Below are 461,373 nucleotides of genomic sequence, written 5' to 3' on the forward strand. Positions count from 1 at the left end.
CTTACTCTGCGACGAAGGGCGCCGTGAAGATGTTCACCCAGGGACTATCCAGAGAGCTGGGCGCCCGTGCGATCACCGTCAACAACATTCAGCCGGGTCCGATCGACACCGACCTGAATCCGGCGGCCGGTGACTGGGCTCAACCTCAATTGGCCATGACTTCGCTTCGACGCTATGGGCATGTTGATGAGGTGGCCGCGCTGGTCGCATTTGTTGCGAGTGCGGACGCAGCTTACATCACCGGAGCCAATCTGACGGTTGATGGCGGCACCAACGCCTAGCCAGTCCATAAAACAGCTTGTCAAAAGCTCACAAGCCTTTGGAGCGAGGAGACATGACGCATGAGCACACTTGCAGAAGCGGTCTATTCTGCCATTACAGTTTCTACGCAATTCGTTGAGGCAAACGGCATTCGTTTCGCCTACCGTCGAATGGGACAGCGGGGGAAATTCCCGCTGGTCTTCAATCAACCCAGTTTCCCGCGGATAAAAGGTATGCAGGCAGTACAGCCTCAAGCCGTCTCGCCGCTAACGTGAGAAACGAAACGTCAGGCCGGCGCCGACGCGAAGACTGTTCTGCCAATTTGTAGAATTGTTCGGCAGAGCTGTGCGCAGATAATCCAACTGTACAAGACGAACTGATAACCGCCTGTTCAGCACATAGTCCGCGCCTGCACCGAGATCGAGGGCAAACGAGTTGGCCGAAGACACCAGAGTGCTGTTCTGCGGAAACTGGGAACCGGTCCCGTGCGCAAGGCCGAAGAGGGATTGCGCAAACAGACGCACCTTGCGAGCAGGCAGTGCGTACCGGGGTCCCGCTGTCACTGTCGTCAGAGTCAGGCCGTAGGCGGAGGCAGCGACGCTGGAGGTATGTTCAACACCGGCATCTACCACCACGCCAAGGGTCGAAGAGTGTTCTTCGCCAAAATGAACCAGGTCCCATTTGATATCCGCTGACGCGCCCTCTAGTTCAAAGCAACCGCACGTGCCTGCTGAGCCATTGGAGATCTGTTCGCTGAAACGAATACCAATCTCTTTCGGAGTCACCTGTGATCGCCCGATGGAGGCCGACGCCACGCACAGGAACGCCACGACAATAATGCACACCTTTTGCATGCGTTCTCCTATTGCACAGTCAGAGTGACGTCTGTGGTATGGGTATTGGGCCCGCTTACAGCCGTTACGGTTACGGTGTAGGTCTGGGTGGCATGGCTGAAGAAACCACCTCCGCCGCACCCGCTCATGGCGCCTAACGCCACGAGCGCAAGCAGCGCGATCAACATCCGCCCCGCTCGCGAAAGCCGTGCGGCAGCTCTGCGTGCCCTGCGGCCAAATGCCATTGGCAACAGCAGAAGCGCCAGGGCAGCACGGGTTGCCATTCCGCCGAGCGAAGGGGTCTTGTTTCGCTGGTATGCCAAATTACTGGCGCTTAGGGTCATGGTGCTGGTAGAGGCCGCAGCACCCGCCGGGATGGAAGCCGGCGCAAAGGTGGCCGTTACACCCGCAGGCAGTCCGCTGGCCGACAAGCTGACTGGATAGATGAAGGTCGGATTCGTCGGCGTCAATGTGATGGTGTAATTGGCGGATGCTGAGGGAAGTAGAGTTTGGGCCGCAGGCGACGGCGCGACAGTGAAGTCGGGTGAGATCACGGTGCCGCCCAGCGTGGAGGAGTTGCTGGCGATGAAGTTGGTATCGCCGCCATACACAGCGACAATATTCAGAGCACCCACCGGCAGCGTGCTGAGGGTAAGCGTCGCTACGCCCCCACTCAGAGCAGTCGGAGTGGAACTCAGCATTGAGGCGCCGTTGAAGAAGCTGACCGTACCGGTTGGAGTACCGCTGGTGGTGGAAGCGACTTTAGCCGTGAGAGTGAATGCTGCACCGGCCACTGGCTTCGCAGTGCTGCCGGTGAGCGTAGTGATCGTAGGCGCCTGCGCAATTGCGACAGCGCCCGATCCGGCACCGAGAGAAAGTGTGTAGTCAGCTGCAGCGGAACCCGTCAGCGCGATATCGATAGGATAGGTGCCCGGCGCGGATGTGATAGTGGCCAACGTCGAAAACGCAGCTGTAACTTTTCCGGAATCCTGCGCCAGCACGCCGCTCAGGGTGCCGGTAAGAGCGGGAATGGCTTGGCCGTAGAGGAGATTCACCGCGTTGGCCACAGCAGTCAATGGGGCTGGCGTAACCACGAAGACGTAGACGCCGCTGGTGACGGCAGCGTTGTTTGTATCGCCGCCGTAGGACGCGACAATGTAGTGTGTGCCTGCGGAGAGCTGGCTTGTGCTGATGGACGCTGAGTTGGCGGCAAGTGAAGCTGTGCCGATCACCGACGGGCTAGAACCCTCTCCGTCATAGAAGGTCACAGAGCCAGTTGCAGTGAGGCTACCATTGGAAAAGCTTGCGGTGATGCTGCCTGTGCCGTACATGGCAGTCATTGCGCCGCCGAGTGCAATGGATTCCGTCCCCGGCGGCGCCACCCCGGCGATGGTTTGAATTGCTCCGTTATTGACAGCGCGGATACGATTGTTCTCTGAGTCTGCAAATGCCACCGAGTTTCCGATGACGGCCACAGCCCGGGGCGTATCCACCGACGCGTTGACTGCGAGACCAGTATCTCCGCTGAAGCCCTCGCTGCCATTGCCCGCAATCGTATTCACATTTCCGCCGGTAACGGTGCGGATTCGGTCGTTATCGCTGTCGGCAAAGTACACGTTTCCTGAGGCATCCACCGCTACGCCACGCGGACCCGCCAGTGCGGCCGATGTTGCGGGACCGTCTGCGGTGAAGCCTTTGACACCTGTACCAGCCAGCGTTGAGATGATGCCGGTTGAGAATGTCACCATGCGCACGAGTTGGTTATGAGTGTCGCCGATATAGACATTGAAAGCGGCATCTACCGCAACGCCGCGGGGCGAATCCAGGCCTGCCGCTGTCGCCGGACCGTTATCGCCGGAGTAGGTCTGCTCGCCATCGCCCGCGATGGTCGAGATGTTCGTGCCGCTGATCTCGCGGACGCGGTGGTTATTCGTGTCTGCGATGTAAATATTGCCCTTAGAATCGACCGCGACCGCTGTCGGCAGATCGAGTGCGGCCGAGGTTGCTGCTCCACCGTCCCCTGAAAAGCCTGCAACGCCAGTGCCCGCGATGGTAGTGATCACGCCACCGGTCACCTCACGGATGCGGTTGTTGTGAGTGTCGGCGATGTACAGATTGCTGGCGGAATCTACAGCGACGCCGACTGGTGAATCGAGCGACGCACTCGTGGCTGCTCCGTTGTCTCCATCAAAGCCCTGCTCCCCGCTCCCTGCAACGATGGTAAGCACACCGGCCAGATTGACTTCGCAAATCACGTTGTCGTCCGTGTCCGCAAAATAGAGATTGCCTGCCGCATCGAATGCTAATCCGCCAGGTTTGCTGAGCGGCACAGTTGTAGCTTCCGCGCCGCCTGTCAAAGCCCCGACCGAATTGGGATTCGCAGCGGAGCGGCCCACACGCGCGAGCGTCGCCTGCTGTGCCGCGTTTTGCGCCCAAGCCTGCCGAGGCGCAACCGTCAGCACGATCCCCGCCATCGCGATGAGCACTCCGAAGGTACGCAGCGTGCTTTTCAATTGGATGATCATCCCCGCGGTCTGCACCCGATTCACCGTTCTCTCTCTCAAGTTCACTCGTTCAATGCCGCGCCATGCCGGCCCTGCATTGGTCTGCCCATAGCGCATAGAACAATCGCCTATGGAAGCTGCAAAGGTCCGGCAAGGCAGGAGACGGTCTTTGTCGAAGCCGACCCATACGCCTGTGTTTGCCCGTTATAGCCAGCCTGAAGCACTACGGTGCAAGTCGAGAACGCAGGCCAACCGAGCGCGGTTTGGGGATCAAATGCCGAAAGAGTCCAGCCCCCGTATGCGTTCGCATAGAAAGTGGTGCCGCCATAGTTCTCATGGATGTCACATTCAGAGGATCCGAGCGCGTTCCCCGAATTCTCGATGCTATGGTCGGTTGTCCCCGCACCCACGGACATAATGATGTCTTTGGTCACGGTACCGTTTGTGACAAGCAGAGAATCGTCAGCGGTAGACCAAACCACCGTGCGATAGAAGGTGGGAAGCCCTCCACCACCACTGTTGCCGTCGTTCAAGTAAGCAGTTCCACTGCAGCTTGATCCGTTCGACCACCAAATCTGCGAGGGCGGGAAGGTTCCGTCCACATTGACTGTGATGGCATACCCCGAGTTATAAATCGTCAAACTTCCGCCGTAGCCAGGCGCCTGCATCAACGTGCCCAGGGCGTTTCCATTCGCATCCTTGACTGTGAGGCCTGCGCCTGCGGGACCAGCGGGGCCCGGATTGCCTTGCGCCCCCATAAGGCCTTGCGGTCCTTGAGGACCAGTTGCACCAGTCGGTCCGGTTGCGCCAGTCGGTCCAGCGGAACCGGTGGCACCAGGAGCTCCAGTGGCGCCTTTCAAGGCGAGGACTGCCCAGGTCCCACCAGAGGACGATACATCGATCGCCGGATCGATCCCCTGGTTGGTAAACAATGCTATATAGCTGGACCCGTTTTCTGAGACTGCATCGCCGATCGCATAGATCGTGCTGCTAATCCAGGCATTCTTGAACGAAACGGGCGCACCCTGAGGTCCTGTCGCACCAGTTGCGCCGACTGGCCCGGTAATGCCCATCGGTCCAATTGGCCCAGCTGGACCCGTCGCTCCAGTTGCGCCGGTGAGTCCGATTGGACCCTGTGAACCCGTAGGCCCAATTGGTCCAACTGGTCCTGTTGCTCCAGTTGCACCGGTGAGTCCGATCGGACCCTGTGGACCGGTAGGCCCAATTGGCCCGGGAACACCTTGCGATCCTTGCAGGCCCTGGGCTCCTGTCGCACCGGTTGCTCCAGTAGCGCCCTGAATTCCCTGCGGACCCTGTGGGCCAATTGGCCCCTGCGAAATAACAGTGATATCCAAATGAGCCGAGTGGCTGGTCTCGTCATTTTCTTTGGAGTCGAAAACGATGTCCCCATTTCCGGAAGTCAGCGCGAGGCCGAAGTTTGACGCAGGGGTGGTCACCCAATCCTGTACGAGCGTCGTGACATCGACCACCACAAACTGCTCCGCCGACACCGGATTGAAAGTGGACGAACTCGAACCCAGAGGCGGCATTTTAGAGTAGTTCACGAGAGCTTCGCTCCATGCGCCGGTGAGCGGCTGAACGACGACCTGGCCTGGGGTATTGATCCGATTCACATACAGGGTCAGGGTTGCCTTACCAATCTGGCTGGCAGTCGTACCGGCAGGCAAAGACGACAGGTCAAACTGGATCAGCGCTGTACCGCTGTTGCTGACATACAGGTTCGACAAACTACCGTAGTTCGTGGACGGATGAGCGCTGTTGACATACGCATCTCCCGTAACAACAGCTTCAGTGGCGTGCGCCGCGCCCACTGCAAAAATCGCCCACACTGCCGCTGCAATCGGCAAACCCCAGCCACGTTGGCTCATCTTTCTTCTCCTGTTTGACTAATCCGCCCGAAAAAGACACACTTCATTCCTCTTGCCGGACGGACCCGAAGGGCAAGCCGTCGACAACCCCGCTGAACAAAACCATCATGCGTCACAACATAGCTCCGCTATGACACGTGTCATGGATGAGGAAGAATGAGATGTCTTGTTTAAATAGCTTCCAAAATATATCCGAGACTGCCGGGGTCGCACAAGTGAAGGTCGTGAATTTTTTGAAACTAAAGTTTGGAGTTGCGGGACGAACCCATGCCTACTGGACAATCCCTATATTCGCAGCCTGCACAATCCTCTCCGCTCTTTCAAGGATGCGAATCGGCGAGTCGCCCTTCTGACTTTAGCCTGGAATGGCCTGCATCCAATGATCGCCGAGGTGGTGACTTACATCGTTCAACGCGAAGAGATCTTTTGTGACTTCGGCATGGTTGCGGCGCTGACTTTGTATATCAGCGTGTTCGGATGGAGAAATTGCTGACATTATCTTCTGCTATTTGCATTCGCACTTCAATACTCAATTCTTATCGGGTCTGGCTACTTGGTACATTTCGGCTGCGATTCGATCGAAGAGTGCGTAGCGGTCTGTGCCTTCGAGATAGAGATTGAAGTGGGTTCTACCTGGGAGGAAGGTGAAATGCGCGTCTCCACCGAGTTGATCGAGAGTGGACTGAAGGCTATGGGCGGCGCCGTCCAGATAGAAGGTGTCGTCGGTGCCGACAAAGAGGTGAATCCTGCCTTTGAGATCTGGGCCAATGGTATTCCAGTTATTCTTAAGGCGCTCCACGATGTCGTAATGTTCGCGCCAATACGTTGCCACGGTGGGATCGATATCGCCGGTGATGCGATTGAAAAGAGGCGCTGGACGGCCGTCTGGGCCGCGCGGAGAAAAGACCCACTCGAAGGATGCCAACTGGCCGCCATAGTCGCCGAGAACTTGCTCGACTTGCGCTAGTTGCTGCATGGTGGCGTGAGGTTCGCCGTGATCGCGCAGCATGGGATGCAGTGTGCCTTCCGGGGTGCGATAGAAGTTGGCATGAGGCGCGTAGAGATCAATGGTACTGAAGAAATGAAAGTCGCTCGGATCGGGTGAAGTAGACCAGGTGCCGCCGAAGATTGTGGGGTAGCGGGTCTGGAGCCAAAGCGTGGCCCAGCCTCCGGAAGAATGGCCTTGCAGGAAGCGACCGGAGGTGCGCGCGTCCATGCGATAGCGGGATTCGAGAGAGGGGATAAGCTCCGTGGTGAGTGCCGTACCCCAGGGCCCATTGTTGACGCCATCGGCGAACTCATGTGTTCCGGTTGGACTGCTTTCATCCAGCAACACCCAGATCATGTTGGGCATCTTGCCTTGCTTCATGCGGTCGTAGAGGATTGGTCCATAGCGGGCGCGTAGAGCAGAGAGTGTTCCACCAAAGCCGTGGGTGAAGTAGACAGTGGGATAGCGACCGTTGGGATGCTCACCGTAGCCGGGAGGCAAGAGAACCCAGCCGCGCATGTGAATTTCGCGCCCCCAGAAGCTAGTCAGCGAAGGACTGACAAGGTCGATCGGCCTGATAGCAGAGCTGACTTCTGGGTTCTGAGCAAGCGGATCGGGCGGCTCCGGAAGGATTTGTGTCAGTGTGAGAGCTGGCGCGGAAGCGTCGGCGAAAGGAATGTCGATCGAAGCGGGTGCGCTTACGATATCTCCCGCGGAGCGGCCATCATAGTTGTAACTGTGATGAACGTCGAGGACTGCCTGGACTCGATATTTTCCGCTCGCTGCTTGCGATAACGGCTCAGGAAAGACAATGTCATCTGCATCGATATCAACCGACGCACCTGGAGCGAGGCTTGGGACTTCTTTGGCGGCGATGTACACACTGGTGATCGCCATCATCTGCATATCTACAGAGTCGGATGGTTTGCTGTCGGATGAGGCTGGCCCGATGAAAATGAGCAACCGGCCAGATACCGGCGTCTTGACGGAACTCGCAAATGACTTGTCAAGGGCTACATGGAAGAAGGCGTGTTGCAGGGGTGCTACCGGCTGCTGGGCGTGTGAAGCGGCAAGAACAAGTACGGTTGCCAACGAGAGGACACCGGTTCGGATTGTTCTTCTCATGCCTTCGAATGACTTCATCGAATGCTCCTTTGTCAGGATGTCGTGGGCCGGATAGTCCGGGATCGAATGGACTCATCCTTGGGATCGGCGGAGTTTTCATACAAGGCTAGAAGACCCTGAGATGGAAGACCAAAGGCGTTTACAACGCGATTAAACGTTGCAAATAACGCAGCTACATGGATAGCTTCCGAGATCTCCAAGTCGCCCCAACCGGCCTGGTGCAGCTCTTCTATATCGGCCACGGTGATCTCGTGCGAACGAGTATTGACTTTGGCGACGAAGGAAAGCAGCGTTTGTTCGGCGGAGGTGAGAGCCGGCGAAAGCAGGTCGCCCCGCTGGATAGCGCAAAGTGCCTCAGCTGAGCCGCCCTGCACGCGAAGAGCAAAAGAGTGGCTATCGGCGCAATAGGCGCAAGCATTCTGCGAAGAGACCAGAGTCGCGATCATCTCTTTGTGACGGCGAGTAAGATGGCCGTCCGAAAAGATCAGGCTTCCGGAGAGATCCATCATGTGCTTGAGCAGCAGGGGATGCGTGGCGAAGCACTTGAGGATGCCGGGAACGTCAGGCCTGCCGAAGTGAGACCGGAAGTGATCGTAGAGTGCGGCAACTTCGTCGCTGGCGACGTCTTCCTCAACTACCGGCAGGTTGATCGAGGAAGACGATGGCTTCGGCGATGAGAGTTGTGAATTGCGATCGATTTCCGGATCTCCCAAAGCAGCCCCTCTTTAGAAATTCAACACTTAAAAATCCACGCGTGCGGCGAACTGAAACGCGCGTGGGCCGCCTGAGCCGAAAAAACCACCGGCCGTGCTTACCGCAGAATAAAAGTTCGTTTGCACAGCCTGTGCGGGCGCCGACGGGGGACCCGGTTGTGCCGGAACATAAGGGCTGATGGTGATATTGCGGCCAGAGAAGTTAGCAGCGCTCGATCCTCGGATATTGGTTTCGTTGAACATGTTAAAGCCCTCGCCCATCAGGCTGAGCCTGGCACGTTCGCCGAGGCTGATTTCCTTTCTCAATCGCAAATCGAGAGAACTGAAGGGGCTGAAAAAATTGATACCTGCAGGAACCGTTTGCAACTGTCCGCCTGCCAGGCAGGGGAAGGCAGCCGGACAAGCAGGCAGCGAATTCCATCGATTGATGATGGCGTTCAACTGATTGCTGTTGCTGACTTCCCTTCCGATCGCGTTGCGAGGCAGCAGCGGTAAGCGAGAGCCGCTGGCGCCCGCGCTGTTCGCTGTTCCAGGAAGGAAGGTATCAGCCGGTACACCTGAGCCGAAAGTATAGATCGGCGCCAGTGAGAAGCGCCAGGGTAATTGGGCTTCTCCGTACAAGGTTAGGCGATGGCGCTCGTCGGTCACGGCGTATCCCTTTTCGAGGCGAAGATCGTTGATGCCTTCGACCAGGTCAACTTGCTCGTCTGCCGACGCTGTGAGTTGGTCGTCATCGGAATAATCAAAGGTCTTGGAGAGCGTGTAGCTGACGTTGTACTGATAACTGATGGGGCCGAGCTTTGTAGGGTGATGCTCAATGCTAGCAATCAGGCCGTCGTACCAGGACTTGGCCTGGGATTGCAGCAGCGTGATGTTATCTGAGATTCCGCTGAGCGGGTCTGTGATCACGCAAGGCTGGTTATCGCCGGGGCATGCAATGTAAGGCGAATTCGATGTGGTGTCGCGCAGGAGATGGCCGATGATTTGGCGCGATGCGAAAACATGTAGACCGTCAGCGGAGATGAGCCAGTTGCTGCCGACTTGTTGCTGCAGGCCAAGTGAGAATTGCTGAAAGAGCGGATGATGCGCGTCCGGCCCCATCGCCAAAATGCCGATGCCGCCTGTCTGGTGTGGGCCGCTAAACGCGCTCGCGAGTGTTGGAGTACCCGGCACAAAGCTCGATCCCGGTGCGAAACACAAGCCGAGACTGGGCGGTGCCGGTATAAAAGGATTCGAGCAGCTTGATCCGGCATATTGCGTCACGGTAAGAGCGCGGTCGTTCTGTACCAACTCTTCGGCCCCTGCCTCAAGAATGATCCGATCGTAGTAGATGCCGTATCCCCCTCGAAGCAGAGTCTTGCCCTTCCCCAGCGGATCATAAACAAAGCCAACACGTGGAGCGAAGTCTTTCTTATCAGGAGTCTTCTTGAGATCGATGATATTTGCCATCCAGACGCAAGGCTTGGTGGGCGTGACGGTGAGGCTGGGGCAGGGATCATGCTCGCTGGAGTTTCCGGTGAGGTTAGAGTCATATTCCCAGCGCAAACCAAGATTTAATGTGAGCCTTGGATGGATGCGCCAATCATCTTGAACATAGCCCGCAACGTAGTCGTCATAGACCTTTGGGATGGGTACAGGAACGACGGGCGCAGTGCTATGGAGAGCGACCGCGAGCGGGATGTCGAGGTCGTTGATAACCCCATCGCCGTTGAGATCGGCGAAGCCGAAGTCCGAGGTGAGAATCACGGTACCGGTGCCGAATACGTTGATCTCACCGTTCGCCTTATAGTGTTGAAACTCGCCCCCGAGGTGCAGCGTGTGCTTACCCAGAGACCAGGTGAGTCCATCGCGAACCTGATAACGATTCAAATGCGTGGCCTGAGGTAGATTGAAGTTTTCCCCATCGGCCAGGTCTGGAAAGATGAGTTCGTTGGTGAGATCGAGCGACGCTGGATCTGTCGCGGGCTTGTCGTCCGGATATGGCGGAATGTCGTTATAGAAATTGTCGAAATGAAACGAAAGATCGTTGACCTTCGTAGGGGAAAGAACTGAGTTGAAGTTAGCGACGGCAGAGTTGAATCGGTTGAGGGAGTTCTGTCGCTCCGCAGCCGAGAACGCCGGCGCGCTGGACCCTGGCGATGCTCCGGAAGTATCGGTGGAGCGATTGAATGAGTAGCGGATCATCAGGCTGTTGTGTTCGCTGATTTGCTGATCTAAGCGGGTAGACAAGAGTGCGTCGCGCAGCGGCGCCGGGGCCGCGCTATTGACGACTTGCTGCGTTGCGAAGTCGCGAGTGCCGGTTTGCAACGACGCATTCTGGTCGCGGAACTCAAAAGATCCGAAGACCCAGGAACGATCTCGTTGGATTGGTCCGCCAATCGATCCACCGGTTTGCTCGCGATCAAATGGCGGTGTGGGTAAGCTCCGATTAAAGGTTGCGGGGAGGGCCTGTAGATTGCGATTGCGCTCAAAGAGAAACGCCGAGCCATGGAAGCTATTTGTGCCGCTTTTGGTGACGATGTTCACGATGCTGTTTCCGGATCTGCCTACCTCCGCGGTGAATCGGCCGGTGGCGATCTGAAATTCCTGCACGGAGTCTTCAGGAAAGTTGGCGAGGGTTCCACCGACGACTTCGTCGTTGTTATCGCCTCCGTCGACGGTGATGTTGCCGCCGCGGCCAAAGCCGCCAGCTGAACTTACTTCAAGGGTATTGGTCTTGGTGGGATCAAACGTGGGCGCCGGCCGGTTGCCTGGCACCAAATAAGCGAGTTCGAGAAAATTTCTGCCGTTCAGAGGAATGCTTTCAATGGTCCTGGAGGTAATCTGGCCTTGAATCATCGATTGTGTGAGATCGAGAATTGCTGTCGATGCGTTGACATCCACTGTGGCGCCTGTGCTGGCGATCTGCAGTTTTGCATCGACCGTCGTGGTACGACCCGCTTCGATCGTCACAGCCTTGAACTCGCTCGCCGCGAAGCCCGGGGCCTCGATCTTGAGGTCATAGATTCCCGCAGGCAAGTCGGGCAAAACATAAAGACCGCTGGAGTTGGTGACAGTGTCGCGGGTCGTGCCCTGGGCCGCGCTTACTACTGTCACGTGTGCACCGACCAGAACGGCGTCCCTGGGGTCCGTGACAAGACCATTCACGCTGCCGTCCGGAACCTGTGCGGTAAGCATAGTGACTGCAAAAATGAAGAATCCGGCCAGAACAAAACGCAAACCGCGACCTCGCAACATCCTCGAACTCCAATGGGATAGAGATAAGCCGTTCATCAGATTCCGTTCGCCGGGTTGGAACGGAAACACGGCGAAAAATGTGATACGGCAGTGATCGTGCAACTCTATCCAATCGCCACCTTGCTGTCCTCATTCCTGTGATGGGGAGAAATCCCAATCGAAAGGTAGAGATCAGATAGGTTGAGATCCATGGACTTTGAGCAACTCATCGTGCTCGCGAATGCGACCGCTGACTCGATCTCCCATCAGCGGTCGCGGCGCGTTCTTCAACTCGGGACTTATATTTAGCTTCTGTTCTCGGAATAGATGGCGCTCTTACCGAAATAGCTGATCAGGTAAAACGATACTCCAAGTGATATGACATCCTTGAAAAGGAACAGGCCGATAAAACTCATATACCTGATCCCGTGAACGGTAGTGGTTGAACCTGGAGTGGTTATAAGCATGGTGCTGGTGGTGAAGAACATGACTGACGCGATGAGTCCGCCCAGGATACCGGCTTTCGGTCTCAGATATCCGGCGAGAATCAATATTGCGGCAGTGATCTCGGTAAGCCCGATCAAATCAGAGCCTACATAAGGGCCGAACAATCTAAAGTGCCAACTGACCAGTGGACTGTTGGAAACCAGAGGAATTATGCCTTCGGCTCCTGGAGCGGTCATCTTGTAAGATCCTGCCCAGAGAAGCATCACAATCATGCCGATGCTGGTGACCAGGAAAGGAATTTTGCGATGGTCTATCCATGCAGCCAGTCTGGTCAAGCTACTTTTTGCTGTTATTGAGGAGCCAGTTGAGGAAACGAGGTTTTGTTGCTCCGCATGAACTTCCTGTGCGAACTGGGATTGACTCATGATTATTTCTCCTTACTAAGTGCGAGATGATCGCGTATGGCGATCTGTTGTGATCCCCGCAAATACTCGGGCTGAAATGGCCGCGCATCAGATGCCTTTCACTTCCCCGCCGTCCATGCGCAGGGAAGCTCCCGTCATCCACTTCGCAGCGGGCGACACCAGAAAGGCCATTAAGTCCGCAATCTCCTCGGGCTTGCCGAAGCGAGCGATGCCTGTCTCCTCGGGAAATTTCTTCGTCGCCTCCTCAACGGTCAGGTTGTGTGCCGGCGCCCACTTTTTGAAAAAGGACTCCCGACGACCGGTCATCACAGCACCGGGAACAACGCTGTTGACCTGCACTCCATCCTGGATGCCCTGCTCTGCGAAGGCCTTTGCAATTGCGATGATCGCCGCATTGATGGCGGCTACCGCAGCGAAGCCAGGCTTTGGATCGAGAGCAGCGCTTCCCGAGATCAGAACGACAGATCCGCTCGATGCCTTCAACGCGTCCCAGGCTCGAACGGTCAGGCGACGTGCGCCATGGAGCTTGAGCGCCAGGCCATCGTCCCACTGCGCATCCGTCATCTCGAACAAATCGATCTGAGGCACCGCGCCTGCGATATTCAGCAGAGCATCGATTCTGCCAAAGTGCCCGAGTGCTCCTTGCACGAGAATGTCAGCCGACGCAGGTTCACGGAGATCGAGCGCGTAGGCAAGTGATTCGGCACCGGCGAAGTTTACTGCGGTTGCGGTCTTTTCTAACTCATCCTTATTTCGCGCCGCAAGCACCACGGCGGAGAAATCGCGCGCCAGCCGTATTGCGGTGGCACGGCCAATTCCCTGGCTTGCGCCGGTAACGATAGCGACAGAATCGTTTTTCATATGCTCCTTATGCGCGGTCCCAACGCACGATGCGATCCGTCTGAGAACGCATCGGATGTCTTCACTTGCAGACAGGTTCGCGCAGCTTGGCTTGCCTTGAATGCGTTTCGCGGACAGCAGCCAGTATCACGTCGACTACGAGATCCGAAGCCGAATACATCGGAGTGTGGTCAACGTTATGCGACCGAATTGTCGCTCCCATCCGCTCAGCCATGAAGCGCTGCGTTTCCGGAAGGATCATGCGATCCTCCTCGGCGAGGAGATACCAGGATGGTGTCCCCTTCCATGCGGGTGCTGGAGCCTTTTCCTGAATACACTGCACCGCAATCGGCCTCTGCACCGCGGCCATGACTACAAGCTGGTCTGGTGAGGCCCTGTGCGCGACAGCGCGAACAAAACCCTCTTCCGGCATCCAGATCACTCCATGGTCATCCGGTTGAAGATGAGGAGCCTCCGGATGCGGCGCGGTGCGATAGAAGACATCCGCAACCGTTTCGCCTTCATCCGGCGCTAATGCGGCAACGTAGACGAGCGACTTCACCCGATCGTTGTGCGCCGCAGCAATCACCGCACCAGCATACGCATGGCCAACAAGAATGACTGGGCCAGTGGTTCTGTCGATCACGCGCTGAAGAGCGGAGGCGTCATCGGTGAGCGATGTAAGCGGTATCGGCGCCGTTGTGACGTGCAATCCATGGCGCCGCAGGGGCAGAATGATATTGCTCCAGCATGATCCGTCGGCCCACGCACCGTGAACCAAAACAACATGGCCAGTCTCAAGACGAGCGTTCATCGCGACAGCTCCTTCTCGCGTCTGTCAGAGACGCCTCTCGCATCGAGGAAGTCTTTGATCGCATCAGCAATCTCGACTGCATGTGTCTCTAAGGCAAAGTGCCCTGTATCCAGGAAGCGGACTTGCGCATTTGGAATGTCCTTGTGGAATGCTTCTGCACCCGCAGGAATGAAGAAGGGATCATTCTTGCCCCAGATCGCCAGCAGCGGCGGCTTCGATTTCCGAAAATACTCCTGAAACTTTGGATAAAGCTTCACATTCGATGCGTAATCGAGGAACAGATCGAGCTGAATTTCTTTGTTGCCGGGACGCTCCATCAGGGCCGTATCCAGTGTGTATCCTTCAGGAGCAACCGCCTCCGGATTTGTTACTCCGTGCGTGTACTGCCAGCGAGTGGTTTCCAGGGTCAGAATGTTCTGCCGGAGCACGTCTCGGTTTTCTTCTGTCGGCTCGGACCAATATTTGCGAATCGGCCCCCACGCGTCGCCGAGGCCTTCTTCATAAGCGTTGCCGTTTTGCGAGACGATGGCTGTCACTCGTTCCGGGTGGCGCATCCCCAGACGCAAGCCGGTGGGAGCACCGTAGTCGAAGATGTATATTACGTAACGGTCGAGGCCGAGTGCTTCGGTGAAGGCCTCGATCGTGCCCGCCAGAGCGTCGAATGAATAGATATAGTTTCGCTTTGCCGGCACCTCCGTGAATCCAAAACCGGGCAGGTCTGGCGCGATCACCCTGTATTCGTCTGCGAGGCGAGGAATCAGCTCACGGAACATGAAGGATGACGTAGGGAACCCATGAAGCAAGAGCAACACAGGTGCTGCCGCATCGCCGGCTACCCGATAGAAGATCTCGACTCCGTCCGCCATCACTCTGTGTATCGACGTCGCAGGCACTTGGGACTGGGTTTTCGCTGGGCTGTTTGCATGTCCTGACAGGACCGGGTTCATAACAACTCCTCCTGATTTTGGCGCGTTTTACAAAGCGTCGTGAACGCCACAGCTCTTATTGCAATCGCGATACCAGGAATATCGCCTGCCTCTTCCATCCCTGTTGCGGAGATAAGTTGTTCTGTACCTGCATGATCACTTCACGCCGGAACCAGTAGCACTCAGCCACGCACTGACAGATGCGAGACGGACCTCCGACATTGACGGGAATCAGTCACGAGCTTCGTCGCGAAATGCAGCGGGCGGATGCCTGATGACGACGAGATGCTCGTTTGATCATTGCTGCATGAAAAACGGGGGAGGATGGATGCCGAGGTTGGAAGCGGAGCTAGACGGCGGGCACTCGGCCGTCGACCGCGCTGGTTTCTCGGGAGGAGGCGGGACGAACGATCCGATGCTTCTGCATCTTGTAAACCAGAGAGGTGCGTTTCATCCCGAGCCGCTGCGCCGCGCCGTTCCGTCCTCCGACGATCCAGTTGCTCAACTCAAGAGCGCGGATAATGTGATCCCGCTCCAGTTCGTCAAGACCTGTCATGGGAAGATTTGATTTGCCTGAAGCGCTGAACTGCTCGAGTTCGGCAATAGGTGCCTGTAACAACGTACGAGGAGACAGGATTACTGCACGTTCGATGAAGTTTCGCAGTTCGCGAACATTTCCCGGCCAGCGATATCGCACAAGTGCTTCCATCGTTTCGGCGGGAATCGTATCGATCTTCTTATTCATTCGCTGTGCATAGAAGGCAGTGAAGTGGCGGACCAGTTTCGGAATGTCCTCGGTGCGCTCCCGCAAGGCGGGAATATTGATTGGGAACACCTTGAGCCGGTAGTAAAGGTCGTCTCGAAACGCAGCCTGCTTCACCATCGCTGGTAGATCACGGTGCGTAGCTGCAATGAGACGAACATCCACCTTGCGCGTGCGGTTGCTGCCGAGCCTCTCAAACTCCTGCTCCTGCAGGACGCGCAGCAGCTTTGCCTGAAGCTCTAGCGGAATGTCACCAACTTCGTCCAGGAAGAGCGTGCCTTTATGCGCAAGTTCGAAGCGTCCCGTCTTCTGCGCTATCGCGCCAGTGAACGCTCCCTTTTCATGCCCGAACAGCTCGCTTTCAAGGAGTCCCAGTGGGATAGCGGCGCAATTCAATTTGACAAAGGCCCGATCTCGGCGGCCGCTTAGATTATGAATGGCGCGCGCAATCAATTCTTTGCCCGTACCCGTCTCACCCAAAATCAGCACGCTCGAATCGGTAGGAGCCACGACGGATACCAGATGCAGGGCATCCTTTAGGACAGGGCTACCGCCGACGATTTCCCCAAACTCAGCCCGGATTTCCTCTTCGAGATACAGTCTTTGTTTCGTTTCTTTGTCTCGATCCTTTGTCGCCCTTTCGTACTCCAACGTGTTCTCTACTGCAATCGCTATCTGGCGAGCCACCTGCTCAAGCAGGATGACGTCGTTTTTCTCAAAAGGATTGTTGGAACGCCTGCAAAGCATCAGAACGCCAACCACGCGATCTCGGCTCACAAGCGGAAGATAGCACCCCACGCTGAGGCCTTCCTCGATCACTCGCTCATAAATAAACTGGCCGTCAGGGTTCCCATAAATTTCAGGATCCTCGCGGACCTGTTCGAAACTATCGATGCGGATGGTCTTGCCCTTCCGCAATACCTGACCCGAGATCGAACTATTCATCGACACCAACGATCCCTCTCGGTAGGGTCCTCTCGCGTCTGGGTTGTGCAAGACAGTGACACGTAACTCACCGCTCTCGATGTCGGGTAGCAACAAGGCGGACACGTCACATTGCATTGTCCTGAATAGATTCGTCGAAAGCCCTTCAACCACTTGCCGGAGGTCCAACCTGGATGTCACGCTGCTAGTGATTTCCAGAAGCAATTGCAAGCGATCGCGTTCATACCGTAACTTTTCTTCATTCAGGTGACGCTCTATCGCGATTCCCGCAATGTAGCTGGCATTCTCGATCATCTGCAGATCGGCCGCGGAAGGGCTGCGCACCTCACGATAGTGGATGGCAAAGGTTCCCAGCACCTTGCCGTCGCTCGTGAATAAAGGCCGCGACCACACTGCACGAATTCCGAAGGGCAAAAGCAGGTGACGATAATGTTCCCAGACAGGATCATTGAGAATGTCGGTCACATATACCGGTTCCCGCCGAAAGACTGCCGTGCCGCAGGATCCTCCTTGCGGACCAATCAGCATGGACCCTACATGCGTGATGAATCCGGGAAGACCAGGAGCTGCCGCGCAGTAGAGCTGCCTCTCATAATCGCTGGGAAGCCAGATGGTGCACAACGTCCCGTCGCCGCGTGACTCTACCAGTTGCGCAATGATAGTGAGCACTTCCTCCAAGGGTGCTCCTGCAAGAATTAATCGCAGGATCTTGAGCACCGATTCGGAGGAAAACAGGCCGAACTGATTCTGCGTCTCTCTGTCGCTCGACATTCGATGTGCATCGGATTGCTCGATAGACGCCATCGGCTCTCCTTTTCTAACGTGACTCCGTAGAAGGAGAATATGCCATTAACCCACGGGGCCTAAACGTAGTGTGGGATTTCACGATGAAGGTTGTCAATGCATCAAAATCGAGGGGGATATCCTGTGGATTTCTGTCCGCTAAGCGTCTGGTTTGACAGCCAGTGGCCCCTCTCCCGGTGCTCACCGGCATTTTAGGCGTGATTCGGAGAGGGGAGAAGTTGGATGGAAGCGGCAAAGCAGACGATCAGCACGCATACGGCGAGGCATCTTACCGGCAAGGAGGGCGGGGCTGCCGGATGCGCAAACCGGCAGCCTGAGAATCCGCAGTATGCGAATTTCGTCCTTTCACAGCTCCCTTTCCCGTTTCAATCTTTGTCTTCGGTTGAGTCTCCCGCATCGACCAGAGGACGGAAACGATGCACTGGTGAAGGCATCGGCGTGTTCACTCCTTTCACGCTCTGCCAGATCACCTTGTTCAGGGCATGCATTGGCGCGCGATCCAGATCGTTGAAGTCCATCTTCATGCTCTCTGCCGCGCCAGGGGACTGTTTGGTGTTTTTGGCGTTTACGTCAATCTTCGGGGCGATCACGGAGAAGGGAGTGATCTCCGGAACCGCTCCGAAGGAAGCGTAGAGAGGCATCGCCGCCGCGTCGTATTGGCTCATCGGCGGCATGCCGAGGAGCAGTTCGATCGAGCGCACGAACGAACTGGTGGAGTAGAGCGTGCTGTCGACGATACCGCGCTTGACGTAGGGGCTGATTACCAGTCCTACGGTGCGCCGGGCGTCGACGTGATCTGGGCCGTCTTGGGCATCGTCTTCGATGAGGAAGATGGCCGTGTTGGGCCAGTAGCGGCTATGACTTACTGCATCCACGAGTTGGCCGATGGCGTAATCGTTATTGGCCACCATCGCCTCGGGAGTAAACGCGCCAGGCTGAGTTCCCTTGGTGTGGTCTTCGGGCATGCTCATGACCACAAAGTTGGGAAGACGCAGGTTGGGATCTTCGCTGTCGTAGTTGTTCTCGTACTGCTTGAATTCGCGTAGAAACACGGCAATGTTATCCGTATCCCTTTGCCGGGAGCCGAGATACTCCTTTGAGACATGTCCGACGAGCCCGGATGCGCCAGGAGCCGCGTCCATCGTGGTGCCGGTGCTGGCCCGGGCCGCGTACTCGCCATAGGAGCGATAGGTGAGGCCTTTGCGCTGCGCTACATCCCACAGGTGCCCTGCCGATGGCACATAGGCTCGCGAAGGCAAGGCATCGCTTCTTCCTGCGTAGGTTGGCGGCCAGAAGCGTTCGTTGAAGTCGGTCGCATAGGCTGCGTCCGACCAGGAATGGCCATCGACGCTGACCTCGCCGTCGCAATAGAGGTTGTCCAAGATCACATACTGCTTCGCCAGCGCGTGCTGGTTGGGCGTCACCTGTTCTCCAAAGATAGTGAGCGCCGGATCGCCGTTTGCGTTCTTCAGGTCTCCGAAGACCTGATCATAGGTGCGGTTTTCTTTGATGATGTAGATTACGTGCTTGATCTCTGTGGACACGCCAACAGCCTGCGGAATGATGGTCGGCGTCTGTGGCGGTCTGGCCTCGGCCAGCATCGAATCGGTGTACGGCGTGTTATTGACCACCATCTTTGTCCAACGCGGAAGGTCCTTTTGAAGCGTGGCTACATTGAGAACTTCGACACTGCTCTTCTGCACTGTTTTTACTGACTCGTCTCCATTCCAGATGGAGGCCAGAGGACTGCCCGGTCCTTTGCGGTCAGGATGTCCCGACTCGCCCTTGCTGTTGCCAATGTAGAGTTCACTGCCGTTGTGGGTGAGCGCAAGCGCCGATGGATACCAGCCTGTAGGAATGAATCCAACCACTGAGCTATGCGCCCGGTTGGAGATGCGGATCACGGTGATCGAGTTATTGTCCGCATTGGCTACATAGAGTAACTTACGCACGTTGTCGATCTCCGCGGCATCCGGCGTCGAGCCTTCCGGCCCAAGCGGGGTCAAGGTCGTGGACAGCCGCTCGATCACTTGCAGAGTACGCGTGTCGATTACATGAATCGTGTTGTCGTTGGAGCAGACGACAAACAGCCTTCCGTCGGTCGACAACTTCATGTCGTTGGGATTCATGCCAACGCGAAGAGTTCGGATGACTTTGTTGGTCGCGGTATCGATCACGCTTACCGATTCGCTGGCCCAGTTAGAGACAAACAACTTGCTGCCATCCGGCGTCAACACTAACTGGTATGGGTTGATCTCCACGGGAATGCGGGTGAGGATCTGCCGCGTTTTCGCATCGAAGACTACTACATTGCTTGGCCCCGTCCCGGTGCCTCGGTTGGCGGCATAAAGATAGTGCTTGCCGGAAAGATATGCGACGCCCGACCACCACACCTTCTTGGGATCGATCGTTTCCACCATCTGATTGGTTGGCTTATCGCTTAGACGGCCATCGCTGTAGCTGAACTCATAGATCGGCGCTGCGCTTTGCGCTATTGCCTTCGCGCCGGTCGCATTCCCGCCTGAGACATAGAGAGTGGAGCCATCCGGTGACCAGGTCATACCCAACCAAGTGGTCTTGAGTTCAATATGCTGGATGACCTTCTGTGTCTTCACGTCCATCACATCGATTCCGTGCGGCTGGTAACCGGCGTGGCTCGCGACGACGACCCTTCCATCCTTCGAGACCAGCATGTTCAGCACCATGTCGTTCAGTTCCGCGATTGGCTTGCCCGCTGGGGTGATCCGCCATCCGTTAGGCAAATCGAATCCGCCCTGGATGAAATGCGGTAACTGCTTTGTAGACTGTCCGATAGTACGCGGCGAATCATCTGAAACAGCGGGAGGTGCGGTGTTCTCATTGGTCTGAGCATGAACTGGCATCGCGCCCAACAGACCCAGGGCAATGAAGCCTGCGAAGCCGCAGAACTTGGCAGTAACAGACATGTTCTTCCTTTCGAAGTGGTTATGCTAGGGCCTGGGCCAGAAGTCCGATACCGATTTCAAGGCGGTACCGGGAACAGAAATCGCTGAAGAGCAGACAAGTTAAAACAGCGCCAACGCCTTGGTTCTCTATCTAAGCCGTACGTCGTTGATCGTACGCCAGGATTGTTAATTCTCGTTGAGAAAGCCTACAGCAGCGGCTTGCGCCCGCTGCGTCTGGGAGACACAGCGGGCATTTGAACTCCTTAGAAATTTAGATAGATTGGATTGCCCGCGATCAGCAGGCTTCCGCCGCTGGATCGAATGTTGATCCGGAGCCAATGCCGCTTCCCGTCGCTTGTATAGTCGAAGTTTCGCGTCTCTTCTTTCCCTTGCACCGCGGCAGCGTCGACGAGAGTAGTAATCTCGCCATCCTGAATTACTTCAGGATGCGCTCCTTCGAGTTCGGTCATCTTGATTGAGAACTTCACCTTCTGATCGGCTGGAGACTGGATTGCGTCTCCCATCGCAGCGGTGGCAGTTCCTGCCTGAGCGGTGAATTCGAGGATGCGGTTCGATGTGCCTTCGATATCTATGAATACGTGTCCGACGCGAATGGCGTCGAGAATGGCGCGCTCCGAGAGGTTCGCAGCGTACACAACCGTAGTGGGATGACCGATTGCCGACCTGGTTTGCGGAGGATAGTCGGCATCATGATTGTCGCTTCCGCCAACACCCGTAAGCCGATAGCCCTTGTTCAGCTTGTCCTGCCAGAAGGGAATGCCAGAGCGGGGACCGTCAAGTGAGCCGCCGTTGATCGCTTCGATGGATGTTACGCGGCTATAGTCCGTGTCCGGAACCGTCCAGCCGCAGCCCATGCAAGCTGCGCCAGAGGGCGAGCCGGGGTGATTGATCGAAAACAATCCATGCTGATCCTGCACTTGTTGCAGCATCTGATTGATGTTCGGCACGTGTGGGCTTGTCAGCCGAAAATCGATGAAGCTTGTCGTTCCAAAGACATTAGCGTGTCCCTGAAAGGTCGTGATCTCGCGGCCTGGGATCAGCAGCAGTTGATCGAAGTATGGCTGTAACTCGCGCATGTCGTTATATTGCGAGATTGTATTGTGATCGGTGATTGCGATGAAGTCGAGCTTCCTGTTCGCAGCCGCTTCGACTGTTTTGTATAGCGGGCATGGGACTTTTTGCCCCGACTGGCTGAGGCACGATCCGTCGCTGTGGGCGTTGTGCATGTGCAGATCGCCGCGATACCATGCAGGACCGTTACGCAAGGGCGTCTGGCTAAACGTCGAAACCTCAGGCGTTTCGCCGGCATGAGCGAAATAGATTTTGGCTTCGTATTCGGAGCGCACGCCTTCCTCGATATTTGGAACACCCAGAATGAGCTTCCACTTACCGGGGATAATTACTCCCGGAAGATAAGACGGCGTGGCATCTGTCTCGGAGATAGTGAAGTAACTCTTGTTGCCGCCGCTCCATCCACGAAAGCGCTCGCTATCGAAGACGCCCAGATCAATGGAGGTATGCTTATCGCGCTCGGTGTAGGAAAGCTCCACGCTCACGCGGGTGACGCCTTTCGGTACTGCAAAGGGCAGCTCCTTGTAAGTCTGGCGATCGGCATAGGTGACCGTTCCATGCAACACCACGTCGGGCTTCGCGTGCTGGGCATATCCAAGAGGTTCGTTCAAGCACGGGATCATGCATAGCAGAGCAATGACGATTGTCCAGCCGTGGGAAAAACCAAGGCGCTTTGCTGTCAAACTGAAAACTCGCTTCCGATTCATATTGTCTTCTCCATGCGGCCGAGGGAAGGATTTATCCCATCTTCCGCTAGTCAAATAATCCGAGGGTAATCCGAGGGCAAAGCCGTACATGCCGTGGTGATTCTTTCTTCTCTATGATCAAGGCTCGACACGCGAACCGTTGCACAGACCTTATAGCGAAATGGATGCAAGCCGTGAACACTTACTAAACGCCGTAGCTATAAACACGGAGAGCCCGGAAGCTCCCTTGCATTGCGAGGGATAATTCCGGGCTCAGGGTTATGGTGAGTGTTAGAAATCCAGCTTGAGTGCAAATTGCAACAGTCGCGGACCATTCCGCAATGCGGTGATTTCACTGAAGGCAACCGGATTGGTGTAATTCAAGTTACCCGGCTGTGCGAACTCTGGATGGTTGAAGGCATTGAACGCCTCGGCCCGGAACTGCAGACGGGCTACATCTCCAAATGCGAAGTTCTTGAAGATCGAGGAATCCAGGTTGTACCATCCTGGTCCGCGCACCTGCTGTGGAGCGCCACCAAGAACGGAGTAGTTCGATTGTCCAATCTGAGTGGCCGCGGCCGGCTGGGAAAATGCGGCGGGATTTAGCCATTGCTGTTGGTTGTGAGGACCGGCATAGAGATTCTGCCCTGGAACTACAGGAGCGAAGCAGCCAAAGTCCGAGGTAGTCGCAGTGGCGCAACCAACCGTCAGCGGGTTTCCGCTCTGGTAGGTGTAGATAGTGTTGACCGTCCATCCGCCGAGAACTGTATCGACTGCGCGGTTTGCGTTTCCTAGGAATTGCTTGTTATGGCCAACCGGCAGAGCATAAGTTCCAGACGCGTGGATGACGTTCGTGGCGTCCGTATCGCAGAGACCGTAATCTCCCTTGATTCCGAAGCCAGGCAGCCATTGCGCACGATAAGCCGATGTTGCAGTGCCCTGTGTTCTTTGATCGCTGTAGCACCGGCTGTAGGTGTAGTTAGCTAACATACGCAGGCCCCAGCTCTCCTCGTGCTCATAGGTTGCCTGCATGGAGTTGTATGAGCTGTCTCCATTCGTCGACTCGTAGATCGCATTGGGCGCGAACTCCGGAAAGGGAAGGAAGCTCTGATAGTTGTTGCTCTGTGTCGGCAGCTGCTGGATGTTGGTGCCTACCGGCAGGATCTGGGAGGGAGAATTGTCTGCACCGAGATTATCCAGGTGACGGCCAACCGTGCCGACATATCCAATCTGGAACGAATCGTGATTAGTGAACTGCGTTTGCGTGGTCAGGTTGTAAGTCTGAACAGCAGGCGTCTGATAGCTGTACTGGCGCCCATACAGGTTAATGCCGTAGCCATTGACCTGCGTCGGGTCAGAAAGATTGATGGTTGAGAAGGTGTTCTCCATGGTCGCTGTCTGACCATTGGAGAGCTGCAGAGGAGCCTGCGAGCTAGGCGCGTTCTGAGTGATCGCGTAAATGAAGGGATAGTTGGTGCCGAGGGTTCCACCAAAACCGAGATTGCCCAGAGCGCCATAGGAGATGCCATAACCGCCGCGAACTACGAGGGTTGGCGTGATCTTATAGGCAAATCCTATTCTGGGGGCGAAATTGGTGGGTTGAGCGTGGCCCAGAGTCAGGCTGGAGACGCAATCGAGATTGATGTTGCTTGCAGCCAGAAGGGCGTTAAAGGTGGACGACCGCGCGACCTGGCATCCCTTGTTCGACATGTAGTACGTACCCGTCGAGCCGTTGCCGCCGTTGGCGATGAAATTAGCCTGACGTCCGTTGACTTCCGCATACGGTGTGAAGTAATCCCAGCGGAGTCCCAGATTCACGGTAAGAGCCTGCGTGACTCTCCAGTTATCCTGGAAGTAAATTCCCGAGTACCAGCGATGATATTGAACTCCAGCAAAGTTGGAGCCTTCAAAGCTGGCGAGTCCACCGACTTGATTGACGCCGCCAACAGTAGAATTCGTTGGGCTCAACAGAAGATCGGCAATGCCATTCAGCTGTTCATTCTTGTTGGGAACGTCCGTGAATTGTCCGCTGTAGGTAAAGAGGCCTCTGGGCGCGGGAGGCTGCTCGATGTTGCCTTCCAAATCGTCTAGCTGAGCGCCGAACTTGAAGGTGTGATTGTGAAATTGCTTGGTCACGTTGTCCGAGTATTCCGCATCCCATACGGTTTGGACGGTCGGCCGGTCATCGGTTGGTCCAAGCTGGCTCAGCCCATCGATGTTCAGCGTGGAAAGGCCGCCATTATTTGTAACTTGTGGAATGCCCTGAATGCCGTACTGCGCAGGAATACCGGGGGTGTTTGCGTCGGACAAGATCTGATTCTTTTCGCTGTGTCCGAAACCGAAGTGAAATTCATTGACCAGGGTCGGGCTAAACGTGTGGGTATAGCCGGTTGCTACTTCGTAAGACGGGAAGCTGTCGTTCTGGTCGTTCTGTCCGGGCAAGGCACCGGGCGCAAATTCGCTGTAATAGCTTTCGTCGAAGACGGCGAAGAGTGAGTCCTTGGCGCCAAAGGTGTGGTCGATCCGAAGATCGTATGCATTGATGGTGAAGGTTTCCTTGGGATTGTTGAGGTAGTTGTTTGCAAGTCCTGACCCATTGGGCAATGGATATTGGCTAAGCAGCTTCACCGCGTTGGGGTCCAGGCGCCCGGCCGGCAGCATGTTCAGCTTCGAGGTCATGCCGGTGAAGTTCGTGATTCCGCCTACACTTCCGGTAAAGAACGGGTCACGGACATAGACTGCGCTGGACGATGAATTCTGCAGACCGGTGATCGGATCCACTTGTCCAGCTCCCACCATACGGGTGGTTGCGGGATCGAGAACGGTGCCATGCGGAATCACGCGACCCAGACCGTCGGTCGTTGTGCCGCCGTTATACGTGATCAGATCCTGCAAATTGGTGAAACCGCTATTGACCATGTTGGGAGTGGGAACCGTGCTGATCGCTTGAGAAGGTGTGACAATTCGTGTTCCCTGGTAATCGAAGAAGAAGAAGGTCTTGTCTTTGCCGTTGTAGAGCTTGGGAAGGAGGACTGGCCCGCCCACCGTTCCGCCGAACACATTCTGGCGGTACTCGGGGATTGCGTTGTGCTTCTGGGCATCGAAATAATCGTTGGCGTCGAAGTCATTGTTGCGGATGTATTCCCAGAGATTTCCGTGAAGTTGATTCGTTCCGGAACGTATGACGGCATTGATCACGCCGCCTGTGGAGTGACCGAATTCGGCGCTATTATCCCCGTTCTGCAATTTGAATTCCTGAACGGCATCCGGGGGAGGAGTGACGGTGGCGTCGGTACCGACCGAGCTGCCTCCAAAAAATTCGATGTTGTTGTTGATGCCATCTAGGCGAAAGTCATTCTGATAGAGCTGCACGCCATCCACCGAGTAGAAGGCGTTTTCCGGTGTGCCACCGTTCTGCCCGATCGGAGCAGTTGCGACGCCCGCGGCAAGCTGTCCCAGAGAGCCCCAGTTGCGGTTTTCCAACGGCATATCGTTGAGCGCCTGGCCGCTAATCGTCTGTCCGACAGAGCCGTCTTCCGCCTGTAGGAGAGGAGCCGCGGCGGAGACAGTGACTTCCTGCTGCACGCTGCCGGTAGCGAGCTGGAGATCGATGGTCGCGGTCTGCTGGACATGCACCTCGACTCCGCGGACCACGCGGGTTTCAAATCCAGTCGCAGCAGCGGTGATGGTGTAGGTGCCCAGATTCAGCCCGTTGAACGCATAGTCGCCGCTCGCGTTGGAGGTGGTGACGGCGGTGATGGCGGTGAGATCGTTCTTGAGCGTGATATTGGCATTGGCGACAACCGCGCCGGATGAATCCTTAACGGTGCCGGTGATGCCGCCTGCGTCAATTTGCGCCCAGGCCGTGCCTGAGAAAAGGATTGCGAAGAGCAGCGCGCAAGCCAACGCGACAACTCGGTTCTTAGAGCCGATGTGTTTCATGGTCTCCTCTGAAATGGTGCGTGAACTGTTTCATGTGTTTTTTGAACGATCCGTGCAGCGAGGAAGGCTTGAGGCCAGTTGCCCTCAGCCGCTCGGAGTGAGAGTGCCGCCCGTTATCGATTCCGAGTCTAGCGACGACAGTCCTAATGGAAGATTGGGGCCTTTCAGGAACCGCCTTCAAGGGTATTTAGAGGGTATACACTCCATTTTTCCGGCAAAAACGCAGATTTCGCGTTGAATGCATGAGGCTCTGAGGCAATATTAAAATTTGGCTTCGGCAGGGGGTATACACCTCGCGTGTGCTATGTTTTAAGTGTGAATAGATGGCGTGAGAGTAAGAGGTTTGCGTCAATACGGAAGCGCATACAAACGAATTCACCGACGTCTTAACATTCGCATTCCTAGCGACGCGGAACGCAAGCCAGATGTGCGTCGCGTTCCGGTACGCTATTCGTTGATCTCACCGAGGTATCAGTGGTTACCGTGTCTGTTGATCCTCTCGACACGACTCCTGAACAGGAACTCGTTCATCGCATCCTGACAAGCAAGCATTTCAACAAGGCTCCGCTCTTGTCGGAGTTTTTGGCTTACGTGTGCCGTCGAGCGCTCGGAGATGGCGCTGACCGTATCTCGGAACAGGAGATTGGGGTAAGCGTCTTTGGCCGCAAGCACGGATACAACTCCAAGGAAGACAATATAGTCCGGAACTATGCCCGGCAGTTGCGCAGGCGGCTCGAAGAGTACTACTTGACCGACGGGCGGGACGAGACGCTTCGCATAGAGATTCCGAAGGGCGGATACCTTCCCGCATTTGTATCCATTCAGGGCGCGACGGACGCGGAACCGATGGATGGGGAATCTCTCCCGGACGAAGACCAGGAGCAACCGCCCCGAATTTTCTCTTCGCGTTCGCCTGGATTGAAGCGAGCCGGAGCCGCCACTATGGCCATGATCGTCTGTTCCCTGCTGGTGGGCGTAGCGGCAGGCGCAGCAGGGATCTGGGCATGGCAACACTTCAAATCTCCAGCCAGTCATGTCAGCGAAATGCATTTGCTGTGGGCGCAGCTCTTCCGGCCGGACCAGGATACGTTTATCGTGCCCGCGGATACGGGCTTCGTCATGCTTCAGGAGATCAAGGGAAAATCCTATTCTCTGGCGGAATATGCGAGCTGGTCTTCGGTCAAACAGCCCGAGCCCAGCTTCATAGCGGACCTTAAAAATCGAAAATACACCAGTGTGATGGATATCGAGACGGTGGTGCAGCTCGAACGCCTGCCGGAACTGATACAGGATCGCTGTCTGATTCGGAATGCGCGCAGCCTGACCCTTGAGGACTTAGGCGAAAGAAACATGATTCTTCTGGGGTCCGTCTATAGCATCCCCTGGATAGAACTTTTTCAGAAGAACCTGAATTTTCAGTTTGTCTACCGGCCAGGAGAGAACCGCGCATGGATCGAGAATCGGCACCCTGCTTCGGGCGAGGCAGCTACCTATGCCAACAATTGGAATGGCCTGTCCGAGAAAGCGTATGCCGTGATTGCCTTCCTACCCAACCTGAATAAGACGGGCCATGTTCTGTTGGTGCAAGGTCTGGATGGGGCGGGCACGGATGCAGCCGTGAACCTTCTTTTCCACACCGGGGATTTGAACGGAGTGATCGATCGAGTTCGACACGCCGATGGAACTCTGGGAAGCTTTGAAGTTCTCCTCGAATCGACCAGCGTCAACTCTCACGCTACGAATATTCGCATCGTGTCGGTTCGGGAACCGCGCTGAAAACCTCTGCTAACTAACTTACCCTCAATTATTTAGGCCACGCCGCATTCCGTTCGATTTTCTTGCATTATCATGGACTTACAGGGCTAGGCCTCAGATCTTAATCTGCCGCTTCCCGGTTCAAGTCCTGGTGGACCCGACTTTTTGAGGATTTCTATGGCTGCACTGTTAGACGCGATCAACGTCAAGCGCAAGATGTATTTCGAGTTCGAAGGTGCTCCGTATTACTGCCTCGAATCCGAAATTTCGACCCCTACGGCAAGAGGTGGCCAGACCCTGGTTCGGCTGAAGATGCGCAACCTGCTCACGCGTGCGGTCTTCGACAAGACCTTCAAGGCCGGGGACAAGTTCAAGGAGCCTGATCTGCAGATGGTCGAGGTCTCGTACCTGTACAGCGATGCGGATGGCTCGTACTTTCTGGACCAGGAGAGCTTTGACACGCTTACGCTCAACGTCGACATGGTCGGTGATGCCCTGGACTTTCTGCTGGAAGGCACGATCCTTCAGATTCATAAGTTCAATGGCAACCCGATCGGACTGCAACTGCCCCAGCAGGTGGAATTGGCGGTTACGTATACGGAACCGGGTGTTCGCGGAGATACGGCCAGCGGCGCGGTTACCAAGCCGGCCAAGCTGGAAACAGGCATCGAAATTCGCGTCCCTTTTTTCATCAAGCAGGATGAAAAGATCAAGGTGTATACGGAGACGCGGGAGTTCGCCGGCCGGGCCTGACTCTTGTAGGCGCTATTCTTCGTCCGGATCGATGAACCGCGATTCACTTAGATCCAGTTCGCGCTGGATGCGCCGCAGGACTTGATCGTTGATTCGTCCTTCGTCGCGTAAGCGAACCGCCGTTTCGCGCTCGATGCGCGCCGTTTCCCGTGAAATTTCGACAAAGCTGTAGTGGTGCGAAACATGCTCCGGATCCGCTTCCGCGGGCTGTAGGCTGGCAAGCCGATGACGATAGTGCCCGACGATGTCGTCAATGATGTGATCGAGCTCCTCGCTTCGTTCTTCCCGGATGGACTCCAGATGAGAGATGGCGGCTTCGATCACGATGCGCCGCGCCTCCTGCTCCTCGTAATCCGGGCCCGCTGAACCATGCAGGCCAAGGGCGCGAACCAGCGGCGTCAATGTCAGGCCTTGAAGCACCAGGGTGACCAGGATCACGATGAACGTCAGAAATACGATGAAGTCTCTCTGCGGGAACGGGCTGCCGTCCTGCAACGTCGTTGGCAGCGAGAGAGCTGCAGCCAGAGAGACGACTCCGCGCATACCGGTCCAGCCAACGACAAATACCTCTCGCGGTTTCGGCGTCTTTGTGGTCGTGTGATTGAGCCGGCAACGTACGAAATTCCCCAGCCAGGAACCAGGAAATACCCATAGCAGGCGCAGCAGGATCAGGAGCAGGCTGAAGATGGCGCCATCGAGGATCATTCCAGAGAGGTTGTATCCGCGGATCGATGCGAGGATCGATGGAAGCTGCAAACCAATCAGGACGAAGACCAGTCCGTTCAGGACAAAGGTAAAGGACTGCCAGAAGGACGAGACCTGAATGCGGACCGTTGGCGTGAACATGTCCGTGCTGCGTCTGGTCAGGTAGATTCCGCAGGCCACAACCGCCAGTACGCCGGAGGAGTGGACAGCGTCCGTAATGAAGTAGGCCGCGTAGGGCACCAGAATGCTCAAAGCAATCTCAATGGGTCCGTCGTCAATGCGGCGTTCCACGCAATAGGCGATCCAGCCGACGAGCAAGCCAAGGCCGACGCCTCCCAGCGTGAGCCATGCCAGCGAAAGGAGTCCTCCCGATACGGTCGGCACACTTCCGCTTACGACAATCGCAATCGCAAACTCGAGCGCCAGGAGACCGGTCGCGTCGTTGATGAGACTCTCCCCTTCCAGCACATCCACGATGCGGTTTGGCAGGCCGATGCGGCGGGCGATGGAAGTGGCGGCGATGGCGTCTGTGGGCGCGACAACTGCTCCAAGCACGAGGGCGAGACGCCAGTCAAAGCCAGAAAGAACCTTCGGTCCGATCAGGGCAACTCCCAGGACTGTGAATCCGACGAGGCCAAATGCCAGAAAGAGGATGATCGCCAGATGCAGGCGAAAGTCACGCCAGGACGTTGCCCATGCCGAAGCGTAGAGCAATGGTGGCAGGACCACGAGAAAGATCAGGTCCGGATCAAGCGCGATCCGTGGAATTCCGGGAACAAACCCCAGCAGCAGTCCCCCAAGGATCATCACAATCGGGTACGGTGTCCCGATCTTTCGCGCAAGCTGGCCGAAAGCGATGATGAATAAGAGAAGCAGCAGAAAAAGCAATTCTACGGTTCGGATATCAGTCATCCAGCGTACCTCCGGTGACGTGTTTGCCTTGTAGCCAAGATTGCTGAGATTGGGTCGCTCGCGGCTGGCCCGATCTTATGGACGGCCATGCCTTAGGATGAGGCAATGGCTCCAATTTCCGGTCATCCAAATTTACGCGCATCCATCCTGGAGATCGAGAACCTGCACGTGTGGTTTGGCGCGAAGGAAGTTGTACGCGGCGTGAGCCTCACGCTGGAGCGCGGTGAGGTTTTGGGCCTCGTGGGCGAATCCGGCTCTGGAAAGAGTGTCACGTCGCTGGCGATTCTGGGGCTGCTCGATCCTGCGGCTCGAGTGGAGGGATCGATTCGCTGGCAAGGCCGCGAGTTGCTCGGTCTTTCGAACAAGGAGCTGCGTACGATTCGCGGACGGAAGATTGCGATGATCTTTCAGGAGCCGATGACGGCGCTGAATCCTGTCATGACGGTGGGAAGGCAGATCTCAGAGGCGATTCTCGCGCATACTCGGGGGAAATCCGGCAAGGAAGCGAAGCGTGAGGCGATTGCGGCGCTGGAGTCGGTGGCGATTCCGGATTCGGCGCGGCGGTTTGGAGATTATCCGCACCAGTTCTCGGGCGGGCAACGGCAGCGCATTCTCATCGCGATGGCGCTGGTGCATCAGCCGCAATTGCTGATTGCCGATGAGCCGACAACCGCGCTCGACGTGACGGTGCAGGCGCAAGTACTGGAGCTGATGCGCACCTTGCAGCGGGAGCGTGGGCTTTCGATGCTATTCACCAGCCACGATCTGGCGATTGTAGGGCAGATGGCTGGACGGGTCGCCGTGATGCGATCAGGACAGATACTTGAATCGGGACCGTCTCGGCAAGTGCTTACAGAGCCTCGACATCCTTATACGAAGAGCCTGCTCGGCGCGGTGCCGACGTTGCGGACAGATCGCAATCTGCCGCTTGCAACTCTCGCGCACGACGCTGCTGGAGCGCCCGGACAGCTTACAGTGACCGAAACAGAGCGCGAGAGCTAGCCGCACTTTCCAGGATTTTGACGGATTTGCGGGAAAGATACACTTCTGTGCAGCGCGTCCGAGATAGCCCTTGGGGAGAGAGCGGCAACTTCGAAGACAACCGAAAACTACTAAATGAGTGCCTGGCTTGCCCTGAGCGAGAGCTCAGGACAAGCAGGCGGAGCCCGTGTTACGTCCGAATAGCCGCTTAGACAGCGACGGCAGCTTCGGTGGCAACAGCCTCAGCAACATTCTCTGCAGCGACGGTCACCTTCACATGGGCGGTGACTTCGCGGTGCAGCTTGATGGCTACCGAGGTTTCGCCGATGGCCTTGATCGGCTCGACCAACTGAATCTTGCGGCGGTCGACTTCAAAGCCCCTGGTCTCAAGTTCGTGCGCAATGTCGGCGGAGGTGACTGAGCCAAAGAGGTGGCCGTTTTCGCCCGACTTGCGGGTGAAAGCGAGGGTGAGAGGTTCGAGCTGTGCAGCCAAAGTTTCGGCAAGTGCCTTCTCCGAGGCGGAGCGGCGGACAGCTGCGGCCTTCATCTGTTCAATGACGGCCTTGTTCGAAGCGGTAGCCTGCAATGCCAGCTTACGCGGCAGCAGGAAGTTGCGACCATAGCCCTCGGCTACTTTCACCACGTCTCCGCGGTGGCCGAGATTTGCTACGTCTTCCTTCAGAATGACTTCCATTTTGAAACTCTCCAGTGTTGCGGGCGGGGAACATACCCTGGATGCCGAGCCTTCTGTCTTCTTTGACACCGGGCTTGGGCCAGGGGTTGCGCCGCGACGGATTATAGAGCCATACCACAATAGTCTGACTAGTCCACAAAAGATGCAGCGTGAAGATTTTTTGAAAAATCTTTAGGTTGTGCGATTTGAGGCATTTTCAGAGCTATTGCGAATTCCCTAGTGACGCGCTGCAAATGGCAGCAGGGCGATGTTGCGGGCCTGCTTGATGGCGCGGGTCAGACGGCGCTGGTGCGTGGTGCAAACTCCCGTGAGCCGCCGGGGAACGATTTTGCCGCGCTCGGCTACGAAGCCCTGCAGAAGGCGCACGTCCCGATATGGGATCGCATCGATCTTCTCGGTACAGAACTTGCAAACCTTCTTACGGCGAAAGAATTTGCCGCGACCGCCAGGACCACCTGCAGGACGCGGAGCGCCAGCAGGGCGACCGCCGCCGGGATGGCCGCCGGGGCCGGATTGTCCCGATGGCCCGGATGATGCACCGCTCTCGGGTGCCTTGACTTGTGTCTCGTCGGACATAGTGTTTCCTTTTCTGAATGCGTTGCCCGGCATCTCCGGGTCGCTGGTTCCGGCTGACTCACCCTGCTTTAATCCAAGCGCGGGTCGCCAGCGTACAAACAAAAACTAAGCGGTCGCCTGGGCAGTCTCGGCTTCCGCAACGCTGGCAACAGGCACTGGCTCAGAGACAGGGGCTGCGGCCGCAACCGGTGCAGGAGCATGGGCTACTGGTTGGGCGCTGCGTTTCTGATGCGCATTGCGCAGAGCCTTGACCTTGGCCAGACGCTTCTCTTCCTCGTCCATGCGCACGGTGATGAACTTGATCACCGGCTCGGTAACGCGAAGACGGCGTTCCAGTTCGGCGACCACGGGGCCATTGGCCTCAATGGTCAACAGAATGTAGTTACCGTCGTTGAACTTGCGCACAGTATAAGCCAGCTTGCGACGGCCAAGCTTTTCGCTGTTCTTGATGATGCCTCCGCCATTGGTGACGGTGGTTTCGAAGCCTGCAACCAGCTTGTCCAGTTCTTCATCGACCACATCGGGGCGGACAATGAACATTACTTCATACAAACGATCCATGTTTAACTCTTTCCGCTGAAACTTAAGTTTCAGCCACCCCGCCGGTTGCTCCACGATCCTAAGAGGAATCGGTGGCCAACCTTAGCGGCCTCTTACCTGTACTTCGTACTTCCCGCTTACTCGCCGCTTGCCTGATCGCCGGGCCGGTTCGCCCTGTTTCGATCAACCTTACTGGCCCTCTTCCCGTCAAGATTTCCCGTCCGGCTTCCGGTTGAACTCATTCATCGCTACCGCCGGTCCCTCTTCCACGATTCTTCGGACGGCTGTCGCCACCCTGTCCAAAACTTCGTCCAACACTGCCAAATCTGCCTTTCGCATCGGCTCCAGCAGATAATCCTTGCCGCCCCTTCGTTTGGCGCCTGCGGCTATCGCCTCTTGCGGAAGATCCGGCCCTACGCCGATCCGGAGCCTCAACCACTCATTGCTTCCCAAGGCTCCGGAGATGCTGCGAGCCCCGTTGTGGCCTGCCGGCGAGCCCCGTTCCCTGACCTTCAGCGTCCCCAGCGGCAGATCCAGTTCGTCATACAAGACGACCAGATTCCTGTCGCGCTCCTCGGGACCAATTCCAAATTCCTTCAAGAGAGCGGCTACGGAAGCTCCGCTCAGGTTCATGAAGGTCTCGGGCTTGGCCAGGATCACTTCCCGTCCGCCCAATCGGGTGGTCGCGGTCAGCGCCTTGCATCGCCGGTTCTGGACCACAACGCCCTGCTGTTGCGCGATGCGGTCGATTGCCATAAATCCCGCGTTATGCGGCGTCCAAACGTAATCTGTGCCGGGGTTGCCAAGCCCCACTACAACTACTGGTCCGGCTGGCTCTGGCCTGGGTGCCGGGGTTTGCGATTTCACTTCCAGTTCTGAGTGCGAAGTGTGGAGTGTGGAGTGTGAAAAACCTTCGATTTCTGGCGCCGTCACACTTCACACTCCACACTTGTCACTACTTCTTGGCGTCGGCGGCAGGAGCGTCGGTCTTGCCCTTCTTGGCAACTTCGGGCTCGGCTACTGCGGCAACTGCTGCAACTGGCTCGGCTTCCGCGCGAATCGAAACGACATGGGCGACGGTTGCGTCTTCGGCGTCGAGGAACTTGATCGAACCGGAGTGCGGCAGGTCGCTGACGCGAATGACGCCGTGCAGGCCGAGGTTGGTGATGTCGACATCGATGTGGCTCGGAATATCTCCGGGCAGGCACTCGATTTCAACCTCGCGCAACACCTGATCGAGCATGCCGCCCTCGTTCTTGACGCCAGTGGCGACGCCGACAAGGCGTACCGGAACACTGGCCTTCATTGCCTTGTCCATCGCGATGCGCTTCAGGTCGATGTGCAGCAGCGAGTCGCGAATCGGCTCATACTGCCAATCCACGATCATGACCTTGGCCAGACCCTGACCTGCGATATCTGCGTCGAAGATCGTGTTGTGGCCGGACTCGGAGTGGAGAATCCGCAGAATCTGCTTGGGATCGACTTCGACGGCTACCGACTCGTGTCCAGCGCCGTAAACCACGGCGGGAATTTTGCCGGCAACGCGGACACGCCGTGCTGCATTCTTGTTGAACTTGCCATTGGCTGGCACTTGGCGAGGCTTTGCGACTACGACTTCAGGCATTGATCTCTCGTTTCTTTCTTCGGGCACGGCCCCAGTCTTTTGGACTGGCTTACCGCTCCCTTTGTTAAGGCGTTCAGTTAAACAGCGTACTGACGCTGGTCTCCATGTGAATGCTCTCAATGGCCGCGCCCAAAAGCCCGGCGATCGAAAGCACCTTAATCTTGGCGAGCTTCTGTGCTGCCTCGCGCAACGGAACGGTATTCGTAACGACCAACTGCTCCATGCGCGAGTTGGCGATGCGATCGATTGCCGGCCCCGAAAGCACCGCATGGCTGGCGCAGGCATGAACCGAGGCCGCGCCATTGGCCAGCAACGCGTCGACCGTCTTCACCAACGTTCCCGCCGTATCCACAATGTCGTCGATGACGAGGCAGGTACGTCCGCGCACATCACCGATGACATTCATGACTTCCGCAACATTCATGTCCGTCCGGCGCTTATCGACAATCGCCAGCGGAGCACCCATCTTGGTGGCAAAGAATCTTGCCCGTTCCACGCCGCCCGCATCGGGCGAAACCACGGTCAGGTTGGGCAGGTTCAACTCCCGGAAGTGGCTCACCAGCACCGGGCTGGCGAAGAGATGATCCACCGGGATATTGAAAAAGCCCTGAATCTGCGCCGCGTGCAGATCCACAAACAATGCGCGGTTGGCACCGGCCGTCGTTAACAGGTCGGCAATCAACTTGGCGCTGATGGCGACGCGGGGACGGTCTTTTCTGTCCTGCCGGGCGTAGCCGTAGTACGGAACCACTGCCGTAATACGCGCGGCAGAGGCTCGCTTGAGCGCGTCAATCATGATCAGCAGCTCAAGCAGATGCTGATCGACGGGAAAACAGGTCGGCTGAACGAGGAAGACATCCGTGCCGCGAACATTCTCCAGCAGCTGGAAGTAAACCTCACCATCGGCAAAGCGCTGGAGCTTGCTTTCGCCCAGCTTGACGCCGACAAATCCGGCAATCTCTTCCGCCAGAGGACGATTGGCTGTTCCGGAAAAGAGCCGGAAGCTCTTGTCCTCACCCAATCCCCTGCTCCGCTTCCGCTCAGAGGCCAACTTGGCCTCCTTCATCTTCGGAACAGCTTCCAAACCCGTTGCGACTCCGGTAGTGGTTACTGCCGGCGACTCTTCGACTGCAACTGCCTGTTCTTCGGTGCTCATTCAAATGCTCCTCCCAAGCTGGTTGGCTTTGGTTGGGACTACGCGTCCCGCGGACCCTATGATTTTCGCCCCGGAGCAAGCTTCCGCCCCTGGAAAATTCTGGCTGGGCGACTAGGATTCGAACCTAGACAAAGTGCGTCAAAGGCACTTGACCTACCATTAGTCGATCGCCCAGTAATCAATCTGTTCCTGCAACCGCACGAGAGTTTCTCTCTCCGCTGCAACAGCTGTCAAGTTCCTTATTTCAGAATCATTTGCCGCCAGTAGGCGATGCGTGGAAGGGTTTGTGTCAACAAGCTTCTGACACCCATCACACGCAGCCGCTCACAGGCTGCCTCTGCATCTCCCTGGCCTCGGTAAAGACCAAAGAGAGCTGAACCGGACCCGGACAACGACGCATGGAGAGCTGCCTCCGGAGTACCGGAAGCCGCAAGAGTGCGCTTGATCTCGCTCAAAAGGGGATGCTGCAGAAAGACGACGGATTCGAAGTCGTTCGCTATCCCGGTGCGGACAAGCGCGGACACCTGTGGTCCGGCCAGGTCTCCTCCCCCATCATTGCGAATTTGGGAAGAGACACCGGAGGAGCCGTTCCAAGCCTCAACTCCCGTTAAGGAGCTTGCCCACGTAAGGGCGCTGGCCAAGACGCGACTCAACTCATTTAGTTTAGCGTCGCTTGCCTCTGCGGTCAAACGGGTGCGCAGGCAGAGGGCATCCCAGTCACGGAAAGCCTGCGGAGTCGAGACGCCCACCGAGGGGGTTGCGACCACGCACCATGCCGATTCCTCGCCGGAGAGCAGATCGGGCACGGGGAAGACCATCTGGCCGCGATCGAGGCCGAGAACCGTGCCGCCGATCAGAAAAAGCGGCACATCGGAACCGACCTGCGAGGCGATTTGCAGGCGGGTTGCGCCCCAAGTTGGGTCGCTTTCCTGGCCAATTCCGAGTTCTGTTTCGAGGCCGACGAGGGCTGCAACAGCGTTGGCCGAGCCTGCGCCCAACCCGCCCTGAATGGGCAACCGCTTGTCGATGTGGATGGAAACTTCAGCCGAGACTCCCAACGTGTGGAGCGCCAGTTCGACCATCTTCCACGCAGTGTTGCGGCCATCGGTTGGAACGCGACGGTCATTGGAGGTGAGCTGGATCGTTGTCGTCTCTGCCCGTTGCGCGGTAACCGTCAACAGATCGTGCAGGGCTAGGGTCTGATAGATCGTGACCAAGCCGTGAAAGCCATCGGCGCGGGGTGCGCCGATGCCCAGGCCCAGGTTGATCTTCGCGTGTGAACGGACGGTTGTCGGCATCTTGGAACTTTAGTTTACTGGTTCCCCTCCGTTCCGGTTTGCGCCTCTAGTCCATCAGCTTCTTCGCAAGGTAGGTGTACATCTCGGCCCAGGTACGAGCGTCTTCTTTCAGGTTTGCGCCCGCCGCGTGGCCGCCTTCTATGATTTCGTCGTAATAGAAAGGCTTGTGGTACTCCTCCATGCGTGCGGCAAATTTGCGCGCATGGACGGGGCCAACGCGGTCATCCTTGGTGGTGGTGAAGATAAGCGGTTCGGGATAGGTCACGTCGGGCTTCAGGTTGTTGTAGGGCGAGATGGAGGCCAGAAATGCCCGCTCCTCGGGCACGGAAACGGAGCCGTATTCTCCAACCCACGAGGCGCCTGCCGCGATGTGTTCGAAGCCCAGCATGTCGAGCAAGGGAACCTGAATGACGACGGCGTTCCACAGATCCGGATGCTGGTTGAACTCGACACCCATGAGCAGGCCACCATTGGAGCCGCCCATGATTCCCAGTCGGCGCGGCGAGGTGATCTTGCGCGCGATGAGATCCTGGCCAACCGCCGCAAAGTCGTCATAGATGCGTTGGCGATGGGTCTTGAGGCCGGCCTCATGCCACGCGGGCCCGAATTCTCCACCGCCACGAATGTTGGCCAGCACATAGACGCCGCCGTGCTCGAGCCAGAGCTTGCCGACCAGGCCGGAATAATCCGGCGTCATGGAGACCTGGAAGCCTCCGTAGGCGGTCATGAGGGTTGGATTTGAGCCGTCGTAGGGAATGCTTTTGCGATGCACGACGAAGTACGGCACCTTGGTGCCATCTTTCGAAGTCGCTTCCAGTTGCTCGACGATGTCCGTCGAGGCATCGAACTGGGCAGGCAGCGTCTTCACGGCTTTCAACTCGCCCGTCGCGGCGTCTCCGAGTTCGAGCGACGACGGTGTCAGGAATCCTGTGAGCGAGAGGAAGAATTTGTCGTCGGAGGTATTCGTAGTCTCGATTTCGACGGTGAGGTTGTCGGGGACATCGAGTTTCTTGCGAGTCCAGGCGCCGTCTTTGCCGTGCGTGTATTCGTAGATGCGTCCCTGGACGTGATCGAGGGTGGTCAGAAGGAGATGATTGCGAGTCGCGTCAACGGATTGCTCGAACTCCTGGCTGCTGGGAGCAAAAACTACGGTGGGCTTGAGGTGTACAGGGTCTTTCTCAACATCGGCGAGGGAAAGGGCGAGGACGGTTCCCTGAACAAGTTTCTGCGAACCGGCCCGGGCCCCAGCCGGAATCCAGTCTTCATTGATTTCGAAGATCAGCTGGCCATCGAGCAAGCCGCCGGGTACGAACTTACGCGGCAGCCCCAGCAACTTGACGCCGCTGGGCGTTACCAGAGAGAGTTCGATTTCGAAGGTGCTGAGAGGCCTGTAGATGAATACAGCCCGATGGCCCTGAGCGTCGTTCAGAACGAAGGGGCTGGTGCCGTAGCCGCCGTCTGTCTGGGTTCCGCGAAAAATCTCCGTGGCCTGATCGAGCGGCTGGCCGCGCTTCCACATCTTGACAACGAAGGGATAGCCGGACGCTGTCATGGTTCCGTTGCCCCAGTCGCGGGCCACAAGCAGGGTGTCCTTGTCGACCCATGCGGCGCGCTGCTTGGATTTCGGAAGGACGAAACCACCGGCATCGGGGCTGACAAATTTACCGGTCTTGAGATCGAATTCACGTAAAGTATCAGCGTCTTCTCCGCCGGCGGAAAGACCGGCGAGGCAAAGACCATCTCCGGGATAGAGGCACCTCAGACCGTGCCGGACCCAATTTTCGTTGTCCGCCTTGGCCAGAGCGTCATAGTCGAGGACGGTCTGCCATTTGGGCTGCGGGGTGAGGTAGTCGGCAAGCGTGGTCTTGCGCACGATGCCGCGGACATGCTCAGCGTCCTGCCAGGTGTTGTAGACCGTGCCCTCGCGAAAATCTGGGATTGCCAGCCGGTCCGGTGACTCAAGCACTTTGAGCGCATCGGCGCGGAACGCGACAAACCTGGGATCTGCTTCGAGGACCTTGGCGGTGCGCTCATTTTCCGCTTTGACCCACTCCATCGGCCGCGCGCCGTTGACGTCTTCCAGCCACTGGTAGTTATCCGGCTGCTCTGCCGGTGCGGGATTCACCGGTGCGCTTGCGGATGGATTCGCAGATGGCTGAGAAAAACTCAGCGAAGGCACAAGGGAGACAGAAAACGATACAAGAGCAGCGAGGTGAACTACGCGATTGGTATACATGATCAACTCCTAACAAGGACCACGTGAATTCAAGGTTGACCGAAGCGTAAAGCAAGAGAGCGACGCACACAAGAATTATGCTGGCGGTATGATGGTCCCAATCCGATGATTATTCGCACATTCCCCAGGCGCACTCCTCTGCTGGCAGTTACTCTCGGAATTTCCACAGCTTTTGCACACTTCGGCGCAGCTCAGGAAAACAAGCAGGAAACCGGCGGTATCGCCTACCGCGACGAGCAGCCGGTTCGCGCCCAACACGGCATGGTGGTCAGTGTGCATCACCTGGCTTCCGACGCTGGTGTGGAGATCCTGAAGGCTGGCGGCAACGCGGTGGATGCCGCGGTCGCGACAGGATTTGCGCTGGCCGTGGTGCATCCGATTGCCGGAAACCTGGGTGGCGGCGGATTTCTGCTGCTGCGCACGCACGACGGACATTCCACGTTTATCGACTATCGCGAGCAGGCTCCGCTGGCTGCGTCGGAAGACATGTATCTCGATGCCAAAGGCAACGTGCTGCCCGCCGACAATCTGCAATCGAGCGTCACAGGGTATCGCTCCATTGCCACGCCCGGCTCAGTGGCAGGCATGGCGTATGCCGAGAAAAAGTATGGCAGGCTGGGGCTGGCCCGCGTGATGGCTCCGGCGATCAAGCTGGCCGAGAATGGTTTTGTCCTAAGCGGCGAAGAGGCTCACGAACTCCACTCTTCCGGTCTCGGTCTCTTCCCGGATACAAAGCGCATCTTCCAGCGCGATGGCCATTACTACGAAGCCAATGAGGTTTTCAAGCAGCCAGAACTGGCGCGGACCCTCAAGCGAATCGCCGCCGACCCAAGCGACTTTTATCACGGCAAGCTCGCTCGGGAACTGGTCGCCGACCTGCGCAAAGGCGGTGGGCTGATCACGCTCGACGATCTGGCGCATTACGAGGTCAAGGAGCGAACGCCGGTCACCGGTTCCTTTCACAACTACACGGTGATCAGCGCACCGCCGCCGTCCTCTGGCGGAGTGGTGCTGCTGTCGGCGCTGAACATCCTTGCGGGCTACGATCTGACGAAGTTCGAAGACCGCAGCCCCGCGTGGATTCACCTGATCACCGAGGCTTACCGCCGGGCGTATATGGACCGCAGCGATTATCTGGGCGACCCCGACTACAACAGGATTCCGGTCACGGAGCTGACCAGCAAGCAATATGCCGATGCGTGGCGCGCGAGCATTACAGACAAGGCCACTCAAAGCGCCGACCTGCACCGGCCGGATGGATTTTTGCCGCCTGCGCCCAGGACCGCGGGCCAGCGCATCGAGTCGCCGGACACGACGCACTATTCGGTGGTGGACAAAGACGGAAATGCCGTTTCCGTTACAACGACCCTGAACAACTCATTTGGTTCTCAGGTCACTGCGGGCGACCTCGGTTTTCTGCTCAATGATGAGATGGACGACTTTGCCGCAAAGGTGGGTGCACCCAATCTGTACGGCCTCATTCAGGGCCCCGCGGACGCGATCGCTCCGCGCAAGCGGCCTCTGTCTGCGATGACGCCGACGGTTGTACTGGAGGATGGCAAGCTTCGCTTTGTACTCGGTTCGCCCGGCGGCGGACGCATTATTACCACCGTGGCGAATATCTTCTTGTCCGCTTCGGAAGGTGGCCTGAACATTCAGCAGGCGGTCGACGCACCCCGCTTCCACCACCAATACTTGCCGGACAAGCTCTCGCTCGAAGCCGGGTTTCCGCAGTCCACGCAAGACGCGCTGAAGGCGATGGGTTACACGATCGACACACGCTCTCAGTGGTCCAACGGCGAATGCATTGCAGTCGACGCGAAGACAGGTGAGCTATTAGGCGGGCAGGACCATCGTAGCCACTATGGCAAGGCCGCTGGATACTGAGTTCCGGCGGCAAGTATTGACGAACCTACTCCCCTGATTCATCGTGGGTTCTTCAAGCGTCAGCCCCGAAAATGCGACAATGGTTTCAGTACCGTGGCTGTCAACTCGGTATCGGGGGCGAGAACAACCATGTTGCGATGTCTTTCGACGCACCTGTTCCTGAAGGAGCGCCTGCATCCGGGGCTGCTTGAACTGGCCGCCCGGAGCGGCGCGCAGGCGGTCGAAATCTTTGCCGCGCGTCAGCACTTCGACTACACCAGCCGCGAGCATGTTCATGAGCTGGCCGACTGGTTCGCATCGAATGAATTACAGCCATGGTCGATGCATGCGCCGCTCTTTCCGGATCGCGAGATGGGCCGCGCCGGTGCTCCGGCAGTAAACCTGCTTCATCCCGAAAAATCGCGCCGGATCGACGCCATGGACGAGGTCAAGCGCGCCCTCGAAACCGCCGAGCACATCCATTTCAAGAACCTCGTCGTGCATCTGGGCGAGCGATCCGATACCTGGTCGCCGCGTACACTGGAGCACGCCCTCACAGCACTTGAGCATCTGGATGCTTTCGCGCGACCGCTCGGCGTGCGGCTGCTGGCGGAAAATCTGGTCAATGAACCGACCACCCCCGAGCACCTGATCGAGATCCTCACCTTGGGCCATCTCACGCGCATCGGCGTCTGCATGGATCTGGGCCACGCCCACATGACGGTCGGAATCCCGGACGCTATTGCCACGTTGGCCAGCCGTCCTGGAACGATTGGTTCCGTGCATGTGCATGACAACCATGGCATGCGCGATGAGCACCTCTGGCCGGGCGACGGCAACATCGCATGGCCGAAGACCATGGAATCCTTCAAGGCACTGGCCGAACCTCCAGCGTTCGTGCTGGAAATCCACTACACTCTGGCCGAGACTCACACTGCGATCAGCGAGAAAGTACAGTCGGCCTTCGATCGGCTGGCGTAGTCTGCATCGGGTCCGGCCTGTCCGGTAAAAACTCGATATTCACACCCTGGCTTATCGCGAGGTTGCAGTGACACGCCGGCCATCCCATCGGTGCTGCCGGAGACACGCCGGTAACGCCCGCGCCCACCCCACTCGCCCCGCGTTATCCTGAAGAGTCACGGAAGTTCACGAAAGCGGTCCCAAACATGTCCGAAATCACCTCAACTGCTCCCATCTGCACCATCGCCGAAATCGGCCGCCACGAAGGCCAATCCGTCACCTTGCGCGGCTGGCTCTACAACCTGCGCGAGAGCGGCAAGCTGCTCTTTCCCATCTTTCGCGACGGCACCGGCACCATCCAGGGAGTGGCCCACAAGGCCGGCGTCGCGCCGGAGGTCTTTGAAGCGCTTAAGGGCTTGACCCAGGAGTCGAGCGTCATCGTCACCGGTAAAGTCCGTGCCGACCAGCGCGCCCACGGCGGCTTTGAGCTGGATGTCGAACAGATTCAGGTGGTGCAGCGCGTGCCCGAGGACGATCCGTACCCGATCACACCCAAGGAGCATGGCGTCGAATTTCTGATGGAGCGGCGGCATCTCTGGGTGCGTTCCTCGCGGCAGGTGGCCATCCTGCGCATCCGCGCCGAAATCATGCGCGCCGCAGCGGAGTACTTCGATTCGAACGGATTCACGCGCACCGATCCGCCCATTCTGACCCCGGCAGCCTGCGAAGGCACTTCGACGCTCTTCCCGGTCGATTACTTCGGCGAAGAGGCATTCCTGACGCAATCCGGCCAGCTCTACATCGAGTCAACGGCGCTGGCGCTGGGCAAGGTCTATAGCTTCGGGCCCACCTTCCGCGCCGAGAAATCCAAGACCCGCCGCCACTTGACCGAGTTCTGGATGATCGAGCCGGAGGTCGCCTACTGCGATCTCGACGGCCTGCTGGAACTGGCGGAAAACTTCCTCAGCCACATTGTCCAAAGCGTGGTGAAAAATCGCGCGCCGGAGCTGCAGGTAATTGGCCGCGACATCGCTAAGCTGGAGGTGATCCGGGCTCCGTTCCCGCGCCTGCGCTACGACGAAGCCGTGGCCATGCTCAACCAGGCGCACAAGGACGGCCATCTGGAGAATCCCTTCGAGTACGGCAACGACTTCGGCTCGCCGGATGAGACGTGGCTGAGCAGCCAGTTCGACCGCCCTGTGATGGTGCATCGCTACCCGGCCAATGTGAAGGCCTTTTACATGCAGCCCGACCCGGTCGACCCCACCTTTGCAATGTGCGTGGACGTGCTTGCTCCCGAAGGCTACGGCGAAATCATCGGCGGATCGCAGCGCGTGGACAGCTATGACCTGCTTAAGAGCCGCATCGAAGAGCACAAGCTGCCGCTCGAAGCCTTCCAGTGGTATCTGGACCTGCGCCGCTACGGGAGCGTGCCGCACAGCGGCTTCGGCATGGGCATCGAACGCGCCGTAGCGTGGATCTGCGGGCTGGATCACGTGCGCGAGACAATTCCGTTCGCGCGCACGCTGAACCGGATGTTCCCGTAAGGGAACCGGTCGGTAAACCAAGTCGGCTTTCGAGGTTCTTGTAACTGAGTTTGCAATTCAGTCACAAGAACCTCACCGCATTTAGAACCCAGACGGATGCTCTCCCACAACGCGGAATGCGGCTTCCAGCGCCACCCCAGCCTGCGCCAGTGTCCCTTCATCAAATAGCCGCCCAACCAGCGTGACGCCATGCGGCACACGGCGTGGCGGATCGAACTTCGGCAGCGGATGGTTCGGATCAGGCGCCCAGTCGCTGCGAGCCTCCGAGACTTCGACGAACCCGGCACGGAAAGTCAGCGAAGGATGCCCGGTGTTATTGGTGATCACCAGCATCTCGTCGCGCAGGGACGGCACGAGCAGCAGGTCAACCTCTGAGAACACCCGCGCCATCTCCTGCGCGACCTTGCGGCGGAGCCGGTCGGCCTGCACGAAGTCGACCGCCGAAAGGAATCGCGCCTGCCGGAAGCAGTTGGGCCAGGCATCGGGAACCTGCGCTTTCAGTTCGGCGAGTTGGCCGCTCAGGGTAAGTTCTTCAAAGGCCGCAGCACCCTCGGCAAAGAGGATCAGGTTCAGCGAATCGTAGGGCCAGTCGGGAATTGCGACCTCGACAGGGACCATACCGAGCTTCTTTATGGTCTCAAGCGCGGCGCGATCAACGTCAGTCGCCGGAGCCTCTTTCATCCAGCCGGGAAAATATCCGACCCGCAGGCCTTTGACATTCGCGCCCGCATTGAATGCAAGCTCGCTCGGCACACTGGCCACGTCGCCAGCGTCAGGGCCGGAGATGGCGTTGAGCACGAGGATTGCATCTTCCACGCTGCGCGTCATGGGGCCGAGCTTATCCAGCGACCAGCAAAGCGTCATTGCGCCTGTGCGGGCCACGCGGCCGTAGGTCGGGCGCAGACCGGTCACGCCGCAGCGCATCGATGGGCTCACGATGCTGCCGCCGGTTTCGCTCCCAATCGCAAAGCCAACCAGTCCCGCAGCCACAGCCGCGCCCGGTCCGGCGCTCGAACCCGAAGCACCCTCTTCGAGCAGCCACGGATTCATCGTCTGCCCGCCAAACCAGATGTCGTTGAGCGCGAGCGCGCCAAGGCTGAGCTTGGCCACCAGCACCGCGCCTGCGGCATTAAGGCGTGCAACCACGGCGGAATCACGCTCCGGGACGCGATTGCGGTACGGCTCCGCACCGTAGGTCGTCGGGATGCCCGCGGTATCCAGCAGATCCTTCGCGCCCCACGGAATGCCATGCAATGGTCCGCGATATTTGCCTGCGGCGATCTCCGTGTCGGCCTGTCGGGCCTGCGCCAGCGCATGTTCGCGTGTAAGCGTGATGACGCAATGGAGTTTCGGATCGAAGCGCTCCAGCCGGTGAATGTAAATCTCCGTAAGCCGCGTCGAGGTGAGCTTGCGGCTCTCTATCCAACGCGAAAGCTGCCAGACCGGCGCGAAAGCGATCTCTTCTTCGCTATCGGGCAGCGGCGCGTGATTGTCTTCGCTACGGACGAACGCATTTCCGCTTGCCAGAGCCTTCGGAACATCCGGCAAACTGGGATTCCACTGCGTCGCGGGCGCGAGCGATGATTCCAGCGCCAGTTTGCGTGGACCGGTGCGGCGCTCGTACAACGGAGCCATCTGCATGCGCCAGTTGCTGGCCGCAGTCGCGCGGTCGGCGGGAGTCATCTCGAATTGGACCAGCTTTTCAGCCTCGGCAAATGTCGCGGTCGTTACCTCAGGCCCAACCGGAGGAGCTGTACCGAAAGCAGTCGGCGCGCCCGGCGTCTGGTTTGGCGTCTGGTCCGGCTTCTGTTCGGGAGCGGCCGAAGCCTGGGCCTTGGCCTGAATGGCCGCGCCGAGCAGGCCGGCGGAGCCGTAAGTGAGGAACTCTCTACGCGAAGATGGCATTGTCTTCCTTGGAGCAACGGGATAAGTCTTGTTTCCCGCGAACTATCGAAACTATATCAGCGAGCCGCGCCCCGGAAACCTGTGCAAACTCGTCGAATCTTCCCGCTGCAAAATGCGAAGGCCGCCCAGATTGGACGGCCCGCGCGTTTGAAATTCCTGGGATGATTACGAATCGTCCTCAACCGGATCAGATCTGCATGATGTCGATTTCCTTCTTGCGGGCTGCTTCTTCCAGCTTGCGAATCTCGTCATTCAGCATCGTCTGCACTTCTTCCTGCGCCCGCTTTTCCTCGTCTTCGCTGACTTTCTTGTCCTTGGCGAGCTTCTTGAGGTGATCATTGCCGTCGCGGCGAACATTGCGCAGAGCAGTCTTGTGATCTTCGAGCTCCTGGTTGAGCTGCTTGACCACGCCCCGCCTGCGCTCTTCGGTCATGGGCGGAATCGGCACGCGCAGTATCCGACCATCACTCTGCGGATTGAAGCCATGCTCAGGCGCTCGCAGCGCCTTTTCGATCTCCTTCACCAGCCCCGCATCCCAGGGCTGCACCAGGATCAGGTTCGCCTCGGGAGTCGTAACCTGCGCGATCTGCGTTAGCGGCGTAGGCGTGCCGTAGTAGTCGACCCGCACCTGATCCAGGAGCTGCACGCTGGCCCGCCCGGTTCGGAGCGAAACCAGATGCGTCTGGAAATCTGTGACTGCCTTGTCCATCCGCCGCTTCAGATCCGAATGCACTTCCTTGAGCACCGGATTGCCTGCCATAAACGAAACTGCCATCGCGTTCCTCTTCCCTGTGCCCCAACACTGTGAGCCCGGTTGGCACAAATGCAAAGGTTATTTTATCGAACTGGGTCAGAAAGTGCTGCCTCCGCAACCATAATCGCCGCCTCAATTGGGTTGAAGTCAGCTCAACACAGGCGATCTACGCCAGCACTCGCAGCCCGGTCGATGCTGCCTGCTCATGCGCGTGGTAGCTCGACCGCACAAGCGGACCCGACTCAACGTGGCGGAAGCCCATCTTCAGCGCCTCAGTCTTGAGATCGGCGAACTCCTTCGGCGTGTAAAGCCGCGCCATGGGGAGGTGATCCTTCGACGGCCGCAGATACTGCCCGATCGTCAAAATGTCGCAGTGCACCGCAGCCAGATCGCGGAAAACCTCCAGCAGTTCGCTGGTTTCTTCGCCGAGACCCACCATGACCCCGGACTTGGTGATGCCGCTCGGATTTAGCTCCTTGGCGTATTCCAGCAGGCGTAGCGTCCGTTCATAGCGAGCACCGGAGCGCACGACACGGTAGAGTCGTGGCACCGATTCAGTGTTGTGATTCAAGACTTCCGGCCTGGCGTCGACCACCACGCGAATCGCCTCGGGATTGCCCTGAAAATCCGGGATTAGCACCTCGACCTGGCACCCAGGAGCCTGGCGGCGAATCTCGTCGATCACCATAGCAAACGCCCGCGCCCCGCCCACCAGATCATCATCGCGATTCACGCTGGTAATGACCGCGTGCTGCAGACCAAGAATGGCGACAGCCTCCGCCACGCGGCGCGGCTCGTCATAATCGATTGGCTCAGGCCGTCCCTTGGGCACAGCGCAAAAGCCGCAGCGCCGCGTGCACAGGTTGCCGAGCATCATGAAGGTGGCCGTTTTGTGCTGCCAGCACTCGCCGATGTTAGGGCAATGCGCGCTCTCGCAGACGGTGTGCAGGTTGAGCGAACGGGCCAGCCGCTTCAAGTCGTGGTAGTTCTCGCCGACGGGCGCGCGCGCCTTGAGCCACTCGGGTTTCGGCGTGGGAGCCTTGCGGACCGGTTCGATCTGAATGAGTTCCATCACCCACTATTGTAAGGGCTGCGGCAATTCGACGGCGTCGCCGAGCCCGCGTTCGGCGAACATCATGCGCGGCTGCCCCATCCAGAAGCGATTGCTGGTGCGGGTCAGAGCACCTACTCCCCGTCCGCTGACCCGGCTCATCGCTTCGAGATATGGGCCGGTAAATCGCACCGTCGCGGGCAGTCTTCCGTAGATACGCGGCAGCCAGAGACGCGCTCCAGCCGCCGCGTCTCGTTCTCGCCTGCAGAATGCCAGCCCGAATTCCTCCTGCAGCCGCTCCGGCAGCCATGCCGTCGTCAACGCACGGTACCAGCCTGGCACAGGCACCCACGTCCCTTTGCTTTGCAGAACACGGTGCGCCATCTCGCGCGAGAGATCGTTGACTCCCAACCCGGCGGACTCAATCGTGCCGCGGCTATAGGCCTCGAAGTTCAGCCAGGTCGCGGGCAGAACATGCGACGGAATACCGAAGAGCGCGGCCAAGGTCTTGCTCTCGGAGTAGTATGCCTCCCGCTCGCCTGGCGAGAGCGGCGGAAGCACGCATTCATAAGCTACCAGCGCGCTTTCTACCAGCGTGGCGTAGACCCAGAGCAGCGCGTTCGCTTCGTTGGCTTCATACCGCGAGTCTTTTGGGTAGGTTGCGACAGTCTCCGGGATCGCTCCCTGAATCCGCGTATGAATTTGATACAAGTACCGCGAAGCAGCCAGAGCCTGCTCCAGCGTGCCAAAGATCATAGTGAAGACGACGCGAAAAGTGTTATGAAAGCGGGCCAGCGGATCGTTTCTGAGATTGGAGTGCTGATCGAGCGCAGCCGCGACCCAGGGATGCGCCAATTGCAGCAGCGCCGCCCGCCCCGCGCCCAGGAACAGGGCAGACTCTCGATTCACCTTCCAGCTGATCGAGGACGGCCCGAAGATACCCGCGTGAGGATCGGAAGCACGCTCGCGAACCGATGCCCAGAGACACTCGGCATCGGTTCGCGAGACGGGCTGATAATCAGCTTCCATATTTGCCTTGGACGCAGCGGCAGACTACCTTGCTGCAAGAGGCGACGGTTTTGCTTCAGCCTTCGGTGCCGGAGATGCCGGACTTGCAGGCGTATCTTTCCCCATCACATAGTGGTCGTACCAGGCAAGCCAGCGCTCGTACCGATCTTTGATGAAGCTGGGCCGCGTGAAGCCGTGGAACTGCCCCGGATAGACGATCAGCTCCGTCGGAACATGCAGCGCCTTGAGCGCCTGGTACATCTGTTCGCCACCGATGATGGGCACGTTGAAGTCGTTCGTCCCGCCCATATACAGCGTTGGCGTGTGCATGCGCTTGTCCGCCTCCAGCAGCGGATAGCTCAGCTTGAGATACAAATCTCGCGCCTTCCACGGTACGCCCAGCTCGTTGTCGTATTGCAGAATGTACTGATCGTTTCCGTAGAAGGAGAGTGGCGCTGCCGACCCGGCTCCGCTGATCGCCGCTTTGAAGCGGCCATCGGAGGCAGTCGTGTAGTCCGTCAGGATGCCGCCATAGCTCCAGCCGCCGATTCCGAGCTTGCTTGGGTCGGCAACGCCCATCTTGATGACTTCGTCCACCGCTCCCAGCAGGTCGACGACTTCGAGATGACCCCAGTCGGCAAAGATCGACTGCGCATATGCCTGTCCGCGGCCAGAGCTGCCGCGATAGTTGACGTTGATCTCGGCATAGCCGTGCGCAGCGAACCACTGCCGTTCAAACGCAAAGTTGTGCCCGTCCTGCCCGTTCGGGCCGCCATGGATGAAGAGGATCGTCGGAACAGGTTTCTGGGAGGGGTCGCCCGTTTTGTAGCCAAGCGGCTTGGTCAGAAGGCCATGCACCTCGGTTCCGTCCTTGCTCGTTGAGGTGAAGTCCTCTGCCGGGACCAGGTTCAACTCCGCCAACAGCGAATCGTTGACCGCTGTCAGCTTGCGCAACGAGCTACCTTCGAGTGCGAAGATCTCTGCCAGATGCGTGTCATCCTGATGAATGAGGGCAACCTTGTCGCCGACGCAGGTGATCCCAGACACCGTGCCCGCTTCCGGCAGGATGCGATGCGCTCCGTCACCAGTCAGCTCTACTTCCGCCGGATATTCCGAACGATCGTCGCTTACGAGATAAAGTAGCTTTCCGTTGGGCAGGAAGCATGGCTGACTCACGCTCCGGTCCAGTTTGGCCGCCGGATAGCTCACTTTGCCGTCGAGCGTGACGACCGCGGGCCTGCGCTGGCTGTAAGCCGAGAACTCAGGCTTCGCCCCCTCTGCGTAAGCAATGAACTTTGAATCGAGCGACCACGCCAGATGACCGCCGTCCGGTCCGTTCCAGGAGGTGAGCTTCTTCGCTACGGAGCCGGCCTTGGAGGCTGCGACAAACACATCGGCATTATCTGTGCGGTCCGGATCTTCGTCGTGGTTGCTCACGAACGCGATCCATGCTCCATCCGGCGCCCAGACCGCGTCCTGCTCATCCACATTCTTGTCGGTCGTCAGCTTCTCCAGTTTTTTTGTGGCGATGTCATAGAGATAGAGCGTATCCCGCTCATCGTTCCGCAAATAGCCCTCAATATCCTGCTTGAAGTGATAGCGGTCGATGACGATGGGCTTCGGCGGTGCGGGCGGCTTGCCTTCTTCGGCGTCCGGCTCGTCCTTGGGTTGCAGCATCAGTAGAAGCCGCTTCGAATCCGGCGACCAGGCATAGTCTTCAATCTCATGGCCGCTAATCTCGGTGAATTGTTCCGGCTCCCCGCCGAGCCGGTTCAGGACCCAGATCTGGGTTCCCTTGGCTTTGCCAGGACGCCCTTCCCTTGAAGACACGAAGGAGATGTACTTGCCGTCGGGACTGAACTTGGGGTGGGACGCTCCCTCTTTCCCGAAGGTGAGCTGCATGTTTCCGGTACCGTCCCATCGTTCCATCCAAAGATCGGACTGGCTCTTGTCCTCTTTGGTGTCAATGCGCGAGACGGAATAAAGAAACCAGGCTCCGTCCGGGGAGATTACCGGCGAGCTTACCCGGCCGATCCGGGCGAGGTCATCCAGGGTAATAGCCCGCCTGGCGGGGGGAGTTTGAGCACTCGCGTGGAGAGAGACGACGGCTGTGGCGATCAGCAACAAGACGGAGCACCGGCGAAGCGCAGCACGGGTCCAGAGGCAGGAAGCGAGAAGAGATGGACGCATGGGGCGAGATTAGCATCTGCCCCTCGGGGAAGGGGAGTAGCAATTTTCCCGATCTCGATTCTCAAATCCGGCTTCTTGAGAACTCGCCCGAATCGGGCCGGGCAGATAGGACCTGATAGGCCAATCCTGCGATAATGAAACTCTGGAAAGGTGGTTTCCTTTGTTTCTCGCTTCCTCACGTAAGGCATGGCTCGCGGTCGCATTGGCGCTGACCGCTGCGGTTGGATGTAAGGCACAGGAGCCCGCCGCAAAGAGCGGCATCGCAGACCCGGTGCTGGCTCGCAGGATCGAAGTCATGGTACGAAGCCAGTTCAACGTGCCTGCTGAATACGACGTTTCGCTCGGCGCTCGCACGCCTTCCAAGATTCCCGGCTACGACTCGATCCGCATCACCTTTTCGCATCCGCCGCATACGACCACCACGGATTTCCTCATTTCGGCGGACAACAAGTCCTTGGCGCGTCTTGAAACCTTCGATCTGACGAAGAATCCGGCGCAGAGTATCCCGGTCGACCACCGCCCGATCCGAGGCAATCCTGACGCGAAGGTTACGGTGATCAGTTTCGATGACCTGGAGTGCCCGTACTGCGCACGCATGCATCAGCAACTGTTTCCTGCGACACTCGATCGGTACAAGGACAAGGTACGGTTCGTCTACAAGGACGACCCGCTCACAGAGATTCATCCCTGGGCTCTCCACGCCGCAGTGGACGCCAATTGCATCGCAGACCAGAATAGCGGCGCCTACTGGGGATATGTGGACTATCTCCACGCGCACGGGCAGGACGTGACCGGTCCAGATCGGGATGCGCAAAAGAGCGCAGCTACGCTCGACAAGATCGCTCGCGAACAGGGCAAGATCTTCTCTCTCGACGCCGCGAAGCTGGACGTGTGCCTGCAAAAGCAGGATGATACTGCGGTTCGCGCTTCGATGAAGGAAGCAGAAGCTCTCAACATTGACGGAACTCCTTATCTGTTCATTGATGGCGAGCACATCAACGGCGCGCTGCCGGTCGAGCAGGTGTGGATGGTCATTGATCGCGCACTACGTGCCGCCGGCGTGGAACCGCCGCCACCCGACTCTCCTGCTGTGACCACCCCAACTTTAGGGAAATAGCGCTGGTGCGGCTTTCGTGGGCCACGCCGGGGGTTTATCCTGTTTGTCTGAGGCTGCGTCATTTGAGATTGCCAGCCAGGAGATCTCAGGTTGTCGTCAGCGAGTAGAGTACAAGGAGTTCGGAAGTTTCCTGCGGCTGTCGCAGCGGCAGTATTTTCCCTGAGCGTCGCCCTTTCCCTGAGCGGGTGTCATCCGGCGCCGTCGCCAGAAGTGCTGGCCACCGTGAATGGGAAAGAGATTCTGGCTTCGGAGCTGGATCGCGCCTACAAGCAGAACCTCGACGCGAGCGCACCCGCGCCCTCAAAGGAGGAGGCGGCGATCCACCGGCTGAATCTGCTCCACGGCCTGATTCAGGACGAAATTCTTCAGCAGAGAGCAGCCAAGCTCAATCTTGTTGCGACGGACGAAGAGGTAGACGCAAAGTTGACTGATCTGAAAGCTCCCTACACCCAGGAGGAGTTCGATCGTCAGCTCAAGGAGCGGAACCAGACCCTCGACGACCTTCGCCGTGATATCCGTCATCAACTGACGGAGAGCAAGCTGGTCAATAAAGAGATTCAATCAAAGATCAATATTACAGACGCGGAGATCAGCACTTATTACAACGCTCACAAGAGTGAATTCAATCAGATCGAGCCGCAGTACCACCTGGGGCTTATTCGTGTCACGAACCAGCCCTCCAAGCAGGTAACCAACCTGCAGAACAATAAAGCCGGCAACGATGCGGAGGCCAAAAAGAAAATCCAGTCACTTCGCAGCCGGCTCGACACTGGCGAGGATTTCGCATCGCTGGCGGCGAGGTTCTCCGAGGATCCAGTGTCCAGTTCTAATAATGGCGACCTGGGCTTTGTCTACGAATCTCAGCTGAAGACAGAAGATCCGGCGGTTTTTGCAGCGATCAGCAAGATCAAACCCGGCCAATCCACCGAGATTCTTCCTATGATCCAGGGGGATGGTGCAAGCCGTAAGACGGTTGGCTACCAGATATTTATGCTGATCGAAAAGCGGCCTGCGGGCCAGCGCGAGATGAGCGATCCCCGCACGCAATTAGGTATTCGCCAGTTGCTGCGCACCAACCATGCTCAGTTGCTCCAGGACGCATACCTCGAAATGCTTTATAACGACGCTAAAATTCATAATTACCTCGCGGAACAGATCTACAAGAATGGCGCAAATTAAGGCCGGGCTCTCTGAATGTCTCCAGCATGGGCGAAGGCGACCCAAGAGTCCTGATCTGGAGCGGTCGCCTTTTGAAGCGGGATTTAAAGACAAAGGACAGGTTCAGGCGGGGATGCTTACTTCCGCAAGGGACTCCGCTCGGATTGGTTTGGGTTTTGCCGCTGCGCTGATAGAGTCGGAGACAACCCAGGCAGCTCCAGCCAAAGCGATACAGATGGCATTGCCAGCCCAATTGAAGTGATTGTTAGGCCCGCGAGAGAGATTCGGAATCCAGATCACCAACTCGAAGATCACGATCTCCGCGATAAGGAGGCGCGCGGCAAGCGGCGCCATGATGCCGGTGAGAATGGCGACGGCTGCCCCGAAAAAGCCCATGGTCGTGGCATAGGCCCAGAACATCCTGGTCGGCGGCAGCCAACCCGGGATCCAGCCCAACAGGCCGGGCATGTCAATGATGTGGACAATGCCGAAGGAAATGGGGCAAATGCCGAAGAGCAACACGAAGAAGGACCGTCGGCGCGCAATGGAGGAACCGGCTGGCGAGAAGATCGCGCAGAGAACCAGGCCCGCGGCGACCAGGGCGAACTCCTCAAAGACATTGCCGATGGGGTCGTAATTGCCTAGATTCACAAAAGCCTTGGGCACCCAGATGAGCGTGAAAACCGAGTAGACAATCGTCAGGGTTAGAGCGCCTGCACGCGCGGTGCGGGGCACCAGGAGCGCGATCCCTCCGGCAAGCTCAATGATCGCAGTGAGATAGGCAAGCGGTACCCGCAGAGGAACATTGGGACCGACGTTTTGCCAAGTGGTAGCGAAGTCGCCCGAAGCCAAGCCGAGCAGGCCGAGAAAAATTGCGGCTCCGCCATAGACGTAAAGCCCGAGATGTGATGGGATGCTGCGTTCTTTTGCCATCGAGTGCCGGGGTTCAGTGTCTTTCGGCGAGTTGCGGTGGGCCATACCCACTTTGCGCGATTTGATCCGGACCAGTGCTGTCCAACGCCAGATTTCACGTTCCGTGGATAACCGCTGCTAAAGCTGAAAGGCCTCCCGAAGGAGGCCTTTTTAGCATTCGACTTGACCGTGCCTTTTACTTCATATTTCCGTTTGCATCCATAGTGATACCGCCCGGTCCTGCGTTCTTCTTGGCTTCATTCTCTTTGCGGGTCCCCATGGCTTTGTGGTTCCAGTCCACGGCTGCATCCACGTCCGCCTTGACCGCCGCAGCGTTTCCGCAGTCCACATCCGCCTTGCGGCGATAGGTGAGATTGAGATAGGACATAGCGTCGTCGTAGCTGGGGCGATTCTCGATTGCAAGATTTAGGTATTTCAGACCTTCTTCGACAAGAGGAGCGTTCTGTTTCTGGATGTCGGCGCAGTTGTTCTTCGTCAGCAGCTTAACGTTGCCGGCTCCGTCGTCATTGTTCCCGGTCATCTTCAACAGGTTTTCATGTGCCTGAGTCCAATCGATCACGCCCACTGTGTAGGCAGCTTCGGGGTCTTTCGGATCGATGGCGAGAACCTTCTTCTGCCAGTCCTTCGCTTCGTCGAGTTTCTTGATGTTGAAGTAGAGGCTGGCTACGCCTTTGAGGCTATTCACATCTGTAGGATCTGCCGTAAGCACTTCCTGGAAGGTGTCGATGGCCTGTTGTGCGGTCTTGAGATTGTCCGGAGTGGTCAGACCGGGCACAACATTCTGCGCCAGTGCAGTGGCCAGAAACGCTTTTGCGGTCGGAAGCTTCGGATCCAGTCTCTCCGCATTCTGGAAGTGAGTAATGGCCTCTTCGTAATGCCCGGCCTTGAATGCTTCTACTCCCTTATTGAGTTGGTCGCGGGCTTTGAGGCGGTCGCAGCCGGTAAGCGAGACCATCATGGCTACCAGGACAGCCGCAAGCACCGGCAGACGTGCGATTCGATTCATATTCTTATCCTTCTCCTTCGAGTCGTCGCCAGGTTTTTCGCGCCTGGTGTCTCCGCGCGGCTGGAAGCGGTGGGAGGCTCCCGATCCAGCCATTCAATCTTTGCTTCTGATGCAAACCTTATCAAACATCTCTGCGCAGCTTGCTTCAGTGTCGCAGAATACAACAAATGCGAGGCCCCGCGAAAGAGCGGGGCACCGTTGTTAGTTTCCTTCTGCGATTTTGGGAGTAATCAGACCGACGTGGTCAACTCCGGCTCCGCGACCAATATCAATTACATCCGCGACCTGAGCGAAATTCACGTCGTCGTCGCCCTTGATAAACATGATGCGCTCGGCCCGGTTCGCATAGATGGCAGTCAGCTTGGCCAGAAGATCGGATTTGGCGACATCGTCCTGGTTGATCTTATAGGCAACCTGAGTACCGTTGGTGTGGAGGACCGAAACCACGATAGTACGTGGATCTGGAGGCTGGGGCGTCTTGTCCTTCGGTGGCTGCGGGACGAGTGCATCCAGGCCTTTGGGAACCACCGGCACGATGACCATGAAGATGATCAGAAGCACCAGCAGAACGTCGATCAGCGGGGTTACGTTGATGTCGGAGGAAAGTCCCCCAGGACCACTACCACCTGTCATTGCCATATCTTTAACTCCTGAAGTGTCCCGCCAATTTTGCGGTAATGATTCGCGGGTTATTCGCCTGAGGATCCTGGAGTCTGCCGCTTTTCCGTCAGCAGGCCAACCGATTCAACACCCGCAGTGCGGACATCGTCAATCGCGTTCTCAACATCCAGGTACTTGGCGCGCGCATCGGCGCGGACAAATATCTGCTTGCCGGGCTTGTCGGTAAGCTTGTCGCGGATCTTTGCGCCCAACTCTGCCGGATTAATCTTGTCCTGGCCCAGGTAGACCGAGCCGTCGCGGGTAACCGCGACTACAATCGCATCTTCCTTATCCGCATCGGGCATGGACGTGGGGTTGTCGGTCTTTGCCAGATCGACGTTGACCTTGTTCTGGAGCATCGGAGTGATGACCATGAAGATGATCAACAGCACGAGCATTACGTCCACCATTGGCGTGACGTTGATGTTCGAGTTGACCTTAGCGCCTTCGTTACGTACTGAAATGCCCATGTATGTGCTCCACGCCTGTCAATCAAAGGATCCTTAAATCAACTGACCATTGGATCTATGGATCTATTGACCAATGGATCTGTTCCGTCGAGTCGCGACTTCTTTTCATCGTGCGCCTGAGTGGCTTTCGATGCTCTTGAAGATCCGGCAGTGGAGTGGTCGTTTCCACTGCCGGCAGAAGAGTTCCTCGCCCATCAAGCCTGCCGCCTCGGCAGTTGGCCCCGCACGCTTTAGCGCTTGTGGCTCTGCTTGATGAAGTAGTCCACCAGCTCGCTAGAGGAGTTGTCCATTTCAACGTCGAATGCTTCCACGCGGCCGCTGAAGTAGTTGAAGGTCATAACGGCGGGGATGGCAACGAGCAATCCAAAGGCCGTGGTTACGAGAGCTTCTGAGATACCGCCGGCGACCGCACCGATACCCGAGGACTTCTGAGTGGCGATCTGCTGGAAGGCGTTCAGAATACCGATGACCGTTCCAAGCAACCCGACGAACGGCGCCGTCGAACCGATGGTGGCAAGGACACCCAGGCCGCGCTTCAGCTTGGCGTGAACGATTGCCTCAGCCCGCTCCAGTGCGCGCTTGGAGCTTTCGATGGTTTCCTCGTTCACAACGCCCTGGGTGCTGCGAAATTCCTGCAGGCCAGCGGTGACGACTTCGGCAAGGTGGGACTTCTTGCTGCGATCGGCAATCTTGATTGCCTCTTCGAGCTTGCTGTCCTTCAACGCGCCAGCCACCTTCGGGGCAAATTCGCGCGACTGCTTGCGGGCAGCCGAGAAATAGAGGTAACGGTCAATCATGACGGCCAGCGACCAGATGGACATCACGAAAAGGATGAAGGCGATGATGCGCGCCGGCCATCCCATGTTGTTCAAGAGACCCAACAGACTGAAGTCAGGGGCGCCAGTATCCTGGAACATGGCCAGGCTGGCCGGGTGCGAGGCGAAATGTGCTAGCTGAGCGAGAATCACTGAATCGTTCCTCCTGAGGGGGTGCTTTCTGTACTGCGTAAACAAGTTACCGGTTTACCGCTTCGCCTAAATTGCCGCTGCGGGAGAATGCGTCCGATGTCGGTGCACATTCAGGTCATTCGGAAAGGTGATTCTCTTGAGTTCCGAGGAAATCACCCGAGATGTGCATCAACCACCCAGGTTGAAAACCACATTGATCGTAGTATCAACTTCCACCGGCTCCCCGTTGAGCATATAAGGCCGGTAGCGCCACTGCCGCACGGCATCCAAAGCCGCCGACTGCAGCATCGCGTTGCCGCTGACAACACGAAGATTCGTGATAGTGCCTTCCTTGGAAATCGTAGCCTGCAGGACGACGGTGCCAGACTGGCGGGCCGCCTTCGCAATTGGCGGATAGATCGGTCGAACTTGCTGGATCAGGAGACCGGTGGCGACGCCGGAGGAGATGGCAATCTTTTTCGGCGTCGCCACTTTGACTACTGGCTGCGGGGTTGCGTTGCCGAAAACGCTTCCGATTACGCCGCCTGCGGCGCCGCTGCCCATGCCTTCCATGCCAGCGACGCCAAAGCTGGACGGCGGCGCTTCCTTCTCCGTAACCATCTTGATCTCTTTAGGAATTCTGGTCGGAGCCGTGAGCTGATTGTTCATCATCTGCGGCTTGACGACCGCCTGATGGACCTCGGGCGGCGGCGGTGGTGGCGGTGGTGGCGGCGGTGGTGGGGCCACGAGAAGGGTTGTAAGAGCTGCCTTCGGCAGGGCTTCCGGATAGAGCAGTGGGATCAGAATCATGACAGTGAGGATCGCCAGATTTAGTCCGGCTGTGGCGATGACCCACCAGTTGGTTTTCTTGATCCGATTGCTGGATTCGAACGTTGAATCTTCAAACATGGCCGACCTCGAATCTCGTATTGAGTTCTCCCAAATTTAGACACCGTCGCCCCGAATAGTGTTCCCGGCCGAAGGAGTGAACCGCTTTTGGGTCAACTCAAGTGTGCTCAACCTATATCAGAACAACCGTACACGTGCAAAACATGTTGCGAAATCAGTGCAACCGTGAGTCCATTATGCCCGTCCATATGAGACATTTTCGTTGCTCATTTGCTTCGTTTGCCAGCCGGCAAGACCGCGGCCTTACCTTTGCTGGCGCGCCAATCCTGGTATGCCACCAACATGGGCGCCGCGACCGCGATTGAGGAATAAGTTCCAATCAAGATACCCACGACCAAGGCAAATGAGAAGTTGTGTAGGACTGCACCACCGAATACGAAGAGGGCCAGCACGGTCAGGAATGTGAGCCCGGAGGTGAGCACGGTTCGGCTCAGGGTCTGGTTGATGCTGCGGTTTACGACCTCCGTCAATCCCTCGCGGCGCGACAGGCGCAGGTTTTCTCGAATACGATCAAAGACGACGATAGTGTCGTTCATCGAGTAACCGACCAGGGTGAGAATGGCCGCAATGACTGTCAAACTCAGTTCACGGTCTGTCAGCGCGAAAAAGCCCAATGTGATCAGCGTGTCATGAAAGACCGCGACGACGGCCGCGACGCCATAGATCAGCTCAAAGCGGAACCAGAGGTAGATCAACATCGCGATGAGTGAGTAGAGGGTTGCGAGCGCCGCCTGCTTCTCAAGCTGATGCCCGACGGTCGGACCCACAACTTGCACACTGGTAGTCACGATCGGATTGTTGTAGTGCGCGTCGAGCGCATCCACGATCTCTTTGCGGCCCGCGTCGAGGGACGCGTCACTGGGTGTCGGAAGACTGATGAGCATCTGGCGTTTTTCCGCAGCGTCAAACTGCACGATCTGCACGTCCTTGATACCAGCGGCATCGGTCGCGCGGCGGATGGCGTTCGCGTCAGGCGAGTTCTGAAACTGCACCTGTACCTGCGTACCGCCCTTGAAGTCCACACCCAGCGGCACGGGGCTTCCGATGTGAGCCCAGTGCAGCCCCATGGAGATTACGCCGGCCACACTGAAGATCAATGAAAAGCAGAGGAAATACCATTTCTTCCCCAGCCAGTCCACGTTTACATTACGAAAAAGTTCCACGATTCCTATACCTTCCCCAGCACCTGAGTCAGAGAGCGATCGGTATCATCGACCGCCCGCTCCAACCGGTAACTTGATAACTTGCCGCGCCGCGGCGGCAAGCTAGAACGACTAAATCAGTTAGATCGACAGCTTTTGCCCCGCCAATTTGTGGTTGACGTGTGAATCAAAAATTACACGCGATACAAAGACGGCGGTAAAGAGGTTTGCGATAAGACCGACAACCAGCGTGGTTGCAAAGCCCTTGACCGGGCCGGTGCCGAACATGAAGAGGATGGCTGCAGAGACGATGGTGGTAACGTGCGTATCGAAGATCGCAGTCCAGGCATGCGCGAAGCCTTGATCCACAGACTGCGCCGGGCCTTTGCCGGTGCGCATTTCTTCACGAATGCGCTCGAAGATCAGCACGTTTGAATCGACGCCCATACCAATTGTGAGAATCACGCCTGCAATGCCCGGCAGCGTAAGGGTCGCATGGCTGAATCCCATGAATCCAAGCAGGATCACAAGGTTCAGAAACAGCGCCAAGTCTGCGTTGATACCGGAGCCGCGGTAATAGATCAGCATGAAGACCATCACCGCTAACATGCCTGTTACAGCCGCGATAACTCCCTGGCGGATCGAGTCGGCGCCAAGCGAGGCTCCGACTGTGCGCTCTTCGATCGGAACAATGCTCGCCGGAAGCGCGCCAGTGCGGAGGGTGAGCGAGAGATCGTCGATCTGCTGCTTGCTGAACTGCCCCTCGATCTGGCCCTGATCCCGAATCGCGCCCTTGATCACCGCGACGTTCTTGACGCGGTCCCCCATGGTGATCGCCATATAGCTGCCGACGTGGGATGAGGTGTAGTCATAGAACCGTTCGCCGCCCGCGTTGGTGAGCACGAAATTCACGCCCTGGCGTCCGGCGTCATTCACGCCAATCGCGCTTGCATCGCGGAAATCCCGGCCGCCGACGATCGACACTCGCTTCACCAGAAAAACGTGATCCTGCCCGTCGGAAACCAGCCCCTGGCTGTCTCCGTGCAGCAATTCCTCATCCGGAGGAAGCGTGCCGCCAAGGCTGGTGAGCGCCTCCTGCTCGCTAGCGTAGCCGGCGGAGTTACCCGCGACCTCATGGACTTCGAGACGGGACGTGGATTGGATAATATCGCGCACCCGGTTGAGATCGCTCACGCCCGGCAATTCAACGAGAATCTGGTTGTCGCCGAGGCCATAATGCGCAATCACCGGTTCGCTCACGCCCAACTGATCGACGCGGTCGCGGATTGTGTCGATCGCCTGGTCGACGGTCTTCGATTGAAGTTCGGTCAATTGCGATGGCTTCATGGTCAGCGTGACGGAGTTGTCCGCGCTGCCGGTGATGTCGTACTCCGTGCCGAAACGGTCGGCCAGATCATTGCGGACATCGCTGGCCTTGCCGGCATCGATCCCGGTGACCTTAATGATCTGCGGGTTCGCCGGATCGGGCTTGATTGGCTGGCCTTGCAGCTTGCTGGTCTGAAGTTCCTGCTGGATGCGGGCCACGGTGTTATCGGTCTCCGCATTGACCGCATCCTTTACGACGACCTGCAGGATCAGGTGAGCGCCGCCGCGTAAATCCAGTCCTAAATGGATGCGTTGCGTTAGTGCGTCGAGCAGCGCCGCTCCCGTCACCCCGTGGGGTATGCCAATGATTCCGTAGAGGCAAATCACCAGGACGCCAATGATAGTCGCAATCTTGCCGTTGAGATTTTTCTTCATGGTTGTATCGTCAGTACGCGCCAGACCGATCGTGACTTGCGGTCGTCTGCGGCTACTTGCTTCCTTCTTCCTGGGTGGTGACAGCGGCAATCGCGCTCTTCACAACCTCAATCTTGATGCCATCCGGGGCTACTCGAAGAATCAGAGTGTCGTCCTTCAGGCTGATAATCGTTCCCCGGATGCCGCCAGTGGTCGTGATCTTGTCGCCGGTCTTCAATTCCGAAAGCATCTGCGCCCACTGCTTCTGCTTCTTCTGCTGCGGACGAATCATCATCAGATAGACCACGCCGATCATCAGCACCGGGAGCAGTAGAGAGAAACCCGAACCTCCGGGACCGAAACCTGGCCCAGCCGCAAACATTATCAAAAATCGATCCAACACACACTTCCTTTTTCTGTCTGGCTGTCCAGCCAGGACCAAGGCACGACCGGACGCCAAGCCCGCCTGCCCTGCACATGAGTTTTTGTCTCCGGGAATGGTCCGCCGGGAGCGGTGTGAACGAGAGTTCTCCGTCCCTGACAATCACGACAATCGGAACTTTGCCGCATTGCGGACTAAGTCAGACTGTCATCTACTTCCTGTTCGACACCGTTTCTTCTTCGACCTAATTCCTTGATGTGATTCCCTGTCCTATTTCCTGCCGCGATCCCCGGTTCGAGCCGGACGCTGAATCTCTGCGTCTTTCCGGCCGCCGAAGCATCGCAATCAGTCTAGCAAACCGATGGGGAAAACGAATAAATCAGACGGCAAAATGGGCTGCGAATCGATCCCATCTACTGGTTTTCGGCGTCTAAGGCTCGCCAATAGCGCAATCCGGGGTCGGCGCAACTCAGGCATAACCTTCGGAAATTGCCCTCTTTTCCGGAACCAACTTCGGCTGGAACCTCCACATACCGGTCGAAGTTGACTCCCTCACCGCACTCGTCGCAGGTCACTCGCTGTCCCTTGTATCCCGGCATTTCCCTGTCTGGAAGCTCTACCGCGACCCACTGTTCGCGAAAAAGCTCCGCGTCTTCCAGTTCTCGGTAGGCCATCATCTGCTGCTGTCCCTTGCTTTCAATCTGGGGATAACGCTGCTGCGCGAGCTCTCGCGAATTCTCAAGCGCCACAATGCGTACCGCGCGGCCGGTGGCGAGATTGACGAAAGTTGCCGCCATCTTGCCCCAGTCGCGGAACTTGAGCGCCCGCTTGCCCAGCCTGCAGCCGGTCACGAGGCCGATGGCGTCGGTAGCGCAGCGGTCGATCTCGATAAAGCTGACCAGCTTCTTGCGATCCGCTCCGCGTGGATCTTCGACTCCGAGACGCCTGCAGGCCAGCATCACCATCCGCACACCCAAAATCTGGCCGGCGCACATGTGTCCGTGGGCCAACTCCGCCTGTTGCAACAACTCCTCGAAGGATTCCATGCACCGACCTCGCCAATACCATCTTAGGGCTTGGCGGGCGCTTCGGAATTGTCGTTCTCCTCCACCAACGCAGCCGACCCGCCAACAAGGTCAAATCCGGCCGCTTCCTGGCCGCTCGGATGGAAGGTGATCTTGAGCGGCTCGCGCTGCCACTCCGGCAAGTCGCAGATCGGCCACGGATGATTCCCAGCGTCATACGCCGAGAGCTTCTTCGCCAGCACCGGCTTGCGTACTCCAAGTTGCGCCACCACCGCGTAGAGGCTCTTACCCGCCGCAGTTACTCCGCAATAGGCCGCGTAGTCGCGAAACCAAGCCACCTGACTCGCTCCGGGATCATAGTCGGGCAGTTTGAGAGCCGTGACATGCCCGGTCAGCCGATCCACAAGCAGCCACGGGCCTCGTTGCCAGACCCAGTGCGCCGAAGTCAGAGCCGGTTGCGGGCCGGTAGCCTGTTTCGCGTCTGCTGGTTTATCGGGAGGCCTGTCGCTCGGCAGATTGTCGTTGATCCGCAGCGCCCGCCGCACGACAAAGCTGCGGTCGGTGACATCGTGGGCATCGCCGGTCGTCCACTCGCTCACCCGGCCATCCACCAACAGGGCGCGGATACGCAGAGTGGTTTCGTCCGGGCCAGCCCCGGCGGGGTCGCCCGTCTTGGAATAGGGAACCTGTTTCGCCGACCCGAGCACGACCGCGTGCGGCTTTTTCGGCGGTACAGCACTAAAAACGGGCGCAAGGGTCAGCAGCCCGACGGCGAGAGCCGAGGGCCAAAATGCAAGTTTCCTGAAAAGGTGCATGTTGGCACCGATAGTACCGGTTTTCGGCGACAGAAAAATCTGACAAGTTATTCGTCAGATTTACTTAACAAGTCCTGTTTCCACGGCCTGAGCAACCCGGAAGGCAACCGACTCGCCAAAATGAGGCGCGAGCACCTGCATTCCAACCGGCAGACCTTCGGCCGTTGCACCGCAGGGCACCGAAACGCCGCAGATCCCAGCTAGGCTTGCAGTCACGGTATAAATATCGGCGAGGTACATCGCCAGTGGATCATCCGTCTTCTCGCCAAGCTTAAATGCCGCAGTCGGCGCGGTGGGCGTGACAATGGCGTCGACCCCGGCGAAAGCCGTCAGAAACTCGTCGGCCAACAACCTCCGGACCTGTTGCGCCTTCTTGTAATACGCGTCGTAATACCCGGCGCTAAGAGCGTAGGTTCCCAAAAGAATGCGCCGCTTTACTTCCGGTCCGAAGCCCTCTTCGCGAGAAAGCCGGTACATCGATGACAGATTCGTCGCACTCGCCGACCGATGGCCGTAACGCACACCGTCGAACCGCGCAAGATTGGCGCTGGCTTCCGCCGTGGCGACAAGGTAATACACCGGGATCGCGTATTTCGTGTGCTTGAGGCTGATCGTCTTGATCTCGCAGCCCGTAGCCCTCAGCGCGTCAATTCCGGACTCGACCGCCGCGCGCACCTCAGCGTCCAGACCCTCGGCGAAATACTCCTCGGGAATGCCGATGCGCAGTCCCTTCACATCCTTTTCCGACTCAGCGGCGTAGTCCTCAACTGGACGCGAAGAGCTCGTCGCGTCATTCACGTCAGGACCAGCGATCACCTGCAGAATCTCGGCGGCATCGCGCACATTGGCCGCAAACGGCCCGACGCGATCCAGCGAAGAGGCGAAGGCAATCAATCCATACCGCGAAACGCGCCCATAAGTCGGCAGCACACCTACCACGCCGCAGAAACTTGCCGGCTGGCGGATCGACCCGCCTGTATCCGTGCCCAGCGTCGCGACTGCAAGATTGGCCGCAAGCGCTGCCGCCGATCCGCCACTTGAACCGCCCGGAACCCGCTCGGTATCAACAGGATTGCGCACCGGGCCATAGGCCGAGTTTTCATTGGATGAGCCCATGGCAAACTCATCGCAGTTGATCTTGCCCAGAAGCACCGCTCCTGCGGCTTTAAGCTTTGTGACGGCGGTCGCGTCGTACGGCGGATGATACCCCTTGAGGATTGCCGATCCTGCCGTCGACGGAGCGCCCTGCATCACCAGGACATCCTTGATGCCCACAGGGATTCCCGCGAGCGGCGACAGCGGATCGCCCTTCGCTGCAATGGCGTCCACGCTTGCCGCCTGCTCGAGGGCCTGCTCTTTGGTCAGCGAGAGATACACGTTCAAAAGAGGATTATGTTCCGCGATGCGCGCGTAATACCGCTCGGCCAACTCAGTAGCCGTAAGCGCGCCATCGGTTATTGCCCTTCGCAACTCCGCGATTGTCGCCGGCTTCTCTACCAGTTTTTCTGTCGTCATCGTATCGGTCATCAAGGCTTCCCGCGCTTCCTGTCCCCTGCTCTTTTATCGCTCGATTACCTTGGGCGTCTTGAAGAAAGCTCCATCGGTTTCCGGAGCTTCTTCCATCACGCGTGCCCGGTCCAGCGAGGCCCTGAACGCATCGGCTCGCAACGAGACGCCATGCCCGTCGTCCTGGCCGACGGAGTCATCGAGATGACTCAGCAGGTCGCTTACCTGAGCCATCGGTTCGATGCCTGCTGTATCGAGTTCATTCAACTGCGCCACATACTCCAGAATGGAGTTCAGATCGCGCTGCATGCTCGGCTTTTCATCCTCCGCAAGATCCAGATTGGCCAGTTCCGCCACCCGCTCCACTTCTTCCATACTCACATTGGCGCTCATACTATCTCGTCCTCTACCGGGCCTAGAACTCACTATCAATTTCCAAGTATAGCCCGGCGCGAAACGCAGTTCAGCGCAGCCAGGTTCGCCCTCGCCAGATCAGACGCCTGGTTGCAGGCTTAAACGCTGACTACTCTTACGCCAGCGTCGGTAAAGGACTTCACTGCGTCTTCCGAGATGCCGTCGTCGGTGATCAGAAGATCAATATCGGCAGCTGGGCAGATGACGGCGGGGCTGATCATGCCCACCTTGCTCGAATCTGCGACGACGATCACCTGCCGCGCGCGACGCGCCATGGCGCGAAAGACAGCCGCTTCATCGGCTTCGATAGTGGTTGCGCCGCGATCCGGGTCGACTCCGCAGACGCCGATGAAAACGCGATCCATCACCACGACATTCAGCGATTCGATGGCCGTCGGGCCGATTAGAGAAAACGCGCCGGGCCAGCGCATGCAGCCGCCGGTGAGCGTCGTATCTAGCCCGTTGCTGGAGCTCAATTCCATACCGATATTCACAGCGTTGGTGATAATGTGCAGCCCGGCCCGCTGGCGAAGCCTTCGCGCTACCTCGGTGGTGGTCGTTCCGGCCGTAAATCCAACGGTCTCGTTCTCCTGCACCAGCTCGGAGGCGGCCACGGCGATGCGGCGTTTCTCCGAGGCAAAGCGATCCTCGCGCACGCGAAAAGAAGCGTCGAAGCGGAATGGCTCATAGACCGCCTGTCCGGCCAGCATCGCGCCGCCGTGGGTGCGATGCACCAGCCCTCGCTCTTCGAGGCGCACCAAATCGCGCCGGACGCTCGCCGGAGATGTTGCGAATAACTCGGTCAGCTCCTCTACGGAGGTTTTGCCATGGTTCAGGAGCAGCCGAAGTATCTCTTTCGCGCGCTTATCGGTCTTCGAAGACATACTCTTGCCGTTCTTTTCCGTAAATTGCCGACGGGCAGCGTTTTAATTGTACGAAACAAAAACGCCCGCAGCCCTGGTATCTCAGTCTGGGGATTTCGCACTGTAGCTCAGGCTGCTGTCCATCGCCTGCCGCAGATTGCGTACATCCTCCGCCACCACAACATTGCGCGTGTACTCATCGTTTCCGTCCTCCCCGAGACTTAGTCCGGGGTTGCGATAAAGAACCGGGCTCTCGACAGGCCGACGCAGAGCTGCGTGAAACTCCCGTGCTCCCGTGGCAAGGGCGATCTCCTGCACATTTTCCGGGCGGACGTTGCCGCACACCATGACGCCAATGCGTCCCTGCGCCGCCCTTACCAACCCAGCCACACGCGAACTGCCCAGCACCGCGCTCTGTGCCGCGCCGGAGGTCAGAATTCGCTGCGCGCCGGTTCGGACGACATCTTCGAGCGAATCTTCGAGACTTCGCGCCATATCGATGGCTCTGTGGAAAGTGACTTCGATGGGGCGTGCAGTCGATCGCCGTACAGCCATGGCTTCTTCCACGAGGCGTCCCGTCCGTTCCACATCCACGTCCCCATCGGCCGTCAGCAGGCCGAAGACCACACCGTTTGCTCCTGCCTCAACCGAGATTGCAAGGTCGTCGCGCATCACCGAGAACTCGTCGTCAGAGTATAGAAAGTCTCCACCGCGCGGGCGGATCATCACATTGATTCCGATGCTGATCCGTGATCGCACTGCGCGAACCAGCCCAAGACTCGGCGTCAGTCCCCCCTCTGACAAAGCGCTGCACAACTCCACGCGCTGTGCGCCGCCCAGCTCCGCGGCAATCGCCGATTCCACCGAGTCAACGCAAATTTCCAGCTCCATCATTCCCGCATCCCTATTGGTAAGACTTGCTCAAAAGAATCCGGATTCCCTGCTGAAGACCGTTCTGCCAGCGTGGAATCCGGGGTGTAAGAAGACAATTCAGCCCTTGCCGGAAAACTGCAGCTGCCGTACTTTTTACGGCAGCCGCCTGGCTAGAAGTTGTAGTGCGCGGAAAACTGCAGATGACGCTCTACTGACCGAATCGCGTTTTGCGGAGCAATCTGGCCGAAGCCAGTGTCGTTGATGCCTGTATCAGGATTACCATAGCTGACCCTGTTGAAGGCGTTGAAGGCATCGAAGCGGAAGCCGACCGTATGCTCTCCAACGATGTGGAAATCCTTGAAAGCCGACAAATCGTCGTTGAAGTAGCCAGGACCGCGAACCGAGCCGTTTCTTGCAGTACCGAAATGATTCACGGAAGCTGTGCCATAGGCGCAGACTCCGTTGTCGATCGCGTTCCCATTGCTGTCGGTCGCAGTGCAGGGTGTCGCCGACGGATCGGTTCCAAACCAGTTGTCCAGCGAACGATGAACGATCCTGAGCTTGCGGTACTGGTTAGGCCGCTGGGTGCCATAGCTTTGCGAATTGCTGCTGTTGCCGCCCATGAGGGTTTCCGGGAAACCGGTGTAGTTAACGAGAGACGTAGAAATCTTCCAGCCTCCGATCACTTCGTCGACCACGCGGTTGGCGCCGGAGAGATACTGCTTGCCGCGTCCGAGGGGCAGAGCATAGACCCCGGTCGCGGAGATGTTGTGGGTGACGTCATAACCTGCCGGGCCGTAGTCGGCTGCGCTGTCATAGTAATTCTGGAAGGCGCCGCTGTAGCCGTTGACATTGAGCCCGTAGTTGCCGAGGCTGTTGGTCATTGCCTTGCCGTAGGTGTAGTTGACGGTGTACTCGAGCCCATTGTTGAGACGCTGCCGCAGCACGGCCTGGAGGGCGTTGTAGTTCATCATGGCGCGCGACTCGGTGACCAGCAGTTGCGAAGAACCGACCGCCGTGGCGCTGGGCGTATTCACACCGATGTACGGGCTGTTGTAGAAGGGCGCAGAGGTCGGATCGTTGTTAACCTTCCACTGGTTGATATTGCCGTAGTCCTCAATGTGCTGGCCCTGTTCGCCGACATACCCGGCTTGCAGCGAAAGCGTTTTGTTGAGCGCGTACTCCAGGGTCAGGTTCCACTCCTGCACGTAGGCAGGCTGGATGTTCTTGGGATAGACGTTGTACGATCCGCCGGTGGTGGCCCCGGTGGCGAAGGCCGTCTCCGCAGTAAGCGGGGTCGGAACATTGGTCAGCGTGGGCTGCGTGAGATTGAAATTGATGGCCTGAATAAAGGGCGCGATCGAAGTCAAACGCTGGTTGGACGAGTTGCCTTCGAAGAAGCTCGAAGCGCCATAACCGCCGCGGATCACAAAGCGGTCGTTGGCCTGGTAGGCAAAGCCCAACCGGGGCATGATCTGGTGGAAGCTCCAGTCATAGCATCCACGATTGGAGCACAGCCCCGATCCCGGCGGCGCACCAACAGGAACCTGGTGCGCATACAGCACCTGGCCCGTAGTCTCATCCACATTGCCGGTCTTGTTGTTCTGCTCGACCCAGGGTTCGTCAAGCTCCCAGCGAAGGCCGACATTGATAGTCAGGTTGGGAAGCACCTTGATGTCGTCGTTGAAATACTCAGCCGAACGCCACTGGCGCTGGCCCACGTTTACACTGGCCTCGGTAGCGGCGACGGAGAAGACGCGATCTAGAAGGAAGTCTGCGCCACCATAACCGGAGTTCGAAACCGTGGGGCTTTTCGTATAGTCGCCGTTGTAAGTCAACGAGCCCAGATAGCCGTTGTTATTGGCGGTGGGATAGTTGTTCTGGTAACGCAAGGCCTGCGCTCCAATAGTGATCAGATGCTTGCCGCGCTGCCAGGTGAGGCTGTCGATGTAGCTGAAGGTGTTGTCGATGAGGCCGGCGCCGTAGACGGGATTTCCGCCGCCAAACAGGCCGCCGTTGATGTTTTGGTACGAATAGCCGGCAAACGCCTGGTTGGGGAAGTTGATCCCGACCTTGGAGTCGCCTGAGGTCCCGAATTGCCCCGTCGAATCCTGGGAGAAATTCTGCGCCCAGACCGTACGCGTAAAGCCAATGCGAGCGGAGTTGATGAGGGAGGGCGAGAAGGTGTGCACCCAGTTGGCGCCCAAGAGCTTGGTCGGATACAGATTCGGGCCAGGAAAGCTGATGGCCAGCACCGGGGTTGTTCCGTCATAGGCGGTGGACATCGAATAGAAGCCAGTAATCTTGTCCTTGGCGCGGGGATCGTATTCGATCTTGATGTCGCCCTGGTTATTGGCCTTGAAGTTGTGAATCGGGGCCTGGTAGTTGTTCTTTGCGATTCCGTCCGTGGGAGAGGCGTTGGGCAACGGGTAAAGCTTTGGGTTGGCGAGCAGGAACTTCGCCACCGGATTTACAACCGGCACCCCCTGGTTGTTCGTGTAGGGTGCGAAGTTGTTAAGCGGGTCGAAGAGCTGGATCGGATTGCTTCCCGTCAGCAGTACCGAGAAATCGCCATTGCGCATCTCTGGCGTAAGCACGCTGGCCGTTCCCAGGCCGCCCGTATGATAGCGCGACCCGAGATAGTCGACGAAGAAGAAGAGCTTGTCGCGCTTGATGGGTCCGCCCAGTGAGCCGCCGAACTGATCCTGCGAGTAGGGGTTGACTGGAACGATGGGGTTCTGATTGTTGTTCTGCCACGAGTTGGCATTGAGCCGGTAATCCTGCACGTAGCCAAAGGCTGAGCCATGGAAATGATTGGTGCCGCTCTTCAGCACGCTGACCACACCGGCTCCATTCACATTGCCGGCATCGACGGGCGAATCCGCGGTGAGCACCGTGATCTCCGCGAGCGCGTCAGGAGAAGGCGTATACGAGATCTCGTTGTTGAAGGTCTCGTTCATATCGATGCCATCAAGCGTGTAGTTGTTGGCCTGGGCGCGATTGCCATTCAGGTTGACCGAGTCGGTATAGTAAGTGTCGCGCTCGATGACCGTCGTACCCGCTGTGCCGGCCGTGCTCACCGAGCCGGGAACATACAAAGTCAGCGCGGAGAAGTCGAGACCGTTCAAGGGAAAGTTCTGAATGGTATTCGAGGTAAAGGTGCTGGCGAGGGTATCGTCGTTGGTGTTCAGAATCGGCGCCGCGGCGGAGACATCCACCGTCGTCGACGAATTCCCTACTGAGAGCTTCACGTTGAAGGTCGCGGCCTGCAGAACTTCGAGGTTGAATGCCGGAACCGTTTCCGTGCCAAATCCCTTGGCTTGGATGGTCACCTGATATTGGCCGATCGGCAGAAAACTGATGTGATACGTGCCGTCATTGTTGGTGGTGGTCGGAGTATCGACCCCGGTGCTGATATTGTGCGCCACAACGGCCGCGCCGGCGACGACCGCGCCGCTCGGGTCGGTGACGGTACCGTTGATCGATCCAGTGTCTGTTTGCGCGATTGCATTGGGCAAGCACATCAGCACCGCGATCACGATTGCAAATGCCGCTTTCAGGAAATTGGTCTTCATCTGGGCCTCACTGAATTCATTGCTGCAATAGAAGGTGCCGCTGCGAACTGGGAAGGAGGCGACTGCGGTTTACTCCGGAATCACCCAAATAAACCCAGGCATAAATTGGGACGGCTCGCGTGGGAAGCTGCTCGAATCCGCCAGGTCGTCAATCGTTTTCCGCGTTCGTTGAATCGGTTTGTCTGCGGGTGTTGAACCGAATTACAGGTGGCTTCACCCGTGTTGATTTCTTGTAAAAAAACAGTACTCCGTTATGAAGAAAGTGTCCACAAAAATGATCGTTTTGATCATATTTCCGTCGAAAAAGTGACGCTAGTGGTTACTTCTCAGGGCAAACATGCATCTTAATCGCTGATTTCAGAGCCTTTACACCTTTCCGGGAAGCTGCAAAAAAAAACGGGGCACCGTTTTTGAACGATGCCCCGTGATACCGGTTCAGAATTGTCTGCCGCGTGGCCAGACTTGCTAATTAGACTTCGGACTTGGGCCGAACATCGTTGCCCTGGCCAAAGCTGCCCTCCGCGCGATCCGTCAGACGGAAGACAAATCGGCCGCCCTCCGCCACGTCGGCATGCGCAAACCACGCGTTCGGATGCGGTTTTCCATCGAACTCAACCGACTCGATATACACGCTCCCTGCCGATTGCCGCTTTGCCTCGAAGACCAGCTTACGCCCACCGGCCAGCGAGAGCGTCGCACGATCGAAGAGCGGCGAACCGAAGACATAGTGCGTGCTCACCGGATCGACGGCATAGAATCCAATCGAACTTAGCACAAACCACGCCGACATCTGACCGCAGTCCTCGTTGCCGGCCATGCCATCGGGGTGATTCGAATACTCGGTTGTATTGAGCATGTGGATTCGCTCTGCGGTCTTGTCGGGACGTCCGGCATAGCTATATAGATAAGCGATGTGGTGACTTGGCTCGTTGCCGTGCGCGTACTGACCCACCATTCCGGCGATATCCGGAGGCGCGTCGGCCGGCAGCGTCGAGGGCTGATTGAACAACGTATCCAGCTTCTCAACAAACGCCTTGTCTCCGCCGAGCAGTTCAATATATCCGGTGGCGTCGTGCTGAATGCCAAAGGTCGTCTGCCACGCATTCGACTCGGTGTAATCGCGCCACTTCTTTGAATGGCCCATCTCAATCGGGTCAAAGGGAGTGGCCCACGAACCGTTCTCGAACTTCGCCCGCAGAAAACCTGTGCCCGGGTCCCAGTAATTGCGGTAGTTACGCGAACGCTTGCGCAGCAGCGCCGCATCTGCAGCCTCGCCCACATGCTCGGCAACGTGCGATACAGCCCAGTCGTCGTAGTCATATTCCAGCGTCTTCGAGACCGATTCCTCTTCCAGATCGCAGGGAATATAGCCCATGCTGCGATACCACTTCAGGCCGCGATAATCGTCCACAAAAGCGCGCTTCTTCAACACGGCATAGGCCCGGTTGTAGTCAATGCCCTTGAAGCCCTTGGCGCAGGCCTCGGCAATCACCGCCGCGGAGTGATACCCGGTCATAGTGCCGGTTTCCTTGCCTTGCAGCGGCCAGACCGGCATGCCAGCTGGGCTCTGCTCCGCCATGCAAATCAAGCTGTTCACCATATCCGGAACGCGATCCGCGTGGATCAGCGTAAACAAGGGATTCTCAGCGCGAAAGATATCCCACAGCGAGAAGGTTGTGTAGTTGCGCTGGCCCTTGTCGAGTTGGTGTATCTTGCCGTCCATGCCCATGTACTGCCCGTCGACATCGTCAAAGAGCGTGGGCGCAACCATGGTGTGATAGAAAGCCGAATAGAAGACGCGCTTGTCATTCTCATTCGCGGTCTCGACACGAATCTTGGTCAGCTCCTGCCGCCAGCGATCTTCCGCAGCCTTCTGCACATGCGCAAAATCCCATCCGCTAATCTCCGCCGCAAGATTCTTCCGCGCGCCTTCGGTGCTCACGCCCGAAAGACCAGCCTTGATGAGAATCTGCTCGCCGGCATGGGTCTTGTAATGCACCACAGCCTTCAGACTCTTGCCCTTCAGCCCCGCGCCAGCCTCGGCTGGCTTGTCATCCTGATAGAACTCAACGCGATCAAATGGCCGTGAGAACTCCAGTGCAATATACATCTCGCGTCCCGCTCCCCAGGCGTTGGTAGCATGACCGGCGAGAAGCGTCTTGCTGCCTTCCTGGCTCAGTTGGCACCACTCGATATTGCCCGGCGTCCGGCCATAAGCGTGTGTCAGGTCGAGAACGATGTGACTCGTCTCGCTCGCGGGAAAGGTGTAGCGATGAAAGCCGCAATGCTCGGTCGCCGTCAGCTCAGCGCGAATTCCTGTATCCTTCAGCAGCACCGTGTAGTAGCCCGGATGCGCCTTTTCATCGTCATGGGAAAAGCTGGAGCGGTAGCCTGTACCGGGCTGCTTGCGATCTCCCGGAGCAAGCCGCACTTCTCCGGTGCGTGGCACAACCAGAAAATCCAGCAGATCGCCACAGCCGGTGCCGCTCAGATGCGTGTGGCTGAAGCCCATGATCGTGTTGTCGGAGTCGTGATAGCCCGAGCACCAGTCCCAGTCGTCGTTATAGGTATCGGGGCTCAGCTGCACCATGCCGAAGGGCACCGTCGCTCCGGGATAGGTATGGCCATGACCGCCAGTTCCCCAGAAAATGTTGACCTGGCTCAAAAGATCATCGTCCGTGCTGGCTGCTCTCGCCAGCTTGCTCATGCCGGGCAGTCCTACAGTCGTGGCTGCGCCAACCGCGGTCAATCCCTGCAAAACGCGCCGCCGCGTCCACTGATTCTTCACTTCGTTATTCATCATCCCTCTTTTACTGCCAAATCATCCTTGCAAATCGTTAGTTGACCGCGGGCATCCCCAGCGATTCTGCGGTTGGAAGATCCTTTTTCCCGTCAAACCCGCGAATCACCTCATCGAACCGCCAGCCGCGCTGCTGCCATTTCTGGATCTGAAGATCATAGCGGGCTAGCACATTGCCCAGCCAGTAAGGCCGGTTTTCGCCGAGCCAAACTCGTGCATACTCATCCCGCGTCGCCGAATACGCATTCTGGAGATCCTGCATATTTCCGTTGTTGCTGCTGATTCCGTACAGCAGGCCGTAAATCTCCGATTGCTGGTCCTTGTCATGCTGGCCGGTAATCGCCCGCGCATAGGCCCGGGCCATCTCGTTACTCAGCTCCCACTTCATGCCGATCAAGTCCAGCCTGCGCGCGCCGAGGTCCATCGCGTCCAGAGCAGCCGCTTCGCGAAGTTGCGAATTGCCTGCTCGCGCCTGTTCCACCAGCACAATCGCTTTCTCCGCATGAAGGCGCAACTCCTCCGCCAACGGAATCAGCTTGACGCCAACGGCCTGACCCTCAGCGCTCCACGGATCGAGCCAGAAGAGATCGTCGCTATTGAAGTCGGTCTTTACCCTGCCAAGAGTCTGATTGGCCAACATCAGTTCTTCTTCCGCTGCATTGATCTTCCCACTTCCGTCGCCATGAAAGACCGGTCCAAAGGCCGCCTGGTACGCCGGAATGCTGCTTTCACCCGGCTGCCACGCCGCAACCGCACCAAAAAGAACGCCGTACCAGTCCTGATTGAAGAGTCCTTCACCATCGTCATTCCAGACCGTCGTAAGCGCACCGGTCGAGCCGAGCCGCTGACCATCGCGAATAAACCCCTGAATATTGCCAAAGGCCACATTCGCATCCGGATAGACCAGGCTCCAGTTCGCGTCTCCGGGAGCCACCCAGGTCTCGATTCCCGCCTTGGCAAAGGGTTCGATCATCTTGTCGAAGCCCTTGGTGTCCCCGTAATTCCACGGCACGGCGATCATGTCCTTCGGCAGCTTGGATACCGCCGCCGGGTCTGCCCCGCCGATATCGCCCCAGAACACCAGCCTTTTGTGCAGCGGCGCCAGCGCGTCATGAATCCGGGTCAGAAACTCGACATAGACCGGTCCGTATCCCCGCTGTTTGACCGCATCTTTCGTCCGTCCCCGGCCCAGGTCATCGGTCTCATCCGCGCCAATATGCATGAATGGAGAAGGAAACTCCTTTGCAATCTGCCCAAACCAGTCCTGAATCAGCTCCAGGCTCTGAGGTTGCCCCGGAGCCAGCACCTGGCCGTGCGGAGTCTCGGCCGCATCGGCATACAGGTCGTACTTGAGCACGTGGTGCAGGTGCCCGAAGGCTTCCTGCTCCGGAAGAATGGTCACGTGATACTGGCTGGCATAGCGAACCAGTTCCGCCACGTCAGCCGGAGTCATCGCCGATCCGGGAATCGCGGCAAGTGGCTGGTTCGGATACTGCAAGGTGTGTTCAAAGTAGGGAGAGTAGATGTTGACCTTGAAAGACGCGAAGACACGCACCTGGTGTTTCTGAAACTCCAGCGTAGGAAATGGACCGCGCGACAGGTCGTCGTCAATGGCGCGGTACTTCATCGCCGGCCAGTCGCGAACCGTCCCGGCGGGGATCTCCGCCTTTTGGCCCGCCAGCGGCAGAAGCTGCTTGAAGGTCTGGACGCCGTAGAAAATCCCCTTCGCCGACTCGGCTATCACCTGCGCCTGCGCGGGACCAACAACGAGCGCATACCCCTCCTCGGCCATCTCAGGAGAAAGGCTCACGTGGTCCGCCGCCAGCGCAGCCTTGCCGTCCGCCGAATCGGCCCGCAACAGGATCACGGGGTAGCTCGCGTCAGACTTCGCTCCGAATGACATCACAGCCTCTTCCAGATCGTGCGCCGCGAATTCATCCTCAGCGTCGCGTCCCGGAACCTCTACGCGAATTCCTGCCGGGATCGCGACCTCACCGGAAAAATGCGCCTCGCGAGGCTGCGGCAGCAAATGAACCTCCGCAGCGACAATCCCTTGCGCGAATAGCAGAACCCCAGCGGCAGCCGTTATGCGCCTGAGCATTCGTGGAACTCCGCCCTGCATACCGCTCGAAACCTTCCAGCACACTCCGGCCATCGTCACTCGTCTCCGAATCAGAAAAATGATCGTTTCATTTCAATACGATCATTGTATGCTGAACCTGCGCACCGTTCCCCTGCAAACCGCCCGGCATTTCCGACAGAATGCACGGTTTCTGCAATCTTTTTCGGCAATCCAGAGCGGTCGTCTGCGGGCAACTTAAACAAAAGCAATTCGAGCATAAGTTAGTCAACTGGGTGACAATAACCGCTATGAGTTCCAGCAACCTGCAGGCCACGGCCAGTACCTCCGCCATTCGGAATTACAACCTGTTTCTGCTCCTGGTCGCGGGACTCGGCGGCTTGCTCTATGGGGTGGACGTCGGCATCATCGGTGGCGCGCTGCCCTACCTCGAAGCGACCTCGCGGCTCACGCCCGGCCAGCTTTCGGTGATCGTCGCGGCAGTGCTGCTCGGAGCGACGATTTCCACCTTATTTGCAGGCATGATCGCCGACTGGATCGGGCGCAAACCGTTCATGGTCCTCAGCGGCGTCACGTTCATCGTCAGCATTCCGGTGATTGCCCTCTCGCACGGATATGAACCGCTGTTTCTTGGCCGTTTGCTGCAAGGCATCAGCGGCGGCTTCATTGGAATCGTCGTTCCGCTCTACCTAGCGGAATGTCTCTCCGCCTCCTCGCGCGGCAAAGGCACGGGAATCTTCCAGTGGCTGCTCACACTGGGCATCGTCGTCGCGGCGCTGGTTGGGATTTATTACAGCTATCGCGTGCAAGCCGTAGCCGCGACGGCGGACGCCGCAACCCTTTTCACCTTCAAAGACCAGACCTGGCGACGCATCTTCTGGGTTTCTTTGCCGCCCGGTCTGCTCTTTGTTCTTGGAAGCCTGCTGGTAACCGAATCGCCGCGCTGGCTCTTTCGCCGCGGGAAAAAAGAACAGGCTCTTGCAGCACTGCTGCGCTCCCGCACTCCAGAGCAAGCAGCCACTGAATTGCGGGAAATGGAAGAAAATGCCCAGGCGGCTTCGGCGAAGCTCTCTTCCGGAGGCAAGTCCGAAGGCTCTCTTTTCCGCCGCAAGTATCTGATTCCATTCATCCTTGCGTGCGTCATCCTATCGCTCAATACCGCGACGGGCATTAACTCGGTCGTTCAATACAACACCGACATCCTGCTACAAAGCGGCCTCTCCGACCTGCACGCTCACTGGGGCTACGTGGCCTTCACCTGCACCAACTTCCTGATGACCATCGTGGGCATGACGCTGGTTGACCGCAAGGGCCGCAGGTTTCTCCTCATCCTCGGCACCAGCGGCATCGTAATTTCGCTGATCTGTGTCGGGAGCTTTTTCCTGCGCACCGAGAAGCAGAGCATCGATTGCGGGAACCTGATTCAGGCCCGCGTTGACGCCGATCAACAGGTCACTCTGAAATTCGACCCATCGGAAGCAAAGCGACTTTTGGCGGCAGAAAACTATTCCGGAAGCGTGATTGACCCAAATCGCGCCTCTATGGTGATCATTTACTCCTACGGCGACTTCACCTCGTCCACCAGCGTAGTCCGCTCGGATGATGCCGCAACCCCGATCCAGATCACACGAGCCAGCGCCGTTCCCACCAACAGCGTCGAATCGTTCTTCAAGAATCCCTTCGCCAATCTGGATGCAGCCCGTACCGCTCCGCTCGTCATCAAGAAAGCCCTCATTGGCCGCGTGCCGGAGTCCAGCCACGGTTGGCTCGTCGCGCTCGGGCTTTACGCTTTCGTGGCCTCCTACGCCCTCGGCCCAGGCGTCTGCGTCTGGCTCGCGCTCTCGGAACTGATGCCGACCCGCATCCGCTCCAACGGTATGAGCATCGCCCTCACCTTAAATCAGTTGGTTTCAACCACCCTCACGGCCATCTTCCTGCCCTTCGTGAGCAAATTCGGCTATTCCTCGATGTTCTTCCTCTTCGCTGGATTCACGCTGATGTATTTCCTGGTTTCCGCATTTTTCCTTCCCGAAACCAAGGGCAAGACACTCGAAGAGATCGAAGCCCACTTCGAAGGGGTCAGGTAGAAATCCAGAGCGGATGCCATGCGGCCGGTCTCGCGAAATGAGACCGGTCGCCGAATCTGCTCTGCGACCTCATTGACAGATCTAGAGATGGGGCGTTCTGCCGCTGATCGGACCGGAATGGGTCCGTAAAGAACAATGTTGCGCGCAAACGCGACGTAAAATAGCCGCACGCATGGCGCGCTACTCCACGCCACGCGATGATCTCGCCTAATCTTGCTTAAGCCGAGCCCTGGCCCGGGGAACGAGAACACAAGGAAGCGCATCCAATCACGTCGGAGACAAATGCGTCAGATCAGAGAAATTAGGGGCATAATAGCTCGGAGACATGAAGCGTGAAAAAGCTGGCAAGCGCAACCGATCCCCTCTGGTACAAGGACGCGATCATCTATGAACTGCACGTCCGCGCCTTTGCCGATTCGAATAACGACGGCATCGGTGATTTCCCGGGATTGATGTCGCGCCTTGACTACCTTCAGGATCTCGGCGTCACCTGCCTCTGGCTCCTGCCCTTCTTCCCTTCGCCCCTGCGCGACGACGGCTATGACATCGCCAACTACGTCGACGTGAACCCTTCCTATGGGACGCTGAACGACTTCAAGGCATTTCTGGATGCCGCCCACCAGCGCAATATGCAGGTGATGATCGAGCTGGTCATCAACCACACCAGCGATCAGCACCCGTGGTTCAAGGCCGCCCGCCTTGCAGAGTCCGGCAGCCCGGCGCGCGAGATGTACGTCTGGTCCAACAGCGACCAGCTCTACAAAGACGCCCGCATCATCTTCACCGACACGGAAAAGTCCAACTGGACATGGGACGAGGCGGCCAAAGCCTACTACTGGCACCGCTTTTTTTCCCACCAGCCCGACCTGAATTTCGATAATCCCGCCGTCATCGAAGAAGTTCTGAAGGCCATGCGCTTCTGGCTCGATTTGGGAGTCGACGCGCTCCGCATGGATGCCATCCCCTATCTGCTCGAACGCGACGCGACCTCGTGCGAAAACCTGCCCGAGACTCACGCCGTCATCAAGGCCCTCCGCACGGCCATCGACACTGGCTACGCCAACCGCCTCATTCTGGCAGAAGCCAACCAGTGGCCGACCGATGTGCGTCCTTACTTCGGCGACGGCGACGAATGCCACATGGCCTTCCACTTTCCCCTGATGCCGCGCATTTACATGGCCCTTCGGCAAGAGGATCGCCTGCCAATCACCGACATTATGGCCCAGACGCCGCCGATTCCGGATAACTGCCAATGGGGCCTGTTTCTCCGCAATCACGACGAACTCACGCTCGAGATGGTCACCGCCGACGAGCGCGACTACATGTACTTCGCCTACTCCGCCGACCCTCGCATGCGCATCAACGTCGGTATCCGCCGACGCCTCGCGCCCCTGGTCGACAACAACCGCCGCCGCATCGAGCTATTGAACTCGCTCCTGCTGAGCTTCCCCGGCACACCGATCATGTATTACGGCGACGAACTCGGCATGGGCGACAACATTTATCTCGGCGACCGCAATGGCGTTCGTACCCCCATGCAGTGGAACTCCGACCGCAACGCCGGTTTCTCAAAGTGCGACCCGGCCCGGCTCTATTTTCCGGTAATCATGGATCCCATCTATGGCTACCAGGCCGTAAACGTGGAAGCCCAGCTAAGCGACCAGTCCAGCCTCCTGCACTGGACCCGCAACATGATCGCGCTGCGTAAACTCTTCCAGGTCTTTGGCCGCGGAACCCTGGTTTTCTTGAATCCGGCGAACCGGAAAATCCTCGCTTACCTTCGAGACCTCGATCGTGGCGACGGCTCCCACGAGACTGTTCTTTGCGTCGCCAACCTCAGCCGCTTCGCTCAGCCTGTCTCGCTCGACCTCCACGACTACGTGGGCTTTGAACCAGTCGAAATGCTCGGCTACGTTCCGTTTCCACCCATCGACGAAACCGCGTATGCGCTGACTCTCGCTCCGTATTCGTTCCTCTGGCTCGAACTCCAGCCCGCCAGCATGAAACCGGAATCGCTCGCCCAATCCATCCCAACACCACCCGTCGTGGAGATGGAAGAGACTGACGTCACGGAGACGATCGCGCACCATCTGCTCACCAAAGGCTGGTCCGGCGTCATTACCGGCCATGGCCTGTCTCTCCTCGAAACCGCTTTGCAAGCCTGGCTGCCGCAGCAGCGCTGGTTTGGAGCCAAGACCCGAAAGGTCCAGCACCTGCGCGTGCTCGACTGGGTCGAAATTCCCAGCGGCACGGCCCCCGACGCCCGCGACATTCCTCCTGCGCTGTTCTACTTTGAAATTGCCTACTCGGACGGCACCACCGACAACTACCAACTTCCTATAGCCTTCAGCACCGGCGCAGATGCCGAAGACCTGACCGCCAACTTGCCGCAGGCCATCGTCGCGTCTCTCACGACCCCCGCCGGTCCCGTGGTATTGCACGATGCGACAGCGCGCGAAGATTTTCGCCTTGGCCTGCTCAAACTCATCGAGCAAAACGCTTCTCTCACGCTTTCGCCAAACCGCACCGCCGCTCTGGAAGCTGGCGTCTCGCCCGCTCCCCTGAGCGCTCAGCCTGGAGATGCGGTTGCACCGCGCTCAAACGTCGGTGTAACCCTCTCAGCAGAGACCGAAACATTACCCGAATCTCAGATTGCAGGGACCTCCGCGCCGCAGGATGGCCGTTTGACTGCTCGTGCTTCTGCTTCGCTGGCCACTTTGGATGACTCTCGACCCCTGGCAAGCCGAATCGCCTCCGGAGAGCAATCCAACACCTCAATTCTTTACGGCAAGCGTCTGATTTTGAAACTATTCCGGCGTCTCCAGCCTGGGGAAAACCCGGACGTGGAAATCGGCCGGTATCTGACCGAAGTCGCCCGATTCCAGCGCATCGCTCCGCTGCTGGGAGAAATCTCGATTGCCTCCGCGAGCAGTGAAAAAACAACAGTCGCCATGCTTCAGACATTGGTCGCCAACGAGGGTGACGGCTGGCAGTGGTTTCTCATGCAACTGGCTGGTTTCTTCGCATCCGTCGCCAATCTTCCGGCCCCGCACGAGTCCCCCACCCCGAGTTTTCTCCATGAACGGGAACCAATCAGCGAGGCTCTCGAACACGCCAGTCCAGCGCTCGGAGCCGCCGCGATCCTGGGCCGGCGCACAGCCGAAATGCACCTCGCCCTCGCCGCCGCGACCGACGACCCGGCCTTCGCAGCCGAACCCTTGACCGCGGCGGATCTCGCCAGCGACGCGCGGCGCATCGACGCACAGATTACCTCCACATTGGAAACCCTCAAGGCCAAACTCTCTACCCTCAAAGACCTCACTGCCGATGACGCTGGTTTGCTTCTCTCACGCCGCATCCATCTGTTTGCACGCGCCAACGCCATCACTGGCTTCACTCCCACCGGGCAGCGCATCCGGATTCACGGCGATTACCACCTGGGCCAGACCCTCCGGACCGGCGGGACAGACTCCGGCAAATCAGAGCCCGGCGACTTCGTTCTGCTCGATTTCGAGGGCGAACCCGCCCGGTCCCTCGCCGAACGGCGCCAGAAGCAGTCCCCGCTGAAGGACGTCGCTGGCATGATTCGCTCCTTCTCGTATGCCGCCCACACCGGTCTCGATCAATACCTTTCTGCTCACGGCGAAGTCTCGCACACGGACGCAACGAACCTCGAAGCGTGGGCGATCCTCTGGCAGAACGCAGCTTCCGCGGAGTTCCTTCGAGCCTACCGCGAAGCTGTCGCCGTCAACCCGCTCCTGCTGCCCTCGCCCGAGCAGTCTCAATTGCTACTCGGAACCTATCTCCTCGAAAAAGCCCTCTATGAAATGCTCTACGAGCTGAATAATCGCCCGGCATGGCTTCGCATCCCGCTTGCCGGCATCTTATCGCTTTAACGTCCGTTGAATTGCAGGACTCAGACAGCGCTTTTCCAGCACCCTGCATTGCTCTAACAGTGGTTTCAAGAGAAAGCAATGATGGCGACAGCAAATCCGATCTCCGACGTCACACCCCCATTGGCCGAAGCCGGCGCGGACCTCCTCGTGCTGCTCGCGCCCATGCCGCTCGACCAGCTTGAAACTGTCCTTGCGAACCTGACGGCTTCCTTCCAGGCAGAAAGCCTGCTCATCGCGACGCCGGACACTCCCTCCACAGAAGCGAACCCTTCCCTGCGAATCATCCCAGCCCCCGCCAACACGGCCTCCTGGACGCTCACCGCATTCGACTTCGTCACCGCCCATCAACTTGCTCAGAAGAACAATGCGCGCGCTATTTTAGTGCTGGGTCCAGGGTCCGCGTCGCTGGCTTCGCCCTCGCTGTTCGAACTTGCCAATGCCGTTCTCGCCACGCCCACCGACCTCGCGGTTCCCCACTACGATTTGTCGCCGCGCGCCGGCTTGGTCAACTCCGCCATCCTCTATCCGCTTACCCGCGCACTCTTCGCCTCGCGCGCACGCTTCCCCCTGGCCATTGATCTCGGCCTCTCTCTGCGCATGGCCGAACGCCTCGCCGCCGTGGCCCAGCGCTTTACCTCCCTGAACCAACCCGACTCAATCGTCTGGCCGATCGAGGAAGCCGCAGTTGCCGGATTCGCCATCCAGGAGTTCGACGTTGGACCACGCGTCAGTCCGCAGCCAACCGAGACCGACCTGAACGCGATCCTCGCCAGGGTTACCGGCTCTCTTTTCGCCGATATCGACGCCAAGGCAGCATTCTGGCAGCGCAGCCGTCCTTTGTCGCCTGCGCGCAACTCGAGCCAGCATACAGGGACGCACGATTCGGCCGCCGATGGCGCACCCGAAATAGGCCCAATGCTCGATGCCTTTCGCCTTGCCTACACCAATCTCCGCGAGATATGGTCGCTGGTTCTGCCGCCAAACTCACTGCTCGGACTCAAGCGGCTTTCTGTCACCGAAGCAGCGGACTTCCGCATGCCCGACAATCTCTGGGCGCGCGTTGTCTTCGACTTTCTCCTCGCTTACCGGCTCCGCACAATCAATCGCGGACATCTTCTTGGCGCGCTTATCCCGCTCTACCTGGCATGGGTTGCGAGCCACATCAATATCACCGCTTCCGGCGTCAACCCGGAGAGCCACATCGAAGCGGTCGCTGCCGCCTTCGAGGCCGACAAGCCCTACCTGGTCTCGCGCTGGCGCTGGCCAGATCGATTTAACCCTTGATGTCCAATGTTGGATACCGGGTTTAACACGTGACCCCGTTTCCGTCACGAAGCGAACGAATTGAATAAAGGAGTTAGTCCTATGCGATACGTTCCAGCCACCATACTTCAGTCCGTCACGGACCAGGTCCCGCAGACCGTGTACGTGGACAATGGTTCAATCTGGCAGCATATGTCCGATGCGCTTCATCAATCGCTCTACCGCATCCTCTCGCTGCTCATCGCGATCCTGCCGGGCATCCTCGCTTTCTTCGTTGCACTGGCTATCTTTACGCTGGTCGGCATGGCGCTCTCCGCGTTTCTGCGGCGGGCGCTTACCTGGGCAAAGTTCGACGATCGCCTCATCCGCGAGCGCGGCAACGCCGATTGGACCCCGGCGACGGCTCCGACCGAATTGATCGCCCGCATCTCCTTCTGGGCCTGCATCCTGCTCGGGTTGATCATCGGCGTCTCCGCCTTCGACGCTTCTTACGCAACGGCAGCCACGCTCCCGATCTCCCTCCTGCCTTATCTCACCCATGCCGTCGGCGCGATTTTCCTGCTCATCGCCGGCAATATCGTAGCCCGCTTTCTCGCGCGATCCGTTCTCATTGGAGCCGTCAACGCACAACTCCAATACGCGCGGTTCCTCTCGCTGGGCGTCAAATGGCTGGTGCTTGTTCTCACAGCCGCCATGGTCCTCGACCACCTCCAGGTGGGCGGCAACATCGTAGAGCTGGCCTTCAGCATCCTCTTCGGGGGCATCGTGCTCACACTCGCTCTGGCCGTCGGGCTTGGCTCTCGTGAACTCGTCAGCCGCTCGCTCGAAAGCCGCGCCGAACGCTCAGGCGACCTCAACGTGATGCCCCCGGTCACCCCGCCTCCCGGGCACGTGGAGTCCCTTCGCCACTTCTAAGGGTGTAAGCGCCTATGCCACAAATACCCTTGTCGACATACCGGCTGCAATTGCATGCAGGATTCACCTTCAAAGACGCGGCCGGAGTGGCCGACTATTTGAAGAGGCTCGGCATCTCGCATGTGTACTGTTCGCCATATCTGCAGGCAATTCCCGGCAGCACCCATGGATATGACGTGGTAGACCCCGAAAAGCCTAATGAGGAGCTGGGCGGCGAAGAAGGACACAGCCGATTCTGCCAGCGTTTGAAAGAGCTTGAGTTGGGTCAGGTGCTGGATATCGTGCCGAACCATATGGCGCTCGGCCAGCAAAACCGGTACTGGTGGGACGTAATTGAAAACGGCCCATCCAGCCGGTACGCAACCTGGTTCGATATCGATTGGCAATCGGCGGAGGTGAAGCTGCAGAACAAAGTTCTGATTCCCGTGCTCGGGGACCAGTACGGACGGGAATTGAGCGCAGGCCGAATCAAGCTGGAATACACAGGCGACCGCTTTCAAGTGCGCTACTCGGACAATCTCTTTCCAGTCGCTCCAAGGTCTTTGTCTAACTTGCTTTCAAAGGCTGCCGAGTACGCGCACAGTGACACGCTTCACTTCATCGCCGGGAGTTTCGCGCGTCTGCCGTCACCGGAATTGAGCAATCGCGGCGACGCGAGTGCGAGGCATCGCGACAAGACCGTGATCTATCGAATGTTGAAGCAGCTTTGCAAAGAGCAACCGGAAGTATCCGCGGCAATTTCCCGCGGCGTGGACGAGTTGAATCACGAGATGGATGCATTGGATGAGGTGCTGAATCAGCAGAGCTATCGATTGGCCTATTGGCGCACGGCCGATCAGGAGTTGGGCTATCGGCGTTTCTTCGACGTGAACACGCTGATCGGCCTGCGAATGGAACGGGAGCATGTCTTCGAGGCGACACATTGCAGAATCCTACAATGGCTCGAGAATGGCGTGCTGGACGGCGTGCGCGTCGATCATCCCGATGGTCTGCGCGATCCCCAGCAGTATTTCGAACGATTGAGAAAACGCGCGCCAGAAGCATGGATTGTCGGCGAGAAGATTCTCGAGCCCGGAGAGTTTCTGCGCGATAGCTGGCCGATTCAGGGAACCAGCGGCTACGACTTCATGAACGTGTGCAACAGATTCCTCGTGCATGGCGAGGGCCTGACGGAACTCACGAAGATTTATAGCGAGTTCACCGGCGAGCCGGTCGACTTCGCCGAAGTGGCGCAGCAGAAGAAACAGATGGTTGAGCAAGAGGCTTTAGGCAGTGACATCAACCGTCTGGCGAGTTTATTCGTGGAGATATGCGAGAGCAACCGCGACCGCCGCGATTACACGCGCGCGGAGATTCGCCGTGCGCTTCGCGAAGTGGCGTCGAGCTTCCCGGTCTATCGAACGTATGTGGTTGCCGATCGAGACCGCATCCTCGATGAGGATCGCTTATACATCGACAACGCGGTGGCAATGGCCAAGGCGCGAAGGCAGGATCTCGATGCTGGCCTCTTCGACTTCATCGCCGATGTGCTGACACTGCGTGTTCGGGGCAAGATGGAAGGCGAATTTCTGATGCGCCTCCAACAATTCACGTCTACTGTGATGGCGAAAGGCGTGGAAGACACGGCGTTTTATTGCTTCAACCGCATGGTCGGCTTGAACGAGGTGGGCAATAATCCGGGCCTCGACGGAATGTCCGTTGAGGCGTTTCACGATTATTTTGCAAAGATGCAGGCAACTCACCCTCTGACCATGACCACGCTCTCAACGCACGATACGAAACGAGCCGACGATGTAAGAGCACGGCTGGCGACAATCACAGAGATTCCAGGACGATGGAGATCTGCGCTGAACCGCTGGTCGCGGATGAATGCGCGGTTCCGGAAAGGGAGTCACCCTGATCGAAACACGGAGTATTTTTTATACCAGACCCTGATCGGCGCATGGCCCATTGCAAAAGACCGGCTGATTGCTTACATGGAGAAAGCGGCTCGCGAAGCCAAGCAGCAAACCAGTTGGACGCAACAGAACAAGGAATTCGAAGACGCATTGCGAAACTTCATCGAGCGGATTCTGGATTCCGCCGAATTCATCGCAGAGTTGGAGAAGTTTGTTGAACGCGTATTGAGTGCAGGGCGCGTCAACAGCCTCGCACAGACCCTTGTGAAGTGCACCGCTCCAGGCGTGCCGGATACCTATCAGGGCGGTGAGTTGTGGAACCATAGCCTCGTGGACCCGGACAACCGCAGGCCAGTCGACTACGACGAGCGCCGAAGCATCCTGAGCAAGTTGGAAAAGGGCGTCGATGTAAAAGAAATCCTGAGCCGGATTGGCAGTAGTGTCGATAAAGGCATGCCGAAGATGTGGGTGATCCACAATGCGCTGTCTCTTCGCTGCAAACATCCGGAGTGCTTTGGAGCAGACGCAGCTTATACGCCATTGGCCGCTGAGGGACACAGGCGCGAGCACGTCGTGGGATATCTGCGAGCAGACAGGGTCGCCACCATCGTTCCCCGCTGGACGCTGAAGCTTGGCGATAGCTGGGCGTCAACGACGCTCGAATTGCCACAGGGTAGTTGGAAGAACGTGCTCACCGGCGATGGAGTGAAGGGCGGCCGTATGCGTGTGCAGGCGTTGTTGCAGCACTTTCCCGTCGCGCTTTTGATCAAGGAGGCGGAGTAGATGCATCGGTTTGAGATTTGGGCTCCGCGAGCGAAGAAGCTCGCTGTGAGAGTGAGCAGCGCTCTATTGGCGCCGACCACATTCGCGATGAATGGACCGGATGATCATGGCTGGTGGCGGCTCGATGTCGCGGAAGCCATGCCCGGCGCGGATTACGGCTACCTGATCGATGACGATCCGAAGCCTTATCCTGATCCGCGTTCTCTGTGCCAGCCGAACGGTGTTCACGGGTTGTCTCGCTTGTATGACCAGCAGGCATTCGTCTGGAAGGATGTCGATTTCAGGCCGCCTCCGCTCGCCAGCGCCGTGATCTATGAAATGCATATTGGCACCTTCACACAGGAAGGAACGCTGGATTCGGCGATTGGCAGGCTCGATCACCTCGTTCATCTCGGCGTGACCCACGTGGAGTTGATGCCGGTTGCATCCTTCGCAGGCGACCAGGGTTGGGGCTACGACGGCGTCGCACTCTTCTCAGTCCATCAACCGTATGGAGGGCCGGACGCTCTGAAGCGATTCGTCGATGCCGCGCACGCACGGGGCCTATCAGTGCTTCTCGACGTGGTCTACAACCACTTTGGCCCAGTCGGAAACTATACCGGCAAGTTTGGTCCCTATCTTGTGGAATCGCACAGCACCCCCTGGGGTGGGGCAGTAAATTTTGAAGGCGGCGGAGCGCATCAGGTACGAAGATTCTTCTGTGACAACGCTCTGATGTGGATGCGGGACTTTCATATCGACGGGTTGCGGCTGGATGCAGTGCATGGATTCGTCGACCGATCGGCGATTCATTTTCTGGAGCAGCTCGCCGCCGAGGTGGAGGTATTGGGAGCAACTCTCGCGCGCCACTTCGTACTGATCGCAGAGAGCGACCTGAACGATCCACGCGTAGTAACTCCGCGTGAGGCCCGCGGCCTTGGCATGGATGCGCAATGGAACGATGATTTTCATCATGCACTGTTCACCGTGCTCAACCCCGGTCCAACAACGGGATACTACGCGGACTTTGGCCGGTTAAGTCAATTGGCAAAAGCCGTGGAGCGGAACTTCGTCTACGACGGGATATATTCGAAGTTCCGGCACCGTATCCATGGGCGCTCCACAGGCAGCCTGTCGCAGCATCGGTTTATTGGATTCATCCAGAATCACGATCAGGTGGGAAATCAGGCAACCGGAGAGAGATTGCTGGAGATTGTTGGCTTCGACCGCGCCAAAATCGCAGCCGCACTCGTGTTGCTGAGCCCATTTATTCCGCTGTTGTTTCAAGGCGAGGAGTGGGCTGCTTCATCGCCCTTCCAATACTTTGCCGACCATCAGGAACCAGAGATGGCCCGGCTTGTTTCCGAAGGACGAAAGAGAGAGTTCGCGGCCTTCGGCTGGGACCCGGATCTAATCCCAGACCCGGAGAAGCGAGAAACGTATGAACGATCGAAGTTGAAATGGGACGAGGTAAACGAAGGTACGCATGAAGAGATGCTGGCATGGTACCGCGAGCTGATCCGGTTGCGCCGCACTATGCCCTCGTTGAACGATGGCCAGCCGGGCCAAACGCATGTTCGATTTAACCAATTTGACCAGCGCGAGATGTGGTTATCCATGGAGCGCGGCGAGATAATCGTAACCTGCAATCTGGGCCAAGACGAATTTCGCGTTCCGTTGCCGCAAGGCAAGCGCCTCATCCTCAAATCGCGCGGCGGTGTAACGGAGATGGACGGCCAGGTGATCCTTCCAAAGAATTCGATAGCCATCCTTTCGTAGATTTGCGTTGCGCGCTAAGGGCCATAACCCAGCCAACTAAAAATCAGGAAACAACCAGCGCCGAACCGGAGTAATCTGTCGTCGCAGGCCTCGGCACACGCCAATTTTCTTTGAAAAGACTCTGCGCAAGATGTCCGAGACATCTTGGTCCAGCAGGTGATCCTTGAAGCTTCTCAAGCTAGCTGCGTTCCTGTTGTGGTGGATGTATGCGATCTCCTGTGCCGCGGCCTTCGCACAGAAACCCCATCTTGTGGTCGAATCCGGCGCCAACACCGTGATGTCGGTTGCTTTCAGCCCTGACGGCCGCGTTATCGCTTCCGGAAGATACGATGGCACGATCAAACTTTGGGACGTCGACACCGGGCGCGGGCTGCGAACCCTGGCTGGACACAAAGGCCCCGTTCCCTCGTTGGCCTTCCGGCCCGACGGACACATGCTGGCTTCCGGAAGCTGGGATGGCTCGGCCAGGTTGTGGGATACGGAGACGGGCCGCGAGTTGAACAGGATTGAGACAAAGAGGGGCTTGCCGGCTTGCGTGGCCTTCAGCGCAGATGGAAATACCCTGGCAATGGGTGACCTCAAGCGGGTCGTGCTTTGGGATGTGGAAGCAGGACGCCAGCGGCTGAGCCTGGCCACGGAGAAACTTCCTTCGACGGTAGCCTTCAGCCCCGATGGGCATCTGCTGGCCAGCGCGGGAGAGAGCGCCACGATCACGTTGGGAGATCCGTCAACCGGACGCGAACTGCGAAACTTGACAGCCCACGCCGCCTTCATCTACTCCCTGGCCTTCACTCAGGATAGCCGAACCCTGGCCTCGGGAGGCCTAAGCAGGGCAGTCGAGCTTTGGGACATGAAAGCCGGAGGCGAGCCGAAAATGTTGTTCACTCATCTCGATCACGTGCATTCATTGGCCTTTAGTCCCGACGGCAAGATCTTGGCGATTGCAGGAGAAGACAACACCGCCACACACGTGAGCGGAGCCGCACCAAACGCGATCGAACTCTGGGAAGTAAATCCCGAACGCCTGATCCGAACCCTGGTGGGCCAGTATGCAAGCTCCGCAGGGCTGGTCTATTCCGTCGCTTTCTCGCCCCATGGAGACATACTGGCTTCCGGCGGTATGGACGCGACAACCCGCCTCTGGGACACGGCCACAGGCCGGCAACTGCGAAATCTTACCGGCCACGCCAATGGAGTTTTGACAGTTGCATTTTCTCCCGATGGCCATAGCCTTGCATCGGGTAGCGGCGATGGGAAGATCCGGATATGGGATGCGGAAGCTGGACATGGGGAACGAATCCTTGGCAGCCACGCAAGCGGGGTTGCAGCCGTCGCGTTCGATCACCACGGCGGCGTTCTTGGCTCCGGAAGCACAGACGGCAAGGTAAAGCTCTGGGATGTAAAGAGTGGCGGCCAGCTCCACGAAATGGACGGAGACGTCTGTCCTCCGTCTGCATACTACTGCGGAGTCACTTCGCTCGGATTCACCCCCGATGACAGCGTTCTGGCGTCACTGGGAACAACCAGCGATGCGATCAATCTCTGGAGTGTGACCAGCGGACAGAAGAACCGGTCTCTGACAGGCCAGAAATGGAATCAAGACATCGCGCTCAGCCCTGTCGGTCATACTCTGGCTTCGGTGAGCCGAGCGGGGCCGATCAGGCTCTGGGATCTCGAAGATGGACATGAGGTGTTGAATATCGCCGGGAAAGACCCGAGTTTCAGCACATTGGCCTTCAGCCCCGATGGCCGGACCCTCGCCGCCGGTGGCATGTACAAGATCAGACTGCTCGAAACATCCAAAGGGCGGGAACTGGGGAATCTGAATCCGCATAGTACTCGCGGCACATTCGGCAACGACCGCATCGTATTCAGCGCCGACGGCCACAGTCTCATTTCGGGCCTCGGAGACGGCACCCTGAGGCTCTGGGATATCGACCATAAGCGCCAGGTGTGGATATCGCCCGGGCCCGGCGAAGCAACCGCTTGTGTGGCCATTGACCCTGCCGGCCGGCATATCGCGTCATGCCACACCGGCGATGGCGCTGTGAGGCTGTGGGACATCAACGGCAAGGAACTCGCTGCGTTGTTTGCCGTCGACCGGGACCACTGGGTTGTTTCCGATCCCGAAGGCCGCTTCGACACCGACGATCTGGACGAGATCCGGGGCTTGAACTGGGTCTTTCCCGACGATCCATTTCGAGCGCTGCCGCCGGAAGTCTTTCTTCGCGATTACTATGTCCCGGACCTCCTCGCAAAACTGTGGAACTTTGAGAAGCTTCCCGCAATCCGGCCATTGTCCAGCCTGAACCGCGCACAGCCCACGGTAGAACTGATCAAGGCCGATCCAGAGCCAGACGGAGAGTTTGTTTCCGTCGCCGTCAAAGTAAACGGCCCAGCCTCAGAGACACAGAAGGACGAGCGCGGCCATCCTATGCAAAGCGGCGCTTACGATTTACGCCTGTTTCGGGATGGGCAACTGATCGCTCAGTGGCCTGAAACAACTGGCGTTCGAGAGCGGTCGCCCAATGCACAGGCCGCACAGACGGAGATAGAATCCTGGCGAAAGACTCATGAGATCGAGCTGGTCAACGGTGAGTACACACACGTCTTCAACCATATCCGCCTGCCACGCCGTAAGGGCATTGAAAAGGTCGACTTCACGGCGTATGCCTTCAACTCGGATCGGGTCAAGAGCCTGACTGCCGGGCCGCTCGAATATCCTCCGCCCAACGCGCCGTTTTTGTCCGAGGCGCCGGTAACCCGCCGCGCTTATCTGATCACTGTCGGGGTGAACGCAAACCAGTCACACTGGAATCTGGACCTGGCCGCGCCAAGCGCACAAAGCGCTGCGCAACTGTTGCACGAGAAGCTGGCAAGCGAATATAACGTGATCGATGTTTCACTGTTGTCAACGCTGGCTCCGGACAGTCCACGAGTGGTGCTGGAACAAGCGACGAAAGCGAATGTGAAGGCGATCCTCGATCTGTTGGCTGGACGATCGATCACGGATACTGAACGGGATGCCGTCGATCCGGATCACAAAGTTCAGACCGCAACTCCGGACGACGCGGTCGTGCTATTCATCTCCAGCCATGGCTACGCCGATCCGCAAGGAACTTTCTACGTTGTGCCTTACGACACCGGCGCCGTATCAGGAGTTACGGAAGACGTGCTCACTCGCTGCCTTACGCATCCCGAGGAGCAAAGTCCGGCCTGCCAGAAAGCGAGCGCGTTTCTTCAGCGCACAATTTCCAGCCAGGACTTCAGCGCCTGGTGGGCAGGAGTAGATGCTGGAGAGGCGGTGATGATACTGGACTCCTGTCATTCGGCAGCGATGCCGGGTCGAGAGTTTCGTCCCGGGCCGCTCGGCGACGCCAGCTTCGGACAGCTTGGCTACGACAAGCGCATGAAAATCCTCTCTGCCACGCAGCCTGACAAGACCGCAAGAGCGACCATGGTGCAGGGGTTGGGTCACTCGTTGTTGGTAGAGGCACTCATCCAGGAGGCAAAAGCTCATCCGCAAGAACCTTTGGCGCAATTGCTGCACGATACGCAGCAGCAGGTGCGGCCTCTGGTTCGACAACTCTACCCGGAAATGAAGGAGGCCGACATTCAACTGCCGGCCTTGTTCGATTTTGGAATGAAAGACAATCTCAAGAGCGAATTCTGACATACACGGGAATCTGACCGAAGAGGAGCGAACCGATGAGTCTGCGGCTCAAGGATGCAGCCAGGAATGCAGCCGGCATCCTCCTGTTACTGGCCTCAATTGTTAATCCATGCGGGGCTGGATATGTTGATACCACCCTCGCCGGCCGCACCATTAGCGTTGATTTGATCAAGGCCAGCGACCTTTCTCCCGCACCCTGGCCCGACGGCGATTTTGCGCTTACGACAGAGATGATCACAACCCAAAGCACCGCCAACATCTATGATCTGCTGACGGCCAACGGCATCGAACCGGATGTCGAGGCCTTTACCGTGGTCTACGATCTCAATCCTTCGTTGAACAAGATCGATCCCCTGTCCGCCGGAACCCGTCTGGTGCTGCCGAAGGCAAATGGTGGAGAGAAACTACGGCAAGCACTTGGCAGCGGATTTCTGATCAGTCTAACCGTGGACCGCGCTCTGCGAGAGGAACTGGCGAAGAGCACAGCCGAGCTTCACGATCTTTCCATTCGATTCGACGGCCTTCCCGCGGAGCGGTTTCTCAACCCGTCTGACAAGGACGTAATGACAGCAAGAATCAGAACGCTTGCCGTCTGGCTCGCGCACGCCCACAAGACGTATTTGCAGAGAACAGGCCCATCCTTGCGCAGGGAAACACTAACCGGGATACACGATGAAGCGCAGGCACTCAATGCACTTCTCGCCGTAATACTCAAAGGCCGGGAGAAAGTAACTCCAGATGACGAGGAACAAGTGGACGCGGTTTACAACGATATTCAGAAACAAATGAAGAAGTACGACAACGTCATGGCTGGAGAGCCTCAACCCGGCGACGATCAGTACAAAGTCGTGGTAAGCATACGCGGAGGGGACGCCAGGCTTGTCGAAGGCCTCCAGGTCTACTACGCATGGGAAGGCCTGTTCCGAAAGCCTCCGAAGGAGCCGTATAAGAGCCAGGCATTCGATGGAGTTGGGTCGGGATCATCGGCAACCTTGACCATTGCGGATTACGTAATCTGGGCCGGCAAACCGGGGCATCCATTTCCTCCACTGACAGATCAGAAACCCATCAGCATTGGAGCATCCGGCGGCAACCCAAGAAACGTAGTCCTGAGTGTGATCCAGTGAAGACGGCCAGAGACGGCAGAAAAATCATCGTCTCCCTTGTGCAGGTCGTGCTGTTCCTGTTTACCGCGTTCGGCGGATTCTTGAAGAAGATTGCCCCTCCGGACGAGACCCAGCCCGGCTATCACGTCGGGCTTCTATCTTTCCTCGTTCTCATCATTCTTCTGACCATATCGGCGCTGGCCCGGCAAGCACCGGCAGCAAAATACCGCCGAGCCTGGACGATCGCAGGCATTGTCTGCTTCGTCATCGCGATCCTCTCCGGCTTCCTTTATCCCAGAATGCTTGACAGGTACACCTATGCATACCCCCCGGAAAAGCCAACGCAGATTCGTGTCAAAGGCCTGGATTCCGGCTTGACTGACGTGGCAAGAGAGTGGATTCAGGAGCATCCCCTTGAGTCGAGTCCCGGCACATTAGCGCGAAAACTCCCGAAGGAGAATATATGGACTCCTGAGTCCATTGAACAGGCAAAGACCATCCTGCTATGCAGCTATGGTTCACTCGTTCTGAGCCTTGCTGCAGCAATTTTCTGTCTCATCGAAGCGAATCCGGCGACTAAAGCAAAACCACAGTAGGCGCATCTCAAAGCAACCACCGCCAAGCAGATTCTCGGAAATATATCTTGGCGGAATTCGTCTGCCGCAGTGGGAACGTCCCCAATTGCTCAAGCGGTTCGTCCGACGATTTACACCCTCCGTCAGCTATCGGAACCCTTTGTCAGAAACTGAATGCGCCCGTCAGGGGGGTGCGGTACCTTCCGTTCAGTGCAAGGGCACTCCGGAAAGGAACCTGCGATGGATGAAATAGTCGGAGTCGAATCCGTAAGTCGAAGATACTCCCTGGACCATAACTCGGTCAGCGCCCTCGACGATGCGAGCCTGCACATATGTGCCGGAGAGTTCCTGGCGATTGCAGGCCCCAGCGGCAGTGGAAAGTCAACCCTGCTGAACCTGATCGGCTGCATCGACAAGCCGACCACCGGCCGAATTCTGCTGCAAGGCGTCGACACGTCCAGGCTGGATTCAAAGCGGTTGACCGCGCTTCGCCGGGAGAAGATTGGGTTCGTCTTTCAGACCTTCAATCTGATCCCCGTCTTCACGGCCGCGGAGAACGTCGAATTTCCGCTCCTCGTGCAGGGGGTGCCCGTAGCTCAGCGCCGCGAACGCGTCGCCGCCGCACTCGCGAGCGTAGGCCTCGCTGACCGTGCCAATCATCGTCCGGATCTGCTCTCCGGCGGCGAACGGCAGCGTGTCGCCGTGGCGCGCGCTATCGTGCACCGTCCGGCTCTCGTGCTTGCCGATGAGCCGACGGCCAATCTCGACACGCGCAATGCCACGCAACTCATCGACCTGATGCGCGAACTGAACCGCCAACTCGGCCTGACCTTCCTGTTCTCCACCCACGACGCGCGATTGCTGGAACATGCCGACCGCATCGTTGAGCTATGCGACGGACGCATCGCGTCCGACTCTCTTACCGAAGGAGGCAGCCATGTGGAAGTTCTTGCTTCTTGCCTTTAGAAACATCTTTCGCAATCGGCGACGGACCGTGATGACGCTGGTCATGGTCGGCGGCGGCGTAGCCGGTCTTCTGCTCGTCGGCGGATTCTTTGCCCGCATGTTCTGGGGCCTGCGCGAGAGCACCATCAACGACGGCCTCGGCCATATACAGATCTTCACCGCCGAGCACTTCGACCGCGAAGAAAAACACGTCCTCGATACCGGCATCGACAACTGGCGGCAGGTGGCCGCATCCGTATCAACCGGCGGCCATGTACGCGGCGTCGCACCCCGCATCGAGTTTTACGGCATGCTTTCCAACGGCGTGAAGTCCGGCGTTTTCATGGGAAGTGCCGTCGATCCAGTAGCCGAAAAAAGCCTGGGCTTTACGCCGCGACTGGCCGTGGGAAGAGACCTCGATGCCAGACCGGGCGGGGAAGTAGAAGCGCTCATCGGCACCGGCGTGGCCCGCTCCATGAATGTAAAGCCCGGCGACGGACTCACGCTCCTTGCGGTAACCTCCGACGGAGCCTTGAACGGAATCGACGTGCAGATCGTCGGCACGGTGAACACCGGTTACAAGGAGGTCGATGACCGCTATCTGCGCATTACCTTGCCCTCAGCACAGCGTCTGCTGCAAAGCGACCGCGTCACCAACCTCGTCGTCGGCCTCGACGCAACGGAAAACACCGACAAGGTCGCATCTGCGCTCGCTCCGCGCCTGAACGGATCGCCACAACACCTGGTTCTGAAGAAATGGATCGATCTCGCCGCGTACTACAAGCAGGTCCGTTCTCTCTTCAGCACCATCTTCGTCTTCCTCGGCGTCATCGTCTTCTTCATGGTCCTCATGTCCAGTGTGAACACGCTGCTGATGAGCATGTTCGAGCGCACCCGCGAGATCGGAACCATGCTGGCGATGGGTACGCCACGTTCCTGGATCATGGCTCTGTTCATGCTCGAAGCCACTCTTCTCGGAGTGCTTGGCGCAATCGTGGGCGTGGTCGGGGGTAATCTCCTTGGAGTCCTCTTGAATCATTCCGGCATCCATCTGCCTCCGCCTCCCGGAACCACGGCGCCAATGAGCTTTCGCGTTCTCCACGTACCCAGCCTGATGATCGCCTCATCATTGCTGGTCATTCTCTCACTGGCGCTCGCATCCATCCTGCCGGCGATCCGCGCATCGCGGCTGCAAATTGCGGAGGCATTAGCTCATGTCTAACATCAACTCGATTCTGCGCACGTTCCTGCTTCTCCTCCTCGCCGGCTTTCTCTTCACATGCATGCTGGTGAGCCACGGCGCGACCCTCGCAACCACTCCTGATGCAGAGGCCGTCCTCAAACGCGCCGATATCTTTCGCAACGGCTGGCCATCGTATGTCCTTCACGTCAAAATCACTAACTACGAAGCAAGCAAGGCAGACGAAGAGAAGCTTTACGAGGTCTCGCAGAAAGGTACCGAGAAGACTTACGTCGAATTCATGAGCCCCCGCGAAAAGGGACAGCACTTGCTCATGCTGGGCGACGATATGTGGGTTTATCTGCCAGATACCAGCCGCCCGGTACGCATCACGCCATTAGAGCGCCTGTCAGGCGACGCCTCCAACGGCGATGTCGCACGCACCAACTATGCCGCCGACTACACTCCCGTCTATTTGCGCACGGAGAAGGTCGGCACGCAGGATTGTTACCTGCTCGATCTCACCGCAAAGCGAAAGGGCGCCACGTATCAGCGGATCCTCTTATGGGTTCGCGTGGAAGATGACCGTCCGGTGAAGGCCGAGTTCTATCTCACCTCCGGTAAGCTCATCAAATCCGCAACGTTCGACGAGTTCGCGTCGGTCAATGGCAGAGTCCAGCTCCGGCGCATGACTCTCTACGACGAAATTCGCCATAACTCCCACAGCGTCCTCGAGTACTCCGGCATCGCCCCGCGAGAGCTCCCAGACAAACTCTTCTATCAAGGGCGCGCAGACCGATTCTGACCGTGTTGGGCTATCACTCGGGAAACACACACACTGACAGCATTCTCCCGCATTATTCAGCAAAGCTGGCGACAACGATGAAATATCGGATCCTCATTTCGATCATCCTTGCCACGGCGTGCTGGCAATCCAGAGCACAGGACAATCTCGTTTCAGATACGCCCGTTCCGGATGCTCCCACTCCACAGAGCCGTTATGACTTCCGATTTTCGTTCGCCGCCATCGACGACGCGACTGTCTACAGCAATCTGCAGGCGCCGATTCCGCAGGTCCTCAACCAGGTCCTCCTCGAGCCCTCCTTCACCCTCCGCTACCAACGCTGGAGCCTTTCCTCCAGCGTCGTGGGACTCGCCGACACGTACACCGACACCGCGACCCAATTGCGCGTGAAGGAGGCATATGCCGGTCTTTCCGCCGGAGACTTCGATTTCACGCTTGGCCGCCGCATCGTTCGCTGGGGTACAGGCTACGCCTTCACGGCCGCCGGAGTTCTCGATCCGCCCCGTGACCCAACCAACCCCACCGACCGCCTCAGCCTCAACGAAGGCCGTGACATGATCAAGGCGGACTGGGTCCATGGCCCGCACGCCATGAGTCTCGCCTGGTCGACGGCTGCGCTCGCCCCGGCGCAGTCGAACCTGCACGACACCACGGCCTTCCGGTATAACGTTCTGGTGCATGGATTCGATACTTCGCTCATCGCCGGCCACGATCGCGGCAGCGATACCTTCAGCGGACTCACCTTTACGCGTGTCCTAGGCGAGGCCTGGGAGTTGCACGGCGAGGCCGCCTGGCGCGAGCATGAGGCCATCCTCCTCGGCGGCAAATACACCACCACTTCCGGCGTCACCTTCATCGGCGAGTTTTTCACCCCTCCCAATATTCCGTACTATCGGGACGCGACCGTCTTTCCTCTCGTCGGACGCCAGCATTACGCATTCCTTCGCGCCGGTAAAACGCGCCTGCGCGAGCTGCCCGGCTGGAAGCAATGGGACCTGGCCGCTTCCGTGGTTGCAAACCTCAACGACCGCAGTTGCACCGCCATCTTCGACACTGAGCGCAGGTTCGGCAACCGCTTCTCTTCCTACCTGCACCTGGAAATTCCAGCCGGACGAGCGACCTCGGAGTACGGATCCACGCCTTACTCCGCAGCCAGCTCGATGGGAGTTCGCTTCCAGCTATGAAATCAGCTATGACCAACCAAGCCAACCCTCCCAAGGCCGGCGTTGCCGGAGATACGCGAACGCCGACCGGCTTCGCCTCATTCCTCGTGCGGGTGATATGGGCCGTTGCCGGCCCCACGCTGTTGATCTTTCTGATTTTTCTTTCCTCGGGCCGCATTCGGCTCTCCCAGAGTGTCATTGAGATTGTCGGCGCATTCGTCTATTCCACGATGATTGCCCCGCCTTCTGTCCTTCTTCTCAGCTGGATGGGGCATCACTATTCAAAGAAATATCCTCGCCTCGTTTATCTCATGTATGCGCCGACACTCGTCTGTACGGCAACCTTGGGCTCTCTTGCCGGCGCCCTTCTCTTGCAGATCGCCGGCGTTGTTCCGAAAGGCGCCTATTGGATCGAGCTCCGCGAATCACTTCCGTTTGCAATCGTCATCTCGCTCATCTTCGGCCTGAGCATCTCGACCTTCGAAACCATGCGCTACAAACTCCAGACCACCGTTCTCGAACTGCGCACCAGGCAAGTGGAGCAGGAACGCGCATACAAGTTGCTTGCCGAAGCGCGGCTATCGTCTCTCGAATCGCGGATCCATCCGCATTTTCTCTTCAACACGCTGAACTCGATCGCCGCTCTCATTCCCGACGATCCGCAGCGAGCAGAGGACATCGTCGGCAGGCTGGCCTCACTCTTGCGTTTCTCTCTGAACGCGAGTCAGCGCAGTATGGCGCCACTCGGCCAGGAACTGAAGATCGTTCGCGACTATCTTGAAATTGAGAAGACCCGCTTCGGGGCGCGGCTGCGCTACGAGATCGATGTGCCGGCATCTCTGGAGTTCGCAAGTCTGCCACCATTGGCGCTTCAATCGCTCGTGGAAAACTGCGTGAAGCACGTTGTCACCACGAGGCAGCAAGGTGGCGAAATTCGAGTCACCGCTTCCTCCTCATCGGACCGCATCTTTCTGGACGTAATCGATGACGGCCCGGGATTCTCCCTGGAAGCCATCTCTCCAGACCACGGACTGGCCAATCTCATCGCGCGCATGCAGCTTCTCTTTGGCGAAGCCGGATATCTTGAGGTAACACAAAGGGAAGACCGGAACTGCGTTCGATTATCCTTCCCCACCGCGCCGTAGGAATGAGGAACCGGGATGGAAAATACACCTCTTCGTGCCTATCTGGTCGATGACGAAGCGCTCGCAATCGAGCGCCTGAAGCGCCTTCTTGCGCGCTTTCCCGAGATTGAGATTATCGGCAGCGCGACCGATCCAGCCGTTGCGCTCGAATCGCTCAACAGCGAATTGCCCGACGTGCTCTTCCTCGACATTCAGATGCCGGTCATGAACGGCTTCGAGCTGCTCTCCCGCCTGGACGAACATCCCTTCGTCATCTTTACAACCGCCTACGACGAATACGCGCTGAAGGCCTTCGAGGTGAACTCCATCGACTACCTGATGAAACCGATCGATGTCGAGCATCTGGAGCGTGCACTCAAGAAGCTTGGCCGGATGCGCCCGGTTGCGAAGCCCGGATGGCAGCAAGCCCCGGAGTTGAGGACGATTCTCAATGAACTAGCCTCAACTCTTCGCAATCCCCAGGCGACCTACCCCAACCGTATTGCCTCACGGGTTGGCGAACGAATTTCATTCCTCGATCTGGATACCGTGACTCATTTCATAGCTAAGGAAAAGCTGACCTACGCCGTGGTGAAAGGACATCCGCACTGCGTCGATCAAACGATCGCGGAACTCGAACAGAGGCTGAATCCAGCAAAGTTCATTCGCATCCACCGGGCAATTCTATTGAATGTGGATTGGATCCATGAAGTGAACTCGTGGTTCGCCGGTAAAGTAGTTGTCTCACTCAAAGATGCTCAGCGCACGGAACTGACGGTAGCGCGCGATCGCGTGCGCTACCTCAAGTCCCAACTCGGAATATGAAGCTGAACATCTACTGGCTCTGTTCGACCACAGCCTTGGCGAGATTGCGCGGATGATCGACGTTGATGCCATGCTCGATAGCCATGAAGTAAGCAAAGAGCTGCAGCGGAATCACCTCGGAGATCGGCAGCAGATGTTCCGGCGCGGGATCGACGAAGACGCAATCCGAAACCAGCCCGGAAATTTCCGTATCGCCGGTGTTGGCCAGAGCAATGACCTTCGCGCCCTGCGCCTTCATATCGCGCAGCAATTGCACCGTCTTCTCATAGCGAAGCACCGACCCCTCCAGCCCTTCGTCCACAGTCGCCAGCACCACCAGCGGCACCTGCTCGCTCACCAGCGCATTGGGACCATGCTTGAGCTCGCCCGTCGGGTAACCCTCGGCATGGATATACGAAGATTCCTTGAGCTTCAGCGCTCCCTCGCGCGCAATGGCGTAGTGTATTCCGCGGCCCAGATACAGAAAGGTCGCGGCATCGCGATACTTCTTTGCCAGCGCGGCCATCTGCGTCTCCCACCCAGCCAGTTGCGCATCAATTGCCTCCGGCACAGCCACAAGCTCTCGAATACGCGCCGAGAGTGCGGCCGCATCCAGACGGTTCAGGCTTACGCCCTCATACAGCGCCAGCAACGCCAGCACGGTGAGCTGGCTGGTAAAGCTCTTGGTCGCCGGAATCGCCTTCTCCCTGCCCGCAGCCAGCGGCATCGAGAGATCCGCCTCACGCGCCATCGTCGAGTCTTCCACGTTGGTGATGGCCAGCGTCTTCTGTCCGCGCTGCCGCGCCTCGCGCAGCGCCGCCAGCGTATCCGAGGTTTCGCCGGATTGCGACAGCACGATCACGCTGGGGTTGCGCAGGTCTTTTGAATTGGGATTGAATCCGCGCAGGCTGTACTCGCTGGCGTATTCCACATCGACGGCGAGCCCGCACTCGTCTTCCAGCAAGATCTCTCCCGCCAGTCCACTGTGACGGCTCGAACCGCTCGCCAGGATCAGCACCTCGCCATGCGCATTGCCCCACTGCGCCAGCGGTGGAAAGAACTCCGGATTCAGTTCCAGACTGCCCGAAGCCTCGACCGTATAAAGCGCGATCGTTCGGCGAATCGCCTCCGGCTGCTCATACATCTCCCGCAGCATTTCATGAGGAAAGACTCGACCCATGCCAGCACCCCCGAAATTCGCGGCAAACTCTTGAAAACCCGCGATATTGATCATATTAAATGCATACGATCAATATGATTGGCATTTCGTGCGAATATACCGTAAACACCTCTTTGGAGTAGAGTGGATGGGAACTTCGTTTGCCAGGAAGATTACTCCGAGTATGTCCACGCTCAACTCGCGCTCTGAACGCATCATGAAATTCCTGCTTCGCACCGGCACCGCCAGTATTGAAGAGATTCTGGCCGAAGCCGGCTCCTCGGCTCCCAGCATTCGCCGCGACCTTGCCCGCCTCGAGAGCCGTGGCCTCATCCGCCGCACCCATGGCGGCGCAACGCTCGTCGAACCGCTGCTCTACGAGCCGTTCCGCTACGACCGTTCCTTTCAGGCCCGCGAAGAGCGTTACGCCGCCGAAAAGCGCCGCATCGGCCTCGCCGCCGCCGAACTCGTGGAGCGCAACGAGACCATCGGCCTCACCGCGGGCACCACGACCACCCACATAGGCCGCAGCCTTCGCCATCGCGAAGACATTCAGGTCGTGACCAACGCCATCAACATCGGCATGGAACTCTGCAACCAGCCCGGCATCCGCACCTACGTCACCGGCGGCGCAGTTCCATGGGCGTGGTCCTTTTCGCTGACCGGCAGCGCCGCGCTGAACTTCCTGAACGACGTCTACATGGACAAAGTCTTCCTCAGCGTAACCGGCCTCGACATCGAGCGAGGAGCAACCACGCTGGAGTCCGATGAAGCCCTGGTCTTCCGCAAGATGCTCAAGCAGTCCAAAAAAGTAATCGTCGTAGCCGATTCCAGCAAGCTCACCAAAGTAAGCCCGGCGCTCGTTTGCCCACTCTCGGAAATTCAAATGCTCATCACGGATGTCGGAGCCACCGAAGAGTGCATCGAACCTTACCGCAAGCTAGGCATTGAGGTACAGCGGGTATAGTGGGCCGAGCCGTCCCTTCCGCACCACATACACTGTCATCCTGCGGGCACACCACAAATGTTGTCATCCTGAGCGAAGCGAAGGATCTGCTTTTGGGTTCCTCCTACCTTAGCTCCGATAAAGACATATCCTGTCCGATCGCTGTTGTTTGCTCATGAGTAGCTGACGAATAGGCGACCACGCAGACAGAACCAGAGCCGGGGTAACTCTGAATACTATTCATCGGGTTTCGCACCCTTCATCCACAACGGGTCCCGACCTCGAATTACATTTATGTACTCGGTCAGCTGTTCTGCGAGTTCTGGATTGCTTTGGATCACGTCGTCAATCATTACAATGGTTTCGGGATGATGAAGGTGTTCGAGTCCGTGCAGAGCGGAGCCCCGGCAAATCGATGAGTCGATTTGAAGAACTTGGGAAAGCGTGCCGAATAAGACGTCCTGCATTAATAAGTCCTCGCCTCCTCGTGACCTTCGCCTATTTCCGCATTCCCAATCAAAACAAAAGCTGTCCCACCACATGGAGGCCGTGAACCCAAAAGCGTCATGTCGAAAAATGTCTCTGCAAAAGTGAAACATTGACCTGACACACTCTCCTCGATCAGAAAACGGCAGGTCTGGATTCCACATAAGTTGCCGCATCGAGCAGGACAGGCTGCGGCCCTGTATCACCCTAAACCCTTGCTCAAGCTCGCCACGCGAGTAGCGTTCTAAGAGAAATCCAGCATCCCGAAACAAGTTGACGTAATAACCGCACACCCGGCGTGGATCGAAGGATACGCGGGTGTTGAAGTACCACCTGTCGCGTATAGCGGATTCAGGTTGAACTAAAGGGGTAAAGAGGAAATCGATAAATTGATCGAAATCGCAATGTCTGATGTCTATGTAAAGTCTCGTCCGCATTCAGAGCCGGGGGGCTGCAGAAAGAGCGATCCCGGCAATCGCTTGAAATGATTTCTACTGCTCTGAGAGTATCACCGGCAAGCCATCAATTACTGCTTGATAAGCATTCCCTCGAACTCAGGACCCTGCACATCAATCAAGCTTCGCCACCAGCAGTGCAGGCCGTTCCTTCGCCAGCTTGAGAATCAGCTCCCCATACAGCGTATTCGCCCACGCAAACCACGGCCGCGTGAAATCCTTCGGGTTGTCGCATTGAAAAGATTCGTGCATAAATCCTGTGCCCGCCGTAGTGTCGCGCAGCCAGCGCAGGCACTGGCGAATCTCCCCGTCATCGACCGAAGTCAACGCCCGCATCAGGATCGACATCGGCCAAATCATGTTCAGCCCCTCATGCGGGCCGCCAATCCCCTCCGCAGCCTTACCGCGAAAGAAATACGGATTGGCCGGACTCAGCGCAAAGCTGCGCGTCCGCCGGTACAGCGGGTCATCCACAGCGCAACAACCCAGATACGCCAGACTCAGCAGCCCCGGCGCATTCGCGTCATCCATCTTGAGGACGTTGCCGTAACCATCCACTTCGTACGCCCAGATGCGCTCCTGTGCAGTGTCGTCGGTCATTCCGTATTGCTGAAGCGCGCGTTCCACTTCCCCGGCAAGCTCCAGACAGCCTTCCCGCAGCTTCGCGTCGCTGAAAACCTCTTTGGCCAACTCGGCCAACTGCCGCAAGCTGGTCACCGCAAACAGATTCGCGGGCACAAACAGCGGATAGATGCAGGCATCATCCGAAGGCCGGAACATCGAAAAGATCAACCCCACAGGCCGCGCCGGATTGCCAAACCCGCCCAGCGGAACCGTATCCGTCGGCACCGGGCTCTCGCGCTGAAACGAATACGGCCCCGGCCCAGCCTTGCGCTGCTGCACGCGAAACGTCTCAAGGATCGTCCACGCCGTCTGCTTCCATTCGCCGTCAAACGGCGCAGTGTCGCCCGTTTCGCGCCAGTACCCGTGCGCCAGCCGCACCGGATAGCACAGCGAATCGATCTCCCATTTGCGTTCTCCCACGCCCGGCACATGGTGCGTCTTGTCATGCACCGCCCAGCTCAACGGCGGGTCCGCCGGGTTGCGCATAAAAGCATTGGCGTAGGGATCGATGCGAATCATCCGTCCCTGGCGGCGAATCACGCCTTCCACCAGCTCGCGCAGCTTTGCGTCGCCCTTCAACAAGGGAAGATAAGGCCAGAGCTGCGCCGAGGAATCGCGCAGCCACATCGCGTCGATATCGCCCGTCACCACATACGTATCCGGCTTGCCTTCAAATCGTCCCGGCCACACCGTCGTATCCAGCGTGTTGGGAAAGCAATTGGCGAAGAGGACTCCGAGATTGGGATCGCCAATCCTGCCCTGTAACCGCTGGATCGTCTCCTCGACCGCCGTGCTAACAAAGCGCCGGTCCGCAGCCTTGGGCCGCGCCTCGGGCAGGCGCAAATCAGCCGCAGCCTCGCCCGGCGCAAAACCAAACAACGGTTGCAATTGCGAGCCGACGGTCAGGGCCGCCGCGCCTTTAAGCCATGCGCGACGGGATACTTGCGGAAGTGACATTAAACTCATTCTGATTCCTGATTCCTAGCTCGAACGACCGCGGCTAAAAAGCAGCTTCTAGACATTCCTGCTTCAGCACCCGCATTGCCTCGCGGATATCCAGCTCCAGCAACGAACGCCTGTCCGTTCCCGAAACCCCCGGGCGTAATAGCGACCCATGCAGCTTGGTCACGCGGCTGCGGCGCACCACCTCCGCCATGGAGGCAAGCCGTAAGCCACCACCAGCCATAATCTCAATCCGCCCCGCGGCTTGTCTCATCAGGCGGCCGATCCGGTCCGCGCCCTCCCGGACATTGGGCGCGCCTCCCGATGTAAGCAGGCAATCCGCGCCTGTAAGAATCACATCCTCCAGCGCCGGTTCCAGATCATTCGACTCATCGAAGGCGCGATGGAACGTCACTTTCATCGGGCGAGCCAGCAAGGCAAGCTCTCGCGTGCGCTCAACATCAACTCGCCCGTCGGGCCGCAACACTCCGATCACGACACCCGCTGCTCCAGCAGCCTTAGCGTGCTCAATCTCGTCGCGCATCCGCTGGAACTCGGCGCTCGTGTACACGAAATCTCCCCCGCGCGGACGGACCAGCACATGCACAGGAATGGAAACCTCGTCGAGTACGGCGCGCAGGAGCGATTTGCGCGGCGTAACCCCGCCGACCGGCAGATCTTCGCACAGCTCCAGTCGATCCGCGCCGCCGGCCTGGGCAGCTCGCGCAGCCTCCAGGCTGTCGGCACACAATTCAAATAACAAGACTCGCTCCACAAAGTCCGAGAATACACCAAATTAGTGGCAAATCCATCCCTGATGTGATTACAGGGAAGTGAAACGATCACCCTTGTGATCGATATCGTCAATTTTTCGATTTCCTTCGGCCTTTTCCCATTACAATCGGACACAAACGAATTGGGTCTCAGATTCGCATAGCGAGCCGAGTGAATCCATCGGAAAGCAGGATCGGAATGAAGCATATTGTGCGGTTAGCCCGCTTGTCATGCATGGCGTTGGGAATTCTGTTGGCGTTGGGTCTCACCTCAGCCAGCGCAGCAGCGAAGCCGGTTGCGCTCTTCTATCTCGGCACCAACCCTGATTCGATCCGCTCCTTCCTCGCGCACTACAAACAGATCGACCTGCTCGTTCCCACCTGGTACGAAGTCGATCAGGACGGCCTGTTGACCGGCGATCCCGACCCCACCGTCCTCGAAGTAGCCCACCGCGACAAGCTCCCGGTCATGCCCCTCATCGCGCTATTCAACAAAAAGGGCTTCCATGAGTTCGCCGGCAACCACGCCGCCTGGGACCACATGAACGAAGCGATGATCCGCGAAGCCAAACTCCACGGCTACACCGGCTTCCAGTTCGACTTCGAAAACGTCTCCTACCTCGACCGCGACGGCCTCACCGCTCTGGTCAAGAACTCCGCCGACGCCCTGCACAAGGCAGGCCTCCAACTCAGCATCGCCACCGTCCCCAACGCCCCCGGCTACCCCGCCGGCAAAGGCGGCTTCGCCAAGTGGATCTACACCGACTGGCGCGGCGCTTACGACATCGCCGAGCTGGCCAAATCTGTCGACCTGCTCTGCCTGATGACCTACGACCAGCAGACCCGCTGGACCATGCCCGGCCCCGTCGCCGGCTGGCAATGGACCGTCGACAACCTCGAATACGCCCTGAAAGTCGTCCCGAAAGAAAAGCTCTCCCTCGGCATTCCCCTCTACGGCTACCACTGGTACACCGGCGCGCCCAAAATCGACAAAGCCACCGGCGACGAGCAGCCCAACCAGCAGGCCGACTACATCAACGCCCTCGACGCAACCCAGTTGGCCACCGCCTACAAAGCCAAAGTCGAGTGGGACACCTTCGACCACAGCGCATATTTCTGGTTCTACCGCGACCAGATGCGCGAATGGATCTTCTATACCGACCTGCACACCTTCCAGGACCGCTATGAATTAGTCAGAGATCGCGGCCTTCAGGGCTTCTGCTCCTGGGTACTCGGCGCAGAAGACCCTGAAATCTGGAAGTACCTCCCGCAAAGCCGCTAGACAAACAACATTGTCATCCTGAGCGAAGCGAAGGATCTGCATCTCCACCAAAGGAAACCCCATGCCCTACTTCCTCGCCGTCGACGCCGGAGGCACCAAGACCGAATTCGCCCTCGCCGACGAAGAGCGCGAACTCCTGCGCGTCCGCACCGGAGCCATCCAGCGCCAGCGCGTCAACGAGCAGACCGCCCAACAGAACCTCGACGAAGCCCTCAGTCAGTTGGAATCGCTGACCGGCGTAGCCATGCAATCCGTCCGCCGGTCCTGCGTCGGAACTTCTGGCATCACCGTCCCGGTCGTCACCCAATGGCTGCGTGAGGCTTTCGCCGCCAGCGTCGGTGGCGAACTGCTCCTCATCGGCGACGTCGAAATCGCCCTCGATGCCTGCTTCCCCGGCGCTCGCGGCGTCCTCGTTCTCGCCGGAACCGGCTCCAACATCGCCGGCCGTTCCAGCGACGGAACCATCGTGACCGCCGGAGGATGGGGACCGGCCCTGGCCGATCAGGGCTCCGGCCACTTTATCGGCCGCGAAGCGCTCCGCCGCGGCTTTCTAGCCATCGATCAAGAGCGCCCGACCACCCTCCTCACCCGCGCCATGCAGCACTGGAAGCTGCCCTCGCTCGCCGTGCTGATCGAGCACGCCAACACCAAGCCCTCGCCCGACTTCTCAGCACTCGCCCCGCTCGTAGTCGCCGAAGCAGCTGACGGAGACCCGGTCGCCCAGGAGGTCTTAAAAGAAGGCGGCCAGGACCTCGCCTACCTCGCCGGTCTGGTCATCCAACGCATCCGCAAAATGGAACCCGCCTCCAACGGCAGCTTCCTGCCCCCGCCCGTAGCCGTCGCCGGCAGCATCCTCGGCAAGGTCGCCCCAGTCCGCGAAGCCCTCACCCAATCCCTGCGCCACACCTACCCCGATCTGCAAATCATCGACGCGCCCGCCGACCCCATCACCGGAGCACTCTGGCGCGCCCGCCAAGGTAAGTAACGCGCCTTATCGCGTATAACGGTTAACGAACCAAAGCGCCCGCCAATCACGGAGTTCCATGAAGCAGCTTCACAAGTTCGCGCTAGATAGCTTTGATAAGTTCGCTCTAGCTGCCGCCTGCGCCGTCCTTCTGGCAACATCAAGCCCCGCCCAGAACTTCTCCGAAATCAAACCCTCCCCGCAGCAGACCGCCTGGCAGGACCTTGAATTCGGCGTCATCCTCCACTTCTCCACCAACACCTTCCTCGACCGCGAATGGGGCGACGGCACCGCCGACCCCAAAGTCTTCAACCCCGCCAGCTTCGATCCCGACCAGTGGATGCAGGCCATTCAGGCCTCCGGCGCAAAATACGTCGTCCTCGTCGCCAAGCACCACGACGGCTTCTGCCTCTGGCCCACCGCGCAAACCGACTACAGCATCAAAGCCAGCCCCTGGAAAGACGGCAAAGGCGACATCGTCGGCGAAGTAGCCCGCGCCGCGCGCAAATACGGCCTTAAATTCGGCGTCTACCTCTCCCCGTGGGACCGCCACGACCCGTGCTACAAAGACCCCGCAGCCTACGACAAGTACTATCTCTCCGAACTCGAAGAACTGGCCTCCAACTACGGCGACCTCGTCGAATTCTGGCTCGACGGAGCCGGCAGCGCAGGCCACGTCTACGACTTCAAAAAGATCATCGAAACCCTGCGCACTTACCAGCCCAACACCCTCGTCTTCGCCGACACCGGCCTCTTCGAATACGGCGACGCCCGCTGGGTCGGCACCGAAAGCGGCCGCGTCCCGTACGAAAACTGGAACGTCATCGACCGCCACGGCTACCTGCGCTGGCGTCCCATCGAAGCCGACACCCCGCTGCGCAACCTGCACTGGTTCTGGCACCCCAACGACGAAGCATCCCTCAAATCCCTCGACGAACTCCTCGAAACCTACGACCAGACCGTAGGCCGCGGAGCACAACTCATGCTGGGGGTAGCCCCCGACAATCGCGGCCTCCTGCCCGACTCCGACGCAGCCCGCCTCAAAGAATTCGGCGCAGCCATCAAAGCCCGCTACAGCCACAACCTCGCACTAGAACACGCCGCTACAACCCCAGAACAAGCCGCCGCCCTCGATGGCAACCCGGACACCTTCTGGTCCGCCCCGCAAGGCTCGCACCACAGCACGCTCGAAGTGAACTTCGCCAAGCCCATCACTTTCAACCGCGCCCTGACAATGGAGTGGCTCAACGACGGCCAGCACATCCAGAAATACGCCATAGAAATCTGGGACAGCCAGACCTCAAAATGGAAGCCAGTCGCGCAAGCCCAGGCCATCGGCCACAAAAAGATCGATACCTTCCCCGCAGTAACCGCCTCCCGCGTGCGCCTGAACATCCAATCCAGCACCACAGAAGCCCAAATCCGCGAGTTCCAGATCTACAGTGTCAAATGAAAAGGTCACCGAATGAGTCGGTGATTTTACACGTCCCTAACTAGAAACTAGCAACGTTAGCCTCCCTGCGCGACTTCGCATTCGACGAAATACGATTCAAGCGATCAGATCGCTGTGGACCTCCTATACCGAGTCTAAGGGTAATTTCGATCGAAACTGGGAGATGATGCGATTCACCTCCTCGGGATAAGCCCTGACCCATAGGGTGATGAAAGCTTCTTTCACCCGGTCCTCCGGTAAGAACCCGAGTTGCTTGCCTACTTGGCTAAAGAGCAAGTGAGGATCTCGATTTGTATTACGAACGCTCCGTATGACGTCAGCCACCCTTGAATGCTCTTCATAGGGCCTCAACAAAGCCACGGTTAGCTCACCCGCAATGCCCTGAAGCTTTTCAATTATCTGATCGAATATGTAAGCCTCGGGACTCTGCCCGGGTAGCCTAAAAACGCCAAGATCAGAATTTTCCGACTGCCGTGAATCTCCATCAATGATGCATATAGCTGGTTGCGGAACGGTGGGATTAATGTTGTGGAACGCGCAGACATTCACAGCGTTCCCATCCCCTTCCATCGAATGCACGCTTAATGCCTCCATGGCGACGCCAGAGAGCGACCGAAAAACTGCCTCCACCCAAAGCTTCGAGAACGTGTCCTCTACAAAGACGACGAGCTTTGAGGCAATCTGTCCGCTTATAGCACGGAGCGATCCGACATCGAGCTTCCCTTGAAATAGCTGGCCGTTGACCGCCGCCCATATCGCCTTGTCAGGCAGGGGCCGCAGCGCTTCGTTCGAATGGGTTGTGAAGATCGCCTGGATCTTACGTCTTTGGGCCAGCTCTATCAGATACTCGACCATTCTCACTGTAGCGACCGGATGGAGGCCGTTCTCAATCTCCTCAATAAGTATCAGGGAGTTCTCAGCGACTGACTCCAAAATCATAGCCATTCTGATGACGCTCGACTCACCAGCTCCAAAGTGAAACTCCGAATAGCCCTTTCCATCGTTGGTAGTGCCCGCTAATAATGTCACCCGCCCTCGACCGTCAACATTCACCATAGAAAAATCAGTCACATCTTTGTCGAGGATGCGAGCAATAGCTTTCGCCGTCGTGGCTCCTATCTTAGAAATCTGGGCTTGTGGTACGTCAAAGCTTCCCGATATGCATCGCCGCATCTCTTTTCGCTCTGTCGCAGGGACCGTCCGAGAAACTCCAAATATCCTGACCTCTCGATCAAGACCTTCGCGGGACCACTTGTAATTTGTGAAGTTGGCGCTTCGCCGAATAGTATCGTCCCTCTTAACGGAGCGATCAATCAGGTCGTAGTCGAACCTCCAATTCTGCATATTCTCATCGAATTTCCCACTCTTAGAAAAGTACAGCGAGGGCTTGACCGTCCTATACGCACAGGCCGCCGCCCCCAACACCGTCGTTTTTCCTCCGCCGTTGGGCCCAACAACAGCAGTCACAGGAAAATCAAAGACGATGGATTTATCCTTAAACGCCCTTGCCTTCGCGATGCTGATCTTCAATAGATATTTCCCATATCCCTTGTTCGCCACCTTTTCGAGAAGCTCATTTATCGTTGACGCTCTAATTTCACTCTGAAATTCCATTTGCCCCCTTCCAAGATCTCCAACTCTTCGGTTGCGTCATCTGGCTGATCGTTAATAGTTATAGCGCGAACCTAGGCACCGATTATAGCGGTTAGCCTTCGAGCCATTCGTTTCCATAGCTGGTTCTTACTTTCGACTGGAAAGACCACGAGCCGTGGCAGCCAAGTTAGTCAAAACCTGCCGAGAAGCTTATATCACACCCTGAACTAGTTGCTTCAACAGAAGCCAGCCAATCTGCTATCGTGAACCCGTCCGCTAGAGAAAGCTCGCACGTCATCCAAATCATCCTTCGGAGTTCCCATGCGTCTCGCAGCACCCATCATCCTGCTCTCTTTCGCCATAGCCCTCGCCGCACAGCAAGCCCCGCCGCCCATGCAGTCCACCGCCGCAGCCGACGCCGCGCAGCGCGACTCCAGCTTCATTGACTCCGAGGGCCGCGCCCACATCACCCGCATCATCCCCGTCCCTGCCGGACTCAGCCCACAGTCCCGCTACTGGCTCTCGGAGCAGGTTCCCGACGGCGACCCGCATGAGTCGCTCGCCCACCGCCGCGAAGGCACCGACAAGTGGGCCGCCAACGCCCGCGATCAATGGCTCGCGCTCTACCCCGCCAAGCTGACCGAAGACAAAATCGCAGGCGTCCCGGTCCGCATCGTCGTCCCCGAAGGCGTGCCCGACGCCAATAAAGACAAAGTCCTGCTCAACCTGCACGGTGGCGGCTTCAACTCCGACTCCGGCTCCTACACCGAGACGATTCCCCTCGCCGGAATGACCAAAATCAAGTGCGTCGCCGTCCTCTACCGCCTCGCACCCGAGTTCCCATTCCCCGCCGCCGTCGACGACTCCATCGCCGTCTACAAAGAGCTGCTCAAGACCTACAAACCCGACCACATCGTCATCTACGGCACCTCGGCTGGAGCGATCCTCACCGGCGAAGTCGCCGTCAAAATCAAGCAGCTCGGCCTGCCCATGCCCGCCGCCCTCGGCATCTTCTCCGGCATGGGAGACTTCGCCCGCCCCGGCGACTCGCTGGCTATGTACGCCTTGCGCGGCCTCTCCGGCCATCTCGACCCGCCGGACGACAGCAAACCGCACAACTCCGACTACCTCGGCAAAACAGACCCCAAAGATCCCGTCCTCTCACCCATCTACGCCGACCTGCACGGCCTGCCGCCCACACTCTTCGTCACCAGCGGCCGCGACCTGCTCCTGAGCGGCACAGCCAACCTCCACCGCGCATTCCTGAACGCAGGCAACGACGCCCGCCTGGTAGTCTACGACGCCTTGCCCCACGCCTTCTGGTACAGCACCAAACTCCCCGAAGCCCTCGAAGCCAACCACCTCATGGCCGACTTCCTGGCCAAACAGTTAGCGAAGTAACCGGTTGCGAGCGTGGGTGTGGATGTGGGTGTGGGTGCCCCAGGTCTCGCTTCTGAGACCTGGGACCAAATTCGCGCAAAGCACGAACCAACTGCGCAGAATTTCGCCACAAAGGCGCACAATCAAAACAGCAGCCATTGTCTTTGCTTTTTCTTGTCTGTCATTCCCGAAGGAAATCTGCTGTCAGAAATGCGCACCAAAACAGCCTAAAAAGGGCATTTAAGCACCCCAAAAATCAGCACAAAATGAATAAAATCAACACCTTACAGAAGAAAAACAGGTACCCCCTACCCCCCACCCAAATTTATTCCCCATCTCTTCGCCCAAAACCCTCTAAACTCTAGTCCATGATCCACAACGGCCTCCGCAAACTCCCGTACAATCCAGAAGCAGCACTCGCCCACCTGCGCGCCTCCGACCCCAAACTTGGCGCACTCATCGACCGCGCCGGCGAATTCCGCCTCAAACTCGGCCACACCGGAACGCCCTTCACCTCGCTGCTCGAATCCATCCTCTATCAGCAACTCCACGGCAAAGCCGCCGCGACCATCCATCGCCGAGTGTTGTTGATCTACGGCGGCCACGAACCCGCCGACCCACATCCGCAAGCGCTGCTCGACACGCCAGACGAAATCCTGCGCACCGCCGGCGTCTCCTTCAACAAAATCAAAGCCCTCAAGGACCTCGCCGCTCGCACCCTCGACGGCACCGTTCCCACCCACAAAGCAATCCTGAAAATGCCCGACACCGAAATCATCGAGCGCCTCAGCGAAGTGCGCGGCATCGGCACCTGGACCGTCGAAATGCTGCTCATCTTCCGCCTCGGCCGCCCCGACGTCCTCCCAGTGACGGACTACGGCGTCCGCAAAGGATTCGCGCTCACCTTCCAGCGCATCCCAAAATCCAGGGCAATCACCGCAGCCGACCTGCCCAAGCCCGAAGTCATGCTCAAACGCGCCAAGCGCTGGGCTCCGTTCCGCTCCGTTGCCTCCTGGTACCTGTGGCGCGCCTGCGACCTCGACGCAGCCAGCAGAAAAACCGCTGTGGAATAACCGCAGAATTGGGAGACCTCAGGCCATTTTTGACATCCAAGAAACAGGCCATTCCGCCTGTCGCAGGAAATTTCTTTACAATGGCCCAAGCGGGAAAGCCAGCCTGCTGAGGGGGCAAATTGCCGGCAGAAACAACGAAACGCTTCGTCTGCATTCACGGACATTTCTACCAGCCGCCTCGCGAAAACCCATGGCTTGAGACCATCGAGACACAGGACTCAGCCGCTCCCTACCACGACTGGAATGAGCGGATCTGCTCCGAGTGCTACGCCACCAATGGCGCCGCCCGCGTGGTCAACAATGAAAACCAGATCACCCGCATCGTCAACAACTACGCGCGTATGAGCTTCAACTTCGGCCCCACGCTGCTGAGCTGGCTGGCCGAAAACGCCCCACGCACCTATCGAATGATTCTGGACGGCGAGCGCCGCAGTTGCGGTCTCTTCGACGGCCATAGCTCGGCCATGGCGCAGGTCTACAACCACCTCATCATGCCTCTGGCCAGCCGCCGTGACCGCCTTACCCAAATCCGCTGGGGCATCTCCGACTACACCCACCGGTTCGGCCACCCTCCAGAAGGCATGTGGCTCGCCGAAACCGCCGCCGACACGGAAACCCTCGAACTACTTGCCCAGGAAGGTATTCGCTTCACTGTCCTCGCCCCGCGGCAATGCAAGCGAGTCCGGGCTCTTGCGACCGAAAAGACCGCAACCGGCGGTGCAAAGCCGACCGGCGACTGGATCAGCACACCGAACGCCAGCGTCGATCCGACGCACCCATATCTCGCGCGATTCGCCTCGGGAGCTTCGCTGGCAATCTTTTTCTACGATGGCCCAACCTCACGAGCCATCGCTTTTGAAGGGCTGCTCAACTCCGGCGAAAACTTCGTCTCCCGACTCAAACAGGGATTTCTCGATAACAACGAGCCGCAGCTTGTCCATGTGGCCACCGACGGCGAAAGCTACGGCCATCACCACAAACACGGCGAAATGGCCCTGGCTTACGCCCTGCGCCTCTTGGAACAGGACACGAACGCTGGGCTGATCAACTACGGCAGCTTCCTCGAACAGTTCCCGCCAAAATGGGAGGCCGAGATTTACGACAACTCCTCGTGGAGCTGCGACCACGGCGTGGAGCGCTGGCGGTCGAACTGCGGCTGCAACGGCGGAAAGCCTGGCTGGAACCAACTCTGGCGCGCTCCGCTCCGTGAAGCTCTCGACCAACTTCGCGATTCCCTCGTGCCGCTCACAGAGAAGGTCGGCAACCTGCTCTTCAAAGACGTGTGGGCGGCGCGCGACGAGTACATCAACATCATCCTCGACCGCAACCTCGAAAACGTCGAACGTTACTTCGATGCACACCAGCACCACCCGCTCACCGACGAAGAACGAATACGCACGCTCGAACTTATGGAAATGCAGCGGCATACGCAGCTGATGTACACCAGTTGCGGCTGGTTCTTTGACGACATTTCAGGCATTGAAACCGTGCAGATCATCGCCTACGCAGCCCGCGTCATCCAGCTGTCGCAGGAGTTGTTCCTCGAAGACGCCGCAGGCCTCGAACTGGCGTTCCTCGACAAGCTGGCCCAGGCCAAGTCCAATGTTCCTTCTGCCGGAGACGGCGCAAAAATATACACACAGCAGTGCCTTAACATGGAGCTCAGCCTCGAACAGGTGGCAGCGCACTACGCCATCAGTGCTGTCTTCTCCTCATTCGCCGACGAAACTGAGATCTTCTGCTACCAGATCCATCGCATCTCCTACGAAATCTTCAACTCAGGCCGAGGCCGTCTGGCGCTGGGCCGCGCCCGTATTACTTCATCGATCACCGGCAACTCGGAGAGCTTCTCGTTCGCCGTGCTCCACTTTGGCGACCAGAACATCACCGCAGCGGTCAAAGCCTATCAGCCCGATGACCCCACAGCAGCCGAAGGCTTTGAAAAAGTTGTCACGCAGGCTCGTGAGCAGGTACGCAACGCCAACTTCCCCGAGGTCATCCGCCTGCTGGACCGCTACTACGACCTCGACTACTCGCTCACCTCGCTCTTCCGCGATGATCAGCGCAGAATCATCCAGGTCATTCTCAACTCGACACTGGCCGACATTGAGGTTTCGCTCAAAAACATCTACGAAGATCATGCGAGCTTGCTGCATTACCTCGCCCAGACGGGCTTGCCGAAGCCACCCGCGCTTGCACTGGCCGCAGGATTCGCCGTCAACGCCGGACTACGCCGCGCTCTGGAAGCCGACCCCATCGATCTCTCGCTAGTTCGGTCTTTTCTCAACATGGCCAAGTCCGACGAGGTCCCGCTGGATACGCCAACTCTGACGTATGTTGCAGATCTGCGGATGAAGCGCGCCATGCTGGAACTCACGATGTCCTCCGGCAACCTGGAAATCCTCGATCGCGCTCTCAACCTGGCCCGCACCCTCACCGAACTGCCCTTTGAATTGAATCTCTGGCAGGCGCAGAACATCTGGTACGAAATCCTGCGAAGTTCGACCTACTCGCTCACCGCCCACGATCCCGAAGATCGTCCTCGCTGGGACCGGGACTTCCGCGAGCTCGGCTGTTGCCTTTCGATTGCCTGCGACATCATTACCGCCGAAGTCGCAGGGCCCGTTCCAGCGGATGATCTTTTAATTGCGGAAGCGTAGGTGGGACATCGCAAGCGGATGGAAGTCGAGAGATGCACTGTCGCAAAATCTCACACCAATGTCGACTGAGTCATTTGTTGAACTTCGCTTCCTGCGATACACAGAGGCTTCCGTGACTGGTTTCAAACTTGCCTCCCTTCCCCTGCTTGGTTTAGCTCTGACTCTATCCGCTTGCTCGCCATTTGCCTTCGCTCAGGATGTTCAATACAGCCCGCAGGGAGAGCAGATTCCCGGCCCATCCTGCGCCGGCATTCCGCAATGGTATGGTGGCAAGCCGCGCACCTGCCAGTCTGGCGAACTCGCCTTTTGGCTCAGCGACATCCGGCATTGGCGCGATGAGCGACGTTTGCGCATTGGTTTTGAACCGAGCATCTACGAAACTCCTGCGCTCAAGTGGACCCAGTCCAGCTTCATTCAGCCTCAGATGATGGTTCACGACCGCTTCTTCTACGATCCAGCAACGCAGAAATACACGGTCGACAAGTATCTTTCCGACCTCGAATCACGCTACGGCGGCATCGACAGCGTGCTTATCTGGCATACCTATCCCAACATCGGCATTGACAGCCGAAATCAGTTTGACATGCTCTCTGACCTGCCCGGCGGAATCCCCGCCGTGAAAGCCATGATCGCCGACTTCCATCGCCACGGCGTCAAAGTTCTCTTTCCTGTGATGGTCTGGGACCAGGGCACGCGGCCCGATCCCAACTTATGGCAGGAGCTAAACAAAGAGTTAGCCGAAATAGGCGCCGATGGAGTCAACGGAGATACGCTCGATGGCATTCCTCAAATGCTCGCCACGGACTCGCTCAAGAACGATCATCCCCTCGCGCTGGAGCCGGAAACGGGCCTTGCGGCCGATGAAATGATCAACTACAACACGATGACGTGGGGTTACTGGCGATACGACTTTATACCGTCTGTCAGCCGCTATAAATGGCTCGAACCGCGCCACATGGTCAACCTATCGAACCGATGGGCGCATAACCATCTCGACGATTTGCAGGCGGCCTTCTTCAACGGCACCGGCTTTGAAAGCTGGGAGAACATCTGGGGCATCTGGAACCAGCTTACCCCGCGCGACGCCGAAGCGTTGCGCCGCATCTCGGCCATTGAACGCGTCTTTGCGGCACAGTTGATAACTCCGGGATGGGAGCCGCATACGCCGACACGTAACTACGGCGTCTTCGCGAGTAAGTGGCCCACCGAAACCCAGACTCTCTGGACCCTCATTAATCGCAACCCCTACGAGATAGAAGGCGGCCAGTTGCGAATTCAGCAAGCCAAAGCCGCGCACTACTACGATCTCTGGCATGGCGTCGAGTTGCAGCCAACCATCGAAGACGGCGCAATCATCCTCGACTTCTCTATGGAAACCCATGGCTACGGCGCGATCCTCGAAACCACGCAATCATCCGCCGAGTTATCGCCTGCGATTCAGCAGCTTCTCACGCAGATGAAACTCCTTTCGCAGCAGCCGCTGGATTCCTTCTCGAATGAATGGGAATCGCTGCCTCAGAAACTGGTTCCGATCGACAAGACTGAGCCTGCCGCGAAACAGCCCGAAGGCATGATCCGCATCCCCGCCGCTGACTACACATTCCGCGTCAACGGCATCGAAATCGAAGGCATGAACGACGAAGGCGTCGATGTGCAGTATCCGTGGGAAGACTCCGCGCGGCGTTATCACGAGCACCGGATGCACGTCGACTCTTTCTGGATCGACAAGTTCCCTGTCACCAACGCCGACTTTAAGCGCTTCCTCGATGCCTCGCACTACCAGCCTGCCGACGCACACAACTTCCTCAAAGACTGGCAGAATGGCACGTATCCCGAAGGCTGGGCCAACAAGCCTGTGACCTGGGTCTCCATCGAAGACGCACGCGCTTACGCCAAATGGGCCGGCAAGCGCCTGCCTCACGAGTGGGAGTGGCAATACGCCGCGCAGGGCACAGATGGCCGCCGCTATCCGTGGGGTAACTATGAAGGGCCGGCGACGCCCGCCGCCACTCCTCAAGCCCAGCCAGCTTCGCAGCCAGCGCCTGCGCCTGCTGCGCCTATTTCGTCTCCAACTCCAGCGCCCGTAAAGGGTCCCGCAAAAGCAAGTCCAAGGACGACGCAGGCAGCCAAGCCGAGTTCCGCGCCTAATCCTCCTGCGACCGACAAGCCCGCTTCATCGGAAGCCTGTCCCACGTGCCCGCCGGTGGTGATGGGCTCGACTCCCGACCCAGACAGGGGTCGCGAAGCGTTGCCGCCGAGCGAAGTAAACTGGCATCCGCGAGGAGCAAGCCCGTTCGGTGTCATGGACCTCACGGGCAATGTGTGGCAATGGACCGACGAGTATGTCGATGAGCACACCCGGTTCGCGATCCTGCGCGGAGGCAGCCATTATCAGCCGCAAGGCTCCCGCTGGTACTTCCCGCAGGCTTACGAGCTAAGTCAGCACGGAAAATATCTGCTGATGGCTCCGAGCCTCGACCGCAGCGCTACCGTAGGGTTCCGCTGCGTCAAAGATGCGACGCCGTAGATGGGTTAACTACGCCAGTGGAGCTCGACCGGCCCATCCATCGGGTGTTTTCGCGATCCGTCGAGCCGGGCCTGCTTCAACGCGAAATACCATTTCGCCGGCTTGTCCGCATCGTCAATCAGCATCAGGCTGGGATTATGCTTCAGACCCTCCGCCTGCTGAATCATCGTGACTTGATCCTGGCGCACGAATTTCGCTCCGAAGAACTTCGCAATCGGCGTCACGAACGGCACGTTGTAGAAGACATTCCATGCCGCCACGACATCGATGCGGCAGGTGGACGCTGTCACCGGAGTCACCGTCGTCAGGCTGGCGAACCACTTCTTTCCGCAGCGGATCGTCTCTGAGCGGCGATTGGGTAGGACGAAGTCGATGGTCGTTTCAACAGGCTCACCATACACGCCCAGGAGCTTGTAGGGCGCAGAGTTTCCGCTTGGCGCATGCGCGGCCATGCGAAACCCTTCGGGAATCGGCTCGAAGCGCTTGGTCTTCTCGCGGATCGAGCCACGTGAACGCCACCACCATGCCTGATGCACAAACGGCCCATGCGCCGGGTCCATCAGCCCGATAATGCCGTGGTCGACATTGCACGGCAGATCAGCGGTCAGATGGGCAGACCGGTAACGCTCGCTGAACTTGGGCAGCTCAGGAACTGGCAGCAGATCCGCGCCCTCTATCTTGCGTCCAGCACCCGCACCGGGAATGTAGACCCACGCATATCCATCCTTCTCCACACAGGGAAAGGCCGAGGCGAAGATGCGCGTCGCATCTAGCTTGTCGAAACTGGAAAGCGAGGGAATCGCGGCGCACTGGCCGCTGCAAGGCTCGAACTCCCATCCATGGTAACGGCATGTGACATGCTCGCCGTCGAACCATCCGACGCTCAGCGGGATTCCGCGATGCGGGCAGCTATCCCGCATGGCAAAGATTTTGCCGTCCTTGCGACGGCCGAGCACCAGCGGCAAATCGAGAAGCATCGCCGTGCGCAGCCTGTTGCCACGCAGCAGATCGGACCGCATGGCCGGATACCAATCGTCGTAAATCAGCGTCGCCGTCGGCCCGGTAATCGCGGCTCCAGCCGCGTCAATTGTCACCAAACGTCCCACGTCCCCAACATAGCACCGCAGACCCGAAGGCCGTGTGACGTGGCTCGCACAGCGAGGCTAGAAACTTGCCTTTTCCAGACGGCCGCCCTTTAGCAAAAAACGCTCGCCGCGCCAGACAATCGTATTCCCCGCAAAGCTCCAGACCCACACGGCAAATCCGACCGCGTCGCGCAGCGGCAGCAGCCAGAGATTGGCCAGCACCTGCCGGTCTCCAAGCACCCCAGCGCCCACTTGCATCGCCACACCAAGCCTCAGAAAGAACGCAAGGCCCAGCAGCAGGATACTCAGCAGGCTTGCGCCCGATGCGAGCACGTTGGCTGCGGCCAGCGGCAGCAGATGGGTAAAGATCAGTCCGGTATAACCCCATCGCCGGCTGTCGCGGACCGTCCGGGCCCAACGTAACTGATGGCTCAGGAATCCTCCCAGGCTGTAGGCCGGAACGCTGGTTTCGACCACCTCTGTTGCGAGACGAATGGAGTACCCCGCAGCCGCAATCCGCGCTCCCATTTCGTAGTCGTCGCCGAGCTGATCGACCAATGCCTCCAGGCCGCCGGCGGCAACAAGCGCTTCACGCCGCACTGCCAGCGTGGAGCCGAGGCCGAAGTGAATTCCGCCCTCGACGACTCGCGCTGTCAGCACCCCGGCCTGAAAATCCGTGGCAATCCCTAAAGCTTCCAGCACGGACCCCAAGGTCCACGAATGCGCCTTGCCCCGATACAACGCCGTCACCATGCCGACCGGCTTTTTTGCGGGTGCGGCGAACTGGCGCATCACCCGCTCCAGATACTTTGGGCTGACCCGGATGTCGGAATCGTTGATGAGTAGGAACGCGTGACGTGCTCCGTCCTGCGAATCCGCCAACATTTGGATCAGGTTCGAGACCTTCCCGTTGGTCCCCAGCCGCTCAGGGCAAATCACCAGCCGAATCCGCCGCTTGGGAAACTCGGCAATCAGCCGATGCACCGCTTCGACCGCCGGATCGCTTTCGCTGCCTGCGCCAAAGATCAGTTCGTAGTCGCCCGCGTAGTCCTGCAGGCAATGGCTGCGAAACGCCTCATACATTCCGGCGTCGAAGCCCTTCACCGGCTTCAGAATGCTCACGGAAGGCGAAAACCCGGGCAGCTTTCGGTATTGCCGCGCGTATTGCCGGAAGCTCAATGCAGCCACCAGCGCCAGCAGGCTATAGACCATGCTCGCCGCAACGAGCACGGTCGTCAGAACCTCGGTTGTAAACGCAAATGTCTGCATCGGGCCTTCAACCAGTGTAGCGAAGGCCCCAGGTCAGGTCTCAGCCTTTGTCACTCATACCGCAGCGCCTCGATGGGATCGAGATTTGCCGCTTTCCAGGCCGGATAGATGCCGAACATCAGCCCAATGGCGCAAGACACTCCGAAGCCGAACAGGACCCAGAAGGTCGAGAGCGCAGCAGGCAGCCCAATCGGCAGAAAGAAGACAATCCACGTGATCACGGCGCCCACCATGACGCCAAAGACGCCGCCGATGGCGCACAGCGTCACGGCTTCTGTCGTAAATTGCGTCAGAATCGTCCGCTTGGTCGCGCCCAGAGCCTTTCGTATACCGATCTCGCGGGTTCGCTCGGTCACCGAGACGAGCATGATGTTCATGACGCCAACGCCTCCGACCATCAGACCTACGCTAGAAACCGCCAACATGAAGAGCCGCAATCCCCAGGTGATCTGATCCCAGAGCCGCGCCAGCGATTCCGGCCCGAAGATCTCGAAGTTGTCCGGGTCCTGCACCTTGACCTTGCGCCGCACCCGCAGCATCTCGCGAATTTCTTCCTCGACCAGGGACTTGTTGACCGGATCGTCGTACTTGACGGAGACCCACACATCCTTCTGCTCGGGATGCAGGTTCTCGAAGGTGCCATAGGGGAAGTATGCTGCGTTATCGTTCGGGTTTTTGCCGCCGCCGAAGGGCTGTTTGCGCTTCTCAACCACTCCGATCACGGTGTAAAGCCCAGTCTCGATATTCACTTCTTTGCCGACAGCCGGTTCGTTGCCGAACAAGTCTTCCCAGGTATCGTGGCCCAGCACGACCACTTTGGCGTGGCGCTTGTCCTCGTCATCGGTAAAGAAGCGGCCTTCCTGCAGGTTGATATCGTTCACCGCGGCGATCTCGGATGTGCTGCCCTGCAGAATGGCTCCGGCGACTTTCTTGCCGTTGTACTTCACGGAAACATCCCCGACGCGGAAGCCCGACTTGACGTATTGCTTGCCGCCATCGGCTCCGACAACATGCGGCAGCGTGCGCAGCGCGTACACGTCTTCGATGGTCAGCTTCTTGCGCGTCAGTTGCTCCGTGGTAGGACGCACGCCGATCACCGGCATATGAAATATCCAGAAGACGTTGCTGCCCAGCGATCCAACCCAGGCATCGACGCGATTGTTCAGTCCATTGATGACGGAGGAGATGGCGATCACCGATGTCACGCCGATCACGATTCCCAGGATCGTTAGCCCTGAACGCAGCTTGTTCGTACGCAGCGTATCCAGCGCCATTTTTACCGATTCAGTTGTCTGACCTTGCGCCATAAAGCGAACTCCTTGCCGCCTCTTTACATCTCCGAACGGAGCGCCACAATCGGATCCAGCTTCGCGGCCTTGCTTGCCGGATACACCCCAAAAAACACCCCGGTTCCCGTTGCCATAAACATTCCCAAAAATATCGAACCGATTGAGACATTCACTGTCACGTCGAATATTTGCGTGATCAGCGCGGCAACGCCGACTCCGATCAGGATTCCGATGACGCCGCCTAGCGTTGCCATCAATCCCGACTCAATCAGGAACTGCAGCAGCACATCTCTCTGTCGCGCCCCGAGGGCTTTGCGCACGCCAATTTCGCGCGTCCGCTCGGTCACCGATACCAGCATGATGTTCATGATGACGATTCCACCCACCACAAGCGAAATCGACGCCAGGGCGAAGACAATGAACACGAACATCTGGCTGATCTGCCTCCAGAGGTCCAGAAAGGTATCGTTGGTCTGGAGTTCAAAACTGTCTTCGGCCCCAGGAGCATCATGACGACGCGTACGCATGATCACCCGCACTTCGTCCTCGGCGCGCGACATCACCTTGGAGTCGCCGTTGGCCCGCGCATACACCGTCATGGAGTCATTCGTTCCGTAAGTGTGCTGGTAGGCCGTGAGGGGAATTGCCACCCAGTTGTCCTGGGATTGGCCGAAGGTCTTTCCCTGCCGTTCCGCCACGCCGACGATCGTGTATGGAACTCCATCCACGCGAAGCTCCTTGCCGATCGGGTCGCCGTCGCCAAGGATGTTGTCCACAATGTCGTAGCCCACCACCACTGAATGCGTGGCGTGGTCGATGTCCGCCTCATTCAATGCCCTGCCAATTGCGATGTTCAGGTTATTCAGCGAAAACATCGTCGCCGTGTAACCGCGCACGCCTGTATCCTTGCTGGATTGACCGTTGTACACGACATTGGTGGTCTTCGATAACAGTGCTCCGACCTCTTTGCAATCGGTGCAGCCGTCCCGAATTGCCTCATAGTCTTCATACTTAATGATCTTGCGCTTCTGGAACTTGAAATATTCCTCGGCGTTGAAGACCAACCCAGACCGGTCCACTGTGAAGACATCCGCGCCGTAGCCGGTGATCTTCGTACCCATGTAGTCGTTCGCCGTATTTGTCAGCGTGATCACCATGATCACGGAAGCCACGCCCATCACGACGCCGATCAGCGTCAGTATGGACCGCAGTTTATTGGCCCACAACGATTGCAGCGCGAGTTTTACGGCTTCACTGAATAGCATTGGTTCTCGACTTTTATGCCCGGACGGTTCGGGTCTCGAACCGAATCCCGGGAATTCTGAACTTGTTCTGAACTTGATGGCGCTGCCCACGAGTCTAGCAGCGAATGCGACGGTTGGCGCTAGTCAGACTACGCAGCGGCGACAATTCCGGTTCCCTTCGTCGCGGAACTGGCCTTATTCTTCCTGCGTATCGCCTTCGTCCGAGTACACTGTCGCTACGTTGTTGCCAACCGGAGAGCTCATGAACCTGACCCGACGCCTTGTCTCGCTGAAAACTTCCCTCCTGGCCGCCTTGCTCGTCGTGACGCCAATAGCCCTCGTTCCGGCACCCGCGATAGCCGCAGCAGCTCCGCCTTTGCTCCTGCGTTACCCCTCCCTGAGCCAGAACACGATCGCCTTCCGCTACGCCGATGACATTTGGACTGTTTCCCGCAGCGGCGGAGAGGCCGAGCGCCTCACCTCCACTGGTTCCGTCACCGACGGTCCCTATTTTTCCCCGGATGGCTCCCAGATTGCGTATACGGCCCGTGTGCATGGCGCTTCAGACGTTTACGTCGTCCCAGCGTCGGGCGGTATTCCGCGCCGCCTTACCTGGCACCCGGCCGGCGGCTATGTCGTCGGGTGGACGCCCGACAGCAAGAATGTTCTCTTCTCCAGCGGCAGCGTGAGCTACCGGCATTATCTGCGCCTGTTCCTGGCACACGCCGATGGCTCAGGCACACCCGAGCCGTTGCCGCTGCCCGCCGGAAGCCAGGGTTCTTACTCTCCGGACGGCCAGTACCTGGCATACGAGTCCATTACCCGCTGGGAGGACGCCTGGAAGCGCTACAAAGGGGGCCAGAACTTCCCTATCTGGATCGTCAACCTCAAGACGCTTGATTTAGAGAAAATCCCCAGCAACAACACCCACGACTCCGATCCGATATGGGTTGGCGACCAGATTTACTTCCTCTCTGACCGGAACGGCGAAGCCAATGCCGATCCTTTCGACAACAATCACTATGGGCCGGTTTCGCTCTATCGCTACGACACCAAAACCAAACAGGTTACGCTGGCCGTTCCAAACAAGGGCCTGGACGTGAAGACCATCCAGGCCGGCCCGGGCGGGCTGGTCTACGAGCAGTTCGGTTCGCTGCATCTTCTCGACCTGGCCGCACCCGATCAGCCCGGGCAGGATCACACGCTCGCAATCAGCATCCATGGCGACCTGCCGAAGCTGGCCCCGCATCTCGCTTCAATCTCCGCCGAGGAGATCCAGAACGCAAATCTGTCGCCCACCGGCCAGCGCGCGGTCATCGAGGCTCACGGAGACATCTTCACGGTGCCCGGCGAAAAAGGCGACACCCGTAACCTCACCAATACCTCCAACGCGGCAGAGCGTGATCCAGCCTGGTCGCCGGACGGCAAGACCATTGCTTACTTCTCGGACGCGTCTGGCGAATACCAGCTCTATCTGCGCGATCAGACCGGCTTCAAAGCTCCGACCTCCGTCGACCTTGGTTCCAATCCTTCGTTCTTCTACGCCCCGCAATGGTCACCGGACTCCAAACACATCCTTTACACCGATAAGCATCTGCATCTCTGGTACCTCGACGTTCCGGGCAAGGACGACAAGGGCAAAGAGATTCCTCCGGGTAAACCAGTCCTCGTCGACACCAGCCATCAGGGAGGCTTCGGCGGCAATGGCTTCAGCGCCAACTGGTCTCCTGATTCGAAGTGGATCACTTACACCCGCGACCTCGACAACAACCTCAAAGGCGTCTTTCTCTACTCGATCGACAAACACGCTTCAACTCAGGTCACCGACGGCATGAGCGACACCAGCAGCGCCGTCTTTGACCCCAATGGCAAATACCTCTACTTCCTTGCTTCCACCGACGATGGCCCCTCAAGCGCAGGCATCGACCTCTCCTCGCTCGACCGCGCTCAGACCACTGCCGCCTACGTCGTCGTCCTCTCCAAAGACGAAGCTTCTCCGATTCCGCCCGAGAGCGATGACGAAAAGATCAAAGAAGAAAAGAAGCAGGACGACAAGAATCCCAATCCGCCAAATCCACCCAGGACTGACGTCGACGACAAGGACAAGAAGGATCAGAAAGCAGACACCAAATCCGGCGAGAGCAAGGATAAGGAAGCCAAGAAAGAGGACAAGACAGAAGACAAGAAGGTCGATGTCAAGGTTGATCTTGATGGCATCGGCAACCGCATCCTCTCGTTGCCCGTGCCGTCGCGCAACTACGGCAGCCTCATCGCAGGCAAAACTGGCGTGATCTACTTGCTCGAAGGCCCTCCCTTTGGGCGACCGTCAGGCGACGGCGGTGGAGGAGCGGGTATTCGCGCCGTCTGGCGTTTCACGCTGGAAAAGCGCAAGACGGAGCAGGTTCTCTCCGACATTGACGGCTTCGTAGTCTCTGCCGACGCCTCGAAGGCGCTCATCGCGCAGCATAACGCGCTCTCGATTGCCGCCACAGACGATCTGAAGCCCGGCGACGGTAACTCCGGCAAGCCGCTCAACCTCTCCAACATGACCGCGGACATCGACCCCCGCGCCGAGTGGCGGCAGATCTTCAACGAAACCTGGCGCATCGAGCGCGACTTCCTCTACGATCCGAACACCCACGGCCTCAGCATCTCCAAAGTAGAGGCCCGCTATCGCCCGTATCTCGATGGACTGGCCAGCCGCAGCGAATTCAGCTACCTCTCCACTGAAATGCTGGGCGAAATCACGATTGGCCACATGTTCCTCGGCGGCCCGCATGAACCGGACAAATCGCCCATGACGGGCCTGCTCGGAGCGGATTACACGGTCGATCACGATCGCTATCGCATCTCCAAAATCCTGGGCGGCCAAAACTGGACGCCCGGGCTGGCCTCGCCGCTGACCCTCCCGGGCGTCTACGTCAAGGAAGGCGAATATCTGCTCGCCGTCAACGGCAGGGAGCTCCACGCCAGCGACAATCTTTACTCTTTCTTTGACGGTACAGCGGGCTTGCAAACCGTCCTTCGAGTCGGACCAAATCCTGACGGCACGAACGCCCGCGATGTCACCGTCGTGCCCATCGCCGACGATGACGGCCTGCGCAACCTCGACTGGATCGAATCCAATCGCCGCAAAGTAGACCAGCTCTCCGGCGGCAAGGTCGCCTACGTCTACATGCCCAACACCGGAGGCTCGGGCTACACCAACTTCAACCGGTACTTCTACTCGCAGCTCGACAAGCAGGCTCTCATTCTCGACGAGCGCTACAACGAAGGCGGCTTCATCGCGGATTATGTGGTCGATGTCCTTCGACGCGAGCCGCTCTCAGGAGCCATCGAACGCGACGGTAAGCCTCTGCATGACCCGGTCGGCGCTATCTTCGGACCGAAGGCCATGCTGATCAACCAGAACTCCGGCTCCGGCGGAGACGCCATGCCCTGGTACTTCCGCAAAGCCGGCCTCGGCAAGCTGGTGGGCACGCGCACATGGGGCGGACTCGTCGGCATCGGCGGGTACCCAACGCTGCTCGACGGCGGCCGGGTCACCGCTCCCCGTTACGCCATCTACGGCCTGAGCCGGGACTGGGAAGTCGAAAATCACGGCATCGCCCCTGACGTCCCCGTCGAAGATACGCCCAAAGACTTCGCCGCGGGTCACGACCTGCAACTGGAAACCGGCGTCAAGCTGGTCCTGGACGAATTGAAAGCCCACCCAATTCCCGAAATCCCGATCCCGGCCTATCCCAACTACCACCAGCAGGACGGTCTGGGCAAAAACTGACTCTGAACTCCCAAGCGCAAAACGAGCAAAAACGCGAGCCGGGATTATTTCTCGGCTCGCGCTTTTATTTTCTATTCCTGCATCATTTCCCGGAGCTTCCAAAGCCCTTTTCAGCTCGCGAAGAATCGCCCAGTTCCTCGACCTGCCGCACCACTCCCGTCAGCACCGGCACTGGAATCATCTGCGCAATCTTGTCTCCGGCATTGAGCCGAATCGCCTCGTCCGTCAGGTTGGTCAGCAGAATCTGAATCTCGCCGCGATATCCGGCATCGATGACGCCGCCTGTGACCGCAACACCACGCGAGGCCATGGAAGACCGGTCGCGCACGAGGAGGCCGAGCGCTACTTCCGTTTCTGGGTGCCGCGCCTCGACGGCGATCCCCGTCCGTACCCGAAGAGACTGGCGAGCCCAAAGCTCCACCGTTTCCAAGGCAAACACGTCGTATCCCAAATCCTCACCCGGATGCGCCACTTCCGGCATCCGCGCGCCATCAGCAATCAATTTCACTCGCAACATCTGTTTATCTTACTGTTTCGCAGCATGATTCTCCCGCACGACGAATCAGCTTCCTCCTGGCTCTTGTGGATAGGAAGTTGCGAATCCGATGTGAATCGACGTACTCTTGATCCATTTCCCGTTGTACTTTGAAAGCAGCACCGCAGTTTTCTCTCGGGAGACCATTCCCCGTGGCCGATGAGAAATCAGGATGACCTCGACTCCCCACTCGCGTAACTTCGCGCGCGCACTTTCGTCGCACGGATCTCTATTGAGATCTTTGACCGAAGGGCTGGCTTTGGCCTGTCTGGTCTTCCTGCTCGAATATGCGATGGACTACGTCGGATTCTTCAACAGTCACGGGCAGGCGATCTGGTGGCCAACCAATGGCCTCGCGCTCGCCTTATTGATCCGCAGCGATCGCTCGCGGTGGCCCGCGATACTGGCCGGCGTCCTGATGGGGTCATGGGCCGGGACACTGATCCACGGTTACCCGATTTCTTCCTGGATCGTCAACGCGACCGCAAACTCTGTCGGACCACTGTTTGGAGCGCTGATGCTGCCCAGGTTCGAGAAGCTGGAGAACTGGCTCCAGCAACCGCACCTGGTCATCCGTTTTGTCGCGTTTGCGCTCTTGCTGGCTCCGGCTCTCTCGGCAACGATCTATGCATCAAACGTCCATCGGTTTATGCCCGGCCTCGACTACTGGACCGTGCTCCAGACCCGCGGCGATTCCGACATGCTCGGATATGCGATGTTCGCTCCCCTGGTGCTGGTGCTCAGCAGCAGGGAAACATACCGCCTTGCGAGCATCTCGGATTTGGCCATGCCGGTCTTCCTGCTTGGGGTGGTCGCCGGCACGACATACTGTGTCTTTTGGCAATTTTCTTATTCCCTGACCTTCGTCCTGGTTTCGGTGATTCTGCTGGTAAGCCTGCGCCTCGGGTTCGCCGCCTCTGTGATTGCTGTCAACCTGCTGGCTGTCCTCGCCACTACAGCCACAATGCACGGCCATGGGCCGCTTACCATGGGAACCGGGGATGTGCTCGAACATCGGATACTTTTGCTGCAAGGCTTCCTTTCCCTAACCATGGTCACCGCATTTTCAGTCTCGGTCATCCAGATCGAGCGCGAGGTCTTCCAGCAGAAGCTCCTACTCGCGTACAAAGAGATGGAAACACTGGCTACTACCGATGCCCTCACCGGTCTGGCCAACCGCAGGCTCTTCGAGGAATCTCTGAAAGCAGATTGGGCTCGGGCCCTGCGCAGCGGCGATTCTTTGGCACTGCTCATGATCGACGTCGATCACTTCAAGTCTTACAACGACCGCTTCGGACACCCGGCAGGCGATATCTGTCTTCACGCGATTGCACAATCGATTGTCACCATGGCGCATCGCTCCACTGACCTGTTGGCCCGTTACGGCGGTGAAGAGTTCCTCTTCCTATTGCCCACGGCAACACTGGAAGACGCAGCCCGTCTGGCTGAAACGATTCGCTTGCGCATCGAGAGCCTGCACGAACATACCGAAAAGACCATCCATTGCCCGGTTACGGTTTCTGTAGGCTGCGCGGCAATGACCCCTGCTCCCGGACTGGCTCCAAACTCGTTGATCGCAGCTTCCGACGAAGCGCTTTACCGCGCCAAGCGGAATGGACGCAACCGGGTCGAACTCGCCGAAGTTTCTGCCGTGCCCTTTGATCTCAATACGGTTCTCTGAACTGCTGCGCTTTGAACAAATTTGCACAAACAGGCCGGCCCCGCATGGTGTATCCAAGCGGGGCCGTCACTCCAGCAAAAGAGCCTGTAAGCCGAATTCTGTCGTGTGCGGTCATTCCTCTAGGCGCCGCGTCGCCGCGGACGCTCATCAGCGACCTACCCGGAGGTTCCGGCAATTGCTCGAACCGCCTGTCGCGTACCGGGCCGATACGCCGCGCCGCCCGGTTCTTGGGCTGAGGCGCGTCCCTCCCTATTTGGTCTTGCTCCGTGTGGGGTTTACCATGCCTCACGCCTTACAGCGGGAGCGGTGCGCTCTTACCGCACCTTTTCACCCTTACCCCGGCGGGGGACTTGCCGTCCAGGCGAACCTGAACGAGTCTCCGGTGACCCTCCTAAGAGGGGTAGCCGAGGCGGTATCTTCTCTGTGGCACTGGCCGTCTTCAGGCCTTGACGCCTGAATCCCGGACGTTATCCGGCACACTGCCCTGCGGAGTTCGGACTTTCCTCCCCCGAAGCATCGAAATGCCCCGGCAGCGACCGCCCAGCTCCCTTGCTATATCCATTCTATCTGGATTCGGAATTTTAGATTTCAGCAGATACCGGGGCGGGCTTCCACATCGTGCTCTGCATGGTTACTCATGTGACTTGATTTGCGCAGGAAATAAATTGCTCCCACAAGCACCGTAATTACCAGCGCCAGCACGCCGAACTCGATCATCGAGGCCTCAAAAAGCGGCTTGCCGCTGTTATCCCAGTTCTCCTTCTTAGTCAGCGCCTCGGCCTGCATGCCCAGCACAAGAATTCGCCGGATGGAAGCGATCAGCCCCACGACCAGGAATGGCTCGACGACCAGCGCACGAGAGCGGATCGAAATGCGCAGGGTATGCAGAATCTCAAGCAGCATCAACACGAGAAGGAGCCGGTCGATGAGTTCGAAGATATCCTCGGTCCTGTTCCAATTGCGTATGGCGCCCGCCACCAGCGAAAACGCCCCGGCCACTCCCAGCGCCGCGGTCACTGCCAGCAGCGTTCCCAGCAGGATGTATATGAGCACTTCCACCAGCGACAGGTACTGGCAGTAGCCCACGCGCATGCGAGCTTCAAAGGAGTGAAGCCTCTCTGTTATCGACAAATTGGCCCCCTCCATCGCTGCGCGAATGGCCTATACCAGTATCCTAATACCGGAAATCGGAGACTTGGTTCGGCCCCTTAATCCGCCTTCCCAACCGTCTTTTCGGTATAAGCCTTCTGCAGGACAAAGAAAGCCTGCTTCTTTACGCCCTGATCGCTGATCAGCCCTTTGCGGTTGAACATATCCTGAATCCCGGCCAGCGGACGGCGCGGCGAGCGGAAATCCATCAGAATCCACGGGCTCATCCCGCGTAGCTGATCGATCCGGTTCAGCATCCCAAGCTGGTGGCGGAAGACGTTGGCTTGGTACTCCTCGGTCCAGCGGTCGTTTTCGCCCCCATGCAGTCCGGCCTTGGCGTCGGCGCCGAATTCGCTCATGATTAGCGGCTTCTGGTAAGAGATTTTCCAGTCCGTCGTATCGGCCGTCTCCGGATGCTGCTCATACCATCCGATGTATTCGTTCGTCCCCAAAACATCGAGGTACTGCCCAAGTGGATCGTCGACGACCTTGATTGACCGGGCACCATTCTGCTCGGTATGCACCAGCAGCGCCGCCGTGATCAGCCGCGTCGGATCAAGCTCACGCGCACGCGCTGCAAGCGACGAGATGAACTTCGTGCGCAAATCGTTGATCGGTGTCTCATTGGCCATTGACCACAAGATGATCGCCGCATGATTCCGTGAGGTGCCGATCTCTTCTTCCAACTGATGCTGCGCATTCGCATAGACTGCCGAATTTCCAAACTGCACCGCCCAGTACACCGGGCTCTCCGACCACACCAACAGGCCCATCCGGTCTGCCGCTCGAAGCATCGTTTCATCGTGGGGATAGTGCGCCAGCCGCACATAATTCGCGCCCATTTCCTTGGCCCAGCCGAGCAGCGTTTCCGCATCCTTGTCCGTATATGCGCGACCCAACCGATATGGAGCCTCCGCATGAATACAAACCCCGCGCAGGAAGATCGGCTTCCCATTCAACAGAATCTCCGTCCCTTTGACCTCAACCGTGCGGAAACCGATCAGATCCTCGACCGAATCCGTGCCGGCTTTTACCGAAACCTTGTAGAGCTTCGGCGTCTCAGGCGACCACAGCGTTAGTCCCGGCGCGCTGATCTCAATCGAAGCGCGGCCATCCTCGCCCACCTTCGCTTCAGCCTTTGCATTTGCTTCGGGAATGGCAACATCGACAGTCTCGCCGACCGCGCCGCCGTTTACATGCACCCAGCCCTCGATTTTGCCGTGGTCGGCGCGAGAGAGATGCAGATCGTACTGATCGATAAACGCCTCCGGCACAGTGATCAGCGAAACCTCGCGCGTCAGGCCGCCATAGTTGAACCAGTCGGTCTGCGTCGTCGGGACACCGTCTTCATGGCGCGTGTTATCGACTACTGCGATCACGAAGTTGCTGCCGGGATGCACCTCTGCGGTCACATCGCAGTTGAAAGCCGTGAAGCCGCCCTCGTGTTCGCAGACCTTCTGTCCGTTGACCCAGAAGATGGACTTGTAGTTGGCCGCGCCAATGCGCAGGAAGGTGCGCGTGTGCGCCTTCGGCTCGAAGTTGAAATCCTTCTCGTACCACATCAGCCCTTCGTACCAGAAAAACTCGGGCTTCTGCGTGTTCCAATCGCCGGGCACTTTCAGTGTCTCGGCTTTGGAAAAGTCGTAGTCCACCGGCCCGGTATCGCCTGGCTTGGCCTTCTGATTGACGAACCATCCCCGTGCAATCTCATGTTTGTGAAAGTCATATAACCCAGTTTGATAGGGGTCGGGAATGACATGCCACTCTCCATTGAGCGACTGCACAGGCCTTCTGTCCGCGCCGGTAAGGACAATAGGCGCAGCCGGGGAAGATTCAGCGACGGCGCAGGCGGTGCTCAGGGCAACCAACATTGCGGACAGGACAAGAGCAGCAGGAAAACGCAGCAGGATCAGCTTCATCAGGAGGGCCTCAATTCAATGTAGATAGTATGCCCGAGGGTCGAATCTGCAAGACCATCCCCGTGATCGCGCATTGGAAGCAATTTGGCTTGCCGGGCAGGCTCATCCTACAATCTTGCGCCCTGCTGTGTACACCCCGGCAGTCCTTGCAGCAGACGACGAGGCCCTCCCAGCAGGGAAGGCCTCGTGCTCGAGTTACAAATCGAAACGGAAGTTACGCGCCGAGATACTCCACATGCACATAAGTTCCGAGGCGGACGTTATACGCGAGATACCAGCCGATATGGTCCGGATCGTCATAGATGATCACGTCATCCGAATCCCATAGCCAGCCGTCGCAGAAGCCTACATCATAAGGGGCTACGCTGAAATAGAAGCCGCCAAACCAGAACCGCCCAGGTCCGCCGCCTGCGAGACGCCAGTGATGACTTGGCCCGAAACCGCCAGTGAACCGGCCGTGCTCAAAAGGGTGATCCAGATGATAGTGCGCGTCATCCCGGCCGGTGTCATGGCCTACCCAGGTCGTGCGTCCGTTGTTGCGATCGACATGCGGCGCGTTCGGGTGCCCGTTCTTGTCGCTGAAATTCGGATGATCTGCCGGCGGACGAGGTGTGCCGTGAAAAGCTTCCGGGCCGCGAGCGGGTGGTGGCGGCGCCGCATGTTCCTGGGGATGCTGCGCCAGCGCGGGCAAGCTCGCCACCAGCGCGAGAGCCAAAATGCTCACATAAGCTTTCATAACTATCTCCTTCAGGTTCCTTTTTAGCCCGGTGCCATCTTACAGCAGGAAAGCTACCGGAACCTCTATTGGTAGGTTGGAACCCGGCCACTTATCCTAAGTTGCCTGTGAAGGAGGATTTTTCTCGTATGCTATACAGCAGTCGTAACTGGTTCGCGTCGCCAGGCATAGAGCGGGAAGTGATTTGCCATCTCGCCGACCTCGCCGCGAATACGGGCTAGCACAGCATCGTCGTTACGGCTTTCGAGCGCCTTGCCGATCCAGAGCGCAATCTGGTGCATCTCGGACTCTTTCATGCCGCGCGTGGTGAGCGCAGGCGTACCGACACGAATTCCGGAAGGCTTGAGCGGCGGGTTTGCGTCATACGGAATCGCATTCTTATTCACCGTGATCCCGGCCTTGCCAAGCGCCAGCTCTGCCTCTGAGCCGAGAATCCCCTGGGAGAAGACGTCCACGAGCATCATGTGATTGTCTGTTCCGCCGGAGATAATTCGCCAGCCGCCAGCTTGCAAGGCAGCAGACAGCGCCTTGGAATTGGCCACGATCTGCCGTGCATAGGCCGCAAAATCCGGCTGAAGCGCTTCCTTGAAGGCCACCGCTTTGGCAGCAACGATGTGGACCAGCGGACCGCCCTGCTGTCCGGGAAAAACTGCACGATCGACGGCTGCAGCCAGTTCCTGATCGCAGAGCACCAGCCCCGAACGCGGCCCGCGCAGAGTCTTATGGGTCGTCGTGGTCACGATCTGCGCATGGCCCACGGGCGTAGGATGCGCTCCGCCGGCGACGAGGCCCGCGATATGCGCCATGTCGATGATGAGCTTCGCGCCAACCTTGTCCGCGATCTGCCGCATCCGGCCAAACTCCCAGATGCGCGAATATGCGCTCGCTCCGCCGATGATGACCTTCGGATGCTCGCGCACGGCGATCGATTCCAGCTCGTCATAGTCAATCCGCTCGGTATCCTTACGCACGGTGTAAAACGTGGGCCGGAACTGCTTACCGCTGAAGCTGAGCTTGTGGCCATGCGTCAGATGCCCGCCATGCGCCAGATCGAGCCCGAGAATCGTATCTCCGTGCTCCAGTACGGCCATATAGGCCGCGGCATTGGCCTGCGAGCCGGAGTGCGGCTGGACGTTGGCGTGCAGAGCTACGCCTGGAACTGCAAAAAGCTGCTTCGCGCGGTCCCGGGCAAGGTTTTCGACCACGTCGGTAAACTCGCACCCGCCGTAATAGCGCCGCCCCGGATATCCCTCGGCGTACTTGTTCGTGAATACCGACCCCGCCGCTTCAAGCACCGCCTCGGAGACAAAGTTTTCACTGGCGATCATCTCCAGGCCCTCGTGCTGGCGAAGTGTCTCGTGTTCAATGGCGGCGGCCACCTCAGGGTCAGCCTGGGCGAGCGGAAGAGCAAAAGCGGATTGGGCGCGGTCAGTCATACAAGAATTCTAGCTCGCGTTGCGCGGGCCGGTACGTTTCTAATGACGACCCTTCAGTGCCAGTTGTGAACCCCAGGCCAAAAATTCCGGCCCTCAGATACCGGCCCATGGATACTTGGCCTTCACGGCATCCATATAACGTTGCTGATATTCCACCAGTTGCATGGCAATGTGGTCCCCGAATTTCTCCGTGATCAGCCTGACACGGCTATCTCTTACGGCCCAATACAGGACACTGGATTCCGCTTCCACGGTGAGCCACCAGCGCTCCGCAGGAATCGGCTCGCGATCCGCCCACATTTCCCCGGATCGAAGCGGCCGGCGGGAGAAAACGACGCGATATTTCTGTGGCGCGTCGCCAACGACGGTCCCTGCTTCAAACAACAGAGCCACGTCCTTCAACTTGAGAAAATCCGGATAGGAAGCCGGGTACGGAGACCATTCGAAGAGGTCCGCGCCCAGCATTTTTCCTTCGGTAATCTGACGGACGCGCTCCTTGAGCCGTTGCCATTCCTTCTCTGCCGCCATGCGAAAGAGAGCCCTATCTCCAGCTTCCAGCGTTTTCGCCTCATTCCGCTGACGTAGGAATTCCTCAAACGAGAGGGAGCTGGGTTCATTCATAGAAAAGTCTTAGCCTCAACCCGGAAAGATGGACAAGAACCAATCTAACTCAGCGCATGGAATGCAGCGCGCGACGAGAATTGTAACAACCAAATGCTTCTGTCGTGTGTTGGGACTGCGGCGAGTCACCCTTTCATGTATTCGACCGATTTTCGCGGAGGAAACGGCTTTTGGAAGCCGGTTCAATCTTTCCTGTTGACATTCTGCCTATCGAGGCGCACCGTATATGTAGAAAATCAACAGGAGCAACAAATGGGCGAATCGAAATCCGATGTTCTGCAAGGCACTCTCGACCTGATGGTTTTGAAGACTCTGGAAGCCATGGGCCCACTGCACGGCTACGGCATCGCGCGACGGATCGAGCAGGTCAGCGGAGACACGCTCAGCCTCAATCAGGGCACCATCTATCCCGCTTTGCTGCGCCTGGAACAGCGCGGCTGGATTCACTCCGAGTGGGGCACATCAGAGACCAATCGCCGGGCGAAGTTTTATTCGCTGAGCCGGACCGGCCGCAAGCAGATTGAGATGGAAACCGAAAACTGGGAGCGCGTAGCCGCCACCATGGCCCGCTTCCTCGCACCCTCTTAAGGAGCCGACGATGGACACACTGCGCACGCTCCTCAGCCGCATCGCATCTCTCTTCCGCAGTAGAAGGCTCGACTCCGAACTCGACGAGGAACTTCGCTGCCACATCGACCTGGCTGTCGAAGAGAATCTAGCCTCCGGCATGTCTCGCAAACAAGCCCGCACCACAGCCCTGCGCAGCCTCGGCGGCCTTGCGCAGACCCAGGCGCTGTACCGCACGCAACGGGGACTGCCCTGGGTGGATGCCATGATGCAGGACCTCGGCTTTGCGGTGCGGACCTTGCGCAAAAATCCCGGCTTCACTCTCGTGGCCGTGCTCACACTGGCGCTTGGCATCGGCGGAAACACCGCGATGTTCTCAATCGTAAACGGCGTCCTGCTCAACCCGCTCCCGTTTCCCGAGCCGGACCGGCTTGTAACTCTCAGCGAGAGCAAGGCGAACTTCGCCCGCGGCTCGATCTCCTATCCCAATTTTCTCGATTGGCAGAAGGAAAATCGCAGCTTTTCGGCAATGGCCACAGCGCGATTTTCAGCCTTCAGCCTTACCGGACGTGGAGAAGCCGAACAGGTCGAAGCGGAGTTTGTCTCGCCGGATTTCCTTCCCATTCTCGGGGTCCGGCCATTGTTGGGTCGTCTTATCGCAGCAGCGGATAACGAGGCCGGCTCCGGGCCGGTCGTGCTCATCAGCGAAGGCTTGTGGCGGCGCAAGTTCGACGCCGTGCCCAACATTCTCGGCCAATCCATCACGCTGGATGGCCGTGACTTTGCGATCATCGGCGTCATTCCTGCGAACTTCCACTTGCGCGTCCCCAGCTTTCGCGACCGGGATGTCTACGCTCCCATCCGGCGATGGACGAATCCGCTGTTGATGGAGCGCGGCGCGGGCCTTGGTATGCACGGCATTGGGCGGCTCAAGCCGGGCGTGACTCTCGAACAGGCACGCGCCGACATGGAGCAGATCAACCGCAGCCTGGCCGCGACTTACCCCGACGCGGACCATGGCATCGGCACCACGATCATTCCAATGAAAGAGGAGATGGTCGGCGATGTGCGCCTCTTCCTGCTCGTTCTGCTCGGGGCCGTCGGCTTTGTGCTTTTGCTTGCATGCGTCAATGTCGCAAGCCTGTTGCTGGCGCGTTCCGCGGCACGCAGTCGCGAATTTGCAGTGCGCACGGCCCTCGGCGCAAGCCGCGGACGGGTCATTCAGCAGTTGCTCACGGAAAGCCTACTGCTCGGAATTGCGGCCGGAGCACTGGGGCTGCTTCCCGCCTTCTGGGGCACGCGAGCCGCACTCAAACTGTTGCCCGCCGCATTGCCGCGTGCCGAAGAGATCGGCCTCGACTTCCGCGTACTCGCCTTCACCACGGCAATTTCGCTGCTGACCGGGGTGCTGTTCGGCCTCATTCCAGCATTCAAGAGTTCGCAGACGAATCCGCATTCCGCACTGAAAGAAGGCAGTCGCAGTTCCGGCGGAAGCCATCATCGCGCTCTGGCGACATTTGTCGTGGCTGAAATGGCCATCACGCTGGTCCTGCTGATCGGCGCGGGACTGATGATTCGCAGCCTGACGCAATTGTGGAATGTCGATCCTGGATTCAATCCGCGCAATGTGTTCACCTTTGGCCTATCGCTGCCACCCAACTTCGAAGGCGCGTCTCCGGCCAAGATCCGCGCGGAGTTTCGCGCCATCAATGACCGCTTCGCCTCCATCCCTGGGGTTACAGGCGTCTCGCAGGCCTGGGGAGCGCTGCCGATGAATGGGGAAGACGATCAGCTCTTTTGGCTCGAAGGCCAGCCCAAGCCGAAAAGCCAGAATGACATGAGCTGGTTCATCGATTACATCGTCGATCCCGACTACCTGCGCATCATGCAAATTCCATTGCAGCGAGGCCGCTTCTTTACCCGGCAGGACGATGAGCACGCGCCGCTGGTTATCGTCGTCGATGAGGTATTTGCGCAGAAGTTCTTCCCAGGACAAGATGCAATCGGCAAACGCATTCATCTTGTCTATAACAGCGACAAACTGGCGCAGATCGTCGGAGTCGTCGGGCATGTCAAGCAATGGGGGCTTAGCTCGGACGATAAACAATCGCTTCGCGCGCAAGTCTATCTGCCCTGTATGCAGATGCCGGACGCCTTTATCGCCATGTCTCCATCAGCCTCAAGCGTGGTCGTACGCTACGAGGGTAGCCTGGCACGCGCATACGAATCCATCCGCAGCGCCAACCGGCAGATGAGCGCGCAGCAGGTTATCTACGGCGATCAGACGATGGAGAGCTTAGTCTCCGACTCGATCGCGGAGCGCCGCTTCGCCATGATCCTGCTGGGCGCGTTCGCCATGCTGGCGCTGCTGCTGGCCTGCATCGGTATCTACGGCGTAATGGCCTATCTCGTCTCCCAGCGCACGGCGGAAATCGGCATTCGCATGGCGCTCGGCGCACAGCGCGGAGACGTGCTTGCGCTCGTTCTATGGCGCGGCGCAAGACTGGCGCTGATCGGCGTAGGCCTCGGCATTGGAAGCGGCCTGGCGGTGACGCAGTTCATGCGCAGTCTGCTGTTTGAAGTGAGCCCCTACGATCCGGCAACCCTCGCAGGCGTAAGCCTGTTGCTGATCGCCGTGGCCTTCCTGGCGTGCCTGATTCCAGCTCGGCGCGCTGCTTCTGTCGACCCCATGCAAGCGCTGAGAACTGAATAGGAGCCTCGATTGAAACCGCATCCACCACAACCACGAATAACAGACGCGCTCCGCACACTTTTCAGTCGGACCGCAGCCCACGTCCGCGAAAAGCGTCTCGATGACGAACTTGAAGAGGAATTGCGCTCGCATATCGATCTCGCAATCGAAGAGAATATGACCCTCGGGATGAGTCGCAAGGAAGCGCGAGCCGCAGCCCTGCGCAGCTTCGGCGGAGTCACGCAAATCAAAGAGCACTATCGCAATCAACGAGGGGTCCCAATGCTGGAACAAGTCACCCAGGATATTCGCTTCGGATTTCGCCAGTTGCGCAAATCACCCGGATTCGCTATCACCGCCATTCTTACGCTGGCCCTCGGCGTGGGAGCCAATACGGCGATCTTCACGCTCATCGACTCCATCGTCCTGCGGCCCTTGCCATTCCCTCAGCAGGACCGGCTGATGTTCGTCTCCGCCGACAGTTTCTTCCCCAAAGGCTGGGTTCGCGCCCTCCAGCAAAACGCCCAATCTTTCGCGTCGATTTCCGCATATGGCGAAAATGCCGAATCCAACATAACCGGCGTCGACAGCGCGGAGCGCGTCTTTGGTTCGAGAATCACAGTCAATTCCTTCGATACGCTGGGCATCCATCCCGAGCTGGGCGGCTTCTTTACCGCCGACAACGCCATCGAGGGCCAGGACCAGGTCGTCGTGTTGAGCCATGGCTACTGGCAGGAGCGCTTCGCAGGCTCTTCCGCCGTTCTCGGGCAAATCATCCGCATCGACGGTGTCTCGCGCCGCATCGTCGGCGTCATGCCCGCTGGAGTTCATTTCCCCTACGCCGACACGCGCTTCGTCATCCCCGTGGCCTTCAAAGGAGGCGACCCCATCGACCCGTGGCTGGGCTACGATCTGCGCGGCGTCGGCCGCCTCAAAGATGGCGTCGCGCCCGGCGCAGCTCAGGCCGAGCTGCGCCGCCTGCATCCGCTTCTGTTGCCTCTCTTTCCCTGGCGCATGCCCGATACCTGGGTGTCGGACACCACCGTCGTTTCTCTGCTCGACCAGGTCGTCGGCGACACCCGTCCCCGGCTCATGCTGCTCTTCGCCGCCGTGGGCCTCGTGCTGCTCATCGCCTGCGCCAACGTAGCCAATCTAATGCTCGCCAAAGCCGCCTCCCGCGAGCGTGAAATGGCCATCCGCGGTGCGCTGGGCGCTTCCGGCAACCGCATCGTCTCGCAGCTCCTGATCGAGAGCATCCTCATTGGATTACTGGCCGGAATCACCGGCCTGGCCATCGCCTTCGCCACGCTGCGTGGCCTCACCCTTATACTGCCCACCGATACACCGCGTCTTGCCGACATAGGGCTGCATTGGCACGTCTTCCTTTTCGCAGGTGTGGCCTCCGTGCTCACCGGCGTCCTTTTTGGACTCGTGCCCGCGCTCAAAATGTCCTCGCCCGATCTGCAGCAGACTCTGCGCTCGGGCAGCCTCAGCGTCATCGGCAAGGGCGCAAGCTTCCGCGTCTCGATGGCTCTCGTCGTCGGCCAGATCGCCCTGTCGGTCGTCGTCATCACCACCGCCGGCCTGCTGCTGCACAGCCTCTATGGCCTGTCTCGCGTGAACCCAGGATTTGACACGAACCGGGTGATCACCGCCGAAGTCTCGCTTGACGCAACCGCCTGCAAGCAGACTGGCCGTTGCAAAAACTTCTTCAACGAAGTGGTCCGCCAGACGCAGGGCATTCTGGGCGTCGAATCCGCGGCCCTGGTTAGTTCCCTGCCCATGAACGGCCTCGGCCTCAACTTCGTCTTCGACGCCGAGGGCCATCCCCGCCAGGCCCGCGAAGACGCGAATAAAGCCGCCGGGCGCACCGTCTCCACCGGTTACATCCCGCTGATCGGCCTCCACCTGCTGCGTGGCCGGCTGCTCACCGACGCCGACCAGACCGGAACCTCCCGCGCCGTGGTCGTCAATCAGCGTCTCGCAGAAACTCTCTGGCCCAACCAGGACCCGATCGGCAAACACCTCGAATGGGTCAACGATGAGAGAACACCGGCTACCTTTGACGTCAACATCGCCTCCATCGTGGTCGGCGTGGTGAGCAACACCCACCATGACGACCTGCAGGCCGCCTTCGACGACGAGGTCTACCTGCCCCTGACTCAGGCCCGCGAAGAGCCCTCCATGAGCATCCTGCTGCGTTCCCCGCTGCCCGCCTCTCAGCTCACATCCTTGCTGCGCAAAACAGTGGCATCGATCGATCCGTACGCGCCCGTCACCCGCGTCCGCACCCTCAACGAAGTGGTTGCGTCTTCCGTATCCGCGACCCGCGCGCTCACAGTGCTGCTGCTCGGCTTCGGCGCGCTCGCCGTTGGAGTAGGCGCAGTCGGCGTCTACAGCCTCATCGCTTACATCGTGAACTGGCGCACCCGCGAGATCGGCATTCGCCTCGCTCTCGGCGCTTCCAAATGGGGAATTCTGAGCCTCGTCTTCCGGCAAAGCATGATTCTGAGCACCCTGGGGTCGGCGCTGGGACTTGGCATCGCTCTCGCCGCCGCGCGCCTGCTGCGCAGCTTCCTCTTTGAGGTCAGCCCACTGGACCCGGTTACCTTTTGCGCCGTGCCTTTGCTGATGCTTGTGCTTGCCCTTGTAGCTGCCTGGGTTCCTGCGCGAAGAGCCGCATCGATCGACCCGATGCACGCCCTCCGGTCAGAGTAGGAATTCGACCGCAAACACTCTGCGGGTACGCATTTTTGCAAAGATGTTGAGGACAATCCACATCGGATTATCGGCCAATCGTCCGCTCGGCGAGAGCCAGTACATGGCCGTTTTTCCGGTCGATCTGGAAGACGACCAATCTCATCGCGCCAGTCGTTCCCGGCTGGCTGGCAGCGGAAGCCTTCATAGTGAAGGTGCGGCCATCCACGGCTCCTCTCGCCATCTCCTGCATCACACGCACCACCGCGACATGACGCAGATTGCGTCCGGAGTTCTCGCCTCGCAATACGGAAGACTGCGCAGAGTCGAGCGCCAGCGCTGCAATAAGCGTCTTTCCGGAATCCGCATCCCCGCCATCGACCGAGAAACGAACGCTTCCGCTGTCCCATTGAGCATCCGCGATGCTCAGCGGGATCTTGGGCGCGGCCGCCGCGCGGGCGATCGCTGTATCCAGCTCGCGCTCGTGGCTGCCGACGATCTGGGCCGCGCCATCGACGACCGCCTGCGGCGTATACACGTCATCCAATCCAAATCGCCCCGCATACTCCTGCTGACGCTGGGTGATCGACTCCAGCGAAAAGGGGTCGCGCCAGCCCTGATGATCCCAATACGTCACGTGCTCGCTCAGAACGATCACCTCTGCGCCGGGTACAGACTGCGTCGCATCCAGTTTGGCCAGAAGCGCGTCCGCCGGAGGACAGCTCGAGCATCCTTCAGAGGTAAACAGCTCTACCAGAACTGGTTGCCTGGTGCCGGATGCCGCTGCAACCGCCGTTTGTCGAGCTGAGAAGCCAACCGCCGCAACCGTGGCGACCACTACCAAAGCCAGCCCCAGCCACCCGGATGAGTTGAACCGAATCTTGCGCATACATCCTTGAGAGTCCGCGAGGCGCGAGCAAGTTACAAGCGCATGCCGGCGACAGCCGCTATCCTGATTGGAATGCTACGCCGCATTCCCAAATTTTTCCTGCTGCTGCTCATGACTTTGTGCGCGGGAGCCGCTTCGTCGTCGCGGGCGCTTGCTCCGAATGTCACCCTGACGCCAGCCATCGTCGAGTCCGGTTCTCCGGAACTGATCCGACTCCACACACCGGACACAATTGTGAGGGTGGAGGGGGAATGGCTCGGCCGTAAACTGGAATTCTTCCCAAACCGCGACCATAGCGCCTGGTTTGCGCTCGCTGGGGTCGATGTCGAGGCTCCGGCTGGTTCATCCGAACTGAAAATCACCGAATTCACCGGGACAGGCAGAGATGCGTTATCGCACGATTTTTCCACAACCGTCCCCATCCACCCCGCGCACTACCGGACAAGCTCCATTACGGTTGAACCAAAATTCGTCGAACCCGGCCCCGAGGAGCGCAAAGAGATCGAAGCCGACAGCAAAGCCAAACAAGCAGCCTTCGCTACCACCGCAGACAAACCCCTATGGTCCGGTAGCTTCCTGGCTCCGGTGAAGGCTCAACCGACAGACAGCTTCGGCACGCGAAGAACCTTCAACGGCAAGCTGGCCAGCATTCACAAAGGCACAGATTTTCGCGCCGCGTCAGGAACGCCAGTCCATGCCGGAAACTCGGGCACGGTTATCCTCGCTCAGCACCTCTATTTTGAAGGCAACTGCGTCATGATCGACCACGGCCTTGGCCTGATTTCGATTTCAATGCATCTGTCGCGTATCGACGTAAAGCCCGGTCAGCATGTATCGCGCGGCCAACAGGTAGGGCTAAGTGGCGCGACGGGCCGGGTGACCGGACCGCACCTGCACTGGGCTATCCGCTGGCAAGGCGCCATGCTCGACCCGGCCAAGCTGCTGCGCCTGAATCTGTCGCAGGTTCGCTGACAGACAGGCGCGAAACAACTAACTGGCGGCTACGTGGCAGGTTCGCCGCAGCCACAGAATGATCGAATAAAGCTCCTGAGTGGGCAAGGCGGTGGCTGCTTCCAGCGCCGCCCCGCCCACGCCAAGCAACACGATCAGATCCGGCAACAACGCAATACTGAAATGCGAATTCATCGCTTCTCCGTCACCGGCAGCTCTCCGGATGCCGTAGCATGGGGCTGCCTCTACCGGTAGTGTGGTGCGAGAGCGAATTTCGTTACAGATCCGCGTTACAGATTTACAGCAATGAACTGCGATTTACCGCGAAGCCAGCTCTTCTTCAACCGGAGTAGCAGGGTTTTCGGCCGTTGCCATCGCGACGCTGCTCGCCTCTTCGCGAAGCGCCTTGAATGCCCGGTACACAAACGACCCAAGATACCAGCCATCGATGTATTGAAACGGCGTTTCGCCGGTCGTGTAGTGGCCACACGGCAGCACCCGGCGCTCGAAATCTATCCCATGCTCGTGGAACGATTTCACCACCTGCAACGAATACTCCAGTGGGAAGGTCAGATCGTATTGCGCATAAATCAGCAAGACCTTCTTTGCAAATTCCGCCGCGTTCCCTGTTCGCGGATCACGCGAACTATGACCGGCAAATTTGGAGTAGTAGTTCACCGGGCTTGCCCCTGCCCACAGCGCTCGTACCCGATCCTGCGTGAGCCCAGCCTCTTCCAACGCCTGACGAATATGCCGCGTGCTCTGCCCCGCCCAAACCACATCGCCAACCGCCGCTGAAGCGTGATTGAAGGCATTCACCCGCAGCCGCCGGTCGTGCGCGCTGGCTAGAAATCCGTAAGCGCTGCCCAGGCTCGTCCCCAGCACGCCAAACAGCTCGTATCCTTGTCCTTCAAGCCAATCGAGGCAGCATCGAATATCCACTACCGCCTGCCGGACCGCCGAAAGCGTCCGGCCGACATTCGCGCTCACCGCGTAATCGGATCGTTCCAGCTCCGAGGGGCGTCGAATATCGTGATACGGCTTCGACAACCGCAACGCCGAGATGCCAAACCGGTTGAAGAGCGAACAGAGAGCGTTATGGCTGAAAGCGTCCGCATTCCACTGCGGCATGACGATCATGGCCTGTTTTGGCTTGCCTTCCTGTTTTTTAGGATCAGCCGGATACCAGCGGGCGTTCACCAGGTCGTTTTCAGCGTAGGGCGTCCGCTCGGGTGAGGTAAATCGCAGAAATTGCGCCCGCGGCAGTTTACCCTGCGCTGCCAGATTCCTCAGCCGGGCATCCCGATCCAGCGTCTCCGGCCGCACGTTGGTCGGAAACAGCATCGGATGCCGTTCCTCGAGCCGGAAATCCTTGGGAGTGTCGTAGGCAAAAAACCGGTCGCTGTCTGCCAGGATCGCCTCGTTGACCGCGACCATCGCCGCTTCGCCTTCGCCCGCAGCCTCCATACGCTCGACGTGCCCGGTTAACCCGGTTTCGTCGAGAAACGGACGCAGCCAGTCGAAGCCCCACTCCAGGGGGCGCACCACGCGATTTTCGTCGCGTGTTGTCAGCCGCGTTTCCCAGCTATACATCCAGCGCGCGTACAGTTCTTTGACCATTGTCTATGCCAAGTTTACCAGCGGCGGTATCGCATCCAAATCAACGTGCGAAGGCACTGCCAACTCAGCTTGGATGTTCCGAATAGCCCAATCGGTTCAGCCGCTTAAGCACTTATCTGCTCAACCCCCTTAATCCGCTTGGCCCGCGCCGCAATCGAAGTAAATATCTCCCAGGGAATCGTCCCGGCCCATCGCGCGTGCTCCTCAGCCGTAATCGACTCCGCGCCCTGCTGCCCCAGCAAAACCACCTCGTCGCCTGCGACTACGCCGGAAATCTCGGTAACATCGACCACCGCCTGGTCCATTGAAATCCGTCCGACAATCGGCGCGCGCTGACCGCCGATCAGCACCGCGCCGCGATTCGAAAGCGCGCGATTCAGTCCGTCGGCATAGCCCACAGCAAGCAGCGCTAGCCGCATCGGTTCCGTCGCCACAAAGGTTCCGTTGTATCCAACCACGCGTCCTGCTTCCACCGAACGCACGCTGACCACCCGCGTCTTCCACTCCAACACGCGCCGCAGCTTGCCGCGCAGTTCCGACACGACCTCCGGCTCATCCGGAACAAACTCGGGCGCGAGGCCATAGAGCGCGAGCCCCGGCCGCGCCATCGCCTTCATTCCAAACCGGTCACAGATCGACAGCAGTTCACGCGGCACGATACCGGCCAGCACCGCCGCTGAATTCCCCACATTTAGCCATTCCGGCTTCAAACCGGCCGCTAAAACTCGCTCGACCATCCGGGCCGTCAATTCGAGTTGCTCCCGCGTAGCCTCGCCATCGCTCTCATCCGCGGCATACAGGTGCGTCATCAAGCCGCCTACCCGAAGCGCGGAACGTCCATCCAGAAACCGTGCCAGAATCGCATCCAACTCCCCGGTTCCAACGCCCTGCCGGCTCATTCCCGTATCCAGTTCCAGATGCACGGGCACGGTACCTGCTTCGCACCCCACAGCTCTCGCGGCAGCCTCCAGCTCGTCCAGCTGCCAACCCTGCCAGACCACGGCGGTAAGGCGATGCGCCATTACATCCGCGCTCTGCCCAGGGAACGGGCCGCCGATCACCAGAATTTCCGGCTCCGCGACCCCGGCTTCGGCACAAAACTTCCGCGTGGCAACGCCCTCCTCGACCGAAGTCACCCCGAGCCATCGCGCACCGGCTTGCACCGCCGCTGGTGCGCACAGCGCCAATCCATGCCCGTAGGCATCCGCTTTTACAATCGCAAGCAACTCCACGGGCCGAGCGTCGGCCGCGTCTGCTGCACTACTCTGAACGAGAACCTGATAGTTGTTTTGGAAGGAGCCGGTCGAGATCTCGACCCAGCAAGGGCGACTATTCATAGAGATTCCAATCTCTATCCTATCTCGCCGCCCTGAAATCTATGTCGTACGAGATCGCAAATGGCACCGGCGAGGACTCCTGAAATGCACGCGTTCCTTGTCTGGAAAAAGCCTGGTTGGGGCAAAAAAAGTGTGGCCCAGGTCTCGCTTCCGAGTCCTGGGCCTGAGGGTTTCCTTTGAATAGTTCGCGGTTTTTCGGGCGTCCTCACTCTCTTTGCGATCGTGGACGTCGAAGCCTCCTCAGAAGCTGACCCGGAGGCCAAACTCCATCTTGCGTGGGATGTTGGCCTGGGACGATTGCACGCCCCAGGTGCTTGGTGAGTTGATGGCAAGCTCTGAAGTTCCACCTGGGTCAACAAGGATGTTGTGATTGAATACGTTGGTGAAGATCATCGAGAACTGGAGGGTGGTTCGCTCCCAGATCTTGATGTTCTTCTGAAGGCTCATATCCACGTTCCAGTACGGTGTGCCGTTAATTGGACCTACACCTGGATTCTTGGTGTCGATGCCCAGAATCGGCGCGCGTACCTGATCGAAGACTGCGACCGGGTTCTTAAACATATTGACCGCTGCGCCGCCGCTGCCTGCGACTGCCGTTCCGACGGAATTGCCGTAGGGGTCCGTTCCTCCGCTGATGTTGTAATGCGAGTGAACACCGGCAGTGTACTTGCTGGTGAAGACGCACTGCTCATTGTCGAAGTAGTTCGCACCGTCGGCGCCGCCGAATGCCTGCCCGTCCGTATTGGTGTTGCAGTAGAGAGGCTCTCCGTTGCCCGCCGTGAATATCGGCGCGAAAGACCAGCCGCCCGCCAGCCGCCCCATCAGCCCTTGCTGGCCCTTGTAGTAAGGGTCCTGCCAGACCATGTAAGTGTTGAAGACCAGCTTCCGGTTGAAAGGCTGCACGCCGTACATCGCGTCCAGATTGAACGGATCGTTGGGCGTGTATTCGCTGGTCGCCTGCACCTCGGCGCCGGTGCCCAACGCCTTGCTATAGGTGAAGTTCTCATGCATTGTGAGGCCGTGCCAGTCCAGCAGTGCGAAGCTGACAAAGCCGCCGTTATAGTTTCCGTGGCCTATGCTCGCGTTCTCTGCAATACCGCTTGTCGACTGGCCGCTTCCGCCGTTCGCGGAACCGGGAATCGGCGTGTTCATCATGGTGCGAGGAAAGTTGAAGCCGCCATTGTCCAGGTCGGACCAGAGACTCCACACGGACTGGGTGATCAGGTTGGAGTATTCATTGTTCATGACCGCCGTGGTGCAGTTGGCAAAGCCAGCACAATAGCTAGTCCCTTTGAGCGCGTTCTCAAAGAAAGACTGAGGTGAGACCGCGCTTGGCATACCCCCTGCGCCGCACTGCGCCGCCGAGGTAGCGCAACCGAGCTGTTTCTCGAGCGCAGCGTAGGCCTGGGCGAAGTTCTGCGTGCCTGCTGTCATCATGTAAGGAACTGCGTTGAGGTTGACTGGCTGATATTCATGGTGAATCAGACGCCCAATGTAACCCACCTCGATCAGTGTCTTGCGAGTGATCTGGCGCTGAATCGTCAAGTCGAAGGAATCAACCGCATTGGGACGGAATTCCGGATCGAGCCCCTCGCTGGCCGAACCCGCGGCTGAGTTGTAACCCGGATAGACCGGCTGAGGCAGCGTAGGGCTGGCCGCGGCCAACGGCGCCGAGGTGCCATCAACGCCGATACGGAAAGCCGTTGTCGCAGTTGGATTCGCCGGTCCGCAAGCGCCGCTGGCAAGGGCCTGCCTGCATTGCACCGGCTGGATCAGGCCGATTCCCAGCAGGGGCACCAGCACCAGGTCCACACCATTCAGGCGTCCATAGATGCGCCCATACCCGCCGCGTATCACCGTCGCGTCAGGACCGAAAAGATGGCCCAGAACAGTATCCGACGCGAAATGCGGGTTCCACGCAGCACCGACGCGAGGACTGAACGAGCCGTAGAACGGATTGTACGGGTATTTCAACCCGGCGCCGACGTTGCCCACCAGCGCGAAGCCGAGTTCCGGATTGTACGCCTGACCGGCCAGAGCATTCGCCTTGCGCTGCGCCAGATAATCCGTCGTCTTGATCGGTTCATCGGACGCATCCACAATCTCTACCTGCTTGCCTGTCGCCTCCGTCGGCGGCATCTCCAGCGTCCAGCCCATGCCAAACGACAGCGTGAACGACGGCTTCATGTGCCACGTGTCGCTGAAATAGACGTTGTAGTAAGGGATGGTGACTTTATCGGATGCCGGCGTTAGAGGCGCATTCAGCGTGAGGCTGTTTCCAGAGCGGGTATACGCCACCTGCGAATCCGTCACCATTCCGTACACCGCGGCTGCCACACGAGAAGCCGCCGCGCCGGTTGGATACCCCTGAGCCGTAAGCGCCGAGAGATCGATCAACCCTGAGCCAACCGAATCTCCGAGTTGGTACGTCGGGGTGAAGTTGATGCCGCCGCCGTTGTCCGTGCGCTGGTGGTAGTTGAAGTTATGCTGATACTGGCCGCCGAACTGAAGAAGGTGGTTGCCTCTCAGGAAAGAAACATCGTCGCGCAGGAAGTGATCCTCTCCGTCCCAGAAACGTGTCCGGATATCCTGCGTGTCCACGTTGAAGGGCACGAGCGCCTTGGTTGCGGATTCGCCGAAGGGCTCAAGTGCTCCGCCCAGCCCGGAGATCTGCGGCGGGGCGTTGTTGTCTGACCACGACCAGTAGTTGCGCAGAAAGCTGTAGTGGAAGTCATTGGTCATATGCGCCGTAATATTGGTGGTGAGTCCTGCCACCAGATACCACGGCTGCTGCGGACGGCTCTCAGCCGACGCCGGGGTGCCGAGCTTGTCACCGGAAAAGAAACCGCCAATATCCACCTGGTTGGTCGTGGCGCGGGTGAGCCGGTAATAGCGGTAACTCGTCATGAAGTGCCACTTGTCGCCGAAGTCGTGATCCAGGCGGGCAACCATGAAGTCGTCGCGCTCGGGGAGCGCCAAGTTACCCTTGAAGCCTACCTCGTTGACGCCGTCGCAATAGGTGCCCAGCAGTGATCCGCAACTCGTGTCGTTCCCTGGCGGCTCATATTTGTTCCACATCGTCTGGACGTCGGGGTTGACTCCAATGCCGCGCGGGTCCAGGGCCTTGAGATCATAAGTGGTACCGCCGAAAGTGACGATCCCGTTGCGCATATTCGCTGAGGGAACGACACGCTCGTAAGTCTGTGCGTTGGGATAGCGCCATCCCTGATACAGGGCGAACAGATATGTTTTTCCTCCCAAAACACTTGGTGCAATGGGACCGCCTGCCCCGGCGCCAAACTTGCTGTAGTGGTAACTCGGCAGCGGCGTCCCGGAGAGATTGTTATCCCAGGTGTTGGCGCTGAAGTTGTTGTCCAGATAGTACTCGTAGACCGATCCGTGAACCTGGTTGGTTCCGCGCTTGGTCACGATCTCCACCTGCGCGCCGGCCGAGTTGTTGAAGTCCGCGGTCTGGTTGGCCGTATTGACCTTGAACTCTTCCACGCTGTCCGCCGGTGTCGGCAAGACGCCCGTAGGGCCCGCCGCAACGCCCGCATTCTGGTTCGCGATGCCTGTCGGGTCGCCCGCGAAAGACGGCGTGTACACGGACATATCGCCATCCATGTCATTCGTATTGTTTCCACCGTCAAGCGAGAATGTGCTCTGGTCGCCGACTGCTCCAGCGACGCTGCCGTCGGGGCTCACGCCGGGTTGAAGTTCGGTAAAGGTGCCGACATCGTGGAGGAGGCTCGGGAGCGAGTCGATTGCTTCCGAATCTACCGTTCCGCCAACAGTCGAATTCAACGTCTGGAGATCTGTACTCATTGCCTGTACTTCGACCGTCTGTTGTGTACTGCCCACCTGCAACTTGAAATTGGCCGTGGTTTGCGTGCCCACCTCTATGGTCTGACCCACAATCTTGTCTGTGCGAAAGCCGGATTTGTTGACGGTGATGTCATACTTGCCCGGCGCAACGTTTTGCATCACGTACTCGCCGGCATGATTGGTGGTCGTGGTGAGCGATGTGTTGGTCGCAGGATCTGTCAAAGTAATCAGCGCGCCCGGAACTACCGCGCTGCTCTGGTCTGTAACCACGCCTACTACCGTGCCCGTGTTCGTCGCCTGGCCAAGTATTAGAGTTGCCCCCGCACACATCCACACCAGCAGCATTGTTGTCAGCATCGGCCAGCGGAATCTAACTCGCGTCATGGACTGCCTCCTCACCGTCTGTGATTTTGTGTCTTTGGAATATCGTGTCGTTTACAGAATCCAGAGTTCTCGAAAACAGAGGATCGAGCTCCTCTGATTCCGAGGCGAAAAACTCCCCTCGATGGCGTGGCATCTGGAGCGTCGCCGCAGCCTCCAGCGAGGTGGAAACCAAGATCACGTGCGTCAAGCTGACTTGACGACCGAAAACGGGGATCTTAGACCACCTTCGACAGGAACAGTGCAATTCAGAAATTGCCCTGGAATCGCTGCATGAAAAGGCAGATGTCAGGTCAAAGATTCAAATCGATGGATCGCGATAAATAGAAGCGCACGAAGGACTTGTCAGTCCTTCCCCCTGGCCGGCCCGACACCAGGTGTCTGCTCCATGAGTGGTCGACTCAAAAATTTTAGGTTCTTGCTTCGACTCGCTCCCGGGAACGGCTATCCCGCACTGCGCGGGCGCCCAACTACTGCACAAATCCCAATCACTACCAGTCTCGCTTCATCAGACTGCGAACTGTCATGCGTCTGATTATTTGGCGATTCCTGAAAGGTGAAAACAACCAGCGAAGCACTGGTTTCGTTGAACGAGTGTTTCGCTTGAGCGGATTTTCTCGAGTGCAATTGGTTGACGGTTCGCTTGCAAATCTTCCGGCTGGCATCGTTTCACGCCATTGCCGAAAGGAATCGTTTGAAATGTTGCTTCAACGTACCATGAAAAAATTAGCTATTCAAGCGCAGTGAATAATATTTTTAATGGGCTTGCTGGGATTACGCCGGGAGAACGCATCATAAAAACCTAATCCATATCCAGAACCTTCCCCGGATTCATCCGGTTATCAGGGTCCAGTGCTCGCTTCAAGCTCCGCATCACCTCAAGCGACTCGCCATGCTCGGCTTTCAGGTATTTCTTCTTTCCCGAGCCCACGCCGTGCTCTCCCGAGCATGTGCCGCCCATCCCCTGCGCCCGAGCCACCAGCCGCTCGGCGAAAGTATCGGCCTCTGCCATCTGATCCGGCCCGAGCAGGCACTGCACATGGAAATTCCCATCGCCCACATGGCCAACCATCACCGCCGGAAACGAAACCTGGTCCAGATCCGCGCGCGTCGCAACAATACACTCCGCCAGCTCCGAAATCGGCACACAAACATCCGTAGTCAACACGTTTGACCCCGGCCGCAGCGCACGCGTGGCGTAGTAGACATCGTGCCGCGCCTTCCACAGCCGCTCCCGTTCAGCCAGCGTTGTCTGCCACTGAAAGCCAAGCCCACCATGCTCTTGCGAAAGAGACTCGGCCATCTGCGCCGCCTCTTCCACGCTGGCCTGGCTGACTCCGTGAAATTCAAACAGCAACGTCGGCCTCACCAGCAAACCCAATTGCGAATAACGATTCACGGCGTCCACCTGCCGGTCGTCCATGAACTCAATCCGGGCCACGCTGACTCCAAGTTGAATTGCCTCGATCACCGTCTTCACCGCGCCCTCAATCGTCTCAAAAGCGCAAATGGCCGCCGTCACCGCCTCAGGCTGCGCGTGAAGCCGCAGCGTGACTTCCGTGATTACGCCCAACGTGCCCTCCGAGCCGACAAACAGCCGCGTCAGATCATAGCCGGCGCTCGATTTGCGCGCCCGCGTCCCAGTGTGAATGACGCGGCCATCGGCCAGCACCACCGTCAAACCCAGCACATTCTCCCGCATCGTCCCGTAGCGAACGGCTGTTGTCCCCGATGCGCGGGTCGCCGCCATCCCGCCAAGCGTCGCATCCGCGCCTGGATCAATAAAGAATGTCAGTCCGGTATTCTCCAGCGCCTTCTGCAACTGCTTGCGGCTCACACCCGCCTCGACCGTCGCATCCATATCGTCCACGCTCACGCGCAAGATGCGATTCATCTGCCGTGTATCGATGCAGATTCCGCCGCGCAGCGCGTTCACGTGGCCCTCAAGCGAAGTCCCCGCCCCGAAGGGAACAACGGGCAGGCCATAGCGCGCGCTCACCTTGACGATGCCGCCGACTTCTTCGGTGGATTGCGGGAAGCAGACCAGATCGGGCACTCCCGGCGGATGCGTGCTTTCACCGTGGCTGTGATGCTCGCGCACTGCCTCCGCCGCTGAAACGCGGTCGCCAAGAAAGCTCCGCAAGTCAATCAAAGCCGCTTCAATCGCTGTAATGTTCTGAGTAGACGCCATTTGCCGCTCCAGTCGCACTGAAAAAGCAATGATACTGCGCAGCTTCAACAACTGGCTCCTGTCGCTGAAAACGCGAAATTTGCGGCGCGTCAAAAAATACTTGGAAATAATTGGAATAATTTTGAAGATTTCTCTTGCAATGTACTAGTTGATTGGTACATTATTTCACCCATGAAGCGAGTCTCTGAAATCGAAACACAGGCATTCGCCTTCCGGCTGGACGCTCACAGCGGCGTGCCGGTGTACCGGCAGTTGATCGATCAGGTACAGGCAGCTATTGCTTCCGGTGCGCTGGCAGTGGGCGATCAGTTGCCCACGGTGCGCCAGGTAGCTGTGGATCTGGCAATCAACCCCAACACCGTTTCCCGCGCCTACCGCGAGATGGAGATTCGCGGACTGCTCGACACCCAGCAGGGCACAGGAACCTTTGTCGCGGACCGGAAGGTTGAGTATTCGAAGGACGACCGCGAACGGATGCTCGGGCAACTGGTCAGCGAGTTCGTCTCACGCGCTGGCGCAGCCGGTTTTACCTTGAAGCAGTTATTGAAAGCGCTGCGCGAAATGCAGCCGGATGAGGAATTGAAGCGAAAGTAACAAGTTCATGAGGAGGAAGTTGTGACTCTGCACAAGGGATTCAACAGTGTTGGTGTAACTGTCCTGCTGATCTGCATTGCCATCGGCCTCGCAGCCGCAAAGCTTCTCAACATGCCACTCCTTGCAGCGGCCTTCGCCCTCGCGGGACTCTACTTTCTCTTTGCCGTCGTAGTCGTAGACCAATGGGAGAAAGTCGCGGTGCTGCGCTTCGGGCGCTATCGCGGACTACGTGGGCCGGGACTGTTTTTGATCGTCCCTATCGTCGATACCCTGAGCCGCTACGTAGACCAGCGCGTGCGCGTCACCACCGTCAGCGCCGAGTCGACGCTCACCCGCGACACGGTTCCGGTCAATGTGGACGCAATCATCTTCTGGCTCGTATGGAATGCAGAAAAATCGATTCTCGAAGTCGAGGACTTCACGCAAGCCATCTCGCTCAGCTCGCAGACAGCACTGCGCGAATCAATCGGGCGGCATCAGCTTGCGCAGATGATCACAGATCGCGAGACGCTGGGCCGTGAATTGCAGAAGATTCTCGACGAAAAAACGACGCCGTGGGGCATCACCGTGCAGTCGGTCGAGATTCGCGATGTGCGCATTCCGCAGGCACTCGAAAACGCCATGTCGCAGCAGGCGCAGGCCGAACGCGAGCGCCAGGCGCGCGTGATTCTGGGAGAGGCCGAGGTGCAGGTGTCCGAACAGTTCGCGCAGGCCTCGCGCGTCTACAACGACAACCCAGGCGCACTGCATCTGCGCGGAATGAACATGCTCTACGAAGCGATCCGCGAGAAGGGCGCAATGGTGATCGTGCCTTCCTCCGCAATTGAAACCATGGGCCTAGGCGGTACGCTCGCTACAACCGCCATGGCCAAGCAGCAGAACTGATCGACTCGCATTAAGCGTAATCGCGCTACGACCGATCAATGAACCGATCAATGAACAGTTAACGGAGGGAGGCGGGGGTTTCAACCCCCGCACCTATGACAGCGAAAAGAAAGGGGCTTTAGCCCCGGAGGCATCATCATGAGATTTCGAGCCAGTCTTCTCATCTCCACAGCATTGCTCACCAGCACTCTCGTCCCCGCCGCCGAACCTCCAAAGCTGCCCACTCCCTCCGGCCCCTTCGGCATCGGCAGACTCAGCTACGACTGGACCGACACCGCACGCCTCGACACCCAGGGCCCCGATCCAAAGCGCAATCGCGAACTCATGGTCTACCTCTGGTACCCCACCGAGCGCCCATCCAGCGAACCCCACAGCGAGTATCTGCCAGGTGCGAAGCAGATCGACGCCGACCCCGAACTCGGTCACCAGATGCATGGGGGCTACGGCGATGTCTGGCCGCAGATTCTCTCCGGCGCGGTCTACTCCCACGCGATCGAAAATGCGCCAGCAACCAAAAGCCCTAAGCAGTTCCCCGTCGTGATCTTCTCTCATGGCATGGGCGGCTCAAGCTTCGGCTACACCGCGCTCCTCGAAGCGCTGGTCAGCCGCGGCTATGTGATCGCCGCCATCCAGCATCCCGGCACCGCCGATGCCGTCGTCTTCTCCGACGACCGCATCGCGCACGAATTCCACGACACACCGCCACCCGGCCTCACCCCAGACCAAATGTTTCATCGAATGATGGACCAGACCGGCAAAGGCATCGAAACCGGTGCTGCTGACGAGCGATTCGCGCTCGACCGGCTCACGCAACTGAATACAGGCAGCCATAAACAATTCGCTCTCGCAGGCCGCCTCGACCTTAACCGCGTCGCCCTCATGGGTCACTCCGCGGGAGCCGACTTTGCCGCCCGTGCCTGCGAACTCGACGCCCGCTTCCGTGCCTGCATCGATCTCGATGGAGCGATGGCCCCCATCGAGGCGTTACCCGAATACCCCGACGGCAAAACCATCCAGCAGCCTCTGTTATTTCTTGAGGCTTATCACGACGAAGCCCATATCTTCGGCACTCACGAACAGAAACTAGCCTTCTTCCAGAAAGAAAAGGAACAACTCGCCAAATGTCCCCCGGGCAGCTATGACGTTGTGCTCAACCCTCCGGGCATGATGCATGGCAGCTTCAGCGACGCCTACCTGGTTCACTCTCCCAATACGCCCGAGCAGACCACGCAGGCGCTACATAACCTGACGCTGGCACAGTCCTACATCCTCGCCTTCCTCGACAAGAATCTGAAAAGTCAGCCCGCACCTCTGCTCGACGATCCGAACACTCCACATCCGGACGCGACCATCCAACACCTCGGCACCTAACCCCGCAAATAAGCCCGCGCCCGAGACAAAACGGCATACCGCAATCGAAGGAGGATATTCGAATGAAGAAACTTGCGCTCGCATCGATCATGCTGCTCGCATCCGCAGCCGTTTCAGCTCAGCCGAATCCGGCTGCACAGGACTGGACCGGCGTCTGGAACATCACCAACCCGGATAGGCCGGGCGGCTCCCTCAATATCGCCAGCGACGCCGGCCCCAACGGCACATCGCTCTCCGGCACCATGGTTTTCTACGTCAATGATCGCGAAACCGGCCAGCGCATCGCCGTCGAGCCACGCACCATGGTCACCCCCCACCTCGAAGGCAACACGCTGGTCTTCCAGGTCAGGAACACCCTCAAGCCGCACTTGAGAGGCAGCCCGCCGGCCTCTCAGGAGCCATTTGACCCCACAGACGTGGCCGATATGATCCTGACGCCGGCGGGCGACGGCAAAGCCACACTCACCTGTCCCAAATGTCGCGGATACGCGCAACTCGATCTTGAGAAACAGCGATAAGAATGCCTGCAAACTATTCGAGCCATCCCTGAGGATGGCTCGATTAGCAACAATCTCGCTGGCCTTTGCCAATCTCAACCAATATCGCCGGACCAGTTCTCCAGCGTCTTCTTAAACTCTGCCATGAACTTCCCGGCATCCGCCCCATCGATCGTGCGATGGTCGAAGCCCAGGCAGAAATTCTGTGTCCAGCGGATGGCGATGGTGTCGTTGCCTTCGCTGTCGGTGATCACCAGCGGCTCCTTCTTGAGGCCGCCGATGGCCAGGATTGCCGAATCGGGCTGGTTGATGATCGGGGTCCCGAACTCTTCGCCGAAGATGCCCGAGTTCGTCAGTGTAAAGGTCGAGCCGGAAACCTCTTCCGGCTTGAGCTTCTTGCCGCGTGCGCGCTCTGCCAGATCGGCGACAGCGCGAGCGAGTCCGAGGAAGCTGCGCTCCTCGGCCTGCTTGATGACCGGGACGATCAGGCCCCATTCCAGCGAGACCGCGATGCCGAGGTTGATGTTCTGGTGATAACGAATCGCATCGCCTTCCATGCTCGCGTTGACGATGGGGAACTTGCGCAGCGTCTGCACGGCGGCGGCGGCGATAAACGGCATGTAGGTAAGCTTGACGCCGTTGCGCTGCTCGTACTTGCCCTTTTCCTTCTCGCGGAGTTTGGCGATACGCGTCATGTCCACCTTAAAGACGGTGTGGACGTGAGGGCTGGTGTGCGCGCTCTCGACCATGCGCTGCGCTATGATGCTGCGCATCCTGGTAAGCGGCACCAGCTCACCGGGAAGCGGAGACGCCGCTGGCGCGATGGGCGCGGCAGCGGCGATGGCAGGCGCGGAGGCCGCGACAGGTGCAGCCACAGGCACGGCAGGGGGCGTTGCTGGAATTGGTGCCGGTGCCGGTGCCGTTGCGCCCGCGCCCTTTTCGGCGAGGAACTTGAGCGTGTCGTCTTTAGTGATGCGACCGCCGGAGCCGGTACCGGGAATCTGCGTCAAATCGAGGTTGTTGTCCTTGGCGATGCGGCGGACGAGCGGCGAAGAACGGAGCCTTTCCGCTGTACCGGCCGACGCGGGGATCGGCGCTGTCATGGGCGAAGCGGCTGGAGCTTCGGACTTGGCTGGAGCGCTCACGGGTGCCGCCGTGGCCGTTGCCGGGCTTGCCGAGGAGCCTCCGATGACGGCGACTACCGTGTTAATCTGCACCGTTGCGCCTTCGGGAACCTTGATTTCGCTGAGTTTTCCGGCGACGGGCGCAGGAATCTCTGCATCCACCTTGTCGGTCGAAATTTCAAAGAGTGGTTCGTCCTTCGCAACGGAGTCGCCCACTTTTTTCAGCCACTTGGTAATGGTTCCCTCGAAGATGGACTCGCCCATCTGAGGCATGACCACGTCCGTTCCGCCTGAGACTGGCCCAGCACTGACCGGGCCGGAAGCGTCGGGTTGCGCGGTGGATTTGGCTGCTGCATTCGCGGCGTCGGAAGCGCCATCGCCGGCGGCGCTCTTCGAGGCCGGGGCCGTCGCCGGCTTAGAGGCAGCGGCAGGTGCTTCCTTTTGAGGTGCGGCGGCTTCGCCTACCAGCGCGACGACGGTGTTGATCTGCACGGTCGCGCCTTCGAAGACCTTGATTTCGCTGAGCACCCCGGCGACGGGCGAGGGAATCTCGGCATCCACTTTGTCCGTCGAGATTTCGAAGAGCGGCTCGTCTTTCTGGACAGTGTCGCCGACCTTCTTGAGCCACTTGGTAATGGTGCCTTCAAAAATCGACTCGCCCATCTGGGGCATGATTACTTCGGTTGCCATCTTCCAATCCCTTTCGATTCCCTGCGTTTCCGCGATGCGGGACGCGGTTTCCCGCCTCTTTGCCAGTTGGATTATATAGGCCGACGGGTAGGGGATGCTGCTTGGCGGAGGACCGCTACACGCGGACGGCTGCGCGGATAGGATGTCCGGCGTTGCCGCGGAGGGAGTCGACGCCTTCAACGGCCAGAATCTGCTCACCGAAAACATGACCGAAGTGCCGCGCCGCTGCATCGGCGGCCTGTTCCAGCGTCGGCAGTTGTTCGGGACTCGGCATTTCGAGTTCGAGGCTGGTGACTTCGCGATCAGCGATACCGCAGGGCACGATCCACTGGAAGTCGCGCAGGTCGGTGGTGATGTTGAAGGCAAATCCATGCGAAGTAATACCACGCGAAACATGGACGCCAATCGCGCCAATCTTCTTTTCCTGTCCGGCGACGGCGTTGGTCCAGACGCCGGTTCGCCCCTGTACGCGGCCTGTGAGCACGCCATACCCGGCGCAGAGACGAATCAGGGCTTCTTCCATGCGGCGAACGTAATCGACCGGGCCAAGCCTTCCGCCGGTCGAGTTTTGCAGGCTGCGCAGATCGAAGATCGGGTAGCCGACCAGCTGCCCCGGACCATGATAGGTCACGTCGCCGCCTCGGTTGATCTCATGAATCGTGACGCCTTTGCGGGCCAGCATCTCATCCGTAGCCAGAATGTTGCTGCGATGGGCGTTGCGGCCCAGGGTGAGCACCGGCGGATGCTCCAGCAGCAGCAGCGTGTTTTCGATGCGACCCTGGTGGCGCAGCTCGACCAATTCCTGCTGCATCGCGAGGGCTTCGGCGTAGCCGATGCGGCTGAGATAGAGGTACTGGATCATGCGGCTGATTCCATTGTACGAACCTACCCGTCAGGTCGCATTTTGTAGCTTTTCGCGCGTAAGCCCATTGAGGATTTGAATCGCCTCGGGCAACGGTGGACTCACGATTCCCGGCTGGACGAGATCCATGATCTTCTGCGGGGGCACGATACCGGTTTTGTTGACCAAAGCTCCTTTGACCCAGCCGACAGCCGCCAGGCCATCCGCGCCAACAAAGGTCTGCTCCATGTAAAACCAGCGCTCATCCCAGCAGACGAGATGCGTAGCAAGCTGATAGCGCGCCCAAAGCGGCAGCGAGCGCCGATAGGTGATCCAGACAGCACCGACGACCGGCGCCCAGCGCGCCTTGAGAATCGGCGTAAGCAGTCCGACGCGAGCCAGCAGGTGAATGCGTCCGTAATCCATGACGCTCAGAAAGCGGGCGTTGTTGAGATGAAAGTTGAAATCGACGTCATTCGGCCAAACACGCAGATGCAATACATCTGTCTCCAGCATGTCGATACGCGACAGCGGCGCGATCGCCTGGCGCAGCACGAACATCGGAATCCGGACGAAGCTGTTGTAATGGGCCATTTTTTCGCGCTGCCTCGGTTTTCAGTGTAGCCGGGCTGAACGAGTCCCCCGATTCGACGGGGCATCTCGCAAAAACCGGTTGCACGAGAATCAAATCCGGAGTACAGTCGTTTATCGATATATCGACCATCGAGCATCTATGCCAAAACGAAAACTCGATCCATTGCCTTCGGCGGCCTTCCAGATTCTGCTCTCACTCGCGGAAGAGGACTTGCACGGCTACGCGATTATGCGCCAGGTTGAGGAGCAGACAGCCGGCCGCATGCGGCTGGGCCCAGGCACGCTCTACGGCTCCATCCAGTCGCTCCTCGAAGAACAACTGATCGAGGAAATCGAGCCGGAAGACGATGAAAAAATTGGCCAGGACCGGCGGCGCTTCTACCGTTTAACCGCATCCGGGCGCAAAGTAGCTCGCTCCGAGGCCGAAAGGCTCGCCGACCTGCTGCGCGTCGCCCGCGCCAAAAAGATTCTGAGGGGGGATTATGTCTGAAAAGATATATGCCTTTCTGATCCGGCTCTTTCCCGTCCATTTCCGCAAGACCTACGGGGACGACGCCCTGCAATTATTCCGCGACCGCTCAAGTGCCGAAAAAGGACTTCTGCCGGGATTGCGGCTGTGGCTGGACATGCTGGCAGATCTGGCCGTTTCCATTCCTCGCGAGTACCGTCACTCCGAACCGGCACTCATGCGCGCCCCTGCCGCGCAACACGAGGACGGCATACCCGGCTTCGAACTGGTGGAAACCGAAGCTCCACCTCCCGGAACATTCTTCTCCGCTGCCGTCCTTTCGATGGCTATTTTCGCGGCCATCTCGGTTCTGATCGTCCATGGCGGAAGTTATCGTGCGCTGTGGCTCCGCGGCTCGCAGCCGCAACATGCGAACGAGGCGCAAGCCTCCAACTCGGCCCACAGGACACAGCCACCCAGCGGGGATGGTAGAGAAAAAATCCTATCCCCGAGCGGCCCAGCGACGCAGATAGCCAGCCTGCAAGCAGGCGAAGCTCATCCGTCGGAGGCCGCTTCCAAGCAAAAGGCGCTGACCGGCAGCGCTCTGCTTGTCCAGGCAAGCCAGGCGCAAACGACACTGCCAAATCCGCAGGACGCGACCACCACGATTGCCCCAGCCGTCACTGCGGAGCGCACGCGCCTAGTCGATGCCGCAGCCGCAAGTATCAGGCAGTATTACTTTGATCGAGGCGTTGCCAAACAAACCGCGGACGCTCTGCAAGCACACGCAGCGCGTGGCGACGACAGCGCGGCAACGAATGGCGAGGAGCTAGCCGAGATGCTGACGCGGCAGATGAGAGACGCGAGCCATGACATGCACCTCGAGATGGTCTACAGCCGCGAAACACTCCCCGAACCCCGTGCGGAACCGGCGCCAGAGAACCTTGCGCGTTACCGAAAGGAGTTGAAGGAGAATAACTGCTTCTTCGAAAAGGTGGAGATCCTGCCGCATAACATCGGCTATCTCAAGCTCAATTCCTTCCCCGATATTTCGGAGTGCCGGACAGCAGCAACCCATGCGATGGCCTCGTTGAACCACGCAGACGCAATCATCTTCGACCTGCGGGACAACACCGGAGGTTTTCCGGAGATGGTGTCGTTCATCGCCAGCTACCTCTTCGACCACCCTGAGTATCTGTTCAACCCAAGAGAGATGCCGTCGCCGCAATCCTGGACGCGGTCGCCTGTTTTCGGCAACCGGCTCGCGGACAAGCCTGTATATGTGCTGACTTCAGGCTCGACCTGGTCCGGCGCGGAGCAATTTTGCTACGACCTGAAGATGCTGAAACGCGCAACGTTGGTGGGCGAGAAGACGCGTGGCGGAGCCCATGCGGGCGTCTTCCATCGCATCGACGACCATTTCGGCATCGGCATACCAGAAGTGAAGGCGATCAATCCATTCGGAGCGGCCGATTGGGAAGGCGTAGGCGTTGAGCCCGATGTGAAGGTGAAAGCTGCGGACGCTCTGGAAACAGCAGCCAAACTGGCAACCGACAAGCTGCAGAAGAAATAGCCGGTCTGAATCCCACAGAATCCACAGATCGATAACTCGCGCCACGGGACACGAAGCTGTCAGGCGGCGATTCGTCGATGAATCACCACTTGACAGCTCTTACTCGGATGCGGAGCCATCATGCTTTAGTGCCTTTCGCCTCCGTGTTGCTCTCCGCCGCCGACGTGCCCTCGCCCATCTCGCATTTCATTGCCTTTAAATTGCCGCGGCGCTCTCGTGCGGTATGTAGCTCGTTCGCCTCTCTCAGGCGCGCGGCCCTGATAGCCGTGCTGGCGGTCGAAGCTGTTATTTACGTGCCCATAGAAATTGCTACGTCCGTGGTACCAGGGGCCAGCTCCAATGAAGGCGCCTCCGTGAAACCATTCGGGACCGTAGTAGCCATAAGGAGCGCATCCGTAAGGATCATAGTCATAGTAGCCATAGGGGCAAGCCGGAGCGACTCCGATCCTGATACCAATCTGAGCCTCTGTTTTGGGACCCCCTACAGCAAAAATCATCGCAACACCAGTTACCAAGGCAATCAATTTCAATTTACACATAAGCTTTCCTCTCCATCGCCGTGACCTGAATTATCCAGCCTCAGCGTTCTTCACAGTAGAGATAGAAAGCTGCCGCGTCTGAGCTATAAGAACCGCATAAGTCAAAGGAAGTCTATTGTTTTTCGGACGCGAGATAGAGCACCACGCCGCTGATCAACGCGAGCATTGCGAGGCCGGGGACCAAGTACATCAGGCTCACCCCGGCCTTGATTGCACTGAGCGGCACAAGCGCCTGAAAGTGAAAGGCCTGCGATTGCGAGATAGATGCGACCCAGTCCCCAAGGCCGGCCCAGAACCTGCTCGCGAGCCCGAACTTAAATCCGGACTTAAATCCAGCCCTCATTGAAGAAAGCCAAACCCAGCTCTCCCGGGCCTGCCAGCCAATCAACCAGATGGCCACAACGAGCGTGATGCCGAGAGCAAAAACCTGCGCGCCAACTACAGGCTTGTTGATGCGCTCGACAGCGGCATTGCGGCGGCGCAATTGCGCTCTCCACCACAGCACGCCCGGCGGCGCAAGCTGCGGCGCGCTCAGAGATGCCGCGCGCGCGCTGCGAAAGGTCTGCGAGACGAGAATCAGATCCCCGCAGGCTCGGCAGTTTGCTGCGTGAGCGCGCAACTCCGGCGGGCATGACTGAGCCCAGTGGCCCAATTCGAGCAGTCGCCGGATCTCCGATTCGTGCGGGCATGGACGGAGTGTCATAACTGCATCCTCTCCGGCTCTCGCAGCAATCGGGCGATCTTGCGCCTGGCTCGAAACAGCAGTAGGCGAACGCTGGCTGAGGCCAGACCGGTTACTTCTGCGATCTCCTTGTGCGAATATCCCTCGGCGTGCGCCAGCCAAAGCAATTGACGCTCCCTGGGATTCATCCGCGCCATGGCCGGCGTGAGGATGGCCGCCGCCTGGCCCTGCTCCGAATCCGGCCTTTCGGAGTCGTCCCTGGCGGCAAAGAACTCTTCCGGCATCTCTTCAATCGAAGTAGATGCCGGACGGCGCCAATGGTCGCGCAGCAGATTGGTAGCGATGCGAAAGAGATAGCGCCGGCCAGCGACTTCTCCATCCTCCAGGCGCGGCGTGCGAGCCGCAGAAAGAAACCGCACGTAGCTCTCCTGCATCAGATCGTCGGCAAGCGCCGGATCACCCGAGACGCGCGCCAGATATGCCCACAGAGGACGCGCCGAACGCTCGTAGAATCCGGCGAAGGCATCGCTATCCATGCGCAGCTGGATAAGATCGCCCGCGTGGGCGGCGTGCGAGGCCTCGCCGGAGATTGCGTTCGGAAGAATGGATTCCCAGAGCATTGCGCGTTTCTCTTTTATTCGGCTTGTTGAACTGGTTGAGGACTCCTCTGTCGCAGGATCGAACCCGGGATCCGGTGACATCCGCGATCACTGCCGGTCACTGGCATCAAAGCGCGTTTCATAGGGCTGCGATCCCTTGCCGCCGGCCGCAGGACTCTCCGGGATCAGGCCCAGACGCCCGGCCAATATCCAGGTAACACCTGCGGAAAGAATAAACCCGATACCCGGCATCAAAAAGAGCGTTCCCAGCACAAGCATCGGAATGCGCATATCCGCTTCGGCGTGGCGCAGGACCAGGAATCCGCATCCGAGCAGCACCAGCACGATACCGATCTGCAGTGGAGTCAGCACGCGTGCGACGGCATTGGGAACGCGCTGTTGCGGCTCGAAATCGACGGGAATGGGCGCGGCTTCGAGGAATCGCTTGCCGGCATCTGTGCCCATGTAGTTGAGCAGTTCCTGGTTGGCGCTGAAGCGGTCGATCAGCTTGCCATGCACCTCGGTTTGCAGCTTGAAGATGCGGCCCCATCGGCGGTTCTCCACAAAGAGCCGCGTGAGCCACACCAGCACACCCATCACGCAGATAAAAACAAGAACAGGCGCCCCGTCGCTTATGATTCGCTCAGAAACCGGAGGTCCGCTGCGCGCATCGGCCAGATCCGGCCAGACCTCGCGCTCCAGCGCCTCGTAGCGCTGACCGCCTTGCACATCCAGATGTGTAAAAAGATAAAAATCCGGGTTCAACGGCACTTCCGGATGGTTCTCAAGAAACTGCGCCAGTTGCGGATTGTTCCGGCGTACGTAGTCCTGATCTGCCAGCAGAGAAGGATCGTGCGCCACCACGGCGGTCAAAGTCGGACTCTGCCTCAGGAGCCGGATCAGCTCCTCTTGCGTCGCGGCCACATCTTTGTCCGAAGCAACCGGAGTTGGCGTCGCCGCGGCAAGGTGAGGCTGGGTCGCAGGCCGTGGTTGCGCGGCCGCCAGGCTGGCGAAGAGAGCAAGTGGCAATACGATGGCGCGGCACATCCGCAGTGCCGCGATTTGATATTTCGTCCGGCTCAGGCTAGGCATCTTCGTTGACCCCTCAGGGAAGCAGAGTTTTCAGCGTCTTCTGCCTATACAACGAGCCAGATCGGGTTTGGTTAACAGTTCTTAGCGGGGAGCTTCGGGACCGAGGCTCCCCGTTCTATCTTCAATCACATGCCGGAGCCGTGTTGTAGTTCACGCAGCCCGAGGCCTGATTGCCGATCGTCCACACAGCGGAGACATTTGGCGTATTGGCACGGTGAATGAAGTAGTAGGTGTAGCCGAACCCGGTACCGAGGGTCATGGTTGAACCAACATCGTTCAACTGATCGGTCCATTGAACCGGATCGCAGTTCGAGTTCCAGAACATCTGCGACTGCAAGACTCCCGTCACAGGCTGCGTGGCTGAAATCTGCATAGCCTGATACTTCTGGCCGCCGCTCGTGTAAATGCAGGCATTCCACTTGACCGTCTTGCCCGATGAGGTTGAAACCACAGGCACCGTTGCCGTTGAGGGCTTGAAGGCGTCGTCAAAGGCCGTCACCTGAAGATTGTGAGAGCCGGACGACAAGGCCAGACTCACATTGATCGCGGAATCCGGATTTCCGTCGTACCACAGCAGGTTGCCCGAGTCGTAGACACCCCAGAATGCGACGCTCCCGTCGGTATTGCTGGTCTGCTTCGCGTTGGCTGTGACAGTAGCCGAGCCGTTCAGCGATTGTCCCGAAGACGGAGAGGTCACCGTCACCAGCAAGTCTGACCCCGCGGGGCTGGTCGTCTTTCCGCCCGAACCGGAACCCGAACCTGAGCCAGATCCAGAACCCGATCCCGAGCCGGAGCCAGTTCCTGAACCAGAACCAGAACCAGAGCCGCCTCCCGAAACGCACATGTAGCAACCAGAACCACCGCCGGAACCGGAACCCGAGCCCGATCCTGAGCCAGACCCAGAACCCGTTCCTGAACCCGAGCCGGAGCCAGTTCCTGAACCAGATCCAGAGCCTGAACCAGATCCAGAACCCGCGGCCAGCACATAGAAATTGACCGGGGCGGAATTGGACTGCGTCGAATAGTTCGCAACGTCCACCTGGATCGTCCCCGCGTTGAGGACGTCACCGGAATACATTCCGGCCATCAGCATATTGGCATTGATAAAGTAAGTCTGCAGGGGCTGGATTCCGCTCGATGTAATGATTCTTACCTTCGACTCAGAATTGAAATTCGATCCGCCCACCGTCAGTACGAATCCGCCGCTGCCAGCCTGAACACTGGAAGGCGAAAGCCCTGTGATTGTTTGGCTGAGTGCGTGACCTGTGCAAAACAAACCGGCGAAAAGACACACAAAGAGGTGTGTGCGCGGGGGAAATGGCATAGATACTCCTTCACTTTGGTATTATCGGCAAATCAATACACGAATTATAAGTCGCATATAGTGCGGCTGTCGTATTGCTGTTTGCAATGAATAAAACGTGTCCGCGCAAGCCGCCTGCAATCAGGCCCATCGCTTTTTGTAAATTTTTGAAAGATTTCCATGCACCGGTGCTCCCAACCAGGTCAATACGCATCGATCCGCAACCACTAACCTCGGTCACTGGCGCATGATTAGCCTGATCGGCGACAATCTTTTGCAACATGGCTAACCCAACTCGCCCCGCTCCCGCCGGCTCGCAGATTTCACGCAGGAATTTCGTAGCAGGCGCCGCAGCCCTCTCGCTCTCGGCTACTGTCGCAGGATCAAAGCTGTTGGCGGCTCCAGAGATGCCGCTCGCTTCCAAGCGCATTCTCGTCGGCAGCGGAACCCCCGACGGCATTCTCTCTTTCGCCTGGGACACATCCACCGGCACGCTCAAGCCGGAAGGGATTGCCGGAGTCGTTTCGCACTCCACCTGGCTGCACATCTCGCCGGATCGGCGCTTCCTCTACGTAGCCTGCGAACTGGATGAATTTCAGGGAAAGCCCACCGGTTCGGTAGCCAGCTTTCATCTCTCCGACGGCAAGCTCACGCCCATATCGAACGTAGCCTCACAAGGCAAAGGCACCTGCCACCTGACCACCGACCAGACCGGCCGCACCGTGATCTGCGCCAATTACGCGGGAGGCAGCGCCGCCAGCTTCCTATCCACCGACGGCAAGCTCAGCGAAGCCGTCTGGAGCGAACATTACTCCGGCAAGGGCCCAATCGCCGACCGCCAGGAAGCCGCCCATGCCCACTTCGCCTGCGTCTCGCCCGACAATCGCATCGTCACCATCAACGACCTCGGCGCAGACAAGATCCATATCTACAAACTCGACGCCGCGAACGCCAAACTCACCCCCGCGGGCGCTTTCGAAGCCCGGCCCGGCGCTGGCCCGCGTACGTTGCATTACCACCCCAACGGCAAAATCGCCTATTGCGTCAATGAGCTCAACTCCACCGTCACAGTACTGTCGTGGAGCGCAGGCACCTTCACCCCGATCCAGACCGTCCCCCTGCTGCCAGCGGGCGACGCCTCGAAACACGGGGAAATCACCAACACCGGCTGCGACGCCGTCCTCACGCGTGACGGCCGCTTCGCCTACTTCGCCAACCGCGGCGACGACTTCCTCATGGGCTTCCGCATCGACCCCGCCGGCACGCTCACCCCCATTTCCGACAATCCCCGCACCAGCTGCGGCGGTAAGGTTCCGCGCAACTTCACCCTCGACCCAACCGAACGCTGGATGCTCGTAGCCAATCAAAGCTCCAGCAACCTGAGCGTCTTCGCACGCGATCCCAAAACGGGCGAACTATCCAACGAGGGAAAGAACATCGCCGCCGCCACGCCCATGTGCATTGTTTTCGTATAGACTAATCCCAGGGCGAACAAGTGGCGAAGATGATACCTCTTGTGGATATTTCCCATGGATACGCGCATACTATCTCTGGAACCACCTCCATCCGCATCACTTAGCGCGGCAGGTGGTTTCCTGAGGCATCCATGGTCGTCGATCTCAAAAAGCTATCCGAGGCATTGGGTCGTAGCTCTCCGGAAGAAGACCTTCGCCGCGATCTCCAGCGCATCATCCGCGCCCGTAAGCAGGAGATTGAAGAGACCCTCGCCAGCGGCAAGAGTTACGTGCTTCGCGTACCCGACGGTCGCCGCATTCGTATCTCGCCCAAGACTCCCCTGGAGTCCGTTCCCCTCGCAGGCTAGCGCTTTTCCCGCAATTCGAAGGACGGGGGATCGATGATCGCCCTCGTCACTACCTTTTTCCTCGTCTTCTATATCCTTATTCCGGGCGCGCTCTTCCGCTTCGCGACCTCTTTCTCCTCCGTCAAGCTCAAGTCTTTCCAGCGCACCCGCACGCAGGAGGCGACCTTCGCCGTCGCTGTCGCCGTCTTTCCCTTCGCCCTGGCCCTGGCTGGCGTCTGGTACCTGCCGGTTATGCGCCACCATCCCTTTCCCATTCACGAGGGCACCTCCGCAGAGCGCCGTCAGGACTATCGTCACGTAGGAGAAATGCTGCTCACCAACGACCTCGCCAGGCTTGCCGGTTGCAATCCTTCCGCTCCATGCCTCGCCACTCAGACATATTGGAGTTCGCTCGATCTCGTCCTGCGCCGCCAGGCACGCTTCCTCAGTTGGTTTTTCCTCGTTACCTTCGCAGAAGGCCTCGCCTTTGGCCTCTTTGCCAGCAAATACGGCGACTGGCACAGCACGGCAAAGAATCGGCACAATCCCTTCGCCCGCTTCTACAGCTGGTTTACGCGAAAGTTTGTGTTGCCCAATATCTCCGAGTGGCACGTTCTGCTCACCGGATTCAACTGGCCCAAAGGCGTTCTCGTCGTCGCCGATGTCTTGCAGAGCGACGGTCACCTCTATCGCGGTCGTGTCGAAGATTACTTTGTCGATCCGGATGGCAAATTCACTGGCATCCTGCTCCGCAACGTCGATCGCTTTGACCTCTACGCCTATCGCCACGCTCAGGAGTCAGCCGCCAATCCGCAAACCCTCGCCTCGGAAAACTACTGGAAGACAATCCCCAGCGAAAATTTCTATATCGCCCAAACCGCCATCTCCAACCTCAATATTCGCTTCGCTCCAGGCGGCGACGACAAGCTCGAGGATGTGACTCGGGATGTTCTATCGAGAGAAGCAATCGAAGGCCGAATCACCATCGAAGAGCCGGAGTCGCCAACCAACGGCGCTCCGCAGTCCCACCCCGATATCTATTCCTGAATGGCGAACATCTTCAGAATGACGGCTGGAATCACCGGATTGCAAAGCAGAAAGCAAAGAAAGGAAAAGTAATTTAAGCGCCCACCAGCGCAGGATTCCCGATCCCCGCCGGAATAGCAGTCTCCGCCACAGCCTTAGCAGCCGAAGCGCAGCAAAGCTCCCACGCCGAGCGATCCTTGATCAACCGCGAAACGAGCGCGGTGTGCATGGCATGACCGGCGCGCACCGCAACGACCTTGCCCTGAATCCGCTTGCCCGCCAGCGCCAGATCGCCGATCAGGTCGAGCACCTTGTGGCGCACATACTCGTCCGCAAAGCGCAGAGGGCCGTTCGCCGGGCCTTTGGGAGTAAGAATGATGGCATTCTCCGGCCCCGCCCCGCGAATCAGCCCCATATTCCGCAGCTTCTGTTCATCGGCCTTGTAGCCAAAGGTGCGAGCGGCGGCAATCTCCGCGCCATAGGTTTCGGTTTCCAGATCGACAGAAAAGCTGTCGTAGCCGATGGGCTGCGGAAAATCGATCTCATAAGTAATGCTGTACCCATCGCCGGGATAAACGCCGATGAACTTGTCGCCCTCGCGTACTTCCACCGGACGCAGCACGCGAATATATTCGCGGCGGCGGCGCTGCAGCCGAATCCCTGCAGCGAGAAATGCCTCAACATACGGCTTGGCGCTGCCATCCAGAATTGGCAGCTCAAGATTGTCGATTTCCACGATCACGTTATCGACGCCCATGCCGATAAGCGCAGAGAGCAGATGTTCGGTCGTGGAGATCAGCACGCCCTGGCGCATCAGGCTGGTGGCATAGCTGACCTTGGCGACATTGCGGCCAGTTGCCGGAATCTCGAAGTTGTCCAGGTCCGTGCGCCGAAAGACAATTCCGGAGCCTGCTGGGGCAGGAAGCAGACGCATCGTGACCGGTGCCCCGGAATGCAGACCTACCCCTGAAAACTCAAGGGGCGACTCGATGGTCTGTTCTTGGTGTGTCGGATTAGGGCTAAAATTGGCCAAATAATACCCGCAGGCGTGGGACTGTCTTTCCGTTATTAGTAGACTAGACGAGTTTCCCACAGATTCGGCTGTGGCATTTTTACCACATTATGCGCGGCATTCGCCTTGTAAACAAGGCATTTGTAAAGAAGTTGTAAGCGGCACCGGGAAGAATATGCGAAAGTATCTGGATGGCCGTGACCATCCAAGACCCCATTTCCATCCCCGTACGCGCCCTCCTCGCCGGAGCCCGCCGCAAACAATCTCAACTCCTCGAACTAACCCAGCGCCTTGTCCTTGCCGAGTCACCCTCCGACAATAAAGCCGCCGTAGACGCCTGCATGGACCTCGCCGCCGCTCACGCCAAATCCCTCGACGGCCGCATCAAGCGTCACCGCCAGCGCCAATTCGGCGACGTCCTTGAACTGAGATTTGGCCTCCGCTTTGGTCCGAGAAAGTCGGCAGCCGCCAATCGCATCCTCGTCCTCGGCCACCTCGATACGGTCTGGCCCCTTGGCACACTGAAGACCATGCCCTGCCGCATCAAGCCCGACTCGGAAGGAAACTCTCGCCTCTGGGGCCCCGGCACGCTCGACATGAAAGCCGGCGTAGCCATGGCCTTCACCGCCATCGAAATGCTTCAGGAAGCCAGCCAGCTCAATACCGAAATCATCCTTCTGCTTAATAGCGAAGAAGAAATCGGCAGCCCGGTCTCCCGCCCAATCACCGAAAAGCTGGCCCAGGAATCAAGCGCCGTCTACGTCCTCGAACCAGCCCAGGGCCTCGCCTACAAAACCAGTCGCAAGGGCACCGGCAACTGGCGCCTCAATGTGCAAGGCCTCGCCGCCCATGCCGGAGTCGACTTCACCTGCGGCCGGTCGGCGATTCTCGAACTGGCCCACCAGATCGAAAAGGTCAGCGCCTGGACCGACCTCAAACGCGGCACCACCGTCAACGTCGGCGTAATCGGCGGCGGCACAAAAACCAACGTCGTCCCCGCCGAGGCATGGGCCGAAGTGGACGTGCGCGTCGCCAAACGCGCCGACGGCCCGCGCATGGAAAAGCGCTTCGCCGCCCTCAAACCTACGCCAAAATCCGGCGTCTGCCTCACCGTCGAAGGTGGCATCAACCGTCCGCCCATGGAGCGCACCCGCGGCACCGTGAAGATCTTCCGCCGCGCCCAGACTCTGGCCGCTGAAATCGACTGGCAACTGACCGAGGCCGGCACCGGCGGCGCATCCGACGGCAACTTCACCTCCGCGCTCGGCATCGCCACGCTCGACGGCATGGGAGCCGTCGGCGAAGGAGCCCACGCAACCCACGAATCCATCCTGATCGAGCACCTCGCCCCACGCACGGCTTTGCTCGCCGCCATGCTGGCAGGTTAGGCAGACCGGCCAACAGCAGCATGGTCGCTTTCTGACCATCGCCCAAAGACCCTCGCGGGGTATGATCTCCTGCAATCGCAACCAGTAGCTTCGCGAAAGGGCTTGCATACATGACTCAGGCGAGGACTCAGGCAGGGAAGACCAACCGGCGCGGCTTTTTATCTGGCGCAGCAAAGGCCGCAGCCGCCTATACGGTCCTGAACTCGCCGCTCGCGGGATATCTCGCTCGCGCCCAATCTGGCCAGGCGTCCAAACCGGCTCTCAATCTCGCCTCCGACCCACGCCGCCCTCAGTTCCACCTTCTGCCCGCGGCCAACTGGATGAACGATCCCAACGGCCCCATCTACTGGAAAGGCCGCTACCACATGTTCTTCCAGTACAACCCCAACGCCGCCGTCTGGGGAGACATGCACTGGGCGCACGCAATCAGCCCCGACATGGTCCACTGGAAACACCTGCCCGTAGCCCTCGCACCCACTCCCGGAGGCCCGGACGCCGACGGCTGCTTCTCCGGAACCGCAGTAGTCCGAGACGGAGTCGTAACCTTCCTCTACACCGGCGTAGCCAAGGCGTCCTCGGAAGAAGCGACTCTCCGCGATGGCCACAACAACTTCAAAGAGACTCAGTGCTACGCAACTTCCACCGATCCGGAACTCCGCACCTGGATCAAGCGCCCGACACCCGTTATCCCCACGCCGCCGCACGGAATGCAGGTCACCGGCTTCCGCGACCCCGCTCCGTGGCGCGAACCCGCGCTCTACCCCGATGGCTGGCTAATGGCTGTCGGCTCGGGAGAGCAGAAGAAAGGCGGAGCGATTCTGCTGTATAAATCGCCCGACTTACAAAAATGGGAGTATCTGCATACCGTCGCCACAAGCACCCCCAAAGACGGAGACGCCACCAATCCAGTCGACTCCGGAGATATGTGGGAGTGTCCTGACTTATTCCCGCTCGGAAACAAGCACGTGCTCATCTACTCCACGCAGGGCAAGGTCTTCTGGAAGGTTGGCGAACTCGACTCGAAAGAATTGCTCTTTCACGAACAGCAAAGCGGCCTGCTCGACTACGGCTCCTTCTACGCGCCCAAGACCCAGCTCGACAAGCACGGCAACCGCATCCTCTGGGGCTGGATTCCCGAGAGCCGCCCCGTCGCTGAATACAGCGCCTCCGGCTGGGCCGGCCTCATGTCCCTGCCGCGCGTGCTTACAGTCGGCAACGATGACCACCTGAAGATCGGGGTCAGCCAGGAGGTCGAAAAGCTGCGCAAACACGAACAGAAACTGCACCTCGCGCCCATCAAAGCCGGCGACAAGCAGTTACTCTCCGACCAGCGCCTGAAAGACGCCTGCGGCGAACTGCTCTGCGTAGTAAAGCCGAGTTCCGAACCCTTCACCCTCGACCTGCTCGACGCCACCCCGCCGAACGACGCACCCAAAGACGCGACCACCGCCGTAACATCGCAAGTCAGCTATCTGTCCATCCGCTACAGCCAGGCCAATCCCGGAGAGTTAGTCGTAGATCAGCAGAGAATGCCAATCCACCTCGCAGCCGGCCAGCCGCTCGAACTTCGCCTCTATGTCGACGGCTCCGTAATCGAGCTATTCGCCAACAATCAATCCACGTGCACCAAGCGCTTCTACTATCCCGGCCCAACCGCCCCGGAAATCGCCATAAGCATCACCGGTAGACCAGCGGACATAACTCACCTGTCACTCTGGCAGCTATCTCCAATCTCCAGCGACCGGCTGACGACTTAGAGCCGCTTCTTTGCTTCCAACACCCGAGCCAGCGCTTCGTCCGCAGTAGCTCCAGTAGCGGAAAGATGCCCCATCTTCCGCCCAGCGCGCGCCGTGTGCTTCTCATATAAGTGCAACCGCACTCCCGGCACAGCCAGCGCAGCCGCAAAATCCGGCCGACCACCGGCAGCATCGAGCCAAACATCCCCCAGCAGATTCACAATCGCCGCCGGAGTCAGTATCTCCGTATCTCCCAACGGCAAATTGCACGAAGTCCGCACCAGTTGCTCAAACTGGCTCGTAGCGCAAGCCCGCTCGCTCTGGTGATAGCTGTTATGCGGCCTCGGAGCCAGCTCATTCACCAGCAATTCGCCGTCGCGAGTCACAAACATCTCCACGCACAACAAGCCTTCCAGATCCAGCCCCGCGATAATCCGTCGCGCAATCTCCTGCGCCCGCAACTCCAGTTCCAATGGAATCCCTGCAGGCAGCACACTCCAAGCCAGAATCTGCTGCTCATGATGATTCCGCGCCGCCGGATAGCTCCGCACCTCGCCATTCGGCGACCGCGCCGCCATCACGCTGATCTCAAAATCCAGATCCAAAGCCTTTTCCGCAACCGCAGGCCTCTCGCCAAGACTCACCCACGCACCATGAATCGCAGCTTCGGAAGCCTCACCATCGAAGCCAATCCGCGCCTGCCCGCGCCCGTCATATCCGCCCCGCGCCACTTTAAGAAACACGCGCCCACCCAGCTCCGGCACAGCATCCTGCAACTCCGCCTCGTTGCGCACAACGCGAAACGCGCCCACTGGGAATCCGTTCTCCGCGAGCCACGTCTTCTGCAGAATCTTGTCCTGGATGATCCGTATCGGCTCAACCCCGGGCCTCAGGGGAGCCAGCGCCGCAACCTCGCGTAGCGCGTCCACGCCGATCTGCTCGATCTCAAGCGTCACCGCATCCGCACCCGCCGCTAGCCGCCGCGCGGCATCCACGTCGTCCCACTTGCCGACCACAACCTCATCGACAACAAAGCTCGCCGGACAAGCCGCTTCCGGATCCATCACCCGCACGCGATAACCCATCGTCCGAGCCGCCATCGCCGTCATGCGCCCAAGCTGCCCGCCACCCAGAATCGCCAGCAATCCACCCGGCTCAACCACCCCAGTCAGCACTCGAGTCTTTGAAGCGCTCACCGCGGCAACTCCGTTTCCAGCGATTGCCCCAGCACTTCCGCCGTCCGAGCCGCCCGCCACGTCGCCAGCTTCCCGCGCAACACACCATCCGACGCCGCCAGCATCTGCACCGCAAAAAGCCCGGCATTCGCCGCGCCGGGCCGCCCAATCGCAAACGTCGCCACCGGCACCCCCTTAGGCATCTGCACAATCGACAGCAGCGAATCCATCCCTTGCAGACTCGTCGCGGGCACCGGCACGCCCAGCACCGGAACCAGCGTCTTCGCCGCCAGCATACCCGGCAGATGCGCCGCGCCACCCGCTCCCGCCACAATCGCCCGCAGCCCGCGCGCCTCCGCTGTAGCCGCATACTCAAACAGCAAATCCGGCGTCCGATGCGCGCTCACCACCCGCACCTCATGCGCCACGCCGAACTCCCGAAGCATCTCTACCGCTGCAGCCAGCACCTCATAATCGCTTTTGCTGCCCATCACCACACCAACCAAAGGGCCTTCACTCATTCGAAAATTATACGAGGCGACAGCATTTTCGCTTCCGGTGCTTACAACGAAACCGTTGCCTCCACGGTTTTTCTCAAGAAAAACCGTACCTGGCTACTCTCAGTTGTTAGGACTGGAAGCGAAAATGCTCTAGTGCCTCCGCAAAGCCTCCATCGCCACCTGAATCACCGCCATCACCAGACTCGTAGCCGCCATGAACCCCTTGGCCCGCTGCAGATTCAGCTCATGCCTCTCCACGCGCCGCTCCAGTTCATAAATCCGGCCCGTGTTCCCATCGCCCACCAGCCCGGCCATCTGCGTCTTCAACACACTCAGATCGCTAAGCACCTGCGCCTCAAACTCATTCATCATCCGCATCGACACCGCCAACTCGCTAACTTGCGAACCGCTCGGGTGCCCCATCCTTGTCACAGTCTCATCGTGACAAGGGTGGGAGACCACATAAGCCGCGTCCTCATGATGGATCAAACACTCAAAGGTAGATTCACAAACAATCCCACCGAAAACTCCGAATAGTTCGGAGGCGTAGCGCCGTCATACATCCGGATATAAAACCGGTCCGCCTCCGTCGCCCGCGGAATATCAAAATTCCCCACCGCCGAACGCAACACCAGATCCACATCCTGCCCCGGCTGAAACGCAAAATCCCTCCGCCGCACCTCAAATCCCCCTCCCGTCGACGGAGTCACATTCGTCGCCACGCTCACCGCCGTCGAACTGATCCCCGTCACCGTCAACTGGTTCAGATTCGCCAGATACGTCGGCGACGACGACGCCGGCAACCACGCATTCACCGGCACCGTCCGGCTCGTCTTGATCGCCAGATCGTTCGCCCAGTCATTGGAGAACTCGATCTCATACTGGACAAGATCCGGATCGCTCGCGCCATACTGCAAAGTCACAGCCCGCACCACCACCCCGGCGCTCAAACCACCACCCCCTGAAGCGGGAAAGGACGGAGCCGTCAACAAAAGCTCATCCCCAGGCCAGACATCGCCGCCAGAACCCGCATTCAACGCCACATTCGTCGTCTTATACGTTCCGCTCCACGCCGCGCTCACGCTGCTCGCCGCCGTCACCAGCGCTGTCGCCGCATTCCGGCAATCCTGGCTGCTTCGCCCCGCTGGCGCCGTCACCGTCCCGATCCACGCCGCCGTCGGGGGAGCGCCAACAGCAGCCAGCGCCGCCTGACTCGCCGCATTTACCGCCCGCCCCACCGCGCGCCCAATCGTCCGGTAATTCACCGCGATAATCTCGCCCAGAACCGGCGCATTTCCCGTGTAGAACGTAAGATTCCCCGTCGTCGTCAAATGGCATTCCGACGCATCCGCCAGCGTTCCCACCCTCCGCGTCTGCCAACTCGAAAAGCTCCCGCCCGGCGCGAGGCTCGAAACCCACCCAGACCCCAATCCTTTCAGGTACAGGCTGCGGATGGTCCCAATCAGGTTCACGCTGCTCGCCGCCGCCACCATATACGTCTGCGGCAAGTACCCAACCGCGCCGTCATACAGCACAAACGGAGTCCCAGCCACCCCATCCACAAACTGCTCCACTTCCATCTGGATGTGCCCCGGCGCAATCACTCCGCCGCCACCGTACGCCACCACTCCAGAGTCCCCGGCCGTCCGGTACCATTGCCGAACCCGCTCTATCTCCGGACAAAAGACCCGCATTCGAAATGTGTACTGGTAACCCGCCGTCAGCGTATACGACGGACCGGCGACCACCCCCTCCACCAGCGGAGCAACACTGACCACCCCAGTTCCCTGAGCGGAAGTGACCGCAAAGCCCGCAGTACAATTCGAGCTCTCAATCGTCCCGCTGTATAGCGCAGCCACCGTGCCCGTCGATCCCGGCGAAAGCACCACACCGACCGCCTCAAGCAGCAGCGTCCCACCCGCTTCCACCTGATCGATCCAAACCAGCGCGGCATGCCCGTCTACGCCAGTACCGCCGTTCATCGTCAGCCCCGCGCCGCTGATGGAGAAATACCCTTCGCCCGCCGAGTAGGTCCAGGAACGTAAGTCAATGGCCGCTTCCTGAAACAACTCCCAGATGATCTTCTCGGCTGCGGTCGGCCCGAAATACGGAATCTCCGAAAGCGGAAAAGTCAGCGTCGTGCCATCTCCCCAAAAATACTCCGTCACGTACGCCACCGGTTCATCCGCCCCACAGACGGTGACATCGTTCGCCAGCGCCCTTGCCAGGGCCGTGTTCCCTGTCGTAGTAAAGGTCAGATTCGATAGCTCCAACGATCCATTCGCCTCATTCAGCGCATGCACCGTCGCACCCACCTGCGCCACTGAAAGCGCTCCATTCACCGCCCGGTACGCCGCCCGCCCATGACTAGCAACCTGACCGGCAGACTGGCTCCACTCCGCCCCCGGCTCCGGAACAAAGTGTCCCATCGGCACAGCTAGATTCAGTCCGCTGGTGCGCAGCGCGGTAGAACTTCCGGCTGTCACGCCCGTTCCCGTCACGAGGGCCTGCAGAACCGTACCAACAGACCCTCCAGTCGTTCCCGCGCTCGGCGCAATCAGCTGCGTATCCAGCAAGATCTCGTCGCTAACCGCCTCCAGCGCAATTCGGTACAGCGGTCCGGTCAATCCCAAGCCCGCATACTCCGGCAGCGGCGATACCGCCAGATACCCGGTGAAATACACCGTCCCATCATCGCCAATCACCACCAGCAGCTGGTTCCGCTGCGGAACCGGAAGAGTCCCGTTCGTCGGCAGACTCACCCACAACCGGCAAGTCGAGGGTTCATTCAGCTTCCGCACAATCTCCAGCGGACGCACCGCATCCAGCGCATCCGTGTAATCCGAATTGTTGATCGCAATCTTCATTCGCTCTCTCAACTCTTTCCAACCCAACACGAATGCCAACCAGCCACCCGCAAACCGCTAACTCGCCAATGCGCAAAGCGCGCTAACTTGCTAACTAGCAGGCAAATAACTGCGATAACAAACCACCCGCTCCCCATCCAACGGATCGGTCACCGGCAGCGCACGGAAATCCCCAGCCAGCATCACCCGTTCCAGCGTCCCGCTCTGCTTCCCGGCAAGCGGACTCACCGCCTCCGCCGCACTCCCCATCGACTGCAATCGCGGATAGTGAAAGAAGATCCGCTCGCCCTGCGCACCCTCCATCACAAACAGCGCCGACCACTCCTGGAAAAAGCTCCCGCCCTCGCGATCCACAAAACCCGCGAGCGCCTGCACCTTCATCCCGGTCGCTGGAATCCCACCCGGCAAAGCGCCCGCAAGCGTCAACCCGGCCGGCGCGGACGTCGAAACCGACGCCACCGTCGCCACATTGAACGTCACCCGCCGCGCATAATCTACATCGGTCAGCGCCGTCTTCACATAGGCCCCTGAAACAGGCGACCCCACAAATCCCGTCTGTCCCGTGTAGTCCACATCCACAGACACAACCTGCCCCGCCGAGAACTGCGCCGCATCCGCGCTCGCCAACGGCAGCAGCGTCGCCGAAGCTCCGCTCTGTATGACCACAGCCGGAGCCGCCACGCCTCCATCCGCTTGAGGAGCAGAACCCGCCGCCGGCACCAGAAGATTCATATGCTGCGAACCCGTAGCGAGCGCCATCGTCAGCTTCGTCCAGCTCAAAAACTGAAAGCTAACCTGGGCATCCAACGTCTCCCGCGTCTGCTCCAGTACAGCAGCCGGTATCCCCGTCAGAATCGGCGCCGTCTTACTAGCCGCCTTGCGTGCGAAATTCCTGATCCATCCCAGCGAAACCCACGGCGCAGGCGGAGAATCCAGCGAAAACCGCCCCATCTCCGCCGGATCGAAGAGCACCGGCGTAGCCATCCCACGATTCACCGGCGCAAAATACCCCCGAACCCTCCTCACCACCGGAGCCGGAGCCAAATAAAAAGTAGCCGCCATCATCCCCCCACCAGACCCGCTAACTCGCCAATGCGCGAAGCGCGCCAACTCGCTAACTTGCTAACCAGCTAACTCGCTGCCTTCCTCGTAGCTGTAAACCACCACCCGCGCCGTCCTGCTCAGCCGGTCCCGAAGCGCCGTCAGCGGCCCAAAGACCGGCTCATCCCAAAAAACCTTTGTCAGCATCTGCGTCGCCGGTTGCGTCGCATAGTTGAACTTCGGCGTCCAGAACGGCGTCAGCATCCCGACCAGCTCTTCATCCATCTCCGAAAGAGCGCGCCCGCGATCCAATCCGCCAAAGCTCTGCGTCCCCAGCGTCGAATACAGCACCTCGCACTCCGCAGCCACCATCGAACTCGGCAGATCCTGGTCCACGCCCAGCCCCAGCCATCGCAGCACAAACACATCCGTCGGCAACTGCGCAAACGGAGCCTCCGCCTCTTCCACCAAAATCCCAGGCCTCAACGCCGAGCGCAGCAAAATCGTCCGCGCCGGATTGATCGCCACCAGTCGCGTCCGCAACGCCATATAAAACGAATCCTTCGCGTCCTGCATCCCGCTTTCCTCCGAACCCGAACCTGCTCGGGTGCCCCATCCTTGCCACGTCCTTTATGGCAAGGGTGGGATAACAAATGCGTTCCCAATTCGCGTACATCACGGACCGCATTTCTGTTCCCTATTCCCTGTTCCCTGCCTTCAAACCGCTTCCACCCCAGCCTCGCGCAGCAGCAGCCGATACAGATACACCTGCCCAAGCGCCTCACTCGCCCCAATCGACTCGATCAAATAGTTCTGCCCAGCGACAGTAACTCCCAACGTCATCGCAAACAGACTCTCTACCGAAGCCAGGTTCAGCGTGTTCGCACTTTGCTGGACTCCGGTAGCCGACAGCAGCAGTTCCCACTTCGACTCCCCGCCTTCTTTCCACGTAGGCCGAATCTTCCGCATCACAACAGGCGAAACCACCACTTCGGCAAAGTTCGTGGCAACCAGTCCAATCTCACTCTGGTCCGTATCCGGATTCGCCCCCGCCACCTGCAATGTCGCCGTCGTTCCCGCCACCGTCCGCAGCAGCGCATCCGTCAGCATCTGCGCCGCCGCAGTAGGATTCCGGCTAGCCGTATCGCTCATCGCAAACTCCTCATCGCCCGTTCCCTACTCCCTATTCCCTGTTCCCTGTTCCCTCGCCATTCACCCCAGCCGGTTCGCAACATACGGCCGCAGCCACGCCTGCACCGTTTCATCCAGCAGAGAGCTCGAAAAGTACTTCATCTGCATGGTGTCCATCTTCGTCAGGCTGGCATTCAGCGCCGGCTGTGCCTGCGCATTGCGCACAATCTGCGCACAGGCGCTGAGCACGTCATTCCCAATCACCGACAGGCCCGCCGTATATGTCACCTTCACCTCGTTGTACGGCAGCCCCAGCACATTCGATGGCAGCGTCAACTCGCCGGTATCCGTCGCATAGTCCACCGTGGTCGGATCAATCGTCGCCCACTCCCCAGGCAGCGAAAAGGCCAATGCCGCTTCAACCAGAGGAACAGCAACCATCTCCCCGCGCCGTGGCCTCCCATACCTCCCCTGAATCGAAACAATCGGCGAAGCAACCGCACCCAGCGGAGCCAGCGGCAGATAACTCAACAGCACGGTCTGCGACCCGCTCACCAGCCGCAGCCGCTCCTGGTACTGAATCACATTCAAATCCGGCCGACGACAAAACGAATTGATCAGCGCCGTGGCCGCCGCAATCCAATCCGGAGTCGTCCCCGCCGGCAATCCGTAACTCTCATACTGCGCAGGCAACAGATAAGCCATCGCACCCCCACCCAATCAAAGGTCTTGTCATCCTGAGCTCAGCGAAGGATCTGCTTTCCCCCCTCGCCGCAACCAATCCATACCGCCAACCTGCTAACAGAAGAGGCTCCCGCACGCGGGAGCCTCTTCGCCAACTCGCTAACTTGCCGCTCTATCTGTCCACCAGCACCTGATAGTGCGCATAATTCGCGCCCTTCACCACCACAGCACCAAACTTCACCGCCACATACTGCTGTGTCAGCGAATTCGGAAGCCCCAGCTCAAAGATCCGCGGAGTCGGATCGCCAAGCCAGTGGTACTCGATCAGGTCCTCCGTCACGATGTAAGCCGGCAACACCGCCGAGCCCGATCCCGGAGTTCCCGTATAGCTCAAACTCCAGTCCGGAATCAGCGGCAGATCTCCAGCCTGCGTCGAAAGCATTTTGACCCTGACACCGCCCGTGATGTTCTCCGTGTTCAACACCACATTGAACTCGGTCTTCATCTCGCGGTCGATCAAGTCCAGCAGCACCGGATTGGCATAGATCGCGCTCGGCCTCACCTGATAGCCGTTGTTGGCCACCATCTGCGCCACAGCCGATTTCAGCCCATCGACAATCGACGCAGTCGTAGCGATCGTCGTGGTCTGGCCGCCAGCAGCAATCTGTCCGGCCACGCCGAAGTATTGCATCGTAGTCGGCGCGCTCAGGCTGGTGTCGTTGCCGTTCCACAACGCCACATCGTGCTCCACCATCAGCCCGCTGACAGTGTCAGCAAGATCCTTGGCCTGCAGATAGGCAAACTGCTGCTGCTGGTGGCCCAACTCCACATCGAACAGGTTGTAGTTGATCTGCGAAACCAGCGCCTTCAGCGGCACACTACGCTCCACGCGAGTCGGCGAAACCACCGTCGGTGAAATGCTGCGTGGATTCACAAATCCTGCCGAGCCAGGGTTCGGAATCGCCGTCTCCTCAAAGAACCGCGAAGGATGCCCCGTCGCCGGAACCTGTTTGATGCGCTGCCCAAACGGGCTCGAACGACGGCAGATGTCGAAGATCTCCGTCTGATACAACGGAACTTCAATCGCACCAGGTCCGATGTAGTCAGCGGCCGCATGGATGTCCGCAAATCGTATGTTCATAGATTCCTTCTGCCCGTTTTCCCCGGCGCCAGGGTTAGTCGGAGACAAAAAATGCCCCAGCAGCCAGATCCCAAACAGCAGATCCAACCACTGGGGCTTCTATCCCCACATTCAAATTCGAGCTTCCAGGTTTTAGCTGAAAGCTAGCAGTTAGCGGCTGCCCTCAGGCCATCGCCCCGGCGCGCCGCAACTGGCTCTTCACGGCAATCCGCTGTTCCAGGCTCAATCCCGTGAGAGCTGCATCCAGCGTCCTCACATCCACGGCGCCCTCTCCAATTCCGTGCTTGGCCAGCATCTCAGCCGTAGACGAAGGCATAGTCCGCCGCAACGGCTGCAAAGCCTTGGGAAACTCATTCCCGGCCGATGCCGCGGCCCGAAGCTCCGACAGCTCCCGCTCCACCTCCTGCAGCTTCGCGAGCAACTCCTCTTCCCGTCGCGTACTCTCCACCGTCGCCGAAATCCTCTCCACCTCGCCGCTCAGTTCGCGCTGCCGGTCATCCAGCCAGCCCAGCGTCCGCTCCAGCAACGTCGCAGCCGCCTCCAGCCGTTCCACCAATCCCTTGCTCTCTTGCACTCCGATCGCGTCCATCTATCTACCTTCCCTCTCTGAGAAGCCACCAGCCAGCTTCCCTCGCACTCTACTTCGTCATCGACTCTCGGATCCGAATCTCCATTACTCCGGCGAAACTTTCGTAATCACTCTTGCACTATCCGCCGCACCAAAGACGTTGAAAAGCCCACATTCGTGGGATTACGAGTTAGAAGTGTTAGATAACTCCGCTAACTCATCCCACCAATGGGTCAGAATCCGAACTCCAGCCCAGGCCGGTCACTCAGCGAAAGCCAATCAAGCCAACGATCAAGACTGCAATCAGGCCACGGACTGGGCCAGTCGAAAGCTCGTGGCCCGATAAGCCGCCTTGTCCCGTAATAGGATTGCCGCCCCGGTAAACGTCGCCCGCGTCAGCTTCCACACCTCGTCCCGCATATCCGCTACCTGCGCATCCGCTAACTCATAACTCATCCCCATCGACTCCGGCGCGGAAGCCCGTATCTCATCCGTAGCCTCGGGAAAATCCCGCCCGTACAGGTAACCTTTCACCAACAGCCGCCGCCCCACCACATCCGCCTCGGTAATCAGCCCAATCTTGCGCTTCGCATCGTGCCCATCCCAACCCGGCCGATAATCCACAGCCATCCCCAGCAGCGACGGCAACGCCTGCTCCGCCGCCGCCCGAGTCAGCACCACCCTGTGTCCCCTCGCACCCGCCGGAGCCCGATCGCTGGCCGCATCCACCAGCGTCAACACCCCCTCAAAGTCCACCCGGTTCGGGTGCCCCTTGACCGGAGGAAACTTCACCGCCATCGCCTCTACGCGCATTCACTCTCCCTGAAGTTCCGCCACCGTTGGCAACTGCACCGCAAGTCCCGCACGTTCGAGTCCGTGTGCCTTAGGTCCCGACTCTGAGACTTCGGACCGCGATGCCGCCTCAATCGGCCCCAACCCCCGCATTGCCCGCACCTCATTCACCGTGTAAACCCCCGCCGCCAGCAACTGCACCTGGATCGCCAGCTCCGTGTCCTCATCCCGGGCGCTCAGATCGTTAAAGACAAACTCGAACTCCCTCCACCCAATGCACTTCGAAAACAAATCCCGGGTAATATGCTCCGCAATCAGCTTCGCCAGCGGCTCAATCGCCCCGCGAAACGCCTCATCCGCCAGCTCCGCCGCCGTCGACCGGTTCACATCGCCTTCCAAACCAAGCAGCAGCGGCGGCAATCCAAACGCATTCGCCACCATGCGAATCAGAAACTGCTGCCACGCCAGCCTCAGATCCGCATCCGTCCCCTGAGCAAAGCGCAGAACCTCCGGCTTCTGTTCCGTCGAAATCAACGGCACTCGACCCGTGCCCTCAATCTCGTCCTGCCACCACCGGATCACCCGCTCATGCTGCGCCGGAGTCGCCTCATTCAGCCAAAGTGCATACTGCACCACCGAATTCGCCGCCAGCTTCCCCGCAAACCGGTGCGCGCTCAAAAACTCGTTCACCGTCTCAAACGCAACCTCCAGCGGACCCAGCCCAAACGGCGTAAAGCTTCGCGGATTCATCCGCAGATAGATCAGCTGGTCATCCCGCAGCGGAACGGATTGGCCAGAGACCGGATCTGGAATCTGCCCCGGCATTACCTGCAAATACCGCGGCGAATCGGCCGTCCCGTCCCACGCCGCATTCACCCGGATCGTCGCCCCATCCACCGGCCACAACTGCGCCGGCTGCATCGGGTCGCCCGTCGCCTCCATCTCAATCGCGCCATACCCGCCCGTCAGCGCATCCTCGATCGCCTGCTCCAGCAGCGTTCGAAAGCTGTCCGTGGCATTCGGCTCCTCCAGCGTCCTGCGCAGCGCCTTGAGCTTCCTCTGGAGATAACCAACCTCCTCAGCCGCCGCTCCACGACGCACCCGGACCTGCCAGTCCATGGCCACAATCCGGTCCTTGATCACATTGATCGCCCGCCGCACCACCGGCGTCTCCGCAAACCGCCGCAGATTGGCCTGCGTCGGCTTGGGCAGCCCCGAACCATTCAACCCAGGCCCGAAACCCGACCCATACGGCGTCAGAATCGAAGGCAACGCCAAAGTCCGCCGTCGCGCCAGCTCCGCCCCGGCCTCCACCTCAACCGGAGGCTCATCCTGACCGGTCACCCACCGAAAAACCGCCCGCACTCGCTCCGCAACCATCCAGCCCACCCTCCCCAATCCCTGCCGCAAAAGAAAAGAGGCACAGCCGAACCCGGCCATGCCTCCAAACTCGAAACAATCCCGCTAACAGAAAAGGCTCCCGAAAACGGGAGCCTCTCAGCTAACCTGCTAACTCGCTACGTTGCGAAGCAACGCCAACTCGCTAATCAGCTATACCCTCAACTCCCGTCGCGCCGTCTCCGCCACGCGCCCCAGATCCGCCGTAGTCAGCACCCGAATCCGCCGCTCCTCCATCGTCTCCACAGCAAACCGGTAAGCCGCCAACCGCTCCGAATCAAGCTCAAACTCCTCTTCGCCAACGGGCCTTTGTCGTTTCCCTGTTCCCTGTTCCCTATTCCCTATTCCCTGTCTCAACGGCTCAATCACCGCCGTCAACTCCAGCGCAGCCTTCTCCACACGCTCCACCCCGGCAATCAAACCCGGCGCAGAAAACGCCAGCGCCTTCGCCGTCTCCAAACCGGAACTCAGACCGGTCCCAGAAGCAGCCTCCAGGCTAACCGCCTGAAACATCCGGATCAATCCATTCGGCCGATACCCCAGATCAATCCGCAGTGGATCACCCGGCCGCGTGTACTGCGAAGCCGCAATCCTCTTCCGCAGCAGATCCCACACCCCGGCCCGCTCAAACTCCGTCCGCATCTGTGCCTGAATCGCCGCCCGCCCCGAAACCCTCGAAACCCGCTCCCGCTTCAGCGGCTCCACATACATCCGCATCAGCTCCTCGACGCCGGTCTCAACACTTTCCGCCAGATACGCCTTCGCCCGCGTCATCTGCACCGAATTCGAAAAGGAATCCTCCAGCACATGCATCAGATTCCCCTTAGGCTCCTGCTGAAACCGCCGCCGAAGTTCGCTCTCCAACCCCTCCAGCATCCCGGTATCCGCTTCCGGGTCCAGACATCGCACGCGCCGCCAGTCCGAAGTAAATCTCACCGCAGCCACCGGCCCTGAAACTTCGCGCAAAATCACGCCAACATGCACGAACTCGTTCCGCACCGGATCAGGCACATACCGGAGCAGGAAAAACTCGCACTCTCGCCGTGAATTCATCAAAAACCGCCTCCAGGCTTCAGCTCCCAGCTAATAGCCAGAAGATAACAACTATCCTGACATCGTAACGCCGCCGCAACCTCTCGGAACCCTACATCACCAATCTTTTCCCCATCCCCACCCATTTTGGAAACGGCTCACGCCCTGAGCGTCCAAACTCCTCCACCAGGTCCCGGATGCGCCCTCGCCGCAACAGTAGCGTCTCCACCAGCGCTTCCAGTTCACTCATGTCCCCCCCATACCACTCCGGAGGAATCTCCTCCGCCGCGCCCCACACCACCGCCGGATCCATCGTTTCCATCCGCGTCAGCCACGGCTCAAAACTCGCCCATCCCGTCACCGGCGTATACACCAGGTTCCGCGGATACACCCCGCGCAGCGGAGCATCCTCAAACCGCCACTCTCCAGCATGAAAGCAATACCCCTGATCGATGAAGCAAGCGCTGTACTTCCGTTCGCGCGTCTTCCTCGAAAAGACCGCCTGCCGCCCATTGGCATTACCCGTCCACTTATCCAGGCAAAGCATCCCCGCAAACTCGCGCAGGTTCCGAATCTCCCCCAGTTGCTCCTCCGGCAGATAATCCACTACCTGCCCCGGCATCAACCCGCCCACATACCGCGCTCCAAACTGCAGCCCCGCCGCGCATCGTTCCCGCCGCTGCCCCAGATCCACCTCAAGGTCCGGCGTATGCTCAATCAGCCACTCCGAAACCTCCACCACCGCCGTCTCGGGAACCGTCAGCCCCGCCGAAGCCGCCAGTCGCGTCGCCAGCATCTCATTGGCCAGCACCCTCCGGTGCTGCGGGTTGTTCTGAAACTTCACAACCCACAGCTGCCCATCAGCTCCCAACATCAGGTGACCCTGCGCACCGCCCCGCATCCGCCGGATCTGCTGAACCGCCAGTACAGCCAAGTATCCCGCCCTCAACTCACCTTAAAAGGAACTAATATCCGGATTCTACCCGACCGGCCCATAATTCCACGCAAGCTCTCAGCACCCTTATTCAAAGAGTTTGCAGAGATCGAAGCTAACTCGCCAACGCGCGAAGCGCGCTAACTTGCTAACCCGCTCACTCGCTTCCTTAACAACTCCGCCCGCGCCGCCAGCCCAATCGCAAACGCCATCACCCGGTCATCATGCGCCCCGCTCTGCGCCCCAACGCCGCCATTCGGCAGCCGCACAAAACTCCGGCACTCCGCCAGCAGCTTCCTGCTCTGAAACACCTCCGGCGAATCCGCCAGCGCCAGCGCCATCTTCGCCAGCATCTGCGGGCGACTCACCGAAGTCGTCAGCAAACCCGGCTTCCCATCCTCCCCGCCATAAACCCGCAGATACCCCTTATCCTTCAGCAATCCCAGCTGCTCGGCCCCATGATTGTTCCGTTCCACCACCAGCCATGCCGTCCCATAATCCCACGCAATCTGCCGCGAAAGCTCCATCAGTTCCAGGCCGCCCACATGCCCGGCAAACTCCGCACATTGCATCCCGGTCTCGAGATCCAGCACTTCAATCGCCGAATAATCCCCTTCAGTCCCTCCGCCCGCCGGATCAACCGCCACCACATACCATCGCCCCGGCATCGGCGGCAGCCATACCTCAAACTGTCCATTACGCCTCCGAACAAGTGGCTCGGAAACCGCGTTCAGCCGCTTCTCAACCGCCTCCAGCTCAAAGTACGACTCCCCGCTCGCCCGGAAGCAAGTCTCCTCATCCTCCGCAAACTCCTGCCGCGCCAACCCCTGCAGATTCGCCCGAATCCCCCGCCGATACCCGATCTGCGCCAGGTCCAGCCCCACTCCCGGCCGCGTCATCAACTCCGTCTCTTCTTCCGTCAGCGAATCCACATCCACCGGCGCAGCGCGATATTGCTCCTCCATCCACCACGGGAAAAAATGCCGCACCATCCCGGTCTCATCCGCCCGCCGCCACTCGTCGTAAAAACACCCCTGCGCCCCGTTTGGCGTCGACTCCAGCACCAGCTCTCCCGCCGGAGCCAACCCCGCCCGCAACCCGGCCAGCACCTCCACAGCATCCACCTGCCATCGCGAAACCTCCGAGCAATGCAGATTCTGCACCGTCATCCCGCGCCCCGCGTTCCGGTCCGCCGCAGACACCACCCGATACTCCGAATCGATCTCCGGAAACACAATCTGCCGCACATTCGATTTCGCCGTCTTCAACGCTCCAGCCCTTAATCCCGCCGGCAGATGCTCCACAAACCGATGGACAATTCGCAGAATCTCCTCCGCCGACTCCTGCGTATGAGCCACCTGCAGCGTCAGCGTACCCGGCCGCGTTATCGTCTTCAGCAGAAACCGCCCGGCAACCCAAGTCGTAAGCCCCATCTGCCGCGCCTTCAGGACAATATTTCCCATCCCGCGCCGCCGCTCAAACTCCCGCTGCACCGCATTGGCCTTCAACGGATAAAGCAGCCCATCCTTTCCCCGAACCCGCAACAGACTTTCCGCCAGAAACACCCCGGTGCTCTTCCCCACCAACCGCTCCGGCTTCCGGTCCAGTAACCTTCCCAGAATCTCCAACTCCTGCCGGTCAACTACCGCCCCGCTCTTTCCAGGCACGCCCGTAACCCCCTCCAAACAAAACCGGCAATCCCACCCTCTGCGATAACGCAAAGAACCAGAATTGCCGGCAGTCCCAAAACTCCCGCTAACCTGCTAACTCGCCAATGCGCGAAGCGCGCTAACTAGCTAACTTGCCAACATCAGTTTCCCCCGCACCAATACCGCACCGAATAGGCCGTCCCAGCCCCAAGCACAGCATTCGCCGTGAGCGTCAAAGAAGTAGTCGACTCACTCCACCCCACGCTGCTCACCAGCCCCGTCCCAGCCAGTTGCACGCTCACCACGCAGTTCGCATCGTTCGTATGAGAATTCGGAAAGCTCAACGTCCCCAGCGATCCAACCGTCAGCCCCGTCCCCGTAGTCAGCGTCACCGTCCCGCTCACCCCGTCACAGACGTGCCCCGCAGCGCACACCATCGTCGCGCCACTGCCTGCGGCAGAATTGGCAGCCATCGTCATCGTCCCCGACCCCATCGCAAACCTGCCCGACAGGAACCCGTTCGCAGAGACATTCCCGCCACCCGTCACCGTCAACTCAGCCGTGTTGTAGTTTGCCCCGCCCCCATACACAATCAACCCGCCCGTGCCACCAGTTGAAGTGTTATTGACCGTAACAGCACCAGCCGCTTGCGAGTCGAGATCGGTTCCTCCGTTCACATACGCCTTGAAGACACGCGCAGGCGTAGTGGCATTCGCGTTCTGAATCGTAAGGGCGGTTGTACTCGGCTCAACCTCCCACGCTTCAATCCCCCCGGGATAGAAATTCAGCTGCCCCCATAAGCTTTCGTTACCCGAGCCATCAATCGTGGCCACCGTAGATTCGGCCGTTCCACCGCTACCGAACACAACTCCGCCAGTGCCGGCATTATTCGACCCATTCAGCACCACCGCGCCCGTCCCAGCCGCATTCAGCACCGTCTGGTTGTTCGTTCCACCCGAGGTCGTAATCTCCGCAACCGCATTCGGAGCCGAAGTCTGATTCGTCCCCGTAAAAGCCACCGTGGGCTGCGTCGTATACCCGCTCCCGCCAGCCGTCATCGTGACGGACGCAACCGTGTAACCACCCGAGCAGCTCAGCGAAGAAGTAGCCGCCATCACCGCTGTCGCCGCGGCACCCGATCCTCCGCCACCAGCAAAGCTCACCACCGGGGGAGTCGCAGTCGAATAGCACCCGCCATTGTTCACAATCACATTCGTAACAGTGTCCGCCGCCGCGCTCAGGTACTGCCCAACCGAAAGCCGGTTCACATTGTTCAGCAGATCCGTGATGTTATAGAACTGCTCTCCCGACGTCCCATCCCCGAGTCCCGTCTCCCACCTGTAGCCAAAGTCCGTCTGGTACTCATTCAGGAGCCCGCGCTCGTTGCCATTCCCCAGCCCCAGCCGCAGATGATTGGTCACCGTCGCATCCTGCTGGCTCTGATACCAATCCCCCTTCATCCCGTTAAACGTCCGATGAAAGCTGTCCAGAAAGCTGTTCCGAGTTCCGTTATCGGTCAGCGCCCCGGTAAACATCGTTCCGCCGCCAACCCACGAGTTGTAAGAACTCCCCTGATCCGCAACAACCTGGCTCGTAGAATTCTCATTCCGCAGCCCGGCAACCGTGTTGTTCTGCGCATTCGGCCCCAGATGCAGAGCCGTCGAGCATCCCTCCACATCACCGCCCGTAAAGGTGTTCCCATCCCCCTGCTGCAGATTGATCCCATACGTTCCCGCAACCGGACCACCCCCACTCGTAGGGCAGTCAATATGCAGCCGCACAAACGTGCTCGCATTCATCCAGTCCGTCGTCGCTGCATTCGCAACCTGGTGCCCGATCCCATCCACAGCCGTCTGAAATCCGTTGAATTCCAGGTCATAGAACGTTCCACCCGTGTAATTCCCCGTCCCATCCAGCACCAAACCTGTCTGATTCGAATTCCCCAGGAAGTACAAGCTCTCCAGATCCAGCTCCTGCGTCCTGTAAGCCACCAGCCCTTGCGTCGTGGCACTCGAAGAACCCGTGGTGTTGATCACCACATCGTCCAGATGGAATCCCATCGTATCCGCCGCATACGTCGGATCACCCACCTGCACCGCCGCACCAGTCCCCGAATACAGCAGCACCGTCCCGCCCTGGCTTCCGCTAGCAGCGCTTGCCCCGCGCAACCCACAGCCTTTCAGAGTCACGTTGCGCACACCCGCTGGCACCACAAACTGCCCAGTCGTGGCAATCGTCGCGCACGGCAGCAGAACCGTCGTATTCGGCGTCGAAATCGTCACCGAAGCCGCCATATTGATCGGCCCGGTAAAATTCCGCGCATCGCAGATGCCGCCATAAGGGGTGCTCAGCCCAGCAATGCAAGCCGATAGCTTCGCCCCGATGTCGCCGCCAGCAAACTGATCCACCTGATACACGCCGCCAACCTGCTTGCCAGTAAGCTCACCCGCAAACGCGCTCACCGACGCATTCAAACTCGCGCCGCCCAGGTTAGCCAGTGCCTGCGTGGCCGTCGTCGCACCCGTTCCGCCATTGCCAATCCCAACTGCACCCGTCGAGATATTCCCCGCATTCAACCCCGTGAGATTTCCCCCATAGAAGCTCGGCGCCGTCTGCCAAACCGGCTCATTCGCCGCAGCACCCGTACCCGACTGCACCAGCACCGCCTGTGTCGTCGTCGAGTTCCCCGGCAGCCGCGAAGGATTTCCATTGACATCCCCCACCACCAGGTCACCCTCGCTCGTCGTCAAAGGAGTTGTCGCCGTCGGCGTTCCTCCGCTGGCCGCCGGCGTCGCGCTTGCCTTCGCCCCGCCCAGCAGGAACGCGTAATACGCGCCGGCCGGATAACTCTGCGCCGTCGTCGACGGATTACACGCCGTCAGCGACATCGTGTTCGCCGCAGTAATCGTCCCGCTCATCTGCAACTGCCCCACAGTCGACGGTGCCTTCACAAATAGCACCCCATCCGTAGCCGCAGCGTTCGGCAGCGCGATCCCCGGAACCGTCGCGCACGTCTGTCCCAGTACCGTCCCCGCCGCAATCGAAAACGCCTGTTCAGCAAAGTCCGTCACCGGCAGCGTCCCGTCCGCACTTGAAATCAACCCCGGCCGAACGCGCAGCCCCGGCATTTGTACCGCAGTCGTTCCACTGAACCCCGGATACCCGTCGTTCTCCATAACCAGGTATCGCGGCATCGTTCCCCCGCTGGGGTAAGTGCCTTCAACGGCCCGAGTGCACCACTCATCCTCGTACCCCCCATTCAGACCGAGCATGCAAAGCTCACCCGAGTCCTCGCTCGTCACACCCTGCGGCAAGGAAGTATTGGAATATGCAAGAATCTGCCTGCTCGTCGACACAGGTTGCGTCCGTGGTGACGTGCCCGGTGTTGCCAGGCTCTCCGTGCTCGTCAGGCCTATCCGGAAGTCTGAAAGCTCTTTTGCGGCGCTCACCTGCTGCGGCTCGGCTACCGCCTCCAGCGCCGCGCCGCCTCCGCCGATACTCTTTGCCCAGATATTCGAAAAACCGTACAACAGCACGTTTCCCGGAAGCTGGGCATTCACGTTGTCATACGGGCTCGGACAGCTCGTCGAACCATAGCTTCCGAATGCCCCGTTCCCGTCGCAGTACCCGACATTCTCCGTACCCAGCCCGTCTATAACCCAGCTACCCGCGGACGTCGCGATAATCGGATAGTTCTAAGTCCCCTTCACGTTCACGTTGTGGACAATAACCCCCAGCACCGGCCGGCCATATCGCGAATAGGTCGCAAACACAACGTGGTAAATTCCGCGCCACATCGAATCCGTGATCAGCCCCAGATTCGCCAAGTCCTGATCCGTCAGCCTCGTCTGGTTGTCCCCCACATGGAAGAAATACGTGTTGAACCACGTATCCAGCGCGTTTTGCGCTACCTGAGACTGGCTCTGCGTCCCCCAATTCAGTCCATAAAACACGACCGAGTCCAGGCTCGTCGCATCGCCCAGATTCTCCGAATTCAGGAACACTCCGCCGCTCGTGCTTGTCCACGGCGCGCGCGTTCCCCACCAACCTCCAACAACAACTCCCGCCTCGCCGTTTTGAATGAACAATTCCCGAAAGCTGTCGTACTGCGACGAACCCGCAAGCACAGCAACTCCCACCGTGTTCATACTCACTCGCTCCCACCGCCAGTAGGCCGCTCCCCTCGTGGCGGCGCCAACAAACGCCCTGTTGATGTTGATGTCATACAGATTCCACGAAGAAATCGGCCCATCCGATCCGAAGACCGCAAAGAAGGGCGCACTCATCGTGTACGTCGGTAATCCCGCCACTCCAGTCGTGAACCCGGAGACAATCGTCGCCCCATTGCCGTAGATCGTCAGCGGAGTTGCCTGGGAACTAGGGATGCGAATCGCATATCCCAGATACCCCGGCGTCTCCGGCGGCAGATTCGTGCATGGAGCCCCGGCGCATGTATCAGTGCTCGGAGCCGTGCCGTCATCCCATGCCGTCTGCATGTATCCCGTAATCGTGCCGATGTAGTACGTCTTGCCCTGCGTTAGCGTCACAGACCCGGCGTGCGACCCGTTCCCCGTCGCATACTCGATCGCATTGTTAAAACACTGCGTATCGTCCGTCACGCCATCCGCCGCGCAGCCAAAATCATCCACCCGCACCTCAGCGGAGTAGCTCGTCACCCCTCGTCTCTGGTCCAGCACCGGAACCGGAGCACTCGCCGCCGGAGGCGGAGCCACCGATATCGCCGGACAGCTCGTATATCCCGATCCGCCATTCGTCACCGTGTAGCTCGTCACCTCCCCGCCCGAGACATTAGCCGTCACCGCAAGTCCAGCCCCGGTCGAACTGCTGACCGTGACAGCCGGTGCACTCACGTACCCCAGCCCCAACTGTCCGGGCTCCACCCCAGTCACAACACCCCCTGCGTCGGGTCGTACACGCACAGCGCCGTCGCCGTCATCGCCGGAGCCTGCGCATAGCTCCCCCCGGATGCAATCGAAGCCGTCCCCGGCGGAATCAGCGCCGACGCAGAAGTAGAGACACAATTGGCGACACTGCTCGCCAAAGCGCAATTCGTCGTTCCATTAATCTCCGGAGCATTCAATGCTCCCGTCAATGTTCCGCCGCCAATAGGCGGCGCACCGCCGCCGTTCACAATCTGGCTGGCAACCTGCGAATCGACATACTGCTTGTTCGCAGCCTGGTTCGCCGCAGTTGGCGCATTCGCAATCAAAAGCTGCTGGAAAGCCGGCACAAACGACACCCAAGCCGTCTCGACATTCGTCGTCACACTCGGAGCAAGGGCCGCCGCCGCCACCGGATTCCCCTGCGTAGCCAAGTCACACGCCGAATTCCCCGTAACCGTGTTGTACGGAATCCGGAAGACCTGCCAACTAGTCGTAAGGCTCACCGTCTGATCCGCAAACACGCAGCTTGTACCACCCGAGCCTGATCCAGTCGATCCCGTCAGTCGCAGTTCCTGAGTAACCGCCACATCAGCCTTGGCAGCCACTTCCCACGTTCCCGAACCCACCGGAAATCCATTCCCAAGCACCAGCGAGTTCCCAACGCCCCGCAGCGTCCAGGCCCCTGACGTATCCCAAGCCCCACCCAAAGCCTTCACATACGACCCAGTCACCGGAGCAGTTGAATCCTTGCCAAACAGACTTCCCGCCGCCACAGTCTCGCCAGTAGGCGAATAAAGATCCGCCGCCGAGAAAAACAGATCGTTCAGGCTCGAAAACGCCTGATTTCCCGAGCCAGAGACCGTCCCGCCTCCAAGCAGCGCAAAGTCAGCCGAAACCGTTCCCGCAGCCTGCCGCGCCGGTTCCAGATTTCCCTGTCCATACCCCGAAGCGCTTGTCTGCGCCACCGTATTCCCCAGCCCGTTATCCAGCAAGGCTCCTGGCGCCAACCCAAGCTGCTCAAACCTGTTCGCCGACCCCGTATAGCCATTCGCGACACTCGTAGGCTCCTCGCCAGCGCCCACCACCAGCGCCGGATAAGTCGCGCTCGAAGCAGCCAGCGTCCCGCCTCCGCCCAACTGCATCCCAATCGTCCGCGAACTCGCAGCATTCCAGACCGTATACCCGCCATTCCCCTTCAGCAGGTTCCCGCCAACAAAAACTAGGTCCTTCCCAGCGACCAGGTTCACCGGCTTAGCAGGAACCCAAGTCCCCGGTGCATTCACCGTCGCCACAGTCGTCGTCGAGCAGCCCACACCACCCGCCGTAACGGTGACAGCGCCCACCGAACCATCCCCATTCAGCGCAGCAGTCGCCGCCGCCGTACAACTACCTGAAAATGCCAGCGGCACGGAGACGCCATAAGCTTCAAATCCCAGCCCATGCTCCGGCCCCACCGTCACCGACGTCACCGCACCGCCCGCGGCATTCACCGTCAACTTCGGCTGTACCGCCACCCATTCCGGCAGCACTGCCGCATTGCGCACCGTCCACCCCGACTGCGCACCCGTCCCCACTCCGGCAAGATCCAGCACCAGACCCGTCGGAGTCTCGCCCGTAGCCGCGGAGTTCCACGCATTCACCGCCACGCCATCGAGAACATTGTTGTTCCCCACAGCCATGGCAAAGCCATGCACCGCTTGAATCGTCAAATTCCGCCAGTGGTTCGAATCCGCATTCAACCCCGCCGGCACCGTAGAAACCAGCGCCGGCACAGCAACACCCGTCCCCACTCCGCGCACGTCGATATTCCGAAACTCGCTCGCCTGCGGCCACTGCCCCAGATAAAGCCCGCACGTATGCGTCGAACTCGCCTGCGTATACTGCGCGAGCGGATCGGCCCCGGTAGTCGCAATCGCCACGTTCTCAATCTCTGCCGCCTTCAGTCCATTCCCGCCCGCACCCGTCGCCGCCGACATCGCAATCGCGCAGTTTCCAATCGACCAGGCCGCGCCCGTGCCCGCAATTCCGGTCAAACCATTGCCGCTCGGCGACAGCACCGAATTCGCAACCATCGGCCGGTTCACACCGCAGCTTCCCGCCGCAGCACGACCTTCCGCCGGCGAACACGAAACATCCACGCTCTGGTCCACATAGATCGTCAGATCATGCAGCCTCGTATGGCTCAGCAGACCGGTCGCGTCCGTTCCCGTCGAAAGCACATCCTCGCCCGGAAAACCCATCAGCGCCGAAGCCTGCACCCCTTGCCCGCCAATCGACTCCAGATGCCACGTCAACTGGTGCGTCTTGCAAACCCCCGCCGGCAGCGTCAGCGCAACAGCATGACCCGCCGCAGCCTGTGCCTGGACAAAGTTGATCGCCGCCTGCAGCGCAGCCGTATCATCCGTAGCCCCGTCGCAAACCGCTCCGAACTCCTTCACGCTCCACGCATGTTGCTGCGCCCCGGTCGCACGCATATCCTCCACACGCACCGCGCCAGTATTCGTGAACGTATCCGTGCCGGTGTAGTTCGGCGGCACCATCATCGATCCGCCCGCCGACGCCGCAGCCGTCTCCGTAGCCTGCAAAGTCGACTGCGCCGATCCGGCCTCCGGAGCAAACACCCCATTCATCGACTCGGCATTGAGGGGCCCAAGAATATTCCCGCCAGCCAGCGAAAGCTCACTCGCCGCCGACTCATCCACGTAATGCTTGTCCGCCGCCATCAGCGGAGTCGTCGGATCTCCCGACAAAGTCAGCGGCCCCGTCATCGTTCCGCCGCTCAGCGGCACATAACCGCCGGTCCCGCCGCCGCCTCCACTGATTGCTGCAATCGCCTGGTCCACATACGCCTTGCTCACCGCCTGCGCAGCCTGCACCGACGCCAGCGTCGCCGTCGCCCCCGCCGGAACCACCCAGTACTGCGTGCTCACCGATCCGTCCGAGAGTTGAAACACCGCCGTATAGTACTCGCCCGCCGGAGTAGCTCCAGCATTCGGCGCAAGGTTCACGCTCAGGAACCCATCCGCGCCAATCGTCACCGCCGTGCTCCCAGCCGCCACCGACTGGTTGGCAGCCGTCGTGAACGCAGGCCAGCTCACCAGCAGAGTTCCAGAGCCCGGCGCGCCATTCGCCAGATACACCGTCCCCTGCACCGAAGTCGTGGTCACCGACTGGGCCACAATCCGCCAGCCGCCCACCACCATCGTCAGCAGCCAAACCAACCCAAACCCCGCCCAGCGCCCAGTACGCAACCAAGTCTTCATAGCAGTCATTTCCTCCCGTCCGGATTCCCAACACAACATCAGCCGCCAGCCGCCGTCCCTCGCCGGTAAGCGAGAACCGGAAGCCAGCGGCCAAAACTATTCCCTATTCCCTGGTTCTAGTTCCAGTTCCTTCCAGAGCACCTCGGCCAGACTCGGGTGCGCCTCCAGCGAGGCCACATCCTCGTCCCCCGGACCGTCCGCCAGATCAAGCAGCATCTTGGCGCTCGGCAAATGATTCCCCTCGATGTTCTTCACCAGGCAAGTCATGATCTTCGGCATGTTCTCGTCCAGCGTTTTTTCTGCTGCTTGCTGTAGCCGCTTTCTCACCCCGGTCCGACCATTCTCCGGATCAGACCGTGCCTTGGCTCCCTCCGCGCCAACAACCTCCGGCGCGGTTCCTTGCTCTTCTTCCGCCTCGGCCATCGCACCGCCATTTGTCGAGCAAATGTCGCGAAATGCCCGACATGAGTTCCCCGCAAACGAAAACAGGGAGCAGCGCTCCAGCGCCACTCCCCAATCCCATCCGCGATTGTTCCTAGACTACCCGTCCACCCTCAAATTCCCCGCAAATCGGTGAAATACTCCTAAGCTATTCAAAATAAACAATCTATAAACCAACCCCCACGAATCGATCCTTGACAGCACCAGCAGAACTGAAAAATAAATTGCCCAACGCCCAGGAGCAGTTGTCCCCCGGGTAGCCGGGCATCCACCGCTGCCCAGCTATCCTTGCGGTAACCCACTTTTCCACTACCCCGCCAAACCCTGTGCAAACTGTGGACACTCCGTTCCCGTTGCAAATCCCGTCCCCACTTGACCCGCATCAATCCAAGCTCAAACCCTGCTTTCCACCCCTCTTACCCAAAAATCCACATCCCATTTCCGCCTCGCTGTGGGAACGGTGCATCCTCCGGTACGCATTTCACCCCTGTTTTCCCACCTTTCCACTTGCCCTCAATTCCACAGGCCAGTTTTCTAAAACTCGTCCCAATCCCAACCCCAGACTCAACAACAAGATCCGCCAGATTTCCACTTTTCCTTCCGCAACGGGTACTACGGCGGGGCTAAATAACTCTTTGTTCAATTCTTTTCCGTAACCCGTCGCATCTCCCGCTCTACCTCTCGCAAAACCAAATCCGGGTGCCCCATCCCCTACCCAAAATTTGATGGCGCTTCATCCCGGCATGGGTGGGATCAACCAGTCTTCGAACGCCAACCCCAAATCCCCGCTTTTCATCGGTTCAAGCCGAGTTTTCCACCTGGCCCAAACCTTGCTCTTGCATACAATCAAGGCAGGCCAACCGCGCGTTTTCACTGCATACCCCTGTGGTGTAGAGTGGCATCACGCCCAAAGCGCGAGCGGCCACAAGTCGCAAAGCAACTTCTGACGCAGGAGAGGAAACAAATCATGCCAGGGCTGGGATTCGAAGAAATAGACGTTGTGACCACCGCACCTTCACAGGGGGCTGTAATGGAAATCACCGTAACGCGCCAGGACTTGCTCAAGGAACTTACCGCAATCCAGTCCGTTGTCGAACGCAAGACCACCATCCCCATCCTCTCCAACTTCCTCGTCGAAGTAACCGACGGCGCCGAAGGCGGCCAGATCAACATCACGGCCACCGACCTCGACCAGGCCATCCGCACCTCCGCCAAAGCCAAGGTCAAGAAAGCTGGCTCCTGCACCATCCCCGCGCGCAAACTTTACGATTACGTCAAGCTCCTCCCCGACGGCGAAATCTCCCTCAAGCTCCTCGACAACCACTGGGTCCAGATTCGCTCCGGCCGCTCCAACACCAAGATGGTCGGCCTGGGCCGCGCCAACTATCCCCAGGTTCCCGAGCTGCCCACCGTAGCCTCCGTCAAGATCCCGGTAGCCGTCCTCAAGACCCTCATCGCGCGCACCATCTTCTCCATCTCCAACGAAGAATCCCGCTACACCCTCAACGGCGCGCTGCTCATCCTCAAGGCCGAATCCATCGCAATGGTAGCCACCGACGGCCATCGCTTGTCGTTCGTAGAAAAGCCCGAAGAAACCCTCGATGGCGTAAGCGGTGAAAAGCGCATCCTCATCCCGCGCAAAGCCCTCGCCGAGCTGCAATCGCTCCTCAACTCCACCGAAGCCGAACACGTTGAGTTCGCCGACGACGATCTCTGGCTCTTCTTCCGTATCGGCCATCGCACGCTTTCCAGCCGCAAGCTCACCGGCCAGTTCCCCAACTACGAAGCCGTCATGCCCCGCGACAACACCCGCTTCGTCGTTGTCCGCTGCGCCGAGCTATCCGCCGCCATCGGCCGCGTAGCCCAGTTCGCCGACGAGCGCAGCGGAGCGGTCCGCATCAAGATGGAACAGAACGAGCTCAAGATCACCGCTCAGTCCAACGAATCCGGCGAATCCGAAGACTCCATCGAAACCCCTTACACCAGCGACCCGCTCGTAGTCGGTTTCAACTCCAGCTACATGCTCGACTTCCTCAAAGCCATGGGCAACGAAGGTGAAGTGCGCCTCGAATTCAAAGACGGCCAGTCCGCCGGCCAGATGCGCCCCGAAGATCCCGACGCCGAATACAAATATCGTTATGTTTTGATGCCAATGCGCATCTGACGCATCGAATACGCGGAAGAGGGAAAAATCCGCACTCGGCTCGCCTGTTTAAGTCAGATCAGCTAGGTGCGGATTCTCTTTTTCCCGGGCTATGGCCCAACGGGAGAGATAACATGAACATCTTCATGATTCTCGGGATTAGTTTATTTGCTTTGATGGGAATCGTAGTCCTCGTCTTTTCCTGCCTACCCTCCCCAATGGTCAATAAGCTGATGCGCCGATTCAAAACCACCCGCTGACGAATGGCAAGATAAGTAGGATTCTGTAGAACCCAACAGCCCACGCCTTCGCTGTTGTCGTTGTCTTTGCATTTCTGTCTGTCATTCCCGCAGGGAATCTGCTTATCTAGTCACCCCTCCAACCAAACCCGCATTCCCTTCAAATCCATCACCACCACCGAGTGCTCCAGCAGCGCATGGCCCACCGTCCCATCGAACATCCCATCCGGCAAATGCACCTCCGGCCCCGCAAAATACACAGTTGCATCTTTAGCCAGCACCCGGCCCTTAAACGCCTCGGCAGTCGCCACAGATGTCATCATGTCCACTCCGCCATCGGTGTACTTGATCCTCTCTTTTTTCGTGGACCTTGCCTCCTCAACCAACCCCAGCTTCTCCACCGAAGTCGGATAAATCAGCATCGTCCCACTGAACAGTGAGTCGATCTGCGCTGTAATAGCCTTCCCATTGACCGAGAACCCGGTAGCCACCAGAATCGGCGGCCCGTGCTTCCCAAACGTCGGAGTCGTCAACTCCCCGCACTGCCCCGGACACTGCACATCGCCCGTCTGGAGATCCGAAAACCGAACCTTCCGCCCCACATAATCCATCTCCAGCATTCGCCCCTTGAAAGCCGTATAAGCCAGCGACCCATCGGATTTAGGCATCTGATCCTTCGACATATACGCCGCCAGATCCATTACCAGCACCTTCACGTCGCCCAGTCCCGCATCGCCTATCTTCAAACCACTCAAGACCGCCCTTCCGTATCCCGGGACTTGCTTGCCATCCGCTCCCTTCACCGGCAAAACTTCAAGTCCAAGGTTCTTCGCCACCTGAGTATCCAGCACCGAGCTAACATCTCCGGTATCGATCAGCATCTTCAAATGCTTCCCGCTCGCCAGCGTCACATCCACGCATGGCAATCCAGAGCAATCCAGCATCGCCCCGCCCCGCATCTCCGGCATCTGCGCCCTTGCAGGCAACAAGCCGCCAGCAGCCAACGTCAACACCAGCAGCAATCCAAAAGGCCTCATCCGTCACCTCGACCGAAGAATTCAATCTCAAGAAGAATTCAATCTCAAGAAGAATTCAATCTCAATTCGACGCCAACAGGCCCCAATCAGCACAGACCACTTCTCATATTTCGACCATGCCACTAGAGCATTTACGAACCCAGGCGGCTAACTCGCCAACCCGCTAAAGCGCGGAACGCGCGCCAACTCGCTGCTGTTCGATATACCGCTTCGAATCAAACTTCTTTCCCGTAGATTCCCCCGACATATACCGCACTAACCCAAACACCGGCCGGTCAAACCACGGCCGATCATGCTTCCCCACTATCGCCCAAGCAATCCCCGCATACCCATTCGGATCGCGCCCATCCAGCTCATAGCGATCATTCAAAATCACCGCGCGCTCAAACGCAGTAGCCACATCCGGCGACCACTCTAATATCTTCTTAGCCCAATACATCCGCATGTAGTTATGCATCCAGCCATCGCGTACCATCTCCCGCTGCGCCGCATTCCATAACTCGTCATGCGTTTCGGCGCGTTCTAACTGCGCGAGCGAATAACTCCAGGGCCGCTTATCCCCGGTATGTTCCGTCAGAGTCTTCTTAGCCCATGGCTCCGCGCACTCCCAATTGTCATAGTTCGGGTTGTATTTGCAAAACAAAACCGCCAGTTCCCGCCACCCAATCAACTCATCCAGGTACTTATCGCAGACTTCCTTGCCAGCCTTCCCGCGCGCCTCCACATCTCGTACCGCCAATGCAATCGTCAACGGCGAAATATGCCCATAGTGCAGATACGGCGACATCTGGCTTGTCCCGCAAATCTCCGGATGATTCCTCGTCTCGTCGTAGTCCTTAAGTTGCGTATCGGTAAACTCCTTCAACCTCCGCAACGCAGCCTTTGTACCGCCGACAAAAGCATCGACAGGCCCCACCGACCGATCCAACTTATCGAAGCCAAGCGTAATATCCGCCGCCAGGTCATAACTCCGCAGCTTCAGGTTCCACTCATGACTCACATCGACCTTTTCAATCGGCTTAAGAAACTCCGGCAACTGCGCATGCAACTTAGGCCGAAAGTGATGCAGCAGCACAAAGCTCTTCTCAAATACAGCCGAAGGCACAACGACATCCGCATCCACAGTAAGAAAAGGTATCTTCAGCTTCTTGGCCAAAACGCTCCGCCACCGCTCTGGCTCGCGGCAGACATTCTCATCGCCCACCACCATCGCCGCCCCAACCTCTTCAAGAAACGCCTCCAAAGTATCTCCATCCGAAGGCCGCCGAATCACAAACCCCACCCCGCGCTTGCGCATCTCTTCAGCCACATCATGCAATCCCTGCTGCAAGAAGTAGTAATGCCTCCAATTCGAATTCGGATAATTCGGAATCACGGAGAAATAAGCCACCACTGGCAACCCCAGCGAATTCCCGCAGGCAACAGCAATCTCCAGCGCCGGATTATCGATGGCTCTCTGCGCCCGCTGAAGCCAATAAACCACGCACCTGCCATCCCTGCGAGGCTCACCACCGCGACGTACCGTAACCCGCTTGGCAAACCCAACGTCAAGCGCAATCCCCGCCAGCACCTCTGGCAACTCACCAGCCATCCATCCCTCCAAACCCGACCCAATCCTACCCACCAAAGCTTAGTCCCAAAAGCGAAGGGCCACCGTCTCCGGCAGCCCCTGTCTTTCCGTGAAAGTCAGCTATCACCTGTTAGCGCACTCAAAGCGTCTCCAGTCTTTTCGCTAACTTGCTAACTCGCCAAAGCGCAAAGCGCGCTAACCCGCTAAAAAGAAATCCCCAATCCCAGTCTTCCCCGCATGTTCCACCATCGCCCGCTGTATCTCGAGCGCCAGCGCCAGCGCCTCGCGTCCCTGCCTCGCCGTAACCCGCGGCTCGCGCCGACTTCGCACCGAATCCAGAAACGAGGCAATCTCCAGCTTCAACGGCTCTCCTGGCGTCACCTCAGGCTTGGTAAACGAAAGTCCCGGCAACCCCTCCTGAAATCCGCTCGCGGCCCCGAGCGCCATCGCCTTCTCAATCGAAAACTCCGGATCAATCGCAATCACCAGCAGATCCCGCCGCGCATAATCGATGGAAACATACTGCCGAGGCTCAAAAAACCGAAGCTTCCTCACCCGCTCCGTCGAAACCCGCGAAGCCGTAAAGTTCGCCACACACCCCGACTCAAACTCCACCCGTACATTTGCAATGTCCACCTTGGGCGAAAGCACCGGCAGCCCCACCGCCCGCACCTCGCGCACAGGAGACTTCGCAAACGTCAGCACAATGTCCAGATCATGGATCATCAGATCCAGCACCACATCCACATCCAGCGACCGCGGCGTAAACACGCTCAACCGATGCGCCTCAAAGAACATCGGCCGCGTCAGCTTCGGCTCAATCGCCAGCACCGCCGGATTAAACCGCTCCAGATGCCCCACCTGCAATATGCGCTCATACTTCTCTGAAAGCGCAATCAGTTCATCCGCCTCCGCCAGCGTAGCCGCCAGCGGTTTTTCGACGAGGCAATCCACCCCAGCCGCGAGCAACTCACCGGCTATCGCATGGTGATACACCGTAGGCGCCGACACCGAGGCCGCATCCAGCTTCAGATCTGCCTGCAGCGCGTCCTCCACCGAAGCAAACACCGGAACGTCGTACTTCTCAGCAACTTCCGCAGCCCGCTCGTCATCCGGCTCAATTGCGGCCGCAAGTGTTACACCTTCCGCAGCCAGCTCTTGGTATACCCGCAGATGATTGCGCCCAAAGGCGCCAGTTCCGGCCACGGCGACCCGCAGTCCGCGACCTGCAGAACCGTCCACTAAGCCTTCCCGCCCTTGCCGTTCACCACCGTCAGGCAGCGTCCATACAAGTCCAGCAGCTGATTCACCTGCTCCTCCGGCTTGGGCGCAGCCGACCCACTGAAGCCCGTCGAAGGCACAGCAGCCCGTCCAAACCCGGTCGATCCAGCCACAAACTTCAGCAAATCCAAAGCAATATCTTCGTTACGGCGAGCACCGCTTCCACCATTTCCTACCGATTCCATGCGTTCCTCCAAAGCCGATGCTACCAAATGCCGCGAACGCCAGAATAGTCGACCTCGCCGCGCAATCATTTTGCCACCAACTCCAGATCGCCAGCCCGAGATCAAAGGCGGTTGACCCCCAGCACAACCCGTCCAGCCAGCAAATCGTTCGCCGTTTCTCCCGGCTCCGCTTGCAGCACCTCAGCCTTCACCTTCGCCTGATAGGCCCGCAACACCACCCGCTCCCCTTGAAACTGCGCATACCGCACCACCAACTTCGATCCCACTCGCGCCGCATACAGGTTCGACTCATCCTCCCGGTAAGGTTGAAAGGAAGTATAGTGCCGGTCCAACAACACTACCGCATCCGGCTTGATCAACGGCTCCATGGCACGCGCATCCTCCGCCGAAATCCTGATTGCCACGAACCTGTCCCACTGCCTGCGCGCGCTGGAACACCGAGCCCTCAATTCTTTTACCGCCTCCCCCGCAAATGGCAGCATCTTGATCGTGCTGCTCGGGCGAATATAAGGGTCCATCATCGCCACCACATGCTCCACCAGAGGAATCCAGACTACGGCCTCGATCTGCTCTTCGTTCAATACCCCGGAAGCCCCCCGGCGCGAAGGCAGCAGATCCTCAATCTGCAGCCGTTGCGCCGTCATAATCTTCTCCAGCGCCTTCAGGGTTATTCCTTTCTTGCCATGCAGAAAGTTTGAAATGTGTGGCTGACCAAATCCCGTTTGCCGCGCCAGTTGCGAAACACTAAGCGTCCCCCGCTCGATTCTGCGCAGCAGTTCGAGACGAACTCGTTCTTGAAATTGGGACAAGTCCATGTGGAAACTTCACTGGCAGCAATGGGAAGGGCAAATAAACCATTTCTTGCAGAAAATTCAGAATGGCCTGAATGCTGGCTTTTCAGGGATACCTTTTATTTCCTTCATAGGCGAATCCAGAATCTCTGAGTAAAGGATTGACGCCAGAGAAACCGGACCCTAGATTTATTTCACTTTCTCAAATACTGCCGGTGCAAATCTCTGAGCTCAAACTTGCCCTATGCGCGGAAGCGCAGGGCTGGAAATACATATCGATTGCAGCTTCCCGAGATCGCAATGCCGTCCGTGAATGAGGTTCCAGAATCTGTGCGCCATGAGCATGACAAACGATCAGGGAAGACCTGCCACCATCCCCCAGCCGGGCACCAGAACCCGGCGCGCTGGTTGCCTTCCCAATTACCCTGCGCGATGCGACACGAGCCGCCGAAAAATGAGCGGCCGAAGAACGATCCGCTTCACAAGCGAGGCAAAGCGCGGGTGAACACACACTACGGGAGAGAAAGTCATGGAGTTGCGCATAAACTTGAAGGTTTGCGAAGGTTGCGGTTGCCTATGGTATCGAACCCAAGTCGAGACAAGGGTCTATTGCACCCCTTGCGAGAATCGGTTCAAAGAGTTCCCTACGCCCCAAAGTCGCAAACGACCAGGTAGACCCAGAAAGACCACCCTGTCTACCGTATTCGCAGTACAGGCCTCGGCTCAATCCGACTGGGAGTTGGAAATTGCTCGAAGCCAGAAACCCGGCCTTGCCAGTCTTGATACCGCCGATTGCCGAGCGGTCCTGGAGCAGTCTCCCGCTCCGCTCGAACTGCTCCCGGCGCTGATGAACCCATTTGCAGCCTCCGTCTCTACCTGCAGCGTACTCTCTGGCGGTGCCCAGTGAGCGCAGCCCTTCAGATTCCTCTCATCTGGGCCGCGCAAAAGGATCCAGCGCCGCTCCAGCCTCCATTCATTGCATCCGCCGTCAACCACATCCAAAAGCAGCCGCCAAAAGGAGACACCCAAACCGCCGTCGCAGACGAATCGACTGTAGAGCCGACCGTTACCTACGCCTTCTATCGGAAACACACCGAAAAACTGCTTCGCCGCTATCTCTACGCTTCGCTGCAGGTAGGCCGGTCGCCCAACCTCCTAGGCGACTCGATAGGCCGGGGCTGGGTCTCCAGCCGTCGAGTTCGAACATTCGAAGACGCCCTCATCTTCGTCCTCGATGTGGAACGGTGTATCAACCGTCTCTCTGTCGCCGATCGCCAGTTGATCAGCCGCATCGTTCTCCAGGAATACACCCATGCAGAGGCCGCCGAACTCATCGGCATCAGCACGCGCTCCGTCTGCACCAAATTTCCCCAGGCTATCGACCGGTTAACGGAGCATCTCGTGAAAGCCGATCTGCTCATCCTCCTGGACTGAGCATTTTAGGTAAACATCGTGGCCCGGGTCTCGCATAGAGATCCGGGCCACGATGCTGGGTAGTGGGTCAGTTTGAAGGGTACGGGCTTCAGCCCCTACCCGTTACATCCCCTGCCACAATCAACAGGCTCCCATCGGTCTGGTCGGGAATGATCTGGAAGAAGTCACCGCCCACTTCGCGTGCAGGCCGGTACTCGCTCTCTATCGTGAAGCCTGGAACGGCTTCATTTTTCTCCGGAAGGATGACTTGCTGCACTTCACGTGCCGCGGCCATTTCGCCCTCAAGCACTGCTTGCTGGCGGCTAGTTCGTGCGGAGCGGAGCACCATAATGATGGCCAGCGAGAAAAAGAAGGCCAAGCCGTCGATGTCGTCTAGAGGCAGCTGCAGGATGCCGATGTGGAGTGCAATGAGCATTTGTAGAGCGTTGCTAGCGCTGTGAAGCGGAGGGAAGAGTTCGAGTACATCGAGAGCCAAGTAGGCATAGATTTCCATAGAATAGAAGAGCAACGGAATGAGGAGAATGCCCGCCTCGCGATTGCCGCACCGCATTCGCATCCAAACCAGCCATGGAAGAATGAAATCAAGGACGATCCCAAAGGGGAAGATGGAGTAATTGACGTAGAAGGCAGGGATATTGCCGTACAGGTTCCCCGCGGCTTGAAGGGCGAACCGAATCAGCAATGCCACTATGGCGAACAGCCACAGCAGTCGACTGAATCGCTCGCGCAAAAATGCCTGGAAAACGAGCAGGATGCCGAGTCCTTCTGCAATGTATGTAAGGGAAATGAGGATCGACCAGCTTGCCGGCAGGTTGCGAGTCGCCGTGACTAACGTAATCAATGAGAGTCCTTCGTAGGCTCCCAGCAGGAAGACCCAGAGATACTCAACCTGGTTCCGTTGTGCGATGAAGAGTGCCAGGGCCACCAAGCCGACGCCCAGGGCGAGAAAGCCGTAAAGGACGTCGGCCGCGCTCTCGCCTATGATCGTGAGCATATTTCGATCCCGCAGGACACCCTCATCTCCGACCGCGAGCCTAGCTGGGAAGAAGCCACGATTAGAACTTGTCCACCAAGTTTGTGGAGCGCGAGCTCGAATTGCGACGACGAGAAAGCCAGTGCGCAGTTCCGCTTCCGGGATGCGTACGATCATGCGTGCGTCACGTGTGTACGGCACGAAGGGTTCCACCCGGCCTGATTCCATCAGCTTTTGGCCGTTCACATAGACCTCAAACGCGCGGGAGATGAAATAGGCCTGCAAGGCCAATTTGGGGTCTGCAGCGGCGACCTTGATGTGCAGACGCTGCCAGACGACGTCTGGGTGATTGTGAGGAAAATATTCGCTGAGCCGCGTCTTCGAGTCGATAGGGAGCCACCTGGAGTCGTCGAAATCCTTTCGGGCCCAGGCGGGATTGTCGCCGGCTTGCACCAATCCCACGGTCCCGACCTCGGCCGGTTCCCGAATGTTGGTCGCGTCGAATGGGTGGACCGCCGAGCCAATTGCAGGTTGCGGCGCAGTCTGGGCTATGACGACAGAAACGGAAGCGATCAGGACGAGGCAAAGGGAAATGATGAGAAGGCCGGCCGGTGACGTGCGCATGCGCAAGGTCGGAAATTTCACGCGACCTCCTGAGGATTGCATTTAACCCTACCATTCCGCTGCGATGCATGCCAGACCGAGTTATCAAACAGGGGCCAAACCTGATTCAAGCCGGATGACAGGCGATACGGAATTGCTAGTTGACGCAATTCTTTTTTGTGTTCTTCAAGATATGGCTACTCAGCCCTCGAGCATCGGCGTGGAGTATAAGCGACTGGCGGTTTCCCATCCATGCCGCACAGAACGCGTTATGGATAGGGCACCCGCTCTTGTTAATGGGACAAAAAGACAGAAACTAGGTGCGCCAGGGCGGCCTTTAGAGGGCCTGAAGTTAGTTGTTGCGGAGGGCTACCATTGGGTCGATTCTGGAGGCTCTGCGGGCGGGGAGGTAGCCGGCGAGGATGGCTACTGCCAGCAGGGCCATGACTGTGCCTGCGTAGGCGTAGGGGTCCCAGGGGGATGTGGCGAAGAGCAGCGAGGCTATGAGGCGGGCGGCGGCGAAGGATGCGGCTGTGCCCAGTGCGATGCCGATCAGGGCGAGGCGCATTGTGCTTATCAGGACTTCGCGCTGGACTCGGCCGGTGGTGGCTCCGAGGGCCATGCGGACGCCGATTTCCTGGGTTTTCTGAGTTACCGAGTAGGAGATTACGCCGTAGATGCCTAGCGCGGCTAACAGGACTCCCAGCGCCGCGAAGATCGTTACCAGCAGGACGAAGAAACGGCGCGGCGAGACGGAGTGGTCGACGAGGGATTGCAGGGGACGGAATTCGGTGGCGGGCTGGCCGGGGTTGAGTGAGCGCAGGGCTCCGAGGACGGCTGAAGAGAGTGAGTCAGGGGCGATGCGGGTGCGGATTACGAGCGTGGCGCCTTCGGAGTCTGCGTTTTGGGTCATGGGGATGTAGACTTCGGGGCTGGAGACCTCTTCGAGACTGCTTTCGCGGACGTCGGCGATGACTCCGACGACCTGGACAGGGTTCTTGTCGACGCCGGTGGCGAATTTGCCGATGGGGTCTTCGCCCGGCCATTCGCGGCGGGCTGCGGCTTCGTTGATGACGATGACGTGCTGGGTGTCGGCTCGGTCGTGCCAGTTGAAGTCGCGGCCTTTGACGAGGCGCATGCCGATGGTGGGGATGTAGTTGGGCGAGACGAGATAGACGAAGACGGTGCTGTTGTAGTCCTTCGGGTAGGACTTGCCTGCGGCTTCGAGGCCCCAACTGCGGTTGCGGTCGAGGGGAAGCATGTCGGCTATGCCGGTGGATTCGACGCCGGGGAGGGCGTTGATGTGTTGCAGGAGGGTCTGCATATCGGCGCTGTATTTGGCGGCGTCTTTGCCGGGGTGGAAATCGATTTCCATGGCGGCGGCGTGGCTGGGCTCGAAGCCGAGATCGACGTCGAGGACGCGGAGGAAGCTGCGCAGGAGCAGACCTGCTCCGACGAGAAGCACACAGGCTAGGGCTACTTCGGAGACGACCAAGGTGGCGCGGAAGCGTTCGTGGCGGCGGCCTGCGCCCATGCCGGAGGCGTTGTCCTTGAGCGACTCCTGTAGGTTGAGGCCGGACATTTTGAAGGCTGGGGCGAGGCCGAAGAAGATGCCGAGTGCGAGGGCGATGAGGACGGTCCACGCGAGGGCTTCGCCGTCTACGCGGATGCTGCTGAGGAGTGGCAGGGCGATGGAGCCTTGCGTCGCGAGAGCGAAGACTACGGCGTAGGCGAAGACGAGTCCGAGGGCTGCTCCGGCGATGGCGAGGACGAGGCTTTCGGTGAGGAGCTGGCGGATGAGACGGCTGCGGCTGGCGCCCAATGCCCGGCGCATGGCGAGCTCTTTGCTGCGGGTGGCGGCACGGCTCAGTTGCAGGTTGGAGAGGTTGACGCAGACGATGAGCAGGATGAGTCCGACGGCGGACCAGAGGACGACGAGGGAACGGCGGAGTTTGCCGCTGACGTGGTCTTTGAGGGTCAGGAGATTGGAGGAGTAATCCTCAAACCAGTCGGGGTGCAGGGCTTTGAGGTGAGGGAAGAGGCGGTCGGCTTCGTCCTGAGCTTGGGCTAAGGGGACGCCGGGCTTGAGGCGTCCGACGACGGCCAGGGTGTTGCCCCAGGTGCGCCAAAAGTCCATGATGGCCGGGACGAAGAGGTCGACTTTGCGGCCGGGGGCGAAGACGGAGCCGAAGTCGAAGCTTTCGGGGAGGACTCCGACGATGGTGACTGGGGCGTTGTTGATTGTGACGGCTTTGCCGACGATAGCTGGATCGGAGTGAAACTGGGTCTTCCAGAAATACCAGGTGAGCAGGGTTGCGGGTGGGCCGCCTTTCTGGCATTCCTGCTCTGTGAAGAGACGGCCGAATGCGGGCTGGATGCCGAGGACCGGGAAGAAATTGTCGGCGACCTCGACGGCGGCTACCTGCTTGGGCTCGCCGGAGCCGGTGAGCTTGTATTGGAGAGAGTTGTAGAAGGTCTGGAAGCTGGTGACGGCTGCGAAGGACTGGTTGTTGCGCTGGAACTCCTGGTAGGCGTCGACGGTGTAGGTTTCGGCGGAGAGACCGGCGGCGGTGCGGGCTTTGTCTTCTATGCTTTTACCGGCGATGAACCAGACGAGCTTTTGCGAGTCGGGGAATGGCAAGGGGCGCAGGAGCAGCGTGTTTACAACGCTGAAGACGGCGACGTTGGCCCCGATGCCGAGGGCTGCGACGAGGATGGCGACGGTGGCGAAGCCGGGGTTGTTTTTGAGGGTGCGCAGGGTGTAGCGGAGGTCCTGGCGGAATTCGGTCCAGTAGTCGGTGAGGCGGCGACGGCGTTCCATGTGCTCTCCCATGCGTTCGCCGATGTGCTGGACGGCGAGGATGTTGCCGAACTGGCGTTCGGCTTCTTTGCGAGCGGATGTCGGAAGCCAGCCGCGTCGGATGAGGTCTTCGGTTTTGGAGTCGATGTGGAAGCGGAGTTCGGCTTTGACGTCGGCGGCGGGGTCGGGGCCGTGGAGTCTGTCGAATCTTCGCCAGATGGGGATATTGCTCATGCTTCCTCGGTCATTGGCGGCTGGGTTGCGCCGAGGACCTTGGCTACGGCGATGGCGTAGGCTTCCCAGGTCTTTGTTTCCTGGCGCAAGTGGCGGCGGCCCTCTTCGGTAAGGCTGTAGAACTTGGCTTTGCGGTTGTTTTCGGAGAGGCCCCATTCGGCTTCGATTAGATTCTTGCTTTCGAGACGCCAGAGCGCGGGGTAGAGAGTGCCTTCTTCGACGAGGAGGGCGTCGTCGCTCTGGCGGCGGATGAGGCTGGTGATGGCGTAGCCGTGGAGCGGTCCCCAGATGAGGGACTTGAGGATCAGAACATCGAGGGTGCCGCGAAATAAATCCAGCCGGGTCTTTTCCAGCATTCCATCTGCTCCCCTTTGATTTCATGGGAAGGATGGCATGGATTCCCCTTGGAATGCAAGGGGAATTTTAATGGCTCGAATTCCGAAGGAATCTGTTGCTGTTGACTGATTTCTTCGCTATTGTTGAGGATATGGCGGAACGGGCTTATCTGGGTGAGTTTGAGTTGATGATTTTGCTGGTGCTGATTGCGCTGGGCGATGACGCGTATGGGGTCTCGATTGCGCGGGAGCTGGAGCGGCATCGGGGGCGCGAGGTGGCGCTGGGCAGCGTGTATGCATCGCTGGAGAGGTTGGAAGGCAAGGGACTGGTGACTTCGACGCTGGGTGAGCCGATTGCGGAGCGGGGTGGGAAGGCGCGGCGGTACTTCCGGATTACGCAGGATGGTTTGCGGCAGACGAATGAGACGCGGCAGGTGCTGACGCGCATGTGGCGACGGCTGCCGAAGATGGAAGGAGAGAACGCATGAGAGCGGCTTGCCCACCGGCGGTTGCTACGTGGCTGCTGGATCATTTGTGCGCGGAACGGAACGAGGCGCTGGCGGGCGATCTGGTGGAGGAGTACTTTGGCGGGCGCTCGGCTGGGTGGTACTGGCGGCAGGTGATGGCTGCGATTGCGATTGGTGGCGCGCAGCGGGTGCGGACTGCGTGGCCTGAAGTGATGTTTGCGGCGTTTTGGACTGCGGTTTCGCCATGGTTGCGCTACGTGCAGATTCGGATGCTGGACGATGATGGGGCTGCGTTGCAACGGATCTGGCGGACCGATGGGCCGTGGGCTACGCGATTTGACAGCTCGACGGATGTGTTTGTTTTCCTCTCGGTGCTTTGGCTGGGCGTGACGCTGTATGTAGTTTTCTACTCCTTGCTCGGCGAGAGTTTCGATGTTTCGCGGCTTCTGCGTGCGCTTTTGCTGGTGCTGCCTGCGCTGGCGGGCTTCAGCGTCGTCGCCGCCGTGATTTCCGCGGGTGTTTCGGGTTTCGCGGGACCTGTTCCGTTGTTGATCAGAATGGCGCATGGGCCGTATGGGATGGTGTTCTTCGCTACGGCGGTTCCGTTGGTCTTGACTAGGGTTCGGAGCGGACGGGGCAGAGGCATGGCGATTCACGGTTAGGTCATCTCCGTTTCAGGAGGCGTGTTGCGATGCGGTCGATCTTTGGGAGCGAAGAGATTAATGCCGGTGGCTGGCCGCCGGTGATTGGCGGGCTGCTGGCGGCTATGGATGCGGCGTGGATTGAGTGCCAGAAGCTGCCAGCGCATGGGCATCTTCCGTTCATGACGCTGCTCGTCTCCGGCATGCGCTTTGTGCTGGCGCCTTGTGTTGCTGCGCTGGTGGCGAGCTGGCTTCTTTATCGAAGGATGGAGGAACCTCCGTTTGGATTTGGCCGGTTTGTGGTTCATGCGGGCGTGGCCTGGGTGTTGATTCCTCCGATTGGGCTGTTGCTGCGGATGGATTCGCCGATGGCGGTGTTGCTGATGGTGATGGCGACGCTGGTCTCTGCGGCGGCGCTGTTGAGGTTGTTTCCAGGGGTTGACCGGGCTACGGCGAATGAGGTGGATGGCGGGATGTTTGCGCTGTTGCCACCGCCGGATTCGAGGATTGGGCGGGCGTTTGTTGCGGCTTTGGCCATAAATGGGGCGGTGATTTTGTTTGTTAAGGGGCAGATCACTGCGACGGGATTGCTGCTGTCCGGGGCGGCTTGTTTGCTGCTGTGGCATTGGCGGTCGCTTGTTCCGGCGGATGCGCCGGCGGAGCGCAACGGGCGAGGTGCGGTTAGGATGGCGACGGCGTTTCTGCTGGCGATTCTGGTGACGACGATTACGCTAACGGTGTTGATCGATGAGCGGTGGCTGGGGCGTCCGGTGCAGGCGGCTACGGATGCGCAGAGGCAGGCAGATGAGGCGCGGCGCAGGAAGCAGCTCAATGGCGAGATCAGCTCTGGGTATACGGGGATCATTTTGTGGATGGTTCCGAAGAAGAAGGAGATTGTTGCGCCTGCGCCGCTGAGTGTTTCTATGGCTGCTGCTTCGAAGCGTCGGCCGCTGGTGATTCCGTTTGATGGGCCGTATTGGTATTTTCAGTATCCGCACAAGGCGCCGGGGCGGAATGCGCATAAGGCGCAGGGCGATCCGACGGGGTTCAATATCCGTTCGACGGACAGGTTGCCGCTGCTAATGGAGGCGCACCAGAGTCTTGGGTCGCCGGTGCCGCTGGCTTGCTGCAGTGCGCTGGATATCGATATACGGAATGCGGACAATGCGCGGGGAAGCGTGTTGCTGGGAGTGGTGCTGACGGACTCGCGCTCGGCGGGGAAGCCTTCGCTGTTGCTGGGCGGGCAGAGGGTGGTTTCGACCGAAGACGCACACTTTTCGATCAAGGATGCGCCGGTGGAAGAGGTGTTGCGATACCGGATTCCTGCGAGGCGGGGGATTCAGCAGTTCGATCAGATTACGGTGGTGTTTTTTCCTGACTCGGAGCGGTCGATCTTGGGCGCGAAGATTGCGATTGAGCAGTTTCGGCTGATGCCGCGGTGATGGGAGTTGGTTGAGAAGCAGATTCCCTCGGGGAATGACAGAAAGGGAGACAACGGCAAGAACAGGGCTGGCTTTTGTGGTTTTCCACCCATGTCGCGATGAGGCTGCGCCATGGATGGGGCACCCAGTTTTGTGGTTCGGGAAGAAAGAACAAGAACGGGGTGGGATACCTGGTTCTGTGGCTTGGGTTGATGGAAGATCTTTAGAAGCCTTTTGTATGGAGGTAGAAGACTACTCCGGAGGCTACCAGGCAGTAGATTCCGAACAAGTACCAGCGGCCGTTTTCCAGCCAGATGCTCAGCCATTTCAGAGCGACCAGTCCGGCTATAAATGAGAAGACCATGCCGAGGAGGCTGGCTGTTATCGAGCCGTGGAAGTCGATGGGCGCTCCGGCGGAGATTGCAGCGCGGTGGGCCTTTTCGAGGCGCAGCGCTTCGATGCCGACGACGGCTGGGGTGAGCACGACGGCCATGGCGAAGCTGAAACGCTCGGCGCGTTCCTTGGTGGCTCCGACTAACATGCCGGTGGAGATGGTGGAGCCGCTGCGCGAGAAGCCACGGAAGGGCAGTGCGAGGCCCTGGACGAGGCCCATCCATGTGGATTGGCCGAAGGTGACATTGCCGATGCCGAGGCCATCTTTAGGGATCATCTCGGGGATGACGTTGGCGAGCTGGCGGCGTTCGTACAGGCCAGCGATGAGGATAAGGACGCCGGCGGCGGCGAGGGCCGGCGCGATCAGGTCGAGGCGGCCGAAGAGATTTTCGATTTCGGCTTTGGGTGCACCGTGGAACATCGTCTTTTCGATGAGCTTCTTGATCGCTTCGCCTAGGATTCCGGTGATGGCAGTGGCCCAGAGGACGCGGACGGCGAAGTGATTGAATGCCTCCATCGAGGAGAAATAGGCCTCCTTCCAGGTCTTCCAGAAGTAGACGATGACAGCGAACATGGTGCCGGTGTGGAGCATGACGAGGAGCAGGGTCATCTGCGGAGAGGACGGATCGAGCCCCATGAGCTTTTCGGCCACGACGACGTGGGCGGAGCTGGAGACGGGCAGGAGCTCCGCCAGACCTTGAACGATTGCCAGTAGGATGACTTGAAAGATAGGCATGGAGTCAGTTTATGCGGTCAGGGCGGGGCGTTGATAAAAACTAAATAATTGATGGGTCCGACTGTATTTTTCCTAGTGCAGGCCGGAGGAAATAGGATTCGCGATTTCGTTCGCGATAACAAATCAGGATGGACTGGCAGGCTTTCCCTCAGGGGCTAAAGCCCGGTTAATTTTGCAGCTTTTCTGTACGAGCTAAAGCCCGTACCCTTCAACGAAGCGAGAATTAGAGGAGCGGGTGGAGGGATGGCCAGCCGAGGCAGGTGTCCGGCAAGTCCTTGCCGCCGATGTTGATGTTTTTTGATGTTACTGGGACTGCGCCCAGGTGTTTGTAGAAATCGACGGCGGAATTGGCTTCGAGGGCCCAGACGATCATGCTTTTGAGGCCCCGGGCGTGAAGACTGTCCGCGAGAGTGCGGACGAGTGCGCGGCCTGCACCTTGTTGCTGACGCTGCTGGAGAAGATAGATAGCGTAAAGTTCGCCGTCGTAGTTGCCGATGGGTTCGCGGATGGGGCCGCCGGAGATGAAGCCGAAGATGCCTGATTCGTCATGCGAGACGAAGATATCGTTGGTTTCAGATTCGAGTTGTTGTTGCCACCTTTGTTCGCCGTCTCCTACTTTCAACGATGCGATATAGGCCTCCGGGATGATTCCGGGGTAGGTGGTCTTCCAGCTTTCAAGATGGACGTGTGCGATGGCGCGGGCGTCGTTGGATTGGGCTGGACGAATCTGATAGGGCATGGGAGGGATTGTACGGTGAGATCTGGCTGGTAAGGGCGGTAACTCATTCAGGTTTGATGAAATCCCCCTCAGGGGCTAAAGCCCTTCGATATTGTTGGGCTGGATGTAAGGGCTAAAGCCCGTACCCTTCCAGGCGGTCCATTACCCTCGTGAGCTATTTCTGGACGCGACGCAGGAGTTGCGTCCTATAATGGGCCTGAATTCCAAATAGGAAATAACTCCTTCTCTATTGCTGCACCTGCCGGCTTTCCTCGGGTCATCTTCGGGTCTGCTTCATTAAGGATTTGGGTGGGGTGTCTTTGTCTCTGCGGCTTTGCTGCCGGAGATTGCGGCGGCTCCACGCTCATTGAGCTTGATGGGGGACATGCGTGCGCGGAGCGGGTTGGAGTTTTGCGGTTCTGCCGGGAGTGTTGGGCTTTCTGGCGCTTGGGCCTTTGTGCGTTGGGATTGGCGCGGCTGGCTTTCAGCAGACAGCGAAGCAGTCTTCCGAGATTGTGGTCAGGGCTAGTGAGCGGGGAAGCTCAGCGCCGGCGAGTACGGAACCGCCGCGTGTGCGGGCTGCTCGGGAGTTTCTGGCGCGGCGGGGGTTGAGACTGGGGCAGGCTCCAGGGCATCTGGCATCCCTCCCAGGTCTCAGAAGCGAGACCTGGGGCACCCACACCCAAACTCGAACTCAAGAGCTTGGTCAGGCGATGCCGGAGGCTTCCGGAGGACCGGTTTGGAGTGCTTTGGGGCCGGTGGGGGTGAATTCGCTTTCCTATGGGCTGGTTACGGGTAGGGTTTCTGCGATCGCAGTGGAGCCTTCGGATGCTTCGGGGAACCATGTTTTTGTGGGCACTACGGGCGGGGGGCTTTGGCAGAGTCAGAATGCCGCAGCTTCGACGCCGGGAAGTGTGCAGTTCCTGCCGCTTACGGACAATCTTGCTGTGCTGAGCAGCGCACAGGAGGCTGGGATCAGTATCGGCGCGGTGACGGTGCAGCCGGGAGGAACCGGCGTGGTGCTGGTGGGGTTGGGTGACCCGAATGATGCGCTGGACTCGTATTACGGAGCTGGATTGCTGCGGTCTGGCGACGGCGGTCAGACATGGACGCTGATCCAGCAGACGATGGATCTGGAAGACAAACTGAGCGGACAGGACTATTCGTTTCTCGGGGAGGGATTTGCTGGGTTTGCGTGGAGCACGACGAATTCGCAGCTGGTGGTGGCGGCGGTTAGCCAGGCATATGAAGGGGCTGTTGTAAACGCGGTGCAGAGCGCTGCCAGCTATGAGGGGCTGTACTGGTCGAATGACAGCGGGTCGAGCTGGCATCTGGCTCGGATTACCGATCAGGATGGGGAGGACGTGCAGGGACCGCTCGATGGATTTGTGCTTCCGGATGGGAACGCGGCGACTTCGGTGGTGTGGAACCCGGTGCGCCAGGTGTTTGTGGCTGCGGTGCGGTATCACGGGTACTACCAGTCGACGGATGGGATGAACTGGATGCAGATGCCGTCCTATCCAAATGGACAGCCGGGGGCTGGTTTTACGGCGGCAAATTGCCCGACGGAAGCTGGGTCGGTGGGGGTGGCGGGGTGTCCGATTTTTCGCGGCAGCCTGGCGGTGAATCCGGTGACTGGCGACACATTTGCGTGGTCGGTGGACGCCTTCAATCAGGACCAGGGGATCTGGCAGGACCAATGCAATCTGGAAGGGATTGGCGCCGGGGTGAATTGTGCGACTCCTTCGATCACGTTTGGAACGCGGCTGGCAACGACAGCGCTTGAGAGTTCGGATGAGAATGGGCCGGCGACGATTGAGAATGGCGACTACAACCTGACATTGGCGGCTGTGCCGACGGGTACCGGCGCGGGCGGTGACACGCTGGTTTTTGCCGGGGACAACGATCTGTGGAAGTGCAGTCTGGCGGCGGGATGCGCGTGGCGGAATACGACGAATTCGACGACCTGCATGAGTGCGCAGGTGGGCGAGTACCAGCATGGATTCGCGTGGGATTCGGGGAATCCGCTGCTGCTATACGTGGGCACGGACAGCGGGTTGTGGAGGTCTTCGGATGACGTGGGCGAGACGGGCTCGGTTTGCGCTTCGACGGACGCCTCGCACTGGCAGAACCTGAATGGAAGTTTGGGGTTGCTGGCGGAGGTTGGCTCGCTGGGGGAATCGGCAAGTTCAGCGACGACGGTGTTGATTGGGTTAGGGGCAAATGGCGTGGCCGGGATTGCGGATGCTCCGGCGACAGCGGGGGATTGGAATGAGGTGCTCGGCGGGGAGGGTGGACCGGTGGCCGTGGACCCGACGAGCAATGTGAACAGTTGGTATGCGAATAACGGGGCGGGTGTTTCGATCTTTCACTGCAGTTCGGCGGCGGCTGGGGCGGGGTGTTCGGCTGCGGCATTTGGAACGACTCCGGTGATCGGAGAGTCTCAGGTAGGGAACGATGGTCTGACGATGCCGTTTCCGGCGGAGTTTCGGTTGGATCCGATGACTCCGGCTGACGTACTGATTGGAACCTGCCGGGTCTGGCGAGGGCCGGCTTCGGGGAGCGGATGGTCGGCGAGCAATGCGATATCGCCGATTCTGGACGGAAGCGGAGGATCGGTTTGCAATGGGAATGCGCTGATCCGGTCGATTGCGGCTGGAATCGTCACGGTTCCGGCTGCCAGCGCGGGTGAGGTCATTTATGTGGGGATGGCCGGGGTGCTGGATGGCGGCGGAGTGGCGGCGGGACATTTGTTTTCGGCTAAGGTTTCGTCCACGGGAACGGTAGGTAGCTGGACGGATCTGAGTTATTCGCCGGTGGTGAACAACGAGGCTGCGTTCAACGCCTTCGGCGAGGACGTGAGCGGAATCTATGTCGATCCGCATGACGCGACGGGCCAGACGGTGTATGTCGCGGTCTCCGGGATCGCGAGCCCGTCGGAGCCACAGCAGCACTTGTATGGATCGACGGATGGCGGGGCGCACTGGACTTCGCTGCGTTCGAATCTGCCGAATGCACCGGCGAATTCGGTAGTGGTGGACTCGCAGGATGCCAACACCGTGTATGTGGCGACGGATGTGGGTGTTTTTGTGACGCGGGCGATTGGGAGTTGCGGAGGCGCGACGGTAGGGAGTGGCGTGTCGTGCTGGGCGCCTTATGGCTCGGGCTTGCCGCTTGCGCCCGTGACGACGCTGGCAGTGACGCCGACGAGCGCCGCAAGCCAGGTGCTGACGGCTGGGACTTACGGGCGAGGGGTGTGGGAGATTCCATCGGCGACGGCGGGAGCGGCGGTAACTACGGCTACAGTGACACCCGTTTCGTTGACCTTCGCGGGGCAGACGGTAGATACGAGCTCGGCTTTGCAGACGGTGACTCTGAAGACGACTGGCACGACGGCTTTAACGGTGTCGAGTGTGGAATTGACGGGAAGTGACGCGGAGGACTTCACCGAGACAGATGATTGCGCGGGAGCGGTGCTGGCAGACGGAACATCCTGCCAACTCAAGGTGGGTTTTTCGCCGACAGCGACGGGGAGCCGGTTGGGGAGTTTGACGATCAACGCAAATGTGGCCGGCGGGCAGTTGCTGGTGCCACTGACGGGCACCGGTCTGGCTCCGGGCTCCTTGACGCTGTTGCCGACGAGTCTGAGCTTTGGCACCCAGGAGGTTGGAACGACTTCGGCGGTGCAGACCTTCAATATTCAGAATGTGGGCGGTAGTCCGGTTTCTATCTCGTCGATTACGGTGAGCGCGCCGTTTGCGAAGGTGACCAATACCTGTGGGAGCACGCTGGCTGCGTCGACGGCGTGTGCTGTGACTGTCGATTTTGCACCGAAGGTGGCGGGAGCAGCGACGGGAAGCATTACGGTGACGGACAGTGTGGGAACGCAGAGCGCGCAATTGACTGGAACCGGCCTGCTGGCGCCGACGGATACGTTATCAACCACCAGTTTGAGCTTTGCTTCAACGGTATTGGGACAGACGTCGCCGCCGCTTACGGTGACGATTTCCAACAACGGCGGGGTGCCGCTTACGAGTATCGGGACATCGGTTTCTAGTTCGGCTGGGAGCGGGGACTTCAAGGCCGTAAGTGACTGCGGGAGCCAGTTGGCTGCAGGCTCTTCCTGTGGGGTGACGGTTACTTTTTCGCCGAGCGTGGCGTCGGCTGAGACTGGCACGCTGGTGATTTCGGACGCGCTTCGATCGCAGTCGGTGAAGTTGAGCGGGACTGGAGTGAAGCCGCCGCTGATCAGTCTGTCGGTAACGACGTTGGCGTTTGGCAACGAGCAGATCAACGTTTCCAGCGCTGCCAAGACCGTGACGATTACAAACAAGGGCGGATCCCCGCTTGGACAGCCAAGTTTTTCGATCTCCGGGACCGGAGCGCTGAATTTCTCGGTGGGAACAACGACCTGCGGAGCGAGTGTGGCCGCGGGGGGGGCGTGCACGGTAGGGGTGATCTTTTCGCCGATCGCGGCTGGCCCGACGACGGCGACCCTGACGGTGGCGACGACGAGCCAGGGAGTGGCTTCGGCGAATGTGACGTTAACGGGAACGGGGATGCTGCCGCCAATGCTGGGGATTTCTCCGGCGGTCTTGAATCTGGGAACAGTTGTTGTGGCGAGTTCAAGCAGCGCATTCACCGTGCAGGTGACGAACACAGGGCAGGAGCCGATGACCCAACCGGCGTTTGCGGTGAGCGGGATCTCCGGGCCGAGTGGGGCACAGGTGGGAGATTTTGCGCTGAGCGCGCCTACGGATATCACGGCATGCACGGGGACGGTGAATCCGGGAGCCTCGTGCAATATTCAAGTGACGTTTGCGCCGTCGGTGGTTGGTGTGGAGAGTGCGACGCTTACTGTTACAGCAAGCAACGCGATTCCTCCGACGGGAACAGTGAGCCTGACGGGAACGGGCTCGCCGCCTATCGTCCTTGAATCCAGCGTTGCGACGGTTAGTTTTCCTCCAACGGCTGTGGGGACAATAACTGCTCCTCAGACGTTTTCGATCAGCAACGTGGGCAAGCAGACGGCGAATAGCCTGACCCTGGTTTCGACGGGTCCATATATTTTGTCTTCTACTTTGACGACCTGCGGGTCCAAGCTCGCGGGCGCATCCTCTTGCACGGTTGGGGTGAGTTACGCGCCGACAGCAAGCGGGAGCCAGCCGGGCTTGTTGACGGCGACGGTGAGCAACCTGGGGGTTGCGCCGTTGACGGTTGGACTGGACGGGAGCGGAGTGCCGGTGGGGGGAATCATGGTGAGCCCCACGCAGATGACCTTTGGGAGCGTGGTGGTAGACACGGCCTCCGGGGTGCAGAGCCTGATTGTGACGAATTCGGGGCAAGCTGCACTCACTGGAGTGACCATCACGGCAAATGGCGATTACAGCGTCCTGGCCAACACCTGTCCGGCGACCTTGGCGGCCGGGGCGAGTTGCTCGACGGATGTTCAGTTCACGCCTCCGGCGACCGGAATACTCGGAGGGACGCTGACGATCAACACGGATTCGACGGGAGTGACGCCTGCGGTGGTGCCGCTGACTGGCAATGGGATTCCGGCGGGATCGATGACGGTCAATCCGGCTGTGGTGAACTTTGGCACGGTCACGGTGGGACTGACGAGCCCGGCACAGACGGTAACAGTGAGCAATGCGGGGGCGACGACGCTGACGGGACTAGCGTTTCAGGTTGCTGGAGATTACAGTCTGGCGGCCAATGGCTGCGGCGGCTCCTTGGCCAGCGGAGCCAATTGCACCTTGACGGTTCAGTTTTCGCCCACTGTGCCCGGAACGCGCATTGGGTCTGTGACGATCCAATCGACTACTTCAGGATTTGTGCCCGTACTGGCTGGATTGACGGGGACTGGTCTGCCTACGGCACAACTGGTGGTTGACCCGACAACGCTGGCCTTCGGCTCAGTGGAGGTCGGGAGCAATAGCACACCGTTACAACTTACCGTATCGAATCCGGGAACCGGCACGCTGCAAGGACTGTCGATATCGACGGCGTCGCCTTTCAGCGTCGGATCGGGAAACTGCGGAACCAGTCTGCCGGCCGGTGGGACATGCACGGCGCCGGTGACGTTTTCGCCAGTGGTCAGCGGCAACCAGAACGGGACAGTGGTCCTCTCGAGCACCAGTCTTGGCGTGCCGACCGTGCGGGTATCGGCTTCCGGGACGGGGCTGGCGCCGGCGTCGCTGAGCTTCAACCCGACTTCTCTGACCTTCTCAGGTACGGGAATCGGGACTGCGAGCGCTGCGCAGATCGTGACGGTGACGAATCCCGGAGGAGAGCCGTTGTCGGGGTTGACCTTTGCGATTTCCGGCGTGGCTGCTGGGGATTTTGCGATGAGTTCCTCGAATTGCACGTCTGTTCTGACTGGGGGAGGAAACTGTTCGGTGTCGATCACCTTCACTCCGACGGTGGCGGGAGGACGACAGGCATCTCTCACGGCCTCGAGCTCGACGCTGGGAGCGGGGAATGCGGCTATTACGGCTTTCGCGAGCTTGAACGGGACCGGATTGACACCAGCCGTGCTGAGCATTACACCCGGCGCGCTTACATTTCCAGCGACGCTGGTTGGCCAGGTAAGCGGCACGCAGACAGCGACGATTGAGAATTCAGGTCAGGCTGGAATTACCGACCTGGTGCTGGCGGTGTCAGCGGGATTTGGCCTCGATCCAACAAAGACAACTTGTACGCAGGTGTTGAACGGCGGCGCGAGCTGCACGGCAGGGGTAGTGTTTACTCCCGCTGCCGCGGGGGCTGCGACGGGCGCGCTGACGGCGAGCGCGGTGGCTCCCGGGACGGCTGGTACATCGGGTTCGATTGGGGGTTCGATTAGCGCGTCGACGGCGCTCAATGGTGCGGGCGCTTTGCCGCCGGGAATTGGAACTACGCCTGCGACAACTGTGCAGTTTGGCACGACTGGTGTTGGGCAAGCGGCGCAGCCTGTGCAGCTAACTGTTAGTAATCAGGGCACGTCTTCTTCGCTGACCGGAGTCACGTTAGCGATCGATGCGACTGGCGAGACGAATGGCTTTGGGTTGAGCAATAACACATGCGGCGCAACGATCGCGGTGGCTGCGAGTTGCACGGTGAATATAACTTTCGTACCGACGGCTAACGGGACGCTGACGGGAACGCTGCTGCTGACGAGCACGAATGGCGGGAGTCCAGTGAGTCTTCAACTGGTGGGAGTTGCTTTCGACTTTCGGTTCACCGTCATCGGAAATAACTCAGCATCGGTGGCACAGGGTCAAACAGCCTATTACACATTTGCTGTAACAGCTCTGGGTGGAGCGGCACCCGGATCGGGGGGTACGTTCAGCTTTCAGTGTGCTAACCTGCCTGCGAATGCGCTTTGTCTTTTCAATCCCGCGCAGTTGAGTCTTCCGTCCGCGGGTGTAGCGGGAAATATAGATCTTGGCATTAGTACGGGATCGGCTACGGCTGAACGCAACAAACCAGAATGGCGAGGGAAGGCTCTGCTGCTTTGCGGCGCTCTCGCAGTGCCGCTGGGTTGGCGGAGACGGAAGATACACCAGCAAGCTTTGGCGCTTGGATTGATCTTCCTCGGCATGGTGGGCTGCATGTGCAGCTGCACGGGAGCGGGCGGCTCTGGGAGCTCGAGTGTGCAATTACACACGGGCGGCAGTACTCCGCCGTCAAGTTATACGGTGACAGTGACGGCGAGTGCAAATGGGGTGGTTCATAGCTTACCGGTGACTCTGGTTGTGAACTAGACATGTGTGGGTCTTGAGTCGATAAGTCAGGCATCTTTCCGGAAGATCGAAATTCGAAAAGCGGAACAAATTCTATCGAAATCAAGGGCCGCGAATTGACGCGTCCCACGAGGACAGGGCGCAGTAACTACATCTACCGGAACAAAATTGGGAAAGCGTGCAAGATTGGATGATTCCCTGGCTTGATATTGTCGACTTATCCACAGGAATGGGATATTCTGAGGTCTATGGCAATTGAAAATATCATCGCTCAACTAGATGCGGAGATTGCGCGGCTCAAGCAAGTGCGTAATCTTCTTTCGGCAACTGGCAAGGTAGAGGCCAAGATTACAGCCGTCAAGAGCACGTCCACCAAGAAGGCACGAGGTAAGGCGACGGGTCCGAAGGCCAAGGGGACGGTGAAGCGAGTACTTAGTCCCGAGGCACGCAAGGCAATCGCGGACGCGCAGCGGAAGCGCTGGGCTGCACAGAAGGCAAAGACGAAGAAAGAAGCATAAACTAGAAGAAGCGGCCTGCGTTGCATCTCCGTGGTTGCGGTGGAAGAGTTGAGATTCCTATTGTTCGCGGATCTCGAAGATAGCGCCATAAGACCCCCAGACACTGAAGCCGCTTATGATGGGCATCCGAGATTCTCGCGTTCCAGTGTGGTTGCCTGTATAGAAGGCCGCGGTCATTGATCGCGGCCTTTGTGCTGTATACGCTGAGCCGTCTCAAATTAGAGTGTCGACGACGATATCAATTGAACAGCATCAATCAACATTACCAAAGTTTGAATCCGCAGTATAAGCCGATTCATCCGCTTGCAATTGGCCAGTTAGATTTCAGCGACTGAAATGCTTGCACCGGCTTGTATCGAAAAGATTACTTAGAGCTGGTCTTAGCCTGAATTTTGGCGCGGGTTGTCGCCGACCATTATACGAGTCGATGTTACAGCCTTCTTAATTGAATATTGGTCACTATTAAGGTGATCTGACAGCGACTTACCAGAACTCAACGGCGCGGACCCGTGGAGGGCCTGAGTGCCCGTCGATCACCTGGGTTTCGATGACAGCTTCCATATTCATGTTGCGCCAGTTCGAGGGAGCTTTTTGGAGAAGCGCGTTGAGGTCTGCGGCATTCGAGATGAGTTCACCGGCAGCTTCGGTTCCTTCTTCGGAGATACCCGCGGCGATGACGACGGGCTGACCGGTGAGCGAATCGCGGTAGCGAGCGACGATTGCGTAGTCGCGAGCGAGTTTTTCGTAGGGCAGGTCCCAGGCGGTGAACCAGGTGGTTTTGGTGCTGCTTCTTCGATCGACGATAAAAGCGTTCCCATCGATGGAGTCGAATCCGAAGCGAAGGTCCCGGGTAAGGCGCATGGTCCAGAGATTATCGAATGCGCCGATGAGTACGGCGGGGCCTTCTCGTAGCTGGGAAAAGCTGGCCTCGGAGGCTGCGGAGACGCGGAAGGACTTCTTTTGCCTCTCAAGCACGTCGGTCATGCGGGTAAGCGTGACTACGTCGGCGAGGGCGAAGAGACCGGATTGACGGAGACGAAAATACAGCGGCTCAGCGAGCTTCGGATGTTTGATGGTCTGGGCCGGGTCGGTGTCTCCGCTGGAGTCGCGGGCGGGTTCGCCAAGGCAGAAAGTGACCGTCGCGGGACCGGCGGTCATCGGCTGCCAGAAATCGTCGACCGATTGGTCGGCGGGGACGGGAACCGGGATTCTGGACTGGCGATACTGGCGATACCAATAACCTCCGGCGAGCCCGAGCAGGAGGGTGACGAAGACCAGCAGCAAGGTCAATAAAGGGTGGGCGACGTGGTGGACGATCGGCTGGCTCTGCGTGATCTGAGGTAATTCGGCCCCGGTGGGCGGCTGAGGCTGGACCGGCTCCGGAAGAGACTGCGGGACGGAAGGCGGCGCAGGAAGCGCGACCGGAGGCTCGACCGTTTCTATGGTGCGCTGGAATACGGGTACGTAGGAGCCGGTGGGGAGCTCGATGCGAATCTCATCGGCATGCGAGGGGTCGTAATAGTACTGGGCGAGGCGCTTGCGAATCTCGCCAGCGGTGACTCGAACGACCGGGTCGGCGTTGGCGTCGTAGCCGGGAGGGCGGCCGAAAACTTCCATGCCGATGGAACGCTCTTTGACTTGGTCGGCGTTTCCGTCGAGGGTTTGCTCGACGACGAACCGGAGGAGGGCAGGATAACGTTTGCTCTGGAAGAAAAGAGGATGGACGAGGAGCAGCTCAAGTTGCGCGAGGATCGCCTCCCGGTCGGCGAGCGACTGCGGCACCCAGGGTTCGAGTGTTGCACGGGAGAGCCGCGAGGCGGGCGCTCCGGATGCGCCGGCGTCGCCAGGCGGCTTTTGGGAGATATCCACTCTTTTCAATCGCTCCGAAACCGTATGATACGGAGCCATTCTGCCTGGTGTCCATGGAGCGAGGGCGAAAGATTGCGATTTCGCGTAGATTCTCCGGAAAGCCTATGATTTTTGCGGAATTGGAGGAGCTTTCTGCTAGAGTTCACTGCTCTGCAACGTGTTTTTCTGAGGTATAGAACCCCTCCCGCTACCCGATAGAACTTGTGAATTGTTCGGGGGTGACTAGGATCGGAGGTGTACTTCACTGGAACCTCCGTGGTGAAGGTTAGCAGGAAGAGATCACAAGCTGTTTCCCGAACAGTCTGGTCAGCTATTTCTGACATTCAGCCAGAGCAGCGGTCTGCTTCTGACGAAGGTGTCAGCCGGGGTGGAAAGTCGGGCGCGGGGAAGAGGAGCCCCTCGTCAGGCGTTGGGAACAGATTGCGAAACTTGAACTGTTAAGGACGGCTAAGCCGCTTGCCTCCGGGAAAGTGATTCCCAGGGTGGCAGGCGGCATTTTCTTTGCTGGGCCGATTTTGCCGTCCGCTGGCGCGGGGTGACTACGTTGTGTCGATTCACAAGCTAACGGCTTCCCAATGAGAGGACAATATTGATGGTGGTCTCTACTTCCACGGGTTGACCGTTCAGGAGGTAGGGGCGGTAGCGCCATTGCTGGACTGCGTCGATGGCGGCCTGGCAGAGCATGGGATGACCGCTGAGGATGCGAAGGTTTTCGATCGTGCCGGATTTGGAGATGGTGGCAGCCAAAGCGACAGTGCCCGAGACTCCGACGGTGCGGGCGATCGCTGGGTAGAGCGGAGCGCTCCGACTAAGGATGTAGCCTTCGATGACGCCGCCGGAGACCGGGACAATTCGGGGAGGAGCAGGGCGAACGGCTGGTGGAGGGTTGGGGTGGAAAACACTGGTGACGGGACCGTCTGCGTCTGGTACGCCGTTGGATGCTCGATTCAGGTCAATGGACACGGTTGGGGGCGGGGCGGAATCGGCGTCTGTTCTCGTGATTGTTGGAATTGCGGAAGGCGCGGCGAATGGGTCGCGTATGGTCATTGTCTGCATGGGAGCGGATTGCGCGGATCTAGATTGGAATTGGGGTTGGGCCTGGGCAGCCAAAGCTGGGGGTGGGGCGTAGAGCGTGCGGCGGAGTAGGAGACTGGGGAGACTTTCTGGATAGAGGAGCGGGTAGGCGATGAGGACTGCAACCAGGGAGACGTTGAGGGTGAGGGTAACGACCATCCATTTTGATGTCTGGGTGGTTTGGATGCTGCGGGAGTGGAAGGTTGCGTCTTCGAACATGGCAGGCCTCCGGATTAGCGAGTTGGCGCGCGTTGCGCTTTGGCGGGTTAGCTGGTTTTGTGGCTAGCATCGGGCGGACTGGGAAACGTCGATATCGCGATTCTCATGCGGGGGTAGACACCGAGGGCGGGATGGATGTTCCCTCTGTGGCAGGGATGGGGCATTGCGATAGACTCCTGTCCAGTATGAAATTGCGATTGGGGACGGGTTTGCCTGGGTTGTCTGGTTGCCGGTTGGTGGGGCTTGCGTTTGTGCTCGTTGCTATTGGCGGTCGGGTTGCGTGGGCGCAGGATGCGGCTGCTCCGGACCCGGCGGCGACGGTGGGCTATATACACAAGGCTTGGGATGAGCTTTCGCGGTCGATGACGGATTGCCACTCGCTGAAGGATGTGAAGGTGACGAGCGATCCGGTGTTGTATGTTCCGGCTGAGTTAACGGCGCCCGAAGCTGTGAAGGGGTTGACCGAGAGCTGCGGCGTGAAGGTCGTCGCGCTGCCGAAGCGGATTACGCAGTTAGGCGACTTGATGCCGGAGGAGCTGGCGGCGGATAAGATGACTCCGGGATTGCTGTATCTTCCGAATAAGTATGTTGTGCCGGGCGGGCGATTCAATGAGATGTACGGGTGGGATAGTTATTTTATTGTTCTTGGATTGATTGCCGACCATCGCGAGGAGTTGGCGAAGGGGATGGTCGATAACTTCTTCTTTGAAATTGAACATTATGGCGCGGTGCTGAACGCGAACCGAACTTACTTTCTGACAAGGTCGCAGCCGCCGTTTCTCACTTCGATGATTCGAGCTGTGTATGAAGATCCGGCGAGTTTTCGAGATAAGGCGTCCCGGATGGCATGGCTGGAAACTGGATATGCGCGGGCGACAAAAGACTACGAAACCTGGATGAGGCCCGAGCACCAGGCGGGGCATACTGGATTGGCGCGATATTACGACTTTGGCGAGGGTCCGGTGCCAGAGATGGCGGATGACTCGACTTACTATCCGGATGTGATTCGCTGGTTGGTTGCTCATCCGGCGGAGAATCATGTTTTTTTGCTGAAGGGCTCGGCGGAGCCGGGTACGGAAGAGGCGGCGCGGTTGAAGAAGACGAGTTGCGATGTTACGAAATCGACGGTATGTGCGAAGGCTGAGGCGGAGGGTTATCGGCTTACTCGGGATTTCTATGAAGGCGACCGGGCAATGCGGGAGTCGGGGTTTGATCCGAGCTTTCGGTTTGAGGCGTTTTCTGGCGCCACGCATCATTATGCTCCGATATGTCTGAACAGCCTGCTGTTTCGGTATGAGAGAGATATGGAGCACTTTGCGCATGTGCTGGGCAAGGTGGACGATGCGCATGTTTGGGGAGAGCGAGCTAAGAAGCGGGATGTAGCTATGCAGCGGTATCTGTGGTCGCCGAAAGAGGGAACGTTTACGGATTATGACTTTATGAGGGCTCGTAGTTCAACTTATGCGTATGTTACTTCGTTGTATCCGCTGTGGGCGGGCGTGGCTACGCGGGAGCAGGCTGCACAGATTGAGAGTAAGTTGAAGTTATTTGAGCGGCCGGGCGGTTTGGCGATGAGCAACACGGCGAGCGGGATGCAATGGGATGAGCCGTTTGGGTGGGCTCCGACGAACTGGCTCGCAGTGGCTGGATTGGAGGCTTATCAATTCAAGGAGGATGCGAAGCGGATTGCGGCGGAGTTTACGGGGACCATTGATCGGGGGTTTGCGAAGGATGCAACGATCCGTGAGAAGTACAACGTCGAGACTGGAACTTCGGATGTGAAGGTGCTGGCTGGTTACAAGACGAATGCGGTCGGGTTTGGATGGACAAATGGGGTGTATCTGAAGCTGACGGAATTAAAGTAGCAGGTTAGCAAGTTGGCGAATAGGCTCCCAGAGGCGGGAGCCTATTCTTTTAGCGAGTTAGCGGTGGTGATGGTTTTACGCTTTCTTGGTTTACTTTGGTAGGGGTTACCACGTTAGGGTGACTTCGAGAGTTTGCCAGCCCTGGCCCTGAGGAAAGTGGAGATCGAGGGCGGTGGGCTCGTTGGCTCTTTTGGTCGGATCCGGTAGGTCGGGGTTAAGTGAGATGATTCGTGCCTGTTCGTTGGGGTGATCGCCCGGCGTTACAGACTTTATTTTTTCGTATACCGCCTGATTGCGGCGAATCGCCAGCTCGGCGTTTGTGTTGGGTTGACCTGCAAACCGGACAGTCAAACTGCGTGTGCCGTATTCAGTAGAGAGGACTTTGATCTGGCTGGGCCTGGAGCCGGGACTGGGAAGAGCGGGAGCGGGGATACTTAGTTCGATTGCGGGCAGGGGGATCGAGATTTCGACAGTGCTCAAAGTCTTCGTGCCTTCGTAATCGCTTCGAAGATGGAGGTTTTCTGTCTTTGCGTCCTCATCTGCGATTGTTGCTCGCAACCTGTCTCTTTCGCGATAGAAATTGAGGATTAGAGTCCTATTCCCGAGATGTAGATTGCTGACGCGTGCGTTGGTCCAGTTTGCGGGTAGGTGGGGGTTGACGGTGATGGTGTTGGTGGCGGCATCTAAGCTGATGCCGAAGAGGCCGCGCAGCGTTGGGGTGATGACCATTGCGCTCGACCATAGTTGGTGGCTGGTGCTGCGGCCGAAGGGAACGAACCAGTCGCCGGAGAGGAGTTCGGTGACGGCGCCGGGGTCCTGGGCCCAGGTGAGGTCGACATTTTGCATCAGCATTTGTTCGCCTGCGAGGGGTTGGTTGGCGCGGTATTCGGCGAGTGATCCCCAGCCGGTGAAGAGAGGCCAGACGGAGCCCTGATGGTAACTTAGGCCGTCATAGAAGGGTTCGGTGGTGGCTACGTCGCGGAGTCCCCAGTCGGTAGCGATGGTGGGGCTGGCCCATTGGCTCAGGCAGGCGGCGGGGTGAGCGAGCGATGAGTCGGTATCCCAATACGCGATGGAGGGATAGACAGTGCTGGCTTTGTCCTGGGTGCCGTCGGGGTTGTGGCTGAAGGCGTAGCAACCCTTTTCTGGGTCGTAGTATTCGGATTCGATTGTGGAGTGGATTTTGGCGGCGCGGGTGGTGGCGTTGGCGGCTTTGTCTTTGTCTCCGAGGACGGTTTCGAGGGCAGCGTAGGCTTGGCTGGCCTGCTGGTCTAAGAGGGCGAGGTAGACCTCTTGGTGGGGCATGCCGTGGGAGCCGGAGGTTGCGGGCCAGCTTTCTACCCAGCCGGTACCCTGGCTGTTGTCGTAGATGCCGTCGTGGTCGGTGTCGTGGGCGGGATCGGTTTCGAAGGCCCAGGCTTTTTCGATGGCTTCGCGATTTTTCTGGAGGAAGGCGAGGTCGTTGCTGGCGCGGTAGTAGTCGCGGACGGCCATCAGGAAGAGCGGGGTGGCATCGGCTGCGGCGTACATGTAGGGGAAGGACTTCCAGGCGACCGTGGGGTCGGAGGCGGTCTGGGAGAATTCGTGCATGATTTTGCCCTCGGGGCGCTGGCGGGCGATTAGAAACTCCAGTTCGGAGCGGGTTAATGCGAAGTCGCCGAAGCCGTTGACGGCGTAGAGGGTGTAGAGGGCGTCGCGGCCGAAGAACCAGCCGAAGCCGGGGCGAGCGGAGTCTCCGCTGGCGTAGTAGCCGGCGACTAACGCGTCCTGATTGCTTACGAATTCGTGGGCTTTGAGTTGCTCGATGGAGACTACGCCCCAGTTGAAGGCTTCGTTGAGGGATTTGTCGGGGGTTTCGATGGTGGTGGTTTCAGTGATGAGTTTGGTGTAGTGATCGGCTTGGGCTTTATAGGCGTTGGGGATGGCAGCGTTGAGCCGGTCGAGGTCCTGACGCAGAGCAATAGCTGTTGTGGTTTGCGGGGTGGTTCCTACGGCCATGAGGAGCGGGAAGTACTTTGCATCGACGCCGGTGCCGTCGCGCTTGGGGTCGTAGTGGACGCGGAGTTCGAGGGGATGGACCTGCGGGCGCTCCTGGTAGGGGGCGAGGATGCCGGGGGTGGCGGTGGGGATGGTGATGGCTCCGGCGATGTCAGGGTAGTCCATGTGGAGCATGTAGAAGCCTTCGCCGGTGTTCTGGGGTTTGGTTGGAACCCATTCAGGGCTGGGGATGCCGTCGTTGCGCTTGGGCCACATCCAGCGCATTTCGGGGGTGAAGCGGAAGACGAGATCGAGGGGGTGGTTAGCATCGATCTGGAAGAGAACTACCGGCCCAGTGGTGGGGGTGGTATCTGCGGTAGTCATCCCGGCCTCGTTGTCAGCCGGGCTGAACATGATCTGGCGGATGGTGAAGCCGGGGTGGCTGTAGGTGATGGTGGTGTGGTCGGGGCGGACCTCAATGTTCGCGGACTGGGGGTTGACGGGGATGGGAACGGAGTAGCCTTCGAGGTTTGCCTCGATGGTCAGATGGCTGAGGAGCTTGATGGGGAGAATCCAGGACTCGAATTGGCCGTCCTGGGTGCCGACGAGGACGCCGCGCGGACCGGCAACGGTGAAGGGCTGCGGGGGTTGCGTGGGGCGGCTGATGACGAGTCCGGTCTGGGTGAGCGGGAAGGCCGGGATCTGGGCCTGAGTGCTGGCTGCGCAGAGGAATGCAGCGATTGGAATGAGGAGTTGCCGGAGGGTGTTCATCGGCGGAAAGTGTAGCTGGTTTGAGGGATTTGTGCATCTGGATGGTCAGGATTCAGCAGTTGCTGGTCCCACCCTTGTCACGAAGAACATGCCAAGGATGGGGCACCCAGACTTCTGGGATCATCTTCCAGGCTTATATGGATTGGAGGAGGGTGGAGACGAGCGAGATCGGCAGGCCGACTACATTGAAGTAGCAGCCTTCGATGCGGGGGATCCAGCGGGCGGCTCGGCCCTGGATGGCGTAGGCTCCGGCTTTGTCGTTGGGCTCGCTGGTGGCGATGTAGTCGGCAATTTCCTGTTCGGAGAGAGTGAGGAACTGGACTGCGGTGACTTCGGCGGCTACCTGGGTTTGAGTTGCAGAGACGAGGGCTACGCCCGTAATGACGCGGTGGGTGCGGCCGGAGAGGAGTCGCAACATGCGGGCGGCGTCTTCCGGGTTTTCGGGTTTGCCGAGGATGTGGTTGTCGAGTGTGACGGTGGTGTCAGCGCCGAGGACGATAGCGGTTGGTTCGGCGAGTTTGGCGTAGACGGCTTCGGCCTTTTCACGGGCCAGACGGGTTACGTAGGCAATGGGGTCTTCGTTGAGGTGAAGTTCTTCGGGGATGTGGGCGGGATGGACTTGGAATTCGAAACCGGCCTGGTTCAGGAGTTCGCGGCGGCGGGGTGAGGCTGAGGCGAGGATCAGCATGATTGGATTATTTCAGGAAGGGCAGCTTTCAGCTTCCAGCTCTTAGCCGCTAGCTTTCCGGATTCGCGACAGGCTATGGATCTATCACCTGCTTTGCCTTTGCGCATTGGCTGGCAGCGTGATTAGAGGCCGCCGTCCCAGTCGTAGGAGTGGCTGCCCCAGTAGTCGGCGGGTTTGGTGTTGGAGTAGGTGATGCTGGCGATCTGTTTGATCTGTTTGTAGCCGTATTTGAGGGGCATGGCGAGGCGAAGGGGCGCGCCGTGGGCCGGGGTGAGATCTTGCCGGCTCATTTGGTAGCAGAGAAGGGTTTGAGGATGGAGCAAGTCTGCGAGTTCGAATCCGCTGTAGTACGTGCCATCGGGGGTGGCCAGGGCGGCGTAGCGCGGCAGTGATCCGTCGGCGTTGCAGAGGGGCAGATAGGCCTCGAAGAAGTCGCGGAAGCGGACGCCGCCGTAAGTGACGATCTGGCTCCAGCCTTCGACGCATTTGAATTCGGTGGTTTGTTCGACGAAGGGAAGGCACTTTAGGTCTGTCATGGTGAGGAGCAGACCGGGGCCGGATGGGCGCGGGGGTGGTGGCTGGGGGTTGGCGTTCTGGCCGTTTTTGGCGGGGCCGGGGCCGATGGTGGAGAGTTTGACGTTGTCTTCAGTCATGTTTCCGGTCAGGTCGAGAGGTTGATCGTCGAAGGCGCTGTCTGCTTTGCTGGCTTGTTGGGTGAAGGATGGCTGGTAGCGGTACTGCCATGAGGCCACGTCGGCGACGAAGGCAGGGTGATTCTGGGGTTGGTGGAGGCCGGTGAGCTGGAGTCGCCAGCTTGCTGGATCGAGATCCATGCGGAGGCCGAGCGGGCCGTTGGGGAATGGCCTTTTTACGGCGCTGGTCGCTGGATACGTAGGGGCTAGGGCGGTTTTGCCGAGGATTTTTCCGGAAACGGCGCTGTTGAAGTTAAAGGCGGAGCGGAGAGGCCGGTACATGCCACCGATCTTGGGTCCGCGGTTCCATAGGCGCAGGCCAATGGCGGCTGCGGCCAGGGTGACGGCGCCAGTGAGGAGGCTGCGGCGGGTGCGGAGGGCGATTTCGGCGTCGAGGGTGGGCCGGACTAATCTCGTCGAATCTTGGCTCGTTGAATCTTGGCTCATTTGATAAGCCTCTGCGCGGGGATGGGAACGTCTTCGGCGGAAGTGATTTGGTTTCTGGTGATTTCGAATCCGGTAATCATGGAGCGCAGATTGTTCCAGCCAGCGCGAAAGACGTGAACGACATGGGCAACGAAGAAGAGGCAGAAGCCGATGGTGAGCCAGAAGTGAAGCCAGCGGGCGGTCTGGTATCCGCCGCATAGGGTTGTGATGAGGTGCAGGGAGGTGGGTTTCCAGATGGCTGCGCCAGTGAGGACGGAACCCGCGCCCATGAGCATAACCATGGTGTAAGCGAGCCGCTGGGCGGGGTTGTACTTCATGCCGGAGTGAGGCAGGTGGCGGCCGGTTAGCTCTGCGCGGATGGTGGCGGCGAGCTGGGTGAACGCTTTGCGGTCGGGGAGAATATGACGCCATTGGCCGGAAATGGCTAGAAAAAGGAAGTACGCAATGCCGTTGACGGTGAAGAACCACATGCCGAGGGCGTGCAGTCCGAGGCCCTGGGGAAAGTGATGGGGGATGCGAAGGAGGCTGTAGAACTTGTCCGGAAAGAGGCGGAAGAGAGTGAAGGAGCCGAAGCCGATGCGGTAGACCTGATGCTTGCCGCCCTGGCCCGGGATGGAGTCAGCCCAGTAGATCATGAGTCCGCTGTAGATCATGAGGAAGAGCAAAGGGAAGTTGAGCCAGTGCATCCAGCGGGTCGCCGTAGGGTGCTTCTTAATCAGGCGCAGGGCCGGCGGTGCGGGGATGAGGAACGGCTTGGTCGGCAACTGAGACGTCGGCTCGGGCATGGCTTGTTTTTGGGGGTGTTATTCCAATTTAACGCGGAATTTATGTCAGACGGGAATTTTTGAGCGGTGGTTGGAATGCGTCTTTTGAGGGAGTGCGTTAGGGAGTGCACCGGAACACGCCGGGGTCAGACGGTAAGGCCGGTGCGGAGGCCCTGGCTGTTGGCTATGCCCCAAGCCATGCCGGGCGTGTTGTGAGCTATGCCACATTGACCGTCGGGGCCGAGCAGGATGATGCCGCCGTGGCCACCCAATCGCTTGTAGAGATAGGCGATGGCTTCTTTTGCGGCTACTTCCGGGGTTGCTCCCTGGGCGACTCGGTCTGTGGCCCATTTGCCGAGGACGAGCTTCATGATGGGTTCGCCCCAGCCGGTGAGGGATACGGCGGCGGATTCGTTGTCGGCGTAGCAGCCGCAGCCGATCAGGGAGCTGTCGCCGACGCGGCCGGGAGCTTTGTTGAGGGTGCCTCCGGTAGAGGTGCCTGCGGCGAGGTTGCCGTATTGGTCGAGGGCGACGGCGCCGACTGTGTCGTGGCTCTCGAAGCCAAGACTTGGCGATTCGTCGGCAGGAGTTTCGGAGCTCTTGTCGTCGTGGGACAGGGGACCGCTGAAGGTGATGTCGGTGAGGCCTAAAGAGAGACGCATCTGGGCATCTCTGAGGCGGATGCGTTCCCGTTCGAGGACCAGCTCGCGGTTGTTGATCAGAGGCATACCGTGGCTGGCGGCGAAGGCTTCGGCGCCGGCGCCGACGAAGTAGATGTGAGGGCTCTTGTCGAGGACGAGACGAGCGGCCTGGATGGGGTTGCGAAGGCGTTCGACGCAGGCTACGCCGCCGGCGCGGAGGGTTGCTCCGTCCATGAGCAGGGCGTCGAGCTGCACGGAACCTTTCGAAGTGAGAAAGCTGCCGAGTCCGGCGTCGAAAGTGGGGTCGTCTTCAAGGATGGTGACGGCTGCTTCGACGGCGTCGGTGGCGGTGCCGCCCCAGTTGAGGATGGCGTGGCCGGTTTTGAGGGCCTGGGCTACGCCGGCCTGGTGGTCGGCGGCCATTTCAGGGGGAATGGCCCAGGCTCCGCCGTGGACGATGAGGGTTGGTTTGGGCGCGTTTGTGAACATCTTGACCGTTCAGACTACAGGATTCTAGTTCTCCTAATGGAGAACGCGCGGGCCCAGGGGAAAACACATCAATATACTCCGCTAGCCGGGGCTTGTCAGGATTTGTCTGGGTTTGTCTGGGAATCTCGACGGCTCTTAGTGGGTCAATTTGAGGAAATGGCAACCCTCAGGGGCTAAAGCCCCGCCCGTATTGCGGGATTATGTAGGGGCTGAAGGCCGGGATGCTGGTCGCGGTCCTGGTAGGGGCGATCCGCACGGCGGTCCGATTCAGTCCCGATCCGCTTGCTGTGCTGAGAGAACTGAACCTTCGCCTCCTGGGACGTGGCGACGTCCAGGCAACATGCGTCTCACTCCGCATTGCGAAGGATGGCGAGGTGACACTGGCCAATGCTGGCCACCTGCCTCCCTACCTAAACGGAGAACCGATAACGATGGAGGGTGCTCTGCCGCTGGGTATTATCGAAGGCGCAGAGTTTTCCGTGATGCACTTTCAACTGGAGGACGGCGACAAGCTGGTGCTGATGTCAGACGGGATTGTCGAGGCCACGGACGCGAAGGGACAATTGTTTGGCTTCGAGCGTATTCGCGACCTGTTACGCACCGTAACCAAGGCATCAGAAGTGGCCAGCGCGGCCCAGAGCTTCGGCCAGGAAGATGACATCAGCGTTATCTCTGTAACACGGACAGCAGTGCTTGATCCTTCTATTGCGTGAATCAAGCTCGGCGCGTGGCCCGTCCTTGACGCGCACTTTGCGTCAAGGGTGGGATATCACAAATCGCTTCCGTCTATCCGCTATCCATCGGTTTTTCGGCAAGCCGCCGAAAAGTTTGTCGATTTTCGACAGGCATATTCGTTATTGGTGCAGATGTACGCTTAACGAAGCGGGAAGAGGAGAATCGGATGCCACAATACGTACTCTTGCTACACAGTAACGGCGAAGCCTGGAAGAAGTTGAGCCCCGAAGAGATGCAGAAGAAAGTCGAAAAATATCTCGCCTGGCGAAACAAGCCCTTCGTCGTAGGCGGCGCGGGGCTGGTTCGGGATACAGGCCGGGTGATCCGGGCGAAGGGTGACGACGTGAGCGTGACCGAAGGTCCATTTAGCGAGTCGGCAGAAGTGATGGGCGGGTTCTACACCATTGAAGCGGCTGACTATGACGAAGCCGTCAAGCTCTCTCTCGACAACCCTCATATCGGTCTCGGCACCGTTGAGATTCGCCAGGTCATGGTCTACAACGCATAGGAGCGTCTTCGATGCAAGAATCAGGCAGTCCTGTGTTGCTGGAGCATCTATTCCGCCGAGAGTCTGGACGGATTGTTGCCTGGCTCGCGGGACTGCTTGGTTCGGCCCATCTTCAACTCGCGGAAGATGCCGCACAAGAGGCCATGCTCCGCGCCGTGCAGACCTGGCCATTCCAGGGGATTCCTCCAAAGCCCGAGGCCTGGCTCTTTCGCACCGCGCATAACTATGCAATCTCGTCGGTCCGGCGGAGTGGTGTTTTCAACGGCAAGGCCGATGCGCTGATTGCGGCTCTTGAAAGTGGCGCCCAGCCCATATTGGATCTTGATGCAGAGCAAAGCCTGCGCGACGATGAACTGCGTATGGTTTTTATGTGTTGCCATCCAAAGCTTGTCCCGGATGCGCAGGTAGCGCTAAGCCTGAAACTTGTTGGCGGATTCAGCAAGGAGGAGATCGCCCGCATCTTCTTCTCCGAGCCAGCTACGATTGCGCAACGTTTGGTGAGAGCAAAACGGCTGATTCGCGAACAAAAGCTGGCGCTGACCATGCCTTCCAACGGTCAGCTCGAGCAGAGAGTCAACTCAGTGCTCAAGGTGATTTACCTGATGTTCAGCGGGGGCTATGCCGCACATGCCGGGGAAGACCTCATCCGTGCCGATGTCTGCCTGGAAGCTCTGCGCTTGGGAAGGCTGGTTGCGTCCTCTTCGATGGGTGCTCCGCGGGTCGATGCCCTCGTCGCATTGATGGCGTTACAGGCGGCACGCCTGCCTGCACGCACGGACGCGGCCGGAGATCTCGTTTTATTGGAGGAGCAGGACCGCAACCTGTGGGACGATGAACTAATCGCAATCGGTTTTTCGTACTTCGACCGATCCATCGCTGGAGACGAGATCTCCGAGTGGCATGTCCAGGCTGCCATCGCGTCAATCTATGCGAGCGCCGCCAGTTCGACAGAGATTGACTGGGTGTCCATACTTGAGCACTATGACCAGCTTATGGAGATGACGGATTCACCGGTTGTAGCACTGAATCGCGCGGTTGTCGTTATGAAGGTGCATGGCGCGGAGGCGGCCCTGGCTGCATTGACACCTCTCGCAGGAAACAATGCCTTGCAGAAGTATCATCTGCTTCCCGCAACACAAGGCCATGTGCTGGCAGCGCTTGGACGGCTGGAGGAAGCGAGGGCGGCGTTTTCAGCGGCGCTGGAGTGCGACTGCACCCTGCCGGAGAAGCGCTTCTTACAGCGTCGGTTAGCGACGATATCGATGTAAATCGCTCTGCCGTTGCCTTTCTGTCTGTCATTCCCTCGATAAACCGAAAGGCCGGGTGCCCCATCCATCGCGCATCCTCATCGCGAAATGGGTGGGAGACCATCAATCCCCACCCCACTCGGCATAATCGGCACCAATCTCCGCAAACTTCCTCGCAGCCGGCAGCAAATCAGGTGTACATTTGAGGGTCGAATTGCGCGCGATTCGGGAAGGAAACGAACTGGGATTAGAGCGCACGGTGTCTTATGCTCCTTGCAACGCTTCCAATTACGTTCATGGCCATCGTGGGTCTTGTCTACGCCTGGGCCTGGACCGACAAGGAAATGCGTGCCGTAAAGGTTTGCGGACGGTCAGAGACGATTGCCTTGCTAAGCGTATTCGCCGTAACCATGCAGGTGCTGCTCCTTGTCGTGATGTTTTCCTTCGGTATCGGCAGGATCGAGCGCGGCGCAATCGAATTGGTTTCCGGATTCGAGCTTCTGTTCTTCCTCCTCGCACTACCATGCGCACTCATGCGAAAGGGGCCGGTGCGATGGTGGCTGACCCTTGCCTCGATTTACTTTATGGCGCTCGGTGGCTTTGTCTATCTGGTAAGTGGAGTTGAATTCTGACGATTGCCCGATCCCCCGCTCATGTTCTCTCCTCCCTGACAACAAAAGCCGAGTAGATTCAATCCTCTTTGTATTTTCTGTGCCAACAAAGACGAGAATAGGATATCCAAACCTAACCCAACCCAATCTGCCCAAGATGATGCACCAGATGCCCCAGATAATCCTCAGCCAGAAAACGCAAAGTAACCGGCTCACCCGCCCCAATCCGGCAAACCGTCTCTAACTTACCCGCCGGAATCCGCGCAATCACATGCGCCAGATACCGGTTATAACTCGCCCAAAGCGAAACCAGCAGCAACCAATCCGTCTCCTGCACCGCCTGTACGCGAATATTCCCATCCTGATCGTATCTGGGAAACTCCAGCGCCTCCGCGAGCAAAGCCCGCACAAACCGCTGATGGTTATTCGAAGCCGAATCAATCAAATGTCCGAGTAACTGCTTACGCGACCACCCACCCGCCAGCAGCGGAACCAGGCTTTCAGCCTCACTCACCACACGCAATCGCGGCTCAGCCGCATCAATCGCCGCCAAAAGCCTCCGACTCAACTCAATCATGCAACCCTCTTCCGCACCAAAAACAGCCATCCCAGCGCCGCCAGAGTAATCAGCGAAATAATCCCCAGCGAAGTAACGCAGTACACGCACCAAACCAGAAGAACATCTTTCTCAATATGCGTCAGATACAGCGAAAACCCCAAACCCGTCACCGCCGCAGCCAACACCAGCCGCTTCCGCCGCGCCAGCGCCAGCACCAGCATCATCGCGTAACCGGCAATCCCAATCGCCGCCACCGGCACCGGCCCAACCACCGCATACGGCGAATGGTTCACAATCCCGCAATCCCACTTCTCATTGATCGAGCAGGGCTGAGTATCCGTCGAGTAATGAACGTGCAGCGCCAGTCCCGCCACCACCACCCCCGCCAACGCCAGAAGAGCAATCAGATATCGCATAGCTAGAAATCCTACCAGCCCTTCGTCAACGCTGCCGCATCGCGTAGTGGGTCAGTTTGAAAGGTACGGGCTTTAGCCCGTACATTAAGCGATACAAGATTAGAGGGCTTTAGGCCCTGAGGGTTAGCCTATTTTCAAGCTGACCACTTACCGCGCATCGTCAGCACAACACTCCCCAGCACCAGCCCGGCTCCAAGGAGGGTCCGCGGAGTAATCGCCTCCGAAGCCACAAAATAGCCCAGCGCAATGGCCACAATCGGATTCACATACGCATGACTCGCGACGCGGCTGGCCGGCATCCGCCCCAGTAGCCACACAAACGCCGTAAACCCGATCAGCGACCCCGCAACAATCAGATAGACCAGCGCTAGCCCGGCCTTCAGCGGAATGGCAGGAAACGGATGCAGCTCGCCCGAAACCAGCGAAAGCACCAGCAGCAGTCCCCCTCCCAGCATCATCTCCGCCCCAGCCGTAATCACCCTGGACTCCGGCATCACCAGCGACCGGGAAAGCACAGCCCCCAGCGACCAGCTCAGCGAACCACCCAGGATCACCAGGCACGGAACAACCCCAAACGCCTGTTTTCCATCCCTCAGCGTCATCAGCGCCACGCCGGAGAATCCCACCGCAACTGCCAACATTGCGCTCCAGCGAAACCTCTGCTGCCGCAGCACAAAAACCTCGAGCAGCACAGTCATCAGCGGCAGCGTAGCCTCCAGCACCGAGGTGATCCCGGAAGGCACAAACTGCTCACCCCAGAACAGCGCCCCATACGTCGCCGAGAACATCAGCACGCCAATGATCCCCAGGCTCCGCCACTCCCGCAGCGTCGGCCACGGAGTCCCTCGCAGCCGCGCGAACACAAACAGAATCGTCCCCGCGGTAAAGAATCGAATCCCCGCGCACAGCCACGGTGGCACCAGCAGAACCGCAATCCGTATCGCCAGAAATGTCGATCCCCAAATCACATAAATCGCGAAGAATGCGAGAATCAAACGGTAGTTCATCCGTTCGCGAAGAGGCGTATCTATAACCAGTAAAGTGCTCATGACTGGTTAAACTATACAGCAGACGTATATAACCTGTAAAATAAAAATAGAAGGTTATAGAAGCAGATGCCGCAAGCGGAGAATGCCCACGTCAAACCATTCGAGCTGATCGCAGGCCACGTCGCGCTCGACCTCGTCAACACAGTCGATCACCGTTTCGGCCCGCCCGCTCCGCAGGAGCGCCTCGTCACTTACGACGACCTCCTTCGCTTCGCCCTCCAGTCCGGGATCATCACAGACCGCCAGGCAAAGAAACTACGCCGCAGCGAAGCTTCCCTCGCCGAGCGTGAAACGATCCTCCGGCAAGTCAGAGACCTCCGAGAAGCCCTCGCCGCCGTAGCCTACGCCCAGCTCGAAAACAACGAAATCCCAGCCTCCAGCCTGGCGACCCTTGAAGATCACTTCAAGCAAGCCGCCGCGCGCCGCCATCTCGTCGCAGGAAACCTCCTGCTCGTATGGAACTGGTCCGGCCTAAGCCGTGAGATCGCCGCACCCTGGTGGCGCCTGTCCCAGGCCGCAGCCGATCTCCTTCTGTCCGACCAGTCCGCTCACATCCGCTGCTGCTCCAGCGAAACCTGCCGCTGGCTCTTTCTCGACACCAGCAAGAACCACACCCGCCGCTGGTGCGAGATGAAAACCTGCGGCAACCGCATGAAAGCCCGAAGATTCCACGCCCGACAGTCCGAAAACGAGTAAACTCCAAGGCCCAGTGCCGACCGCATTTACATCTTCGCCGCTTCCCGATCGGTTCGCCGGGCGGCCTCCGGGAACGTGCGCTGCGGCATCCTGCTCCGCATGCAATTTCGGCCATCGCTCTTTGCCATATACAGGGCCTCGTCGGCGCGCGCAATCAGAGTGACCGCGTCGTCCTCGGGACTCGCCTCAGTCAAACCGATGCTCAGCGTAAGAGGGCCGAAGTCATCCCGTATCTCAAGGCTTTCGATCACCTGTTTCACTCGTTCGAGCACGATTGACGCCTCGTCGATCGTAGTCAGGGGCAACACGAGCAGAAATTCGTCGCCTCCATATCGCCCTAGGTAGTCCACTCCACGCAGGCACTTTGAGATTGCGAGCGAGACCCCGCGAATTGCTTCATCTCCTGCGGCATGGCCAAACCGGTCGTTGATCGATTTGAAGTGATCGACATCCACCAAAGCGATGCTGAGTTTCATCTGGCTGCGGTTACTTCGCTTTAACTCTGCGTTTAGTTTTAACTCTATGCCGCGCCGGTTGAATGCACCCGAAAGCGAGTCCGTCTCCGATTCCTCCTGGCTGCGTTGAATCATCTCGTGCCCGGCCATTGCGAGAAAACACAGCCCGTAGACAGCAAGATAAACAAGATTCATCAACATCGTTGAAGTCTGAACGATATCGCCTTGCATGAGATTGTTTGGAGCCCCGAGGATCACGGAAAGCACGGAACGTACAACGCAAAGCGCCGCCTGAATTGTCAGAAGAATCCCGAAAAATCGAGCCGTGCTTCTATTGGCACGCCGCGACGAGGTGTCTGCGGACGTCCGAAGAAGTTCCCAGGCCGTTAATCCAACAAGCAGCGCCTGGATCATCCCCATGACTACAATGCGAGGTAATATATTCGGCCGTACCTCGCTGTAGTAATAAACCACCCCAAGGGCCAGCCCCGACGGTACCGTCACGAGCCACAGTCTGATCTTCCCACCAACGAATTGGACCACTCCGCAGTACAGAAGAATGAAGCCGCCAGCCGCCAGCACGTTGGCAATATCCACCGAAAGAAAATCCGAAATGTGTCCCCGCGACAACGCCAGAAATGTGCAAGGAATACCCAGCAGAAATGCAAAGCTAATCGAACGAATGCCTCGAACCATCGGATATACCCGGCTCATACAGAGAAAGAGCGTGGCGAACATGATCGCAAGCACGCACTGGCAGCCGAAGAGTGTCCGATTGTCGAACCACGAGAGCAGAGACATGAGTAGCCTATGAATTGAGCATATCGAACGGGGAACCGCTTCCGGCCGCCGTACCAGATCCGCTTCAGAGAATACGGCGGAAAAATGCATGGATCGGTAACCGAAGGAGCGAATGCACCGCTTCAGCTACCATAATTCTCATGGAATCAGTCTTGCCGGGTTGCGGTGGTGTGGCGTTTTTTGGAGGCAGTTTCGATCCTCCGCACCTTGGTCACATCGCGATAGCTCGTGCCGCCATGAAATCGCTTGGTCTGAATCAGATTCTATTCGCACCGGTCGGCCTTCAGCCCCTCAAACCCGCCGGCTCCTCCGCCAGCTTCGAGCACCGTGTCGCAATGACCCGTCTGGCCATCGCCAACCAGCCGGGCTTTGAACTTTCCTTACTCGATGCACCGAATCCAGCCGGCGCACCCTCCGGCAACTCGCCAAATTACACCTTTGACACCCTGACCAAACTTCGGCAATCCCAACCTGAGGACACCCCTCTCTATCTACTTATGGGTGCCGACTCATTCCGAACCATGCATCATTGGTACCGCTCCGGCGAAATTCCTTTCCTCGCCAGTCTTATCGTCGCCCCCCGACCCGGAGAAGATTTGAGCCATCTTCCAGCCGACCTGCTGCCTGATCTAAGACTCGAAGCACTCCCAAACCAGTCCAACCATTACCTCCTCACCAACTCTGCCGGAGACAGTTCCAAGCTCACCATCCTCTCTGGCCTCAACTACGACATCAGCGCCACTCAGCTTCGTGCCCAGGTTCATGGCGGTGATTGCTGCGAGCCCCAGCTCCTCGATCCCGCAGTACTCGAATACATCCGCCAACACCGCCTCTACGAGCAGTCTTGAATGGACCTGCGGCAGCGGAGGAATCAGCACCGGCAACGCAGTTATTCCCTGTTCCCTATTCCCTCTTCCCTGTTTTCTATGTATCTTCCTGCTAACATGGTTCGTGCCTCTTCAGGGGTGCAGGGAGAATTATTCATAAGATGGCAACTCCGGAAACCCGCCGCCAGCTCTTGGTCGCCGTCGCAGCCTGCGACGATAAAAAAGGCGAAGATACTCGCATCCTCGAACTCGATCCCGCAGACTCCGGTCTCGCTGACTTCTTTCTCATCACTTCGGCCACCAACGACCGTCAGGTCGTCGCCATCGCCGATGAAATCGAATTGCGTCTCAAGAAAGACTTCGGTCTCTACGCGACCTCGGTTGAAGGCCGCCGCCAGGCCGAGTGGATTCTCCTCGACTACACCGACATCGTCATCCACGTCTTCCTCGCGGAAAAGCGCGCTTTCTACGACATTGAGCGCCTTCGCAAGTCCGCCCGCAATCTCACCTCGGCCGAGGTAGAGGCAGAACTGGCTCACGCTCTCGCCGAGAAGACGCGCGCCGTTCGCAGCAGTTCCTCGAAAGCAGCAAAGAAGTCCGCGAAAGTCGCACCCGGCAAGTCCCCCGCAACCAAGGCCACAAAACCGAAGTCCCCATCGGCGAATACGTCTAATAAAGGAGACTCAACAGTGACCGCGAAGCCTGCAAAGAAGGCTGTCAAAAAAGCCGCAGCCAAACCGGCCAAAGCAGTGAAGGCCAACTCCACAGCCAAGACATCCACTCCAAAAGTGGTAGCGAAACCGGCCCTGAAATTGGCCGCAAAGCCGGCGAAAAAAGCAGCAGCAACGCCCGTTGGCGTTCTTGCTCCCACGGCAACCGGGATTCCGGGCAAGGAATTTGCGGATAACCTCGGCGCCAAGCCTCCGATTCTCAAGTGTGAAGATCCCGACGCAGCCAGCTCAGTGAGCATTGCCGCCAGCGCCGCTCCAAAACCAGCGAAGACGGCACCCAAAAAAGCAGCGAAAAAGGCCCCAGTCAAAGCGGCAGCCAAAAAGTCGAAAGGCAAATAGCGCCGCTCGGCACTGGCAGGTCAGCACCATGCAAAAAGGGCAGCCCCATCAGGAGCTGCCCTTTTCCATGTCTCCGGCAAAGCGCCGAAGGGTTGTCAGGTTTAGAAGGTGATCTTACCCGTAACCACCAGCACACGCTGCGTTACAGCCGCACTCTGGAACGAACCATAGGGGCTCGTCGGCGGTGCCTGCACAGAGGTGATCGTGCCAAAGCTGCCCGTTCCCAGCGTGGCGTTCGGGTTGGAGAAGTTGGCATGGTTAAACACGTTGTAGGCCTGTGCGCCGAGTTGGAACGCAACACCCTCGCGCTTCACGAACTGCTTCATGAGTGTCATGTCCGTATCGGCGTAATGAGGCCCGAAGAACGCATTCCTGCGAACATTGCCGAACGTCGTTTGAGTTGCGGCGTACTGTCCAAAGTCCAGGCATGTACCGTTGACCGCGCCATAAGGATTGCTGCCGCAGGTGTTGGTCAGGCTTCCTGTCAAAGCCTGCGGCATCAGCGAGGTCAAGCCTTCAGTATTGTTGATGGACGCGATCGTCGGGTACCCAAGGATCGCATTCGTATTGTTCACAGAGAAAGGCTCACCCGACCGGTAGTAGGTCTTGCCGCTGATAACCCAGCCGCTCACTGCATAGTTAGCGATCTTGTTCTGCATCTTGAACGGTTCTTCGTACACGATGTCGCCGACAAGATCGTTGCGGATGTCATAGTCCGCATTGGAGTAGTTCAGGTTCCCTTTTCCAAGTGTCGGAGTGAGCTGCTTGGTAACGGAACCGATGTTGTAAAACTCTCCAACGCCTCCATTGGAGATCGTGTCCAGAGCATGGCTATAGGTGTAGCTCAGGTGCGCCGTAATTCCGTGCCCCTGGTGCGTGTAGACCACCATGCCGCCGTTGTAGTTGGAGTGTGCGTTGTTCGTGAAGGAGTTCACTTCACCAAAGCTTGGATCCAACGGTGTCGTGTTCAGTCCGGCAATTGTCCCACCCTGCACCGGCAGCCACGTCCCGGTATTGCTGGGCGTGAGTGCGCTGGAGTAAATTCCGGTGCTGGCGTTCAAAAAGGGATTCTGAATCAGTTCGTTGTAACCGTAGTTCCCCGCATAGCCCAGCGAAACGCTGTCGTGGGCGTTGAACTGGTGCTGCACCTGCAGGCTGTACTCCAGATACTGCGGCTCATGCAGAGTTCCATTCGGGAAAACGGCATTCAGGCTCGGCGGGCTGAAGGTAATGCCCTGGTTATACAGCGTGGTATTGATCGAGGAAACAGTTCCCGTGGCAAACCCTTGCTCGATTGCTGTGTTGGCCGCCGTCGCGTAATAGGGAAGGCTTCCCGCTCCGCCCGGCGCCACGGTGCCGGCATACAGGGACTGCAGGTCGTAGTTCGGGAAGTTCTGAATCGGTGCATCCAGGAACCCAGCGGGATAGAGGTCGGCAAACAGACCGATACCGCCGCGAATCACAGTGCTCGGAGTCAGGCCGTAGTTGAATCCAACGCGGGGCTGGAAGTTGATCTTGTCCACCGCGAAGGCCTGATTGTTGTTCGGATTGATCAGGCTGCCGTATGGCGTGGTGACCGATCCAGCTACATTTGGAAAATTGCCGTTATACAACGAGAAGCAGTTGTTCTGGCACGCGGGCGGGCCGGTGCGGTCGACACGTGCGCCCACGGTGATCTTCAACTTGGGCGTTGCCTGCCATTCGTCCTGAGCATAGACACCAAGGTTGTAGAGCGCCAGATGTGCGGTAGGAGCAGTGGTGAACGCCTGCTGATACACATTGGATCCGTTGTAGACCGATTTGTTGGTGCCGAGGGTACCTTGCGCAATATCTCCAAGACTGTCGATCTGGAGCATTGGGAAATCGACATTCGATTGAGCGTCGTAGTCCGAGACCAGGTCGCGGCGGAAGTTCGCGCCGAACTTGAAGTTGTGCTTGCCACGGACCCAGCTGATGTCGTCCACAAGCTGGTACTGAGTTACGTTTCTGCCCTGAGGATAGTAGTTCGGTACACCCAGGTTGGTGAAGCCAGGGACAAAGTTCGTGCCGCTGCCGTCCGCGCCAATGCTGAAATTAGCGTAGAACGGGAGCGCTGCTTGCGAGGCCGCGATGTTCGTCGGCCCGAAAGTGGTGGCGTACCAATTGGCGGCAATCGTCGCCGAGTTCGTCAGGTTGGGCGTAATCACATAGTTGTCGTTGAACTGCCCTTCATACGCAGGCTGCGCGGACATGGCATCAAACAAAGGATTGATCAGGCTGGTTGCCGTAGGCTGCGTGCCACGATCCATCTTGTAGCGGCCATAAATGGTGTGCTTGTCGCTGATGTGCCAGTCAGCGCGGCCGGTAAAGAGCCACTCCTGGTTTTCGTTCGTAGCAGAGGCATAGGAGCTGAGCGCGCAAACGCTCACCGCGGTAAAGGCTCCGCATCCGCCTCCCGGTGTGGGTGTTGCGGTCTTGTACGCCTGCGAGTTGTTATACAGATTGAACATCTGCTGGTACGTGGAGTACGCGGTAGCGGGCACGTTGGCCAGAGCGTAGGCTTCATACTGCGGGCTTGGCAGCGAAACAAAACCGCTGGCAGGCAGCACATAGCGCAGACCCTCATAGTCGGCGAAGAAGAACAGCTTGTCCTTGATAATCGGACCGCCCACATTGGCCGCCCACTCATTCGACACCGCATGGGGCCGTGGTGTGTCCGTGTGATTATTGAACCAGCCATTGGCGTTCAGAGCGGTTCCGTTGTAAAGGTAGTTCGCCTCTCCGTGGAACTGGTTGCTGCCCGACTTGGTCGTGTACTCAATAATGGCGCCAGCCGCGCGGCCATACTGCGAGCCGTAGCCATTCTGCACCACCGTCACTTCAGCCTGTTCGCCCTGACCCAGGGAAAGGTTCGAGCTGCCCGAGTTGTTCAGGTTAAGAAACGGATCCTGGTTGTCAAACCCGTTCATCACAAACAGGTTGGAAATGCCCGGCAGACCATTCGAGCTGAAGTTGCCATACGAGCCACCGGCATTCACCACCACGCCCGGAGCAGTGAAAGCTACCGACGTAATATCGCCGCCCGGAGCAGGCAATTCCTGAATCTGCTGCTCGGTGTAGGTCGTTGTCATCGACGAATTCTGCGAGTCGATCAGCGGCACCGTGTCCGCGCTCACATCGACCACCGTCGTATTGCCCGTCGGAGTCACCTGAATGTCGCCGGGAACCGTCGTGCCCAGAACCACCGAGACCTGAACGGTGTTCGATTGCAGCCCTGACGCCACAGCGCTGATCTTGTATTGATCCGGCTTGAGCAGGCCAGCCGTGTACCGGCCTTCCTCATTCGTGATCACTGTCTGCTTTGCATTGGTCGCGGCATCAACCACGGTCACAGTCGCGCCCGGAACCACCGCTCCGGACTGGTCGGTTACCACGCCGCTCAGCGCACCGGTAACCGAGGTCTGCGCATATGCCGTAGGCGTCGTGTTCAGCACGGCGAAACCAGAGGCAACCAGGAGGCTCAGCGCGAGCGCTGTGCCGCGAAGTCCATTCCTGCTTCGAAATCGTAACAACTGGGAAATTGAATCATGGCCAAAAGACAACAACATTCCTGTTTTTTCTCCTGAGGCGGTTGGGGATGTTAAGAGGAAGTGCAGATGTGCGATCGAATCTAAACATCTTCCCTGGAGTTGTATGGGGTCAGTACGAAACTAAAAGGTGGTTTAAAAAAGCGATCAATGAGTCTTGCCAGGTCTAAACCAGAAGAACAGCGTCCGCCCGGTCCGACAAAGACACCTTTGTATTCTTCGACGCACGAAACGCCCGTCCGGATTCGCAAATATGAATACTAAGAGAATTTCCGTACCGCATACCGATATTTATAGACAGATTTCATTTTCCATATAAACTCTGTTCACCAGATCGAAATCTGACCCCGCTAACTGCTCCCAACACCCTGTTCCACGATGCAAGTAAACTCAAGATGGTGGACCGGTTCGAAAAGCTCCGTTCCAGCGTTTCTCGCACCGCTCATGCACCTGACTCTAGCCCATATCGGCCCAAAGTCCTCCAAATCCGGCCCCCAAGCCTCATTTGACGTGCTCACCCGCCTCTATCTCGACCGCATCCATCCCTATCACCCCATCCAGCCCGAAGCCTTCCCCACCGAAACCGCCTTCCTTGCCTGGCTCAGCCGCCCAGCCAACTCCGGCAAAGCCGCTCGCCTGCCCGCAATCCCTGTCTTGCTCGATAGCCGGGGCCGCCAGCTCAACTCTTCCGAATTCGCCACCTGGCTAGGTACCCGCCGAGATCAAGGAGCCCAGCACATCGTCTTCGCCATCGGTCCCGCCGATGGCTGGTCAGAGACAACCCGCGCCCAGGCCAGCCTCCTGCTCTCACTTGGCCCCATCACAATGGCCCACACACTTGCCCGCCTGGTCCTTGCCGAACAGCTTTACCGCGCTTGTACAATCCTGGCAGGCCACCCCTATCACTCCGGCCACTAAGCACCGTCGATAAGTGGAGAGGAGAAGAAGGGAAGAGAAAAGCAGAAGAGTTGATAAAACCGCACCGCTCCAAATCTCCACCGGACCAGCTACCCTGCTAACTAGCTAAAGCGCAAAGCGCGCCAACTTGCTAAAGAAGGATTTCCATGCCCGACTCCCGACGCGGCCTCATCCTGATCAACACCGGCCCCGGCAAAGGCAAAACCACCGCCGCCCTCGGCACCGGACTCCGCGCCGCCGGCTGCGGCATGCGCGTCCTCATGCTCCAGTTCCTCAAAGGCTCCTGGCACTACGGCGAACTCGATGCCGTCCTTCCCTTCGGCGACAACTTCGTCGTCAAGCAGCTAGGCCGGGGATTCGTCAAAGTAGGCGGCGCGGAGACCGACCCCGAAGATCTGAAAATGGTTGAAGCAGCCTGGGAAGAGTCCCGCGCAGCGATCCTCTCCGGCGCATACGATCTGGTCATCCTCGACGAAATCAACTACGCCATCGGCTACGGCATGTTAGACCCGGAGAAAGTAGCAGCCACGCTTCTCGAACGCCCCGAGATGGTCCACGTAATCCTGACCGGCCGGAACGCCCACCCAAAGTTGGTAGAAATCGCCGACACAGTCACCGAAATGCGCGAAGTAAAACATGCCTACCAAAAAGGCATCCTCGCCCAGCGCGGCATCGAGTATTAAGTCGTTTCAATCCTCGTTCCCAGAACACTTCGGGTGCCCCATCCACGGCGCAGCTCCATCGCGACATGGGTGGGACACCGTAACCGCTCAGTGCGCAGCCGGTCCTGCATTCGAGAGAGCAGCAAACGCTGCCGCCGCGGCCTGCGAGATCGTGACGTCATTTTCCTTGCTAAGGCTGGCGATTCCGATAGCTCCTACCACTTGTTCGCCCACCTTCAGAGGCATGCCTCCCCGCAGAGCCATCAAGTCGGCTGTGATAAAGGCCTGCCTGCCGCCGTTGATAGCGCTCTCCGTCTCCGCACTCGGTCGTTGCAGCAATGCTGAGGTGCGGGCCTTACCGATTGCAAGATCAGGGCTACCGGCTCGCACGTCGTCCATCTTCACGAATGCGACAAGGATACCGTTCGAATCGACCACAGCAATGGCGCACGGCGCATGAAGCCTTTCAGCCTCCTGTTCTGCCGCCACCACGACCTGGTGAGCGCCTGCCTGGCTGATCACCTTCTGGGTAATTGTGGGGTCAGCCGCCCAGGCACTGCTAAGTCCACCTGCTTGCAAAAAAATCAAGCCAAAGTATGCAATTTTCCGCATGGATAAAGTCATTTGAAGTACTCCTCTGGAACTCCGGTTCTTGGGTCCCTAAAGGGTTGGACGAAATAGGGGAGGGATTTGGACCGACTCTTTCACTCACTTCTCGGCATCCGTATGCCATCCCGAATTCATCCATTTCCCGTCCTTCATCACAAAAACCTCCGTAGCCCGCCCCGAATTCACGGACCGTTTCCCCTTCATCTCCGTTTCCACCTCGTAAGTCGTATAGAGAATCGCCACATTCCCATATCGCTGCTCCTCGGTATGCGGAAACGCCAGCCGCACCAGCTTCCCTCCGTCGGCATGAAACTTGGCCGCAGCCTCAAAGATCGCAGCCTGATGCTTCCATTCCTTCTCACCCGCGCTGATCACGATCGCATCCGCGGGAACCAGTCTTTTGAGCGTAGGCACATCATCTGCAAACCATGCGCGCCACACCGCCTCGCGCACCTCCTTCAGGTTCCCCTGGTCTATCACGCCCGCGGCATGAAGACCCGTGGCCATGGACATCAAAACGACAATCACGATAACCGCGCTAACCACAAGATTTGTGCGACGCATCTTCCCTCCAATGTTGTTTCGTTGCTGCAGGATCCATTCACAATTACCATCATGGCATCCGGCCCCGGCCGGCTCAACTCAATCCGATCGAATCACCGCGCCATGGAGCCCGTATGCCGTCACTTACCGAATCTATCTTCACCCGCTGGTCTGACATCCCCGTCGAGCCAATGAACCCGAAAATCGGCCGCCAGTTCGTCGTCGGCACCGGCACCATGCTCGCCCGCGTCCTTCTGGCCAAAGGCGCCCACGTCCCGCTGCACAGCCATCACAACGAACAGATCACCCATATCCTCGAAGGGGCGCTCAAGTTTCATCTCCACGAAGGCCCGAACGCCGCACCGCGAGAAGTCACTGTCTGCGCAGGCGACATCCTCTGCATCCCGCCCAACGTCCCCCACGAAGCCTTCGCCCTCGAAGACACCGTCGATCTCGACATCTTCAACCCCCCGCGTCAGGACTGGATCGACCGCGACGACGCCTACCTGCGCCAGCCCGACACCCCTAAGTAATGGGTCTAAGCCACACCGCTCCAAATTTCCACTGCATCAGCTAACCCGCTAACCCGCCAAAGCGCAAAGCGCGCCAACTCGCTAAAAGCACGGAAGCTCCATATACAATTGACCGGTATGGCTTGGTTCAAGCGCCCCAACCCGAATCCTTCACCAAACGACGGCGAGCCCAACGGCGACTCCAACGGAAACTCCAGTCAGGATTTCGCGGGATCGGCCTTCGCCCCGGTCTCCGATGATGGTTCGCCGGCCCGAGTCCGCACGGAAGGTCTCTGGGTCAAGTGCCCTGGCTGCCGGACCATCCTCTTCAAAGCCGAGCTTGAGGCCAACCTCCATGTCTGCGCCAAATGCGGCCATCACTTCAAAATCGGCGCACTCCAGCGCATCGAGCTTCTCCTCGAACCCGGCTACACCTTCGTCGACGGCAATCTGCGCTCCACCGACCCGCTGAACTTCACAGACATCAAGACATACAAATCGCGCCTGGCCTCAGCCCAGAAACAGACCGGTCTCAACGATGCAATCGTCACCGCTCTCGGAAAAATCGGCCACCACGACGTCGTCCTCAGCGCCATGGAATACGCCTTCATCGGCGGCAGCATGGGCGCCGTCGTCGGCGAACAGATAGCCCGGGCGATCGACCGCTCCCTTGCCACCCATCACCCGCTGATCATTGTCGCGGCATCCGGCGGCGCGCGCATGATGGAAGGCGTCGTGAGTCTCATGCAACTCGCCAAGATCGCCAGCGGCCTCGCCCAGCTCGACGAAGCTCGCATCCCATACATCTGCCTTCTCACCGACCCCACCACAGGCGGCATCACCGCCAGCTTCGCCATGCTCGGCGATCTCAACGTCGCCGAACCCGGCGCGCTCATCGGTTTCGCCGGTCCTCGCGTCATCGAGCAGACCATTCGCCAGAAGCTCCCGGAAGGCTTCCAGCGTTCAGAGTTCCTTCTCGAACACGGCTTCCTCGACGCCGTTGTCCCCCGCAGTGAACTCAAGTCCTATCTGGTCCGTGCATTGGACTTCATGGCCGTGCCCGCCTGACCCTGGTCCTGGTCCCGATCCAAAGTCCGACCTGAGGCCCTGTAAGGTTAGAATGGTCGCTGCAATCCTGCTTGCACAACGTTTGTAGTGACCATTTTTCTCTCAGGGAGCCTCGCATGAAAGCCGCACTCTTAGCCCTCTGCGCCGTGACGATCCTCTCGGCCGGAACCGTTCGCGCCCAATCCCCAACCCCGGAATCAGATCTCATCAATCCCGCCCGCCCGATCCCCACCGGCAAAGCCCCAGCCATGCAGGTCAAGCTCGTCAAAGACACCCCGGAAGAAAAGATCTACGCCATCGTCTTCCTCAAGGGCGACGAGGTCCTCAGCGGACTCACCGACTTCGCCATCAAGTACAAGGTTGGCGACGCCCACTTCACCGGTATCGGAGCCGTGAGCTCAGCCACCACCGCCTGGCTCGACCTCGAAAAGAAGATGTATCACCCGACCGTCACCAATCAACAGGTAGAAGTCCTGTCCCTGATCGGTGACATCGCCGCCTTCAACGGCAAGCCCGTCGCCCACATGCATGCAATCCTTGGCCGCCGCGACGGCACAACCGTAGGTGGTCACGTCTGGGAACTCAACGTCAATCCCACAGTGGAAGTCTTCCTCACCGCCAACACCACCGCCCTCGGCAAGCGACCCGACGCGGCCAGCGGCCTCAAACTGATCGATCCCAATCTATAACTTCAAAAAGCGAGTCGAAATAGGAGTTTTGACTCGCTGCAGCAACTGATTGCGCAATAGACCGGTTATCTAACTCGGTCAGTTCTGATCGTTAGTTTTCACCCTTCCTGCGCTTTTAGTGCTGCGACACAGGCAAGACACAATCGCCCGGCTGTTTAAATCTAACGCTACTTATTCTCATAGAATTAACAAAAAGATACAGGAAACCATAGTCGCTACTGGGATGTCATGAAACTGTAAATATCAAAGAAACAATCGGTTGCGCACCGCGATCCAAACGGCCATCCGCGTGCATTCATATCTTCCAGATTCCCAGCATTCCACGTCTGGTATTGCGCCAGCATTCTAGGTTTGAAGCGCATAAATGTCGGTATGACACACCGGCCAGCCCCAATGTCCCCTTGATAAACGACAAAATCTGGAAGGAAGATCCGATGCAAGTTTTGAGGAACTCTCTAAGTGCTCTGCTCGTGGCAGCGTCTCTATGCGGAGGTGTGTTTGTCTCGACTTTCACCCCCCCATCCGCTCTTGCTCAGGCCGATCTCGGAGCCATCAGTGGCATAATCACAGACGCCTCGGGTGCCGTCATAGGCAACGCCACCGTCACAGTGACCAATTCTGGGACCGGTGCAGTCCGTTCCACCGTTACGAATAGCAAGGGCGAGTATGCCGTCACCCAGCTCAATGCCGGTGACTACAGCCTTTCCATCTCGGCCAGCGGCTTCGCCAACGCCACAGATTCCCTCCGCGTCACCGTCGGTTCGACCATCGACGCCAGCATCAAGCTCGCTGTCGCCGGCAGCAAGACCGAAGTCATCGTATCCGCGGATGACTCCGCCTCCGTGCATCTTGAAAGCGCGCAAGTCTCCACCGTCATCACCCCGGAAGAGATCAACAGCCTTCCCCTCGCCGACCGCGACGCCTATGGACTGGTTTCCCTTTCCGGAAACGTCAGCGCCGATCCCACCGCCGCGATGCGTGGTGTTGGGTTCAACATCGCCGGTGGCCGTTCCTCCTCGGTCGACATCCTCCTTGACGGCGCAGAAAACACCGACCTCTACGCAGTCGGCATCGGCCAGCAAACGCCGCTAGATGCTGTCCAGGAGTTCAGCGTCGTCACCGCAAGCGAAGGCGCTGAATTTGGCCGCGCCTCCAGCGGCGCCGTCAACGTCTCCACCAAGTCCGGCACCAACAAATTCCACGGCGACGTCTACGAGTACAACCGTATCTCGACCTTCGCTTCCGACGGCTTCAATAACAACGCCCTCTTCGCAGCCGGCGATCTGGCCAATCCCAAGTCCCGTTATGTCCACAACCAGTTCGGTTACTTCGTCGGCGGCCCCATCAAGAAGGACAAGCTGTTCTTCTCCTCCGCCACCGAGTGGACCCGCATTCGCAGCGCCGCTACTGTCGTCGCCGAGGTACCGCTCCCTGGCCTGATCGCCTTCGCTGCGCCCAACATGCAGTCCTACTTCTCCACCTACGGCGCAGCCTTGGCCCATCCCGTCAACGGTCAGAGCTACACCGGCCAGGACCTGATCAACGAGGGCGTATTCGCCTCGGATGTCATCGCGTTGAGCGCCACTAATCCGGCCATTCTCACCACGCCGCTCTTCGGCACCGTCGCTTATCAGAACCCCGGCGATTCCGGCGGCGGCGAACCGCAGAATACTTGGAACAACTTCAATCGCATCGACTACAACATCAGCGATAAGACAAGCCTCTACGGCCGGTATAGCCAATACAATCAACTCGAATTCGCCGGAACCAACAACACCAGCCCCTACGCCGGCTACAACACCGGAACCACGCAGAAGAACTACAACCTGCTTGTTTCCATCACCCATTCCTTCACCAGTACGTTGGCCTCCAATACCAAGGTGCTCCTCACCCGCTTCAACAACGCGCAGCCTCTCGGCAGCGTTCCTGTCAGCCCAACCCTGTATGTCAATGGCTCTACGTCGGTTGCGCTCGGCTCCGGTACCATCTACTTTCCCGGCTACCTTCCTACCTCGCCAGGCAACGCCATCCCTTTCGGCGGACCCCAGAATTTCATTCAGGTCGGTGACGATCTGAGCTGGACCAAGGGCAGACACAACATCAAGTTCGGCGGCGAGTTCCTCAACGTCAAAGACAACCGCGTCTTCGGCGCCTATGAGAATGCGGTAGACGCCCTCAAGCAAACAGGCACCAAAGGTGCTTTGCAAAACTTCGTCTCTGGCAACCTCGGCGAAATCGAAGTCGCCCTGAATCCCAACGGCGTCTACCCCTGCTCTCGGGATGTCAATACCGGCGCGACCATCGTCACATCTGCCTGCGAGATCGCCCTTCCCGCCACGCAGCCCAACTTCTCCCGCAGCAACCGCTATCAGGACGGCGCGCTCTACGCCGCGGACTCCTACCACGCCACGTCCCGCCTGACTCTCAGCGCAGGCCTGCGTTGGGAAGTCTACGGTCCTCAACACTCGCAGCGCCCCGGCCTGGACGCCAACTTCTTCCTCGGCAGCGGTGGAAGCGAGTATGAAGACATCCGCAACGGTCAGATCCTGACCCGCGTCAACGCGCCCAACGGCCGCCTCTGGAACCTCAACCTGCTGCAGTTCGGCCCGCGTATCGGCCTCGCCTACGACCTCACCGGAGACGGAAAGACCAGCCTCCGCGCAGGCTACGGCCTTAGCTACGAGCGCAACTTCAACAACGTCACCTTCAACGTCATCCAGAATCCGCCAAACTACGCGGTCGTGGCTCTGATCGGAAGCAGCCCGATCAGCACCAACAATCTGGGCACCTTCGGCACGGGCTCCGGCTCTGTCGCCCTGCCTAACACCACGCTGCGTGCCGTCGATCCTAAGATCAAACCGGCATACGCGGAAAACTGGACCGTCAGCCTTGAGCGTCAGATCGATCCCAGCACACTGATCACCGCCGGCTACGTTGCCTCCCGTGGCATCCATAACTATTCCATCGCCAACCTCAACCGTGAGTTTGCAGGCGGAAACTACCTCGGCGACGCCAACTTCTCCAATCGCCTCAACCTCCAGTACTCCAACATCAACTGGCGCGGCGCGGACGGCGACAGCTACTACGAGAGCGTCAACCTCGGCATTCGCAGCAACAACCTCCGTCGCACCGGCCTCGGCATGCAGGCTAACTACACCTTTGGCCACTCCATCGACAACACCAGCTCCACCTTCACCGATGGCGAATCCAATATCGACAATCTCGGTTATCTCGATCCATTCAATAAAGGCCTGGACCGCGGCAACTCAGACTTCGATGTGCGCCACCGCGTCACCGCCGCCGTCTGGTGGAACGTTCCTTTCTTCAATCATGGCAGCGGCCTGACGAAGGCCGTCTTCGGCGGATGGAACGCCGCAACCACATTCAACGCCGTGACCGGCAACCCTTACACCATCTTCGACTGCGGATATGCCTTCACCCAGTGCCCGCGCGTCAGCTTCATCGGCTACAAAAAGCCAGCCGGGTTGAGCAAGTTGCAGGACATCAGCAGCACATTCGGACCTAACACCTACTCCTACCAGAACCTCCCCGCCTACACGGACGCTGCGGGCAATGCCAACTACAACGAGCAGCTCAACCCCGGCTCAGGCACCTCGGACACACCGCTCCCCGGCGGCGCTGGCCTCGCTTCCGGTGGCTTCGTTCGCGGGATGACCGGCCGCAACGCCTTCTCAGGGCCCGGCTCCTGGGGCGAGAACTTTATCGCCAGCAAGAACATCGCGATCCATGAACGCTACAGCATCAAGCTGAGCGCTACCTTCATCAATGTCTTCAATCACGCCAACACATTCCTGAACCTGGATGGCACCAACGACGTCAGCTCCTTCTCCAACATCCTGGCCTTCAAAGGGGAGAGCGCGTCAGGCAACGTTCCGGGCAACCGCAACACGGAACTCGAAGCCAAGTTCGTCTTCTAACCCATCCAGTCAGCCAACCAAAAGGCCGCTGCTCGCAGGAGCAGCGGCCTTTTGCCGTATGCCGTCGAGTTCGATCTCCGTCCATTTTGTGCACAATTACAGGCGCATCTGGAAAAAGCGTGCAAAGTCAAAATTTCATAGATTTCTAGAATGCATACAAGAAACCATATATTGCATGAAATAAATTACATCATAAGTATTTCACAACAATAGCTTAAGTCTTCAATATCGAACGGCCCGTAAAATGCACTCACTCAATACAGATGCCCTTAGAGCTTCCCGCTATATTGCACGAAGTGCGCATATGTTACCTGCCAATGTCACAGTCGGGCGTCAAGTTAGACCTGGTCCCGTAGCCCTCAATAGATCCTCGCAACAAAACTCGGAAGGAAAACCGAATGCAACTTTTCAGGAACTCTCTTAGTGCGCTGCTCCTCGCAGCTGCTATAGCTGGAGGGGCGGTCGTCAGCAGCTATGTGCCCGTTGCTCAAGCGCAAACTTCAGTTACCGGCGCCATCAGCGGCACAGTGACGGATGCTTCGGGTGGAGCGGTCCCCGGAGCGCAGGTGACCATTACAGATACGGCTACCGACGCCAGGCAGACCGCGGTCACAAACGAAGAAGGGCGCTACACCGTCGGCTTGCTTAAGCCATCCCAATATAAGATCACCGCTATATCCACCGGACTTAAGTCGGATACCGTGGTCGTAACAGTTCTCCTCGGAACAACGGTTCCTGGAGATATCGAGGTCAAGCTCACCGGGGACAGCACGGTAATCGATGTAAATGCTGCCACGCTCCCGCTGATCGACACGCAGAACGTGGCCCTCGCGTCAACCTTCAATCTGGAAGAGCTTCAAGCGCTGCCAACCCCAGGTGGAGACGTTACGACCGTGGCCTTTACGCTTCCTGGCGTAGTCGTGAATGCGGGCGGATCCTACGGCAACTTCAGCTCCGACGGACTGCCGGGTATTTCGAATTTGTTTGTTTTGAATGGCTTCGACAACCAGGACCCGTTCCTCAACCTGAATAACTCGGGCAGCTCCAACCTGACACTCGGCCAGGGCGAGCTGGCTGAAGCGACCGTTGTGCAGAACGGTTACAACTCGCAGTACGGTCGCGCAGCCGGAGCTATCATCGAGTACACGACTCGGTCGGGCAGCAATAAGTTCCACGGCTCGGCTAACTACATGTACAACGGCACCGTTCTGAACGCGAATGGCTGGTTCAACAACTTCACCGACACGCCTCGCCCTCATGCCGTTTCGAATGAGTGGGCAGCCAATGGCGGCGGACCGATTATCAAGGACAAGGTCTTCTTCTTCGCCGACTACGAGGGTCTGCACTACGTGCTGCCGGCAAGCGGATTTGTCTCGTTGCCCAGCTCGGAATTTCAGGCCTACTCGCTGGCAACGGTTCCTTCCTCTGCTGTTTCCACTTACCAGCAAATGTTCAACCTGTACGACAAGGCGCCTTCCTACTCGGGCGCGACACCCACACCGACTGTTGGCGCTGCCTCTCCCACAAATCCTGGCGGCGGATGCGGTGCCTTGAGCGGCACGACAACACCGGATGGCGCCATTCTGGGTCAGACCACCGCTTGCACACTGGGCGCGTTCGCTTCCGCGAACAACATCAACATCGAGTGGCTCTTTACGGGTCGTGTCGACTGGCACATCAGCGACAAGCACAGCCTCTATGGCCGCTACAAGATGGATCGTGGTTCGCAGCCAACCGCCACCAGCTACATCAACCCGGCTTTCAATACTGTTTCGATCCAGCCCGAATACGAAGGTCAGTTCAACGACAGCTATGTCATTACCCCGCATCTGACCAACTCCGCTGTGGTCGCGGCTAACTGGTATACGGCCTACTTTGGACCGGCCAGCGTAAGCGCAGCCGAATCCGTGCTCCCCTTCTGGGCCTACTTCAATATTGGCGCGGATGGAAGCGGAACTTCCAATGTAGCCGGTCTCTCCAATCTCGGTGTCCCGGGTTACTTCCCCCAGGGCAGAAACGTGACCCAATACCAGTTGCAGGACGATGTGAACTGGATTCATGGCAGAAACACGTTCAAGTTTGGAGCCAACTTCCGGCGCGATCTGGTCGAGGACTATGACGCGCAGCAGTACACGGACTTCCCTTTCCTTCAGGTCTACACCTTGCAGAACATCGCCAACGGACAGCTATGCGGTTCCGGTTCCGCTTTTTGCGGCAGCTTCACTCAGGCATTCGTGAACGCTCCCACGGCGCACCTTGCGCTCTACAACCTGGGCGTTTATCTCCAGGATGAGTGGCAGGTATCGCCGAAGTTGAAGCTGACCATCGGCGGCCGTCTCGATCGCACCGGAGATCCGCTCTGCCACGGCGGCTGCTTCTCACTCTATGGCGGCGGATTCCCGAATTCCGCTGCATCGCTGACCACCCCCTATAGCTCGGAGATCAACAACGTCAATGCACATCCGTTCGGAGTGGATAAGATCAACTTCCAGCCTCGCTTCGGATTCAACTATGCCTTTAATGACAAGACCGTGATCCGTGGCGGCGCAGGTCTTTTCGCCGACCTGTACCCGGCCGGCTTCCTCGACGGTCCCATCCAGAATTTCCCGAACTACAACTCGGTTACCGTGACAACGGGCACGGTCGCAACCGGCGGTGCGGGAAGCCTTCCGGCATTTGCGGGTCAGGTCAATGGCGCAATCCAGGGTGGATTCGCCACGGGATCAGCCACTTCGATCAACACCGCGTTGAACGCTCTGGGCGTTCCCTTCACGCCCCCGAGCATCAATGCCTACTTCAGTGGAACGCTGCATGAACCGCAGTACGTGGAATACAGCCTGCAACTCCAGCATCAGTTCAACAAGAGCGACGGTGTCTCGTTGACCTACGCTGGCAACTACGGCTACAACGAGATCATTCAGAACCCCTACCTGAATGCCGCCAGCGGAGCCTACGATAACACCACCGGAACCTGGCTCTCCACAGGCGGATTTGCGGGTCTGAACGTTTCCCCGGCTGATCCCAGCTTTGCCCAGGTGAATGCCTACACCAACAACGCACACTCCAACTACAGCGGCGGCATGATCGCCTACACGCACCAGGGACAAGGCATCACCGCACACATCAGCTACTCCTACAGCCACGCTCTGGATACCATCTCCAATGGAGGCGAGGGCGAGTACTACAACATTGGATCAATTACCAAGCAGGTCACCCCCTCGCTTGGCTACGGCAATCTGAACTACTCCAATGCCGATTACGACATTCGCAACGACCTGGTAGGTGACGTAGTCTACGCCGAACCCTTCAAGATGCAGAACAAGATCGCCAATTCTCTCGTAAGCGGCTGGCTGGTGAGCGCGAAGACCTACTATCGTTCGGGCGAGCCCTACACTGTGGATAACAACAATGTAGTCAACGGCTACCAGACTCTGGGAACTATCAATAATCCTCAGGGTGCAAGTTCACTGATGGCTCAGGTCTCTCAATGGAACCTGACCAACACCTGCGGCAGCAATCCCCACGGCGCGGTCACCAACCCCTGCCTGGATGCGACACAATACGTAACGGCCCAAACAACGTTTGGCAACCTTCGCAGGAATTACTTCTACGGCCCGCACTATGCGAACACGGATATGACTCTCTCCAAGGACATATTCAAGCGGGAATCAACCGCATTCGCACTCGGCGCGCAAGTCTACAACATCTTCAACCATCCCAACTTCTCCAACCCGGGCAGCGAAATCGGAACCAGCACATTCGGCGCAATCACCAGCGTGCAGGCTCCTCCGACCAGCCCGTATGGCTCGTTCCAGAGCGCAGCCGTCACGCAGCGCGTGTTGGTGGTAACCGGGAAATTCACCTTCTAGCCTACCCTCCACCCAGCCAAAGGCCGCTGCCCGTAAGGGCAGCGGCCTTTCCCATTCAGGCAGCTTTCGATGCCGATTGGAAGCGCAGTTTGGAAGCACAGTTCAGTCCGCAATGCCCGTAGTCGCCATCCTGAAATAGCGAACTAGCGATACCCAGCCCAACAAAAAGCCATATAAGTTTCGAATTCCTACAAAAAAACATAGCCCCTTGGAAAGTAGGAAAGACATAAGATATTGATTTCGCGAGATTTGCATATGGTATCTCAAATTGGCACAATAAATGCTTACTCTATCGCCATTTATTGTTTCGTAAATACCGCATTCGTGAAGAGAGATAGACCCTTCTGCGATTTTCAACTGCGGCAATTCCTGAGGGCAGCCCGCCCGCCCTTAATTCCTTTCCGAAGACAACCCAATGGGAGGAAGAGAGCATGTTTCAGTCAATTAAGTCGCACGTTTTGGCGATCGGCATGTTGGTAGGCGCCTTTACGGCGGCTGTTTCCGTATTTCCCACAATCTGCAGTCAGTCAGCCTACGCTCAGACGACCGTCTCCTCGATTCACGGAACGGTGACTGACAAGAGTGACGCGGTTGTTCCGGACGCAAAGGTTACAGCGCTGAACACAGCGACAGGCATCGCCGTCGATACGACCACGAATCGCAGTGGCTACTATCTCTTCACGGACCTCCAGCCCGGCGGTCCCTATTCCGTTACGGTCACGGCCACAGGCTTCGACAGATTTGAGGCGAAAGGCATAACCCTTGCGGTTAACGCGAACTGGGAAACGGACGTGAAACTCACTATCGGCACGACCCAGCAGACGGTCACAGTCGATGCCTCTGGAGTGCAGGTCGAGACCAGCAACACCCAGTTGGAACAAGACATCAACTCAGACCAGATTGAAAATATACCGCTGCTGGGGCGTGACGCCTCCGGGCTTGAAAAACTGGCCCCAGGCGCAGTGGAGTCTTCAGACCGATTTGGAGGCTACTCGGCGAACGGCAGCCAGACCACCAGCAACTCCTACTTGCTGAATGGAGCCGATATCAACGACGGCCCATTGCAGGACGAAGGGCTCTCGGTGAATCCCGATGCGCTGCAGGAAGAGAACATCGTCACCAGCACACTCAATCCAGAGTTCGCGCGAAACGGCGGCTCTGTCATCAATCAGGTATTCAAGGCTGGCACCAACCATTTTCACGGCAGCGGATTTGAATACTACCGCGATACCTTCCTGAACAATGGAGACTACTTTTCACAGAAACGTCCGAATTTTCACCAGAACCTGTATGGCGGCACGCTCGGTGGCCCGGTCGTGAAGGATAAGCTCTTCGGCTTCGTTGCTTACCAGGGATTCCACAACCGTGTCGGAGCCACGACGGAAACGCCGGTGTTCCCGGGTGGCTACACTTCGGGTTCCTTTGGCGCTCAATCCGTATCGACGAATCCAATCCCGTTTGTGATCAACACGGCTGCCGGACCGTGCGGACCGGGCACCGCCGCGGCCACCTGGGATGTATGCTTCCCGAGTGGAACAGTCACCATCCCGACCACAAACTTTAACTCGATCACGGCTGCGCTCACAGCAAAGTACGTGCCGGCCGGGAATGCGGGAACGACACTGAATCCCCTTTACAACTTCAATTCCCCGAGTTCCGAAGTATCCGATCAAGGCATCGTTCGAGTGGACTATCATCTCAGCGACCACGATTCGCTGTTTGGTTCGTTCCTCTTTCAGTCCAGTCCCTCGAACGCGGGCTTGAGCTTCGGCGGGGGGACGCTGCCGGGTTTTGGATCAGTTCAGGTAGAACACTTCAAGATTGCCTCAGCTTCCTACACCCATACCTTCAGCCCGACAATGATCAACGAGCTGAGGGCCGGATATTATCGCTTCATCTTCGGAGCGGTTGAGCCCGCCCAGGTTGTTGCTCCCAGCAGCGCTGGTTTTGATATCACTCCGCAATATCCGCAGTCAGGCCTGCCCTACATGAATCTCACGGGCCTGTTTAATCTGGGATTCAGCCACGAGGGTCCGCAGCCCCGTAACGATTCAAATGCCTCAGCGTCGGACAACCTGAGCAAGACAATCGGAAACCACAACCTGAAGTTCGGTGGCACGATTGAGCAGTTTCTGGTGAGCAACCCGTACAACGCCAATAACAACGGCAATTACAGCTTCGGCGGCTCGGGAATCTATAGCTCCGGTGTTCCGGCCATCGATTTCCTTCTGGGAATTCCGGACACGTACGCCCAAACCTCGGGCGGCTTTGTGGACGCCAAGGCCTGGGAGTTCTACCTCTTCGCGCAGGATAGCTGGAAGGCGACGAGCGATCTAACCATTAACTACGGCATCGCATGGGACACGGAAACCCCGAACTACAACGAGCAGTTCGGCGGCATCGGCATCACCTGCTTCGCGATCAGCAACGCCACGTCGAATGTATTCACGGGTGGATTCCCCGGCCTTACATATCCAGGTGATCCGGGCTGCAACACCCAGGGTGGCGCCACGAATAAATACGATCACTTTGGCCCGCGGCTGGGTTTTGCCTGGTCGCCGGGCAAAGGGCCCGCAGCGTTGATAGGCGCCCCTGGTTCTCATCTCTTTGCCCTGCGTGCCGGCTTCGGTCTTTACTACAACCGCGACCAGGAAGAGGGGCAGTTGCAGAACCTCGGCGATACGCCGTTCTTCAAGAATTCGCTTGGCGCAGCGGACTTCGGCGGCAGCCCCGGATTGGCCAATCCATTTGCCGATGTCGCCGGCGGCGGTTCAGAGCCAAATCCCTTCCCGTACGCTCGCCCGACCAAGGGAGCCACGCTCAATTGGTCGAACTACGTCGAAGAGGACATGAACGCAATTGGCCCGAACTACACGACACCTTACATCATGAACTTCAACCTGAATGTGCAGCGCGAGTTGCCCGGCAAGATGATTCTTCAGGTAGGTTACGTGGGTTCAATTGGTCGTAAGCTGGCGACGACCTATGAGGGGGATCCGATTACTGCCGCCGGTCACGCCGCCTGCCTGGCGAGCGCGATTTGTTCGAGCAAGAAGTATAGGCCCGCGCAGCATCTGTACTTCCCGGAGAATGCTGCGCAGCCGGCAACCACTGACGGGTTTCCCGATTATCTCAGCGTCGGAACCCTGGGCACCTCGGGCACATCGAGCTACCACTCCTTGCAGGTCAGTCTGAACAAGAACCTGTCGCACCACCTGTATTTCACTCTGGCCTACACCTACAGCCATGCCCTCGACAATGCCTCGGGACTGGAAAGCTCCGGCTTCAACGGACCAGGAACAAACTCAATTCCAGGCTTCCAGCACCTGAGCTACGGCAACTCCGATTACGATGCCCGTCACCGCTTTGTTGCTTCGTACGATTATGAAGTGCCGCTTCTCGCATCCATGAAGCGGAACTTCCTCTTGCAAGAAACGCTGGGGGGCTGGCATCTGGCTGGCATTACAGCGTTCCAGGGTGGATTCCCGATCGACATCACCGACTTTTCAACCTTCAACTCGCTCTATTGCGACGAGTTCAGTTACTACGCTTGCCCCGACATCCCTGTTACATCCACCTTCCATATCCCAAAGCTTAATATCCGTAACCCGGCGAACACGTACTTTGACAACAGCGTGTTTTCGCAGGAGCCCGTTGGGACCTTCGGCAACGTCACCCGCAACTTCCTTCATGGACCGGGCTATAACTACTCCAACATGAGCTTGTACAAGCTGCTGCCGCTGGGTCGCGATTCCCAGCGTTCGATACAGCTCATGCTGCAGGCTTCCAACGTCTTCAACCACGCAAACTTTGCCAACCCCGACGGCAACTTCACCGACGGTGCTTTGTTCGGTCAGGTCACGGGCGTGAAGGCCTCGGCTGATGTGAACAGCGATCCGACAGGTGGAAGGACTGTTCAACTGGCTGGTAAATTCCGCTTCTAGCAACTAACTTTAACGCCAGGCTAAAACCTGCACGAACAGCAACGAGAAAGGGCGCCGTAATCCGGCGCCCTTTCTCTTCGTCCATGGAATGTACAGCGCTTAAAACTCCACTCGCAGCGAGAACTGCATCACCCGCGCGCCGGTATTTGTAAATGCACCGTTCGTCGCACTCGTCAGCGTCCCGGTAATCTGCCCGAATTCACTGCTCGTAATATCCGAGATTGGGTTTGAGAACACAGGGTGGTTCAGCGCATTGAAAGCATCCGCGCGGAACTTCACATTAACCTTCTCCACCACCGGGAACGTCTTGCCCAGTCCCGCATCGAAGGTAAACGCCCCCGGTCCGCGCAACGTGTTCCGTCCGCCGACCCCAAAGCCCACAGGACCCGTAAAGTCACCCAGCACCGTCGCCGGATTCGAGTACCAGTAAACGGCGCCGCTCGATGTCTTGTTCAGGTGGCTCTGAATCGCGCCATTCGCGCCCGTAAAGATAGCTGGAGCATTGTTCGCATATCCTGCCACGTAGGCATTCGAAGTGGCATTGAATGGCATTCCGCTATGCCACGCCGGAATACCGTCGACATTCCATCCGCCAATCACCTCATCGATCCACCGCGGAACGTTGGCGGCAAACGTGTTGCCACGCCCAAACGGCAGATCGTACAGCACATCCGAAGTGATCACATTCCGCGTATCAAAGTCCGAGTTACCCCGGCATTCGCGCGGCCGCACCACATCGCAGATAAAGCCCACCCCTGAGTTCGACGCAATCGAGTTCGCAATGAGGGAAGTGTTGTCGATCGAGTGCGACCACGTATAGTTCACATCGAACTGCAAACCCTGCGACAGGTTCTTCGAAAGCGTTACCAGCATGCCGTGATAGTTCGAAGATCCCTTGTTGGTGATAAAGGTATCCTCCGCAAGCTGCGCCGCCATGCCTACGTTGTAGTTCAGAAAGCCATCCGCCGACAGCGCCTGGATCGTATCCGCAAAATCGCCGCGCTGCGCCAGCACTCCGTAGAACTGCGTCACCACCTGCGTTCCGCTATAAGGACCATAAGAGAACTGGTTATCGAACCAGGGCTGCGCCGTCACATTCGACGGATTAACCCCCTGGCGCAATTGCTTCGTGATATTCGCAAACGCCGTCGACATCATCTGCCCCGAGGTCGGGTCAGGGTTATCGATAAGCTGCGAAGCATCCGCCTGCGCAATCAGCCGCCGTCCCAGCCGTCCCACATACGAGGTCTTCAGCACAAAGTGATCCGGAAACTCATGCTGGAACCCGGCATTGAACGCAATCGAGTAAGGATTCCGCAATCCCGGATCAATCGCCGTCTGGAATTCGCCGTTCGCCAGTCCAAACGGCGTCGCGTTTGCGCCCACGCCGCTCACATACGGCGTATACGGAGTCGTGATCACCGGAGCCACCGGCGGTGTCGGAATCGAATCGATCGAAGTAAATCGTGGTTCCACAGCCAGTGAAGCCGTCGGGTCAGTCAGGCCATAGATGTTCGCCGCGCTTGCCTGGAACAGATAGGAGCTCTGATCCTGGATAAAGTTGACCGCATTGATCACCGTGCGATCAAAGATGATGTTCGCGCTGCCGTTGAAAACCGTCTTCGGCGAATTCGTCGGCGTATAGGCAAAGGCAAAGCGTGGAGCAAAGTTGTTATAGCTAGGCTTGTACATCCCCGCCGCATGGTTAGCCTTCCCACCCAACGAGTAGCTGATAAATGGAACGGCCGTCGCACCCGATGCGCCAGCCGCGCTCTGTGCCAGTCGCGCGTCGAAATAACTGTCGAAGCCCGTGTTCTGAATCGACTCCAGCCCCTGCGTTTCGTAAGGCACGGAGTAGAGCATGTACTTCACGCCATAGCTCAGCGTCAGATTTTTCGTCGCCTTCCACGTATCGCCGAAGTAAAGCTCGGTTTGGTAGTAACGATAATGCCGCGCCGCGCCAGAGCCCTGCTGCAGCACACTGCCCTTGTTGTCATAGTCGTAATTCGCGCCTAGCTGACTGTACGCGCCCAGGGCAAAAGCATACGCGCTGTCAAACGTCGTCGTCGCCGCCGTTCCGCTCGCGCCGATATTGGAGGGCCGCAGAGCCGGATCAAGCGCCAGGTTTTCTCCGCCCAGCCCAACCGTAGGAAAGTAGTCGTCGCTGATCAGGCTGCTGTTCGTCTTGATGAACTTGAACGTCCCGCCAAAACCAAAGTCATGATTTCCCTTCTGCCAGCTGAAGTCATCCCGCACCACCGGAATCGGAACCCTGCGCCGCTGCTGATCGGCGATATTTCCATAAGGATTCGCAAAGGGACTGTTGAAGGCAAAGTTATCTACTCCAGTCGGGTCGTATTTCGTAGGAAAGTCGATAACGGAAACGGTGCTGCCGTAATACAACTGGTTCACCTTCGAGGGACTGATCGTCCACGTCCATCCAGCTACATACGCATAGCTTTCATCGAAAGACGGATACGTCAGCGGATCGCCGGCAAACTGGTTCGACAGCCCTGGAGTTACTGCGTTCTCGCGTGCAAACGTGACGCGCGCAAACAGCTTGTTTGCATCATTGAGCGTGTAATCTGCCCTTCCCACATAGTTGTTCAGTGTGTCAGGATTCGGAGAGTTGAATCGGAAGCCGCCCGAATTCACGCCGTCTCCCTGCGTCAGGTCGTTGGCCATCGGGTATCTCGAATTCACAAACGCCAGCAGTTGCGCATTCACGCCGATCCCCTGTGGATCTAGATTTACCGTGGACGCTCCAGCCGTAGCCGCGCTCGGGGTCGCAGTCAGGCCCGCAATGCAATTCGGTGTCGTATTCTGCCTAGAATTGTTGGGATCGCAACCCGGTGCATTCGTGATGTAAGAAATCGTTCCATTGCGGAAAGAATTCAGAGGAACATTCCGCTCCTCCGCCAGCGACTCCGCCACCCGCGATCCATCGTAATCAAAGAAGAAAAACAATTTGTTCTTGATCACCGGCCCGCCGAGGTTGCCGCCAAACTGGTTCCGGATCAGCGGCGCACGCGCCACTCCCGCATCGTTGTCGAACCAGTTATTGGCCGTCGCATCCGTATTGCGCAGATACTCATTCACATTCCCATGAAACTCATTGGTGCCGCCCTTGGTCACCATCTGAAACGCGCCGCCGCCACCCGGCCCGGAATTCGAAAGCGGCCCCGCAACCGTCCCGCGAAACTCCTGTACCGAATCCACCGGCGCATTGGCCACAATCGTGTACGCGCTTCCCGGCTCACCGCCCGCCGCAATATCATTCACATCCAGACCATCCAGCGTCACGCTGTTCTGGTCCTCGCGTGCACCCGTTACCGCCCCCGTGCTGCTCGTGCCCGGCTGCATCGTAAAGAGAACCGTAGGATTGGTGCGGTTATAGACCGGCAGCTCATCCACCATCTTCATATTGAAGTTGTTCCCGACCGTCGCATCCGTCGTATCCAGCGTCACATCGTCGCTTGTCGCCGACACAGCCACAGTCGAAGATACATTCCCGACCGGCAGCCTCGCATTCTGAGTCCGCGTCGTGGCCACATTCAGATACAGATTCGAAACCACCACTGACTCAAACCCATCTCGGGAGAAAGTCACCGTATGACCCGGTCCCGGCGCCACGTCCGTGATGGTGTAGGAACCAATGCCGGTGGTCACTGCTTTGTAGGTCGCGTTGGTTGCCGTATTCACCAGTTCGACATTTGCGCCCGCAATAACCGCTCCTGTCGTATCCGTCACGAGACCCGTCAGGGAAGCTACATCCTGAGCCTTCAGCGCGGTGGAAAAAACGATAGACAACGACAGAACCAGCAACTTCCATAAGGTACTTCTGAACTGCATCCGACTTCTCCAAAAAAGGAATGTATAGAGAGCTCCCCACGGCTTCGAGTTGCGAGCGCAGTCTGGCTCTGTGATTAAGTTACGTGTGATCTTGTTCCTGAAGGAACGCAGCGTTTTAGGACTAAGTTAGCCGGCCAGGCTATTCGGGCGGCCGGGTCGCAGGCCCAATCGGGACTCTCCTGCATTCGCAACAAATGCATTGTGCAGTCAACAACTTGCAGCATCCGAACGAATCGGGAACCGCGCCTCATGTTTCCGGTGTTTTCAAGGTAGCACAGAGCAAGGCTGAATTCCGAGGCGCGAAAGTAACCCAAAAGATGCAGACGGTCCATCGCAGTAAAATGGAGTTGAATGTCCTACGCAGCCGCAATCGAAAATCTAAGCGCGCTCATGCCCGAGCTCTTCCACACCGCAGGCGCGCCACGCCGCAAATTCTCTCTCACTGAAATCGGCACCCTCTGCGCCGCCCTCGGCGATCCGCAAAGCCGATTTCCGTCCGTCCTGATCGCCGGCACCAACGGCAAAGGTTCCACGGCCTCGACCCTCGCCTCGATCGCCCGCGAATCCGGCCTACGCGTCGGGCTCTACACCTCGCCGCATCTCGACCGCGTCAACGAGCGCATCCGCCTCGGTGAACCTGCCCAACCTGATCAACTGGGTGCCCCAGGTCTCGCTTCTGAGACCTGGGCGTCGCTGCAGGACATCTCCGACGACGACTTCGCCCGCTTCTATTTCCGCGTCCACGACACCGCCCAACAGCTCGTCCTCGAAGCCAAACTCCCAGCCTTCCCCAGCTACTTCGAACTCCTGACCGCCCTCGCCTTCCTCTACTTCGCCGAATCCAAAGTAGATCTCGCCATCCTCGAAGTAGGCATGGGAGGCCGCCTCGACGCTACCAATATCGTCGATCCCATCCTGTCCGTCATTACCGACATCTCCCTCGACCATCAGGAGTGGCTCGGTGCAACCATCGACCTCATCGCCCGCGAAAAAGCCGGAATCCTCCGCCCGAACGGCACGCTAGTGACGCTTCCCCAGCACCCCGAAGCCAACCAGGCCCTCGGCGAAGTAGCCGTAGAGCTGAACGTCCGCGGCATCAGCGCAGCCGATTACATGCCCCAAATCGGCACAAATCCCGTCGCCCCCTACGCAATCGAAGTCCTCGGGAAGCAGATCCTCGTCGATTCCCCGCTCAAAGGCGCCCACCAGCATCGCAACATCGCTCTGGCCATCGCAGCCGCCGTCGAACTCCGTCACGCGCGCAACATCCCAATCACCCCCGAGACCATCCAGCGCGGCATCGCCACCACAAGCTGGCCCGGCCGCCTGGAAAAGCTAACCCTCCCCAATCCGCCCGAATTTCTGCTCGACGTAGCCCACAACCCCGCCGGAGCCTGGGCCCTCCGTGCTGCACTATCCGCCAATCAACCAGAGCGTTCGGGTGCCCCACATCTCGCTTCTGAGATGTGGGAGGGAAGCCAGGTCCTCATCTTCGCCTGCCTGCGCGACAAGCCCCTCCGCGAAATGACCCAGATCCTCTTCCCCATCTTCGACCACGTCATCCTTGCGCCGATCCACTCCCCCCGCGCCACCGAAGTCGCCGACCTGCAAGCCGCCGCCGAAGCCACAGGCGTCCCATCCACCCCCTCCAGCACCGTCGAAGAAGCCCTGCAGCTCGCTCTCCAGCTAAACCCCGCGAGAGTCGTCATCAGCGGCAGCGTCTATCTCGTCGGCGAAGCTCGCCATCTCCTCCTGGCATCCCGCATCACCCAATTCAAACAGGAAGGCAGCCGCCAGGACCCCGCTCCGTGAGACCGAACCAGCTTTCATTCTTCATCCGCCAGCGCAGCAACATCCTCCTGGCCCCGCCATTCCTCCTCGCCACCGCCTTCTTCGGCAGCCTGGCCCTCGCCGCCTCGCTCTTCGACAAGCACGGCGGCCTGCAACACCGTATCGCCCGCGTCTGGGCCCACGCCTGCGTTCTCTTCTCCGGCGCAACGCTCCAGGTAATCGGCCTCGAAAACATCCCCGCCGAAACTGCCGTCTTCGCCTCCAACCACACCTCCTACATGGACACGCCGGTAGTCTTCGCCAGCCTTCCCTTCCAATTCCGTATCCTGGCGAAAAAAGAACTCTGGACCCTCCCCTTCATCGGCTGGTATCTCGACCGCTCCGGCCAGATCCCCATCGATACCGCGAACCCCCGTACCACCCTCTCCAGCTTCGCCGCCGGAGTCAAAACCCTCCGTGGCGGCCTCAACGTCTTCGTCTTCCCCGAAGGCGGCCGCACTCCCGACGGCAATCTCCAGACCTTCCTCAACGGAGCCGCATTCCTCGCCATCCGCGGCCAGGTCCCACTCGTCCCAATCGCCCTCGTCGGTGTCCGCGACCTGCTCCCTATGCACACCCGGCACTTCTACCCGTCTCCCAATGGAACCCCGCTAAAACTCATCTTCGGCAAGCCAATCCAGACCAAACATCATCATCTCCGCGAGTCTGAAGCCCTCACCGCCCAACTCCGCGAAGCCATTGATCAGCTAATTCAGCAACACAGCTAAGTCATCCCCAACCCTAATCAGCTCTCCTGCTGCCGAAAAGAAGCCAACACGCCCCGTCCTCTCTGCATCCAACCACGAGAAACAGAGAGGATAGGAAACATGGCGAAAGAGAAAAAGGATAACTCCGGAGCGAACGCCGTCGCAGAACTGATTGATGCATTGAACGAAGACCTGGCCCGCGAATATCAGGCCATCATCGCCTACACCGTCTACAGCAACGTGCTCAGCGGCGCACAATGGATGAACATCGCCGCCGAACTGAAGCTTCACGCCGCTCAAGAGCTTCAGCACGCGATGATCCTCGCCGACCAGATCGACTACCTTGGTGGAGATCCCACCGCCACTCCCAAGCCAGTCAAGCTATCGAAGAAACCCGAAGATATGCTCCGCTTCGACCTCGACAACGAAACCGAAACCATCAAGAACTACCGCAAGCGCGTCAAACAAGCCGAAGCCATCGGCCACTTCGCTCTTGCTGAATCTCTTCGCGGCATCCTCGTGCAGGAGCAAAATCACCAGCACGACCTGGCGACCGCGCTGGGCATTGATGTCCCAAAGGTCTTCGAAGACGGCGCATAGCAACGGCAAAGCTGTTGGGCCTTCACACGCTGCGAAAAAACTCGGTTCGGACGGAGGCTGGGGTTTTAACCCCAGCCTTAAGCCAAAAGAATCGAGGGGGCTTCAGCCCCGGAGGGATGTTTTTCTCTGATTCCGCAGCCTGTTTAGCCCCGTGCGATGACCTCTTTTCAAACTGGCCTACTAAACTAGATCCCCGGCACCAGCTTCAGCACATTGTTGATCGCCCCGGCTACCGCGCCAATCGTAGCTATCCCCCCGGTAATCCCCGATATCTTCTTTTGGAGGGCCTTCAACCCAGTGTTGGTCGCAGTAAGCTGCGCCAGCAGGGCCTGAAACTGCGCATCATCGGCCTGAATCCGATACATATCGTCAGCCTGCAATAAGTTCCCAATGTCCAGTTGGCTCGCGTTCAGCGCCTTCGTCAACTCGAAGTCGTTGGTCGTTTCCAGCGCAGCCTCATTCTTGTCATAAACCGCCTTATAGGCAGCTCGCACATCCGGCGAGAGCGGAATCGTTGGCGTACCCAAAGTTATCCTCCCCTGTCTACCGTGCTACTTAGAAGAAATCGAAGAATAGAACCTGCCCAGACCCTCTCCCGCTGCAATCAGTTCCGTCAGCTTGTCCTTCAGCGATCCCGGATTGGCCTTCGCCAACTCCTCCGCCAGCGCATGATGGGTCATCGCCAGTTTGATGATCGCGCCTCTTAGCCCCGATAACTGCAGCGCTGCCACATGCTGCTCGCGAACCAACTCCTGCATCTTCGCAATCTCGTTCCTGCGCTCCACTTCGCTGAGCGTAATACCCGGGTCCATCACGAATTCCTTCTCCTGCCCCAGCAGGTAGTTGAAGTCAATCGTCTCCGCGTCACTCATCGCATCGACCTCGCCGATCATCGTCTTGCACAACGGAACAACCTGCAGATCAAGTTTGATAATGAGCGGCGGCAGATCTTTTTCGATCGCCCGATAAGTCAGGAACTGCCCCAGAGCATTTGCTCCAGTAGCAATAAGATTCTGGTCCGTCGTCGAAATCGGCATCGCCGGCGTCACAGTTGTGGTGGCCGTTGCGGTCGTTGTCCCACCGGTCTCCGAGGTCGACATGGTCACCGTCGTAGTCGGGCTCGTCGCCGGAATTCCCAGCGCATTCTCCACCGTCGGGACCACCGTATTCCCAAGTCCCGTCAGGTCGCCGCCCAGCGACTTCGAAGCCTCATCCAGCTCTTTCGACTGCGTTCCGTTCGTGATTGCGACCAGCGTCTTCACATATAGCTGAAATGCCTTCAGAACCTTCAGCCGCAGTTCTACATCCTTATCCGACATCAGCGGATGAAGAACCCTCAGCTTGTCTGTCGAATGATCTTTCTCAAACCCTGTAACTTCGTCATAGTCCGCGCGCTTTTCATGAATCGCATTCGCTGCCTGATACGCCGCCGCAGCCTGATCGATCACTGGCGCAGTTGCCGCAGCCAGCGCAGTGGTGTGCTCTTTCACTGGCTTCAGGCATCCGGCCGTCAGCAGGCACAACGACGCGGCCAGCACCACGGCCCCGCGATGCATCGGCCCGCGTCTGAACCACAGGCTCCGAGAAATCAACATGGGTTGCATCCCCGCATAGGAAATCGAACCCAACCCGAATGTCAAGTTAGTTTTTAGTATCAACCTGCAATCGTCGCCCCGGAGAATCTTGGCCGAATGTTATTCACCATCCGTCCACTCCTGGGGTATGGTACTTGCAACCTAGTCTCCGGAGCGACCAATGTCCAAACGAATCGTCTTCCTCTCCGACGGCACCTGGCAGGGGCCTCTGAACAACACCAATGTCTACCGCCTCTATAAAGCCCTGCAGGTCAGCTCCGATCAGGTCGTCTACTACGACGACGGAGTGGGCGCCGACGCTACCGGCTTGGATCGCCTCATCGAAGGCGCCTTCGCCACCACCATCTTTCAAAAGATCATGGATGGATACACCACCATCGCCCACGTCTACGAACCCGGCGACCAGATCTATCTCTTCGGCTTCAGTCGCGGAGCCTATACCGTCCGTTCCCTGGCCGGCATGATCGCTACTTGCGGCCTTCCCAGCGGCTCCTTCACCGACGACTGCGTCACCCAGGCTTTCAACGCCTACCGCAACCCAGCCCAACGGCAGTCAATCCTCGCCTCACTCTCCGCCTGCGGCCTCGCCGACGCCACGATCACACTTATCGGTGTCTGGGACACCGTCGGAGCCCTCGGCATTCCCGCCATCTTCGGCGGCATCGACGAATCCAAATACGGATTCCTCAACACCAGCCTTCACCCCGACGTGAAAAATGCCGTCCACTGCCTCGCCATCGATGAACAACGAGCACAATTCCCCGCCACGCTCTGGGACCCGCTCCCGCCAACACCGCCCGGCCAGCAACCCAGCCAAACTCTCACCCAGGTCTGGTTCTCCGGCTGCCACGGCGATGTAGGCGGAGGCACCCTGCCCGGCGGACCGCTCGACCACGACACTCGTCTTTGCGACTTCTCCATGGGCTATATGGTCGCCCAGGCACAGGCCCACGGGCTCACCTTCGATCCCACAATGGCAGCTCAATACGGTGCCCTGCCGCAGGAGTCCGCCCTCGACATCATCCGCGAATCCTGGGCCCCCAAAGACGGACCACCACACCTGCGTCCAATCCCTCCAGGCTCCCAGGTATCCAACAGCGTAGCCGTCCGCATCCAATACGCCCTCACCTACACACCGGGTAACCTGACGCTCACGGATAGCCTTCTGGACAGCTCCTACACCCAGGTCAATCTAGTCGACACCAACGCCCTCTAATCATGGAATCCATGAAAGAGCTAGCATTTGCCCTTTCTGTCTGTCCTAACCACAAATCTGGGTGCCCCATCCTTGACGCGCACTTTGCGGCAAGGGTGGGATTACCAAAACTCTCCTCATCCGACCCTCCACTGATTTCAACGAACAATCAAAATGCTAGATTGATCCCATGAAAGAAATCGTCGCCGTAATCTTCGGCCTCGGCCTGCTCTGCAACGCTTTGCTTTTTGTGCCCCAGATCATCGCCGTCTGGCGCAAGAAAACCGACGAAGGAATTTCTCTGATCACCTTCGGCGGCTTCAGCATCCTGCAAGTCGTCGGGATCATCCACGGCCTCTACCAGCAAGATCCATCCCTCACGCTAGGCATGGCTGCCAGCCTGCTCACCTGCGGTTCCGTAACAGGACTAACTCTCTTCTACCGCATTCGCAGGTGTGGGTCTGTTTGAAGAGTACGGCCTTTAGCCCGCACATTAAGCCGAGCAAGATAAAACGGTACGGTCTTTTTCAGCGCCAATGGCGCGCCGTTATCCCAGCCCAGCCCAACGGGCTGGGTGTCAAAGGCCTGAAAAATCGGCTCAGGGCTGAAAGCCCGCTCTATCCTCTTCGGGAGCGCTGTGGATGCCGAAAATCATCCTAACTCCATGAAACGCCCGCGCCCGCGATGCTACCATCCCTCCAATGGAACGATCTCGCATGACACTCCCCGACATCAGCGGCCGATTCACCTTTAAGAGCGGATACCAGGGCCAGACCTTTTACAAAAAGGCGTCGGGAGAGCTCGGCGTCCCCGGCCAAGTCATGACCCATCGTGACGAAGCCGCCCAGCGCGGCGTCTCTGCCGGAACCGGCGAGCACGCCGGCCATCTCATCGGCATCCAGTTCGGAGCCCCCGGCGACCTGCGCAATCTGGGCATCCAAAACCCCAACATGAACACCTTCGCCCCAAAGCCGCTTCAGGAAGCCTTTCAAGGCTCCGGCGGCAGCTATCACCGCGTCGAATCCGGTTGGGCCAGCCTGCTCCTCCAGGGCTATCGAGTCGAAGTCACCGTCACCGACAAATACCGCACCGGCGAAAACCGCCCCTATACCCGCTCCGTCTCCTGGACAGAAACGTCACCCGGCGGCGGCGTTACACAAAAAGCCCTGGAGTTCGTCAACTTCACCTCGCCCCAAAGCCGCGCCAAAGCCTGACAGATCAGCCATCGATTCAGCCCACGCGCTACAATCGCCGCAGGGGTAAATCATGTCGGTCCACATCGCCATACCCGAGCCCACCAGCCCTCGCTTCGTCGAAGATTCCCAGGCCTACAACCTGCGTTCCCTCCCGCAGTACCTCCACGCCCTCTACTCCGCCGGAGCCACGCCCATCCCGATCCCCCTGCACGAAACCCCGCAGCGCGTCGCCAAAATTCTCTCTACCTGTCACGGAATCCTTCTCCCCGGCAGTCCCGCCGACATCGACCCCCAGAAATACGGCGAATCGGCAATTCCCCTCTGCGAACGCCCCGACGCCGACCGGGCCGCCGTCGACGAACTCCTCATCCAGGACGCCTTTAACCTCCACAAGCCCATCCTGGCCATCTGCCAGGGCACGCAAGCCCTCAACGTCTGGTGCGGCGGCACACTGATCCAGGACATCCCGACGCAAATCGGAACCGCCGTAAATCACAGCCCTGGCCGCTCCGTAACCGAAGCTCACCCCATAGAAATCACGCCCAACACCCGTCTGGCTACAATCGCAAAGCATTGCCATCCAGAGCACAGCGAAAGATCGGCTCTGCCGCCGCTCTCCATCTCGGAGTACGTCAACTCCAGCCATCACCAGGCCATCCGCACCCCCGGCGACAATCTGCTCGTCTCCGCCCGCTCCCCGCAGGACGAAATCATCGAAGCCGTGGAACTCGCCTCCAGCGATCATTTTGTCGTCGCCGTCCAGTGGCACCCTGAGCGTTCCTACGACCAAAGCGCCCTCTCCCGCGCCATATTCGCCGCCTTCGTCCACGCCAGCGAATCCTGGACCCCAAGAAGAATCGAAGAATCCGTCCTGGCCAGCTAGCAGGAAGTGTCCCTCACTGCGTTAACTGAACAGGAAGCTCCGAGTTCTGTTCCTGTTGCAAGTGCTCGCCGTCCCTCCGCCAATTCCGTTGAAAAAACCGCAGCACAGTATCCGCGACGTCGCGCTTGAAGGCGCGCTTTTCCTTCGTTCGCAGCTTATGGCCCCGCTTCACATCCTGAAGCGGCCTCTCCGGAATAGGCACCGGGCAGCGGAAGAGGTTGTCCGAGCCCATCACCGCTCCTACCGTGGTGAAAAACTCATCGTAGGCCTTGCGAAATATCTCATCGCATTCTTCGCAGTAGGCCGACTGGCGTACCGCCGAGACACCCACGATCTCGCTAACCCCAAACGCCTCTGCGAAACCCTGCAGCGCCGCCAGCAGAAACGAAGCAGGCGCGACATCATTCATCGCCTTCGTCGCCTGCTGAATCAATCGGTACTTCCCCTTCATCCCCTGCATTCGGGAGATCAGAAGAACTTCCGGCGCGTCGGAGTGAACGATCGATCCCGGCACGATCGAGAAGGATATAACGTAGATGCCTGTCCCGTTATGCTCCAAAGTGAGAGAGAGCTCCCCCTCTTTATCCCATGGCCGCGAAAGATTGGTGATCACCCGGTAAACGTTCTCGCCATCGCGTATTTCCAACACAGTCACACTGCGATGCAGAATCCGGCGCAACATCCTGTCCGGCAATGCCCCAAGCAGCCGGCCATAATGATGCAAAAAGCAGGTCTTGCGTTCAGCAACAGAAAGGTCTCGGGCCAGATAATCGTCCGCTGCAAACTTGATCGCGAATCGAGGGTTGCAAGGCAGCACTTCGGCCAGCACTGGATACCTCAGCAGCCGCAGAATCTCCAGCTGGCACGGCAGATGGGACACGACGCGCAACGCCACTCGGGCAAGCCGGGTGAGCGACCAGGTTTCCTCGGCAATCTCTGACCTCTGTGCCGACGCAAAAGGCATTACGCTTTCAACCATCCTGAATCCGCCGCGCAATGTTCAGGTGACGTTAGTAACCCGATCCGATGCGGCTCTATGAGTGCCAGAATACAGGACTTCGGATCGCTGCACCTGTCCAATATGCCTCTCAGGCCTCTGGATTTCGAGAAAATCTGCATATACCCAACAGTTAAAAACCTGCCGCTGGTTCTTATCCGAAGGTCTCGGCTTAGGCACAATTACCGCGGAGGTGTCACGTCTGGCTCGGTTGGTGAATAACGAAGCTCTTGGATTATTCGCCGGAACAAACCGGGAACGGGAAGTTAGCGACTTGCTCTTTTGGAGGCTTGCGAACATGAGATTGCCTACAGCTCAAGCTATCTCATGGACAAAGTGTTGAGTGAGTGCAACTTATCGTGCAGAAGTAACTCTTTCGCCGATCTGTTACTTGCGCCGCGCAAAAGGGGGTGCGTTTCGAGCCAGTCTTGTTTGTTCTCTCAAACCGAATTGCTGGGATATTCGCGTCTAAAAGGCTTGTGAATCCTGGTGCAGCTTCCCTTCGGTTCTGTGTTCCTGGATTCAAGTGGAGGCGCAAATCCGGAATTCGGTCAGCGCGCGAAAAGATTACTGTATCACTGAAGTTACCTCCCATAAGCGTAATTCTGAACCCGAAGTCCACGAATTTTAATCAAGGTAACGTGCCTCCCCAAAGGCGGCTCGTCCCCTTCATACCCTTTCGGCGCTATCATCCTCCCATGCCTCGCCACACGAGTCAGTCCGATCACGCCAACCCAAAGCCCAAGCGCAAATCCCCGCCTTATCCCTTCATCCTCGAAGCCCTTGCGCCTCTGCATCCCGAGGTACGCCCCATGTTCAGCGGCTATGCCGTCTATCTCGGCGACAAAATCGTTTGCATGCTTCGCGACAGCATCAAGTCCCCTGAAGACAACGGCCTCTGGCTGGTCTTTGCTGATATATTCGAGACCTCAGACGACCCCAGTGCCCTTCGCCACGAATTTCCCTCCATCCGTCCGATCAAGCTGCTGCAAGACAAAATCAAACATTGGCTCATCCTCCCGGCCGACAACCCCAATTTCGAGTCCGAATCCCTCGAGGCCTGCGACCTCCTCTTAGCCCACAATCCTCGGCTAGGCCGCATCCCCGAATCCCGTAAAGCCCGCCGCTAACTTGCTAACTCGCGAGGCTGTACACTGTTCTTCTCAAAAAAGGAGGAGCCGTCCATGAGCGCAACGCAGACCCCCGCCGCCCCAAAAGCGAGAACAGAAGCGAGAATCGACCTGTACATCTCCAAAGCCAAACCTTTCGCCCAGCCCATCCTCATCCACCTGCGCGAACTCGTGCACAAAGCCTGCCCCAACGTCGTAGAGACCATCAAGTGGAGCCGTCCATTCTTCGAATACAAAGGCGTGATCCTCGCCAACATGTCCGCCTTCAACGAGCACTGCAGCTTCGGCTTCTGGGGTGAAGAAATCGGCGCCGTCCTGCGTGAAGCCAACGTAGTTCAGGATGGCGGCATGGGCTCCCTCGGCCGTATCACATCCGTCAAAGACCTGCCGTCCAACAAGCAGATGCTGGACTTCCTTCGCCAGGCCACAGCCTTCGTCGATAACGGCCAGTACACCAGCCCTATCGCCGCGAGAAACAAAGTTGTCAAAGCGCCGAAGCCACCCGTGGACGAATTGCCACGGGAGTTCGCGGTCGCCCTGAAAGCCAATAAGAAAGCATCCACCGTCTTCGCAGCCTTCAGTCCCAGTTGCAAGCGCGAATACATCGAGTGGATCGCCGACGCCAAGCGCGCCGAAACCCGGGACAAGCGCATCGCCACCGCCGTCGAATGGATCGCTGAGGGTAAACAGCGCAACTGGAAATACCAGAACTGCTAGGGCCTCGGGTTGCTTTGAAAGGGCGTGGCTTCAGCCACGCCGCAGGGTCAGGCAAATCAGGCAGCTTTAGCGGTAGAGACCGGCTACTCGCTCCGCAGCGCCACCATCGGCTCTATCCTCGACGCCCGCACCGCCGGCACCGCGCAGGCCACAATGGCAGTGAGCATCAGGCAGCCAACCATCGCAACCAATACCATCGGATCGAAGGGGCTCGTTCCGTAGAGGATCGATCGAATTAGGTTTCCCGCCGTCGCGCCTCCAGCCAGACCGATCGCTAATCCCAGCGCCACAGGGCGCAGGCCATCCAACAGCACGATGCGCAATACTTCCGATCTTTGCGCTCCCAGTGCGATCCGAATTCCGATTTCGGCAACCCGCTGCGTCACCAGATACGAAAGAACCCCATAGAGCCCCACTCCGGCCAGCAGCAGCGAGAGCGCGGCAAAGGCGAGCACGAGCGTCGCACTCAGGTTCTGGCTCGCTGTTGTCAGTCCGAGGATCTGCTGCATCGTCAGCACATCGTAGACAGGTATTGTCGAGTCAAGCGCGGCCAGCTGCTGCTGAATGGGAATCGACAGCGCAAGCGGATCGACCGCTGCCCGAACCATGATCGTCGTGCTCCCGGTGAGTTCAGGAATGCCCGCAAGGATCGGAAAGTACATCGTTGCCTTGACGGGTTTGGCGACATCATAGAGCGTATCGCCAACTACGCCGACAATCTCGAAGTCTTCCTTGTTCGTATACCACGCGATATTCACGCGCTTGCCAATCGGGTCTTCCCCTGGAAAATACTGATCCGCAAATGTCTTGTTGACGATCGTGTAGTGGTAGTTCGCCAGACGTTCGTGATCGGTAAAAAATCGGCCGTGAATCAAAGGAATCTGCATCACGGAAAAATAACTCGGATCGATGGTGCGAGTCGTAGCGTCGTCTTCAATCGTCGAAGTTGGAGCAGGACGCCCGGGGATCGTAAAAACGCTGTCTCCCTCGTAACCCCCTCCTGGCGGAGTGGAAACCAGCGCCGCGGCGCGCACTCCGGGAATCCGGCGCACGCGATCCAGCAGCGCTTCGTGGAAGGCAATGACCTTTTCGGGCGTGTCATATTGCTTCTCCGGCAGCCCGTATTTGACCGTAAGCACGTTCTCCGTGACGCAGCCAAGATCGGCGGTACGCAGATGCAGGAAACTCTTGAAAAGCAATCCCGCCGAGACCAGCAGGATCACAGTCAGCGCAATCTCCGCGGTAAGCATCGTCTTGCGCAGCCACGCGCGGGAAGCGCTCCCGCCAATCGATCTCGACGACTCTTGCAGCGCGCCAAGTACACCTTTGCCCGTTGAAGAGATGGCCGGAACCAGACCGGCAAGCAACGCAGTGAGAACAATCAAGCCCGTTGTGAATGCGAGAACGCTTCCGTCCAGTTGAATCGACTCGGAGCGCGGCAGATTACGCCAGTGGCTCGCAAGCCATCGAGTCGCCAGAATCGAAAGCAGAAGCCCCAGCGACCCGCCTGCTGCGCAGATCAGCAAGCTCTCCGTCATCTGCTCGCGTATCAGCGCAAGGCGGCTGCCGCCCAGTGCACCGCGCACCGCAACCTCCTTGCGTCGCGAAGCGGCACGCGCCACCAGCAGATTCGATACATTCAGGCATGCAATCAGCAGCATGCAACCCACGGCAGACAGCAGGACAAGCAATGGCGTCTTCACGTCCAGCACAACATCGTCGATCATGGGGCGATAGAGAGCGTCTTCTGCTACCGGTTCCGATGCGTGGGCGAGGTGGAGCTGATACTGCAAAGCGCTTACCTCCTTCGTCGCCGCATCGGCGCTTACGCCCGGCCTGAGCCGCGCAACGACACGGCTCTGATGAGATCCATGCATCGCATACAGGTCCGCCGGAAAGGTCTGCGCATAAGGCACCCACACCTGAATCCTGGCATTGGGATAGGTAAACCAACTGGGCAGCACACCGACAACGGTGTAAGAGTTCGAGTCCAGATGGATCTGCTTGCCCAGTATCGAAGGATCACCCGCAAAGCGTCTTTGGAATAAGCTCCACGTAAGCATCACAACGTGGCCGGCTTCCAATCGATCTTCATCGGCAGTAAAGGTGCGTCCCAGAACCGGCCGTACGCCGAGCACTGAAAAAAGATTGTAAGAGCCTCCCGCCGCCTCCACGACTTCCGGTAATTCCGCATGCACTCCGGTGAGATTGAATCCATAGCGTCGCCAGGCAGCCATGTCTTCAAAACCATGCGTCTGTCGCCGCCAATCGACGAAATCTGCAGCCGAAACCACATTGAAATAGGTCCCGCTTGACGGGTCCCGGAAGTGTTCGTAAACCATGACCAGCTTGTCTGAATCCGGGAAGGGCAAAGGCTTCAGCAACACCGCGCGCACAATCGTAAACAGCGACGTAGTAGCGCCAATACCAAGCATCAGAACCAGCACGGAGACCAGCGTAAAGCCCGGCGAGCGCATCAGCGTCCGCATTCCATAACGCACGTCGCGCAGCAACGTCTCCAGCCAGTTCCAGTTCCATGTGGAGCGAGCCTGCTCGCGTACAAGGCCAGGATTGCCGAAGGACCGAATAGCCGCCCTTCGCGCCTCATCCGGTGTAAGTCCTCGCGCTGCGTTTTCGTTGATTTGCTGCTCAAGATGAAACTGCAACTCATCCTGAAGCCGTGCCGCTTCCGCCTGACGATGGAAGAGCATCCTTAAAGCTATTCGCACTCGTTCCAACCAGCGCATCTTCGCCTCCCGCTCTCTCACACACCCTCGACGACAAGATTGATGGCAGTCGAAAGCCTGCTCCAGCTTTCCAACTCCCGCTCAAGTTGCGCGCGCCCGGCCGCCGTCAGCGAATAGAACTTAGCCTGGCGGCCTGTTTCTGTCTCGCTCCATTTGGCTTTGATCCATCCCTGCTGTTCCAGCCGGTGTAGCGCCGGATACAACGAACCCTGCTGCACCTGCAACACTTCATTCGAAATCTGCTGAATCCGCTTGGCGATCGCCCATCCATGCTTCGGTTCAAGCGAGATCGTCTTCAATATCAGCAAGTCAAGCGTTCCCTGCACCAGATCACTTGGTTTTCCCATACTATGACTATCTACACCACGAATTGTAGATAGTCAACACCAGGGTTTCAGGTAAGCCAAGGTTTTAACCTTGGCATTTGCGGCGCTGCCACATTTTCCTGCGTTTCGGATGGGCTCGATGCCCATCACAAACGCGAACTACAATCCTCCTATGGTCGCCATCCGCCTCAACCAACTCCTCACCGAATCCGGCCACGCTCCTCTCGACCCGGGGACGACCGGCAAATTTGCGGCCTATCTCGCCCTCCTGCTGAAATGGAACGCGAAAACCAACCTCACCGCCATCCGCGACGAAGAAGGCATCCTCAGCCGCCACTTCCTTGAATCCATCCTCTGCGCCAGTAAATTACCAAAAGACATAGTTTCCCTATTGGATTTTGGTTCCGGAGCCGGCTTTCCCGGAATCCCCATAGCCCTGATGCGCAAAGAAATATCCGTAACCCTCGCCGAATCGCAGAACAAAAAGGCAGCTTTCCTCCGCGAAGCCGTTCGCACCCTGAACCTGAAAACCCAAGTTCACTCCGGCCGCGCCGAAACCCTCAAAACTATCTATGACTGCATCACCCTCCGCGCCGTAGACAATATGGCGCAGGCCATCCCCGCCGCCATCCGTCTCCTCAAGCCCAACGGCTATCTGGCCATCATGACCACCACCGAAGATGCCGCCATGATCCAGTCAGCCGCGGAACAATGCGCTCTGCCCCACTGGTATCCGCTCCAGCCGCTTCCTCAAAACACCAACCGGGTTCTCCTCCTCGGCCAACTGGGGAATTAACCCATTCACCCCATAATCTCGACATCTCACCGTCCAGAACTCTCCACTCGCCGACAATTGTTCCACGTGGAACAATTTGCCAAGGCAGCGTCTCCCAAAATGTTCCACGTGGAACAATCCTGACCCAGGTCAGTTTTGGCTCCGACTTCGCGAAGCTCAAACAGAAATGTTCCACGTGGAACATTTCTGTTTGAGAGCAACATGAGCGCGGATTGAAGCTGGGTTTTCCACCGCAATCCACAGGCTGGAAGGTTGGAGGTAATGCCACACTCTGTACCTGCAACTTGCCTGATATCTTCCATTTGCAGGCGCGGCTGCAGTCTGGCTGTCTAAGTTCTCCACAGATTTCCCGGTTCTGCACAGGCTGGCGAGCTTTTCGTTCCTGGGCGCTACAAGATAGTCTGAATTGCCATGGGCAAGATTCTCGGAATTGTGAACCAAAAGGGCGGAGTGGGCAAAACCACCACCGCAATCAACCTTTCAGCATGCCTCGCTTTGGATGGTTTGAAGATCCTGCTAGTCGATTGCGATCCGCAGGCGAATGCTTCCTCCGGCCTCGGCGTTCAGCGCGACGACAATCGCAACTCTATCTATGATGTGCTGACAGGCGACGCAACCGCCGCGCAAGTCCTTCTGCCGACAGAGATTGCGAACCTGACGCTCCTGCCTGGCAGCAAGAATCTAACCGGCGCTAACATCGAACTTGCGAACGCGGAAGATCGTGCCTTGCGATTGCGCAAGGCGCTCGAAGCTGTCCAAAAGGACTACGACCTGGTGGTGCTGGATTGCCCGCCGGCGCTCGATCTTTTGACGTTGAATTCGCTGGCTGCGGCGGACAGCTTGATCGTGCCCATGCAGGCGGAGTATTTCGCGCTTGAGGGGATTTCGGAGCTGGTTTCGACGCTTGAGCGGGTGCGAGGGGCGTTCAATCCCAGATTGACGATTGAAGGCGTGTTGCTGACCATGTATGACGACCGGACGAATCTGGCGCAGCAGGTTACGGAAACCCTCCGTGAATTCTTCAAAGACAGACTATTTCGCACTGTGATTCCGCGCAACATTCGTCTTGCTGAAGCTCCGAGTCATGGCAAACCCGTGGCGCTTTACGATGCCCGATCGCGTGGGACGGAGGCGTATTTCGAGCTGGCGGCGGAGTATATGGAGCGGAATAAGATCCCAAATCCCAAGGCGGAAGCGCGAAAAGCGGCTATGGAAGAGGCGCAAACTTCCGGCAAGACGGGGAAAACGGTTCGGTTCTGGCCTTACGCCTGACGGGATCCCAAATTGTTCCACGTGGAACAATTTGGGTTTGGGCGACACTTCTGCCGGAACCCTAGTGTAACGGGACTGAGGGTAATTCCACGCAAATTGTTCCACGTGGAACAATTTGAGATTTTTGCAGAGCAAGGACGAGTTTTATGACAAGTGGACAGATGGATAAGAGACGGGCGTTGGGCAAGGGGCTGGACTCGCTGCTGCCTCGGGTGGCTGCGCAGGTGGAAACGCCGAAGTTGCCGGATAGCGAAGCTGGCAAGCCGATGGAGATTCCTGTTGGGGAGATTGACCGGAACCCCTTTCAGACGCGCACTAACTTTGACGAAACGCTGATCGCGGAGCTGGCGGAATCGATTTCGGCAAACGGGGTGGTGCAGCCGATCCTGGTGAGACCGTTGGCGAATGGACGCTTCCAGTTAATTGCCGGCGAGCGGCGGTGGATCGCTTCGCAGAAGGCTGGGAAGAAGACTATCCCCGCAATCTTACGGCAGGTTTCAGATGAGCAGGCGATGGAGATTACCATCGTCGAAAACCTGCAGCGCGCGGATCTGAATCCGATTGAGCAGGCGAAGGCTTATGAACGGCTTGGGCGTGAGTTTGGGATGACGCAGGAGCAGATGGCGCACAGGACTGGCAAGGATCGCGCCACGGTGGGGAATTTTCTGCGCATGCTGCGGCTGCCGGAATCTGTTCAGCAAAAGGTGTCGACGGGTGTTCTGAGCTTCAGCCACGCGAAGGTTTTGCTGGCGCTGGAGCACGCGGACGATGTCGAGCGGGCGGCCTCCAAGATACTATCACTTTCGCTTTCTGTTCGCCAATCGGAGACGATGGTGCAGAACCTTTTGTTTCCGGGATTGGAGGAAGGACGGGCTGCAAAGAAGGCTGTGCAGGAGGCGAAGCCGGTTGATCCGAATGTGCGCGAGGCGCAGGAGAAACTGCAGCGGGCGCTTGGGTTACGGGTGAAGATCGAGGACAGGAACGGGCGTGGGCGGGTGATTATCGAGTACGCGCGGCTGGAGGATTTTGACACGCTGATGGATCAGTTGTGTGAGGGGTAGCGAGTTCGTGTTGCGCACGAGGCGAACAGCAGATTCCCTACGGGAATGATGGACAGAAAGGCAACGACAAGAGCAAAGGCAGAAGCAGATTCCCCAGACAGAAGGACAAAAACAAAAGTCTATTAGACTGATCTTCATGCCGCCCCGTGAATACCATTTCTGGGTCTACATTCTTTGCAGCCGTTCTCGAAATCTCTATATCGGCGTGACTAACAATCTGAAACGACGGACCGCGATCCATCGCGAAGGTGTTTTAGGGACCCACACTGGTCGGTACGCGATCCATCGTCTTGTATATTTCGAATACTTTCGCTACGTGCGCAGCGCCATTGCACGCGAGAAGCAACTCAAGCATTGGACGCGGGAGCAGAAAATTGAGCTTATCGAGCGCAGGAATCCTACGTGGGAGGATTTGTTCCCCACGCTCCTGATCTCGAGCGTGCCCGAAAGGCCAGAAGCAGATTCCCTGCGGGAATGACAGACAAGAAAAGCAAGTGCAAAGACAAGAAATGCAAGTGCAGCAGCCGACAAGGTAACAGCAGATTCCCTACGGGAATGACAGACAGAAAAGCAAGTGCAAAGACATACGTGGAGGTTATTGGCTTGGCGGCTTGGTTGCGGCCTTATCGTCTACCTTGTCGTCGGCTTTGCCGGTGCTGCTGGAGGTTCCGTGGAATACCTTCTTGGTGCCTGAGGCAGTCTTGCCGGCGACTGTCTTTGTGCCGTGAACGGTGTCTTTGGCTACTGTTTTCGTGCCTTTTGCCGTTTTGGAGGCGACGGTCTTTGTTCCGGTCGCAGTCTTATCGGCAACGGTCTTTGTCGTATCGGCGGTCTTGTCTGCGGCGGTTTTTGTGCCTTTAGCTACGTCTTTCGCGCCTTTAGTGGTGGCGTCTTTGACATCGGAGCTTCCGCTGGTGTCCTGTGCGAGCGCGGTGTGGGTGGAGACGAGAAGCAAGCCTGTTGCCAGGATAGGGAGGGCCATCCATTTCGTCACTGGTTTCATTGGTTTGATTTCTCCTGCGGCCTTGGATGCGGGAAGGAGAGGTTTGGTGGCGTTTATTTGCGGGAGATTTGGTCAAGAAAAAAAGACCGGCCCCGAACTGCCCGATATCTGGCTCCGGCTGCAAGTTCGCAGGGAGCAGAGATCGGACAGATGGGGCCGGAGTGGTTGATTTGGTCTGGTTCGAAGAAAGGAAGGGCTATGTTGGGAGTTGAAGTTTGCCGATTTGGTTCAGATGGTGCGGACGGCGCTATCGGCCGCTTCGGCGTAGCGGTTGAGAAGGCTCAGGAACTCCTTCGATTGACCCTGGAAGAGCCCGTCGGCTGTAAGGCTTGCGATGGCCGCTACCGCGCCGGAGTTTTTGGCGGTGATTGGACGGATGGTTGCGCACAGAGGCAGGCTGGCGTTGATGAACTCGGCGGGAATAGGGAAGATCAGGCTTGGCTGGACAAGCGGGCCTCGGTTGTCAGCGAAGAGATTCGGAAAGGTCAGACCTTCGGACGTGACAGGCGCGACGGGAGGCTGGCAGGCGTTGCCCGCGAAATCAACCCATTCAAGGAAGTGAGCGATCTCGTCTCCGCCGATGCCGAGGGTGATCTCGAGAACCTCGGCGCTTGAAACTTTCTGAGACAGGGTGGCGTAGAGGCTTGAGCCGCCCTGCTCGATGAATCCGAAGTGGAAGGCTGCGGTGTTGGCGATGACCTGAATGAGATTGGGATTATTCAAATCCGAATCGTTGAGGGGGATGGCCCTGCGGTTCGTGATGTTGACGGCCTGGGGATAAGGACCTCCGCCAAGATCGGGGTTGGACTGGCTGCGATAGCGGGTGAACCAACTGGTGTCGACGTTGAGGTGCAAGAGGTTGGTGAGGCGGGGTTCGCCGGACGCGCCAGCTGAGAATGCCTGCGATCCCGGCAGGATCTGGAACTTTTCAAGCTCGACAGGGTCGGCGCCTTTCGAGACCAGATAGGCGTTGAGGAAGTTTTTGTGGCTGATTTCGTCGAGGGTGTTGCTGGCGATGTATTGCGGACCATCGCCGTCCAGCTGCGAGAGGGCGTTCTGGTAGGGGTTCATTGTTTGGCTGTTGTCAATTTCGACGGGCTGGTTATCGCCGATGCCGCCCAGCTCGTTGTATTGCTGCCAGAGGTCGGATTCAATGGTTTCGGCGGCGGCGAGGAATTGAAGGATCGCGATGTCTCCTTTGGAGAGGCTGCCGCTGCTCTCGGCGAAGACGGGGGTGGCTTTACTCAAGAGTCCGGCGCCCAATGTGGCTGCGCCCCCTGCCAGCAAGCCGCCCTTCAACAACGAGCGGCGATTGACTGAACGCTTTGTGGCGTTAGATGAATCCTGCATTGTGATTTTCTCCTCAACTAAGAAATTGCATTCATGGCTGAAGGCAATTCCGGAACGAGCTTTTGTCGATGGCTGCTCCGATCCTGAACATAGCGACACGGAAATGGGGCGTTGTCACTGGGAAGCAAGAAGATTGTCATTTGTGGGCGACGAAGAAATGACCTTTCAACGCGATAACCTTTTGCTGTAGAGCGCGTCCGCGCGCGATATATTCCTGCCGGGATTGCTAGCGAGCGGGGCGCGGGTACTATACTTCTGCGATTGAGGTTATCGTTATGCTCGGTGCGGTAGAGCTTCGTTGCGGTTTGCTGCTGGGGATGATGACGATGGTTGGATTGAATGCGCAAATGGTGAAAGCGGCTACGGGGGAAGGCCCGGGCGCCGCGGCGATCGTGGTGCCAGCCGGCGCCGGCGCGGGCGGCGGAGATAGCTGGTGGCGTCATGCGGTGTTGTATGAGATTTATCCGCGGAGCTTTCAGGATTCGAATGGGGATGGGATCGGAGATATCAACGGGATCACTTCGCGGCTGGATTATCTGAAGGACTTAGGGATCGATGCTATCTGGATCACTCCGATGTATCCTTCGCCGGGCGTGGATTATGGGTATGACATCTCGGACTATACGGCGATCGATCCGGAGTATGGGACGATGGCGGATTTCGATCATATGGTGGCTGAAGCGAAGGCGCGCGGGATTCGCGTGATTATGGACTACGTGATCAACCATACTTCGGATCAGAATGCGTGGTTCAAGGAGTCTCGGTCTTCGCGGGATAATCCCAAGCGGGACTGGTACGTGTGGCGGGATGGGAAGATTGGCGAGGATGGAAAGTTAGGGCCGCCGAATAACTGGCAGTCGTGGTTTGGGCACTCGGCTTGGACGTGGGACGAGACGACGAAGCAGTATTACTATCACTACTTTTATGTGCAGCAGCCGGATCTGAACTGGAAGAATCCTGAGGTTCGCAAGGCGATGTATGGGGTGCTTGAGTTCTGGATGAAGCATGGGGTTGCGGGCTTCCGGATCGATGCGGTTTCGCGGCTGTTTGAGGACCCGGAGATGCGGGATGATCCTTACATGCCGGGTTATAACGCTTATGGCGATCGGAATATCCAGCATAAGTACACGGATGATTTGCCGGAGGTGCATGATGTGCTGCGCGAGGTGCGCAAGGTGGTGGATGCATTCCCGGGCGATCCGGTGCTGGTGACGGAGGCGGATGAGCCGAATATCGGCGAGCTGACGAAGATGTATGGAGTGGATGGGAAGAATGATGAAGTGCAGTTGCCGATGGATTTTCAGATTGCGGATGTGAATGAGTTATCGGCGGTGAAGTTTCGCAAGCTGTTTGATGAGGTTGAGGCGAATACGGCGAAGGGGCAGCCTGAGTATTTCTTCAGCAATCATGATCAGCGGCGGCAGTGGGATCGTTACGGCGATGGGGTGCACAACGATCAGATCGCCAAGCTGATGGCAGCTCTGCTGCTTACTACGCGGGGTACTCCGCAGATGTATTACGGGGAAGAGATTGGAATGCGGACGACGGATCCGGCGCGGATTGAGGATGTGCATGATCCGATTGGGAAGCTGGGATGGCCGAAGGAAAAAGGGCGCGATGGCGAGCGGACGCCGATGCAGTGGGATGCGAGTGTTCATGCGGGTTTTACGACGGGTAAGCCGTGGCTGCCGGTGCCGCCCAGCGCTGCGACTTATAACGTGCAGGTGGAGTCGCAGAACCCGGATTCGATCTATTCGACTTACAAGCGATTGCTGGCGCTGCGTAAGTCGGAACCGGCGTTGCGCGATGGGGCTTATGAGGCGGTGAATGAGAGTGACGAGCATGTGTTTGCTTATCTGCGGAAGAGCGGGGATGAGACGCTGCTGGTGGCGCTGAATATGAGCGCGGCGGCGCGGACGATTGCGGTGAAATCTGCCGGCAGGGAGGCGGATGTTTTGTATCGCTCGCCGCTGGGAAAGATGGGGCTGAAGGCGGAGACGGTTTCGCTGGGGAAGATTGAGTTGGAGCCGTTTGGGTTTGTGGTGGCGCGCGTGAAGTGAGGCCTCGGCTCTCGCGCAACAATGTTCGACTTATCGCTTGAGTTATTGTTGCACTTCGGCTGCTAGTTCCGGGATGACGGGGTTGTTCATTGTTTCGAGAGTCCAGTTCAGGAAGTTCACGCGGGAACGGGAGAGTGTGACAGCCCAACCCAACTCTTCTTTGGTTGCTTCGGAGACGAGTTTGCCGCCGAGGACGAGGTCTTCGTGTTGCTTGCCGCTGAGGGCCGCGGTGTAGTTGGTGGCCCATTGCGTATCTTCGTTTTCACCGACCTGACGGTAGCCGCGCGTGATTTCTTCCGCGATGCATCGGACGAGGTACTGGCGAGCGGCGTCTCTGCCGATTTCAAGCTGGTGCTGCGAGATGAGGCCGTCGCCTTCAGAGGCCTTGTTCGGCGCTCGCACCAGTTCGTTGGCTAGTTTGGCGTCTATGCGCAGTTGCTGGCCTATTGCCGGCAGATAGAAATCAATGCGCAGAATCCAGCGGAGCAGCCGCAATGGTTCCAATGCGAGATAGGTGTGATTGATGAGAGGCCACTCCCAGTGTCCGTCGGGCATCATCATGGCTTGCCGGTCGCCAGAGGACATTTTGTCCCAAAGGCCGAGCGATTTGAGGAGATCGAGATGGATGCGGCGGGAGACGACCTCGACGCCTTCGGGAAGTACTTTGTCTTTGAGGAATGCTTCGCTGCCGGCGCGATCGGTCATAACGGCGTAGAGCATGGTTAATTCGACGAAATAGCTGCGGAGTTTACGCCGGTCTTCCGGGGAGAGTTCGTGGTGAAGCGGCGGCGGTGGGGCTTTGATGCTGAGTGAGACGGACTCCTCCTTGGTGGTGAGACGGTTTCGCCACCAAAGGATGAAAAAGATGATGGGTACAACGAGGACGAAACCGGTGCCGATGGCCCAGGCGAGCCAGGCCGCGCAGAGGAACGGTATCAGCAATTGAAAGAGGAACAGAAGTAGGTGCTTGCGTGCGCGACGGTCTTTGTGGACGCGCTTGAGACTGAGCCATGCCTCGTACCAAGTGGCTTTGCGGAAAAGCATAAGCCAGTAGGATTTGCGGAAGAGCAGGACAAAAAGAGAATACATGGGATGTTGTTATGGTAGCGGATGGCAGTGCACGCCGACTTGGCCAGGGACTTGTGTCATTTAGGCGGTGCGCCGAAGAAGTCAGGAGATTCGGGTTCGGCGGAGCCGTCGGCTCTTGGGTCTGATGCGCCGTAGTGGATGCCGGTGGTGGTGTTTGTTAGTACGGCCTGGCCACGGCCCATGGTGGTGCTGTATTCCTTGTGGACTTCGAGGATGTGGCCCATCTTGGTTAGCTGATCGAGGGCTTCGGGTTTGACTCGGGATTCGATGACTATGTTGCAGCCTAGCTTGCTGTTGACGGTGAAGCGGGCTTCTTCCATCGCGGCCTGGATGTTCAGGTGGTAATCGACGACGTTGCTGACGAACTGGGCGTGGGCCAGCGGTTGGTTGAGGCCGCCCATGATTCCGAAGCCGATGTGTTGGTCGCCGTGCTCCATGAAGCCGGGAATGATGGTGTGGAATGGGCGTTTGTGGCCGGCGAGGGCGTTGGGGGATTTGGGGTCGAGAGAGAAGAGGCCGCCGCGGTCTTGCAGGACGAATCCCGCGCCTTGGACGGTGACACTGGAGCCGAAGGCCTGATAGTTGCTCTGGATGAGCGAGAGGATGTTGCCTTCCTTGTCGACGACCGACAGGTAGGTGGTGTCGCTGCCGGTGAGTGCGCCGGGGGTTGCGTCGCAGTTGGCTTTGTCGGGATTGATGAGGGCGGCGCGTTTGGCTGCGAACTTCTTGGATAGCAGCTCGGGAACGGGGATGGTGCTGAACTTCGGGTCGCCGTCGTAGGCTTTGACGTCGGCGTAGGCGAGCTTCATGGCTTCGATGCGGGTGTGGAGTTCTGCGGTGCTGATTGGGCCTGCTGGCGCGGGCTGGGACTGCTCCATGATATTGAGCATTTCGAGGGCGGCGATGCCGTCGCCGTTGGGCGGGAGTTCGTAGACCTTCCAGTCGCGATATGTGGTGGAGACGGGCTCGACCCACTCGGCGGAGTATTGGCTGAGGTCTTCGGCAGTCATCGTGCCGCCGAGGTCATGGGAGGTTTTGAGAATGGCTTGTGCGATGGAGCCTTTGTAGAAGGCGGATTCGCCTTCGGTGGCGAGGGTGGTGAGAGTTTTGGCTAACTCCGGGTTGCGGAAGACCTGGCCGATTTCCGGGGCTTTGTCGTTGGGGAGATAGATGCGTTGGCTTTCGGGGTTGGTTCTGAGAGCCTCGGTTGTGGCGGCCCAGTAAACGCTAATGGCTTCGGGGATGGCGACACCGTTTTGTGCGTAGTAGATAGCGGGTTGAAAGAGGTCGCTCCAGGGGAGTTTGCCGAAGCGGTCGTGGAGTTTGGTCCATCCGTCGACTGCTCCGGGGATGGTGACGGAGTCGATGCCGTATTGCGGCATGGCGGTGATGCCCTTGCTGCGGAGGTGGTCGATGGTCAGCGCTTTGGGGGCCCATCCGCTGGCGTTGAGGCCGTAGAGCTTGTTGGTTTTGGCGTCCCAGTAGATGGCGAAGAGGTCGCCGCCGATGCCGTTCATCATGGGCTCGGCGACGCTGAGGACGGCGTTGGCTGCGATGCCTGCGTCGATGGCGGAGCCGCCGCGCTCGAGGATGCGCGCGCCGGCCTGCGATGCCTGGACGTAGCTGGTGGCCACGATGCCGTATTGGGTGACGACCATGGAGCGGCCGTGGGCGCGTTCTTCGGCTTGTGATGACAAAGAAACAATGGTCTGAGATAGGACAAGCGAAACGATCAGGAGCGTGAGTTGGGCCTTGAACGGTTCTCGGTGCGGAAGGGTTCGCATGATTCTCCGTTGGGATTCATCATCCGGTTTACGGAGAATGGTACACGCACCCGCTTCGGTTGCAGCGGGGGAGATTGCGGTCTTCGCATTTTCGCGCGGGGTTTCGCTGGTTCTGTGCGATGATTTGCGCACGATGGCTGATACTGCTGCGGAGATTTCTCCTTCGGAAGCTACGGAACAACATCGGTTGCGGCGTCAACTGGGGTTGCGGGACCTGGTGCTGGCGCAGGTGCTTTGTGTTGTGGGCAGCATGTGGGTGGGCGTCGCGGCTGGGCTGGGGCGCGCGCAGGCGGTGACATGGGTTGCGGCGATGATCCTGTTCTACTTTCCCATGGCTGCGGTGGTGGTGGTGCTGAACCGGGTGATGCCGCTGGAGGGTGGGCTGTATGTGTGGGCGCACCGCGCTTTCGGGGATCTTGGGGGATTTCTTACGGCGTGGAATTTATGGGTGTATGGGGTTGCGGTTACGGCTTCGATTCTTTATGCGATACCTACGGAGCTTTCCTATCTGATTGGTCCGGCGGCGGCGTGGCTGCCGGAGAACCATGCAGCGTCGTTGGCGATTGTGGCTGTGATCGTCGCGTTGCTGACGCTTGCGGCTGTGCGCGGCTTGGAACTGGGCAAGTGGATTCATAACATCGGCGGCATGGCGATGATGACGGTGTTTCTGGGGCTGATCCTGTTGCCGGTTTGGGGGCTTTGGCAGCACAGGATTACGCGGGGAATGGAGTTTGCGGCGGTGATGCCGCCGATGAATCTGCGATCGATGGCACTGTTTGGGCAGATGCTGGTGGGGGCGCTGTCGGGGCTTGAGTATATTGCGATCTTTGCCGGAGAGAGCAGGCAGCCGGCGAGGAGCATCGCGCGCTCGATATGGATTGCTTCGCCGATTATCTGCCTGATGTTCATTCTGGGGACAAGTTCGGTTGAAGCATTTGTGAAGCCTGGCCATATTGACTTTATTGCGCCGATTCCGCAGACGCTGCGGATAGCGCTGGGTAACTCAGGTGTTGCGAATGTGGTGGCGATGGCGGCGATTCTTATGCTGCAACTGAGGCTGCTGGGTGCGGCGAGTTATCTGTTGACCGGCGTGACGAGGCTGCCGATGACGGTGGGGTGGGACCGGCTATTGCCGGAGTGGTTTACGCGGTTGGATGCTAGGACGAGGATGCCTGTGAATTCGATTTGGTGTACTTCAGGGCTGGTGCTGTTGCTGATTGTGCTGGGGAGTGTTGGCGTTCATGCGCAGGAAGCTTTCCAGGTGCTTTCGAATGCGAGTATGACGCATTATGAGCTGACGTACATGGCGATGTTTGCGATACCGATTGTTGGTGCCGCCGCGCTGCGCGATGCTTTGCCGGGGTGGTTGAAATGGGTTGCGGGCATGGGTTTCTGCGCGGCGCTGTATGCGTTTCTGATTTCGGCATATCCGTTTGTGGACGTGGTGAACCCGATGGCTTATGCGGGGAAGATACTCGGGACGGTGCTGCTTAGTAACTTGATTGCGGTGGGGTTCTATGTTGCGCGGCGTCGGGCGGGCTGATTGGTATCCCACCCTTCACGCACAAAACGCGTGAAGGATGGGGCACCCTCATTTGTGATTGGGGTGGAAAAGACTAGGGCTTGGTGAGGTTACAACCCAGGCTTACTCGACTGCGTTGTTTGCGATTACTTCTCGATACCATCGCGCGCTTAGTTTTGGAGTGCGCTTCTGCGTCTTGAAGTCGACGTAGTGAAGTCCAAATCGCTTGCTATATCCATCGGCCCACTCGAAGTTATCCAGCAGGCTCCAGAGGAAGTATCCCTTCACCGGGTAGTCCTCGGAGACGGCGCGATGCAGATGGGTGAGGTGGTTGCGCAGATACATGACCCGGTCGGTATCTTCGACGTGGCCGGACGGTGTCAGCACGTCATCGGAGGAGGTGCCGTTTTCGGTGATGTAAATTCCTTTAGGCTTCCACAGGTCGCATACGTTGCGCACTCCCCAATAGATGCACTCCGGACCAATGGTAAGCCAGGGCGAAGCCATGTGGGGATAGGACGAAGGGGCATGTTCGACGGCAAAGCCCATCGGGGAATCATCGGCGCGCACATAGGTCGGGGTGTAGACGTTCAGTCCGACAAAATCGAGCGGGCTTCCGATTGCTTTCATATCTGCGGCTTCAAATTTGGGGGCGTTGGCGCCTTCATGCGCGAGATACTCGGCTGGGTACTGGCCCTCCATCAGTGTTGTCAGAAATGGCGCGTTGCCAATCCGCGTGGCGCGCTGAGCTGCTTTGAGGTGTTCCTCGGTTTCGATGACAGGCACAAAGACGGTTGCGTTTTCCGCGAGGCCGATCTGAGTGCCGGATGGAGTGTTGGCTCTGAGCGCCTGCACGCCTAATCCATGCGCGAGGATTCCATGGTGCCTTACCTGATTTGCAGGCCCGGCTGCGAGCTTTAGTCCAGGCGCGAAGCGGCCTTCGCGGTAGCCGAGGTCGGTGAAGCAGGTGAATTCGTTGGTGGTCATGAAGTGGTGTACGCGATCGGAGAGATGTTTGCCGATGTATGCCGCGTAGTCGGCGAAAGCGTAGGATGTGTCGCGGGACTGCCAGCCTCCAGGGAGAGCCTGCGGAAGATCCCAGTGAAAGAGAGTTATATACGGCGTGATGTTATGGGCGAGTAGTTCATCGACTACGCGCTGGTAGTAATCGAGGCCTTTGGGATTCGGCTTGCCTTTGCCCTCCGGAAAGATGCGCGACCAGGAGATGGACATGCGGTAAGTGCTGACGCCGAGATCGTGGAGCAGAGCTACATCTTCTTTGTAGCGGTGATACGAATCGTCGGCGACATCGCCCGTTTCGCCGTTGTAGGTCTTGCCGGGAGTGTGCGAGAAGGTGTCCCAGACGGATGGGCCGCGACCGTCTTCCGTGGCTGCGCCTTCGATCTGGTAAGAGGCCGTCGCACATCCCCAGAGGAAGCCCTTGGAAAATTCCAACCGGCTTGCATGTGGCTGGCTGAGTGCAAGATGTGGCAAAGCGGTTCCCGCAAGTCCAGCGGCTGCGGAAACGGCCATGGTTTTTCCAAACTGGCGGCGACTCATGACGGACATAGATAGATCTCCTGTTTTCTAGAGGCAAGGTTTTCGTATTGATAGCGGGACGTTCGCGGAGTTCGAGATGAAAACAAAGGTGATTATAGAGCCATGAACCCGAGCCTTGTTTTTGCCCTGTTTTGCTCAGTTTTGGCGCTTTCTGGTCGATAGAGAACAGGGCTGCCCGGCGGAATTACGAGTTCTGAGTCTTAGTGCTCAGACAATTGTGATGCAGAGGAGGCATCGTTGCCAGAACTCGTTGGCCCTGGTTTTACGCGGCTTCGAGCTGCGCGGAACCAAGCTGGCAATGAGGAAGAATTCTGGCAAGGTGGTTCAACATGCGTACGACCCGTTTGTTGTTGCTCTCTCTTTTAGTACTGGTGATACCAGTTGTTTCCTCCGCGCAGGTCGCGGTTTCAATTACGATTGCTCCGCCTGAACTGGTGGCGTACTCGCAGCCAATTTGTCCGCAGGAGGGCTATCTGTGGACGCCTGGATACTGGGCCTATGGCGAAGATGGCTACTACTGGGTGCCTGGCACGTGGGTTGAACCGCCTGCGGTCGGCGTGCTGTGGACTCCTGGGTATTGGGGTTGGTCTGGCGGCGTCTATCTTTGGAATGAAGGGTATTGGGGCACGACTGTAGGCTTCTACGGCGGGATCGACTACGGCTTCGGCTATGGCGGCTTTGGGTATGAGGGCGGCTATTGGCGAAACGGAGGCTTCTACTACAACACCTCGGTAAATCGCGTGAGCGGGGCGGGCTTCCACCATGTTTATTCAAGGGCGGTGAGCGGTGGCAGGGCAGGAATCCACGCAAGCTTCAATGGTGGAAGAGGCGGAACGGCTGCTCGACCGACGACTGCTCAGGAGGCTGCCAGGCATGAGGCTCATGCCCGGATGACGGCTGCTCAAACTTCGCATCAGCAGGCCGCGAGAGGGAACCACGAATTGCTGGCGTCTGTGAACCATGGCAGGCCGCCGATCGCCGCAACTTCGAGGCCTGGAGAGCTTGCCGGCAAGGGCGTAGTGGCTGCGAGCGGCGCGGCTCGTTGGCATGGGGCGACGCCTGCTGCGGGTAAGGAAGCTGCGACTCGTTCGAGTGGGACTAAAGAGAGTGGGACCAGGGAGACTGAGAGTAAGACCGCTGCGGCTCGTTCGCACGAGACCAAGCCGGTCGCGGGGAAGGAAACTGCGGCTCGTTCACATGAGGCAAGGCCTGCCGAGAGTAAGGCGACTGAGGCTCGCTCGCATGAGGCGAAGCCAGCGGAAGGCAAGGAGGCGGCGAGTCAAGCAACGCGGGTGACTCGTACGGCGCCGGCGAGTCATTCGAGTGTGGCTAAGGAAGCAGATCACAACGCTACAGCGACCCGTTCGAGTGAGGGTAAGGCGGAGGCGAGTAAGGCCGCTGCGGCTCGCTCGCGTGAGACACATGACACAAAGGAATCCGAGAGTAAGGCTGCTGCGCCCCGCCCGCATGAGGCTAAGCCTGCGGAGAGCAGGGAAGCTCCGAGTCAAGCGAGTGAAGCGAGTCAAACAGCGCGCGCGGCTCGTTCAACTCATGCGAGCGAGGCTAAACCGATGGAGAACAAGGAAGCTGCAACTCACTCTCATGCGGCAAAGGCGGAGGAGAAGCCTGCTCCCCCTCCCTCACATGAAAGCAAGGTCGCTCCTTCGAAGCCGGTGAGTCATCCGGATCATTCGGAGCCGGCGGCTCGTCAAGAGGCTGCGCCACGGCCAGCTGCTCGACCGGAGAGTGCACCACATTCTGCGAGTCCTACACACGCGCAGGCTGCTCCCCATCCTGCGGCCCGGCCGCAGAGTCCTCCTGCGGAGAAGAAGGCTCCGGGAGGGAAAGAGTAGCCTTGAGTTGAGCAGAGGATCGACCTGGGAATCAGGCTACGAATCAGCCCGTCGAGTGCAGTGCGTGGTCTCGAAAACGATCACGAGGCCTTCGTCGCAGAAGCAGACTTTCGCGTTCAGATCGAATCGATAATCTTTTTCGAAGCGATACAGCCAGGTCTCAGCTCTCATGCCTTGTCTGCTTGCCGACGTACATATCGGCATCCGCCGCCGTCAATAAACTGTCTTTCGTTGTGCCGTCCTCGGGATAGGTCGCCATGCCGATACTTGCCGAGCCACGCAGAACATATCCCTCCACTGCAAACGGTTCATCGAAACAGCGCTCCAGCCGCATCGCGACGTCCTTGACATCCGAGCTGTCGCGCACCGCTGGAATCAATGCGGCAAATTCATCGCCACCCAGCCGGGCCAGCACATCGATCGTTCGAAGCTGCCCGGCCATCCGCCGCGCAACCTCCTGCAGATATAAGTCTCCAACGCGATGGCCGTAGTGGTCGTTCACCAGCTTGAACTTATCCAGGTCGACGTAGATCAGCCCAAAGATACCAGCCTTCTCGCGCGCCTCCGCAATGCAGCGCTCCAATTGCTTGTCGAGCGAGAACCGGTTGTGGACCTGCGTGAGCTGGTCGAACTCCGAGCGATAGACGAGATCCGAATAGATTCGCCGTGTCTCAATCGCCAGCGCAGCAAGCCTAGCGCCGACCGTGAGCGCTTCCCCTTCCTCGCCGCCGCTCGCGCTGTTGTCGCCTGGCGCGACATAGATTCGCCCCACCACCTGCCCATTGTGCGAGACGATCTCATGGTGCAGGATTCGGCCGCCTTGAATCCCGGTCGTTGTGCCAAGCGTGGCCCCGGCTGCAATCTCGCACCAGCAGGGACAATCGCCGAGCGTAAAGCTCACCAGCCCCGCAATATGCTCGATAATTTCCGCCAGCGGACGCGATCCGTTGATGTCTTCAAGGATGCGGCTGCGCCGTTGTTCGAGTTGAGCCATGCGCCGCTCAAGCGCCGCTTTGGCCTCAATCCGGTTCGCCAGCGCGACCGTCTGGCGGTGTATCTTGCGCTCCAGAATCCACTGCCGCACGGCGATCGTCAGCACCACGAGCACCAGCACGCTCACCAGCCGCACCAGGTTGCGAACACTCAGCCAGGAGGGATTGCCGACCACAACAATATCGTCGAAGGAGCGCATCAGCAGGCGAAACGACACTGGACCCTGAAAAGGATTCGAGCCATACGTCACCATGCTGATGCCCGTCACGCGCACTCGCGAGCCGACCGGAATCTGCTTCATCGGGGCAAGCTGAAACCCATCCGCAGCGTCGAGGTGATGATAGACAGCCGAGAATACATGACCGTTCGAAACCAGGACGTATTCATCCTGGGCAGCCTGGCGCACCGAGGTCAGCACCTCTCCCTCAGCCGAAACCAGCTCGAATTCATGCGTCCCCGCAGCCAGTTCAGACTCCGTCACAGGCTGCGGCGTGATCGGCGCCTGTACTTCGCTGTCCCATATCTGCCCCAGCGACATCGTCAAAGAGCCGCCACCCGCATTCGGAAATCCAGTCACATCCGCCAGCGCGCCGATATGGTGGCTCATCTCGGATTGCGTATTGATCCAGAGGCTCTTTGTCCCGCTCTGCAACACAATCGCCGATCCCGGCTCAAAATACGTGATCGTTCCTCGCACCCTGATCCGTCGCGTCAAATCGCGCACATGATAGCCGCTCAGTATCTGGTCCATGGGCGTAATCGGCAGCGACTCAGGGGTTATGCCGGCTTCCTTCAATATCTTCACGCCGTCCAGCGACGGAATCTGCAGCAGGATTCCCGTAAGTTGATCCTTGCTGTCGAACTTCCCCGCAACAACACCCGTCACTTCGACTTCCGAATCCAGCAGTTTCTTCAGCTGTACGGCATTGACGGCAACCACCGTCGCGTCCACATGCCCGCCATCCATCAGCAGATGCATGTAGAGGTTATACCGGCCCTCGTCGACCACCATATCCGCACTGCGCACCATCGCGTGAAAAGTAACCCGCGTCGCGTCGAGTTGCCCGCTGATCATCCGGTCGAAATCAGCTTCCTGCGACTTCGGCAACGTGCCGTGGTGAAGAACCGTTATGCTGTCGCCAACGATATCCGTACGGAAGCTGCCCCTGGTGTGCCCGCGCACCAGCACGCGATCCCCAAGAGCAAGATCGGCATTCTGGGTCGCCTGCACATAGATGCCAAGCCCGGCATCCTGCACAAACAAGTCCACATCGCTCTTGTTGTAATAAGTGACAGTAGCTTCAAATTCAACCGGGAGAGCCCGCGCAGCTTCCGCCTTGCTAAGTTCGTGAATAGCGCGCAGGCTATCGACGGCGCCGGGAGCACTTGCCCCAAGAGCCGCGCTGCAACCAAGCATCATCGCGCCGGCCACGATCCATCGATGCATAGAATTTAACCTGTTTGACTCCGGATTATAGCCGCATTTCGCTCAGGGACCGGGGAGAGAATGGCGCTAAGCTCCGCAAAGATTCGGAATAAGTTCTAAAGCGGGAATTTGATACGCTTAGACCCGGGTTGGGCGGGTGAACCACAACTCATTTGAATCAAGATCACCAAGGTCCAATCTTATGAGCCTTCGCTGTAGGCCACGTTTCCCCGAGAGGGAGTGTGACCCAGGTGACTCGGTTCAGTCCTATGAATCAAAAATGAAAATCGAGTAAAGGGTCCCAGCGGTACTTGAGGTCCCCTGTTCAAAATCAAAGTCCAAGGTGATCCTGTGAGGTGTAGGGCCATCGATTTGGCCGTCAATGCTGGCGGAAAAGTTACCGGACTCCCCTTCGTCCAGATCTGAAAGCCCCTCAAGAGATCTCTCCAGGCTTGGCGGCTCCGCTGTAATTTCGATGGAATACCCCAACCCCTGCAGCACGGATAGCCACTGGTCATAGGAGTTATCCCAACTTAATCCGAGTTTTTGCCATTGCTCTGGTATCTTGTCGGTGTCACGGGTCAGGTACATCGTGATACAGATCCCGGATTCTTCGTCGTAACTGAATTCCTGGCCGTTCACCTCATAGGTGAAATAGGGCTCTCCAGTTGTTTTATCGATCATGGACGTTCTCGACCCAATCTTCTCAAGCTGACTCGTGGTCGTCTTCCCCAACACGACGCCATAGAGCGGAAACAGCGACGGCCCGACATCGGCAGACTCCAACTCGGGGACTTCCAAAGTCCGATTGGATCTTCCGGACCCCGCAGTTTTCGTCTTGTCGCCGTCGAATGCCTGTCCAATGGAAGCTATCAACACCTGCACGTCCTGATGAAAGCGTCTGTCAGACAGGTCCCAGGCATTGCGGTACAGGAGAGCCTGCAACTCCGCAGGCAGGTCTTCCTCTACCGGCATTTCAGCTCCGCCGACCAGCACCGGAATAATGCGTAGCCCGTTTTGAAGGGCAAAGGTGATTTCCGCGCGGACATAGTCACCTTCGACGTCGAGCCGGACCCTCCCGGCCCTGTCTCGAACAGTTGTCCACTGCCTCCCGATTACTACGAGCAGCACTTTGCACAAAGACAACGTCCGCTGAAGAACCTCGCGAAAGTCCTCTCCGGGGCTGATTGAATCGACATCTAAAAACACATGATCGCGATCAAAATGGTGAACGAGGGCATCGTACAATCGGCCCGCGTAGGGACCGCTGTCTTCTCGCCGGTAGCTAATGAAAATTCCTGTCATCTCAAACAATTCGGAAAAGAGAGTCCACGACGTGTCACGAATTATGACATGTTCAGGTTGCTATATGGCGGGGCCCCATCCTTGACGCGCTCTTTGCAGCAAGGGTGGGATTTCATAAAAGTCTGCCGCCTGAGTTAAATTCCGTAGAATTTGCAGGGCTTACACCCGCGTCTGGTAGTTTCCGCACCACTTTCGGGATCGGCAGCCCCATATGCTGCATCGAATCTGACAGAGGCTTCCTAAACCCGAAGCCACACCGTCGTCCCGACCGCACAAGCAACACTCACAGTGCGTTTTCGCGGTTTCCGCGGATATCCTGAATGAGACCCCGAAGTTCCGCGCACCCGTTTCTTTGAATCTTTCAAATAGCTCCCCGGAACGCTCGACCGACATTTTTACCCAATTTCTTAAAAGGAAAACCCTGCCTCAAAATGCCCGTTCAAAAACGTAACAATGCATGGATCATCCCTCTTCTCGGAGCGCTCTGCGTCGTTACACCCTTCGCCATCGATATGTACCTGCCCGCATTCTCAAAGATCGCCGCGGCATATGAAACGACAACCTCCGAAATCTCACTTACGCTGTCGACCTTCTTTGTCGGCTTCGCGCTTGGCCAGATTTTTTATGGACCGTTGCTCGACCGTTTCGGACGAAAGCGTCCGCTCTATCTGGGATTGACGATCTACATCCTCTCCTCGATCGGCTGCGCACTGTCGCCCGACCTGAAGACCTTCATCGGCCTAAGATTTCTCGAAGCCCTCGGCGGCTGCGTAGCCCAGGTAGGAGCCATCGCGATGGTGCGAGACTTCTTCCCGGTCAAAGAGAGCGCGAAGATGTTCTCGCTGCTCTTTCTCATGATCGGCGTCTCGCCGCTGCTCGCCCCCACCATGGGTAGCGCGCTCATGGCAGGCCTTGGATGGCAATGGATCTTCGCGCTCCTCGCGACGATCGCCTTCGTCATCCTCGCGCTGATCTTCTTCCTGCTTCCCGAAGGGCACCAGCCGGATCACTCCGTTTCACTCCATCTCGGCTCGATTCTGCTCGGTTATTGGCGCATCCTTCGACAGCCGCAATTCCTCACGTACAGCCTTGCAGGAGCATTTTCTTTCGCGGGCCTCTTCACGTTCGTCGCCGGTTCTCCTATCCTCTTCATGGACGGCTTCCACATGGGCACTGGCGCCTTTGGCGTCGTCTTCGCTGTGCTGGTCATGGGCTTTATCGGAGGCAACCAGTTAAACGTGCTCATGCTGCGTAAATTTACCAGCCAGCAGATATTTGTGGGAGCACTGTTCCTTCAGGTGCTCATCGGCGTCATCTTCTTCGCTGGCATGCGTATGCACATTGTCGGTCTGCCTGCAACGCTGGTGCTCTTCTTCATCTTCCTTTCGTGCATCGGACTTACCTATCCCAACGCGGCTGCCATCGGCCTCGCGCCCTTCTCAAGCGACGCGGGCCGGGCATCGGCATTACTCGGTTTTCTGCAGACGGGCACCGGCGCGGTGGTCTCCATGGGTATCGGATTGCTCGGCGCGCAGGCCGTTGTAACTCTGCTCTCCGCGACCGCCGTGATATCGCTGCTGATTCTCGTCGTTGGGAGACTAAGCATAGGCGAAATAGTCGAGACCGAAGAAACAGAAACCGTTCTCATCCACTAAGGCATTTACGGTTCGGTATACACCTTTCCCTGAAATGCTTTAGCTGCCGGGCGGGGATAACAGGTTCGCGAAGAACTGATTCAACATGCGGCCGTTGGGATCTGCTGCGCGCACGGCGGCGGAGAACTGAAGCCAGCGCTGTCCGAAGGCTGCTTCGACGTGCTGGCGCAGTACAAACGGGCTTTGGTTGAGCAGCGGGATGCCGTGGTTCTGATAGGCGAAATCGTTGAAGGCCTGAAGGAAAGCGGCCCATGCGGCCTGGTCGGTGGGAGCGTGGATGGGATCGAGCGAGAACATTTCTCCGTCATAGGTGTAGGACAGGAGTGAGTGCTGATCGGGACGGACACGGTACGAGCCGAGGGGCATGTTACAGCGGAAGCCGGTGGTCTTGAAGTACTGGTCGGCGAAGTCAAGATAGGCGCGCAGGGCGTTTAGCCATGCGGAGCGCGGGAATGCCCAGAAGGTGAAGGCGTACTTGGCGAAGTCCGGAGTGTTGTCGTAGTTGATGGTCTTGTCGGGGGCGAGGATAGTGATGCCGCCGAGGATGTGCAGGGTGGAGTAGAGCAGCTTGGCTGCGTCGAAATCGCCTTGCTGAAGCGCGTCGCGGAGTGTGGGGTCCTTGGCGAAGCGGTCGATGAGCTGGCCGAGGAAGGCGCCTTCAAAATTCCAGAGAAGGCGGCGAATGTCGGCGAGGAGCGTGGAGAGGATTCCGGCTTCGGCCACCTTGTGGCGCTGCTGGAAGATTGCGGTGCGGTTGACGGTCCAGCAGACGAGGCCTTCGGAGTTATCGATGATGTTATCGACTTGATCCTGAGTGAGCGTGTCTATCGAGAGGGGCAGATAGGTCAGATGAATGGTCTCGATGGGCTTGATGCGGAAGGTAACTTCATAAATTACGCCGCAGAGACCATGGCTTGAGCGCATGGTGCGCAGCAGGTCCGGATTGCCTTGTTCGGAGGCTTCCGCGAGCTGGCCGGAGGGCGTGACCCAGCGCATGGCGATGACGTAGGAACAGAGTTGGCCAAATTCGATACCGTCGAGGCCGTCTTTGCTGTGGCAGCAGGCTGCGGAACCGAGTGTCATGTTGCCGATTTCGATGTTAAGCATCATTTGCAGGTTCTGGGCGCGGAGGGCTTTGGAGGCATCGAGGATAGTGGCGCCGGCCTGGGCGGTGAGGGTCATGCCGGTGCTGTCGATGTTGATGACTTGCGCCATTTTTGACATGTTGAGGATGGTGCCGTCTGTGGAGACGCATGGAGTGAGGGAGTGGTAGCTGCCCATGGCGCGTACTGGGCTGGGATAGGTCGCGGGGTCGCTGAGGATGGCCTGAATCTCTGCCACTGTTTCGGGGTAGACGAGTTGCTGCGGTGAGGCGGTGATGCTGCCATCGTAGTTGGTGACTTGCTTGGGCATGAAAGGCCTCCTTGGCTGTCTAACTCTGCACGAGCGGTGGCTGGAATGGACAGAAAACGTTCTGCGGAGTATGGCGGGAATGGCTGCGCGTGCTGGCGGACCTGGGAGCTTGACGCCGGCCTTGTAATGCGTGAAAAATCGGACTCAGCGTATTACCGGAGTTGGTTGAAGTCAAGAGGATTCTGGGCAGAATCTGAGGGGGAGTTGTGGGTCTATTTCTGAGTAGGCGGCGACATACTCTTAACTTGTGAATTTGCCATCAGGCTCGCGGATTCACGCCTTGGAGACTTGGTGTGAAGCGAGAAACGCTCCAAGCCGCACAGGTGTTTTTCATAATGCAAGGCAACGATGCCGTTCATGGTTTCAGCCATCTCGATACACCCGATCGGGTGTATCAATGTCTACCTTCATTCGTGTTTCGCCGCGGGTCGTACTCCCGGTAGCCTAGGAACATGTTGATCGCCCGGATCGCACACTTTCGATGTGAAATCTATTGTGCCACCTCTGTTGCGCTGTTCGCTGTCCGCAAATTCGAGGGGATGATCGTGGAAATCGAATAGATGTCATGAAGCAGATCAAACGCTGCTGCATAACAAACAGATATTCGCGCAAGTTAATGCTCGACGGTCATTTGGGACAGTGCCCGCGATTCGCATCAATCAACGTAGAAAGGAATTCTAAGCGACACACCATGACCTACTTGTTTTCCCCTTTTTCTTTGACTCGAAGTCGACAGCGTGCCCTTCTTGCTATTGGTCGCGATCTCGTCCGTCGCGGCGTTGCATTTTTGTTGATTTGGTTAATCGGACCCCTTGGCGTCTTGAGCGTCTCGTACGCTCAGACCCCGCCGAACCAAAGCGCACCACCGCCGAATGGGCAACCTCCGCAGGCCTATCAGCAGCTGGATCCGGATAAATTGCATCAGCTCGTTGCTCCCATCGCGTTGTACCCTGATTCCCTCATTGCGCAGGTTCTCGGGGCTGGGACGTATCCAACGCAGGTGGTCGATGCTGACCGGTTTGTCCAGGCACATCCGGGCGTTTCTCCCGCTCAGATGTCGCAGATGGTCGACGGCCAGAACTGGGACCCCAGCGTGAAGGCGCTTACGGCTTTCCCCTCGGTGCTGGCCAACATGGACCGCAATATTGACTGGACCACTCAACTTGGGAATGCGTATTACAACCAGCCGTCTGATGTGATGAGCGCTGTGCAGGCGGATCGGCAGCAAGCATACAAATCCGGAAAGCTGCGTACTACGCCCCAGTTGGCAGTTACATACGCTCCCAGTGACATCGTGATCGCGCCGGCTAATCCGGCAGTCGTCTATGTGCCGTATTACGACCCGTGGGCGATGTGGGGATGGCACCCGTACTATGCGTGGTATGCGCCTCCTCCGCCTGTTGGAGTTGCAATCGGCGTGGGTCTTGGCGTCGGCATCGCCTTCGGCGTTGGCATCGGTATTGGCGCCTTTGCGCACTTTGGCTGGGGCTGGGGACACTGGGGAATGGGCTGGGGACCACACCCCTTTGTCGCATTCAACCACGCGACCTATATCTCTCGCTCGGTTACTGTGATCAATCATGGCAACTACGGCCACTTCGATCGCGATCCCGGCGCTCGCGCCTTCAATGCCCGCTATGCCCACGCGGCTGGTTTCAACCACGGCTTTGCTGCCGGCCAGCGCGCGGGATTCAATGCCGGTGCTCGTGCCGGCGCCCGAGCTGGATTTCATGCGGGAGCGAGAGCCGGCTACAATCACGGGTTTCAACACGGGGCGGCTGCGGCTCACAATTCCCATGGCGGTAACCACCGACGCTGATTTTAAGTCTCAGCTTGAGGCCATGCCACACTGCAACTGAGGGACGGCTAATCTGGCCGTCCCTTTCGTTTTTCACGGCTACCCACCTCCTCTTCTGGCCATAATTCCAATCGCTAACACACTGAGAAGGTAAAGCTCGCATCCATGCCCGGGCCGTGACTTGGGTGGCTTGGGTTATAGTGGATCGGTTCGCCAAGGAGGCGGTTTTGATGCTGGTTCGTATGTTGTCTGGGCTGGTTGTGATGGGTTTATTTGGTGTGGCGGCTGCCGTTTGTGGCGCGCAGACGGGTGGCAAGCTGCTGGTGGTTGTCAAGGGAACGCAGAGCCTGGGGATTGTCGATCCTGTTGCGGGCAAGGTCATTGCTACGGTTTCCGAGGGGAAGCTTGCGGGCAAGGATACGGGGCATGAAGTTGCGGCTTCGCTCGATGGGAAGCGGGCTTATGTGCCGATCTATGGCGACTCGGGGGTGGGCAAGCCGGGGTCGGATGGGCGCGAAATGGTGGTGATCGACCTTGCTTCGCAGAAGGTAGTGAACCGCATCGATTTCAGCGCCAACTATGCGGGGAAGGCTGTACGGCCGCATTTGCCGGTGCAGGGGCCTCCGGTAGCGGGGCATCCGGATGGGCTGCTGTATGTGACTTCGGAGTTGGCCAGGGCTATTTCGGTGATCGATCCCAGGACGATGAAGGTGGTCGGGACGATTTCTACGGGGCAGGAACAGTCGCATATGCTTGCCGTTTCGCATGACGGGAAGTGGGGGTATACGGCGAATGTGGGGCCAGGGACGGTTTCGGTGCTGGACTTGACGCGGAAGAGTGATGGGAGCTGGAAGAATCCTGTGAAGGTGATTCCGGTGGCGGGGTCGGTGCAGCGGATTGCGATTTCGATGGACGACAAGATGGTCTTTACTTCGGACCAGACGAAGCCGGAGCTGGATGTGATCGATACGGCGACGAGGACGGTGACGAAGCGGATTCCGATGGAGAGTTTTGGGTATGGGGCTGCCGTGACTCCGAATGGGCGGTGGCTGCTGGTGCCGATGATGGCTGTGAACAAGATCGCGGTGATCGATCTGAAGACGATGGCGGTGGCGCGGAATATTGACCTTGCATCGGGGACGCATCCGCAGGAGGCGCTGGTGACGCCGGATGGCAAGAGGGCGTATGTTTCGTGCGATCACTCGGGACAGGTGGCGGAGATCGATACTGGGACTTGGGCTGTGCGGCGCATGATCGATACGGGGAAGGTTTCGGACGGGTTGGCGTGGGCTAGATAAAGCAGGGAATAGAGAACAGGGAATAGGGAATAGGAAAAGCCATCCATAAACATTGAGATTTTGCTTGTCCCATCCTTCCGCACAGAACGCGCGAAGGATGGGCAGGACTTGTGTCTTTAGAATAGAAAAACCTGAGGCTGGGCTACTCGGCTTTCGCTTGAGGGCGAACAGGAAGCAAGTGCAAATATGTACAAGATTAAAACCTGGAGACATACATGAATCGTCGTGACTTTCTAAGGGCCGGCTCATCGCTTGCCCTGACGCCTGCTCTTTTCTCTTACTGTGGTTTTGCTGAGACGACAACTCCTCCGCTTCCGGCTCCGGGCGCGGATGGGTGGGTTTCGCTGCTGAATGGGCGGGATCTGACGGGGTGGTACACCATGCTGCAGAAGTCGGGAAAGGGATTTGCCGAAGCGCATGGGATGGTGACTATCGAAGAAGAGATGCTTCACATCATGGGTAATGAGGAGGGCGTGGTTCCAGCAGAGCCGGGCTATATTGCAACGAACCAGGAATTCGAGAACGTTCACATTCGGGTGGAGTACAAATGGGGCGTGAAGCGTCATGCTCCGCGTTATACGCCGAAGCGCGACAACGGCCTGCTCTACGGGCTTGTGGGAGAGGACAAGGTATGGCCTACGTGTGTGGAATGCCAGATTGAGGAAGGCGATGTGGGGGACTTCTTTATGGTGGGCACGCGGGGAGTTCAGGACCATCATGGAAACGGATTGTTTGGCGAGGGAATCAATCCGGTGACGGGATGGCCCAAGCCGGGAGCAGCTTCGCATGGCTCCGCTCAGACTCCGCCGGAACCGATTGGAGGCAGGTTTATCAAAGACGGCAACTTCGAGCTTCTCGATCAGTGGAACACCGTTGAGGTGCTGTGGCAGGGAGACAGGGCCGCGCACATCGTGAACGGAAGAACGGTCAACGTGGCAACCAGGCTGCAACAGCCCGATCCGCAGAACGCGGGCCAGTTTATTTCGCTGACGCGGGGCAAGATCGCTATCGAGATCGAATTTGCGGAGATCTGGTTCAGGCGGATTGAAGTGAAATCGTTAGCTTAGACAGATCTGACGGTGGGTCGTGGCGATACCAAGTAAGACGCTAATGGCCTGATAGATTTGCGTACTCCCCATCCTTCATGCACGGAACAGGTGAAGGATGGGGCTCCGGCCGAATATAGCGTTCTGGTGCATCGGGAGTAATTCTCTTCCTGTTTAGGCCGCCTTTTGCGTTTGTGTGCTGCTCCGAACACTTCCTTGCGACAGTCGAGGGTATGATGGGGCGCATGAAAGATGGCCCGACGACCAAGCAGCGACCGAGAGTGAATACCCTCCCGAAGATTGAGGAAAAGGTGAACGAGCAGACGGCGCCAAATGAGGGATCGTCGCGCGGTGGCGACTGGTTTGGTCAATTTGCGGCCCGAGCCTCTACGTGGCTGGGATCGAAGTGGGCCTTTGCAGGGGCGGGGTTGGTGATTGTCGTCTGGGCGCTCACTGGGCCGGTGTTTCGCTACTCCGATACGTGGCAGCTGGTGATCAATACGGGTACGACCATTGTCACTTTTCTGATGGTGTTTCTCATTCAGAACACGCAGAACAGGGATGCTCGGGCGATCAATCTGAAGCTGAATGAACTGATTCATGCGATTGATTCGGCGCGGAATCAGATGATCGATATTGAGAGCCTGAGCGATCCGGAGTTGAATGCGATTCAGGCGAAGTTCGAGGAGATTAAAGCGGCAGAACCAGCGGAATTGCCGGGGGATAACGTATCACTTAATTGAGCTGTCTGGCTTGCGCCTTCTTCCATTTGCGCCATTCTTCGGCGGTGATTTCCCATAGTTCGGTGGGCAGGCGGCCGCCTACGTAGTCGCTTTCTTTTGTGGCTATAACGCGCATTCCGGTCTTTTCGGAGATGCGGCGGGAAGCGGTGTTGGCGATGGCTTTTGGGGCGCGCAGGACGGGGAATTTGAGGACGTCGAACCAGTAGTCGTTGACGGCGATTACGGCTTCGGTCATCAGGCCTTTGCGGTGCATCTCGGGGATGAGCCAGAAGCCGCGATTGTTTTCACCTTGTATGAGGCTGATGGCGCCGATGATGACTTCCGGGGATGTTTTGAGGCGCAAGGTCCAGTGCCACTCTTCGCCGCGCTCGATGGCGGGGAGACTGTGGGTGCGGTAGTGGTTGAGGACGCCGTCCGCGGGGAATGGCCACGGAACCTGGGCGTTCAGGTGCTTCACTATCTCCCATTGAGGGAAAAGTTGCTGGACCTGTTCTGCGTCTTCGATCTGGAGTGGGCGCAGGATGAGGCGTGGCGTTTGGAGGAGACAGCCCATGGAAGGCAATATAGCAGCGTGATGAGGAACCGAAGAACGCGAAAGCGAACAGGGGGACGGTGAATCGCAGAAGTTTTCTTCTGCCGCTGCGTACGACGGAATTTTTTCACCGGCACTTCAAGGGAATGCGCAGCATCATCCGTGCTGAAGATGTGCGAGACTTGCTTATGAGACAGTAACTTATGACTTCGCTGTTATCCGGCCAGAACTCGAAGGGCTACGAGCAAGTTAGAGCGACCGGACGGTTCCCGGTGAGATTGGAATTGTTAATTTAAATTGGAGCCAGCACGAGCTGTGCAGTATTGAGCAGCCTGCATTCAGCAGACGACGTAAACCTGATCTTAGCTTTCTGAAGAAGCAAACGCGTGCAAGACCCCACCAATGTCGTCCCTACAGAGATTTCCTCTCAGGAGTATTCATGAAATCGATTCGAGCAGCATTGGCACTACCCATCCTGGCTATGGCTCTGGCAAGCATGCCCGCGATGGCCCAGGATCATCAGGACAACCACACTTACAAGCAACATACCGAATGGAGGGCGGGCTCAAAGATCAAGCAGGAAGACTGGAACAGAGGCGAAAAGGTCGATTACCAGCAAAACCACCTTCGCCGTCCGCCAGCGGGACATGAGTGGCGTCAGATCGATGGAAATTATGTAATGGCGAAACAGGACGGAACGATCGTTTCTGTTCGCCAGGCTCCCCACGATCACTAAGCTGCCGCAACCTTTTGTTGAAGAAGAAATCCCAGGTCGCATCTCTCAGATCGGCCTGGGATTTTTATGTCTTTCGTTCGCCGGAGCGAGTGAATGAAGAAGGTATCTGTTCGTTGGGGTTGGATGGGCGCAGATCCGAATGTTACACCTGTTTTGGGATAACTTCCGGGTTGCTGGGTAAACCACCCCGAAGTCGGAAATTCGTGGATCTTCGCGTCTGGACTGGCAAACTCACTGCTCGAGGTGAGTGCCGAGTTAATGCCCAGCAGGTCGTCGACGATTGGCGGTGGATAGGTTCTCAAGATATGAAGAGAATAAGAACCCCTGCATCCTTGAATCCCACGACCGGCTGGGCATTTTGTTAACGGGAGACAACAAGGATTTTGAAGGTATCGGGCAATGCTTTGGGCCGTCCATTGGCACCGGGCTTCAGTTCTTCGAAGTCGAAAGTAGGAAGATATATCTTGCCGTTCGCTGAGTCGAAGTCCATCGTCTTGGCTCCACGCGCAGTTTTCACTGACTGAACTTCGTATTTGCCATCAGCGGACTGGCTGACGACTGCGAGCGTACCGTCTCCGCTGCTGGCGAAAGCTTCTTTCCCCCCAACTTTGGTCGTGTCCACGCCCGTGCCGATGGGCAGATCGCCAAGCACCTTGCCATTCTCTGTGCTCATCACGATCATCTTTGCCGGCTTGCGGCAGCCAATGAGCAGGGTATGCCGCTGCTTATCAATGGCCAATCCCACCGGTGAGCCGCCGGGCGCTACCGGCCAGCGAGCAATCACATTCCGCGCAGAAAGATCGACAACAGCCACGGTGTCCTTGTCCTCAAGATTGACATACACTTTGCCCGCACCATCGGCAGCCAGAAATTCGGGCGCGCCGCCTAGCGGGATCGGAGCTTCGATCTTGCCTGATTTCGGATCGATGTCGGGTTTGAACGTGATCAGGCTATTGCTGTCTCCGGCACTGACCAGGATGCGGTCGGTGCCCGGGTCATAGATGATGCCATCTGCATCCGGTACCGCGGCAATCACGCCAAGCGCAGTGTTGGTCTTGAGATCGAACACAGTAATGGCGCCATTGCCCCCGCCATCGGTGATAAAGCCTCGATGCAGCTTCGGAACAATGGCAACTCCGTGAGCTTTTTGCTGGCCCGGAATATCCCCGAGCGTCTTGCCTGAATCGGCGTCAATCACCATCGTGTGAGTGCCGCGTGGAACGTAGAGGCGGTGTGTCGCAGGATCGACGGTGAGATAGTCCATGCCCCCCATTCCGCCTACCGGAATGGTCTTTTCCAGATGCCACCCAGATTGTGCTTGAGCGGAGTGGAGCGCGATGGAAGCGTAGAAGAGGAATCCTGGAAGTGTGCTGAGGTGTTTCACATATCGCATCTTTGAGGTGCTCCTGAAGTTAGATTTCTCTACCACTTTAGAAGCTCCTCATTAAGTCCTGCTTAAGGTCAGCAGTTCTTGGGGAAAAGACAAAATCATTTGCGTGGAGCCTCCGATTGAAGCTCGCTGCGGGAATATTAGCGGCAATCCAGCTTAGCAGCGCAAGAATACGGGTTCAGTTTCAACTTGGCGCCTCGAAACGTAAACACAGAATTCCGCTTCGATGACAACATATCGCCAACAAGCCAAATCTCTCGTTCATCCACAACGTGGCTCGGCTCCGCCGTTCCGGCTGATTGTGGGCAATTCGAAAATTACTGATCGGTTAATAGGCTCGAAGCGGCGGGAGTCGGTAGTGGGTCAGTTTGAATAAAGGCCAACCCTCAGGGGCTGAAGCCCGTATCCTTCAAACTGACCCACCACCCGGGAGTCGTCTCTATCAGTTGCAGCCACCGGGCTTATTTGACGCCTTTGCTGGGATCCCAGGAGCCCTGGAGTTTGCGGACGTAGATGATCTGGCCGATGTGGTAGGCGTTGTGGGTGCCGATGTGGGCGATTAGCGAGGCGTTGGCGGCCAACTTCTTGTCGTCGGCGGCTTCGACGATCTTCTCCAACTCGGTTAGGACGGCGTCGAGTCTTTTGACGGTTTCGGCCCATTGGGCGGCGTCGAAGTTGTTGAAGGTTTCGTCGTTGTTGCCGCTGAATGGCTGGGCCTTTTCGCCTTTCAGGTCGGCGAGTTCGCGGGTGTTCCAGAAGAGGAGATGGTTGGTGAGCTGGCCTACGGAGTGGACGTCTTTGCCAGGGGTCCATTTGGCCTGTTCGGCGGTGAGACCGGCTACGGCGATGTTGACGGGAACGAACCAGTCTTCTTCGGTGTGGGTGGTGCGGAGCTGTTCGAGGAGGACGCCGCGGAGGTCGGTGGGGGACTTCTTGTTTTGGGCTTGTGCTTCGAAAGACGGGGCCGCGATGGGGAGGGTCAGGAGCAGGAGGAGGGCGAGCTTTCGCATGGGTTTGGTCCTTTTCTGCGGATCTGGGTCTGCGGGTCTGGGTCAGCGGATCGGGTTCTGCGGATTTGGAGAAGTATAGCGGCTGGAGAAGCGAACTTGTCACCGGAATGTGGGTGGCAAGGGGGATTTTGTGACGAGTGGTCAGTCGCAGCGGAGGGCGATCATGGGGTCGACTTTGGTGGCGCGGCGGGCTGGTAGCCACGCGGCGAGCAGGGTCATCGCGGTGACGATGACGACCGAGGCGGCGAAGGTTGACGGATCGCCTGGGCTGAGCTGGTAGAGGAGATTGCGCAGGATTCCGGTGGAGGCGAGGGCGATGGGTATGCCCGCTGCGAGGCCGAGGGCGAGAAGCACGACCGATTCGCGAAGGATCATCCAGAGGAGGGCGCGGGATTGCGCGCCGAGGGCGAGGCGAATGCCGATTTCATTGGTGCGGCGGAGGACAGAGTAGGAGAGCAGTCCGTAGATGCCGATGCAGGCGAGGAAGACAGCGAGCGCACCGAAGAAGGCGGAGAGCTGGGCGATGAGCTTCTGAGTGGCGATGGAGCGGTCGACTTCTTCGGAGAGAGTCGACACGGTGCTGACGAGTATGTTTGGGTTGATCTGAGCGATGGATTGGCGGATGGCGGCAATGACGGGGCGCGGGTCTCCGGTGTAGCGGACGGTGAAGTTGCTGAAGTACTGGATGCGCTGGGAATAGGGGAAATAGGCGGCCATCTCGGGGGCTTCGCCGAGAGCCACGTATTTCGCATCTTTGACGACTCCGATGATCTCTATGTCTCCGCTATGGACGGGGTCTTCGCCGAAGCCAAAGTGGTGGCCGATGGCGGATTGATTGGGGAAGAAATGGCGTGCCATGTTCTGGTTGATGATGGCGACTACGGGAGATTTCACTGTGTCCTGCGCGCTGAAATTGCGGCCGGCAAGGAGCGGCAGTCCGAAGGTCTTGAAGAAGCCGGAGCCGACGACGTTGTATAGGACATCCTGGCTGTTTTCGGGGCTGCGCGGGATGCCCTGCACGATGATGTCGTCGGACCATTGGCCCTCGTTGAAGGTGAACATCGAAAAGCTGGCTGACTGAACTCCGGGAAGGGACTGCACGCGATCTTCGATCTGTTGCTGGAGCAGAGTGAGGCGATTGTCAACGGGGAGATTGGCGGCGCTTTCATCGAGGCCGAAGACGAGGACATTGTTTCGGTCGAAGCCCGTATCGACGCTGGTGAGTCTCAGCAGGCTGCGAAGGAAGAGACCGGCGGCGGTGAGGAGCAGAAGCGAGAGCGCTATCTGGCCGACGATTAGGCTGCGGGCAAGCGTGTTTCGTGTGGAGGTGGGCGCGCTGCCGCGGCCTTCCTTGAGAGTTGGGGTGAGTTCGAGACGAGTGGCGCGGAGGGCAGGCGCGACGCCGAAGAGAAGCGCCGTCAGAACGGTGAGCAGGAGGGTGAAGGCGAGGACGGGGAGATCAGGCGTGAGATCGATCGGAACCGGCGTCTCGCCGGGAGTGGCCAGGTGAAGGAGCAGTGCGCTGGAGTTCCACGCGAGAGCTATGCCGAAGGCTGCGCCGATGAGTGCGAGCAGGGCGGATTCAGTGAGGAGCTGGACGATGATGCGGGCACGCGATGCTCCGAGGGCCATGCGGACGGCGACTTCGCGGGCGCGGGTGACGCCGCGGGCGAGGAGCATGTTGGCGATGTTGGCGCAGGCGAGGAGCAGGACCAGTGCGACGATGGTCATGAGGATTTTGAGTGGAAGCGAAAACATGCGGCGAAGGCCGGATAAACCGCGGGCGGCGGAGGTCAGCTCAATGTGCGCTTGTTGGATGCCAGTGGATTCGCCTTGTATTGGGTAGGAGCCCGCGTAGTCGCTGCGCAGGATCTGCCGGAAGAGAAGGTTGGTGTTGATGGAGGCTTGTTCGGCCGTTTCGCCGGGTTTGAGGCGGGCGATGAGAAAGAGTGAGTGGAAGTTCCTGTCTTCGAGGCCGTGCCAGCCCGGGGATATCTCCTTTTCCATGGACAGGGGTATCCACAGGTCGGCGGGATGGCCGACAGTGGCGCCGAAGAAGCCGGGTTGGGCGACGCCGACGATGGTGTAGTTGTGGGCTTCGATGCGGACGGTCTTGCCGAGTACGGCAGGATCTCCGCCGAAGCGGCGCCGCCACCAGGCGTAGCTGATGACGGCGACTGGGCCGCTTCCTGGGGCTCCTTCATCGGCTTCGGCAAGGGTGCGGCCGAGGGCTGGTACTACGCCGAAGACGGAGAAGTAATTGCCGGAAACGATGTCGATTCGCATCTGTTCCGGTCGTCCGCCGGAGACGGAGCCGTGACTGCCGAACTGGATGCTGCTCAGGGCGGCGATGCCGGAAAAGGATTGCGATTTGGTCCGGAATTCGCGGTAGAAGGGATAGGAGAAGAGTTGCCAGCTCTCGTTGTTGAGGTTATCGGTGCTGCCTATCGCTCCACCCTGGCCGAAGAGGATGAGTTGCTGCGGGTTTTGGACGGGCAAGGGGCGCAGCAGGATGGCGTTGAGGAGGGTGAAGATGGCGGTGTTTGCACCGATGCCAAGAGTTAGCGAGAGAAGCGCGACGAGGGTGAAGCCGGGGCTTTTGGAGAGGGCGCGGATGCTTAAACGAATGTCCGTGGCGAGGTTGTCGAGGGTGGATTCCCAGCGCGAGGACCAGACTTGATGCTTGATGGAGTTACGGCTGCCTATTTCGGCGTGGGCGGCGCGGTGGGCGGCTTCGGGGCTCATGCCGGAGCGCTGTTTGTCGGCGATGGAGGCTTCGAGGTAGCTGGCTAGCTCTTCGTCGAGTTCGCGGTCGACTTGCTGCTTGTGGAGGAGGGACTGGAGGCCGGATTTGAGGTTCTTGAGCCAGTTCATTGATCGTCCTTTGGCAAGTTGGCACCGCTTCGCGGAGTTGGCGGGTTAGCAAGTTAGCGAACGACATGGTTAGTCGCAGCGGAGGGCTACCATGGGGTCGACTTTGGTCGCGCGGCGGGCGGGCAGCCACGCGGCGGCGAAGGTCATCATGGCGACGGCGCCAATGGCGATGGAAATGGCTATGGGGTCGAGAGGGCTTAGCTCGTAGAGCAGGCTCTTGAGAATGCGCGTGGAGGTCATGGCAACGGGAACGCCGATGGCGAGGCCGACGATGAGCAGGAGGATGGATTCGCGGAGGATCATCCACACCAGCGCGGGGGATTGGGCGCCGAGGGCGAGACGGATGCCGAGTTCACTCGTGCGGCTGGCTACGGAGTAGCTGAGAAGGCCATAGATGCCGATGCAGGCGAGGAAGACGGCGAGAAGCGCGAAGAAGCAGGAGAGACGGGCAATGAGCGACCGCGTGGCGACGGAGCGGTCGACTTGCTCTTCGAGGCTGCTGACGTTGTTGACGAGAATGTTGGGGTTGATGTCGGCTATGGTGCTGCGGACTTGTGAAATGAGCGGCTGCGTGTTGACACCGGGAGTGTAGCGCACCGCGAAGTTGTCGAAGAAGCCTGGGTTTTGGGTGCAGGGGAAATAGGCGGCCATGAGTGATCCTTCATCGAGCGCGGTGTACTTGGCGTCTTTGATAACGCCGATCACTTCGATCTCGCCGGGATGATCGGGGGTTTCTCCGATGGCGAAGCGCTGGCCAATGGGCGAGCGGTTGGGAAAGAATCGGCGGGCCATGGTTTGGTTGATTACGGCGACCTTGGGCGAGGTCTGGGTGTCGTGGACATTGAAGGTGCGTCCGGCGACGAGGGGAATGCTCATGGTGGAGAAGAAGCCGTTGCCGACGATGTTGAAGAAGACCTGCTGGTTGTTCTCAGGAGTGCGTGGAATTCCCTGGAAGAGGACCTGGTCGGTCCATGCGCCTCCATTGAAGGTGAAGAAGGCGAAGCTGGTGGACTGCACGCCTGGAAGGGTCTGGATGCGGGATTCGATCTGTTCCTGAAGGTGGACGGAACGGATTTCTTCGGGGGTGTGGTGGGGAAGATTGGCGGTGCTGGAATCGAGGAAGAAGATGAGGACGTTGCGCTTGTCGAAGCCGGTGTCTACGCTGGCGAGGTTGGCGAGGCTGCGAATGAAGAGGCCAGCAGCGATGAGCAGCAGAACGGAGAGTGCGACCTGGCCGACGATGAGCGAGCGGGAAAGCATGCTTCGCGTGCGGGCCGCTGAGCTGCCGCGGCCGTCTTTGAGAGCGGGGGAGAATTCGAGTTGCGTAGAACGGAAGGCGGGAAGCGTGCCGAAGAGCAATGCAGTGAGGACGGTAACTGCGAGGGTGAAGCCGAGGACGGGCAGGTCGGGGGTGACATCCACTGGCACCGGGTCTGGGCTCGCCAAGGCCATGTTCAGTAGATAAGCGCCGGCTTTCCAGGCTAGAGCAATGCCGGCGGCAGCGCCTATCAAAGCGAGCAGCATCGATTCGGTAAGAAGCTGCAGGACGATACGCTGGCGTGAGGCTCCGAGCGCCATGCGGAGGGCTACTTCACGGGTACGGGCGACGCCACGGGCAAGCAGCATGTTAGCGATATTGGCGCAGGCGATGAGGAGCACAAGCGCGACGATGGCCATAAGAATCTTGAGCGGAAGCGAGAAGAAATTGCTGAGCCGGGGTACGCCGTGGCCGCCGGGAGTGAGCTCGACGCTCGCGTGCTGGATGTCAGCGAGCTGCTTTTGCGAGGGCTGGGGGCCAAGGAATCCACGGATGATTTGCTTGTAGAGCAGATTTGTCTCGGCCGTGGCCTCGGCGGCGGTGACGCCGGGTTTGAGGCGTCCGATGAGATAGAGGGACTGAAAGAACTTGTTGTCGAGGCCGTTCCAGCCGGGGGAGATTTCCTTTTCCATGGAGAGAGGAATAAAGAGATCGGCGGATTGTCCGACTGTAACGCCAAAGAAGCCAGGACGGGCGACGCCGACCAGGGTGTAGTCGTGAGACTGAATGCGGATAACTTTGCCGAGGGCAGAGGGGTCGCCCTGGAAGTGACGTTGGAACCATGCATAGCTGGCCACGGCGACGGTACCTGCACCAGCGGCCTGGTCGTCGGAATCGCCAATGGTGCGGCCCAGGAAGGCGGGGACGCCGAGGGCGGAGAAATAGCTGCCGGAAACGAGATCGACGTGGGTGGTTTCGTAGGCGCCGCCGGCGACAGAGGCTTTGGAATTGGATTCGATGCTATTGACGGCGGCGATGCCGGAAAAGGAGGAAGTTTGCCGACGAAAGTCGTGAAGGAAGGCATAGGAGAAAAGCGACATACGGCCATCCGGAACGGACCCGGTGCTGCCGGCAGCGTGGCCGTCGCCGAAGAGGAGCAGTTCCTTTGGTTTTTGGACCGGAAGCGGACGAAGAAGGATGGCATTGCAGAGGGTGAAGATGGCGGTGTTCGCGCCGATGCCGAGAGTGAGCGATAGAACGGCGACGAGGGTGAATCCAGGACTTTTGGTCAGGGTGCGGATTCCCTGCCGGATGTCTGCCAGGAGGCTGTCTATGGTCGATTCCCAGCGGGAGGACCAGACCTGGTGCTTGACGGAGTTGTGGCTGCCCATTTCGGCGCGTGCGGCGCGTTGGGCGGCTTCGGGGCTCATGCCGGAGCGCTGTTTGTCGGCCGCGGATGCTTCAAGGTAGCTTTGCAGCTCTTCGTTCAGTTCGCGGTCGATGAGCTGCTTGTGGAAGAGGGATTGGAGGCCGGATTTGAGGTTGGATAGTAAGTTCATCTGGAACCATCCTGGCTGATTAGCTAGTTAGCGAGTTAGCACCGCTTCGCGGAGTTGGCGGGTTAGCTGGTTAGCGGTTTTGGGTTCGAACGAGGCATTTTTCATGGACATCAGGCTTCCAGAATTCGGCTGATGGCGGCTATCTGGCGGTGCCATTGGCTGGTTTCGGTGCTTAGAGCCTTATGTCCCTGGGCGGTTAGCTGGTAGTACTTGGCGCGGCGGTTGTTCTCGGTGGCGCGCCACTCGGATTGCACGTGACCGGCGCGCTCCATGCGGCTGAGGGCGGGGAGCAGCGAACCGGGATTGACGCGGAAGACGCCGCCGCTGATCTGCTCGATGCGTAGGGCGACGCCGTAACCGTGCATGGATTCGAGGGCCAGGGTCTTCAGGATGAGCATTTCCAGGGTGCCCTGGATGAGATCGCCTGGTTTCGGATTGCTTGACTGGGATTTTGCGAGGAATTCGGACATTGCTCTCCTCTTGATAGACAAGAGGAGACTATGGTTCCTCTTGATTGTCAAGAGGAAAAATGTTTGCAGTTATCAGGGCTGGCTTTGTGCGATTTTTCTATCGGGCGGCAGGAAGGCGTCGGCGAGGTGATCGGGGAAGTGGAATTTGTGGAGGATGCGCGTGATTTCTGGGGAGAACTCGGCGGTGAGATTGTGGCCGGCAAAGTTGGCGAGTTCGAGGGAAGAGCGCTGGAGGGCGTGCGTGGTGTCGTTGAAGCCGTCCGGATAGAAGGTCATGCCGACGAATCCGCCGGCAAGCGATCCCGAGAGGTTACTGATTGCCAGGGTGCGGCGGCCGGAGTCGGAGCGATCGATTACGGTAAAGGCGAGGACATGGATGAAGCGCGCGACCGGGTTAGTGCTGGCGGATGGGTAGTAGCGAGGATCTTCGCGGAAGACTGCTGCGACGGCGAAGTGGCTCAGGCCTCCGGTGGTGTGGCGGGCGAATGTGGCGCCATAGATTCTGCCGAAAGCGCCGGGGCCATCACTCCATTCGCGGGGGAAATGATCGGGCGGGTGGGCCATGGTGATTCCGGCCTCAGCGGCGGGAACTGCGAATGCGCCGGGGTTAAAGGTGGTGTGAGTTTCCAGCGTGAAGCGGTCATGAAGTGTGAGCGGTGTGCCGGGCTCAATTCCGGGGACCGATGCGGGGGCAGGTATGGAGATCGCATCGGAAGAAGGCGGTTGCGAAGGTCCGGAGCTGGCCGCGAAGGACGGAGCAGGGGCGTTGGGAACAACTGAATCAGAGGTGGTTTGGGAGAGTTCCTGGGTAAGCATTGGAACGCAGAGGCACCCGCAGGCTGCGAGGGAAATCGCCACGGCTCGAATTGGTGCTCGCATTGGGCGCAACTTTCTGAAACCAACGTCGAGACGATGCTAGCGAACGGCGCGGGAATTTTCCGGTCTGAATGGCACATACAGAGTAATCATCAGGCCGGAATCTGGAGCGGGGAGTTTGGGATATACTCCGAGGGCGGAATCATAAGGGGTTTTTGTGTGGATTGCCGTGCGGGAGATAGGAATGCACAAGGGATTTGGGCGTTTTGACTTAGTTCGATGGGCGATTGCGGTACTTATCGCGGTTGGAGTGATTGGCGGAACATTTGGCGCGCTGGCACAGGCGGGCGGCGATGCGGTGCTGGCGGCTGCGGATGCCACCAAGCTGCTTCCGGCTTCGGTGTACTTCAAGGGCCAGTCTGCGACGACGCAACTGCGTAACTCGGGCGGCGTGAAGTTTGCGGATGGATTTTTTGTGTTGTCGGCTTTAGTTGATACGAGCGGTTACTCGTCGGATGTGCAGCAGAAGTATCAGGCTTACTTTATTGCTGAGGTTCCGATCAAGATCGAGGGGCATGATCTGGCTGCGGGAATCTATGGAGTGGGATTTATTCCGGACAATAAGTTTGTGGTGCTCGATGTAGGCGCACATGATCTGTTTACGGTAAGTTCGCACAAGGACGAAGAGATGAAACGGCCCATGCCGTTGAAGGTTACAGCCGAGGCTGGAGGCTTTCGGCTGTATGAGGGGCGCAATTACATAACCTTTGCACGGTAGGCCAGGACTTTAGGCTAGATTAGTTCGGAAAATGAGCGGTCAGGCTTTGATTCACTTAGTCCTGGCCGCTTTTGCATTTGCGGCAATTTGAGTGGATCAGGAAGAAAACCAGTTGACTCCGGCGCCGACGAGCGGGGCTTGGTCCGTCAGGGATGACACGACGATGGTTGGAGAGAAGCCGATGAGGGCTTTGCGGGTTGCGGGCAGGAAGAGATGCGCGGCGCGGCTGATGCCTCCGCCGAGGACGATGACTTCAGGAGAAAACGCAGCGGCGTGCTGATTGAGCGCAAGGCCGAGGTGGCGGCCGAAATCGGCGAAAGCCTGGCGGGCTGCCTTGAGTGGCGCATTCGACGCCTTGCCTGAAGCGGGCCGGGCGGAATGCTGAGCCGCGACGGGCTGCTGGGCGAGTGTTGCATCGAGCGCCGGGCAGGGCTGGTTGTCGATGCATTGGGCAATCGCGGCTACGTCGGAGACTTCGGCTTCGAGGCCGGTTAGTGCAAGGTATTGCTGGCGAAGGAAGCGGGTCGAAACAAAGTCTTCGACTGTGGCTCCGTTATAGGGAAGGTTCCAGATTTCGCCGCCGGGAGGAACGGTGGGGTCGCCGCCGGGACGGTGGGATGGGATGGGGATGTGTCCATCGATTGCGAAGGCGCAACCGATGCCGGTTCCGAGGGTGATGCCGATGGCGCGGGAGTAGCCTTTGGCCGCGCCTGCGCCGACTTCGCCGAGAAGGAACGCCGCGGCGTCGTTGACGAAGCGGACTTGGGATGGCTGCCAGCCGAAGCGGGTGCTCAGGGCGGCTTTGAGATCGACGCCGAAGAGCGAGGGCAGCTTGTGGGTCATCTGGCTGATGCCGTGTTCGTAGTCGAATGGGCCGGGCATGGCCAATCCTGCGCCCGAGATACTGGAGAGCGGCTTTTGGGCTGCGTGCGCGGCGGCTTCGCCGAGGGTGTGGATGAGACGCCCGAAGCTGGCTGCGGAGAAATGCCCCGGACCCTCATTGGTTTCGCTGCTAGCGGGCAAGGGAGCGCGGGAGAGTCCGTGGAGCGCGTAGGTGTGTTGATCGCAAAGAGCCGCGGAGATATGGCTGCCGCCTACGTCGTAGACGAGGACGGCTGCGGTGCCGGGCTGGGTGGGGGGAACGGGCATACGAATCAGGGAGGAAAAAGATACGAACGTATTTCGTTGTATCACAGCAGGGTAGATGGAGACTTTGGAGGCAGGGCGAGTTGGTGGGCTACGCAGCGAATGAGTTCGGGCCAGTTGTTAGGGGAGGGCTGGCGAAAGAGACGCGCGGTTGGATACCAGGGGGTGGTGGCGCGGGATTGCATCCAGCGCCAGTCGGATTGCCAGGGAAGCAGGAGCCAGAGGGGCTTGCCGAGTGCGCCTGCGAGGTGAGCGACGGCGGTGTCGGTGGTGATTACCAGATCGAGATTGGCGATGAGCGCGGCGGTGTCGGCGAAGTCGCGGTCGCTGGAGCAGCCGTCGAGAAGCGTGCAGCCTGCGGGGATGGTCTGCTGGGTAGCGGGGATCTCGTTTGCGGCCTCGCCTTTTTGCAGGGAGATCCAGCGGATGTTGGGGATATGGAGCAAGGGCAGGAAGGTTTCAAGGCTGGTGGAGCGCTCGTGGTCGGCGCGGTAGTTGGGATTGCCAGTCCAGGCGATTCCGATGGGGCGGAGATTGGGGAACTGGGGAAACTCGCGGGCGCGGTTATAGGTGAGTTGCGGGTCGGATTCGAGGTATGGGATGGCGTTCGGGACGGTCTGAAGTGTGGTTTGGAAGACTGCGGGAAGGCTCATGAGTGGACAGTGGTGCGTGATGACTGGGATGTGATTGCTCAGGACAATTATTTCTGTGGTGATGCTGGGGCGGTGTTCGGTGAGGCGCGCAATGGAAGCTGCCAGCAGGCGGGTGAGTGGGGCTTGGACGGCGAGGATCAGGTGCGAGCCGCTTAGCCGCTCGACGACCAGAGGGAGATAGCGGACGAATTGCATGGTGTCGCCCAGACCCTGCTCGGCGTAGAGAAATAGGCGCGCGGAGGGACCCAGCGGCTCGCCCTGCCAGCGGGGCTGGCGGAAGCGATGGGGGAGAGGGTGCACTTCGCGGAAGCTCCAGCGGATCTCGTAGCTAGGCCAGCCGTGGGCGTAGTCGCCGAGGCGGAGTTGCGTTAGGGCGCGATTGTATTGTGCGCCGGGGTGGTGGGGCGCGAGGTTGACGGCGGATTCGTGGGCGGCCAAAGCTTCTTCGCAGCGTCCGAGGCGCAGCAGGGCGTTGCCGCGATTGGATGGGGCGGTGGTGTGTCCCTGGGACTCGGCTTCTTCGAAGGCAGCGATTGCCTGCGTAATCTTCTCTTCGAAGGAGTCTGGATTTGAATATGGGTTTGCGGTTGCGGAGAGTTCGGCTAGGAGCAGGATGCCGCGGGCGTTGGCGATTTCGGAGTTCTTGTGTTTGGGGTTGGCGGCCTGCGCTGCTTCCGCTAAACGGAGCGATTGCCAAGCCTCGGGGAATTGTTTTTGCTCCAGGTGGAGATAGGTGAAGGAGACCTGAATCTCGGAGCAGCGCAGGTGGGTCGGCGATGTGAGGGCCAGGGCGCGATCGTAGTGTTCGCGGGCCTGGGTGTAGCGCCGGCGATTGCGCTCCAGGTGGCCGAGGTTGAGCAACGCCGAGATCTGGGTGTGGGTGTTTTGCGGTGAGGCTTTGAGCGCCTGGCTGTAACAGAGGGCGGCAAGCTGGTCGCGTCCGTCGGCGATCAGTTCGACGCCGAGGTTCAGCCAGGCGGAGGCGAAGCCGGGGCGGAGGGTGATGGCGCGGCGGTAGGCGGCGATGGCCTCCGAGTGCGCTCCAAGCTTGCTATGCGCGAAGCCTCGGGCGAAGTGGATCTCCGCGATGTTTGGGGCGATGTTGGAGGCTGTCTGGAAGCTGGTGAGCGCTGCGGGGAAGTCTTCCTGAAGCGCGAGAAGGTTGCCTAGGCCGAAGTGCGCGGCAGCCACGCTTGCATCGAGAGCAATGGCGCGACGGTAGGCGGTTTGGGCCTGCGGTGGCTGGCAGACGGCAGCGAGGAGGTCGCCGTAGTTGGCCCAGGCTATGGCGGAGTTTGGACCTGCGGCCAGGGCGGCTTGCGCCATCTTGATCGCGGAGGGAAGCTGGCGGCTCTGGCGGGCGATGAGGCTCAGTGCGAGCAGTGCGGCCTGCGAATGCGGGTCGGTTGCGAGCGCGCGGCGGTAGGCCTCCGCAGCTTGGAGCAGCTGGCCGTGGGCGTGGTGATGGCGGGCCGTCTCAAGGTGCAGAGATATCGGGGCGGGCGCCGGAGCGGTGAGCGGGGTTGCGGCGGACATGCTGGCTGAATCGAGGGTATTCGCCGATCTGGAGGTTGATCAGTGGGATTCTGGGAAAATCGGGCGTGCATTTCCCGCGTTGGGCACGGGAGCGGCGATGGTGGCTAAAACGGGAGAAATCCGGAATTTCGAGATCGAAGTCCGGAGTTCTCCGCGTTTCGGGTGGGTTGAAGTGCGGTTATTGGTCGTTGCCGACGGTCAGTTCGGTGGAAACGGGCGAGAGGTAGCCGAGGAGGCCGCCTGTGCCGTGGTTAGGGCCAGCGGTGAAATAGAGTTCGGAGGCGGGTGAACTGGCTGAGTCGTAGCTGCCGGCGCTGGCGCTGTTACCGGGGCTGATGGCCCAGAGTCCGTTGATGGCGAGCGGCGTGCCGGATGCGTCTTGCACCAGGCCGAGGAATTTGCCGGTGGCGAGGTCGTAGGCGGCGATGGTTCCGCTGCCCTCGGTGGTTCCGCCGCCAGAGAACTGGCCGATAAGCAGATCGTGGCTGAAGACGCCGAAGTCGAGCGGCGCGAGGGCTACGCCCCAGGGTGCGTTGAGCCAGTCGCCGTGCTCAAGCCGGTTGAGGAGCCTGCCGGAAGAGGAGAAGATGTCGACGAAGCCGAGGCCGGGGCCGTCGGTCTCGAAGGGCTGTCCTTCCTGGTGGAGGACGAAGGTGACGACGATGTCGTTACCGATGGCCTGGACGTTGAAGGGCACGAAGTCTCGGGGAAGACGATCGTCCGTGAAGGGTCTTGCAGATTCGTCGTCACGATCCCGATCATGGTCTCGATTGTGGTCTCCATCGCCCGTGGAGGGTAGGTGGATGCGGTGGAAGGCGTTGTCGTAGACGTCGACGCTGCCCTTGGTGAAGTTGGCGGCGTAGAGGTAGCGCTTTCCATCGAGGATGGCCGAGGTCAGGCCGGTGTAGCTGGAGCCGTCTGTGGTTTTGACGACAATGACGGCCGTTTTGGAGGGCGGCGATCCGCCAGCGGGTATGCCGACGGTTGGGTTCCACCCGGAGATGGTGCCGTCAATGGTAGCGAAGAGAAAATCGGCCGGTGCGCCCGGAGCCAGCAGGAAGTCAGTCGTGCTGCTGTTGGCGATGGTTCCGGTAGGTGTGCCGGTGGGGAAGGTGGTGCTGGCCGGGTTGGATTTGGGGATGGTGACGACGAGGGGCGTGATCGCTCCGGCGCCGTTGTAGAGGGTGCTCAGGCCGGTGCCGTTGTCGGAGATCCACCAAGGGGAGCCGGAGCTGCGAGACATTCCCCAGGGATTGACGAGATTGGGGTCGGTTACGGGTGCGATGCCGGAGGTGTTGGCGACGAGGTTTACCTGGTTGTAGTGCTGGGCATGAGCGAGCGGTCCAACAAACAAGATGGACAGGGCGAGCGATGCTGCTGCGGCCAGTCCTGGTCCTGGGTACTTCTTCATAGCGAAATCTCCTGAAGCTGTGAGGCCCCGCTGACTGGGTGTTGGCACATCGGCCGGTCAGAGACGGACAGAGCCGGGTCTGAGCTGGGTCAATGGCTGGATTTTTCCTGTGTGCGGGGATGGGCAGGCAAAATCCTCACCGAGCGTATCGCTTGCGGTGTACTGCAGATGTCAGCGAGATGTAATCGCATTGTCTGTGGATTTTGCGGATTCTGAAGGCGACGGAGCGGTTTGCACGCGGTGGGAAGCAGGCGGAGGGGTTACGTGCAGCGACGCATGGCTACGATGTGCGAGATGGTGGTGATCAGGATGAGGACGACGCCGACTGGGATGACGGCTGGCGGCAGCGCAAAATGCCCGGCGCGGAAGGCGTGAAGGATGGCGAACTGGAGGATGAGGAATAGGCAGACGGTTTCGGCCTGCAGGAATGCAGTCATCTGGACAGCGAGGGACTGGAGGCGGTCGCGGTTTTGCAGGGTGACGCGGACAGGGTAGTTGAAGGATTCGGGCTTCCGGCTGATGAGGCCGATGATGAGGAAGATGGCCGTGGCGATTGCGGGGAGCAGGAAAAGGCCGTTGGGAGAGCCCCAGGCGTTGGGGTTGCCGGCGGCGTCGAAGTGGGTTGGGATGCGGTTGGGCAAGGCTTCCGGGCCGGTGGTGGCGCGGATGGTGATGGTCCAGAGGATGCAGAGGGCGATTACGGAGATGGCGATTAGGAATTTACGCATTTGGGTCGTCCTTGTTGCGATTATTGAATCTTAGAGGACTCCCATTTGCCGGGGTGGCTCTCGTCCCAGCTCAGATCGTGCCACTGATTTCTCCAGAAGCCAACTAAACGGATGGTGTGGTTGCGGTGATCAACGGCAACGGCTTGAATGCCACGTTGGCCGGTTTTGAGCGTAGTGATGAGATGGAGCGGATCGAGATTGAGAATGTCAATTTCGCTGCCCCAGTCGCGGTCGGTGTCAACAAGCACCCAAGCGACACGGGTGCGACCTATGGCAGCAATCTGACCGTCGAGTGAAACGGTTGGAGCCTTTGAATAAAACCAATCTGGTACTAAGGGGCCGAATAGATTTGGGAAGAAGGGCAAGCTAACTGAAGCAGTAATCTCTCCGGAGCTATTGAAAAGAACTGCTTTCTGGGCCGTTCGATAGTCTACGGTCGTAGTAGTTATCAATTGCTTTGTGTTTGGCACTTGCATCGGGAGCGTTACGTTATCCTTTGGCAAGATTAAACAATCCGTGTAATTGATTCGCGGTAAATCGAAGCTAGCGCCCGGGTGACAGGTATCCGAAAGCGCGGTTGGATTCAGCCATACTCTGCCCAGAGTCTCCGAAACAACCGGCGTTCGCCCGCCGTGACTCGTCCCTACGGGCCCCAGAGATACGTCGGAAAGCAGATCGCCGTCAATGCTCCAACGTTGCAAATGAAGATTCACTTTCCAGCCGGCCGACGGATCAGAGGGACTGTATCGCCAAAGAACTAAAGAGCCATCGGCGAGAAATCCTTGCAGGAAACGGAATGCATATCCAGGCTCACTTGGCAGGTCAGGCCCCAATTGAAGCCAATCAGAGACGAACTGATTCTTAAGAAGACCAGATTGACGATCTACGATTACGACGGTGAGTTTGCTATCTGGCACAACCACGGCCAGCCACTTTCCGTCTTTGCTGAAGGCTTCTTCGCATTGGTTGTTATCGATGGCATCAATCTCGCGGGCTATCGGTTGAGAGTCTGGCTCTGTGAGTCGTATCTCAAGCTTGTGATCGCGAATAAGGCCGGTAGCGAGGGCCCCGTTGGAGGCGAAAGCTACGCAGGCGCGAGCGGGTAACTTTTGCGCATAGCTTTGTTGTGCATAGACATGGGTGATGCACAACGTAAATAACAGTATGGGCCAGCGTGGAGGCATGGGCGAAGAGTAATCGGGTTGTGGATCAGTGGTCAATCCGCCAAATGTACAAGATAACTTTGACAATCTACCTCTCCCAAAGCGCATTCTTTTAGGGGCAAGCGGGGAGCCCATGTTTGACGATTCCGAAGTCTGATTTCTTCTTTATGCTGTGCCTTCAGATTTCATTTTGAACGGCGTGAGGCTCAGACTTGTGAGATCTCGGTGGACGGGGATCGATCCCGTCCCCGACGTAAGAATTCATTCAAGTGGTCGTAGATGCCAAGGCTGAAGCCTTGGCTTACCTAAGGCGTTGCTCTAGTGGATCGTGTCAGGATCTTGCAAGGCCCCTTGAGAGTTTCGCGGCGGCCTATCCCGGGCTTTAGGATGGAGCGGAATGGTTAGGAGTTTTTCGCGATGAAGATGCGGCCGGGAACGCAGACAGGATTTCTGTTGTGTGGCAAGGAATGGACCGATGGTGAGGCGATGGAAGTTCGCTCGCCCTGGGATCAGGGATTGCTGGGGAAGGTGACCGTTGCCACTCGAAAAGACGCGCGGGAGGCGGTGACCCACGCTGTGGCTTCGGTGCGGCGGACGCGGGCTTTACCGCGATGGAAGCGCAAGGAGATTCTGGAGGATATTGCCGCGGCGCTGATCGAGCAGAAGGAGCGGTTTGCGCAGTTGATTGTCGCCGAGGCGGGCAAACCGGTTCGCACGGCGCGGATTGAGGTCGAGCGGGCGATTCTGACCTTCAAGACTGCTTCTGAAGAGGCGATCCGGCTGGGGGGTGAGTCGATTCCGCTGGATTTGACGGAGGGCAACGAAGGGCGATGGGGATTGGTGCAGCGCTTTCCGGTAGGGCCTGTGTTGGCGATTACTCCATTCAATTTTCCTCTGATGCTGGTGGCGCACAAGCTCGCGCCGGCGATTGCGGCGGGGTGTCCGGTGGTGTTGAAGCCTGCGCCTCAGACGCCGTTTACCGCGCTGGCGCTGGGTGAGGTGATTTTGAAGGCGGGATGGCCGGAGGAGGCGCTGGCGGTGCTTCCGCTGGCCAACGAAGACACGGCGTGGCTGGCGGAGCGCGAGGACCGGCTGAAGCTGGTGAGCTTTACCGGGTCGGCTGCGGTGGGTTGGGGGCTCAAGGCCAGGAGCGGCCGGAAGCGCGTGACGCTGGAGTTGGGCGGGAATGCGGCGCTGATTCTGCACTCGGACTGGCGCGGGTCGGATGTGGACCAGAGTCAGGCTCTGGAGGCGGTCGCGAATCGGGTGGCGATTGGCGCTTTCGGGTATGCGGGGCAGAGCTGCATCAGCGTCCAGAGGGTATTTGTCGAGCGGACGATTTTCCAGACGTTTCTCTGGAAGCTGGTGGAGCGGGCGGCGAAGATGGTGCGTGGGAACCCGGCGGACGAGGCGACCGAGATCGGGCCGGTGATCCGCCCGGCGGACGCGGATCGGATTGAGGCTTGGGTGAAAGAAGCGATCGAAGGCGGAGCGAAGCTGGTGGAAGGCGGCGGACGGGATGGCTCCATTTTGCAGCCGACCATCCTGACCGGGACAAGATCGGGAATGAAGGTGTATGACGAAGAGATTTTTGGTCCCGTGGTTCTTGTCGAGCCGTATGACTATTTTGAAGAGGCGCTGGCGATGGTGAACCGTTCGCGGTATGGCTTGCAGACTGGGCTTTATACGCGGGATGCGGGTCGGATTATGACGGCTTTTCGCGAGCTGGAGGTGGGCGCGGTGATTGTGGGCGACACGCCGACGTGGCGGCTTGACCCAATGCCATACGGAGGCGTGAAGGATTCCGGCCTTGGCCGGGAGGGGGTGCGGTGGGCGATCGAAGAGATGACCGAGCCTCGGATGCTGGTGATGGCGGGAATGTAATCCACTCAATCGACGAAACTCTGCCGCCCAGTTCCGATTCCGATTTCGGGTGCGACTAAGAAACCGGGATCGGAAAGTCCATGGAAAGCGCAGAGGTAAGTGAGGGCTCGCATACCTGTATCTGGTACACGTTTTCCCACCCTTTGAGACGTCGAGAAAGTTGCCTTATCCGTTTCGATGCGCTGAAACCGCAGGAACACGCAAGTTTCTTTGTTTTCAACCGGTTATGGATGTCGCGACAGCCAATATTTTTTGCGGATCGCGAGAACCTTTGGTGCGCTTCGTCACATTCGGCTGATATAGTGATTTTTCAGCAAGAACGAAGAAAAAAAGCTCGCTCTAAAAACTACGGACCTGCTTCATGTTCCCAGGCTCCTAAAACCCAGTTCGAGGCCATCTCGAATCGCGGGTCTAGAAAAGGGCAGATTCAGACATCACGGATTCAGGCAATTCGTACCAAGGAAGTCGCAGGACAGCTATACGCAGAATCGTTGGTTGCAATACCCTGTGAAACCGCCGGTGCGGCGGGGACGCACACATGAGAGTTTGGAATAACCGGAAGCAGGGAAGCATTCATGGCGCAGATTTTTGACCGAAGCTCGAACGCGCTGGCACGCATGAGCCTGGTCCTGACGGGATTGATCGTGATCGCACTCGGTGTAACGCTGGATTCACTGCAGCGTTCGCCCTGGGTGACGCGACAAGGTCAGCGGCCGGACCAGCCGGTACCGTTCAGCCACAAGCATCATGTGCAGGGATTGGGCCTGCAGTGTCAGTACTGCCACGTCACTGTCGAGAAGTCGAGCTACGCGGGGATTCCGCCCACCAAGACTTGCATCAACTGTCACGCGCAGATCTGGACCAATGCGGCACTCCTGGAGCCTGTACGTAAGAGCTGGGCTACCAACGAATCAATTGTCTGGACCAAGGTGCACGACCTTCCGGATTACGTCTACTTTAATCACTCCATTCATGTAAATAAGGGCCTGGGCTGTTCGAGCTGCCATGGCCGAGTGGACCTGATGCCTCTGATGTATCAGCAGAATACGTTGCAGATGGAGTGGTGCTTGAACTGCCATCGCGATCCGGCGAAAAACCTCCGTCCCGTTAACCAAGTATACAACATGGCTTGGGAAGGTCCGTCGAGCGAGAAGCCGGTTTGGTGTTCGGTTTCTGAGGAAAAGTCAGGCAAGCCGACAGCACAGAGTGTGAACTGTCAGACGAGCGAGCCGGGCAAGACCGAGGTTGCTTCGCTGGATCTGAATGGGTTGAAGCTGCCGGGAATGCGTCCGGCTGCGGCCGAGGCGGGAGATCGGCTGGTAATGTTGTCGACGGCCGGGAATTACACCAAGTTCACCAGTCAGCGGGAGCTGGGCAACTTTCTGATCGACCACTACAAGATTCGCAAGCCGAATGAGCTTTCCAGCTGCGAGGTATGCCACCGATGAGCAGCGAGAGCGGGAACGGAATGATGCGGCAAGAGAATGGGAATCATGGTGCGGATGCTTCGCCGGCGCTAACTCTGGCCGAGGTTCGCAAGCAGCTTGAGGGCAAGAAGGGTAAGCGCTACTGGCGGTCGATTGACGAGCTGGCCGGGACGCCGGAGTTTGAAGCGGCGGTAGCGAAGGAGTTTCCGGACCAGGCGCAGGAGTGGATCGATCCGGTTTCGCGGCGCGGCTTTATGAAGCTGATGGGAGCTTCGATGGCGCTGGCTGGCCTCGCGGGTTGTACGAAGCAGCCGGACGAGCCGATTTATCCCTATGTCAAGCAGCCGGAAGACCTGGTGCTGGGCAAGTCGAATTATTTCGCTACGGCGCATCCCTTCCCGACGGGCGGCATTCCGTTGCTGGTGAAGAGCGATGCCTTCCGGCCGATCAAAGTCGATGGCAATCCGGACCATCCGTACAATCAGGGCTCTTCCGATGTCTTCACGCAGGGAACGCTGCTGGATCTCTATGATCCAGATCGTTCGCAACATGCTTTGCTGCGTGGGAATGCGGCGGAATGGCCGGAGTTTCTTCAGGCTTATCGTGAGCGGCTGAATGCTGGGAAAGCGAATGGCGGCGAGGGCATTTATTTTCTGAGCACTTCGTTTACTTCGCCGACTTTGCAGCGGCAGTGGGCTGAGGCGCAGAAGACATATCCCAAGGCGAAGCTGGTGCAGTACGATCCGGCGCTGGCAGGGACGGTGTTTTCAAAGGGCGCCAGTCCGCAGTATTCCTTGGCCGACGCTGATGTGATTGTGGCGCTCGATGCAGATTTTCTTTCGGGGGCTGGCTATCCTGGTTCGCATCAGCTGATTCGGGAGTACGCCAAACGGCGCAAGCTTGCTGATGGCGACAAGACGCTGAATCGGCTCTATGCAATTGAGAGCACGCCGACAACTACTGGCATGAAGGCCGAGCACCGGCTGAGCCTGCGGGCCAGTGAGATTCCGGCGTTCGCGGCGGCGCTGGCAAGTGCGGTTGGGGCATCCGGAGTTTCGGCTCCGAGCTATAGCTGGAGCGCTGAGCAGAGTAAATTTCTCGCCGCACTAGCGAAGGACTTGAAGGCCAATGCTGGCAAGAGTGTTGTGATTCCCGGGCTGTATCAGGATCCATCGGTTGCTACGCTGGCGCTTGCGATCAACGATGCTCTGGGCAATGTGGGCAAGACGGTCAAGGCGTCTGTGGAGTCTGAGGGCAGACCCTTTGCTTCTCCTGATCAGATCGAGGACTTCAAGGCGCTGGTTGCGGATCTGAATGCGGGCAAGGTCGACTGGCTGATCGTACTGAATTCGAATCCCGTGTACGACGCTCCGGCGGACTTCGATTTCAAGACGGCATTGAGCGAAGCCAAGATGTCGGTGCATCTTGGATCGCACGTCGATGAAACGGGCCTGGAGGCGATCTGGCATCTGCCCGCGGCGCACTATCTGGAGTCATGGTCGGATGTTCGCAGCTATGACGGGACCGTATCGGTCATACAACCGATGATCGAGCCGCTCTACCAGGGGCATACGGCGCACGACCTGATCCAGGCGATGTTGGATGAGCCTACGATTTCGGCCTACGAGGCAGTGCGCGAAACGTGGAAGCCGGTGCTCTCCAAGGCGGGCGACTTTGAATTGAACTGGCGCAAGGCGCTTCATGCGGGCTGGATCGACGGTACTGCGTTTGCGGTCCCCGCATCCATGAAGGCAGGTCAGGTCAGCGCGCCTGCTCCTTCTGCGAAGGATGCGTTTGAGATTATTTTCCGGCCCGATCCGAATGTCTATGACGGGCGCTACTCGAATGTTGGCTGGCTGCAGGAATTGCCGAAGCCGGTGATTAATCTGGCGTGGGACAACGCGGCGCTCTTTTCGGGCGCAACAATGACCAAGCTTGGGTTGGAAGAGGGCGATATCGTCGAGATTGCGGTCGGCGAGCGCAAGGTGAAGGCGCCGATCCTGTGGGCTCCAGGTCATCCGGATAACTCGGTTACGGTCCACCTGGGTTATGGTCGCGAGGCGGCTGGCCGCGTTGGTTCCGGAGCGGGATTCAATGCCTATCTGGTTCGGACTTCGGATGCTCCGTTCTATACGACTGGGTCGGTCAAGAAGGTTGATGGCAAGTGGGGCCTGGCAGTGACCAAGAGTCATTTTCAGGATCATCGCGGCAAACTGGCCGGCGGCAAGGGCGACGGTAACTATTCGCTCGAAGCGAACGAGGCGGAGACGCGCGGCGTGATTCGCTCGGCGACGCTTGAAGAGTATAAGGCTAATCCCGGATTTGCCAACGAGGGTGAAGAGCATCCGAAGGACGAGTTCGAGACGAGCCTCTTCCCTAACTGGGAGTACAAGGACAATGCCTGGGGCATGTCGATCGACTTGAACAGTTGCACGGGCTGCAATGCCTGCATTGTGAGCTGCTATGCGGAGAACAATATCGCGGTAGTGGGCAAGCAGCAGGTGCGTATTGGCCGTAACATGCAATGGCTCAGGATTGATACGTATTTTGAAGGCGACCTGGCTGCGCCGCGGGCACACTTCCAGCCGATGGCTTGCCAGCATTGCGAAAATGCTCCCTGCGAACAGGTTTGCCCGGTAGGTGCGACGGTGCATACGCCCGAGGGGTTGAACACGATGGTGTACAACCGCTGTGTGGGTACTCGCTACTGCTCGAACAACTGCCCGTACAAGGTGCGCCGATTCAACTTCCTGCTTTATTCGGATTTTGAGACGGAGAGCCTGAAGCTGATGCGCAACCCGGATGTTTCGGTGCGGTCGCGCGGCGTGATGGAGAAGTGCAGCTACTGCGTGCAGCGCATCTCCGAGGCGAAGATAGACGCCGACAAGGAAAATCGTGCAATCCGCGACGGTGAGATTGTGACGGCCTGCCAGCAGGCATGCCCGGCATCCGCGATTACCTTCGGCAATATCAACGACAAGACCAGCAAGGTGGCAAAACTTCGCGGTAGCGAGCGGAGCTATTCGGTGCTGGCTGATATCAACACTCGTCCGCGGACACAGTACTTGGCCGCGGTTCTCAATCCCAACCCCGAACTTGCCGAAGCGCCTGAAGAGCACGCTCCGGCAAAGGGTTAAGAGGCGCTACTGGCGATGGCAACGAAGGATATCAAACCTCAAGATCCGATGATCGACCCCCTGACAGGGGAGTTCCGGGTACTCGCGCCGGGACAGACCTTCAAGTCGGTGACGGCAAAGATTTCGGACATTGTGCTGACGCCCAAGACCTCGCTGGGTTTTCTGGGGTTTCTCGCGATTGCCGGTTCGGTCGCAATGCTGGTGCTCGTGGCGGTGACCTGGCTGTTTCTAAAGGGCGTGGGAATCTGGGCGATCACGCAACCGGTAGCGTGGGGCTTTGCAATCATCAACTTTGTCTGGTGGATCGGTATCGGCCATGCAGGAACGCTGATCTCGGCAATTCTGCTGCTCTTCAAGCAAGGCTGGCGTAACTCGATCAACCGATTTGCCGAAGCGATGACCATCTTCGCGGTGGTCTGCGCCGGCATGTTTCCACTGATTCACGTGGGCCGGCCCTGGCTCTCGTACTGGCTCTTCCCGCTGCCACTGACGATGAATGTGTGGCCGCAGTTCCGATCGCCGCTCTTGTGGGACGTTTTCGCGGTTTCGACGTATGCGACGATTTCGATCGTGTTCTGGTACATGGGCATGATTCCCGATTTTGGCACGCTGCGCGACCGGGCGAAGTCGAAGTTTGCGCAATACGTTTACGGGCTTCTGTCGGTGGGATGGCGCGGCTCAGTCCGGCATTGGATGCGGTATGAGACTGCTTCTCTTCTGCTAGCAGGTTTGGCGACGCCGCTGGTCCTTTCGGTGCATACGGTCATCAGCTTCGACTTTGCGGTTGCGGTGCTGCCGGGCTGGCATACGACGATCTTTCCGCCCTACTTTGTGGCGGGCGCTATCTACTCGGGCTTCGCTATGGTGCTCACGCTGGCCATTCCATTGCGCAAGTTTTACCACCTGGAGGAGCTGGTCACCGAGCGCCATATCGACAATATGGGCAAGGTGATGCTGGGCACGGGTGGCATTGTGGCGTACGGGTACGGCATGGAAGTCTTTATGGCCTGGTACTCTGCATCGCACTGGGAGTTCTTCATGATGTGGAACCGCATGTTTGGGCCGATGGGCTGGTCGTATGGAGTTCTCATCTTCTGCAACATCGCGTTTCCGCTGACCACGCTCTGGGTGCGCAAACTCAGGACCAATATCGCCTTCATGTTCATCCTGTCGCTGATTGTGAATACGGGCATGTGGTTCGAGCGGTTCGTGATCGTTGTGACCAGTTTGTACCGAGATTTTCTGCCTTCTTCGTGGGGCACCTACCGCGCTACGAAGTGGGATTACGCAACATTTGTGGGGACGTTGGGACTGTTCACAACACTGTTTCTATTGTTTGTGCGCTTTCTGCCCATGATCCCTATGAACGAAATCAAGATGATGCTGCCAGCGGCCAAGATTACTCCTAAGACCGAGACGGCAGCCGGGGCTGGTGACTGATGCCTGTACCTGTTGAAGGAATCTACGGCATGCTTGCCGAATTCGATACACCGTCGGACCTTGTAAGAGCGGCGCAGGCCGCGTACAAGGACGGCTGGCGGCGAATGGACTGCTATACGCCGTATCCGGTGGAAGAGGCGGCGGAAGCGATCGGCTTCCACAAGAACAAGGTTCCGCTGGTCACACTCGTCGGTGGATTGATGGGGCTGTGCGCGATGTTTTCGCTGGAGACGTGGATCTCGACGCTGGCATATCCGCTGAACGTCGGCGGTAGACCAACGTATTCGTGGCCGGCGTTCGTTGTGCCTGCGTATGAATGGACGATTTTGTTTGCGGGCCTCTCGGCATGCTTTGGGATGCTGGCCTTGAACGGTCTGCCGAGTCCGTATCATCCGCTGTTCAATGCGCCAAATTTTCGCAGCGGCGCGACCGATGATAAGTTTTTCCTTTGCCTGGAGGCGCTGGACCCGAAATTTGACCTCACCGAGACACGCGCGTATCTCGAGAGCTTCGGGCCGACGTCGGTGGTGGAGGTGGAGTACTGATGCGCAGAGCCTTCCCATTTGAAAATCAAGACGGCCGATCCTTTGCCCGGCTCAGGACGGCAACCGCTCTTGTTGTGGCTGCCGGGGCATTATTCGTAGTGGGCTGCCGGCAGGACATGCACAACCAGCCAAAGTTCATTCCGCAGCGGGGCACTGAGTTTTTTGCGGATCATCGTTCCGCCAGGCCCCAGGTTGAGAATACCGTTGCACGCGGCGGATTGCATGAAGACACCTACTTCTATACAGGAACAGTTCCAGGGGCCAACGGTTATCGAGAGGAAAAGGATCTGCTTCCGTTCCCGGCAACGCTGACTGTTCTTCAGAAGGGACAGGAACGGTTCAATGTCTACTGCACGCCTTGCCATTCGCGTGTGGGCAATGGTCTTGGCGCGGTCGTGCAGCGGGGGTACAAGCCGGCGGCAAATCTGAATGACCAAGTCCGCCGTGCGCAGCCGCTGAGTCATTATTTTTATGTGATGACGCATGGCTATGGGGCAATGCCGGATTACTCGGCGCAATTGGCCCCAGAGGAGCGCTGGGCAGTCGCGGCATATATCCGTGCGTTGCAACTCAGCCAGAATGCGACGGAGAAGGATGTAGCGACGGGCGCCAAGGTCGAGAACCTGAAGGATGTCGCGGTGGCCAAGGGATTGCCGGAAGGCTTTGCCGCGCCATGGGATCTTCCGACGACGGCAATTCAGGCCTATCCGGCGAACGAGAAGGAAGGAACTCCGGCAATGGCTCCGGCCTATCCGGCAGACCCTAAGATCTTTATTCCGAATTCAGCTGCACCGGCAAGCAAGTCAACTTCAAGCAAGCCGCCCGAAGCGTCGATGACGCCGAAGGCGGGGAATTAGGGAGCGGGAAACCGGATGGCACACGTTTCTCACGCAAAGGTACTTCCCGCGGATTTGAGCGCACCTCCATTCGTGAACGCATGGAAGGCGCGGGCGCTGATGATCGCGGTTCTTTTCACGGTGACGGCCGTGGTCCTGGCCTTCCTGGATGGCTCGATGGATCACGTCTATCGCGCCTGGGCAGTTGGGCTGGTGCTGAACTTCGGATTCTGCTGTGGCGGCCTGTTGCTCCTGATGCTGCAGTACGTCACGGGAGGAAAGTGGGGGCTGCTCTTGCGGCGTCCTCTGGAGGCAATGAGCCGGACGCTGCCGCTGATCATCCTGTACTGGATAGCGTTGGGTTTCATGCTGAAGCGCCTTTATATGTGGGCCAATCCTCAGATGGCTCTGGACAGCTTTAATGCGAAACTTATTACGTCCGAACAGCTCCAGACGATTCAGCACGCTATTGAATGGAAGCGACCGATGCTGAATGTTGGAACTTACTGGATCGTGAGCCTGATCTGCTTTGCGATTTGGGGCTACTACACCTGGCAGCTGAACACGCAGAGTCTGCGGCGCGAAAAAGACACCCTGGCGAATACACCTTACTGGATCAAGAAGTTTGAGAACATCTCAGGCTTCGGGATGGTTGTGTATTCGCTGACAATGACCGCGATGGTGATTTACTGGGTTATGTCGATGGACGTGACCTGGTACTCGTCTGTATATGGATTGCTTTTTCTGGTTGGGCAAGGCTACCAAGTGCTGGCGCTCGCGCTGATAACCTCGATGGCTCTATCCAAGGCTGAGCCGTTCAAGACTATTCTGCGCGGAACAGAACAGTATGATCTGGGCAAGTTCACGTTCGCCTTCGTCATGCTGAATATGTATCTGGCTTTCGCGCAGTTCCTGATTATCTGGTCGGGCAATCTGCCGGAAGAGATTCCGTGGTACATGGATCGCATCAACGGGCATTGGGGGATCGTTTGCACGCTGGACTTTATCTTCCACTGGCTTGTTCCCTTCTCGCTACTGCTGTCGCGGGATATCAAGAAGAACAAGAAGCGGCTTATTCGTGTATGCCAGTGGATGATCTTCGCCAAGTTTTTTGATTTGTTCTGGCTCGTTGAGCCGAATTTCAAGGATGCGGCGCGGAACCTGCACTTCAGCTGGGGAATTCTTGAATACATAGCCGTGCCGGTAGCGATGACCGCACTGTGGGTGGCGTATTACTGCATACAGTTGCAATCGCGTCCGCTGGTACAGACAAACGACCCGCATCTAGCGGAGATTCTGGAGCCGGAACATGCACACGCCTAACTCCGCTTTTGAATATCACGAGCCGAAAGAAACAAAGGTCGACGCTTCGCTCGGCTACGAAGAGACGGACGTACAGGTTTCTGGCATCGTTGTGTTTCTGACCGCTCTGGGAATTTTCGTGGCGGTTACAGCGGTGCTTTGCGTCGGGATTGGCAAGGTGATCAATCACGAGTTGGCGAAGGCAGACGGACCGACGACGAAGTGGAATCATCCAGTGGATGTCCGCAAACTGGGTAACTTGGCCAGCAGCCCGGAACTTCAACAGCAGTTCGCGCAACTGGCGAGCCGCTTTCCGTCGCCTCGTTTGCAGACTGATGACGGATACCAGGAGATCATGGACATTCATGCCAAGGAAGACTTGCTCCTGGAGAATTACAGCTGGGTAGACGAGAGCAAGGGGATCCTGAGGATTCCGATCGATCGAGCCATGGAGTTGGTGGCAGAGCGGGGACTGCCGGTGGCTCCGGTTGCGAGTGAGACGCCTCTGTTGGCCGAGGATTCTGTACCGGTTGTGAAGGCGCCTCTAACCGACGGATTTGCGCGGACAGGCTATGAGCAGGATCAGACCGCCAAGGCAGAAGCGCTGAAGTCCAAGGAATAGCTTGAACTTAGGACGAACCGAATAGGGACCAGGAAGTAGGGAACAATGATCACGGCAGTCACAAATCGGAAAGACCCCAAGATGGCGACGCTTGCCACCTCGGTGTTGATTGCGGTGAGTGCGGCGCTGCTGGCGATATGCACGACGAGCGCGGCAGCGCAGGTTTCGCAGCCGGGTGATAAGCAGGTTGGGCCTGAGAATGACCATCCGCCAGCGATTCTCGATAAGGTAGGAATCTCGCAGAATCTGAATGCGCAACTACCGCTCGGGCTCAGCTTTGTGGATGAGACGGGAAAGCAGATTCAGCTTGGCAGCTACTTCGGCAAGCACCCGGCGATTCTGGCTCTTGTCTACTATCAGTGCCCGATGCTTTGTTCTGAGGAATTGAATGGACTCACTTCGGCACTGCGGATGGTGGATGTAAAGCCAGGCAAGGACTTCGAGGTGATCGTTGTCAGTATCGATCCGACGGAAGGACCGGATCTGGCGGCAGCCAAGAAGCGCAGCTACGTGAAGCGTTATGGCCAGCCTGAGACCGCGGATGGATGGCATTTCCTGACAGGGAAGCAGCCGGAAATCGATGCGCTGACGAAGACGGTTGGATTCGGTTATACCAAGATTCCGGGACCGGATGGGAAGCTCAATCAGTTCGCGCACGCAAGTGCAATTCAGATCGTGACACCGCAGGGAAAGCTGGCGCAGTACTACATGGGGGTTGAGTATTCCCCGAAGGACTTGCGTCTGGGCCTGGTAGAGGCCTCATCGAACAAGATCGGAACGCCGGTCGATAACATTTTGACCTATTGCTACCACTACGATCCGGCCACGAACTCGCACAGCCTGATCGTGGCGCGAGTGATGCAACTGGGTGGTCTGGTGATGGTGCTGGGTTTGGGCGGATTCATGCTCGTAATGTTTCGCAGAGACGCTCGGCAACCGGAAATTCATGCGAACGGAATTTCGCAATCGAATCATATGCGACCGGAACAAAGGTGAACGGATAACGGATTATGGGATTAAGTCCAGTACTGTGGCAATTTTTAGTCAAGTGGATGACCAACTTCGCGATCATTCCGCCGGAGGCGTCGCGGATTGCGCCTCAGGTGGACGCGCTGCTGGTGTTCATGACCCTGGTAAGCCTGGTGGGGCTTGTGCTCGTCGGGCTGCTGGTGACGGCATTTTCGATTCTGTATCGCCGCGAAAAGCATCCGGTCGCGGTACAGATCGAGGGGTCGACGCTGCTGGAAGCGACCTGGACTATCATTCCTCTGGGCTTGTTCCTGGTGATGTTTGTCTGGGGATCGGTGTTGTACTTCCGCATCTATACACCTCCACCGAATGCGATGAACATCTACGTCGTTGGAAAGCAGTGGATGTGGAAGGCGGAACATCCAGGCGGCCAGCATGAGATCAACTCGCTCCATGTGCCGATCAATCAGCCGATTCAAATTACACTGATTTCGCAGGACGTCTTCCATAGCTTCTCGATTCCTGCTTTCCGCGTGAAACGCGAAGCGATTCCGGGGCGCTATACCACCGTTTGGTTTGAGGCGACGCAGGTAGGTACCTATCACCTGTTCTGCACGCAGTATTGCGGTACGAACCACTCGGCGATGATTGGCGAGGTGGATGTCCTGACGCCTGAGGATTACAAAAAGTGGCTTGCGGATTCGACCAGCGGCGTTTCGCTGGCGCAGAATGGCGAGCGGCTTTTCGCGAGCCTCAGTTGCAACGCTTGCCACAATGGCCAGCCGGACTCGCGCGGGCCGAGCCTCGCTAATGTGTATGGCTCAAAATTGACGTTATCAACGGGACAGCCGGTGCTCGTGGATGAAGCGTATCTGCGGCAGGCTATTCTGAATCCGTCGGCGCATATCACGCAGGGTTATGCGCCGATTATGCCGACGTATCAAGGTCAAGTCAGCGAAGAAGGGCTAATTTCGCTGGTTGAGTACATCAAGAATCTGAGTACGAATTACCGGGTGCAGCAGACGCTGAATACGACGGCGCTGTTGCCGGAGCAACCCGACAAGGTTCCTGCCAAGGGAGCCAGTGCGCAGGGGGTAGCAAAACCATGAGTACCATCGTGAGTCTTCCCGACCAGGCAACAGCACGAATACCGAAGCGCAATTATCTGACCAATGAAAACGGCCTGCTGAGCTGGCTGTTGACGGGGGATCATAAGCGGATCGCGGTTCTCTATCTGATCTCGATCACCTTCTTTTTCTTCATTGGCGGCGCCCTTGCGGGTATGATCCGACTGGAGTTGCTTACGCCGCAGTCGGACCTGATGGCCTCGGATACCTATAACAAGGTCTTCACGATGCACGGCGTGATCATGGTCTTCCTGTTCCTGGTGCCTTCTGTGCCGGCGACACTGGGGAATTTTCTCATCCCGATCATGATCGGGGCCAAAGACTTGGCCTTCCCGAAGATCAATCTGTTGAGCTGGTACCTCTATCTGGTCGGCGGCGGAATGACGCTGACGGCGATGATCACGGGCGGAGTGGATACGGGCTGGACCTTCACGACGCCGATGTCAACGCACTTCTCCAACACGAATGTCATTACGACCGGGTTGGCGATCTTCGTGGCAGGATTCAGCTCGATCTTTACCGGATTGAACTTCATCGTCACGATTCACCGGATGCGCGCGCCGGGTATGACGTGGTTCAAGTTGCCGCTTTTTTGCTGGGCGCATTACGCAGCTTCGATTCTGATGGTGCTGGGAACGCCGGTGCTGGCGATCACGCTGGTCCTTGTAGTCCTGGAACGCACGATAGGGATTGGGGTTTTTGATCCGACCAAGGGCGGCGATCCGATTCTCTTTCAGCATTTGTTCTGGTTCTATTCCCATCCGGCTGTGTACATCATGATTCTGCCGGGGATGGGCGTCATCTCCGAGGTGATCTCAACCTTCAGCCGTAAGCGGGTTTTTGGCTACACGGCTGTGGCCTTCTCATCGGTGGCGATCGCGGTCTTCGGCTTCTTTGTATGGGCGCACCATATGTTCATCATGGGCGTCTCGAACTACGCGGTGCTGGTATTCTCGCTCCTCACCATGCTTGTCGCGGTGCCCTCGGCGATCAAAATCTTCAATTGGGCGTTCACGTTGTACAAGGGCTCGATCACCTTTGAAACGCCGATGCTGTATGCCTTCGGATTCATGGGGCTTTTCACGATCGGCGGATTGACGGGCGTTTTCCTTGGTTCTTCCGGGACCGATATTCACCTGACCGAGACTTACTTCATCGTCGCGCACTTCCATTTTGTGATGGTGGGCGGGATGCTGATGGCGTTCCTTTCGGGCGTCCATTTCTGGTGGCCGAAGATGACGGGGCGCATGTATCCCGAGAAGATCTCTCAGCTCGCGGCCGTGGTCACGTTTATCGGCTTCAATTTCACCTTCTTTCCGCAGTTCCTGCTGGGAATGTTGGGCATGCCGCGGCGGTATGCGGCTTATCCACATGAGTTTCAGGTGCTGAATGTGTTTTCGACGGCGGGTGCTTCCATTCTGGGTGTGGGTTATCTGCTACCAATGATCTACCTGATCTGGTCGCTCAAGTATGGCGAAGTGGCCGGGAACAATCCCTGGCAAGCTACGGGACTTGAGTGGCAGATTCAATCACCGCCGCTGACGGAAAACTTCACGACGATTCCGATTGTGACGCAGGATGTGTACGACTATGAGTGGCTGGAGCGCCAGAAGGAGCATGAGGTGACGCATGTCGGATAGTCACGCAGTAGCGGTAGTGGGCCACGAAGAGGGGCACAGTGAACATCCGGCGTATCAGCGACATCACTTTGTCTCGATGGAGCAGCAGAACGAGACTGTGAGCTTTGGGATGTGGCTGTTCCTGCTGACGGAAATCATGTTCTTCGGCGGGCTATTCACGGCGTACTTGATTTACCGGAACTGGTATTTCCCAGCATTTGTGGCGGCTTCGCACACGCTGAATCTCTGGGAGGGTACGATTAACACCTTTGTGCTGATCTCCTCGAGCTTTACGATGGCGATGGGCGTGTGGTGTGCGGAGACGAAACGCAGCAAGGGATTGATCTGGTCCCTGATAGGAACGCTGATTCTGGGAGCTGTCTTTCTCGGGATCAAGTACGACGAGTATCACGAGAAGTATGAACTGCATCATATTCCGGGCGAGATATTCCACTTCAACTCTCAGGGGTTTGTGCATCCGAGCGCCGAGGCGTTGAAGACCGGGGAGAAGCCGCTGGCCCCGGATATGGCGGCCAAGACCGAGGTTTATTTCTCGCTCTACTTCGCCATGACGGGCATGCACGCTCTGCACATGGTTATCGGAATGGTGCTGCTGAGCGGCATGCTTTGGAAGGCGTCGCATGGCGGATACATGAACGGGCATATCGCGTTTGTGGAGAACTTTGGGCTGTACTGGCACTTTGTCGATATTGTGTGGATCTTCCTGTTTCCGCTGCTGTATCTCATCAGCCGGCATGCTTGAGACAGGTCAAGATATTGGGTTTGGGGCATAGGGATTCGGGATATCGAAGGGATTGGAAATATGTCGGACAAATATCAAGATCATGACATCAATGCTGGGCACCCAGAGGACGAGCAGCATATAGTCAGTCCTAAGGTCTATTTTGTGATCTTCCTGTGCCTGGTGGTTGGGACGGCGCTTACGGTGGGTGCGTCTCTGATCGAAATGGGGCCGTGGAATCCAGTGGTGGCGCTTGCGATTGCGTGCATCAAGGCGACGCTGGTGGTGCTGTTCTTTATGCATATCAAGTACAGTTCCAGATTGATGAAGCTGACGGTGGGAGCCGGGGTTTTCACCTTCCTGATACTCGTGGGTATGTCGCTCGCCGATTACATGAGCCGGGCCTGGGGACAGTGGTAGGCCTCATTGCATTTCTCTTGAACTGAAAAGGGCTGCCGCATTCCGGCGGCCCTTCTGCTTTCATGGAATTCATGCTTGACTCAATCGCAAGCTTCTCTACTTTTTCTTTTCCCAGAGTTCTTCGTGGCGATCGTCGCGGACCTGAATCCCTGTGACTCTGCCCTGAGCGTCGTGTTCAAAGGTTAGCCGGGTCAGGCTGCCGCTGGGATAGAAGAAGGTGCTGGTGCTCTCGGCCATGATTTCATTGACATCGCCCTGGGCGTTGCGCAGGAAGACCTGTTCGCCCTGGCGCTGGATGGTGGCTACGAGAACGTTGTAGCTGTCGCGGTATTCGCCGACGTAGGTATCGAGGATCGCGGTTGGAAGTTTGAGGGCGGGTGGGTGGAGCGGGATGGTGATGCGTTCTGCGAGCGGCGGCAATTGGGGAACCTGGCTTAAGCGATGCGAGAGGAGCCAGCGCGGCAGTTCGGGTTCATTGAAGGCGCGGGTCCAGCAGTCGTGATGCAGACCCTGGTAGTCCCAGAGGCGGACGTGGCCATTCTCGGCTTTGATCGCTTCGAACATCAGCTCACTCTGGCGGGGGACGACGGTCGTGTCTTCGGCGCCGTGAAAGAGCCAGATGGGCGTGCGGCCCAGGTGGCGGGCGTACTCGGCGGGGAGCGTAGCAACTTCTCGCCAGCGGTCGGGGGCGTAGCTCCAAAAGACTCCTGAGGCGGCTATGGCAATCGCTGCCCAGCGATGCGGAAAATTGCGGGCGAGTTCCCAGGCGCCGTAGCCGCCGAGGGAGAGACCGGTGAGGTAAGTGCGGTCGGGGTCGGCGTGAAATTCGCGGGCTTCCTGGTCGAGGGAAGCCATGGCCATTTGCAGCATGTCGGGGTCAGTCCAGAAATGGCGAAGAGGGCACTGCGGCATGACGACGATGAAGGGCCAGCGTTCGGGGTGGTCGCGAAGCTGTTGGGGAAGGCCGATCTGGGTCTGCCACATGCCTTCGCTGCCGCGTTCGCCGCGGCCGTGCAAGAAGAGGATGATCGGCGGAGCAGGTTCGGATTCCTTTCCTGAGGTTCCGTTGCTTTTCTTGTCGTTTTTTTTGTCTGCTGTTCGATCAGGCTCCGCTCGGTGGAAATCTTCGGGGATGTAGACCTGAAATCGATAGGTAATTCCCTGCACTTCTATGGTGCGATTGAGGAATCCAGTTTCCTGAATTTGGGGAGTCGGATGGGCTTCCCGAGGATGGGATGTTGCGGAGACGGTTGCGTGAGCGATGGAAACGGCCAGGTACAGCAGCAAGAAGGATATAGCCGGGACGGCTGGTCCCTTCCCAGATCGGCCGGATGTTTGCATGTTCTTTATCCAAACACAGTCGAGGCCTTCTGGGAAGGAAGATTGACCTCTCGTACCACCAAAGTTCGAGGAAAGACGCCGGAATTGGGACTTCGTGGTTCCCCAAAACAAAGGCAGCGCAAAACGCCGCCCTTGTTTTCTGGGACCTACTTTTTGATCGAAGAAGTGGGGGAATGAAGCAATCAGGCTTCAAAGATCAAGCTTCGAAACTGACGAGCGAGAACATCGCACCTTGCGGGTCGACGCCCTGGACGATCCAGCTACCGCCGGGAACCTGCATGGGACCGTTCACGACGCTCCCGCCGCCGGCTTTGATGCGCTCGATAGCGGCACTGATGGCGTCCACCTGGAAGTAGAATCCCCAGCAGGGCACGGGAACGTTTGGAGTCTTGGTCATCATGCCCCCGACCTGTTTGTCTTCGTAGCCAAATATGCGATAGATGCCCATTGGACCCATGTCCATATCGGTGACTTTGTCCCAGCCGAAGAGGGTGCTGTAGAAGGTGAAGGCGGGTTCGAGATCACCGGCGTAGAGTTCGTGCCAGCCGACGGTGCCGGGAGTGGGAGGTAGGGGACGGTCGGTGGGAGTCGGCATATTGGGATTGGAAGTGAAGATGACGAATGGTGTGCCCTGAAGGTCTGCGACGACGATGAAGCGGAGCATGCCGGGCACGTCGGTGGCTGGTTTCAGGATCTTGCCACCGGCTTCGACCACTTTGACTCCGTAAGCATCGACATCCGGAACGTGGATGTAGCCGATCCATGAGGGTGGGTGGTTCATGGCCTTGGCCTCTTCGGGAAGGGTCATGAGGCCGGCGATGCCAACTGCGCCTAGGTTGAAGGTGAAATAGGTCATGGATCCCTGGCTGACATCTTTGGTTGTCCAGCCCACAACGCTGGAGTAAAAGGCGCCGGCCGCGGCCGTATCGGTGGTCATCAGTTCGTACCAGGCGAAGTTGCAGGTTGGGCTGGACATAGATGGTCTCCTGTTGGTTGGGATTTGGTGGGGGGATTCACACCCGGAATTGACTCGGTACGTTGATATCAACATAATTCGAGTATGTCAACGGTTGTGGAGGTTAACTTTCAAACAACGCTGCTAGTGCGAGATACGTGCCTTTGTCTACATGTGCAGCGGGCGGCGCGGGCGTTGGCGCGGAGGTTTGACGAGGCGCTCAAGCCGGTTGGGCTGACGAACGGGCAGTTTTCGCTGATGATGAGTCTGAATCGGCCGGATATGCCGGGGGTTCCGCGGGCGACGATCGGGTCGGTGGCGGATTTATTAGGGATGGATCGGACTACAGTGACGGCTTCGGCAAGAGTGTTATTTGAGCGCGGCTTGATTTTGGTGACGGCTGAGCCGGAGGACCGCAGGACTAAGGTGCTAAGGCTGACGCAAGAGGGGCGGCAAGTGCTGGCGGATGCGGTGCCGATCTGGACGCGGGTGCATGGGGAGATTGAACGGGAGCTTGGGGAGTCGAAACCGGAGCTCCTGCGGCGGGATCTGCTGGTTCTGGCGCAGGGCGGATGAAGGGAGTTCCCTCACCCGCTGCCTGGATTCAATTCGCCAGTGAATAGACGACGGTGATAGTGGTCTCTACTTCAACCGGATTTCCGTTGAGAAGGAAGGGTTCATAGCGCCACTGGCGGATTGCGTCGAGGGCGCTTGCCTGTAACTCCTTTGGACCTTCCTGAATGCGCAACTCGCTGGGAACGCCTTCTTTGCTGATGATCGCTTCGACAATTACGTCGCCGGAGATTCTCTTTTCTTTTGCTTCCTGTGGGTAGACGGGTGTGGCATGGCTTATCACCTTGAGCTCTGTCGATTTGACGTGGATCTTCTTTGGCGCGTCGGGCTGCGTTTCTACACCGGCTATTTCCATTCGCAGGGCGATGGCGGAGGCACAGGTTCCGAGTGCAATGGCTGCGCAGACGGCTACGATCAGGAACTTTCGCGGGGCAGCTAAATTGGGGCGATTCCGGGTCAGATTCATAACTCTCCTTTCGAAGTTGCTGGCATCGAGGATTCCGATGGCGTGGAGGTTTCGCTGGGGCGTGGGGCAGGACAGCGTGGTGGCGAGGCGAAGCAGGGAGCGGGCGTAACTGCCTTGTCCGGCGGTGGCGCGAGCGGCGGATTCGTCGCAGACCATCTCGCGGGTTTCGGCGATTCGGGAGCGGAAGAGCCAGAGGATGGGATGGAAGGACAGCGGCAGGGAGAGCAATTCGTAGAGGAGATTTTTGGCGAAGTCGTGGCGCTGCATGTGGGCGGTTTCGTGGGCGAGGACGGTGTCTAAATCGTCTCTGCGGTCGTCTTCGCACAGGCGATCAAAGAAGCCGGGTGGGATAAGTAGTGCAGGTCTTCGGATGCCGATGGTTACTGGGCCGTGGACCGCATCGGAGATGGCTAGCTGGCCATTGCGGATTAGGAAGCGTTGCCTGAAGTGGTTGAAGCGGGTTGTGAGTTCGCTGGATTGCTGGATTGGCTGGGATTGCTTGCGAATCTGGACTGTCCGCAGGATTCCGTATGCGAGGCGTGTTGTGAAGTAGAGGACGGTGCAGGCGTAGAGGCTGATGATTCCGGTTGCGAGCCAGGGAGCTGGATGCAGGCCGGAGCTTTGGACTGAGCCGGAGCCGAGGAGGATTCGGATGCTACCGCCGCCTCCTGGCTTGCCGGGCCATGCGCTTATTGCAAGAGCGAGCGCTTGCTGCCATAGCGCACTCAGACTGAAATTGCAGAGCGGAAGGATGGTCGCGACTATCAGTGAGCTGACCCAGACGCGGTGTTCGGTGCGCGCTCCGACGGGGCGGGCGAGGTGTGCGGCGATACTGGCTGCGGCGAAGACGAGTGGGACTTGCCATACGGAGTTGAGCAGATATTCGATGAGCCAGGATGCGAAAGTGTGATTCATGTGATTCATTTGTCCGCTCCGTCGGCGCTGCCGGATTCGAGGCGTTTGGTTAGCTCGATGATTTTGTCTGGGTCGATCTGACGGGACTTGATGAGGCTCATGACTAACTCTTCGCTGGAGCCACCGAACATGCGGTCGACGAGGTCGCGGATGGCGTGGCCGGAGGCGTTGGCTTCGGTGACGGTGGCGCTGTATTCGTAGGCGCGGCCCTTGAGCTTGCGCTTCAGCTTGCCTTTGCGGCGCAGTATGTTGAGCATGGTCTGCACGGTGGTGTAGGCGAGCTCCTGTTCGAGACCCTCCTGCACGGCGCTCACGTTGCTGGAGCCCTGCTTCCAGATGACCTGCATGATCTGGAGTTCGAGCTTGGTTAGGGTTTCTTCTTTGTGCTTTGCCATTCTTACTCCTAAACAATTAGGACAATAGGCTGCGATTGCGGCATTGTCAACTAAATTCTTAGGAGATGGTTTCGCCGGTCGTTTTGCTGCCTATTGTCTGATTCTCCGGAGTAGAGCGAAGCCGGGCCTGAAGGCCCTGATCTGTGGGATCTGTCTTCGGGAGGCTGAAGCCGCCCGCTCCCTCCGTTACGCTGCTTCGCTCGATGTTTTTGTATTCGATAGGCAGCGGGTTTTAGTCGCCCGTGACGAGGGCGAAGGTAAAGCCGTCGTAGCCTTTGCTCCCTACGGTCTGGAGGGCGGTGGCGGTTAGGCGCGCATTTCCTTGTTGATTGGCGCCGATCATCTCAAACATGGCGCGAGTGCCGGTGATGGCAGGTTCAGTGCTGGCGGGGTTGGCGATTTCGCCGTCGCGGATTACGTTGTCGACAATGATTAGGGTGCCTTTGCGGGAGAGCTTCAGGGCCCATTCGAGATAGGTGGGGTTGTTGGGCTTGTCGGCGTCGATGAAGATGAGGTCGAAGGGTTTGGGGTCTGCGGCGTGAAGTTTCGCGAGTGAGTCGGCGGCTGGGCCGATCTGGATTTCTACGAGGTGCGCGAGGCCGGCGTGGGCGATGTTTTTCTGGGCTACAGCGGCGTGTTTTGGCTCGAATTCGAGGGTGATGAGATGGCCTTCGGGCGGGAGTGCGCGGGCGAGCCAGATGGTGCTGTAGCCGCCGAGAGTGCCGATTTCGAGGATGCGGGTTGCGCCTTGCAGGAGGGCCAGCAGGTGGAGGAATTTGCCCTGGGTGGGGCTTACGTCGATGGTGGGAAGGTTTGCGGCGGCGTTGGCTGCAAGGGCGGATTCGAGGATGGGGTCGGATGAGATGAGGGTTTCGTTCAGATAAGCGTCGACATCGGTCCATAGGGGATTGTCGGTGGGCTGGCGCATGGATCGGCTCCTTCGGCTGCTGGTTTGAATATAGCTAAGGTCGGATTCTGTTCGCAGAAAAACGGAGATTCCGTGTTGGTGCATGGAGAAAAGCAGATTCCCTGCGGGAATGAGAGACGGAAAAGCAAGGGCAACGGCAAAGGCAAGAACAGGTCTGGATTTTGTGGTTCCCACCCATGTCGCGATCATGCTGCGCCATGGATGGGGCACCCGGCACTCGGACGATGAGTGAGGACTCGGTTAGTGATGTCTTCTTGACCCTTGTGCGGCTGAGACGAGGAGGTCTAGCGCTGAACTTTGGGTGCTGGCGTCGGCTGCGCCGAAGGGTGAAGTCCAGACCTCGCCAAGATGATAGTCGGGGGGATGAACCTGGCTCCAGATGCTGTCGGCGTTGGTCAGGACGAAGCTGCTATATCGTGGCAGGGGATCAATTTCGTCGAGAGCGCGTAGATTGCGGACGAAGATGCCTTTGAACTGGGTGCCGTCTGCGCCGCACTTGGGTTCGCAGCTGTCGTGGAGAATGCCCTGGGCATCGGTGAGCTTCGATAGTGCTGCTTCGGCGATCGCCTTCGCTTGCGCCAGAGTGGCAGGGGCGTGGTTCGCCTGGTGCAACGCGGCGAGTCCGCCCAGGATTACGCCTTGGTTGTAAGTCCAGGTTGTCTTCTGGTTGTTTTTGCATCCGCTGGTGAGGCCGTCGTTGACGAGGTGATCTTCATTGATCATGCCGGAGTGAGAGAACCATTTCCATTCGCGATTGGCCCATGCGAGATAGGCGGATCGTTCCTGGGGGTTGGCGGTGGTATTGGCAAGTTGTGCGGCGACGGAGAGGAAGAGTTCGTTGGCGATGGCGTTCTTGTAGTTGCGGTCTTTGCTCCACCAGATTCCGCCGGAGCAGGTGTTGTCCCAGCCGTAGGTCATGTCGGAGAAGATGTTCTTTGCGGCATCGAGATAGCGCGGGTCATGCGTGATGCCATAGGCATCGATCCATGCAAGAGCCCACCAGCCTTCGTCGTCATAGTATCGATTGATGAAGCCGGGACCCTCTTTTTGCGCACGAGACAGGGTGTTGGAGAAGACGAAGTCGTAGTCGCGAGACTGGGTTATCTTCGCGTAGTCAGCGAGCACTGTGATTGCATTCGCGGAGTTCCACCAGCCTGTCGTTTTGTAGAGGCCGGTGTCGAGGTCATACCAGGCTTGAAGGGATTGTATGGCGAGAGCTGCATGCTGAGGGTAGGAATTCGCCGCGGGGCTGGTTGGGGTGGTCTGAGCAATCGAACCGGCAGGGATTGAGCCGAGGATGCAAAGAATTGCTATGTTCCAAAACAGGAGCTTTTGTGCTGTATAGATATGGCTCATGGATTGACCTCGAGTTCCCTTCTCAGGTTGGCCATGGTGGTCAGATAGAAGGCGAGGTTGTGGATGCTGTTTAATGTGCCGCCCAGGGGTTCGCCAGTTTGCATTAAGTGGCGGAGGTAGGCGCGGCTGTAGCGGCTGCAGGTGGGGCAGGTGCAGGCTGGGTCGGGTGGGTTCTGGTCTTCGGCGAACTGGCGGTTTTTGATATTCATGCGGCCCTGGCTGGTGAATAACAGGCCGTGGCGGGCGGCGCGGGTGGGGATGACGCAGTCCATCATGTCGACGCCCATGCGGGCGTATTCGACGATTTCGTCGGGGAAGCCTACGCCCATGACGTAGCGGGGCTTGTCTTTTGGGAGCAGGGGCAGGACGGTGGAGATGACTTCGCGAGTGAGTTCGCGGGGTTCGCCGACGCTTAGGCCGCCGATGGCGTAGCCGTCGAAGTCCAGTTCTACGAGGCGCTCGGCGCTCTCGCGGCGGAGGTGCGGGTACATGCCGCCCTGGACGATTCCGAACAAGCTTTGGGTCCCGAGGGTGCCGTCAGAGTTGATGATTTCTTTGTGCCAGGGGACTTTGTGCTGGTTGGCGCGAAAGTGGTTGAGCGAGCGGGCGGCCCAGGCCATGGTGTAGCGGAGGCTTTCGGCGGCTCGGGCTTCGTCGGCGGGGTGCTCGGTGCACTCGTCGAAGGCCATGCAGATGTCGGCGCCGAGGGCGATCTGGACATCCATGGAGTGTTCGGGCGAGAACATGTGGCTGCTGCCGTCGAGGTGGGAGCGGAAGCGAACGCCTTCGTCGGAGATTTTGCGGAGACCGGAGAGCGAGAAGACCTGGAATCCGCCGGAGTCGGTGAGCATGGCGCGGGGCCAGCTGATGAACTTGTGCAGGCCGCCTAGACGGGCGATTAGGTCGTGGCCGGGGCGCAGGTAGAGGTGGTAGGTGTTGCCGAGGATGATCTGCGCGCCCTGGCTGTCTGGGCCGAGTTCTTCGAGGATGCCTTGCGGGACGGCCTTGACCGTTCCCTGTGTGCCTACGGGCATGAAGACCGGGGTTTCTACGGTCTGGTGGGGGAGGTGAAGGCGGGCGCGGCGTGCACCGGAGGAGTGCGTACTGAGGAGTTCGAAGCGGAGGGCCACAGATTGATTCTAGATGCTGGTCCCTCCGCGATGCTTTCATGTCAATTCTTAGCAGATGAGGGCACGAATGCGGGACTCGATCATGCTGCAGGGCACGAAGAAGGGTTTGTTGGTGCACTGGATGATCAGGGAAGCGGCTGCGGCGCTGTATTGCCAGGTGAAATCCATCTCCTGGTAGGTGGTGCTGCCGCTTTCGCCTGTCAGGTCGAGGCCTTGCGCCTTTGCCGTTGCGAGAAGCGACTGGTATTTGTCGGCTGTGATTTCCGTCAAGGTAATTGTTGGACAGTTCGCCATTGGTTACTCCTTACCTTTGACGGTAGCAAAGAGAGGGGAAATTGCACGCAAGTGGGGGCGGTGGAAAAGCAGATCCTTCGCTGCGCTCAGGATGACAAGCATTTAGAAAGCGAGACGGTCTTACTGGAAGAGGTTCAGGGTTTGGGGGCCTTCGTCGGTTTCGTCTTCGGGGAAGCCGCCGATGATGCCTTCGGTGGCTAGTTTGTCGATTGTCTTGAGGATGAGGTGCAGGGCGGCTATGGCCAAGATGGTTCGGAGGATCAGGATTGGACGAGTTTCGGTCTTCAGTTCCCAGTTGACGGTGAACAGGGTGAGTGTCGGGAAAAGGACTGCATAGAGCGTGAAGACGATGGCGAGGTTGGTGCGGCCGGGCAAGCGCGGGCGAGTGAACGGGATCTGGGTGCGGCCGAGGAAGAAGAGGTCCGCGAAAAAGAGGGACAGGCCACAGCCGTAGATGGCCTGAATGAGCAGGTTGAGGTAGCTCCCGTGGAGGGCGAGGAGGATGGCGAGGATGGCGGCGGTGAGCGTGAGGCTGCAAAGGAAGGTGAAGAGTTTGGCTGATTTTGCTGCGCGGCCGGGGAAGGCGTAGGGGTTTGGCCCGGGTTCTGACTCTGATTCGCGCTGGTTTGGGGTCAGTTTGAGGTTGATGGGGAAGACCCAGCGGGCGCGCATGTCGACGGGGAAGCTGAAGGCGGCTCCGAGACCGGAGACCATCCAGAAGAGCAGGAGGGGCAGCAAGGCGTGCAGTCCGGGTTGCCAGAGGGCCGGGGTGAGGATGTGGCTGGGCGACAGATGGAAGGTGACGATGGTGCAGAGGGCGAGTGCGAGGCCGACTCCGGCATAGAGGGCGAGGTAAACCTGGTAGCGGGGGTTGCGGGCGATGGTCTGACCGATGAAGTGGAAGATGGCGCGGTGCTGGGGCTGCTTGAGCAGGGTTTTCCGAAGAATTACGGCGAGAAGATTGCGGGGTTGGGCGCCGGAGGACGGAGAGCCTTCGATGGCGCGCTTTCGTTGCCGCGACCAGGCGAGCGGGTAAGTGAGGATGGCGATAGTGGCGGCGATAGCGGTTGCGATGAGGCCGCAGGTGGCGAGTTTTTGAGCTGCGGCAGGGGCGGAGCCTGAGAGATGTGCGTAAAGCCCGAGGAACCAGAGGGGTGGGACCCAGGTGGCGAAGGAGGAGCGGCCTTCGAGGAGTGTCTGCATGTGGTTGCCGCATAGGGGGAAAAGCAGGAAGAGAAGCAGGAGTGCGGTGACGGAGAGTGACTGGAGCAGAGTGGAGACGGTTCGGAACCATGCCGGAGGAAGCAGGCAGACGGTAAGCCCTTGCAGGGCGAGCATGGCGAAAGCGGCGAAGATGCCGGAGAGCGTCGTCGCGACGAAGTGACTGAGTACGGTGTGGGCGACGTTGCCGCCGGGGCGGGTGCTGAGGGCGGAATACAGAATGAGCGGGAAGATGTTTACGGCGACGAGGAACATGCCGAGGAAGGCGAGCAGGGCTTTGGCTTTGGCGAGGAAGAGTTCGCCGGATTTGAGTCCGAGGGGCAGGAGGATCAGGAAGTCAGCGCGATCGGGAAAGAGCATCTCCCACTCGAAGGTGGTGACGGCTCCCATGACTACGAAGCTGAAGAGGACGAAGAAGTAGCGGTCGGCGGCTGTGGCCCACAGGTTGCGGTTGGGGTAGTGAGGCAGCAGCCAGAAGGCGACCATGAGGCCGGGGACGGCCGCTCCGCAGAGGGCGCGGATGACGGTGGTTTCGGTTTCGCCGTCGATAGAAAGAGTGTCGTTGTCGAAGAAGCGGCGGAAGAAGTGGTGATAGAGGATTTGGGCGCGCGAGGGTTGAGGCCGGGAGATTTGTCGTACCCACCCATGTCGCAAACTGCGCGCCATGGATGGGGCACCCAGTTCATGAGAGGACGCATGCAGATCGACTGCGAATTTCTGGGTGGGTTCAGGCATGTTGCACCTTCATTACTCCGACTAAATCGCGGGCTAGCTGTTCGGTGTCGGTTTGCTGGACTAGCTGGGCGAAGACGCTTTCGAGGTCTTTCAGCCGGGTGAGTTCGGTGAGTTTGCTGGGGGCGGCATCGGCGACTACTTTGCCTTTGGAGAGGATGATGACGCGGTCGCAGACGCGTTCGACGACTTCGAGGACGTGGGAGATGTAGAGGATGGCCTTCCCTTCCCGGGCTAGCAGGACGAGCAGGTCTTTGAAGAGGCGGGCGGTGACGGCGTCGAGGCCGGATAGCGGTTCGTCGAAGATGAGCAGGGCAGGGTCGTGCATGAGCGCTGCTGAGAGCAGGACACGCTGCTTCATGCCCTTGGAGTAGTCGGAAATGGCCGAGTATTGCGAGGATTCGAGCGAAAAGAGCGCGAGCAGGCTGCGGGCCTTGGCGTCGATGAGCTTTTCTGGCATACCACGAAGGCGTCCGACGAGCTGGAGATATTCGAGGCCGGAGAGGTGGGTGTAGACCTGGGCTTCTTCGGGGACGTAGCCGAGATGGGCGCGGAAGGCCGAGAGATCGTCGTGGATGTTGCGTCTGCGGAAGAGAATTTCGCCGTCGGTGGGCTCGATCATGCCGGTGATCATCTTGACGGTGGTGGATTTGCCGGAGCCGTTGGGGCCGAGGTAGCCGAGGATTTCGCCCTCGGACAGCGTAAAGCTGACGTTCTGGACTGCGGGGATGGTTCGATAGCGCTTGGAGGCGTTTCTGACTTCGAGCATGATTCCCCTTTCACCGTCGGGATTTGTGGGACCCACCCTTGTCGCGATAAGACTGCGCTAAGGATGGGGCACCCAGAGTTGTGGAACTTTTCTACTTTTATCCTGCATACCCTATGTAGTACACTTCTCATAATTCGTCAAGTATCGACGTCAAGTGCGAATCTGACGTATTGTGATTGCGAGTGTGCGATGAGTTCCGGAAAGCTTTCCCATAGCGTGGCGATTATCCTGAAGGCGCTGAGCCTGGGGTACCAGTTCGGCTTCGAGATTATGGAGGTCACCGGGCTGCCGAGCGGCACGGTCTATCCGGCACTGCGACGGCTGGAGCGGGATGGGCTGGTTTCTTCCAACTGGGAGGCTGAGGACGAGGCTTTGAAAGAGCAGCGCCCGGCGCGGCGGTACTACGAGTTGACCAAGGTGGGCAAAGAAGTGGAAACGACGGCGGTGAAGCGGTATCCGCTGCTTTCGCGGTTGCTGCCGGAGAAGCTGGGGAAGTCGCTATGAGTCCTGTGAATTCTGCGAATCGCCTTGAGGCTGCGATTGAGCGGCTGCTTCCCTTTGCGAGCGGGCTTGTTCCCCGGCGGGACCGTGCGGACTGGGTGAAGGAATGGCGGGCGGAGCTGTGGCATCGGCGGCATGGCGACCGGCGCGTGTGGCGGGAGCGCGGCGCCTTACAGGATGCGGCAAGTTTGGTCTATGGGCTGGCGGCCGATGCTGCGTGGCTGCGGGTGGACCGGGTGCGCGAGGCGGTGCTCGGTTCGGCTTATTCGTGCCTGTGGGTGCTAGCTGCCTATTGCCTGCTGTGCGCGGCGATGGAGCGGGCGGTTGAGGATTCCTGGGCTGCGTTTTTTCATCTGCTGACGGCGCATTTCTTTGGGGGCTTTGTTCTTGTGGCGGCTCCGGCGATCTTTGCGGCGGTAGCGACGTATCCGCTGAGGCCGCTGCGGTGCAATCGGCAGCATCCGGGGGCGCGAGGTTTTCTGTCGACGCGGGCGAAGTGGAATTTGTTTCTGGCTGCGAAGGGGATGCTGACGCTGGCGCTGAGTTTTCTGGCGACGCTTGTGGCGACGGGGCTGGTGCGGATGTTGGTTGGGCGCTACTCGGATTGGTTTGAGCTGGGAATGTATGCGCTGGTTGTGACGATCGGGATGCGGTGGGCGCTGCTGAATCAGGAGCAGCGATGCCAGAAGTGTTTGCGGATGCTGAGCCAGCCGACGCGGGTGGGCAATCCGTCGCATAACTTTCTGGAGTGGAGCGGGACGGAGCTGGCATGCGCGGATGGGCATGGGCTGCTGCATGTGGCGGAAATGCAGGGGAGCTGGTGCTGGTATGACCTTTGGGTTGAGCGCGATCTGGAGTTTGATCCGGGTTGGAGCGGGTTGTTCAGTTCGTCCGGCTCCTGAAGTCCTTCTCTTGACTGCGGGTCTGCGGAAGATCTCTTAGACTTTACGGATGATTGCGATTCGGAGCTTTGAGGGCGCGGATCGGGATGCGCTTTGGGCGATTCTGGAGCCGGTGATTCGCGCTGGCGAGGTCTTTGCGCTGCCGGTGGAGATGACGCGCGAGCAGGCGTTCCGGTACTTTTTGGCGGATGGGAATCGGGTTTTTGTCGCCGAAGAGGATGGTCTGTTAGTTGGGGCGTATTATCTGCGCGCGAACCAGATGGGTGGCGGGGCGCATGTTGCCAATTGCGGGTATGTGACGGCTGGTTGGGCGGGCGGCCGGGGTGTCGCTAGCGCGATGTGCAGGCACTCGCTGGAGTTTGCGAAGAGCGTGGGGTTTCGGGCGATGCAGTTCAATTTTGTGGTGAGCACGAATGAGGCTGCGGTGCATCTGTGGCGCAAACATGGGTTTCGAGAACTGGCGCGGCTGCCCGGGGCTTTTCGTCATCCGGCGCTGGGGTTTGTCGATGCGCTGGTGATGTGGCGGGAGTTGTAGTTAGATGGAGCTGCCCTGAATCGTGTTACTTCACTCACATAGCAGTGCAATTTGGCGTTCGCTTTCGGTTACGCCGGCTTGCACATCGACCCGAGAGTAAAGGTTTCCGGCTTCCTGCCAGAGGGATATTGCGGTTTCTTTTTCGCCTGTGGCGGCTTTCAACAGGGCGAAACCGCGGAGGGTGTTGGCGAGGTCGAGTGTATCTGTGCCGGGATGGCGGCGATAGATTTCCAGGGCTTCGGCGTAGCCCGTGGCTGCCTCGTTGAGCCGGTTTGATTCGCGGAGAATGTCGCCGATGTGGCGGATTGTGTGGGCGAGACTCAGTGGATCGTCGACGGCGCGGTAGATCGAGACTGCTTCCTCGTAGTGAGCCAGGGAGACCTCGATTTCACCTAAGTCCCGTTCGCTTGCGCCGAGGCGCGTGAGTGATTGCGCCAGAAGGGCTTGATTGCCTTGGCTGCGGCACAGGCTGACTGCTTCGGCGTAGAGGAGTTTTGCGTCGTTGTAGCGGTAGTCTCTGCGAGCCTGGTAGCCCTGTTTCAGAAGCGACTCGGCGTTGCTCGTCATGACAGCGAAAGCTTAGCATGGCCGCGACAGGCTGCGGGAAGATTCGCTTGCCAAAGATTCGGCCAGTGGGCCAGTTTGAAAATGGACTAACCCTCAGGGGCTAAAGCCCTTTTATATTGCGGGGCTTAATGTACGGGCTGAAGCCCGTACTCTTCAGATTGACCCACCAAGATTCGCTCTCCCTTGACATTCGACAGGAGCAGGCGTCATGCTCTTGTCGAGAACCGAGGGGAGTCGAGGGAAGATGGCGACGTCAAACGATTTGCTGCAAGGCACGCTGGATCTGTTGATCCTGAGGACGCTGGCGCTGGAGCCGATGCATGGCTGGGGGATTGCGCTGCGCATTCAGCAGCTCTCGAAGGAGGCGCTGCAGATCGGGCAGGGATCGCTTTATCCGGCGCTGCACCGGCTTGAGTATCGGGGATGGATCAAGGCGGAATGGGGGGCTTCGGAGAACAATCGCAAGGCAAAGTTCTATTCGCTTACAAGGACGGGCAAGAAGCAACTGGATGCGGAGATGGAGAACTGGGACCGCATTGCGGGTGCGATTGCGCTGGTGTTGAAGGGGGCTTAGAGCATTTTAGGAAACGGTGTCAACGGAACAGCAATGCTCGCGTGGCCTTTCTATCAAGGAAAGGCCACTCTTCACCACTCTTTATGGCCCATACTATTTCCTAAAATGCTTTAGATTCCGTCAGAGTTTTGGCGGGGAGACTGCGTCGTTTTCAACCCAATAACTGTTTCTGGCCGCTAATTCGAGGTTGGGGTAGTTTTTCAGGGTCAGGCTCACGGCGTGCAGGCCGGTGTGTGGCGACTCCGGGTGGAAGCTCAGCATGTAGCGGTTGGGGACGTGGTTGGAGATGGTTTCCAGATCGCGCTCGAGACCTTTGGTGTCTTTAAATGGAAAGTATTCGCCGCCGGTCAGCTCGGCTACGGTTTCAGGGACATTGCGCTGGAGGCCGCTCAAGCCTGCCAGGACGGCCATCTTGGCAAGGGCTAGCGGAGGCGCGAGCAGGCCGAGGCAGTCGTAGGCCTGATTGGCGAGTTGGCCTGCGGTTCGGCTGCTGGTGGAGGTGTCAGGATCGCCGGGTTGGGAGTCGGTCACGGCCGGGGTGTCTTTGCCCATGCAGCCGTGGCGTGGGCCGGGTGTGTCGTCATTGAAGGCTTTGCCTGTTCGGCGTGCGGCTTCGGCCCGGATGGAAGGGAATCCCAGGCTGTAGATGGCGGTGTTGGTATCGCTGATGACGCGCAGGGCGTCTTCGAGCTTGAGCCGGCTGCCGCGGTCCTGTGTCTCGCTCAGGAGCAGGATGGCGCGGCGGTACTTTGGCGGCTGGTCCTTGAGGAGGTCAACGGAATAGCCGAGGGTATCGAGGATGGCTGCGCCGCTGTCTCCGGGGCTGAGGTTGCGGATTGCGCCTTCGAGGGGATCGTTGTCGGCGGTGAAGTCGAGGGCTAGGTTTGGCGTGCTGTCGAAGGTGACAACGGCGATCTGGCGCGGGACATCGCCAACAAGATTCTCGATCATTAGAGGCAGCGTGGGATATTTTCCGAGTTCGCGAGCGCCTGCTCCTCCGGTTTGAATGGCGACGACCAGGGCTATCGGCTCTTCGCCCGTGTTCTCTTCGAGCGTGAGTGGCTGACGGACGCCGTCGTCGGTGAGGGTAAAGTCGCTGGCCGCGAGGGTGAAGACAGGTTCACCGCTTTTCGTGGTGACCATGGCGGGGACGAGGACGATCGTGGAATTGGCGGTAATGACGGGAGATTGTTGTGTGGGAGGTGTTTGCGCCTGCGCGAATGCGAAATGAGCAAACGGAATGAAGAGGAGAGCAACAGTGAGGCGTAACCGGATCATCAGCTACCTCCAGGCCCTGCTTGTTCGTTGGACGGAGTTTAGCGTGACGGAGTTGCTGATGGGTTGTTCTTTTCCTGTGCCGCACGAAGGTGGGGGATTCCGTTCCCAATGCGGGAATTGTGGGGCTCTCTATGGCGAGAGTCCAAAGGACTTAGTCAAAAAAACTGGCCTCTGACAAGGCAATCGCATAATGGGCTACTTGGCGGCTGGGCCTAGTTTGAAGAGAAAGCCGATACGGGCTACGCGTGGGGTGCCGAGGGTCAGGGTTGGAGTGCGGCCGACTTCGATCTGGCGATTGAGGAGGTTTTCGCCGGAGGTGAATAGCTCGATGCGCTTGCCGAAGTCGTGGGAGGCGTAGGCGTCGAGTTTGAAGTAGCTGTGGAGCAGATAATCGTTGGCGTCGTCGTCGAACTGGTGGCCGCTTATGCGGGCCTGGAGGCTGATAGTGCCGATTGAGTCGCGATAGGCGCGGAGTTGGGCCGACGCCATGTTGTGGGCTACCTGGGGAATCCAGTTGCCGGCGGGGGCGTCGCCGGTGCCTTTGGTGACGTCGGCATTGGTGTATTGGTAGCCGCCCTGGAGGGCCATCCAGCGGGTGGGTTGCACCTCGAGGTCGAGGGAGACGCCGCGGCTTTCGATCTGGCCGAGGTTTTCGCGCTTGAGCTGCATGGGGTTCGAGGTGGTGTTGATGGTGAGGGAGGTGATGGGGCGGTTGACCTGGGTCCAGAAGTAGCTGGTGCGTACGGTTCCCCAGCGCTGCTCCATGGCGATGCCGGTTTCCCAGCCGGTGGCGCGTTCGCTGAGGAGGTTGTTGTTGGGCAGGGTGAGCAGGCTGCCGACCTGGGTGGAGCGGTAGAGTTCGTTGGCGGTGGGGGCGCGATAGGCGCGGAAGCCGGAGCCGGTGAGCGCGAAGTGCTCGCCTATCTTGCGAGCGATGCCGAGGCGGGGGTCGAAGACATGCTGGGCGATCTGCGGCTCGGGGGTGGCGGTTGGGAGCCATTGCTGTCCGTCGAAGTTGTTGAACCAGTCGACGCGGCCTGAGCCGCTGATGGTCCATGCTTTTCGGCTCCATAGCAGTTCGGCGTAGGCGCCGGTCTGGCGCTGGCGGTCGTTGAGGTTGACGTAGGAGAGATTTCCGGATTTGATGACGGATTCGAAGTCGCCGGCGCGGACGTCGTGCGTGTCTGCTCCGGCGAGGAAGAGCAGCGCGGGCGTGATGGGCTTGCTCCAGTGGAGGACGAGGCCCATTTCGTCGTCGGGGGTCTTAGCGAAACGGTTCAAGATTTCAGAGTTGCGATTGGTGGCGATGGTCGAAAAGGTCTGGCGGTAGTGCTGGGCTGAGCCGTAGGCGCGGAAGGTGAGCGTGCTGCCGTTCAGGAATCCGTCGCCGGTTGGCTTCCAGTCGCTGCCGGTAGAGAAACGCCATAGGCGCGTGCCGTTTTTCTGGACTGGGGTGCCGTTGTTGCGGGCTTCGTTCATTGCGGAGCCGCGCAGGAAGAGGCGTAACCCGCCCCGTTGATGATCGATGAGCGCCAAGCCGTTCTGGGCGTGGACGTTGGATGGGACGTCGATGAGGCCGCGCTGGTTGGGTGCGGTCAGGATGTAGCCGTCGGTGCCGAGAATGCCGCCGGTGGCGAGCGCTCCCCAGGGGCCGTGCTTGCCCTCGAGGAGCAGGCTGGTGTCGTAGGTGTCTTCGGAGCCGTAGTCGGATTTCAGTTCGGCGAGGTTGCCTGCGGGGTGCTCCTGCATGACGTTGATGACGCCGCCGATGGCTGAGGAGCCGTAGAGGTCGCTGGCGCCGCCGCGGACGACTTCGACGGAGTGGATGGAGAGCTCGGGTAGCTCTTCCCAGTGGATCCAGCCGGCGAAGGCGTCGTTGAGGGGGATGTCGTCTTCGGTGACCAAGGTGCGGCTGGCCGATGTAGACCCGAGGCCGCGCAGGCTGATGCCCTGCGAGGATGGGTTGGCGACGAGCGAGCTGGAGCGGCGGAAGGTTTCTGCGCCGGGGATGAGGCGGAGCTGGCCGTCGAGGGTGATCGCGGCGGATTGCTGGAGGTCCTGGGTGGTGAGCGTGCGGGTGCTGGCTGGGCTTTCGAGTTCGCCGAGCGGGGTGCGGTATGCGGTGACGGAGACTGTGTCCTGGACGGGCGGGATGACGCTGGCGGGAGCCGGTGGGGTGGTGGGTTGCTGAGTGTATTCGATGCGAGCGTCGATGGCTGGCCGGTCTACGGGAATAGGTGGACCAGTATCGGATACTGGGCCTGAACTCCTAGGGTCAATGGCCAGAGCTATCCTCGAGCCGTCGCGCCACTCCGTGTTAGTCGGATTGAAACCCCTGGCGAAGATGCGGACGCTGCAAGGTGCAGCGCAAGTGAGCGTGAGTTGGCCGGAGGCGTCAGTGACGCCGAGGAGCTTGCCGGTTGCGGTATCGCGAATCTCTGCGCCGGGGATTACCGCTCCAGTTTGATCTACGACTAGGCCGGTGATTTGCTTCAGAGCTTGCGCGGTTCCGTCGTTGGCCTGAGCTTCCGCACGCGGTGATGCAAAGAAAAGAAGCGCGAGCACGCAGAAGAGCGCTGCCAGCGCGACGCTGACTCGGTAGAGAGGCGGATTCGACACTTTCGCGCGCAGGGCGGCGTTCGCGTCTAACATTTTTCGGAAATCCTCTGCTTACTGGGACAGGTCTTTCAATAATTGTGACATGGTTTTCCGGAGTTCCGGGTGAATCAGGTCCGGTGCGATCTCGGCCATGGGTATGAGTACAAAAGAGCGCTGCGCCATGCGTGGATGAGGCAACTGGAGGCTGTGGGTTTTTATGATGCAGTCGCCGTAAAGGAGCAGGTCGAGATCGAGGGTGCGCGGTCCGTTGGGGATGCCGTGCGAGCGATCGCGGCCGAAGGTGCGTTCGATTTCGAGGAGATGGTCGAGGAGGATCTGGGGTCCGAGTGCGGTTTTGAGTGCGATGGCGGCGTTGAGGAAGACGGGTTGTTCGGCGTATCCGACTGGCTCGGTGGGGTAGTAGGAGGATTGGGCTAGGAGGCGGCCCAGTTCGGCGAGCTGGAGGATGGCCGCATCGAGAGTCTGGCTGGGAGACCCCGCAGAGCTGGGAAGGTTGGAGCCGAGGGCGATGTAGGCGGTTTCCATGCTGGTTAGGGGGCGTCAGGCCGGGTTGGCAAATTCGGTGGATTTGCGTTTTCCGCCGAAGGTGCGGTTGAGGAAGCGGACAGTGGGGCGTTCGCAGTAGAGGTGAAGGACGACGGCCAGAAGGAGCGAGATGGAAACGCCGAGGAATGCGCCGGTGGCGGTCTGGCTTCTGAGCCAGTGGAGGCGCGCGCCGAAGAAGCGGTCGAGAGAGTATTCGCAGTAGGGGTGAATGAGGTAGAGGATGTAGCTGGCGTCGCCGACCAGAACGAGCGAGCGGAGCCGCGTGTCCCAACCGGCCTGAGAGAGCAGGCTGGCCGTTGTGACCAGCAGGAATGCCGGAACGCCGAGAGTGAGAACGCGGGAGCTGTTGAAGGGAAAGATGTCGCGAGGGAAGATTCCCTGGATGGCAATGAGCAGGAGAGCGCTGGTGACGCAGAGGACGAGCGCGGGCACTCGAAGGCTGTGAGCTTTCTGGTCGGAGACGGCGCGGCAGAGGTAGTAGCTGAAGATGCCGAGGAGAAACTCGAGGACGATCTCACGGGAGTAGAAGCGTGCGAGTACATTGTTGGCTGCGAAGGGCATGCACGCGACCATGGTGAGCAGGACGATGGCTCCGCCGAACCAGACCGCGTGACGCTTGTGGATGAGCAGGCCGATGGCCAGGGCGAGATAGAAGTACATCTCGTAGTTGAGACTCCAGCCTATGAAGAGGAGAGGCTGGATGAGTCCGCTGCCCTTGGTGAACGGGATGAACAAGAGGCTTTTGAAGAGATCGACGACGTCAGCCCGGGTTGCGCCCATCAGTTGAGGAATGCGCATCGCGATGAGGTAAAGCAGGATGGTGCAGCACCAATAAGGCGGCACGATGCGCAGGACGCGGCGGCGAAAGAAAAAGTCGCTACTGGAATCACTGGATGGGTCAAGGATGCGCGCCATGATGAAGCCGCTTATCACAAAGAAGACGTCGACGCCGAATGATCCGAATGGGCGCAGAAACGGGAATGCAAAGCCGGTGTGGAAGACGACCACGACAGCGGCGGCAAAGGCGCGGAGAACCTGAATGTTGTTGAGCTTGACGGTGTTCTTCATAAGGGCAAGGAGCAGAGCACGGAACTCAGCGAACTGGATCTCTTCTGTTTTCAACATAGCATTCGCAGCTCAGGCGGCCGGATTTTACCGTCTGCGAGAAGACACGATGGTCATGCGTTCGAACGTCGCAGCGAGGGCAGTCGCGGATGCCGAAAAGGAGATGCGGATTCTTGTGTTCGGGCAGATGGGGGGCGTGGTTTAATCGCTGGCAAGTTTCCCCAAGAGTCCTTTGCGCCTGGAGAAGGGAATCGCGCGGCGATTTGCGTTATTAAGGGCGAAGAGAGAACTGGAATTGACAAGGGAAGGTGTGCCCAAGCTGGCACGGGGACGGAGGCGCAATGAGCGATGCGAAGACCACGGAAGCGGTGCTGGGAGAGTTGCCGGACGAGTCGTATTGCCGGCGACTAGCCGAGCTTCTGTTTCCCGATGAGGTGTGGATCGAGGGAAAGCCCTATACCAAAGCCGCACTCGAGACTGCGCTCGCGAAGGAGGAGAACAAAGAACTGTTGCAGCGGCTCGTTCAACTCTGTTTTCTGCAGAGTGGGAGTGTTGTCGATGACTCGGTGGAGACGAAGGCTCGCCTAGTGAAGGAGGTGGTGGACAAGCAGTTCCCGACGGAGCTGCGCTTTGGGGAGATCTATTTTCGGGACGATCCCGCAGGCACGCAGAATTGGAAGAGCAGGAAAGTGAAGCTTTATGAGGCGCTGCTGAAGGATCCGAAGCTGCAACAGTTTGTGGGGGCGCGGCGGTATTACATGCCGAGCAAGTGGCTGGTGGAGCAGGAGAGAATCGCGCGTCGCCGGGGCAAGTGGGACGGGGATATTTATGAGGAAGTGGCGCGGGAGGGTCTGACCGGAGTTTGCTTTTCCGGAGGCGGGATTCGAAGCGCGACCTTCAATCTGGGAGTAGCGCAGGGGTTGGCGCAGCTTGGGATGCTGCCGTATATCGACTACCTCTCTTCGGTTTCCGGAGGGGGATATATACACGAGTTTCTGGCGGGATGGATTCTGCGCAACGGCAATAGGCGATCGGTGGTGCGGGAACTGATTCCGCAGGCGGAGCCGGGATGCCTGCCGCGATCTCCTGAACCGATCCAATGGCTGAAGCGATACGCAAGTTACCTGACGCCGTCGCGTGGGCTCTTTGGGGCGGATATGTGGACGATGTTTGCGATCTGGATGCGCAACTCGATCCTGAACCAGATTCCGATTCTGGCGAGCTTTGGAGTTGGATTGTTCCTCGTGCATTTCCTTGTGCCCCGTGCGGTCTCGGAAGACCTGTCTCTGGCCGGTTGGAGGGGAAGCTCGGCGTTGTGGTGGATTTCGGGTCTGGCCGCGCTGATTTTTGCCGTCGTGTCTCTGGTGAAGCTCTCGAAAAACCTTTTGCTGCACGAAGAGAGAGCTGCTGCGAAGGAAGGCGATTCCGCAAAGAAGCTGCTTGCGAATGGCGACGTGGTGAAGTGGATCATCTTGCCGTGGCTGAGCGGCGCGGTTTGGCTGAGTTACTGGGTTTCGGTTCATCCCGGGTTGGAATCGGGATTATTTTGGATTCCGATTCTGGTGGCATGTGTTCTGACGTTGGTGCTCACGCAGATTGTGATCTTCGCGGGCCGGGCTCCTGCGGCGCATGCGCATTATCACGAAGCTGGGAGCAGTGGGGCCGCGGGATTCTGGTTTGCGATGGCTGGATTGTTTGCGACTGCGGTCGCGTGCGCCGTCGGGTGGGGCTGTGTGCGGGCTGTCGTGGAGTTTGGATGCTTGATGGCTTCCAGAATTGGCATGGTCGGGGGGACGGCAGAGACGGCCCGGCAGGTGTTGAAATTCGCTGTGAGCGGTGTTGCAACGGATTTTCACGCGAGCCTGGAGGGTTCGCTGAATGGAGCGGGCACTGCGATGGGTGGAGTGCTGTTGGATCCCTGGCGAATTCAACTGACGCTGCTGCCTGCGTTGCTGTTGAGCGTGCCCTATGTCGCGATTGAGTTGACGCTGGGGCTGGTTGGGAGAGATTACCGGGATATGCAGCGCGAGTGGCTGGCGCGTTTGCGGGCCTGGTCGCTGTTGTATGCGTTGCTATGGGCTGGTGTGGTGGGGGTGACGCTTCTTGGGCCGTATGTGGGGTATTGGGTTGGCACATTCGGTCCTACGGGTAAGTGGAGTGCAGTGATCGGGTTTGTTGTGGCGCATCTGACGACTGTTCTTGGCGGGGCAAGCGGGAAGAGCGATGGCAAGCCGACGGACAAGGGCATTCTGGGATACAAGCCGATGGATCTGGTGGCGCTGATTGCGGCTCCGTTTGCGATGGTGAGTCTGCTGCTGGTGTTGTCGTTTGGGGCGTCGATGGGTGTGGATGCGCTGACGCATGCCCTGGAGCTATGCCCGCTAAACTTCAATTCGAAGGGGATGGCATTTTTTGCGGCGGACGCGATGTGTCTGATTGCGGCGGCGCTGATCGCGTGGCTCTTTGGAAGGCGCGTGGATATCAACGAGTTTTCGATGCACACGTTTTACAGGAACCGGCTGTCGCGGTGTTATCTCGGCGCTGTGGTTCCGGGAAGGCGGCAGCCGGACCCGTTTACGGGCTTTGATGGGCGGGGATTGGCTGAGTACGAGGGAAGGGTTCAAACGCTGCCTCCGTTTGTCACCGAGTTGTTGCCGGCGAATTACTTGCGATCTTCGACAACGGGCGAGATGGGCAGGTATGAGGGGCCGTTTCCGATCTTTTGCGCGACTCTGAATCTGACGACCGGGGAAGATATGGCGACGCAGGAGCGGAAGGGGACGAGCTTTGCCTTTACGCCGATGTACTCCGGTTACAGCGTGGGATGGACGGATGGCGTAAACGAGAATGTAAGTTTCAACGGGTATGTTCCTACGGACTTCTATGCTTATCCGAAGGACAAGGGCCAGCAGCGCGGCGGGATTCACGTGGACTCGGCAGTGGCGATATCGGGAGCGGCGGCGAATCCGAATATGGGGTACAACACGAATCCGGCGCTGGCGTTTCTGATGACGCTGTTTAACGTGCGGCTGGGGTGGTGGATTTCGAATCCGCGCAGGAAGGATATGTGGGCGGCGGGCAAAGGCCGGGCGACGCCTAAGTTCGCATTGCTGAGCCTGTTTCAGGAGTTGTTCGGGGCTGTGGGGGACGATGCGGCTTATGTGAACCTGAGCGACGGCGGCCACTTTGAAAATATGGGTCTGTATGAACTGGTGCGGCGGCGCTGCCGGTTCATCGTGGTGTGTGACGCGGAGGAAGATGCCGATATGTCCTTCGGTGGCATGGGCATGGCGATCACCAAGTGCCGCGCGGATTTTGGAGCGGAGATTGATCTGGATTTAAGGCCTCTGCGGATCGATCCTGAAACCGGGTATAGCAAGACGCATTGCGTGGTGGGGACGATTCGGTATCCTCCGCCGTGGGCTTCGGTGGTAGATACCCCGGATAAGAGAACGGGCTGCGGATGCCTGGACGATGATGAGACTGATCTCTTTACAGGGGTGATCGTGTATATGAAGTCTTCGCTGGTGGGGGATGAGCCGCCGGATCTGCTGGCGTATCAACTGAAGTCGCCTACGTTTCCGCAGGATTCGACGGCGAACCAGTGGTTCACGGAGTCGAAGTTCGAGGCTTATCGCAGGCTAGGTCATCATGTGGCGATGACGACGATCAAGCCGGCGCTGCCGCCAACCGAGACTGAGGTTGGCGATCGGGCGCAGATTGAGACGCTGTTTGAGCGGATGTATGCGATCTGGTATCCGCGGACGCCGGAGATGGAGAAGTATCTTGGCGATCACATGAAGCTGTATGAGGCGATTTTGAAGGAGCTTCGCGAGCGTAAGGAGCTGGTGGGGCTGGAGGCTGCGCTGACTGATCCGAGGCCGGTGACGGAAGCTGCGCTGGTGGGGTGGATTGCGCCCGGCGTCGATCTGCAGAGCAGGCTATATCCGGGGCAGTTTGCGAGTTCACTGTTGGACTTTATGTATACCGTGTACACGGATCTGTTGCTGGCGTTTCCGGATAACCGAGTTTCGCCGCATGCGGAGTGGTGGATCTGCCTCTTCCGGCGATGGTGCCGGGTGACGCTGGTGCGGGATGCGTGGACCCGCCATGCGCCGATGTATTCGGTGGAATTCCGGCTGTTTGCGCGGCGGGAGCTTGGGTTGCCGCCGGTGGCTGGGGTGATTGAGTAGCGCCCTAGCCTGCGGAGGATTCGCGGGGCTTTTCGGCGGCGCGCAGGGCTTCGTGGATGATCATCTTGAGATAGGTCTGGTAGCGGAGGCCGCGTTCGGCTGCCTGCGTGCGGGCCTTGGCTATATCTTCGGGGTCGAGGCGGATGGTGGTGGTGGGCAGCGGTCGAGGCTGCGGTGCCGGAAGGCCGCGTTCGGCGAGGAGGCGCGCGACTCCGCCGCGCTTTAGACGACCCTCTTTGGCCGCCCTTTCAAACTCATCCGAGAGCTTCTCGCGGTTGTCGAACCACCACTTGGCTTCTTCGGCTTCGGTTGCGAATTTAGGGATTTTCAGATCCGTCATTCCATCCTGCCTTCGTTTTCAGGTAGAGCAGTTTGTCGCGGCTCTCGGCGTCGAAGGCGGTGACGACTCGCATCTTCTCACTGCGTAGTGTGATGATCACCGTTAGGATGCGTCCGCGCTCTGTTTCACCGAGGTAGGTCCAACGCTCTTCGCCGTTCCTATCTGGATCGAAGTTGACCTCCAGCGGATCGCCGAGAAGAACCTGCTCGGCTTCTTCCGGAGTTACTTCATGGTCGGCGATGTGGCCGATGTTTGCGTCGTCCCAGTCAAAAATTGAGTCTGAATTCTGAAGAGAATTGGGCATCGAATCTCCAAGCGGCAGAGCTTAGTTTGGCCATCGGTATTCGAGCCATAGCGAATCCTCTTAGAGGCCGCATCAGAATCTCTCGTTCAGTGTAGCTACGTTGCAGCTATTTTGCAATTACTGACGAAGTTCTACTACCGTCGCGCCGGCGCCGCCTTCCTGGTGGGTGGGTTCCTGGATGCTGGCTACGTGGGGGTGGGTGCGGAGGTATTCGCGGAGGGCGCGGCGCAGGATGCCCATGCCGGTGCCGTGAATGACTCGGACTCTGGGAAGGCCCGCTAGGAATGCTTGATCTAAGTATTTTTCGAGGTCGTTGGTGGCTTCGTCGACGGTGCGGCCGATGAGGTTGATTTCGGACTTCATATCGTCTGAGCCGCTGCTGGTTACGGTGACGCGGACGCCCTTCTGACGGGCTACGGCGTCGAGCGGCTTTTCGGATACGAGCGGCTTGCCTGCGGGGGCGACTACTTCGGCGATGTCGTCGCGCTTGATGCGCATTTTGAGTGCGCCGAGGGCTACTTCGTAGAGGTCCTTTTCGACTTCGCGGGCGATGGTGGCGATCTTGTTCATGCTCTTGATGCGGATCTGGTCGCCGATGGAGATGTGTTTGACGAGGTGCGGCTGGGCGTTGGGGTCGCCCTGGTCTGCGCCGTGCTTGTGGGCTACGACGGTGGAGTTGAACTGCTCTTCGAAGTCGCGGCGCAGGCGCTGGATGCGGCGCTCGGATTCTTTGGAGAGCTTGAGCTGCCCGGCGCGGTCTTCGATGGCGTTGACGGTCTGGCGCATTTGGAATTCGAAGTCTTTGAGGAGCGAGCCGAGCTTCTGTTCGAGTTCGCGAGTGCGCTTTTTGAGTTCGACGTCGCCTTCGCGGGCGAGGCGGGCGCGCTCCTGATTGAGGGCGTACTGCTCGGCGCGAGCGGCTTTGCGGTCGGCTTCAAGATCGGTGAGCTGGCGGTGCAGGTTTTCGAGAAATCGGCCTATGTCGGCATGTTGGGTGCCGAGGCGTTCGCGGGCTGAGGCTACGATGGCGGCGTTTAGGCCGAGGCGCTCGGCGGTCTGGATGCCTGCGCTGGCTCCGGGGATGCCGAGGCGGAGCTGGTAGTTGGGGATGAGGGTGGTTTCGTCCACGCCTGCGGCGGCGTTGAGGACGCCTGGGGTGTTGGCAGCGTAGACCTTGAGGCTGGTGTGGTGGGTGCTGATAAGCGACCACGCGCGGGAATTGAGGAAGTAGGCAGCGACGGCGACGGCGAGAGCGGACCCTTCGTCGGGGTCGGTGGCGGAGCCGAGTTCGTCGAGCAGGATGAGCGCCGATGGGCTGGCGAGGTGCGAGATGCGGTCGAGATTGACGATGTGAGCGCTGAAGGTGCTGAGCGCCTGTTCGATGGATTGGGCGTCGCCGATGTCGGCCAGGAAGGCGTCGAAGACGGGCAGGGTCGCGGCTGCGGCGGGGACTGGGATTCCGGACTGGGCCATGAGGGCGCAGAGAGCGGTGGTCTTGAGGGTGACGGTTTTGCCGCCGGTGTTGGGGCCGCTGATGATGAGCTGGCGGGCTGCGGATTCGAGCTGGAGGGTAAAGGGGACGATGCGTCCGCCGCTGGTGCGCAGGCGCTTTTCGAGGAGCGGATGGCGGGCGGATTCGAGGCGGAATAGTTCAGTAGAGAAGATGGGGCGGGTGCAGTCGTAGTCGATGCTGAAGCGGGCGCGGGCCTGGAGTGAATCGACGAGAGCGAGGACGCGCGCGCCAGCGACGAGCGACTCGGCGTAGGCGCCGACGAGGCGCGTCAACGCTACAAAAATGCGGTGGATTTCGGCTTGTTCTTCTTCGAGGAGGCGAACGAGTTCGTTGTTCTGTTCGATGGTTTCGAGCGGTTCGACGTAGACGGTTTGCCCGGAGGAGCTTGCGCCGTGGACGACGCCGGAGACGCGGCGCTTCTGTTCGGCTTTGACGGGGATGACGAAGCGGTCGCCGCGGATGGTGATGAGGTCGTCCTGGGTCTGGTTGTCTGCGGAGAGGCGGCGCAGGGCGGCGCGCAGGCTCTCTTCAATGACGCGCTGCTGGCGCTGCTGTTCGTTGCGGATGCGGGACAGCTCGGGGCTGGCGTCGTCGGCGAGGGTGCCGTCGGGGAGGAGCTTGCGCTGGATCGACTCGGCGAGGGGGCTGAGGTTTTGGGTGAGCGCGGCGGAGATATCTTGCAGGCCGGGTATTACGGTCGCGGCGGAGGCGGGCGGGTTGCGGAGCAGGGATTGCCAGGCGGCGACGTCGTTGGCGAGGCGGGCGATGGACTGGAGTTCGTCGGGCTCCAGGGCCGCTTCGGGGATCTGGGATTTGGCGGCGAGCTGTGTGGGGTCTAAGAGGCCACCGAGCGGAATGGTGACGCCGGTGCTGAGGAGCGTGCGTACTTCGCCGACGAGTTGATGCTGCCGGTCGATCCATGGCTGGTTGGTGGAGGGAGTGAGGCTGGAGATAGACTCGCGGCCTACGCGAGAAACCGAATAGCCAGCTACCAGGGCGAGAAGAGGTTGCCACTCCAGGGCCGTGGCGTCGAGGTGGGTGACCGGGGCGGGGATGGGGTCGAGTAAGGCTTTGGTTTCCGGGATGAAAGCGGCAGACGACATAGGTCTATCGTAGCGCCGGGAGGTTCCCTCGACGGATTTGCAGAGCCCGAACCTGCAAATCTCAGTCGTCTGTCGATTGGCGAATCGCTAGTGACCTGAATCAGGGGTACGTGGAGGTTTCGGGTGATGTGTCAGGGATGTAGGTCGCTGAAAAGCAGATCCTTCACTACGTTCAGGATGACAAGCTTCAGGATGACAAGCTTCAGGATGACAAGCTTCAGGATGACAAGCTTCAGGATGACAAGCTTCAGGATGACAAGCTTGTGTTGTGAACTTTCGGCTCAAGACGCTAGGTGGCAAGTATTTGCTGCGGTGTTGAGGTGCCGCTCAGGACGGCTACGTCGCCGCGGCCTCGGCGGCCTACCTGATTGAACCAGAGGGACTGCTGGAGGTTATTAGCCGCGTTGGTCCAGTCCTGGGCGTTGATGAACTTCAGGGTGTTGACGAATTGCGCAAACCTGGGCTCGCCCATGTTGAAGACCAGATCGGTGAGGACCATCTGCGGGATGTCCGGGAGGTTGTCGAAGATGGGGACGAGCTTGGTGGCCCCGGCGATAGCGCTGTTGATGGTGATGGTGAGCAGTTGGTCGACCTGGTCAGGTGTAATGTTGACTGCGCCGGTGAGAACGGCGTTGAAGTCGAGGCCCAACGCTTCGATGGTCGCTTGCGCGCCTGCTGCTACGAGGTTGAAGCCGACGCCGATGGTTGGGTTGCCTTTGGGCGTGTCGCCGGGGTTGAGTGGCGTGCCCGTGGCGTCGTCGTAGGACTGGAGCCGGGTTGATTCCCAGTGTGTGATCCACTGCTTGGTCAGGGCGAGGTCCATCGGATTCTCCTGCGCACAGGCTCATATTTTGAAGCTACGGGAGTGCAGGGAAACAATAACATACCAGCTAAGTTCCAATGCATGGTTCATGTATTTGTCAATCACGAAGGGCGTTATGAGTGGGGAAGCAGGCTGGAGGACTCCAAAACCAGAGGAGCCTCCATCTGTTGCGGAATGCCGTTGACCATCAGCGGTTTGAACCGAAGCGTGAGTGCGCGAAATACCGCAGCATCTTGAAGGCCGAAGTGGTCTGAGCTATCGCTGTAGGCTTCGCGCACCTGTCCGCGGCGATCGGTACGGATGTACACCGTGGTGGGGGTTTCGCTCGACGCTCTCTGGCTCACGGGTAAAAGCGTCTTGCCGGAAGCGATGTCCAGAAGGGATTCCGCGGTGTTCCTGGGGACAAGCATGGTTCGAATTTGCTTCTCCGGTGGGGTGAATTCGGCGGCTCTGAGCAGAGAATAGTCTGATTTCCGGAGTGATTCGAGCTGGATAACCCGGCTGCGGACGAGTATGTTTGCGGGCAGGTCATTGACCAGGGTTCTAGCGATCTGTTGGGCGCCGAAGGGCGCGAAGTCGTCAAACCAGACTGACCGGGTGAACTCGACGCCGCTTGCGATTCTTGGCTCGATGTCCTGGAAGCAGATTTGAGCGGAGGCCGTGTCTTCAGCGGACGCACCCGGAATAGCCGGGCTGGAAATGCAGGCATGGGATTGAACGCCAATCGGCACGGCACCTGGCACCCTGCGAAGGAAGGATGCCTTGGGAACCGGATCGAGGATCGCGTCCACGAAATTCTGTATCCAGCGGGGGTAAAAGTCTCCGGCGTCGTGCTCCTCGATTACGGAGCCATTTACGATGCGGGTCTGACTGAAATCGCGGGAGCGAATGACGATGCGGTAGGTGATCGGGTTGAGCCAATAGATTTCAACCTCGGCCCGCATATTTTCAAAGCGCAAATTCAAGGCGCGCTCGTCGATGCCGTGCGCAACTGCGACGTCGCGCGCGGGAGGGGAGATATCGAGGACCAGATGAAATGGCTGGTCGCCTTCGCTGAGTGAGCAAAGTCGAAGAGCACGATCCACGGCTACGGCGTTCGGAAGCGTAGGGGAATTGGACGGGAAGAGTTCTTCCCAGGAACAACCGCACAGCGAACTCACTGCAATGGCCGCGCTGCCCAAGCCAATTACCCAGGCGTTTCGGCGCATACTGTGGATGTTAGCACTGGTATTTGTCAATGAAATGGGTAGTTACCAACGATTTGGTCGGTAACTACCCATGCGAAATGTGGAACAACAGGCGGATTAGTTGCGTATTTCACCTGCAGTCGTAAGTCTTCCGGAGGGTCCGGAACGATGGGAGGCGCTTATGTATTGCAGCGGCTGTGGTCAGGCTTTGGTGGCCGGACAGGGGTTTTGTCCTCGATGTGGCCGGGCGAGTGGTCTGGGGATGCCGGTTGCGCAAGATCCGAATCTGTATGGCGCGAGTTTTCGCGGTATGGTTTCGGTGGCAACGGTAGAGCGCCGCGTTAATGCGCTGGCAGTTGGCTGGTTTATCTACGCGGGATTGGTGGCGCTCACCGGGCTGATTGGCCTCGCCTTTGCGCACGCCTGGATGGGCGGACACATGGGTGGTTTCGGACCTTGGTCAGGGCATGGGTTTGGGCATAACTTTGGCGGTGGTCCAATGGCTCCGTTTTTCTTTTTGAGATTTGCGCGGGTCGTGCTCTTTGTGCGGGTGGCGTTGGCGCTCGCAGCAGGTGTGGGCCTGATGCAGAAGGCCACATGGGGTCGCTGGGTGGCGATTGTGGCCGGGTGCCTGGCGATTTTTCACCCTATCCTCGGGACGGCTCTAGGGATCTGGACGCTGGTGGTGCTGTTGAATGCACCCAATGCGGCTGGATATGAGGCGATGGCGCGGTAAAGGCAGGGATCAGGGAGTAAAGACCAGGCAACAGGCAGGTCGGCTGAGGATTAGAATTAAAGGATGGATTTTCCTTTGATTCGCATGCGCCGGACACGCAGGACAGAGGCGCTTCGCTCGCTGGTGCGAGAGACACGCCTGGAGCCTGGACAACTTATCTATCCGCTGTTTATCTGCTCCGGTGAGGGCGTGCGGAAAGAGATTAGTTCGATGCCGGGTGTCTTTAATCTGAGCGTCGACGAGGCGGTGAAAGAAGCGGAAGAGGCTGCGCAGCTTGGGCTGGGCGGCCTCTTGTTGTTTGGGCTGCCGGAGAGCAAGGACGAGCAGGGGACGGGCGCGTGGGACGATCATGGGATCGTGCAGCAGGGGCTAAGGGCCTTGAAGGCCAATGCCGCTTCAAAGAGGCTGGTGCTGATCGCCGATGTCTGCCTTTGCGAGTACACCAGCCATGGGCATTGCGGCATGGTTGTCGAAACGGCGGACGGCTATGACGTTGAGAACGATGCCTCTGTGGATATTCTGGGGCGGACGGCGGCGAGCCTGGCGAAGGCTGGCGCGGATGTGGTCGCTCCCAGCGACATGATGGATGGCCGCGTGGCGGAGATTCGACGCGCGCTGGACGATGAGGAACTGGAGCAGACGCCGATTTTGAGCTATGCCTCGAAGTTTGCTTCGGCGTTTTATGGACCGTTTCGTGAGGCTGCCGACTCAGCGCCCCAGTTTGGCGACCGGCGCAGCTACCAGATGGATGGCGCGAATGTGCGCGAGGCGATGCGCGAGATTGAGTTGGACCTCGGCGAAGGCGCGGATATGATCCTGATGAAGCCGGCAATGCCGTATCTGGATGTAATTCGCGCGGCACGGGACCGGTTTGAGGTGCCGATGGGCGCGTATCAGGTTTCCGGCGAGTATTCGATGCTGCAAGCGGCGTTTGCGAAGGGCTGGCTGGAACCGGAACGGGCGATGCTGGAGTCGCTGATCGGGATTCGGCGGGCTGGGGCGGATTTTATCGTGACTTACTTTGCTAAGGATGCGGCAAAGGTGCTTTAAGTGCAGGGAGCAGGAACTAGAAAAGCAAGGGTTTTGTGCTCCATCGGCGATAGAAACTGGCTAGAGTTCCGGGCTGATATTCTTCGTGGCGGATGCGCGCCAAGCCTCAAGGCGCGTTCAAACAAATCCGGTGGCGGGAGATTTTGGTTTGAGCTGGTCACGAAGAGGATTTCTGAAGTCGCTGTCACGGACGGCGCTGGTGCTTTCGCTTGAGGATGTGCTTCGGCTGGCTCGGCCCGTGTTTGCGCAGGCTCCCGGACAGCAGAAGCCTGCGGCGGGGATGGAACGGCCTGCGTATGAGGCGCAGCCGAAGGCGGTTGCGCTGAACTCGCCGATTGCCGGAACGCCGCTGGGGTTGAGTTTTGTGGACGTGGCCAAGTCTTCCGGGCTCAATGTTAAGACGATCTACGGCGGCGAACACAAAAATAAGTACCTGCTTGAGACGACGGGCTGCGGCGTGGCCTTTTTTGACTACGATCAGGATGACTGGCTGGATATCTTTCTCGTCAATGGCTGGCGGCTCGAAGGTTTTTCCAAGGGGCAGGAGCCGGCTTGCCACTTATTCAAGAACAATCGCGATGGGACGTTTACGGATGTTACGGCGAAGTCTGGCATTACGCGCACCGGATGGGGTCAAGGCTGCTGTGTGGGCGACTATAACAACGATGGGTGGAATGACCTGTTTGTTAGTTATTACGGGCAGAATGCGCTGTATCGGAACAACGGCAATGGAAATTTCACCGATGTTACGAAGGAAGCCGGGCTGTGGCAGGATAAGTTGCGGTGGAACTCGGGGTGTGCGTTTCTGGATTACGACAAGGATGGGCATCTCGATTTGTTCGTTGGGAACTACATCGACTTCGATGTGAAGACGGCTCCGCTGCCTGAGGATGCGGGCTGCGCTTACAAGGGAATTACGGTAGCGTGCGGGCCTCCGGGGTTGCTGGGCGGGAAGAATCTGCTGTATCGCAACAACGGAGATGGGACCTTTCGCGATGTGAGCCAGAAGGCTGGCATGTGGGACACGATCGGGACTTACGCCTTGTCGGTAGCGGTCGGCGATATGGATAACGATGGCTGGCCGGATATCTATGTGGCCAACGACTCGACGGCTGCGACTTACTACCAGAATCAGAAGGACGGGACTTTCAAGGATGTGGCCATCGAGGCGGGGATTGCCTATTCACCGGATGGCAAGCCGCAGGCCGGCATGGGCGTGGCGATTGGAGATTTCAATCGCGATGGACTGCTGGACATTGTGAAGACCAACTTTGCCGGAGATACGGACTCGCTATATCTGAATCTTGGAGACGGGACGTTTGAGGATCACACATACTTATCGGGGCTTGGCGTCAACACGCGCTATCTGGGATGGGGCGTGGGTTTTCTGGATATGGATAATGACGGCTGGCTGGACATACTCATTTCCAATGGTCATGTGTATCCGGAGGTAGATGGGACGCAGATTGACGCTCCGTATGCGGAGCATAAGTATCTTTACCGGAACTTGCACAATGGGCAGTTTGAGGAAGTTACCAAACTAGGTGGTCCGGGGATTACCGATGCGGCGGCTGCGCGTGGCTGTGCCTTTGGCGACTACGACAATGATGGGCGCATTGACGTAGTGGTGAACTGCGTCAACAGCGGGCCGCAGTTGCTGCGCTGTGACTGGACGAGCGATACGACGCGGAATCGAAACTGGATCAAGATTCGCACTGTGGGGACGAAGAGTAATCGCGCGGGGATTGGAGCGCGAATAGCGGTCACGGCGAAGGTTGATCCGAAATCGCCTAAACCAATGGTGCAGATCGACGAGGTTCGGTCGGGCGGGAGCTATTATTCGCAGAGTGATTTGCGGGTGCATTTCGGGTTGGATCAGGCGAAGAAAGTGGACTCGCTTGAGATACGCTGGCCTTCGGGGACGGTGGATGTGTTAAAAGACCTGGATGTGAATCGGCTGTATGTTGTCCAAGAGGGTGGGAAGATTCTCAAGACCGATGATTTTGGCGGGGGAAAAAGAAGTAAGTAGGCGTGCTGGCCGCCGGTTAGATTGGATTTATAGATGAATCACAGTTTAGGGGATTGATGGACCATACAACTCTTTGTGTTCTGGCGGTGGTGTTTCTCGCCACATTGATTCGATCGACCTTTGGTTTTGGTGAGGCACTGATTGCTGTTCCGCTCCTAGTGTTCATCCTTCCTGTTGAAGTTGCCACTCCGATTGCCGTGCTTCTGTCCATTACGGTTGCCGGCGTCGTTGTTGTACAAGACTGGAGAAAGATTCACTTCGGCAGCGCGGGTTGGATGCTGGCTCCCACCTTAGCGGGTATTCCATTAGGCATTGCACTGCTGTCCTGCGTTCACCAAAATCTGGTGAAAGCAGCCCTGGCAATGGTTATTGTCGCCTTTGCCGGATACTCACTGCTTGGCAAGAGGCCGCCAGAGCTGCGCAGCGACAACCGCATCTGGATGCTGGGTTGTGGCTTCTTTGCGGGTCTGCTTGGGGGCGCGTATGGCATGAACGGGCCTCCGCTGGTTATTTATGGAGCGATGCGCCGATGGTCGCCTCAGCACTTTCGCGCGACATTGCAAGGATACTTTCTGCCGGCGAGCATCGTGGCGATGGCGGGCTACTGGATGGCCGGGCTGTGGACTCCCACAGTGACGCGCTATTACCTGATCTCATTGCCGGTTGCGCTTCCTGCCATATTTCTTGGCCGCGTTATGAACCATCGCCTTCGGGGAGACGCGTTTCTCAAGTATGTCCATGTTGGCTTGGTTTGTATTGGGGTTCTGCTACTGATCCAGGCGTTTGGGCCATGAGAGTAGTGGTGCAGTTCAAGTTTGCGAGTGAAGAGATCTGGCAAGAGGTAGCTGGGCAAGAGCTGAGGTTCCGCCGAGAGTCGAAATTCATCAGATGAAAATGATGTAGGTTACGCCGTCAACCAGTTCGCGCAGAGGTACGTCTGCCGTTGCAGCACGACGAGGACGGCAGCGAGAGCTGGTGAGGCGTAGAGTCTGGATCGTACAGGCAATTGGCTGGTAGCTATTGGAATTGCCGTTTTTCTTGGAATTGCTGGGGATCTTCTGGTCGACGGAAGCGTCCCTGTTGTTCATGCGGGGATGTCTGCGTCCCAGACAGGCAGTCCGGCCTATACGGGACACGATCCTAATGCCCTATGCGCTCATTGCCATCAGGCGATCTATGAGCAATATCGGAAGACTCCCATGGCGAACGCCAGCGGTCCGGCGACGAATGGCTTTCTGCCGGGTGAATTCACCCATTCGACATCGGGAGTCTCTTACCGGATGGTGGAGCAGGATGGGCGGGTCTACCTCAAATTTGCGCGTGCGGCCGAGGCAGTTCAGCCCACCGGGAGCACAGATAACCGCAGTCTGAACGGGCAGCGAGAGTTGAAGTATTTCCTCGGCTCCGGAAAGCGTGGCCGCACCTATTTGTTTGAGCAGGATGGGTACTGGTTTGAGATTCCGGTGAACTGGTATGGCAAGAAGCGTATCTGGGATATGGCTCCTAACTATCTCGAAGCGCGGGAGATGCCGCTGACGTTGCCGGTTGATCCAGGTTGCCTGCGCTGCCATACATCCGGCGCACAGCCATCGTTGCCGCAGGCTCGGAACCGGTATGCGGGGGCTCCGTTTCTTGAGGGCGGGATCACATGCACGGCTTGCCATGGAGATGCGGCGGCGCATCTGGCAAGTGGTGGCCGCACGGCGATGATGAAGATCGAAGAACTGCCGGCGATTCGCCGGGATTCGATTTGCCTGAGCTGCCATCTGGAGGGCGAGGAGATGGTGGTTCATGAGGGCAAACGGCTGGTGGATTTTCAGCCTGGGCAGAGCATCTTCGATTACGCCAGCTACTTTGTACGCCAAGCCCAACCCGGTTCTCAGCACGGTTCCGGGGAACGTGCGACGAGTCAGTGGGAGGCTCTGCTACAAAGCGGATGCAAGCGTGGCGCGGGGGAAAAGCTGACCTGCGCGACTTGCCATGATCCGCACGGATCGACGGCGGTGATGAGCACGGAGGAGCGGGCGGAGTTTTATCGCACGAAGTGTTTGCAGTGCCATGACCCTGGTGCTGTGAGTCCCACTGGATTCGCCGCCGTGCATCACCCCGAAAACCGCGATTGCGTTTCGTGCCACATGCCTCGCGCGAGGGCGGAAGATATTGCACATGAACAAGTTACGGACCACAGGATTCCCCGCGTATCGCGCTCGGCTTCGGCAAAAATCGCACGGCAAACTGGAGATGCAGGCGAAGCGGAAGGTGAGTTGGTGGCGATTGGGACAGCTCCGGGCGTCACGGGCGAGAGCAATGGACGGGATCTCGGGTTGGCGTATGCGTTTGCAGCCTCCCGAGGCGACCGTCAGGCCGGGGAACGGGCGCTGCAACTGCTGCGCGAGGCAGAGGCGCTTCCGTCTGCGGCTGCCGATGCCGAGTTGCATGAGCATCTGGGATTTCTCGACCAACTTGCCGGAGATAAGGATGCCGCGGTGCGGGAGTATGGGCTTGCGCTCGACGCAAATGCAGCGGACTCTATCGCGGAAGGGAATCTCGCGCTTCTGAAGGCCGGCGGCCGGCAGTACGGGCTAGCGGTTCAACTTTGGGAACGGGCATTCCAGGACGATCCGGTGCAGTTGAAGGCGGGGATGAACCTGGCCATTGTGGAGTGCGGCCTTGGCAGGAAAGAAGACGCGTTAGTGACTCTGGATCGTCTCCTCGCATTTTCGCCCGATTATGGCCAGGCCCGGGGGCTTACGCATGAAATTCGTTCAGGACACCGCGCCTGCGGGACGCGCTGAGAAAAACGCTCACAGAAGCTGAGAGTCTCGCTCAGCGCAAACGTTTGTGCGTGGGCCACGGGCAAATGTCATACCTAGAAAGAACGGAATATCTATCGCATTCTGGTTTGCCAAAGTGTTATCAGCAGAGTGCTTTGGGTGATTCCGGAAGACTTACGGCAGCTTCAGCGCCCGACGCGCAAGGAAGATGACGCGCCGTACGGCAGAGCCAAAGGTCTCAGTAAAGGCATTTACTCCAACCTTCGGTGGAACCTCCCGGCCGTTGAAGTGCTATTGTGCGGAAGGCTTTGGTGCAGATGGGGCACAGGTCAGAGCACCGGAATAAGGTAGCAAGAATGATATATCGAATATATAGCATTTTCTCCCTAATTGTTCTAAGGGAAAATTTCGAAATTTGAATCGGCTGATGTATCCCATGGTTAATTTCTGGGAAGTTCAGACGCGCTGAACCCCAGTAGGTTTATTAGTAAAGCGATTACTTTGTGAGAGATCTGGAGTTCTCGGGCTATTCAGCGGGCAATATGGCGCAGATGAAAACGATTTCAATATTTGACATTACTTATTATCTCGATACCAGCTCACGACGGATTCATTTTTCTGTTCGTTAAAGATTGACAGACGACAGTTATTTCCACTAAAGTTCGGCGGTGTTCCGAAGAGCCTAATTTTGCACGCTTCAGCATGCATTGTTCGGGAGCAGGTGCTTCGGGCAGCCCCACTCGCAGGCTGTAGAGGCTGGCGGGGTGGAAATAAAGAGCGGGCCAGCCGACGTGGCGGGACTCGCCAGGAAAGTTCTCAGGCGGGGGCGTGTTTCATCAAAGTTCCGTTCCTGTACAACCACGCAGGCGAGTGACTTCCAGAGTCTGGAGGCGGTCAGCCGCGATGCGATGACGGGGCTGAGGAGCGCGATCCGGTCTGCTGAACAGACACAAGTAGATCCACAAACGGATTGAACGATTTTCAGGAGACCGCATGACTAAGAACTTGCGGGCAGCGTTCGCCATGGCACTCCTCGCCATCGGATGTCTGCTCACTATTGCACCCGCCCGCGCCCAATCGGTTTACGGATCGGTTTTCGGCACGGTGACGGATAAGACCGGGGCGGTTGTTCCAGGCGCCACGGTAACTGTGACGGATGAAGCCAAAGGCACGTCTGAAGTCGCAATTACAAACGATACCGGCGATTACAACGTATCGCATCTTGTGCCCGATATCTACGACCTCAAGATCGAGGTAAAGGGATTCGAGACCTTTGTCAGCAAGGGCATCACGATATTGGCCGACACGTCGCCACGCGTCGATGCAGCCCTGACAATCGGCGGAGGCGGCACGACCGTTACGGTCGACGCCGACGCGGTGCCGCAGTTGAAGACGGATCGCGCGGATGTTTCGACGGTTTTCGATTCGCAGCAGGTGACCGATCTTCCAGTGGAAGGCCAGAACTTTACCAACCTGCAGCTTCTTCTGCCGGGCGCGCAAAAGCTCGGCTGGTCCCATGCGGCCGACGAAAATCCGCAAGCCTCGGCACAGATTCAGGTCGATGGCCAGGCCTTCGGCGGAGTGGCGTATGAGCTTGACGGCACCGACAACCAGGACCCGATTCTGGGAATCATCGTCGTCAACCCATCGCTGGACTCCGTGACGGAAGCCAAAATCACGACGCAGAATTTCGACGCCGAGCTTGGCAAGGCCGTCTCCGCAGTCATGACAGTGCAGACCAAGTCGGGATCGAACAGCTTCCACGGCAGCGCGTACGACTTCCGCACGGGCAACGCCAACCTGGCGCGCGATCCGTTTTCGCAACCGCCCGGACCTGATGCGATCCCTCCCGGCGTGAAAAACAAGTTTGGTGGATCGATCGGCGGCCGGGTCATCAAGGACAGGCTCTTTTTCTTTGGAGCTTATGAAGGGCAGCGGCAGAAGGTCGGAACGTCGGCAAACGCCACTCTTCCCTCGCAATTGGCCACTGAGACCTGCCTCGGTAATGAGGTTGGACCGAGCGGAATTGCGGGCTGCGACTTCAGCCAGTATGCGACGCAATTCGGCGCCGCGGGTACGCTCTACCAGAATGTCACAAATCCCGACGGGACTGTTACCGGGACTCCATTTCCAGGCAACGTGATACCGGCGGCGCTGGTGTCCAAGCAGTGGAAGAACCTTTTGTCCGTCCTGGAGCCATATACCAAACTCGAGAACGGCGGAGTTGCGAACGGTCTTGGCAACAACTACTCGGCAGGCGGCACTGGGCTCTTCAACAGCAATTTGTGGACAGTGCGTGTCGACGACACGATCAGCCAGAAGCAGAGTGCTTTCGTTCGATTCTCCCGCTGGACCAACATACTGAGCGGTGCTCAGATGTTCGATGTGAACAACGTGGGGGCCGGTGGACCCGGCTTTGGCCTGGGCAACTACGGCGGTCAGTCATCGAGCGCGGATGACAGCGTCGCAGTCGGCACCGACTACGTTGTGAACCCAAAGCTGATCACCGACATTCGTCTCGGTTACCTGCGCTATAACATCCTCGACGAGAAGAACGACGCGGCCACCGAATTCGCCAATACGTTGGGAATCCCCGGCATCAATCTCGGGACGCCCTCCACTGGTGGTTCGCCTGGCTTCGAGTTTGCCTCGCTTCCTAACGTGAGTACCCAGCCGTGGTACGGCGACGGCCTCGGCATCTCTCGTTGCAACTGCCCGCTAATCGAGCGCGAGGACCAGTTCCAGATCGTCAACAACTGGACCAAGACGCTGGGCAATCATTCCATCAAGATCGGCGCGGATCTCCGCTACGGCCGCAATCTCCGCGTACCTTCGGACTCCGATCGGGACGGGGTGATGCAATTCAACGCCGGTTCGACTTCAGACGCTGGCGCCAGCGGTACGGGTATGGGCTTTGGAACAATCGCTCTCGGTGACGTAACCAGCATGAGCCGCTACGTCTCCACCTCCACTAACGCCAAGGAGTTCCAGAAGCGCATCTTCTTCTACCTTCAGGACACGTGGCGCGCAACCAGCAAGTTGACCGCCAACCTCGGCGTTCGCTGGGAAGGCTATTATCCTGAGGCCGTCAACGGTCCAGGGAACGGCTCTCTCCTGAGCCTGAATGATGGCTATCTGCATGTGGCCGGTATTGGCGGCGTACCCACAGATATGGGCTGGAATCTCGATGAGAAGAAGCAGTTCGAACCGCGCATCGGCCTGGCTTATCAATTGAATCCGAAGACCGTTATCCGCGGCGGCTACGGACGCAGCTTCGACATCGGCGTATTCGGTTCGGTCTTTGGCCACGTGGTCACACAGAACCTGCCGGTTCTGGCCAACCAGAGCCTCAACTCGTCTGGAACTCAGCAAGCGTTCTGCCTGGGCTCGCCGACCGATAACCCTGGTTGCAATCTTGCCAACCTCAGCACGCCTCAGCCCGCCACTGGCGGCCCCGCAGGCTTCGTTCCGCCTGCAGTACCGGCCAGCGGCCTGCTGCCGAACCCCGGTTACAATGTCAACTCCAAGGCGCGTCCCAATCCGATGCAGTTCCCGACACTGGATGCCTGGAATTTGAGCTTCCAGCGCGCTTTGACTCCGGCGCTGACTCTGACGGTGGCCTACGTCGGCAACAAGGGCACGCACACGCTCAGCGATGGTGACGGAAACAACACCATGCCCAATGAAGAGGCAATCCAAATTGGTGGCCAATACAAGTTTGGAAATCAGACTTTCCAGACCATTAACGGCCAGACTCTGCATTGGGATCCGTCGGCGCCGAGTACACCGACGTCGAGCGGCGCTACCTCCAACCCGCTTTACCTGCAACGCTTCTATGGCGCAAAGCTGCAGGCGTGCAGTGACCCCGCGTATAACTCATCCACAACAGGCGCGAATGTTCCAGCCGGTACCGGTTGGTGCGGCTGGTCGCAGCAGATCAGCTACTACGGCGACGACCAGAACACCAACTTCAACGCGCTTCAGATTACGCTGGCCCAGCAGACCTGGCATGGCCTGAACGTCAACTTCAACTACCAGTTTGCTCGCGCAAACGACCACCTCTCCGCCTATGAGACCTGGGATCCGGCGATTGCTTACGGCCCCGACTCCAACGTGCGCCACCATGCCGCAACGGTCTATGGCAGCTATGACCTCCCGTTCGGCAAGGGTAAGCAGTTCTTCACGGGTGCAAATCATGCGACTGACCTGCTCATCGGAGGTTACGAGCTCTCAGGAACTTTGAGCGGCTCAAGCGGACTTCCCTTCAGCCTCGGTCTGAACGGCTGTTCGTACAACTACACCAATTCCGCCGGTAAGGTTGTGAGTGCCCCAGACTATCCCAATGGTCCAACCTCGGAAGCTCCGTGCTATCCGCTGGTGGCGAATGGCAGCAAACTCCACACCAACCTGTCCGGCTACCAACCGGGTACGGGGTGGACGTTCTACCAGCCGGTCACTCTTGGGAGCAGCGGCTTCTCCGAGCCAGGACTGGACGAACTGGGAAATTCGGGCCACAACAACTACTACGGACCGAAGTTCTTCAACACCGATCTTTCTCTCCAGAAGACATTCGCGATCTGGGAGAACGTGGTGACGAAGTTCCGGTTCGATGCCTACAACGCGGTGAACCACATCAACCCCGGCAACCCGGGCGGAAACATTCAGAACATAGGTTCGATTACCGGCGAAGCGCCGGGACCCGGACCGCGCCAACTGGAGTTCTCGCTGAGGGTACAGTTCTAGCCTCTGATCGGGTAATACAACCGAGTGGGGAGCTTCGGCTCCCCACTTTCCTTTTGTAGAAGCAATGGCAGGGGTAGACTGGTTTGGGTGATTGGATGAAGGGATTCGACGGGGCAATCCTGTTGTGGATATTGCTCAGTGCATCGGCTAGCCATGCGCAAGGTACGCAGGCGAATCAGGCTTCTGCGGCGAATGCTGAGACGGCTCCGGCAGTCTCGCTCGCCGATGCGAAGGCGCTGGCGGCCAAGGGGCATCTGGATCAGGCTTTGGCAGAGTTGAATGAACTGGCCAAGGCTGAACCGGAAGAGCCCGGCGTCGAGCGGTTGCGCGGGATCATTCTGTATCAGAAGGAGCTGTTGCCGGAGGCTGAAGCGGCTTTTCGCAAGGCAGCCGCTCAGGATGCTCAAGACCGCGAATCGAAAGAGATGCTGGGCATTACACTTTACAGGCTGGGCCGGCCGGTTGAGGCGATTCCGCTGCTGGAAAAAGCGGAATCGACTGTTAGTGGAGCGAATGCCGACCCTAAGTACGTACTGGGCCTGTGCTACACCGACACAAAACGGTATGACGATGCTCGGAGGGCCTTTGCGGCGCAGTTTGGCTTTGCGCCAGATTCGGCCGAGGCCTATCTGGTGGCGGCGCGTTTGTTTCTGCGGAGGGAGTTTGCCGACGAGGCGGCGGTCTTTGCGCACAAGGCAGTGGAGCTGAATTCTGCGCTGCCGCAGGCGCACCAGTTGCTCGGAGAGATTGCGCTGGCTAAGGCGGATCTGCCGCTTGCAGTGAGAGAGCTGGAAGCCGAGCAGAAGCTAAATCCGCTGGATGGAGCGATGTATGACAGGCTTGGCGATGCTTATGTGCGGAATGGCCAATATGAAGAGGCGCGGCAGGCGTTGAACAAGGCCGTGCTGCTGGAGCCCAATGCGACCGGGCCCTACATTTTGCTTGGTGAGGCGCTGATCAAGCTGGGAGAGCCGATCCAGGCGCTGCATTATCTGGATCGCGCTGCCTCGATGGATCCAGGCAACTATATAACGCACAACGTGCTGGGACAGGCCTATCGCGCGCTGGGGCAGATGGCGGATGCGAATCGCGAATATAAGCTGGCGGTCGAGATTCAGCATAAGAACGATCCCAAGCCGGCGCAGGCGAGGTAACGGCATGCGCACTCTGATTTGCCGGATCGTGCTCATGCTTTGTGTTGCAGGCCCTGCGGAGATGAAGGCGGCTTTTGCGGTTGCCCAGGACACGAAGCCTCCAGAGACAAAGCCACAGGACGCTGCATTTCTCGCGTTGCAAGAGGCCGATGCGGCGTTTCGGGCCGGGTATGCGGCGATGCAGGCGGGCAAGCTGGACGAGGCACGGCAGAGTTTTGCCGACGCGGTGCGGCTTGCTCCGCAGATTCCGGAAGCGCATCTGGCGCTGGGGGCGATTCTTTCGCAACTTGGACGGCCGGAAGAAGCAATTCCTGAGTTTGAGATCGTGCTGAAGCTGAAGCCCGCAGACGGGGCGACGGAGGCCAATCTTGCCGCAGCCCATGAAGCCGTTGGCCGCAGCCGCGCTTCTGCGGGCAAGCTGGACGAGGCGGAGGCGCAGTTTCGGTCTGCAATCGGAGTTTTACGGGATGCGGTACCAGACGCTCAGGGCGTCGACGCCTCAATTGCGCAGCAGGTCGCGTTACGGGACGAGCTCGGATCGCTGCTGGCGCAGGAGAAGCGTTGGGACGAGGCGGAGTCCGCTTTTCGGGATGCGCTGCGGCTGACACCGGAGGGTGCCAGAGCTGGAGCCGGATCAGTTGCGCCGCACATGCATCTGGGGGTGGTGCTCGTGGAGCAGAAGCGGTATCCGGAGGCGCTCTCAGAGTTGGGCAAAGCTGCCGAGCTTGCTCCCGAAAACGCGCTTGCGCAGTTCCAACTGGGACGCGGGCTGGCCGCCGCCGGTAAGGATGACGAAGCCGTGCCGCATCTGGATCGGGCGTTAAAGCTGAATCCTGAACTGCGGGGCGGGGCGCTTGAATTGGCGATGGCCAAACAGAGGCTGGGTCAGCAGCAGGAGTCGATTCCGCTTTTTGAAAAAGCCGTGGAAAATGAGCCGCACAATGCCGAGGCTCTGACCAATCTGGGGCTGGCGTTGACGGAAACGGGCAAGGCGAAGGATGGCGTGCCGTTTTTGCGGCGGGCGCTGGCCGAGACCCCGAATGACCCGGTGGTGCATGAGGATTTGGGTGTGGCGGAGTTGCAGCAATCGCATTTCGATGAGGCGATCGCGCAGTTTGAGCAGGCAAAGGAGCTGGATGCGGCCAATCCGCAACTGCATTACGACCTCGGACTCGCGTACAAGCTGAAGGACCGGATGGAGGACGCGGTTCGGGAATTGTCCAAGTCTGCAAGTCTGGATGCGACGCTCCCCGATCCGCCTTACACGCTGGGGATTTTGTATATGCAGATGGGAAGGCTTGCGGATGCGGCCACACAGCTTAAGACGGCTCTTGCGCTGCGTCCGGGGAACGGCGACGGGTGGGCGATTCTGGGCAGTGTTCTCAAGCAATTGGAGAGACGCGAGGAGGCGGAGACAGCGCTGAAACAGGCGATTGCCCTGTTGCCGAACCAGCCCGGTCCGCATATTACGCTGGCCGCTGTACTCGCCGAAGAAGGCAGGCGGCAAGAGGCTGCGGACGAACGGAAGCTGGCCGCTGGGTTGAGCAGAACTGCGGTGAACAGGCAGCGTGCGACGTTAAGCACCAATGCCGGGAATCAGTTGTTGCAGCGGGGCGAGATAGCCGACGCTGTGAGTCAGTATCAGGATGCGATTGCAGCCGATCCCGGATACGCCGAGGCGCATGTCCAACTCGCCGTCGCGTATGCGCGGCAAGGGCGCGCGCAAGATGCTGCGGCGGAGCGGCAAAAGGCTGAGGCGTTGGGAAATCAAAAGCAGTAAACTATTGTCCGGAGTTAGGATTGCCACCCCTCGTATAAATAGAAGAGCTACATTTCAGGAAATTTGTGTTGCGACATTCATTTAACTTGACTAGTCTGCCCGAAGAGTTCTTACTTAGCGTGGAAACTCCACCAAAACGAGGTAGATGAGATGCATGCAACGCTGAAGAAGCGCATGGGGATGATCGCCGGCACGGCTATCGTTCTTGGAGTCTTAGCTGGAAACTCGATCGCGCAGGACAGCGCGGGTTATGGCGAGTTTCAACTGACGAGTTCGACTTTCGCCAGGAACGCCGAACTGCCTATATCGACGATTCTGAATAATCAGGTGAATGGGGTCAATACCTGTTCGGCGAATGGAGCTGCTGGCGGTGACTTATCGCCTGACTTAGCGTGGACGAATGCTCCGAGAGGAACGCAGAGCTATGTTGTCGTTCTCTATGACGTCACGGCTGCCTTTACGCACTGGGGCATGTATAACATCCGCGCGGGCGTAACGCAGTTGCCGGCCGGAGCAGGAGTGGCGGGAAGCGGTTATGGTCCGCAGATCGAGAACGACTTTGCCCTTGGCGAAGAATATGACGGCCCTTGTCCTCCGGCTGGGGTTGCCCCGGAGCAGCACCAGTATGTCTTCACTGTCTACGCATTGAGCAAGGAACTGACGCTGCCCAGCTCGGCGAACTTTCCTCCGAATGGCGAGACGCTCTATCACGCTCTCATCAAGGCTGGCGTTGAGGGAGCAATCCTGGGGAAGGCGAGTCTGACGGGATACTATTCGTCTACTCCTCAGAACTAAATGAGTTGTGACCGAGACGGGCTATTGCCATACGGCCAATAGCCCGCCGGTGATCAGCATGGCTACGAGCCAATAACCGGTATTGATCGCGAAGAGCTTGAATGGGCGGCCCTCGTAGACGCCCTGCGCAATGTTGGGCGCGGCGATGAAGCCTGCCCATTCGATGAAGCCGACCAGTGCGCCTTTCCCATAGGTAGCTGCGCCGGACCATGCGATGGAGTGAAACAAGATAAACGAGAGGACCAGGCTGCCGACGAAAGACAGAATCATACCGGCCATCATGGCCTTTTGTTTATCGGGACCGGATGGCGGGTTGACCATGGCCATCCATGGCTTGGCGAAGAGCAGGGGCGAGTACCAGATCGCGCCGATAAGCCACTGAATGACAGCCGATACCAGGATGGCCCAGTGGTTGACGTGGTGAAGGTGGTGGAAGGATTGAACAGCCGAATCCATGGTTATCTCCGCAGAAATTCCAATAGCATCGAGTACCCGGCTCTCGGTATTGAGAGTTACAGGTCGAACAGGTGGTTTTGGGGAACGTGTGAATGACTCTCAGGCAGGCGAGATGGATATGTCAAGGGAATCGCGCTAATTTTCGGGATCGAGGTATTTGCGCCGTCTTGCATCGGGATGCATCCTGATTGCAGTGAGGTTCCGCGGGGATGGAGTTAGTTTCGACAGATTCGACGCTGCAGGTTACAACCGAAGAAATCAGCGTTCTTGTAGACACGTTCTATGGATGGGTTCAGCTTGATCCGCTTATTGGCCCGATTTTCAATCGCGAGGTGGAGGATTGGCCTGCGCATCTGGCGCTGCTCAAGGAGTTCTGGGCTACGGTCATTCTTGGGACGCGGAGCTTCAAGGGGAATCCGATGGAGATCCATTTGAAGCTGTTGCCTGAGCCCCGTCATTTTGAGCGTTGGCTGGAGCTTTTTGCCGAGACGGCAAACGAGGTTCTGACGCCCGCCCACGCGGAGCTTTTTGTTGGCAAATCACAGCGCATTGCGGAGACATTTCAGAGGGTAATTGCGTCGCATCGTAGCGGACTTGGGGTCATGCCTGTCTGACTATTTCCTCCGCCGAACGGCTTGAAACGGGTTTGTGACTGGAGTCACTCCTCTTTGCCTGGTAGGAAGAATCCCTCCATGGTTGTATTTCCTGAGCGAATTTCTATCCAAATACTCGCTATAGTGGGGTAGAGGAACCTCTATGATCTCTGTCGCCATCGTGGGCTCCGGGCCCTATGCCCTGTCCCTCGCCGCTCATTTGAATCCTCTCGGAGTGGAGTACAGGATCTTTGGGCCATGCATGGAGGCATGGGACCGGCATATGCCTTTGCGCATGTTCCTGAAGTCCGATGGCTTCGCTTCGGATTTATATGCTCCGGGCGCCGGCTATCGGCTGGAGGAATATTGCAAGGAGCAGGGGATTGAGTATGCCCCCGTGGGGCTGCCGGTAAAACGCGCGACTTTTGTGCAGTACGGCAGAGAGTTTCAGCGGCGATATGCGCCAAATCTCGAAGAGACGATGATTGTGAGGGTAAGCCAGATTCCAGGCGGTTTTGAGCTGGAGACGGCTGAGGGCGAGCGGTTCCAGGCACGCCGGGTTGTGCTGGCGGTCGGAATCAGCCACTTTCCTTACTTTCCCAAGGTACTTTCCGGATTTTCTCCGGAAGCTGTCAGCCATACGTTTCATCATGGGCCGTTTGACGAGTATCGTGGCAAGCACGTGCTGGTCATTGGCGCTGGAGCTTCGGCCGTGAATGCGGCGGTCGCGTTGAACGAAGATGGCGCTCAGACGGAACTGATGGCGCGGGCAAGCAAGATCAATTTTCACAACAGATCGCCTGATTACCGGCCGATCATGGATCGAATTCGCAACCCTCGCTCTGTAATCGGGGTAGGCTGGAGATCCAAAATCGCTGTCGATCTGCCACTGGTCTTCCATGCGATGCCGGAAAGCCTGCGTCATCGCGTTGTGACGAGGCACCTGGGTCCGGCGCCGGGCTGGTTCTCGCGCGACGGCTTCGAAGGTCATGTGAAGGCAAATCTGGAGTGTCATTTGCAGGAGGTTAGCGAGGCCGGCTCGAAGGTGCGAGTGAAGTATCTGGATCCGTCCGGAGCGACGCAGGAGATATTTGTCGATCATGTGATCGCGGGGACAGGATTTCAGCCGTTCCTGAGCTCATTGAAGTTTCTCGATGAAAAGCTCTCGGCGAAGGTGCGCACAGCCCGTTCGATGGCGGATATGGACTCGAACTTTCAATCCTCCGTCGAGGGGCTTTATATGACCGGTCTTGCGTCGGCCTACAATTTCGGGCCGATGTGCCGTTTCGCCTGTGGAGCGCGATTTACTGCCAAAAGGCTTTCACGGCACCTGGGACAAATGGAACGACGGCGCTCTGTGCGGGTGGTTGAACACGCCAATATTCCCCAGCACAGCAATGAGCCAAGCCGCAGCGTTCAGCAAGAGTCCGAAGCGGTTTTGCAGAGGGAGCACGCCGGGTAGCAGCTTTTCCAGATTCAGCACGGTTGCATTGGGGTAGAAAAAGGCCGACAGAGACGGGATAAACCCTATCTTTGCCGGCCTTTTTCTTTTCTGGCTCTTTCCTTGCGCTGGATCTTCTAAGTCTGGATCGTGGAAGTGAGCAGGTCCTCGATACGGATGGGGAGTTCCCGCACCCTGACTCCGGTGGCGTGGTAGACCGCGGCTGTCATGGCTGGCGCAATGCCCGCCAGGCCGATTTCGCCAATGCCTCGAGCGCCGTATTCGCCAAGGATCGGGTCTGGGAAGTCGAGGAAGTGAACGTCGATGTCGGGTGAATCGGCGTGGGTCGCGACCATGTAGTCGGCGAAGTTGGAGTTAACGGGCAGGCCGTTGCGATGGTCATAGATGGTCTCTTCGAGCATGCCCATGCCGACGCCCATGACGACGGCTCCGAGGATCTGGTTGGCGGCGGTCTTGCGGTTGATCATGCGGCCGCCGTCGATCACCGATACGACGCGGCTGACACGCAGGCGTGCGATGCCTGGGTCCCATTCGACTTCGACAAATTGCGCGCCGAAGGAGTGGGTGGAATACTCCCGGGCCTTGGGATTGGAGCCAAGCGGACCGGAGTTACCCTCACCGCTGGCTGCTTCCACATTAGCCATCTTGAGCAACTGTTCGTAGGGAACGCCTGAAGATGCTGGTTGAGTTTTGATGTGGACTTTGCCTTCGGAAAATGCCAGCGAGTCGGCGGGCTTGCCGTGAAATGGCGATTTTGCAGCGCTGATCGCAGTGGTGACGGCGGCTTTTGTCGCGTTGTCGGTGGCTTCGGCGATGGCGGGCAGAACGGTGGCTGTCGCGGTCGATCCGCCTGAGGTTGGGCCGGGAAGCAGCGAGCTGTCTCCGAGGACGACGCGGATACGGTCGACGGGGATGCCGGTGCGGTCGCTGACCACCTGGGCAAAGACGGTGTAGGTGCCGGTGCCGACGTCCTGGGTTCCGCAGGAGACGCGAGCGGTGCCGTCGTTGAGGAGTTGAACGCTAGTCTGGCAAGCGCCGCGGCCAGCTCCCCAGGATGCGCCGGCGACGCCCCAGCCGAGGATTATGTCTCCATCTCGCATCGAACCGATCTCTGGAGTTCGCTTCGCCCAGCCGAACTTCTCCGCGCCGACTTGCAGGCACTCCTTGTAATGGCGCGAGGAGAATGGCTTGTTCTGGCTCTCGTCGGTGAGGGTGTCGTTCTTGAGGCGCAGCTCGACGGGGTCCATTTTGAGGGCGACGGCGAGTTCGTCCATGGCGGACTCAACCGCATAGAGCCCTGGAACCGCGCCGGGACCGCGCATTGGCGTCGGGGTGCCGACATTGCGCCGGACGAGCGCGGAGGTGACGAGGAGATTGGGCGTTGAATAAATGAACGGAGTGGCTTCACCGCAGTTTTCGCGGATGTCGTCGCCAAAGTTGGTGTGGTTGCGGTAGTCATGGTGCAGGCTGACGAGCTTGCCATCGGCGGTTGCGCCGATCTTGACGCGCTGCTGCGTCTGGGGGCGATGGCCCACGCTGGTGAACATCTGCTTGCGATTGACGGAGAGTTTAACCGGGCGATTGAGCTGGCGGGCTGCCGCCGCGGCCAGAGCGCTTTGCGGCCAGGGAAAGAGTTTGCCGCCGAAGCCGGAGCCGAGAAAGCGGGTGATGACCCGGACGTTTTCGCGCGGAACGCCGAGGGTCTCTGCCATCACGTGCTGGTGATTGACCACGCCCTGCGAGGTCTCGTAAAGGGTGAAATTCGGATCATCCCAGACGGCCACCGTGGCGTGCATCTCCATCGGATTGTGCGTCTCGGCGGGGGTAATGTACGTCTGGTCGACTTTGACCGGAGCCGAGGCGAAGGCTGCGTCGACATCGCCGCGCTTCGATTCGGTATGCAGCGGCAGTTCTCCGGTCTGGGGATCGTCGAGTTTTGTGGAGACGTTGATCGGAGCTGATTCGTATTTCACGACGACGGCTGCGGACGCGGCCAATGCCTGCTCGTAGGTTTCGGCGAGGACGAGGGCGACGTATTGGCCCCAGTAGCGGACTTCCAGATCTTCAAAGGGTGGCCGGGCTTCGCTGGTGCGTCCGCCGTGACCGCCCGGAGCCATCCGGAATAATGGCCCAATGTTTCCGTGGTGAAGGATGTTCACAACGCCCGGCATCTTTTCGGCGCGGGAGGTGTCGATGGCGTGGATTGTGCCGGCAGCTACGGTGCTAGAGACGGCGACCCCGTGGACCATGCCGGGGAAGTGGTAATCGGCAGCGTACTGGGCCTGGCCAGTGGTCTTGAGAGGGCCGTCAATACGCGGGAGGTCAGCGCCGATGACTGTAGATGGGGTGTAGGGGGTTGAATCAGGCAATTTCCTGTCTCCTCGGACTGTATATTGGCTGGATCGGCTGCAGTGGACTTCGAAAGCCGCGCAGAGAAATACTGTAGCTCAATCGCAATCTCTTTGGACCGGAGCAAAAATACGTGTGCTCGCTGGCCCCTTCCCGTTATTCCTAATGCGCCATTCGCGAGCGGCGCTAGTGAATAGACGGATCGAATAGGGGGTGGGATTCACCGCCCGGGCTTGAGCCCCAGAGTTCGCTGACCAGAAGGCCTTTGAGGTGTGATTGGTCGTCATGAAGAATCCATCCGGAAGCGCCGAGAGCGCGGTGGTGCTCGGGAAGGGCCTGCTGGCGGAGATTGGTGAGCAGCCGGAAGGAGCGATAAAGAAAGGATATGAGCGGCGAGGCGATGGCGCGGCCGAAGCGGGATTGCGGGATGGCGAATTCGGAGATGAGCCAGAGGGCGCTTGGGGCAAGAAACGGCGTCAGTCGCCTCGCGAGGGCGGCAATCTCGCCAGTGCTGAGGCAGTCGAGGAAAAAGTGCGTCACGATCAGGTCGTATTGTTCGGCCTGTTCGGCGGTTGCTGGCGACCAGATTCGCAGATCGGCAACTTCGGTGGTGAGCCGGTTGCGGTGGGGCAAAGCGGCATTTTGGAGAGACGCAATCATCCGCGGACTGGCATCGACGGCTGTGACCCGGATTTGGAGATTAATGCGGAGAAGACGGGCGGTAAAGCGGCCGTCTCCGTCGCCGAGGATGAGCGCGTGACGGCAATTGGTGATTTGCGGCAGAAAGTGGGTACGGCAGCGCCAGAGGAATGGGCCAAAGCTGAGATATTCCAGCCAGCGATAGAGGCGGGCAAGACGACTGAAGTCAGGGGGTGCATTCCTCGCCGCGTTCATCGAATCGCGAGCAGCGCTGCGGGGACGAGCAGAACGAGGTCGGCGGCTGCGCGAAGGGTGACGGGTGCAAGGGCGAGCCGATAACGATCCAGCATAGCCAGCATCGCTGCGCTCAAGGTTGCCGCTGCGAGCAGCGCCGCAGAACGCGGATCGTGCAGGCTAGCCGCGACGATAGCGATGAGCGCGGCGCTGACCGCCAATATTGCCGCCAGGCGCACGATGGGCGCACGTTGTACTGCGGTGTCGGATTCCCAGGCTTCGATTGCGTGGCAGTTGAGCCAGGCCAGGGCGATGAATATCACGATGGGCGCATAGAGACTGAGTCGATGGCCTGGAATGCGAGCCCAGGTGGGGGTTGCGCAGGCGAGCGTGAAAATAACGCCGACAAGGAACTCTTTCGGAAGGCGAAGGCCAAGTTTCGGCCGCGCAACGCGCCATGGGCTGTGAACAGAGGTGAAATAGACGAGCGCGGCGGCAGCCAGGAAGGAATTGCGCCCACGCGCTGAGGAAGGCATGGAGTGCAGGACCAGCGCCAGACCGATAAGCGCAGCGGCCACGGCGATTGGAAGGAAGATGCGGCGGTGCTCCCAATGGAAGAGATGCCGTGCGCGGAGAGGAGTGCGAGCATTGCGCGCGTCAAGCAGACGGTCTCCGATGTAGGCCGACCACGCGGCGAGAGCAATCACCACCGGAAGCCAGATCGGCAGGCGCAGATGGGCCGCCCATGCGAAGGCCAGTGTCCATACGACAGCGACGGTCGGGGCGTCGAGACTCGTCAGGTGCCAGAGATGAAGAGAGGCCGGGATTTTCCGGATATCGAACCTGGCACGCGACCTCGCTGCGCGTCGGGGGCCAATACGGGGCCGGAGCGTGGAGGTGGTGGCCACAGCTTGATTTTACGGCGGCGTGGTTCTTTGTAATGGGCGGCGAAGCCAGATCGCGCCTTGAGATTGAGTGAAATCGCAGCAACTCTCTCACGACAACACACGGATTTGCCGGTATGCAATATTGGTTTCATGAATTTACTGGCTGGCTTAACCGAAAATACTCATCCGGAATCGCGGTAAGTCCATATACTAGGTCGGTAAACTCACACAGCGATTTGGATCGAGACGAGACAGACATGCGGGGATCGTTCCTGCATGATATCTGTGGGAAGAAGGTGGTCATTCGCCAAATGGGTTTAGGTTGTTTGCATTTCAAGAGAAGAGGATGGACGATGAAGCGCTTGATCCATTTTGCGGCGTGTCTTGCCTGTTTTACGGTGTTTCTGCTCGGCCCCACCATCGCGTCCGCCGGAGTTTCCAAGAAGGCGCAGTCTGATTTCGAGAAGAACCTTCTGGGTAAGGATGTGAAGGCGCTCCTGGATATGCCGGCCTACAAGGACGGTCTGGACCTGTATGTGGACCACAAGGTGGACAAGCGTCTCGACGAGCGCGGCATCGATCTGAAGGATCTTTCGAAGTATCTGAAAGATAAGGGCGTTGGTGTCGAACGCGACGAGTGGGTGACGATCACCGATGCGAAGATCGATAGCGACCGAATTGAGATTCACCTGGGCGGCGGCGGCGAAGGCCACGGCGCGAGCAAGAATGCCGCGAAAAAGGGGGCTGGATACAAGCGGGCTGGAGGTTCGCGGATCAACTTCCGTTACGGGCGCGACCTGACCGATGCGGATGTCCAGGCCGATACATTTTTGCCGCTGCTGGGCCGTGTGTTGGATACGAGCAAGATAATCGGGGTGGTGATTCCGAAAGACGTTGCGCCGCAGTTTCAGGAGGCGATACGGTCCAGGGATGTGGTCGTCGGGATGAGCTACCAGATGGTGTTGATAAGCTTTGGCGAGCCGGACCAGAAAAAAGTAGATGATTCGACGGATGATAGCCTGCACGAGACTTGGTACTACCTGAAGGACGGGCACCGCTGGGTGGTGAAGTTCGTGAATGGGAAAGTGGGAAAGGTGCAGGTCTTCTAAGGGCTGGCATCTGTGGTTCTGGCCTCAGTTGAGAGGCATGGGTCGGATACGATAGTCGGATGGAAGAATTCACTCGAATCAGGCGTCTGCCTCCCTATGTTTTCAACATCACCGGGGAGATGAAAGTCGCGGCGCGGCGGCGTGGCGAGGACATTATCGACTTCGGGATGGGGAATCCCGACGGGGCGACGCCGAAGCACATTGTGGACAAGATGATCGAGGCGGCGCAGAAGCCGGTGACGCATCGTTACTCGGTATCGAAGGGGCTGCCGCGTCTGCGCAAGGCGATTGCGAACTGGTATAAGACGCGCTACGACGTCGATCTGGACCCGGTGTCAGAGGCCATTGTGACCATCGGGTCAAAAGAGGGCATCTCGCATCTTTGCCTGGCGATTTTGGACTCGAACGACACGGTTGTGGTGCCGAACCCAAGTTATCCGATTCACATCTACGGGCCGGCGATCGCAGGTGCTCACGTGGTCAGCGTGCCGGTACACAATCAGGATCAGTTTCTGGCGGAGCTGGAGAATCTGATTCCGCGCATGATGCCGCGCCCCAAGGCGCTGATTGTGAACTTCCCTTCCAATCCGACGACCGAGTGCGTGGAGTTGCCCTTTCTGGCTCGCCTGGTGGATCTCGCGCGGGAGTTTGGTTTTTACCTGATTCACGACTTGGCCTATGCGGATATTGCCTTTGACGGCTACAAGCCGCCGTCTGTGATGCAGGTTCCGGGCGCGAAGGATGTTGCTGTCGAGTTCTTTACGCTTTCGAAGAGCTACAACATGCCGGGATGGCGCGTGGGCTTCATGGTGGGCAATCCGAAACTGGTTGCTGCGCTTGGGCGGCTGAAGAGCTACTTCGACTACGGGACATTTACCCCGATTCAGGTGGCTTCGATTCTGGCGCTGGAGGGTCCACAGGGCTGCGTCGCGGAGATTTGCGGGATCTATCGCAAACGGCGCGACGTGCTGGTGGAGGGTCTGAATCGGGCTGGCTGGGCGGTGGCGCTACCTAAGGCAACGATGTTCGTCTGGGCGCGGATTCCTGAGCAGTTTCGAGCGCTGGGGTCGCTGGAGTTCAGTAAGCAACTTTTGACGGATGCCAAGGTTGCAGTGAGTCCCGGGATTGGCTTTGGCGACTACGGCGACGGGCATGTGCGTTTTTCGCTGATCGAGAACGAGGAGCGTACACGGCAGGCGCTGCGGGGCATCAAGATGATGTTGGCCGGGAAGGTCTTCGCCTGAGTTTACGTCTTACTTTGTTGCACCATGGCGAGGAACGAGCAGCACGTACGGTACCACGGCCTGCGAGAACTGATCTCGCAGCGACGGGTCGCTGAACGGCGGTGCATGGTCGCCCACAATGGCGATGACGGTAGGACGCGCCAAGTTAGTCATGGCCATATCGGCAACCGAATGATGTACGTTAGCGATGAGCTGATACCAGGAGCAGAGCGACGGTTGCTGCGCGAGGGACGGCGTGAAAGAGCAGGAAGCCGGTGATGTGAGCGGAGACGGCACACGCACGGGCAGGTGCGAATTCAGCGTGACCCAGTAGAGAAATTCGGGAGTTGGCGTGTGCTGTTCCAGCCGTCGTCCCATCCACTCGGCAATGGCCGCATCGCAGATGCCCCAGAACGCGCCGTCGCAATTTGGCAGGTCTTCCTGATGGAACTTGTCGGTGAACCACATGTCCTGAAATCCAATGGTTTTGTACCACTTCACCCGGTCGAACATCTCGCCCCACATCCCATGTATCGCGACGTTGTGATAGCCCATGGCGGCAAGCCGATCGGGAAGGCAACCTTGCAACTCCTGGGCGGAAGCTTTCATGAGACGAAATCCCATCGTGCTGCCGCAAAGCTCGCGGGCCTCGCCACCGAGCGTTGGTCCGAGAAACGGCACTGTCCCCTGTAGGACGTCGTATCGCGCCAGCAATCCTGGTTGTGCATAGGGTTCAACCAAGGCGTTCCTTACGGAGGAGTCCGTATCGATCCCCCAGGACTCGACGAGAATGAGGACGAGATTCGGCGGTTCTCCCTTGTTTTGCGCTGCAATGCTCTCAGCGGACTGCATAGCGAGAGTCGCGGCGTTGCGGATGGGGAGTCCGGATGGCGCCGGGAAGAGTTTTCTAAGAGCCAATCGAAAGACTGGAACACGGGAAAGGCTCAGTTTCGGAAAGTACCCAACGCGGATTTCCCCCCGTATTTCATGCCAGGCTTGGATATGACCGGGACGATCTCCCGGACTACGAAGCACCTCAATGGAATCGATGGACAAGCAGAGTACCGCAAAGGCTAGGAAGCACCCAGCCACTCTTGCGCGGTACTTCTTTGGGACCGTTGCGACGGGAGGTAACGCTGAGATTGTGGCCGCGAGAAGAGTCAGCAGGAGCACTACGGCTCCCGCAAACAGACGGGACGCTGAAAGCTGCCGGACTGCGCCGAGATTGGTGAAGATCTGGGAGATTGGAAGGAAATAGGTCTCGGATATTGCCCCGATTAGATCAATCGCAACAGCCAACAGCAGCAGGAGAGGCGCAATGATTCGCGGCAGGAATAAGGCGAGCAAACCGACAGCGATATACTCCAGGCAAAACCAGCCATCCTGCGAGATTGCGAGCCACCTGCTAGCCACCCAGAAGGGGATATTGGCCAGCAATGCATAGAAGGTTACATAGAGAATCCAGCGGGCAACATCGGTCTGTTTCCATGCGCTCGATGACTTCACAGCCGGGTCGCCGGTGCCTGGCGGATTCTGTTGATAGATGCCCACGTCTGCGTTCCTCTCTGGCGGAAAATCGGAATCTGAAGTTCAAGCGACGCCACAGAGAGGCAACTCTGGCGAAGACAACTTTGCAGGGAAGTCGATGGGCCGTGTGGGATGCTGTCCAGAGAGTCAGTCTAGCGCAGTCGCCGGAGATTCATCGATGGCACTATCGGGGCAGGCGATTTTCGAGGCGACGGAATGAGCAGCCTCGAATGCGAGAACGTCATCCAACTGGCAAGGATGTACAAGGAGATGGAATGAAGTTGTGGCAAAAACTGGCATTACTGACGCTGGTGGTGGTGCTGATCGGTAGCGCGCGATTTTACTTTGTCTGGAAGTCCAGACAGAACCCTGGCGTGATGGCTACGCAAGGCGAAAAGGTGAAGCCGTTGACGCAGGATGAGTTGGCGGTGGTAACGGAGTATTACTTTGCCTCGTTCGATCAGGCCAAACGGTTGGAGGGAAAGCCGGTTTGGATCAAAGCCGGGTATTCGCTGCCTTACTACCCCTACGCAGGCGGACAGGTGCAGTTTGGACGGCGTGTCGGCGAATTGCCTGCGGCGGAGAAGCTTTCCATCTCAAAGCTGATCAAAGCTGTGGCTCCGGCAAAGGAAGATAACCGCGTTCCGCATGGCACGCGTCAGTATTTTGCCGTATTTACGCTCGATGGGAATGCCGATGCGAAGCCGGGAACCTTTGCCGCTCCCATCGGTTATGTAGACGGCGCAAACGAGACGTTGTACTGCGACCAGCTTTTCTATTACGACGATCCCAGAACGATTTATGACAACTGGCCAAAGCCGGTCTGGGACGCGGTCGCCGCGCATGAGCCGAAGGTCGGGATGACTGAGAATCAGACGCGGATGGCGGTTGGGATTCTGATGGAGAGCAGTTCGCAAAGCCAGGGCGACCGGACGGTAACGTATCACGCGGGTCCCAAGACCTGGACTGTGACCTTCGCGAAGGGTGTTGCTACGCAGGTGAAGGCAGGATGATGGAGTTGGATCACGGCGCTATTTTGCGCCGTGATCTGCGGAATCTTTTTAGGAGTTGGGGAAGGGTGAGTTGGCGATCAGGTCGCAGAAGTTGGGGCTCTTGTAGCCGGGGATGAAGCGTTCGCAGACGTCGGCTTTTACTGTGCCCCAGGTGGATCCGGGCTTGAAATCGAAGCCGCCGAAGAACGCCTTTACGATGCCTTCCTTGAAGTTTTTACGCGGGTACTCGGCAACAATCTGTTCACGCAGAGCGGCGGGGAAGTTATCGAAGCCCTCGCCGAGCACATCGAGGCCGACGCCGCTGAAGAGCAGCGCGACTTCCGGCTGCATGTACTGCGTTACGCCAGGGGTGGTGTGCAGGGCGATCGCCTCCCATACGGTTTGGATCTGCGCTTCGGGAATGTTGTGCGCGGTGAGGAACTGGCGCGCGGCGTTGGCGCCATCCACTTCGAAGCGCTCTGTCGTGCTCTGGTACTTCTTGATGAGGCCGAGGTCATGGAAAGCGGCGGCGACGTAGAGCAGTTCCGCGTCAAAGCGCAGCTTTTGCTCGCGTCCCTGCTCGTGCGCAAATAGGTAGACGCGGTGAGAGTGGTTGTAGAGGAGTTCGGTGCTGTGCTCGCGCAGGATCTGAGTAGCTTCCTTTGCGAGTTTGGTGTCGGGAATGTGGGCGGAGGTGAGGATGGACATGAGGATGGTCTCCTTGGATTTCGGAATGATTGGTTCCGGTTTCGTGCTTACACTATCCACACTAGGACTCCTGGACTTTGGCCGCCACGACGCCGATACAGCAATTTAGGACACACATTTCTGCGCGCGGGTCTTAGCATGGAGTTATGCGCAGGGTCGTTTTCACAGGGCCGCCGCCGGTGCAGATACTGGATGTTGCCGGGCCGCTGGAGGTGTTTGCCAGCGCGCCGGGATATGAGACTGTCCTCGGATCGCCATCGGGTGGGAACGTTCTGGAGACCAATCGCGGAGTCTCGCTAACCGGCGCTGTTCCCCTCGGTGAGTTATCCGGACCGATTGACACGCTTGTGATCGTAGGTGGGACGGGAGCTGAGTGCGGCAGCTACGACGCGAGCTTTCTCGCATGGATTGCCGACGCAGCCAAACGCTCTAGGCGCGTGGCGTCGATCTGTACCGGCGCCTTTATGCTCGCCGCCGCGGGATTGCTCGATGGCCGGAACGCTGTGACGCACTGGGCGTTCTGCGACCGCCTGACGCAAGAGTTTCCCCAGGTCCGCGTCAATCCTGATCCGATCTTTCTGCGCGACGGCCCGGTGTATACCTCGGCGGGAATTACCGCGGGAATCGATCTCTGCCTTGCTCTGGTCGAGGAGGACAACGGTCATGCGGTTGCGCTGGATGTGGCCCGCAGGCTGGTGATGTTTCTGGTGCGGCCGGGCGGACAGGCGCAGTTCAGTCACTCTCTGTCGCACCAGGCGCTCACGTCGCAGCCGCTTCGTGAGTTGCAGGTATGGATATTGGAGCACCTGCGCGAAGATCTGACGGTGGAGCGGCTGGCTGATCGGATTGGCATGAGTGCGAGGCACTTTACGCGGGTTTGCCTGCGCGAGACAGGGATGAATCCGGGGCAGTTTGTAGATCGGATGCGTGTGGAGTCGGCGCAGAGGATGATTAACAGCTCCGCGATGGGGCTGAAGGAGATTGCCGATGCCTGCGGATTTTTGAGCGCCGATGCAATGCGGCGCACCTTTCTTCGCGTGATTGGCATTACGGCCGGGGAGTATGCCAGCCGGTTCACGCGGAACGGAAACGGAATCCGGGAATCCGAGACCGGTCAGAGCGTCTGAAGGCTCAGTTTGTCGAAAGCCACCAACCTTCGCCCGAACACCAGCAACTGCGATCTGGCGAGTTATTCCGATAGAGCGATTTGACTTTGTCCCAGTTGCGATTCCGAAATGCTTTGGCGAGCTTGTTGGCTGTGGAGTCGATTCTCGCTCCGACGCAGGGAACAAACTGCACCTGCATGAGAAAGCGAGCCGGGTAGGGCTCGTCGTCGTGCTTCGTGATCAGTAGCATCGCTCCAGCTCCCGCCGCTGGAGTGAGCGGAAACAACAACCGTCCGCCGGGATGGAGTGCGTCAAGCCATGCAGCTATTGGTTCCGTTGCGCCGGCATTCACATAGATTACGTCGCATGCCGGGAGCGGCTCTGTTGCGCCCGAGCGGCAATGAACACGCACATGCGAGAATACGGCGAGATTGGCGCTCGCGCGTTGCGCCAGTTCCGGCTCGATCTCATAGGCGTCCACCCGGCCGGTGTCGCCGACAAGCTTCGACAGAATGGTGGTGTAATAACCGCTTCCTGCTCCAACGTGGACCACTTGGTCACCCTTCTTTACGCCGAGCGTATGGATGCAGTGGGCGTGGAGCGTAGGTTGGCCGTTGTTGAGCGGCGCCGGTGTTCCGAGCGAAACCACGACATCCTGATATAAAAACGTGGGATCGCCGGAGGTGGTTTCGATGTAGCCGACGGCGGTGAATACCTTCCATGGCGGTGGGCCGACGAACTGCTCCCTTGGCGTCGAAGCAAAGGCTGCCTCCAGCTCGCTTCCTGGTGGTATGCCTGCGTTTGCAGTTACAAGGTGAGCGAAGAATCGCCGGACTTCGAGAATACGCTCCATAGTTGGTTTCTAAATCAGATGGCTTCTAAACCGCTGCTGAACTCATTGATTTGCGCTAGCGAATGCTCAGATCGACGCGGAAAACATCCGGTCCCTTCACGGCAAGCGCATGGAGGCTGTCTTTGCTGTCGAAGACAATCTGTCCTCCTTTGGCGATGCCATCATAGAGGTTTGCCTCCTGGTCATTTACCGAGAAGACCCAGCCGGAATCGTTTCGGGCGCAGTACGCCAGGTGCTGGCTGTCCGGGCTGAATACGGGGAAGATATTGGCCAGGTCTTTGTGTTCGCGGATTTCTTTTCCGTCGAGGACTACGGTCCATTTGTCGCGCCGCTTGGCTCCGTACGCCAAGTGCTTGCTGTCTGGGCTGAAGAGAAGATAATTGACCGCGAGATCGTCGTATGCAGTAGATTCCTGGCCGTCGCGTACCACGAACCATTGGCCGTTTTTCTGAATTCCCAGTGCCAGATGCTGACTGTCCGGACTGAAGACAGGGCCGCCTTTCAGCAGTGCATCGCAGGGCGAGTCTTTGATTCCGTCGCGGACAAGCATCCACTTACCATTGCTCTGCGCTCCATAAGCATAGTGGCGCCCATCGGGACTGAAGACGACTGGCCGCTTCATGATCAGGTCGAAGCGTTCTCCCTCTTGTTCGTCGATGACCACCGACCACTTGTTATCGAAGCGCGCACAGTAGGCGAACCGCCGGCTATCCGGAGAAAAGACGAAATAATCTCCCGCTAATGCATCGCGACGCGGGCCCTCGACTCCGTCTACCGTCACCGACCACTTGTCGCCGTTGCGGGTGCCATAAGCAAAGCGCCGGCTGTCCGGGCTGAAAGTGAAATCGGCGTCGAGAATTGCATCGTACTGGATGCTTTCTTCGCTATCGACGATGACAGTCCACTTATTGTTGTTGTAAGCGCCGTAGGCCACCCGCTTGCTGTCGGGACTGAAGATCGCTCCGCCAGTGAGAAGGCCTTCGTTTTGCCGGCTCTCTTTCCCGTCGATGACGACAAGCCATTTGTTGTCCCTCTTCGCCAGATAGGTGTAACGGCGGCTATCGGGGCTGAAGGAGACGCAAGTGCCGGGGTCGCCAACATCGTCGTACCGCCCCACCTCGACGCCGTCGATGATGACGAACCACTTACTGTCTCTTTGCGCGGCGTAGGCCAGGCGCGAGTTATCGGGACTAAAAGTGATCTTGATCTTGGCATTCTCGTACTCCGCGCTCAGCGTCCCGTTTACATTGACGCAGTACTTGGTCACAAATCCCAGGAAGCCGGTCTTCTTCTCGATGTATGCAATTCGCCGGTTATCGGGACTGACCGTAAGTGACTTTTCAACCCAATTGCCGTAGTCGATGCTGACAAGCCGTTGCTGCGATGCAATGAGTCGCCGGTCTGTGAATACGGGAACTGTGAATATGGGAGTCGGTACAAACGTGGGTTTCCCGATTGCGGGTTCGTTCTGAGTGTGCTGAGTAACAGGCGCACGTAGATTCGTTTCCGGCGCTGCCGGAGCATGTACCGGCTGCTCTGGCGGGACGAAGATCGATGGTGCTTTCGTGCCCTCTGGTTTCGCAGACCGATCCCGCGTGGAGACGGCCTGCAGATTTTCTACCAGCCGGCCGACGTCGTAGGTCCATCGAGTATCGCTCAACTCAATGGCCTGGCGTCTCGCGAGCCCCTTGAGCTGGGCTGGAAGCTCCTCGGTCCTGGGCATCTTCGCTCGCTCGACGAGCACAGGGATGACGCGAATCTTGCGGTCAAGCGCGGTCTGGATCTCAAGCCTGACAAAATCGAGATCGTCATCCAGGCGCGCCCGATGATGTTCGTCTTCAGCGGTTAGCCATCTGGGACCGATGACGGCGAGAACGATATCGCATTGACCAAGCGTGTCGTTGATGGCATCGACGAAATCGTCGCCGGGTTGGAGAGTATCCACGTCAATGAAGACAGACTCCCGCCCGAACTCCTGGTGCAGCCGGTCGTAGAGCCGCCCGGCATATCCTGGAGAATCTTCGCGACGATAACTGACGAATATCTTGGGCATCGTTTTGCGCGTCGGTCTGATGATAGCGCAGATTTCGGCCGAAATTGCCGCAGCGCGCGGTGTTTGGCTATACGGCCCGTCAGGCAGGCAAGAGACGAGTGCGAATTTCCATAACTGCACAGAACTGTGCGAAATGTACTCTCGGCCATTTGCCGGTAACTGTTATTCTCGGCGTAAGGAGCCACCGGAATGGGAACTGGGGTCACTCTCGACTATGTGGCGCAGAATTTTCCGCAGAATCCCCATTCGCTTGAGGTAGTACTGAGCGCGATGCCTGTGGGCGTCTCCTGGGCCAACCTTGCCGATCAAAAGATTGTCTTCATGAACCGCAAGTTTACGGAGATTTTCGGCTACACGCTGAGCGACTTCGAGGATATCTCCGACTGGAATCGGAGGGTCTATCCCTTTCCCGAAGATCAGGATCTGATTACAGAAACATGGGTCAAGCGCCTCACGGCCAAAAAGCCGACTGAGGTTGCCATAGAGCCTTTGGAGGTCTGCATCCGGTGCTTGGACGGCAGCCATAAGACGGTAATTCTGAGTGGAGTTATTCTGCCCGACGCCGGATGGGTGTTGGCGACTTTTGTCGATATTACGGACCGCAAACGGGACGAATTGCTCCTCCGGGCGGCTGAGCGTCAGGCTGCGGAGAGTCAGGCGATTTACCGTCTGCTGCTGGACCACTCCCCGGAAATGATTGTCCTCTCCCCATTCGACGAATCCCCTCGGTATGTCTCGCCGGCGGTCGAGCAAGTCACCGGCTTCTCCGCGCAGAAATACCTCAGTTTGGAAAGGTTTGAGATGATCCATCCGGCGGACCGCGAGGCTGCGGAGCGCATTTTCGAAGAACTCAAGCGGGGAAATCTGCGGCATGTATTTCGCTATCGCACTCTCCTGAAGGGCGGCGGTTATTGCTGGGTCGAGTCGATCGTCACCGGTTACATTGATCCTGTTTCAAGGCGGACAGCCGGCTATGTGGCCACGATTCGCGACATCTCCGAAGAGAAGAGGCGTGAAGATCGCTCGGCGTCTGAGCATCTCCGGCTTTCTGAAGCAGCCTCTCTCGACGAGTTGACGGGAATTGCCAATCGGCGCGCCTTTAATCGTGCGATGGAAAGTGAGGTTCGTCGGCAGGCCCGCGCTGCGGACGATCTGTCGCTTCTGATGTTGGACGTCGATCATTTCAAGCTGTACAACGACCTCTATGGGCATCTCTCCGGAGATGCATGTCTCAAGGACGTCGCCGCTGCCCTCAAATGCGCGTTACGACGCGAAGGGGATCTCGCTGCCCGTTTCGGCGGCGAAGAGTTTGTCGTTCTTCTGCCCAGCACCAAGTCCTCGGGCGCGGAAGCGGTAGCCCGCATAATCCTCAAGGCCGTCTCGGCTCTTGCCATACCCCATGCGGAGAGTCCTTATGGTGTGGTGACCGTCAGCATCGGCGTTACCACTTGGCCTTCCGGAGTACCGCTCAATCAGAGCCTGCTGATCGAACAGGCCGACCGCGCCCTGTATGCCGCCAAAGCTCGGGGACGCAATACCTATGTGCTTGAGTCGAGCGATGTGACTCCGGATCGCGGCGAGTAGCTCTTTTTGCGCTCCTATGCTGGTGGTGCGGATTCGAGAAGCGAGAGAAGTCCGGGCTCGTCGAGGATTGGAATGCCCAGTTCCTGGGCTTTGGCGAGTTTGCTGCCGGCTTCTTCGCCCGCGACAACGTAGTTTGTCTTCTTGCTCACGGAGCCGGAGACTTTGCCGCCGGCTGCTTCGATCTTTTCTTTGGCTTCTTCGCGGCTCAAGGTTGGGAAGGTGCCGGTCAGGACGAAGGTGAGGCCTTCGAGCTGCGTGGTCCGCTGTTTTTTCTCGGCGGTCATCTTCAGGCCAAGCTCTGCGAGATGCTGGATGAGTGCGCGGTTTCGTTCGTTCTGGAAGAAATCGTGCACCGATGCCGCAACCTTCGGGCCGACTTCCTGCACACGCTCCAGCTCTTCCTGGGTTGCATTTTCGAGCGCTTCCATACTGCCGAATTCGCCCGCCAGCAGCTCGGCCGTGCGTTCGCCGACAAACGAGATGCCGAGGCCCATCAGCAAACGCGCAAGGCCGGCTTGCTTGGAGTTTTCTATCTGGGTAAGCAACGCCTGCGCCGACTTTTTGCCGACGCGTTCGAGGGTGAGCAACTGCTCTTCGGTCAAGGTGTAAAGGTCGGCGATGCTCTTGACCAAGCCTGAGTCTAGTAACTGCACCGCCATAGCGTCGCCAAGGCCTTCGATGTTCATGACGCCGCGATGCGAGAAGTAAGTCAGCGACTGCGCCAGCCGCGCCGGACAGTCGACGTTTATGCAGTAGGAGTCAACCTCGCCTTCGACGTGCTCGGCGGGTGTGTGACAGACAGGGCATTCTGTGGGCATCTCAAAGACGCCTGTGCCTTCGGGATGCTCTGCGTCGATGACGACTCCTGCGATGTTGGGGATCACGTCGCCTGCGCGCTGCACTCTAACCCAGCTTCCGGGACGAATGCCCAGGCGTGCCACCTCGTCGGCGTTAAACAGGCCGACGTTTGTGATGGTGGTGCCACCGACGACTACCGGAATCAGCACCGCAAGCGGCGTGAGCTTGCCGGTGCGGCCCACGGTGACCACGATCTCGCGGACCTGCGTGATGCCTGTGCGCGCGGTGAACTTGTATGCGATCGCCCACCGGGGATGACGGCCCGTATAGCCCAGACGTACCTGGGTCTGTTGCGCATCAACCTTGATGACCACGCCGTCGATTTCGTAGCCCAGGCTGTCGCGCTGCTCCTCGACCTTGGTGAGAAAGGCGAGAATCTGATCGACGGTGGTAAAGGTGTCCCGATGGGGATTGACGCGGAAGCCAAGTGTTGTCAGCGTCTCCAGCGTGGCGTGTTGGCCTGCGGGATTGTATTCGCCGTTGAGGATCAGAAAGTAGGCATAGAAGTCGAGGCGGCGCTGGGCCACGGCTTTGGTGTCGAGCGTACGCAGCGTTCCGGCGGCGAAGTTGCGCGGGTTGGCAGCGGGGGCTAGGCCGGCGGCTACGCGCTCTTCGTTTGCTTTTTGGAAGGAGGCGAGGGGCATGACTACTTCGCCTCTTACTTCAAAGGTGCTGGCCGCACGGGCATTGCCTTCGGACTGGTCCATATGCGAGTTCTGGAGATGAGAGTCGTGGAGCTTTGCGGGTGAAACATTTAGTGGGACACTCCGGATTGTTCGGACGTTCGTGGTGACGTCTTCGCCGATCTGTCCGTCGCCTCGGGTTAGGCCGCGCAGCAGGCGTGCGCTGCCGTGAGCGTCGATTTCGTAATGCAGAGCGAGCGAGAGGCCGTCGAGTTTGAGTTCGGCGACGTAGAGGACCGGCAGATTGCCTGCCAGTTCGCGGACGCGTCGGTCCCAGTCACGCAGCTCTTCTTCGTTGTAGGCGTTGTCGAGCGAAAGCATGGGGCGCGAGTGCGCGACTTTTTGAAATCCCTCGGCGGGACGGCCGCCGACACGCTGCGTGGGCGAATCCGGCGTCAACAGTTCGGGATGCGCGGCTTCGAGAGCCTTCAGCTCGTTCATCAGCGTGTCGTACTCGGCGTCACTGATTGTTGGCGCATCGAGGACGTAGTATTGGTACTCGTGATGGCGGAGCAGTTCGCGCAATGCGGCGATCTGTGCCGCTGGATTCTCGTTCGGATCTGTGACCGGATCTTCGTTCAGGACGCTCATTGGCAGGATTATAGCGATCATGGGTTGCGTCGTGGCTGCGTCTTGTCGGCCCGCGCGTCGGGGATTCGTAAGCAGAATGAACTGTATACGAAGGTTGAACGTATATAGAAACAGTAGAAATCAGGAGAGAATTCGATGAGTACGACGCCATATCCGAATCCGCAGATTGTTTTTCAGCAGCAGTATGAGTCCGTGCGCAGGGATGAAGTGGTTGGTGTGCTGCTCGCGCTTTTTCTCGGATGCTTCGGAGTCCACCACTTTTATCTGGGCCGGGTGGGGCTGGGGATTTTGTATGTGTGCTTTTGCTGGACGGGCATTCCGGCGATTCTTGGGGTGATCGAGTGCTTCTTTATGCCGGGGCGAGTGCGGATGTACAACGCGATCCAGGCTGCCGGCCTGGCTGCGGCGCTGGGAATTGCAGTGCCGGGCTTTATGGCGCATCCGGGATGGGTGGCGCCGGGATACGGCTATCCGCAATCAATCCACGTTTCGGTACAGACCGATCCGGCTTCCGGAACTGGCTCCGGCGAAACGACGCTGACGACCTGCGGAAACTGCGGGCAGACGAATCCGACGGGGGCGCGGTTCTGCACCGGATGCGGAACGCGGCTGGAATAAGACCGGATTGGGCTGAAACAGGAATGGGCTGACCCGGGGCGGGTCAGCCCAATGTTTTGTTTCTTACATGTTGGCGTGGCCGGAGCGCATTTCTTCATTGAAGGTTGGCTTGGTGATCGCGAGGGCCTTATCGAGTCTTTCGCGGAACTGTTCGGCGCGGCTGAGCAGCAGCGCGGTCGGCGCGGCATATTCGCCGGTAAGCGCGAGCAGTCCCTGGCCGGCTTCGTCGGCGGCCATGCGGAGCAGGTCGGCTTCGGTCGTGTTCAGGTACTGGGCATCGCGCGGATCGGCGATCCAGACAGGCCGGTTTGCACCGAGAACGCCGGAGAGCCAGTAGGTCTTGAGCAGCAGATATTCGAGGCGCGCGGCGTCGTCGGTTTCTGTGAAGACGAACTTCTTCTGCCAGCGGCTGTAATAGCGCGTGGTGACGGGGACGGGCTGGCGGTTGCCGCTCTTTACCAGTTCAAGCTGACCCTGGTCGAGGGTCTTGCGGACAGCGTTGTAGAGAAATGTCTCGGCGTAAGGCTGCTCGGCGGCGGGAACGATCTCGGCGAAGGTGACGGTCATCGCGGCCGCGATTTTTGCGTGGAGCGGGGAGTTGCTGCCGTCTTCGAGGTGAATTTCGCCGTGAACAACGTAGGTGTCCGCGCCGGAAGTCGAGCGGTGGAATGGCCACTGGAAGTTGCGCAGGGAGACGGGCAGTCCTTCCAGGGTGACGTACGCGTCGGGGCGGGGATTGCGCAAACGCTTGGCCTCTTCGGCGAGGTGCTGGGTCATGGCCGGGAGCAGGTCGGGCTTGTTGAAATCGAACTTTTCGCTCAGCTCAAGCTTGAGGGTGTGGCCTGGGTCGGAGACGGGCGCAAGCTCGAAGACGGCTGTGGGCGCGCCATGGAAGTCCTTGCCTTCGATGATGGAGACGAGCTTGAGGCCAGCCTGTTTGGCGGCGATGCCGATCGAGTCAGTGAGTGCGGTCTTGAGGGCGGTCATTTTGGTCCTGTCGGGACGGGTGTCCGATTGAGTCTACAGGTTGATTCTAACTTCTAACGCGGAACGCCTGACGGCTGTTGTTTTTAAGCGAAAACGATGAATTTGAAGGGTAGGGGGTAGGGGGTGAGTCTTTTTTGTGTCTATCCCTTTGATGTGACATGGGTTATCGGAAAAATCAGATGCCCAAAAGTGCCTTTTTAGGCTGTTTTTGGGCGCTTTTTGTTACTGTTATTCTCCTTGGCGGGCGATCAATATAAGTCTGAGGCTGCCGCATGTCTACATTATGTGCTCATGTCTACATTATGTGCTTCTGACGGATAATTCCCTGCAACCGATTCGCGCGCATCGCAAACTGATCACAGTTATTAGAGGCGAAACCCGAGGTGTCCGGCGGACATTGGGATTTGTTGGGAGGGGGTATCTGTAAGTTAACTTCCCGATCCCAGATTCTGAGCTGCGAAAGAACTTCAATATCGCGAAACAGAATATGCCGGCATCTGTGAAAAGTCCTGGCAGCAGCTCAGGTTGGCGTAACGTCGCCCCTCAGAGGCTAAAGCCCCGTGATATTGCGGGATTTAATGTACGGGCTGAAGCCCGTACCCTTCAAGGCGCCACAACACTGATTTTGCACGATGCTACTACTATCCTGTGCGTGGCTAGTGTGTGAATTCGACGCTGACCGCTGTGCGCGGCGGCTCAGTGCGGCCGGCTGCTTCGTCCATGCGGCCAAAGATCATCTTGCCAGAGGCGGTCTGGAGGACTGAGGTCACGGTGATCTCGACGGAGCGGCCGATGACGCGGCGGGCGTGATCAACGACGACCATGGTGCCGTCATCGAGGTAGCCGACGCCCTGGTTGTACTCCTTGCCTTCCTTGAGGATGAGGATATTCATCTTCTCGCCGGGCAGGACGACCGGCTTGAGCGCGTTGGCGAGGTCGTTGACGTTGAGCACTTCTACGTGATGCAACTGGGCGACTTTGTTGAGGTTGAAATCGTTGGTGACGACTTTGGCGTCCCATTTTTTGGCCAGTTCGAGGAGTTTGAGGTCGACTTCTTTGATGGAGGGGAAGTCGTCGGGCACGATCTGAATCTGGAGGTTGCAGTTGGACTGCATTCGCTGGAGCATATCAAGGCCGCGGCGTCCGCGCTGGCGCTTGGAGCTGTCGGTGGAGTCGGCAACCACTTGCAGCTCGCGCAGGACGAACTCGGGGATGACGAAGACGCCGTCCATGAAGCCGGTGTCGGCGACGTCGGCGATGCGGCCGTCGATGATCACCGAAGTGTCCAGGACTTTGAAGCTTTTTCGGCTGATCTTTTCGCCGGTGAAGACGTTGCCGAGGGCGGCGGGATTGAGCAGCTCACCCTTGTTGGTGCCCACCAGCAGGCCCACATAGGTCATCAGCAGCAGGACGAAGACCTGGATCACCGCCGAGGTCGGTCCAGCGGGGAGGGCTGAGCGCAGGACGAGACAGAAGAGGGACGCGCCGAAGATGCCGAGCACGCTGCCGGTGACGGCGCCGATGAGCCGACGCAGGTTGAGGGCGCGGACGCGCAGCTCAAAAACGATGACAGCTCCGGAAGCGATGGCTCCGGCTCCGGCGGCAATGGGAGGGGAAACGCCAAATGGTTGGAGGAAATAGCAGATTGTGGCGATGAGCGTAACGAAGAGAACCCGCAACAGAATTAAGTCCATGGCTTGCAGCTCCTGCCAGAGGGAGGGATTATTCCCTGGCAATTACAAAGTGGGAGTATGCATATCACAGTGGAGAGTCGTCAAGCCGCGAAAGTGTAAATTGCAAAAAATAAACACGCTTAGAAGTGAAAGAGTCGTTCAGTGGTTCTGAATTAGACCCAATGGGAGGGGTAACTGGGAATATTCAAGTACCTTCGAATGGGAGTTACGTTACGGACTTCTGTCTTGTTCTGTCTTGAACAGTGACCTATGGGGAAGTCCGGGGCGGCCTATTTTTAATGACGGAAGCAGGCGCTTTGTGTTTTGCTGTTGCAGTTGTTCAGGGGATGAACTTTGCAGCATAGTGAGATTTTCAGGGAAAGGAAGATTGGATGATCGAGACGCCGCAAATTTTAGAAACCGACGAGCAGCATTATGCCTTTCTGCACCGCAGGGTGCCGACGGCGGAGATACGAAACGTCATGGGGTCAGGGATTCGGGAAGTTTATTCCACGGTTGCGGCACAGGGAATCGCTCCGGCTGGGCCGTGGTTCACGCATCATCTGGCTCGGCCGGGTGAGTTCTTCGATTTTGAGATTTGTGTTCCGGTGAAGGAGCCCATCCAGCCTGCCGGCGAAGTCAAGCCGGGGATTTGGCCCTCGATGCGGGTGGCGCGCACGGTCTACCACGGCGATTACGACGAGGGCGAACACGAAGGACTCGCCGGAGCGTGGCCAAAGTTTATGGCATGGATCGCAGAGCAGCGGCTCACGATAGCTGAGGACCTGTGGGAGCGGTATCTGGTTGGCCCGGAAACGAGCAGCAATCCTGCGGATTGGCGGACGGAGCTGTATCGGCCTTTGGTCGACTAAGCTCCGTCCGGTTCCTGGCTAGTATTTCTGGACTTTAGGGTCGATTTCGTCGGACCAGGCGAGGATGCCGCCTGCTACGTTGCTGACTTTCTGGAAGCCGTTGGCCTTGAGCAATTCGGCGATCTTCTGGCTGCGGGCTCCGCTGCGGCAATGGATCAGGATTTCCTGCTCAGGATTGAGTTCGCCTAGGCGGTTGGGGACGTCGTTTTGCGGGATGAGTTTTCCGCCGATCTGCGCGATCTGATACTCGTAAGGCTCGCGGACGTCGAGGAGCAGGAAGTTGTCGTTGCGGGCTTCTTTGCTGTCGTTGCGGGCTTTCAGCTCTTTGACAGAGATCTGTGGGATGCCGTTTTTCACGGTTGCCGCCTGGGCTGGTTCGGGTGCGATTCCGCAGAACTGGTTGTAGTCGATCAGTTCGGTGACCGTCGGGTTGGTTCCGCAGACTGGGCACTCGGGATTCTTGCGCAGCTTGAGTTCGCGGAAACGCATCGATAGCGCGTCGACCAGAAGCAAGCGGCCGACCAGCGGTTCGCCCTTGCCGAGGATAAGCTTGATAACCTCTGTGGCCTGAATCACGCCGACGATGCCGGGCAGGATGCCGAGCACTCCGCCTTCGGCGCAGCTCGGAACGAGGCCCGGCGGGGGTGGTTCGGGGTAGAGGCAGCGATAGCAGGGGCCTTCCTCGGTGGCGAAGACGGAGGCCTGACCCTCGAAGCGGAAGATGCTGCCGTAGGCGTTGGGCTTCTTCAGCATCACGCAGGCGTCGTTGACGAGGTAGCGGGTTTGGAAGTTATCCGTGCCGTCGGCGACGATGTCGTACTGCGCGAAGATCTCGAGCGCGTTGGCGCTGGTCAGCATGGTGTCGTGCTTGACGACATTCATCGCGGGATTGAGCGCGTTGAGCTTTTCCTGAGCGGAGTCGACCTTTTTGCGGCCAACATCGCTGGTGCTGTGAATGATCTGGCGCTGGAGATTGCTGGAGTCGACGACGTCGAAGTCGATGAGTCCGAGAGTCCCGATGCCTGCCGCGGCGAGATAGAGCGCCAGAGGCGAACCGAGGCCACCTGTGCCGACACAGAGCACTTTCGCGGCCTTGAGCCGCTGTTGGCCTTCCATGCCGACTTCGGGGAGGATGAGGTGGCGGGAGTAGCGTCCCAGTTCGTCGTTTGTGAGCTGGGGCAGTGCTTCGGGTTCGGCGGTCGCATTGGTCATTCGGGGTCCCTTGAGTTTTTATTGTAAGACGAAGCGGCACTGCCTGCTGCCGGCATCCGGCCGGAAGGCAGTATCTAGGTGCAATTCATACTTGAATCAGCGGCCTCCGAAGGTGCGCTCCAGGTGACGCCAGGTCATTACGCCATAGAGGTATCCGGCGATGGCACAACCGGCGAGCGCCACGAAAAACCAGAAGGTTTCAACGGAAGTGGGGCGGGCGGCGGGCTCGATGAGGTAGTCAATTGCGTTGTAGAGCACAAACAGGCTGCCGCCGAAGAAGGCTACGCCGTGTAACCACAGAACCCTGGCACGGCCCTTGCGATAGAGGGCTCCTGCACGAAGCAGGCGGCGTTCCTGGCTGCGGACGAAGAGTTGGCTCATGGCTGCGTCCTCGCAACTTCGATGAATTCTCCGTTCTTTGGATTCAGAATATGGCGGGAAAACTGCGGTTTACTGGCTGATTTGGATCTCCTCCGGCTGGAATTGCTTATCATCTTCCCCTATGCCGGCAAGGTGGAACGAGTGGGTGTCGGCGGCCGATCCCTTGGCGACGCTTGTGATGACGTAAGAGCAGCCGAGCCAGTGGGCTTCCGCCAGGTCGGTCGGGGACCAGTGAGCGGGGTGGTCGGGATGCGAGTGGTAGAAGCCGAGGATTTCCTGTCCAGCGGCGCGGGCATCGCGCTCCACGCGGATCAGGTCCAGCGGGGATATCTCATAGCGGTCGTTCGGGTTGGCGGTGCTTGAGTTTTCCACTGCGACAGCCCGGGAAACTTTCTTTGTGTCTCCAGACAGTGTGCCGATGAGGATTCCGCAACACTCGCATGGATAGGAGGCTTCCCCATGCTGGCGGATCTGGCGGTAGACGGATTGGGGGAGTTGCAGCACTGTGACGGCAAAATTGCGATTGCGGAAGTGATTGTGCGACAGTTGAAGCAATCGGCATCGCTGCCGATATCTATTTCAACACCTCTTTGGGTTTCCGGCCAGGCAATCGTTGGTGGCCCTTTGGGGGACTGGATCGCAGGCATGGCAGGGAAAACGAAGGCTCCCACACTGGGGCAGATTCGGGATGCGCTGCGGGCGCATTCTTTTGAGGTAGCTGAGGCTGCCGGGGCTTTGCGCGTGGCCAAGCATGGATGCGCGGCCGTGCTGGTGGCAAGTGGGGCGGTAGGTCAGGAACTGGGCACGTCCACCGGCACGGATACGGCGGTGGCCTATAAGGAGCGGCCCGGAGCGGTGGTTGCGGGAGAGATTTCGCGGCTGCTGGACCGGGGCTACCAGAAGTTTTTGAAGACGAGCAAGTATGAGTTGCCGGCGACGGCGCAGCAGTTGCAGGCGATTCATCAGTTTACGGAAGAGCTGACCCAGGTGACCGGGGGCGTGAGCCTCTATAACGAGTCACTTGGCACAACCAGTGATTTGTACCAGTACGACCGGGTTAAGGGCCGCGAAGCGCTGCAACCTGCGCCTGCGCGACCCTGGGAACTGGGAGGCGGTCACTGATGCAGTAAGGAGCGGCGGATGGCGGCCCAGCCCGAGACGGTGCAGGAAGATCAGCAGTCGCGCAAGTCGAATGGGCCGGATCGTCGGGCGTATCCTCGCCACAAAGTGGATTGCGCGGCGGTTGTATCCGCCGTTTCCTGGTCCATGCAAATCTGGGGCAGAGTGACTGATGTGAGCCTGGGTGGTTGCCGGGTGGTCACGGATCAGCGCTATACGGCTGGGATTCTGGTGCGGGTCGAGGTGCAGTTTCAACTGCGCGGCGTGGCTTTTCGCTTTGCCGGGGTGATTGTGGGCAGCCGTGAAGCCAGGTGTTTCGCCGTCCGCTTTTTGGATGTGCCCGCACGCCGCTGGGAGGAATTGGCTGAGGTTCTCGCGGAGGTGGCGCAGGCGAATGCTTCGGCGCTGCTCGCTCGATTGCGGACGCCTCCGGAGATTCTTCCGATTACGATTCCAGCCGTGATCCCGGTTGCCGTTCCAGTTGAGGTGAGTGCAGCGCTCAGGGGCGATCCTCCGCAAGATGCCGTTTCTGTCGCCCACTCTGTCCAGTCTCATATCGCGCCGAAAGCGCCATCGGCAGCTTCCGATCGCCGCTCTCACCGGCGTCATGGTGTGGATACGAGCGTCCGATTGTTGCTGATCAAAGGCGGGATTTGCATGCCAGGGCGCATCGTCAACCTGAGCCTTGGCGGGTGCAGGATTCGGACCCAGGAGCAGTTCAAGGTGGGAATCTACGTGCGCGTGGAGGCGGAATTTCAGTTGCACGGACTGCCGTTCCGCGTCGGCGGCGTCAGTCAGGCGATCCAGGACAAAAACACTATCGGGGTTCGCTTTTTGGACGTCAGCGAACGGAAACGACGGCAACTGACGGAGTTGATTGCGGAGATTGCCGAGGCTTTTGAAGAGGCAGCCGGTGAAAGGGGCGCGGGAGATAAGCCGGCGATGACGCAATAAGGCGAGTCTCAGCCTCTCTTTGGAGCGCGATTGCCGGCGGGGTGCCCTTTGGCGCGCTCCCGTTGTAACTCGCGGTAGAGGTCACTCTTGCCTTGACCGGATTCGCGGGCGAGGTGTTTGAGGGCATCTTTTTCGGTCATGCCTTCGGCTTCGAGTTGCTGGAGGCGGACGAGCAGGCTGCGCGATTCTGTTTCCGGGGTGAGCGGAACGGCTTCGACAAGGAGGGTGATTTCGCCGCGGACACGGTCTCGGGCCGCGAGATTGGCTTTCACTTCCTGCACCGTGCCGCGAAGGAATTCCTCGTGGAGCTTGGTAAGTTCGCGGGCGACAACGACGCGCAGCACCGGGCCCCAGACGGATTCGAGGTCGGCCAGAGTTTCCAAAATGCGATGCGGGGCTTCGTAGAAGATCAGCGTTTTCGGCGCGGCATTGTCGGCGGAGCCGGGGGATTTTGCCAGATCTTCGAGGCGGGTGCGGCGGGCCCCGGCTTTTTCAGGTAGAAAGCCGAGGAACTGGAACTCGGCGGTGGAAAGACCGGAGGCGACCAACGCGCTGACTGCGGCGTTGGCTCCGGGAATGGGGTAGACCGGGATTCTGGCCTCGATTGCCGCCTGCGTAAGCCAGCCTCCGGGGTCGCTGATGCCGGGCATTCCGGCGTCGGAGACGACTGCGATGCGCTGGCCGGATTCAAGAGCAGAGATTAGCTCGGCGGATCGCTCGCGCTCGTTGTGCAGGTGCAGGCTTACGGTTGGCGTCGCGATCTGGAAGTGGTTGAGCAGCTTCTGCGTCTGGCGGGTGTCTTCGCAGGCGATGCGGTCGGCCTGGCGCAGGACGCGCAGGGCGCGGAGGGTGATGTCTTCGAGGTTGCCGATGGGCGTGCCGACGAGGTAGAGGCCGGGCGCGAGTCGGCGGTCTGTGGAGTTTGAGGTCTCGGTCTCCGATTCGTCGAGTTGATCGGGTTCACGCACTGAAGATAAGAATAACGTGCGGTGGCGAAGTCGACGACGACGATCAACTCGGGATGACCAGTCTTTGACGGCTTGTTTTTGCGCTACCGAATGCTGATTCCGCCTCCGCTTATGTGGTAATGCGGATAAGTGTCTGTATTTAGAGTGAGGTAGATCCGCGTATCTTTGGGAAGAGTCTGATAGTTTGCGGTCTGCGTGTCAATCAACAATTGGCCGTCATAGTTTTTACAAGAGACGGAGAGCAGGAAGTATCTGTCGCCTGGGAGGGAAAGACTCTTGGAAGGATCATCGCAATAGTAGCTCCCTTTAAAACCCTCACCTCTTGTCAGGGTTAAGTACTGTTTCGTTTTGCCTGAAAGGGTTTTCAGCCCGCGCGGCTCGTCAAACACGATACTCATGTCGTTGTCACGACGCGCAAACCTCGGGTAATCGAAACTGTAGAAAGAATAAAACGGAGATTTGATCGTAACATTCGCAGCCAGCCGGCTGGTTGGAATGGTCTCTACAGTTTCGGTAGGGACATCCGACACGTCCCTGCCATCGAAGTTCTTGAGGATCAGGTCTCCGCTATCGGTCGGGACCGAAAAGTAGATTTTGGATTTGGCGTCGAAAAAGTAATTATCCGCAGGGAAGGGTTTGAGAACTAACCGCAAGCTTTTTTCTTTAAGGTCATATTTCCAGAGTTCGCCATTTTGCGAAAATAACTGCGAGCCTTGCGACTCATAGAATTTGTCTTTGATCAGGTAAAGAGCGTTTGAGTCCCTTGCCCATTGGAATTCTTGATCTCTGAAGAAAGACCTTCCGATGGGTTTAGGTTCTCTGTAGATTGAGTCAACGGTTGTCACTTGATGAAAAGTCGGGTTGTCAAGACTGACGATGAACAAGTGTCCGTCTCCCGCAACGGCAATCTTCCGCTTGTCAGGAGCGACAAGATATTGGCCGACCTTTCCACGGGCCAGAGTTGGTGATTGCGGGTCGATATGATCGGAATGTTTCAACTCATTTCCGATGGAGTAGAAGAAGCTCTCATCGGCTTTTGCCTGAAAGTTCAAAGGGTGGAAGTCAACGATTTCAGAGGGCGTATAGCTGGCATCCATAGACAGCCAGAGGCTCGCGAACAGAATCACCGGCACGAGCGCAATTCCGCCAAAGATGAGGACAGTTCGTCTTCGAAGGAAGGCCGTCATTTGGTGACCCGCGAAAAGAGGTTCATGAGAATTGGCTCGTGAAGGAGTGCTTTGCTTCGTTATTTGATAATGTAAGCCCGGAACCTCATTCGAAACAAGACGGGAGCGATTCTGTATCTCGCATTTGAGGGACACTTAGGGTGGACTTAGTGCTCTCCGTGTCCCTGATTTCGTCTTGGAGCCAGCAGAATCGAGTCAGCCGAAGCTAGTTTCCGGATTCCAGGCGTTCGATTTTGCGCTGCTCGGCGAGCAGGGACATGTAGCTCTCAGGTTCTGGACGCTGACCATGCCTACGATGCGTTCGCCTTCGGCTACGGGGATCAGCCTAAGGCCGCGGCCTGCAGTGATGCGGCGGATGATGGCTCCTAGCGTGTCTTCGGGTTTGGCGACCTGGAAGCTGCGGGAGATGACGCCCTGGATGTAGCCGTTGCCGTCGGCGCGGAGGGTGGCAGCGTAGCGAAGCTGGTCAGCATAAATTCGCGGATCTGCAGCGGTAGAATTTGGGAAACCGGGTCTCGAAAGCGAGACCCAGGGCACCCGAAGCAGCGTGGTCGAAGTTTTCCGGTTATGTGGACGGGGTACGGGTTGCGGGCTTCATAGTTCCGGATTTGACTTCCACTGCTTTAACCGCAATATCCCGGTATTGATATCGGCCAGTCTCTTCTCGATATTCGGTTCTTCCCGCTCAATGCTCAGCGCGCCCTGGTAATTCATCGTTTCGAGTTGCTGCAGAAAGGCGGGGAAATTTACTTCTCCATCGCCCAGCGCGCATTCCTTGCCGAGATGAGTGCTGTCGCCTGCAAGCGGAAAACGAGCGTCCTTGCAATGAACTGAGAGGACGTGGGGACTTAGGAGATCAAGTGCAGCCAGTGGATCGCCAGAGGCATAGATGATCATATTCGCCGGATCGAAATTAACCTTCAGATTTTGCCGGTCTACGTGCTTGATAAATGCGAGCAGGACGTCCGCAGGTTCCTGTCCGGTTTCCAGAACAAAGTCCTGACCATGACTTGCACAGTGGTCGCAGATCAGTTTGGTTAGATCGCTGAGTTCTCCGTACAGTGCTTCCTTCGGATTGGTAGGAATGAAACCGACGTGGCAGGAAAGAGCCGGAATGCCTAAACTATGAGCGAATTTAGATACTTCTTTTGTTCTCGCAATTCGCTCCGCTCTTAGATGTTGCGCAGTAAAGCCTACTGTTTGATGAATGGTTTCCAGGGTCGAATAGTCTTCGCCCGCATAGGAGCACACGGCGCTGGTCACATGAACCTGCCATTTGTTCAGGCTTATCTTCCAATCGTCGAGAGCCGTTTCGCAATGCAATTCCGGAGGGACACCGAGTTGTCCGCAATTCAGCTCAAGGTCTTGAAGCTGGCGAAGAACAGATTCCGCATTCTGGTCGGCCCAAAACACCAGCCCAATCTGCATCGGTTTTATATTTTGCACGACGATTCCTTTTAGGTAGTGGGTCATTTTGAAAACAGTGCGAAGCCTCAGGGGCTAAAGCCCCCTGATATTGCAGGGCTTAATGTGCGGGCTGAAGCCCGTACCCTTCAAACTGACCCCACCTCTTTTTTATCCGGGGTTTGTTCAAAGCGATAATGAGAGCGCTTTATCGTGCAGAGAGATCCCGAATCCAGATATCCTTGAACTCCATGTTGCCCTGGCCGCCTGCGTGCAGCTGGAGCGCGATGGTTCCATCGAAGGAGCTTGGCTTGGGGTCGGTAAAGTCCACCATTTCGACGCCATTCAGACGGGATCTGTAGCGGTTGCCGACGACTTCGAGAAGATAGTCGTTCCACTCGCCCATGCGCACTACGCCTTCATTTTCCGGAGCGGGCCAGGCTACCCATTCGCGTCCGTCTTCCGCATAAACACCAGCGGTGTGATGCATCATCTTGCAATCGATCTCGAATTGCATGCCTTGGGTTACATCCGCTGTGCCCGGCTTGAATGCGGAGTGAAAAAATACGCCGCTGTTGCCATCGCCGACGCATTTAAACCGCAGCGAGAGTTGAAAATTCTTATACTTCTTTACGGTTTCCAGATATCCATAATCTTTGGTGAGTCCTTTGCCGTGAATGAGCCCGTCCTCGACGGTCCAACTCTCGTTGCCGACTTTTGACCAGCCAGTAAGATCGGAGCCGTTGAAGAGAGAGAGCCAATCCTCGCCCGGTAACTTGACCTTATCCTGAGCAACTAACATATAACCGCCTGCAACTATGGTGACAAGGAGCAGAGCAGTAGCGAAAAGGCGCTTTCGAAATCTAAATTGCTGACAATTAGTTCTGGTTTCGGGAGAATTCTCCGGGCGGGATGAAACAGCTTTACGCATGTTCAATGAAATGTATCCTCCGATGACAAGGATTGTAGTGTATGAACTCCTTGCTGTTGGCAGGTTCCGTCCGGCAATAACTCGCAATCGGTGCAGAGTCTCGGCAGTGTTAGCTGCCGGATTCCAGGCGTTCGATTTTGCGCTGTTCGGCCAGCAGGGACATCGATGTCATCAGGTTCTGCACGCTGACCATGCCAACGATGCGTTCGCCTTCGGCTACCGGGATCAGCGTGAGGCCGCGGCCTGCGGTGATGCGGCGGATGATCGCTCCCAGCGTGTCTTCGGGTTTGGCGACCTGGAAGCTGCGGGACATGACGCCCTGGATGTAGCCGTTGCCGTCGGCGCGAAGGGTTTCGACGATGCGCTGGCGGTTTACGATGCCCACCAGCTGCGACCCGCGGACGACGGGGAAATCTTCCTGCAAGGAGTGGACGCAGCGGACTAGCGCGTCGGCCAGCGTGTCGGAGGGCGAGAGCGTGGCGAAGTCGGTGAGCATGACTTCGCGCATCTGCACGGTGTCGACGACGGACTGGAAGAAGATGCCCTGATCTTCAAGCTGCGCGCCGATGAAAATGAAGAAGCCCGCGGCCGGGAGAATTGGGTCGTGCAGGAAGAATCCGACGAAGATCGCGCCGAGAGCCAGCAACTGCCCCAGCCCGACGAGGGCACGGCTGGCCGGGGTTTGTCCGTGGGTGCGGGCAATTCCGCTGCGCAGCAGCCGGCCGGCGTCGAGGGGATAGGCGGGGAGAAAATGAAGCGCGCCGAGGAATGCCTGCAGCCAGACCATGCTGCGGATCAGCGCGGTGGGAGAGACAAAAGGCGCTGCAAAGAGCGAGAAGCCTCCGCTGGCGCCGGTGACGGTTGCAGCCAGCACCAGCGCCGTGGCCAGGTTGGCGATGGGTCCAGAGAGCGCGAGAGCGTATTGCGCGCTGCCGGAGTTGGCTATCTCCTGGCTTTCCGGGTTGGCGTAGGCAAAGAGGCCGCCGATGGGCAGCAGCAGCACGGTTCGCAGCCGCAGGCCGAGCCATGCTGCGGTAATCAGCCGCGCGGTTTCGCGCACGGCAACTGCGCCCGCGATCAGAAACCACAGGCCGAGGCCGGCAGTAGCGCTGACGCCGACGGCGTTGGCAAAGAGCAGGCAGACGACGGCCAGCATCACAAAAAAGGTGTGGATGCGAATTTCGACGCCCATCCAGCGGCCCAACGGGATTGACCAGCCACGCATACACATTGATTGTAGACACTGCGCGGGAGGCAGGCACTGACGGGTGAGTTTTTCAAGCCTCACGGGAGCGGTTAAGTTAAGACAATGCGAGTCATTGCGGGGAGTCTTCGATCTCGGCCACTGCTGGCTCCGGCGGGGCTGGACACGCGTCCCACGGCGGACCGGTTGCGGGAGACGCTGTTTAACGTCCTGACCAACGGCGCGGTGAATCGCGTAGCGGGCGCGGCGTTTTTGGATTTGTATGCGGGGTCGGGAGCCGTGGGGATCGAGGCGCTCAGTCGTGGGGCGGCTTTGGTGACCTTTGTCGAACAGGGCGCTCCGGCGCTGGCTGTTCTGAAGAAAAATCTCGACAGTCTTGGTCTGGGTAGTTCGGGCCTGCGCGGCGGAGGTCTCCGGGTTGAGAAGCGCAGTGTCGGACGGTTTCTGCGCAATGTGGAGAGAACTGCACTGGGATCGTTTGGTGTCGTTTTTCTCGATCCGCCATATGATCTGGCGGAAGAATATGCGACGACACTGGGGCTGCTTGGCGGCGAATGCGCGGCGCTGCTCGCGCCGGGGGCGCTGGTGGTTGCGGAGCATCGGCGCAAGCAGCCGCTTGCGGAGAGCTATGGCGGTCTTAGACGAACGCGGCTTCTGGAGCAGGGCGACGCGGGGCTGAGTTTTTACGAAGTTGCGCCAGCGGCCCCGCACGTCGTGTAAGACGAATTAATGCCGGATAACTCCATTTTCAATTGAAGTTATCTCGTCAAGGAATGGCGGGCGGAGTCAAAGGCTTATTGGCAAGATCGTGAACATGGACGGCCCCATAAGTGGTCATCCCGGCTACGGCTGCGATGCCTACGAGCATCAGCACTTTTTGACCCGTAGTAAATCCTGTTCGGAGATAGGCTACATCTGTGTATAAGATCTCGGTCGTTGCCGGATCGTTATGCAACTGAAGGGTGAAGGATCGATCTCCGATGGCGAGAATCCGGCCGAATAGCTGGACCCCATTTTGTTCTTGTACGGCGATCCAATGATCTACTCCGCGTTTCATCACGCGCACGTGCACTGTTCCGGGGTCCAGCGGTTTCGGCTCAGCATTGGAAGGTGTTGGGATCAGCAGAAGGCAGACTACGGAGAGCGCGACGAGTCGATAAAGCTTCTCTCGGAAGCTTGACATGAGTTATCCCCCGCTGCGTAAATGCGCGCAGTAACTTAGTTGCATCTGGAGACGCATGCGCGGGGAAATAGTTGCACGTAGTAAAACGGAGTCCTAATTCATCTGACTGGACTTGGTTTTCAGGTACTTATTGAAGGGGATTTCGAAGTAAAAGAGTTCTTTGCCGTCTGCGTCTTTGATGGTGTGCAGATTCAAAAGTGCGTCTTGCAGCGGGTGGGAGAGTCCGCTGACGTCGTAGAAGAGAAATCCGGCGCGGGTGGTGTGCGGTTCGATGACGAGGGCCTGAAATTCGAAGGTATCGAAGTCCTGCTCGATCTCCTTGTCGCTGGCTTTGGGCTTCATTTTGATGGCAGGAATGGGGCCGGGCATGGGGATCTTGGTGCCTTCCCGCTCTTTGCGAGTCATGAGGCGTTCGACATCTTCCGGTTCGGCGGCCTGGATACGGTCGCCCGTGGAGGTGACGAAGAGGATGCGCGCGTCGCGGAGCGAGATGGGCCGGTCGCCGTTGTTGGTGACAATGAGGCGGACGGGCATGACTCCGTGGGAGATGTAGTCGACGCGGAAGAGCGTCATCTTGTCCTTGGTGTCGTAGGGTTCCGCGGCGATGGCGAGTTTTTCGTCGGTGTGCACCTCAACGGCGGCGAAGTCAGTGGCCGGCTGGACGGCGGGCGGAGTGTGATCGCCGGCGTGGGAGGGTCTCGGCAGCAGCGCGAGGATGGCAATTGCCAGAACAGCGAGCGGGGCTGAGGTGCCTGTCATTCTTCGACGCGAAGACTTCATCGAAGAAAACTGTATCAGGATTGCCGGCGCGGAAGGTAAACAGTCGAAGCGGGGAATGGGAGAGTGGCCAGAGGGAAACGGGCGCGACTGTATGATTTGAGGGTTGCCCATTCCGGAATTGGTTGCAGTATGGCGGTCTGTTCCGGTTCTTTGGCGCACTGAGTCCATGATTCTTTTCCTTTATAACGTGGGACTGCTGTTGGCGCTGGTGGTCAGCGCGCCGTGGTGGCTTTGGCGGATGGCGACAACGCGGAAGTACCGCGAGGGGCTGCGCGAACGTCTGGGCGGGGTTCCAGCGCGCATTTGGGAACGGCAATTGGACGCGGTTGGGGGTGCTTCTGTAAGCAGACCCGTGATATGGATTCATGCTGTTTCGGTCGGCGAGGTGCTGGCAGTGACTCGCCTGGTTGCGGAGCTGGACGCTGAACTTCCGCAGTTTCGAGTCATGATTTCTACGACAACCAGGACCGGGCAGGCACTGGCCCGCGAGCGTTTCGGCGCGGAGCGGGTTTTCTATTGCCCGCTGGATCTGCCGTGGGCCGTTCGTGCGTATTTCAAGGTGTTGCAGCCGCGCATGCTGGTGCTCGCGGAGACGGAATTCTGGCCGAATCTGCTGAGTTGTTGTTTTCGGCGTGGGATTCCGGTGGTGGTGGTGAATGCGCGGATTTCGGATCGTTCGTGGCCTCGCTACCAGCGTCTGCGCTCGCTTTGGCAGCCGTTTTTGAGCCGTCTAGCTGCCGTGCTGGCGCAGTCCGAGGTCGATGCCGAGCGTTTGTGCGTGCTTGGGTGCGTGCCGGATCGGGTGACGGTGAGCGGAAACCTGAAATTTGATGTACGGGTCGGGGACGAAGCGGCGGCTACGAGCCTGATTCGGAAGCTGACTGGCGATTTGCGGCTGGTTGTGGCTGGGAGCACGCTGGAGGGTGAGGAAGCGATGTTGCTGGCGGCGTGGCCGGAGCTTTTAGATGCTGAGCCTAATCTGGCGATGGTGCTGGCGCCGCGCCATCCGGAACGGTTTGCGGCGGGGGCGGAGGTGTTGGAACGCGCAAGGTTCCCTTGGAGGCGCCGATCGAGGATCGGAGAGCGGGAGCTGGCTTCTGGTGAGATTGTTCTCCTCGATTCCATCGGCGAGCTGGCTTCGGTGTATTCGCTGGCTGCTGTGGCGTTTGTCGGCGGGAGCCTCGTGCCGGCGGGCGGCCACAATCCGCTGGAGCCTGCGCAGTTTGGCGTGCCGGTGGTGATGGGCGAGCATTACGGCAATTTCCGGGCGATTGTTGAGGCTATGCGGGCGCAGGATGCGATGGTCATCGCGCCAGCGGACGAATTGGCCGAGGCCATTTCGTCTGTGCTCGGCGACACAGCGGCTGCGCGTGCTTTGGGGGATCGTGGACGGAGGGTCTTTGAGGAGCAGGCAGGCGCTACGAAGCGCTCGGTTGTGGTGATCAAGAGGCTTCTGGGCGAGGAGGGTGCGGCATGAAGCGTCCCTGGCTCTTGCCCCTGATGCCGCTCTACGCGGCGGGGCTGGCGATGCGCATGGCGGGATTCGGGCTGGGATTGCTGCCGTTGCGGCGGTTGCGCTGGCCGGTGATCAGTGTCGGCAATTTGTCTGCCGGAGGGACGGGAAAGACGCCGTTTACCATCGCGCTGGCCAAATTGCTGCTACGGGAGGGAATCCACGTCGATGTGCTCTCGCGTGGGTACGGGCGCCAGAGCACCGAGGTGGGGAGGGTCAACGCTGGCGGCTCCGCCGAGCAGTTTGGCGACGAGCCTTTACTGATAGCCCGGGAAGCCGGCGTTCCGGTGTATGTGGGGGCGCAGCGCTGGCTGGCTGGCGAGCTGGCGGAAAAGGAAGCTGCCGACGAAATTGGCGTGCATCTTCTCGATGATGGCTTCCAGCACCGGCAACTGGTGCGGCTGGCGGATATTGTGCTGGTCAACTCCGAAGACCTGGAAGACCGGCTGCTGCCGGTCGGGAATCTACGCGAGGGTCTTGGTGCGCTCAGGCGGGCGCGTGTGCTGGCCGTCGCGCAAGGGGACGATGCGGCTGTCGACTCTTTGCAAAAGCTAGGCCTGGGACCGCTGATTGGGCAACAGGTGTGGCGATTTCGCAGGGAGATGATTGTGCCGGAGATTCCAGAGAGCCTGGCTGCGCAGCCGTTTGTCGCCTTTTGCGGGATCGCGCGGCCTGAGCAGTTCTTCTCCGGCCTGGTGCAGCAGGGATTTCAGATTGCCGAAAAGCGCGTCTTCCCTGATCACCACCCGTACATCGCGGACGATGTGGAGGCGCTGTACCAGATAGCGCGGGCGACAGGCTCGGGGGCGCTGGTTACGACCGCAAAGGATCTCGTTCGCCTGGCAAGCCTCGGGACGGCGCTCGACGAGGTGTTGCCGATCTATGCTGTGGATCTTCGGGTGGTCTTTGAGGACGAGGCTGGGGTTGCCGCATGGCTTCTGGGGGTTCTGGGGCGCTGAGCAAATTGACTTCTTTGAATTCCGGCTGTGAGAAAATTGGGGTTTGCGGAGTCACTTTCAGTTTCGGTTGCTGGTGGTTCGGCTGGGGGCGATGGGCGACATTCTCCACGCTCTGCCGGCGGTCACGGCGCTGCGCAGGGCGCATCCGGGGTGGAAGATTGACTGGGCTGTCCAGCCGCGCTGGCGGCCTTTGCTAACGGCTGAGCCGGAAAATGCGGAATTGGATGCCCCACGGAACGAGGCCCGGCCTGTCGTAGACCAGGTTCATCTGGTTCCAACTAAAGCTTGGGGACGCAGGCCTTTTCAGCGCCAGACGCTGTCGGAGATTCGTGCGTTGCGTTCGCAGATGCAGGCGGCCGAGTACGAGGCTGTGCTGGATCTACAGGGAGCGATCCGGTCGGCGGTGGTTGCGCGGCTTTCGGGCTGCCGGCGGATTATTGGCGAGGCCCGGCCAAGGGAAACTCCGGCGAAATGGCTGTTTACCGAGCGGATCGAGACGGCGGGCGAGCATGTGATTGAGCAGGATGTCGAGCTTGCCAGCGCCGTTGCCGGTGACCTGTTGACGCCAGTCACGTCCATGCTGCCCGTTGACGACGCAGCTGAAGAGTGGTGCGACCGGCTGGACGCGCTTAACCACGCTATCGAGATGGGGCGGCCGGTGCTGCTGATTCACCCAGGGGCTGGCTGGGGCGCGAAGCGATGGCCTCCGGAGAGGTATGGCGTGGTTGCTGCGGAGTTTGCGATGCGCGGCGGGCTGGTGCTCGTAAATGCTGGACCGGGTGAGGAAGCTTTGGCGGCGGCGGTTATCGCTGGAGCGCAGACTGCGGAAAGAGTGTCGGTCGTCGCGTGCTCCCTGGAGCAACTGGTTGCGCTGACGCGGCGGGTTTCCATCGTGATTGGCGGGGATACGGGACCGGTGCATCTGGCCTGTGCGCTGGGCAAGCCGGTTGTGGGGATCTACGGGCCGACGGACCCGCGACGGAATGGTCCCTTTGGAAACCGGTTTCGCGTATTGCGAAACCCGGAAAGCCGGAACGACCATACGAGGCGGGAGCAGCCCGAGGCTGGTCTTCTTACCATCTTGCCGAATGCGGTCATGGCTGCGGCTATTGATTTGATGCTGGAGGAACGGAGAGCCCGGCAGAGTGCGGAAGAGCAGTTGACCTCTGGTTCCGGCGACGCCCCGGGCTACAACTCCGGCACGCATCCGGCGTCGGAGGCGCTTAGTTCATGACGGAAACCGCTCAGAACTCTTTTATGGCCGGGTGGCAGAAAATCGCCCGGCGTATTCGTGTGCCCCTCGGCTTTGTCGCGGCGTTGCTGTATCTGTGGCAACTGGCGGTGCACAAGCCACAACCGGTTTTTATCCTTTGGAGCCTGCCGCTGGTCCTGGCGGGATTGTGGTTGCGCGGATATGCTGCCGGGTACGTGAAGAAAAATAGGGAGTTAACGATGACTGGGCCCTATGCGCATGTGCGGAATCCGCTGTACCTCGGTTCGATTTTGATTGCTGCGGGATTCGCGGTTGCGTTGATGAGCGCGGCATTCGCAGTTGCACTTGTGGCGTTTTTTTTGCTGATTTACGTGCCGGTGATCGCCTCGGAGGAGGCGTTTCTTCGCGATACTTTTCTGGAATTTGAGTGGTATTGCGCCCGGGTGCCCCGGCTGATCCCGCGAATTACGGCGGCGCGGACACCAGATGGCCCGAGAGGCCAGAGCGGCAGTTTTTCTTTCGCGCTCTACCGCAAACATCGCGAGTACAATTCAGCCATAGGGGCCGCACTACTCTATTTGAGCCTGTTGCTGGGGATTTTGCTGCACTCGATGCATGGGAAGTAGAATCTTGATCGCATCACAGCACAACATTTCCACGCGGGTCTCGATTTGGGACGGAACTCGTCTATATATGGGGCCGTCAGTTTTCGCCTGTTCTGCTCTGTCGGGGAACGGCAAGTCACAAGACCATATCGGCGCTGAGCCGAAGCGGAAGTTCTAACTTTTCGATCGATATCGGGGCCGGCACGACGACCCTGGGGAGCGGACCCTTACGTTGAAGCACTATTCTTTTTTCTCTTTTTCAGGCGTCGCGGTACTGGCCATGGCCGCGTTGCTCGTTGCGACGGGCATTTGTATTCCACTCTGGAGCCAGCAAAGCGCTCCGCAGCAGATTCCGTCCCTTCCGGCGCCTCGGGCCGGCTACACCTTTCCCTCTAAGCAGACGTTTACCTACGCAGTCGACTGGCGAGTCTTTCCGGCGGCAACGGCTGTTCTGCACTTGGAGGAGGACGGACCGAGGGAGCATCTGACGGCAAATGCCGACACCCTCGGTGCGATCAATCTGCTGTTTCATGTCAGCGACAAATTCCAATCTACCTTCGACCGGGAAAAAGGCTGCACGACGGAGTTTGACAAGCAGACGGTGGAGGGACGGCGTCAGATCACGTCCACGCTCAAGCTGGACTACGCCGAGGGCAAGTCGATTCTCGATGAGAAAAACCTGACAACGGGACAGACGAAGCGGCTCGAGGCGGGAATTCCGTCCTGCGTAACGGACTTGCTGACGGGTGTCTTTTATGCGTCGTCGCAGACGATGACGGTCGGCAAGAGTTTCGATATGCCAGTGTCGGACCCGCTGAAGACGGTGACGGTGACGATGAAGGTTGAGGGCCGGGAAGAGCTCAAGTTGCCCGCTGGGACCTTCAAGACGGTTCGCGTGGAGCCGACAGCCGAGGCCGGAGTGGTGAAGAATCGCGGGCAGATCTGGATCTGGTACACGGACGACGACCGGCATTTGCCGGTTCAAATGCGGGCGCGGTCGTTCTGGGGAACGATCACTTTCCGGCTGGCGTCTCTGGAAAACAAGTAAAGGCCTACTGCATTCGGTAGCGTTCGCGCATCAGCCGCTGTAAACGCGGCCAGAAGATCAGGTCAAAGGCGAGGGCCTTGTCCGGAAACATGGCCAGCGCGGCGCGGCGGGCATCGGCGACCATCTCCGAAGCTTGCTCGACAGCCAGCGAGCGATCCTGCTGGATTACCTGCATGACCATATTCATCATGAGCTGAAGGCGGCGGATGCGTCTTGACTCTTCGGCTTTTTCTTCCGGGGTCTGGGTTTCCTGATCGCTGGTTCCACGATCCTCTGACCCACGCTTTTCGGGGTAATTCGCGATCAGGGCATTCTGCGGGTGGGATTCGGGCTGATGGGCGGACTGGCTCATGCGCGATGGGGCCTCCGGGTGGCACGAACGAAAGCGGGGAAATGCGTCCCTGCTGGCTGCATGGTACACCGCTTCGCTTTTGGAAACTACTGCTCGGCGAACAGGATGAATCATGAGATTCATCAGTGGATTTATCAGTGTTGGCTGCACAATGGCTCTGTCTGGACTGTCTTTCCGTCGAGCAGGAAGCAGGTTGCACCGTCGAGGTCGGTACGAAACGCGCGGGTGTGCGAGGCCTGAAGTTCTGACAGGATTTCCGGGCGGGGATGGCCGAAACGGTTGTGGCGTCCGCAGGAGATGACGGCCCAAGCTGGGTGAACTGAGGCGAGAAAGGCCGGTCGTGTAGACGTCAGGCTGCCGTGATGGCCCACTTTGAGGACTGTGCTTTGCAGGCCGGTTTCAGCGAGCATGGCCTGCTCCTCCGGCGCTTCGGCATCGCCGGCCAGCAGGATCGACGCAGCCTGATAGCGTGCCTGGAGAACCAGCGAATCGTTGTTTGCGGGCTGCGGACCGGGGTGGTAGCTCGGCTGGGGCGCCAGAACGCGGAGATTGGCCTGGCCGAGCTGGATTTCGTCTCCGGCATGAAACGAGCGGACGCGCACGCCAAGCGATGCAGCCTCGTCGAGCAGCGCTTTGTAGGCGGACACTGGCGGGTTGTTGCCGACCCAGAGCTCACGTGGGCGGAAGTTGCGCAGGATGGCGGGTAGGCCTCCCATGTGGTCGTGATGGGCGTGCGTGAGAGCGACTGCGTCCAGGCGGCGGATTCCCCGCGCCCAGAGCGCCGGGGAAACGACCTCTTCGCCTACGTCGAAGTCTGAGCCGCCGCTGTGCGTAGTTGGCGCAAGGAAGCCCAGGCCGCCGCCGTCCACCAATAGCGTCTTGCCGTCCGGCGTGATCAGGAGCAGCGAGTCGCCCTGGCCGACGTCGATTGCTTCAAAGAGCATTGCATCGGCGGGATGGTGCACTGGACGCGGCCAGAGTGCCGCTGTGGCGACAAGCAGCGTAACTGCAAAGGCAAGGCGGCGGTGCGCGGCGCTTCCCCGCGCGAGTTGCAAGGCAAGAACGAAACAGATGAGCGCCACTCCGATCTGGATCGGAGCGGGGTCCGGCACGCGCAGGTCGCCGAGCGAGAGCGCGCCCATCTTTCGCACGAGAAAGACACTGAAGTGCAGTGTGCTTAGGCAGATTGAGGCAGGCAGGATCGCTGCGGCAGGCCAAACGGCGAGAACAAGCAGTACGAGCATTGCGGACGGGACAAGGATTGCGAGCAAGGGCAGGATGAACAGGTTGACGGGCAGCGCGTAAACGGTGATGCGGTGAAAGTAGATGGCCATCGGGAGGGCCAGAACCAATTCGACGACCAGGGTTACGAAGAGGAACTCGCCGAGTTGCAGAATTGACCGGACAGCGAGGGGGAAAAGCTTACGGGCAATCGTGTTGTTGGTGGCGGATTCCAGATGCGTGGCGATGAGGCGCAGGGTTACGCGAAATTGAGCGATTGCCGACGGCAGTTTGGGATCGATTGCGATCAGAAACAAGTCTCTGGTTGCTTTGATGCGAGCATGCAGGGTGTGTTCGAGCAGTGGAATCGCGATGCCGGCGATAGCGGCGACGGAGAGCACGGTCATCTGCAGGCTCGCGTCGAAGACGCTGCGAGGGCCGGCTGCGGTGAGGCAGAGGGTGGCGAATGCGATGACGTTCAGCGGGCTGCGGTCGCGGTAGAGCAGGCGTCCAACCAGGTAGAGCGTGATCATCCAGAAGGACCGCTGGGCGGGTACGGCGAAGCCAGTGAAGAGCGCGTAGGCCAGCGAGATTCCGATGGTGAGAGCGGTTGCGGGCAGGCGCGGAATGCGCAGCCGCCGGGCTAGAGCGAAGACCAAACTGGCCAAGAGCGCCAGATGAAGGCCGGAAACGACGATGAGATGGAAGGAGCCGGTGCGCTCGAAGCCTGCGCGAAGGCCGTGCGTCAGGTACGTCCGGTCGCCGGTAAGCAGGGCCGTGAGCATGGCTGCGTCTTCCGGCGTCGCTCGCAAGGCGTGGGGCAGGTTGTGGGTGAGTGCGGGCAGGGTTTGGAGCCCCGAGCTAGCGGAGTTGCGGGCCTGGTTCAGCAGGCATGGAAACGGGGCATGGGCTGGGGTGTTGAGCAGGATCAGGCGCGGTTCGCCCGCATCGCGTTTGGTGGCGAGGAGGGATGCGGACGCGGTGATCTCTTGCGATTCGAGGTAAGCGGTCCGGCTCCAGACGCCGGGGTCGTGGAAGGTGTCTGGCGGAAGGATGCGAACTACGGCCCGAATGCGCTGTCCGCATTGGATCGATTGCCCCGACGTGGTAGGCCAGATCGCGGACAGGCGGAGTTTTGCTGACTCCGAGTTGGGAAGGCTGCGCGTGGTGTCGGAGGTGTCGGTTACGATCTCGGCGTTTTCGACGCGCAGGTCGATGCGCTGAACCTGTTCTCCCGTGGATTCGGGCGCGGATTCCAATTCCTGATCCTGGGGGGCTTCCTGTGCGCTGTCTCTATTCCGAACTGGGCCTGCGTCGGTGACGGTTCCTTCTACTGTCCGCAGCAAACTGTCGGAGAGCTGTGCAATACCGGGGTTGGGAGCCGGGCTTGGTTCAGTCTCTGCGGACCAGATGCCGAGGACAAGCCAGATTGCGATGATCGGCAGCCAGCGCAGCCTTGGAGTTTTCCAGATTGCAGCAACAGAGACGATTGCCAGAGGGACGAGTCCTGCGAGTAGCCAACTGGGGCGCAGGTACAAGGAGTGGGCTAGGACGATTCCGGCCAGGTAGGCCAGAGTGGCGTAGAAGAGCGGGATTAGCGCGGCGGGAGCGGCTGTCTGGCGAGGTTTTCTTGGCTTGCGAATGGGTTGGAATTCAGGATTGGCGGTTGGGACGGCGAGCGGTGTCAGAGAAATGGGGGTCGAATTTTCCGTTCCGGGCACAGCTTCCGCTCCGAGGCCGGCAGATTAAGTCGAACCGGACCTATGCTTCGCACGCATGTGTCGGAGATCTGGAGGAAAGTTGCAAAGCGCCGGGGTTCCCTGCCCCGCTATGGTTGAAATCGCTGCAGGTTTGGGAATCAGGCCCGAATCAAGCTCGAACTATGGCCCCAATGTATCAGATTGATCTAATGACTCAGATCCGGCTGAGGCGGACAACGGTCTCCAGGTGGAAGGTCTGCGGGAACATGTCGACGAGGATGATGCTGTCGATTTTGTAGCGTTCACTGGTCAGTGCGTGCAGGTCTCGGGCCAGCGTGGCCGGGTCGCAGGAGACATAGACCATGACGGGCGCGTGGATGGCGTTGAGGAGGCTAGTGGTTTCTTCGCCGAGGCCGGTGCGCGGCGGGTCGAGAACGATCAGGTCTGGGCCGGGTTCACGCTCTTCGCGGTTGCGGCGCAGGAAGTCGAGTGTGCTCAGGCCGAAGGATCGGCTGTTTGTGTTTTGCAGATTATGTTCGAGCGCCGGAAAGGACGCTGGCGCTGATTCGATGGCGAGAACCTCTTCAAAGGACTGCGCAAGCTGGCGGGCGAAAAGGCCGACACCGGCGAAGAGATCCCACGCGAGTTTTCCCGAGTGGCTGGCGGCGATGAGAGTGGTGAAATCGTCGATCAGCCAGCGGTTTACCTGGAAGAACGCGCCATGATCGACGCGATAGTCGATCCCGGCGGCGGTATATGTCAGCGATGATCCACCTGAGATCGCCAGAATCTGCGGGTTCAGAGAGCCGTCCGAGTATTGGATGCGCAGGCCGGTTGGATGGGGTGAAAGCGCTGCAGATACGGCGTCCAGCCACGCGGGCGCTTCTTTTTGAGAAGCTTTCTGGCTGAAGAGAGTAATAAGAAGCTGGGACTGGTCGTGGTTGGTGAAGAGCTCGAATTCGGAGATTGGCGAGGGGCTTGGGTGATCCTTGAGGAAGCGAGCAATCTGCGCGGCTGCTTCCATCAGGCGCGGCGCGGCGATTGGGCATTCGCGAATGGGAACGATGGAGTGGGAACGGCGGCCTCTGTAGCCGAACTCCTGTGCACTGTTCAACCCGAGACGGATGCGGTTGCGGTAAGCCCAGGGCTCGGCGGAAAGTAAGCCGATCTCTGGCGGGAGGGCTACGCCTGCGCGGGTGAGGGTTTCGCGCAGGATCTGCTGCTTGAGGTTCTTTTGTGCCGGGTAACCGGCGTGCTGGTAATGGCAGCCGCCGCACGAGCCGAAATGAGGGCACTTGGGCTGGACGCGATCCACGGAGGCTGTCAGGATCTGGTCCACTTCTGCTTTGGCGAAACTGCGTCTCTCTTCGGTCACGTGGGCGGTTACGGTTTCGCCGGGCAGTGTGAGCGGGACGAAGACGGTTTTTCCCCTCTTGGATTCTGATTCGGCTCGGGCGAGGCATTCGCCGCCGTAGATGGGCTTCTCCATCCTCAGCGTATGGGTCAGATTCAGGGTCGGCTTCATGCTTGGCTCATGTAGAAAAGGCTTAGCCGGGGGAGCTGGTAGTGCTCCAGAAGGCGCTTGTGGACGAATTGCTGCTCGATCTGGCGCAATTGCACCGCGCCCATGCGGCTGCGATAGGCAGCGAGGTCGCGGGCGGCTTCGGTCTTAAAGCGAAGGAGGATCTCTTCGGGAACGTGGGTGGTCAGATTGGCGAACAGCTTTTCTTCGAGGACGGTTAGCTCGCGTTCGAGGTCTTCGAGATTCAGGGTGGGTGAGTTGGATGAGGGGCTAAGGAGGGATTCGGCGATCACGCGCAGGCGGTGAGCGAGAGATGCGAGGGCTTCGGGGACGATTTTGGCGGTTTCGAGGGCCTGAGCCGCGGATTGCAGATGGTCTGCGATGCGTCGGGTCTCAAATCCGGCGTCGGCTTCTCGATGAGCCTCAGTGTTAGCGCCAATGGCGGCTTCCTTCTGCTGCTCGGCTGCTTCCATGACGGCCTGCGCGCACCAGGCGAGGCCGTTGACTTGTCTTAGACGGCGCGCGCTCTTTTGCTGGCGGGCATCGAATTTGTCGAAGGCTTCGTCGATGCCGCGCAGGACCACTTCGAGCGGGATGCCGGCCTCGCGCCAGGTTTCGATGAGCGCCCAGTCCAACGTCGAGAGCAGCAGAAGCGACCCGCGACGGTGCTGGAAATGCTCCTCGATCTCGGTGAAGTAATTGAAGTAGTTCTGCACGGCGAGGCTTAGTTGCTCCGCTTGCGTGGGCGAGAGGGTTTGCCGGTGATCGCGCTACCTGCGCCGGTTTGATCCGGGCGGTTGCGAGCGAAGACCAGCCGGAGACCTTCCAGAGTCAGCATGTCGTCGATGGTGGAAATGTAGCGTGAGTCGCCCGCGATCAGAGTGGAGAGACCGCCGGTCGCGAGGATCTTTGGCGTGGCGCGGCCGCAGCGTGGGTCCTCTGCCATCTCGGCGATCATGCGTTCGAGGATGCCGTCGACGAGGCCGATGTAGCCGTAGTACAAGCCGCTCTGGATGTGGGTGACTGTGGTGGTGCCGATGACTTTGGGCGGGCGCTTGATGTCTACGCGGCCAAGGCGGGCAGCGCGGCTGAAGAGGGCATCGGCGCTGATGCCGAGGCCGGGTGAGATGATGCCGCCGAGGTATTCGCCTTTGGCCGAGATAACGTCGAAGGTGGTTGCGGTGCCGAAGTCGACGACAATTACTGGACCTTTCGACGCCGCGCCGTATTTCTCATAGGCGGCGATGGCGTTGACGAGGCGGTCTGCGCCCAGTTCGGCGGGATTGTCGACCAGCACAGGCATGCCGGTCTTGATGCCTGGTTCGACGAAGAGCGGCTTGATTTTGAAGTAGCTCTCGCAGACCTGGAGCAGGGTGCTTTCAACCGGTGGCACGACGGACGAGATGATGATGTGATGGACTTGTGTCGTAGCGAGGCCGTGCAGGTTGAACAGGTTGGTGAATAGGACGCCGTATTCGTCGGCTGTCTGGGTGCGGTGGGTCGACACGCGCCAGTGGGCTACGAGCGTTGGGGACGAATTGCTGGAGGGGTCGAGTGCGCTGGCAAGGCTGTAGAGTCCGAGGACGGTGTTGGTGTTGCCTACGTCGAGAGCCAGGAGCATGATCTTCAATCCTCGGAAACTTAATCTTGTGCGTCACGGATGCCGCCGGTGGTTACGGTGACGAGTCCGTTTGCCGTACGGACGCGCAAGAAGCCACGTTCGTCGAGTCCGTCTGTGATGCCGGTGCAGGTTTGCGGGCCGTGGACTTCGACGCAGCGGCCCTGAACCCAACTTGAAATTGCTGCTATTCGGGAGGGAATTGCGGACATTGCGGCTTCCGACCCGAGGGCAGCTAACTCGATATGCAGCGATTGTAGCAGCGCGATGAGAAGCTGCTGGCGGCTGGTTATCCGGCCTGTTTCGAGATCGAGCGATGTGGGTTCCGTTGCGAGGCCGGGCGGGAAGCGCTGCTGGTGGAGATTGATGCCGATGCCGATGACGGCTGAGGAAGCGCAACCAGCTTCGGCGTGGGCCTCGACGAGGATGCCGCCAGTTTTTCGTCGATCGATTAACAAGTCGTTGGGCCAGCGCAAGTCAATGTCGAGCGCGGTTACCTCGTGGATGGCGCGATGTGCGGCAAGACCGGCAAGAAGCGGAAGCCAGGTAAGGTCAGCGATGGCGATGCCCGCGCTCAGCAATGCAGGGCGTAGCAGAACGCTGAGGTAGAGGCCTTCGCCTGCGGATGAATGCCAACTATGGTCGCTACGGCCGCGGCCCGCTGTTTGCTCGTCGGCAACGTAGAAGCTGCCGTGGGGTGCGCCTGTGCGGGCTTGTTCTAGAGCATAGGTGTTCGTGGAGTCGATGCTGCGGAAGTGGCGCAGACGGCCATGAAACGGTGTGCCGGCCAGCGCGGCGTCGATCTCGACGGCATTCAGTTCTTCGGGTTCGGATGTAGCCATGGTCAGAGCTTGGTCAGAGTTTTTCTGCCTTGATGCGCATGCTGATGTCGGCGGCTTTGGCGGAGTGAGTGAGTGCGCCAACTGAGATGAAATCAACGCCGGCGAGCGCGTATGCGCGGATGTTTTCGAGAACGATGCCGCCCGAGGCCTCGGTTGGAATCCATGGCTTTTTTTCACCGGGGACAGCGGGGTCTGCTTCTTCCTGCTTGGCAACGTGCTGCTTGATGCGCGTGACAGCGGCCTTGATCTGGTCGGGAGTCATGTTGTCGAGCAGGATAGCTTCTGCGCCGTGCTTGAGCGCGTCTTCGAGTTCCTGCGTGTTGCGGACTTCGATCTGGACGCGCTGGCCGGGCTTGCGTCCTGAAAGTGCGGCCGTGAGCACATTGCGGACTCCGCCGCCGAGGGCGATGTGGTTGTTCTTGATGAGGATGCCGTCGGAGAGATCGAGGCGATGATTCGTGCCGCCGCCGCAAAGGACAGCGTATTTATCGAGAGCACGCAGACCGGGAACGGTCTTGCGGGTGTCGAGTACGTGAGCTTTGGTGCCCGCGATGGCGTCGGCGTACTGGCGCGTCAGTGTGGCGATGCCGCTCATGTGCTGCATCAGGTTGAGGATGACGCGTTCGCAGCTTAGCAAGGCGCGGGCGTTGTGGCGGATGACGGCGAGCGTCTGCCCGTCGTGGACGCGGACGCCATCGAAGATTTCGTGATGGCTGATGACTTCGTAGCGTGTCTGCGCAGGGGAACGTTTGTCGAGATGGCTGAAAATCTCCAGAAAGCGCGGCACGCAGCCAAGACCCGCCACGACCATCTCCTGCCGCGCGATGATGGTGGCCGTGGCGCGCAGATCGGGGTCGATGGTGAGGTTGGTGGTGGTGTCGCTTGCGGCTTTGTCTTCGATCAGCGCCTGCTCGAGCAAGGCGTCGATGCGGCGATTTTTCCATTCCATCGGAGTTCCTTGGAGCTACTAGCTGCTAGCCTCTAGCTTTGTCGGCGGATTACTCGGATGGAAGAGCGGCCAGGGCTGCTCTTGCTTTTTCGAGTAACTGCCGGGTTTCGGATTCCTGTTTCTTGAGACCTTCGACGATGTTCGCCGGGGCTTTTTCGAGGAAGCTTTGGTTGCCTAGCTGGCGTTCCGCTGCGGCGAGGCCCTTTTCGTATTTGGCTATGTCTTTGGTCAGGCGCTCGCGCTCGGCGGGAACGTCGATTTCACGTTCGTAGATGACGGCCACGTCGAAGGCCGGCGTGTGATGCTTCGCCAGCCCTGCGCTGATCTTTTCGACAGGGCGGATCTCTGTGACACGCGCGAGGCGCTCCACGATGATGGCGTTCTGTTGGATGGCTGCGCCCGAGTGAGTGTCGATGCGTAGCTCGATCGGCGTGACGGCCTTCTCTTCAACGCCGATCTCCTTGCGCAGTGTGCGGATTTCGACAATGAGTGATTGCAGCAAGTCCATCTCTGCTTGAGATGTCGCGTCGGCAGGACCATCGCCAGCCTGCGGATAGCGTGTCAAAGCGATCGATTTCACAGGTGGATTGCCTTCGTAGACCGTCTGCCAGATTTCTTCGGTGATGAACGGCATGAAGGGCGAGAGCAGCCGCAGAGACGCTTCAAATACGCTGAGCAGAGTTGTCAGCGCTGCTTGCGTCTTGGCTTTGTCCGTATTCTCACTGAAGTCCAGCCGCAGCTTGACGATTTCGAGATACCAGTCGCAGAAGCTACCCCAGAAGAATTGATAGATCGTATTCGCCGCATCGTCGTAGCGATAATTTGCGAGCGATTGATTTACTTCCACGGCGGTCTTGTGGAACTCGGCGACGATCCAGCGGGCTTCGAGCGGCGCATCCTCAGAGACATCAGGCATTCCGCCGAGTGCGGCTGGATCGACGACGATGCCAACTTCGGCTGCGCGATCCACGTTCATGAAAACGAGGCGGGCGGCGTTCCAGATCTTGTTGGCGAAGGCGCGATAGCCTTCGGTTCTGGCTACGTTGAAGGCGATGTCTGTGCCGGGTGAGGCCATTGAGGCCAGTGTGAAGCGCACGGCGTCTGTGCCGTATTGCTTGACGATCTCGATGGGGTCGATGACGTTGCCCTTGGTCTTGGACATCTTTTCGCGGTTGGCGTCACGGACGAGTGCGTGGATGTAGACGTCTTTGAACGGGACGGCATCTTTGAGTTCGCGCTTCGATCCGTCGGCCATGGGTACGTCGAGCGCGAACCAGCAGCCGAGCATGATCATGCGCGCGACCCAGAAGAAGAGAATGTCGAAGCCGGTGACGAGCAGGCTTGTCGGGTAGAAGGTGCTGAAGTCGATGCTTGGTTTGTTGTCCGTAAAGGGCCAGCCGAAGACGGAGACTGGAAGCAATCCGGAGGAAAACCATGTGTCGAGGACGTCGGTTTCCTGCGTGATCAGTGGGCCGCCGCAGTGGGCGCAGGCGGTTGGGTCTTCGCGTTCAACTGTGATCTTGTGGCAGTCTGCGCAGTGCCAGGCCGGGATGCGATGGCCCCACCAGAGCTGGCGGCTGATGCACCAGTCGTGGATGTTCGTCATCCAGTTCAGGTACGTCTTCTTGTACTGCTCGGGCGTGAACCGGATGTGACCCTCTTCGACGGCCTGAATGGCGCGGTCGGCGAGCGGCTGGATCTTAATGAACCATTGTGTCGAGAGGCGCGGCTCGATCACGTCCTTGCTGCGCTCGCAGCGGCCGATGGAGAGCTTGTGGTCGTGGATCTTGCCGAGCAGTCCTTGTGCTTCGAGGTCTTCGAGAATGCGCTTGCGGGCTGCAAAACGGCTCAGTCCGGCGTAGACACCGCCTGCTTCGTTGATGTGCGCCGTGTCGTCCATGATATTGATCGACGGTAGGTCGTGGCGCTGGCCGAGGGCGAAGTCGTTGGGATCGTGCGCGGGTGTGACCTTAACGGCTCCGGTGCCGAAGTCGCGGCTGACCCAGTCGTCGAGGACGATGGGGATTTCGCGATTCATGAGCGGCAGCAGCAGCTTCTTGCCGTGCAGGTGCAGGTAGCGCTCGTCTTCCGGGTGAATAGCCACGGCGACGTCGCCTAGCAGCGTTTCGGGGCGCGTCGTGGCGATGGTCAGGAACTCGCCGGTCGCCTTCCCATCCGGCCCGGCGACGGGGTAGCGGATCTCCCAGAGTGAACCGAGGACTTCTTCGTGGATGACTTCGAGATCGCTGATGGCGGTCTGGCAGCTTGGGCACCAGTTCACGACGTATGCACCGCGATAGATGAGGCCCTGCTCGTGCAGGCGGACGAAGGCCTCGCGGACGGCGACCGAGAGGTTCGCGTCCATGGTGAAGTATTCGCGCTGCCAGTCGACGGAGGCGCCGAGGCGCTTCATCTGTTCGAGGATCGCTCCGCCGTACTGCTTGCGCCAGCACCAGACGCGTTCGAGGAACTTTTCGCGGCCCAGCGCCTGGCGGGACGTGCCTTCGCTGGCGACCTGGCGTTCCACCATCATCTGCGTGGCGATGCCGGCGTGGTCGGTGCCGGGGAGCCAGAGGGTTGGGTCGCCCTTCATGCGGTGCCAGCGGGTGAGGATGTCCATCTCCGTCTGGTTGAGCATGTGGCCCATGTGCAGGCGGCCGGTCACATTCGGCGGCGGCAGCAGGATGGTGAAAGGATCGCCGGTTTCTGCGTCGAGCTCGGGTGTGGGCTGCGCAAACAGGTTTTCGCGGACCCAGTATTCGGCCCAGTGGTCTTCAATGGCGGTGGGGTCGTAGGCTTTCGGCAGGTCGTGTGGCATGTGGATTTTTCTGGCCTATCGGGCTTGCAGGGGCCATTTCTACAGGGCTTTCCGCAATTGAGGCCAACCCCTCACGATAGCACAGGGGTTGGGGCGTTATGAGCTTCGCTTAGGGTGTGATCAGACGAACGGTGGGGAAATAGGTCGTGTAGCGGCGGGCGTCGCGGGTAATGAGTGGGCAGGCCGATGCTTCAGCGTGGCCTCCGATGAAAAAGTCGGGCAGGACGTTGGTTCGCGTTCCGCCCGATTTGCGGTACTGGAGGAATGCCTTTCCGGCGAGGAAAGCGGCTTCGCGAGGGATGTATTCGACCCCGATTCGGAGTGAGGATAGGCTGCCGTCTAGGTCGGATGGTGTCGCAAAGAATCTGGATAGCTCGGCGTAGACAATGACGTTGATTCGTAGTGGTTCAAGCCGATTGATTCGGTTCAGTTGATGGATCGACCAGTTTGCCCAATTCGGATCGTTATCTAGAATGTCTACGATCACATTCGTATCTACGAGTACCATCAGTCCTCGCCCCGGATAAAGGCCATGTATTCGTCCGTGGTGCCTTCCCATTTGATTTGAGCTGTGCCACGCGCCGCCTCAAAGGGATTGGGCGGCTCTACCTCGGGACGAAGCACGAGTTCGCCGGCTTCGTTGACATCAAACGTGAGTTTGGAGCCCGGCTTGAGGCCGAGAGCCTCGCGAATGTGCTTGGGGATGGTGGCTTGGCCTTTGCTGGTGAGTGTGGTGTTCATGGAGTGGCCTCCGGTATTACCGATAATTTGATTGTAATACTTGCCAGCTTTATTCGAAAATCCATCACATCACTGCATGGTAATTTTGCCGTCTCGATCAGAGGGATAAGCCGCAGCTTGAAACTTATCGCGATAACAGATATTTCCGAGTCGAGGGCATTTATACACAGTGACGTGGCGTCCGTGTAATCGCAGAAAATGCACCAACTCCCAAACACGATCAATGCAGTCGCGCGCGTTTGGTTGAAACCAGAAGATTGCTCGACTGGCCTCGAAATTGTCTGGCGGTGTGGGTAGATTGACCTTAAACCAATCTAAAATCTCGCTCAATTGTTTCCATTCGGGAGCATCCAAGTCGCCTGAATCAAGGAGAGAGTGGGCAGCCATGAAGACTCCCTCGGGCTTTCGGGCGTCTTCATCGACGCGGGTTGTAACAAACCGCAGCCACATCGCCATACGATTCGGCTATTTTCAGTTCGCTGCAAGCTGGCGCAGGACATATTGCAGGATGCCGCCGTGTTCGAAGTAGGCGATTTCCTGCGGGGTATCGATGCGGACTTTGCAGGCGATCAGCTTGGTGACGCCGTCGGCTGAAGTGATTTGGACGTGGAGGGTTTTGCCGTCGGCGAATTTGCTGTCGAGCATGGCTTTGAGACCGGGGAAGCTGTACAACTCTTCTCCTGATAGTCCGTGGGATTCGACGGTTTCGCCAGACGAGAATTGGAGCGGCAGGATGCCCATTCCGACGAGGTTGCTGCGGTGAATGCGCTCGAAGCTTTCGGCGATCACTGCGCGGACGCCGAGCAGTTTCGGTCCCTTGGCGGCCCAGTCGCGGCTGCTGCCAGAGCCGTATTCCTTGCCGGCGAGGATGACGAGCGGGACGCCGCGCTCGGCGTAGGTGACGCTGGCGTCGTAGATCGATGTCGGCGTGCCTTCGGGGAGCAGGCGCGTTACGCCGCCTTCGGTGCCGGGGGCGAGCTTGTTCTTCAACCGGACGTTGGCGAAGGTGCCGCGAACCATGACTTCGTGATTGCCTCGGCGGGAGCCGTAGCTATTGAAGTCGGCAGGACGGACACCGTGGTCGGTGAGGTACTTGCCTGCCGGTCCGTTTGCTTTGATGGAGCCCGCCGGGGAGATGTGGTCGGTGGTTACGCTGTCGCCGAGGATGGCGAGGACGCGGGCTCCGGTGATGTCGGCGACGGGCGCGGGGGTTGGCGTGATGCCGTCGAAGTAGGGAGCTTTGCGGATGTAGGTCGAGTCCGGCTCCCACTCGTACGTGTCGCCGAGGGGGAATTTGAGCCCCTGCCAATTGGCGTCGCCGAGCGTGACAGTCGAGTATTCGTGGGTGAATCCTTCGCTGGAGACGGCCTGGGCGATGGATTCGGAAACCTCTGCCTGGGAGGGCCAGATGTCTTTCAAGTACACTGGCTTGCCGTTTTCGTCCGTGCCGAGCGGCTGCGTCGCGAAATCGTGGTCGATGCGTCCGGCGATGGCGTAGGCGACGACCAGCGGCGGCGACATGAGGTAGTTGGCGCGGACATCGACGTTGACGCGGCCCTCGAAATTGCGGTTGCCGCTGAGGACGGAGACTGCGACCAGTCCGTGCTCGTTGATCGAGTCGGAGACGTCCGTGGGCAGTGGGCCGGAGTTGCCGATGCAGGTGGTGCAGCCGTAGCCGACGACGTTGAAGCGCAGCTTTTCGAGATATGGCAGCAGGCCAGCCTTGGTGTAGTAATCGGTCACGACACGCGAGCCGGGAGCGAGCGATGTTTTAACCCACGGTGGGACGGTCAGCCCCTTTTCGACGGCCTTTTTGGCGAGCAGTCCCGCGGCGATCATCACCGAGGGGTTGGAAGTGTTAGTGCAACTGGTGATAGCCGCGATTACGACGGAGCCGTGGTCGAGATACATATCGGGGTTGATGCCGAAGCGGCCTTTTACGGTGTTGGCGTAGGCGTGCGGTTCCGGCCTCCGGCCGAAGCCGCTTTCCATGCCTCCGTCGAGGCCTTCATTGAGGCCGCTGGCTTCGGCGGGCGTGGGCTCGACGGGCGGCTCGTGGACGAGTTCGCGGTCTAGGACTGCCGTGGCGCCGGGTCCAGACATTGTCCAGGTTGCGGCGGTGCGTTCTCCCAGCGGCTTGGCGGATGGGCCGAGCAGGCTGGGAAGCTGTTTGCGGAAGCTTGCGCCGGTTTCGGAGAGCAGCACGCGGTCCTGCGGGCGTTTGGGACCGGCGACGCTGGGTTCGACGGTGCTGAGATCGAGCGACAAGGTCTGGGTGTATTCGGCTTCCGGCGAATCGGCGGTGTGGAAGAGTCCTTGCGCTTTGTAATAGGCCTCAACGAGCGCGATCTGCTCTTCGCTGCGGCCGGTCAGGCGCAGGTAGCGCAGCGTCTCTTCGTCGACGGGGAAGATGCCGCAGGTGGCGCCGTATTCGGGAGCCATGTTGCTGATGGTGGCGCGGTCGGCGAGCGGCAGCTCGGCGATGCCGGGGCCGTAGAACTCGACGAATTTGCCAACGACGCCCAGCTTGCGCAGTGCTTCGGTGACGGTGAGGACGAGATCGGTCGCGGTCGCGCCTTCGCGCAGCTTACCTGTCAGCTTGTAGCCGACGACCTGCGGAATGAGCATTGACACGGGCTGGCCGAGCATGGCTGCTTCAGCCTCGATGCCGCCGACGCCCCAGCCGAGAACGCCCAAGCCATTGATCATCGTGGTGTGGGAATCGGTGCCGACGAGCGTGTCGGGATAAGCGACTTCTTCGCCGTCGACTTGGGCCGTGAAGACGACGCGAGCGAGGTATTCGAGATTGACCTGGTGGCAGATGCCCATTCCGGGGGGCACGGCGGAGAAATTCCGGAACGCGGTCTGGCCCCACTTCAGGAAGGCGTATCGCTCGCGGTTGCGCTGGAATTCGAGCAGCGAGTTGGCGTCGTAGGCCGAGGGCGAGCCGAATTCATCGACCTGAACGGAGTGGTCGATGACCAGTTCTGCGGGTTGGAGGGGATTGATCTTTTCCGGGTCGCCGCCGAGGGTCTTCATGGCGTCGCGCATGGCAGCGAGGTCAACGATTGCTGGGACGCCGGTGAAGTCCTGCATGAGAACGCGGGCGGGCATGTAGGCGATTTCGCGGCTGGGCTCGGCTTCAGCCTTCCAAGTGGCGAGGAAGCAGACGTCAGCGGCGGTGACGTTCACGCCGTCTTCGCGACGAATGAGGTTTTCGAGCAGGATTTTGAGGCTGAAGGGCAAGCGGGCGAGGTTGAAGCCCTGAGCTGCAAGCGCGGGCAGGCTGAAGTAAGTGAAGCTGCGGCTGCCGGAGGTCAGTGTGGTCCGGCTTTGGAAAGTGTTCATCGCAGATGCCTTTCTGGCTTTGGTGCTTATCGGGAACTTGTCACGCGGGCTGCATTCTCATTGCCGGGCTCCGGTCAGGAATCACGGGAACCGCCAGACTGCGCCATCACAGGATTTTGAGATAGAGATCGGCTCAGGCCGGTTGGCTTCGCCCGCGATCAACCCGTCCGTAGCGAAAGCGCTTGGGACGTCGAACGGCAATTGCGAGCCGGGTGGGGCATTTTCTGGCTGCGGCTTTAGGCGTATTGGAAAAGGAGGGGTTCATACGACGCAATCATTTTAAGCCATTCGGAATGGGATTGGCCTGCAGGCTGCGCCCCAATCTTCAAGTAGAGGCGCAGCCTGCTGCATTTACTTTGCGGCGGATGGCGGCGGTTCCGAGGCGATGCCGATTACCCCCTTAAATGGCTTGCCATCGTAGTTGTAGATCAGCGTGTCCGCGACGTCGATGGCTTCGCCGTCCAGCTTGAAGGGCTCGAATTTCCAGTTACCCACGCAGTCGCCTGCGGCTTCGGCGAGCTCCGGCGGTCCTTGGGCGCCACCGTTGGGTTTGACGCCGCCATCCTTCCGGATGACTACCGGGATATAGACGATGCCGTGTTCCTGTTTGACCGATGCGGCCATGGGATAGGCGCACTCCGTGATCTTGACCGGAACAAGCGGCACATCGCCGGCCAGATGCATATAGGGTCGCGCGGCCGCCTTTCCGTCGGGAGCGATCTGGCCCTGATCGCCTGTGGTGAGGGGCTCGAGCAGCGTGATTGCGAGATCGGCCGCGACTTTGCCGCCGTAGTTCACATTTACCTTGGTTGCAACCTGGCGATTGCCCAGCGTCTTGAATTCGGTGTAGCTGATCAGCGTGGTCGGGGTGTTCACGTAGCGCAGAGTGGCATCCTTGACGTCGAAACAGAGACGGGGAAAGAGCACGTTTGGGTCGATGATCCCAGCAGCGGCTGTGGGATTGGCGGCGGCGACGCAATTCAGAGTCTGGCCGGCGAAAGTTCCGGCTCTGCCGTCCAGTTCCATATCCGGCTTATAGTTCGCAGCTTGAAAGAGAGGGGCGGTCAGGGTTGTCGCGACGCGCTCGTCGAGTTGGGCCAGATTGAGCTTGCTGTCCTTGGTCTGGAATTGTTTTGCGCGCGTGACGCTCCATTCATTGTTGACCTGCTTCTTTTCGGAGTAGGTGCGGCGCCAGGTGTAGGGTCCGGTGGCCCACTCTTCCAGCGTGCCGGATTCGGTGAGATTACCCCGGTCGTAGAGGCTGTAATTGGCCTTGATATGCCACGCAGGCGCGTCTTCGGCGGTGAGGCCTGTGACGGCAAGCCCCTTGTTCAATGCATCCCGTGCGGTGGCTTGAGCATCGGCGGAGGGAATCACGCTAAAGAGAGTGCCGCTCAGTAGGACTGAAGTGCAAAATGCGAACCCGGATACGGACAGGGTTCTACCAATGTTGGGAAATTGCATGAATTGTGCCCCTTTTTGAACGGAGCAAGTCTACAACATGCAAGCGGTCGCGTGTTGCGAGCCGAAACGCAGGAGTAAAGCGGTTTAGCGAATGTTGTACTGGAATCGGAAGCGCAACTGGAGGTAGGGGCCGTGGAACTCGCGCGGAAGTGGCGGGTAATCGGCGCCCACGATGCCTCCCCAGGCGGCGCGATCGAGCGCGACATCGCCGGAGCGGCCGGTGAGGATCATGCTGCCTGCCTGCACGCGGCCGTTGGGCAGGATGGTGAAGACGATTTCGCACTCGCCGCGCTTGAGAATCGGGGGATTTACTTCCTCCGGAATCAGCGGGTCCCAGGCGCGATAGGTCTCGCGGATAACCTTTTGCATATAAGGACCGAAGTCCACGCCCTGCGTATCAGAGAGGATCTCCGCGCCGCCAGCGGCTCCAGAGTGCTGTTGCAGGCCGGGTCCGGTCATGGCCCCGCCGCTCTGACCGCGGGAGTCCCGCATGGCCTGACGAAGCTGGTCGGCGGGATTCTGCGAGCCTAGCGAGAAATTCGGGCGCGCCGGAACGGGCGCAGGACGCGGCGTGTCCAAGGCAATCTGCGGATTGGGCACCGGTGGAGCGGTCGATGGCGGCGCGACAGCCTGCTGTTGCTGGGGCTGCGGCGTTTGAACGGGCGGCGGTGGCGGCGTGGCCTGCGCCTGCTGCTCGGGTGCAGGTGGGGCCGGTTTGGGCTTTGCCTGCTCAAGCGCCTTCAGGGCATCCAGCGTCTTTTTGTCCACCTGGGCCTGGTTAGGCTTGAGCGCAGGAGCCTTGGGCTTGGCTTTCTGAATCTGCTTCAGCGCGTCGGGCAATTCGTCCAGATAGGTAAGGTCCTTGCGGTCCTTGATTGCCTGAATCGGATCGATGAGCTGGGTTTGGTGAAAGATGTAGCGCGGAATCCAGGCGAGTCCGGAGAAGAAAAGAATATGGATGATGATGGAGATCCATATTCCCTCGCGAATGCGCTGCCAACGCCGCTCATCCTCGTACTGGGAGATCTTTTCCAGCAATTCGTGGGTGTCGTAGTCGATGTATCGGGAGCTTGAAAATCCAGCAGCGCCGGAGCGGTGATCGCTTCTCTGCCCATCGGTGCTTCCTTCGGCTTCCGCGTCGATCTCCTGAACGGCGGTTGAAGCCGATTCTGGCCGATCCGTATCGGTCGTCGGGACGGGCGAGTTGGTGGGCGTTTCGCTGGCTGGCATCAGGTAATCAATTGGCGGCGAAGCTTGCGCGCCTGCCGGATTCTTGTCCACAACTCGACTATGGGGCTCGATTCTGGACTTCCCCTATTCTCTCATTCTCTTAGATAGACGGCCAGAGCGCGGACAAAGTCCGCAATGTTGCCTAAGAAACAAAAATCCGGGCCGGACGGCTTAAAATGAGTTCTGCTGAAAACGGAAACAACACCTTACCCTGGCGCTTCGATTAGACGAAGCCTGTCGGATGACGTAATCGCAGGAATGCTCGATGATATTGCCGCTCCGAGAGATCCGCCGTCCTGGAATTTCGCAAAGTTGGAACAAACCGGAAGCCAACCACCGAAAGAAACCTGATTGAAGTCACTCTTTGCAAAACTGATGGCGCGCTGGAATTATCTGGTGCTTCCGGCGCTGGCCAAGCTGGGCTTCTGGGGCGTCGGCCTGGTGGCGCTGATCGATTCCTCCACGCTGCCGGTGCCGATGGACCTGATTCTCGCCGGGTATGTGTGGTCGGATAAGGGGCATTTCTGGATTTACTGCCTGATGGGCGCGGCAGGCTCCGCAGTCGGCGGACTGCTGCCCTACGGGCTCGGCCGCGCCGGGGGAGAGCTTTTTCTGCTGAAACGGGTGAACCGCGAGCGCTTCGAGCAGATGAGAACCCGCTTTGAGCGGCAGGAGTTCCTGGCCGTGCTCGTTCCCAGCATGCTTCCGCCTCCAACCCCATGGAAGGCGTTTGTCTTTGCTGCCGGGGTCTTCGAGATGCGAGTGCTGCCATTCATGCTGGCCGTTTTCGCAGGGCGGCTGGTGCGCTGGCTGATCCTGTCGCTGCTGGTGCTCAAACTGGGCCCGAGCGCGGTTTCGGTGATGAGCGATCTCGTCAAGGATCACCTGGCGATCTTTCTGAGCGCGCTGGTGGTCGTGTTTGTGGCAATCGGAATATGGGCCATCCGAAAACGGCGGAAAAACGGCGAAAAAGAAGCTTAAGTCAGCAGAATCTGTACGGTGCTGCCTTCCTGGATCTCCGTGGCTTCCGGAGGGACGACCAGGAAGCAATTGGACCGGGCGAAGGTCGCAATGTCTCCCGAGCCATGCCAGGGCAGGATTCGAACCGCCGGAGCCAGCCCGAAGTCACACAAGGCGGGCAGGAATCGCGTGAGGCCGGGCTTGCCTCGCCATTCACCCCTAAGTTGCGCCAGGGCAAAGCGCGGCAGGGGCGCAGAGTCGTCTCCCAGCGCCGCCAGCAGAGGCGCGGCGAAGATGTGGAAGGTTACAGCGCTGGAGAGCGGGTTGCCGGGAAGCGCAAAAAAAGGCAGCGGCAACTGGCCCATGCGTGGCAGTTGCCCGAAGACGACAGGCTTGCCGGGCTGAATCGCTACGCCGCCGAGGAAGAATCGGGCTCCGGCGCGGGTGAGAGCGTCTTCCACCAGATCGAAGCGCCCGGCGGAGATTCCTCCGGTAATCAGAAGTAGATCCGCAGAGATCGCATGGCTGATGGCAGCGTCCAGCGGAGCATCCTGGTCTGGAACTGAAGGAAGAATGACCGGTTCTCCGCCCGCTGCGCCGACCAGTGCAGCCAGCATCGATGAATTGGAGTTGCGAATCTGGCTGGGTCCGGGAACGCCCTCCACCGGAACCAGCTCGTCTCCTGTGGACAAGATGGCGACTCTGGGCCGGGGCGCAACCGTCAGCTCGCTATAGCCGCACTGGGCAGCAAGAGCAATCTGGGCTGGACCAAGGCGAATACCGGGCGGTACGAGCAGGTCACCGGCGCGAGCTTCGGCGCCGCGCGCCACGATATTTTCTCCGTGGGCGATGGTGCGCGGCGCGGCGAGCCGGATGAAATTCGACGATCTCTCGTGGTGCTCGACCATGAAGACCGCGTCGGCTCCGTCCGGAACTGGAGCGCCGGTCATGATCTCCCAGACTTCGCCGGTTCCGAGCGCGCCAGCCGGGGCCTCGCCCGCGCGAATGTGGCCGGAGAGAAACAGATATTGGTTCGTGTTGGCCTCAGCTGAGCGGCAGGCGAATCCATCGCGCGTAGAGCGCGGAAACGGCGGCTGGTCACGGTCAGCGTGGAGTCCTACGGCCAGAACCCGGCCCGACGCGGACAGGAGCGGTACCGATTCAACTGGTTTGGAGTGATGGCTGGCCGGATTTGCGGTCTTCGCAGTTTCTGGAGCAAGTTGAATCTCGCCCTGCTCGGCGAGCGCCAGAATGAAGCGATGTACCTGTTCGGCGGCCTCGGAGTAGCTCAGCAACGGTGACTCCATAGCTTCGATTGTATCGGCACGCAAAAGAGGCTGCCTCGGAATTGAAGCCTGCTTTGTAAGCGGATTTCAACTCCGGGCAGCCCCGGTTCCTGTGCCGAGGAAAAATTACTTCTTTGCCTTGTACTTGGTTTCGATCGTGGCCTGGCTCTGTGCGAGGATTCCTTTCACATCGTTGGCAAACTGCCCGTCCGGCGCCAGGTCGAGGTACTTCTGATAGGCATCCGCGCAGCCTGGAGGAAGCACGATTTTCTTGGTCTTGTCGTCGACCGTGGCCTTGCTGATCAGCGCCTGCCCCTTGAGGTAGTAGGGCAGAGGATTCTTGGGATCCGCGGTAATTGCTTTGTCCGCCGCCGAGCCCTGAGCGTCCATGTTGCCAACCTGAGAGAAGATCACGGCTTCGTTGGAGTAATAAAAGGCCGTCTTGGTCGGGTTGGTCTTGGCGGCGAGGTCGTATTCGGTGGCGGCATCGGCGGGCTTGTTGTTGCGGGCGTCCACTTCGCCAATGCCCGCATGGGCGCCTGCGATCAGATCGGGGCTGGGCTTCTTCGACGCGCTGGAGAGGTCAATCGCTTTCTTGAAGGCGTTCGAAGCGTCATCCCACTTCTTGAGGCCGGTTTCGGCCATGCCGAGTTCGTACCACAGCAGTTCGCCATCTGGCTTGAGGCCGGTGTCCTTCAGCATCAGGGTTTCGGCCACGTCGTATTTCTTGTCATGGTTGGCCGCGCGGGCGTCGCTTAGGTCTGCGTTGAGGGTCTTGATCACCGCGTTGGACTTCATCACCTCGGCGTTCTTCTTCTTGAACTCCTCAACCTGCTTCTTCTGGTCCGGCGTCATTTTGTCGATATACGCCTGGCGCGACATATCGTCGTCCTGGTGCAGATCCTCGCCCGCTGTAATTTTGACGTTCTCGATCATATCGACGAATTTGCCTTCCGGCGTGTCGGGCAGGCGAAGAATCATGGAATAATTCCCAGGCGCGATTCCATCTCCCGTGAAATCACCGCTCGCAGAGACCGGGAAAGAATACTTCGAGGTGTGGCCGCCGTCCGTGGACAGGCTGATTGTTCCGGCGCCCTTCGGCACGCCAGTGGGATCGGTGACGTGACCATGGATCTTGCCGGGGGCCTCCTGGGCCATCCCCACGGTAGAGCCCGCGAGCGCGATGGAGAGGACAGCGGCTCCGGCAATCGGAAGTAGAGTTCTGAGCTTCATATTTCTTCTCCTTATAGATCGAGAGGGTGAGGGTGCATGGCAGTGGCCCAAGAAATCAGTCTTCGCGCCGTTCGAATTCAGGAAATCGAAATTTAACGGATCGGCTCCCTTGTGCATGGACAATCTTATCGTTCGGGTCAACTCGATCACGCGGTCAAACAACGGGGCAAACACGCGATCAAGTCGATGATCAGGCAGGCGGCGCATAGACGATTGGATCCTTGACTCCGGCAGATTCAAATGCACGCAGGCGCAGGACACAACTTTCGCAGGTACCGCAGGCTTCCTGCTCTTCCCTGTAGCAGGACCACGTTAAATCCAAAGGCGCATTGCATTCAAGGCCAAGTCGCACAATCTGGGCTTTGCTGAGAGCGATCAGCGGCGTGACGATCTCGATTTTGCCATCGCGCGTGCCGGTGCGCACAAGTTGTTGGAAAGCTTCATAGTAAGCCGGACGGCAATCGGGGTAGCCGGAGCTATCCTGTTCCACGGCGCCGATATAGACGCGCGTGGCGCCGAGAACCTCGGCCCAACTGACGGCGGCCGAGAGAAAATGCGCGTTACGGAAGGGGACGTATGTGACCGGGATGGCTTCACCGGAGGCATTGGCCGAGGCTGGCGTGTGGCCAAACTCCGGCGCTGCATCGGGCACCGAAATCTTTGCATCGGTCAGCGCAGAACCGCCGATGTGCCGGAAGATGTCAATGCGCAGATGCAGGAAGTCTCGGAAGCCGAGCTGCAATGCGACCCCGCGAGCGGCTGCGAGTTCGCGGGACTCGGTGCGCTGGCCGTAGCTGAAATGAATTGCGAATGCCTCGGTGTCGCGCGCAGCGAGCGCCGCGGTGACACAGCTATCCATGCCGCCGGAGAGGCAGACTACGGAGCGAATGCGGCTGGGATGAGTATTTGTAGGTGTGCTGCTCACGGCTCTGATCCTGATTTCTGATCCTGCTTACATGGTATCGCTTTGGGGCAGGCGCAGGTGCGATCCGGGACACGGCGGTCTCACCCTACAATAAAACTATGTCGACGACGATTCGCAAAGCGGTTCCCTCTGATGTGCCGCTCATTCTGGAGTTTATTCGCGCGCTGGCTGTGTATGAGCGCGAGCCGGACGCTGTGACAGCCACCGAGGCTGATCTGCTTCGCGACGGCTTTGGTCCCGAGCCTTACTACCATTGCCTGATTGCCGAGCAGGATGGCAAACCGGCGGGATTCGCTTTCTATTTCTTCAATTACTCCACGTGGACCGGCCGTCCCGGTCTGTATCTGGAAGATCTCTTCGTCAACCCCGAATTTCGTGGCTTTGGCATCGGCAAGGCGCTGCTGGCGCGGGTCGCTGCAATCGCTGTTGAAAAAGGCTGCCCGCGCCTGCAATGGGAGGTGCTGGACTGGAACACTCCGGCGGTGGATTTCTATGCAGCGCTGGGAGCCAGCTTCCTTGACGAGTGGCGCAACGTTCGCATGACCGGAGAAGCGCTGGAGCGGCTTGCGGCACTGGATTCAACCCGAGTAGAGGCAAACGTTTGAGTAACTCACGAAAGATTCGGGTCATCGGCGGCGGTCTCGCCGGTCCTGAAGCCGCGCTCACTGCCGCCAGCCTCGGCTGCGAGGTCGAGCTCTACGAGATGCGGCGCGAGGTAGACGGCAAGCCCGTACTGACTCCGGCGCACCAGACTACCGACTTTGGCGAGTTGGTCTGCTCCAATTCGCTCAAGAGCGAGTCGCCGAATACGGCTCCGTGGCTGCTCAAGCAGGAGATGCGGCGCGCGGGTTCGCGGCTGATCGCGCTGGCGGACGAAACGGCTGTTCCGGCTGGCCACGCGCTGGCCGTTGATCGCGTCGAGTTTTCGCGGCGCATTGCCGAAGCTATCGCCGCTGAACCGCGCATTACCGTAATCCGCGACGAGGTGAAAACGCTTGATTTTGGAGATGACGCGCTCACTATCGTCGCGTCTGGTCCGCTGACTTCAGATGCGCTGAGCACAGAAATAGCGAAGCTGACCGGCGCGGAGCACCTGGCCTTTTACGACTCCATCTCGCCCATCGTGGACGCTGAGACCATCGACATGGATCGCGTCTATTTTGCCGCGCGCTGGGACAAGGGCACGGCGGACTACATTAACTGTCCGATGACTCGCGAAGAATATGAGGTCTTTCTCAACGCCCTGGTGACCGCCGAAGCTGCCGAATCGAAAGAATGGGAGAAAGCGGACTACTTCGAGGGTTGCCTGCCCATAGAGATTTTGGCGAAGCGCGGTCCGGACACGCTCCGCTTTGGTCCGATGAAACCGGTCGGCCTGCGCGATCCGCGAACGGGCAAAACTCCCTGGGCCGTGGTGCAGTTGCGCAAGGAAAACCTCCGCGCCGATAGCTACAACCTCGTCGGCTTTCAAAACCACCTCAAGTACGGCGAACAAGCCAAGGTTCTGCGGCTGATTCCTGGCCTCGAAGATGCCAAATTTCTCCGCTATGGGCAGATTCATCGCAACACTTATATCTGCTCGCCCCGAGTGCTGGACGAGCGGCTACGCATGAAGGAGCGTTCCGACTTGTTTTTCGCCGGGCAGATTTCCGGCGTCGAGGGATACACGGAATCGATTGCATCCGGTTTGCTGGCGGGCCTTTACGCAGCCACCGTAGCGCATGGCGAGGAACCAGTGCCTGCGCCACGCCAAACCGCGCTGGGCTCGCTGGTCAACTACATCACGCAGGCCGACCCGAAGCACTTCCAGCCGGCCAACATCACATTCGATCTGCTCGTTCCGCTGGAGGAAGAAACCCGGCGCAAGGTGCGCGACAAGAAGGAACGGCATAGGATGGTCTGTGACCGCGCGCTGGCAGCTTTTGACGATTGGTGGGCGACGCAAAATCGAAATCCAAATAAGGACAGCTTCGACTGGAGAAATTCTGTGCGCGCCGGTGTCTAAAGGCCTAAGGGGGCAACTTGCCGATGGCGATGATGGAGTCGGAGGTGCTATCCAACCCCGTCGTGGCATTTGCCCTGAGAGCCGCGCTGGGAGCGTACATCATTTACATGGCGCGCGGGTTTTACGCCGACCCGCTGAGCTATTTCCGACGATGGATGCCGCGCATGACGGAAAATGCGTGGGCTAAGAGTGTCATCCGCAGTCTGGCGTGCTTCTGCGTCTGGGGCGGATGTTTTATTGTGTCGACGGCAATTGCCACGCAGGTCTTCGGGCTGCACGGAATGCCGCTGGCTTATGCGCTTGTTACCCTAGCCGCGATCGCGACGTGGTTCCTGCTTCCGAAGGGCTCGGCAACGCTCGCTGGGGATGAGTCAGAGAATGAATCAGAGAACGATAGCCTGCGGCGGATGAAGTAACGGCTTGCACTTCGCTTCCGACTGTTTTCGGCTGAGACGGTAGCGTTTGTGCTACCCTTTCCGCGACCGCCATGAACAGCCTTTCTGCTGCACGAGCCATCAGTCCCGCCATTGAGCGGACGAAGCAATTCCTCTTTCAGCCCTTTTGTCTGGGGCGATTCCTGAAGCTGACGCTTGTGGCTCTGCTCACGGAAGGCGGCATGTCGAGCTGTAATTTCAACTCGCATACGCCCTCCGGATCTGGAAAAGCAGGCCCAATGAACATTCCGTTCCATTGGCCGGCGATGCATCTGCCTGCGCTGGCGGCGATCGGTGGACTGCTCGTAGTGGTGGCGTTGATTGCGATTCCAGTTGTGCTCGTGATCGGTTATCTGCTGGTTCGGCTGCGCTTCAGCTATTTTGATTGCGTGCTGTACGAGCAGGACCAGATCGCGCCTGCGTGGAGCCGCTATCACCGCCAGGCGATGCGCTATCTCGGGCTGAGCGTGTTGATCAGCATCGCGTTCTGGGCCGTTCTCATTCCTATCGGCTATAACCTCTACCAACACTTCAAGCCGCTGTTTGACTCAATCGGCTCCGAACACCCTCCTGGCTTCGCGGATTTCCTGCCGCTGATCGCCTATATCGTTCCGCTCTTCCTCGCTCTGGCGCTGGCGGGTTACCTGGTGGAAACGACGATGACCTGCTTCGTGCTGCCGCGCATGGCGGTAGAAGACGCCTCGATGGGCGACGCACTGCAGGACGTCTGGGGCGATCTTCTAGCCGACCCGGGGCAGTTTGCGCTTTTCTTTCTGCTGCGCTTTCTGCTGTCGCTAGTTGCCTCGGTCCTGGGTTTCATCGTGCTGCTGGTGCCGCTCATTCCCATCGCCATCGTTGGTGTCATTCTGGCGCTGGCGTTGAAGGCCGCATCTACAACGCTAGCACTCGGACTCGGCGTACCTCTGGCGATTCTGGCGGGCTTCCTGTTCCTGCTGGCAGTGATCGGCGTTAGCGGAACTATCGGTACATTCCGGCGCAACTACGCGCTTCTCTTTTACGCCGGCCGCTATCCCGAACTAGCGATGGCAGTTTGGCCGCCAGTGCCGCCCGCACCTCCGTTTCCGCCGCAACAGTCCGGGTATCCTTCCGGTCTTCAGCCTGGAATTTGACGCGGCTTCGCTATACCGGGGTGGATTGATCTGCAGAATTAGCGTTGAAAAGCTGTGGGCGCTCGGTCGCGAATGATGCGGTAACCGTCGGGAACGATGAACCACGCCGGGTCAGGTTCGGATAGGTTCAACTCAGTTAATTCGAGCTTCTGATCTTCGGTCCTGGGATCATGACGGTCGACGGCCAGGTTGATCTGCAGTTGTGGCGCGTACCAGTACCGCTTCGTGACTGCGACGGGACGGTCATTGCCGAATGCACCGGCATTGTAGGTGCGTGTTTCGCGGGTATCGATGGCTTCGAGGCTGTCGATGGTCGAGTGACCCATGCTCTCACGCGTCAGGTAAGACAGGCCGTCTTTGGATAGACCTACCGGCTCTTCGGTGACATGCAGATTGGGACGCCAGCTTGTTACGACGCAGGTTTTAGTTGCAGGCGTACAGGTGATTCTTCGCGCATTTTTCGGGTCGCTGAAGTAGAAATTCCTGAGCGGCGGTTCGCGGTTGGAACCCATTGGGATTCGGTCTCGAGTCTCGCGGTAGACCTTGCCTTCGCTATCGCGCACGATCATTGCGTAATAGTGTTGCTCGATGAGCGTTCCATCTTGCAGATGGTTCGTCAGACGCACTACTTCCTTCGTAGTGAAAGGCGCACCCGGAATCGACAGAACCGAGATTCCTTCCACGTGGCGGGAGATACCGCCGTCCGGCGCGTGGGAAATCCCGGATTCATCCTGGCACACAAGTTTTGTTGCCGGAATCAGAGCCAGGCTGGCCGCGAGTACAAGACAGGCAGAGGTCTGCATATTCGCCCCCGGAGCGGGTCAGTACGCGGAACCCGCTCCGGGGGTAGTGTAGTCCAATGTGAATTCGTTTCCGGGCTATTTTTTTTCCGCGTTTCGTGCGCGCACTTTGAACCAGATTGGTGTGCCCTCGAAGCCGAAGGCCTCGCGAATCTGGTTTTCCAGGAAGCGCTGGAAGGCGAAGTGCAACTGGATGTTGCGGTCGGTGAAAAGCACGAAAGTCGGCGGTGCGACCGCGGCCTGCGTCATGTAGAAGATGCGAATGCGCTTGGCCATCGGCACCGGTGCGCGCTGGAAGTCGATCTTGTCCAGAAAGCGATTCATCTGGCCGGTTGTGACGCGCTTGCGGCGCTGCGCGGCTACGCGTTTGATCTCTTTCATCACTTTTGCGAGATTCGTTCCGGAGGCTGCGGAGATGAAGACTACCGGCGCATAACTCAGGTACTTGAGCGCGTGGCGAACCTGCTCTTCATAGATGGCCTTATCGGCGGGCGGCTTGCCGTCCGTACGGGCTGTCGTCAGCAGATCCCACTTGTTGATGACGATGATCACGGAACGCCCACTCTCGTGCGCGTAGCCGCCGATGTGTGCGTCGTTCGCGGTCACGCCCTCGATCGCGTCGATCATCAGCAGCGCCACATCGCAGGACTCAAGATGCCGCCTTGCCATGACGACGGAGAGCTTCTCGGCCATCAGGTGCGTCTTGCCCTTGCGGCGGATTCCGGCGGTGTCGATCAGGCGCAGGCGCTGGCCTTCGTGCTCGATGACTTCGTCGACGGCGTCGCGAGTGGTTCCGGCGATGGGCGAGACGATGGCCCGCGAGGTGCCTGTAAGCGCATTCAGCAGCGTCGATTTGCCGACGTTCGGCCGGCCGATGATGGCGACCGAAGTTTCGTGTTGTTCGTATTCGCCGTGGGTGCGATGCAGAGGCTGTCCACCATCGAGGCTTGCATTCACAATCTCGGCTTCCGTGTCTGCCTCGCTGATCAGGTCTTCTTCCGGCCCGAATTCGCGCGGGTCGGCAACCAGATCGAGGTCGCCGCTGTCTTCCTCCGCAACGTCGATCTCCGGTCCCATATCCTCAAGAAGTTCATCTTCCTCGTTCTCATCGAAGACCGGCTCATCTTCAATGTCCAATTCATCGGGGTCCAGCGGCGCATCATAGGCAGAGTCTTTCGCAACCGGCCCTGTGGCCGCAGGCGCTGGCAAACGGTCAAAGATCGCGTCGAGCAGGTCGCCGATGCCCAGCCCATGTTCGGAGCTGACGAGAAACAACTCCGGCAATCCAAGCTGGCGCAGGTTTTCTGCGGCAGCGGCGACGGTCGGATTTTCCACCTTGTTGGCGACCAGATAGACCGGTTTGCCGCCGCGAATGAGCATTTTTGCGAGGGTAAAGTCGGGCGAAGCCAGCTCCGTCCGGGCATCGACGACCATCAGCAGCAGGTCAGCTTCTTCGAGAGCCACGCGAGCCTGACGGTAGATTTCGCTGGGGATATATTCCTTGTCGTCGGTAATGATGCCGCCGGTGTCGACCAGGCGGACGATGCGCCCGTCCCACTCGATGTCGCCGTAGATGCGGTCGCGGGTGATGCCGGGCTCGTCGCCCACAATCGAACGCCGCGAGTGCGTCAGGCGGTTGAAAAGAGTGGATTTACCCACGTTGGGGCGGCCCACGATCGCCACCAGCGGCAGATGCGAACTGGCCGGGGTCGAGGGCACTACGGATTTGTGATACTTCGACACAGAAAACTCCAATCGCCGTTCGTCTTAGCAAACGACGTCCCACGGGAGCGGGCGCTACCTCTATTCTGCACTGTTTGAGGATTTTGAGCTTGCGGAGGGGTGAGAAGCCGGTTGTGTTTTCAAGGGTCAGGGCGTTGGCGCGGGACCTGATGATTCCTTATTTTCGGCTGAAATCCCTGCTGCTTTAGTTCTACAACTTCAAAGAATTGGAGCGAATGTGCGGCGAAAGCTCTTTCGCCGATACTATGGAAGGAGCCCTCTTCGGGCGCGTCGAGGTTCGTCCGGTTGCCCGAGAATTCTGTTCAAAATCGAGTTGAGAGCGGCCCCGTCCCTACCCTCCACGCATTTTTTGCGCCGGGCGGGATTCTGGCAAAATCGCGGCTGCTCTACGAGCATCGGCCCGGCCAGTTGGATATGGCGCGGGCCGTCGAGCGAGCGCTGGAAGAGTGCCGACATCTGATTGTCGAGGCAGGAACGGGAACGGGCAAGACGCTCGCGTACCTGCTCCCTGCGCTGCGCACCGGCCGCCGGGTCATCATCTCGACCGGTACTAAAGCACTGCAGGATCAGCTCTATTTCCGCGATATTCCCTTTTTGGAGTCGCTGCTTGGCCCGTTGCGCGTCTGCTACATGAAGGGCCGGGCCAACTACCTCTGCCGACACAAGTTAGTGACGCTGACGATGCATCCGATCCTCTCCGGCCTCGAAGAGATCGACCAGTTCCACAAAATTTCGGAATGGGAAAAACAGACCGAAACCGGCGACCGGGCTGAACTTTCCGAGTTACCGGAGTCTAGTCCGTTATGGTCGCGGCTTGACGCCCGTAGCGAAGCCTGCCTGGGCTCAACCTGCCCGGACTACCAGCGCTGCTTTGTTACCGAGATGCGGCGCAAGGCGCAGGAATCGGACATCGTCATCGTGAATCATCACCTATTCTTTGCCGACTTGGCCGTGCGCCAGCTTGCAAGCGGCGCTCCCGATGCCGGAGTGCTGCCCGAGGCTGGGGCGGTGATCTTCGATGAGGCGCACGAACTGGAGGACATTGCCAGCAACTATTTTGGGCTGTCTGTGAGCAACATTCGCTTCGAAGACCTCGTGCGCGATACCGAGGCAATGATCAAGAAGAGCGACAACTACGCCAGTCCGGCAAATACGGCGATCCTGCTCTCGGGCCAGCAGCTTCGCGACCGCGCGCGGATGTTCTTCTCGCAGTTGCCGATGGCTGGCGACGGTCGCCAACCATTCGACAATCGCGAAGAGTTTCTCGAAACCCGTGGCGACCTCTACCTCAGTGTCAAGAACAACCTCGTCCGCCTTGAGGCCGACCTGGACCAGCTACGCGGCGTCGACGAGGCTCCTGCGCTGCGCAAGCGGGTCACAAACCTACGTACCGAACTGGAATTTCTTCTCGAATCGACCTCGGGCAATATGGTCTATTGGCTGGAGCGAAGAGTCAGCGGTGGCCTGCAAAAGCAATCGCGGACCATCTTCCTCCAGGCCACGCCTATCGACGTCTCCGGGCTGCTGGATGCAGAGCTGTTTCAACGCTTTCCGACGGTTGTTCTGACTTCGGCGACGCTCACGGTGCAGGGCAGCTTTGAGCACATTCGCGGAAGGCTAGGCCTTGCGGATGCGCGGGAACTGGTGGTGCCCAGCCATTTTCGCTATCAGGACCAGGCCTTGCTCTACCTGCCGCCCGAGATGCCCGACCCTCGCGCGCCCGATTTCCAGACTGCTGCGGTCCGGTGCATTCAGCGGGTGCTTGAAATCACGAAAGGCCGCGCTTTTTGCCTCTTCACCAGCTACAGCCAGATGCGCGATCTTTACGAGCGGCTGCTGCCGGTCCTGGATTACCCGATCCTGCTGCATGGAACCGCGCCGCGTAACACGCTGCTGGAACAGTTCCGCGAGACGCCGAACGCGGTTCTGTTCGGTACGGCCAGCTTCTGGCAGGGCGTCGATGTACAGGGCGAGGCGCTGAGCTGCGTCATCATCGACCGGCTGCCCTTCGCCGTGCCAAATGACCCCGTCGTGGCGGCGCGGATGCGATTCATCGAAGAGAACGGCGGCAAGCCATTCTTCGATTACCAGGTCCCGTCGGCGGTAATCGCCCTCAAGCAGGGCTTCGGCCGCCTGATCCGGTCTCTGGAGGATCGCGGAGTGCTGGTGCTGCTCGATCCGCGCATCCGGCAAAAGCGCTATGGTCAGGCATTTCTGGAGAGCCTGCCGCCTTACCGGGTAACCAGCACAATCACCGATGTGGCGCTGTTCTTCGAGTAGCAGGAGCTTAAAGTGCGACCACCTCATGACCAGTTTTGCGCACCATGGAAGATTCGGAGCACGTGAATTCGCTCTTCCTCAACGGAGTACACAATCAAGTATGGCAACGGCGACAGAATCAATTCGCGAGTTCCCAGAATCTTTCCGGGGGCGACCCTTCTCGGGCTGATGTTTGAGGGACTTGGCAGATTTGTATATACGTTGGATCGTCTCAAAGGCGAAGTCGGGATGATTTAGTTCTAAATATCTTCCGATTTCTTCGAGATCATTGGCAGCTGCGATCGACCATCGCAGCCTCTTCAAGCGTGTAACATCCTCGCAACTCGCTCATCCATCTCATCTTCGTCGAGGAATTCTCCACGTGCGACCTGATCGATGCCGATTCGCACCTGTTCTTCGAACCACTTCTCATGAGCCAGCATGCGATCCACGGCGTCGCGAACGAGATCGTCGGCGCTGCGCCTTGTTTGGGAGGAAAGCACGGCCAATGAGTTCTGCTGTTGTTCAGTGAGATGAATCTCCATATACAAACGAGCGTAGGCGAGGTGAGCCAAGACGTCAACCGACGCTTTAGAATGAAGCCTGATTAGCCCATCCTCTATGTCCCGAAACTTCTACGCTCTCGCCGCCACTCTCGGAGTTCTCGCTCTGGTCTCCTGCGGCATGACCTTTGTGCCGTCAACCTTCCAGCCCGGGCTGCCGGCGAATGGCTCGCTTTGGAAGACGCTTTCCATGTTTCTGCTGCTTCTGGGGCTGGTCTCGATGTTGATCGGCTCGATGTCGCATCTCTTTGAACAGGTCGACCGCCGCTCTGAGGAGCGCCGTCGCGCAGACCGGCAACGGCGGAAGAAGAATCCCGGAGAGTCGCACGGGCCTCTAAAATGAATACTGGGTCCATTCTTCCGACAGAAAGTATCGAAAAGCATGTATGAAGTGACAGTCGACGCGGGTTTCTCCTCCGGACACTACCTGCGCAACTACTTTGGCAAGTGCGAAAATCCGCACGGGCATAACTACAAGGTGCGCGTGACCCTCGCCGGGCGCGAACTGGATGAAACCGGTCTTCTGCTGGACTTCAAGTTGCTCAAAAACATTTTGCGCCCGGTCATCGATCGCATCGACCATCAGATGCTCAATGACCTTGAGCCCTTTATCGAGCTGAACCCCTCCGCCGAAAATCTGGCGCGCTACTTCTATGACCAGACCAACCAGGAGCTCGCCGAGATGACCGGCGGCCGCGTGCGCGTCAAAGACTGCACCATATGGGAAACCGACACGACGACGGCTACTTACTACGAGTAGGCTGCTACTGCCTGGCAATCGCCAGCATCTTGCGCATGAAGTCATCCTCGGGGAAATTCTGAAGGTATTTTTCCATCGCGGATTCAGCCTCAGGGTATTGTTTTGCGTTGATGAGACGAAGTACGAGGGTCTTTAGCATCGGCGCATTGAAAGGCTCCAGCGCGACGGCCTTCTGCACCATCGTCACTGCCTCATCGGCTTGCCCCTTCTGGTCAGCCACAGAAGATAGATCCATATAAACTGCAGCCTGCGCCGGATCGAGTTTCAGAGACGCCTGCAAGTGCTCCGCCGCATCGTCCAGTTGGCCGCCAGCCAGCGCCTGATGCCCGAGCGCGGCCTGCACAATCGCGTTCTGCGGCTTCGTCGCTTCCAACTCGTGAAGAATTTTCAGAAACGAAGCTTCATACACAGGCGACACGTCTTTCAACTGGCTGTAGGCCTGCAGCAACGTGATCGCTGGCGGCTCTGCATCGCCCGGCGCCGCATCCAGATAGATCAGATCGGGCAGCGCCGCCGTGGTCATCTGAAACGCGGCGTCCGGGAATGCCTCGTCTGGCCGCGCGACGATGCGATGGTTGGTGAGGCTGGTGTGCGAAATCGCTCCGCCCGCGCGCTTCGGCATGTGGCATCCGATGCAGTTGTCAGCAGGTGCGGTTGCGGATGCAGTTTGAGCCCTCGCCTGCGCCGGAGCCTTGCAACTCTGCGCAGAGTGGCAGCTCATGCACTTGCCGTTGAAGTACGCCGGAGCCTCTGCGCTGGTGGGCTCGACATGCGGATCGTGGCAACTGATACAGCGCATCTGCTTTTCGCTGGGCATTCTCGCGCTTGCCCGGTAGCACTTGCTCAGGATCATGGAGTAGTAGTGCTCGACGTGATCCTCGCGCGGCGGATTCTCGCGCGTCGGCGGCACCATCAGAATGGCCATCACTCGATCCAATGGCTGACCCGGCCGAAAATCCAGATAAGTCTTGCCGGGTTGGAAGATGCGAATGTCGCCTGTCTGATGGCAAGACATACAGATGTCGTTGGCCATCGTTGGCGCAATAGCGCCGGGGTTCACGATCGTGGGATCTTTACTCCTGGGGTAGGAGTCGCCCATGCCCATCGCTTCAACGTGCGCCGATCCCGGCCCATGGCAGTTCTCGCAGCCCACCGAGAGCTGCGTGAACGCGGGCTTCTCATACTTCCCTATGGTTTCGGGTACGGGCTGCGGACGGCCGCTGTGACAGAAGATGCAGCCCGGCGCGATGGTGCGGTTGAAGCCCAGGTCGCCCCGCTCATACCCAGGTGATAACGCCCAGGTTCCCGTCTCTCGATAGAAGGAGAGCGGTGCTTCAAACAAGTAGTCGTCATGCTGGATCAGTGCCCCGCGACCGTTCGCCCCAGTCCCTACTATCCATTTGATTTCATGCGTGTCGCGAAAGACTTCATGGCCGACGGCATCGACCTGAAACTCGCTCTGGTAGAGTTTTTCGTTTTCGGAATAAACATCGAAATGGCGATCGAGTTTCTGGTCATACACGGACGCAGAAACAGGAACAGTCTTGAGAAACTCCGAAGTAACAGGAGTCAGCGACCGGCCCATGCTGGTGTGGGAATAGTGGCTATAGATTTCTGCATGGCAGCGCGAACACGCCTCCGACCCAACATAGCTGGCGCGCACAGTCGCAGGGTCCGCGCGAGGCGGGTGTATGCCTTCGGCAGATGCGCGCGCAGCATAGAACAGTCCTGGCATTGCTGCCAGGATGACTATGGTGGCTCCAAGCCCACAGCGGGCTACTGGTTCATTGGGCGAGCGCCCATGAAGCCATCGAATTGTCATGCCACAAAGACGAGCGCGATTTGAAGTAAGTTTACCGATTTACCAAGGTGTTTTGTAACGATTTGTCACCGATATTACATTGCTATCAATAGCACGATCATTCCTTTACGCCGGTTTGTGAAGGTGGTTCTAGATAAATCGCGAGTTTCTAATTTCGCAACAAACGAAGTAATTCTTACTGTTTCGCAATGGCCAGCATCTTGCGCATGAAATCGTCTTCCGGAAAGTTCCGCAGGTAAGTTTCCATTGCAGCCTGGGCTTCTTCGTAATGCTTGCCATTGATCAGGCGAAAGACCAGAGTCTTTTGCAGCGCGGCGACAAACGGGTCGAGCGTGACTGCCCTTTTGGCGGATGCGATTGCTTCCTCCACCATGCCGCTCTGGTCCTGCGCCTCCGAGAGATCGACGTAGACATTGGTCTGCAGCGGATCGAGACGCAGCGCGTGTTGCAAGTGGTCGATCGCCTGCGACCAGTCGTGGGCTTCTAGTTCGCGGTGCCCAAGCGCAGCCTGGACAATGGCATTCTCCGGATTGCTCGTTTCCAGTTCCGCAAGCGTCTTGAGCCACGAAGCGGTAAAGGACGCGGCGAACTGTGGCTTGCTTGTTCTGAGTTCCCCAAAGGCTTGCAGCAACACAAGCGCTGGCGGAGTCGCTGCCTTCGCTCCGCGCTCGCCCGCCGGATTCATGTGAATCAGGTTCGGCAAAGCCGTGGTCGTCTGTGCAAAGGCTTCGTCGGGAAACGGTTCTTCCGGGCGAACAACGATGCGGTGGTTGGTGGCGCTAGTGTGGGAGATGGCCTGGATATCACGCCGAGGCATATGGCAGCCGATACAGTTGTCCGCGGGGGACGTTGCCTGCCGAGTAGCGGCTGTTGCGGTGCAGCTTGCCGCTGTATGGCATGTGAGGCATTTTGCGTTGAAAAACGCTGGCGCTTCCGCATGTGTCGGCTCAACATGCGGATCGTGGCAGGTGATGCAGCGCAACTGTTTCGACGCCGGCAGGCTTCGCGTCGCGCGGAAGCACTTGCTCAGGCTCATCGAGTAGTAGTGTTCGACGTGGTCGTCCTGCGGCGGATTTTCGCGCGTCGGCGGGATCTGAAAGATCGAGAGGGTGTGATCCAGCGGCTCGCCAGGCCGGAAGTCCTGGTAGGTCTTGCCCGGCTGCAACACGCGCGCATCGCCGATCTGGTGGCAGGACATGCAGATATCGTCCGCAAGCTGGCCCTTGAGGCGCGCGGGATTCACAATCGTGGGATCTGAATCCGAACCCGGGCCTTTGCCGTAATCCTCGCCCTGGCCCATCGCCTGCACATGCGCGGCGCCGGGGCCATGACAGTTTTCACAGCCTACGGAAGTTTGTGTAAAGGGCGTGCTGTCGTATTTGCCGGGATAGCTCGCAACCGGCTGCGGACGTCCGCTATGGCAGTAAATGCAGCCAGGCTGGATAATGCGATTGAATCCGTAATCGCCGTTCTGGTAGCCCGGCGAAAGATTCCATTCCGCCGCTTTGGAGTAATACGAGAGCGGCGCCTGAAAGAGATAATCTCCGCGCCGCAGCAGCGCTCCGAATCCGTTTTCGCCGGTGCCGATGATCCAGCCCAGCTCATGGGTGCTGCGGAATACTTCCTTGCCGTCTGCTCCAGATTGGTACTCGCTCTGGTAGAGCTTGCCGTTCTCGGTGCGAACTTCAAAATGGTGATCGAACTTCGCGTCGTAATATGCAGCCGGTATGGGTAGAGTCTTGAGGAAATCCGGCGTAACCGCTTTCAGCGAATGCCCCATGCTTGCGTGCGCAAAATGGTTGGCTATTTCCAGATGGCAGCGCGAGCAGGCCGCGCTGCCCACATATCCGCCATTGGCCGGCGCGCTACTCGCGGCACCGGCGCGTTTCTGCGTCTTCTGAGAAGCAGCCTGCGCCTCGGGGTTGCCCAATAAGGCCAGCATCCCAGTCAGAAAAAAGACCGTGAACCAGACGCTGCTGGATTTTGGAAGACGGAGCATCGCTAAAACAATCGCAGGTTTGCGGAGGGGCTGTCCAGAATCACCTCCGCACCCAACTCCGCCTTAGCCGGTTACTTCATGCCGTCGAGAATCGAGCCGACGATGCCGCCTACCACGCCGCCCTGCACCGATTCCTGGCGTGCCGTGGGCATGTAGTGCTGCAACTGGTGCGCTAGCCGCGAAATCGGCAGCGTCTGCAGCCAGACCCGGCCCGGAC

General features: G+C 58.8%; 364 protein-coding genes, 1 tRNA gene, 1 other RNA gene and 2 pseudogenes (2 of these 368 only partly in view). 153 read left to right on the forward strand and 215 right to left on the reverse strand.

Annotation, left to right across the window (positions count from 1 at the left end; all coding sequences use genetic code 11):
• Positions 1-281, forward strand: the 3' end of a protein-coding gene (locus OHL23_RS04410) for an SDR family NAD(P)-dependent oxidoreductase (protein ID WP_263350554.1). The gene continues 460 nt to the left of window position 1, outside the view; the window shows 281 of its 741 coding nt (coding positions 461-741); its start codon lies beyond the left edge, outside the window; it ends in the stop codon at positions 279-281.
• Positions 282-341: 60 nt separating this feature from the next.
• The gene (locus OHL23_RS04415) at positions 342-536 is read left to right on the forward strand and encodes a hypothetical protein (RefSeq protein WP_263350555.1); all 195 of its coding nucleotides are present in this window, start codon (positions 342-344) and stop codon (positions 534-536) included.
• On the opposite strand, the gene OHL23_RS04420 is transcribed toward OHL23_RS04415, so the two are convergent.
• The 14 genes from OHL23_RS04420 to OHL23_RS04485 all read right to left on the reverse strand — a co-directional run bounded on the left by OHL23_RS04420 (position 528) and on the right by OHL23_RS04485 (position 26,137).
• Positions 528-1,115: an outer membrane protein gene (locus tag OHL23_RS04420; RefSeq protein WP_263350556.1), complete on the reverse strand. Its 588-nt coding sequence runs from the start codon at positions 1,113-1,115 to the stop codon at positions 528-530. The two genes, OHL23_RS04415 and OHL23_RS04420, sit on opposite strands and share 9 nt — an antisense overlap.
• 8 nt (positions 1,116-1,123) lie before the next feature.
• The gene (locus tag OHL23_RS04425; protein WP_263350557.1) at positions 1,124-3,715 is read right to left on the reverse strand and encodes an Ig-like domain repeat protein; all 2,592 of its coding nucleotides are present in this window, start codon (positions 3,713-3,715) and stop codon (positions 1,124-1,126) included.
• Between the two features lie 11 nt (positions 3,716-3,726).
• Positions 3,727-5,487: a DNRLRE domain-containing protein gene (locus OHL23_RS04430; RefSeq protein ID WP_263350558.1), complete on the reverse strand. Its 1,761-nt coding sequence runs from the start codon at positions 5,485-5,487 to the stop codon at positions 3,727-3,729.
• A 529-nt stretch (positions 5,488-6,016) separates the two neighbouring features.
• Positions 6,017-7,618 carry an alpha/beta hydrolase gene (locus OHL23_RS04435; protein WP_263350559.1) on the reverse strand — a complete coding sequence of 534 codons (1,602 nt, stop codon included), beginning with the start codon at positions 7,616-7,618 and terminating at the stop codon, positions 6,017-6,019.
• Between the two features lie 14 nt (positions 7,619-7,632).
• Entirely contained in the window at positions 7,633-8,313 is a 681-nt protein-coding gene (locus OHL23_RS04440) for a carboxymuconolactone decarboxylase family protein (RefSeq protein WP_263350560.1), read from the reverse strand.
• A gap of 27 nt (positions 8,314-8,340) precedes the next feature.
• Complete coding sequence (locus OHL23_RS04445) at positions 8,341-11,550, reverse strand: TonB-dependent receptor (protein WP_263350561.1); 3,210 nt, start codon at positions 11,548-11,550, stop codon at positions 8,341-8,343.
• A gap of 284 nt (positions 11,551-11,834) precedes the next feature.
• On the reverse strand, positions 11,835-12,401 hold the full coding sequence (locus tag OHL23_RS04450) for a DUF417 family protein (RefSeq protein WP_263350562.1): 567 nt from the start codon (positions 12,399-12,401) through the stop codon (positions 11,835-11,837).
• A gap of 87 nt (positions 12,402-12,488) precedes the next feature.
• Positions 12,489-13,262 carry an SDR family oxidoreductase gene (locus tag OHL23_RS04455; RefSeq protein WP_263350563.1) on the reverse strand — a complete coding sequence of 258 codons (774 nt, stop codon included), beginning with the start codon at positions 13,260-13,262 and terminating at the stop codon, positions 12,489-12,491.
• Positions 13,263-13,323: 61 nt separating this feature from the next.
• Positions 13,324-14,055, reverse strand: a complete 732-nt coding sequence (locus OHL23_RS04460; protein ID WP_263350564.1) for an alpha/beta fold hydrolase — start codon at positions 14,053-14,055, stop codon at positions 13,324-13,326.
• The gene (locus OHL23_RS04465; RefSeq protein ID WP_263350565.1) at positions 14,052-15,002 is read right to left on the reverse strand and encodes an alpha/beta fold hydrolase; all 951 of its coding nucleotides are present in this window, start codon (positions 15,000-15,002) and stop codon (positions 14,052-14,054) included. Before OHL23_RS04465 ends, OHL23_RS04460 begins: the two co-directional genes overlap by 4 nt.
• A 328-nt stretch (positions 15,003-15,330) precedes the next feature.
• A complete protein-coding gene (locus OHL23_RS04470; protein ID WP_263350566.1) occupies positions 15,331-17,493 on the reverse strand; it encodes a sigma 54-interacting transcriptional regulator in 2,163 nt (720 codons plus the stop codon).
• A 365-nt stretch (positions 17,494-17,858) separates the two neighbouring features.
• Positions 17,859-20,438, reverse strand: coding sequence for a bifunctional YncE family protein/alkaline phosphatase family protein (locus tag OHL23_RS04475; RefSeq protein ID WP_263350567.1), 2,580 nt, complete (start codon positions 20,436-20,438; stop codon positions 17,859-17,861).
• Between the two features lie 242 nt (positions 20,439-20,680).
• On the reverse strand, positions 20,681-22,216 hold the full coding sequence (locus OHL23_RS04480; protein ID WP_263350568.1) for a CehA/McbA family metallohydrolase: 1,536 nt from the start codon (positions 22,214-22,216) through the stop codon (positions 20,681-20,683).
• 270 nt (positions 22,217-22,486) lie between these two features.
• The gene (locus tag OHL23_RS04485; protein ID WP_263350569.1) at positions 22,487-26,137 is read right to left on the reverse strand and encodes a carboxypeptidase-like regulatory domain-containing protein; all 3,651 of its coding nucleotides are present in this window, start codon (positions 26,135-26,137) and stop codon (positions 22,487-22,489) included.
• Between the two features lie 474 nt (positions 26,138-26,611).
• Between OHL23_RS04485 and OHL23_RS04490 the strand changes: the two genes are divergently transcribed.
• Both OHL23_RS04490 and efp read left to right on the forward strand, forming a co-directional pair.
• A complete protein-coding gene (locus OHL23_RS04490; RefSeq protein ID WP_263350570.1) occupies positions 26,612-27,913 on the forward strand; it encodes a hypothetical protein in 1,302 nt (433 codons plus the stop codon).
• A gap of 156 nt (positions 27,914-28,069) precedes the next feature.
• A complete protein-coding gene (gene efp / locus OHL23_RS04495; RefSeq protein WP_263350571.1) occupies positions 28,070-28,645 on the forward strand; it encodes an elongation factor P in 576 nt (191 codons plus the stop codon).
• A gap of 12 nt (positions 28,646-28,657) precedes the next feature.
• Here the strand turns inward: efp and OHL23_RS04500 are convergent, their stop codons facing one another.
• On the reverse strand, positions 28,658-30,262 hold the full coding sequence (locus tag OHL23_RS04500; RefSeq protein ID WP_263350572.1) for a Na+/H+ antiporter: 1,605 nt from the start codon (positions 30,260-30,262) through the stop codon (positions 28,658-28,660).
• A 105-nt stretch (positions 30,263-30,367) separates the two neighbouring features.
• On the opposite strand from OHL23_RS04500, the gene OHL23_RS04505 reads away from it, so the two are divergent.
• Positions 30,368-31,264 carry an ABC transporter ATP-binding protein gene (locus tag OHL23_RS04505; protein WP_263350573.1) on the forward strand — a complete coding sequence of 299 codons (897 nt, stop codon included), beginning with the start codon at positions 30,368-30,370 and terminating at the stop codon, positions 31,262-31,264.
• Between the two features lie 187 nt (positions 31,265-31,451).
• Here OHL23_RS04505 and rplI read toward each other — a convergent pair whose 3' ends face one another.
• The 9 genes from rplI to OHL23_RS04550 all read right to left on the reverse strand — a co-directional run bounded on the left by rplI (position 31,452) and on the right by OHL23_RS04550 (position 39,367).
• A complete protein-coding gene (gene rplI / locus OHL23_RS04510) occupies positions 31,452-31,937 on the reverse strand; it encodes a 50S ribosomal protein L9 (RefSeq protein WP_263350574.1) in 486 nt (161 codons plus the stop codon).
• Positions 31,938-32,153: 216 nt separating this feature from the next.
• Positions 32,154-32,513, reverse strand: a complete 360-nt coding sequence (gene rpsR / locus OHL23_RS04515; protein WP_263350575.1) for a 30S ribosomal protein S18 — start codon at positions 32,511-32,513, stop codon at positions 32,154-32,156.
• Positions 32,514-32,618: 105 nt separating this feature from the next.
• Positions 32,619-33,074, reverse strand: a complete 456-nt coding sequence (gene rpsF, locus OHL23_RS04520) for a 30S ribosomal protein S6 (protein WP_263350576.1) — start codon at positions 33,072-33,074, stop codon at positions 32,619-32,621.
• Between the two features lie 186 nt (positions 33,075-33,260).
• Positions 33,261-33,986: an aminoacyl-tRNA hydrolase gene (pth, locus tag OHL23_RS04525; RefSeq protein WP_317891648.1), complete on the reverse strand. Its 726-nt coding sequence runs from the start codon at positions 33,984-33,986 to the stop codon at positions 33,261-33,263.
• 22 nt (positions 33,987-34,008) lie between these two features.
• Complete coding sequence (locus OHL23_RS04530; protein WP_263350577.1) at positions 34,009-34,677, reverse strand: 50S ribosomal protein L25; 669 nt, start codon at positions 34,675-34,677, stop codon at positions 34,009-34,011.
• A 73-nt stretch (positions 34,678-34,750) separates the two neighbouring features.
• Positions 34,751-35,743: a ribose-phosphate diphosphokinase gene (locus OHL23_RS04535; protein WP_263351727.1), complete on the reverse strand. Its 993-nt coding sequence runs from the start codon at positions 35,741-35,743 to the stop codon at positions 34,751-34,753.
• 190 nt (positions 35,744-35,933) lie between these two features.
• A tRNA-Gln gene (locus OHL23_RS04540) sits at positions 35,934-36,007 on the reverse strand.
• Between the two features lie 65 nt (positions 36,008-36,072).
• Complete coding sequence (locus OHL23_RS04545; RefSeq protein WP_263350578.1) at positions 36,073-37,131, reverse strand: 4-(cytidine 5'-diphospho)-2-C-methyl-D-erythritol kinase; 1,059 nt, start codon at positions 37,129-37,131, stop codon at positions 36,073-36,075.
• A gap of 46 nt (positions 37,132-37,177) precedes the next feature.
• On the reverse strand, positions 37,178-39,367 hold the full coding sequence (locus OHL23_RS04550) for a prolyl oligopeptidase family serine peptidase (RefSeq protein ID WP_263350579.1): 2,190 nt from the start codon (positions 39,365-39,367) through the stop codon (positions 37,178-37,180).
• Between the two features lie 105 nt (positions 39,368-39,472).
• Here OHL23_RS04550 and ggt (OHL23_RS04555) point away from each other — a divergent pair, with 105 nt between their 5' ends.
• The 3 genes from ggt (OHL23_RS04555) to asnS all read left to right on the forward strand — a co-directional run bounded on the left by ggt (OHL23_RS04555) (position 39,473) and on the right by asnS (position 43,740).
• Positions 39,473-41,254: a gamma-glutamyltransferase gene (gene ggt / locus OHL23_RS04555; RefSeq protein WP_263350580.1), complete on the forward strand. Its 1,782-nt coding sequence runs from the start codon at positions 39,473-39,475 to the stop codon at positions 41,252-41,254.
• 129 nt (positions 41,255-41,383) lie between these two features.
• Positions 41,384-42,214 carry a sugar phosphate isomerase/epimerase family protein gene (locus tag OHL23_RS04560; RefSeq protein ID WP_263350581.1) on the forward strand — a complete coding sequence of 277 codons (831 nt, stop codon included), beginning with the start codon at positions 41,384-41,386 and terminating at the stop codon, positions 42,212-42,214.
• A 185-nt stretch (positions 42,215-42,399) separates the two neighbouring features.
• Positions 42,400-43,740, forward strand: a complete 1,341-nt coding sequence (gene asnS, locus OHL23_RS04565) for an asparagine--tRNA ligase (RefSeq protein ID WP_263350582.1) — start codon at positions 42,400-42,402, stop codon at positions 43,738-43,740.
• Positions 43,741-43,821: 81 nt separating this feature from the next.
• Here the strand turns inward: asnS and OHL23_RS04570 are convergent, their stop codons facing one another.
• From OHL23_RS04570 to OHL23_RS04590, 5 genes are all read right to left on the reverse strand, one after another.
• Positions 43,822-45,645, reverse strand: coding sequence for an amidase (locus OHL23_RS04570; RefSeq protein WP_263350583.1), 1,824 nt, complete (start codon positions 45,643-45,645; stop codon positions 43,822-43,824).
• A gap of 187 nt (positions 45,646-45,832) precedes the next feature.
• Positions 45,833-46,420, reverse strand: coding sequence for a ribosome recycling factor (frr, locus tag OHL23_RS04575; protein WP_263350584.1), 588 nt, complete (start codon positions 46,418-46,420; stop codon positions 45,833-45,835).
• Between the two features lie 145 nt (positions 46,421-46,565).
• Positions 46,566-47,471, reverse strand: a complete 906-nt coding sequence (lipA, locus tag OHL23_RS04580; RefSeq protein ID WP_263350585.1) for a lipoyl synthase — start codon at positions 47,469-47,471, stop codon at positions 46,566-46,568.
• Positions 47,472-47,477: 6 nt separating this feature from the next.
• Positions 47,478-48,479, reverse strand: coding sequence for an oxygenase MpaB family protein (locus OHL23_RS04585; protein ID WP_263350586.1), 1,002 nt, complete (start codon positions 48,477-48,479; stop codon positions 47,478-47,480).
• 24 nt (positions 48,480-48,503) lie between these two features.
• Entirely contained in the window at positions 48,504-50,648 is a 2,145-nt protein-coding gene (locus OHL23_RS04590) for a S9 family peptidase (RefSeq protein ID WP_263350587.1), read from the reverse strand.
• A gap of 160 nt (positions 50,649-50,808) precedes the next feature.
• Between OHL23_RS04590 and OHL23_RS04595 the strand changes: the two genes are divergently transcribed.
• Entirely contained in the window at positions 50,809-51,765 is a 957-nt protein-coding gene (locus OHL23_RS04595; RefSeq protein ID WP_263350588.1) for a DsbA family protein, read from the forward strand.
• 90 nt (positions 51,766-51,855) lie between these two features.
• On the forward strand, positions 51,856-52,944 hold the full coding sequence (locus OHL23_RS04600; protein WP_263350589.1) for a SurA N-terminal domain-containing protein: 1,089 nt from the start codon (positions 51,856-51,858) through the stop codon (positions 52,942-52,944).
• Positions 52,945-53,046: 102 nt separating this feature from the next.
• Here the strand turns inward: OHL23_RS04600 and OHL23_RS04605 are convergent, their stop codons facing one another.
• The 18 genes from OHL23_RS04605 to OHL23_RS04690 all read right to left on the reverse strand — a co-directional run bounded on the left by OHL23_RS04605 (position 53,047) and on the right by OHL23_RS04690 (position 75,084).
• Complete coding sequence (locus OHL23_RS04605; protein ID WP_263350590.1) at positions 53,047-53,856, reverse strand: hypothetical protein; 810 nt, start codon at positions 53,854-53,856, stop codon at positions 53,047-53,049.
• Between the two features lie 175 nt (positions 53,857-54,031).
• A complete protein-coding gene (locus OHL23_RS04610) occupies positions 54,032-54,862 on the reverse strand; it encodes a tetratricopeptide repeat protein (protein WP_263350591.1) in 831 nt (276 codons plus the stop codon).
• Between the two features lie 201 nt (positions 54,863-55,063).
• Positions 55,064-55,501 carry an ExbD/TolR family protein gene (locus OHL23_RS04615; RefSeq protein ID WP_263350592.1) on the reverse strand — a complete coding sequence of 146 codons (438 nt, stop codon included), beginning with the start codon at positions 55,499-55,501 and terminating at the stop codon, positions 55,064-55,066.
• A 50-nt stretch (positions 55,502-55,551) separates the two neighbouring features.
• Positions 55,552-55,992: an ExbD/TolR family protein gene (locus OHL23_RS04620; RefSeq protein WP_263350593.1), complete on the reverse strand. Its 441-nt coding sequence runs from the start codon at positions 55,990-55,992 to the stop codon at positions 55,552-55,554.
• 230 nt (positions 55,993-56,222) lie between these two features.
• Positions 56,223-56,960 carry a MotA/TolQ/ExbB proton channel family protein gene (locus OHL23_RS04625; protein ID WP_263350594.1) on the reverse strand — a complete coding sequence of 246 codons (738 nt, stop codon included), beginning with the start codon at positions 56,958-56,960 and terminating at the stop codon, positions 56,223-56,225.
• A 168-nt stretch (positions 56,961-57,128) separates the two neighbouring features.
• The gene (locus OHL23_RS04630) at positions 57,129-57,848 is read right to left on the reverse strand and encodes an energy transducer TonB (protein ID WP_263350595.1); all 720 of its coding nucleotides are present in this window, start codon (positions 57,846-57,848) and stop codon (positions 57,129-57,131) included.
• 206 nt (positions 57,849-58,054) lie between these two features.
• Positions 58,055-59,011, reverse strand: a complete 957-nt coding sequence (gene secF, locus OHL23_RS04635; RefSeq protein ID WP_263350596.1) for a protein translocase subunit SecF — start codon at positions 59,009-59,011, stop codon at positions 58,055-58,057.
• A gap of 120 nt (positions 59,012-59,131) precedes the next feature.
• A complete protein-coding gene (gene secD / locus OHL23_RS04640; protein WP_263350597.1) occupies positions 59,132-60,751 on the reverse strand; it encodes a protein translocase subunit SecD in 1,620 nt (539 codons plus the stop codon).
• A gap of 52 nt (positions 60,752-60,803) precedes the next feature.
• Entirely contained in the window at positions 60,804-61,130 is a 327-nt protein-coding gene (gene yajC / locus OHL23_RS04645; RefSeq protein ID WP_317891649.1) for a preprotein translocase subunit YajC, read from the reverse strand.
• A gap of 395 nt (positions 61,131-61,525) precedes the next feature.
• On the reverse strand, positions 61,526-62,158 hold the full coding sequence (locus tag OHL23_RS04650; protein WP_263350598.1) for a formylmethanofuran dehydrogenase subunit E family protein: 633 nt from the start codon (positions 62,156-62,158) through the stop codon (positions 61,526-61,528).
• 23 nt (positions 62,159-62,181) lie between these two features.
• Positions 62,182-62,952 carry a hypothetical protein gene (locus OHL23_RS04655; RefSeq protein ID WP_263350599.1) on the reverse strand — a complete coding sequence of 257 codons (771 nt, stop codon included), beginning with the start codon at positions 62,950-62,952 and terminating at the stop codon, positions 62,182-62,184.
• Positions 62,953-63,012: 60 nt separating this feature from the next.
• A complete protein-coding gene (gatA, locus tag OHL23_RS04660) occupies positions 63,013-64,479 on the reverse strand; it encodes an Asp-tRNA(Asn)/Glu-tRNA(Gln) amidotransferase subunit GatA (RefSeq protein WP_263350600.1) in 1,467 nt (488 codons plus the stop codon).
• A 33-nt stretch (positions 64,480-64,512) separates the two neighbouring features.
• Positions 64,513-64,851: an Asp-tRNA(Asn)/Glu-tRNA(Gln) amidotransferase subunit GatC gene (gatC, locus tag OHL23_RS04665; RefSeq protein WP_263350601.1), complete on the reverse strand. Its 339-nt coding sequence runs from the start codon at positions 64,849-64,851 to the stop codon at positions 64,513-64,515.
• Between the two features lie 119 nt (positions 64,852-64,970).
• Positions 64,971-65,756, reverse strand: coding sequence for a DeoR/GlpR family DNA-binding transcription regulator (locus tag OHL23_RS04670; RefSeq protein WP_263350602.1), 786 nt, complete (start codon positions 65,754-65,756; stop codon positions 64,971-64,973).
• 81 nt (positions 65,757-65,837) lie between these two features.
• Positions 65,838-66,629, reverse strand: coding sequence for a copper homeostasis protein CutC (locus OHL23_RS04675; RefSeq protein ID WP_263350603.1), 792 nt, complete (start codon positions 66,627-66,629; stop codon positions 65,838-65,840).
• Positions 66,630-66,778: 149 nt separating this feature from the next.
• Entirely contained in the window at positions 66,779-70,183 is a 3,405-nt protein-coding gene (locus OHL23_RS04680) for a TonB-dependent receptor (RefSeq protein WP_263350604.1), read from the reverse strand.
• A gap of 469 nt (positions 70,184-70,652) precedes the next feature.
• On the reverse strand, positions 70,653-72,983 hold the full coding sequence (locus tag OHL23_RS04685; protein ID WP_263350605.1) for a GH92 family glycosyl hydrolase: 2,331 nt from the start codon (positions 72,981-72,983) through the stop codon (positions 70,653-70,655).
• Positions 72,984-73,020: 37 nt separating this feature from the next.
• Positions 73,021-75,084 (reverse strand): beta-N-acetylhexosaminidase, encoded by a 2,064-nt coding sequence (locus tag OHL23_RS04690; RefSeq protein ID WP_263350606.1) that lies wholly within the window; start codon positions 75,082-75,084, stop codon positions 73,021-73,023.
• A 269-nt stretch (positions 75,085-75,353) separates the two neighbouring features.
• Between OHL23_RS04690 and OHL23_RS04695 the strand changes: the two genes are divergently transcribed.
• The 15 genes from OHL23_RS04695 to OHL23_RS04765 all read left to right on the forward strand — a co-directional run bounded on the left by OHL23_RS04695 (position 75,354) and on the right by OHL23_RS04765 (position 99,059).
• Positions 75,354-77,150 (forward strand): sugar porter family MFS transporter, encoded by a 1,797-nt coding sequence (locus OHL23_RS04695; RefSeq protein WP_263350607.1) that lies wholly within the window; start codon positions 75,354-75,356, stop codon positions 77,148-77,150.
• A gap of 332 nt (positions 77,151-77,482) precedes the next feature.
• Positions 77,483-81,046, forward strand: a complete 3,564-nt coding sequence (gene treS / locus OHL23_RS04700; protein ID WP_263350608.1) for a maltose alpha-D-glucosyltransferase — start codon at positions 77,483-77,485, stop codon at positions 81,044-81,046.
• 78 nt (positions 81,047-81,124) lie between these two features.
• Positions 81,125-82,330 carry a hypothetical protein gene (locus OHL23_RS04705; protein ID WP_263350609.1) on the forward strand — a complete coding sequence of 402 codons (1,206 nt, stop codon included), beginning with the start codon at positions 81,125-81,127 and terminating at the stop codon, positions 82,328-82,330.
• Between the two features lie 81 nt (positions 82,331-82,411).
• Positions 82,412-83,224 carry a hypothetical protein gene (locus OHL23_RS04710; RefSeq protein WP_263350610.1) on the forward strand — a complete coding sequence of 271 codons (813 nt, stop codon included), beginning with the start codon at positions 82,412-82,414 and terminating at the stop codon, positions 83,222-83,224.
• 14 nt (positions 83,225-83,238) lie between these two features.
• Positions 83,239-85,905 carry a malto-oligosyltrehalose synthase gene (treY, locus tag OHL23_RS04715; protein ID WP_263350611.1) on the forward strand — a complete coding sequence of 889 codons (2,667 nt, stop codon included), beginning with the start codon at positions 83,239-83,241 and terminating at the stop codon, positions 85,903-85,905.
• Positions 85,906-87,663: a malto-oligosyltrehalose trehalohydrolase gene (treZ, locus tag OHL23_RS04720; protein ID WP_263350612.1), complete on the forward strand. Its 1,758-nt coding sequence runs from the start codon at positions 85,906-85,908 to the stop codon at positions 87,661-87,663.
• A 163-nt stretch (positions 87,664-87,826) separates the two neighbouring features.
• The gene (locus OHL23_RS04725; protein ID WP_263350613.1) at positions 87,827-91,336 is read left to right on the forward strand and encodes a WD40 repeat domain-containing protein; all 3,510 of its coding nucleotides are present in this window, start codon (positions 87,827-87,829) and stop codon (positions 91,334-91,336) included.
• A 35-nt stretch (positions 91,337-91,371) separates the two neighbouring features.
• Positions 91,372-92,463, forward strand: a complete 1,092-nt coding sequence (locus OHL23_RS04730; RefSeq protein WP_263350614.1) for a hypothetical protein — start codon at positions 91,372-91,374, stop codon at positions 92,461-92,463.
• The gene (locus OHL23_RS04735; protein ID WP_263350615.1) at positions 92,460-93,038 is read left to right on the forward strand and encodes a hypothetical protein; all 579 of its coding nucleotides are present in this window, start codon (positions 92,460-92,462) and stop codon (positions 93,036-93,038) included. Before OHL23_RS04730 ends, OHL23_RS04735 begins: the two co-directional genes overlap by 4 nt.
• Before the next feature lie 219 nt (positions 93,039-93,257).
• On the forward strand, positions 93,258-93,983 hold the full coding sequence (locus OHL23_RS04740; RefSeq protein WP_263350616.1) for an ABC transporter ATP-binding protein: 726 nt from the start codon (positions 93,258-93,260) through the stop codon (positions 93,981-93,983).
• Positions 93,955-95,184 carry an ABC transporter permease gene (locus tag OHL23_RS04745; RefSeq protein WP_263350617.1) on the forward strand — a complete coding sequence of 410 codons (1,230 nt, stop codon included), beginning with the start codon at positions 93,955-93,957 and terminating at the stop codon, positions 95,182-95,184. The genes OHL23_RS04740 and OHL23_RS04745 overlap by 29 nt, the downstream gene beginning before the upstream one ends.
• Complete coding sequence (locus tag OHL23_RS04750; RefSeq protein WP_263350618.1) at positions 95,177-95,947, forward strand: outer membrane lipoprotein-sorting protein; 771 nt, start codon at positions 95,177-95,179, stop codon at positions 95,945-95,947. Before OHL23_RS04745 ends, OHL23_RS04750 begins: the two co-directional genes overlap by 8 nt.
• 77 nt (positions 95,948-96,024) lie before the next feature.
• Positions 96,025-97,131, forward strand: a complete 1,107-nt coding sequence (locus tag OHL23_RS04755) for a hypothetical protein (protein WP_263350619.1) — start codon at positions 96,025-96,027, stop codon at positions 97,129-97,131.
• Between the two features lie 8 nt (positions 97,132-97,139).
• Positions 97,140-98,255, forward strand: coding sequence for a sensor histidine kinase (locus OHL23_RS04760; protein ID WP_263350620.1), 1,116 nt, complete (start codon positions 97,140-97,142; stop codon positions 98,253-98,255).
• Positions 98,256-98,270: 15 nt separating this feature from the next.
• Positions 98,271-99,059 carry a LytR/AlgR family response regulator transcription factor gene (locus tag OHL23_RS04765; RefSeq protein WP_263350621.1) on the forward strand — a complete coding sequence of 263 codons (789 nt, stop codon included), beginning with the start codon at positions 98,271-98,273 and terminating at the stop codon, positions 99,057-99,059.
• 10 nt (positions 99,060-99,069) lie between these two features.
• On the opposite strand, the gene OHL23_RS04770 is transcribed toward OHL23_RS04765, so the two are convergent.
• The gene (locus OHL23_RS04770; protein WP_263350622.1) at positions 99,070-100,218 is read right to left on the reverse strand and encodes an SIS domain-containing protein; all 1,149 of its coding nucleotides are present in this window, start codon (positions 100,216-100,218) and stop codon (positions 99,070-99,072) included.
• 127 nt (positions 100,219-100,345) lie between these two features.
• On the opposite strand from OHL23_RS04770, the gene OHL23_RS04775 reads away from it, so the two are divergent.
• Positions 100,346-101,164 (forward strand): DeoR/GlpR family DNA-binding transcription regulator, encoded by an 819-nt coding sequence (locus OHL23_RS04775; RefSeq protein ID WP_263350623.1) that lies wholly within the window; start codon positions 100,346-100,348, stop codon positions 101,162-101,164.
• Positions 101,165-102,198: 1,034 nt separating this feature from the next.
• On the opposite strand, the gene OHL23_RS04780 is transcribed toward OHL23_RS04775, so the two are convergent.
• Complete coding sequence (locus OHL23_RS04780) at positions 102,199-103,674, reverse strand: glycoside hydrolase family 125 protein (RefSeq protein ID WP_317891650.1); 1,476 nt, start codon at positions 103,672-103,674, stop codon at positions 102,199-102,201.
• A 34-nt stretch (positions 103,675-103,708) separates the two neighbouring features.
• Positions 103,709-104,413, reverse strand: a complete 705-nt coding sequence (locus tag OHL23_RS04785; RefSeq protein WP_263350624.1) for a copper homeostasis protein CutC — start codon at positions 104,411-104,413, stop codon at positions 103,709-103,711.
• Positions 104,414-104,622: 209 nt separating this feature from the next.
• On the opposite strand from OHL23_RS04785, the gene OHL23_RS04790 reads away from it, so the two are divergent.
• The 3 genes from OHL23_RS04790 to OHL23_RS04800 all read left to right on the forward strand — a co-directional run bounded on the left by OHL23_RS04790 (position 104,623) and on the right by OHL23_RS04800 (position 108,122).
• The gene (locus tag OHL23_RS04790; RefSeq protein ID WP_263350625.1) at positions 104,623-105,705 is read left to right on the forward strand and encodes a glycosyl hydrolase family 18 protein; all 1,083 of its coding nucleotides are present in this window, start codon (positions 104,623-104,625) and stop codon (positions 105,703-105,705) included.
• Positions 105,706-105,766: 61 nt separating this feature from the next.
• Positions 105,767-106,690 (forward strand): N-acetylglucosamine kinase, encoded by a 924-nt coding sequence (locus tag OHL23_RS04795; RefSeq protein ID WP_263350626.1) that lies wholly within the window; start codon positions 105,767-105,769, stop codon positions 106,688-106,690.
• A 58-nt stretch (positions 106,691-106,748) separates the two neighbouring features.
• On the forward strand, positions 106,749-108,122 hold the full coding sequence (locus OHL23_RS04800; protein ID WP_263350627.1) for an alpha-L-fucosidase: 1,374 nt from the start codon (positions 106,749-106,751) through the stop codon (positions 108,120-108,122).
• 123 nt (positions 108,123-108,245) lie between these two features.
• On the opposite strand, the gene OHL23_RS04805 is transcribed toward OHL23_RS04800, so the two are convergent.
• On the reverse strand, positions 108,246-109,736 hold the full coding sequence (locus OHL23_RS04805) for an ATP-dependent nuclease (protein WP_263350628.1): 1,491 nt from the start codon (positions 109,734-109,736) through the stop codon (positions 108,246-108,248).
• 300 nt (positions 109,737-110,036) lie between these two features.
• Here OHL23_RS04805 and OHL23_RS04810 point away from each other — a divergent pair, with 300 nt between their 5' ends.
• The 4 genes from OHL23_RS04810 to OHL23_RS04825 all read left to right on the forward strand — a co-directional run bounded on the left by OHL23_RS04810 (position 110,037) and on the right by OHL23_RS04825 (position 117,355).
• On the forward strand, positions 110,037-111,116 hold the full coding sequence (locus tag OHL23_RS04810; RefSeq protein ID WP_263350629.1) for an alpha/beta hydrolase: 1,080 nt from the start codon (positions 110,037-110,039) through the stop codon (positions 111,114-111,116).
• Positions 111,117-111,463: 347 nt separating this feature from the next.
• Positions 111,464-112,168 (forward strand): DNA-3-methyladenine glycosylase family protein, encoded by a 705-nt coding sequence (locus OHL23_RS04815; protein WP_263350630.1) that lies wholly within the window; start codon positions 111,464-111,466, stop codon positions 112,166-112,168.
• Between the two features lie 119 nt (positions 112,169-112,287).
• On the forward strand, positions 112,288-114,828 hold the full coding sequence (locus OHL23_RS04820; RefSeq protein ID WP_263350631.1) for a DUF3536 domain-containing protein: 2,541 nt from the start codon (positions 112,288-112,290) through the stop codon (positions 114,826-114,828).
• 112 nt (positions 114,829-114,940) lie between these two features.
• Positions 114,941-117,355 carry a formylglycine-generating enzyme family protein gene (locus OHL23_RS04825; RefSeq protein WP_263350632.1) on the forward strand — a complete coding sequence of 805 codons (2,415 nt, stop codon included), beginning with the start codon at positions 114,941-114,943 and terminating at the stop codon, positions 117,353-117,355.
• A 5-nt stretch (positions 117,356-117,360) separates the two neighbouring features.
• On the opposite strand, the gene OHL23_RS04830 is transcribed toward OHL23_RS04825, so the two are convergent.
• From OHL23_RS04830 to OHL23_RS04845, 4 genes are all read right to left on the reverse strand, one after another.
• Positions 117,361-118,449: a Rieske 2Fe-2S domain-containing protein gene (locus tag OHL23_RS04830; protein WP_263350633.1), complete on the reverse strand. Its 1,089-nt coding sequence runs from the start codon at positions 118,447-118,449 to the stop codon at positions 117,361-117,363.
• Positions 118,450-118,518: 69 nt separating this feature from the next.
• Positions 118,519-119,709: a bacteriohopanetetrol glucosamine biosynthesis glycosyltransferase HpnI gene (gene hpnI / locus OHL23_RS04835; RefSeq protein WP_263350634.1), complete on the reverse strand. Its 1,191-nt coding sequence runs from the start codon at positions 119,707-119,709 to the stop codon at positions 118,519-118,521.
• A gap of 50 nt (positions 119,710-119,759) precedes the next feature.
• Positions 119,760-121,016: an ABC transporter permease gene (locus OHL23_RS04840; protein WP_263350635.1), complete on the reverse strand. Its 1,257-nt coding sequence runs from the start codon at positions 121,014-121,016 to the stop codon at positions 119,760-119,762.
• A gap of 23 nt (positions 121,017-121,039) precedes the next feature.
• Positions 121,040-122,263 (reverse strand): ABC transporter permease, encoded by a 1,224-nt coding sequence (locus OHL23_RS04845; protein ID WP_263350636.1) that lies wholly within the window; start codon positions 122,261-122,263, stop codon positions 121,040-121,042.
• A 241-nt stretch (positions 122,264-122,504) separates the two neighbouring features.
• Between OHL23_RS04845 and OHL23_RS04850 the strand changes: the two genes are divergently transcribed.
• Positions 122,505-126,023, forward strand: a complete 3,519-nt coding sequence (locus tag OHL23_RS04850) for a S41 family peptidase (protein WP_263350637.1) — start codon at positions 122,505-122,507, stop codon at positions 126,021-126,023.
• An 82-nt stretch (positions 126,024-126,105) separates the two neighbouring features.
• Here the strand turns inward: OHL23_RS04850 and OHL23_RS04855 are convergent, their stop codons facing one another.
• Entirely contained in the window at positions 126,106-126,540 is a 435-nt protein-coding gene (locus OHL23_RS04855) for a dUTP diphosphatase (RefSeq protein ID WP_263350638.1), read from the reverse strand.
• A gap of 190 nt (positions 126,541-126,730) precedes the next feature.
• Between OHL23_RS04855 and OHL23_RS04860 the strand changes: the two genes are divergently transcribed.
• Positions 126,731-128,239: a sensor domain-containing diguanylate cyclase gene (locus tag OHL23_RS04860; protein WP_263350639.1), complete on the forward strand. Its 1,509-nt coding sequence runs from the start codon at positions 126,731-126,733 to the stop codon at positions 128,237-128,239.
• 71 nt (positions 128,240-128,310) lie between these two features.
• Here OHL23_RS04860 and rnpB read toward each other — a convergent pair.
• The 6 genes from rnpB to OHL23_RS04890 form a co-directional block, all read right to left on the reverse strand.
• Positions 128,311-128,791, reverse strand: an RNA gene (gene rnpB, locus OHL23_RS04865) — RNase P RNA component class A.
• A 36-nt stretch (positions 128,792-128,827) separates the two neighbouring features.
• A complete protein-coding gene (locus OHL23_RS04870; protein ID WP_263350640.1) occupies positions 128,828-129,370 on the reverse strand; it encodes a phosphate-starvation-inducible PsiE family protein in 543 nt (180 codons plus the stop codon).
• 77 nt (positions 129,371-129,447) lie between these two features.
• Positions 129,448-131,307 carry a glycoside hydrolase family 2 protein gene (locus OHL23_RS04875; RefSeq protein WP_263350641.1) on the reverse strand — a complete coding sequence of 620 codons (1,860 nt, stop codon included), beginning with the start codon at positions 131,305-131,307 and terminating at the stop codon, positions 129,448-129,450.
• 214 nt (positions 131,308-131,521) lie between these two features.
• Positions 131,522-132,043 (reverse strand): hypothetical protein, encoded by a 522-nt coding sequence (locus tag OHL23_RS04880; protein WP_263350642.1) that lies wholly within the window; start codon positions 132,041-132,043, stop codon positions 131,522-131,524.
• A gap of 131 nt (positions 132,044-132,174) precedes the next feature.
• A complete protein-coding gene (glyA, locus tag OHL23_RS04885; RefSeq protein ID WP_263350643.1) occupies positions 132,175-133,479 on the reverse strand; it encodes a serine hydroxymethyltransferase in 1,305 nt (434 codons plus the stop codon).
• A 93-nt stretch (positions 133,480-133,572) separates the two neighbouring features.
• Positions 133,573-134,100 carry a hypothetical protein gene (locus tag OHL23_RS04890; protein ID WP_263350644.1) on the reverse strand — a complete coding sequence of 176 codons (528 nt, stop codon included), beginning with the start codon at positions 134,098-134,100 and terminating at the stop codon, positions 133,573-133,575.
• A gap of 252 nt (positions 134,101-134,352) precedes the next feature.
• On the opposite strand from OHL23_RS04890, the gene OHL23_RS04895 reads away from it, so the two are divergent.
• Genes OHL23_RS04895 through OHL23_RS04905 form a run of 3 tightly spaced genes read left to right on the forward strand, consistent with a single transcriptional unit; the run spans position 134,353 to position 140,077 of the window.
• Positions 134,353-134,688 (forward strand): PadR family transcriptional regulator, encoded by a 336-nt coding sequence (locus OHL23_RS04895; RefSeq protein WP_263350645.1) that lies wholly within the window; start codon positions 134,353-134,355, stop codon positions 134,686-134,688.
• Positions 134,689-134,698: 10 nt separating this feature from the next.
• Positions 134,699-137,380 carry an ABC transporter permease gene (locus OHL23_RS04900; protein WP_263350646.1) on the forward strand — a complete coding sequence of 894 codons (2,682 nt, stop codon included), beginning with the start codon at positions 134,699-134,701 and terminating at the stop codon, positions 137,378-137,380.
• Between the two features lie 9 nt (positions 137,381-137,389).
• Positions 137,390-140,077, forward strand: coding sequence for an ABC transporter permease (locus tag OHL23_RS04905; RefSeq protein WP_263350647.1), 2,688 nt, complete (start codon positions 137,390-137,392; stop codon positions 140,075-140,077).
• A 67-nt stretch (positions 140,078-140,144) separates the two neighbouring features.
• On the opposite strand, the gene OHL23_RS04910 is transcribed toward OHL23_RS04905, so the two are convergent.
• A complete protein-coding gene (locus OHL23_RS04910; RefSeq protein ID WP_263350648.1) occupies positions 140,145-140,945 on the reverse strand; it encodes a DUF1223 domain-containing protein in 801 nt (266 codons plus the stop codon).
• 42 nt (positions 140,946-140,987) lie between these two features.
• Between OHL23_RS04910 and OHL23_RS04915 the strand changes: the two genes are divergently transcribed.
• A complete protein-coding gene (locus tag OHL23_RS04915; protein WP_263350649.1) occupies positions 140,988-141,917 on the forward strand; it encodes a M23 family metallopeptidase in 930 nt (309 codons plus the stop codon).
• Between the two features lie 18 nt (positions 141,918-141,935).
• Here the strand turns inward: OHL23_RS04915 and OHL23_RS04920 are convergent, their stop codons facing one another.
• The 4 genes from OHL23_RS04920 to OHL23_RS04935 all read right to left on the reverse strand — a co-directional run bounded on the left by OHL23_RS04920 (position 141,936) and on the right by OHL23_RS04935 (position 149,062).
• On the reverse strand, positions 141,936-142,091 hold the full coding sequence (locus OHL23_RS04920; protein WP_263350650.1) for a hypothetical protein: 156 nt from the start codon (positions 142,089-142,091) through the stop codon (positions 141,936-141,938).
• A 123-nt stretch (positions 142,092-142,214) separates the two neighbouring features.
• Positions 142,215-143,516 (reverse strand): abhydrolase domain-containing 18, encoded by a 1,302-nt coding sequence (locus OHL23_RS04925; protein WP_263350651.1) that lies wholly within the window; start codon positions 143,514-143,516, stop codon positions 142,215-142,217.
• Positions 143,517-143,620: 104 nt separating this feature from the next.
• Positions 143,621-144,853 carry an alanine racemase gene (alr, locus tag OHL23_RS04930; RefSeq protein ID WP_263350652.1) on the reverse strand — a complete coding sequence of 411 codons (1,233 nt, stop codon included), beginning with the start codon at positions 144,851-144,853 and terminating at the stop codon, positions 143,621-143,623.
• Between the two features lie 240 nt (positions 144,854-145,093).
• Positions 145,094-149,062, reverse strand: coding sequence for a TonB-dependent receptor (locus OHL23_RS04935; RefSeq protein WP_263350653.1), 3,969 nt, complete (start codon positions 149,060-149,062; stop codon positions 145,094-145,096).
• Between the two features lie 522 nt (positions 149,063-149,584).
• Between OHL23_RS04935 and OHL23_RS04940 the strand changes: the two genes are divergently transcribed.
• Complete coding sequence (locus OHL23_RS04940) at positions 149,585-149,806, forward strand: hypothetical protein (RefSeq protein ID WP_263350654.1); 222 nt, start codon at positions 149,585-149,587, stop codon at positions 149,804-149,806.
• A 55-nt stretch (positions 149,807-149,861) separates the two neighbouring features.
• On the opposite strand, the gene OHL23_RS04945 is transcribed toward OHL23_RS04940, so the two are convergent.
• The gene (locus OHL23_RS04945) at positions 149,862-151,250 is read right to left on the reverse strand and encodes an FAD-binding oxidoreductase (RefSeq protein WP_263350655.1); all 1,389 of its coding nucleotides are present in this window, start codon (positions 151,248-151,250) and stop codon (positions 149,862-149,864) included.
• A 171-nt stretch (positions 151,251-151,421) separates the two neighbouring features.
• Between OHL23_RS04945 and OHL23_RS04950 the strand changes: the two genes are divergently transcribed.
• The 4 genes from OHL23_RS04950 (at position 151,422) to OHL23_RS04965 (ending at position 154,618) form a co-directional block, all read left to right on the forward strand.
• A complete protein-coding gene (locus tag OHL23_RS04950) occupies positions 151,422-151,844 on the forward strand; it encodes a GntR family transcriptional regulator (protein WP_263350656.1) in 423 nt (140 codons plus the stop codon).
• 21 nt (positions 151,845-151,865) lie between these two features.
• Entirely contained in the window at positions 151,866-152,729 is an 864-nt protein-coding gene (locus tag OHL23_RS04955; protein WP_263350657.1) for a slipin family protein, read from the forward strand.
• Between the two features lie 138 nt (positions 152,730-152,867).
• Complete coding sequence (locus tag OHL23_RS04960; RefSeq protein WP_263350658.1) at positions 152,868-154,100, forward strand: alpha/beta hydrolase family protein; 1,233 nt, start codon at positions 152,868-152,870, stop codon at positions 154,098-154,100.
• A 62-nt stretch (positions 154,101-154,162) separates the two neighbouring features.
• Entirely contained in the window at positions 154,163-154,618 is a 456-nt protein-coding gene (locus OHL23_RS04965) for a hypothetical protein (protein ID WP_263350659.1), read from the forward strand.
• Positions 154,619-154,692: 74 nt separating this feature from the next.
• Here OHL23_RS04965 and sucB read toward each other — a convergent pair whose 3' ends face one another.
• The 3 genes from sucB to OHL23_RS04980 all read right to left on the reverse strand — a co-directional run bounded on the left by sucB (position 154,693) and on the right by OHL23_RS04980 (position 157,846).
• A complete protein-coding gene (sucB, locus tag OHL23_RS04970; RefSeq protein WP_263350660.1) occupies positions 154,693-156,411 on the reverse strand; it encodes a 2-oxoglutarate dehydrogenase, E2 component, dihydrolipoamide succinyltransferase in 1,719 nt (572 codons plus the stop codon).
• Between the two features lie 115 nt (positions 156,412-156,526).
• The gene (gene lipB, locus OHL23_RS04975) at positions 156,527-157,273 is read right to left on the reverse strand and encodes a lipoyl(octanoyl) transferase LipB (RefSeq protein ID WP_263350661.1); all 747 of its coding nucleotides are present in this window, start codon (positions 157,271-157,273) and stop codon (positions 156,527-156,529) included.
• Positions 157,274-157,303: 30 nt separating this feature from the next.
• Positions 157,304-157,846: a thioesterase family protein gene (locus tag OHL23_RS04980; protein WP_263350662.1), complete on the reverse strand. Its 543-nt coding sequence runs from the start codon at positions 157,844-157,846 to the stop codon at positions 157,304-157,306.
• A 139-nt stretch (positions 157,847-157,985) separates the two neighbouring features.
• Between OHL23_RS04980 and OHL23_RS04985 the strand changes: the two genes are divergently transcribed.
• Positions 157,986-158,336, forward strand: coding sequence for a PadR family transcriptional regulator (locus OHL23_RS04985; RefSeq protein WP_263350663.1), 351 nt, complete (start codon positions 157,986-157,988; stop codon positions 158,334-158,336).
• A complete protein-coding gene (locus OHL23_RS04990) occupies positions 158,329-159,867 on the forward strand; it encodes a S41 family peptidase (RefSeq protein ID WP_263350664.1) in 1,539 nt (512 codons plus the stop codon). Before OHL23_RS04985 ends, OHL23_RS04990 begins: the two co-directional genes overlap by 8 nt.
• A gap of 125 nt (positions 159,868-159,992) precedes the next feature.
• Here the strand turns inward: OHL23_RS04990 and OHL23_RS04995 are convergent, their stop codons facing one another.
• From OHL23_RS04995 to OHL23_RS05020, 6 genes are all read right to left on the reverse strand, one after another.
• Positions 159,993-160,406, reverse strand: coding sequence for a hypothetical protein (locus tag OHL23_RS04995; RefSeq protein ID WP_263350665.1), 414 nt, complete (start codon positions 160,404-160,406; stop codon positions 159,993-159,995).
• Between the two features lie 112 nt (positions 160,407-160,518).
• Positions 160,519-161,109 (reverse strand): hypothetical protein, encoded by a 591-nt coding sequence (locus tag OHL23_RS05000; RefSeq protein ID WP_263350666.1) that lies wholly within the window; start codon positions 161,107-161,109, stop codon positions 160,519-160,521.
• The gene (locus OHL23_RS05005; protein ID WP_263350667.1) at positions 161,106-161,708 is read right to left on the reverse strand and encodes an RNA polymerase sigma factor; all 603 of its coding nucleotides are present in this window, start codon (positions 161,706-161,708) and stop codon (positions 161,106-161,108) included. Before OHL23_RS05005 ends, OHL23_RS05000 begins: the two co-directional genes overlap by 4 nt.
• An 87-nt stretch (positions 161,709-161,795) precedes the next feature.
• Positions 161,796-162,779, reverse strand: a complete 984-nt coding sequence (locus OHL23_RS05010; RefSeq protein WP_263350668.1) for a hypothetical protein — start codon at positions 162,777-162,779, stop codon at positions 161,796-161,798.
• A 121-nt stretch (positions 162,780-162,900) separates the two neighbouring features.
• Positions 162,901-164,103 (reverse strand): hypothetical protein, encoded by a 1,203-nt coding sequence (locus OHL23_RS05015; protein ID WP_263350669.1) that lies wholly within the window; start codon positions 164,101-164,103, stop codon positions 162,901-162,903.
• A 10-nt stretch (positions 164,104-164,113) separates the two neighbouring features.
• Complete coding sequence (locus tag OHL23_RS05020; RefSeq protein ID WP_263350670.1) at positions 164,114-164,365, reverse strand: hypothetical protein; 252 nt, start codon at positions 164,363-164,365, stop codon at positions 164,114-164,116.
• On the opposite strand from OHL23_RS05020, the gene OHL23_RS05025 reads away from it, so the two are divergent.
• The 3 genes from OHL23_RS05025 to OHL23_RS05035 all read left to right on the forward strand — a co-directional run bounded on the left by OHL23_RS05025 (position 164,364) and on the right by OHL23_RS05035 (position 166,930).
• The gene (locus tag OHL23_RS05025) at positions 164,364-165,557 is read left to right on the forward strand and encodes a lactonase family protein (RefSeq protein ID WP_263350671.1); all 1,194 of its coding nucleotides are present in this window, start codon (positions 164,364-164,366) and stop codon (positions 165,555-165,557) included. The genes OHL23_RS05020 and OHL23_RS05025 overlap by 2 nt on opposite strands.
• A gap of 131 nt (positions 165,558-165,688) precedes the next feature.
• A complete protein-coding gene (locus OHL23_RS05030; protein ID WP_263350672.1) occupies positions 165,689-165,904 on the forward strand; it encodes a hypothetical protein in 216 nt (71 codons plus the stop codon).
• Between the two features lie 33 nt (positions 165,905-165,937).
• Positions 165,938-166,930: a hypothetical protein gene (locus OHL23_RS05035; RefSeq protein ID WP_263350673.1), complete on the forward strand. Its 993-nt coding sequence runs from the start codon at positions 165,938-165,940 to the stop codon at positions 166,928-166,930.
• 73 nt (positions 166,931-167,003) lie between these two features.
• Here the strand turns inward: OHL23_RS05035 and lpxC are convergent, their stop codons facing one another.
• Positions 167,004-167,942, reverse strand: a complete 939-nt coding sequence (lpxC, locus tag OHL23_RS05040; protein ID WP_263350674.1) for a UDP-3-O-acyl-N-acetylglucosamine deacetylase — start codon at positions 167,940-167,942, stop codon at positions 167,004-167,006.
• A 170-nt stretch (positions 167,943-168,112) separates the two neighbouring features.
• Here lpxC and OHL23_RS05045 point away from each other — a divergent pair, with 170 nt between their 5' ends.
• Both OHL23_RS05045 and OHL23_RS05050 read left to right on the forward strand, forming a co-directional pair.
• Positions 168,113-169,309, forward strand: coding sequence for a M20 family metallopeptidase (locus OHL23_RS05045; protein ID WP_263350675.1), 1,197 nt, complete (start codon positions 168,113-168,115; stop codon positions 169,307-169,309).
• A gap of 110 nt (positions 169,310-169,419) precedes the next feature.
• Positions 169,420-171,066 (forward strand): glycoside hydrolase family 32 protein, encoded by a 1,647-nt coding sequence (locus OHL23_RS05050; protein ID WP_263350676.1) that lies wholly within the window; start codon positions 169,420-169,422, stop codon positions 171,064-171,066.
• On the opposite strand, the gene purK is transcribed toward OHL23_RS05050, so the two are convergent.
• The 19 genes from purK to OHL23_RS05145 all read right to left on the reverse strand — a co-directional run bounded on the left by purK (position 171,063) and on the right by OHL23_RS05145 (position 194,547).
• Entirely contained in the window at positions 171,063-172,241 is a 1,179-nt protein-coding gene (purK, locus tag OHL23_RS05055; protein ID WP_263350677.1) for a 5-(carboxyamino)imidazole ribonucleotide synthase, read from the reverse strand. The two genes, OHL23_RS05050 and purK, sit on opposite strands and share 4 nt — an antisense overlap.
• Entirely contained in the window at positions 172,238-172,741 is a 504-nt protein-coding gene (gene purE, locus OHL23_RS05060) for a 5-(carboxyamino)imidazole ribonucleotide mutase (RefSeq protein ID WP_263350678.1), read from the reverse strand. Before purE ends, purK begins: the two co-directional genes overlap by 4 nt.
• A gap of 129 nt (positions 172,742-172,870) precedes the next feature.
• Positions 172,871-173,143, reverse strand: coding sequence for a hypothetical protein (locus OHL23_RS05065; protein ID WP_263350679.1), 273 nt, complete (start codon positions 173,141-173,143; stop codon positions 172,871-172,873).
• 62 nt (positions 173,144-173,205) lie between these two features.
• The gene (locus OHL23_RS05070) at positions 173,206-175,587 is read right to left on the reverse strand and encodes a hypothetical protein (RefSeq protein ID WP_263350680.1); all 2,382 of its coding nucleotides are present in this window, start codon (positions 175,585-175,587) and stop codon (positions 173,206-173,208) included.
• Positions 175,588-175,677: 90 nt separating this feature from the next.
• Entirely contained in the window at positions 175,678-176,649 is a 972-nt protein-coding gene (locus OHL23_RS05075; protein ID WP_263350681.1) for a hypothetical protein, read from the reverse strand.
• A gap of 60 nt (positions 176,650-176,709) precedes the next feature.
• The gene (locus tag OHL23_RS05080) at positions 176,710-177,204 is read right to left on the reverse strand and encodes a hypothetical protein (protein ID WP_263350682.1); all 495 of its coding nucleotides are present in this window, start codon (positions 177,202-177,204) and stop codon (positions 176,710-176,712) included.
• A 141-nt stretch (positions 177,205-177,345) separates the two neighbouring features.
• Positions 177,346-177,780, reverse strand: a complete 435-nt coding sequence (locus tag OHL23_RS05085) for a hypothetical protein (RefSeq protein WP_263350683.1) — start codon at positions 177,778-177,780, stop codon at positions 177,346-177,348.
• A 60-nt stretch (positions 177,781-177,840) separates the two neighbouring features.
• The gene (locus OHL23_RS05090) at positions 177,841-178,464 is read right to left on the reverse strand and encodes a hypothetical protein (RefSeq protein ID WP_263350684.1); all 624 of its coding nucleotides are present in this window, start codon (positions 178,462-178,464) and stop codon (positions 177,841-177,843) included.
• 151 nt (positions 178,465-178,615) lie between these two features.
• Complete coding sequence (locus OHL23_RS05095; RefSeq protein ID WP_263350685.1) at positions 178,616-179,584, reverse strand: hypothetical protein; 969 nt, start codon at positions 179,582-179,584, stop codon at positions 178,616-178,618.
• Between the two features lie 163 nt (positions 179,585-179,747).
• Positions 179,748-180,173, reverse strand: coding sequence for a hypothetical protein (locus OHL23_RS05100; protein ID WP_263350686.1), 426 nt, complete (start codon positions 180,171-180,173; stop codon positions 179,748-179,750).
• A gap of 282 nt (positions 180,174-180,455) precedes the next feature.
• Positions 180,456-180,965, reverse strand: a complete 510-nt coding sequence (locus OHL23_RS05105; protein WP_263350687.1) for a hypothetical protein — start codon at positions 180,963-180,965, stop codon at positions 180,456-180,458.
• Positions 180,966-182,324, reverse strand: a complete 1,359-nt coding sequence (locus OHL23_RS05110) for a phage portal protein (RefSeq protein ID WP_263350688.1) — start codon at positions 182,322-182,324, stop codon at positions 180,966-180,968.
• 171 nt (positions 182,325-182,495) lie between these two features.
• Complete coding sequence (locus OHL23_RS05115; RefSeq protein WP_263350689.1) at positions 182,496-183,395, reverse strand: DUF3037 domain-containing protein; 900 nt, start codon at positions 183,393-183,395, stop codon at positions 182,496-182,498.
• Positions 183,396-183,486: 91 nt separating this feature from the next.
• Entirely contained in the window at positions 183,487-184,308 is an 822-nt protein-coding gene (locus OHL23_RS05120; RefSeq protein WP_263350690.1) for a HipA domain-containing protein, read from the reverse strand.
• Between the two features lie 140 nt (positions 184,309-184,448).
• Complete coding sequence (locus OHL23_RS05125; RefSeq protein ID WP_263350691.1) at positions 184,449-185,975, reverse strand: terminase; 1,527 nt, start codon at positions 185,973-185,975, stop codon at positions 184,449-184,451.
• A gap of 143 nt (positions 185,976-186,118) precedes the next feature.
• Positions 186,119-189,487 carry a beta strand repeat-containing protein gene (locus tag OHL23_RS05130; protein ID WP_263350692.1) on the reverse strand — a complete coding sequence of 1,123 codons (3,369 nt, stop codon included), beginning with the start codon at positions 189,485-189,487 and terminating at the stop codon, positions 186,119-186,121.
• A 165-nt stretch (positions 189,488-189,652) separates the two neighbouring features.
• A complete protein-coding gene (locus OHL23_RS05135) occupies positions 189,653-190,897 on the reverse strand; it encodes a hypothetical protein (RefSeq protein ID WP_263350693.1) in 1,245 nt (414 codons plus the stop codon).
• Positions 190,864-194,124: a glycoside hydrolase family 55 protein gene (locus OHL23_RS05140; RefSeq protein ID WP_263350694.1), complete on the reverse strand. Its 3,261-nt coding sequence runs from the start codon at positions 194,122-194,124 to the stop codon at positions 190,864-190,866. Before OHL23_RS05140 ends, OHL23_RS05135 begins: the two co-directional genes overlap by 34 nt.
• A gap of 96 nt (positions 194,125-194,220) precedes the next feature.
• Positions 194,221-194,547 carry a hypothetical protein gene (locus OHL23_RS05145; RefSeq protein WP_263350695.1) on the reverse strand — a complete coding sequence of 109 codons (327 nt, stop codon included), beginning with the start codon at positions 194,545-194,547 and terminating at the stop codon, positions 194,221-194,223.
• A 985-nt stretch (positions 194,548-195,532) separates the two neighbouring features.
• On the opposite strand from OHL23_RS05145, the gene dnaN reads away from it, so the two are divergent.
• The gene (gene dnaN / locus OHL23_RS05150) at positions 195,533-196,729 is read left to right on the forward strand and encodes a DNA polymerase III subunit beta (RefSeq protein ID WP_396127263.1); all 1,197 of its coding nucleotides are present in this window, start codon (positions 195,533-195,535) and stop codon (positions 196,727-196,729) included.
• Between the two features lie 349 nt (positions 196,730-197,078).
• Here the strand turns inward: dnaN and OHL23_RS05155 are convergent, their stop codons facing one another.
• From OHL23_RS05155 to OHL23_RS05175, 5 genes are all read right to left on the reverse strand, one after another.
• Positions 197,079-197,984, reverse strand: a complete 906-nt coding sequence (locus OHL23_RS05155; protein WP_263350696.1) for a retropepsin-like aspartic protease — start codon at positions 197,982-197,984, stop codon at positions 197,079-197,081.
• A 163-nt stretch (positions 197,985-198,147) separates the two neighbouring features.
• Entirely contained in the window at positions 198,148-199,575 is a 1,428-nt protein-coding gene (locus OHL23_RS05160) for a deoxyribodipyrimidine photo-lyase (RefSeq protein WP_263350697.1), read from the reverse strand.
• A gap of 174 nt (positions 199,576-199,749) precedes the next feature.
• Positions 199,750-200,796, reverse strand: a complete 1,047-nt coding sequence (locus OHL23_RS05165) for a Gfo/Idh/MocA family protein (protein WP_263350698.1) — start codon at positions 200,794-200,796, stop codon at positions 199,750-199,752.
• Entirely contained in the window at positions 200,796-201,020 is a 225-nt protein-coding gene (locus tag OHL23_RS05170) for a hypothetical protein (RefSeq protein ID WP_263350699.1), read from the reverse strand. The genes OHL23_RS05165 and OHL23_RS05170 overlap by 1 nt, the downstream gene beginning before the upstream one ends.
• A 101-nt stretch (positions 201,021-201,121) precedes the next feature.
• Positions 201,122-201,835: a helix-turn-helix domain-containing protein gene (locus OHL23_RS05175; RefSeq protein ID WP_263350700.1), complete on the reverse strand. Its 714-nt coding sequence runs from the start codon at positions 201,833-201,835 to the stop codon at positions 201,122-201,124.
• 879 nt (positions 201,836-202,714) lie between these two features.
• Here OHL23_RS05175 and OHL23_RS05180 point away from each other — a divergent pair.
• The gene (locus OHL23_RS05180; RefSeq protein ID WP_263350701.1) at positions 202,715-203,245 is read left to right on the forward strand and encodes a sigma factor-like helix-turn-helix DNA-binding protein; all 531 of its coding nucleotides are present in this window, start codon (positions 202,715-202,717) and stop codon (positions 203,243-203,245) included.
• An 88-nt stretch (positions 203,246-203,333) separates the two neighbouring features.
• On the opposite strand, the gene OHL23_RS05185 is transcribed toward OHL23_RS05180, so the two are convergent.
• From OHL23_RS05185 to OHL23_RS05195, 3 genes are all read right to left on the reverse strand, one after another.
• Complete coding sequence (locus tag OHL23_RS05185) at positions 203,334-204,863, reverse strand: PP2C family protein-serine/threonine phosphatase (RefSeq protein WP_263350702.1); 1,530 nt, start codon at positions 204,861-204,863, stop codon at positions 203,334-203,336.
• Positions 204,864-205,173: 310 nt separating this feature from the next.
• On the reverse strand, positions 205,174-207,855 hold the full coding sequence (locus OHL23_RS05190) for an ABC transporter permease (RefSeq protein ID WP_263350703.1): 2,682 nt from the start codon (positions 207,853-207,855) through the stop codon (positions 205,174-205,176).
• Positions 207,852-208,211: a PadR family transcriptional regulator gene (locus OHL23_RS05195; RefSeq protein ID WP_263350704.1), complete on the reverse strand. Its 360-nt coding sequence runs from the start codon at positions 208,209-208,211 to the stop codon at positions 207,852-207,854. The genes OHL23_RS05190 and OHL23_RS05195 overlap by 4 nt, the downstream gene beginning before the upstream one ends.
• Positions 208,212-208,312: 101 nt before the next feature.
• On the opposite strand from OHL23_RS05195, the gene OHL23_RS05200 reads away from it, so the two are divergent.
• Genes OHL23_RS05200 through OHL23_RS05210 form a run of 3 tightly spaced genes read left to right on the forward strand, consistent with a single transcriptional unit; the run spans position 208,313 to position 210,740 of the window.
• Positions 208,313-208,678 (forward strand): PadR family transcriptional regulator, encoded by a 366-nt coding sequence (locus OHL23_RS05200; protein WP_263350705.1) that lies wholly within the window; start codon positions 208,313-208,315, stop codon positions 208,676-208,678.
• Positions 208,675-209,319: a hypothetical protein gene (locus tag OHL23_RS05205; RefSeq protein WP_263350706.1), complete on the forward strand. Its 645-nt coding sequence runs from the start codon at positions 208,675-208,677 to the stop codon at positions 209,317-209,319. Before OHL23_RS05200 ends, OHL23_RS05205 begins: the two co-directional genes overlap by 4 nt.
• A gap of 29 nt (positions 209,320-209,348) precedes the next feature.
• Complete coding sequence (locus tag OHL23_RS05210; RefSeq protein WP_263350707.1) at positions 209,349-210,740, forward strand: hypothetical protein; 1,392 nt, start codon at positions 209,349-209,351, stop codon at positions 210,738-210,740.
• Between the two features lie 202 nt (positions 210,741-210,942).
• Here the strand turns inward: OHL23_RS05210 and OHL23_RS05215 are convergent, their stop codons facing one another.
• Positions 210,943-211,848 carry an undecaprenyl-diphosphate phosphatase gene (locus tag OHL23_RS05215; protein WP_263350708.1) on the reverse strand — a complete coding sequence of 302 codons (906 nt, stop codon included), beginning with the start codon at positions 211,846-211,848 and terminating at the stop codon, positions 210,943-210,945.
• A gap of 223 nt (positions 211,849-212,071) precedes the next feature.
• Complete coding sequence (locus OHL23_RS05220) at positions 212,072-212,587, reverse strand: GNAT family N-acetyltransferase (RefSeq protein ID WP_263350709.1); 516 nt, start codon at positions 212,585-212,587, stop codon at positions 212,072-212,074.
• A 368-nt stretch (positions 212,588-212,955) separates the two neighbouring features.
• Between OHL23_RS05220 and OHL23_RS05225 the strand changes: the two genes are divergently transcribed.
• Both OHL23_RS05225 and OHL23_RS05230 read left to right on the forward strand, forming a co-directional pair.
• Complete coding sequence (locus OHL23_RS05225) at positions 212,956-220,311, forward strand: beta strand repeat-containing protein (RefSeq protein WP_263350710.1); 7,356 nt, start codon at positions 212,956-212,958, stop codon at positions 220,309-220,311.
• A 227-nt stretch (positions 220,312-220,538) separates the two neighbouring features.
• Positions 220,539-220,808 carry a hypothetical protein gene (locus tag OHL23_RS05230; protein ID WP_263350711.1) on the forward strand — a complete coding sequence of 90 codons (270 nt, stop codon included), beginning with the start codon at positions 220,539-220,541 and terminating at the stop codon, positions 220,806-220,808.
• A 483-nt stretch (positions 220,809-221,291) separates the two neighbouring features.
• Here the strand turns inward: OHL23_RS05230 and OHL23_RS05235 are convergent, their stop codons facing one another.
• The gene (locus OHL23_RS05235) at positions 221,292-222,677 is read right to left on the reverse strand and encodes a hypothetical protein (RefSeq protein ID WP_263350712.1); all 1,386 of its coding nucleotides are present in this window, start codon (positions 222,675-222,677) and stop codon (positions 221,292-221,294) included.
• A 561-nt stretch (positions 222,678-223,238) separates the two neighbouring features.
• Complete coding sequence (locus OHL23_RS05240) at positions 223,239-223,970, reverse strand: energy transducer TonB (RefSeq protein ID WP_263350713.1); 732 nt, start codon at positions 223,968-223,970, stop codon at positions 223,239-223,241.
• A gap of 185 nt (positions 223,971-224,155) precedes the next feature.
• On the opposite strand from OHL23_RS05240, the gene OHL23_RS05245 reads away from it, so the two are divergent.
• Entirely contained in the window at positions 224,156-225,835 is a 1,680-nt protein-coding gene (locus OHL23_RS05245; RefSeq protein ID WP_263350714.1) for an alpha,alpha-trehalase, read from the forward strand.
• 105 nt (positions 225,836-225,940) lie between these two features.
• On the opposite strand, the gene OHL23_RS05250 is transcribed toward OHL23_RS05245, so the two are convergent.
• From OHL23_RS05250 to OHL23_RS05270, 5 genes are all read right to left on the reverse strand, one after another.
• Positions 225,941-228,583, reverse strand: a complete 2,643-nt coding sequence (locus OHL23_RS05250) for an amylo-alpha-1,6-glucosidase (protein ID WP_263350715.1) — start codon at positions 228,581-228,583, stop codon at positions 225,941-225,943.
• Between the two features lie 133 nt (positions 228,584-228,716).
• Positions 228,717-229,271 (reverse strand): Maf family protein, encoded by a 555-nt coding sequence (locus OHL23_RS05255; protein WP_263350716.1) that lies wholly within the window; start codon positions 229,269-229,271, stop codon positions 228,717-228,719.
• A gap of 122 nt (positions 229,272-229,393) precedes the next feature.
• On the reverse strand, positions 229,394-230,410 hold the full coding sequence (locus tag OHL23_RS05260; protein WP_263350717.1) for a molybdopterin-dependent oxidoreductase: 1,017 nt from the start codon (positions 230,408-230,410) through the stop codon (positions 229,394-229,396).
• Positions 230,407-231,195: a cytochrome b/b6 domain-containing protein gene (locus OHL23_RS05265; protein WP_263350718.1), complete on the reverse strand. Its 789-nt coding sequence runs from the start codon at positions 231,193-231,195 to the stop codon at positions 230,407-230,409. The genes OHL23_RS05260 and OHL23_RS05265 overlap by 4 nt, the downstream gene beginning before the upstream one ends.
• Before the next feature lie 125 nt (positions 231,196-231,320).
• Positions 231,321-232,304: an isoaspartyl peptidase/L-asparaginase gene (locus OHL23_RS05270; RefSeq protein ID WP_263350719.1), complete on the reverse strand. Its 984-nt coding sequence runs from the start codon at positions 232,302-232,304 to the stop codon at positions 231,321-231,323.
• A gap of 209 nt (positions 232,305-232,513) precedes the next feature.
• On the opposite strand from OHL23_RS05270, the gene OHL23_RS05275 reads away from it, so the two are divergent.
• From OHL23_RS05275 to OHL23_RS05290, 4 genes are all read left to right on the forward strand, one after another.
• Positions 232,514-233,017 carry a PP2C family protein-serine/threonine phosphatase gene (locus OHL23_RS05275; RefSeq protein ID WP_317891670.1) on the forward strand — a complete coding sequence of 168 codons (504 nt, stop codon included), beginning with the start codon at positions 232,514-232,516 and terminating at the stop codon, positions 233,015-233,017.
• Positions 233,018-233,205: 188 nt separating this feature from the next.
• On the forward strand, positions 233,206-233,547 hold the full coding sequence (locus OHL23_RS05280; protein WP_263350721.1) for a YciI family protein: 342 nt from the start codon (positions 233,206-233,208) through the stop codon (positions 233,545-233,547).
• A gap of 11 nt (positions 233,548-233,558) precedes the next feature.
• Positions 233,559-234,815 carry an RNA polymerase sigma factor gene (locus tag OHL23_RS05285; RefSeq protein WP_263350722.1) on the forward strand — a complete coding sequence of 419 codons (1,257 nt, stop codon included), beginning with the start codon at positions 233,559-233,561 and terminating at the stop codon, positions 234,813-234,815.
• Positions 234,816-235,060: 245 nt separating this feature from the next.
• Positions 235,061-235,426: a hypothetical protein gene (locus tag OHL23_RS05290; protein WP_263350723.1), complete on the forward strand. Its 366-nt coding sequence runs from the start codon at positions 235,061-235,063 to the stop codon at positions 235,424-235,426.
• Between the two features lie 112 nt (positions 235,427-235,538).
• Here OHL23_RS05290 and OHL23_RS05295 read toward each other — a convergent pair whose 3' ends face one another.
• The 3 genes from OHL23_RS05295 to OHL23_RS05305 all read right to left on the reverse strand — a co-directional run bounded on the left by OHL23_RS05295 (position 235,539) and on the right by OHL23_RS05305 (position 237,429).
• Positions 235,539-235,982: a DinB family protein gene (locus tag OHL23_RS05295; RefSeq protein WP_263350724.1), complete on the reverse strand. Its 444-nt coding sequence runs from the start codon at positions 235,980-235,982 to the stop codon at positions 235,539-235,541.
• The gene (locus tag OHL23_RS05300; protein ID WP_263350725.1) at positions 235,979-236,380 is read right to left on the reverse strand and encodes a vitamin K epoxide reductase family protein; all 402 of its coding nucleotides are present in this window, start codon (positions 236,378-236,380) and stop codon (positions 235,979-235,981) included. Before OHL23_RS05300 ends, OHL23_RS05295 begins: the two co-directional genes overlap by 4 nt.
• Positions 236,381-236,514: 134 nt before the next feature.
• Complete coding sequence (locus OHL23_RS05305; protein ID WP_263350726.1) at positions 236,515-237,429, reverse strand: EamA family transporter; 915 nt, start codon at positions 237,427-237,429, stop codon at positions 236,515-236,517.
• 66 nt (positions 237,430-237,495) lie between these two features.
• Between OHL23_RS05305 and OHL23_RS05310 the strand changes: the two genes are divergently transcribed.
• Complete coding sequence (locus OHL23_RS05310; RefSeq protein ID WP_263350727.1) at positions 237,496-238,125, forward strand: CGNR zinc finger domain-containing protein; 630 nt, start codon at positions 237,496-237,498, stop codon at positions 238,123-238,125.
• Between the two features lie 26 nt (positions 238,126-238,151).
• Here the strand turns inward: OHL23_RS05310 and OHL23_RS05315 are convergent, their stop codons facing one another.
• Entirely contained in the window at positions 238,152-239,381 is a 1,230-nt protein-coding gene (locus tag OHL23_RS05315; protein ID WP_263350728.1) for a GGDEF domain-containing protein, read from the reverse strand.
• 152 nt (positions 239,382-239,533) lie between these two features.
• Here OHL23_RS05315 and nadD point away from each other — a divergent pair, with 152 nt between their 5' ends.
• The gene (gene nadD, locus OHL23_RS05320) at positions 239,534-240,229 is read left to right on the forward strand and encodes a nicotinate (nicotinamide) nucleotide adenylyltransferase (protein ID WP_263350729.1); all 696 of its coding nucleotides are present in this window, start codon (positions 239,534-239,536) and stop codon (positions 240,227-240,229) included.
• A 140-nt stretch (positions 240,230-240,369) separates the two neighbouring features.
• Entirely contained in the window at positions 240,370-241,278 is a 909-nt protein-coding gene (gene rsfS, locus OHL23_RS05325) for a ribosome silencing factor (protein ID WP_263350730.1), read from the forward strand.
• 101 nt (positions 241,279-241,379) lie between these two features.
• On the opposite strand, the gene OHL23_RS05330 is transcribed toward rsfS, so the two are convergent.
• Entirely contained in the window at positions 241,380-244,865 is a 3,486-nt protein-coding gene (locus OHL23_RS05330) for a TonB-dependent receptor (protein WP_263350731.1), read from the reverse strand.
• Positions 244,866-245,288: 423 nt separating this feature from the next.
• Between OHL23_RS05330 and OHL23_RS05335 the strand changes: the two genes are divergently transcribed.
• The gene (locus OHL23_RS05335; RefSeq protein ID WP_263350732.1) at positions 245,289-245,762 is read left to right on the forward strand and encodes a 23S rRNA (pseudouridine(1915)-N(3))-methyltransferase RlmH; all 474 of its coding nucleotides are present in this window, start codon (positions 245,289-245,291) and stop codon (positions 245,760-245,762) included.
• Positions 245,763-245,908: 146 nt separating this feature from the next.
• Positions 245,909-246,445, forward strand: coding sequence for a cob(I)yrinic acid a,c-diamide adenosyltransferase (cobO, locus tag OHL23_RS05340; RefSeq protein WP_263350733.1), 537 nt, complete (start codon positions 245,909-245,911; stop codon positions 246,443-246,445).
• Positions 246,446-246,532: 87 nt separating this feature from the next.
• On the opposite strand, the gene OHL23_RS05345 is transcribed toward cobO, so the two are convergent.
• Positions 246,533-247,048, reverse strand: coding sequence for a GlcG/HbpS family heme-binding protein (locus tag OHL23_RS05345; RefSeq protein ID WP_263350734.1), 516 nt, complete (start codon positions 247,046-247,048; stop codon positions 246,533-246,535).
• A gap of 84 nt (positions 247,049-247,132) precedes the next feature.
• Entirely contained in the window at positions 247,133-247,597 is a 465-nt protein-coding gene (locus tag OHL23_RS05350) for a nuclear transport factor 2 family protein (protein ID WP_263350735.1), read from the reverse strand.
• A gap of 113 nt (positions 247,598-247,710) precedes the next feature.
• On the opposite strand from OHL23_RS05350, the gene OHL23_RS05355 reads away from it, so the two are divergent.
• The 6 genes from OHL23_RS05355 to OHL23_RS05380 all read left to right on the forward strand — a co-directional run bounded on the left by OHL23_RS05355 (position 247,711) and on the right by OHL23_RS05380 (position 261,596).
• Complete coding sequence (locus tag OHL23_RS05355; protein WP_263350736.1) at positions 247,711-248,109, forward strand: cupin domain-containing protein; 399 nt, start codon at positions 247,711-247,713, stop codon at positions 248,107-248,109.
• Between the two features lie 108 nt (positions 248,110-248,217).
• Positions 248,218-249,156, forward strand: a complete 939-nt coding sequence (gene accD / locus OHL23_RS05360) for an acetyl-CoA carboxylase, carboxyltransferase subunit beta (protein WP_263350737.1) — start codon at positions 248,218-248,220, stop codon at positions 249,154-249,156.
• Between the two features lie 116 nt (positions 249,157-249,272).
• A complete protein-coding gene (locus tag OHL23_RS05365; protein WP_263350738.1) occupies positions 249,273-249,845 on the forward strand; it encodes a PPC domain-containing DNA-binding protein in 573 nt (190 codons plus the stop codon).
• Positions 249,846-250,279: 434 nt separating this feature from the next.
• Positions 250,280-253,783 carry a TonB-dependent receptor gene (locus tag OHL23_RS05370; protein ID WP_263350739.1) on the forward strand — a complete coding sequence of 1,168 codons (3,504 nt, stop codon included), beginning with the start codon at positions 250,280-250,282 and terminating at the stop codon, positions 253,781-253,783.
• Between the two features lie 398 nt (positions 253,784-254,181).
• A complete protein-coding gene (locus OHL23_RS05375; protein ID WP_263350740.1) occupies positions 254,182-257,652 on the forward strand; it encodes a TonB-dependent receptor in 3,471 nt (1,156 codons plus the stop codon).
• Positions 257,653-258,083: 431 nt separating this feature from the next.
• Complete coding sequence (locus OHL23_RS05380; protein WP_263350741.1) at positions 258,084-261,596, forward strand: carboxypeptidase-like regulatory domain-containing protein; 3,513 nt, start codon at positions 258,084-258,086, stop codon at positions 261,594-261,596.
• Positions 261,597-261,695: 99 nt separating this feature from the next.
• Here the strand turns inward: OHL23_RS05380 and OHL23_RS05385 are convergent, their stop codons facing one another.
• Positions 261,696-265,448: a carboxypeptidase-like regulatory domain-containing protein gene (locus OHL23_RS05385; RefSeq protein ID WP_263350742.1), complete on the reverse strand. Its 3,753-nt coding sequence runs from the start codon at positions 265,446-265,448 to the stop codon at positions 261,696-261,698.
• A 351-nt stretch (positions 265,449-265,799) separates the two neighbouring features.
• Here OHL23_RS05385 and OHL23_RS05390 point away from each other — a divergent pair, with 351 nt between their 5' ends.
• The 3 genes from OHL23_RS05390 to OHL23_RS05400 all read left to right on the forward strand — a co-directional run bounded on the left by OHL23_RS05390 (position 265,800) and on the right by OHL23_RS05400 (position 268,585).
• Positions 265,800-267,260: a bifunctional folylpolyglutamate synthase/dihydrofolate synthase gene (locus OHL23_RS05390; protein ID WP_263350743.1), complete on the forward strand. Its 1,461-nt coding sequence runs from the start codon at positions 265,800-265,802 to the stop codon at positions 267,258-267,260.
• Positions 267,257-268,006, forward strand: coding sequence for a lysophospholipid acyltransferase family protein (locus tag OHL23_RS05395; protein WP_263350744.1), 750 nt, complete (start codon positions 267,257-267,259; stop codon positions 268,004-268,006). The genes OHL23_RS05390 and OHL23_RS05395 overlap by 4 nt, the downstream gene beginning before the upstream one ends.
• A gap of 99 nt (positions 268,007-268,105) precedes the next feature.
• Positions 268,106-268,585 carry a ferritin-like domain-containing protein gene (locus OHL23_RS05400; protein ID WP_263350745.1) on the forward strand — a complete coding sequence of 160 codons (480 nt, stop codon included), beginning with the start codon at positions 268,106-268,108 and terminating at the stop codon, positions 268,583-268,585.
• 185 nt (positions 268,586-268,770) lie between these two features.
• Here OHL23_RS05400 and OHL23_RS05405 read toward each other — a convergent pair whose 3' ends face one another.
• Together OHL23_RS05405 and OHL23_RS05410 are read right to left on the reverse strand one after the other, a co-directional pair.
• Entirely contained in the window at positions 268,771-269,112 is a 342-nt protein-coding gene (locus tag OHL23_RS05405) for a hypothetical protein (protein ID WP_263350746.1), read from the reverse strand.
• Between the two features lie 24 nt (positions 269,113-269,136).
• Positions 269,137-270,180 carry a hypothetical protein gene (locus tag OHL23_RS05410; protein WP_263350747.1) on the reverse strand — a complete coding sequence of 348 codons (1,044 nt, stop codon included), beginning with the start codon at positions 270,178-270,180 and terminating at the stop codon, positions 269,137-269,139.
• Positions 270,181-270,340: 160 nt separating this feature from the next.
• Between OHL23_RS05410 and OHL23_RS05415 the strand changes: the two genes are divergently transcribed.
• The 4 genes from OHL23_RS05415 to OHL23_RS05430 all read left to right on the forward strand — a co-directional run bounded on the left by OHL23_RS05415 (position 270,341) and on the right by OHL23_RS05430 (position 273,454).
• Complete coding sequence (locus OHL23_RS05415) at positions 270,341-271,396, forward strand: DUF2235 domain-containing protein (protein ID WP_263350748.1); 1,056 nt, start codon at positions 270,341-270,343, stop codon at positions 271,394-271,396.
• Between the two features lie 169 nt (positions 271,397-271,565).
• The gene (locus OHL23_RS05420) at positions 271,566-271,844 is read left to right on the forward strand and encodes a PQ-loop domain-containing transporter (RefSeq protein WP_263350749.1); all 279 of its coding nucleotides are present in this window, start codon (positions 271,566-271,568) and stop codon (positions 271,842-271,844) included.
• A gap of 247 nt (positions 271,845-272,091) precedes the next feature.
• The gene (locus OHL23_RS05425) at positions 272,092-272,589 is read left to right on the forward strand and encodes a DNA/RNA non-specific endonuclease (protein WP_263350750.1); all 498 of its coding nucleotides are present in this window, start codon (positions 272,092-272,094) and stop codon (positions 272,587-272,589) included.
• 52 nt (positions 272,590-272,641) lie between these two features.
• Positions 272,642-273,454 (forward strand): gamma-glutamyl-gamma-aminobutyrate hydrolase family protein, encoded by an 813-nt coding sequence (locus tag OHL23_RS05430; RefSeq protein ID WP_263350751.1) that lies wholly within the window; start codon positions 272,642-272,644, stop codon positions 273,452-273,454.
• A 13-nt stretch (positions 273,455-273,467) separates the two neighbouring features.
• On the opposite strand, the gene OHL23_RS05435 is transcribed toward OHL23_RS05430, so the two are convergent.
• The gene (locus OHL23_RS05435) at positions 273,468-274,433 is read right to left on the reverse strand and encodes a VirK/YbjX family protein (protein ID WP_263350752.1); all 966 of its coding nucleotides are present in this window, start codon (positions 274,431-274,433) and stop codon (positions 273,468-273,470) included.
• Positions 274,434-275,149: 716 nt separating this feature from the next.
• Here OHL23_RS05435 and OHL23_RS05440 point away from each other — a divergent pair.
• Entirely contained in the window at positions 275,150-275,581 is a 432-nt protein-coding gene (locus OHL23_RS05440; RefSeq protein ID WP_263350753.1) for a TfoX/Sxy family protein, read from the forward strand.
• A 54-nt stretch (positions 275,582-275,635) separates the two neighbouring features.
• A complete protein-coding gene (locus tag OHL23_RS05445) occupies positions 275,636-276,298 on the forward strand; it encodes a YdeI/OmpD-associated family protein (protein ID WP_263350754.1) in 663 nt (220 codons plus the stop codon).
• 83 nt (positions 276,299-276,381) lie between these two features.
• Here OHL23_RS05445 and OHL23_RS05450 read toward each other — a convergent pair whose 3' ends face one another.
• Positions 276,382-279,045 (reverse strand): ABC transporter permease, encoded by a 2,664-nt coding sequence (locus OHL23_RS05450; RefSeq protein WP_263350755.1) that lies wholly within the window; start codon positions 279,043-279,045, stop codon positions 276,382-276,384.
• Positions 279,046-279,062: 17 nt separating this feature from the next.
• Complete coding sequence (locus tag OHL23_RS05455) at positions 279,063-279,392, reverse strand: PadR family transcriptional regulator (protein ID WP_263350756.1); 330 nt, start codon at positions 279,390-279,392, stop codon at positions 279,063-279,065.
• A 118-nt stretch (positions 279,393-279,510) separates the two neighbouring features.
• Between OHL23_RS05455 and rsmG the strand changes: the two genes are divergently transcribed.
• From rsmG to OHL23_RS05475, 4 genes are all read left to right on the forward strand, one after another.
• Positions 279,511-280,167 carry a 16S rRNA (guanine(527)-N(7))-methyltransferase RsmG gene (gene rsmG / locus OHL23_RS05460; RefSeq protein WP_263350757.1) on the forward strand — a complete coding sequence of 219 codons (657 nt, stop codon included), beginning with the start codon at positions 279,511-279,513 and terminating at the stop codon, positions 280,165-280,167.
• Between the two features lie 411 nt (positions 280,168-280,578).
• A complete protein-coding gene (locus OHL23_RS05465; protein ID WP_263350758.1) occupies positions 280,579-281,439 on the forward strand; it encodes a ParA family protein in 861 nt (286 codons plus the stop codon).
• A 146-nt stretch (positions 281,440-281,585) separates the two neighbouring features.
• Positions 281,586-282,500: a ParB/RepB/Spo0J family partition protein gene (locus tag OHL23_RS05470; RefSeq protein ID WP_263350759.1), complete on the forward strand. Its 915-nt coding sequence runs from the start codon at positions 281,586-281,588 to the stop codon at positions 282,498-282,500.
• A 136-nt stretch (positions 282,501-282,636) separates the two neighbouring features.
• Positions 282,637-282,978 carry a GIY-YIG nuclease family protein gene (locus OHL23_RS05475; RefSeq protein WP_263350760.1) on the forward strand — a complete coding sequence of 114 codons (342 nt, stop codon included), beginning with the start codon at positions 282,637-282,639 and terminating at the stop codon, positions 282,976-282,978.
• A 117-nt stretch (positions 282,979-283,095) separates the two neighbouring features.
• Here the strand turns inward: OHL23_RS05475 and OHL23_RS05480 are convergent, their stop codons facing one another.
• Entirely contained in the window at positions 283,096-283,503 is a 408-nt protein-coding gene (locus OHL23_RS05480; RefSeq protein ID WP_263350761.1) for a hypothetical protein, read from the reverse strand.
• 228 nt (positions 283,504-283,731) lie between these two features.
• On the reverse strand, positions 283,732-284,751 hold the full coding sequence (locus tag OHL23_RS05485) for a hypothetical protein (RefSeq protein ID WP_263350762.1): 1,020 nt from the start codon (positions 284,749-284,751) through the stop codon (positions 283,732-283,734).
• Here OHL23_RS05485 and OHL23_RS05490 point away from each other — a divergent pair.
• Complete coding sequence (locus tag OHL23_RS05490) at positions 284,738-285,043, forward strand: hypothetical protein (RefSeq protein ID WP_263350763.1); 306 nt, start codon at positions 284,738-284,740, stop codon at positions 285,041-285,043. The two genes, OHL23_RS05485 and OHL23_RS05490, sit on opposite strands and share 14 nt — an antisense overlap.
• An 85-nt stretch (positions 285,044-285,128) precedes the next feature.
• Positions 285,129-286,913 (forward strand): alpha-glucosidase, encoded by a 1,785-nt coding sequence (locus OHL23_RS05495; RefSeq protein ID WP_263350764.1) that lies wholly within the window; start codon positions 285,129-285,131, stop codon positions 286,911-286,913.
• Between the two features lie 42 nt (positions 286,914-286,955).
• Here the strand turns inward: OHL23_RS05495 and OHL23_RS05500 are convergent, their stop codons facing one another.
• Both OHL23_RS05500 and ggt (OHL23_RS05505) read right to left on the reverse strand, forming a co-directional pair.
• On the reverse strand, positions 286,956-288,002 hold the full coding sequence (locus OHL23_RS05500) for a hypothetical protein (protein WP_263350765.1): 1,047 nt from the start codon (positions 288,000-288,002) through the stop codon (positions 286,956-286,958).
• Between the two features lie 56 nt (positions 288,003-288,058).
• Positions 288,059-289,786, reverse strand: a complete 1,728-nt coding sequence (ggt, locus tag OHL23_RS05505; protein ID WP_263350766.1) for a gamma-glutamyltransferase — start codon at positions 289,784-289,786, stop codon at positions 288,059-288,061.
• Positions 289,787-289,823: 37 nt separating this feature from the next.
• Between ggt (OHL23_RS05505) and OHL23_RS05510 the strand changes: the two genes are divergently transcribed.
• A complete protein-coding gene (locus OHL23_RS05510; RefSeq protein WP_263350767.1) occupies positions 289,824-291,329 on the forward strand; it encodes an APC family permease in 1,506 nt (501 codons plus the stop codon).
• A 102-nt stretch (positions 291,330-291,431) separates the two neighbouring features.
• Here the strand turns inward: OHL23_RS05510 and OHL23_RS05515 are convergent, their stop codons facing one another.
• Positions 291,432-292,877 (reverse strand): GH1 family beta-glucosidase, encoded by a 1,446-nt coding sequence (locus OHL23_RS05515; RefSeq protein ID WP_263350768.1) that lies wholly within the window; start codon positions 292,875-292,877, stop codon positions 291,432-291,434.
• A gap of 320 nt (positions 292,878-293,197) precedes the next feature.
• Here OHL23_RS05515 and OHL23_RS05520 point away from each other — a divergent pair, with 320 nt between their 5' ends.
• Positions 293,198-294,721: a hypothetical protein gene (locus tag OHL23_RS05520; RefSeq protein WP_263350769.1), complete on the forward strand. Its 1,524-nt coding sequence runs from the start codon at positions 293,198-293,200 to the stop codon at positions 294,719-294,721.
• A 160-nt stretch (positions 294,722-294,881) separates the two neighbouring features.
• Here the strand turns inward: OHL23_RS05520 and OHL23_RS05525 are convergent, their stop codons facing one another.
• Both OHL23_RS05525 and OHL23_RS05530 read right to left on the reverse strand, forming a co-directional pair.
• Positions 294,882-297,161, reverse strand: a complete 2,280-nt coding sequence (locus OHL23_RS05525; RefSeq protein ID WP_263350770.1) for a diguanylate cyclase domain-containing protein — start codon at positions 297,159-297,161, stop codon at positions 294,882-294,884.
• A 246-nt stretch (positions 297,162-297,407) separates the two neighbouring features.
• A complete protein-coding gene (locus tag OHL23_RS05530) occupies positions 297,408-298,445 on the reverse strand; it encodes a toll/interleukin-1 receptor domain-containing protein (protein ID WP_263350771.1) in 1,038 nt (345 codons plus the stop codon).
• A gap of 431 nt (positions 298,446-298,876) precedes the next feature.
• On the opposite strand from OHL23_RS05530, the gene OHL23_RS05535 reads away from it, so the two are divergent.
• Positions 298,877-300,100, forward strand: a complete 1,224-nt coding sequence (locus tag OHL23_RS05535; protein ID WP_263350772.1) for a multidrug effflux MFS transporter — start codon at positions 298,877-298,879, stop codon at positions 300,098-300,100.
• A 39-nt stretch (positions 300,101-300,139) separates the two neighbouring features.
• Here the strand turns inward: OHL23_RS05535 and OHL23_RS05540 are convergent, their stop codons facing one another.
• Positions 300,140-301,513: an FAD-binding protein gene (locus tag OHL23_RS05540; RefSeq protein ID WP_263350774.1), complete on the reverse strand. Its 1,374-nt coding sequence runs from the start codon at positions 301,511-301,513 to the stop codon at positions 300,140-300,142.
• Between the two features lie 916 nt (positions 301,514-302,429).
• Here OHL23_RS05540 and OHL23_RS05545 point away from each other — a divergent pair.
• The 4 genes from OHL23_RS05545 (at position 302,430) to OHL23_RS05560 (ending at position 306,398) form a co-directional block, all read left to right on the forward strand.
• Positions 302,430-303,332, forward strand: coding sequence for a DUF3300 domain-containing protein (locus OHL23_RS05545; RefSeq protein WP_263350775.1), 903 nt, complete (start codon positions 302,430-302,432; stop codon positions 303,330-303,332).
• Positions 303,333-303,541: 209 nt separating this feature from the next.
• Positions 303,542-304,609, forward strand: a complete 1,068-nt coding sequence (locus OHL23_RS05550; protein WP_263350776.1) for a YncE family protein — start codon at positions 303,542-303,544, stop codon at positions 304,607-304,609.
• 215 nt (positions 304,610-304,824) lie between these two features.
• Positions 304,825-305,676, forward strand: coding sequence for a 3-keto-disaccharide hydrolase (locus OHL23_RS05555; RefSeq protein WP_263350777.1), 852 nt, complete (start codon positions 304,825-304,827; stop codon positions 305,674-305,676).
• Between the two features lie 224 nt (positions 305,677-305,900).
• The gene (locus tag OHL23_RS05560) at positions 305,901-306,398 is read left to right on the forward strand and encodes a low affinity iron permease family protein (RefSeq protein ID WP_263350778.1); all 498 of its coding nucleotides are present in this window, start codon (positions 305,901-305,903) and stop codon (positions 306,396-306,398) included.
• Here OHL23_RS05560 and OHL23_RS05565 read toward each other — a convergent pair.
• Positions 306,391-306,951 (reverse strand): GNAT family N-acetyltransferase, encoded by a 561-nt coding sequence (locus OHL23_RS05565; protein ID WP_263350779.1) that lies wholly within the window; start codon positions 306,949-306,951, stop codon positions 306,391-306,393. The two genes, OHL23_RS05560 and OHL23_RS05565, sit on opposite strands and share 8 nt — an antisense overlap.
• Positions 306,952-307,369: 418 nt before the next feature.
• On the opposite strand from OHL23_RS05565, the gene OHL23_RS05570 reads away from it, so the two are divergent.
• Positions 307,370-307,666 (forward strand): RcnB family protein, encoded by a 297-nt coding sequence (locus OHL23_RS05570; RefSeq protein WP_263350780.1) that lies wholly within the window; start codon positions 307,370-307,372, stop codon positions 307,664-307,666.
• A gap of 361 nt (positions 307,667-308,027) precedes the next feature.
• On the opposite strand, the gene OHL23_RS05575 is transcribed toward OHL23_RS05570, so the two are convergent.
• From OHL23_RS05575 to OHL23_RS05600, 6 genes are all read right to left on the reverse strand, one after another.
• Positions 308,028-309,059 (reverse strand): YncE family protein, encoded by a 1,032-nt coding sequence (locus OHL23_RS05575; protein WP_263350781.1) that lies wholly within the window; start codon positions 309,057-309,059, stop codon positions 308,028-308,030.
• A 458-nt stretch (positions 309,060-309,517) separates the two neighbouring features.
• Positions 309,518-310,066 (reverse strand): DinB family protein, encoded by a 549-nt coding sequence (locus OHL23_RS05580; protein ID WP_263350782.1) that lies wholly within the window; start codon positions 310,064-310,066, stop codon positions 309,518-309,520.
• Between the two features lie 141 nt (positions 310,067-310,207).
• The gene (locus OHL23_RS05585; RefSeq protein ID WP_263350783.1) at positions 310,208-312,940 is read right to left on the reverse strand and encodes an ABC transporter permease; all 2,733 of its coding nucleotides are present in this window, start codon (positions 312,938-312,940) and stop codon (positions 310,208-310,210) included.
• 69 nt (positions 312,941-313,009) lie between these two features.
• The gene (locus tag OHL23_RS05590) at positions 313,010-315,757 is read right to left on the reverse strand and encodes an ABC transporter permease (RefSeq protein WP_263350784.1); all 2,748 of its coding nucleotides are present in this window, start codon (positions 315,755-315,757) and stop codon (positions 313,010-313,012) included.
• A 110-nt stretch (positions 315,758-315,867) separates the two neighbouring features.
• Positions 315,868-316,227 carry a PadR family transcriptional regulator gene (locus OHL23_RS05595; RefSeq protein ID WP_263350785.1) on the reverse strand — a complete coding sequence of 120 codons (360 nt, stop codon included), beginning with the start codon at positions 316,225-316,227 and terminating at the stop codon, positions 315,868-315,870.
• 72 nt (positions 316,228-316,299) lie between these two features.
• A complete protein-coding gene (locus OHL23_RS05600; protein ID WP_263350786.1) occupies positions 316,300-317,106 on the reverse strand; it encodes a hypothetical protein in 807 nt (268 codons plus the stop codon).
• Between the two features lie 181 nt (positions 317,107-317,287).
• Between OHL23_RS05600 and OHL23_RS05605 the strand changes: the two genes are divergently transcribed.
• On the forward strand, positions 317,288-317,821 hold the full coding sequence (locus OHL23_RS05605) for a hypothetical protein (protein ID WP_263350787.1): 534 nt from the start codon (positions 317,288-317,290) through the stop codon (positions 317,819-317,821).
• Positions 317,822-317,917: 96 nt separating this feature from the next.
• Here the strand turns inward: OHL23_RS05605 and OHL23_RS05610 are convergent, their stop codons facing one another.
• From OHL23_RS05610 to OHL23_RS05630, 5 genes are all read right to left on the reverse strand, one after another.
• Complete coding sequence (locus OHL23_RS05610; RefSeq protein WP_263350788.1) at positions 317,918-318,970, reverse strand: ROK family protein; 1,053 nt, start codon at positions 318,968-318,970, stop codon at positions 317,918-317,920.
• A 41-nt stretch (positions 318,971-319,011) separates the two neighbouring features.
• Positions 319,012-321,156 (reverse strand): tetratricopeptide repeat protein, encoded by a 2,145-nt coding sequence (locus OHL23_RS05615; protein WP_263350789.1) that lies wholly within the window; start codon positions 321,154-321,156, stop codon positions 319,012-319,014.
• Positions 321,157-321,334: 178 nt separating this feature from the next.
• The gene (locus OHL23_RS05620; RefSeq protein WP_263350790.1) at positions 321,335-322,567 is read right to left on the reverse strand and encodes a TIGR03118 family protein; all 1,233 of its coding nucleotides are present in this window, start codon (positions 322,565-322,567) and stop codon (positions 321,335-321,337) included.
• Between the two features lie 260 nt (positions 322,568-322,827).
• Positions 322,828-323,295: a DUF1648 domain-containing protein gene (locus OHL23_RS05625; protein ID WP_263350791.1), complete on the reverse strand. Its 468-nt coding sequence runs from the start codon at positions 323,293-323,295 to the stop codon at positions 322,828-322,830.
• Between the two features lie 20 nt (positions 323,296-323,315).
• Positions 323,316-323,798 (reverse strand): hypothetical protein, encoded by a 483-nt coding sequence (locus OHL23_RS05630; RefSeq protein WP_263350792.1) that lies wholly within the window; start codon positions 323,796-323,798, stop codon positions 323,316-323,318.
• Positions 323,799-324,170: 372 nt separating this feature from the next.
• Here OHL23_RS05630 and OHL23_RS05635 point away from each other — a divergent pair, with 372 nt between their 5' ends.
• The 14 genes from OHL23_RS05635 to OHL23_RS05700 all read left to right on the forward strand — a co-directional run bounded on the left by OHL23_RS05635 (position 324,171) and on the right by OHL23_RS05700 (position 340,528).
• Entirely contained in the window at positions 324,171-324,401 is a 231-nt protein-coding gene (locus tag OHL23_RS05635) for a hypothetical protein (RefSeq protein ID WP_263350793.1), read from the forward strand.
• A gap of 474 nt (positions 324,402-324,875) precedes the next feature.
• Entirely contained in the window at positions 324,876-326,342 is a 1,467-nt protein-coding gene (locus tag OHL23_RS05640) for an aldehyde dehydrogenase family protein (RefSeq protein ID WP_263350795.1), read from the forward strand.
• Between the two features lie 575 nt (positions 326,343-326,917).
• The gene (locus OHL23_RS05645; protein ID WP_263350796.1) at positions 326,918-327,790 is read left to right on the forward strand and encodes a cytochrome c3 family protein; all 873 of its coding nucleotides are present in this window, start codon (positions 326,918-326,920) and stop codon (positions 327,788-327,790) included.
• A complete protein-coding gene (locus OHL23_RS05650) occupies positions 327,787-330,906 on the forward strand; it encodes a TAT-variant-translocated molybdopterin oxidoreductase (protein WP_263350797.1) in 3,120 nt (1,039 codons plus the stop codon). The genes OHL23_RS05645 and OHL23_RS05650 overlap by 4 nt, the downstream gene beginning before the upstream one ends.
• Before the next feature lie 15 nt (positions 330,907-330,921).
• Entirely contained in the window at positions 330,922-332,346 is a 1,425-nt protein-coding gene (gene nrfD, locus OHL23_RS05655) for an NrfD/PsrC family molybdoenzyme membrane anchor subunit (protein WP_263350798.1), read from the forward strand.
• Positions 332,346-332,891, forward strand: coding sequence for a DUF3341 domain-containing protein (locus OHL23_RS05660; RefSeq protein WP_263350800.1), 546 nt, complete (start codon positions 332,346-332,348; stop codon positions 332,889-332,891). Before nrfD ends, OHL23_RS05660 begins: the two co-directional genes overlap by 1 nt.
• Entirely contained in the window at positions 332,891-333,748 is an 858-nt protein-coding gene (locus OHL23_RS05665) for a c-type cytochrome (protein WP_263350801.1), read from the forward strand. Before OHL23_RS05660 ends, OHL23_RS05665 begins: the two co-directional genes overlap by 1 nt.
• Positions 333,749-333,763: 15 nt before the next feature.
• Complete coding sequence (locus tag OHL23_RS05670; RefSeq protein WP_263350802.1) at positions 333,764-335,050, forward strand: hypothetical protein; 1,287 nt, start codon at positions 333,764-333,766, stop codon at positions 335,048-335,050.
• Positions 335,037-335,651, forward strand: coding sequence for a hypothetical protein (locus tag OHL23_RS05675; protein WP_263350804.1), 615 nt, complete (start codon positions 335,037-335,039; stop codon positions 335,649-335,651). The genes OHL23_RS05670 and OHL23_RS05675 overlap by 14 nt, the downstream gene beginning before the upstream one ends.
• Before the next feature lie 45 nt (positions 335,652-335,696).
• Positions 335,697-336,647, forward strand: a complete 951-nt coding sequence (locus OHL23_RS05680) for an SCO family protein (protein ID WP_263350805.1) — start codon at positions 335,697-335,699, stop codon at positions 336,645-336,647.
• A 14-nt stretch (positions 336,648-336,661) separates the two neighbouring features.
• Positions 336,662-337,729: a cytochrome c oxidase subunit II gene (gene coxB / locus OHL23_RS05685; RefSeq protein ID WP_263350806.1), complete on the forward strand. Its 1,068-nt coding sequence runs from the start codon at positions 336,662-336,664 to the stop codon at positions 337,727-337,729.
• Positions 337,726-339,387 (forward strand): cytochrome c oxidase subunit I, encoded by a 1,662-nt coding sequence (gene ctaD, locus OHL23_RS05690; protein WP_263350808.1) that lies wholly within the window; start codon positions 337,726-337,728, stop codon positions 339,385-339,387. The genes coxB and ctaD overlap by 4 nt, the downstream gene beginning before the upstream one ends.
• Positions 339,377-340,129, forward strand: coding sequence for a cytochrome c oxidase subunit 3 (locus OHL23_RS05695; RefSeq protein ID WP_263350809.1), 753 nt, complete (start codon positions 339,377-339,379; stop codon positions 340,127-340,129). The genes ctaD and OHL23_RS05695 overlap by 11 nt, the downstream gene beginning before the upstream one ends.
• Before the next feature lie 60 nt (positions 340,130-340,189).
• Entirely contained in the window at positions 340,190-340,528 is a 339-nt protein-coding gene (locus OHL23_RS05700) for a cytochrome C oxidase subunit IV family protein (RefSeq protein WP_263350810.1), read from the forward strand.
• Between the two features lie 96 nt (positions 340,529-340,624).
• Here the strand turns inward: OHL23_RS05700 and OHL23_RS05705 are convergent, their stop codons facing one another.
• Positions 340,625-341,869 carry a DUF3471 domain-containing protein gene (locus OHL23_RS05705; protein ID WP_263350811.1) on the reverse strand — a complete coding sequence of 415 codons (1,245 nt, stop codon included), beginning with the start codon at positions 341,867-341,869 and terminating at the stop codon, positions 340,625-340,627.
• A gap of 196 nt (positions 341,870-342,065) precedes the next feature.
• On the reverse strand, positions 342,066-342,845 hold the full coding sequence (locus OHL23_RS05710) for a VOC family protein (RefSeq protein ID WP_263350812.1): 780 nt from the start codon (positions 342,843-342,845) through the stop codon (positions 342,066-342,068).
• An 84-nt stretch (positions 342,846-342,929) separates the two neighbouring features.
• Here OHL23_RS05710 and OHL23_RS05715 point away from each other — a divergent pair, with 84 nt between their 5' ends.
• Positions 342,930-343,400, forward strand: a complete 471-nt coding sequence (locus OHL23_RS05715) for a MarR family winged helix-turn-helix transcriptional regulator (RefSeq protein WP_263350813.1) — start codon at positions 342,930-342,932, stop codon at positions 343,398-343,400.
• 28 nt (positions 343,401-343,428) lie between these two features.
• Here OHL23_RS05715 and OHL23_RS05720 read toward each other — a convergent pair whose 3' ends face one another.
• The 8 genes from OHL23_RS05720 to OHL23_RS05755 form a co-directional block, all read right to left on the reverse strand.
• Positions 343,429-344,787: a M56 family metallopeptidase gene (locus tag OHL23_RS05720; protein WP_263350814.1), complete on the reverse strand. Its 1,359-nt coding sequence runs from the start codon at positions 344,785-344,787 to the stop codon at positions 343,429-343,431.
• Positions 344,784-345,173 carry a BlaI/MecI/CopY family transcriptional regulator gene (locus OHL23_RS05725; RefSeq protein WP_263350815.1) on the reverse strand — a complete coding sequence of 130 codons (390 nt, stop codon included), beginning with the start codon at positions 345,171-345,173 and terminating at the stop codon, positions 344,784-344,786. Before OHL23_RS05725 ends, OHL23_RS05720 begins: the two co-directional genes overlap by 4 nt.
• A gap of 232 nt (positions 345,174-345,405) precedes the next feature.
• Positions 345,406-346,101, reverse strand: coding sequence for an O-methyltransferase (locus OHL23_RS05730; protein WP_263350816.1), 696 nt, complete (start codon positions 346,099-346,101; stop codon positions 345,406-345,408).
• A gap of 240 nt (positions 346,102-346,341) precedes the next feature.
• Positions 346,342-347,457: a glycoside hydrolase family 76 protein gene (locus OHL23_RS05735; RefSeq protein WP_263350817.1), complete on the reverse strand. Its 1,116-nt coding sequence runs from the start codon at positions 347,455-347,457 to the stop codon at positions 346,342-346,344.
• Positions 347,454-348,587 carry a tRNA guanosine(34) transglycosylase Tgt gene (gene tgt, locus OHL23_RS05740; protein ID WP_263350818.1) on the reverse strand — a complete coding sequence of 378 codons (1,134 nt, stop codon included), beginning with the start codon at positions 348,585-348,587 and terminating at the stop codon, positions 347,454-347,456. The genes OHL23_RS05735 and tgt overlap by 4 nt, the downstream gene beginning before the upstream one ends.
• A gap of 48 nt (positions 348,588-348,635) precedes the next feature.
• Positions 348,636-348,881, reverse strand: coding sequence for a hypothetical protein (locus tag OHL23_RS05745; RefSeq protein ID WP_263350819.1), 246 nt, complete (start codon positions 348,879-348,881; stop codon positions 348,636-348,638).
• 120 nt (positions 348,882-349,001) lie between these two features.
• Positions 349,002-350,837, reverse strand: coding sequence for a hypothetical protein (locus OHL23_RS05750; protein WP_263350820.1), 1,836 nt, complete (start codon positions 350,835-350,837; stop codon positions 349,002-349,004).
• A complete protein-coding gene (locus tag OHL23_RS05755; protein ID WP_263350821.1) occupies positions 350,830-351,603 on the reverse strand; it encodes an ABC transporter ATP-binding protein in 774 nt (257 codons plus the stop codon). The genes OHL23_RS05750 and OHL23_RS05755 overlap by 8 nt, the downstream gene beginning before the upstream one ends.
• 189 nt (positions 351,604-351,792) lie before the next feature.
• Between OHL23_RS05755 and OHL23_RS05760 the strand changes: the two genes are divergently transcribed.
• Genes OHL23_RS05760 through OHL23_RS05770 form a run of 3 tightly spaced genes read left to right on the forward strand, consistent with a single transcriptional unit; the run spans position 351,793 to position 353,541 of the window.
• Positions 351,793-352,107 (forward strand): PadR family transcriptional regulator, encoded by a 315-nt coding sequence (locus OHL23_RS05760; protein WP_263350822.1) that lies wholly within the window; start codon positions 351,793-351,795, stop codon positions 352,105-352,107.
• Positions 352,104-353,006: a hypothetical protein gene (locus tag OHL23_RS05765; RefSeq protein ID WP_263350823.1), complete on the forward strand. Its 903-nt coding sequence runs from the start codon at positions 352,104-352,106 to the stop codon at positions 353,004-353,006. Before OHL23_RS05760 ends, OHL23_RS05765 begins: the two co-directional genes overlap by 4 nt.
• 49 nt (positions 353,007-353,055) lie before the next feature.
• Complete coding sequence (locus tag OHL23_RS05770; protein ID WP_263350824.1) at positions 353,056-353,541, forward strand: GNAT family N-acetyltransferase; 486 nt, start codon at positions 353,056-353,058, stop codon at positions 353,539-353,541.
• A gap of 30 nt (positions 353,542-353,571) precedes the next feature.
• Here OHL23_RS05770 and OHL23_RS05775 read toward each other — a convergent pair whose 3' ends face one another.
• Complete coding sequence (locus tag OHL23_RS05775) at positions 353,572-354,108, reverse strand: tetratricopeptide repeat protein (protein WP_263350825.1); 537 nt, start codon at positions 354,106-354,108, stop codon at positions 353,572-353,574.
• Between the two features lie 244 nt (positions 354,109-354,352).
• Here OHL23_RS05775 and OHL23_RS05780 point away from each other — a divergent pair, with 244 nt between their 5' ends.
• On the forward strand, positions 354,353-354,682 hold the full coding sequence (locus OHL23_RS05780; RefSeq protein ID WP_263350826.1) for a PadR family transcriptional regulator: 330 nt from the start codon (positions 354,353-354,355) through the stop codon (positions 354,680-354,682).
• A 120-nt stretch (positions 354,683-354,802) separates the two neighbouring features.
• Here OHL23_RS05780 and OHL23_RS05785 read toward each other — a convergent pair whose 3' ends face one another.
• The 4 genes from OHL23_RS05785 to OHL23_RS05800 form a co-directional block, all read right to left on the reverse strand.
• Positions 354,803-355,960, reverse strand: coding sequence for a VWA domain-containing protein (locus OHL23_RS05785; RefSeq protein ID WP_263350827.1), 1,158 nt, complete (start codon positions 355,958-355,960; stop codon positions 354,803-354,805).
• Between the two features lie 195 nt (positions 355,961-356,155).
• Positions 356,156-358,612, reverse strand: a complete 2,457-nt coding sequence (locus tag OHL23_RS05790) for a TonB-dependent receptor (protein WP_263350828.1) — start codon at positions 358,610-358,612, stop codon at positions 356,156-356,158.
• 18 nt (positions 358,613-358,630) lie between these two features.
• Positions 358,631-359,104 carry a 2-amino-4-hydroxy-6-hydroxymethyldihydropteridine diphosphokinase gene (gene folK, locus OHL23_RS05795; RefSeq protein WP_263350829.1) on the reverse strand — a complete coding sequence of 158 codons (474 nt, stop codon included), beginning with the start codon at positions 359,102-359,104 and terminating at the stop codon, positions 358,631-358,633.
• 15 nt (positions 359,105-359,119) lie between these two features.
• Positions 359,120-360,250: an acyltransferase family protein gene (locus OHL23_RS05800; protein WP_263350830.1), complete on the reverse strand. Its 1,131-nt coding sequence runs from the start codon at positions 360,248-360,250 to the stop codon at positions 359,120-359,122.
• A 281-nt stretch (positions 360,251-360,531) separates the two neighbouring features.
• On the opposite strand from OHL23_RS05800, the gene OHL23_RS05805 reads away from it, so the two are divergent.
• A complete protein-coding gene (locus tag OHL23_RS05805) occupies positions 360,532-364,383 on the forward strand; it encodes a patatin-like phospholipase domain-containing protein (RefSeq protein WP_263350831.1) in 3,852 nt (1,283 codons plus the stop codon).
• A 4-nt stretch (positions 364,384-364,387) separates the two neighbouring features.
• On the opposite strand, the gene OHL23_RS05810 is transcribed toward OHL23_RS05805, so the two are convergent.
• The 5 genes from OHL23_RS05810 to OHL23_RS05830 form a co-directional block, all read right to left on the reverse strand.
• Positions 364,388-364,723: a hypothetical protein gene (locus OHL23_RS05810; RefSeq protein WP_263350832.1), complete on the reverse strand. Its 336-nt coding sequence runs from the start codon at positions 364,721-364,723 to the stop codon at positions 364,388-364,390.
• Entirely contained in the window at positions 364,701-365,027 is a 327-nt protein-coding gene (locus OHL23_RS05815) for a BrnT family toxin (protein ID WP_263350833.1), read from the reverse strand. Before OHL23_RS05815 ends, OHL23_RS05810 begins: the two co-directional genes overlap by 23 nt.
• 117 nt (positions 365,028-365,144) lie before the next feature.
• Entirely contained in the window at positions 365,145-367,643 is a 2,499-nt protein-coding gene (locus OHL23_RS05820; protein ID WP_263350834.1) for an endonuclease MutS2, read from the reverse strand.
• 289 nt (positions 367,644-367,932) lie between these two features.
• A complete protein-coding gene (locus tag OHL23_RS05825) occupies positions 367,933-368,466 on the reverse strand; it encodes a glycoside hydrolase family protein (RefSeq protein WP_263350835.1) in 534 nt (177 codons plus the stop codon).
• Positions 368,467-368,579: 113 nt separating this feature from the next.
• Entirely contained in the window at positions 368,580-369,674 is a 1,095-nt protein-coding gene (locus tag OHL23_RS05830) for a hypothetical protein (RefSeq protein WP_263350836.1), read from the reverse strand.
• A 241-nt stretch (positions 369,675-369,915) separates the two neighbouring features.
• Between OHL23_RS05830 and OHL23_RS05835 the strand changes: the two genes are divergently transcribed.
• From OHL23_RS05835 to OHL23_RS05850, 4 genes are all read left to right on the forward strand, one after another.
• Entirely contained in the window at positions 369,916-370,389 is a 474-nt protein-coding gene (locus tag OHL23_RS05835; protein WP_263350837.1) for a hypothetical protein, read from the forward strand.
• Positions 370,390-370,452: 63 nt separating this feature from the next.
• Positions 370,453-371,439 (forward strand): porphobilinogen synthase, encoded by a 987-nt coding sequence (gene hemB, locus OHL23_RS05840; protein WP_263350838.1) that lies wholly within the window; start codon positions 370,453-370,455, stop codon positions 371,437-371,439.
• 148 nt (positions 371,440-371,587) lie between these two features.
• Positions 371,588-373,468 (forward strand): CRTAC1 family protein, encoded by a 1,881-nt coding sequence (locus OHL23_RS05845; RefSeq protein WP_263350839.1) that lies wholly within the window; start codon positions 371,588-371,590, stop codon positions 373,466-373,468.
• A gap of 56 nt (positions 373,469-373,524) precedes the next feature.
• A complete protein-coding gene (locus OHL23_RS05850) occupies positions 373,525-374,262 on the forward strand; it encodes a sulfite exporter TauE/SafE family protein (RefSeq protein ID WP_263350840.1) in 738 nt (245 codons plus the stop codon).
• A 90-nt stretch (positions 374,263-374,352) separates the two neighbouring features.
• On the opposite strand, the gene OHL23_RS05855 is transcribed toward OHL23_RS05850, so the two are convergent.
• Positions 374,353-374,556, reverse strand: coding sequence for a hypothetical protein (locus OHL23_RS05855; RefSeq protein WP_263350841.1), 204 nt, complete (start codon positions 374,554-374,556; stop codon positions 374,353-374,355).
• Positions 374,557-374,667: 111 nt separating this feature from the next.
• Between OHL23_RS05855 and OHL23_RS05860 the strand changes: the two genes are divergently transcribed.
• The 6 genes and pseudogenes from OHL23_RS05860 (at position 374,668) to OHL23_RS05880 (ending at position 384,714) form a co-directional block, all read left to right on the forward strand.
• On the forward strand, positions 374,668-376,263 hold the full coding sequence (locus tag OHL23_RS05860; RefSeq protein WP_263350842.1) for a multiheme c-type cytochrome: 1,596 nt from the start codon (positions 374,668-374,670) through the stop codon (positions 376,261-376,263).
• 1,002 nt (positions 376,264-377,265) lie between these two features.
• Positions 377,266-377,565: pseudogene (locus OHL23_RS28710) on the forward strand (carboxypeptidase-like regulatory domain-containing protein); the annotation flags it as partial.
• Positions 377,566-377,967: 402 nt separating this feature from the next.
• Positions 377,968-380,985: a TonB-dependent receptor gene (locus OHL23_RS05865; protein ID WP_449701812.1), complete on the forward strand. Its 3,018-nt coding sequence runs from the start codon at positions 377,968-377,970 to the stop codon at positions 380,983-380,985.
• A 95-nt stretch (positions 380,986-381,080) separates the two neighbouring features.
• Positions 381,081-382,139, forward strand: a complete 1,059-nt coding sequence (locus OHL23_RS05870; RefSeq protein WP_263350844.1) for a tetratricopeptide repeat protein — start codon at positions 381,081-381,083, stop codon at positions 382,137-382,139.
• Between the two features lie 4 nt (positions 382,140-382,143).
• A complete protein-coding gene (locus tag OHL23_RS05875) occupies positions 382,144-383,919 on the forward strand; it encodes a tetratricopeptide repeat protein (RefSeq protein WP_263350845.1) in 1,776 nt (591 codons plus the stop codon).
• A 150-nt stretch (positions 383,920-384,069) separates the two neighbouring features.
• Positions 384,070-384,714 carry a YbhB/YbcL family Raf kinase inhibitor-like protein gene (locus OHL23_RS05880; RefSeq protein ID WP_263350846.1) on the forward strand — a complete coding sequence of 215 codons (645 nt, stop codon included), beginning with the start codon at positions 384,070-384,072 and terminating at the stop codon, positions 384,712-384,714.
• A gap of 21 nt (positions 384,715-384,735) precedes the next feature.
• On the opposite strand, the gene OHL23_RS05885 is transcribed toward OHL23_RS05880, so the two are convergent.
• Positions 384,736-385,170, reverse strand: coding sequence for a DUF1761 domain-containing protein (locus OHL23_RS05885; RefSeq protein ID WP_263350847.1), 435 nt, complete (start codon positions 385,168-385,170; stop codon positions 384,736-384,738).
• 209 nt (positions 385,171-385,379) lie between these two features.
• Between OHL23_RS05885 and OHL23_RS05890 the strand changes: the two genes are divergently transcribed.
• Both OHL23_RS05890 and OHL23_RS05895 read left to right on the forward strand, forming a co-directional pair.
• Complete coding sequence (locus OHL23_RS05890) at positions 385,380-385,784, forward strand: group III truncated hemoglobin (protein WP_263350848.1); 405 nt, start codon at positions 385,380-385,382, stop codon at positions 385,782-385,784.
• Between the two features lie 142 nt (positions 385,785-385,926).
• Positions 385,927-387,225 (forward strand): NAD(P)-binding domain-containing protein, encoded by a 1,299-nt coding sequence (locus tag OHL23_RS05895; protein ID WP_263350849.1) that lies wholly within the window; start codon positions 385,927-385,929, stop codon positions 387,223-387,225.
• Positions 387,226-387,341: 116 nt separating this feature from the next.
• On the opposite strand, the gene OHL23_RS05900 is transcribed toward OHL23_RS05895, so the two are convergent.
• The 3 genes from OHL23_RS05900 to OHL23_RS05910 form a co-directional block, all read right to left on the reverse strand.
• On the reverse strand, positions 387,342-389,594 hold the full coding sequence (locus OHL23_RS05900) for a xanthine dehydrogenase family protein molybdopterin-binding subunit (RefSeq protein ID WP_263350850.1): 2,253 nt from the start codon (positions 389,592-389,594) through the stop codon (positions 387,342-387,344).
• A gap of 166 nt (positions 389,595-389,760) precedes the next feature.
• Entirely contained in the window at positions 389,761-390,468 is a 708-nt protein-coding gene (locus tag OHL23_RS05905; RefSeq protein ID WP_263350851.1) for a class I SAM-dependent methyltransferase, read from the reverse strand.
• Positions 390,465-391,355, reverse strand: coding sequence for a hypothetical protein (locus tag OHL23_RS05910; RefSeq protein ID WP_263350852.1), 891 nt, complete (start codon positions 391,353-391,355; stop codon positions 390,465-390,467). The genes OHL23_RS05905 and OHL23_RS05910 overlap by 4 nt, the downstream gene beginning before the upstream one ends.
• Positions 391,356-391,687: 332 nt before the next feature.
• Here OHL23_RS05910 and OHL23_RS05915 point away from each other — a divergent pair, with 332 nt between their 5' ends.
• Both OHL23_RS05915 and alaC read left to right on the forward strand, forming a co-directional pair.
• Complete coding sequence (locus OHL23_RS05915; protein ID WP_263350853.1) at positions 391,688-392,443, forward strand: hypothetical protein; 756 nt, start codon at positions 391,688-391,690, stop codon at positions 392,441-392,443.
• Positions 392,444-392,502: 59 nt separating this feature from the next.
• Positions 392,503-393,687 carry an alanine transaminase gene (alaC, locus tag OHL23_RS05920; RefSeq protein WP_263350855.1) on the forward strand — a complete coding sequence of 395 codons (1,185 nt, stop codon included), beginning with the start codon at positions 392,503-392,505 and terminating at the stop codon, positions 393,685-393,687.
• Positions 393,688-393,696: 9 nt separating this feature from the next.
• On the opposite strand, the gene OHL23_RS05925 is transcribed toward alaC, so the two are convergent.
• Positions 393,697-395,217, reverse strand: a complete 1,521-nt coding sequence (locus OHL23_RS05925) for a sulfatase-like hydrolase/transferase (protein ID WP_263350856.1) — start codon at positions 395,215-395,217, stop codon at positions 393,697-393,699.
• Positions 395,218-395,468: 251 nt separating this feature from the next.
• On the opposite strand from OHL23_RS05925, the gene OHL23_RS05930 reads away from it, so the two are divergent.
• Entirely contained in the window at positions 395,469-396,206 is a 738-nt protein-coding gene (locus OHL23_RS05930; RefSeq protein WP_263350858.1) for a hypothetical protein, read from the forward strand.
• Between the two features lie 48 nt (positions 396,207-396,254).
• Here OHL23_RS05930 and OHL23_RS05935 read toward each other — a convergent pair whose 3' ends face one another.
• Entirely contained in the window at positions 396,255-396,893 is a 639-nt protein-coding gene (locus tag OHL23_RS05935; RefSeq protein WP_263350859.1) for an HD domain-containing protein, read from the reverse strand.
• A gap of 146 nt (positions 396,894-397,039) precedes the next feature.
• Here OHL23_RS05935 and OHL23_RS05940 point away from each other — a divergent pair, with 146 nt between their 5' ends.
• Positions 397,040-398,020 (forward strand): GlxA family transcriptional regulator, encoded by a 981-nt coding sequence (locus OHL23_RS05940; RefSeq protein WP_263350860.1) that lies wholly within the window; start codon positions 397,040-397,042, stop codon positions 398,018-398,020.
• 4 nt (positions 398,021-398,024) lie between these two features.
• On the opposite strand, the gene OHL23_RS05945 is transcribed toward OHL23_RS05940, so the two are convergent.
• The gene (locus tag OHL23_RS05945; protein WP_263350861.1) at positions 398,025-398,852 is read right to left on the reverse strand and encodes a protein-L-isoaspartate O-methyltransferase family protein; all 828 of its coding nucleotides are present in this window, start codon (positions 398,850-398,852) and stop codon (positions 398,025-398,027) included.
• A gap of 55 nt (positions 398,853-398,907) precedes the next feature.
• The gene (locus tag OHL23_RS05950; RefSeq protein ID WP_263350863.1) at positions 398,908-400,905 is read right to left on the reverse strand and encodes a toll/interleukin-1 receptor domain-containing protein; all 1,998 of its coding nucleotides are present in this window, start codon (positions 400,903-400,905) and stop codon (positions 398,908-398,910) included.
• Positions 400,906-401,094: 189 nt separating this feature from the next.
• Between OHL23_RS05950 and OHL23_RS05955 the strand changes: the two genes are divergently transcribed.
• Positions 401,095-402,489 (forward strand): sensor domain-containing diguanylate cyclase, encoded by a 1,395-nt coding sequence (locus OHL23_RS05955; protein WP_263350864.1) that lies wholly within the window; start codon positions 401,095-401,097, stop codon positions 402,487-402,489.
• Between the two features lie 14 nt (positions 402,490-402,503).
• Here the strand turns inward: OHL23_RS05955 and ligA are convergent, their stop codons facing one another.
• A complete protein-coding gene (ligA, locus tag OHL23_RS05960) occupies positions 402,504-404,642 on the reverse strand; it encodes an NAD-dependent DNA ligase LigA (protein WP_263350866.1) in 2,139 nt (712 codons plus the stop codon).
• A gap of 114 nt (positions 404,643-404,756) precedes the next feature.
• Between ligA and OHL23_RS05965 the strand changes: the two genes are divergently transcribed.
• On the forward strand, positions 404,757-405,239 hold the full coding sequence (locus OHL23_RS05965; protein ID WP_263350867.1) for a TM2 domain-containing protein: 483 nt from the start codon (positions 404,757-404,759) through the stop codon (positions 405,237-405,239).
• Between the two features lie 63 nt (positions 405,240-405,302).
• Here the strand turns inward: OHL23_RS05965 and OHL23_RS05970 are convergent, their stop codons facing one another.
• Both OHL23_RS05970 and OHL23_RS05975 read right to left on the reverse strand, forming a co-directional pair.
• Positions 405,303-406,226, reverse strand: coding sequence for a hypothetical protein (locus OHL23_RS05970; RefSeq protein WP_263350868.1), 924 nt, complete (start codon positions 406,224-406,226; stop codon positions 405,303-405,305).
• A gap of 656 nt (positions 406,227-406,882) precedes the next feature.
• On the reverse strand, positions 406,883-407,920 hold the full coding sequence (locus OHL23_RS05975) for a PIN/TRAM domain-containing protein (RefSeq protein ID WP_263350869.1): 1,038 nt from the start codon (positions 407,918-407,920) through the stop codon (positions 406,883-406,885).
• Between the two features lie 371 nt (positions 407,921-408,291).
• Here OHL23_RS05975 and OHL23_RS05980 point away from each other — a divergent pair, with 371 nt between their 5' ends.
• Entirely contained in the window at positions 408,292-408,771 is a 480-nt protein-coding gene (locus OHL23_RS05980; RefSeq protein WP_263350871.1) for a GyrI-like domain-containing protein, read from the forward strand.
• Between the two features lie 18 nt (positions 408,772-408,789).
• On the opposite strand, the gene moeB is transcribed toward OHL23_RS05980, so the two are convergent.
• The 3 genes from moeB to OHL23_RS05995 form a co-directional block, all read right to left on the reverse strand.
• A complete protein-coding gene (gene moeB / locus OHL23_RS05985; RefSeq protein ID WP_263350873.1) occupies positions 408,790-409,983 on the reverse strand; it encodes a molybdopterin-synthase adenylyltransferase MoeB in 1,194 nt (397 codons plus the stop codon).
• Between the two features lie 96 nt (positions 409,984-410,079).
• Positions 410,080-410,364, reverse strand: coding sequence for a hypothetical protein (locus tag OHL23_RS05990; protein ID WP_263350874.1), 285 nt, complete (start codon positions 410,362-410,364; stop codon positions 410,080-410,082).
• Positions 410,365-410,433: 69 nt separating this feature from the next.
• A complete protein-coding gene (locus OHL23_RS05995; protein WP_263351732.1) occupies positions 410,434-410,868 on the reverse strand; it encodes a M67 family metallopeptidase in 435 nt (144 codons plus the stop codon).
• Between OHL23_RS05995 and OHL23_RS06000 the strand changes: the two genes are divergently transcribed.
• Positions 410,824-411,486: a hypothetical protein gene (locus OHL23_RS06000; protein WP_263351766.1), complete on the forward strand. Its 663-nt coding sequence runs from the start codon at positions 410,824-410,826 to the stop codon at positions 411,484-411,486. The two genes, OHL23_RS05995 and OHL23_RS06000, sit on opposite strands and share 45 nt — an antisense overlap.
• Positions 411,487-411,504: 18 nt before the next feature.
• A complete protein-coding gene (locus OHL23_RS06005; protein ID WP_263350876.1) occupies positions 411,505-412,437 on the forward strand; it encodes a PilZ domain-containing protein in 933 nt (310 codons plus the stop codon).
• Positions 412,438-412,445: 8 nt separating this feature from the next.
• On the opposite strand, the gene rsmI is transcribed toward OHL23_RS06005, so the two are convergent.
• The 6 genes from rsmI to OHL23_RS06035 form a co-directional block, all read right to left on the reverse strand.
• Positions 412,446-413,405, reverse strand: a complete 960-nt coding sequence (gene rsmI / locus OHL23_RS06010) for a 16S rRNA (cytidine(1402)-2'-O)-methyltransferase (protein ID WP_263350878.1) — start codon at positions 413,403-413,405, stop codon at positions 412,446-412,448.
• 83 nt (positions 413,406-413,488) lie between these two features.
• The gene (locus tag OHL23_RS06015) at positions 413,489-414,538 is read right to left on the reverse strand and encodes a hypothetical protein (RefSeq protein WP_263350879.1); all 1,050 of its coding nucleotides are present in this window, start codon (positions 414,536-414,538) and stop codon (positions 413,489-413,491) included.
• Between the two features lie 249 nt (positions 414,539-414,787).
• Positions 414,788-415,129: a CBS domain-containing protein gene (locus OHL23_RS06020; RefSeq protein WP_263350881.1), complete on the reverse strand. Its 342-nt coding sequence runs from the start codon at positions 415,127-415,129 to the stop codon at positions 414,788-414,790.
• 57 nt (positions 415,130-415,186) lie between these two features.
• A complete protein-coding gene (locus OHL23_RS06025; RefSeq protein ID WP_263350882.1) occupies positions 415,187-416,038 on the reverse strand; it encodes a sugar phosphate isomerase/epimerase family protein in 852 nt (283 codons plus the stop codon).
• 166 nt (positions 416,039-416,204) lie between these two features.
• On the reverse strand, positions 416,205-416,798 hold the full coding sequence (locus tag OHL23_RS06030) for a 3-keto-disaccharide hydrolase (protein WP_263350884.1): 594 nt from the start codon (positions 416,796-416,798) through the stop codon (positions 416,205-416,207).
• A 238-nt stretch (positions 416,799-417,036) separates the two neighbouring features.
• Positions 417,037-418,119 carry a CBS domain-containing protein gene (locus OHL23_RS06035; RefSeq protein WP_263350885.1) on the reverse strand — a complete coding sequence of 361 codons (1,083 nt, stop codon included), beginning with the start codon at positions 418,117-418,119 and terminating at the stop codon, positions 417,037-417,039.
• A 117-nt stretch (positions 418,120-418,236) separates the two neighbouring features.
• Here OHL23_RS06035 and rsmD point away from each other — a divergent pair, with 117 nt between their 5' ends.
• Positions 418,237-418,851, forward strand: coding sequence for a 16S rRNA (guanine(966)-N(2))-methyltransferase RsmD (rsmD, locus tag OHL23_RS06040; RefSeq protein ID WP_263350886.1), 615 nt, complete (start codon positions 418,237-418,239; stop codon positions 418,849-418,851).
• Positions 418,852-418,897: 46 nt separating this feature from the next.
• Here the strand turns inward: rsmD and OHL23_RS06045 are convergent, their stop codons facing one another.
• Together OHL23_RS06045 and OHL23_RS06050 are read right to left on the reverse strand one after the other, a co-directional pair.
• Positions 418,898-419,314, reverse strand: coding sequence for a hypothetical protein (locus OHL23_RS06045; RefSeq protein WP_263350887.1), 417 nt, complete (start codon positions 419,312-419,314; stop codon positions 418,898-418,900).
• 93 nt (positions 419,315-419,407) lie between these two features.
• Positions 419,408-420,073 (reverse strand): hypothetical protein, encoded by a 666-nt coding sequence (locus OHL23_RS06050; protein WP_263350888.1) that lies wholly within the window; start codon positions 420,071-420,073, stop codon positions 419,408-419,410.
• A gap of 187 nt (positions 420,074-420,260) precedes the next feature.
• Between OHL23_RS06050 and OHL23_RS06055 the strand changes: the two genes are divergently transcribed.
• The 5 genes from OHL23_RS06055 to OHL23_RS06075 all read left to right on the forward strand — a co-directional run bounded on the left by OHL23_RS06055 (position 420,261) and on the right by OHL23_RS06075 (position 425,432).
• Entirely contained in the window at positions 420,261-421,571 is a 1,311-nt protein-coding gene (locus tag OHL23_RS06055) for a 3-deoxy-D-manno-octulosonic acid transferase (protein WP_263350889.1), read from the forward strand.
• Positions 421,568-422,566 carry a tetraacyldisaccharide 4'-kinase gene (lpxK, locus tag OHL23_RS06060; RefSeq protein ID WP_263350890.1) on the forward strand — a complete coding sequence of 333 codons (999 nt, stop codon included), beginning with the start codon at positions 421,568-421,570 and terminating at the stop codon, positions 422,564-422,566. The genes OHL23_RS06055 and lpxK overlap by 4 nt, the downstream gene beginning before the upstream one ends.
• Before the next feature lie 43 nt (positions 422,567-422,609).
• Positions 422,610-423,800, forward strand: coding sequence for a glycosyltransferase family 9 protein (locus tag OHL23_RS06065; RefSeq protein ID WP_263350891.1), 1,191 nt, complete (start codon positions 422,610-422,612; stop codon positions 423,798-423,800).
• On the forward strand, positions 423,797-424,405 hold the full coding sequence (locus tag OHL23_RS06070) for a methyltransferase family protein (protein WP_263350892.1): 609 nt from the start codon (positions 423,797-423,799) through the stop codon (positions 424,403-424,405). The genes OHL23_RS06065 and OHL23_RS06070 overlap by 4 nt, the downstream gene beginning before the upstream one ends.
• Before the next feature lie 211 nt (positions 424,406-424,616).
• Positions 424,617-425,432 (forward strand): DUF3108 domain-containing protein, encoded by an 816-nt coding sequence (locus OHL23_RS06075; protein ID WP_263350893.1) that lies wholly within the window; start codon positions 424,617-424,619, stop codon positions 425,430-425,432.
• Between the two features lie 4 nt (positions 425,433-425,436).
• Here the strand turns inward: OHL23_RS06075 and OHL23_RS06080 are convergent, their stop codons facing one another.
• From OHL23_RS06080 to OHL23_RS06145, 14 genes are all read right to left on the reverse strand, one after another.
• Entirely contained in the window at positions 425,437-425,784 is a 348-nt protein-coding gene (locus OHL23_RS06080; RefSeq protein ID WP_263350894.1) for a hypothetical protein, read from the reverse strand.
• A gap of 134 nt (positions 425,785-425,918) precedes the next feature.
• A complete protein-coding gene (locus tag OHL23_RS06085) occupies positions 425,919-428,726 on the reverse strand; it encodes a ComEC/Rec2 family competence protein (protein WP_263350895.1) in 2,808 nt (935 codons plus the stop codon).
• Between the two features lie 193 nt (positions 428,727-428,919).
• Complete coding sequence (locus OHL23_RS06090) at positions 428,920-430,230, reverse strand: class I SAM-dependent RNA methyltransferase (protein WP_263350896.1); 1,311 nt, start codon at positions 430,228-430,230, stop codon at positions 428,920-428,922.
• Complete coding sequence (locus tag OHL23_RS06095) at positions 430,227-430,943, reverse strand: hypothetical protein (RefSeq protein ID WP_263350897.1); 717 nt, start codon at positions 430,941-430,943, stop codon at positions 430,227-430,229. Before OHL23_RS06095 ends, OHL23_RS06090 begins: the two co-directional genes overlap by 4 nt.
• Positions 430,944-430,951: 8 nt before the next feature.
• Positions 430,952-431,848, reverse strand: a complete 897-nt coding sequence (locus OHL23_RS06100) for a type III pantothenate kinase (protein ID WP_263350898.1) — start codon at positions 431,846-431,848, stop codon at positions 430,952-430,954.
• Between the two features lie 20 nt (positions 431,849-431,868).
• The gene (locus OHL23_RS06105; RefSeq protein WP_263350899.1) at positions 431,869-432,687 is read right to left on the reverse strand and encodes a biotin--[acetyl-CoA-carboxylase] ligase; all 819 of its coding nucleotides are present in this window, start codon (positions 432,685-432,687) and stop codon (positions 431,869-431,871) included.
• 13 nt (positions 432,688-432,700) lie between these two features.
• A complete protein-coding gene (nadC, locus tag OHL23_RS06110) occupies positions 432,701-433,636 on the reverse strand; it encodes a carboxylating nicotinate-nucleotide diphosphorylase (protein ID WP_263350900.1) in 936 nt (311 codons plus the stop codon).
• Between the two features lie 49 nt (positions 433,637-433,685).
• Positions 433,686-436,454: a valine--tRNA ligase gene (locus OHL23_RS06115; RefSeq protein WP_263350901.1), complete on the reverse strand. Its 2,769-nt coding sequence runs from the start codon at positions 436,452-436,454 to the stop codon at positions 433,686-433,688.
• Positions 436,455-436,563: 109 nt separating this feature from the next.
• Entirely contained in the window at positions 436,564-436,962 is a 399-nt protein-coding gene (locus OHL23_RS06120; RefSeq protein ID WP_263350902.1) for a type II toxin-antitoxin system VapC family toxin, read from the reverse strand.
• Positions 436,962-437,195, reverse strand: a complete 234-nt coding sequence (locus tag OHL23_RS06125) for an AbrB/MazE/SpoVT family DNA-binding domain-containing protein (protein ID WP_263350903.1) — start codon at positions 437,193-437,195, stop codon at positions 436,962-436,964. Before OHL23_RS06125 ends, OHL23_RS06120 begins: the two co-directional genes overlap by 1 nt.
• A gap of 69 nt (positions 437,196-437,264) precedes the next feature.
• Complete coding sequence (locus OHL23_RS06130; protein ID WP_263350904.1) at positions 437,265-437,651, reverse strand: hypothetical protein; 387 nt, start codon at positions 437,649-437,651, stop codon at positions 437,265-437,267.
• A 15-nt stretch (positions 437,652-437,666) separates the two neighbouring features.
• Positions 437,667-440,543 carry an aconitate hydratase gene (gene acnA / locus OHL23_RS06135; RefSeq protein WP_263350905.1) on the reverse strand — a complete coding sequence of 959 codons (2,877 nt, stop codon included), beginning with the start codon at positions 440,541-440,543 and terminating at the stop codon, positions 437,667-437,669.
• 351 nt (positions 440,544-440,894) lie between these two features.
• On the reverse strand, positions 440,895-442,007 hold the full coding sequence (locus OHL23_RS06140) for an energy transducer TonB (RefSeq protein WP_263350906.1): 1,113 nt from the start codon (positions 442,005-442,007) through the stop codon (positions 440,895-440,897).
• A gap of 84 nt (positions 442,008-442,091) precedes the next feature.
• Entirely contained in the window at positions 442,092-443,288 is a 1,197-nt protein-coding gene (locus OHL23_RS06145; RefSeq protein WP_263350907.1) for an energy transducer TonB, read from the reverse strand.
• Between the two features lie 300 nt (positions 443,289-443,588).
• On the opposite strand from OHL23_RS06145, the gene OHL23_RS06150 reads away from it, so the two are divergent.
• Positions 443,589-444,218, forward strand: coding sequence for a YqaA family protein (locus tag OHL23_RS06150; RefSeq protein WP_263350908.1), 630 nt, complete (start codon positions 443,589-443,591; stop codon positions 444,216-444,218).
• On the opposite strand, the gene OHL23_RS06155 is transcribed toward OHL23_RS06150, so the two are convergent.
• From OHL23_RS06155 to queC, 3 genes are all read right to left on the reverse strand, one after another.
• Complete coding sequence (locus tag OHL23_RS06155; protein WP_263350909.1) at positions 444,215-445,528, reverse strand: molybdopterin molybdotransferase MoeA; 1,314 nt, start codon at positions 445,526-445,528, stop codon at positions 444,215-444,217. The two genes, OHL23_RS06150 and OHL23_RS06155, sit on opposite strands and share 4 nt — an antisense overlap.
• A gap of 81 nt (positions 445,529-445,609) precedes the next feature.
• On the reverse strand, positions 445,610-446,716 hold the full coding sequence (locus OHL23_RS06160) for a hypothetical protein (protein WP_263350910.1): 1,107 nt from the start codon (positions 446,714-446,716) through the stop codon (positions 445,610-445,612).
• Between the two features lie 190 nt (positions 446,717-446,906).
• Positions 446,907-447,650 carry a 7-cyano-7-deazaguanine synthase QueC gene (queC, locus tag OHL23_RS06165; protein WP_263351734.1) on the reverse strand — a complete coding sequence of 248 codons (744 nt, stop codon included), beginning with the start codon at positions 447,648-447,650 and terminating at the stop codon, positions 446,907-446,909.
• 89 nt (positions 447,651-447,739) lie between these two features.
• Between queC and OHL23_RS06170 the strand changes: the two genes are divergently transcribed.
• From OHL23_RS06170 to OHL23_RS06185, 4 genes are all read left to right on the forward strand, one after another.
• Positions 447,740-448,246: a GNAT family N-acetyltransferase gene (locus OHL23_RS06170; protein ID WP_263350911.1), complete on the forward strand. Its 507-nt coding sequence runs from the start codon at positions 447,740-447,742 to the stop codon at positions 448,244-448,246.
• Positions 448,243-449,646 (forward strand): methylenetetrahydrofolate--tRNA-(uracil(54)-C(5))-methyltransferase (FADH(2)-oxidizing) TrmFO, encoded by a 1,404-nt coding sequence (gene trmFO, locus OHL23_RS06175; protein WP_263350912.1) that lies wholly within the window; start codon positions 448,243-448,245, stop codon positions 449,644-449,646. The genes OHL23_RS06170 and trmFO overlap by 4 nt, the downstream gene beginning before the upstream one ends.
• A gap of 23 nt (positions 449,647-449,669) precedes the next feature.
• The gene (locus tag OHL23_RS06180; RefSeq protein WP_263350913.1) at positions 449,670-450,062 is read left to right on the forward strand and encodes a hypothetical protein; all 393 of its coding nucleotides are present in this window, start codon (positions 449,670-449,672) and stop codon (positions 450,060-450,062) included.
• A 71-nt stretch (positions 450,063-450,133) separates the two neighbouring features.
• Positions 450,134-451,210: a DUF7544 domain-containing protein gene (locus OHL23_RS06185; RefSeq protein ID WP_263350914.1), complete on the forward strand. Its 1,077-nt coding sequence runs from the start codon at positions 450,134-450,136 to the stop codon at positions 451,208-451,210.
• Between the two features lie 38 nt (positions 451,211-451,248).
• Here the strand turns inward: OHL23_RS06185 and OHL23_RS06190 are convergent, their stop codons facing one another.
• Positions 451,249-452,013 (reverse strand): hypothetical protein, encoded by a 765-nt coding sequence (locus tag OHL23_RS06190; protein WP_263350915.1) that lies wholly within the window; start codon positions 452,011-452,013, stop codon positions 451,249-451,251.
• A gap of 75 nt (positions 452,014-452,088) precedes the next feature.
• Positions 452,089-453,753 carry a ribosome biogenesis GTPase Der gene (gene der, locus OHL23_RS06195; RefSeq protein WP_263350916.1) on the reverse strand — a complete coding sequence of 555 codons (1,665 nt, stop codon included), beginning with the start codon at positions 453,751-453,753 and terminating at the stop codon, positions 452,089-452,091.
• Positions 453,754-454,038: 285 nt separating this feature from the next.
• Here der and OHL23_RS06200 point away from each other — a divergent pair, with 285 nt between their 5' ends.
• Positions 454,039-456,033: an ATP-dependent DNA helicase gene (locus OHL23_RS06200; protein ID WP_263350917.1), complete on the forward strand. Its 1,995-nt coding sequence runs from the start codon at positions 454,039-454,041 to the stop codon at positions 456,031-456,033.
• A 23-nt stretch (positions 456,034-456,056) separates the two neighbouring features.
• Here the strand turns inward: OHL23_RS06200 and OHL23_RS28715 are convergent, their stop codons facing one another.
• The 3 genes and pseudogenes from OHL23_RS28715 to OHL23_RS06205 all read right to left on the reverse strand — a co-directional run bounded on the left by OHL23_RS28715 (position 456,057) and on the right by OHL23_RS06205 (position 456,587).
• Positions 456,057-456,248, reverse strand: coding sequence for a type II toxin-antitoxin system RelE/ParE family toxin (locus tag OHL23_RS28715; RefSeq protein WP_396127291.1), 192 nt, complete (start codon positions 456,246-456,248; stop codon positions 456,057-456,059).
• Positions 456,175-456,336: pseudogene (locus OHL23_RS28720) on the reverse strand (type II toxin-antitoxin system RelE/ParE family toxin); the annotation flags it as partial. The pseudogene OHL23_RS28720 and the gene OHL23_RS28715, both read right to left, overlap by 74 nt.
• Positions 456,333-456,587 carry a CopG family ribbon-helix-helix protein gene (locus OHL23_RS06205; protein ID WP_263350918.1) on the reverse strand — a complete coding sequence of 85 codons (255 nt, stop codon included), beginning with the start codon at positions 456,585-456,587 and terminating at the stop codon, positions 456,333-456,335. The gene OHL23_RS06205 and the pseudogene OHL23_RS28720, both read right to left, overlap by 4 nt.
• 46 nt (positions 456,588-456,633) lie before the next feature.
• Here OHL23_RS06205 and OHL23_RS06210 point away from each other — a divergent pair, with 46 nt between their 5' ends.
• Positions 456,634-456,918, forward strand: a complete 285-nt coding sequence (locus OHL23_RS06210) for a hypothetical protein (RefSeq protein ID WP_263350919.1) — start codon at positions 456,634-456,636, stop codon at positions 456,916-456,918.
• Between the two features lie 39 nt (positions 456,919-456,957).
• Positions 456,958-457,335: a 6-carboxytetrahydropterin synthase QueD gene (gene queD, locus OHL23_RS06215; protein ID WP_263350920.1), complete on the forward strand. Its 378-nt coding sequence runs from the start codon at positions 456,958-456,960 to the stop codon at positions 457,333-457,335.
• A gap of 4 nt (positions 457,336-457,339) precedes the next feature.
• Here queD and OHL23_RS06220 read toward each other — a convergent pair whose 3' ends face one another.
• The 3 genes from OHL23_RS06220 to OHL23_RS06230 form a co-directional block, all read right to left on the reverse strand.
• A complete protein-coding gene (locus OHL23_RS06220; RefSeq protein ID WP_263350921.1) occupies positions 457,340-459,157 on the reverse strand; it encodes a tetratricopeptide repeat protein in 1,818 nt (605 codons plus the stop codon).
• A gap of 175 nt (positions 459,158-459,332) precedes the next feature.
• Positions 459,333-461,156 (reverse strand): tetratricopeptide repeat protein, encoded by a 1,824-nt coding sequence (locus OHL23_RS06225; protein ID WP_263350922.1) that lies wholly within the window; start codon positions 461,154-461,156, stop codon positions 459,333-459,335.
• Positions 461,157-461,227: 71 nt separating this feature from the next.
• Positions 461,228-461,373: the end of a TIGR00266 family protein gene (locus tag OHL23_RS06230; protein WP_263350923.1), read on the reverse strand. Its footprint extends 610 nt past the window's final position; 146 of the gene's 756 nt are visible here — the last part of the coding sequence; its start codon lies off the right edge, out of view; its stop codon occupies positions 461,228-461,230.

It is taken from the genome of Acidicapsa acidisoli (genome assembly GCF_025685625.1).
GTDB lineage: Bacteria > Acidobacteriota > Terriglobia > Terriglobales > Acidobacteriaceae > Acidicapsa > Acidicapsa acidisoli.

Bases quoted from the DNA above. Each gene is read 5' to 3' on its own strand.
- asnS (WP_263350582.1), top strand. From the start codon at position 42,400: ATGTCCGAAATCACCTCAACTGCTCCCATCTGCACCATCGCCGAAATC.
- secD (WP_263350597.1), bottom strand. From the start codon at position 60,751: ATGAAGAAAAATCTCAACGGCAAGATTGCGACTATCATTGGCGTCCTG.
- OHL23_RS05590 (WP_263350784.1), bottom strand. From the start codon at position 315,757: ATGAACTTACTATCCAACCTCAAATCCGGCCTCCAATCCCTCTTCCAC.
- OHL23_RS05835 (WP_263350837.1), top strand. From the start codon at position 369,916: ATGCCGGTTGCGCAAGATCCGAATCTGTATGGCGCGAGTTTTCGCGGT.
- ligA (WP_263350866.1), bottom strand. From the start codon at position 404,642: ATGATCGCTATAATCCTGCCAATGAGCGTCCTGAACGAAGATCCGGTC.
- lipB (WP_263350661.1), bottom strand. From the start codon at position 157,273: ATGATCCAGTACCTCTATCTCAGCCGCATCGGCTACGCCGAAGCCCTC.
- OHL23_RS05455 (WP_263350756.1), bottom strand. From the start codon at position 279,392: ATGGGAAAACCAAGTGATCTGGTGCAGGGAACGCTTGACTTGCTGATA.
- OHL23_RS05675 (WP_263350804.1), top strand. From the start codon at position 335,037: ATGCACACGCCTAACTCCGCTTTTGAATATCACGAGCCGAAAGAAACA.
- OHL23_RS05600 (WP_263350786.1), bottom strand. From the start codon at position 317,106: ATGCGAGCACCAATTCGAGCCGTGGCGATTTCCCTCGCAGCCTGCGGG.
- OHL23_RS05145 (WP_263350695.1), bottom strand. From the start codon at position 194,547: ATGGCCGAGGCGGAAGAAGAGCAAGGAACCGCGCCGGAGGTTGTTGGC.
- OHL23_RS05560 (WP_263350778.1), top strand. From the start codon at position 305,901: ATGAAAGATGGCCCGACGACCAAGCAGCGACCGAGAGTGAATACCCTC.
- OHL23_RS04455 (WP_263350563.1), bottom strand. From the start codon at position 13,262: ATGAAAAACGATTCTGTCGCTATCGTTACCGGCGCAAGCCAGGGAATT.
- OHL23_RS05965 (WP_263350867.1), top strand. From the start codon at position 404,757: ATGAGTACGACGCCATATCCGAATCCGCAGATTGTTTTTCAGCAGCAG.
- OHL23_RS05990 (WP_263350874.1), bottom strand. From the start codon at position 410,364: ATGAGCCAACTCTTCGTCCGCAGCCAGGAACGCCGCCTGCTTCGTGCA.
- OHL23_RS05065 (WP_263350679.1), bottom strand. From the start codon at position 173,143: ATGGGGCACCCGAGCGGTTCGCAAGTTAGCGAGTTGGCGGTGTCGATG.
- OHL23_RS04445 (WP_263350561.1), bottom strand. From the start codon at position 11,550: ATGTTGCGAGGTCGCGGTTTGCGTTTTGTTCTGGCCGGATTCTTCATT.
- OHL23_RS05390 (WP_263350743.1), top strand. From the start codon at position 265,800: ATGTCCTACGCAGCCGCAATCGAAAATCTAAGCGCGCTCATGCCCGAG.
- OHL23_RS05695 (WP_263350809.1), top strand. From the start codon at position 339,377: ATGTCGGATAGTCACGCAGTAGCGGTAGTGGGCCACGAAGAGGGGCAC.
- OHL23_RS04800 (WP_263350627.1), top strand. From the start codon at position 106,749: ATGAAGCAGCTTCACAAGTTCGCGCTAGATAGCTTTGATAAGTTCGCT.
- OHL23_RS05270 (WP_263350719.1), bottom strand. From the start codon at position 232,304: ATGTTCACAAACGCGCCCAAACCAACCCTCATCGTCCACGGCGGAGCC.
- OHL23_RS06115 (WP_263350901.1), bottom strand. From the start codon at position 436,454: ATGCCACACGACCTGCCGAAAGCCTACGACCCCACCGCCATTGAAGAC.
- OHL23_RS04705 (WP_263350609.1), top strand. From the start codon at position 81,125: ATGATGGCGACAGCAAATCCGATCTCCGACGTCACACCCCCATTGGCC.
- OHL23_RS05085 (WP_263350683.1), bottom strand. From the start codon at position 177,780: ATGAGCGATACGGCTAGCCGGAATCCTACTGCGGCGGCGCAGATGCTG.
- OHL23_RS06220 (WP_263350921.1), bottom strand. From the start codon at position 459,157: ATGACAATTCGATGGCTTCATGGGCGCTCGCCCAATGAACCAGTAGCC.
- hpnI (WP_263350634.1), bottom strand. From the start codon at position 119,709: ATGCAGACATTTGCGTTTACAACCGAGGTTCTGACGACCGTGCTCGTT.
- OHL23_RS04545 (WP_263350578.1), bottom strand. From the start codon at position 37,131: ATGCCGACAACCGTCCGTTCACACGCGAAGATCAACCTGGGCCTGGGC.
- OHL23_RS05680 (WP_263350805.1), top strand. From the start codon at position 335,697: ATGATCACGGCAGTCACAAATCGGAAAGACCCCAAGATGGCGACGCTT.
- OHL23_RS05710 (WP_263350812.1), bottom strand. From the start codon at position 342,845: ATGTCCAGCCCAACCTGCAACTTCGCCTGGTACGAACTGATGACCACC.
- OHL23_RS04910 (WP_263350648.1), bottom strand. From the start codon at position 140,945: ATGCGCAAGATTCGGTTCAACTCATCCGGGTGGCTGGGGCTGGCTTTG.
- OHL23_RS06225 (WP_263350922.1), bottom strand. From the start codon at position 461,156: ATGCTCCGTCTTCCAAAATCCAGCAGCGTCTGGTTCACGGTCTTTTTT.
- OHL23_RS04695 (WP_263350607.1), top strand. From the start codon at position 75,354: ATGAGTTCCAGCAACCTGCAGGCCACGGCCAGTACCTCCGCCATTCGG.
- OHL23_RS05280 (WP_263350721.1), top strand. From the start codon at position 233,206: ATGCCACAATACGTACTCTTGCTACACAGTAACGGCGAAGCCTGGAAG.
- rplI (WP_263350574.1), bottom strand. From the start codon at position 31,937: ATGGAAGTCATTCTGAAGGAAGACGTAGCAAATCTCGGCCACCGCGGA.
- OHL23_RS05905 (WP_263350851.1), bottom strand. From the start codon at position 390,468: ATGAACGCGGCGAGGAATGCACCCCCTGACTTCAGTCGTCTTGCCCGC.
- OHL23_RS04585 (WP_263350586.1), bottom strand. From the start codon at position 48,479: ATGGAAGCTGATTATCAGCCCGTCTCGCGAACCGATGCCGAGTGTCTC.
- OHL23_RS04780 (WP_317891650.1), bottom strand. From the start codon at position 103,674: ATGAGTTTAATGTCACTTCCGCAAGTATCCCGTCGCGCATGGCTTAAA.
- OHL23_RS04840 (WP_263350635.1), bottom strand. From the start codon at position 121,016: ATGGCGCAAGGTCAGACAACTGAATCGGTAAAAATGGCGCTGGATACG.
- OHL23_RS05070 (WP_263350680.1), bottom strand. From the start codon at position 175,587: ATGAAGATTGCGATCAACAATTCGGATTACACGGATGCGCTGGATGCG.
- OHL23_RS04980 (WP_263350662.1), bottom strand. From the start codon at position 157,846: ATGGCCCATTACAACAGCTTCGTCCGGATTCCGATGTTCGTGCTGCGC.
- OHL23_RS05605 (WP_263350787.1), top strand. From the start codon at position 317,288: ATGCACAAGGGATTTGGGCGTTTTGACTTAGTTCGATGGGCGATTGCG.
- treY (WP_263350611.1), top strand. From the start codon at position 83,239: ATGCCACAAATACCCTTGTCGACATACCGGCTGCAATTGCATGCAGGA.
- OHL23_RS04685 (WP_263350605.1), bottom strand. From the start codon at position 72,983: ATGAATAACGAAGTGAAGAATCAGTGGACGCGGCGGCGCGTTTTGCAG.
- OHL23_RS05015 (WP_263350669.1), bottom strand. From the start codon at position 164,103: ATGCCATTTCCCCCGCGCACACACCTCTTTGTGTGTCTTTTCGCCGGT.
- OHL23_RS05110 (WP_263350688.1), bottom strand. From the start codon at position 182,324: ATGGTTGCGGAGCGAGTGCGGGCGGTTTTTCGGTGGGTGACCGGTCAG.
- OHL23_RS05885 (WP_263350847.1), bottom strand. From the start codon at position 385,170: ATGGATTCGGCTGTTCAATCCTTCCACCACCTTCACCACGTCAACCAC.
- OHL23_RS05570 (WP_263350780.1), top strand. From the start codon at position 307,370: ATGAAATCGATTCGAGCAGCATTGGCACTACCCATCCTGGCTATGGCT.
- OHL23_RS04810 (WP_263350629.1), top strand. From the start codon at position 110,037: ATGCGTCTCGCAGCACCCATCATCCTGCTCTCTTTCGCCATAGCCCTC.
- OHL23_RS04860 (WP_263350639.1), top strand. From the start codon at position 126,731: ATGACCTCGACTCCCCACTCGCGTAACTTCGCGCGCGCACTTTCGTCG.
- OHL23_RS04650 (WP_263350598.1), bottom strand. From the start codon at position 62,158: ATGGAATCCTTCGAGGAGTTGTTGCAACAGGCGGAGTTGGCCCACGGA.
- OHL23_RS06035 (WP_263350885.1), bottom strand. From the start codon at position 418,119: ATGGGCGTCGAAATTCGCATCCACACCTTTTTTGTGATGCTGGCCGTC.
- OHL23_RS05735 (WP_263350817.1), bottom strand. From the start codon at position 347,457: ATGAGCCATATCTATACAGCACAAAAGCTCCTGTTTTGGAACATAGCA.
- OHL23_RS04680 (WP_263350604.1), bottom strand. From the start codon at position 70,183: ATGAAGACCAATTTCCTGAAAGCGGCATTTGCAATCGTGATCGCGGTG.
- OHL23_RS04570 (WP_263350583.1), bottom strand. From the start codon at position 45,645: ATGCCATCTTCGCGTAGAGAGTTCCTCACTTACGGCTCCGCCGGCCTG.
- OHL23_RS04995 (WP_263350665.1), bottom strand. From the start codon at position 160,406: ATGTGTAAATTGAAATTGATTGCCTTGGTAACTGGTGTTGCGATGATT.
- OHL23_RS05240 (WP_263350713.1), bottom strand. From the start codon at position 223,970: ATGTTCGAAGACGCAACCTTCCACTCCCGCAGCATCCAAACCACCCAG.
- nadC (WP_263350900.1), bottom strand. From the start codon at position 433,636: ATGGAATGGAAAAATCGCCGCATCGACGCCTTGCTCGAGCAGGCGCTG.
- OHL23_RS04675 (WP_263350603.1), bottom strand. From the start codon at position 66,629: ATGATGGAGCTGGAAATTTGCGTTGACTCGGTGGAATCGGCGATTGCC.
- OHL23_RS05140 (WP_263350694.1), bottom strand. From the start codon at position 194,124: ATGAAGACTTGGTTGCGTACTGGGCGCTGGGCGGGGTTTGGGTTGGTT.
- OHL23_RS05345 (WP_263350734.1), bottom strand. From the start codon at position 247,048: ATGACTTTATCCATGCGGAAAATTGCATACTTTGGCTTGATTTTTTTG.
- OHL23_RS05660 (WP_263350800.1), top strand. From the start codon at position 332,346: ATGCCTGTACCTGTTGAAGGAATCTACGGCATGCTTGCCGAATTCGAT.
- OHL23_RS04745 (WP_263350617.1), top strand. From the start codon at position 93,955: ATGTGGAAGTTCTTGCTTCTTGCCTTTAGAAACATCTTTCGCAATCGG.
- OHL23_RS04850 (WP_263350637.1), top strand. From the start codon at position 122,505: ATGAACCTGACCCGACGCCTTGTCTCGCTGAAAACTTCCCTCCTGGCC.
- alr (WP_263350652.1), bottom strand. From the start codon at position 144,853: ATGAATAGTCGCCCTTGCTGGGTCGAGATCTCGACCGGCTCCTTCCAA.
- OHL23_RS05255 (WP_263350716.1), bottom strand. From the start codon at position 229,271: ATGCTGATCCTCGCCTCAGCCTCACCCCGCCGCCGCGAACTCCTGAAC.
- OHL23_RS05970 (WP_263350868.1), bottom strand. From the start codon at position 406,226: ATGACCGCCCTCAAGACCGCACTCACTGACTCGATCGGCATCGCCGCC.
- OHL23_RS06185 (WP_263350914.1), top strand. From the start codon at position 450,134: ATGAACAGCCTTTCTGCTGCACGAGCCATCAGTCCCGCCATTGAGCGG.
- OHL23_RS04765 (WP_263350621.1), top strand. From the start codon at position 98,271: ATGGAAAATACACCTCTTCGTGCCTATCTGGTCGATGACGAAGCGCTC.
- OHL23_RS04615 (WP_263350592.1), bottom strand. From the start codon at position 55,501: ATGGCAATGACAGGTGGTAGTGGTCCTGGGGGACTTTCCTCCGACATC.
- OHL23_RS05775 (WP_263350825.1), bottom strand. From the start codon at position 354,108: ATGACGAGCAACGCCGAGTCGCTTCTGAAACAGGGCTACCAGGCTCGC.
- OHL23_RS05830 (WP_263350836.1), bottom strand. From the start codon at position 369,674: ATGCGCCGAAACGCCTGGGTAATTGGCTTGGGCAGCGCGGCCATTGCA.
- queD (WP_263350920.1), top strand. From the start codon at position 456,958: ATGTATGAAGTGACAGTCGACGCGGGTTTCTCCTCCGGACACTACCTG.
- OHL23_RS05300 (WP_263350725.1), bottom strand. From the start codon at position 236,380: ATGCGATATCTGATTGCTCTTCTGGCGTTGGCGGGGGTGGTGGTGGCG.
- OHL23_RS04990 (WP_263350664.1), top strand. From the start codon at position 158,329: ATGTCTGAAAAGATATATGCCTTTCTGATCCGGCTCTTTCCCGTCCAT.
- OHL23_RS05880 (WP_263350846.1), top strand. From the start codon at position 384,070: ATGCATGCAACGCTGAAGAAGCGCATGGGGATGATCGCCGGCACGGCT.
- OHL23_RS06120 (WP_263350902.1), bottom strand. From the start codon at position 436,962: ATGGTACTCGTAGATACGAATGTGATCGTAGACATTCTAGATAACGAT.
- OHL23_RS05640 (WP_263350795.1), top strand. From the start codon at position 324,876: ATGAAGATGCGGCCGGGAACGCAGACAGGATTTCTGTTGTGTGGCAAG.
- OHL23_RS05730 (WP_263350816.1), bottom strand. From the start codon at position 346,101: ATGCGCCAGCCCACCGACAATCCCCTATGGACCGATGTCGACGCTTAT.
- OHL23_RS05575 (WP_263350781.1), bottom strand. From the start codon at position 309,059: ATGCGATATGTGAAACACCTCAGCACACTTCCAGGATTCCTCTTCTAC.
- OHL23_RS05585 (WP_263350783.1), bottom strand. From the start codon at position 312,940: ATGAACTGGCTCAAGAACCTCAAATCCGGCCTCCAGTCCCTCCTCCAC.
- OHL23_RS05075 (WP_263350681.1), bottom strand. From the start codon at position 176,649: ATGGCGGCTACTTTTTATTTGGCTCCGGCTCCGGTGGTGAGGAGGGTT.
- OHL23_RS06045 (WP_263350887.1), bottom strand. From the start codon at position 419,314: ATGTCAAGCTTCCGAGAGAAGCTTTATCGACTCGTCGCGCTCTCCGTA.
- OHL23_RS04960 (WP_263350658.1), top strand. From the start codon at position 152,868: ATGAGATTTCGAGCCAGTCTTCTCATCTCCACAGCATTGCTCACCAGC.
- ggt (WP_263350766.1), bottom strand. From the start codon at position 289,786: ATGCGAACCCTTCCGCACCGAGAACCGTTCAAGGCCCAACTCACGCTC.
- OHL23_RS05025 (WP_263350671.1), top strand. From the start codon at position 164,364: ATGGCTAACCCAACTCGCCCCGCTCCCGCCGGCTCGCAGATTTCACGC.
- OHL23_RS06160 (WP_263350910.1), bottom strand. From the start codon at position 446,716: ATGAAGCTCAGAACTCTACTTCCGATTGCCGGAGCCGCTGTCCTCTCC.
- OHL23_RS05160 (WP_263350697.1), bottom strand. From the start codon at position 199,575: ATGGCTGGTGAGTTGCCAGAGGTGCTGGCGGGGATTGCGCTTGACGTT.
- OHL23_RS05535 (WP_263350772.1), top strand. From the start codon at position 298,877: ATGCCCGTTCAAAAACGTAACAATGCATGGATCATCCCTCTTCTCGGA.
- folK (WP_263350829.1), bottom strand. From the start codon at position 359,104: ATGGAAACCGCCTACATCGCCCTCGGCTCCAACCTTCCCAGCTCTGCG.
- OHL23_RS06140 (WP_263350906.1), bottom strand. From the start codon at position 442,007: ATGCAATTTCCCAACATTGGTAGAACCCTGTCCGTATCCGGGTTCGCA.
- OHL23_RS05480 (WP_263350761.1), bottom strand. From the start codon at position 283,503: ATGAAACCAGTGACGAAATGGATGGCCCTCCCTATCCTGGCAACAGGC.
- OHL23_RS05250 (WP_263350715.1), bottom strand. From the start codon at position 228,583: ATGAACACCCTCCGGCAACTCCTCATTCCAATCGCTGCATTCCTCTGC.
- OHL23_RS05665 (WP_263350801.1), top strand. From the start codon at position 332,891: ATGCGCAGAGCCTTCCCATTTGAAAATCAAGACGGCCGATCCTTTGCC.
- OHL23_RS05645 (WP_263350796.1), top strand. From the start codon at position 326,918: ATGGCGCAGATTTTTGACCGAAGCTCGAACGCGCTGGCACGCATGAGC.
- OHL23_RS05595 (WP_263350785.1), bottom strand. From the start codon at position 316,227: ATGTCCGAATTCCTCGCAAAATCCCAGTCAAGCAATCCGAAACCAGGC.
- rsmD (WP_263350886.1), top strand. From the start codon at position 418,237: ATGCGAGTCATTGCGGGGAGTCTTCGATCTCGGCCACTGCTGGCTCCG.
- OHL23_RS05510 (WP_263350767.1), top strand. From the start codon at position 289,824: ATGGTACACGCACCCGCTTCGGTTGCAGCGGGGGAGATTGCGGTCTTC.
- OHL23_RS06130 (WP_263350904.1), bottom strand. From the start codon at position 437,651: ATGGCGATGTGGCTGCGGTTTGTTACAACCCGCGTCGATGAAGACGCC.
- OHL23_RS06000 (WP_263351766.1), top strand. From the start codon at position 410,824: ATGCTGGCGGATCTGGCGGTAGACGGATTGGGGGAGTTGCAGCACTGT.
- OHL23_RS04530 (WP_263350577.1), bottom strand. From the start codon at position 34,677: ATGCCTGAAGTCGTAGTCGCAAAGCCTCGCCAAGTGCCAGCCAATGGC.
- OHL23_RS05035 (WP_263350673.1), top strand. From the start codon at position 165,938: ATGATCGCCCTCGTCACTACCTTTTTCCTCGTCTTCTATATCCTTATT.
- OHL23_RS05475 (WP_263350760.1), top strand. From the start codon at position 282,637: ATGCCGCCCCGTGAATACCATTTCTGGGTCTACATTCTTTGCAGCCGT.
- OHL23_RS05415 (WP_263350748.1), top strand. From the start codon at position 270,341: ATGTCCAAACGAATCGTCTTCCTCTCCGACGGCACCTGGCAGGGGCCT.
- OHL23_RS05950 (WP_263350863.1), bottom strand. From the start codon at position 400,905: ATGCCCAAGATATTCGTCAGTTATCGTCGCGAAGATTCTCCAGGATAT.
- OHL23_RS05815 (WP_263350833.1), bottom strand. From the start codon at position 365,027: ATGCCCAATTCTCTTCAGAATTCAGACTCAATTTTTGACTGGGACGAC.
- alaC (WP_263350855.1), top strand. From the start codon at position 392,503: ATGGAAGAATTCACTCGAATCAGGCGTCTGCCTCCCTATGTTTTCAAC.
- efp (WP_263350571.1), top strand. From the start codon at position 28,070: ATGGCTGCACTGTTAGACGCGATCAACGTCAAGCGCAAGATGTATTTC.
- OHL23_RS05315 (WP_263350728.1), bottom strand. From the start codon at position 239,381: ATGTCTCTGCTCTCGTGGTTCGACAATCGGACACTCTTCGGCTGCCAG.
- OHL23_RS05095 (WP_263350685.1), bottom strand. From the start codon at position 179,584: ATGAACATACGATTTGCGGACATCCATGCGGCCGCTGACTACATCGGA.
- OHL23_RS04760 (WP_263350620.1), top strand. From the start codon at position 97,140: ATGACCAACCAAGCCAACCCTCCCAAGGCCGGCGTTGCCGGAGATACG.
- OHL23_RS04670 (WP_263350602.1), bottom strand. From the start codon at position 65,756: ATGTCTTCGAAGACCGATAAGCGCGCGAAAGAGATACTTCGGCTGCTC.
- OHL23_RS05550 (WP_263350776.1), top strand. From the start codon at position 303,542: ATGCTGGTTCGTATGTTGTCTGGGCTGGTTGTGATGGGTTTATTTGGT.
- OHL23_RS05520 (WP_263350769.1), top strand. From the start codon at position 293,198: ATGCGTACGACCCGTTTGTTGTTGCTCTCTCTTTTAGTACTGGTGATA.
- OHL23_RS06070 (WP_263350892.1), top strand. From the start codon at position 423,797: ATGACGGAAACCGCTCAGAACTCTTTTATGGCCGGGTGGCAGAAAATC.
- OHL23_RS04450 (WP_263350562.1), bottom strand. From the start codon at position 12,401: ATGAGTCAATCCCAGTTCGCACAGGAAGTTCATGCGGAGCAACAAAAC.
- OHL23_RS04790 (WP_263350625.1), top strand. From the start codon at position 104,623: ATGAAGCATATTGTGCGGTTAGCCCGCTTGTCATGCATGGCGTTGGGA.
- OHL23_RS05615 (WP_263350789.1), bottom strand. From the start codon at position 321,156: ATGTCCGCCGCAACCCCGCTCACCGCTCCGGCGCCCGCCCCGATATCT.
- OHL23_RS04755 (WP_263350619.1), top strand. From the start codon at position 96,025: ATGAAATATCGGATCCTCATTTCGATCATCCTTGCCACGGCGTGCTGG.
- OHL23_RS05810 (WP_263350832.1), bottom strand. From the start codon at position 364,723: ATGACGGATCTGAAAATCCCTAAATTCGCAACCGAAGCCGAAGAAGCC.
- OHL23_RS05190 (WP_263350703.1), bottom strand. From the start codon at position 207,855: ATGAGCAATATCCCCATCTGGCGAAGATTCGACAGACTCCACGGCCCC.
- OHL23_RS05625 (WP_263350791.1), bottom strand. From the start codon at position 323,295: ATGCGTAAATTCCTAATCGCCATCTCCGTAATCGCCCTCTGCATCCTC.
- OHL23_RS05555 (WP_263350777.1), top strand. From the start codon at position 304,825: ATGAATCGTCGTGACTTTCTAAGGGCCGGCTCATCGCTTGCCCTGACG.
- OHL23_RS04465 (WP_263350565.1), bottom strand. From the start codon at position 15,002: ATGAACCCGGTCCTGTCAGGACATGCAAACAGCCCAGCGAAAACCCAG.
- OHL23_RS05265 (WP_263350718.1), bottom strand. From the start codon at position 231,195: ATGCCCGAGCCGACGTCTCAGTTGCCGACCAAGCCGTTCCTCATCCCC.
- OHL23_RS05530 (WP_263350771.1), bottom strand. From the start codon at position 298,445: ATGACAGGAATTTTCATTAGCTACCGGCGAGAAGACAGCGGTCCCTAC.
- OHL23_RS05650 (WP_263350797.1), top strand. From the start codon at position 327,787: ATGAGCAGCGAGAGCGGGAACGGAATGATGCGGCAAGAGAATGGGAAT.
- OHL23_RS06170 (WP_263350911.1), top strand. From the start codon at position 447,740: ATGTCGACGACGATTCGCAAAGCGGTTCCCTCTGATGTGCCGCTCATT.
- OHL23_RS06100 (WP_263350898.1), bottom strand. From the start codon at position 431,848: ATGCTCCTGGCTCTCGACGTAGGCAACACCAACACCGTCCTCGGACTC.
- OHL23_RS05525 (WP_263350770.1), bottom strand. From the start codon at position 297,161: ATGCATCGATGGATCGTGGCCGGCGCGATGATGCTTGGTTGCAGCGCG.
- OHL23_RS05785 (WP_263350827.1), bottom strand. From the start codon at position 355,960: ATGATCCGGTTACGCCTCACTGTTGCTCTCCTCTTCATTCCGTTTGCT.
- OHL23_RS05750 (WP_263350820.1), bottom strand. From the start codon at position 350,837: ATGCCTGAACCCACCCAGAAATTCGCAGTCGATCTGCATGCGTCCTCT.
- OHL23_RS04940 (WP_263350654.1), top strand. From the start codon at position 149,585: ATGCGTCTGATTATTTGGCGATTCCTGAAAGGTGAAAACAACCAGCGA.
- OHL23_RS05515 (WP_263350768.1), bottom strand. From the start codon at position 292,877: ATGTCCGTCATGAGTCGCCGCCAGTTTGGAAAAACCATGGCCGTTTCC.
- OHL23_RS05540 (WP_263350774.1), bottom strand. From the start codon at position 301,513: ATGCCCAAGCAAGTCACCAACTACGATGGCAGCATCACCGCCTCACCG.
- OHL23_RS05370 (WP_263350739.1), top strand. From the start codon at position 250,280: ATGCAAGTTTTGAGGAACTCTCTAAGTGCTCTGCTCGTGGCAGCGTCT.
- OHL23_RS05565 (WP_263350779.1), bottom strand. From the start codon at position 306,951: ATGGGCTGTCTCCTCCAAACGCCACGCCTCATCCTGCGCCCACTCCAG.
- OHL23_RS05090 (WP_263350684.1), bottom strand. From the start codon at position 178,464: ATGGCTTATCTGTTGCCTGCGCAGTATGAGAGTTACGGATTGCCGGCG.
- OHL23_RS05980 (WP_263350871.1), top strand. From the start codon at position 408,292: ATGATCGAGACGCCGCAAATTTTAGAAACCGACGAGCAGCATTATGCC.
- OHL23_RS04890 (WP_263350644.1), bottom strand. From the start codon at position 134,100: ATGAATGAACCCAGCTCCCTCTCGTTTGAGGAATTCCTACGTCAGCGG.
- OHL23_RS05805 (WP_263350831.1), top strand. From the start codon at position 360,532: ATGAGCGATGCGAAGACCACGGAAGCGGTGCTGGGAGAGTTGCCGGAC.
- OHL23_RS06180 (WP_263350913.1), top strand. From the start codon at position 449,670: ATGGCGATGATGGAGTCGGAGGTGCTATCCAACCCCGTCGTGGCATTT.
- rsmG (WP_263350757.1), top strand. From the start codon at position 279,511: ATGCCCATCACAAACGCGAACTACAATCCTCCTATGGTCGCCATCCGC.
- OHL23_RS06125 (WP_263350903.1), bottom strand. From the start codon at position 437,195: ATGAACACCACACTCACCAGCAAAGGCCAAGCCACCATCCCCAAGCAC.
- OHL23_RS05020 (WP_263350670.1), bottom strand. From the start codon at position 164,365: ATGTTGCAAAAGATTGTCGCCGATCAGGCTAATCATGCGCCAGTGACC.
- OHL23_RS04620 (WP_263350593.1), bottom strand. From the start codon at position 55,992: ATGGGCATTTCAGTACGTAACGAAGGCGCTAAGGTCAACTCGAACATC.
- OHL23_RS05435 (WP_263350752.1), bottom strand. From the start codon at position 274,433: ATGGTTGAAAGCGTAATGCCTTTTGCGTCGGCACAGAGGTCAGAGATT.
- OHL23_RS05755 (WP_263350821.1), bottom strand. From the start codon at position 351,603: ATGCTCGAAGTCAGAAACGCCTCCAAGCGCTATCGAACCATCCCCGCA.
- OHL23_RS04950 (WP_263350656.1), top strand. From the start codon at position 151,422: ATGAAGCGAGTCTCTGAAATCGAAACACAGGCATTCGCCTTCCGGCTG.
- OHL23_RS05705 (WP_263350811.1), bottom strand. From the start codon at position 341,869: ATGCAAACATCCGGCCGATCTGGGAAGGGACCAGCCGTCCCGGCTATA.
- OHL23_RS04630 (WP_263350595.1), bottom strand. From the start codon at position 57,848: ATGTTTGAAGATTCAACGTTCGAATCCAGCAATCGGATCAAGAAAACC.
- OHL23_RS04690 (WP_263350606.1), bottom strand. From the start codon at position 75,084: ATGCTCAGGCGCATAACGGCTGCCGCTGGGGTTCTGCTATTCGCGCAA.
- OHL23_RS04740 (WP_263350616.1), top strand. From the start codon at position 93,258: ATGGATGAAATAGTCGGAGTCGAATCCGTAAGTCGAAGATACTCCCTG.
- OHL23_RS05335 (WP_263350732.1), top strand. From the start codon at position 245,289: ATGCACCTGACTCTAGCCCATATCGGCCCAAAGTCCTCCAAATCCGGC.
- OHL23_RS05215 (WP_263350708.1), bottom strand. From the start codon at position 211,848: ATGCCTATCTTTCAAGTCATCCTACTGGCAATCGTTCAAGGTCTGGCG.
- OHL23_RS05465 (WP_263350758.1), top strand. From the start codon at position 280,579: ATGGGCAAGATTCTCGGAATTGTGAACCAAAAGGGCGGAGTGGGCAAA.
- OHL23_RS05860 (WP_263350842.1), top strand. From the start codon at position 374,668: ATGGCGAACGCCAGCGGTCCGGCGACGAATGGCTTTCTGCCGGGTGAA.
- gatA (WP_263350600.1), bottom strand. From the start codon at position 64,479: ATGACCGATACGATGACGACAGAAAAACTGGTAGAGAAGCCGGCGACA.
- ggt (WP_263350580.1), top strand. From the start codon at position 39,473: ATGATTATTCGCACATTCCCCAGGCGCACTCCTCTGCTGGCAGTTACT.
- OHL23_RS04815 (WP_263350630.1), top strand. From the start codon at position 111,464: ATGATCCACAACGGCCTCCGCAAACTCCCGTACAATCCAGAAGCAGCA.
- OHL23_RS04880 (WP_263350642.1), bottom strand. From the start codon at position 132,043: ATGAAAGCTTATGTGAGCATTTTGGCTCTCGCGCTGGTGGCGAGCTTG.
- OHL23_RS05955 (WP_263350864.1), top strand. From the start codon at position 401,095: ATGGGAACTGGGGTCACTCTCGACTATGTGGCGCAGAATTTTCCGCAG.
- dnaN (WP_396127263.1), top strand. From the start codon at position 195,533: ATGCCAGGGCTGGGATTCGAAGAAATAGACGTTGTGACCACCGCACCT.
- OHL23_RS05425 (WP_263350750.1), top strand. From the start codon at position 272,092: ATGACACTCCCCGACATCAGCGGCCGATTCACCTTTAAGAGCGGATAC.
- OHL23_RS06055 (WP_263350889.1), top strand. From the start codon at position 420,261: ATGATTCTTTTCCTTTATAACGTGGGACTGCTGTTGGCGCTGGTGGTC.
- OHL23_RS05495 (WP_263350764.1), top strand. From the start codon at position 285,129: ATGCTCGGTGCGGTAGAGCTTCGTTGCGGTTTGCTGCTGGGGATGATG.
- OHL23_RS04605 (WP_263350590.1), bottom strand. From the start codon at position 53,856: ATGGCAAAAGAACGCAGCATCCCATCACATCTCGGGCTTTACGTCTAT.
- treZ (WP_263350612.1), top strand. From the start codon at position 85,906: ATGCATCGGTTTGAGATTTGGGCTCCGCGAGCGAAGAAGCTCGCTGTG.
- OHL23_RS04420 (WP_263350556.1), bottom strand. From the start codon at position 1,115: ATGCAAAAGGTGTGCATTATTGTCGTGGCGTTCCTGTGCGTGGCGTCG.
- OHL23_RS04475 (WP_263350567.1), bottom strand. From the start codon at position 20,438: ATGTCTGTTACTGCCAAGTTCTGCGGCTTCGCAGGCTTCATTGCCCTG.
- OHL23_RS05220 (WP_263350709.1), bottom strand. From the start codon at position 212,587: ATGCCCTATCAGATTCGTCCAGCCCAATCCAACGACGCCCGCGCCATC.
- OHL23_RS05420 (WP_263350749.1), top strand. From the start codon at position 271,566: ATGAAAGAAATCGTCGCCGTAATCTTCGGCCTCGGCCTGCTCTGCAAC.
- OHL23_RS05260 (WP_263350717.1), bottom strand. From the start codon at position 230,410: ATGAGCCAAGATTCAACGAGCCAAGATTCGACGAGATTAGTCCGGCCC.
- OHL23_RS05045 (WP_263350675.1), top strand. From the start codon at position 168,113: ATGGCCGTGACCATCCAAGACCCCATTTCCATCCCCGTACGCGCCCTC.
- OHL23_RS05895 (WP_263350849.1), top strand. From the start codon at position 385,927: ATGATCTCTGTCGCCATCGTGGGCTCCGGGCCCTATGCCCTGTCCCTC.
- OHL23_RS06080 (WP_263350894.1), bottom strand. From the start codon at position 425,784: ATGAGCCAGTCCGCCCATCAGCCCGAATCCCACCCGCAGAATGCCCTG.
- OHL23_RS05000 (WP_263350666.1), bottom strand. From the start codon at position 161,109: ATGACACTCCGTCCATGCCCGCACGAATCGGAGATCCGGCGACTGCTC.
- OHL23_RS05375 (WP_263350740.1), top strand. From the start codon at position 254,182: ATGCAACTTTTCAGGAACTCTCTTAGTGCGCTGCTCCTCGCAGCTGCT.
- OHL23_RS05295 (WP_263350724.1), bottom strand. From the start codon at position 235,982: ATGATTGAGTTGAGTCGGAGGCTTTTGGCGGCGATTGATGCGGCTGAG.
- OHL23_RS04895 (WP_263350645.1), top strand. From the start codon at position 134,353: ATGGGCGAATCGAAATCCGATGTTCTGCAAGGCACTCTCGACCTGATG.
- OHL23_RS05385 (WP_263350742.1), bottom strand. From the start codon at position 265,448: ATGCAGTTCAGAAGTACCTTATGGAAGTTGCTGGTTCTGTCGTTGTCT.
- OHL23_RS04485 (WP_263350569.1), bottom strand. From the start codon at position 26,137: ATGAAACACATCGGCTCTAAGAACCGAGTTGTCGCGTTGGCTTGCGCG.
- OHL23_RS05935 (WP_263350859.1), bottom strand. From the start codon at position 396,893: ATGTCCATCCTCACCTCCGCCCACATTCCCGACACCAAACTCGCAAAG.
- OHL23_RS05430 (WP_263350751.1), top strand. From the start codon at position 272,642: ATGTCGGTCCACATCGCCATACCCGAGCCCACCAGCCCTCGCTTCGTC.
- OHL23_RS05760 (WP_263350822.1), top strand. From the start codon at position 351,793: ATGAGTTCCGGAAAGCTTTCCCATAGCGTGGCGATTATCCTGAAGGCG.
- OHL23_RS05195 (WP_263350704.1), bottom strand. From the start codon at position 208,211: ATGCTGGAAAAGACCCGGCTGGATTTATTTCGCGGCACCCTCGATGTT.
- OHL23_RS05725 (WP_263350815.1), bottom strand. From the start codon at position 345,173: ATGGCAAAGCACAAAGAAGAAACCCTAACCAAGCTCGAACTCCAGATC.
- OHL23_RS05030 (WP_263350672.1), top strand. From the start codon at position 165,689: ATGGTCGTCGATCTCAAAAAGCTATCCGAGGCATTGGGTCGTAGCTCT.
- OHL23_RS05770 (WP_263350824.1), top strand. From the start codon at position 353,056: ATGATTGCGATTCGGAGCTTTGAGGGCGCGGATCGGGATGCGCTTTGG.
- OHL23_RS05780 (WP_263350826.1), top strand. From the start codon at position 354,353: ATGGCGACGTCAAACGATTTGCTGCAAGGCACGCTGGATCTGTTGATC.
- OHL23_RS05330 (WP_263350731.1), bottom strand. From the start codon at position 244,865: ATGTTGTTGTCTTTTGGCCATGATTCAATTTCCCAGTTGTTACGATTT.
- acnA (WP_263350905.1), bottom strand. From the start codon at position 440,543: ATGAACACTTTCCAAAGCCGGACCACACTGACCTCCGGCAGCCGCAGC.
- OHL23_RS05050 (WP_263350676.1), top strand. From the start codon at position 169,420: ATGACTCAGGCGAGGACTCAGGCAGGGAAGACCAACCGGCGCGGCTTT.
- OHL23_RS04920 (WP_263350650.1), bottom strand. From the start codon at position 142,091: ATGAATTCGCATTTCAGTATTGCGTTGTTGCCGGATCTGATCGTGTTG.
- OHL23_RS05005 (WP_263350667.1), bottom strand. From the start codon at position 161,708: ATGCTCTGGGAATCCATTCTTCCGAACGCAATCTCCGGCGAGGCCTCG.
- OHL23_RS04805 (WP_263350628.1), bottom strand. From the start codon at position 109,736: ATGGAATTTCAGAGTGAAATTAGAGCGTCAACGATAAATGAGCTTCTC.
- OHL23_RS05115 (WP_263350689.1), bottom strand. From the start codon at position 183,395: ATGAATTCACGGCGAGAGTGCGAGTTTTTCCTGCTCCGGTATGTGCCT.
- OHL23_RS05610 (WP_263350788.1), bottom strand. From the start codon at position 318,970: ATGCCCGTTCCCCCCACCCAGCCCGGCACCGCAGCCGTCCTCGTCTAC.
- OHL23_RS05620 (WP_263350790.1), bottom strand. From the start codon at position 322,567: ATGAAGAAGTACCCAGGACCAGGACTGGCCGCAGCAGCATCGCTCGCC.
- OHL23_RS05800 (WP_263350830.1), bottom strand. From the start codon at position 360,250: ATGTTGAAAACAGAAGAGATCCAGTTCGCTGAGTTCCGTGCTCTGCTC.
- coxB (WP_263350806.1), top strand. From the start codon at position 336,662: ATGGGATTAAGTCCAGTACTGTGGCAATTTTTAGTCAAGTGGATGACC.
- OHL23_RS04535 (WP_263351727.1), bottom strand. From the start codon at position 35,743: ATGAAGGAGGCCAAGTTGGCCTCTGAGCGGAAGCGGAGCAGGGGATTG.
- OHL23_RS04855 (WP_263350638.1), bottom strand. From the start codon at position 126,540: ATGTTGCGAGTGAAATTGATTGCTGATGGCGCGCGGATGCCGGAAGTG.
- nrfD (WP_263350798.1), top strand. From the start codon at position 330,922: ATGGCAACGAAGGATATCAAACCTCAAGATCCGATGATCGACCCCCTG.
- frr (WP_263350584.1), bottom strand. From the start codon at position 46,420: ATGGCAGTTTCGTTTATGGCAGGCAATCCGGTGCTCAAGGAAGTGCAT.
- OHL23_RS04730 (WP_263350614.1), top strand. From the start codon at position 91,372: ATGAGTCTGCGGCTCAAGGATGCAGCCAGGAATGCAGCCGGCATCCTC.
- OHL23_RS05940 (WP_263350860.1), top strand. From the start codon at position 397,040: ATGCGCAGGGTCGTTTTCACAGGGCCGCCGCCGGTGCAGATACTGGAT.
- OHL23_RS05080 (WP_263350682.1), bottom strand. From the start codon at position 177,204: ATGCAGGACGCGAAGGATTCGTTTTATATGGCGTTGCGGACGCGACTG.
- OHL23_RS05875 (WP_263350845.1), top strand. From the start codon at position 382,144: ATGCGCACTCTGATTTGCCGGATCGTGCTCATGCTTTGTGTTGCAGGC.
- purE (WP_263350678.1), bottom strand. From the start codon at position 172,741: ATGAGTGAAGGCCCTTTGGTTGGTGTGGTGATGGGCAGCAAAAGCGAT.
- OHL23_RS04550 (WP_263350579.1), bottom strand. From the start codon at position 39,367: ATGTATACCAATCGCGTAGTTCACCTCGCTGCTCTTGTATCGTTTTCT.
- OHL23_RS05350 (WP_263350735.1), bottom strand. From the start codon at position 247,597: ATGCGTCGCACAAATCTTGTGGTTAGCGCGGTTATCGTGATTGTCGTT.
- OHL23_RS05285 (WP_263350722.1), top strand. From the start codon at position 233,559: ATGCAAGAATCAGGCAGTCCTGTGTTGCTGGAGCATCTATTCCGCCGA.
- OHL23_RS05790 (WP_263350828.1), bottom strand. From the start codon at position 358,612: ATGTTAGACGCGAACGCCGCCCTGCGCGCGAAAGTGTCGAATCCGCCT.
- gatC (WP_263350601.1), bottom strand. From the start codon at position 64,851: ATGAGCGCCAATGTGAGTATGGAAGAAGTGGAGCGGGTGGCGGAACTG.
- OHL23_RS04435 (WP_263350559.1), bottom strand. From the start codon at position 7,618: ATGAAGTCATTCGAAGGCATGAGAAGAACAATCCGAACCGGTGTCCTC.
- OHL23_RS05170 (WP_263350699.1), bottom strand. From the start codon at position 201,020: ATGGAATCGGTAGGAAATGGTGGAAGCGGTGCTCGCCGTAACGAAGAT.
- cobO (WP_263350733.1), top strand. From the start codon at position 245,909: ATGCCCGACTCCCGACGCGGCCTCATCCTGATCAACACCGGCCCCGGC.
- OHL23_RS05230 (WP_263350711.1), top strand. From the start codon at position 220,539: ATGGCAATTGAAAATATCATCGCTCAACTAGATGCGGAGATTGCGCGG.
- OHL23_RS04655 (WP_263350599.1), bottom strand. From the start codon at position 62,952: ATGCACCTTTTCAGGAAACTTGCATTTTGGCCCTCGGCTCTCGCCGTC.
- OHL23_RS05305 (WP_263350726.1), bottom strand. From the start codon at position 237,429: ATGAGCACTTTACTGGTTATAGATACGCCTCTTCGCGAACGGATGAAC.
- ctaD (WP_263350808.1), top strand. From the start codon at position 337,726: ATGAGTACCATCGTGAGTCTTCCCGACCAGGCAACAGCACGAATACCG.
- OHL23_RS05865 (WP_449701812.1), top strand. From the start codon at position 377,968: ATGACAGTGCAGACCAAGTCGGGATCGAACAGCTTCCACGGCAGCGCG.
- OHL23_RS06050 (WP_263350888.1), bottom strand. From the start codon at position 420,073: ATGACAGGCACCTCAGCCCCGCTCGCTGTTCTGGCAATTGCCATCCTC.
- OHL23_RS04925 (WP_263350651.1), bottom strand. From the start codon at position 143,516: ATGGTCAAAGAACTGTACGCGCGCTGGATGTATAGCTGGGAAACGCGG.
- rpsF (WP_263350576.1), bottom strand. From the start codon at position 33,074: ATGGATCGTTTGTATGAAGTAATGTTCATTGTCCGCCCCGATGTGGTC.
- glyA (WP_263350643.1), bottom strand. From the start codon at position 133,479: ATGACTGACCGCGCCCAATCCGCTTTTGCTCTTCCGCTCGCCCAGGCT.
- OHL23_RS04430 (WP_263350558.1), bottom strand. From the start codon at position 5,487: ATGAGCCAACGTGGCTGGGGTTTGCCGATTGCAGCGGCAGTGTGGGCG.
- OHL23_RS05450 (WP_263350755.1), bottom strand. From the start codon at position 279,045: ATGCGCTGGTTGGAACGAGTGCGAATAGCTTTAAGGATGCTCTTCCAT.
- OHL23_RS04915 (WP_263350649.1), top strand. From the start codon at position 140,988: ATGCCGGCGACAGCCGCTATCCTGATTGGAATGCTACGCCGCATTCCC.
- OHL23_RS06210 (WP_263350919.1), top strand. From the start codon at position 456,634: ATGTCCCGAAACTTCTACGCTCTCGCCGCCACTCTCGGAGTTCTCGCT.
- OHL23_RS05400 (WP_263350745.1), top strand. From the start codon at position 268,106: ATGGCGAAAGAGAAAAAGGATAACTCCGGAGCGAACGCCGTCGCAGAA.
- OHL23_RS05210 (WP_263350707.1), top strand. From the start codon at position 209,349: ATGCGGTCGATCTTTGGGAGCGAAGAGATTAATGCCGGTGGCTGGCCG.
- OHL23_RS05380 (WP_263350741.1), top strand. From the start codon at position 258,084: ATGTTTCAGTCAATTAAGTCGCACGTTTTGGCGATCGGCATGTTGGTA.
- OHL23_RS04505 (WP_263350573.1), top strand. From the start codon at position 30,368: ATGGCTCCAATTTCCGGTCATCCAAATTTACGCGCATCCATCCTGGAG.
- OHL23_RS05355 (WP_263350736.1), top strand. From the start codon at position 247,711: ATGCCGTCACTTACCGAATCTATCTTCACCCGCTGGTCTGACATCCCC.
- OHL23_RS05205 (WP_263350706.1), top strand. From the start codon at position 208,675: ATGAGAGCGGCTTGCCCACCGGCGGTTGCTACGTGGCTGCTGGATCAT.
- OHL23_RS05105 (WP_263350687.1), bottom strand. From the start codon at position 180,965: ATGCGCGTAGAGGCGATGGCGGTGAAGTTTCCTCCGGTCAAGGGGCAC.
- OHL23_RS05245 (WP_263350714.1), top strand. From the start codon at position 224,156: ATGAAATTGCGATTGGGGACGGGTTTGCCTGGGTTGTCTGGTTGCCGG.
- OHL23_RS04845 (WP_263350636.1), bottom strand. From the start codon at position 122,263: ATGCTATTCAGTGAAGCCGTAAAACTCGCGCTGCAATCGTTGTGGGCC.
- OHL23_RS05410 (WP_263350747.1), bottom strand. From the start codon at position 270,180: ATGTTGATTTCTCGGAGCCTGTGGTTCAGACGCGGGCCGATGCATCGC.
- OHL23_RS06030 (WP_263350884.1), bottom strand. From the start codon at position 416,798: ATGTTAGTTGCTCAGGATAAGGTCAAGTTACCGGGCGAGGATTGGCTC.
- OHL23_RS05715 (WP_263350813.1), top strand. From the start codon at position 342,930: ATGTCAACGGTTGTGGAGGTTAACTTTCAAACAACGCTGCTAGTGCGA.
- OHL23_RS04750 (WP_263350618.1), top strand. From the start codon at position 95,177: ATGTCTAACATCAACTCGATTCTGCGCACGTTCCTGCTTCTCCTCCTC.
- OHL23_RS04985 (WP_263350663.1), top strand. From the start codon at position 157,986: ATGCCAAAACGAAAACTCGATCCATTGCCTTCGGCGGCCTTCCAGATT.
- OHL23_RS05975 (WP_263350869.1), bottom strand. From the start codon at position 407,920: ATGGACTTAATTCTGTTGCGGGTTCTCTTCGTTACGCTCATCGCCACA.
- OHL23_RS05720 (WP_263350814.1), bottom strand. From the start codon at position 344,787: ATGAATCACATGAATCACACTTTCGCATCCTGGCTCATCGAATATCTG.
- sucB (WP_263350660.1), bottom strand. From the start codon at position 156,411: ATGGCAACCGAAGTAATCATGCCCCAGATGGGCGAGTCGATTTTTGAA.
- OHL23_RS05700 (WP_263350810.1), top strand. From the start codon at position 340,190: ATGTCGGACAAATATCAAGATCATGACATCAATGCTGGGCACCCAGAG.
- OHL23_RS06005 (WP_263350876.1), top strand. From the start codon at position 411,505: ATGGCGGCCCAGCCCGAGACGGTGCAGGAAGATCAGCAGTCGCGCAAG.
- OHL23_RS04945 (WP_263350655.1), bottom strand. From the start codon at position 151,250: ATGGCGTCTACTCAGAACATTACAGCGATTGAAGCGGCTTTGATTGAC.
- OHL23_RS04935 (WP_263350653.1), bottom strand. From the start codon at position 149,062: ATGACGCGAGTTAGATTCCGCTGGCCGATGCTGACAACAATGCTGCTG.
- OHL23_RS05580 (WP_263350782.1), bottom strand. From the start codon at position 310,066: ATGCGAAAGCTCGCCCTCCTCCTGCTCCTGACCCTCCCCATCGCGGCC.
- OHL23_RS05365 (WP_263350738.1), top strand. From the start codon at position 249,273: ATGAAAGCCGCACTCTTAGCCCTCTGCGCCGTGACGATCCTCTCGGCC.
- OHL23_RS04795 (WP_263350626.1), top strand. From the start codon at position 105,767: ATGCCCTACTTCCTCGCCGTCGACGCCGGAGGCACCAAGACCGAATTC.
- OHL23_RS05890 (WP_263350848.1), top strand. From the start codon at position 385,380: ATGGAGTTAGTTTCGACAGATTCGACGCTGCAGGTTACAACCGAAGAA.
- OHL23_RS05445 (WP_263350754.1), top strand. From the start codon at position 275,636: ATGAGCGCAACGCAGACCCCCGCCGCCCCAAAAGCGAGAACAGAAGCG.
- OHL23_RS05930 (WP_263350858.1), top strand. From the start codon at position 395,469: ATGAAGTTGTGGCAAAAACTGGCATTACTGACGCTGGTGGTGGTGCTG.
- OHL23_RS04560 (WP_263350581.1), top strand. From the start codon at position 41,384: ATGTTGCGATGTCTTTCGACGCACCTGTTCCTGAAGGAGCGCCTGCAT.
- OHL23_RS05310 (WP_263350727.1), top strand. From the start codon at position 237,496: ATGCCGCAAGCGGAGAATGCCCACGTCAAACCATTCGAGCTGATCGCA.
- hemB (WP_263350838.1), top strand. From the start codon at position 370,453: ATGGATTTTCCTTTGATTCGCATGCGCCGGACACGCAGGACAGAGGCG.
- OHL23_RS05290 (WP_263350723.1), top strand. From the start codon at position 235,061: ATGCTCCTTGCAACGCTTCCAATTACGTTCATGGCCATCGTGGGTCTT.
- OHL23_RS06090 (WP_263350896.1), bottom strand. From the start codon at position 430,230: ATGAAGCCGACCCTGAATCTGACCCATACGCTGAGGATGGAGAAGCCC.
- OHL23_RS05440 (WP_263350753.1), top strand. From the start codon at position 275,150: ATGCCTCGCCACACGAGTCAGTCCGATCACGCCAACCCAAAGCCCAAG.
- rpsR (WP_263350575.1), bottom strand. From the start codon at position 32,513: ATGTCCGACGAGACACAAGTCAAGGCACCCGAGAGCGGTGCATCATCC.
- OHL23_RS05870 (WP_263350844.1), top strand. From the start codon at position 381,081: ATGAAGGGATTCGACGGGGCAATCCTGTTGTGGATATTGCTCAGTGCA.
- OHL23_RS04610 (WP_263350591.1), bottom strand. From the start codon at position 54,862: ATGAATCGAATCGCACGTCTGCCGGTGCTTGCGGCTGTCCTGGTAGCC.
- OHL23_RS05820 (WP_263350834.1), bottom strand. From the start codon at position 367,643: ATGTCGTCTGCCGCTTTCATCCCGGAAACCAAAGCCTTACTCGACCCC.
- OHL23_RS06105 (WP_263350899.1), bottom strand. From the start codon at position 432,687: ATGGCTACATCCGAACCCGAAGAACTGAATGCCGTCGAGATCGACGCC.
- OHL23_RS04770 (WP_263350622.1), bottom strand. From the start codon at position 100,218: ATGGGTCGAGTCTTTCCTCATGAAATGCTGCGGGAGATGTATGAGCAG.
- OHL23_RS04460 (WP_263350564.1), bottom strand. From the start codon at position 14,055: ATGAACGCTCGTCTTGAGACTGGCCATGTTGTTTTGGTTCACGGTGCG.
- OHL23_RS05100 (WP_263350686.1), bottom strand. From the start codon at position 180,173: ATGGACGCGATCGGAGTGCAAGAGAGCAAGGGATTGGTGGAACGGCTG.
- OHL23_RS05765 (WP_263350823.1), top strand. From the start codon at position 352,104: ATGAGTCCTGTGAATTCTGCGAATCGCCTTGAGGCTGCGATTGAGCGG.
- OHL23_RS04480 (WP_263350568.1), bottom strand. From the start codon at position 22,216: ATGAATCGGAAGCGAGTTTTCAGTTTGACAGCAAAGCGCCTTGGTTTT.
- lipA (WP_263350585.1), bottom strand. From the start codon at position 47,471: ATGGAACTCATTCAGATCGAACCGGTCCGCAAGGCTCCCACGCCGAAA.
- OHL23_RS05825 (WP_263350835.1), bottom strand. From the start codon at position 368,466: ATGGACCTCGCCCTGACCAAGCAGTGGATCACACACTGGGAATCAACC.
- OHL23_RS05670 (WP_263350802.1), top strand. From the start codon at position 333,764: ATGGCACACGTTTCTCACGCAAAGGTACTTCCCGCGGATTTGAGCGCA.
- OHL23_RS04875 (WP_263350641.1), bottom strand. From the start codon at position 131,307: ATGAAGCTGATCCTGCTGCGTTTTCCTGCTGCTCTTGTCCTGTCCGCA.
- OHL23_RS04500 (WP_263350572.1), bottom strand. From the start codon at position 30,262: ATGACTGATATCCGAACCGTAGAATTGCTTTTTCTGCTGCTTCTCTTA.
- OHL23_RS04775 (WP_263350623.1), top strand. From the start codon at position 100,346: ATGGGAACTTCGTTTGCCAGGAAGATTACTCCGAGTATGTCCACGCTC.
- OHL23_RS04965 (WP_263350659.1), top strand. From the start codon at position 154,163: ATGAAGAAACTTGCGCTCGCATCGATCATGCTGCTCGCATCCGCAGCC.
- OHL23_RS05850 (WP_263350840.1), top strand. From the start codon at position 373,525: ATGGACCATACAACTCTTTGTGTTCTGGCGGTGGTGTTTCTCGCCACA.
- OHL23_RS04590 (WP_263350587.1), bottom strand. From the start codon at position 50,648: ATGCGTCCATCTCTTCTCGCTTCCTGCCTCTGGACCCGTGCTGCGCTT.
- OHL23_RS06190 (WP_263350915.1), bottom strand. From the start codon at position 452,013: ATGCAGACCTCTGCCTGTCTTGTACTCGCGGCCAGCCTGGCTCTGATT.
- OHL23_RS05175 (WP_263350700.1), bottom strand. From the start codon at position 201,835: ATGGACTTGTCCCAATTTCAAGAACGAGTTCGTCTCGAACTGCTGCGC.
- OHL23_RS05010 (WP_263350668.1), bottom strand. From the start codon at position 162,779: ATGCCTAGCCTGAGCCGGACGAAATATCAAATCGCGGCACTGCGGATG.
- OHL23_RS05855 (WP_263350841.1), bottom strand. From the start codon at position 374,556: ATGAACAACAGGGACGCTTCCGTCGACCAGAAGATCCCCAGCAATTCC.
- OHL23_RS04710 (WP_263350610.1), top strand. From the start codon at position 82,412: ATGCGATACGTTCCAGCCACCATACTTCAGTCCGTCACGGACCAGGTC.
- lpxK (WP_263350890.1), top strand. From the start codon at position 421,568: ATGAAGCGTCCCTGGCTCTTGCCCCTGATGCCGCTCTACGCGGCGGGG.
- OHL23_RS05500 (WP_263350765.1), bottom strand. From the start codon at position 288,002: ATGTATTCTCTTTTTGTCCTGCTCTTCCGCAAATCCTACTGGCTTATG.
- OHL23_RS04425 (WP_263350557.1), bottom strand. From the start codon at position 3,715: ATGCGCTATGGGCAGACCAATGCAGGGCCGGCATGGCGCGGCATTGAA.
- OHL23_RS05915 (WP_263350853.1), top strand. From the start codon at position 391,688: ATGAAGCGCTTGATCCATTTTGCGGCGTGTCTTGCCTGTTTTACGGTG.
- OHL23_RS05470 (WP_263350759.1), top strand. From the start codon at position 281,586: ATGACAAGTGGACAGATGGATAAGAGACGGGCGTTGGGCAAGGGGCTG.
- OHL23_RS05945 (WP_263350861.1), bottom strand. From the start codon at position 398,852: ATGGAGCGTATTCTCGAAGTCCGGCGATTCTTCGCTCACCTTGTAACT.
- OHL23_RS04900 (WP_263350646.1), top strand. From the start codon at position 134,699: ATGGACACACTGCGCACGCTCCTCAGCCGCATCGCATCTCTCTTCCGC.
- OHL23_RS04470 (WP_263350566.1), bottom strand. From the start codon at position 17,493: ATGGCGTCTATCGAGCAATCCGATGCACATCGAATGTCGAGCGACAGA.
- moeB (WP_263350873.1), bottom strand. From the start codon at position 409,983: ATGACCAATGCGACCGCCGAACCCGAAGCACTGCCCCAGCTCACAAAC.
- OHL23_RS05155 (WP_263350696.1), bottom strand. From the start codon at position 197,984: ATGAGGCCTTTTGGATTGCTGCTGGTGTTGACGTTGGCTGCTGGCGGC.
- rsfS (WP_263350730.1), top strand. From the start codon at position 240,370: ATGGCAACTCCGGAAACCCGCCGCCAGCTCTTGGTCGCCGTCGCAGCC.
- OHL23_RS05745 (WP_263350819.1), bottom strand. From the start codon at position 348,881: ATGGCGAACTGTCCAACAATTACCTTGACGGAAATCACAGCCGACAAA.
- OHL23_RS04415 (WP_263350555.1), top strand. From the start codon at position 342: ATGAGCACACTTGCAGAAGCGGTCTATTCTGCCATTACAGTTTCTACG.